This is a genomic window from Mucilaginibacter rubeus, assembly GCF_003286415.2.
Lineage (GTDB): Bacteria > Bacteroidota > Bacteroidia > Sphingobacteriales > Sphingobacteriaceae > Mucilaginibacter > Mucilaginibacter rubeus_A.
The window spans coordinates 6,860,430-7,321,802 of the sequence record NZ_CP043450.1 but is presented as its reverse complement, the minus strand read 5'-3'; the positions used below and the strand labels follow the sequence as shown (position 1 = coordinate 7,321,802).

Here is a 461,373-nt window from a genome sequence, read left to right as displayed (position 1 = left end):
AGGCAGGTAAGCTTCAAGAGTCAAGACTGTTAGAATAAAGAATCAAGAAAAATAGAAAAGCCGGAAGCGTACATGCTTCCGGTTTTTTTTCTGAATGGGAGCTTTGTCTGAACTCGAATTTGTTGAATTCAATGAATTGACAGAATTTTAAAATTCGATAAATTCCTAAAATTCGTTTGATTCGAGTTCAGACAAAATTCCGCTTCTGACTACTCCGCATCCACCTCAATCCCTATTTGTTTAAGCAATAACGAGGCATTGAAAGTTTTGCATTCGCCGTGTTTGATCTTGTAATCAAACAGCATTTCGCCGTTCACTACCTGGATATCGAAATAAAAGTTACGAACATAGTCAGGGTATTTAGTTTCCAGCTGGGCTATCTGCAAATCATGGGTGGCAACCATACCTACCGCGTTTTTACGGATCAGCTGTTCTATAACCGCTTTCGAGCCAAGGTATTTATCAACCGAGTTAGTACCACGTAGCATTTCGTCAATCAGGAAAAACACTTTAGGCTCACTTTCAACAGCACCTAACAGCATCTGCAGGCGGTCGAGTTCTGCCTTAAAGGTTGAAGTACTTTCATTGAGCGAATCTTTGATCCGCATGTAACTGATCATGGTGATCACCGAAACCTGCATACTTTTGGCGCATACCGGCGCACCGCTTAAGGCCAGCACGGTATTAATGCCTACTGTACGCAAAAAAGTGCTCTTACCGGCCATGTTTGATCCGGTGATGATATCCACCTTAAAAGTGTTATCCAACTCGTAGTCGTTCTCGATACGCTTAGCAACGTCAATAAGCGGATGGGCTATGGCCTGGGCAGTGAGGGTATAACCGGCCCTGTCATCAATTACAGGAAAACTCCACTCCGGGTAGTTAACAGCCAAGCCGGCAAGGCTCAGGAGCGATTCAAATTCGGCAATTACATCAAAAGCGGCTTCGAGGCTGTCCTGATTTTGGCGTTTCCAGTTTTCAATAGCAATGATCTGGCGGATATCCCACAGAAAAAACAGGTTGAGTACAAAGCCAACTATAAGGTTAAGGTGATAATTAAGCTTATTGATCAGTTGGCCCAGTTCTTTTATCCGGGCCGATGTTTTATCATTTTTTAATTGTTTGGCCAAAGAGTCGTTATAACCTGCCTGCCATTGCTGATCTTCAATACATTTAAACACATCGGCATAATTAGATAAAGTATCCCCTATTTTACCCGCAATCAAATCGGCCTTACGAATATAGGCTGCTTTTGAAAATACCACGCCCATATTAAACAGACCGATTGCCGTTGCCACAAGCTTTGCCGGTGAATAGAAATAAGCAGCTATCAACAACGCTGTAAAAAGATAAGGCGCTATTTTGGTATAAGCGGCAAGCCACTTTTCGCCAGGCATGTCCAGGGGAATATGTAAATATTTAAACAGGTTTTTAAGTTGATTAATATCCTGCTTTATGGCGAAAACAAGACGTGTTTGCAGGTCGAGTTTCCAACTGTTTTTAGCTGCTATTTCCTTAACAGCTTCCTGCCGTTGTAATACAATTTGCTTGCTTGCCGGGGCATTAAGCCAGCCCGCCAGTTTATTGTTACCCGGCGTAGTAGCTGTACGATTAATAAGCTGGTATAACGATGCGTTACCGTAGATATCCAGATCGGACGTATAAAAATGTTTGTCGTTGGCATAACGGGCACCATCGTTGTAAATATTGCTGTATGACTGGATACTGCCAATCTCATTTTCATTTACCTGCTGCAGGTCATCATAATACTGTTTCTGTTTTTCAAAAGCGCTCTGGCGCGATACCAGCCAGGCAAAAGCAAAAACCAGTAACACAAAGGCTACAGCTATGATGCTGAAATTGTCGTAGTGGATAGCGACGGCAATTGTTAAAGCCACCATAGCGAATATACCCAACCGCATCAGTGAGTAGCTATTGGCAAGACTTTTATAGTTAGCGGCTTCGGCCGCGGCGAGGTTTGCCCTTTGGGTATAATCTGTGATAATTGTTTGTTCCATTTGCAGATAAATTCAACCAAAATAAACACATATATTTTAAATAAACGTTTATTTGTTGCAGATATGAAGATCACGTTCCTTACCGTTGGCAAAACTGAGGATGCCTACCTTAAAGAAGGCATAGATAAATATGTAAAACGGCTAAAACATTATACCAAACTGGAACTTGCCGAAATTCCCGAATTAAAGAATACCAAAGCCCTCAGTCCCGAACAGCAAAAAGCTAAAGAAGCTGAGCTGATCCTCAAAAAAATCACTCCGCTTGATTTCGTGATCCTGATGGATGAAAAAGGCGCAGAGTTTACCTCAACCCAGTTTGCAGCTTATATCAACAAAAAGGAAGTTACCACATCGGCCAATCTGATATTCATCATCGGCGGCCCTTACGGCTTCGATAATTCCGTTTACCAACGGGCTAACGACAAGATCTCCCTTTCGCGCATGACATTTTCGCACCAGATGGTACGCCTGTTTTTTGTGGAGCAGCTGTATAGGGCATATACCATTATGAAGGGGGAGCCCTATCATCATGAGTGACCCGAACCATGATTTTTAGGATTTTAGGATTGCCTTGATGATTTATACGTAAAATCGCTTCATGCAATCCTAAAATCAAGTTAATCAAGGTTCAAAACATGAACAACAAATGAATCTGCACATCTAAAATCTGCACATCTGCACATTTTATCTACCTTTGCTAAATGTCAGCAGGTCACGATCATTCACACTCACATTCGCACGGGCATGGGCACCATCACCATGATCACGCCCCTAAACTCGATCATTTAAACTCGGCTTTTATTTGGGGTATTGTGCTCAACTCGGTGTTTGTGGTGGTTGAGGCTATTACAGGCTTTATTACACATTCGCTATCCCTGTTAACCGATGCCGGCCATAACCTGAGCGATGTAGCTTCGCTTGCGCTGGCCCTGCTTGCTTTTAAACTTACCAAAGTAAGCGCTAACAGTAAATACACGTACGGTTATAAACGGTCAACCATCATTGTATCCTTTTTCAATGCTGTGATATTGTTTGTTGCCGTTGGTTTTATTATTTATGAAGCTGTTATCCGTTTCATGAACCCCGAAGTGGTATCAGGCGGAACAATGGCCTGGGTTGCCTTTATTGGTATTGCCATTAATGCCTTTACAGCATGGTTGTTTGTAAAAGATAAAGATACCGATCTCAACATTAAAGGTGCTTATTTGCACATGGCTGTTGATGCCATTGTGTCCTTAGGTGTGGTGATATCAGGTCTTATCATATACTTTACCAAACTCTACTGGATTGATAGCGTGGTGAGCCTTATAATAGGTATTGTGATATTGCGCGGCACCTGGAGCCTGCTTATTGCCAGTCTGCGTTTGGAAATGGACGGTGTACCTGCCGAAATGGACTTGGATAAGATCAAAACTGAGCTTAAAAAAGCTAAAGGCGTAGTTGATGTACACCACATGCATGTTTGGGCACTCAGCACTACCGAAAACGCGCTTACAGCCCACTTGGTGATCAAACCCGAGTCCATGGCCGATTTTGATAATATCAAACACGATTTGCGTCACCGGCTGGAGCATCTGGATATCAGCCATAGCACCTTTGAACCCGAATTTTCAGAAGAGGAGTGCAAACAGCCGGAGTGTTTGTAACGCTTTTCGTTTCGAGTTAAAAGTAATGTCATTTCGATAGAGCACAGCCGCGGATTGTGCGATGTAGCGAAGGAGAAATCTTATACGCTTTGCAAGCGTTATCAAGCCGCATAAGATTTCTCCTCACTCCTACCGTTTTGCCCGACGGTTCGAAATGACATGGAAAATTTTTCTTAAAATCCCTGATTTTCTTATTTTTATGGTAAAACTATTACCTGGAAATGAGCAAAGCCAAAACTTTAAAAGTACTTTCTTTTATCACCATTCTTGAAATAGCGGGAATGGTAGCATGGCCGGTTATATTAGGATGGGGCCAGCTTATAGGCCCGGCCGGGAAACTGCTCTTTACAATTTTTCTTCTTCCATTTTTTTACTACATCGCTTTCCTCATATTTCTTCCACGCTACGCAAAAAGAGAAAAGGAGGATCAAAATATCGGTCTTATGATATTTTTAAATGTAATACCCATTATTGGGCTGCTTTATGTTTTGGATGTATTCTGATTGAGAGGAGTAATACCCTGGTTTAAAATAAAAACGATGAACTAAAGGAAATTTAGCATGAACGTTCAAGAACAAATCAAAGCGTATATCGCCGGTCAGCCCGAACCAAAACATACTGACATGCAAACTTTACACATGCGCATATTGGAGCTACTGCCAGGCTGCAAATTATGGTTTTTAGACGGCAGGGACAGCGAAAATAAAGTTGTTAGTAACCCCAATATCGGGTACGGATCATACACCATAAAATATGCCGACGGTACAACTAAAGAGTTTTATCAAATTGGCATCAGCGCAAACACAACCGGGATATCTGTTTATGTTTTGGGGATTAAGGACAAGACCCATTTATCCCAAACCTACGGAAAAGAAATAGGTAAGGCCAGCGTAACCGGATATTGTATTAAGTTTAAAGCGCTGAAAGATATTAACCTGAACGTACTTGAAGCCGCGATACTTTACGGTGTCGGGGTAACGAGCGAAAGCTAAATTTCAAAAACTAAGGTACTGTCCAAAACAACTTACAAATGTTTATTTAATAATTCTTGCTACCTTAAAGGCGATTATTTAACCTCTTATGAAATCAACCAGAAGAAAATTCATAACCACAACAGCGGCACTCGCAGCCGGAACAGTTACCGCATCGGCAATATCCCTGAAAGAGCAAAAAGAAGAGTGGCCAATAGTTCACCACGTATTTTTCTGGCTTAAAAACCCAGGGTCGGTTGAAGACCGTGATAAACTGGTGGCAGGTGTAAAAACCCTTGCTAAAATTGAAACCGTACGCAAGCTACGTGTTGGCATTGTGGCCAGTACCGAAAAACGCGATGTGGTTGATAATTCATGGGCGGTATCCGAACTGATGTTTTTCAGCGACCTGGCCGGGCAGGCAACTTATCAAACGCACCCCATCCACCTGGAGTTTATCAAAAACTGCAGTCACCTTTGGGAAAAGGTAATTGTCTATGATGCCCAGGATGCGTAGTTTTTAACAAAAGCTTAATCAAGTTACTGCAAACCAATCATTAATGTTGGAGTTAACTAATACAGTTAACCAAAACATTAAATGACATGAAAGTTAAACACCTGGCAATTTGCCTCGCTATTTCAAGCTTCACATTACATTTAAGCGCCGCCGTTAATCCAAAAAACGGAGGCGCCAATCACAAATCAACAACCGTTGCTCCTGCTGTTGAAGGATGGTATTTCAGGGCGGTAAGCGGTTATCCTGCCGCCATAGCCTTTGAACCTGTTGTATTATTTAAAAACGGCGAATATTTTGATATAGGCGATGAACCTCTTGAAACGCTGGATGTAGCAGCATCCAAAAGCAGTCGCCCGAAAGCCTGGGGAACCTGGAAAAAAAACGGTGCAACATTTCTCCTTACCAACAATGAGGGTAAAAGCCACGATTATAAATTAGGTGCAGGCAACTGGTTCCCGGCATATGCGTACACGGGCTCCGTTAAACTAAAAAAAGGCTATGAAAAAGTAAGTGGCGGCGATTATGGCAATGGTACCAATGCACTCGTGATAAAAAAGATAAGCTTTATTGACGATACCCATTTTGCCGAAGGATCAAATGGCGGCGTTATGACGCCGGGTGCTACTGCCTGGAAAAAAACAGGATTTAAAGGCGGTACCTATAAAGTTTACGGTAATACGATCGAACTCAATTACGGTAGCAAGGTGATCAAAAAATCATTCGCCTTTGGGGCTACAGGTTCACCCGCGCACCCAACCAATACCATGATATTTATTGGCGGTGATGCTTATACCGATACAGAGTAAAAGAAGGGATTTACTATAAAATAAAAAAAGCCGATTATTCGGCTTTTTTTGTGGCTTTTTTAGCTTTTGCTTTTGGAGCAGCAGGCTCGGCTTCCGGTTCAGCAGCTACTGTTTCGGTAACCGGCTCTTCTGCAACGGGAGCAGGCGCTTGGGTTGGATCGGCCTCTTCAAAAATTGGAAGCGGTTTTAATATCTGGAACCAGGCTATTACCTTTTTAATATCAGATGAGTAAACTTTCTCTTCATCATGATCTGGTGCTACTTCGTAAAAGAAGGTACGCAATGCTTTACCATCGGCTTTAACATCAGGTACGTTTGATGCTGATTTCATGCGCTCAAGTACATCAGTTAACCTGATATCATCTTCAACGCCAAAAATAGTGATCTCGCTTAAGGCAGCTAATTTAGCTGTAGAAAGGTTGGCTATCAGCTTTGTTTTTTGCGCGTCTAAACTTTCCAGCACATAACCGGTTTTGTTTTGCGCCAAAGCTTTCCATAAACCTGGTTTTCCTGATACTGATACAATTCCCTGTAAATTCATATATTTCTTATTAGTCGGATTGACGAAGCGGATGATTTACCTTAATAACAGCTAAATCATCCGCCCTGTCAACTATTCACTTAGTCCTCTATAACTTCGATGGTTAAAATCTTATCTCCCTGGCGAATAGCGTCAACTACCTCAACGTTTTCAATTACTTTACCAAAAACGGTGTGGTTACGGTCAAGGTGAGCAGTGTTATCGCGGCTGTGGCAAATGAAAAACTGCGAACCACCTGTGTTGCGGCCAGCATGAGCCATTGAAAGCACGCCACGGTCATGGTATTGGTTGTTGCCGGTAAGCTCGCAATCAATTTTGTAGCCAGGGCCACCCGCACCGGTACCGGTTGGGTCGCCACCCTGAATCACAAAATTAGGGATAACACGGTGAAAGATCACGTTATCATAAAAGTTTGATTTTGCTAATTTTTTGAAGTTAGCAACGGTATTAGGGGCATCCTGATCGTAAAATTCTACGGTCATGTCGCCTTTTTCGGTTTTGATTATTGCTTTGCTCATTTTTTTGTTTTTTTAGAAAACAGTTGGCAAAGGTAATAAAATTGAGGATTAAAGAAAAAGGTTAAAACTGAAAGGTTAAAGGCGAAAGGTTAATGAAAGTAAGGCTATTGCATGTACCTGTGGCCAGTAGCTAATTCCCCGTAGGGGATACCTGTTTGTAGCAAATAAATTATTAGTAGTTTGTGCACCGTTAGGTGCTACCCCCCTTTATAACGCGCATATTGGGTAGCACCTAACGGCGCAAATGATTCTTAAATATAATGTCCTACAAACAGGTAGCGCCTACGGCGCATTACAGGTGATACTCCATAACTTATCAAGGCGTAAACATCATGCAAAAGGTTTTCTCTTTGGGCGAATAGATAGCACCTACGGCGCATGCATGGGTGATGCCTCGTAACTTACCAGGGCGTAAACGTCATGGAAAAGATCTTTTCTTTGGGCGAATACGTGATCTCTCCCTTCCGTTTTGAATCAAACATCCTGATCTCTGAAATTGGCTTTTTGTAATCCTTTCCCAATTCGGCCAGCTGGGCAAAAAACCAGTCGAGCCCTTCCTGTTCGCCCAGCGTATTGGCAAACCAGGCCAGTTTCTGCAGCTCGACGAGGTTTACTTTTTCATCAGCAGTAAAAACGTAAGTCCACTTAGCTATCATCAGTTCATCGGGCTTGCCAATTAATTGCGCCTGGCTCCCGTTGGCATCAATAGCAACATAATTAGGTAGCAAACTAATATCCGTATCGCGTTTAAAAACAAGACTGCTATCAGCCTGCATAAGCTTTTTAATTAAGACATCGCGATTAAGGCGCATTCCCGGATTACCGCTTTGGGCCTTTGCAGATAAGCAGGAGATCGACACGACAACTGCAAGGAAAACATTTCTGATAATAACAGATAAACTCATTTAAGGCCAGGGTTAATGCCGCTATAAAACTAAAACAACATAGCCGATGCCCGAAGCCTTGATGTGTTAAAAATGGTTAAAATACATTAGCCGTTTATTCGTTACATTTGATAACCCGGCAATAATAAATCAACAAGGATTGTGAATAAATCATCAGGCAATAACTTTTCAGCTCTTACATTGCGTCTTTTACTTGTAAAGCTGAAATTCCTTTTACCTTTCGCCTTTTACCTTTTACCTTTAACAGCAAAGGCCGCATCTATATTGATCCCGATGGATGATGAGCAAAAAGACCATCTCAAATCATACGGAATCGCTTTCTGGGTGCTCAAAAACGGCGAGGAGGTCGACTGGCTGCTCAACTATCGCGGCGGGAGTTTTATGATGAAATACGGGCCCAAAGTTGAAGAGGAATGCAAAATCCGCGGGGTAAGCTATGAAGTTATTGCCGATGCCAAAGCCAATGAAATCATAACCGAAGTAAGCGACCCTTCAGTAAATATGGATTTGGTTAAACTGGAGAAAGCACCGCGAATGGCGGTTTATTCGCCTAAAAACAAACTACCCTGGGATGATGCCGTTACCCTGGTTTTGAAATACGCCGAAATTCCGTACGACCTGGTTTACGACGAAGAAGTGATCCACGGCGAACTGCCCAAGTATGATTGGCTGCACCTGCACCATGAAGATTTTACCGGCCAGTACAGCAAGTTTTACGGTGCTTTCCGTTACGCGCAATGGTATACCGACGATATCAAGATCCAGGAGGCCATGGCCCATAAACTGGGCTTCAGCAAAGTATCAAAAATGAAACTGGCTGTAGCTCAAAACATCCGCGACTTTTGCGCAGGCGGCGGCTTCCTGTTTGCCATGTGTTCGGGTACCGATACTTTTGATATCGCACTATCAGCCGCAAATACCGATATCTGCGAACGTATGTTTGACGGTGATGCCGCCGACCAGGACGCACAATCTAAACTCGACTTCAGTCAGACTTTCGCTTTTCAGAATTTCACGCTGGATATGAACCCCATTTCGCATTCATTCAGCAATATTGATGTTACCACCACCCGTCAGGTCGACCGTACACGTGATTTCTTTACGTTGTTTGATTTTTCGGCCAAATGGGATGTGGTGCCCAGCATGCTTACTCAAGATCATGACAAAGTGATTAAAGGCTTTATGGGCTTAACCACAGCCTACAATAAAAGTATGCTTAAGCCCGGCGTTACCATCATGGGCGAAATGAAAACCGCCAACGAAGCCCGCTACATCCACGGCGAATACGGCAAAGGCCAATGGACATTTTACGGCGGCCATGACCCTGAAGATTACCAGCACGCCGTAAACGACCCACCGACAGATCTTAAACTGCACCCCAATTCTCCCGGTTATAGGTTGATCTTAAATAATGTACTTTTCCCGGCCGCGAAGAAGAAAAAACAGAAAACGTGATTTTTGAAGCTCATTCCTAAAAATATGTCATTGCGAGCGAAAGCGTGGCAATCGCACGGAGACAGAGTCGCTCTGTATAGCATGCGATTGCTTCGTCGCTCCTCCTCGCAATGACATAGTTTTTACACTCGTACCCGTTGGTATACTATAACGGCCTCAAACAAAAAATCCCGGCCAAACTATGACCGGGATTTCTCAATATTAAAAAGCTTTCGGCTTTCCGCCTTAAGCTTTAAGCTAACTTAGCCAATTCTTCTGCCATGGCAGCGCCAATTTCAGCTGGCGACTCAACCACGCGGATACCGCACTCGGCCATGATCTTCATTTTAGCAGCAGCGGTATCATCTGCACCACCTACGATAGCACCTGCGTGGCCCATACGGCGGCCCGGAGGCGCTGTTTGGCCTGCGATGAAACCTACAACCGGTTTAGTACTGTTTGCTTTGATCCAGCGGGCAGCATCAGCTTCCATGTTACCGCCAATTTCGCCAATCATGATGATACCATGAGTATCCGGATCGTTCATTAATAATTCAACAGCTTCTTTGGTTGGTGTACCAATGATAGGGTCGCCACCGATACCGATAGCTGTAGTGATACCCAAACCGGCTTTAACCACCTGGTCAACCGCTTCGTAAGTTAAAGTACCTGATTTTGAAACCACACCAACGTTACCTTTTTTGAAGATAAAGCCTGGCATGATACCAATTTTGCTTTCATCAGCAGTGATGATACCCGGGCAGTTAGGGCCAATCAGGCGAGCATCCTTATCTGATAAATATTCTTTAACCGCAATCATATCCTTTGTAGGGATACCTTCGGTAATACAAACAATAACCTTAATGCCGGCTTCGGCGGCTTCCATAATGGCATCAGCGCCAAAAGCAGGAGGTACAAAAATGATGGATACATCAGCACCGGTTGCAACTACAGCATCTTTAACTGTGTTAAATACCGGCCTGTCTAAATGGCTTTGGCCACCTTTACCTGGTGTAACACCACCAACTAACTGAGTTCCGTAAGCAATCATTTGCTCGGCATGGTATGAACCCTCTTTACCGGTGAAACCTTGTACAATAACTTTTGAATCTTTATTTACGAGTACACTCATTGGTTTTTTCGTTTTAGTACGGCAAAGCTAAAGTTTTTGCCCGAATGTCAAACCTTATTGTAATCTAAATTTATATGTTAACACAAAAGTGACTTTGGTGGATACCTGGTTATTATATCGTTAGGCGGGTCTACAGGAAAATGTATATTTAGGAGGTTGCATTTTCTTGTGATAAAGCGTGTTTATTCTGTAACCTAAAGAAGAAACTGCCTGCTGAAAACTACCTACTGCAAACCGATAACAAGGGCGTTACCTCCGGCCGGGCTATACGCTCATACTACACAGGCTTTAATCACAGGCCGGTATCCGCTACTATCCCTAACGCAGTTGTCAGAATCAGAATTTTCAAAATTTAAGAATTAACAGAATATTTGTCTGAACCGGAATTTATGATTTGCCGGAATGCTCAGCAAATTCAATAAATTCCAATAATTCGTTTAATTCGAGTTCAGACAAAAATCCAGGCCCTCCAAAAAAATCCGTCAAATTCCGGTTCGGACAAAAATCCGAAATCGAAAATCTCAAATCCGAAATTACTCCCTGAACTCCCCCTCACTCTTCGCAATCACAATAGTAGCCACGCCATTACCTATCACGTTGGTAATAGCCCGCGCTTCTGACATAAACCTGTCAACGCCGATCAATATCGCCAAACCCTCAACCGGGATTATTTTGATGGCGGTAAGCGTACTGGTGAGTACAATAAAGCCACTGCCGGTAACACCTGCTGCTCCTTTTGAGGTGATCATCAGTATCCCGATTATGGTTAGCTCCTGACCCAAAGAAAGTGGAATATTAAACACCTGCGCCAAAAATATCACGCACATGGACAGGTAAATAGTAGTACCATCCAAATTAAAAGAATAACCTGTAGGGATCACCAGGCCCACCACCGATTTGGAGCACCCAAACTTTTCCATCTTCTCCATCATGGCCGGTAATGCCGACTCGGACGAGGATGTGCCCAGCACAATCAATATCTCCTGCCTGATGTACTTGAGATACTCCCAAAGACTGAATTTGAACAGCCTGCAAATGATATTCAATATCACAAAAATAAACAGGAACATTGTCAGGTAAACCGAGCCCATCAGCAGGGCCAACGGCTTAAGTGTTTGTATGCCGTATTTACTCACCGTAAAAGCCATTCCTGCGAAAGCACCAATCGGGGCTACCTTCATCACTATTTTCATGATGTTGAAAAATACTTTGGAGAGCTTGTCAAACAGTTGGATTACGGTTTGCCCGGTTTCACCCATCTTACTCAGGCCAAAACCAAATAATATGGCAAAAAACAGAATCTGCAAAATATCACCTTTGGCAAAAGCGTCAAACATATTTGAAGGGACTATATGCGCTATAAAATCGCCCCAATGCATTTCGGCGGCAGCTTTTTCGTATACCGCTAATTTGGTGGTGTCCATTTTGGCGGCATGGTTTTCAAACCCGGCACCTGGCTTGATGATATTGGCCACCGTTACGCCTATGATAAGCGCGAAGGTGGTCACAATCTCAAAATAAAGCAATGCCTTACCGCCTACCCTGCCAACCTTTTTCATATCGCTCATACCGGCAATACCCAGTACAATAGTTAAAAATATGATAGGCGCAATCAGCATGGTAATAAGACTGATAAATGTCTTGCTGATCAGATCGGCAGTGGGTGCAAAACCTTTGACATAAAGACCGGCAACAACCCCAAGGGCGATAGCTATAAGTACCTGGAAAGTTAAGTTTGATAAGAGGCGTTTCATGGTTTATCTCCCGACAACCTAAAGGGGTAGCTACGGGTTAGTGCAGCAATATAGCAAGTTAATTTTCGCCCACAAAAAAGCCCCGTACCGAAAAACCGGCACAGGGCATGAACTTATTTGGCTGAAAGGTTTTTTTTATTAAGCCGGTGTTGATGTACCGGTTAACAAATCAACTAAGAATGTTTTGTTAAGGAAGGTGAGTTTAGCTTTGTGGTTACCCAGAAATGTAATGGTACCGCTGTAATCCCAGCCTCCACCATTTGTTTTACCTTCCGAATGGAAGGTTGCAGTACCGCTGGTGATATCAAAGTTATCATCACCGTGTATATAAAGTTTGCTGAACACATAAGTGTTGTGAACCCTGCTGAAAGTTTTGTACCTCGGGTATTCATTATCGGCATAGGCTTTCATAGGGCCTTCCATCGAGAAATTGGAATTATTGGTGTTAACGCCCCTTACCTTGTATTTTTGAACGATGTTATACACGTAAGAGAAACCAGGCCCACTGCCTACGGTATTTAACGAATCAATTGAATCATAACCAACAGTTTTGTCATTCTCGCATACAAAGTAGTATTGAACGCCGCCGGTTTTAGTTGCCTTTAAGGTATCACCCTGGTTAAATACATAGTTCAGGGCGGTATCTACATAAAAACCGCAACTATAGGTACTTTGTACTTTAACTTTAGATGATGAATTAATTGAAGGGGCAACGCCATCTTTAACGCTGGAACCACCAAATGAACCTGCTAATGATTTGGCAAGGTTATCTGCAATTGCCGAGCTGGCTACGTTATCGCTTGCTTTTACATTTGAAGTATCGGGTTTTACAGCTCCTGATTTAGTACAGGCAGAATAAAGGACAGCCACACCTGCCAGGAAAGGGAGTAAGCCGCGTAGATTTAATTTCATAAATGTGATATAAGATTTAAGTTTAGAGCCTTTTCGCTCTATTTTGGCAACAAGCATACCATTGCCAAAATAACTTTTGCAAAACCTTATATTTTATGCTTTCACATTGATTATCTGACAGAAGCGAAAATAAACTTAACCTGTAAGCCATTACATTGCCACAAGATAAAATCTCCAACACTCCAAATTCCCCGCTTTGAGGAACAGAAACGGGCAATAAATTCCCCAGTTGAAATGAAAAATAAAAACTATGCCACTTTATTTATAAAAACGTTTTTTAATAACTATTGAAAACCGCAGCACATAAAAAAGCCCTGCGTTCTGTTAAAGAAGCAGGGCTTTTTCTATTTTTTCCAGGATTAATTTACTTCACCGGTCATCAGGTCGGCGGTATAAACTGTACCCTCGATAGTGATCTTGGCTTTATGGCCGCCTAAAAAGGTTATAGTTCCTTTATAGTTCCAGGTATTTTTGCCGATATTTCCTTTACTTGCGAAAGTGGCGCTACCGCTTAAAATAAAATCAGGGTCTTTAGTAGGGTCAACAACAATTGATTTAAAGTTGTAATTAAATGTACCCTCAACATTTGGATTATCGGTTGTTGGCTTGGTATAATCAACCTTAGCGTAATAATTCACCGGACCATCAAACGAATATTGCGCATGTGCAACACCTGGGTTAAGGCTTCTCAGCGTCAGGTTTTCGCCCATTTTTAAAAGCAATTTATATTCGCCGCTTACCATAGTCATGTTTAAGCTGTCGTTAGCCGTAACACCTGATGGAATGCCGTTGGTACAGGTAAGCTCATACTTAACCTTGGCCCAGATATCAAGTTTAGAGGTATCACTTTCATCTAAATTAAGCGAAATGGTAGTATCTTTTTTAGCGCCACACTCCGGTTTTGGATCAACCGATTGTACTTTGATCTTCCCTTTTTTGTTCAGGGATAGGTTGGTTGGCATACTTAAACCGTTCTTAAAATCAAAGCCGCCATTTTCGGGATTAAAAATACCAACAAGGCTTTGTGCAATTTGCACACTGGCCTCTTTTTTACTTACGGTACTTTGATTAGCAGGCACCATATTAAGCTTATGGCACGAGGTGTAAATAGCAATAATGCCGGCAAGCAGCAATACTATAATTTTGTAGTTGTGTTTCATGTTTAGGATTTTACGGGTGCAAATTTAACTTATTATCAATTAATTAAAGAAATTTTGAAAATATTTAAGGGTAGAAGGGTTATAATCTCGTTTACATCCGCTTGTACGAAATGGCAGTGCAAAAGGTTAGCCAATGTTACGGGCTTCACAATCGCGGGGAAATTCTTTAAAAAACGTAGTTGACTGCAACTAATCCATTAATAACTACTAAACTAATAGGGAAATGCTTAATTTCGCAACCTCATACGCGTAAAAAATCAAATGGACTACCAATTTAAAGAGATAGAGCAAAAATGGCAGCAGTTTTGGGCACAAAACCAAACCTTCAAAGCCGAAGACAAAAGCAGCAAACCCAAGTATTATGTGCTGGATATGTTCCCTTACCCATCAGGGGCTGGTCTACACGTTGGGCACCCGCTGGGCTATATCGCTTCAGATATTTTTGCACGCTACAAACGTTTAAAAGGCTTTAACGTGTTGCACCCTATGGGTTATGATAGCTTTGGCTTACCTGCCGAGCAATACGCTATTCAAACCGGTCAGCACCCTGCCATAACTACCGAAGATAATATTGCTACCTACCGTCGCCAGCTTGACCAGATCGGCTTTTCGTTCGATTGGAGCCGCGAGGTACGTACCAGCTCGCCCGACTATTATAAATGGACCCAGTGGATCTTTATGCAGTTGTTTAACAGCTGGTATAATAAAGATGCAGACAAAGCCCAGTCAATTGATAAACTGGTTGCGCATTTTGAAACTAAAGGCTCTGCAGGCATCAATGCCGTTTGTGATGATGAAATTTTAAGTTTTACTGCCGGTGAATGGAAAGCGTTCAGCAACCAGCAACAGCAGGACGAACTGTTAAAATATCGCCTTACCTACCTGCGCGAAAGCACCGTAAACTGGTGCCCGGCCCTTGGTACCGTATTGGCAAACGACGAGGTAAAAGACGGCTTTAGCGAGCGCGGCGGCTACCCTGTTGAGCAAAAGAAAATGACCCAATGGAGCATGCGCATTACCGCCTATGCCGAAAGGTTATTGCAAGGCCTGGACACTATTGACTGGCCGGAACCTTTGAAAGAAATGCAAAGGAACTGGATTGGTAAAAGTACCGGAGCAAGTGTTAAATTCCCGATAGACAAATCTGGTCATAACGCCGCTTTGGATACCGATTTCATCGAAGTATTTACAACAAGGGTTGATACTATTTTCGGTGTTACTTTCCTGGTAATTGCCCCTGAGCATGAACTGGTAGCTTCATTGACAACTCCTGAGCAAAAGGCAGATATTGAAGCTTACATCGCGCAAACCAAAAAGAAATCGGAACTGGACAGGATGGCTGATGCCAAGACTGTATCTGGCGCGTTTACCGGCAGCTATGTGCTTAATCCACTGAACGGTCAGCAAATTCCTATCTGGATTGCTGATTACGTATTGGCTGGTTACGGAACCGGAGCAGTTATGGCAGTACCATCGGGCGATCAGCGTGATTTCCTGTTTGCAAAGCATTTTAATTTGCCGGTAGTACAAATCCTCGATATTCAAAACATCGAAACTGAGGCAGATCCAACCAAAGAAGGAGCCTACGTCAATTCTGATTTTATCAACGGCCTGGCCTACAAAGAAGCGACTACTGCCGTAGTTGCCAAACTGGAAGGGATCAACGCAGGTAAAGCCAAAGTGAACTTCAGGATGCGCGATGCCATTTTCGGTCGTCAACGTTATTGGGGCGAGCCGGTGCCGGTTTACTTTAAAGATGGCTTGCCATATTTAATTGACGAAAGTCACTTGCCATTGTTGCTACCTGAAATTGATAAATACCTCCCAACCGAAACCGGCGAACCACCACTGGGCCGCGCCGAAGATTGGAAATATGAGGGCGGTTTGGCTTACGAGCTAAGCACCATGCCGGGCTGGGCCGGTTCAAGCTGGTACTGGTACCGTTATATGGACGCCCAAAACGATAAAGAGTTTGCATCGCGCGAGGCTATTGAATACTGGAAAGACGTTGACCTTTACATCGGTGGCAGCGAACATGCTACAGGTCACCTGTTGTACAGCCGTTTCTGGAATAAATTTTTGAAAGATCTTGACCTTGTTGTTGAAGAAGAGCCTTTCAAAAAATTGATTAACCAGGGCATGATCCAGGGCCGCAGTAACTTTGTTTACAGGCTGATTGATGAGGAAGGCAAAGGTACCAACACCTATGTATCGCACGGATTGATCAAAGAACATAAAACTACGCCAATACACGTTGACGTTAACATCGTTGAAAACGAAGTACTAAACATTGCTAAGTTTAAACAATGGCGACCTGAGTTTGCCGATGCGGAATTCATCCTGGAAAATGGCAAATATATCTGTGGTGTTGAGGTCGAAAAAATGTCGAAGAGGTATTACAACGTTGTAAACCCTGATGATATAGCAACCCGTTTTGGTGCCGATACTTTGCGTATGTATGAGATGTTCTTAGGTCCGCTGGAGCAGAGCAAACCTTGGAATACCAATGGCATCGAGGGCGTGTTCAAATTCTTGCGCAAATTCTGGAGGTTATTTCATAATGATGCCTGGGAATTTGGCGTAAGCGATGCAGCCCCGTCAAAAGCCGAGTTCAAATCATTACATAAGATCATTAAAAAGGTTGAGGAAGATATTGAGCGCTTCTCGTTCAACACTTCAGTTTCAAGCTTTATGATCGCTGTTAATGAATTAACCGATCTGAAATGCAACAACCGCGCTATTTTGCAGGATATGGTGATCATTCTTTCATCGTACGCCCCACACATTTGCGAGGAACTATGGTCGTTGTTAGGTAATGCCGATGGTACTTTATCATACGCGCCGTTCCCTAAATTCAATGCAGAGTATTTGGTTGAAGACGAGTTTGCTTACCCGATCTCTATCAATGGCAAAATGAAAATGAACCTGAGCATCTCGTTAAGCCTTGATGCTAAAGAAATAGAAGCAACCGTTTTAGCTAACGCCGATGTACAAAAATACCTGGATGGCAAAACCCCTAAAAAACTGATTGTGGTTAAAGGCCGCATTGTTAATATGGTGGTTTAGCATCCGCCGACTGGCGGAGGCACTTTAAAATTTAAGCCTCGGTATTGTACAGCAATACCGGGGCTTTTTATTTCCTATCTCGTCGTCCCGAACTTGTTTCGGGATCTCATAGGACAGGTCACCGGCATGCACGCGCAGACTTAGCCTGTGGGGTGCTGAAACAAGTTCAGCATGACAAGAGGAGATGCTTTCATCACTTCTTATACAACTCCACCCTTCTGCCATCCGGGTCAACAACAACTGCCATGAAACCAAAATCGGTTTCTGACGGCGCGGATGCAAACGGCACTCCGGACTTTTCTAATAATTCAATCGCCCCATCAAAATCATCCAGCTCAAAACCTAAGCGAAGGTTTTTATCTGCCTCTGTTTGACTTTTAGTAAGCAGATATATCTCAATCACCGTTCCATCGATGGTAGTCGAATAATGATACGGGGAATTACCATGCTGGTGGTAATCAAAACTAAAGCCCAGCAACTTATAAAAATCAACCAACTTCTGCATATCGGCAGTTCTTATAACCAGTAATTTCAGTTTCATCGTTTTAATTCTTCTTTCTCTTCGGCAATTTAACCAACCCTGTTCTGTACAGATCAATTGCCTCATTCAAAATTAACCGGATGGTATCAACAGGCAAATCCTCCTCCGGATTAAAAATCATGATCTTGATCCGGGCGCGATCTTCAAATGTCAAATCGGGATGGTGCAGGTGCTTACCCTCAACCATACCTAAAAACGGCCACTGCTTTTTGGTATGGACCCACAGGTAGCAAAACATTTTGCCTTTATAATAAAAGAAAGGCATATTGTATTTCCACTCGGCGGTAATATCCGCATCAAACGACAGAATGATATCACGTAAGGCCAACAGGCAGCTCCGGTTGGGTTCTTCTTTGGTGAGGTAGAAGTGATCGATTGGGGTGAGCGTGGTCATATGGTTTAAAGGTAACTGTTGATACTTACAACATAATAAACTTTCGAAAATCAATTTTATTTAACCATGTCATTGCGAGGAACGAAGCAATCGCATACCATACATGGCGGAAATGCTTCCGTGCGATTGCTTCGTGCCTCGCAATGACATATATATTCCCTACTATTAATTTGACATTCCCCTATCCCACCTTCAATTGCAAAATCCCTATCTTTGCGGCAACATAAATTACCCATCTATGCTTAAAGGATTTTTTAATGTTCCGGCACCGGTGAATGAGCCCGTCTTAAATTACGGTCCGCGGAGTTTGGAGCGTGTGGCGCTTAAAGCAGCTCTTGAAGCTGGTCGTGCCCAACAAATCGATATACCTATGTACATTGGCGGCAAAGAAGTACGTACCAACACCAAGTTGGAGATCCGTCCGCCGCATGATCATAAACATTTATTGGCTACCTTCAGCGAAGGTGACGCGAGCCATGTTACTGCTGCTATTGACGCTGCCCTTACAGCCAAAGCCGACTGGGAAAACCTGGCCTGGGAACACCGCGCCGCCATATTCCTGAAAGCTGCGGAGCTCATCGCCGGACCATACCGCGCCGAGATCAATGCTTCTACCATGCTTGGTCAGTCAAAAAACGCGTACCAGGCCGAAATTGATTCGGCTTGTGAGTTGATCGACTTTCTGCGTTTCAACGTAGAATACATGACCGAGATCTACAAACAACAACCGCCTGTATCAGGCAAAGGTGTTTGGAACCGTGTGGAGCAACGCCCGCTGGAAGGTTTCGTGTTCGCGCTTACGCCTTTTAACTTTACCGCTATTGCAGGCAACCTGCCTGCATCAGCTGCCATGATGGGCAACGTAGTAGTTTGGAAACCTGCTTACCCGCAGATCTACGCCGCTAACGTGATCATGAAGATCTTTAAAGAAGCCGGCGTACCTGATGGTGTTATCAACCTGATTTATGTTGATGGCCCTGTTGCAGGCGAGGTGATCTTTAACCACCCTGATTTTGCAGGTATCCACTTCACAGGTTCAACCAAAGTATTCCAGAACATCTGGCAAACTATCGGTACCAATATCCACAAATACAAAACCTACCCACGCATTGTAGGCGAAACCGGCGGTAAGGACTTTGTACTTGCCCACCCAAGCGCCAATGCCGAAGTGGTAAGCACTGCACTTGTTCGTGGCGCGTTTGAATACCAGGGACAAAAATGTTCTGCTGCTTCAAGGGCGTATATCCCGGCTTCATTATGGCCTGCGGTAAAAGAAAACATGCAGCGCGATATTACATCGTTTAAAATAGGTCCGGTAGAGGATTTTGAAAACTTTGTAAATGCCGTTATCACCGAAGTATCGTTTGATAAACTGGCTAAATACATTGATGCTGCCAAAACCGACGAGGGCGTTGAAATTGTTGCCGGCGGTAACTATGATAAAACCCAAGGCTGGTTTATTGAGCCAACTGTATTGAAAGTTGAAGACCCGTATTACGTAACCATGTGCGAGGAGCTTTTTGGCCCGGTACTAACTATTTACGTTTACGAAGACGATAAATTTGATGAGATCCTTGACGTTGTAGATAAAACATCGATCTACGCGCTTACAGGCTCAATTATCTCCCAAGACAGGTATGCTATCGAGAAAGCTACTACCCGTTTACGTAACGCGGCTGGTAACTTTTATATTAATGATAAACCTACAGGAGCAGTAGTTGGTCAGCAGCCATTTGGCGGCGCAAGGGGATCAGGCACTAATGATAAAGCCGGATCAATGATCAACCTGTTACGTTGGGTGTCACCTCGTACCATCAAAGAAACCTTTGATCCGCCAAAAGATTACAGGTATCCGTTTTTGGCTAAGGAAGTGTAGTTGATAATAGAATCAGGAAGTCAAGATTCAGGAAGCAAGAATGAGCTTCCTTGAATCGATGACCTCAAATAAAAACGTCATTGCGAGGCACGAAGCAATCCCCGATCTACAGAGCTGGTCTGTATAGTTTGGGATTGCTTCGTACCTCGCAATGACGTTTTATGTATATTAGTCCTTCTGTCTTGTTTCTTGACTCTTGACTTCTTGAATCTAACGACTATTTAAATTTAAACACGGCATCCATTTTCTCGTTGCTGGATGTACTTACCTTCATATCGTTGATAACACCGGTGCTGAGGCTATAAACCCAACCGTGTACAGAAAGGTCCTGGCCGTTTTTCCAGGCGTTTTGTACTATGGATGTTTTGCAAAGGTTGTTTACGTTTTCTATTACGTTCAGCTCAACCAGGCGGTTACTGCGCTCTGTTTCATCAGTAATGGCGTCAAGCTCATCGGCATGTAAACGGTAAACGTCTTTAATGTGGCGCAGCCAGTTATCAATCAGGCCAAACTGGTTGTTACCCATAGCAGCATTAACGCCACCACAACCGTAATGACCGGTAACAATCACGTGTTTTACTTTCAATACATTCACGGCATAGTCAAGCACGCTCAACATGTTCATATCCGAGTGGATAACCATGTTGGCAATGTTACGGTGCACAAAAATCTCGCCCGGAGCGGTATTGGTGATCTGGTTGGCAGGTACACGACTATCGGCGCAGCCAATCCATAATACCGGCGGTTTTTGACCGTTAGCAAGCTTGTCAAAATATTCAGGATCTTCGGCTAAAGCGCCTTCAATAAACTTTTTGTTTCCTTCCAGTAAACCTTCGTAGGTGATGTGACTGGTGTCATGAATTTGAGAACTCATAATTTTTTAAGATTGATGTTTTAAGATGCGGTTTGGCGTTTGCCCGATGCAAACATACGGCTTAGTTTATGCAATGCAAGCGGCGAAACGTCATAATACATGATGGTGAGCAAAATAACCGGGATAAAATAAAAAATGGCAAACTCGTAAAGGTTAAATAAATAACCGCCCGCCAGTCCGCCAAACAGGTAAAAGCCAAGTACAGTAAACCTGACCAATATTTTATTACCTGCTGTTTCGGTGTTCTTTGTACGGGGATGAAACCACTCGGCAACCTCACTGCCCAGGTCGGTAAACAAACCGGTTAAATGACTGGATTTGATCAACCCGCCCGAAATGTTAGAAACCAGACTATTCTGTAATCCCATCGAAAACAACGTGGCGCTAATCACAATCTCGCGTTCCAGTTGCGTTTCCTGGTAAAAGTTATGACCATATATAGCTACCGCCAGCAAAATAATGGCCTCAACTATCATTGGCGTAGAATTGGCCTTCCAGCGGCTTTTATCTTCAAACGAACGGATAATAAAACTGGATACAAAAGCACCGGCGAAGAACATCATGAGCCAAACCACAAAAATGATCATCTGGTGGTAGTTTTGCTCAACAATGTGCTTGGCCAGGTTGGCTACGTGCCCCGTAATGTTTGAGGTGAAGGCCAGAAAAGCCAGCATTCCCGCCACATTAGTAACCCCGGCCACAAACGCGGTTGACGAAGCCAGCATCAGGTTTTCTTTCAGCGTACGTTGTTCTTTTACAGCTTTAAGCATAAATGTTTCGCGGCAGAGGTTTCGTTTAAAATTACAAAAAACTTAACCACGTTTATACTTGCTTGTTTGATGTTGCGGATAATACTTTAAACAGATTGGGAATACTTTTTTTTCAACTCCCCTCTTGAGAGGGGGAGCTATAGGAAAGAGCGGTGGCAGGGGTGTGTTTCGTCGGCAAGTCATTAACCTCATTACGAAACACACCCCTCCCCCCTCTCAAGAGGGGAATCGCGCGATCCCAACCTTTTTTACGCTGCCATCCATTAATTTAAAGAATATCTTAGCCGAAGACACAAAAAAATCCCGGCCACTTCCTAAGTACCGGGATCAACTTAACAATCAAACCTCCCTTCGCCCCTTACAGCGTCGGAAGCCCTAATCAAATTATATTTTAGTGTGCAGCCACCTCATCCGTAGCAAACTCGTACACATAGCCTAAATTATGCGGGCTGCTACTGGTAACCTGCTGGTCTTTAACCAGGCCGCTGGCCAGGTCAATTACCCAACCGTGTACTTCAAGGTCATGACGTTCTTTCCACGCGTTTTGAATAATAGTGGTTTTGCACAGGTTATAAACCTGCTCGCTCACATTCAGTTCAACCAGGCGTTTAACGCGGTCGGCTTCGTCAGCAATAGCGTCAAGCTCTTTGGCGTGTAAACGGTAAACATCTTTAATGTGGCGCAGCCAGTTATCAATCAAACCAAACTGTTTGTTGCTCATAGCGGCAGCAACACCACCACATCCGTAGTGGCCGGCTACAATAACGTGTTTTACCTTAAGCACATTCACGGCATAGTCAAGCACGCTCAGCATGTTCATGTCCGAGTGTACACATACGTTGGCAATGTTGCGGTGTACAAACACCTCGCCCGGTTTGGTACCGGTTACCTCGTTTGCAGGCACACGGCTGTCAGAGCAGCCTATCCACAGCACTTCGGGGCTTTGACCTTTGGCCAGAGTGGTGAAAAACTCGCTGTCTTCGGCCAGTTTGCGCTCAACCCAGGCAGCGTTATTTTTAATTAAAGTGTTATAGCTGTTTGCCTGGGCCAGTTTAATATTGTTGATATCTATTACGGCTTTGCCGTTTGTATTTTCTTGTGTTGACATTGTCTTTTAAATTTAGTTGGGGTTATAAACCATTTCTTTCAAAGGAGGTACATCGTACTTCTCTTTTACTTCGTTCAATTGCACTATGATGCCCTTTGTATAGGCATTGTGCTTATAATTGTGGATGATCTCCAGCACATCAGGATCAATATACCTTGAGCTTGATCCGTCAATCACCACTTCGGCGCCTTGCGGTAAGCTGGTAAGCGTTACCTGTATGGCAGCCTTATTCAGGAAGGATACTTCCTCGGCAAGCTTAATCCTGATAACTTTTTTGCTGCCGTTTTTCTCCAGGTGATAGAAATAAGGGTTACGCAGGTTAGTACGAAGAATATAAAAGATCCCTACCAGCATACCTATGCCCACACCAATAAGCAAATCGGTCATAACAACGGCTACAATGGTAACTACGAAAGGGATAAACTGGCTCAAGCCTTGATGCCACATGTGCTTGAAAAGGCTTATACGAGCCAGTTTATACCCAGTCATCAGCAGGATCGCTGCCAGACACGACAGCGGGATATGGTTAATTAAAGACGGTATTGCCAATAATGCAACCAATAAGAATATACCATGTATGATAGCGCTCATTTTAGTACGCGCACCGGCATTTACGTTTGCCGATGAACGAACGATAACCGCGGTCATGGGTAAGCCGCCAAGCATACCGCTCACTATATTGCCCGCACCTTGAGCAAGTAGTTCGCGGTTGGTTGGCGATATGCGTTTAATAGGATCTATTTTATCTACAGCTTCAAGGCTTAACAAGGTTTCCAGGCTGGCCACAATGGCAATAGTGACAGCTGTTATCCAAACCTGTTTGTTGCCTATCTGGCTAAAATCCGGCGATTTAAACAGCCCGAAAAACTCGGCGCTGCTGTTTACCAGCGGAATACGTACAAACTGCTTATCAAGCAAGGCAAGGCCTGTTCCCGAAAAGGCAAGACTTAAGCCTATGCCGGCCAGTACTACCAATAAAGGAGCAGGAACTACGGCCAACTTTTTAAACTTCGGCCAGTAGATCATAAATGCCAAAGAAACCAGTGCTATGATCACCGCGCCGTAATTGATGCGGGCAAAGGCCCGCGTTATACCCGAAAAAGTATTATGGTCGTCAACCTGGCTAAAGCCTTCATCACCTTCAAAATCGGCATCATAGCCAACCGCGTGCGGAAACTGCTTCATGATTAAAATGATCCCGATGGCCGCAAGCATTCCCTCAATAACTGATGACGGGAAGTAATTGGCGATAGTGCCGGCTTTGATTATACCCAGTATAATCTGGAAAGCACCGGCAATCACCAGGGCCAGCAAAAAGGTTTCGTAAGCACCTAATGATGTAATTCCGTTAAGTACAATTACTGTTAAACCAGCCGCCGGACCGGCAACGCTCAATTGCGAGCCGCTAAGCGTACCCACCACTATCCCGCCAATAATACCTGTTAACAGGCCGGCAAAAAGTGGCGCGCCCGATGCCAGCGCTATACCTAAACACAGCGGCAATGCCACCAGGAATACTACAAGACTTGACGGAATGTCCCTTTTTAAGTTTTTGGACAAAAAATATTTTTTCAGGTTGAGATTGCCCATAGCAGACTCACCTTGCTTGATTTGCATAAGAATGAAAGATTGAGTAAAATTTTAAAATGAATTATAAAGCATTGCTATCCGGATAGGGAAGTATCCGGTTAAATTCATCTTATGCGTTTGGCGGGGGCGTAGGGACTACAGGGTGATATACCTGTTTATATAATGCGTTTTCCTGGTTATGGAGAACCTTGGATTCGGTAATGAAAGTAATGAAGTTGATGGCGTGGAAATCATACGCATCGAAGGTCTTTTTCTCCTTCATCAAGTCTTTTTCCGGGCTGTCCTTTTCAGTTTTGCTTTCCTGCTCTAACTGAAGGATCACCGCGCTTACAGTTTTGTTATCAAGACATGAAAACAAGGGAGCAAGCGAAATGCCCATCTTTATTACAAAGACGGTCATGAACAGCGCCACTACCCATATTTTATTATTCCTGATCTTCATCAACACAAATATATAAAAATCCGTTGTTAAACCATCGGCTTAAACAAGCAAAAGCTATTCTTACAATACAATTACCGTTTTTTAACAATTATTAACACATGCAAAAAACTAACGCTTTATGACATAGACGCTAAAAACGAAGCCCTGTTACAAATTAAGAATCTTTTTTCCGGCATAGGTGTTGAGCTACCGCCAATGTCATTAGGTTAAGAGATTGACAGGGAGCACCAGAGGTGCAAAACGTTTGTAGCAGTAAGATATACCAGATTTTTAGTGTGCATAGATACACAACTCCGGTGTTCCGTACCTATGGCACGGTTCTTTTTGGGTATATTATTGCTACAAACCTTTACCCCCTCTGGGGGATTTCCCTTAACTTAATGACATTGAGCTATCGCCAGAGCAGAGGTTGCTGTTCACACAGTAAAATATCTTATTTGTTTACTTTTGGGCTTTCATTTACCAAATTCGAAATCGAACATCCGAAATTAAAAATGTCAGAAATATCTATAGAGCAAATTCGCCCGGAACTTACCTGGCGATTAAGACAGCGTGTATTATATCCCGAAAGCAAACTTTACGAAATGGAAATGGAGGAGGATAACCATGGCTACCACTTTGCCGCGTTTAAGGATAACAATATTATAGCAGTAATATCTCTTTTTGATAAAGGTACAGATTGGCAGTTCCGGAAATTTGCTGTTGACGAAACCATGCAGAATATGGGGATAGGCCGCCTGGTATTACAACATATAACCGACTTTGCCACAACCAACGGCGGCACCCGCTTGTGGTGCAATGCAAGGCTGTCTGCCATTAACTTTTATCTTAAAGCAGGCTTTAGCCATACCGGCAATCTCTTTTCAAAAAACGGTTTTGATTACGAGATCCTCGAAAAAACGCTTACTCCTGCTCAAGAGACGGAATAATGGCGTTTGCCCGAAAATTTTGTTGCTTTTCGTTTGATAATTTCGCCGCTTTAAGGGCTTCTTCGATATCGCCCTGCGCCTCATACAATACGGCAAGGTCATAGGCCGCATGGCTGGCCAGTTTGGGGTCGGGCCCCTCAATAATGGGGTTCAATATTTTAAAAGCTTCATGATACCGCTTCGCGACCATGTGGTTAATAGCTGCTTTCAGGCTGTCGTTATCGGCATAAAGCGGCCGCTGGTTAGTTAAGGTAGATGGCAGATAATCCTTAATAGCGTCGATAGCCGCGTTCCCTGCCGATTGGCTTATGGCCTGCCCATTTCCCTTTACCGTAGGATGCACTATCAAAGCTGCCAATATACCGTAATAACGGCTCTCCGAATGATAATCTTTTGCTTTACCTCTCAATATCTTAAAGTAATTGCCATTGCTTTCATACAGCGTAAATTTCACGTTAACCACCGTAGTATATACTTCCGTGGAATCAACAAGCTCCATGGGTATATCAGCACTTAGCGAATCAAGGGTTAAAACGTAATTGGCACCGTACTTTTCGGCAAGCTTTTTTACCGGTGTAGTATCTGCAGATAAATTGGCAGAATCGGCAAGTACGGTTGTTTGGATATGCGGCAGCATATCAAGTTGTTTGGCGGCCATTGCAATAGCGCTGTAAGAGCCGCCCTTTAACACATTGCGTTTACGCTTATTTTTATTCGCTACCGAATCAACCGTAAACCGGTTTACTACTACAACTTTGATTTCGTCATGTCCCAGTTCCAGTTTAGGGGCATAATTAACCGGCACGGTAAGTTGATAATCGACACTGCAGGATGCCAAACCCAGGGCGGCAAGCGCACAAATGATTAATAAAGTTTTCAAGGTATTTGTAATAAGGTTGGTTTAGGTTTGGGCGCTTTATTCTTTCATCAAATCAACAATAATGGCTTTAGCATAATCATTAGGTTGTTTTTGATTGGATACTTTGGCCACATCAAGCGCGGCTTCAATATCACCCTGGGCTTCATACACTACCGCGAGGTTGTAAGCAGCCCTGCTGGCAAGTTTCAGGTCGGGCCCATCAATAAGGGGGTTCAGGATCTGGAACGCCTTATCAAACTTTCCGGCTTTGATCAGCTCGACCGAACTGCTTAACTGATCGCCGTTGGCATAAAGCGGCCTGTCGTGATAATCTGTATATGGTAAATAATCCTTAAGTGCATCTAAAGCCGAAGTTCTGATGGCATCAAACAAAGGCCCACCATGGGCAAGCAGGCTTGAGGCGCTTCCATAAGCATTATTATCATAGATCTCGCCTTCGCCATTTAGCTTTTTAGAGTAAAGGCCGTTTGCTTCGTAAAGGGTGAAGCTGGTAGTGATAACCGTTGCACGGTAAACAGATGGCACACCGTTATAATTGTCTTGTTTCCATTTTGTTTCACCTTTAAAATCCTCAAAAGCCAGCACATAAGCAGCTTTGTATTTTTTAGCCAAAAACTTAACAGAATCGGTATTGGCGGTAAAATTAACCGAATCTACCAGTCTAACTACTTTTACACCCGGCAGAGCGTGCAATTGAATGGCAGCATTATTAATAGCGGTATAAGCAGCGGCTTTAAACGTAGCCAATACACGCTTGCCCCGGTTACGGGTCGAATCGGGCATATAATGATTAACAACCACTATAGTTGTCCTTCCCCTGCTAAAATTCAGTTTCGGAGCATAATCAACCGGAACATTTACATATTGAGGAACACTGCACGCGGCTAAAAAGCAAGCAGCAAATAAGATACAAGTAAGCCTGAATAGTTTCACTTTATTAAAAATTAAATATCGCGGAAAGGTATAACATAAGCATGAAAGCATTATGAAATAACCGGTCATTTTTGTATCAAAACAAACCAGCGTCTTTATTGTGACTAAATATTTTCAAAAACGTTTAATGTCAATCGTACATATTTAATACTCAGTTTATATCCGTCTTAATTTTAGCGCAATGTCACGAGCTTTATTATATTTGCTGTATTACACTTAGTTTGACATCAATCCGACATGGCTAAAAAGAAATCTGACGCCCCACAGCATACTTCTGTTGTAAATGAAACTTCACTCGCGTTTTTCGAAAAATATATTAACAACCCCTCGCCTACCGGCTTTGAATGGAAAGGCCAGGAGCTTTGGCTCGAATACCTGAAACCTTATATCGATACACATTATGTTGATAACTACGGCACAGCGGTTGGTATCATTAACCCTAAGGCCGATTATAAAGTAGTTATTGAAGCCCATGCCGATGAAATTTCATGGTTTGTAAACTACATTACCAACGATGGTTTAATATATGTTATCCGTAACGGTGGTTCAGATCATCAGATAGCTCCTTCAAAGCGTGTAAACATCCATACTGATAATGGCGTAGTTAAAGCCGTTTTCGGCTGGCCGGCTATCCATACCCGCCTGGGTGGCGATAAAGAAGAGGCCCCAACACTAAAAAACATCTTTTTAGATTGCGGGTGTACTTCAAAAGAAGAGGTTGAAAAACTGGGCATCCACGTAGGTTGTGTGATTACCTATGAGGATGAGTTTATGGTGCTTAACGACCGCTATTATGTCGGCCGCGGGCTTGATAACCGTGCAGGCGGCTTCATGATTGCCGAAGTAGCCCGTTTGCTAAAAGAAAACAATGTAAAACTACCTTTTGGTTTATATATAGTTAATGCAGTACAGGAAGAGATTGGTTTACGTGGCGCCGAAATGATTGCCCATAAAATTAAACCTAATGTGGCTATCGTTACCGATGTTACGCATGATACGCAAACGCCAATGATCAATAAAATTACCCAGGGCGATTTGGCCTGTGGTAAAGGCCCGGTAGTATCATACGCCCCTGCTGTACAAAACAACCTGAATAAATTATTGATTGAAAGCGCCCAAAAAGCAGGCATCCCATTCCAGCGCCAGGCTTCATCACGTTCAACAGGTACCGATACCGATGCTTTTGCGTATTCAAATGACGGCGTACCATCGGCATTGATCTCATTGCCTTTACGTTATATGCATACCACTGTAGAGATGATCCACAAAGAAGATGTTGACAATGTGATCCGTTTAATATACGAATCGCTGTTAAACATACAGGCAGGCCAGGATTTCAGGTATATCAAATAACAAAAACTTAATATAACCCGTAAAACAATTCGGGCTAATATTTATTTCTCTCATAAAAAATTAAAACGCAACCCAAATATTAAAAATCCCCAAGAATCTACTATGAAGCCAACTTTATTGATACTCGCGGCAGGTATGGCAAGCCGTTACGGAAGCATGAAGCAAGTTGACGGTTTTGGCCCTAATGGCGAAACCATTATTGATTATTCAATATACGACGCCATTAAAGCCGGCTTTGGTAAAGTAACCTTTATCATCCGCGAAGAGTTTGCCGATAGCTTTAAAGCTATTTTTGAGCCTAAACTGGCTGGCCGTGTTGAAACAGATTATGTATTTCAAAGTTTTGACCTTAAACCATTTGGTATTGATAAACAAATAGAACGCGCTAAACCATGGGGAACTGCCCATGCGGTACTTGCAGCGCGTAACCAGGTTAACGAGCCTTTTTGTGTAATTAATGCTGATGATTATTATGGTTACGATGCATTTGAAAAAATGGCCAAATTCTTAACCACCGAAGTTAAAGACGATCTGTATTCGCTGGTAGGATACCAGATTGACCGTACCCTTTCTGATTACGGTTCGGTATCACGCGGTGTATGTAAAGTTGATGATGCCGGTAACATGGTTGAAATTAACGAGCGTACCGAAGTTTATTTTAAAGAAGATGGCAGCGTAGCTTATAAAGACGCAACCGGCGAGCACCCGCTTCCTAACGATACCCGCGTATCAATGAACTTCTGGGGCTTTACTCCAGCTATCTTTAAACAAAGCGAGCAAATGTTTGTAGACTTTGTTGCCGCTAACGAAAACAACCCTAAATCAGAGTTCTTTATCCCGTTGGCTGCCGATAAATTGATTAAAGATGGTACAGCTGCATTTAAAGTGATCCCTACAGGTTCAAAATGGTTCGGTGTTACTTACAAAGAAGATAAGCCTATTGTTCAAAAAAGCATTTCTGATCTTGTAGCTAACGGTGTTTATCCTCAAAAACTTTGGGACTAAATATTTTTGATTCTTAAAACAAAAGCTCCCGTCGGATAACCGAACGGGAGCTTTTTTATTGATATGCTTAATTAAAAATTAGTCCTGGTAAATAAAGAATGTTTTTTGATCGTTTTCTTCGTATACGTGCAGGTTTTTCTTAACTACCTGGTTGCCTGTTTTAACTTCCATAGTATAATCGCCATCTTCAAGTTCGGTTAAAACATAACCTCTTTCAACATCAGTTTTGGTTGATACTACATCTTTCAGCAACAACTCGTTATGTTTACCATAAACACGTACAAATGAACGGCCGGCATCTGATTTCGCGATAGTTAATTTAACACCGCGATCGTGGTCAAGTGCGCGGAAAGATACTACCTCTTTAGCTTTTGGGGTTACATCGGCTGCTTTAGCGGCTGTAGTTGCAAAAACACCTGTAGTTAATAAGAAGAATAATGCTGATAATTTTATTGAAGTTTTCATGATTTTGAGCTTTTAAGTATGTTAAATATTTTGTGTTTGTTATTTTCAATGATCAAATGAACAACATTAATTTTAACTGCTAAAAAGTGTTATACCAGCGCTTTATAAATATAGACCAATCACAAAAAGCAATCGGCAAACGCTTAAAACGCATTAATTATCAATATTTTACGAGTTGGTCGAAAATTACGGGGAGTTGATCGGTCGAAAACGCTTCTTTGTCGTTTAGAGGCATGAAATAAAAATTTCTGTGCAACGTTTTCAAAAATCAGATTTTACAAAACCAACCCAACCAAACAACGTTGCCTTTAAGTACCCTATCTATCCGGGTATATCACAGGTATGAATTTTCAAATAGCAGGTAACATACAGGGCTTTAAACAACATGATGGTGTTTTAATCATTAAAACCGCAGAAGCTGAGGCGAGGGTTTACATTTACAGCCCGACTATTATCCGGGTAAACATCAGCAAAAATTTTAATCCGGATGATACTTCCTTCGCGGTAATCAGGGAACCACTGGCCGATTTTGATTTTGATGAATCATCTGCCAATATTGATATTACCACATCAGCGCTAAAGCTCAGTATTCAGAAATCACCGTTGAGATTTAATTTTTTTACTGTCGATGGCATTTCACTTAGTGAAGATGATGCCCGCTTCGGCACCAACTGGCAGGGCGAACGGGTAACCTGTTACCGCCGTTTGTTCGAAGGCGAAAGATTTATCGGTCTTGGCGAAAAAACCGGCAACCTTGACAGGCGCGGGTCTGCTTATGTAAACTGGAATACCGATGCGCCCAACCATACCCCCGAATCTGATCCGCTTTATAAAACCTTCCCGTTTTTTATCGGATTGCATAGCGAACTCACCTATGGCCTCTTCCTTGATAATACCCATAAAAGTTATTTCGATTTCGGTGCATCTACAGATGAGGAAACAAGCTGGTTTGGTGCCGACGGTGGTGATTTGAATTATTATTTCTTCGGAGCGCAGGGGGTTGCCAAAATTATTGAAGATTATACCTGGCTTACCGGCCGGATGGAAATGCCGCCGCTCTGGAGCCTAGGTTATCAGCAATGCCGATGGAGCTATATGAGCGCCGATGAGGTGTTGAACATAGCCCAAACCTTCCGCAAAAAACAAATTCCTGCCGATGTCATGTATTGCGATATCGATTATATGGACGATTTCAAGATCTTCACCTGGAATAAAAAAACTTTTCCTAAACCCAAGCAGATGCTGGATAAACTAAAAGCCATGAACTTCAGGCTGGTTACCATTGTTGATCCGGGTATTAAGGTAGAAGAGGGCTACAAAGAATATGATGAAGGTATTGAGCGGGACTATTTTGCCAAATACCCCGATGGCGAAAACTATACCGGCTATGTATGGCCTGGTCGCTGCCATTTTCCAGATTTTTTCAGGGAAGATGTCCGTGAGTGGTGGGGCGCAGCCTTTACCGCGCTTACCGATCCCGGCGTTGAAGGTTTTTGGAACGATATGAACGAACCTGCCGCATGGGGGCAAAACATTCCGTGGATAGTTAAATTTGGCGATAAGTTTATGCCGGAGGTGCGCAACGCCTACGGCATGCAAATGGCCCGTGCAACTTATGATGGCACCAGGAAGATCCTGGGCAACAAACGACCATTTGTACTAACCCGTGCAGCTTATTCCGGCACACAGCGTTATTCGGCCGTGTGGACGGGTGATAACACCGCCACCGATGCCCATATGCTATTAGGCTCCCGGCTGGTGAACAGTTTAGGCATTACAGGTATGGCTTTCGTTGGCGTGGATATTGGCGGCTTCAGTGGCAATCCTACGCCCGAGCTAATGGTACGCTGGAACTCACTGGGTACATATACACCTATGTTCCGCAATCATGCCATACAGGGCAGCAAAATGCGTGAGCCATGGGAATGGGGCTCAGACAATGAGCAGATCATCAAAAAAGATATTGAGCAGCGATATAAGCTCCTTCCCTATTTATATAGCAGCTTTTACCAATCAACCCAAACCGGCCTGCCGGTAAACCGAACATTGGCTATTGAGCATACAACCGATGAAAACATTTTTGACGAACGCTTTCAAAATGAATTTATGTTTGGCGATGCCATGGTGATTGTCCCGGTAGAGAGTACTAAACTTAATGAAGATGTTTACCTGCCTAAAGGTTCATGGTACCGGTTAAGCAACGATAAATTTTATGATGGCGGACAGATAGTACATGTACCTGCTCCCCTGACAGATTTACCCGTGTTTGTAAAAGCCGGGAGCATTATTCCAATGCAAAGTGTTGTGCAAAGCACCAATGAACCCGGAGATGGCTTATTGCAGATCCATATCTGGAATGGAAGCGAGCCCAATAGTTTTGTTTATTATGAGGATGATGGTGTATCGTATGATTACGAGCAGGGCGTTTATTATAAACGCCATATCCGTTTTGATCCGGTGAATAAAAGCATCAGTTTATCGGCGGTTGAAGGGGCATTTAAATCGCGGTTTATGCAGTTGAAATTTATTTTGCATGGGTTTGGAGCAGTTAAGTTGAAAGATGGGGTAATGAAGAATGAAAGCGGAGATATTGAGGTAAGGTTATAATTGTCATTCGTTATTTTGAAATTCTTGTGATACTAGTTACATTCGGTTAAGCATCATCAAATAATGGCCAATACCTTCTCGCAAATTTATCTTCAATTCGTTTTCGCGGTTAAAGACAGGCAGAGCCTCGTATCAAAAAATAACAAAGAAGAATTGCATAAATATATCACGGCGTTAATTCAGAACCGAGGTGCAAAATTGCTTGCTATAAATTGCATGCCCGATCATATACACATTTTCGTGGGCTTTAAACCCATCATATTAATTTCCGATTTTGTAAAGGAAATCAAGGTGCAAAGCAATGAATTTGTCAATAGCAAAGATTGGGTAAGAGGTAAGTTTAGATGGCAGGAAGGATATGGGGTTTTCTCCTATTCAAAATCACATATTGATTCGGTAATAAAATATATTCAGAATCAGGAAATCCACCATCACAAAAAGACATTCAAGCAGGAATATATGTCATTGTTGGAAAAATTTGAAATTCCGTTTGAAGAAAAGTATCTATTTGAGTTTTCTGAATAGTTTGCACAATAGTACAGCAGGAGGCTCCTATGGAGCCAGGTTCACTTTGCTATTTTTCTATAAACATGATACTCCTCCGGAGTTTTGCCTTCGAGTTACTTATTACTTTGGCATAACTCCATAGGAGTACCCTGTTTATAGCCCATTGTAAAGACGATTTGGCTCCGTAGGTGCCTCCTACGCACACAACCAGGCAAATATTGCTCACAAAAAAAGCCCAGTCTGGAATTAACCAAACCGGGCTTTATATTATAGAAATAAAACTTATTATTTCACTTCTTCAAAATCAACGTCTGTAACGGTGTCAGAGTTATCCTGCGCACCGGCACCTGGGTTGCCATCACCTGGCTGACCTTGAGCACCTTCGGCAGAAGCTTTGTACATATCTTCAGATGCGGCAGTCCAGGCAGTGTTAAGCTCGGTTTGTGCAGCTTCGATAGCGTCAAAGTTTTTAGCTGAATAAGCTTCTTTCAATTTAGCTAAACCAGCTTCGATTGGAGCTTTTTTATCAGCAGGGATCTTATCGCCGTACTCTTTCAATTGTTTTTCTGTCGAGAAGATCAAGGCATCGGCAGCGTTCAGTTTTTCAACTTCTTCTTTTGCCTTTTTGTCAGCATCAGCGTTTGCTTCAGCTTCGTCTTTCATCTTTTTGATCTCAGCATCAGTTAAACCTGAAGAAGCTTCGATACGGATTTTTTGCTCTTTACCTGTAGCTTTATCTTTTGCAGATACGTGCAGGATACCGTTAGCATCAATATCGAAAGTAACTTCAATTTGTGGTACGCCACGAGGTGCTGGTGGAATACCATCCAGGTGGAAACGACCTATAGTACGGTTACCCGCAGCCATTGGACGCTCACCTTGTAATATGTGGATCTCAACTGATGGCTGGCTGTCGCTGGCGGTTGAGAAAGTTTCAGATTTTTTAGTAGGGATAGTAGTGTTTGACTCGATCAATTTGGTCATTACACCACCCATAGTTTCGATACCTAATGAAAGTGGGGTAACGTCAAGTAACAATACGTCTTTAACCTCACCGGTTAATACACCACCTTGAATAGCAGCACCGATAGCCACAACTTCATCTGGGTTAACACCTTTTGAAGGAGCTTTACCAAAGAATTTTTGTACAGCTTCCTGGATAGCAGGGATACGGGTTGAACCACCTACCAGGATCACTTCGTCGATATCAGAAGTGCTTAAACCAGCATTTTTCAAAGCTGATTTACAAGGCTCGATAGTACGTTTAATCAAAGTATCAGCCAATTGCTCAAATTTAGCACGGGTTAAAGTTTTAACTAAGTGCTTAGGCATGCCATCAACAGCAGTGATGTATGGCAGGTTGATTTCTGTTTGTGCTGAACTTGATAACTCAATTTTAGCTTTCTCGGCCGATTCTTTTAAACGTTGTAAAGCCATTGGATCTTTACGCAGATCAATACCTTCGTCGCTTTTAAATTCTTCTGCCAACCAGTCAATAATTACCTGGTCAAAGTCGTCACCACCTAAGTGAGTATCACCGTCAGTTGATTTTACTTCGAAAACGCCATCACCCAACTCCAGGATAGATACGTCATGCGTACCACCACCGCAGTCAAACACAGCAATTTTCATATCCTTGTGTGCTTTATCAAAACCGTAAGCCAAAGCAGCAGCTGTAGGCTCGTTAATGATACGGCGTACTTTTAAGCCTGCAATTTCACCGGCTTCTTTAGTAGCCTGACGCTGAGCATCGTTAAAGTAAGCAGGAACGGTAATAACCGCTTCAGTTACTTCGGTACCTAAGAAATCTTCAGCAGTTTTCTTCATTTTTTGAAGAATCATTGCAGAAATTTCTTGCGGGGTATATTTACGGTCGCCAATTTCAACACGTGGAGTGTTGTTGTCGCCTTTAACTACTTTATAAGGTACACGTGCCGCTTCACTTGTAACTTCACTAAACTGGTTACCCATAAAGCGTTTGATTGACGAAATGGTTTTTGTAGGGTTAGTGATAGCCTGACGTTTTGCAGGATCACCAACTTTACGTTCGCCATTATCAATAAAAGCTACTACAGACGGCGTAGTACGTTTACCCTCGCTGTTAGCTATAACTACAGGCTCGTTACCTTCCATTACAGCAACGCAGGAGTTAGTTGTTCCTAAGTCGATTCCAATTATTTTAGACATATATGATTGTTTTTCTTTTTTGATTTATTGTTTACTTACCACCGCTATTTATCAATGCGTGTGCCAATATGCCAATGGCAGTAAAAATTGCCTTTAATTGTCAGTTTGTGAACAAGGCGGCAGGATAGCTTACTTTGCGATGACAGGTTGGCAGAAATTGCGAGGCGAAAGGTAAAAGGCGAAAGGTAAAAGGTTGTTGCCAGGCTTGTAACTTGTCAGTTTATCTCTTAATTTGAAACACGCAATTATAAGACCGCTATGAAATATATCTGTGAAGGCAATAACAAATTTGGAACCGTGCTTTACACCATCGATGGTAACTACGTGCGGAAAGGACAAGGCCGTTTCGGTGACATCTTATATACCATAGACGGCAAAATAGTAAAAAAGGGACAAGGGATGTTTGGCGACGTGGTTTGCAATATCGACGATAACCTGATCAGGAAAGGCCGCTCCCTTTTTGGCGATGTGCTCTATAATATCGATGGCAATTTTGTACGCGAAGGGCGCAGTCGGTTTAATGATATCAAGTTTTATATTGACGAGTGATCTGAACCGGAATTAAACGAATTAAAGAATTGATCGAATGCTACGCAAATTCTAAAAATTCTTTAATCCGTTTAAGTTCAGACAATCGCAAAAAACCTTACTTTTATATCTATAAAATAACCGCCTCTGTTACTTAACAAACCCAACAGGCTCATCATATTGCCTGGAATTGCATAACAAACAGCCATATTTCTATCGGCTGTACATTCACTTTTAAAAAGCGAACTGGTTTTTTTATTGTTATTTAATTCCAAACATTCCATGTTTTTTATTCAATCGCAAAGGTTGCAAATGATACCGTTAACACACGCGCAATTATTATTACTTAAACAAGATCGTAAGTTGCTGGAACTTTCATTAGGCTTAAGACCCTCTGCTATGAAGATCGATCCATTATATATCAAAGAAATCGACGACGCCTTCGATAATTTCTGGCTACCTAATACCCTTGCATTTCCCGACAAACACCTCTGGTATACGGCATGGGAGATAGTCCTAAAAAGCGCAAACACGGTCGTCGGGGGAATGGGCTTCGCCGGATACCCTAATGAAGCAGGAGAAGCAGAAATAGGCTATATGATCGATGCTAATCAGCATAACAAAGGATTTGCTACCGAAGCGCTGAAACTGCTATCGCAATGGGCGTTTACACATGAATTTGTACAGGCGATCATCGTGCACACTTATGCCGATAACCTGCCATCGCGAAGGATCCTGGATAAATGCGGGTTCACGTTGATAAACGACGATGCAGGATTGCTAACCTATAATTTAAAAAAATAGCGACAAATAAAAAGGCTTACGATTACCATGCAAAGGGTGCCGTAAGCCTTTAAGAAAGCCTTTTTATGATGCCTAACTATTTCGAAGCATTTATAAGTGGTGTTTGATCGTAATAAGCTATCTCCACGGCAATTTTCCCCGCCTTATTAAACTCATCAAACTGTACTAAATGAAACTTCGCGGTTTTCTTTGTTTTCTTATTTACTGTGGTTATCGTCCACCATGATTGTACAGTAAAAGGATCTTTATCGTAGGCCAACCCGTCTGGATACCCAACTTTAACTATTTTTATCTGACCCCAGTCTTTCGCTATAGCAGCCCAGCCCTTTTTCTGATCGGCAAGAGAAATCTTCTTCGGACTCGTCGGGTCGTAAAATATCGCCGTGTCAGCGTATAACTTCGCCAGGCCGGCCCAATCCTGCTTAATAAACAGATCGTTTGATTTGTTAACGATAGTGATATATGGATGTTCCTTGTAAATGATGCCGTTTTTCTTAGGGGCTTGTGCCCATGTACTACCGGCTAAAAGTACCAAAAGCACGATCAAAAGATTTTTCATTGTTTTAGGATTTAAGGGTTAAACTTGATTACAATACCTCTTAAATTTAACTACAATAAATCAAAAAACACTCACTAATCAACTGACTATTAGAAATTTATACAAAAAAATGCAAAATTTCAAACAATGAAACTTTTGTAAGCCTGAGAAGATTAAAACAATACCAGGAGTTAAAAATTTAGTAAAAAGCATTCCGGAGTGGCAAAACACGCATTTACATTCCCTGTTCAAAACAGATCGCTTACAGATAAAAGAGCCTGATTAAAACAAAAGCGGCCCGCTCAATGAGCAGGCCGCTTTTAGTATCTGTTAAGATGAATAATTAATTATTCGCCTTTTTCAGCATTTTCTTCGTTTTCAGAAGGTGCAGGTGCTTCAGCAGCTGGTTCTTCTTTAACGTCTTCAATTACTACAGCTTCTTCTGCAGCTACAGGAGCAGCAGTTTTAGCTTTCGCGCCAGAACCACCACGACGACGGGTTGATTTCTTAGCAGGAGCAGCAGCGTCAGCACCGTAAACAGTGTTGTAATCAACAAGCTCGATGATTGCCATTTCAGCGTTATCGCCTAAACGGTTTTCTAACTTGATGATACGGGTGTAACCACCTGGGCGGTTAGCGATTTTCTCAGCAACTTCGCGGAAAAGGATTGAAGTAGCATCTTTATCCTGAAGGTAGCTAAATACTGTACGACGAGAATGCGTAGTATCGTTTTTTGATTTTGTTAAAAGTGGCTCAACATAACCGCGTAAAACTTTTGCTTTTGCTAATGTTGTAGTGATACGCTTGTGTAAAATAAGCGAAGTTGCCATGTTAGCCAGCATCGCTTTGCGGTGGCTGGTAGTACGGCCTAAGTGATTGTTTTTGTTTCCGTGTCTCATTGTTTTATATATTTCACGTGCATACCGTTGGGCGATAGGCTCAAGCCCTCGGAATTATGCTTTCGCTTAATTAATATTCATTTAAAAAAGAAAGGTTTGAAATAAGACTAATCTCTTATCTCAAACCTCTAATCTCTTATTATTCTTCGTCTAACTTAAATTTAGACAGGTTCATACCAAAAGATAAACCTTTTGATTTAACCAGGTCCTGGATTTCAGTTAACGATTTTTTACCAAAGTTCCTGAATTTTAACATGTCAGCAACATCATACGATACCAGGTCAGCCAGGCTGCGGATATCAGCAGCTTTAAGGCAGTTAAGGGCACGTACAGAAAGGTCAAGATCAACCAATTCAGTTTTAAGGATCTTGCGCATGTGCAGGATCTCTTCGTCAACCTCTTTAGTTTCTTCTTTAGCCTGTGCTTCAAGCATCATGTTTTCATCGCTGAACAGCATAAAGTGCTGGATCAGGATTTTAGCCGCTTCTTTCAAAGCATCTTCAGGATGGATAGAACCATCGGTAGCAATATCCAATACTAATTTTTCATAGTCGGTTTTTTGCTCAACACGATAGTTTTCGATGGTATATTTTACGTTTTTGATCGGGGTATAGATCGAATCGATAGCTATAACACCAACGTTAGCGTCAGGATTTTTATTTTCCTCGCTTGGCACGTAACCACGGCCTTTACCTACAGTAAGCTCAACTTCAAGCGTTACTGATGGGTCCATGTTGCAAAGTACCAAATCAGGATTTAATACAGTAAAATTGTTAGAGAATTTGGTGATATCTCCAGCTTTAAATGCATCCTGGCCATTTACAATAACAAATATTTTCTCGCTGTCGCCAGATTCTCCTGTTTTCTTAAAACGAACTTGTTTCAGGTTCAGGATGATCTCGGTTACGTCTTCCACAACACCTTTGATGGTTGAAAATTCATGCGTTACTCCCGAAAAACGAACAGAAGTGATTGCAAAACCCTCAAGTGATGAAAGCAAGATACGACGCAGAGCATTACCAATGGTTACACCAAAACCTGGTTCTAACGGACGAAATTCAAACGTACCATCAAAATCATTTGCTTTTTGCATGATAACCTTGTCTGGTTTTTGAAATGCTAAAATTGCCATTTATATCCTTTATTTATTGTTTACTAATTAATAGATCTGAGATTTGAGATATTAGGTTCAGGACATTTTTACATGCCCGTATTCAACTATCTGGTACCTAAGAACATTCTTATAATTGATTTGTTTACGTATGTAACCAGAAATGAGATTTGAGAAAAAATCCCAAATCTCACATCTAATATCCAATATCTTATTATTTTGAGTACAACTCGACGATCAGGTTTTCCTTGATGTTTTCAGGAATCTCATCGCGGTTAGGATAGTTAAGGAATTTACCTGTAAGGTTATTCGCATCCCACTCTAACCAGCTGTATTTGTTGATTCTTCTTCCGGCAACTGAAGTAGTGATAGCTTCTAATGATTTAGATTTTTCACGTACTGCAACCACGTCACCAGCTTTTAATGCATAAGAAGCGATGTTTACAACAGCACCGTTAACAGTGATGTGTTTGTGGTTAACCAATTGGCGTGCTGCTGAACGTGTAGGAGCAATACCTAAACGGAAAACAGCGTTATCTAAACGTGCTTCCAAGAATTTCAACAGGTTTTCGCCTGTGATGCCTTCTTTAGCAGATGCACGGTGAAATAAGTTTTCGAACTGACGCTCTAATACACCGTAAGTGTATTTTACTTTTTGTTTCTCTTGCAACTGAGTTGAATACTCTGATTGCTTTCCACGGCGTTTTGATGCGCCATGTTGACCCGGTGGGTAGTTTTTACGTTCTAACGCTTTGTCCGGACCGAAGATCGGCTCACGGAAACGACGGGCAATTTTGGATTTTGGTCCTGTATATCTGGCCATTTTTGTGTGTTCTTAAAGTATCAAACAACCTGTAGTTGCTGAATCTTAGCTTTAAAAAATATGTTAATTAAACTCTTCTTCTTTTTGAAGGACGGCAACCGTTGTGCGGAAGCGGTGTAATATCTTTAATCGTAGTTACTTCGATACCTGCAGTTTGCAAAGTACGGATAGCTGACTCACGACCAGCACCAGGGCCTTTTACAAATACTTCAACTTTACGTAAACCTAAGTCATAAGCAACTTTACCGCAATCAGCAGCAGCCTGACCGGCAGCGTAAGGAGTATTTTTCTTTGAACCTTTAAAACCCATTTTACCAGCAGATGACCATGAAATTGCCTGGCCGGTTTTGTTGGTAAGGGTAATGATGATGTTGTTAAAAGTAGCATTGATGTGTGCTTCGCCAACTGGCTCAACAATTACAATGCGTTTTTTGGTAACTTTTTTAGCTTTAGCCATTTTTTTAATTTTTGAATTAATGAATTACTGAATTAGCGAATAATTCGGACTCATTAATTATAATTTTCAAATGAGGTATTCCTGGCGATCTAAAAGCGACAACTACTCACCGCTCTCTGCTCACCAATCACTTACTACTTAGTAGCTTTTTTCTTGTTAGCAACTGTTTTACGTTTACCTTTACGGGTACGTGAGTTGTTTTTAGTACGCTGACCACGTAATGGTAAACCTTTACGGTGACGTGTACCACGGTAGCAACCAATATCCATCAAACGTTTAATGTTAAGCTGTACTTCTGAACGTAATGCACCTTCAACTTTAATTTGCTCGTTGATGATACCACGTATAGCAGCTAATTGCTCATCGGTCCAGTCTTGTACTTTAATATTTACGTCGATGCCAGCTTCAGCTAAAATCCTTTGAGCTGTTGAACGGCCGATACCGTAAATGTAAGTAAGTCCGATTTCTCCTCTTTTATTCTTTGGTAAATCAATACCTGAAATCCTTGCCATATTTCTTGTGTTTATTGAGTTATCGAATCATTGAATTATCGAATCGCTATCATCAGTAATTCAACATTCTCCAATTCAGTAATTGTTATTAGCCCTGGCGTTGTTTAAACTTCGGGTTCTTTTTGTTAATAACGTAAAGTTTCCCGTTACGGCGGATGATCTTGCAATCAGCGCTGCGCTTTTTGATGGATGCTCTAACTTTCATCTTTTTATTTATATCTATAGGTTATTCTACCCTTTGTTAAATCGTATGGGCTCATTTCCAATTTCACCCTGTCGCCAGGAAGAATTTTAATGTAGTGCATACGCATTTTGCCCGATATGTGCGCTATAATCTCATGACCATTTTCAAGTTCAACCCTGAACATTGCATTCGACAATGCCTCTCTAATTGTACCGTCTTGCTCAATCGAAGATTGTTTAGCCATATTTTGTTGATTATTACTTAATTATCCGCCCTAAAACCGGGATGCAAAATTAATAAAAAATTATTTAATTATTATTTTTTTCTTTTAAAACATTTTCTACGTAATCAAACGTCGATAAAATGTCTGGAGTACCTTTGCGTACCGCTACGGTATGCTCATAATGTGCAGAAGGTTTCTTGTCTGAAGTTGAAACTGTCCAGCCGTCATCCCAGAATTTAACACCGGCACGGCCGGCATTGATCATTGGCTCGATAGCTATCACCATCCCTTCTTCCAGTTTGATACCAGCACCACGTTTGCCATAGTTAGGCACTTCCGGCTTCTCATGCAGCTTTAAGCCTACACCATGGCCTACAAGTTCCTTTACCACACCAAATCCGTTCTTTTCGGCATGCTCCTGTACAGCGTAACCTATATCACCAATACGCATACCCACAACCGCTTTCTCAACGCCCAGCTTTAAGCACTCCTGCGTAACACGCATGAGTTTCTTAACTTGATCGCTCACTTCACCAATAGCGAAGGTATAAGCCGAGTCACCGTAGTATTTATTTAAAATAACACCACAGTCAACTGATACCAGGTCGCCCTCGGTTAAAACGTGCGAGCCGGGAAAGCCATGTACAACCTGATCATTCAGGGAGATACACAGTGAATAAGGAAATCCGTGATAGTTTAAAAAGGCAGGAACACCGCCGTTATCCCGTATAAAGGTTTCGGCAAGCTTATCCAGTTCAATTGTTTTAACACCCGGAGCGATAACCTTAGCTATCTCTCCGAGTGTTTTAGAAACAAGTAAAGAACTTTCTCTTATGAGTTCTATCTCTTCGACAGACTTATAATGGATTTTTGACATTACTAATTAAATCGCTGTCGGACTGGTACCGGCAGCGGCAGGCATAGCTGTACGTCCCTTAATACGTCCGGTTTTCATTAAACCATCATAATGGCGCATCAACAAATGACTTTCTATTTGCTGTAATGTATCCAGCACAACACCTACCAGGATGATCAGCGATGTACCGCCGAAGAACCTTGCAAATATTGGAGATACACCAACCAAACTGGCCAAAGCCGGGATGATTGCTATAATAGCCAGGAATACAGATCCTGGTAAAGTTATCCTTGAAATTACGCCATCAATAAACTCGGCAGTAGTACGGCCTGGTTTGATGCCCGGAATAAAGCCACCGTTTTTCTTCATATCATCGGCCATTTGGTTAGGGTTAACCGTAATAGCAGTGTAGAAGTAAGTGAACAGGATAATCAGGATACCAAACAACAGGTTATGCTCCCATGAGTTATAGTTAGCCAAAGCTATCAGTATACCATTTGATGATACGTTAGGGAAAAACTGCGATACAGTTTGCGGGATAAACATTAATGCCTGAGCAAATATGATTGGCATTACACCGGCAGCATTTACCTTTAATGGTATATACTGGCGCACGCCGCCATATTGTTTGTTACCCACAATACGTTTAGCGTATTGTACCGAAATTTTACGGGTTCCCTGTACTATCAGTATAGTAAACATTACTACGCCAATAAGCGCTACAATCTCAACAATGAACGCGATCAAACCACCGGCACCGCCATTACGCGAAATGAACTCGGTAGCAAAAGCGCCCGGTAACTGAGCAATGATACCAACCATGATGATTAGTGATATACCATTACCGATACCTTTATCAGTGATTTTTTCACCTAACCACATTACGAATAATGTGCCCGCAGTTAACACGAAAGTGTTAAGGAAGATAAAGGTGAACGGATCAGCAATAGTCCTTGCATCAGCAGCAACCTGCGATTTAAGGTAACCTATAGCCTGTAAAAAGGTAATACCTATTGTTAGGTAGCGTGTCCATTGGTTTAGCTTGTTGCGTCCGCTTTCACCCTCTTTTTGCAATTTGGTAAAATACGGAACGGCAATACCCAGCAGTTGCACCACAATTGAAGCCGAAATGTAAGGCATAACACCTAACGCGAAAATAGAGGAACGTGAAAACGAACCTCCCGCAAACATATTCAGCAATCCTACTAATCCTTCTGCCTTTTGGGTTGATGCTATCGCAGCGTTAACGCCGGGTAAAACAACGAATGAGCCTACACGATATATTAAAAGAAATAAGAGTGTGTTAGTAATACGCACTCTCAGATCTTCGATTTTCCAGATATTGGATAATGTGGTGAAAAATTTCTTCATCGAAATTATAACTTAACTATGGTACCACCTGCAGCTTCAATAGCTTTTTGAGCTGTAGCAGTAAATGCATGTGCTTTAACTTCTAATTTGGCAGTAAGCTCACCACGGCCCAGGATCTTAACCAGGTCGTTACGTGATGCTAAACCGTGCTCTTTCAAAGTATCAAAATCAACACTTGTAAGCGAGAATTTTGTTACTAATTCCTGAAGTACGTCAAGGTTTACACCTGTGTACTCAACACGGTTAGGGTTTTTAAAGCCTACCTTAGGCACACGGCGCTGTAAAGGCATCTGACCGCCTTCAAAGCCTACCTTGGTGCTGGTGCCTGAACGTGAACCGGCGCCTTTGTGGCCACGGGTTGACGTACCGCCACGGCCAGAACCTGTACCACGGCCAATTCTTTTTCTATTTTTGGTTGAACCTTCTGCAGGTTTTAAATTACTTAAATTCATGATATTAAATATTTTCAACCGCTACCAGGTGGTTCACTTTCCTAACCATCCCAACTATAGCAGGTGTAGCCTCAACTTCCACACTGTGGTTAATTTTACGCAAGCCTAAAGCCTCGATTGTTTTTTTCTGGCGTTCCGTTCTGTCGATCACGCTCTTAATCTGTGTTATTTTGATCTTAGCCATGACTGATTATCCGTTAAATACTTTACCTAAACTAATACCGCGCTGTTGTGCTACTGTATTTGCATCGCGTAACTGGGCTAATGCCGATACGGTTGCTTTTACCACGTTGTGCGGGTTTGATGAACCTTTTGATTTTGCCAATACGTTGTGTACACCTGCCGACTCTAATACGGCACGCATAGCACCACCTGCAATTACACCGGTACCGTTAGCTGCTGGTTTAATGAAAACAAAACCACCGCTAAATTTACCAATTTGCTCATGAGGTACAGTTCCGTTAATGATTGGAACTTTTACCAGGTTCTTTTTAGCATCATCAATGCCTTTAGCAATAGCTTCAGTTACCTCTTTAGCTTTACCTAAACCGTAACCTACAACACCGTTTTCATCACCTACTACTACGATAGCAGAGAAGCTGAAAGTACGGCCACCTTTGGTTACTTTGGCAACACGCTGTATGCTTACCAAGCGGTCTTTTAATTCGATCTCGCTTGTTTTTACTCTTTTTATGTTGATTGTTGACATTTCTCTTTTCGATTAAAAGTTTAAACCACCTTCACGTGCACCTTCAGCCAATGACTTAACACGGCCATGGTACAGGTAACCGTTCCTGTCGAAAACCACATCTTTAATACCTGCGGCAATAGCTTTTGAAGCTACTAATTTACCTACAGCTGTTGACTGATCTGATTTTGTACCTTCAGCGGCAAAATCTTTTGATAAAGATGATGCTGAAACTAAAGTTTTACCGGTTACATCGTCAATGATCTGCGCATAAATACCTTTATTACTTCTAAATACTGACAGGCGAGGACGCTCTGACGATCCTGAAAGGCGTTTTCTGATGCCTTTTTTAATCCTGTCTCTTCTTGATAGTTTAGCTCCCATGACGATTATTTTTTAGATGCTGATTTACCTGCTTTTCTTCTCAAAATCTCGCCCTGGAACTTGATACCTTTACCTTTGTAAGGCTCTGGAGCACGTAATGAACGGATTTTAGCTGCTACCTGACCTATTAACTGTTTGTCAATTGACTCAAGGATGATGGTTGGGTTTTTACCCTTATCAGCAGTGGTTGTAACTTTAATTTCTTGTGGCAATTCAAATACGTAGTGGTGAGAGAAACCCAACACTAAATCTAATGTATTGCCTGTATTGGTAGCACGGTAACCTACACCCACTAATTCCTGGGTTACTTTGTAACCTTCGGTTACACCAATTACCATGTTATTTAAAAGCGCGCGGTATAAACCATGTAACGCTTTGTGACGTTTTTGATCAGACGGGCGTTGAACCAGTAACTGACCGTCTTCCTGTGCAATAGTGATATCGCTATCAATTGCCTGTTGCAACTGACCTTTAGGACCTTTTACAGTAACAACATTATCTGCTGCAACTGTAACGGTTACTCCTTGTGGCAGTGCTATCGGTGCTTTTCCTACTCTTGACATTGCTTAAATTTCTTCGATTAATAAACGTAGCATAAAACCTCACCACCAACATTTTGCTGACGAGCTTCTTTATCAGACATAACGCCTTTAGAAGTTGACAGGATGGCGATACCTAAACCATTTAGTACACGTGGCATGTTTTCCATACCTGCGTATTTCCTCAAACCTGGTTTGCTGATGCGCGAAATGCTGCGGATAGCAGAAATTTTAGTTATCGGGTGGTATTTCAAAGCAACTTTGATAGTGCCCTGAGGACCGTTTTCCTCAAACTTGTAATTTGCAATGTAACCTTTGTCGAAAAGCACCTTAGTGATTTCCTTCTTCAGATTTGATGCAGGAATTTCAACAACCCGGTGGTTGGCTTTAATAGCATTCCTTACTCTTGTAAGATAATCTGCGATTGGATCTGTATTCATTTTATTGTGTTATGATGGTGGTTTCCTTTAGGTAACATCCCTAACGACCTTCCATCGGTTAATTCATGAGATTAGAGATTAGAGATAAGAGGTTAGCGAACCTAATCACTAACCTCAAATCTCTAATCTCTAAATATTTAGCTGCTTACCAGCTTGCTTTTTTCACTCCCGGGATCTTGCCTTCAAGAGCCATTTCACGGAATGTAACACGTGAAATGCCAAACTGACGCATATAACCACGAGGGCGGCCGGTTAATTTGCAACGGTTGTGCAATTTTACCGGTGATGATGCTTTTGGTAATTTATCTAAAGCAGCGTAATCGCCAGCTTCTTTTAAAGCAGCTCTTTTTTCAGCGTATTTAGCTACTAATTTTGCGCGCTTTACTTCACGTGCTTTTACACCTTCTTTAGCCATTGCTATTTTGATTTTTAAATGGTAAACCAAATTGTTTCAACAACTCCAATGCTTCAACATCGTTTGTTGCGGAGGTTACAAAGGTAATATCCATACCTTGGATTTTATTGATTTTATCAATATTTATCTCAGGGAAGATAATTTGCTCAGTAATACCTAATGTATAGTTGCCTCTTCCGTCAAAACCTTTATCGTTGATGCCTTTGAAGTCACGGATACGTGGCAGGGCAACAGCGATTAAACGATCCAAAAACTCATACATTGTGTTGTCACGCAGGGTAACACGTACGCCAACCGGCATATTTTTACGCAATTTAAAGTTTGAGATATCTTTTTTAGATTTTGAAGATACTGCCTGCTGACCAGTAATGGTAGTTAACTCAGTGATGGTGTTTTCGATCAATTTCTTGTCGGTAGTAGCACCACCTACACCCTGGTTAATGGCAATTTTCTGCAATTTAGGAACCTGCATTACGCTTTTGTACTGAAATTTATCTTTCAGTGCGGTGCGGATTTCTTCCTTGTATTTTGATTTTAATCTTGGTACGTAAGTCATTACTTAATTTCCTCCCCTGATTTTTTTGCTACCCTTACTAATTTGCCGGCTTCGTTCTTTTTACGGCCAACACGGGTTGTATTACCTGTTTTAGGATCAACCAGCATTAGGTTTGAAATATGTATAGCAGCTTCTTGTTTAACAATTCCGCCGTTAGGGTTAGCAGCATTAGGTTTAGTATGTTTAGATACCATATTGGCACCTTCAACAATAGCCCTGTTTTTATCTACCAAAACCTCAACGATTTTGCCTTGTGATCCTTTTGAATCGCCGGCGATAACTTTAACCAGGTCGCCTTTACGGATCTTTAATTTTACTTTCTTTTCCATGTTACAATACCTCCGGTGCTAATGATACAATTTTCATAAATTGTTTCTCGCGCAGTTCCCTTGCAACAGGGCCAAAGATACGTGTACCTCTTGGCTCGTCCTGGTTGTTTAACAACACAGCTGCGTTATCGTCGAAACGGATATATGAACCGTCTTTTCTGCGGATCTCTTTTTTAGTGCGCACAACTACGGCTTTTGATACGGTACCTTTTTTCACGTTACCTGATGGTAAAGCGCTTTTTACGGTAACCACAATTTTATCGCCGATTGATGCATACCTTTTACCGGTACCACCCAATACACGGATCACTAAAACTTCTTTAGCGCCGCTATTGTCGGCTACTGTTAATCTTGATTCCTGTTGTACCATCTTATTTAGCCCTTTCTAAAATTTCAACTAATCGCCAGTTTTTGGTTTTGCTCAGCGGGCGGGTTTCCATGATCAATACTGTATCGCCTACGCCACAAGTATTGTTTTCATCATGAGCCTTGAATTTGGTAGTTTTCTTTACGAATTTACCATAGATAGGGTGTTTCACCTTACGCTCAACGGCCACAACAATAGATTTTTCCATCTTATTGCTAACTACAAGGCCGGTACGTGTTTTTCTTAAATTTCTTTCCATTTTTACTAATGTTTAAAAAATTAATTCTTTTCAGAAGCGGCCGCCGCTTTACGTTTTGTTAATTCAGTATTTAACTGAGCAATTCCTTTGCGTACTTTGGTTATACGGGACGGGTTCTCAATAGCTGAAACTGCGTGAGCAAATTTCAATTTGGTAAGGGTAGCCCTTTCCTCGCTGATTTTAGCAACAATCTCTTCAGTTGATAGGCCCAAAATTTCTGAGTTCTTCATTTTTCTTTGTTATTTGTTGTCTGTTGGCAAGTTTAAACGTTGTATCGTTTTATTAATGATGGGTGAAATTCGGCATCAACTTCACAACATTAAAACTTTACAACTTTTCAACTAACTCCTCAATTTATGCTTCTACGTAATCCCTACGTACAATAAATTTAGTTTGCACTGGTAATTTCTGTGCTGCAAGGCGTAAAGCCTCTTTAGCAACTTCCAAAGGCACACCTTCGGCTTCAAAAATGATCCTTCCGGGGCGTACTACCGCAACCCAGTATTCAGGAGCACCTTTACCTTTACCCATACGTACCTCTGCAGGTTTCTTGGTTACAGGTTTGTCAGGAAATATCCTGATCCAAACCTGTCCTTCACGTTTCATAAAACGTGTTACAGCGATACGTGCAGCCTCGATCTGACGGCTGGTGATCCATGCCGCTTCGAGTGATTTAACACCAAAAGATCCGAATGAAAGTTCAGCACCACGGGTGGCTAAACCTTTCATCCTGCCTTTTTGCATCTTTCTGAACTTCGTTCTTTTTGGCTGTAGCATTTTCTTAAGCTTTTATATCGTTATTCGATATTTGTCTTGTACTTTAATTATTATCTCTTACCTGGGCCACCTGGGCGGTTTCCACCTTGTCCACCCGGACGGTTTCCACCTGGCCTGTTGTTACCACCACCACGGCGGTCGCCACCTGGTTTCCTGTCGCCACGACGCTCACCGCCGCGCTCGCCGCCTCTTTCGTTACCACGGCCACCAAAGCCTGGCGCACCGCCTTCTGGCCTGCCACCTTTGCCGCTTGCGCTGCTGGTACCGCCAATGTTTGGAGAAAGATCGCGTTTGCCATAAACCTCGCCTTTGCAGATCCAAACTTTAACACCTATTTTACCATAGGTAGTTAATGCTTCTGCTAATGCGTAGTCAATGTCAGCACGGAAAGTGTGCAAAGGAATCCTGCCTTCTTTATATTGCTCGCTACGTGCCATCTCAGCGCCACCTAAACGGCCTGAAGTCATTACCTTGATACCTTCTGCACCCATACGCATGGTTGCAGCAATTGTGGTTTTCATGGCACGACGGAAAGAGATACGTGCTTCTAATTGTTTTGCAATGCCTTCTGCTACTAATTGTGCATCAAGCTCAGGACGTTTAATCTCGAAAATGTTGATCTGAACTTCTTTTTTAGTAAGTTTTTTCAACTCTTCTTTGATCTTGTCAACTTCCTGACCGCCTTTACCGATCACAATACCCGGACGGGCAGTGTGGATAGTTACGGTAATGCGTTTTAAAGTACGCTCAATAACTACTTTAGATACACCACCTTTAGCAATACGAGCTGAAAGGTATTTGCGGATTTTTTCGTCTTCAACTAATTTGTCGGAGTAGTTGTTACCACCGAACCAGTTAGAATCCCAACCTCTGATGATTCCTAACCTGTTACCTATTGGATGTGCTTTCTGTCCCATTTCAAATTAATTGTTTTCGTTTTTACTATCCACAACAAGTGTTACGTGGTTTGAGCGTTTGCGGATACGGTATCCCCTTCCTTGCGGAGCAGGGCGTAACCTTTTTAACTGACGGCCACCGCCTACAGATACTTCCTTAACAAAAAGGTTGCTGTCTTCAACACGTTTGCCTTCGTTTTTTGCTTCCCAGTTTTTGATGGCTGATAACAAAAGTTTCTCTACACGAATAGCAGCTTCTTTGTTAGTAAATTTTAATATGTATAACGCTTTCTCAACGTTTTCACCGCGGATCAAGTCAACCACCAAACGCATTTTACGTGGTGAAGTTGGGCAGTCCTGTAACTTAGCAACAGAAGCGCCACCTATCACAGCTTTAGCAGCTTCTTTTTGTTGCCTGATTAGTACAGACTTTTTAATTTTTGTTGTTGCTTCCATTGCCTGTTATTTTTTCTTTTCTGCGTGTCCGCGGAATGTACGGGTTGGTGCAAACTCTCCCAGCTTGTGACCAACCATGTTTTCTGTTACGTACACAGGGATAAACTTGTTACCGTTGTGTACAGCGAATGTATGACCAACGAAATCAGGAGAGATCATGGAACGACGTGACCATGTTTTTACAACTGATTTTTTATTTGCATCATTCAGCACCATAACTTTCTTATCTAAGTTATGATCGATGTAAGGTCCTTTTTTTATTGAACGAGCCATTATTTCTTCCTTCTTTCAATGATGTAACGATCCGATGTTTTCTTCTTGTCACGAGTTTTATAGCCTTTAGCCAATAAACCTTTACGTGAACGTGGGTGACCACCTGAGGCACGGCCTTCACCACCACCCATAGGGTGATCTACCGGGTTCATAGCTACACCACGTACCCTTGGCCTGCGGCCTAACCAACGGTTACGGCCTGCTTTACCTAACACCGCGTTTGCTCTTTCGCCATTTGAAACGGTACCGATAGTTGCCAAGCAAGTTGACAAGATCATACGGGTTTCGCCTGAAGGCAATTTGATGATAGCATATTTACCATCGCGTGCTGAAAGTTGAGCGTAAGTACCAGCGCTGCGGGCAATAACACCGCCCTGACCTGGGTTTAACTCAATATTGTGGATGATAGAACCTAACGGGATGCTTTTCAAAGGAAGGGTATTACCAACCTCAGGAGCAACGCTCTCGCCAGATAAAACTACCGTACCAACTGTTAAGCCTTCCGGTGCTATCATATAACGTTTTTCGCCATCAGCAAAATGCAATAATGCTATACGTGATGAACGGTTAGGATCATACTCGATAGTTGCAACTTTTGCGGGGATGTCAAATTTATTACGTTTGAAATCAATGATCCTGTATGCTTGTTTATGACCACCACCTAAATAGCGCATAGTCATTTTACCGCTGTTGTTACGACCGCCCGATTTTTTGTTAGATGCTACAACCAACGATTTTTCAGGAACGTTTGTTGTGATATCTGAATTAGATACATCAACTCTGAAGCGGGTGCCCGGGGTAACCGGTTTAAATCTCTTTACTGCCATGTCTTAATTATATATTGCTGTAAAAATCAATTACTTCTCCGTCCTTCAACGTAATGATCGCCTTCTTGTAAGTAGCTGAACGGCCTTGAACGGCGCCTGCTTTAGTATTGCGAGTTTTTAGTTTGCCGACGTATTTCATGGTGTTTACCGCTGTAACGTTAACACCGTACATTGCCTCAATGGCACTTTTAATCTGAATTTTGTTAGCCCTGTGATCAACTTTGAAAGCATAACGGTTAAGCTTGTCAGTTAACTGAGTAACTTTTTCAGTAAGTAGGGGTTGTTTTAAAATTTCCATAATTACTTAACTAATGCTTCCTCCAAAGTTTTAACAGCACCTGTAGTAAGCAACAGTTTACCAGCGTTTAACACATCATAAGTGTTAAGCTGCTCAACTGAAATTACTTTGCTTTTTTTCAGGTTTCTGCTTGATAAATACACATTGTTATTTTCAGCGCCTGCTACTACTAATAATGTTTTATCATTAGTAACATTCAAATCGGCCTCCAACTTAATGTAGTTTTTAGTTTTGATGCTATCAAAATTAAAATCCTCTAACACTAAAATGTTGTTATCTTTTGCTTTGTATGATAAAGCAGAGTTACGGGCCAGTGATTTAAGCTTTTTATTTAATTTGAAGCTGTAATCGCGTGGTTGCGGACCGAATACACGGCCACCACCGTTAAATAATGGTGATTTAATACCACCGGCACGGGCACCGCCTGTACCTTTTTGCTTATATAGCTTGCGGGTTGAACCTGCAATCTCATTACGCTGTTTTGATTTGTGTGTACCCTGACGTTGGTTAGCAAGATATTGCTTAACATCAAGATAGATAGCGTGATCATTTGGCTCAATACCGAAAATCGACTCAGGAAGCTGCACCTTGGCACCTGTTTGTTTACCTGATACGTTTAATACGTTAACTTCCATCTTATTTATCCACTATTACGAATGAACCCTTAGCTCCGGGGATGGAACCTTTAACTACTAACAGATTCTGCTCAGCGAAAACCTTAACTACTTCAAGGTTTTGTACTTTAACGCGAGCGTTTCCGGTTTGACCTGCCATGCGCATACCTTTAAATACACGTGATGGCCATGATGACGCACCCAAAGAACCTGGCGCACGTAAACGGTTGTGCTGACCGTGAGTTTGCATACCCACACCGCCAAAACCGTGACGTTTTACCACACCCTGAAAACCTTTACCTTTTGAGGTACCTACCACATCAACAAAATCTCCCGCAGCAAAAATCTCGACAGTAACGGTGTCGCCTAATGATTTTTGATCTTCGAAAGTTTTGAATTCAACCAATTTACGCTTTGGAGCGGTGTTGGCTTTCTGGAAGTGTCCTTTTAAAGGGGCAGAAGTGTTTTTTTCCTTTTTGTCGCCATACGCTAACTGAACAGCAGCGTACCCGTCTGCATCCACAGACTTAACTTGTGTTACCACGCAAGGGCCAGCTTCGATTACTGTACAAGGAATGTTCTTCCCTGTCTCGTCGAAAATGCTGGTCATTCCTACTTTTTTACCAATAATTCCTGACATTTTTTTAATTGTTTTTGTGCCCATCGAAGCAGTAGGGCTTCGTTCAAGGCATATTTCTCCCCCGAAAGGGACGGCAAAGATAGAAACTTTGTATTAATTATCAAATAGTTAGTAAGTTATTTTTTTATAATTTTTGCATCCACGTTTTAACATATGTTTGAAAGGTATGTCGCTAAGCATTAGCCGCTTTAATTTTTTGACTTTTTAGGTCGGTTTTGAAGCGGTTGCATCAGCACTGCCGGGTTCGCGGCGTAAAACTGACGAGGGGCTGGGGAAATTTTTTAAGATCTGGTGGAATTTGCGGGCAATTATCATGGGCTATCACCGGCATTATCTAATTTAGAAAACACTGTTTATCTTTACAGCATGAAACCTTATTACTTAGTAGTGATCATCATGTTTATGTGCCATTTTGCATTTGCCGGTACAAGCATGAATACCGATACCGTAAAAAAAACCCGAAGCACAGGTGTTTTTACCAGTGTTGAGCAAGTCCCTGAATTTCCAGGCGGCTTGCCGGCCTTTGCCAATTACATCAGCAGAAATCTAAAATATCCTGATATCGCACGCCTGATAGGCATTAATGGTAGCGTAGTGGTAACATTTGTAGTTGATAGTATAGGGCGCGTAACCAATGTTACTCCAATAAATTGTATAGGTGCAGGCTGTGAAGCCGAGGCAGCTACTGTTTTAGAGAGAAGTCCCCGATGGAAACCGGGTATCCAAGACGGCCGATTTGTTCGTGTGCAGTATTCGGTACCTATACACTTTAGTATACCAGCCGGCAAGGTTACTTTTAAAGATCTGCAAAAGTCTGCCTATGGTTTTATATTTGAGATAAACCATCAGCTTTATACCCTGGAAGAAGCACAAACGGTACTTGGCAAAAGCTTTCAAAGTACCGACGTAGAGATTGCCGAACCTTTTTATAATTACGATAATAACGAGAAGTTTAAGATCGCGGGCAAAAATGAAATCTACCTCTTAAAAATGAAGCTTTAAACTGCCTATCTGCATCTGCCAATGCTTAAACAAAAAGTGATCTATATATCCCCAGGGCTCTGGTCTGCAAAAGTACTTCGGCCAGAGGCCGTTAAAATAGGGGCCACTTGGCTGGAGCCGAGCGGCAGCGGAAGGCTATTTAACAGGATAAACTCACAGATCTTTTATCCGGCTTGTTAGATCGTTGTCACTAATATTATCTAATTCAGATTTGTCGTATATCGATAACAAATACACGGTTTCATTAACAACACGAACGTATGTAATTATTCTTGCACCACCAGATTTTCCTTTATTCTTAGAACTGATAGCGAGACGAATTTTATAACAATTATTTCCTAAAGGAGTTCCATAATTAGGGTTTGCAGCCAACTCAGCTACCAAAAGCCTAAGATCATCCTTTAAAGAAAGATGCTTTTTTGCAAGCTTTTTTAATTCACGAACAAATGGCGGGGTTGGCAGGATCTTAAAGTTCATCAAGTAATTCCTGTATCGTTTTTGCATCAACCTTACCCTGCTGATGCAACTTCACAAAGTTCACCGACTCTTCCAGATCATCCAACAACTGCTTTTTTTTCGCTTCTTTATTGGATTTTTTGCTTTCTTTTACAGAAATAACCTTCCCTCCCAACTGCTCAACCAGTTCGGCCAGCGTTTTCCCTGCCTTTTCAGATATTTCGATTGTAAGCGTTGTCATAATTCAAATTTAAACATTTATAATAACAATTGCTTTATTTGTGCAACCACACCAACTCCAACGAATCCTGAAGCCGTTTCAACTGCATGTTGCGTAATAACTGCTCCTTGTGCACAAGAGCATACTGCAGCCTGGCGTCCATATTTGCCAGACTGATCTCTCCTGCCCAGATCCGGTCATGAAACTCCCTGAAACCGGTTTTGGGCATGTTAAAATCAATTATCCGGCCCTGCGTTTTACCCAACAGCATAAACACAATGAAGTAAAACAGATGCAGTAACTGCCTCATCAAAAAAAAGCGGGCCTGCTGATACTCATTAGCCTCTTCACCAAAATACGCTTTTAAAAAATCGGCCTCATCTTCATCACTCCTGACTACGAAGTTGGCGGCAATGGCCAGGTCAACATAACGGTCGTTCAAAAAGGCGGCTTCCCAATCAACCAGCCATGCCCTTTCGCCATCAAACAATGTATTTTCGGGTTTGAGATCGTTGTGGCAGGCTACCAGGTCTTCAGCGTTTCGAGGGTATATGTCTTTGATTTTTTTATAAAGATCAAAAATGCCTGTGGTCATATCCGCAGGCATTATTTCGGCCGCCTGAAATTTCTCCATAAACTCCCCTATTTTATCAATATAATCCATCCGGAACGGGAAGGGCGGTAACGCGTGCAGTTTCCTGAGCAAAGCGGGGATTTTCACCTTGGCTTCGTCAAGCTCAAAAGGTTTGACTTCGATAAAATCCGTAATTGCAATCCTGTCATTCACATCGGTATGCCAAACATGAGGCGCAATCCCGACATCGGCCGCCGCTTTCATACAGGCATACTCATTTGCCGGATCGGCCATGGCATCGGTGCGGGTAATGATACGAAGCAAATATGGCTTTCCGAGCACCGTCATTTTAAACACCAGCGCCGAGGAGAGCCCCGCGGTAAGCTCATGAAGATCATCAAATTCGGGCACGCCAAAAGTTACTTGCAAGGCGTTAGTAACGGCTGCTTTTTTGCTTTCCGGAATCATAAAATGTAGGGATAAATGAGGTTTATCTACCAAATGTAAATGCCCGTTTTTACTTAAAACAGCTTTTTGAAGTATATTTTTTTTAGCGAAATTTATTGATAGATTTTGCGTTAACCCTGTATAAAGTAAGGAACGGTGATACGCAAACCCGCTTTTAAATAAGTTTTATTTACCTGGTGAAACTTAACCCTATCTATTTTTTAGGTGTTATAATGAGCGCTATCAAAAATACTAAGCTGCCCAACCCAAATGCCAAAAACACTGAAAACAGTTTGTCCTTTCTGACATCGTCAAGCGAAATATCGGTTGGTAAAAAGATCACAGGTTGTACGTCATTTAAACTATCCTTTGAACGCACCGCCGCGATGTAGTTTTCGCTCTCAGCCGGCTCAAGCCTGACAAGGTATTTAAAATCATAAAGATTTTTATTTTGTAAACTCTGCTTGCCCCCCTCAATTGCTGCCCTATATTGTTCATCTTTTTCAGGCTGCGGCAACTTGTTGTCTATAACCGCAGGGTATTCGGCCCCCAGCCAGGCTATTCCTGACTTTTCGGTATGCGCAATCCCTGCTGCCCCGCTATTGTCAAAAAGCGGAGTCACCGCGAAAATATTAATAGCGAGATAATCATGACGCTTACCGCTAACCTTAACCGTTGTTTTAAAACGGGTAAACTGCTTATCGATATAAAAATTCTTTAGCTGATAATAATAATCAGGTGGATAGTCATTAAACTGGCTTACATGGTCAAGTACTATGAGCTTTGCAGTTACAGCCTTAATATAACTTTGAATGGGGATACACGGCGCAACCATAGCTCCCCAGGCCATAAACAAGCTTGACATTAAAGCTGGTCTTGTATTACTAAAGCGCTTAAAACGAGGCAGGAGCAATGCTAAAACAAACACGAGCATAAGCACCATCGGACTGCCAATATCATCCCTGAGGTTGAGGATTTTGAGCCTGACACATATTAACCAGAATAAAAATGAGTAAGTACTTATAGCCAGTACTGCTATAGGTAAAAAAGGAATAAATAAAAATTTAATCCGGCTAACAATTTGGTTCATGACAAGGCGTGCTGTTAATTCACAAAGCTAATATATCATATTAAGCACTTTTAACAACCGCCTTTCAGCAGCCTCATTTTATCAGTTGGTAACCACCGAACTTGTAGGTGCCTCATCGGCATGCGAAAACGAGCGGGTAAAGCCGGCCTTGTAGTAGGATAACTTATCTGTGCGGTTTTGCGCTTTTAAACTTTGGTACATCCCCAGCATCGACCAGCCGTTGCCCGGGTTACGTTCCAGGTCTTCGCGGTAAACCTGTTCGGCCTGTGGGTTGTAATCTGTTTTGAGGAGATAAGCTCCCATAAACTGCCGTGCCGGAAGTGGCCATTCGGCAGGTTCAGAGTAGATCATGTTATCCTCAACCGCGATTGCTTTTTTAAACGCGGCCATACCGTCATCAAACTTATTACGGCCAAGCAAAATGGCACCATCCAGTATATTTTCGGCAACGGTTGCGCCATCTAAAGCAGTATTAAAAGGGATGTGCCGCTGTTTCAAAGATGGTTCATCCAACCGGCTGCGCAATAATGCCAACTGTGCAACTGCCGAATCCTGCTTGCCGGTATAAAGAAAAGCCAATCCACGCGAAAAATGGTACAGCACACGGGCATAGGCCCATTGGGTGTTGGGGCCGATGCTATCGTTCAGCAACTCGTGCCATTTGCCAAGGCGCACCATGGTAATCACGGGCATCATATAAAGATATTGCGCGTAAGTATCCCCTGCCGAAGGTTTTACCGCATTACGGCAGCGTTGTGCAGCTTCCATCCCACGCCCGTACATGGCGCCGTTAAAGGCGCAAAGCGTTTCAACCGCGTAAAAGTGCGAGTTGATTTTTGTAAGCCTTAAGTTTTTCTCCATGTCCGAATACACAACAATGCATTTGGCAGCTTTTTCATTGGCATCTACCCCCTGAAAATACAAGCCATTACGCTGGTATACATGGCTGGACATATGTACCATGTGCCCTATGCCGGGGAACAGCTTTTTTAAAGCGCCCGCATTGGCCAGCGCGACACCGGGGTTACGGGAAGCCTCGGTCAGGTGGATATAATAATGCAGCGCCGCGGGGTGATCCGGATTGGTAGTCAAAACGCCTCTGCACAGCGTAACCAATTCAGACGTCCACGGTTTGTCGGTACCATCGGGTGCCCAAAAATCCCAGGGATGAATAAGCATTACAGCATCAATGTATAGCATTTTAATATCAGCATCGGCTTGGTAAGTCTGCATCAGTTTTTTCATGCCCTGGGCATAGGCTTCGTTATCGCTGGCTTTGGTACCAGCCTCCGGGTAGCGCTGGTTCATCACCGCAATTAGCGCCTTTTCCTTTTCAGGAGCATTCCCGGCGGTGGCATTCATTTGTTTTAAAACTGCAGGTAAGCCCGAAGGTGCAACATAAGGACCACCGGCATTATAATAAGGTCCCAGGCTTAAAGCCTGCCCCAATAGGTCATAGCAGCCGAAGGGTCAAAGCGCGATGCCTCTTTGAATGAAGCAAAGGCCTCTTTCATGTGGTAACTATAATACATGGTTAAACCCTGATTAAAGTAAAACCGGGCACTATCGTTACCGGTAGTTATAGCGTAGCTGTGATGCCCCCATCCGGGCAGGCGTTGGATAAATTTGCCATTCCTGGTTGTATCCACCTCTCCCACTATACCCGATCCGCACATTACCGGCGTTGAGGATTTTATGGCACGCGGCACCGCCGTTCTTTTACCCTGAAACGCGAATAAATACGTAGCAAATAACACTACAGGAAACACGAATAACAACGATACCTTTTTCATCTTCGGCTATTTTAAATGATAAATGAGGAACCGGGAGGTTATAATTGATTGGTTAAAAAACTTACTCTAATATAAGGTATTATGGGGAGATTTGGAGGAGGAAATATTGGATTGATTTGAGCAGAGAATCTTTGCGCGATGTTCTTAAATTAACAAACAGATATTATTATTCTCTTAAAGCAGTTTTCTGTTCATCGGGTCTGTGTTCCTTTTTTAAAAACCTCATCTCAAAATTTTTAAAATTTTTGATCCTAAATAACTCCAAAAAAACCCAATATAACATTAAGCCAATGATGGATGACGCAAAGATCCACAATAGCCTATTTCCATTCCGGCTCTCAAACGGTTCGTAAACTGGCGAAAGCATGGTTTGCTCACCTTCTGCAACATCATTGCGTGAATTTATAGCTGCCTGGTAATTGGCAACATCGCTATCATCGGGTAAACGGGCAAGGTATGTAAATTTGGTTAAAGGTTCATCCTTAAAAGTAGCGTCGCATTTCCTGGCAAAAAAGGCAAATTCTTCCTTCTTTTCGGCCACTGTTAAATTGTTACTAACAGTTTTATGGTACTTGAGCACAAACCAGGCCGCGGGTGCTATTTTAATAACGGCAGGCTGCCTTTTAAACTTATATCTCCAGGTTACCACAGCTAACGCACCGTACTTACCAGAATCTCCGTATCTGGGCATTACCATGGAAGGATTAACATAACGCATCATCCGTACCGAATCGGCAGGTAATTTTTTTAGCGCTTGCATGTTACGCAGTGTATCATTAATGATCACCAGCGCTTTCGGGTTTCTGTTGCGCATGGCGGCTATGCGATTGGTATCGGGATAAATACGGTCAAAAACAGGCACCGCTGTATAGGCATCCATATTAAAGTCCACATTGTTTTTACCGCCAACTGAAAATATCACTTTAATGTGCGCCATATTTTTGTTAGGATACATCTGCCTGACAGTATAATACTTAGTAGGCGGCAAATAGTGCACTTCGCTCATGCTGTCCAGTCGGGTAAGCTTACCGGTAGCCGATCCAAGATAATTTTGAGCAATACAAATAGGGACAGCAAATGTAAAACCACCTACCATTAATAAAAGCATCATGGGATTGCGGCTTGTTGCTTTATAGGCCTTTAATTGTCTCAACTTAGGAAAAAGCAAAAGCTGAGGCAACACCAGACCTGCAATACCTGGAATAAGAAAATCAGCATCCTTATCTTTCAGTGCAACAACACCATACTTGATAACCAACAGCCAGTGCAAAAAAGTGTAAATTAATATAGTGCTAAAGCCAATAACAATAAAAGGTAAAAAGATATGCTTAAACTTGGCCTCAGACTGACGCATATAAAGTTCAGGTGCTAATAAATAAGTCTTAAATATATCGAACAAAGAAGTTCAAACAAAAAATTTATATCCTACGCCGCACCACCACCTCCACCGGTCGAAGTTTAGCGATAGCATAACTTCGTCCTAAAATAAGTTAAGCTTTCAGCTTAACCAGTCTTGCGTCATTGGCTATTTACTGACACCGTCCTGTCAGTGTTCAATTTTCAAAAAACAGGGTGTTCAACTTTTGAGTAAGTAATTTCATAACAAACTGGCTATCAGAACCCACGCGTTCACAACAGCGAATAAAAGCTTTTTCAAATTTTATAAATCACTGATTATCAACAATAATAAAAATCAAAAAAACAACAAGCGTTCACACTTTAAAAAATTGAACACTTAATAATCAATCCGAAATCCAACATCCGAACTCCCAAATCCAAACTACTCCATCATCAACCTGCGGATCAATTCCGCGCTTTGGGCTTTTCCCTCTTCAAGGCGGTGGCTAAAAAATGCCTGCGTATCGTTAAAGTGTTTTTTGTAGCCCTCCATATCGCCATACCCAATAATGGCCGACCATTCCCTTACCGCCGAGTGGAACTCCAAATCATCGCCACGGATAGTTTTATCATACAGGGCTGTCTCCAGCGATTCTTCCAGCAGTTCTTCGTTCTTAAAAAGGTATTCGGCAATACCTAAACGCAGGCGGAAAGGCGGGGTTTGGCAAATGAGGTTATCATATGGGTTAACACCAAGGTGATACCAGGCGTCAACCATGCTTAGTATACTCAGGTGCGAGTTGGGTTTTTGATGATCGGCATGCTGCGAGAGCGAAAACTCTTTCATCACGGTATCATTAAGCATAATAGGTTTGCGGCTTTCGTGGAACACAAAGTCGCGCGCACGGTAAAGGCGTTGCTTAAACGCGTCGGCTTCCTCTTTGATCATCAGCTTAAACAATTCCGATTCCGATTCAGCATAGCGTTTCACCTGCTGGCGGGCGTAGGGGTTAAGAATAGCCAACCCGGCGTAAACGTGGGCCTTGTAGCTGAATATGCGAAGAGTCGTCAGGATCTTGACATTATCAATACCACCTATATATGAGGCATTTTCCCAGGGGAAAAAACCGGCAGATTTCCAGGCCGTGCCCATACTTTCAAAACCAACATGGGTTACCGCCTGGGTATCGGCAACGATACGGTCGTGCTCGTGGTAATCAGCAATTTCAACTATGTTGCTGCCAATAGCCGTAAACAAATCATACATCCGTTGGTAAGCATCAGGTGTTGAGCGGTGCGGGATCAGGATCAGCGTTTGCCCCGCGGGTTCAAAACCGGGGCCGTGCATACCATGAAAAGTAACTATCTGGGCGTCGGCAGGCAGGTGTTTTTCAAAGGTGGCAATCTCAGGGTGTTTAACCGAAGTTTGCCCGGCAACAATGGCGCCGTACTTGGTTGAAGGGCCAAATTCGGCCACTACACGCTCCATACTTTCGGCCTCAACCGAATAGATGATCAGGTCGTTGATCCGCGCCACATCGCTGCCATGATCCATAACAGTAATGCCAAAAGGCGCCAGTTCTGCTTCCAGTTTTTCGCGGTTGGCGGGGAGGTCGCAGCCCGAAACGGTGTAACCCGCTTTGGCAAAAGCCTTCGCATACAGGCGGCCCATATCGCCCAAACCAATAATACCTATATTCATGCCGCTAATATAACTATGAGTAGGTTAATTACGTACGAAAGCTTATTTTAGCCTCAAAATAGCAGTATGTATATAATAAAAACCGTATATATCCTGTTTTGTTAATAGCATATACCTAATTTTACACTTGATGAACAAGCATTTACTACTTACGATAACGGTTTTAATAGCGATGATAACGGGCAGTGTTACAGCAACCTTTGCTCAGGACACTACTGCCAAAAGGAAACCCGCTACTTTAAAACCTAATGCTATTCCGCCCATTGTAAAATCGAGCCCGGCAGCGCTTAAAAATCCGGCAGTAACGCCCCCGGCACCTGCAAGGCCTACTTATTACGCACAGCCAAGGGCAACAGCTGCCGACTCGGCCCTGCAAAAAGATAAAAGCCTTAATGGCCAGTATCAATATCTGCTCAGCAAATTATACCACTATCAGCAACCATTGGTTGCCGCCCTGTGGAAAAACATGAAAGATACCCTTAATACCGAGCGACGTCAGCTTAAAGAAGCGAAAGCCAGTCTTGCCGAACAGGGTAAAAATGTTGAAAGCCTTAAATCTGATGCCAACAACAAAGAGCAGGCCCTGAACGAATCAAATGCAAAGCGCGATGAGATCAGCTTGCTGGGTATTCCGTTTACCAAGGCAACCTATAACCTGGTCATGTGGGGTTTGGTAATTGTTTTTGGTGTGGTTGCCGTTATAGTAATAGCCCGCTCCGGCGCGCATAGCCGTGAAGCCAAATACCGCATCAAACTTTACGAGGAGCTTGACGAAGAATACAAAGCTTTCAAGGCCAAAGCCAACGAAAAAGAAAAGAAACTTGCCCGCGAACTCCAAACCGAACGCAACAAACTTGACGAACTTTTAGGCAGAGGATAGTTTGATTTCGGAATTATACACCCATGTCATTGCGTAGCGTGGCAATCGCGAACTGCACAGAGTTGCTCTGCATCCGTGCGATTGCTTCGTCGTTCCTCCTCACAATCACATAATTTGATCATACTTTATGCCCAACACCAATCTACTTTCCCTCATAACCCAACTACGTTCTGTTGCTGATACCGGCCTGTTGTACGCCAAAAACGAATATGATATTGAACGCTACCAGGAGCTGCAACACCTGAGTACTAAAATGTTTGATGAAGTAAGCGGCTACGGCGGCGAAACCATTAACCTATTGTTTCCACAAGCTGCAGATTACCCTACCGCCAAGGTTGATTTAAGGGGTATCCTGCTTTCGCCGGATAATAAGATTCTGCTGGCCCGTGAAAGTGGCGATGGCAAATGGTCGTTGCCAGGTGGCTGGGGCGATATTGGCTATACGCCCAAAGAAACCATTATTAAAGAGTTTTGGGAAGAAACCGGTCTGCAGGTAACTGCCGACAGGTTACTGGCTGTATTTGATAAAAAAATGCACCCGCACCCGCCACAGCCTTTTTATGTATATAAAATGGTGTTTTACTGCAAAGCTGTTACTACCGAGATCAATAAAGGTTTTGACGTACTGGATGTGCAGTATTTTGATATCGATAACCTGCCCCCACTATCAGAAGACCGTATCCTGAAAAGCCAGATCGAACTGCTTTATCAAAAGATCATCAATAATGATATCAGCGTTTGGGCTGATTAATCAGCCATTAACAAAAAACGTCATTGCGAGGAACGAAGCAATCGCGAACCATACAGAGCGGATCTGCTGATCGGGGATTGCTTCGTTCCTCGCAATGACGCTAATTTATTAAGTTCCTTGAGCCGAACGGCTCTTTATAAAACTATTCTTTCAAATCCGGCAAAGTACGTTTATCTGCTGGCAGAGCCTGGTATTTCTTGTACGAATCATTGATGTAAACTGCCAGCGAAGGTCCGTTGTTGTTTTTGATGAACGCGTATGATGGCCTGTAAAGGGTCATGAAATTCTCCAGTTCCTGGCCGCGCAATGGGATAATGCTTTGCACATAGTTCATGGTGAATACTTCGTCAACATGGCGTTCTTCTTCTTCGTGCTTAAAGTATTTCTTTAAACGGCGGGCGTCTTTTGCTTCCTTGCTGAACCATGAGGTAGGTGAAAGCGGATAAACTTTGGCGCGGGTGTATACTTCAGGATATTCTTTATGGGCATCAAATGCTTCACGTTTGGCGCTGATGTTAACCTGCCTCAATGCGATGGTCTGGGCAACCAGTTCTATTTTCTTGTTGGTAAAATCGGTAACGTATAAGGTATCTGATACATACCCGGGAGAGCTGAAAACAAGCGTATGGCCGGTTTCGGTACGGATGCTGAAATTACCTTTACTATCGGTAAGCGTCATTTGCCTGTTCTGGTTATCGCGCACAAAAACATCGCCCAGTTTGTTGTTCTTGCCCGATTCAACAACGGTGCCCTTTACAGTGGTCTGGGCGTTTACAGTACAGGCTAAAAATAGTAATGCAGATAATACAAGGTATTGGTATTTCATAGTAGATTATTTGTGCTGTAAATTAAACTTATTTTTTGTTCCAAAGGTTTTCAATTTAACACTTTTTCACCCCTGCCTTATCTTAAATGACAAAAACCTGAATCGCCGCTACAATATGGTACAAAAAAAACGCTCCATCAAATTGATGGAGCGGATGGCAATTCATTATTGTTGTATTATGTCCCGGTATCTTTTTACTCAGGATTTAGGTTAATATCGGTTTACTTTAAAATCAGAGATGCCGCCACTCATGTGTATCAGGATCCTGTTTTTAGCGGCATCAAAGCCATCAGTTTCGTAGTCGTTATCACTCTTTTTACTAAAGCCTGCAAACTCGTTTGATGAGAGGCCGGTATTGGATGTGATACGGCAGGCAGCGTCTTTCGGAACGCTTATAATAACCTCAGATGCACCGGTTGAAACCTCTACATTTGTGCTTCCAACAGGGGCTCCGAGCTTCACATCAAATGATGCTGCTCCGCCCTTTAAAGATAGGGTTTTTATTTTGAATTTTGAAAGATCAAAATTTAAATCTGTCGCGCCCGTAGTTACATCAATATCCCACACCGGATTTGTGTTTAATTTGATGTCGGCTTTGTTGTTTTTACGGTCGTTTGAGTCAAAATGAAAGCCTTTATTATTCTTCAAATTAAGGTTAAGCACATACACCGAATCATCTTTACTGTGGTTAAAAGTATATTTACCGTAAAGCTCCTGCGTTTGAGCGCTGAATAAATCGGCAGTACTGTCGGCTAAATTGTATATTGTTCCACCACCGCTGATATTAAGGCGGGCGTGTTTAATATCGGCCGAATACGATTCCCTAAAAGTTTTATCGCCGCCAATTTTTACTACACCCTGGTCGGTATTTGTGGTATCGCTGTCGTCATTGTCGCTGTCATCATTATAATCGTCGCTGTGAAAGGTCCAGGCATTTGGCCAAAAGTGGTAGCGCTTGCCAAAGTTACCAAACACCAGTAAGGCAAAGCAACCAATTACTACAGCAAGCTTCAGGATGGTAGCCAGCGGCGACCGGTTGCCCGCAAACACCAGGCTGATACCGCCCATAATTAAAAATATAGGCCACAGGTACAGGATGTTCATCCAGTCGAAATTTATTACGTGGAAGTTATCCAGCAGGAATACTACTCCCAACAACACCAGGATAGCACCTGGCACAAGTTTATCGCTTTTCATAATTATTCTATAGTTGGAGGTGTATCTTTAGTTTCTGTCTCGTCTTTAGTAGGTTCTGCCTCTGGAGCATCAGTTACCTCATTAGCATGCCAGTTTTGTTTTTCCCAGGGCTGTTTCTTTGCTCCGGAAACAATGAGTGCTATACCGGCACCCACCAGCATTACAGGCCAAAGGTTTTCAAAATCCCAATCGGGCATCAGGTCAAGCTCGTTAAGCAGGAACACCGAACCCAAAAGGATCATGGCCACGCCAAATATCAACCCCACTGTTGAAGCCTGTTTTTTAGGCGGATTTACAAATGGCGGAGGATTAAAAGGCTGGCCGCCAAATTTAGGATCATTCATAAAAGGATTATCCTGTGGTGGCACCCTATAGTCAACACCTGGCGTAAAATTGTAGCCTTTTTTTGGCAGCACTATCCACAATACTATATATATAGGTAAGCTAAAGCCTTTTAAAATAAGCGTTACTAAAAATATCGCCCTGATAACTGCTACGTCCGTGCCGAAATGCTCGGCAAGGCCCGCGCAAACACCGCCTATTACCTTTCGGTGTTCATCGCGATGAAGTTTCTTTTCCATAATTTATGTTCGTTTATGTTTAAAGTTGATTTATCATAACTGGCCCGGCGCAGGTTTGATGATGATTTCGTCAACATTGGCTCCGGTGCTCATCCTGTAAATATTGATGATTGCCGATGCTATGTCTTCGGGCAGCACCATAGTATCTTTATCCACCACCGCGTCTTTCCATGAATCCGTTAACGTTGATCCGGGTATTACGGCGGTAACTTTTACACCATGCTCCTGCATCTCGAGCCTCATTACTCTTGTTAGACCTAACAGCGCATATTTTGTTACAGTATAACTGCCCGCTTGTGGAACAGGATTTATAGCTGCTACCGAACATATATTAAAGAAGTGTCCTTTACCTGCATTTGCCATGGTTCTGCCAAAATAGCGGTATAGCTCATAGGCCGGCATCAGGTTGGTATTCATTTGGATCTGGAGGGTATCTTCTTTATCATCCAATATACTTGAATGGATATACGTTCCCAGGTTATTAACTACAACGTCAATAAAACCGAACTCAGCCTCGGCCGCGGCGGCAAATCTGAACAATTCAGCCTTTTTGCTGCCATCGGCTTTCATAGCAAAAACCTTCACTCCCGGATCAATTTGTTCCAACTCATCTTTAAAAGTTAATAATTCTTGCTCATTCCGCGAACAAATTGCCACGTTTAATCCTTCATTAGCAAAAGCAATTGCGATTGAGCGGCCCATGCCTTTAGTTGAACCGGTGATGAGTACGTTTTTCATATTGTTTAATTAATTTTTATAGTTACTGAAGCTTTATGCCCGCAATTTACGTAAGCAGAATAATTGAAGCGCTTATAAAATTGAATTTAAATGACTTGTTTTAACACCTGACCATTTAGGCTTAAAGGTAAAAAGCGTATTTTTAACCGATTTTTTATACATCTGCATGTTTCATAGCTTAGGAAAATATATACTCTTACTGCGTTTAAGTTTCAGGAAACCCGAAAAATTCAGTGTATACTGGGCCGAGATCATGCGTGAGATGGTTTCGGTGGGTATTGGCTCATTGGGCATTGTTGCTATCATTTCGCTTTTTATTGGCGCGGTAGCTACCATCCAGACCGCCTTCCAGCTTATCAGCGATTTCATCCCGAAAACAGTAGTAGGCGGCATTACCCGCGATTCAACCATACTGGAATTTAGTCCAACCATATCGGCACTGGTACTGGCCGGTCGTGTAGGTTCGGCCATGGCATCGCAAATTGGTACCATGCGCGTTACCGAACAGATAGACGCGCTGGAGATCATGGGCGTAAATGCGCCGGGATATTTGATATCACCAAAAATTATTGCAGGAGTTACCATGATCCCTTTGCTGGTTATCGTATCTGTAGGATTAGGGTTAACCGGTGGCTATATTGCCTGCTGGGCTTCAAATGATGTATCAACCAATGATTACCTCAGAGGGCTTACTGATGGATTTAACCCTGTAATCGCGACGGTTTGCGCCGTTAAAGCCATATCTTTTGGCTTTGTGATTACATCAATATGCTCGTACCAGGGTTTTTATGTTAACGGCGGATCACTTGAGGTTGGCCAATCAGCAACACGCGGGGTTGTGTGGAGCTGTATCATGATCCTATTCTGTGACCTTATCATTTCACGCCTGTTACTATGATCGAAATACAAGACGTATATAAAACCTTTGGTGAAAACGAAGTACTGAAGGGTATCACCGCAACTTTCCAGCCCGGAAAAAACAATCTGATCATCGGCGGTTCCGGTTCCGGTAAAACCACTTTACTTAAGTGTATAGTAGGCCTGCATGAACCAACTAAGGGAGAGGTGATTTTTGACGGTGAGAATTTCACCAACATGAACTTTGAGCAACGTGTACCTATCCGTACTCAAATAGGTATGCTGTTCCAAAACTCGGCACTTTTTGATTCCATGACAGTTGAGCAAAACATCATGTTTCCGCTTAACTTGTTTACAAACCAATCAAAATCCGAAAAGCAAGACCGTGCCAACTTTTGCCTGGAACGGGTTAACCTTGCAGGTAAAAATAAATTATACCCTTCCGAATTATCGGGCGGTATGAAAAAGCGTGTTGGCATTGCCCGCGCCATTTCCATGCAGCCTAAATATTTATTTGTTGATGAACCTAACTCAGGCCTCGACCCGGTAACGTCTATCCTGATAGATGAACTGATCTCCGAACTTACACAGGAATACAGCATTACAACCGTAGTAGTAACTCACGATATGAACTCGGTAATGGGTATTGGTGATCATATTATTTTCCTGCACCAGGGCAAAAAGTGGTGGGAAGGCTCAAATAAAGAAATAGCTAAAACCGATAACAAAGAGCTTAACAACTTTGTATTTGCCAGTCCGTTTATGCGGGCAGCGAAGGCCTCTTTGTAGTTGGCAGTTTTCAGTGGCAGTAAGCAGTATGTGCAGAGTTATCTGCATGTATTTATAATAACTATATTTGCAACCAATTTATTGACTGGGGCGTGCAAACTGCCAACAGCATACTGCAAACTGAATAAGAATGATCCAACTACTTACCCCAACGCACTGGAAAGATTACGAACTGATTGATTGCGGCGATTTTGAAAAGCTGGAACGCTTTGGGAACACCATATTGATCCGCCCGGAACCACAGGCGGTTTGGAACAAAACCCTGCCCGCTTCTGAATGGCAGCGCTTACACCATATTAAATTTAAAGGCCGTTCGGCAACTACCGGCGAATGGTTGAAAAAGGATCAAAAAACTCCTGACCGCTGGCATATCGAATACAAAAATAAAGAAGCTGCCATTAAATTCAGGCTGGGCCTTACCTCGTTTAAGCATGTGGGGATCTTCCCCGAACAGGCTGTAAACTGGGATTATATCAGCCAAAATGTAAAACGCTTTAAAACACCCGAGCCCAAAGTACTTAACCTGTTTGCCTATACTGGCGGTGCTTCCTTAATTGCAAGGGCGGCGGGTGCCGATACCACCCACGTTGATTCGATAAAACAAGTGGTAACCTGGGCCAATGAAAACCAGGAAATCTCAGGACTTAAAGATATACGCTGGGTAGTTGAAGATGCTTTGAAGTTTGTTAAACGCGAATTAAAACGCGGTAAAAAATATAACGGCATCATCCTTGATCCACCGGCTTATGGTAATGGGCCTAACGGCGAAAAATGGAAACTGGAAGATAACATCACGGAAATGATGCGTGATGTAACCCAACTGCTCGACCCTGAAGAGCACTTCCTGATCCTGAATACTTACTCCCTTGGCTTCTCATCTGTAATTGTTGAAAACCTCATTAAAAGTTCGTTTCCGCAGGTGCAAAACCTCGAAATTGGTGAACTTTACCTGCAGGCCACAGCCGGACCAAAGCTACCTTTAGGGGTTTTTGGAAAGTTTCATAAAATTAAAAGTAATTAATTTCCAATATCTATCTTTGGCCGCAACCGAACCAACACAATTGCTGCTATATAAGTGGCTGGGAATTAAATTAATTAAACACGCCTTACATACACCTGCATTATATTGAACGTTAAAAAAATGAAATTAAAAACGCTTGTACTATCCGCTACATTTATGGCGTCGGCAGCTTTGCTTTTAAACAGCTGCTCACAAAATGGCAACAGTGCCAAAACCGACGGTAAAAAAACCGCCGCTGCAGTTAAAGGTGATTCGGCCCAGGCTGAAGCAGCAGATACCTTGAGCGTTAAAAAGTCTACCTACCCTCCTATCGATAAAAAACTGTACGATTCGTTGATGAAATTCAACGCGCACGGTGATACTACCGGCAGGTGGCCTGTTAAAAATACGCCTTATCCAATTGGCGGCGCTATTTTGCCGTTTAAACGTGTGGTTGCTTATTACGGTAACTTATACTCAAAAAGAATGGGCATTTTGGGCGAATTGCCTCCAAACGAAATGCTTGCCAAATTAAAAGGCGAAGTAAAACACTGGGAGAAAGCCGATCCTAAAACTCCTGTTCAGCCTGCATTGCATTACATTGCGGTAGTTGCACAAGGCGATGGTGGTAAAGACGGCAAGTTCCGCTACCGTATGCCATTTAAGCAAATTGACAGTGTATTGGTGTTGGCTAAAAAAGCACATGCTATCGTTTTCTTAGATGTGCAGGTTGCTTTAAGCAACATCCGTGCTGAGTTGCCATTACTTGAAAAATACCTTGAATTGCCACAGGTACATTTTGGTATGGACCCAGAGTTTTCGATGAAAGACGGAACCCATCCGGGCAAAAAGATAGGTACTTATGATGCTGATGATATTAACTATGTATCAGATTACCTTGCCAAAATCGTTAAGAAAAACGGCTTACCGCCAAAAATCCTGATAGTGCACCGTTTTACTAAAAAAATGGTGACCAACTACAAGAACATCAAATTACACCCGGAAATTCAGTTGGTAATGAACATGGACGGCTGGGGCGAACCAGACCTGAAAACCGGTACTTACCGCTACTTCATTAACCAGGAGCCGGTGCAGTTTACAGGCTTTAAATTGTTCTACAAAAATGATATCAAAAAACCACCTCACCACATGTTAACCCCTGAGGAGGTTTTATCAAGGTACAAACCATACCCGATTTATATCCAGTATCAATAGTCGGAGGTCTTAAGTTCGAAGTCTTAAGTCAGAAGTGAAAAGTCCTGAGTAAGTAATAAAATTATTTACCCGGGACTTTTGCATTTAAAGCTATATTTTCGATAATTAACTAAAAAGACTTCATTATAAGGCACGAAGCAATCGCGAACTGTACAAGGCGGCTCTGCTAATCGGGGATTGCTTCGTACCTCGCAATGACGATCATAAATAGACTTCAGACTTAGAACTATGATAAAATGGGGCATTATTGGCTGCGGGCGTATAGCGCACAGGTTTATGCAGGGTTTTGTTGCTGTTGATGGTGTGGAACTTGTAGCATCATACTCTCGCAGGCCCGAAACCGTTGATGCCTTTGTTGCGCAATATGGTGGCATTGCTTGCCGAAGTGTTGAAGAATTACTTGCAAGCGATATCGATACTGTTTATATAGCTACCTTACCTGATAGTCATGCCGCTTACAGCATTGCAGCCCTTAAAGCAGGCAAGCACGTGCTTTGCGAAAAACCGGTTACCGTAAACCTTACCGAACTGGATGAGGTACTTGCCGTTGCCCAGCAAACAGGCCTGCTTTTTATGGAAGGTATGAAACCTCCATTTTACCCATTATATAGCAAACTGAAGGAATACCTGGTTAATGATCCCATCGGGCCAGTGGGATATGTTCGCGCAGGATCTGCCGTGGCCGATTGCCCGCCCGATCATCCAAATTATAACCTCGAACTTGTTGGCGGCAGCCTGATGGGAATTGCCATTTATGAAGCTTTTTTAGCGCTCGACTGGCTTGGCCCTATGCAGGATATTCAAACTATGGGCAGGTTTGGCGAAACAGGAATTGATATGTTTGCCATTTTCCAAACACTGCACCAAAATGGTTACGCGCAATTATATTGTGGCTTTGATATGCACGGCAAAGGCGATGCGCTTATAGTAGGTACATTAGGACATATTACCATTCATAAAAACTGGTGGAACCCGGCAAAGGCAACTATCAGCTACCTCGACGGCCGCACGGTACAGCTTGATGAACCATTCACAGCCGGAGGATTAAACTATGAGATCATCCATTTTTGCGAACTCATAAAACAAGGCCAAACCGAAAGCCTAATACTCCCGCATGAACTATCCCGGCAAATGATAGCGATGATAGATCAGGCCCGGGAACAAATAGGATTGAAATATCCGGTTGAGAAATAGAACTTGTAGTTAACAAAAATGTCATTGCGAGCGTAGCGCGGCAATCGCACGGAAGTATTACCGCTTTGTATAGCTACGAGATTGCCACGTCGCCCACATGCACCTACCCATGCCGCTCCTCGCAATGACATAGTTTTTAATTCTCTCACTGGCGCAAGTTTCGTGCGATGGCCCCGGACAGGGCTAACTTGTGCCTTCTTCACCATACAAATTAGTAGAGGAATAAAGCACAAGTCAATCACACACAGACCCTGGCTCAGGACTTGCGCTAAAAATACCCGGGGTAAATCCGAAATTGAAATTCCGAAATCCGAAATACTACTACAGTTTAGCCGAGTTAAGCACCGGATTTTGGCTGGCGTTTACCTGATATGTGTAGATGGCATTTTGCTCATCCACTTCAACAATGCGATAACCTTTATAATCAGTACCCCAATCGCCGCCAATGTGCGAGTCGAAAAAGTGAGGCAATTTATCAGTGTATCGCACACCATCCAACAGATGATCATGGCCGTGAAATACCGCTTTTACGTTAGGATAAGCGTGTAACAACTGGATAGTTTCGGGGCAGTCAACAAATACATCATTCTTAACCCATTGGGTAGGCGGAATGTGCAGCACAACAAAAACGATCTTCTTATCAGTAAATTTATCTAACGATGCTTTAAGGAAGGCATTATTGGGGCAGGTATATATACCCTTAGTATCAGCTGTGTGGGCCAATACAAAAGCGATATCACCAAATTCTACCGTGTATTTATCCTCGTAGCCGAAAGCGTTTTTCCAAACTGAGGCATCGGCAAAGTCATGATTACCGGGGATAGTATGGTAAGGAACGTTCAGTTTATCAAGGTATTTGGCTTTGATCTCCGGGAGCAGATCCGGACGGTTGTGCACCAGGTCGCCGTTTACAATCACAAAATCCAGGTGGTTTTTGCTATGGTCCTCGTTAAGCCATTTAATCATGTTGCCGGTATGCAAGGCGAAATCAGTTTCCGGCTGACCGTAATGGATATCAGATGCCAAAGCAAATCTTAATTTTAGTTTGGCTTTGGTAGCGCGGCTGTACCGGTTATTTTCGGCAGCAAAACTGTTAACGGCAGGTAAAAGACTTAAGGCGGCAACACCCGTTAAGGCAGTACCAAAAAATTCGCGGCGCGAGGTCATAGGCTATTATTTTATTGCAAAGGTAGCCCCTCCGTGTTAAATGAAGGTTAAGAAATAAGCATAAATGTCATTGCGAGGAACGAAGCAATCGCATGCTATACAGGGCGACTTTGCTTCCGTGCGATTGCCACGCTTCGCTCGCAATGACATGATTTATACTTACACTTATTTTACCTCAACCCCTTTTCCTTCAAAAATTTCACTAACGCTGCCGGATGATCTGTTTGTAAACCTTTCAAACCTGCGGCAAGGGCTTTGTTCCAATCCGCCGTACCTTCGCCCGCACTTTGGATATCGGGCCAAACAGAGATGTGGTATTCCCCAGCCAAGGCTACCATATCAGTGGTATATTGGTTATAAGACCCGTCAAGAATATCAGGATGATATTGATCAATAAAGTTTTTCATACTTGCGGTGTTTTTAACACTATCCGGCAGGCTTAACATCAGCGGCATTTTAGGAGCAACTTTACGCCAGCCTGTAAATTGGGAAGCGCTGTTGATATAAACCAGGATCTGCTTTTCCATGCCGTATTCTTTGATCATCTGATAGGCCTGTCCAGGATCGGCAGCTTTGAAATCAAGATAGATACCTATCCGTTTTTTGCACACCTGCAGGATCTGCTTAAAGGTTGGAATCCGGTATACTTCTTTACTCGTTGTATCCTTACTCTTTACTTTCAACTGCAATAGCTCGGCAAGTGTAAAATCCTTCAGCTGACCTTTACCATCTGTCATGCGGTTAATGCTGCCGTCGTGCATGCTAACCAGCTCGCCATCTTTTGTGGTACGCAGGTCTATCTCCACATAATCGGCTTCATTTTTTATCGCCTCTTTGTATGCCTCTATAGTATTTTCAGGATAAATGACATGATCGCCGCGATGGGCGGCAACAATAAATTTATGCTTCGAAACAGGAGCAGGGTTGGGCTGCCATCCATCGCCGGGAAGCAGCCATAGTAAACCTAAAATTGTTAATAGTTGAAAACGCATCGTATTTTATTTTTTTTCGGTAACACTGCCAATAGCATCACCCACTTCATGACCGGCAGCAGCCTTAAAGTCAAAGCCTAATAAATTGGCTATAGTTTGGGCCAATTGTTTATGATAAGTTGTTTCACCTTGTTTCATTTCGCCAGAGGCCGGGGTATCCGGACCAATAACGGCAAACCAGGTTTGTTCTGAATGTACCACGTCCGATCCGTGATCGTGCCATTTTTTCATCGGCTCGTCGCCCCTGCCGTGGTCGCAGGTGATGATCAATGTAGTTTTATTTTTATAAGCAGGCTCCGATTGGATGTAATCCCAAAGTTGCTTTATAAAACCATCTTCCTGTTTAATACGGTCAAGGTAAAATCCGTAATTGCCTGCGTGCGCCAAATCATCCGGTTCATCAAATGAAAGGTACAGGGCACGTGGCTTGTACTGCATCATATAGTTTTTGGCAAACTCAAACGTCAGGAAATCGATACGGGTTGAATCGCTGATGTAACGCGGTGCCTCCAACTGTAACTCATTCAGGTGTTTCAGGCGATCGTTCATACCAGCAACTTCCAGCGGCATAAAACCAGCGTTAACCAAAATATTTGCGCGCTTAGGGCTCAGGATCTGTGAAAAACGCTCCCATGATGCAAAAGCGGCTACCTTATTTTCAAAGCCTTTTTGCTTGTTCAAAAACTCAAGTACGTTCATGTTAGGGTTATAGATCCCATCGTTGGTATTCATCCTTTTATCAGGAAAACCGGTAAATATTTCATTGTAGCCCGGGTATGAAAAATGATATGGATTGGCCACTTCATCCTTACTACCTAAATCGCGGTTGCCATAAAGCTGACCTTTTTCAACTAAAGTGCTCCAAAAGAAAGGCATCAGCAGTTTACGACGATCTGCAGATGCATCCACCCAGAAATTTTTACGGGCAGCGTTTTTATCTTGAGTATCTTTTGAATTGATAATAACCGAATCGGCACCACGGAAAACTTCCTGCCAACGTAGCCCGTCGATAGTAACGATAACTACATTTTGTGTTTTGTGCTGTGCATATAATGCCGAAAAACACAAAGCGAATAACGTAAATAAGATAGCTTTTTTCATAGTTGTTGTATTTAACGATAAAGGCCCCTGATTAGCGGGGCCTTTATGTAGATTAATTAAAACGTATAAGCTGAGGTTATTTAAGCAACCACATAACACCATTAATGTCATCGCTGCCACCAAATTGAGCGGTTAACGCAGCGTTATAATTTGTAGCATTAACAGTACGCTCTGATTGAGGATACTCAAAACGTTTAGGGATACGGCTACTATTACCTGTACCCGGACCAGTAGTAAAGGTTGGCACACCGGTACGACGGTAGTTGAAGTAAGCCTCTAAACCAGAGTGACGGAACATAGCAAGATATTTTTGTTGCAGGATCTGGGTTAAACCAGTAGCACCGGTAGCATATTTCACACCAGCCTGAGCGTAGTAAGCATCCCAGTCAACATTAATAGTGTAAGTTTCGTAGTTGGTTGGTTTTGAAGGGCTGGCATCAGAACCGGTTGGTTTGTAGAAATAAGCAGTAAATGCCGCTTTACCAACTGGGATAGAATATGCCTGGAATGAAGCCTGGATACCTTTAGTATAATAGGTTTCGGCATTACCGCTTGCCCAACCGAGGTTTAAGCCTTCGGCAATGTTAAACATTAACTCAGGATAACCAATCTGGATGCTTGGCTCACCGGTATAGGTTGAGTAGTAACGTTTCCTGTTCAGGAATGAGTATTTCTGCAGGGTAGCGTTATTGTACATCACACCAAGGTCTAAGCCCGGATCGGCACCAATGAACGAAGAAAATGCTGTTGGGCTTTGTTTAAGGTCATCAACATTATAACGTGCAGGCTCAGCAGTTACAAATACACGTGGATCTTGCAATTGAGTAAGTAAACCAATATATGTTGCTGAAGTATTTTGCCTTGAACCGTTCTGACCAAAGTTATCAGGGTTTTGAGGATAATAGTTACTTGGGGCAACAAAAGTATATTGCAGGTTATCATCATTGCTACCCATCAAAGGATATTTGGTTGGGTTACCGATGATGTTGGCAAACTGAGCTTTAACATCAATATCAGCTGTTTTTTTGCTTAGCTCAATAAGCAACCTTACCCTAAAGGTATTTACCACTTTTTGCCATCTTGCAAGGTCATTACCTAAATAAATATCATTTGATAACGCTGCACCAACACCGGTACCACCAGATGATGGGTTAGCGATCAAAGCGCTCATATCGGCGTTGGCTGACTCAAGCCATGCTAAACACTGTACCATAACATCTTTTTGCGCATCATATTTTGGAGTAAGGTTATCCAAACCTTTCAATGCATCGGTCATTGGGATATCACCTTCTTCCAGGCTCATTTTACTGAAGAAGTAAGCCCTGAAAAATTTGCCTACAGCTTCGTAAGGGTTTACAGCTGCACCGCCGGTTGCCGAGGCACGTTGCTCCATTACCAACACGTTTTTTAACGCGTTGTAATAATTGTCGCCACCATTGGCAAAACCATCATAACGGTTATTGCCATAATAGTCATAGTTATAAAGGTAATACTGACCGTAGATCTCATTGCTTGACTGCGGCAGGTCGGCCATCTTGTTTAATATACCATTGAATAACAGCGAAGCCGGTACTGTACTTGGTACGTTTGTGTTTTTTGTAAGATCCTCGAAACTTTTCTTACAGCCGGTAGTGGTTGCAAGTACAAGTGCGGGTAATACAAGAGCTTTTAATATCTTTTTCATGATCGTCTTTCGGTTTGGTTAGAATGATACATTTAAGTTGAAACCATAGCTACGTACTGTAGGCGACTGCAATACAGTTGAAGAAGTAGCATAGTTATACTGATCTAAATCCACATCCTTGAAGCGTTTGTCTCCGTAGAAGTATAAAAGGTTACGGCCATAAACTGATACCGAAGCCTTTTTGATGAATGATTTATCAAGCCATGCTTTAGGGAAATCATAGCCAACTGTTACTTCACGAAGTTTTGAGAAGGTTTTGCTCATGAGGTTTGATTCATCAACATTGTAGTACTTACTTACATAATCCTGTACCAATACAGTTTGCTTGTTTGGAGCATATTGCAAAGCACCGTAGTTGGTGATTTTACCAGTAGCAGGATCGTAGTTTACAGCCGCACCGTTTGATACGGTTACACCTTCACCTACGTAACTGCCATTATAGCCTGCTTTACCAAAGTTTTGCCAGTCTTTATAACGGGCATCACCCAAAGCACCTGTAGCAGTTTCGATGTTTGAACCACCACGCATGGTTTTGTTGTGCATATAGTCTATGATCACACCACCAACCGAGCCATCAAACTGGAAACCGAAATTGATGTTTTTGTAATGCAGTTTGTTGGCAAAACTCCACTGGTATTTTGCATTTTCATTACCCAAATACTGAGGAACCGGTAATGCTAATGGTTTACCCGCAGCATCATTGATGATTTGGCCTTGAGGAGTCCTTGCAAAAGCAGTACCGTATAATTTATCTACGCGGTCGCCTTTTTTGAAGAAAGTTTGGTAAGTCTGCTGGTTTGGAGGTAACTCTTCGTAAATATCTTTAAATGTAGATACGTTAAGCAAAACATTCCAGCCAAAACCACCAAGGTTTTTGATAGGAGTACCTTCTAATGAAAACTCGTAACCGGTTTTCTTGGTTTTTAAAGCATTAAGGTATAAAGTTGTGTAACCGGTAGCAGTTGAGATTGAGTTAGCCAAAATCTGTGGACCGTCAATGTATTGGAACGTTGTGGCCGATAAACCTAAACGGTTTTGCAGGAATTTGATATCGAAACCTTCTTCGTAGTTAACACGGGTTGAAGTTTTGATGTTTGGCTGATATAAAAAGTCAGAAGCAGAAGCTGCAGGCTGGCTGTTATATGGTTTGCTGGTTAAGTAGAACGGATTAAGCTGATAGCTTGGGCCGTTGTAAGGTGAGTTATAAGTACTACCGTAACCAAGCGGGTTTAAGAATAACGGGTTTGAATTAGGATTGCTGGTAGTTGTTGAACCGCCGTAAACCGAAATAGCGTTAAACGGAGCAGGGCCAATTGTTGCACTTGAAGCGTCGGCTTTTACGGTTGAGTAAGATGCCCTTGCTTTTAAGAATGAAATAACTTCAGGCAGTTTAACGTAATCAGAGATCACGGTTGCTGCTGATAAACTTGGATAGTAATAAGTTGTTACGTTTTGGAAAGCCGATGATTTATCAATACGGCCGGTGCTTGATAAGGTAGCATATTTACCAAATGTAGCGTCAATTGAGTAGTAACCGCTTAATACGCGTTCTTGTGATGAGAAGTTGGTTGACTGTACAGCATTTTTTGAGTTACTGAAAGCATAAACTTCAGGCACGTTCAAATAATCTGTTGATGTCCAGCTTGAGTTATAGTTAAAGCTACGCAGGTTTGAACCAACTAAACCTGATAAGTTCACAAAGTTTTTGATAGTATAGTTATAGTTAACAAATAACTCGGTGTTGTTATCAAACAGGTTACGACGGTCTTCGCGGTAATCGCCCTGGTTACCTTCACGACCATAAGGGTGGGCCGAGAATGGCAGATCTTCGGTACGCAGGATGTTATAAGTATCAATTTGCGAACGTAAAGTAACGTTTAAGTTATCGTTGATCTTGAAGTTACCTGACAAATAACCGTAAATGTCATTTTTGTAATGACCACGGGTCCATTTTTCAGTTAACAGGTACGGGTTGTGGTAACGGGTATATTCAGCAAATACCGATTGTACACCTTCTTTACCTGGCTGCCAGATGGCTTTGATATCAGGTGCGTTGATGTTCCAATCGGCACCAGTCCATACAGCAATGTTATAAATGATACTGTTCGGACCGTACTGTACGTCTGGGAAGTTATCAGTTGATTGCCTGTTGAAATCAACGTTTGCTTCAAATTTCCAACGTTTTGATGGAGTGAACTGACCGTAGAAGTTAGCGTTGGCTATATCAAGGTATTGAGAAGGGATATAGCTTGTTTGGTGTTGTTGTGAAACCGAAAAACGGGTTACATAAGTTTCACCAACCGAACCTAATGAAATGTTATTGTTGGTTTGGTAACCTGTTTTCAAAAAGTTTTTCAGGTTGTCTTTACCACGGGCAACCCATGGAGTACCCTGGCGTACGCCATTAACAATAGGGCTGTCATACTGAGGGATTAGCTGGCCTGCAAAGTAAGGGCCCCAAACGTCGTAATCGCTATCCACACCACCTGGCGCACCACCTTTACCGTCAACGAAGGTATAAAAGGTGTTTTCGCCCGGACCAAATGAGTTTTGAGTACGAGGGAAAGCAAGGAAACCGGTGTTCATAACGGTACTGCTGTTTATATCAACAGTTAAACCTCTTTTGTTTTTCTCGCCTTTTTTGGTAGTGATCAAAATCGCACCGTTTTGTGCACGGCTACCATAAAGTGCCGCAGCTGATGGGCCTTTCAACACGGTGTAAGTTTCAATGTCATCAGGGCTGATGTTATAAGTATCAGTATTAATAGGGAAACCATCTACTACGTATAAAGTAACTGAGTTACCCCTGATCAATACAGAAGGATTACCCAGTAACTCGGCAGATGGGCCTACTGATAAACCGGCTACTTTACCCGTTAAACCTGTAATAGGGTTAGGGTCACGGGCAGTAGTAACATCGGCGCCGCTTACCGATTGCGTTGAGTAACCAATGCGGCGGGTTTCTTTCTTAACACCTAACGCGGTTACAACAACCTCGTTCAGTGCTTTGCTGTCGCCAATCATGCTTACATTTACAGTTGTTTTGTTATCAACCACTACATAAACAGGGGCATAACCAACAAACGAGTAAATAAGTGTTTGACCGGCAGTTGCAGTAATGCTGTAACGGCCTTCAATATCAGTAACAGTGCCTTTGTTTTGTTCTTTGATCTTTACACTTACGCCCGGCAGTGGCAGGTGTTTGTCATCGGTAACAGTACCGCTTATTTTGGTTTGTCCGAATAAGATAGATGGAGCTACGCAAAATAATAAAACCGTTATTACGGCTCTTAATCTCTGGTAAATCTTGTTCATCTGCTAAAGTTTAAGGGTGAAATATTTGAGTTTTTCATACAGCAATACTAAACTTTGTTTATTATTAGTAAACCAATTTAATATTAAGCTATACTTAACTTGATGTTCACCCTGTGTTAAGCAGGCGATTTTTGTAACAAACAGGTTATATATTAATCACAAAAACTTAATATGTTATTTATTCATTTACCACTTGCAGATGTGCGAGGGCCATTGCTTTTAAGTGATCTATATTATTTACAGGCACGTGCATCTCTTTTGCCATGTCATCCCAGTAGCGTAACCTGATGATAAGTTCTGCATCCTGGTTCAGTTCAAACTCGGCAGCTTCCTCAGCGGTCATCACACCGCCCTGAAATTCGAGGGTTGCTTTACTGGCATCAGATAAACGGTTATAATATTCGGGGTATTTGTAGGTGAGGTATCTTTTGGCAATTACATGGCCTTGTACCAGGTTAGCAACCCTTTCAGAAAAACCACGCTCAAGCAGGTAGTCGGCACCAAGGCGTTCGTGGTCAACATTGCCCATGCCATCCATGCTGCCTGCTTCTTCAGCATCGGCACAAAGATGACCTATGTCATGGAAAAATGCGGCAAGCACCACTTCGTCGTCATAGCCTTCAGCTTCGGCCAGGGCAGCAGCCTGCGACATATGTTCCAGTTGAGAAACAGGCTCCCCTATATAATCGGCATCGCCAAATTTTTCGTATAACGAAAATACTTCATCAACCACAGCTTTCGGATTATATTGGGATGGTGCCATATCTTAAAATTTTTCAGGTGCAAATAAACAGGATAAAGGTTATTAAAATATTAAATGTTTGTGAATTATAGTCACAGGCACTTACATTTAAGAATTTGTTAACATAGGTAATAATCAGCGAATAACTTAAACCCGGGCGGTTTTTGTTCGTAAAAAGAAAGTAGTAATGTTAGTGGTAACAAAAAAATCATTTTGGATAACTACACCTATTAATTACTTTGCGCAGCGAATAACCTGCTATAACAATACAGATAATGGAAGAAGACATACTGATACAGATCAGTAACCGGATAAAAGAACGTCGCCGCGACAAAAATATAACCGTGCAGGAACTTGCTGTAAGGGCCAACGTAAGTAAAGGCCTCATTTCACAAATTGAAAATAGCCGTACCATCCCCTCGCTCATCGTACTGATAGATATTATAAAAGCCCTGGAGATAGATCTGAACGAGTTTTTTAAAGATATGCGCTCAAAAAGCGATCACATGCCTGTTTTGGTAAAACGGAAACACGAATATGATCACTTTGAAAAAGAACATGCCGACGGTTTTCACTACCAGCGCATTTTTACACAATCAATAAGTCAAAGTACTGTTGATATAGTAATACTTGAACTTGAGCCAGACGCCACACGTCCGCTTGTTGAAACCGAAGCATTTGAATACAAATATATATTATCGGGTACGATAGCCTACCAGTTTAATGACGATGTAATAACCCTTAACCAGGGCGACAGCATGCTCTTTGACGGTCGGATTCCTCATACCCCAAAAAACACAGGCAACACCACAGCCAGCATGCTGGTTGTCTATTTTTTTGAGGAGAAGAAGTAGGGTGGTGAATAGTTAATTAGGTTGATTAAGTGAATGGTTTTCAAGCATAGAACTTGTAAGTATAACTATCTAAAATTTCTTATTTACATGCAAAACCAACTACTCACCTAATCAACCCAATAAACCAATACACCCTCCCCTTAACCAAACCTTAACACTAATTTAGTTTAATCTTAATAAAAAAAGTTTAGTATTGCTAAACAATTATATTTATTTTTATGAGCATAAAATTAGTGTTAGCTGTATGAAACTGATTGAAAATTTACGTGCAAAAGTAGCCCAATGGCCCTATGCATTAATTTCAGTTCTGGCAGCGGTTTCGGCTTTCGGAACGTATACTTCCATGTATGCATTTCGTAAAGCGTTTGCAGCGGCTACTTTTACAGGTCATGAGTATTTCCATGTAGATTATAAGGTTTGGTTAGTTATAGCCCAGGTTATAGGCTATATGAGCAGTAAGTTTTACGGCATAAAATTTATAGCCGAAGTAAACAGCAAAACCCGTGCACGCTACATTTTAACGCTGATAGGCATTGCCTGGGCAGCCCTCCTTGCGTTTGCCTTTGTGCCAGCCCCCTGGAATATCGCCTTTCTTTTTATTAACGGCTTCCCCTTGGGACTAATCTGGGGCCTGGTGTTCGGTTACCTTGAAGGCCGCCGCTCAACCGAATTTATGGCATCGGTATTATCCATTAGCCTCATCTTTGCATCGGGCTTTGTAAAAACAACCGGCCGTACTTTAATAAGCAGCTTTCACGTAAATGAATATTACATGCCTTTTTTAACGGGGGCTGTATTCGCACTACCATTATTGTTTTTCGTGGGCTGCATGGAGCTCATCCCCCAGCCTACCGCCGAGGATAAACGTTTACGCGCCGAACGTACACCAATGAATGCCACCGAACGTAAACAATTTATCATCCGCTTTTTACCTGGCATTATACTTACCCTCATTGTTTATGTACTGCTTACCATTATGCGCGATGTGCGCGATAATTTTGAGGTAGAGATCTGGGCCAGTCTGGGTATTAAGGATAACAGCATTTTCACTACTACCGATATTAAAATTTCATTGGTGGTGCTTGTAGCTATGAGCTTGCTTATCCTGGTACGTAAAAACTTACGCGCCTTTAGTATTATCCACTTAATGATTATTGCCGGTTGTGTGCTGGTAGGTATATCAACCATCATGTTTACGTTTAAATGGATAAGTCCAACATTATGGATGACCTGCGTTGGCCTCGGCCTTTACCTGGGCTACGTACCTTATAACGCTATATTTTTTGAAAGGATGATAGCGTCGTTCCACTATAAAAGTAATGTGGGCTTTATCATGTACGTTGCCGATTCGATGGGTTACCTGGGCAGCGTAAGCATTTTATTGGTAAAAGAACTTGGCCGCCCAACCATAAGCTGGGGTACCTTTTTTCAGGAAGGGGTAATGATAGTGGCCCTGGTTGGCGGTATTTGCGGTATTTTATCGCTCGTGTACTTTTTGCAAAGTGCCGCACGTGATAAAAAAAAGTTAAATGAAGACAACGAAGAACAGATAAATTTTCAGGCGATAAGTCCATAGTCATGAGTTCAAAGTCAAAAAAATGACCAACGACACAATGACCTGATGACCTAATGAAATAATATAATGAACAATAACAAGAGTGCAATCATCATTGGCGCAGGCATAGTAGGCTTAGCTACTGCCCGCGCACTGGCCGTTCGTGGCTATAAAGTAACCGTATTTGAGCGTAATGAACGTGCGGTAGGTGCTTCCATCCGTAACTTTGGGATGGTATGGCCCATTGGCCAGGCTACCGGACCGATGTATGAACGTGCCATGCTATCAAAGAGCATCTGGAAAACAGTTTGTGCCGAAGCCGGGATCTGGCATGATGAAGTTGGCTCATTACACCTTGCTTATCATGATGATGAATTGCAGGCAATTGAGGAATATGTTGAGGTAAACCACAAATATCGCGATTGCGCGGTGCTTGATCCGGGGGCTACCGTACACAAATCAGCAGCAGTAAATACCGACGGCTTAAAAGGCGCGTTGTGGAGCAGCGATGAAATGATCATTGAATCGCGCGTGGCTGTTGGACAGGTGGCCCAATACCTTGCCGAAAAATTTGGTGTTGAATTTCACTGGAACACCGCCATCAGCCGTATCGAACATTCCAAAGTAAGCTCGGGCACCCAAAGCTGGGAGGCCGACGAGATCTACGTTTGCAGCGGCGCCGATTTTGAAACCTTATACCCGGAGCTTTTTGCACAAACCCAGATCACCAAATGCAAGCTACAAATGATGCGTTTAGTTACCCAGCCCGACGAATGGCGCATTGGCCCTTCATTATGCGGTGGCTTGTCCATGATCCACTATCCTGGCTTTCAGGCAGCAGCGTCATTACCTGCTTTACGCAAACGCTATGAAGAGCAATACGCTACTCATCTGAAATGGGGAATCCACGTAATGGTATCACAAAATGGCAGCGGCGAACTTACCATCGGCGATTCGCACGAATATGGCCTGGTTCATGACCCTTTCGACAAAGAATTTATTAATAATTTAATAATCGAATACTTACATACGTTCGCCAATTTTAAAGACTGGAAAATGCTGCAATCATGGCACGGTATCTACCCTAAAATGACCAACGGCGCATCCGAGTTAATTGTAGATATTGAGCCCGGAGTTACCGTGATCAATGGCCTTGGCGGCAACGGCATGACATTATCATTTGGCCTTTGCGAAGAGGTGATTGCGCAGCGGAAGGATAATTAGATCATAGTTGATAGTTCGTGGATCATAGATTTTAAAAACTTTGCTATATTTTGAGGGCCTAAAAACAGCTGGGATTTGCTGATCATCACCCAGTGACCAAAAACTAAAAACACCATGATCTATCATCCATAGGCCATGAACTAAATAAAAAATACACATGTCTGATTCAAGGAGAGATTTTCTTAAAAAAGCGGCATTATTAACCGGTGCAGCCGGTTTGGCCAGCGTTTTACCCGAATCCATTCAAAAGGCAATGGCCATAAACCCGGCTCCGGGCAGTACTTATATGGATGCCGAGCACTTCGTAATCCTGATGCAGGAAAACCGCTCGTTTGACCATACGTACGGGATGCTTAAAGGAGTACGCGGCTATAATGACCCTCGCGCTATTGATCTGCCTAACAAAAACAAAGTTTGGCTGCAATCAAACAAAAAAGGCGAAACATACGCTCCTTTCCATCTTGATATCAAAAATACCAAAGCAACCTGGATGAGCTCATTGCCTCATTCATGGGGCAACCAGGTTAATGCCCGCAACGACGGTAAGTTTGACCAATGGCTTAATGTTAAACGCAACAGTATTAAGGAATACTCCAACATGCCTTTAACCATGGGTTTCCACAATCGTGAGGACATCCCATTTTACTATGCCCTGGCCGATGCCTTTACTGTTTGTGATCAAAATTTTTGTTCGTCGTTAACAGGTACCAACCCTAACAGGTTATATTTCTGGAGTGGTACCATCCGTGCCGAGCAGCATGAAAATTCGCTCGCCCACGTTTGGAATGATGATATGGATTATGGCACCCTGAATTGGGCTACCTTCCCCGAACGTTTGGAAGATCATAACATATCATGGAAACACTACCAGAACGAAATTGCCATTGATACCGGTTTAGAGGGCGAAGAAGATCCGTGGTTATCTAACTTCCAGGATAACCCGCTGGAGTTTTTTGGTCAGTACAACATTAAACTGTACGATAAACACATAGCCCATCTACAAAAAAAATCAACTGTTTTGCCTGATGAGATAGCTGTAGTAGAAAAGCAAATTGCTGCTTTGCCTGCCGGCGATGCCCATATAGACCATTTGCAAAAACAACTTAAACAAAAACAGCGCGATCTCGAAAACATCAAAAAGGATATGGCGAGCCTTGATCCTAACAAGTTTGCCAGCCTGTCGCAGCGCGAAAAAAACCTCCACCAAAAAGGTTTTGTAACTAATACTAATGATCCGCATTACCGTACGCTGAGTCCGTTAAAATATAATGATGATGGCACCGAGCGTGAAGTGTTAGTACCTAAAGGCGATGTGCTTCACCAGTTCCGTGCGGATGTAAAAGGAGGTCAGTTACCTACAGTAAGCTGGTTATCGGCACCGGAACATTTTTCTGACCATCCAAGCTCGGCCTGGTATGGCGCATGGTATGTATCCGAAGTTTTAGACATCCTTACGCAAAACCCTGATGTTTGGAAAAAAACGGTTTTCATTTTAGCTTATGATGAAAATGATGGCTATTTCGATCACGTTCCGCCATTTACCGCTCCAAATCCCCATAAACCGGGTACGGGTAAAGTATCGGCCGGAATTGACCCAAGCGTTGAGTTTGTTACGTTAGAGCAGGAAAAAGCCCGCAATAACTTCCCCGAAGTGTTTGACCGCGAAAGCCCAATAGGTTTAGGTTTCCGTGTTCCGCTGGTAATTGCTTCACCTTGGAGCCGCGGTGGCTGGGTTAACTCTGAAGTGTTTGACCATACCTCGACACTGCAATTTTTAGAGAGCTTTTTAAGTCACAAAACAGGCAAAAAAGTAACTGAGCCTAACATCAGCGAATGGCGTCGTACGGTTTGCGGCGACCTTTCAAGCGTTTTCCGTCCGTATAACGGTGAGAAGATCGAAAACCCAGAGTTTGTTGCAAGGGAAGCATTCTTAGAAAGCATCCACAAAGCGCAATTCAAAAAACTTCCGTCAGATTATAAATTGCTTACTGCCGATGAGATTGCGCAGATCAATAAAGATCCGCATTCGTCGCCATATATGCCTCAACAGGAAAAAGGAATTAAGCCATCGTCTGCCTTACCTTATCAACTTTATGCCGACGGTAAACTGAGCGCTGATAAAAAATCGTTCGAGATCAAATTTAATGCAAGTAACAAGGCATTCGGTGCAAAAGCGTTAGGCTCGCCATTCAACGTTTATGCCCCAGGCAAATACGCGACTATGAATGATCCTCAAAAAATGGAAGACCTGCGCACCTGGGCTTACACTGTTAAGGCCGGTGATGCGCTATCAGATGTTTGGCCTTTACATGAATTTGAGAATGGTGAATATCATTTGCGTACCTATGGACCTAACGGTTTCTTCCGCGAATACCAGGGTAATGCTGCTGATCCGCTGGTGGATGTTGTTTGTGAATATGAACACGTTGCCGGTAAGCTAACAGGTAACGTTAGTTTGAAGCTTACCAACCATACCAGCAAAGCACAAAATATAGCCATAACAGATCATGGTTACAAAACCGGCGATCATAAAGTTGCTGTAAAAGCAGGAGCAAGCACAACCCTTGCCCTGAACTTAAGCAAAACCCATGGCTGGTATGATTTCAGCGCCAGGGTTGAGGGCTTTGAAAAATTTGCCAAACGTTTTGCCGGTCGCGTAGAAACAGGTAAATCAAGTTTCAGCGATCCGTTAATGGGTAAAGCATTAGCATAATAGCTAAAACAATATAGAAGCAAAAAAGCCGGGCTCATGAGCCCGGCTTTTTTGCATTATGCGCTGTTCGAAATCAGAGACCGCTGTCCGAAGTCTCCTGACTTCGGACGACTATGCCTGTAGTTTGCAACTACAGAATTAAAAAATGAAACCTGCCTACTCCTGTAGTTACAAACTACAGGCATATAAATTCGAGGTCAGAGACCTCGAATAGCGATAATAGCAATAGATCTCCAATTGCAATTAGCCCAACTATCCGCTTTAACGGCATTTATGAAATGCCGATGACATTGATTTATAGTTAACTATTGCATTTTTTAAATCAACATCATACATTTGCGTAATCAGTTACATAATTAGTTACTTATTGTTATGGAATTTTTTAATAAAGTAGGAAAGATGGCTATAGGTAGCCGGCTTAGGATGCTTACCGAAACCGTTGGTGAAGATGCTGCAAGAATCTACAATTTATATGATATCGATTTTCAGCCGAAATGGTTCCCGGTTTTTTATGTGTTGCAGGATGGCGAAGAATTTACCATCACATCAATTGCCAAAGAGATTGGCCACTCCCACCCTTCTGTAAGTAAAATCATTGCCGAAATGGTGAAGAACGGTTTTGTAGTGGAGAAAAAAGATAAAACCGATGGCCGCCGGAATATGGTAAGCCTTTCGGCCAAAGGGCTTGATGCCGCTGTAAAAATCAAAGATCAGTACGCTGATGTTACCGGTGCTGTAGAAGAAATTCTTTCGCAGGCCAACCATGATTTGTGGAAAGCCATTGAAGAATGGGAATATCTGCTTGAACAAAAATCATTGCTACGCAGGGTACAGGAACATCAAAAGATCAGGGAAAGCAACAAAGTGCATATAGTACCTTATGAACCACGCTACGCCGAAGCTTTTAAAGCATTGAATGAAGAATGGATCTCCAAATACTTCAAAATGGAAGAAGCCGATTATAAAGCCCTCGACAATGCCGACAGCTATATTATCAATAATGGAGGCCTTATACTGGTTGCCCTTTACAATGATGAGCCTGTTGGTGTATGTGCATTGTTAAAGATGGACGATCCGGATTACGATTTTGAGCTCGCTAAAATGGCCGTATCGCCAAAAGCCCAGGGAAAAAACATAGGCTTTTTATTAGGGCAGGCTATTATTGAAAAAGCAAAAGCTCTTGGTGGCCACAAGCTTTACCTGGAAAGTAATACTATTTTAAAACCGGCTATCAGCCTTTATCATAAACTGGGCTTTGTTAAAGTAGCGGGTAGGCCATCACCTTACGAACGTGCCAATATTCAAATGGAACTTAAGCTAAAATAATTGCCGTTTAAACAATATGAACCAGGTAAAAATAGCTATTGTAATTAAAGACCAGCTGGCAACGTGGCAAAAGCTTAACGTTACTGCATTTTTAGCCAGCTCAGTTGCAATTGCCCATCCCGACACACATGGTGCCGAACTCATCACAGCTTCGGGGAATAATTATATGCCCTTTATGAAATACCCGGTGCTTGTTTATAAGGCAGACACCGGCGCTCAGCTACAGCGGGCCTTTAACCGGGCTAAAGAAAGAGGGCTTCACATCGGCATTTATACCCAGGGATTGTTCGCAACAAAAACCGAAACGGACAATCTCTCGGAAATAGCCAGCCACACCGATGCAGATCTTGATCTGGTTGGAATTGTTGTATATGGCGAAAGCAAGAAAGTTGATAAAGCACTGGATGGGCTCCGGCTTCATGACTAAGATTGAGCCCCTCTTAAATTACGCATTGCGCTCAACAATAGATATATTAACTATTGTATAACAATTATGAATAAAATTAACAAACAGTTTACTTTATTCTTTGTTTATTGCAATTGAAACTTAAACACTATATCTATATGAAACACAAACAACTCCTGCTCAGCTTATTAACCATAGCTGGTTTAGTCACGGGCTTTAATGCCAATGCACAATTTGGAAGCTTACTGCAAAAAGCAAAAGACAAAGCCGCCCAAAAAGCCAGCGATGCTTTTGATAAAAAAACCTCATCACCATCATCTTCTTCCTCCTCATCATCATCAACTTCCGGCGCACCTAAAAGCAATAAGGTAATCATTAATTCGGGATTTGATTTTGTTTCGGGTGATACCGTATTATTTTCCGAAGATTTTTCAAACATCCCGGTAGGCTCGTCGGCCAAAACGTTTAAAACCAATGGATCTGCCACCATAGTTTCTGTTGGCGGGGAAAGCGGCAAATGGCTGGCCCTTGCAGATAACGCTACCTACAAATTCACCAAACAGCTTTTTTATCCAAAACACTTCACTGTTGAATTTGATATCCTTGCGGCTGCAGATAAAATAAGCGATATCTACCCGGTAAATTTTGGTTTTGTAACCGATAACAGCGTTCGAGATTATATCAGCAGTGGCGGCGCTTACGTTGCCCTTAAATATTATAACAATGATGATGTATCTATAAACAGCGAGTTCCTGAGTAAATACCTCAACAGCACCTTTGATTTAACCACGTTTACCAACCGCAAAATGCACGTTTCATTAGTGGTTGATGGCGACAGGATGGTGGTTTATCTTGATCAAACCAAACTGGCAGATACCATGGCCTTTATGCCCACAACAGCAAAAAACCTATATATAAGTGCTCCAATGCAATACAAAAACGGATCAAAAGTATTGGTGAGCAACTTCAGGATCATGGGTTTTAAAAAGGTTTAAGACTAAATTATCGTCGAAGCATATTATAGAGCCGAGACTTACGAAGTTTCAAAAACTTCGTAAATAAAAAACGTCATTGCGAGGAACGAAGCAATCCTAAACTTTACAGGGTGGACCTGCTAATCGGGGATTGCTTCGTTCCTCGCAATGACGCTTCTTATTATGCTGCTTATTATACTATTTAGCCGTCAACACCAACGTTTTACTTTGTAAACCATCAGCCGATGCAGTTAAAGTTATCGTACCGGCTTTTTCTTTAGCCTGAACAATAGCAAGTGCAAGACCATGGAACGCCTTGCGATAATCTGCCTTGAACGGATCATGGCTAACAGGATCGCCGTTATCAACGCTTGCTATAAAGCCTTCGCCATTGATTTTAAAGTTTACTTTATTATTGGCATCGGGCACAACATTACCGTCTTTATCTAATATTTTCACGGTAACAAATGACAGGTCCTTACCATCGGCTTTAATTTGTGAACGATCTGCAATCAGTTCAATTTTAGCAGGAGCGCCGGCGGTATGAATTTCGCGCATTAAAACTGTTTTGCCGTTTTTACGTGATACAGCCTTAAGCGTTCCCGGTTCAAATTTCACACGCCACATTACGTGCAGGTCGTCGCCGGTTTTCTTTTGGATTCCTACTGATTTACCGTTCAGGTAAAGCTCAACTTCATCGGCATTGTTGTAATATGCCCAGATATCGATCATTTTACCCGGCTCCCAGTTCCAGTGCGGGAAAATATGCAGTACAGGTTTCTTTGTCCACTCGCTTTGATACATGTAGTAAACATCCTTAGGGAAACCTGCCAGATCAATAATACCAAAGTATGAACTGCGCGACGGCCATGAATACGGAGTTGGTTCGCCAAGGTAATCAAAGCCTGTCCAGATGTACATTCCCGAAAGGAAATCATACTTTTTCATGACCTTCCAGGTCATTTCATGCGTTGAGCCCCAAGGTGGCCGGGTGTTGTCATATGCCGAAACATTGTTACCCTCTCTTACAAAAGGCTTATCCCAGCTGGTAGGCCAAACACGGATACTGTCTGATGGCATTTCATAATATCCCCTTGTTTCTAAGCCTGAGGTAGTTTCGGTGGCTATAAACTTTTTACCTGGGTAACGGTCGTGAAATTTGGCATAATCAAATTCGTGATAATTATAGCCAACCAGGTCGATAGCACCGGACTTAACTATCTTGTTGGTAGTATCCGGACGGTCATTTGCCGTAGTAAGCGGACGGGTTTTATCCAAACTGTGAACAATGGCCGCCAGCTCCGGAGCGATACGTAACGCGCTGCTATCTGCTTGCTGAGGGATCTCGTTTCCGATACTCCAGATCATAACGCTGGGGTGATTACGGTCGCGTTTGATCTGATCTTCCAAATCACGTTTATGCCATTCTTTAAAAAACAGGTGATAATCGTAAGTAGCTTTTTTCCACTCCCAGCAATCAAATGCTTCATCCATGACAATAAAGCCCATTTTATCACAAAGGTCAAGCAGTTCGGGTGCCGGAGGATTGTGCGATGTACGGATGCCGTTGCAACCCATAGCTTTCAGCATTTGTAACTGACGCTCAAGTGCACGGTTGTTCAAAGCAGCACCAAGACTGCCCAGATCGTGGTGATCACATACACCCAGGATCTTCATCGGTTTGCCATTCAGGCTGAAACCTTTATCCGCGTCGAAGTTAAAATAGCGGATACCTACAGTAGTGGTGTATTCATCCAATACCGCTTTGCCTTCAATCAACTGGGTAACGGCTTTGTACAGATAAGGACGTTCTACCGACCAAAGCACCGGATTTTTAACAGTAAGTGTATTAGTTATTGTTAATGATGTGTCTTTACTTTGTGCGGAAGATAAAGCATCGCCACCTAATGATACCGGCTTACCGGCAGCATCATAAAGTTTGGTACTTATCTGTAGTCCGGGTTTCGTTTGGTAATTATGTAATTGCACCTGCACATTTACTTTGGCAGAAGCACTGCTAACATCAGTTGTGGTTACATAAGTGCCCCAATGATCAATAGCGGTTTTATTAGTGGTAACCAGCCACACATTACGATAAATCCCCGATCCCGAATACCATCGTGAGTTTGGCTGTACCGAGTTATCAACCTTAACAGCAATAACATTGTTACCCCCGAAATTTAAGTAAGGCGTAAGTTCATACCTGAACGAAATATACCCGTTTGGCCTAAAACCTAAGTGATGGCCATTGATCCAAACATCACTTTTTTGATATACGCCATCAAAATCAATATAAACCAGTTTACCTTTTGATGAAGCCGGCACGGTAAATGTTTTACGGTACCAGCCTATACCACCGGGCAAAGCACCACCTTCGGGCGTGGCGGGGTTATCCTTTGAAAACGTACCTTCAATGCTCCAGTCATGCGGGAGGTTTAACGTGCGCCATTTACTATCGTCAAGCGTTGTTTTTTCGCCGTTTTCAACAGCGCCGAGATTAAAGCGCCAGCTTTTATCAAAATCGAGTTTCTGCCGGGTTTGGGCAAAAGGCTTCAGGGCGGCCAGCATCAGCATAGCAAGCAGGCACGCGCGCAGGTAAACCTTAGCACCATGGGATTTTATTGATGACATAATATCAGTTTGGATTAATTGTATTTTCGACACTAAATTATAAATAATAGCCAAAAACCAAAGGAATATAACACAATCGTCTTGAATTTTCATTTCTTGCGGTTGGTGGTAGTGCCTACAGCGCCTTCAATCCATATCTAAATAACAAAACGGCCCCGATTTTCATCGAGGCCGTTTTTGTTAATAAGTGTCTTTAATGAACCCTATTGGTTTTATATACCGCCAGCGGGCCATCTATAACATCAGTTATTTGTTGGCTGAATAACTGAAAATGTTCGCGTTTAACATGCTCATCAAGCCCTTCCTGACTGGCCCAGGTTTCGTGAAAAATAAACTGGGTTTCATCTGTTGTTGATTGATACAGCTCGTATTGCAAACAAGCTTCTTCCTGGCGGGATGCTGCTACCAGCTTATCCAAAAACTCTTTCATTTGGGCGGTAGTGCCGGCCTTACACTTCACTAAGGCTGTTAAGTAAATTTTCATGGTTTGGGTTGTTTTGAGTAAATAGATTATTTAAATGCTCCTGGTAGCGTTGCAGGTTCTCCTCAATATTAGCGTTTTTCATTACATCATAAAAGTGGATACTGTCTAATTGCTGCATGCCGGTAAAGGCGTTCATACGGTGAAAACCAAACATTGGGCCTTCATCAACGCTGTGCTCATTAAAAAATTCACCAGGCAGCGTGAAAGCTGTAACCGGAGCATTCCACGAGGTGGTAAGCATATACTTTTTGCCGTGCATCAACCCTCCCGTACCGTAGTTAATACCTGGGTTTTCGGCTGTGCGGCCATCGCTGCGGTAAATACCGTTTTGGTAACCGGCAGTGAAAACCTCGTCTATATATTTTTTTAAAGCATGCGGTACCTGGAACCACCAAACTGGGGTATGGTAAATAATAATATCGGCCCATTTATAGTTTTCGGCTTCCTGCATAGCATCGTACGCATGATTAACATCGGTTGAGCGTACTTCAAAATCAGGATGTTCAGTAAAATATTGTACTGTGGTATCTAATAATGTTTTGTTAAACTTTCCGCCGGAGTGCCCGAAGATCTGTCCGCCGTTTATTACAAATATGTTCTTCATTTATTTTCGTGTTTTAATTTTTGTCAAAATTACGGCCCGATCATCTACTATTAAAATAGTATAATTTATACTTTTGTATTATAATTATAATAGATTGACTATGGTTAATTTTGAATGGTTCCGCACGTTTAAGGCGATATATGAAACCGGTTCGCTAACCGGGGCGGCCGAAGCCTTGTTTATCTCCCAGCCGGGGGTGAGCCTGCATCTAAGCTCATTGGAGAGCTATGTAGGCTATAAACTGTTTGATCGCACTTCGCGCAAAATGGTATCTACCGAGCGGGGCAAGATCCTGTATAATTACATCCAGGAGTCTATCAGCAAACTGGAAGAAGCCGAGCGGCATTTCCATAAAAGCACCGAAAAGGATGTGCCCACCATAAGTATAGGAATGTGCTTTGAAACTTTTCAGTTTACGCTCGAATCATATCTGCCTACGCTGCCTTTTAATGTGATCATCAAATTTGGCGAATACCCCGAAATGCTGGCCGATCTGGACGGCGGTATCCTCGACATGATTGTAACGCCTCATAAAGGCGACTATAAAGGCCTGGAGTATAAACCGTTTTTTAAAGAGCGGATAGTAGTGCTGGCCGGGGCACAAACCCCAACCGAAGAGTTTAACGAACTGCTGAAGACTAAAAACCTTAACCAGATCCAAACCTGGCTCAAGGCTCAAACCTGGTACGGTTCATCGGGCGATATGGAGCACCTGCGGCGCTTTTGGCATATTAACTTTGGTAAACGCCCCGATTTTAAGCCCAATTTTATTGTACCTAATATGGGCTCCATTATCCGCTGCCTGAGCGATGGTAAAGGGATAGCGGTAATCCCGGACTTTCTCTCCAAAAAGGAACGCGACAGCGGCAACATCAAATTGCTTTGGGAAGGATATAATAAGATAGAAAACACATTGTATTTCGGCACACGCAAAAAGTCTATCTACGCAGAGCAGGTGGGCATGATCCAGGAAATTTTTGAGCGGGAGATGGTGTGAGGAGTTAAAAACTTAAATCATGTCATTGCGAGGAGGAACGACGAAGCAATCGCATGCTATACAGAGCGGCCCTGCTCCCGTGCGGTTGCCACGCTTCGCTCGCAATGACATGATTTTGCTTAACAGCAAACCTCAGTTAATCTGATAGTTGGTTATACCACTGGCGTTGCGGTAAAAATGCTGGTATAATATTTACGATAGGCAAACAACAGAAATACCTGTAAAATTATAACGGCAGATCCAACGGGAACACCCGCCGGTGCCAAAATGGCATGAAACAGGAAAATATTAAGCGAAATAGGCAGTAGCACCAATACAAATAACGCGGTAAAGCGATTAATGAGCAGGAAAAAACCGCTTGTTATTTCTATTACCTTCATGTACTGAAAAAAATAGCCCGAACCAAACAATCCGCCGCTAAAAGCCTGTGCTTTATCTGTCATAGGCGGCTGGGCCATATGCAGGAACTGGAAAAAGAAGTTTAAACCAAACACCACGAAGATGAGGCCCAACAAAAGACGGGCAATTAACACTGCAATTTTCATAATTAATAGGTTTAATATAAGGTTAAACACTAAGTTTAGTAATTTAATTGACATATTCAAATCCCCTCATACCTAACCGTTTAAACAGGCATTACTTTTGACTAAACGGGATATATGAACATTCAAAAAATAACTTTCGGCAACGGTTGCTTTTGGTGCACCGAAGCCGTTTTCCAATCGCTTAAAGGTGTAACATCAGTAACTTCAGGCTATATGGGTGGTAAGGTTATAAACCCAACTTATGAGCAGGTTTGCACAGGCGCTACCGGCCACGCCGAAGTGATCCACCTGGAATATGATGCCGATGTGATTTCATTTGATGAACTGTTGCTGGTTTTCTTTAAAACCCATAACCCAACAACGCTAAACCGTCAGGGTAATGATGTGGGCACACAATATCGTTCGGCTATTTTCTATTACAATGATGAGCAAAAACAGGCTTCAGAGGCAATGATCAAAACGCTTACCAACGAGCACGTTTTTGACGATCCTATTGTTACCGAAATAACCCCGGCAAGTGAGTTTTACAGCGCCGAAGATTATCATCAGAACTATTTTAACGATAATCCTAACAAGTCGTACTGCGCGTTTGTTATCCAGCCAAAACTCAATAAATTTGCCAAAGAGTTTAAGGATAAAATAAAACCGGAGTTGTTATAAAGAGGCATGTTATGCTGAGCTTGTCGAAGCATGGTGGATAAGCCCCTTCGCACCGGTCTTCGACAGGCTCAGACTGACATCCCCCTTTAATCAACCATCATGAAAAAAAGCTATAGCTATCTACTTTCAGGCCTGTTATTATTCAGCGCCTGCTCATCAGTTAAAAAAACTGCCAGTTCAAATACCGGTATCACTAATGACGGTAAAATCTGGGCTTCATTATGGCAGCAACGAGCGGCAGAGTATAAGGCATTGTGCTTCCAGGCCTATAATATAGCTAAGTTTAGGGTTGACGAGGGCATTAAAAATCCCGGCGATAAACCGCTGGCCATTGTTACCGACATTGACGAAACCTTACTGGATAACAGTCCTTACGACGCACACCGCGCCCTGCAAAATTTAGATTACAGCGACGCCACCTGGAAACAGTGGACAGATAAAGCCATAGCCGATACCGTACCTGGTGCACCCGCCTTTTTCAAATACGCGGCATCAAAAGGTATCACTATATTTTACATCACCAACCGTAACGAAAACGAGCGGGCGAGTACTTTAAAAAATTTACAACTGTACAGCTTGCCTTTTGCCGACGATGAGCATTTGCTTCTCAAAACCTCGTCTTCAAGCAAGGAGGCACGAAGGCTTAATGTTTTAAAAACACATCAAATCCTGCTGCTCTGCGGCGACAACCTGCCCGATTTCGATATGCTGTATGATAATCATCCGGCGGAGGATAACAGGATAACAACTACACAAAGATTGCAAAACGAGTTTGGCAGCAGGTATATTGTTATTCCCAACCCTTCGTACGGCGATTTTGAAGGTGCGCTGTTTCAATTCAATTACAAGCTTACCCCTGCCCAAAAAGATTCTGTTATCCGGGCTAAGATCAAATCCGATCAATAAGACAGGGCTCATTTAACGGTTGATGGGTGGCGGCCATCGGGTTACGTGATATAACTTAGTTGCATGCAATTACGTATATTTACACAATTATACACCCCGGGTTGTAATTATTTTAGTTGGCTAAAAGCTTTTTACTTAGTTTAATAAAATAATTAAATGTTTGGATGGTGTCATAATGTTGTGGCAAAATGTGCATAAAACGCAAATAAATTGCAAATTTGCATACTGCATTATTCAGTTAACCCCCTGTTTAACTATGAGTGATAGAACTATTCTGGTTTGGTTTAGAAATGACTTGCGTATTCACGATAACGAAATTTTGTTAGAAGCTGTTCGCAAGGCTGATAAAGTACTGCCGGTTTATTGTTTCGATCCTTATTATTTTCAGCCAACATCAAGTGGCGCTCCAAAAACAGGGAGTTTCCGGGCAAGGTTTTTATTGGAAGCCGTTGCCGATCTCCGGAAAAACTTACAGGGCTTTGGTGCCGAACTTATGATCCGCATTGGTAACCCTTCAGATGTGATCCCGCAGCTTGCCGAAGAATATCACGTAAATGAGGTTTACCATCACCGTGAAGTGGCTTATGAAGAAACCAACATTTCTGAAGAGGTTGAAGCAGCCCTGTGGAAAATGAGGCTTAACCTCAAACATTTTATCGGCCATACCATGTACCATAAGGAAGATCTTCCTTTCCCGATAAAAGATATCCCCGATAGCTTCGCGGTTTTTAAAAAGAAAGTGGAACGCGATAGCAATGTTCGTTCATGTGTATCAACTCCTGATCATATCAGCGTTCCTGAAATTACAGATGCGGGTGAATTGCCGACCTTACAGCAGTTAGGCTTAACCGAACCCGTTGATGATCCCCGTGCTGCCGAATATTTCCAGGGTGGTGAAACTGCAGCGCTGGTACAAATGCATAAGTACTTTTCGCAACTTGATATTGCTATAAAGCAAAAAAATGGCCGTAATGGCACCGAGTTTTCTTCAAAACTTTCTCCTTGGCTTTCTATAGGTTGTATATCACCGCGCCAGGTTTACTGGGAAATTCAGAAGTATGGCAGCAATGGTAACTTGTTAAAGCTTGAATTGCTTTGGCGCGATTATTTCAGGTTCATGTTTAAAAAGCATGGACAAAAATTCATCAAAGCCAAAGATGAAGTGCAGGACCTTGCACCCGATGCTGAACTACTGCTCCAGAAATGGAAAAATGGAGAAACAGGCGTGCCGCTGATAGATGCCGCCATGCACGAGCTTAACGCTACAGGCTTCATCAGCAATCAAAACCGGCAGGTGGTAGCCGGTTACCTCGTAAATACCCTCAAGGCCGACTGGACCCAGGGCGCCGCTTATTTTGAAGAAAAACTGATTGATTACTCGCCGGCTAGCAACTGGGGAAACTGGGCCTTTATTGCCGGTGTTAATGATGCCAAGGAGAGCAAATATGCCATAGCTACCAAGCTTCCTAAAGAGCTTGAAGCCAAAACCGATTTTGTTAATACCTGGCAACCTTCATCTATAGATGAGGCAGGAGACCTGGTTGGTGTTTGAATAATATCTTTTTTATTTTTCTAAACCCTCACCTTACGGGTTTGAGCAAGAGGTTGAATTAACTATTTCCGTTATTAAGTACCCTGATTGTGACTGGTCGTAATAGGACAGTATTCCCAGTGAAAGCTTTTTTGTTAAATTTTAACACAAATTCCACATCATCGTAACCAACAGTTGGCTTTAATTCATACTTCGTCTCATAATAAACAGGAATCAAAAGAGAAATACCTTTGTATGATTTTGATTTCACCCATTGATCTGCAATTGATCTGAATTTTTTAATATTTTGTTCAAATTCAGCTTTAAACAAACTATCGGCACTATCAGAAAAACGTATATCTGTGATACTCCCTTTTTTACTGACATCTATTTTTAGTGTCGTAAAAGTTGGCTTGAGGCTTTTCTTCCAATAATAAGGATTATTGTAAGTGTTATAAATTGCGCGGTATATCCTCCCTGTTGTAACATCGCTATCTGATTGCAGATTAGATTGGGAGCCGTTTTTAATATAGCCAATGCACCAACCCGGCACATTATTGAGCGCCAAAAATGATATCATCATTATCAGCTTTATGCAATAATTGTTTTTTTTCATTGTGTTGATATTAATTGATTTTAATGGCATCTGGTACCAAGAGAGCCTACTGAATAAGCAGAATTAATAGCAGCGAAATCTCCTGATAACTTCATATCATTTTGAATTTGAGTCCGAAACGAATCTGTTAACTGTAGCCCCCCTAAAGAAAGGTTTTTTGCATCAACTTCGGTTAAATTGGGGAACATCACTCTTAATGAGGATGCCATTTTTGATACATAATTTATAATCATACTTTCATGCTGTTCATCTGCAACAATTCCTTGTGAATCCATATAAGCATGTAGCGCTTCGTGCATAATCACCCGAGCTATATATTCTTGAGAATAATTAGGCAGCAAATTTACGTTAAGCTGTATACTCGCATCAAGAGCTCCATTAACAATCCCATCATTAGGTAAAGTTGCGCCATCAGCATAACTCGGTAAAGTATTGACATCTTCAAAAGCAAGATTTATGGTTGTGGACTCTCCAAATACACCTTTAATTAAACTATTAATCTGAGTGCTTACGCCAGAAACTATTGTTTGATCGACCATGCTGCGTAAACAAGGATTTTTTACATTGTTCGTTATTGTTTGACTTGTTGTTTGTCCACCATGTGGGCATGGCTCCCCGCCTGGTGGAGGAAAACCACCACCGCCATCAATTGGCTGAACTTTTTGCACCTGTACACCATCTGCTTGTAGCGTTCCTGTGTTATTAACACTTTCAGCAGCAGCAGGGTTACATGGCGTTGGGGGAGGTGTAGTACTTCCTCCTCCGCCACCACCGCCACCCGTGTTAGGATCGCCTTCATCACATGTAGTACCAATATAATCAGAACTTACCAATACATCATCAACATAAGTATCAATATACCAATCGGTGCAGTTAGTGGGAGCCTGTGTAAGATCAGGAGTTAATTTGTTCACGCTGGTACTTTGTACTTTTTGTCTCCCACCTGATTGATCTGAGGTTTTGGTAACAAGCTTGCCGTTCTTATAACAATATCCATTCAAATAGTTACCCTGGGGCGTAAAATAAAGCACAAGGCCACCAAAGTTATCATCATGTTTATGGTAGGTGTTATTGCCAAGTTTCGACAGATTACTCCCGACATAAGCCGAATCGGCAATAACCATCATTACATACGCCTCATACTTATTGCCGTCATTCAGCAACAAAAAATAACTCCGGCTATATTTTTTATTCAGACTATATTTTCCAACTTTTAACCCAGAGCTAAATTTACTTCCGGGATCAACCGGCATTTCAATCACATTCTTATTAAGCTTTGTATAACTATCCGGATGCTGCCAATCTGGCTTAATACGCTGGTTCCAATCGGTATTTGTATTAGTGGCTTGTACAGCTAAATTACCCTGGTTTGCTAAATATGTACCTTCATACCAGGTTTTGGCTTTATTTATTGCAGGATCAGTAATTACCTGCGGTGATGACGAAAAATCCTTTTTACAACTGCCAACAATCACAGCAAGTATTAAAACAAACGATAAGGCTAAGGTTAATTTTCCATAAATTGGAAATATTTTAAATTTCAACATATCATATAAGGTTTAGTTGCATTAAAGATAGCAATATTTCAATGATATATACTTATCATATAAATATATATCATTAATTAACACCGTAGACTTAATAATGCAATGGCTAAAAATAAAACCAACAATATTGCTGTTTATATGTATGTAACATAATTTAACTACCATCATGTAAAATCAACACAAACAATTAGAAATTAATTATAAAGTATATAGTCCCTTATGCTTACTTTTGTACCGTTTTAAAGACAATTTCACATGGATCGTCTCAATTATATAAATAGCGGAAACGCTGCCTACATATCTTCCCTATACGAACAGTACAAACAGGAACCGGAATCAGTCGATTACGGATGGCAAAAATTCTTTGAAGGATTTGATTTTGGTAAAGACACTGATGCCTCTGCCGCAATTGCACCATCTGCTGTTGGTGAAGCTACTCCTGAACATTTCTTAAAGGAGATCAACGTATTAAACATGATAGATGGTTACCGCTCGCGCGGGCATTTGTTTGCAAAAACAAACCCGGTTCGCGAACGCCGCCATTATTTCCCGGGCAAAGAGCTTGAAACTTTTGGTTTAAGCGACGCCGACCTTGACACTGTTTTTAACGCCGGTGTTGAAGTTGGTTTAGGCGCGGCCAAATTGCGTGACATTCGTCAGCTGCTTGAGGATACTTATTGCCGTTCAATAGGTACAGAGTATAAATACATCCGCAACCCTATTAAAATAAAATGGTTTGAAGAGCGGATGGAAAGCCGTCGCAATACCCCTTCTTTCACCCTTGATGAAAAGAAGGAAATGTTGAGCAAACTAAACGAAGCTGTAACTTTCGAAAACTTTTTAGGTACCAAATTCCTTGGTCAAAAACGTTTCTCGTTAGAAGGCGCAGAAGCACTGATCCCTTCAATGGACTCGGTAATTAAAAAAGGTGCCGATCTGGGTATCGAAGAGTTCATCATCGGTATGGCGCACCGCGGTCGTTTGAATGTGTTGACCAATATCATGGAGAAAACCTATAAAGAGGTATTCTCTGAGTTTGAAGGTAAAAACTACGATTCAGAATCACCATTTGGTGGTGACGTGAAATACCATTTAGGTTTTTCAACCGACGTGCATACCAAAAGCGGCAAAAAAGTTCACCTGAGCCTTTGCCCTAACCCATCGCACCTGGAGGCTGTTGATCCGGTTGTTGAGGGTATTACCCGTTCAAAAATCGACTTTAAATATGGCGGCGACCATTCAAAGATCGCTCCGATCCTGATTCATGGCGATGCTTCAATTGCCGGTCAGGGTATCGTATATGAAGTTTTACAAATGGAAAAACTGGATGGCTACCGCACTGGTGGTACCATTCACCTTGTTATTAACAACCAGATAGGTTTTACCACTAACTATAAAGACGCGCGCTCAAGTACTTACTGTACCGATGTTGCCAAAACTGTGCTTTCGCCGGTTTTCCACGTAAATGGTGACGATGTTGAAGCTTTGGCTTATGTTGTAAACCTGGCTATGGAATACAGGCAGGTATTTAATGAGGATGTTTTTATCGATATCCTTTGCTATCGCCGCTATGGCCACAATGAAGCTGATGAGCCTAAATTCACCCAGCCATTGTTATACAAAGCTATCGATGCCCATCCAAACCCGCTTAAAATCTACAATCAAAAACTGATTGACGAAGGCAGCATTAATGCTGAATATCTTAAAGGCATCGAAAAAGCCTTTAAAGATGAGTTACAGCAAAAACTTGACGAAGTAAAATCAGAAGAAAGGTTTACCGATACCATCGCCATGTTTGAAGGTGCCTGGAGCGGCCTGCACTTGGCAAGTCACAAAGAGTTAGTAAGAGCTGTTGATACGTCTGTAGCCGAAGAGGAGTTATTGGAAATAGGTAATAAACTAACTGTATTACCTCCTAATAAAGAGTTTTTCAAAAAGATTGAAAAGCTTTTTGAAGACCGCAGCGCAATGGTAAACAAAACCAAAGTATTTGACTGGGCTATGGGCGAGTTACTTGCCTATGGTACCTTGTTGAAAGAAGGTTATCCTATCAGGCTGAGTGGTGAGGACGTAAAACGCGGCACCTTCTCGCATCGCCATGCGGTGTTAACGCTGGTTGATTCGGAAGATGAATTTACCCCGCTTGCTTCCATTAACCCCGAAGCTAAACTAAGCATCTACAACTCTTTATTATCTGAGTATGGTGTTTTAGGCTTCGAATATGGTTACGCGTTGGCAAACCCAACCGCTTTAACCATTTGGGAAGCCCAGTTCGGCGACTTTTTTAACGGTGCACAGATCATTGTTGACCAATACATTGCCAGTGCCGAAACTAAATGGCAGCGTGGTAATGGTTTGGTAATGTTATTGCCTCACGGTTACGAAGGCCAGGGCCCTGAGCACTCATCTGCACGGGTTGAGCGTTTTATGGAGCTTTGTGCCGATGATAATATCCAGGTAGCTAACTGTACTACTCCTGCCAACTTCTTCCATATTTTGCGCAGGCAAATGCACCGCGATTTCCGCAAACCGCTGATCATCTTTACACCAAAAAGCCTGCTGCGCAGCCCTAAATGTGTATCGCCAATTGAAGACTTTACTAATGGTAAATTCCACGAGCTGATTGATGATACTTATGTTGATCCTAAAAAGGTAAAACGCGTATTGCTATGTACCGGTAAAGTATATTATGATCTGTTAGATAAACAGCAGGCCGATAACCGCAAGGATGTAGCTATAGTACGTGTTGAACAACTTTATCCAACCCCGGTTACCCAAATCCTGAAAGTTAAAGCCAAATACGAAAAGGCCGAATTTATCTGGGTACAGGAAGAGCCTGAAAACATGGGTGCATGGCCTTACATTTGCCGCAAATTCCACAATGATAAATTGATTAACCTGAGCGTGATTTCAAGAATCGAGGGTAGCAGTACCGCGACCGGTTTTGCTAAACAGCACGCCGCTCAGCAGTTGTACATCGTGTCAAAAGCTTTTGAAGCACCTGCCGGTAAAACAGTTAAAGAATCAGTAAAAAAAACAACAAAGAAAATGGCTGATGCCGGTGCTGATTGATCAGTCAATAAGCATCCCGACATAATCCATTAAAAAATATAAAATCTACAAACTACAATATGAGCTTAGCGATTAAGGTGCCTACCGTAGGCGAATCAATTACTGAAGTAACCCTTGCAAGCTGGAAAAAGAAAGACGGAGACCATGTGGAAATGGACGAAGTTATTGCCGAGCTGGAATCAGACAAGGCTACTTTTGAGCTTACTGCCGAAAAAGCCGGTACTTTAAAAATCGTTGCCAATGAAGGCGATGTATTAGCCATTGGCGCTGTTGTTGCCAATATTGAAGATGGTGGCGCGCAAGCTGCTGCTCCGGCCGCACAACCACAGGCAGAAGTTGTAGCCAATGCACCTGCTCCGGCACCAGTTGCCGCCGAGCCTGTTGCTGCCGCCCCTGCTTCGTCAGGTGCATCAGTTGAAATTAAGGTACCTCCGGTTGGTGAATCTATCACCGAAGTTACTTTATCACGCTGGATCAAAAAAGATGGTGAAGCAGTTGCTATGGATGAAGCTATTGCCGAACTGGAATCAGATAAAGCTACATTTGAACTTACTGCAGAAAAAGCAGGTACATTAAAAACTATTGCTAAAGAAGGTGATGTATTGCCTATTGGTGCCGTAGTTTGTACTATTGAAGGCGCAGGCGCTTCTGCTCCTGCAGCTACCCCGGTTACTCCTGCAGTAGTTAGCGCTGCTGATGAATCACCTCGTGGTGGTGCAGCTGCCGAAAGTGCTAAAACTTATGCTTCAGGTACACCATCACCTGCTGCCGCTAAAATATTAGCCGAAAAAGGTGTTGATCCAAAATCAGTATCAGGTTCAGGTGTTGACGGCCGTATTACCAAAGGCGATGCCCTTGGTGCGCAGGCCCCTGCAGCCAAAACAGCTGCTCCGGCTGCTCAACCTGCTGCCGCTCCGGTTGCAACCTCTACTGGTGGTGCCAGGGACGAAAAACGTGAGAAAATGACCTCGCTGCGCAAAACCGTTGCTAAACGTTTGGTATCGGTTAAAAATGAAACGGCTATGCTTACTACCTTCAACGAGGTTGATATGCAGCCCATCATGGAATTGCGCGCTAAGTACAAAGATAAATTCAAAGAGAAACACAATGTGGGCTTAGGCTTCATGTCGTTCTTTACCAAAGCAGTTACAGAAGCTTTGAAAGACTGGCCTGCTGTTGGTGCCCGTATTGAAGGTGAAGAGATTGTTTACAGCAATTTTGCTGATATCTCTATCGCTGTTTCTGCCCCTAAAGGTCTGGTTGTGCCGGTTATCCGCAATGCTGATAGCATGAGCCTTGCCGAAATTGAAAAGGCTATTGTGGTACTTGCCGGTAAAGCCCGCGAAAACAAACTGACCATCCCAGAAATGACAGGCGGTACCTTCACCATTACTAACGGTGGTGTATTTGGTTCAATGTTATCAACGCCTATCATTAACGCCCCGCAATCGGCTATTTTAGGTATGCACAACATTATCGAGCGCCCGGTAGCTGTAAACGGACAGGTAGTTATCCGCCCAATGATGTATCTTGCCTTATCATATGATCACCGTATCATTGACGGCCGCGAATCAGTAAGCTTCCTGGTAAGGGTTAAACAATTATTGGAAGATCCTGCAAGGTTGTTGTTAGGCGTTTAATATAAGCTTCAACATATATAAACAACAAAGCCCGACGTTTTCGTCGGGCTTTGTTGTTTATATATACTCTCTTGTTATTGGAAACAAAAAAAGCTCCCGATGGTTAACCGGGAGCCCTTCATTTATTTACTTAGTGATCAGGTTGTATAACTCATCGAGCTTAGGGGTAAGCACGATCTCTATTCGCCTGTTTTTCGCACGGGCTTCGTCAGTAGCAGTAGCATCTATCGGCTGAAACTCGCTCTTACCTGTCGCGGTAAGCCTGTGCGGATCAACACCTTCTGTTTCGGTCAGGTAGCGGGTTACCGAAGTAGCACGTAAAACACTCAGGTCCCAGTTATCTTTGATCTGGCCAAGGTTTTTCACCTTCTTATCATCGGTATGGCCTTCAACTGCCATATTGATATCAGCTTCCTTATTAACTACCGCGGCAAGCTGTTTCAACGCTGCCTTTCCTTTATCGTCAATAATAATACTTCCCGAAGGGAACAATAACTTATCAGCTAATGACACATAAACCTTGCCATTTCTGATATCTACGGTTAATCCACTTTGCTGAAAGCCGTAAAGAGCTTTCTGTAATTTGTCTCGCAGGGCGTTGGTAGCCTCGTCACGTTTCTTTAAAATGTCTTCCACTTCCTTTAAACGTGCTTCGCGTTTTTTCAAATCGGCGGCCAATCTTGTGGTCTGAGCGGCCAATTCGTTAGCTTTTGACGATGTTGCATCAAGGTTACTGTTTAACACACTGTTGTTTTTACGCAGATCGTTAAGCTGCCTGTGCAGGCGCGCCGTATCTGATTGCAGTTGTGCAACCTGTCCTTCTAAATTTGATGTACGTGTGGCTAATGAATCGCGTTCGGCAACAAGGGTTTTGTATGCTTTTGGCGACATGACCTTACATGAGTACATTGTTACACACACAGCAGCGGCTAAAATGCTATATCTAATTTTCATAGTACGTTGGGGTTTTAATATATTATTACGCAAGCGCGTTCTTCAAAAACACATTAAGCGGATGGATCCTGCTGCACATATCAATGATAATTTTCTCCGATCCGGCCTGAGTCAGGTCCTTATCCGTAAGCTTATGCCAACCTACAAAGCTTTTAAGCTTTATCAGGTCGAGATTTTCATTATCGGCGTCGTAACCCTTCGGCAGGGATTTTAGTTGCTCCTGTGCCCTAAAATCGCCAAAGAGCTTAACAAACTCCTTGTCATCTATAATCTTTTTCAGATCGGCCGCATTATAATCAATTTCCTGGCGAATAGCTTTCAAATGCGGGGCTTCTGGCATCCAGTATCCGCCGCCGATAAATGAATTACCGGGCTGGATATGCAGGTAGTACTCAACGCCGCCGCCCTTTAAGCCGGAGGTTGGTAAACTTACCCCGAAATTATTTTTATAAGGCGCCTTATTTTTACTAAAGCGGATATCGCGGTAAATGCGCATCACGCACTTTTTGGCATCAAGGTTTTCATCCATGCCTGCTTCAATTTTACGAACGCCCTCAAGTACCTTGGTGGTAAAATCAATTACATTTTCGCGGGCTTTTTCATAACGCTCTTTATTGGCCGCAAACCATTCGCGACTGTTATGCTCTGCGAGATCTTTTAAAAAATCAAGACTTTCCTGGTATATCATCAGTATCTAAATAGCTTTGGTAATGTATTTTGGGTGATAACCAATACAACAAAAACACACGCGAATATCTGAAATTTACCGGAGCAAGCGCGAAACAGCCTAAAATTATAGCGCCAAGGTATAACCAGGGCGAATCCTGGTTATGGGTTAAAAGATAGGTAAGCCATGCTATGCCTAACGCTTCGCCAACATTTAACGCGTAACTCACATACATGGCGGCGTAAAAGTAGCCCGGCTCTATCTCAAAGAAAAGGTTACAATGCGGGCAGTTAAGATTTATTTTATTGGAGAAACTGTAAGGGCTACCCTTAAACATATCGCCCCGCCTGCAGCGGGGGCATTTACATTTAAGCATAGCCCATGACTTTGGTGTTTGAGACACGTGGAAGTATCTTATAAGATTATGACAACGCCCGTTAACGGGTCGCGATCTTTGTATTAATTCAGATTGAGTTTTTCGGGACGCATTTCAAGCTTAACATCTTTACGACGGTATTTCTTATACCAGATGTAGCCACCTAATGCAACCGCAAAATAAGGCGCGCCCAATAAAAACAGGATGCCGTTATTTAATCCCCTTGTTTTTGAACTACCGCTTTGCGCATTTGTTTCAACTGTTGCAGCACATTGCGCACACTGGGCCTTTACCGGCTCGCGGGCAATCAGCATAAGGCCAAGGGCCATTACAAAAAGGATAACTTTAAAACCTTGTTTCATAGATACAAATTTAACTAATTATAAATTAAAAATGATAAAACGGACGGATCATTAAGTAAACCACAACGCCGCTTGCAGTAACGTATAACCATATCGGGAATGCCCAGCGTACCAGCTTGCGGTGTTTTTCAACCTGCATTTGCAAGCCGCGGTGAAAACTCAATAAGATTAACGGTAAAACGGCCGCGGCAAGTATAATATGGGGCCATAAAATGACTAAGTAAATTGTCCGTAAAGAACCAGCTGAAGCTCTTTCCACATCTGATAATTTTCCATCGCCATTGAGATCACCATAAACAATCTCGTTACGCATCAGGTAATGAAACAGGATATACGATACCAGGAAAAGCGACGACAGGCAGAACGTAACAATGTTAAGACGCTTATGTAAGGTTATATTACCCTGTTTAATTTGATACAGCGACAAAAGCAGCAACACTGTACAGGTACCGTTAAGCACCGCGTTAAGCATGGGCAAATAAGGAGTAAATGCGGGGGCAACTGCCGGACCGGGGATGAGATGCCGGTTCAATAAAACAACAACAGCAATTACAAATATGGTAACACCCGCAACAAAGCGGATTATAAATTTATCGCTCATAATTAATTAATATAGGGCCTTATCAACTTTACGAAGCTCTTCAGCAATAAGCACTTTAATCTCGTCGTTAAGGCGGTTAACCTCGGGGGTTACAGCAGCTTTATAATATCCGCGGATACGATGCTCCTGATCAATCAGCACAAAGTCATCGCTATAAACAAAGTCGTTACCGGCTCTTGCAGCGTTAACAAAAAGACCATTGCGCGCAAAACTGTAAACAGATGAGGTATCACCGCTGCACATCAGCCAGCGGTTTGATTCGGGCTTAAATGTCTGCAGATATTTATCGAGTACTTCCCGGGTGTCACGTTCCGGATCAACGGTAATGGTCAGAAAATAAACCATCTTGTTTTTATAGTACGTTCCTACCAGCCAACTCATGTTTTTATTGATAGTTTGACAAACAGTTGGGCAGTTGGCGTAGAAGAAGTTTACTACAAAGATCTTCCCTTTCAGGGTAGATAAGGTAACCGGTTTACCTTCCTGGTCGGTAAGTTTAAAATCAGGAATGGTGTGGTAAATGGTATCCGGGATATACTTACCGTGAAACTTATGGCCTGTTTTAGCAACCTCCTTGGGGCCGAAAACAGCGAGAGGTTTATACCTGTTTTTACCCTTTGCGTTAAGTAAATAATATAAAAATCCTGGTACTGCTAAGATGAGTACCAGGATCATAATCTTTTTTAAGATGGAAGCCTTGTTCATTAGAACCTTAGGTCAACCCAGTGGTGGCTTTCGTTTGTAAGTACCAGGATTAAACCGATTATAAATATAATTGGGATTACTAAAGAAAGGATCAACCCCATTTTTTCAAACTTCAAGTGCATAAAGTATGCAACTATATAAAATGCTTTAAACAAAGTTAAAACAATGTATACAGGGTTAGCATATTTCAAAAGCTCTGGGTGACTTGGAACTATAGCAAGCGCGATGATAAACTCAATACAAGTAATAAAGGTTAGTATACCGGCTACTTGCCATATACGCTTTTTGCTCATTGATTCGTGCTCACCATCGTGGTGAACTTCGTGCGATTCTGCTGACATATGTAAATGTTTTAAACTAAGTAAAAGAATGTAAATACGAATACCCAAACAAGGTCTACAAAGTGCCAGTATAAACCAACTTTTTCAACCATTAAATAACTGCCGCGTTTTTCGTATGTGCCCATCAACACGTTAACCGTGATGATAATGTTAATAATAACACCCGTAAATACGTGGAAACCGTGGAATCCTGTGATGGTAAAAAACAGGTTAGCAAACTCCTGAGAAGTCATATGCTGCACAGCCTCGGTACCACCCGTGAATAACTTTTTAAGCTCTTCTGCAGGAGGAACACTTCCCCACCAGAAACCTTCATGATGTAAATGGCCCCACTCCAACGCCTGACAGCCAAGGAACATGAAACCACCAATAACTGTAGCTATCATCCAACCTACAACCTCGCTTTTTGCGTTACGGTGACCAGCCTCAACAGCTAATACCATGGTAACAGAACTTGCAATGAGGATGAAGGTCATTAAACCCACAAACACCAGTGGTGCACCGTGATCAACTAATCCCGGTACTGATTGAAAAACCTTATCAGCACCTGGCCATACGCTTGCACTGAAACGTAATGAACCATAAGCTATCAATAATGATGAAAAGGTGAACGCATCCGAAAGGAGGAAAAACCACATCATTATTTTTCCGTACTCCACGTTGAACGGGGATCTTCCTCCCGACCAGGGCGAAGTTTTTACTTCGTCAATTTGTGAAACTGTTGTACTCATCTGTACTAATCTATGGGTGTATTAATTATGATTCAAAAGTAAAAAAACATACAGATAAATCCATATAATATCGAGAAAATGCCAGAAAATGGAGGTTAATTCCATCTTAAACATGTTCCGTACCTGAGGGATATTACGGTATGTACCTATAAGTGTATTTATTAGCAATAACAGCGCCGCAAAAATGTGAACCAAATGCGCGCCTACAAAAACGTAAACAAACGAACGTGAAGCATTAGGATCAACAAAATAGATCTGCATTTTGTATGTTAACACATAGCAGGCGTAGATCTGTAAGGCAAAAAATGCCAAACCTAAGCCCAATGTGATCCATAAATACAGTTTCTGTTTATCAAACTGCAATGCTTTTGCAGCCCTTGAGGCCAAAAACAACGTACCGCTGCTTAATACAATAACAATAGTGCTATACAAAAACGACTGAGGCATGATCACGTTTAAACCGTGGCCGCTGCCACCGGCATAAACAATAAAACCACTGGTAAATGCAGCAAAAAGCATAAAGGACGTGAATATGAAAATCCACATGTTAAACTTTTTGGCACCCAGGTTAAGCCTGTCGTTATCTTGTTCCATCCTTGCCATCATCTCACTTAACTATAAAATCTACTAAAAACATTATCTGAACTACCGGCAGGTAAAAAAACGAGCCGAACATTAATTTGCGGGCCTCAGGTATTTGCCTGGTACGCAACAGCATGAATGACTGGTATAAAAATATCAGGCTGCATATAAGTGACACGCCTCCTACCCAGTAACCACCGTAACCATAAATGGTTGGCAACAAACTCACTGGTACTAATACGATGGCAAATATAAACGTAATTACCGCACTTGTTAAATCTCTTTTGCCCGATGGCAGCAACCTAAAACCAGCCAGCTTATAATCATCATCCAAAACCCAGGCAATAGCCCAGAAATGAACAAACTGCCAGATAAACTGGATCGAAAATAAAATTATCGCGATCTCATCTATCCTTCCGTGTACCTGCGCGGCCACATAACCTGTAAGTGGTGGCAAAGCACCGGGAATAGCGCCAACAAATACCGCTATCGGCGATTTGCGTTTTAACGGCGTATAGGCAAAGGCGTACAATAATATCGAGAATACTGATAATAAACCTGTTAACAGGTTTAAACTACCCAGCAGGTAAGTACCAGCCATACCCATACCTAAACCTAATACCAATGCCTGGCCTGTAGTCATTTTACCGGAAGGGATCGGACGGTCCATGGTGCGCTTCATCAGCTTATCCAGATCTTTTTCGATGATCTCGTTAAAAGCATTTGCTGCTGATGTAACCAAAAAACCACCAATGATTAGTTTTATCCAATCAATCCAAACGATATGACCGTTTGCACGGCTTCCGATTAAAAATGATATTGATGCCGAAAACACCACCAACGAGGTGAGCCTCGTTTTAATTAGTTTCGAAAAATCAGCCCATTTCATCTGCTTACCTCCCTACCCTTAACACCTTGAAATAAATTCAAAAGCAAATAAAATTGTGCCCCAAATATTAAACTCGCCAATACGATATGCGCGGCCTGGGCAACCGGCGGCAAAGCGAGGTATGATAACAAAATCCCGGTTACTATCTGTAGCGTGATCATTAAAAATGTAAAACTCATCAACTGCTGTTGAATAGAATGCCTATTAAAGCCTTTGCGGATCAAAACAAATAAAGCTACGTTAAGCACCAATACCAGGATAGCTATATCCCTGTGATGCTGAAATATCTCGCCGGCGTTAGTGATCCAATCTTTGCGGTAACCGCCCTGAAAATGGTTAGCAACCGCATCTATCTTCTCCCTAACTTCAGTACCGAATGCGATCTGCAGGATACTTACAAAAACTGCTGTAAGTGTTATGATGTAAATCAAAGGCGTTGAACCCGCAGTTTTCTTTCCGGAGATCTTAGCAACATGATAAGTATAAATACAAATCGCTAAAATGGCCAGGGCTAAAAGCATATGTACAGTAACTATCCAGGCTACTAAATTGGTCGATACCACAATTGAACCTAACCAAGCCTGAAATCCAACCAAAACAAGATTGAATATGCTCAGAATTGCTATCCTTTTATCTGTTTTCCAATAGCTAAAAGAAAATACAACCGAAAGCAACAGAAAAAAACCGGATAACGCACCAACTAAACGGTTGATATATTCCGTCCAGGTTTTACCTGCGTTAAAATCTTCAGGGACAAGGATAGAACGGTCTTCGCGGATACGTTTAGCCAAGTCGCTATAGCCAAACACATCAAGTGTTTTGGCAAAACGCTGGTTTTTCTCCAGGCGTTTGGCAACGTATTTTTGCTTGTAATCTTTTGGGAGATCGCTTATATCGGTTGGTGGGATATACCTTCCGAAACATTTTGGCCAGTCGGGGCATCCCATACCTGAACCTGAGCTACGTACAACACCACCGGCAAGAATCAAAACAAACAGCAGAACAATGGTTGTAATATTGATCTTTTGAAACCTATTTTTTGCGGCTGTGCTCATCTAAAATATTTCTAAAAATTTAGGGTACCTGCCAAGCCGGAAGTTCCAAGTAGTAAGTTCTCAGTTGTTAAACTTCGTACTTAAAACTTCCGACTTAAGACTTAACTGGTACCCTAAAAGATCAGATAAGTATTAAAATTATTTTACTTGTTCGTTTGCTTTCAGCGTACTTGTAAACTTGTTCAGTTCTTCTAAACCTACAGGATTATCTTCAAAATCGTGAGGTACGTTTGAGCTCATTGTTTGCGAGTAAGGAACAGTTTGAGGGATGTAATCCTCTTCTGCACCCGGTTTGCTGTAATCATATGGCCAACGGTAAACAGTTGGAATTTCGCCTGGCCAGTTGCCATGCAGGTGCTCAACAGGAGTAGTCCACTCTAAAGTATTTGACTCCCATGGATTTTGAGTTGCTTTCCGTCCTTTGAAGATTGATACAAAGAAGTTATAAAGGAAACCAAACTGTGTAAGTGCGGCGATAATAGCAGCCCAGGTAACAAAGGTGTTAATGGTTAACCATTTTTGCATTGAAGCAAACTCGGTGAAAGCATAGTACCTACGTGGCACACCGTCAAGACCCATAAAGTGCATTGGGAAAAATACCAGGTAAGCACAGATAAATGTTAACCAGAAGTGCAGGTAACCTAATTTCTCGTCCATCATACGGCCGAACATTTTAGGGAACCAGTGGTAAACACCGGCAAGCATACCAAATATAGCTGCAGAACCCATTACTAAGTGGAAGTGAGCCACCACGAAATAAGTATCATGTAAGTTGATATCTAATGCAGCGTTACCCAGGAAGATACCTGTTAAACCACCAGAGATGAAGAACGACACCATACCGATAGCGAACAACATAGCAGGTGTAAACCTGATGTTACCGCGCCAAAGTGTAGCTAACCAGTTGAACGTTTTTACCGCCGATGGTACTGCGATGATCAATGTAGTAATCATGAACACACCACCCAGGAACGGGTTCATACCGGTAACAAACATGTGGTGGCCCCATACGATGAACGACAATACTGTAATACCGATCAAAGAGTAAACCATCGCATGGTAACCGAAAATAGGTTTACGTGAATTTACCGACATGATCTCAGACGAGATACCCATCGCAGGCATAATTACGATATATACTTCCGGGTGACCTAAGAACCAGAATAAGTGCTGGAACAGGATAGGGCTACCACCTTCAAATGGTTGCTGTACGCCGTTTAATACGATATCAGATAAATAGAAGCTTGTACCAACGCTACGGTCAAATATCAACAATACTACACCGGCAACTAAAACCGGGAATGCAAGGATACCTAAGATAGCTGTAAGGAATAATGCCCAGATAGTTAAAGGCATTTTCCAAAGGTCCATACCTTTTGTACGCATGTTTAATACGGTACTTACGTAGTTGATACCACCCATTAATGATGATGCTACGAACAATACCATACTGATTAACCATAAGGTCATACCTTCGCCAGAGCCCGGCATTGCTTTGGGCAATGCAGATAATGGCGGGTAAATTGTCCAACCACCACTGGCAGGGCCTTTTTGTACAAAGAATGATGACAACATGATAACGCTGGCTAAAAAGAAGAACCAGTATGAAAGCATGTTCATGAAAGGCGAAGCCATATCACGCGCACCTACCTGCAATGGAATTAATAAGTTGGCAAAAGTACCGCTCAAGCCGGCAGTTAATACGAAGAATACCATAATGGTACCGTGAATGGTAACCAATGCCAGGTAAAAATCGGGGCTGATACGACCGTTAGGAGCAAAACGACCTAACAAAGTAGTTAACAGCGGGAATGTTTTATCAGGGTAAGCAAGTTGGATCCTAAACAGGATTGACAAAATCATTGCGATAACCGCCATAGTAATACCTGTGATCAGGAATTGCTTGGCAATCATCTTGTGGTCCATGCTAAATACATATTTAGACAGGAATGATTGGTCATGGTGATGTTCGTGACCGTGTTCGTCGTGGTGTGTTCCTGCGTGGTCGTGAACTGCTAATGTTGACATATCTATCTTTCTTATCTTTATTAATTATTTAACGCTATCCTATTTGTTGAAGCACCGCTCTGCTCGCTGTTTGCTGCTGCAAAATGAAGCTCTTTTCTTAAAGCGTCATTCAGGTAAGGCTTTTGCCTTGACAGCCATGACTGATATTCGGCTTCGGTAACAACACGTACAACTTTTTGCATGTTGTAGTGGCTTCCACCGCATATTTTGTTGCAGTAAAGGGTATATTCAAATTTAGGATCGTCCAATTTAGTCCGCATTTGAGCGGTAGTAATAGTTGGGGTAAATTTAAAGAAGGTTGGCAAGCCAGGTACAGCGTTCAATTGAACCCTGAAGTGAGGCATGTAAACACTATGGATCACGTCCTGAGCAAGGATATTCAACCTGATTGATTTATTAACCGGCAAATACATAGTATCAACCTTTAAGTCATCAAAGCTGCTTTTCTTTTTGAAGTTAACACCCAGGTTATTTGCACCTGTAACCAAACGGAAATCTTTAGGGCCCAACACACCATCTTTACCAGGGTAACGTAGTTCCCAGGCAAACTGGTGACCGGTTACGTCGATGTTGATATCGTCCTTAAGGTTTTCGCTGTTCATGATCTTCTGCCAGGTAAAGAAACCAAATACTACCAGGATAGTAAGTACGATAGCCGGAGCAATTGTCCAAACTTTCTCGATGGTGTTATTGTGAGGCAGGAAGTGCGCACGACGTTTATCAGAATGACGGTACCGGAACAGGAATGTAAACAGCAGGATCTGGGTAACGAAAAACACTATCATTGTTAAAACAGTAGTGACGGTAAACATCTCATCTATTTTAACACCGTGAGCTGAAGCAGCTTCTGGTAAAGTCATGCTGCCTTGTTCGGTAAATGACCAGTAAGAACCATAAAGACCAGCAAGAAGGAAGATGATACAGATCACCGCCATGATGTTGTTCCATTTGATACCTTTTTTACCCTGCATTTTCAGGGTAAGATCATATATCTTAAGGATTTTGCCAACAATAGCAATACCTAAACAGATCAGGAAAAATATAGCTACATAATATGCTACCCCGGTCCAGTCAACCTTAGGGGCTTCCTCCTGTGCCGCACCTGCGGCCGCAGTTTGCGCCATCAGCAGGTTTGTGCCCAGGAGCATAAACGCAGCGAAGAACGATAGTAATTTTTTAGAATTTATTAGTTTTCTGAATCCCATTTTAGTAAGCTGTTTGGTATTCTGTATTTTGGTGCAAATGTAATAATTATTATATGTGATGATGAAGGCTTTCCTGCAAGAACGGGTGTTTTTTAGGAACAAGCGACTTGAACTTGGTTAAAGCAGTCATCGCTGTGAAAGTAAATAAACCACCGAAACCTACGAATACGCCTATCTCAATCGGGCCAATTTCAGTTAACCATGATGAAGTTGGGCCAACTGTACCAGGCATGATCATCATAAAGTAATCTAACCAGTGACCAACAATCAGGATGATACACATAATCTCAACTGTACGATAGATACGTTTAGAGTCACGTGACATCAACACCAATAACGGAGTAAGGAAGTTAACAACAATGTTAATCCAGAACCATGGCTTAAACTCTGGCTCCCAACGTTTAAAGAAGTAAACAGTTTCTTCAGGCATGTTAGCGTAGTAGATCAACAAGAACTGAGCAAACCATACATAAGTCCAGAAGATAGAAAAACCGAAGATAAATTTGGTTAAGCTATGCATATGGTCTTCACTAACCCATTCAAAATAACCGATACGTTTCAACCTGATCAATGTAAGCGTGATAACCGATAAACCGCTTACCCACATGGCAGCAAAGTTATACCAGCCAAACATTGTTGAAAACCACTCAGCTTCTAATGACATGATAGTATCAAAAGCGTAGATAGGAGTAGTAAAACCAAAGATCACCAGGAACAAGCATGACATGTTAAAGCTCCTTTTGTAGTAGAACATACCGCCCAGATCATCTTCAGCTTCTGAATATTTAGCTAATAAACGACCGAATATGCAATATGAACCAAGGAAACAGATCAAACGGATCACAAATCCTACTTTGTTCATGTAACCTGCTTTACCAGCGATGATAGCATTATAGTTTTCGCTGTGAGGATCAGTAACGCCAACAGCAGCCCAAATTTTATATAAGTAAGGGGCAACAACCTGCTTACCTTCTTCGTTGGTTACTGTATGTGTTAATGAAAACCCTGCAATTACTACCAAAATGAGGGTAACTGCTGCAATCGGCAAAACTTTACCGAAAGCCTGTGGGATCCTGATCATTGATGCAGACCAACCTGCCTGAGCTGCATATTGTACGGCGCAAAAGAAAATACCGCACATACAAACCGCTGCAAAGTAGTAGGTCATCAGCAATAGGTTGGCAAAAGTACGCTCGGTGTAGCCAAGCGCGAAGCCACCAAGTATGGCAACCAAACCAATCACGATGCATATCAAGCTCCATGTTTTGGCTTTGCCGACAAATTCGTATTGCCCGTCAAAATTATTATGAGTCTTCATTAATATCTTTTTCTTATAAGGTTTGTAAATGGTGAACATACATGATCACTTTCCAGCGTTCTTCGGGAGCAAGCTGAGAAGCGTATGAACCCATAGCATTTACACCGTAAGTAATGGTATGATAAATTTTACCGTCTGTAAGGTCTTTCATGTTACCACCGCGTGATGACTGGCCTTTTGAATATGATGGAGGAGCCGGATAACCGTGCTGAACCACCAATCCGTCACCCTGTCCGTTAACACCATGGCAAGGAGAGCAGAAATGCTCAAACAAAATCTTACCATCAGCATAGTTAGCCTGGGTTTGCGCCAATACTGATTTAACCTCTACGCTGGCTAATTCATAACCTTCTTTGGTATTTGGATAATCAAATTTGGTAAAGCCAACCGGGATTGTTCCGGCAGGTGGCAACTGAGCCGTTTTACCATCTTTGAAATTGTTATTTTTTTGATCCGGATCGTATGCTAAATGCTCGTACATATTAGGTGCATACTCCCAACCGGTACTCCTTTTATCTTTGCACGATGTAAAAATTATCGAAGCAGCGATAACGGTAACTATTGTTCCTAATATTTTAATTTTATTCATAGCTAACATATTTTCTGTCGTTATGCTTCACTTCTGTAGCACCCGCTTCTTTTAGTAAATTAGTTATATCCTCGTGTGGAATGTTTCCTTTAGCGTTAATGGCAATTACAAACTTGTCATCTGTCGCTCTTAAGTCCATTACTCTTGGCGTACGGCCCGGGAACAGGTGTGACGCGAAGAAGAACGTAAATGTCATACCAAAAGAAGTCCATAATACCGTCCACTCAAATGTAACCGGGATAAAATCGGGGATAGCGAAAAAGTTTTTACCACCGATGTTAATAGGCCAGTCATGAACAAGCATATAATACACCATTGAGAACATGATCGTGCCACCTAAACAGCCGAACATAAATGCTGCATAACCAAGACGCGAATCCTTAATGTTCAGTTTAGCCTCAATACCGTGGATAGGCATAGGGGTGTAAACATCATAAATTGGTACGCTGTTCTTTTGCAGCTTATCAATCCCGTGCATCATTTCATCGGGATCATCAAAAACGCCTAATATATATTTAGTGCTACTCATTATAGTATTATGCTTTTAAGTATTCAGACTGGTTAACACTATCAAATTTCTCGAGTGAAGCGATGTAGAACTCAGCCTCAGCCGGCTCAACATGACCTTCGTCCATAAGTTTCTTCTTAGCTTGCTCGCTTGAGCTTTTCAGCAACAGTTTCACCTCGGCCATAGCCACTGAAGGTAATACCCTGATGAACAACAGGAACATGGTAAAGAATACACCAATTGAACCGATGAACACGCTCACATCAACCCAGGTTGGATAAAACATAGCCCAGCTTGATGGTATAAAGTCACGGTGCAATGAGGTAACGATAATTACGAAACGTTCGAACCACATACCGATGTTAACCACGATTGACAATACCCATGACAACGGAATGTTGGTACGGATCTTTTTGAACCAGAACAACTGTGGCGTAATTACGTTACAGGTCATCATGCTCCAGTATGCCCACCAGTACGGACCGGCGATACGGTTTGCGAAAGCATATTGCTCATACTCATTTTGTGAGTAGAACGCGATGAACAACTCCGTTAAGTAAGCCACACCTACTATCGAACCGGTTAACATGATGATCTTGTTCATCGATTCGATGTGGAACATGGTGATGTAGTTTTCAAGTCCTAATACTTTACGTGCGATAAGCAACAGGGTTTGCACCATGGCAAAACCAGAGAAGATCGCACCGGCAACGAAGTATGGAGGGAAGATGGTGGTGTGCCATCCTGGTTCCAACGAAGTTGCAAAGTCCATGGATACAATGGTGTGTACCGAAAGTACCAGTGGGGTTGAAACACCGGCCAGGATCAATGATACTGTTTCAAAACGCTGCCAGGTTTTAACTGAACCTGTCCAGCCGAATGACAATACCGAATAGATACGGCGGCGAAGACCTTGTGCACGGTCACGGATAGTAGCGATATCAGGCAATAAACCAGTATACCAGAATACTAATGAAACCGAGAAGTATGTTGAAATCGCGAATACGTCCCAGATAAGTGGTGAGTTCCAGTTTACCCATAATGAACCGTACTGGTTTGGTAACGGTAATGAATAAACAGCCATCCATGGACGACCCATGTGAGCGGCGATATAAGTAGCCGCACAAATTACCGCGAAGATTGTCATCGCCTCGGCCGAGCGGTTAATGGAATTACGCCAGTTTTGACGGAACAGTAACAATACCGCAGAGATAAGCGTACCGGCGTGACCGATACCTACCCACCATACGAAACCGGTAATGTCCCAAGCCCATCCTACTGTTTTGTTCAGGCCCCACTCACCAAGACCGAACCAGAAAGTCCAGCTGATCGCGAAAACCCAAAGTGAGGCGCCAAGCGAAGCCACACTAAAACCGATCCACCAGGCTTTACCCGGCATATTTTCTACAGGGCGTAATACATCATTCGTAATTTGTCCATACGTGATGTCTTTACCCGTAATTAACGGTTCCCTTATTATTGATTCACTATGAGATGCCATATATCTTAATCTCTGTATATAAAAATTTATGCCTGAGCTTCAGTTTCTATTATATTTCTAACTTTTGTCTGGTAACCGATACCTGGTTGTACGTTAAGTTCTTCAAGCACGTAGTAAGTTCTTTCACTTGCAAGTGCTTTTGAAACTTCAGAGTTAGGATCATTCCTGTTACCGAACACGATAGCGTTGGCAGAACATGTTTGCTGACAAGCCATTTTGATTTCGCCGTCTTTAAGCGGGCGTTTTTCAATTTTAGCTTTCAGTTTACCAGCCTGGATACGTTGGATACACATTGAACATTTTTCCATAACACCACGGAAACGTGTAACCACGTCTGGGTTAAGTACTAATTGTGTATGCTCACCTTGCAGGTAGTTATCAAAACGTGCATCGTTCCAGTAGTTGAACCAGTTAAAGCGACGTACTTTGAACGGACAGTTGTTAGCGCAATAACGTGTACCTACGCAACGGTTGTAAGCCATGTGGTTTAAACCTTCTGATGAGTGAACGGTAGCTAATACCGGGCACACAGTTTCACAAGGCGCGTGATCACAGTGCTGGCAAAGCATTGGCTGGTGAACAACCGATACATTGTCAAAGTTATCAAGCTTATCAATTTCCTTTTCTTTAGTAACCGCTTCTTCGCTGTTACCATGGTCATTGTAGCTATAGTAGCGGTCGATACGGATCCAGTGCATTTCACGACGACGTGAAACCTCATCTTTACCTACAACCGGGATGTTATTTTCTGCAGAACATGCAACCACACAGGCACCGCAACCGGTACAAGCGTTAAGGTCGATAGCCATTACCCAGTCATAAACAGGGCGATCATGGTTATCCCAAAGTGATTCGGCATTGTAATCTTTACGGCCATGTTCGTTACCGCTACCTGCTGCAGGGTTCTTTTTGTATTCAACAAAAGTAGCCTCGCGGATCACGCTCCTGCCCTCGTATGAGTGGTGGGTTTGTGTTTGAGCAAGCGGCGATTTGTAACCAGCCGATTTGAAAGTAGCTACCGCAGCAGTTTGGAAAGTACCATTGCTTAAGCTAAAGAATGGGAAAGCGTTTTTACCAACGTTGTTACCAACCGGACCAGCATTTGTACGGCCGTAACCTACAGCTACTGATAAAGTACCCTGAGTTTGACCTGGTTGAGCCAATACCGGTAACTCAACTGAATAACCGTTAGCATCAATTTTGATCACATCACCTTCCTCCAGTTTCAATTTCTTCATATCAGAAATTGACATGGCAGCGAAGTTATCCCAGGTAACTTTTGAAACCGGGTCAGGAAGCTCCTGTAACCAAGGGTTGTTACCGCGTTTACCGTCGCCGATAGCCTGGCTTACATAAAGCTGTAACTCAAATTTGTCGCCGTCAGCAGCAACTGCTTTGCTTTGAGTTAATATTTTTTGAGTTACACCGGCAAGATCAAGGCTAAAGTTGTAAGCACCTGCTGCTGCAGGAGTAGCTACAACCATACCTGCTTGTAATAAAGCTTCCCAGCCTTTTTGACCAGACAGGCCGCCTTTTGCTAACAAGCCTGAATCCCAGGTTTTGCGAACGTAGGTGTAGTAATCTTTTATAGGATTTTCCATCCAGGCCAGTAAGCTATGCTCTGCCTGACGGGTGTTGTAAACCGGGTTAATAGCCGGCTGAATTACAGTATAGTAACCTTCAACAGCGTTAGCATCACCCCATGACTCAAGGTAATGGTGGTTTGGCGCGTTAACAGTAGCCAATAAAGCTGTTTCGTCGGCATGATCGGCAAATGATACCGATAAACGAACGTTTTTAAGAGCAGCTTTGAATTCGTCGGCTTTGTAGTAATCGTAAGCAGGGTTAGCATTCAGGAATAATACCGCGCCAACATCACCACGTTTTACTTCGTTTACAAACTCAACAAATGCAGCATCGTTACCAGCGTATTGTTTTGATGGGTTATCAAGATCAATAGTAGTACCGTAGCTACCTAATAAAGAGTTGATGGCATTTACCAATACTTGTGTAGCAACATCATTTGAACCGGAAACTACTAAGGCTTTACCTTTTGCAGCAACTAATTCTTTAGCAGCTAACATAATAGCGGTATCAACTTTTTTGCTGCCGGTTGCTTTTGAACCTGGCAAAGTAGTACCCGCAATAGCATTGTATAAGTTGATCAATGCAACACCAATTTCAGATGGTTTGGTAGTGATACGGGCATCGGCGTTAGTACCGGTCATGCTCATACCAGTTTCAAACTGAATGTGGCGGGACATTTTTTTGTTAGCAAGTGATTTGCTGTTACGGTTAGATACGTACTGACGTGTAAATTCTTCGCCAGAGATCCAGGTACCTAAGAAATCAGCACCAAAGCTTACAATTACATCGGCCTTATCAAAGTTGTAGTGCGGCAATACTGCTTTACCAAAACTGTTTTGATTGGCCTGGATGATACCTGTATATGATACCGTATCGTAATTGATATGTTTAGTAGTAGGGTATTTAGCTACAAACTCAGCAATAACCGCTAAAGTTGAAGGGCTGTACACAGTTGAAGTAACCAAACGGATACCTTTACCTGAAGCGGCAACCGCGGCAAGCTCTTTCTTAATGTAAGCGTCTGTTTCTTCCCAGCCGGCCTCAACGCCTTTAATACGAGGGCCTTGCAAACGGTTTACATCATAAAGGTCAAGTACAGAAGCCTGGGCCTGTGCACTTAAACCACCTTTTGAAAATAAATCGTTAGGGTTACCTTCAACTTTGATAGGACGACCTTCGCGGGTTTTAACCAGGATAGCCTGACCTTCGTAGCTTGAAGTATAATAGTTAGCCACACCCGGGGTAACCTCTTCAGGCTTAATCAGGTATGGAATTGATTTATGCACAGGTACTTTTTGACAAGCCGCCAATGTAACTGCACCAACACCAAAGCCAAGCGCCTTTAAAAAGTCGCGACGTGGAGTTTTAGATGACAAACCAGATCCGCTAAGCACTTCCTCGATAGGAATTGGCTCTGCAAATTCGTTCTTATTTTTCTCAACAAATTCTGGTGTTCTGTTTAGTTCTTCTAAACCTTTCCAGTATTTTTTATTGCTGTCCATTTAAGCTGTATAAACTGTAATGCTAAAATTCTTTTTATTAATAGTGACACTTACCGCACTCGATACCACCCAATACGGCGGCTGTAACTTTCTCACCTTTCTTGATCTTATCGTGTGCAGCCAGGATGCTGTCATAGTAAGCATTGCCTTTACCGTTAACTTCGGTACGTTTGTGGCACTGGATACACCATTTCATGGTAAGCGGAGAGTATTGGTAAACCTCTTTCATTTCCTGTACCGGACCGTGGCACTGCTGACATTTAATACCGCCAACTTTTACGTGTTGAGAGTGGTTAAAGTAAGCTAAGTCAGGCAGGTTGTGGATACGTACCCACTGGATTGGTTTAGCCTGGGTGCTGTCATACTTCTGTGTTTTTGGATCGTAACCCAAAGCGTCATAGATCTTGTGTATCTCTTCCGACTCAGTTTTAACAACTTTGTGGCAGTTCATACATACGTTCAATGATGGGATAGAAGCATTTTTTGACTTGTATGCACCTGAGTGACAGTACTGGCAATCAATTTTCATGATACCGGCGTGTAACTCGTGTGAGTATTTAATTGGTTGTACCGGCTGGTAGCCCTGATGTACGTTGGTGTTCCATAAAGAAACCCAACCCCAGCTGCACATAGCAACAGTACCTGCAACCAATATAAAGAATACCAGTTTTTTGTTTTTAAGGATCTTGGCGATGAACTCTTTTTTAGCATCAACCGCAACAGCGCCATCTGCAGTAACTTCGTCCTCGATAACAAGGTCTTTGTTTTTAAGCAGGATACGCTCCAATGAACCAACTACCCTGTTTAATACCAGGATAACGATGAACGCGATAACGATGATACCGATCAAACCGAAAACAACCATATCACTTGGTCCGCTTTCAACTTTGGCGCCAGGAGCAGCAGCACCGGCAGCTGGCTTAGCCTGATCTTCTTTCCATGTGTTACGAACGTAGGTAATGATGTTACCAACATCGGCATCGCTAAGGTCAGCGAATACGGTCATGCCCGACTGGTTGTACTCATTGTAAATTTTGAGTGCCTTAGGGTTTTTAGCAGCAATTAATGCCTGGTTGTTCTGGATCCACTGGATAAGATATTTATCATCAGTTTCTTCAGTAAGTTGCGGGCCTAATGCCGGACCAATTAAGCGGCTTTCGATTTTGTGACAGGTAGTACATTTTGACTTGAAAATGGCCTCGCCTTTAGCAGCGTCAGTCTGCGCGTACGCATTAGATAAACTCCAAAAAGCAAACCCGGCAATCAGTAAAACCGACCTTGAGAATTGTTTAAGAATCAATGAGAAACTTCTCATACAGTGTATTTATGCTAAATAATTTTTATATTAATGATGGAAACTGTTGTAAGATGTATGTTTCATCGGATAATTACAGGCACAAAAGTATAATTTTATACACTATCGGTGACACATAAATGACACCAACCTATAATTTATAATCGTTCTAAATAGACAAAAAACCGCGTTTAAACGCTGCTAAATGCATATTAATGTCATTTGACATTTTTTTGGACTAATTACAATCCAACTTTAATTATAAAATTTTATCTATTGTTTTAGTAACCAGGCAAAAATAAGTGGTGCAACAATGGTTGCGTCGCTCTCTACTATAAACTTAGGGGTATGGATGTCAAGCTTGCCCCAGGTTATTTTTTCGTTAGGTACAGCGCCTGAATACGAACCATATGATGTGGTTGAATCAGAGATTTGGCAGAAGTAGCTCCAGAAAGGAACATCATGCATCTCCATATCCTGGTAAAGCATAGGTACAACACAAATCGGGAAGTCGCCCGCTATACCACCACCTATCTGGAAAAAGCCAATGCCTTTGCCTGATGAATTTTTAGTATACCAATCGGCCAGCCATGCCATGTATTCAATACCGCTTTTCATGGTTGATGCTTTAAGCTCACCTTTAATTACGTATGAAGCAAAGATGTTGCCCATGGTTGAGTCTTCCCATCCCGGTACAACAATTGGCAGGTTCTTTTCGGCAGCAGCCAGCATCCATGAGTTTTTAGGATCTATCTCATAGTATTGCTCCAGCTCGCCGCTTAATAATATTTTGTACATGTACTCATGCGGAAAATAACGCTCGCCACTGTCATCAGCATCTTTCCAGATCTTGTGGATATGTTTTTGCAAACGACGGAAAGCTTCTTCTTCCGGGATACAGGTATCAGTAACACGGTTGTAATGATTTTCAAGCAGGTCCCACTCTTCCTGAGGGCTCAGGTCGCGGTAGTTAGGTACCCTTTTGTAATGTGAGTGCGCTACAAGGTTCATGATATCCTCTTCAAGGTTGGCACCTGTACATGATATGATAGCAATTTTATCCTGGCGAATCATCTCGGCCAGCGAAATACCCAGCTCGGCTGTACTCATGGCACCGGCTAAGGTTACCATCATTTTACCGCCTTCTTCAAGGTGTGTTTCATAGCCTTTAGCTGCATCCATTAATGCCGCGGCGTTAAAGTGCAGATAATTTCTTTCAATAAACTGCGAAATAGGTCCTCTTGTAGTGCTCATAATATTTCAATAAAATTTCTGCGCAAAAGTAGACATTTTAGTTAAATTGAATTTTAAATGAAACTTTATCTTTTTATAACTATTTCGTTCTGAAATTGTCATCCCTTCCCCCCTACCCTCATCCTTATATTGTCATCCTAATTTTAAAATATTGTTGGCAGAACCTTATACGCCAAAATGGGTTATATTAGCCACCGTAAACACCTATGAAGAAACTCGTTACCTTATTGCTTTTGTGCGCTATTTCAACCGGTGCCTTTTCGCAAATATCCCGCGTTGTAAAGCGGATGTATTTTGATAAAGATACCACACGCAAAAGCAGCTTTGTTATATTACCCGTTTTAAGCTCGGCCCCTGAAACCGGCCTTGAAGTTGGCGGCGCAGGATTGCTTTCTTTTTACACCGATACATCCAAACTCAATACCCGCGTATCTAATGTTTTTGCCTACGCTACTATAACCACCAAAGGTCAAAGCCGTTTAAGCCTTACCAGCAGCTACTGGACTCCGGGCAACACCTATCACCTTACGGCAGGTGTGAGTTACATCAACTTCCCCTTTGATTTTTATGGCATTGGCAATAATACCTTAAAGGCCAACTCCGACAGGATTGGTCAAAAACGTTTCAAGGTAAACTTTGCAGGCGAAAAAAAGATCACCGATAATTTATACGCAGGTATAAACGCCGGTGCATGGGACTACCATTTCAGTGATGATGATAAAACCGGTATATTTTATACCGATCCGCGAGTTGAAAATCGCGGAGGCGGGCCAAGCGTATATATAGGCCCTACCATTACATTTGATAACAGAAACAATAACACTTACACCACCAAAGGCCTTATTATAGGTGCTTATTTCCAGGCTATACATGGTATGTTTGGCAATAACGATTATAAAGGAGGTTTCTTTAATATCGAATATTCGCAGTTTTTTTTACTTGCGCCTAAATGGGTACTCGGCCTTGATGTGCAGGAGCAAAGCCTTACCGGTTCTGCTTCGCCATTTTATTTACTGCCCGATCTGGGTAGCGACGAACTGATGCGGGGTTATTATAACGGCCGTTTCCGCGACCGCAACATGATAGCCGGACAAGCCGAACTACGCTATCGCCTAAGCAACCGTATAGGCTTCGCAGGATTTGTTGGCACCGGCGAGGTTTTTAAAAACAGCTTCAGTTCTTCCGAACTAAAACCAAACTACGGCGGCGGCCTCCGTTACTTTTTTGATGTTCAAAAAGGCCTCGCTGTCCGTGTAGATTATGGCGTAGGTCAGAAAATCCCTAACGAAAAAAGATTAACCGGATTTTATATTGGATTGGGGCAGTCGTTCTGATGTTGTCTGTCAGAACTCGAATTAAACGAATTTTTAGAATTCATCGAATGCCGCTTTCTTCTGAATTCCATTTTTTTCAGAATTCTGCCCATTCAATTAATTCGTTTAATTCGAGTTCAGACATAAGCTATCAATACCTCACCCTAAAATCTTCCCTACTCATCCCCGGTTTAAAAAACACCATCCCGATAAAATACAGATCGATAGTAACCCTAACCTGTTGATTTAATTTAAGCTGCTCCCATGATTGTTTGGTTGCGGCGTTGCGATGGATGTTTGTAAATATTAAAACGGTATCGTCATGAACAGATGGCATAACCTTTTCAAGATAACTGGCAGGGTTTTGTTTCAATGCATCTGCCAGGATCATGTCAGCCTGACGAGTGCCAGATGTTGAAGATGAAATACCTTGCGCTTCGGGGTTAGCTTGTTTGATAACAAACGCTGTGATGTAATCCTCTGTATCAGCTAATAATATCGTTTGGGGCTTAAAGTAAACAGCAAACCGATAAAGCAAACGGTAAAATTTTAACGGTAGTGTATTTATCACACTCTTGTCAGAATGTTGCTTCCGGCAGGTTTCTTTGATATCACGGTACACTTTTTGGGCAGTATAATCGTAAATAACCGTATCAATCAGCTTGTAAACAAATGGAGAGTGTATACCATGCCTGTTATTGGCCAAAAAACGGTGCCGCAGGTAACTAAGCCCATACCTTATATTATACATCGCTGTAAAAATAGAAAAGGTTTAGTATTTTAGCATTACAGTGTATGATAAATCCAACTGAAGTTAACTCATTGATCCGTCTGCTGGATGATCCGGACAGCGGCATTTATGAACATGTGTATAACAAATTGTTTTCATATGGAGCCGAAGCTATCAGCTATCTTGAGTCGGCTTTTGAACAGGCTTTTGACCCTATTTTACAGGAGCGTATTGCCAATCTGGTACACGAGATCCAGTTCAGCAGCCTTAAAAACGACCTAAAGCTCTGGAACCAAAGCGGCGCGTTTGATCTGCTACAAGGCATCCTGATCATTAACCGTTACCAGTACCCCGATCTTGATGAGCAAAAGATCATCAACCAGATAGAGGCCATTAAGCGTGATATCTGGCTGCAGATGATGAACGAGGCCAGTCCGAAAGAGCAGATCAAGCTCATTAACCATGTATTTTACAACATCTACGGTTTCAGCGGCAACACCTCCAATCACCTCGACCCGCAAAACAGCTACCTGAGCCAGGTATTGGAAACCAAAAAGGGTAATCAGATTTCGTTAGCCATCATTTATTCTATCATAGCGCAAAAACTGGATATCCCCGTATATGGCGTAAACCTGCCGCAACATTTCATCCTGGCCTATCTGGATGAAAGTATGCAAAGCGAATTTGAAAGCGGCATCCTGTTTTACATCAACGCTTTTAACAAAGGTTTCCTGTTTGGCCGACGCGATGTGGATATGTTCCTGAAGCAGCTTAACCTCAAATTTGATAAGCAATTTTACGAGCCCTGCTCCAACACCGATATCATTAAACGTGTACTCCGCAACCTCATTAGCGCCTATGAAAATCTTGGCTCGGCAGATAAGGTAAGAGAGTTGAATGAGTTGCTGGAGATAATGGATGCCCCCTCCGGGGAGTAAGTTAGTAGCGGCAGTTTTTAGTGGCAGCAGCAGTGATTAGCAGCAGACTTTAGTAGCAGCAGCAGACTTTAGTAGCAGCAGCAGAGATTAGTAGCAGACTTTAGTAGCAGCAGCAGTAATGTCTATTAATACAATTATTGTATCATTAAAAATAACTGCTATTCAAGCCTGCTACTGCTACTAAAAAACAACTGCCACTCGCCGCAGCTACTGCTACTAAAAAATGACTGCTACTCGCTACTGCCACTGCAACTAAAAAAGCAAACCCATCACACCAGAAACCGGTTTCATCCCATTTATTTATTCAGTAGTATTGTGCATTATACCTTGCGGGCATAATTCAAAACACTATGAATGATCTGCTGAAAAAAAACCTGAATCTTGGCAAATTGAATTTTGGGCCGCAACCACCATTTATGCTTTTGCACTTATACTGCTGTTAACCAAAGTTGCCGATAGTAACTACAAAGAAATATGGACCCCATACAGGTACATGTTTAACAATTACCACTTACATTATTCGTACTCTAAATTTTATTTTTTCCCGGAAGTGTTTAGGTATACCGGATACTATGGTGCCTTTTTACTTTGGAACTTTGTTATCATTCCGGCCTTAGCCGAAAAACGGCGCATTGCGTGGCACATCATTTTAGGCTTGGCTCTCCTTACTGCGCTTTGGGGCCTGTTCGGTATAACCGATACATGGTTAAAGGGCTACTTGTTTTATCACAAATCTGCCGATTATGTATATAACCTTGTTTTCAAAACAAACGTGTTATATGCTTTATGGGTGATGATGATGCTTACTTTTTACAGCATGATCAAGTATTCGGCGAATTTCCTGTTAAGTAACGTAGATAAAATACAAGCCAAATACAGGGTGCTTACCCACGATTGTATTATAGCGATTGTGATTTGCATGATCGTTGCCTTTATGATGGCGCTTGCCGATTTCCCGGTTGAGTTGATCACTACTTTCGTAATTATAGCACCGGTAGCTATAGGCATTTACGCCTTGTCTTTTTACAGTTTAATACCGCAAACGTTGGCCAAAAATCGCGGCATCTTTAACTACCTGCTTAAAACCGCAGGTGTCATGTTGCTGATCAGCATCCCAATAGGCATTTTAACAAGCCTGATATTTGAATCATCGGAGCCAACATTTATTGTTGGTGGATTTAATTGCGGTATACAACTGCTTATTACAGGCCCCTTTGCCTGGATAGTTTACAAACGCAAAATGGCCGGCAACCAGGAAATCACTTATTTAAAAACCGCACTCGGCCGCTCAACAGCAGATCTGGACTTCCTTCGCTCACAAATTAATCCTCATTTCCTGTTTAACGCGTTGAATACTTTGTATGGTACCGCCTTGCAGGAAAATGCCGAACGCACCGCTGAAGGTGTGCAGCGCCTTGGCGATATGATGCGCTTTATGCTACAGGAGAACATGCAGGAAAAGATACTGCTGGTACGCGAAATCGATTACCTGAATAACTACATCGCCCTGCAAACGTTACGCACCCAAACATCACCAGATATCAGCATTGTTCTGCAGATTGAAGAACACATAAACGCCTTGCAGATTGCCCCTATGTTGCTGATCCCTTTTATCGAAAACGCCTTTAAACACGGCATCAGTCTGCGCCAACCATCGCATATCAACATCAGCCTGCAAACCAAAGAAAACACGCTTTACTTTGATGTGCATAATAGCATCCACCCAAAAGTGTTTAACGATACCGAAAAATACAACAACGGCATTGGCCTGGAAAATGTGAAACAACGGCTGATACTCCTGTACCCTAACAAACATGAATTGGTGATCCGCGAAAGCGCCAAAGATTTTTTCATACATTTAACCATACAACTACAATAAGCTTTGATTACCGCCATAGCCATTGATGATGAACCGATAGCGCTTGATGTGATCCGTTCGCATGCCGCCAAGGTGCCATTTCTTGACCTGAAAGCCGAGTTTACTGATGCCTTTAAAGCCATGGATTACCTACAGCGCGAACAGGTAGACCTGCTGTTCCTCGATATTAAGATGCCCGATATATCGGGCATCGACCTGTTAACGTGCCTCAACAAAAAGCCGCTGGTTATATTCACCACTGCTTACACTGAACATGCTGTAACCAGTTTCGAGCTCGACGCGGTTGACTACTTATTAAAACCCTTCGCGCTTACCCGGTTTATAAAAGCCTGTAATAAAGCCTACGAGCTTTACAATTTCAGGAACACTGCCGATGTTAAGGATTACATTTTCCTGAAAACCGGTTACGACCAGGTACGTGTTAATTTTGATGAGATCTATCACCTGGAAGCAACAGGTAACTATGTCAATTTTATGCTGAAGGATAGCAAAGTGATTACCCGAATGACCATTACCGAAGTTGAAAGCCTACTCCCTGCCGAAAAATTTATCAGGATCCATCGGTCGTTTATTGCCGCTGTAAGTAAAATTGATAAGATAGAACGTCACCAGGTAACGATTAATGGCTTTATGCTGCCCGTGGGCGGAGCTTATGTACAGAATCTGGGGATGATTAAATAATATATTCGCTTACACTTGCATCAGATTTACGAAGTTTTAAAAACTTCATAAATCTTAAATATACCCGGCAATCATTACCTTTAGTTCATGCAACAACGTGAACTTATCATCAGCAATTATGTAAAGGCCTATAACAATTTTGATGTTGAAGGCATGCTTAAAGATCTTGCCCCAACTGTAAAGTTTGAAAACGTATCAAACGGCGATGTAAACATGGAGCTTAATGGTATTGAAGCGTTCAGGAACCAGGCTGAACAGGCTGCAAGACTTTTTGAGCGCCGCGAGCAAATTATCCGGTCATTTAAGCATACCGGCAACAAAACCGAAATAGAAATTGATTACAACGCCATTATAGCCATCGACCTGCCGAACGGCTTAAAGAAAGGTGATGAGATGAACCTGAAAGGGCATTCAATTTTTACTTTTAACGAGGATAAGATTATCGGGATAATGGATATTAGTTAATTCGCAATTGGAGTTAAAGGACCAATACTTTTCACCACGTCATCGCGAGGAACGAAGCAATCCCCAATGAGCAGAGCAGCTAAGCATATTCGCCCTGTAAAGTCGGGGATTGCTTCGTACCTCGCAATGACGCCTTTTTTGTTTATTCCACCACCAGCTTCTTCAGCGTTATTCCAATAGTCGCTGTCTTTCTTTTCACTGCTGCTCCATAGCTAAAAGCAATCTTGTACATCTTTTTTGATTTGATCCAGTTGACGAACTTGGGATCGCACACCGCGTTCAGTTTATAAACATATTGCTCGGGCTGGGGCTTAACCTCAGACACCGCTATGTAGATAGAACCGGGCGTTTTGCAATCTGCCGGAGCATCAACATCACCCTGCTGATCGGCTACGAGATATACCGCAATGCTCAGCGTTTTATGATCGGTATATACATAACGCTTTTGCAGGTTATTTAAAACGTAGGTAAGATCCTGGTTAGATACGTTTTTGAACTTGATGGACTGGGCAATAACATTAAAGCAGGCACCAGCAATGAGTAACACTGCTAACAGTATTCTTTTCAACATAAAATGATCATTAAGGTCGAACTTCGTACTTTTTAAAAAAAGACTGTTTACCTCAACAATAAAATCAGCCTACTGTTTTCACAGCAGAAGAAAATTACTTACCCTCAATTATTTTCCGCCTAAAAAGCCATTCTCTTCCAGCCATGAGGCAGCCCATTCAAACCACTTGCCTTTGTTTTTAGAATTGTTCATTCCAAAACCGTGGCCACCTTCCTGAAAAAGGTGCATTTCGGCTTTCACTTTGTTTTTTAACAGGGCGTCATAAAATAACAGGCTGTTTTGTACCGGCACTACGGTATCATCTTCTGCGTGCACCAAAAATGTAGGTGGGGTATTAGCCGTTACCTGTTTCTCGTTCGAGTACAGCTCAAGCTGCGCTGCCGATGGGCTTTTACCTATCAGGTTTTCCCTTGAGCCAACGTGGGCATATTCGCCAAAAGAAATTACAGGATAGATCAGCATCATAAAATCAGGACGTACGCTGATGTTCTCTTTATCTTCAATAACCGGTTTATCAAAATGGGTTCCTTCAGTCGACGCCAGGTGTCCGCCTGCTGAGAAACCGATGATACCTATTTTTGATGGGTTGATATTCCACTCTGTCGCGTTTTTGCGCACAGTATAAATAGCCATTTGCGCGTCCTGCAGCGGACCGATAGATTTATCAGCCATGATATCATCGCTTGGTAAACGGTATTTTAACACAAAAGCCGTTACGCCAATTTCCGCAAATGCCCGTGCTATCGCCTTGCCTTCGTGATCAGAAGCCAGTCCGGAATAACCACCACCCGGGCAAACAACAATAGCAGCGCCGTTTGCCTTACCTTTTTCTGGCAGGTAGGGCGTAAGTGTTGGTTCCGTCACCATCGAGATCCAGCTTCTGTCGTCAGTTTTTTCGACATAAGTTGCCGGAGCTTTTTTTGAATTGGGAACGCCCTTTGGATAAAGCGGCATCGGTTTTTCCTGCGCGAAGGAAGCAAAAGTTATGGCTGTCAATGCAAAGGCTGATAAAATGGTTTTCATATTTATTAAAGGCAAATTGGATCTGTCCAAAATACAATTAATCTGCCTAAAACAAAAAACGGAGTATCATTTCTGATAACTCCGTTTTATAATGTCTAAACTAACAACGTCATTGCGAGGAACGAAGCAATTCCATACTTTACAGGGCAGACCTGCTTATCGGGGATTGCTTCGCTCCTCGCAATGACGCTTTATAATATTAACCTTTTCCTTTTAACTCTTCGGTCCGCCAAATTCCATGAGGTAGGCTTTCAGGAAGTCATCAAGATCGCCGTCAAGTACTGCAGCGGCATTTGAGGTTTCGTGATCGGTACGCAGGTCTTTAACCAGTTTGTACGGATGTAAAACATAGTTGCGGATCTGTGAGCCCCATTCAATTTTCTTTTTATTACCTTCAATGGCGTTGGTCAGCTCCATACGTTTGCGCATCTCAATTTCATATAACTGAGACTTCAGCAAGCGGATAGCATTATCCTTATTCTGTAATTGCGAGCGCGACTCCTGGTTCTTAATAATAATACCCGATGGCTTGTGATACAAACGAACGGCGGTTTCTACCTTGTTTACGTTCTGGCCACCCGCACCGCCCGAGCGGAAAGTTTCAAACTCGATATCGGCAGGGTTTATTTCAATTTCGATGGTATCATCAACCAAAGGATAAACGTATACCGAAGCAAATGAAGTGTGGCGTTTAGCGTTAGCATCAAACGGAGATACACGCACTAAACGGTGTACACCGTTTTCACCTTTCAGATAACCGTAGGCAAACTCGCCTTCCAGCTGCAGGGTAACGGTTTTTACGCCGGCTACGTCACCTTCCTGGTAATCCTGTTCGGTTACTTTATAGCCGTTCTTCTCGCCCCACATAATGTACATACGCATGAGCATACCGGCCCAGTCGCAGCTTTCGGTACCGCCGGCACCGGCCGTGATCTGTAACACCGCGTTAAGCTGATCCTCTTCGGCCGAGAGCATGTTTTTAAATTCAAGCTCCTCAACCGCTTTTATAGCTGCATTATATTGCTCCTGCATTTCGGCTTCGGTAGCATCGCCTCCCTGATAAAATTCAAAAAGTACGCCGGCGTCATCAACAACAGCTACTACTTTCTGAAAAGCATCTGTCCATACTTTTTTTACCTTGATGGATGCGAGTACCTTTTCGGCTTCTTTAGGATGGTCCCAGAAATGCGGACCGATGGTTATTTCCTGTTCTTCTTGTAATAGTTCCAGCTTCTTATCAATGTCAAAGATGCCTCCTCAGGGAAGTTACTCTATCCCTTAAATCCTGAACTTGTTCTTTAGTCATACGGCAAATATATGTAATTTGAAAAATTGCTATAAATAAAAAGGCCTGCAAATTGTTAAGCAATCAGCAGGCCCATTCATTAGGCAGATGTAATAGTATATTAAGCAACCATCAGGTCTTTCACAAGTGGGTTCAGATCGGTACGGTTACCGTTCAGCTTAGTAAGCATAGTGCCCAATGCAAATTCTTTGGCTTCGCCGCTTTTGGTTTCTTTAACCAACTCGTTCATCACAGTTGGGATTAAAGCCTTTGCAGCAGCTAAAGCATGTGCAGGATCAATGCCATAAAAATTGTTAAGCTTGTTAGCAAAACTATTGGTAATGCTCGATACTAATGAATTGTTGTAACTACCCGAAAACTGAAAGTACTTTATAAGTTCCTTAGCCTTGCCGCTTTCAAGCTGGCCTTTTAATACTTCAATGATAGAACTTGAAGCTTCATTAATCACTGCATCGTGATGTTTAGCAGGGATCACCGGGTTGTTGATAACGGCCGTCCCGGCGTTATCTTTTACAAGCAAAAACAGTTTCTCAAACATAGTAATACGTGCTTTTAAAGTAAATTTACAAAATGATGATAAATACCTCATTTGATTACCATCGACACAAATATATTAAATAAAAATTTTAAACTTCAAAATATATTTGTAATTCCTTTGTAATTCTCATAATTTTTCGGTGTAAACTAAACACTATCCCAGCCGTGTTTAAACAACACTAAGACAGACAATTATTTTATTTAATAACCACCTTACAATTAACTTTTTACTTTTGTCAAAAAACAAAACAATTATGCTGCCAACTACCGATTTTACAACAACCCAGGCCTACAAATATTTAACAGATCATTACATTGATATTGTAGCTAAAAGCCTGAAGGAAATGTTTGACGCTGATGACCAGCGCTTTAATAAATTCTCGATTCAGTTTGAGGATATATTACTGGATTACTCAAAGAACCGTATCGACGATGAAACCATCGCCTTATTGATACAGTTGGCCAAAGAGTGTTCATTAAAAGAGGCGATAGATGCCATGTATTCGGGCGAAAAAATCAACGTTACTGAAGGCCGACCGGTACTGCACATCGCATTACGTAACCGCAGCAACACGCCAATTTATGTTGATGGCAAAGATGTTATGCCTGATGTAAATAAAGTGCTTGACCAAATGAAATCTTTCAGCGAAGCCATCATTTCAGGCGAGTGGAAAGGCTACACCGGCAAAGCCATTACCGACGTTGTTAACATTGGTATCGGTGGTTCTGACCTGGGTCCGGTAATGGTTACCGAGGCATTAAAAGCATACAAAAATCATTTGAACCTTCACTTTGTAAGCAACGTGGATGGTACTCATATAGTTGAAACCCTGAAAGCGGTTGATCCTGAAACCACTTTATTCCTGGTGGCTTCAAAAACTTTTACTACCCAGGAAACTATGGGCAACGCCCATAGCGCACGCGACTGGTTCCTGGCCAGTGGCGCTACCGAGGCTGATGTGGCTAAACACTTCGCGGCACTTTCAACCAACGCGGCAGCGGTTGAAAAATTTGGTATCGACACCAAAAACATGTTTGAGTTTTGGGATTGGGTAGGCGGTCGTTACTCTTTATGGAGTGCCATCGGTTTGTCAATTGCCCTGAGCATTGGTTTCGAAAACTTTGCCGACCTACTTGCAGGTGCACACGCTACAGATAATCACTTCAAATCTGCCGAATTTGATCAGAACATACCGGTTATTATGGGTTTGATAGGCATCTGGTATAACAATTTCTTTGAGGCAGAAACCAATGTAATTTTGCCTTATGATCAATATCTGCACCGTTTCTCTGCGTATTTCCAACAGGGTGATATGGAAAGCAACGGTAAACATGTTGATCGCAACGGTAAAGATGTTGATTACTCAACCGGCCCGATCATTTGGGGTGAGCCCGGTACAAACGGTCAGCACGCGTTTTATCAGTTAATTCACCAGGGTACTAAACTGATCCCTGCCGACTTTATTGCTCCGGCACAATCACACAACCCGCTTGGCGAGCACCACAACATGCTGCTTTCAAACTTCTTCGCTCAAACCGAAGCTTTAATGAACGGTAAAACCGAAGAAGTAGTTATTGAAGAGCTTAAAGCAGCCGGAAAATCTGAAGAGGAAATTGCTAAAATTGCTCCGTTCAAAGTATTTGAAGGCAATCGTCCAACAAACTCATTCCTGATTAAAAAGATCACTCCATATACTTTAGGTGCGCTGATAGCTGCATATGAGCACAAAATCTTCACCCAGGGTATTATCTGGAACATTTACAGCTTTGACCAATGGGGTGTTGAGCTTGGTAAACAACTTGCCGGCAAGATCCTTCCTGAGTTGAAAGATGATGCCCAGATTAGCAGCCATGATTCATCAACCAATGGTTTGATTAATCAATATAAAGCCTGGAGGTAGCCCCTCCTCTAAGGATAAGTTTAAAAACAAGCAACGCCCGGATCTTTCGGGCGTTGCTTGTTTTTAAAAGAGTCTTAATTTATAGCAGAAACTTTTCCGGCGGTTTCGGCTAAAGCCGACTCTAATTTCACTCTTTGTTCCGTTGGTTAAAACCAACGGCAATGAATTGCTCACCTATGGAAAAAACGCCAAAACAAAGCATGTTCTGTTCACCCATTTAAAAACAAATCTCAAATTCTTTTCGTCACCATTGGTTCAGTTGAACAGAATCATAATTGACAAACTAACTCTAACCAAAATAACTGTTCCGTTAGGGTAAGAAAATCTAAACTCTTTCCTTTCATTGCCGTTGGTTTTAACCAACGGATTCGTTAGCCGTGATAGCCTGGCTTTAGCCAAAATAAGCCATACCTTTAGGACAAGAAAACCTAACTTTCCTTTCATTGCCGTTGGTTTTAACCAACGGACAAAATCAACTAAAACAGGTGGCTTTAGCCCAAATAAGCTATACCTTTAGAACAAAACCACAAACCATGTCATTTGTAAAAATCTGGATTCATTTAGTTTTCGCTACAAAAGACAGGCAGCCACTGCTTGTGCAAAATGTAAGATATCAGATACACAAACACATCATGGAAAACTGCAAAGCGAAAGGAATATTCTTACAGGCTATCAATGGCCACACGGATCATATTCACTGCCTGATTTCTTTAGGGAAAGATCAAAATATTGCCAAAGTAAGTCAGCTAATTAAAGGCGAATCCTCTCTTTGGATCAACAAGACGAAGTTAATTGGTAAGCAATTCAGTTGGCAGGACGACTACTTTACGGTATCGGTAAGTGAATCACAAGTATCAACTGTCATTAGCTATATTAACAACCAGGAAAATCACCATCAAAAGAAATCATTTAATGAAGAGGTTGAAGAGTTTATGACCAGGTATGGCTGGCAATATGTCAATAATTAACCATAAAACGCCCGGAAAATCCAGGCGTTTTGTATTATTAAAATTCTTTCAACCTGTAATTCCCCTTTAGGGGTTAGGGGCTTACGGAACCGGTACAAATTTAACCTGGTACAGGTGCGGCCATCTTTTTCCGGTTACAAACAGGCGCTGACCTTTTGCATCCCAGGCTATGCCATTTAATACATTGTTGTTCCAATCCCTGTCCTGCGGACGGCTGGCTACCGGATAGATCTCTTTCATATCCACAATTTGCTCCACAGCGCCGGTTTTAGGATTGATCACCAGTATACTGTCGGTTTGATAAACGTTAGCGTATATCTTTCCATTGATGTATTCCAACTCGTTGATAGAATCTATCTGTTGCTTATCATCGCATACGTCGACGTGGCCAATTGGGCGATAGCTGTTTTTATCCAGGAACCAAAGGCGATTGGTGCTATCGTCCATATACAGTTTATTACCGTCAAAGCACATTCCCCAACCTTCAGGGCCAACATTGTTGGTAAAGTTATTGAGTAGTTTCAGCGTGTTTTTATCATAAACAAAACCCACTTTTTCTTTGTAAGTAAGCTGCACTACTTTATCACCAACAACCGCGATACCTTCGCCAAAGTATTTTTTATCAAGTTTGGTTTCCTGTAAAACTTTACCCGTGTTTAAATCTACTTTACGAATTGCCGAATGTTCGTAATCCCCAATGCTTTCATATAGAATGCCATCTACATATTGCAGGCCTTCGGTGTAAGCAGCTGTATCATGCGGGAAAACCTTCTCTACTTTGTAAGTATACCTGGCGGGTGCTTTAGCCGCAAGCAACAGGATATTGGTTGTTACCTCGTTACTTTTACCGGCTTCATAAACTTTGGCCGTGATCATCCTGATGCCTAAGCCAATGGTATCGGTCTTGAGACTGATACCTGAAGTATCTTTACTGGAAGCAATCTTTGCCGAATCGAGCAGGTAAACTACCGAATCAACTTTGCTGCCTTCAGGAGCATGGACCTTAATATCAATCTTATCTCCTGCTTTGTAGTTTGCGCCCGCATCGGGACTTATGGTGTAGTCTGTAGCCGCGCTATCAGATTTGTGTTTACAGCTGTAAGCCAAAGCCGTTAAGGCAAGGGCGGCAAAAAATAGCTTTAATTTATTGTTATTCATAAGTGTTATGTGGCCGAAGGCCAAAACGCATCTTCTATATGGTTTAGTATATAATTTCCGCTACGGTCAAACAAAATGGCAATGATATCAAACCGCACTTCACCCTGGTGGTTCATGAGGTAGATATATTCATCGGCAGCTTCGGCCAGGAGCTTTTGTTTACGGTTATCAACAAAATCTTCAGGTTCGCCAAAACCATTGCCCGTGCGGGTTTTTACTTCGGTAAATATAATAACCTTGTCTTTATAAGCAATAATATCTATTTCGGCTTTTCCGTAAGTCCAGTTTTCGTCCAGGATTTCGTAGCCTGCTTTTTCGAGGTGGGTTTTGGCTAATGCTTCGCCGGTGCGGCCAAGTTCAAGGTGTTGAGCCATTATTTGATGATTACGGAGCCCAAAAAGTCGGATATGGATTTTTCCACTTTTTTCATGCGCATATACTGGTTAAGCAGTATTTCCTGGTCGGCCTCATTGTCGGCTTTTTGAAGCTGCGAGCGTAGGTCTTCCAGCATCTTGCCCACCTTATGCTTTTTGAGGTGAAAAATAGCACCGAGGATAGTGGCTTTCATATTCACCTGCTCATCATTCACGGTAATCCTATGCATTTCGTACCAATTTTCGCTGAGCGAATATTTGCTGGCCAGCATATTGATGGTTAAATCAACAATGCCTTTATCTTTATGATGAATAAAATAGTTATCATCAGGCAACACGCCGTTTTCAACTTCGCGGCGATAAATTTCTGTAATTTGCTTACAAACCTGATGCTCAAAAGCAACATCGCTTAACTCGGCTATAATGAAAGGGCCGATGTAGGTGTTTGCAATGCCGTCCCAGTCAATCATGCGGCCGCCATAATGTAGCAACAAACGCACAATTTCCTTTTCCTGAAAAGCATCATCCTTAGCAACAGCCGGAGCTTCCAGTTCAACAGGTTCGTCAAAAAAATGAGGCTCGTCGGGCATTTCCGCAAACCTGTTATTTTGCTGCTGCCTTTGCTGCTCCTCCTTTTTGGCTTTAGCCGCGCGCATTTTATTAAGCTCGGATAAAAGGGCACGCTCATCTATCTGTAATAAACCACTACACTCTTTTATAAATACCGATGCCTTGATGCTATCCGGGATCTTAGCGATACTTTCAACCACCTCGCGAATTACGTCGGCTTTCTTTATAGGATCATTTGCAACCTCTTTAAGCAGGATCTGGGTTTTGTACAGGATGAAATCCTTTTTATTTTCCTCGATGTGTTTTTTGAAAGCACTTGACCCTTTAGACTGCACAAACGAGTCGGGGTCGTGCCCATCAGGGAACAATACAACCTTTACATTAAGGCCTTCTTCCAGGATCATATCCAAACCACGTAACGAGGCTTTGATCCCGGCAGCATCACCGTCATATAATATGGTGATGTTTTTGGTAAAACGGGCAATAAGCTTAATCTGTTCGGTTGTAAGTGATGTACCTGAGGAGGCCACCACGTTTTCAACCCCCGCCTGGTGTACCGAAAGTACGTCGGCATAACCTTCTACCAGGTAGCAGTTATCCTGCTCGCGGATGGCTTTTTTAGCAAAGTAAAGCCCGTAAAGTACGTTTGATTTATGGTAGATCTCGGATTCGGGCGAGTTAACGTATTTGGCTACGTTTTTATCTTTTTTGAGCGTACGACCGCCAAAACCAATTACCCGGCCCGTAAAACTGTGAATCGGGAACATTACCCGACCACGATACCTGTCATACAAAGCACCGTTATCCCGCTTTACAGAGAGGCCGCTTTCAACCAGAAACGGTTCTTTATAACCCTCGCGTAAAGCTTTGCCGGTAAAGGCTTCCCATTGATCGGGCGAGTAGCCCAACTCAAATTTCTTTATGGTTTCGGCAGTAAAGCCGCGTTCTTTAAAATAACTCAAACCAATGCTTTGCCCCTCTTCGGTTTCCAGCATGGTTTCATGGAAAAACTTAGCGGCAAAAGCCGATACGATCATCAAACTTTCCCGGCGAAGTTCTTCCTCACGGTTTTCGGGCGCTTCAACAGTTTCTTCTACCTCGATGCCATATTTTTTGGCCAGCCACTTCAGGGCTTCGGGATAGCTAAACTTTTCCAGCTCCATCAAAAATGTAACTGCCGAGCCACCTTTACCTGTCGAGAAATCTTTGAAAATGCCCTTTGCTGGTGACACCGTGAACGATGGGGTACGTTCATTGGCAAAAGGCGAAAGACCTACATAGTTGGCGCCACGTTTTTTTAACTGCACAAATTCCCCTATCACCTCCACAATGTCGGTGGCTTCCATAATACGGTCGATAGTGGATTTTTGAATCATGCGTTAAAAATGCAAATGTAGGGCAAATCGTAATTGGATAATTAACAATCGTCAAGATACTATTTTATTTGCCTGATTACGTGGCTTTAAAAAAGTTACGGCTATGCCACCTAAAACAATGGCGCTACCAATGATCTCGTTAAAACCTAAACGCTCCTTCAATAAAAATGCGGCCAGCAAGCCCGCAAAAACCGTTTGACTTAACAACGCGATAGATACCTTGGTTGATTCGAGGTAGCGTAATGAATAATTAATAGTGAGCCAGCCCGCTAACTGGCAAATCAGCCCCATGCCAACAAAACACAGCCATACTTTTAATGAAAGATGAATAATGTCATTATGCATATATCCATTTATCACCAGTAAAAAAATACTGGCGCTAAGCATGCTGTAAAACATAAAGCTAAACACATCAATACCCGCCATTATGTTTTTGGTGATCATGATATAAGTAGCATAAAAAAAGCTGGCCAGTATAGCTAATAATATACCCGCGTTTAGTTCCATGTGCAATATATGTTCATAACCTACCAATATCACCATACCGGTAATTGCAATGAGTGTGCCTATCCAGAATAACAGGCCCGAACGTTTTCTTAAAAACAGGAAACTCATCAATCCAACCCAAACCGGGGCAAGATTGGCAAGCAATGTAGATACTGTGGCACTGATTTTTAACAAGGAGATATTCCAAACAGCCACGTCCATGGCAAAAACCATTCCCGCGGCTATCGATATAAGCACCTGCTTTTTATCTACTTTAAGTTTCTTTTTAATTACACAAAAAGGCGCAAGGCATATCCAGGCTACAAACACCCTGTAAAACGCCGAACCGATAGGTGATACCCCGGCAAGCTTTACAAATATCGGCGAGAAAGAGATACATAAAATGCCAATAACGAGACTTAACCTGGGGTTCATAGGCAGTAAATTTAAATGAGGGGCAAACTTACTGATTGCCTGTATAATATGCCCCTATTTTTAAATATCTTTATATCTCCCGTACAATTAGTTAACCTATCATCAGCAAAGCAATGAAAAATCACTGGTTTATGTTAGCCATGGCCGTGGCCCTGCTTGTTTCGGCATGTAAAAAGAAAGATTGCTGCGTCATTCCCGTTACACCTGATTTTATGCTTGCACAAAAAAACAATATGGCATGGGAGGCTGTCCCGGCAGGTTCAAATACATTGGGAGATACCATTACCGTATCGGCCAAAAGCAACACTTCAGGCGAGGAAGAAGAGGTTGGTTTTAAGTTTGTATTTGATGGTGTTGGCTATTACACGCTCAAGGCAAACGAAAATTATTACCAAATTAAAAAATCAGGTACGTTAACCGCTAAATACGTTGCCGATCCAACTCACCTTAGTTCAATAACTATAATTTCATATAATCAAACCAATAAAATACTACAGGGATTTTTTGAGCTAAGGTTCCTGAAAGTGAGTGATATCACACCTGAAAGCCATCAGGATAAGGTATCCTTTAGCGAAGGTAAGTTTAAAGTCACATTCAAATATTAACTTTTGTATTACTGTAACTTAGCTTACTTATCATTCGTATTAGTTGTAAATTTGTTTTATGAAAAAAGCTCTATTATTAATCGCCTCAGTATCATTCATGTTACTGGCTGGCTGTCAGAAAAATGGCGTAGCGCCTGCACAAGACAGTGCTACTGCTAAAAAAAGCATCCTTAATCAGTCATTGAATAAAGGCAAAGACACAATTATGGTTGGCAGCAAGGCGACTCCAAGCTTACGTCGTGACACCATTATGGTATCAAGCAACTAAGCTTCAGAAAAAGAAATAGCCGGGAACGTGCTGTGTTCCCGGCTGTGTTTCCCCCGCACATCTTTTTCTTTCTTCTCCCCTTCCTTTAGTCATTTGCCTTTTTTTACCACTGCCCGGCACTGTGTTTTTTAGCTGATGTTTCAAAGTAAGCTTTGATAATTAATTGCATTTTGCACCTCTAAAAATTATACAGTTTTATACAGAATTACAATCGGCACATTTTCACCACCGCCCGGCACCGTGTTTTTTAGCTGATGTTTCAAAGTAAGCTTTAATAATTAATTGTATTTTTGCGACTCTAAAAATTATACAGTTTTATACAGAATTACAATTTATGAGTCAGCGAACTAAGATCAAAGCATTGCTGCAAAGCCAGCAAACCGAAATTGATGTAACAGTTAAAGGATGGGTGCGTGCATTCCGTTCAAATCGTTTTATTGCTTTGAATGATGGCTCAACTAATAATAATATCCAGATAGTTGTCGATTTTGAAAACACCGACCCGGCTTTGCTTAAACGCATTACCGTTGGTGCCGCGTTAAGCGTTCAGGGTAAACTGATTGCCTCTTTAGGTAAAGGCCAAACTGTTGAGGTTGTAGCAAGCGACATTGAAATTTTAGGCGATAGCGATCCTGAAAAATATCCTATCCAACCCAAAAAACATAGCCTGGAGTTTTTGCGCGAACATGCTCACCTGCGTTTCCGCACCAGCACTTTTGGCGCCATTTTCAGGGTGCGTAACAGTCTGGCATTCGCGGTGCACCAGTTTTTCCAGGAGCGCGGGTTTGTTTACCTGCATACACCTGTAATAACCGCTTCAGACGCGGAAGGTGCCGGTGAAACATTCCACGTTACCAACTTTGACCTGGATAACATCCCGAAAACCGAAACCGGGGAGATCGATTTCAAACAGGATTTTTTTGGTCGCGCCACTAACTTAACCGTGTCCGGTCAGCTGGAAGGTGAGCTTGGCGCTATGGCCCTGAGCGATATTTATACCTTCGGCCCAACTTTCCGTGCCGAAAATTCAAACACAACCCGTCACCTTGCCGAGTTTTGGATGATTGAGCCAGAAGTTGCGTTTAACGATCTGGTTGACAACATGGACCTTGCTGAGGACATGCTGAAATACGTGATCAAATACGCGTTGGATAAAAATGCCGATGATATTGAGTTTTTAACCCAGCGTTTAACCGAGGAAGAAAAAACCAAACCGCAAAACGAGCGCTCAGAAATGACACTGCTTGAAAAACTGCAGTTTTGCTTAAATCACAATTTCGAGCGCCTTACTTATACCGAGGCTATCGACATCCTGAAGGAATCAACCCCAAACAAAAAGAAAAAGTTTGTTTACCCTATTGAAGGCTGGGGTACCGATTTGCAGAGCGAGCATGAGCGTTACCTGGTTGAGAAACACTTCAAAAAACCGGTGATCCTGACAGATTACCCGAAGGAGATCAAAGCGTTTTATATGCGCCAGAACGATGACGGTAAAACCGTACGCGCCATGGACATCCTGTTCCCGGGTATCGGCGAAATTGTTGGTGGTTCTCAGCGTGAAGAGCGTTTAGACAAACTGGAGCAACGCATGAACGAAATGGGCATCCCTACCGAAGAACTTTGGTGGTACCTGGACACCCGCCGCTTCGGTTCTTGTCCGCATGCAGGCTTCGGTTTAGGATTTGAGCGGTTGGTGCTGTTTGTTACCGGCATGGGCAACATCCGTGATGTGATCCCATTCCCAAGGTTCCCTAAAAACGCGGAATTTTAACCGTTGATTATTTTTTGATTTTGATGATTACGCTGATTATTACACGAGCGTAACACTATATTTAGGCTGTCGTTAAACGACAGCCTTTTTTGTTATAGCTTATGCCTTCACAAATCTTACTTGCTACCCATATTAATGCCCCCATTGAAAAAGTATTTGACATTGCCCGTAATATCGATGTACATATAGAATCAACCAAACACACCGGCGAGCAAGCTATCGCCGGGCGTACAAGCGGCCTCATTGAACTTGGCGAAAGCGTTACCTGGCGGGCAAAACATTTCGGTGTATGGCAAACGCTTACCTCAAAAATTATCGAAATGGAATATCCCAATCATTTTACGGATATCATGGTTGAGGGTGTATTCAAAAGTTTTACGCATGAGCATTATTTTTACCCCATCCTTAACCAAACCATGATGCGGGATATTTTTACGTTTGAATCGCCGGGCGGGATAGTTGGAGATATAGCTAACTGGCTGTTTTTATCCAATTACATGACCAGGTTGTTGCTAAAAAGAAATGAAGTGATCAAACAAGTTGCTGAAGCCTCTCAGCCCCCTAAAGGGTAATAGCCCACGAGTTGACAATTCCCTCCCCTGGGAGGGGTGCGTTAGGATCGCGAGTAGGTAGGGAGGGGTTTATACGTCATTTAGTGAATAAGCCTGTCGATGAAACCCCTCCCTACACCCTCCCAGGGGAGGGAATCGCACAGCCCGCACTCTTAAAAACTTCTGACTGTCTTTTGATGGGCTATTATCCTCTAAAGGGAGAGCTTAACTCCTTTAGCCTACTACGGGCAACTGTTTAAAAATCCATATATTGAGCATTCAATTATTAGGCTATTTAACATCTCACCGAAACTATGACTTTCAACGCTGATATTCTTATACATCCGGGATTGGGCAATTCTGGCCCTCAACATTGGCAAAGCATTTGGGAAAAGCAGTTCAATTTCACCCGTGTTGAACAACAGGATTGGGAAACCCCGGTTTGCAGCGATTGGGTAAAAACTTTGAACGACTATGTAAAACGCTATGATCCGGCAAACGTAATTTTAGTTGGTCACAGCCTGGCTTGTGCCGCCATAGCTTATTGGGCCAGGCAATACAATATCGGGATAAAGGGCGCATTCCTGGTTGCACCGAGTGATACCGAAGCAGATAGCTATCCAACCGGTACAAGTGGCTTTACGCCGATGCCTTTAGGCAAACTGCCATTCAAATCTATAACAGTGATTAGTAACAACGATTTCTACGTAACCCCGGAACGGGCCCACCTATTTGCAGACAGTTGGGGAAGCGAAGTTGTGAATATTGGTGACGCCGGCCATATCAATGTATCAGCAAATTATGGCGACTGGAATGAAGGGCTGGATTTATTGAAAAAACTGGATACAGGATACTAAACCATAACGTCGGCTGAAACCATGATTAACCATGATCTTAAAGCCAGCGGCAGCGATAATTACCTTCCCTCATCCGCACATCTGAAATTTGCACATCTGCACATTTAAATCCCCGTCAAACCAGTGTAAACATCAACTCGTAAAACATTATATCGCTCCAAATTGTCGTATCTTTATATAGATAAAAACATCGGGTTGAGCTCATCAACCGGTGAAATTAAAACCAATCGGAGTAATCAAAATATATGGAGTACAATCAATTAACGCCCGACGAAGAAAGGGTAATATTATACAAAGGTACCGAACGTCCGTTTACAGGTTCGTTGCTTAACAACAAGGCACAGGGCTTATACGTTTGCAAACGCTGCGACGCGCCCCTTTACCGTTCGGAGGATAAATTTGAATCGTTTTGCGGCTGGCCAAGCTTTGATGATGAAATTCCCGGAGCTGTTCGCCGTGAGGTAGATGCGGATGGCCGGAGGGTTGAAATCTTATGCGCGAACTGTGGAGCCCACCTGGGCCACGTGTTTGAAGGCGAGTACATGACCCCGAAAAACACACGCCACTGCGTGAACTCGGTATCGATGAAATTTGTTCCGCTTGAGGACGTAAAATAAATCGTAAAACTTTGAGGAATACGCCCGTAAGTTGATGACTTACGGGCGTATTTGTTTTCCACATTTTCACAGGATGTGCAATTTATTTTACAATTTTAATTTTGATACTTTCACACAGCAAAAGCATTTCACAATTGGCAATAATTGTCGGTAAAACGTCAAGTAATTTACAATGTTAAATTATCGTAATCTGCAAGTTTCGAAGGCATTAATTTATAGCTGTGATTTTAACCCCCTCTTTTCAAGTTCATTAATTTTTAGTGTTAATAACTCCCATACACATAAGTGTTGATAACTCGGCTATTTGTGAAAAACTATCATTCACAAGTACACAACTCAAACATTAACTTTGCTCAACAAGTAATAAAAAAGGCATTCAGCCGGCAGCCAGACGCACTCGTCAATCCCTAATTAAACAATTGGCTGTCAGAAAGTTACACAACATAATTGCTAAGGAGCAATCCGATGGCATCAACAATGTAAGGCTTTATCAAAAAGTAAGGCCCGCTTTCGTGTCTGAATACCTCAACTGAAGGAAAATATAAAAAAGGTAAACGTTTATGAGTTTGGAAAACGAATTATTACTACGGGAAAACAAGGACCGGTTTGTTATCCTTCCCATCAAGTATCCCAAAATCTGGGAGATGTACAAAAAAGCGGAAGCCAGCTTCTGGACAGCCGAAGAGATCGATCTTTCGGACGACCTTAAACACTGGGAAAATCTTAATTCGGGCGAAAAACATTTCATTTCACACATCCTTGCATTTTTTGCAGCAAGTGACGGTATCGTGAACGAAAACCTGGCGGTAAACTTCATGAGTGAAGTGCAATTGCCTGAGGCCCGTTGCTTTTACGGTTTCCAGATCATGATGGAGAACATTCACTCTGAAACTTACGCCCTGCTGATAGACACCTACGTTAAAGATCCGGCCGAAAAAGACCGCCTTTTCCACGCCATAGAAACGGTACCATGCGTAGGCAAAAAAGCCGAGTGGGCATTAAAATGGATCAACAATGGCAACTTTGCCGAGCGTTTAGTTGCATTTGCAGCTGTAGAAGGGATTTTCTTTTCAGGTAGTTTCTGCTCTATATTCTGGCTTAAAAAACGTGGCTTAATGCCAGGCCTCACTTTCAGCAATGAGCTGATCTCGCGCGATGAGGGCTCACACTGCGAATTTGCCTGTTTATTATACAGCATGCTTGAAAACAAACTTCCGCAAGAGCAGGTTACCAAGATCATTACCGATGCGGTTGAGATAGAAAAAGAATTTGTAACCGACGCGTTGCCGGTTAACCTGATAGGCATGAACGCCAAACTAATGAGCCAATACATAGAATTTGTGGCCGACAGATGGCTGAGCGAACTGGGTTACGATAAATATTATAACGCGACCAACCCGTTCGATTTCATGGAAATGATCTCGTTGCAGGGCAAAACCAACTTCTTTGAAAAACGCGTAGGCGACTATCAAAAAAGTGGTGTACTGAACGCATCGGCCGAAAGCAAGAGCTTTTCGCTCGATGATGATTTTTAGGTTTGGAGATCAGAGGTTGGAGATTAGAGGTTAGGCTTTACTCCAATATCAGGCAATCCTCAAATCAGGAAAATCAAGGTTCAGGTTCAAGAAAATAATCAAATCACAATAATATTAACTAAAAAAGCTTCGCTTTTAACGGGGCAAAAGGAGGGGGAAAATGTTCGTAATAAAAAGAGACGGTAGAAGAGAGTCCGTAAAATTTGACAAGATCACAGCACGTATTGAAAAACTGTGCTACGGGTTTCAGTTAGTTGACCCTATTGATGTAGCTAAAAAGGTAATTGAAGGTTTATTTGATGGCGTAACCACCTCCGAGCTGGATAACCTGGCTGCCGAAACCGCCGCTTCATTAACCACCAAGCACCCTGATTATGCTTTGCTGGCGTCGCGTATAGCGGTATCAAACCTGCATAAAAACACCATCAAATCGTTTTCTGAAACCATGCGCCTCCTGCATGAATATGTTGACAAGAAAACCGGTAAAGATGCCTCACTTATTGCTGATGATGTTTGGGAAGTGATCCAGGAAAATGCTGAGTTACTTGACAGCACCATCATTTATGACCGCGACTTTGGTTTTGATTACTTCGGCTTTAAAACCCTTGAAAAATCATACCTGTTAAAAATAGACGGTAAAATTGCCGAGCGTCCTCAACATTTGTTTATGCGTGTATCGGTAGGTATCCACAAACACGATATTGAAAGCGCCATTAAAACATACCATTTAATGAGCGAGCGTTGGTTTACGCATGCTACACCAACCCTGTTTAATGCAGGTACACCAAAACCACAAATGTCGTCATGCTTCCTGTTAACCATGAAAGATGACAGCATTGAAGGTATTTATGATACTTTGAAACAAACCGCTAAAATTTCGCAAAGCGCGGGTGGCATCGGTTTAAGCATCCATAATGTAAGGGCTACGGGTTCATACATCAGCGGCACTAACGGTACCAGCAATGGTATTATCCCAATGCTGCGTGTATTTAATGATACTGCACGTTATGTAGATCAGGGTGGTGGTAAACGTAAAGGCGCTTTCGCTGTTTACTTAGAGCCATGGCATGCCGATATCTTCGAATTCCTTGACCTGCGTAAAAACCACGGTAAAGAAGAAATGCGTGCCCGCGACTTGTTCTATGCCCTTTGGGTATCTGACCTGTTCATGCAACGCGTTGAAGCCAATGAAGATTGGAGCTTATTTTGCCCGCACGAAGCACCAGGCTTAGCCGATTGCTGGGGTAAAGAATTTGAAGAGCTTTACACCAAATACGAAAAAGAAGGCCGTCAGCGCCGCACTGTAAAAGCACAGGAGCTATGGTTTGCAGTACTTGACGCTCAGGTTGAAACCGGTACTCCTTATTTATTATATAAAGATGCTGCCAACGGTAAATCAAACCAGCAAAACCTGGGTACCATTAAAAGCTCAAATCTTTGTACCGAGATTATTGAGTATACCGATGCAAACGAGGTAGCTGTTTGTAACCTTGCTTCATTAGCGTTGCCACGTTACATCAACAACGGTGCTTTTGACCATGATAAACTATACGAAGTAACTTACCAGGCTACCGTAAACCTTAACAGGATCATTGATGGTAACTACTACCCTGTTAAAGAAGCCGAGTATTCAAACTTACGTCACCGTCCTATCGGCTTAGGTGTACAAGGTTTGGCCGATACTTTCATCCAGCTACGTATGCCGTTTGAAAGCGACGAAGCTAAAAAACTGAACATTGAGATTTTTGAAACCATCTACTTTGCAGCAATGACAGCTTCAAAAGATATGGCTATAAAAGATGGCGCTTACGAAACATTCAAAGGCTCACCACTGTCACAAGGTAAATTCCAGTTTGACCTTTGGGGTGTAAAACCGGAAAGCGGTCGTTGGGATTGGGAAAACCTGCGTTTAGATGTAATGAACCATGGCGTACGTAACTCATTGTTAGTTGCACCTATGCCAACTGCATCTACATCACAGATATTAGGCAACAACGAATGTTTTGAACCATATACCTCAAACATCTACACCCGTCGTGTATTAAGCGGTGAGTTCATTGTAGTAAACAAATACTTATTACGTGACCTGGTTAACCTTGGCTTGTGGAGCACCAGCATGAAAGATAAGATCATCAGTGCAAATGGTTCAATCCAGGAGATTCCTGAGATCCCTGCTGATATCAAAGCATTATACAAAACTGTTTGGGAAATCAAAATGCGCAGCATTATTGATATGGCTGCCGACAGGGGCGCATACATTTGCCAGTCGCAATCATTGAACCTGTTCATCAACTCGCCAAACGCTTCTAAGCTAACTTCAATGCACTTCTATGCTTGGAAAAAAGGCTTGAAAACAGGTATGTACTACCTGCGTACACAAGCAGCTTCGCAAGCGGTTAAATTTACAGTTGAAAACCAGGGTGGTAAAAACATGGATCCGGTTATTCCAGCCGTTGTTGACGCCGTTGCTGACGAAATTCCTGCAGGCCCAACCTGCTCAATGGAAGAAGGTTGCGTGACTTGCTCTGCGTAAGTTTTTAGTCGGAAGTCCGAGGTCGGAAAGTCCGTAAGATAATTTTGAAGCCCATAGACTACGGTTTATGGGTTTTTTTCGTTTAGTTCATGGATCATAGTTATAGGTGCACTTTATTTATGACACTTACATTTTATAATTGCCGGTACCATTATCTATTTTTGTCCTACTCATGATCTATGAACCATAGGCCATGAACTCAAACAAAGAAATGCCCAAACACGAAATCATCCGTTGCGAACGTTGTGAAACACCTTTTGAATGTAAAGCCAATTCATTCACCAAGTGCCAGTGCAGTACGGTTCAACTTACATTAAATGAGGTTCAGTATGTAAGTGAATTATATGATGGATGCTTGTGCGCCAACTGTTTGCTCATTATTCAGCAGGAGTATAGGGAAAGCATAGGTCTCATTTAGTTTTAACCACTACATTAATTAAATGTAATAGCTTTTAAATCCGAGTTATACAGATTGAATTACAGCTATTTTAGTTAGATTAGTGTTGCAATTTCCGTAAGAGAAATGAACAAACTGAAAAGAGCCCCGGCATTGTTATTTTTTGCTTTATGCGTAGTAGCGGCCTGCCAAAAAAATGGCCTGCCAAATGCTCCAACTGGGCAAATTTCAATTAGTAAGTTAAAGTTAAAAATCAACGAGCCCGACTCCATGTTTCTGGTTGGTGCCGACACTACCAAAGCAGTAACCTGGACCATAACCCCCACCGGTTATGACGAATTACAAACCCATACCATTGGCGCTGTTGTTAAATTTAGCAAAGCAGGGCAGTATACCCTTAAAGCAGCCAATAGCGATATCACGTCCGGCCCGCTTACCGTAACCGTAATAGATTCGGTTTATGCACCGGTTTACAACACAAATTTCACTGCAGGCGAGCAGATAAACATGACACCACGGATTGTTAAAAGCGCTAAATCCGATTCAAGTTATGTAGGCTTTACGGCCACCACTAAAAATAGTTACTGCACCAATGCAAACCTGGATTTCGGCATCTATTTTAACACTAATCCACAAGCTTATTTTATACAGTTTAATGGTATATTTTTTTTCATTCCCGAGTGCGGCGTAGGCAGTCATACCGTTGCAACTACTACCGATTTCAGTTCTTATTTAACACCACTAACACCGGGCATTTATCCGCTTCACATTTTCTTTGCCGGCATAAACTACAATGGGACAATAGAAGTAACCTCAACCCAACTCATTTTCCATTGGGATAATTCATCTGGTATCATTATTTCTCCAACTACCTTAACAAGGTAAACTTGTCATTTCTACAAACCGATAACTACCATTATCCGGCAATAAACAATTGCCGATTAATCCTTTTCCATTTCCGATAGTCATATATGTATACATCTTCAATAAAGATGATGGATTAAAGAATTTACGCCATGAAAAGGAAATTTGTCGCTTTGGCACTATTAATATCAGCAGTAGTATCTGTAACCTCAGGTTGTGTAGTACGTGAAGATTATGGTCACCACCATAGGTACCGTAATGGATATAACAACGGTTATAATAATGGCTACCAGAATGGTAGCGATCATGGCCATTATCACGATCGCGGTTATTAAGATTTTTAATTTAAGTTTTCTATAAGTAGTTTAGTGAGTGATGAAAGAGGGCGTCGGGTTTTACCGGCGCTCTTTTTATGCGCACCGGCTTTAATCAATACCGAATTTTATTGCGGCTTTTATCAAAATATTGCCAACCATCAAAATAAAAACCGACAAAAATAAAATTTAACAAAATTTAATTCTGAATATTTTGGATTTTCAAAATCATTTTTTGTAAGTTTGAATCATACATCATAAACCTATTAAAAATGACCAGCATTAAAACTACCGTGAACCGTGTGTGCAGGTTTACATTTACTTTACTACTTGCAGCAAGCGCCATCACCACTATCGCCAAAACTCAAAAGCATCCAATAGCAATTATTGCGGATACCCAGCTCAAAGCCTTTGAGGGAATTTACCAGCAAACGGATAATGAGTACAGGGTATATAAATTAGTAGCTGATGGCGATAAATTGATTGCCCAACAGCTTGGCGGAGATCAAAAAATAACGCTGACCCGCAAATCCGACCTTGAGTTTGAATTTTTAGACGATGATGGGGACGAAAAAATCCCGGTTGCATTTAAAAAGAGTGAAACCGGCGAGATAAACCAGGTTATTCTGGCGGGCAAGCAAACATGGACAAAATTAAAAAGCTATACCCCACCTAAGGAGGCACAACTAAAACCTGAACAAATAAAAGTTTTGGCAGGCAAATACCAATCAGATGTAAGGACTGACCTTTCTATTCAAATCAGCGCGACAGCAGATGGCTTGATACTTAAGCAATCGTGGGATGACAAAGAGATCAATTTTAAACCACTATCGGATGTGTTGTTCTTAAATCAACCTCTTTGCTTTTCATTAAAATTCACCAAAGATGCCGTTGGCGCTCCCATCAAGGTACTGGCTTTTAACCGCGATACCTGGAATAAGGTAAAAGAATAAGCTTCCTGATTAAATCAATATATAAAGTATTATGGGCCGGCCCGCTGTTACCTAAACCTGGTTACATCGGTAACCGGCCCTTTTTTGGTCGTACCATTGATTAAAGATGATTACTTTGATTCCGTTGACTACTTTTCTGAACCATGATTTTTAGGATTATTATATTCTCAGGATTTTCTCTCGCCTAAATCAAAATTTACCCGTTGACCTTTTTAACTTTCATTCTGTTTATTCTCAAATTCTGTAAATTCTGATTCAGACATCCCCTCAAAAAAACTTTCACACAACTACTTGAAAATCAAAAATAATGTTCGTACTTTTGCAGTCCCGAAATGCGGGATAAAATAATTAGACAAAAAAGCAAGAAATGCCTACTATTCAGCAATTAGTTAGAAAAGGTAGAGTAGCTCTGGTTGACAAGAGTAAGTCACCAGCGTTGGACAGCTGTCCACAGCGAAGAGGCGTATGCACCCGTGTGTATACCACTACCCCTAAAAAACCAAACTCAGCAATGCGTAAAGTTGCCCGTGTGCGCTTAACCAACGGTAAAGAAGTAAACGCTTACATCCCAGGTGAAGGTCACAACTTACAGGAGCACTCTATCGTTTTGATCCGCGGTGGTCGTGTTAAAGACTTACCAGGTGTACGTTACCACATCATCCGTGGTGCACTGGACACATCAGGTGTAGCTGGCCGTAACCAACGTCGTTCAAAATATGGTACCAAACGTCCTAAACCAGGTCAGGTAGCAGCAGCGCCAACAAAAGGTAAAAAGAAATAATTAAGGAGGATAGAAAGCAATGAGAAAGTCAAAACCAAAAAAGAGAATTATCCTTCCTGATCCAAAGTTCAATGATACTTTGGTAACAAGGTTTGTAAACAATATGATGTATGATGGTAAAAAATCTACCGCATACGCTATATTCTACAACGCCGTTGAAATTGTTGAGAAAAAAACAAGCGAAAACGGTTTAGAAACCTGGAAAAAAGCTTTGAACAACGTAATGCCTGCTGTTGAAGTAAAAAGCCGCCGTGTAGGTGGTGCTAACTTCCAGGTACCTACAGAGGTTCGTCCTGAGCGTAAAGTAGCTTTGGGTATGAAATGGCTGATCAGCTATGCTCGTCGTCGTGGTGAAAAAACCATGATGGAGAAATTAGCCGGCGAAATCATCTCAGCAGCTAAAGGCGAAGGCGCCGCTGTTAAGAAGAAAGAAGATACGCACAAAATGGCTGAGGCTAACAAAGCGTTCTCACACTTCAGGTTCTAAAAGATTTAGATTACACCGATTTAATAATAAGATTACACCGATTATTTACGTTTACACTTTTTAATCGGTGTAATCATTAAAGGGTCAAGTGAAATCACAAAACAAATAAAATGTCAAGAGATCTAAAATATACAAGAAACATTGGTATTGCCGCTCACATTGATGCTGGTAAAACTACCACTACCGAGCGTATCCTTTACTATGCTGGTGTAAGCCACAAAATTGGTGAGGTACACGAAGGTGCCGCTACTATGGACTGGATGGCCCAGGAGCAGGAGCGTGGTATCACCATCACTTCGGCTGCAACAACCGTAAACTGGAAATACCGTAACCATAACTATCACATGAACATCATTGATACCCCGGGTCACGTGGACTTTACCGTAGAGGTAAACCGTTCATTACGTGTACTTGATGGTTTGGTGTTCTTATTCAGCGCGGTTGACGGCGTTGAGCCTCAGTCAGAAACTAACTGGCGTTTGGCTAACAACTACAACGTACCGCGTATTGGTTTCGTTAACAAAATGGACCGCTCTGGTGCCGATTTCTTAAACGTGGTAAAACAAGTTAAAGAAATGTTAGGCAGCGTTGCTATCCCATTGCAGTTACCTATCGGTGCTGAAGACCAGTTTAAAGGTGTGGTTGATTTGATCAACTTCCGTGGTATTGTTTGGAATGAGCATGATAAAGGTATGACCTTTACCGAAGTGCCAATTCCTGCCGATATGCTTGACGAAGCTACTGAGTGGAGAGAGAAATTATTGGAAGCAGTTGCTGAGTTTGATGACTCTTTAATGGAGAAATTCTTTGAAGATCCTACAACCATCACTGAGCGCGAAGTATTAGACGCTTTACGTCAGGCTACTTTGGCCGGCAAAATCGTTCCGATGACTTGCGGTTCATCTTTCAAAAACAAAGGTGTACAAACCATGCTTGACTATGTGATGGAGTTAATGCCTTCACCTCTTGATTCAAAAGGTGTTGTTGGTACTAACCCTGACACCGGTGCCGAAATTTTGGTTAAACCAGACGTTAAAGAACCATTTGCAGCATTAGCATTTAAAATTGCTACCGACCCGTTTGTAGGCCGTTTATGCTTCATCCGTGTTTACTCTGGTAACCTTGATGCTGGTTCATACGTGTACAACATGCGTTCAGAAAGCAAAGAGCGTATCAGTCGTATCTTCCAGATGCATGCTAACAAGCAAAACCCTATCCCTAACGTGGGTGCAGGTGATATTGCTGCGGTAGTAGGCTTTAAAGATATCAAAACAGGTGATACCCTTTGCGACGAGAAACATCAGTTGGTTCTTGAGTCGATGGTATTCCCTGAGCCGGTTATCGGTTTGGCAATTGAGCCTAAAACTCAGGCCGACGTTGATAAATTAGGTATCGCTTTAGGTAAACTGGCCGAAGAGGATCCAACTTTCCGCGTACAAACAGATCAAGATACTGGTCAAACAGTTATCTCTGGTATGGGTGAGTTACACCTTGATATTTTGATGGACCGTTTAAAACGCGAGTTTAAAGTGGAAGTTAACCAGGGTGCTCCTCAGGTAGCTTACAAAGAGGCTATCACAGGTACTATTCAACACCGTGAAACTTACAAGAAACAAACTGGTGGTCGTGGTAAATTCGCGGATATCCAGGTTGTTATCTCTCCAGCCGACGACAACAAAGAAGGCTTGCAGTTTGTTAACGAAATTGTTGGTGGTTCAATCCCACGTGAGTTTATCCCATCTGTTGAGAAAGGCTTCAAAGCCGCTATGGACAATGGTGTACTTGCAGGTTACCCACTTACAAGCTTAAAAGTTCGTTTGATTGATGGTTCATTCCACGCTGTCGATTCGGACGCGTTATCATTCGAGATCGCCGGTCGTTCTGCTTACCGTGAAGCATTGCCAAAATGTAAACCGGTATTGCTTGAGCCAATCATGAAAATCGAGATCTTAACCCCTGAAGAAAACATGGGTGATGTTATCGGTGACATGAACCGTCGTCGTGGCCAACTGCAAGGTATGGACACCCGTAACGGTGCACAGGTAATCAAAGCAATGGTACCACTTTCTGAAATGTTTGGTTACGTAACTCAATTACGTACTATCACTTCAGGCCGTGCAACTTCAACTATGGAGTTTGACCATTACGCTGAAGCACCTCGTAACGTACAGGACGAAGTTGTTGCCAAATCAAAAGGCCGCAAACAAGTTGCTATCGACTAACAATCAATTTTGAATTACTGGATTAGCTACAATAGCTGATTCAGTAATTCAATAAATAATAAAAATCAACTATCCCTAATAAATAGCTCTTAGGGTAGTTAAAATTCAAATTAACAATGAGCCAAAGAATCAGGATCAAATTGAAATCTTACGATTACAACCTGGTAGACAAATCTGCCGAGAAAATCGTAAAAACAGTAAAGCCAACTGGCGCTGTAGTTAGCGGACCACTTCCGTTACCAACCGAAAAGAAAATCTTCACCGTATTACGTTCACCACACGTAAACAAAAAAGCACGTGAGCAATTCCAACTTTGCTCATACAAGCGCTTATTAGACATTTACAGCTCTAACTCAAAAACTGTAGATGCCCTGATGAAGCTTGAATTGCCAAGCGGTGTTGAGGTTGAGATCAAAGTTTGATAGACGACCGGCCCACTGAAAGGTGTGGGACAAAAAATAAAAAAGACCATTTGCATAAGCGGATGGTCTTTTTTGGTTGGGTATATAAATTGGATTAGCTGTAAGGAAATGAAGCACTCATCACCCGCCGTCATTGCGAGGCACGAAGCAATCCCCAACTTTACCGGGCAACCATGCAAATCTCCCCTGTATAGTTCGCTATTGCTTCGTGCCTCGCAATGACGTATGTTTTAACAATTTATTAAACACGCTGCTATGGGCGTTGCCTCCGGCCCGGGCTGTATGCTCATACTACACAGGCCTTAACCACAGGCCGGTATCCGCTCCCATCCCTAACGCGGAATTTGTCTGAACCATGATTTATAGGATTTACAGGATTATAGGATTTTCCTGTATAGAGGTAGACTAAACTCAAGAAATCCTAAAATCAAGTGCATCAAGGTTCATAATCAACGGTTATCTTTGCCTCTATGCTGATATCACCATCTACCCTACGCTCATTCACCGAAGATATATTTAAAGCCATAGGCTGCAGTCATGAACACGCTGTATTAGCTGCCGATGTACTGCTCAAATCTGATCTGCGGGGTATCGACTCGCATGGCGTGGCCCGTTTAAGCGGCTATGTACGCCTGTGGGAGAAGAAACGCATTAATCCTACTCCCAACATCCAGATAGTTCACGAAACGCCTACAACAGCTACCATTGATGGCGATGCAGGCCTCGGGTTAGTGGTTGCACCTTACGCGATGGAAGTAGCCATTAAAAAGGCCGAATTATATGGTTCGGGCTGGGTATCGGTACGCAATTCCAACCATTTTGGCATTGCCGGTTATCATGGACTCATGGCCGTGGAGAAAGCTATGATAGGCTTTGCCATGACTAATGCAAGTCCGTTGGTGGCGCCTACTTTTTCAAGCGAACGACTTCTGGGTACCAATCCCATGTGTTATGCCTTTCCGGCAGGTAAATACCCACCGGTGATAGTTGATTTGGCAACCTCGGCTGCGGCTAACGGTAAGCTGGAAATAGCCCAACGCTTGGGAAAACAAGTCCCTGAAGGGTGGATACAGGATAAAGAAGGCAATTACACTACTGATCCTCACGCGTTGAAAACCGGCGGCTCGCTCCTTCCCCTGGGTAGCGACCGTGATCATGGCAGCCATAAAGGATTTGGACTAAGCGCTACTGTTGATATTTTATCGGCAGTGCTGTCGGGAGCAAATTATGGGCCATGGGTGCCGCCGTTTGTGGCATTTCTTGATCCGCCTAATGATCCGGTTGGCGCAGGTATAGGACACTTTTTAGGCGCTATGCGTGTGGATGGCTTCCGGCCGATAGATGAGTTTAAAAATCATTTAGATAACTGGATAGAACGCTTTAAATCATCAGCGACAGTCGACGCCGATCAAAAAGTAATCATCCCCGGCGAACCCGAGCTGGAAGCCGAAGCAGACAGAATGGCTAATGGCATACCATTAGTTGATTCGGTTGTTGAAGATCTAAATCAACTGGCGGAAAGGTTTGGAATAAACAAACTACCGCGGGTTTAGCGCAGTGTAACCCGTGGGAACTATAATGTAAGCTTCCAGCTTACGCAATAGTTCAGCTGAAAGCTGAAACCATGCTAAACCACGGGCTGAAAGCCCGCGGCAGTTTCTTATAAATAAAGAAGCCGGCTTGTAAAACAAACCGGCTTCTTTATTTTAGTTCCCCCTTTAGGGGGTTAGGGGGCTAATGGATCAGATTAAACAACCTGCTCCAGCGGATCTTGTGGATAAACGAAGCATTATCGTCAACACTCATCCAGATAAACAATGCCTTGCCTACAATATGATCTTCAGGAACAAAACCCCAGAAACGTGAATCTTCGGAGTTATGACGGTTATCACCCATCATAAAATAGTAGTTCATTTTAAAAGTATAGCTATCTGCTTTTTTACCATTGATCAATACATCATTACCGTTTACCTCAACTTTGTTGCCTTCATAAACAGCTATAGCGCGACCGTAGATTGGGAATGTTAAGCTATCCAGTTTTACTGTCCAGCCTGCTTTAGGTACAATGATAGGTCCGTAATTATCTACGTTCCATTTATAATCAGGGGTATTTGCCCCTAATTTGTAATTAGAAAATATGGTTGGATAAACCGGGTTCATTGGATCAGACGCGCCCCTTGGTGTTAACCTTGGCGTAACCGATTTTATGTTAGAATATCCTCTTAATGCTTTTGCCGACTCCTCAGTGGTATTGGTTATAAACTCGTTGTTATTGATAGATGAGATATCAGACAAATGCAGATCTGTTGCAATCTGCGGGTTAAGCTCATTTCCATCTGTTTTAACGTCATAAGTAATCTCACCTTTAGGAGGCGTAATAGCGGCCTTGCTATTGATGAATACTTGGGCATTAACAACACTCAATGTATCACCTGGTGTACCCTGACAGCGCTTGATATAGTTCTCGCGCTTATCAACCGGTCTGAAATAAGGCGAATCAGCATCCATAGGATAGTTAAATACCACCACATCACCTTTCTTGATATCGGCTAAACCCGGCAAACGGTAGTATGGCAACTCGATGCCATCCCAATAAGCTTTAGTATTAATCAGCGGCATGGTATGGTGTGCAAAAGGGAACGCGACAGGCGTCATGGGTAAACGTGCGCCGTAATTCACTTTGCTTACAAACAGATAATCGCCAATAAGCAATGAGCTTTCCATCGAGGCGCTGGGAATCACATAAGCCTCAATAAATAAGGTACGGATCAAGGTAGCGGCAATTACAGCAAAAATGATAGCATCAGCCCACTCACGTGCCTGGGTTTTCTTTAAGGCAATCTTGTATTTTGTCCTAAACTCCGGACTGGCCGATTGACCTAAATATTTAGTGTCTTTATCGTTACCCCATTTAGGAAAATAAATAAAAGGTAAAACAACGCCCTGAGCATGTTCGGCAAAGGTGAACTTACCGTACGATTTCAAAAAATCAACAATCAGGCCTAAAGCTATTAAAAAGTTTAAACCAGGTATCAGCAGCATGATAAACCACCATGCAGGCCTTCCGGTGAGCTTAATGATGATAAAAAAGTTATAGAGTGGTACAATGCCCTCCCAACCTGGTCTTCCTGCCTTTTCAAACAGTTTCCACAAACCTGCAAATGGCAATACTATAAAAAGAACAAATGCAATTACTAATCCAATTCCGTTCACTTCAGTGTTTTTATATTTTCAATTAATGTATTCCCCTGAACAGCCTGTTCCACCTTATTTTATCAAAGAAAGTGGCTGTACTATCTATACTCATCCAGGTAAATAATGCCTTACCTACCACGTGATCTTCAGGAACAAAGCCCCAAAAGCGCGAATCTTCCGAATTATGACGGTTATCACCCATCATAAAATAGTAGTTAAGCTTAAAGGTATAAGTATCGGCTTTTTTTCCGTTAATCATGATATCCTTGCCAACAACATTTACTTTATTGTTTTCATAGATTTCTATCGCGCGGCCATAAACCGGGAAAGTTAGGCTATCCAGTTTAACAGTCCACCCTTTCTTCGGGATAATAATTGGCCCGTAGTTGTCCACATTCCATTTAAAATCCGGGAAGTTAGGTGTGATCTTATATCGCGGATACTTGACCGGATAAACCGGGTTCAGCGGATCGCTGGTACCTTTAAGCGTAACAGCCGGTACAATTGATTTTACGTTTGAATACGTTTTCAAGGTAGCCGCCGACTCTTTCCCCATCATCATTTCGTAACGGTTACCGGTATTCCCCCTGATCTCAATCTTAAGCTCATTTAAAATAGCCGGGTTAAATTCCTGGCCATTGGTTTCAACAAAATAACCTTCTTTGCCTCGTTCAGGACTTGGAGCAGCTTTGCCATTGATATAAACCTGCGCGTCAACTACACTTAACGTATCGCCCGGTGTTCCCTGGCAACGTTTGATAATGTTCTCGCGTTTATCAACCGGTCTGAAATATGGCGAATCAGCCTCTATTGGCGCGTTAAATACAACGATATCTCCTTTTTTAATATCGCTTAAACCCGGCAGACGATAATAAGGCAATTTTACCCCCCCCCAATAGGCCTGAGTGCCCCATGGCGTTGTATGGTGCATAAACGGAAATGAAACAGGGGTTATCGGCATCCTTGCACCATAGTTAACCTTGCTTACAAACAGGTAGTCGCCAATTAAAAGCGAGTTCTCCATCGAACCGCTGGGGATCACGTAGGCTTCGATAAATAGCGTACGGATAAGGGTAGCGGCTATTACTGCAAATATGATGGCATCGCCCCATTCACGGAGCGCGCTTTTTTTCTTCTTTACTTTACTTGAATCTTTCTTTTTCCAGAATTTCCAGTTCATATCCGTATTGATGTGCAAATTTCAGATGTGCAAATGTGCAGATTTTTTAATGTTTATATTTTATATATAAGATATATGTTACACGTTATATGTTACGTTCTTCAATATTAATTATTGGTTCCGAAAAATTCCTCATCTGCACATCTGTAATTTGCATATCTGCACATCCTCTCCATCTGCACATCTGAAATTTACACATCCGCACATCTCCCTCTCATTTGCACATCTATAATTTGCATATCAGCACATCTTCTCCATCTGCACATCAATTAATTCGCCTAAACACCCTATCCCATCTGATCTTACACCAAGCCGGCGAATTGGTATCCCAGCTCATCCACACAAATACGGCTTTACCTACAATATGATCTTCCGGAACAAAGCCCCAAAAGCGCGAATCTTCCGAATTATGGCGGTTATCGCCCATCATCCAGTAATAGTTCATTTTAAAAGTATAGCTATCCGCCTTCAAACCATTAATCAGGATTTCATTCCCTTTAACCTGTACCTTGTTGTTTTCATACACTTCAATAGCCCGACGATAGAAAGGCATGGTCGTGCTGTCCAGCTTAACCGCCCAACCCGCTCGCGGTATAATAAAGGGGCCAAGGTTATCCTCGTTCCACCGGAAATGGGGATCATGCGGAAAAACCTCCGGGTCGTATACACCTCTTAATTTAATATCCGGCCTTACCATTTTAATGTGGGGATAGGTTTTCAGCTTTTCGGCCGATTGCGCAGTGGTGTTAACGGTAAAATCCACCTTAGTAAACTGCTGGATATCCTCCAGGTGCAGATCATATTGCGTATCTCGGTCAAACACATTTTCCGAACCATCCGTACGCACCCGGTATTCCATTTCCCCATTTGGCGGATTGGCTATTAAGCGGTTGTTTACATACACCTGTCCGTATTCCATTTTTATGGTGTCACCGGGAGCCGCCTCACATCGTTTGATATAATTTTCCTGCTTATCTACCGGACGGTAAAACGGCGAATCGGCATCCATAGGATAATTGAATACAACCGCGTCGCCTCTTTTAACCTCACTAAAGCCCGGTAGCCGATAATACGGTAGCTTTACACCATCCCAATAAGCCCTGGTACCCATAAGCGGCATAGTATGATGTGCAAAAGGGAATGCAATCGGGGTCATGGGCAGACGTGCTCCATAATTGATCTTACTCACAAATAAAAAATCACCCACCATTAGTGAGCTTTCCATTGATGAGGTGGGAATGGTGAAGGCCTCCAGGAAAAGTCCGCGAATTACCGTTGCCGCTATTACAGCAAACAAGATAGCCTCTGTCCACTCCCGTGCGCGTGATTTATCCAGGTCGCGATATTGCTCCCTGAAATCACTGCTTCCCGAGGGCCCAACATAGCGGGTATTTTTATCAAAGCCCCATTTAGGGATAAAAATAAAAGGCAACAGTACCGACATGGTAATTTGCCCGATTCCTACCTTTCCAAACGATTTAATGAAATCAACAAGGATGCCTATGCTGATAATGAAATTTATGCCCGGTATTAAAAGCAGCAAAAGCAACCATAAAGGCCTTTGGCTTAATTTAAGCATAATATAAAGGTGATAGACCGGAATAAGAGCCTCCCAGCCACGGCGACCGGCCTTTTCGAAAAGCTTCCAATACCCGGCCAGTATTAAAATCAATAGCGGGCTTATCAAGATATAAAACCCAATATAGCCCGCTATTGTCATTTATGTTTTAAGCTTATTAGCTATTAAAATCAAACATGGCCTCCACCGAGTAAAAGCCTTTTTTGTCATGCAGCCATTCGGCAGCTAAAACAGCGCCTAAAGCAAAACCGTTGCGGTTGTGCGCGGTATGCTTAAATTCGATACTATCAACTTCCGAATCATAAATAACAGTGTGCGTACCAGGTACGCTATCAATCCTTAACGATTCAATAAGCAATTGGTTAGCTGATACGTTAGCGTTAGCATCACTATCATCGGTGGTTAAAACATTAATCCACTCGTTTTTGGTATCGGTGTTATTGATAATGCCTTCGGCAATAGTTATGGCCGTACCACTGGGCGAATCCATTTTTTGGGTATGGTGAATCTCCTCAACTTGTACTTCATAGTAGGGATACCTGTTCATTACTTTAGCCAGCAACTTATTAACATGAAAAAACACGTTAACGCCAACGCTAAAGTTTGATGCCCATAACAGCGACTTATTTCCGTCAATACATTGTTGCTTTACCTCCGGCAGTTTTTCATACCAGCCGGTTGTACCTATAACAACAGGAACATCGGCATTAAAACAATGCTCAATATTTGATAATACGGATGCCGGGGTGGTAAACTCAATTACTACATCTGCTTTCTGCAGGTTTTCGGGAGTAAGGTCATGAAGGGTTTCATGATCAATGGTAAGTACAATTTCATGCTTGCGGCTAATGGCAATCTTTTCAATGATCTTGCCCATTTTTCCGTAGCCAAGTAGTGCTATCTTCATTTCAGGTATTGTGGTTTTCCTTATTAAAACGTAAAGGTAACTTTTAAACCCGGAATATAAGCATTATTAGCACCTTGCGCGAACACCGGCTGATTAATTAAACCCGGGGTTACTTTAAACGACAGGTTATTATCAACTGTGTAGGAATGGATAAACTTGGCATCGATATAAGCATCAACAGCCTGGATACCCCATACGGCCAAAAATCCAAAGATACTCAGGTCGCGGTTACGTCTTGAGTTTTCACGGGCATCATTCAGGTTAGCATCAGGTACCTGCGCGTACTGAATTGATTCGGCGTAATAAGGATCGCCCGGCTTGGCCGGAGTACCCTGACGATACCTTGATAATATCAGGTATTCGTTATAATAATGCTGGTTGTATATAATGGCCGAAGTTAACAGTCCCAAACCGCCATAAATCAAAGGCACTTTCCACCACCTGTGGTTATATACCTGCCCCCAGCCCGGTACCATTAATGAATGCATTACCGCTTTATGGGGGATATGGTTACTATCCGGGTGATAGATCTTTTCTTTAGCTGGGTCGATCTTTGGAGCAAATGAACCTGATGGGGTTTTAACAGGATGCTTTACTTTTAGCGTATCACTTTTTTTAGTCCCCGTACTGTCAGCTATCTGAGCCTGTGCGGCAAAAATAAAAAAAGTGAATACACCTAAAAAAAACAGGAATTTATACATTTTTTAAATTAACAATTACCAATCAAGCATTTCAAGGATGCGGCCAAGATCATCTTCCGAAAGGAAAGGGATCTCGATAACACCGCTTCCGCGGCTGCCTACTTTTAGTTTTACCCTTGTACTAAATTTTGAAGCAAGATCATCCTGGATCTTTTGCAATTGGTACGATACCGGCTCGGGTTGTTTGCCCTCTTTTTTTACCGGTGCTTTTTGCATATCCCTTACCAATTCTTCAACCTTACGAACGGATAAACCTTCCTTTATAATATGCTGATGTATAAATAATTGTTTAGCAGGATCGGTTAGTGTTAAAATAGCTTTGGCATGGCCCATAGTAAGCTCGCCATCACGAATAGAGGCCTGGATAACCGGTGGCAACCTTAAAAGCCTCAGGTAATTAGTAACTGTCGAGCGGTTTTTGCTTACCCTGTCGCCCAATTCTTCCTGTTTCAGGTTACACTCCTCAATCATGCGCTGAAAGCTCAGGGCTACCTCAATGGCATTCAGGTTTTCACGCTGAATGTTTTCAATAAGCGCCATTTCCAGCATTTGCTGATCATTGGCCGTACGTACGTAAGCCGGGATCTGGGTTAAGCCAGCCAGCTTCGACGCGCGAAAACGACGTTCGCCTGAGATGAGCTGGTATCTATGCGCGCCTAATTTCCTAAGCGTAATTGGCTGAATTAAACCCTGAAGCTTGATCGACTCTGAAAGCTCGGCAAGTGCCTGCTCATCAAAATCGGTACGGGGCTGAAAGGGGTTAACCTCAATTTCGGTCAGTTTTATTTCATTAACCGAGCCAAGGTCATTGACCTCGGCAGGGCTTGCTGTTTCTTTATTTCTGTTTTGGTATGGTTGTACGTTAGGCGTGTCATTCAATAGCGCACTCAGTCCCTTGCCCAGGGCATTTCTCTTTTCACCACTCATTTACTATACTGTTGCTGTAGCTGTTGCCGATTCACCCTTAACCAATCCGTTTTTTTCCAAAATTTCGCGGGCAAGGTTTAAATAATTTATTGCTCCCTTGCACGTTGCATCATGCATAATTACCGAAACACCAAAGCTGGGCGCCTCGCTTAAACGGGTATTACGTTGTATGATGGTATCAAAAACCATATCCTCAAAATGGGTTTTAACCTCATCCACCACCTGGTTGCTCAGACGCAAACGCACATCGTACATGGTTAGCAGGATACCCTCTATCTCTAATTGCGGGTTAAGGCGCGACTGAACAATTTTGATGGTATTTAACAATTTGCCCAAACCCTCTAACGCGAAATACTCGCACTGTACCGGTACAATTACCGAATCGGCAGCGGTTAAGGCGTTAATAGTGATCAAACCTAATGAAGGCGAACAATCAATGATGATAAAATCATACTCATCGCGCACCTTGTCAAATACCTGTTTCATTTTGTACTCGCGGCCGCTTAAATTGATCATCTCAATTTCGGCACCTACAAGGTCAATGTGCGCAGGTAATAAATCAAGGTTTGGGGTATCTGTTTTCTGAATGGCCTCATGAGGATCAACCTCATTGATGATACATTCATAAATACTATTTTTAATATTACGGGGATCGAAACCAATACCCGAAGTTGAGTTAGCCTGAGGATCGGCATCAACCAGCAAAGTTTTATAATCTAATACAGCTAAACTTGCAGCCAGATTTATAGATGATGTAGTTTTCCCTACGCCGCCTTTCTGGTTGGCTAAAGCAATTATTTTACTCATTCTATAGTTTAAAAAAATTTATAGTTCTGTGATTTATAACAACGTTAAATAGAAACAGAAATTTCTACTTTCGTAAAGTTTTTATCCGGTGATAAAGATACGGAATTAAATAATGTAGAATTCCACAGCTTTTGTCTATTTACAAACAATATTGATCAATTAGTAAAATATCGGCAGGGTAAGTTTTCAATATTATTACTTAAATCATATTTAAAAACAACCAACTCATTAACAAAAAGTTAACAGTTAAAAACCAACGATATCACTGACCAGATCATGCAGCAATTTACCAATAATAAATGATAACCATTATAGCGTCAACAAACAGGCCCGGAAGTTCAACACTTAAACTGGCGCATGTTTATCAACAAAAACTACGCGAAAAAGGTGTGGAAGCAGGCATTTTATCACTTGCCCAACTGCCTCCAAACATTATTGAAACCGACCTTTACAATAAACGCAGCGCGGAGTTTGAGCCTATCCAGCAAATAGTTACCGATACCGATAAGTTTATATTTCTTATCCCCGAATATAATGGCAGCTTTCCGGGTGTGCTCAAAGTTTTTATTGATGCCTGCAGTTTTCCGCAAAGTTTTTATGATAAAAAAGCTGCTTTAGTTGGCCTATCATCAGGCAAATATGGCAACATCAGGGGTGTTGATCATTTTACGGGCGTTTGTCATTACCTGCACCTTAACATTATGGCGCTTAAACTACATATAGCCGCCATTCACAAAGAATTTGACGAAGAAGGCAACCTGTTTAAACCGGATACCATCAAGTTTGTAGACGAGCAGATTGACAAGATCATTAAATTTTGATTGGATTGATTTCAGTGACATAACAAATAAATATGTCATTGCGAGCGAAGCGTGGCAACCGCATGCTATACAGGGCGGATTTGCTTCCGTGCGATTGCTTCGTTCCTCGCAATGACATGGTTTTTAACTCGTTTTTTGCCTATAGATTGCATTGTTAAATCATTTCCCTCCCAAACCTATCTCATTAAAAACACCCATCCTGATATCCTTCGGGCTCCGGTTTTAAGATCAATCATATAGTAATACGTCCCCATATCAAGGAGTACCCCGTTTCTTGTGCCATTCCATGGCGTGCTGTAACCAACACTTTTAAAAACAATACTTCCTCCACGGTCATAAACTGTTAAAACACAATCCGTATAGGCATCCAGGTTAACAATATCCCAAACGTCGTTAACGCCATCGCCATTGGGCGAAAACATGGTGGGAATAGTTAATTTGGGCGCACTTGTTATAAACTCTATATCATCCAGCATCAGATCATTACCCGGGCCTCCGGGAGCACTGTTGCTAATTTTCAATACCAGGCTGATTACGTCATCAGGCGTTTTAAAAACCAGGTTATATTTTTTCCAAACCGGGCCCGATGTAGCAGGAATTGGCCCGGTACGCAACGTTTCAAGTACTTCGCCGGTTGTGGTTTCAATAGAAAAAAGGATATCGGGCTGCTGAACTGTTGGCCCAATCACTGTATTTTTTAACAGGTTAAGGATATAGGCAGAAAACTCATAAGTAGTAGCCGGGCAAAGCGAGGGCACCATACGGGTAAAAAAAGTGCTCGGCTCATTTGACGCGTTGATCATCATCATATAACCGTTGCTGTTCCCGGTATGGTCATGCGTTACTTTATGCCATGACTCTTCCGAACAACCTTCAGAAGCGTTAACCAATGTATAAAATCCATCGGCAGGGCAATATGGCGTATATGCCATGTTAGTAACACCCGCCGGTAAGGCGGGGCCGTGACCTGTACCGGAGCCAAAATCTTCTTTAAAGAGCCAATGCCCCAACTTGCCGGTACAATCCATACTTTGGGCACAGGCATTCGCACAGAATAACATCAACAGTAAAAAAACCGGGGAAAAACGCGGCTGCATGACCAGATCAACACTTAAAACCTTAAAGGTAAGTTCAAGCGCCCGCTAAAAGGCAGAGCTCAACGGTCAGTTTTTATTTCGATATACTATACTAATATCGGGTCATCAAAATCAATGCACAATAAACACCCAGCCCGATAATAATGGCGCACCATTTTTAAGGTCGATGACGTAGTAGTAAGTCCCCGAAGGCAAAACATATCCTTTGTAGGCGCCATTCCAGGGTTTATCATAACCTGTAGAGGTGTATACTTTTTGCCCGCTGCGGCTAAACACATTCATTGTACTTTCCGGATACGTTGATAAAGCCTCAATATCCCAGTAGTCGTTTAAACCATCGCCATTGGGCGAAAACGTAGTTGGAATAACTATTTTTTTATAAACCCTTACAAAAACACTGACACTGACAGACCCGCATCCAATGCCCGACGAGGCTTTCAGGGTATAGGTAATATCATCAGTCGGACTGGCAATGGGATTCTTTTTGGTCGGATCGTCAAGACCCTCGGCAGGGCTCCACAGGTAAGTATCGGCATACTGTGTTTGGGCATCCAGCACTACCGATTGGCCTTCAAAAATCTTTTTCTGCGGGCTTATACTTGCTTCAGGAACAGGCATAACCGTTACCGTTACCTGTTTAGTTGCTGTACAACCTTCATTAGTGGTTACTGTTACCGTATAGGTAGTGGTTTCCGCAGGTTTCGCAGCCGGACTTTTTGCCGCAGGATCTGACAACCCGGTAACCGGTAACCAACTATAGCTTTTAGCGTCGGCAGCATCCGCGCTAATGATAGTCGCGCTACCCTTGCAAATTGGCGGGGGCGCATTAACCGTTATTACAGGTTTTAAATTCACAACCGCATGCAGTTTATCCGATGTTCTTGAACAGTCGCCTACCGAAAAAACGGTAACCTGGTAGTCCCCTATATCCACCGCAGATGCATTATCAATTACCAGCGGGTTCTGAGCTTTATTAGCTTCGGTAACACCCGGTCCAGTCCATTCATATCTTATTGCACCCGGCGTAGCGGTGAGTGTAAGCGCATCGCCTTCGCACACTGGGGGAGCGATGATTGATGGTTTATCTGGGTAAGCATTAACCCTTATAGTAAGCGACTGTGAATAAGTACGGCAGGTTGGTGAGTTAATGTTATTTCCGTCGGCAGCCGCAAGCCGATACTCATAAGCCCCTATAGGTGTGCTGTTTGTAACAGAAACAGGAAGTTGCGCGCCGGTTGCTCCGGGCAGATCATCCCAGTTACCGTTAGGATTTAGTTTTTGCCATTGTAGCCTTGTATCTGTATAATCGTTCCCTACACTTGATACCAGGGTAAAATTCTTTGTTTCCCCCACACATACATCCTGTGGCATATTGGTAGCAATGTCTGAAAAGCCGACCGGCATAGTTGGGCCACAGGGCCTAAATTGGATATCATCAAGCATCAAATCGTTCCCATTTAGGCCGGGTTCGTTATTGATCATTTCAATTGTAATTTCATTATTACCAGAACCGGTAGAAAACAACATGCTGTACCGGCGCCAATCTTCCGGATCGCTGCTTGCCGGAATTTCGCCGGTATCATACGTGGTTTTTTCGCCGTTGGCATTAGTTATTACAAAAGTAATATCAGGCTCATGAACGCCAGGGCCTGCATGCGCCTGGAATATAAGGTTAAAAACCCACGCCGAAAATTCATACTTGGTATTCTGACAAAGCGTTCCGGCACTAATTTTATAAGTAAAGAATTTTTTGGGGTCTTGCGAAGCATTAACAAGCATCATGTACCCATTAGTATTGCCTGTATGATCATGAGTTACAACCTGCCACCCTTCCGGATGGCAATTACCATAGCCATTATTCACATTTATGTTAGTTGTATTTACAATAGTATATTGACCATCTTCGGGGCAACCCTGTATATAGGTAAAATCAGTTACATCATTTCCCAGGGGGGCGCCATATCCTTGTCCTGATCCAAAATCAAGTTTAAATACCGGATCGCCAAGACTTCCATTACAAACAACTGCTTGTGCGTTTACCTGCGCATGAGTAAATGCAAAGGCAAGCAATATTAACAGAAATAATTTAACGGGGGTAAAACGCATTAATGGTTTGGAAAATAAAAAAACATCGAGCCACCAAAAATATATTTTTTTGCTTACGCCGATGCATAAAAAGCTATTAAAGCGTGAATATATTACGCCCTGCAAAACAATCATTTAGCCCAAACAATCTCCGCTACTAAAAAGTTAATTATTAGTATACAAAACTCCACTGAAATGAAAAACAGCCTCATCATATTTCCTTTTATTATCGGTGCCTTGCTTGTGGCCTGCAAGCATAAAAAACCTGCCAATTATAACAATGCCGATACGGTTATTAACAAAAGCGACCAGGAGGTTAAACTGGCTGCGCCATATGAGACCAAAGCCGTAAAAAACTTTTGTGAGGTTATTGGCTGGCCCAAAGGCCTAACACCTGTCGCGCCTGCAGGCTTTTCGGTAAGCCTTTATGCCGATGGATTGGATAATCCGCGTAATATTTACGCAGCCTCAAACGGAGACGTGTTTGTATCCGAAGCAAATACCGAGCTCAGTGGGCTAAAAAAGATTGGCGCGGATATTATTGGCGTAAGTAAATCACAAAACTACGGCAAAAGCGCCAACAAGATCCTGCTGTTTAAGGATACTAACGGTGATGGCATGCCAGATTCAAAAACGGTTTTTCTGAGTGGGTTGAACCAACCCTATGGTATGCTCATCGCCGGCGAATGGTTTTACGTTGCCAATACCGATGGTTTGTGGCGTTACCCCTATAAAATGGGCGAGATGAAAGTAACCGGCAAAGGCATTAAAATATTAGATCTGCCGGCCGGCGGCTATAACAATCACTGGACCCGCAATATTCACCTGAGTGCCGATGGCAGTAAAATATATGTTTCGGTAGGATCAGGTAGTAATGTTGCCGAGCACGGGATTGCTAACGAGAAGCGCAGGGCCGATATCCTGGAAATTAACCTTGATGGCACTGGCGAACGGGTTTATGCTTCGGGCTTGCGTAACCCGGCAGGCATCGATATACAGCCGGGAACAGGTGTGGTGTATACCGCGGTAAACGAGCGCGACGATCTCGGCGATCAGCTTGTGCCCGATTACCTGACCAGCGTAAAAGACGGTGGATTTTACGGCTGGCCCTGGGCATACTTCGGGCAACATGAAGACCCAGTATTGAAACAGAAAGATCCCAACCCGGAAATGGTTAAAAAGACGCTTGTACCGGATGTAGCCCTTGGCTCGCATACCGCGTCGCTTGGTTTAACTTTCTACAATGGTACAAGCTTTCCGCAAGAGTATCAAAATGGGGCTTTTATTGGCCAGCATGGCTCGTGGAACAGTTCAAAATTGGTAGGTTATAAAGTGGTTTTTGTCCCTTTCAGCAATAATAAGCCCACTGGCCAAACAACAAATTTTTTAACCGGCTTCATTGCCGATACTGCAAAGCGCAAAGTATATGGCCGCCCGGTTGGCGTGGCTGTAGCAAAAGATGGATCATTACTGGTAGCTGATGATGCCGGGAATAAGATTTGGCGGGTTACGCATTAATATTTTAGCCGAACAAAAAACTTACAAAGTTTCAGAAACTTTGTAAGTTTAAGGATGTTTGAATCGTTCAATCATCAAGATATTTACAAACCGGCGATACAGGTTTATGGGTATAAACACCTATTTTTGGTGATGTCCCTGATCATCAACCTATGTTAAAACCGTTTACTATTATAACTTTCGCGCTGGCTGCTGCTATTTCGGCCAATGCACAAAATAAAAAGCCTGCTAAAAAAGATACCACCGAACTCAAGACGGTAATTGTAAAAGGCTATCTGAGCGATCAGCCTGTAATTAGCGTACCCGCCTCGGTAAGTGTACTTGGCGCCGCCCAGCTCCGCATCCAGCCCGATAACTCGTTTGTAAGTGCCTTGAATACTGTTCCGGGTATCCGTACCGAGGAGCGCTCGCCGGGAAGTTACCGTTTATCAATCAGGGGCAGTTTACTTCGCTCGCCTTTTGGGGTGAGGGATGTGAAGATCTATTTTGATGATATCCCGCTTACAGATGCCGGGGGCAACAGTTACCTGAATGCCATCGATATCGCGTCGATACAAAAAGTGGAGATATTGAAAGGGCCCGATGGAAGTTTATTTGGTGCCAATTCCGGCGGTGTGGTGATCCTTAGTCCGCTTAACCGGTATAATGACAGCACTTATATTTCGGCAGGAGTAAACGGCGGCTCATACGGGCTGTTTCACGAAAAAGCGGCAGTGCAGTTAAAAACTACCAATTACCTGCTCAACATTAACCAGAGTTTTCAAACCTATCACGGCTACAGGCAAAACAGCGATACCCATCGCAACTACCTGCAACTGGCCGATAGCTGGAACTACAGCGGCAAAAACACTTTAAAGGCATTAGGTATTTACTCCGATCTGGCTTATGAAACACCCGGAGGTTTAACACTTGCCCAATACAATACCGATCCTACGCTGGCCCGGCAGCCTACACCAACTTTGCCTGGTGCAATTCAGCAGCGCATCGGCATTACTACCAAAATGTACCTGGGCGGTTTAACCAACGAGTATCATTTTAATGACCATATCCGCAACGTCCTTGCAGTATTTGGCAATCATGTTGATTTTGCCAACCCGTTTATTACCAACTATGAACAGCGCAAGGAAAACACCTACGGTTTTCGCACATATTTCGAGTTAACCGGCGATAAAAAACCAAGTTTAGACTGGAAAGTTGATCTGGGTTTTGAATGGCAGCAAACCAACTCGAATATTGCCAACTATGGCAATAAAAAAGGGGTAAAAGATACCACCCAAACTATTGATGATATCCACACCAATCAGCATTTTGTATTTGTACGCTATGCTGCTGATGTATATAAACGCCTGCACATTGAAGCCGCTGTAAGTTTAAATGATTATGGGTACGATTTCAAAAACCTGTATCCGCTTAATCAAAACAACTTTACTAATTGCAACTTCAGCGCACAGTTGATGCCGAGGTTGGCCTTGTCATACCAGATTATCAACGCGCTGGCCTGGCGTGCAAGTGTAAGCCGTGGTTACTCCAGCCCAACCACTGCCGAAGTGCGACCAACTGATAATATTGTAAATACAAGCCTGCAAGCCCAATACGGCTGGAACTACGAAACCGGCTTCCGCCTGCGCAACAGCGATGAAACTTTTATGCTTGATGCATCTGTTTATTATTATCGATTAAACAATGCTATAGTACGCCGACTTAATGCCGATGAAACCGAGCATTATATCAATGCAGGCGGCACCAACCAGTTAGGTACCGAAGCTTCGTTGTACTACTGGATCATTCGCCCTAACAGCTATTCATTTATTCGTGGTTTGCAGTTCAATGAATCATTCACTTACAGCCATTTCAGGTTCAGGGATTACATTGTTACCAATGCCAACTATTCGGGCAACAGGCTAACCGGTGTACCTGAAAACGTATTTGTAAGCAGCGTACAGATCAGGTTTCCCGAAAACCTGGCATTGTTTGTTCAGCATACCTACACTTCAAAAATTCCGCTTAATGATGCCAGTACGGTTTACGCGCAAAACTATAACTTGCTTCAGGCAAGGGTAAGCTATCAGCCAAGCATAGGCCGCAAAACACGCTTTGAAATATTTGCTGCCGCGGATAACCTGCTTAACCAGAAATATAGCCTGGGTAATGATTTGAATGCTGTAGGGAACAGGTATTATAACGCAGCTCCGTTGAGGAATTACTCGGTTGGGATGAATTTTATGTATTAGATAGTGGGTAGTTCATGGTTCATAGATCATGGTGAGAGAAATAAAAAAACATGTCATTGCGAGGAACGAAGCAATCGCATGCTATACAGAGCGGCTATGCTTCCGTGCGGTTGCCACGCTTCGCTCGCAATGACATAGTTTCACAACCTATAGCCCGCTAATGAACAGCGGCAATTGTTAATTAAAAAAGCCCGGTATTTTGTTTCACAAAACACCGGGCTTTTTACAATCTGCAAACTGAAATTAAGGGTTCAGGTTATTACTTCCTCCCTCAGCAATATTACTTCCCCTGCCTTTAGGATCAAAAGCACGGAATTTGATAACACCGCCGTTATAATTCACCTGGCCAGTGTATATTTTGCTTGTAGCATCAGGATCTTTACCATTGGTTGTATACCTGATGGTTAAGCCCGGGAACTCTACATTGCTCAGATATTTACCATCCTGCAGACTGATGCCCGGTTTAGGTACACGGTAATCATAACCGCCATTGTAATACGTAAGGCGCGGCAATTCGCGTTTGCCTAACACATTCAAAAAGTTTGACCAGGCTGCCTGGTATTCTTCTTTACTTTTTGCAGGATCTTTTTCGGTAGCCCAGGCCGGGTCTTGTGCCCAGGCGCGTTCTGCCAAGCCAAGCAGGCGCGGGAAAATCATGTAGTCCATCCTTTCAGGACCTTTAACTGTTTCGGCCCAAAGCGCGCCTTGCAGACCTACTATATTACTTTTGCCAAAGTCGGTAAGGCGTTGTTTGCCGATAAAGATATTCCTGTTTATTGGGTTGCCTTGCTTATCAACGTCGGCGTTTTTAAAGTAATCATAAGGGATAAACGAGAAGAATTTATCGATACCCAAAAACGCGCCCCAATAATAACCCGGCTCATCAAAAGATTTGTAATTGGCCATATCAAAATAAAGGTTGGTAACACAGGTTAGTACAACCTTGTAACCTCCGTTAGCCAGGCGATAGGCTAAATCTTCCTGCCCGGCACCTAAAACATTGTTCCAAACATCAACCTGTAAATGCTCTTTTGTAAAATCAGGGTTAGGCACATAAGCCGGCTGGCCATCAAGCGTGGTTTTACGAAGCGCCATCTCTTCCCAGCCCGAAAGGCGGATGCCTTTTGCTTTCAGGATGTCGTTAACACGACCATAGAAGTAATACCAAAGATCATTGGTACTTTGTATTTCGGGATGAGTAGCCTTAAGCGCGGCATATGCAGGTGATTTTTCCCATACATTGGCAGGAACTTCATCGCCGCCAAAATGAATTGTTGGCAGTGGCGCACCAGCTTCTTTATAGGTGCTGATGAGGTCATTAACTACAGTCTCCACAAAGTTATAAGTTGAGGGCAGCGATACGTCGATCACGTTATCGTTCCAATATTGTACCGAACGGTAATCAGATTTATCATTCTGATCATACAGCAGATATTTTTCGGCTTCAGCTTTTTTGCCTTCGGCCATTAACCTGTCATAACGTGCATTCATAGCCTTAATAGCTCCGCGGGCATGACCGGGCGTTTCAATTTCAGGTACTACGGTGATATGACGGTCATTGGCATATTTCAGGATCTCTATATATTCCGCCTTAGTGAAATAACCTGTACCAAAAGGATTATTAACCTCCGGACCTGAGCCATGTGACGGAGGCAAATGATGTTTGCTATCCAGCGTATGCCCACGTTTTGATGCAACCGAAGTTAGTTCAGGCAATGAAGGGATCTCAATTCTCCATCCCTCATCATCAGTCAGGTGCAGGTGCAGCGTATTCAGTTTATACAAACTCATTGCTTCCAGCAGCTTCAATACCTGTTGCTTTGACTGAAAGTTACGGGCTACATCAAGCATCACCGCACGATAGGCAAAGCGCGGCGCATCGGCAACTTCAACACAAGGAATTTGTATCGAAGTCGGCGCTTTGGCCAAAGCACTTGCTGGAATCAGGCTTTTAAATGATTGGATACCATAATATAATCCGGTGCTTGCAGATGCCCGGATAGTCACTACAGTTGGTTTTATGCTTAACTCATAAGCTTCATCGCCCAAACCGGCTTTATATTCAAATGAAATTACATTGCCCGAGGATTTACTCATTTCCTTTTTTCCAAAGATTGAGGTGATATAATTACGCAAGACTGCTGCTTCCCTACTAAACCGCGCATCGGCAGAAGAAACATTAACACCCGGAGAAAAAGAAAAACTGCCACTACCCGGTACATAGCTTATAGGTGTAGGGAAAACTTTTACTAACTGATCGGCAGGGATATCGGTAACTGTTTTATTTCTGTCGTAAACAATCTCGGGGGTTATCAGGCCCTGGTAAGTAGGTTTATATGGCGTGATATCATATGAGCCGAAAGAATAGCCTTTTTCGGGGGCATTATCCCAAACCAGGTAAGGGCCTTCAGGTGCATCGGTAATATTCACTACAGGATCGTCACACACAAACTCAATACGGGCGGTTTCACCTGGTTTCAGGTCTTTAAATCCCGAAGTTGGGGTGATGCTGTACATATCCCCGTTTACTTGTTCAATTAAAGCGTTATTGCTTACCGCTGCCTTGGTAAAACCACGACCGGAGTTAAAATAGATCTTCCATCCCGCGGCTGGCAATGTTTCATGGCTTTTATTGGTAATTACCAAGGCGGTGAGGGCTTCGTTTTTATTCTGATAGTTATTGTCCATCACCTGCCAGTTGAGGTGCAGTTCGGCAATGTTTGGCTTCTTATCGTCATTAATTTTAAAACCGCTGCATACAAAAACCGCTGCGATAACCATCATCGTAAAAATTTTGTTCATAATTGATCCTGTGCCTGAGAGATAGCAGACAAGTAAATATATAGCTTTTTAAATTATTTTAATAAGTATTTTGAAGAAGTCTTTAGCCTAAAGTATTAAGCCTTAAGTAAAAACTGGGATAGCCTTTATCTGTCGCGGGGTTAGCGATAGCGTCCCCCCTGACTGGCATTATTGAAACTTCCAGCTTCACCTATTACTTAAGCTGAAAGCTTACGTAATACTAAACCACAGGTTACGCTATCGCTAAACCTGCGGCAGATTTATTATTACAACGAAAACTTAATCCAACCCTCACCCTCATGCCCAAAAATAAATTGCTTAGGTCGGATGATCTCGGCCAAAATCTCTATGGAGTCGACGATACGGGGGCCGGGACGATTGAAATATTGATTACCGTCGGCTATATAAAACCTGTCGTTCTTTACCGCTTTGAGCGATGCAAAGCCCGGGCGATCCAATAATAGGTTGATCTCGCGCATGGTACGTTCAATGCTGAAACCGCAAGGCATTACTACAATAACTTCCGGATCCTGTTGCAGAATATCATCCCATGTTACATAAGGAGAATGCTTGCCGTCCTGCGCCAATACAGGTGTTCCGCCCGCAATGTTTATCAAACCGGGCACCCAATTGCCGGATATCATTAAAGGCTCGAGCCATTCAATACAGGCCACCGTAGGCTTACTGTCACTGAATTTCAGCTTATGTTTAATAATATCAACACGTTCCTGCAGGCTTTCAAGCAGTTCAGTGCCGGCACCCGCTACTCCGAGCGCATTGGCAACGTTGGTAATGTCGTTAAAAATATCTTCAAGGCTATTTGGTTGCAGCGATATAATTTGAGCTTGTTTATCAAGATAATTCTCCAATGCTTCCTCTACATCTTTTAGCGATACGGCGCAAACCTCGCATTGTGCCTGTGTTATTACTGCATCGGGAGCGAGGGCTTTAATCTGTTCGCGTTTTACGGTATAAACCGAAAGCGCGTCGGCCAGGATCTCTTTTACTTTTACATCAATATCCGCACTGCTCAGGCCATCGGGAAAATTAGCTTCGGTACATACCGGCAATTGCTTTACCGCCTCCGGAAAATCACACTCATGCGAGCGCCCCACCAGGTTTTTCCCTAATCCTAAAGCACAAATTATTTCGGTAGCGGCCGGCAGTAATGAAACTATTTTTTCAGTTGGCATGTTAACAAGTTAAAGTTTGCAAATGTAAGAATTATAGATGTGCAAATTTCAGATGTGCAGATATGCAAACTATGATAAGATGTGCAAATTTTAAATGTGCAGATTCCAGACGTGCAGATGTCCAAATCAATAAATTAAATTGGGGGCATTATTGTGGTTGCGCCAATCTTTACATTTGAAATTTGCACATCTGCATATTTGCACATCTGCCTATCTACACATTTAAAATTTGCACATCTGCCCATTTGCCAACTCCAATTAACACCCTATCTTTGCTGCGATGATATTTTTGACTTTTTTCATCGGGCTTATAGCCAATTTTATAGGCTATATACCACCCGGCAACATAAACCTAACTTTAGTACAGATCACTATAAACCGTGGCATTAAAGAAGCCGTACGCTTTATAACCGCGTTCTCGGCCGTTGAATTTTTCTTTACTTACTTTATTATGCATGCTGCCCGCTGGCTTTCCGGACAGTTGAAATTGGGTACCATTATCGACTGGATCATGGTAGTGCTGTTTGGTGTAATGGGATACATTACCTGGATCCATCGTAACGCGCCACCTAAGGCTAATTACTCTGAGCATGCCAGTATTAAATATGGTATTTTATTAGGCTTCTTAAACCCCATGCAGGTACCTTTCTGGATGGTGACCGGTACTTATCTCATTACGCACGAATGGATCCTTGACGGACGCGTAGCCCTGGTTATTTTCAGTTTGGGTTCGGCAGCAGGTGCCTTTTTGTGTCTGTTTATTTACGCCAAATTTGCCAAATACATACAAGATAAATTTGCGTTAAGCAATAAACTTATTAATACAAGCATAGCGGTATTATTTTTCGCCTTTGCAGCGTATCATGTTGTGAAGCAAATCTATCTGTCGTTTTTTAAGCATTAAAAACAGAACCGTGATTTGCCTGATTTAAGGATTACCTGATACTAAGCTCAAGGTAATCCTTAAATCCTAAAAATCAAGGTTTAATACATCCACCTTATCCTGCGCCAACTGTACTTTCAGCCCGTCAAGTGATGAAAACTTTACATCGCCGCGGATATAATGGTGAAACTCCATGCGGATAGTTTGGTTATAGATGTCCTGGTTAAAATCAAAAATGTTTACTTCGATATTACGGGTAAGACCATTAACCGTTGGGCGACTGCCGATATAGGCCATTCCCTTATATTTCTGATCTGCAATGATGACCGTTACGGCAAAAATGCCATCACATGGAACAAGCTTGTATTTTTCTTCAATAACGATATTGGCCGTCGGATAACCAAGCTGACGACCAATCTGGTCGCCCCGGACAACATTTCCGGTAATGAAGAATGGATAACCTAAAAAGGCATTTGCCAGATCAATATCACCGCTTAATAAAGCGTTGCGAATGCGGGTTGAACTAATAGCCACCTCATTGATATCCTGCTCGGGGATTTCTACCACGTCAAACCCATAAACCGGGCCAAGGCGTTGCAGGTCTTCAAAACCTCCCTGCCTGTCTTTCCCAAAACGGTGGTCGTAACCTATCACTATTTTTTTTGTACCGATCTTGTTTACCAGCACATCACGGATATAGCTTTCGGCCGATTGATTGGAGAAATCCCTGGAAAAAGGAGTAATGATCAAATGATCAACCCCAAGCTTTTCCATAAGTCCGGCCTTTTCGGCAATAGTAGTTATCAGTTTAAGGCTTTCATCTTCCGGGTGCAATATCATGCGCGGGTGCGGGAAAAAAGTAAGGATCACGGTTTCGCCGCCGGTGCTTGCAGCCAGCTCCTTAATGCCTGATATAATTTTACGGTGCCCGATGTGTACCCCATCAAATGTGCCGATGGTGACTACCGCATTGTTTACCGCTGTAAATTCGTCAATGTTATGATAAACCCTCATTAATTATATGAGTAAAACACAAAGTTAATTTTTAGTTGATGGGATTAACAACAGGAGTGTTTGCGCTTTGTAAATTTCTGTTACCGTGCCGCGTGCGTATCTGATGTCTTCAATTCCCTAACGGTATTTACCAGCTCCATCACTTCCCAGGCATCCTCAATCCTGAAGTTGCCGCTTCGTGTACGTCTTAATTTTGACAGGTAAGCCCCATTATTCAAGGCAGCTCCAAAATCATTCACCAGCGACCGGATATAAGTACCCTTGCTGCACACCACCCTGAAATCAATCTCGGGCAACTCAACTCGGGTTAATTCAAATTCGGTTATAGTTACGTTGCGCAACTTCAACTCCACTTCCTCGCCCCGGCGCGCTTTTTCATATAAACGCTCGCCATCAACTTTTATGGCTGAATGTGCCGGAGGATATTGCTGTATATCGCCTATGAACTGTCCGCAGTTATTACGGAGCATTTCTTCGGTGAGTTGGCTAATGTCAAAACTTTTGTCAGACTCGGTTTCCATATCATACGAGGGCGTTGTAGCGCCTAATACCATTGTACCGGTATATTCCTTTTCTTCGGCCTGAAAGGTATCTATCTGCTTGGTCATTTTACCTGTGCAGATGATCAGCAGACCGGTAGCCAGCGGATCAAGCGTACCCGCGTGACCAACCTTTAATTTTAGCGGTTTAAATGAATTGCGGAGTTTGCCAACCACATCAAAGCTTGTCCATTGATAAGGTTTGTTAACCAGTAAAAGCTGACCTTCAGCAAATTCCTCTATTTTAGTGTACGTATTCTTCAAATCTTTGATTTAGCCGGACCAATTTATCCGATTTTTCGCAAAGGTACGATTTTCGACTTGATTGATAGAAGGAAGGGAAACTGCAGTAAAAAACAAATCGGATATCCGCAAAATTTAAAACATTCGCAGATATCCGATCCTAAAGAAATATCCTGTTAAATATTTTGTAACTGATGGCCGCTCAGCATCAAGCCAATAATTATGGCGCCAACAATAATGCGGTACCAGCCGAATATTTTAAAGCCTTTACGTTCTAAAAAGGTTATAAATGTTTTTATGGCAAGCATGGCAACAATAAATGCTATAACGTTGCCTATTGCCAGTAATTTGATTTCTTCACCGGTAAATATGTGGCCTTCTTTATGGAAGTCATACAATTTTTTAGCAGTTGCGGCAAACATAGTAGGAACAGCTAAAAAGAATGAAAACTCGGCAGCAGCTGTACGGTTTAGCTTTTGGGTCATGCCACCAACAATTGTAGCAGCCGAACGAGATGTACCAGGAATCATAGCCAAACATTGAAAAAAACCAATTTTAAATGCTGTTAAATTGCTGATATCTTTTTCTTGCTTAACGGTTGGTTTATTAAACCACTTATCAACAAACAATAAAATGATACCACCTACAAAAAGGGTAATACCAACTACATAAACACTTTCAAGCAATGCATCAATCTTTTTGCTGAATAATACTCCAAATACTGCTGCGGGTATAAAAGCGATAAACAGCTTTAAATAAAAATTAACCGACTGCAGAAACCTTTTCCAATACAGGATCACTACCGATAAAATAGCGCCCAGCTGTATGGCAATAGTAAACAGTTTAACAAACGGATCTGCGGCTATGCCCATTACCGATGAGGCGATGATCATGTGCCCTGTCGATGAAACGGGCAAAAATTCAGTTATCCCTTCAATTATTGCAAGGATAATAACATGGATGAGATTCATTGGGGATTTAAGGGGTTGAGGTAGAAGTATACGTTATTTACAGCAGGAATGTTCGTTAGATTTGAACATACCTGCTGTAAAAACCAGCATGATTACTGTTTAATTAGCCGAAGGCTTTTTAAGAATAGCGAAGAAACCTAAAGCAAAGCCGCCCAAAACTACGATGGGAGCAATAACTATTTTGGTTGTACTGTAAATATCAGTTGTACCCGACATTAGCACAAAACCCAAAGCTACAACCGCAACGCTGATGATCAGCATACGGTAATTGCTTTTATCGAATATAAATTGCACTGGTTGCGTTGGCGCGGTAGCTTTTGCAGCACCTGTAGTTGTTGCCGAAGCTGTTGCTGCTGCTGGTTTTACAGGAGCCGCTGGTTTAAATTTTTGTGCCATATATCTTTTTTAATGACTGAATTATTGATTTAGTGAATTAGTGATTTAAAGCAGAAGAAAAACCTTTCGGCTTTATCCTTTCGCCTTTAACCTACCTATCTGTACAGATCGTATATTTTTAAACGTAAAAACTTGTTAACAGCTAAAAAGGTACTAAAGCCCGATATAAAAATACCCAGACCAACAACACCTAAAAACACAATACCAAACTCGGTATAGTTTTGTAAAAACACCAGGTCGGGCACATTATCATAAGCAACATATAGGGTACCTATCAGCAGGATAATAGCAATTAACCCGCCAAGTAAACCATGCCAGATACCATATAGTAAAAAAGGCTTACGGATAAACCCTTTTGTTGCCCCAACCAACTGCATTGATTTGATAAGGAAACGCTGCGAATAAATAGCCAGTCTGATAGTATTGTTGATCAACGCTACCGAAAGCACCACAAAAATACCTGCGAAGGTAAGGATGATCAAGCTGATGGTAGTCACATTCTGGTTCATCTGATCTACCAATGATTGCTGGTATTTAACCTCTTTTATCAGCGGATTTTTCAGCAGTTCGGCTTTAAATTTCTCTATATCCTTATTGTTGGCATAGTCAGCTTTCAGATAAACATCAACAGATTGTGATAATGGATTATAACCTAAAAACTTTACAAAGTCTTCGCCAAGGTCTTTTTGCAGGTTACGGGCGGCAAGTTCTTTACTCACGTATTGGGTTTGTTTTACCATTACGTTGCCATCCAGTTGTTTTTGAAGCTGTAATACATCGCTTTCGTGGGCGGCATCATCAACAAAAATATTAAGTACGATGTTTTCCTTAACATAGCTCGAAATATTTTTAGCGTATACCAGTATTAACCCCAGCAATCCTACCATTAACAGCACCATGGCAATACCAAATACAGTTGAAATGTAGATGGTTTTTGTTTTTTTAGAGGATGCGCTTGCTTCAAATTCTTCCATTTACGTTTGTTAGATGTTAGATATCCGATTTGAGATTTGAGGCCACTGCCCCTTCAAATTAATATCATATTTCTGCGAAAATAAGAAACCCACCCTAAAGGTAAAAGTTTATTGCTTATAAATATGTTTAATAGCGCCTTAGCTAACATATTTAACATTTATTAACAGCTAACCGGATCAGAATTTACAGGATTTAAGAATTAACAGAATTTATCGCTTTTGACGACTTGGCTACCCTGACAGGTAATTCTGAAAATTTAAAAATTCTGTAAATTCTGATTCAGACAATCCCGATACAGACAAATTAAAAACCAAATTCTGATATAAATCTGGAGTTAAACAAAGCATCATTGCCTTTGTTATTAAATTATGACAAAGCCAGCAAACGAAAAAGATAAACCTTCACCATCAGATACCCCGACCCGCAGGCCGGCCGATAATGGGCATAAAAGCAAGGTGCGGAAAGAAGATAAACAATATCATGCAGATAACCCGCATGGCGGCGATATCGCCAAAAAACATGAAAAAGAAGAGCAACCGGTGCATTCGGTTAAGAGTGTACCGAAGAAGTGAGTCATCTCAAAGCGTCATTGCGAGGAGGAACGACGAAGCAATCGCTTGCTATACAGGGCGGCCATGCTTCCGTGCGGTTGCCACGCTTCGCTCGCAATGACATAATTTTTTGTTTACCTATCTCGCAATCCCCGCCGAATTAAACTGCAAGTCGTACAACTTCCGGTAATGGCCGTTCTCAATTTTAAGCAGCTCCTGGTGAGTGCCCATTTCCATTATCTCGCCATGGTCAAGCACGATGATCCTGTCGGCGTTTTGAATGGTTGAAAGTCTGTGGGCTATCACGATAGCCGTACGGCCTTCCATTAATTTATTGATGGCATTCTGGATCAGGATCTCCGTTTCGGTATCAACAGATGAGGTAGCTTCGTCAAGCACCAAAATTGCCGGGTTATAAACCAGCGCACGGATAAACGAGATCAGCTGCGATTGCCCTGCCGAAAGCGTAGAGCCGCGTTCCATCACATTATAATCATACCCTCCGGGCAGGCGCTCAATAAAATCATGTGCGCCAACATCTTTGGCGGCGGCGATGATCTGTTCACGCGTAATGGCCTGATTATTCAGGCTGATGTTATTGGCAATGGTATCGCTAAATAAAAACACATCCTGTATTACGGTAGCAATCTGCGAGCGCAGATAATTTATATCAAAGTCATGAATGTCATGCCCGTCAACTTTAACACAACCCTGCCCTATCTCGTAAAAACGGTTCAGGATATTAATGGTTGATGATTTACCTGCACCGGTTGCACCAACCAGGGCTAATGTTTCGCCTGGCTTAATGTGGAAGCTGATGTTTTTGAGCACCCAGTTTTCATCGTTATAGGCAAACCATACTTTATCAAAGCTGATATCGCCCTGCAGCCTGCCTGTGGTAAGCGTACCTTTATTTTCAACAACCTCATCGGTATCCAATACTTTAAAGATCCTGTCGGCACCTACCATACCCATTTGCAGGGTATTAAATTTATCGGCCAACTGGCGGATAGGCCTGAACAACATATTAAGCAGCACAATAAAACTGGTGATCAGGCCTGGAGTAATACCTTTACCCGATGCGGTGATAGTTGCCATCTGGCTATCAGACAGCATCCGTTTACAACCATACCAAACCAGCAGGCCCATACATATGGCAAACAGAATTTCCACTACCGGAAAAAATATCGAATAGTACCAGTTCGAGCGGATATTGGCGTCGCGGTATTTTTCGTTCACCGCTTTAAACTTGCGCATTTCCTGGTCTTCACGGGCGAAGATCTGGATCACGCTGATACCCGAAATATGCTCGGCCAAAAAGGTATTGAGCCTCGCTACCTGTGTACGCACCTCCTGGAACGATGATTTGATGGCCTCCTTAAATACATAAGTTGAAGCAAACAGGAACGGCATCGGGATGAGGGTGATCAGCGCCAGTTTCCAGTCCTGCCAAAGCATGTAGCCAATTACGGCAACCACCAGCAGCATATCGCCCATGATAGAGATTAACCCTTCCGAAAAAATATCGGCAATGGTTTCCAGATCGGATACCGTACGGGTAATCAGCATCCCGATAGGTGTCCGGTCGAAGTATTTTAATCTTAAACTGGTAATATGATTAAAGATATCAATCCTCAAATCGCGGATAACGTACTGCCCCAGCGCGTTGGTGGAATAGGTTTGATAATACTGGGCAATGGTTTGAATAATAAGCTGGCCTATCATGAGCTCAACCATAAAAACCAGGCCGTTATAGTCATCATTCAGGATGTTAACATCCAGTGTACGCTGAATCAGAATTGGTTGTATCAAAGCGTTGACCGCTATGAAAATAGTAAGGAAGGTGGCTATAACAAATGTTTTGTTGTAAGGCTTAACATAATGCATTACCCTGCCAAGCAGTTTCCAGTCTAAAGCCTTTCCGGTTACGCCTCCCCCGCCTCCGCCAGCTGGCGGAGGTGCTGCTTGTTTGGTCGCTTCCCCATTCGTTGATGCTGAAGCTTCTTCCTTAGTATCTTTTTTTTCTTTAGCCACTATTTCAAAGTTAAAGTATAATTATATATCATCCAATCTCGCCTGCCCTCCGCCATAGCTCCCCCTTCAGGGGGTTAGGGGGCTTAAGGAGTACGGATATTTAACCTCCGTCAAATACAGCCCGCAGGCGGGTACGCTTGTACCGGCGTTTGAACGGTTTTTACTTTCAATAATCTCGCGGATAGCTTCCGGTTTCAATTCTTCGCGGCCAATCATCATTAAGGTACCTACAATAGCACGAACCATGTTGCGCAAAAACCTGTCGGCAGTGATATGGAAAACTATGCCGTTATCCGTTTTCACCCATTCGGCCCGGGTTATTTTACAGTTATTGGTTTTAACCTGGGTGTTTGATTTACTGAAACAGCTAAAATCAATATACTCCATCATGATAGCCGCCGCCTGGTTCATCAAATCAAGATTTGGTACATCGCGCAATTGCCATGAATATCCGTGTAAAAATGGATCTTTATTGAAATGGATATGATACTGATACGACCGTGCCGTAGCATCAAACCGGGCATGCGCATCGGCATGAACAGGGATCACATTTTTTATGGCGATATCGTAAGGAAGCAAGGCGTTTAGGCCCCTCACCACCTGTTCATGGTTAATAGTTGATGGTTCATAGCCATCGGCCTTACCATGATCTATGAACGATGAACCATTACCCCCAACATCAAAATGCGCAAAAAACTCTTTGGCATGTACCCCGGTATCTGTACGGCCGCAGCCCGTTGCTTCTATTGGTTGGCGAAGTATGGTACTTAAGGCTTTATTTAACAGTTCCTGCACGCTTACGGCATTTTGCTGTACCTGCCAGCCGTGATAGGCAGTACCATTATAAGCCAGTTCAATAAAATAACGCTGATTGATGTTCACAAAGGCAAAGTTAACAATCTGCGAATGATGCCGGGTTCATAATTTGGTCATAGTATTTCGGGGCCGCAACAAATCGGCTACATTCTATAAGCAAAACAATTATATTTGCCCATATAATTTTAATACTATGCTTCAACGCATCCAAAGCATTTACCTTTTGTTCGCCAGCCTTGTGCTGTTTGGCCTTTTCTTTTTCCCGCTTGCCCACAACGTTTATATTAATGATAAGCCGTCAAGCATTATGGTTACCGGTATTTACCAGGATGTTAATGGCGCGCAGCAACATACCCAAACTTTTGTGGCCCTTACTGCCATAACCGCTATTGTGGCCCTCGTTCCGTTAGTTATTATCTTTTTATATAAAAACCGCAAGCAGCAAATAGCATTTTGCTACAGTGCTATACTTGTGCTTATTGGTTATAGCTTTTGGATGGCGCAAACTGTTAAAGGTGTGGCCGGCAGCATTACACTCGACACCCACACCATGGGTATTGGCCTGTTCCTTACCTCGTTAAGTATCATACTCATCATTTTTGCGCAAAAAAGCATTCAAAAAGATGAGAAACTGGTAAAATCGGCCGACAGGTTGAGGTAAGACTATATTAACATTAAGTCAATAGCACTAAGCCGGAAGTCATAAGTCTGGCTTTTTTCTTTTCTATGCTTTTAGTTTGGGGTAAATAACAAGCTGATCCTTGTGATCCGGATGTAAAAAAAGACTGAAAAACCTGTAGTTTTCGCCGTTACAAATAAGCTCTTTATCAAAAAAGCAAGTTCAAAAATCCTCAAAAAATAAAATCCATGTTATGAGATCATTAATTAACTGGTTTTTTTTCAGCTATTTAGTAGCTTATTCGCAATAATACCATCAAACGCAATTTTATCCTAACCAAGCTATTGGAATTGTAAAACATTAACACTATCTTTGCGCCCGATTTGACGATGTTGTCAAATTCGTTATTTAAATTCATGAACAACCCATTTATTGAACTGGGAATCCGTCATGATATTGTTAATGCCATCTCTGAATTAGGATTTGAGAATCCTACACCAATCCAGGAGCAGTCAATCCCGGTATTGTTAACAGGCAGCAACGATTTTGTCGGATTAGCCCAAACCGGGACCGGAAAAACTGCTGCCTTTGGCCTACCATTGTTGGAACTGCTTGATTTCGAAGAAAATCATCCACAGGCACTTGTTTTATGCCCAACACGCGAACTTTGTTTACAGATCGCGAACGACATTAAGAATTACGCCAAAAAAATGAACAACGTACATGTTGTTGCAGTTTATGGTGGTGCAAGCATTATGGATCAGTTACGCCAGATCAAACGCGGCGTACAGATCGTAGTTGCTACACCAGGTCGTATGCTTGATATCATAAACCGTAAGGCTATAGACTTTTCGGCTGTGAAGTATGTAGTATTGGATGAGGCTGATGAAATGCTCAACATGGGCTTTCAGGAAGACATTGATAGTATCTTATCTACCACACCCGAAGAGAAAAAAACCTGGCTATTCTCGGCCACCATGCCTGCAGAAGTTAGGCGGATCGCCAAAAAGTACATGGACAATCCGTTTGAGCTTACTATGGGCGCAAAAAACACTGGTAATGCCAATATCGAGCATGAGTACTATATAGTACGTGCCCGTGACAAGTATGCCGCGTTTAAACGTATTGTTGACTTTAACCCTGATATTTTTGGTATCGTATTTTGCCGTACTAAAATTGAAACCCAGGAAATTGCTGAGTCACTGATTAAAGATGGCTATAATGCCGATTCATTACACGGTGACCTGTCACAGCAACAACGCGATAAAGTGATGAAACGCTACCGTGAGCGCAGCCTGCAGTTGTTAATTGCTACTGACGTTGCAGCACGTGGTATCGACGTTAATGACGTAACACACGTTATTAACTATTCACTACCTGATGAAATTGAAAACTACACCCACCGTAGCGGCCGTACAGCCCGTGCAGGTAAAACAGGTGTATCAATCTCTATCGTTAACGCTAAAGAATTAGGCAAAATCCGTCAGATTGAGCGTGTTATTGGTAAAAAGTTTGTAAAAGCCGAAATCCCAACAGGTTTTGATGTTTGCGAAAAACAATTGTTCTCTATCGTTCACAAAGTACATAATGTAACTGTTAACGAAGAGCAGATTGAGCAATACCTGCCACGTATTTATGACGAATTTAAAGACTTCACTAAGGAAGATTTCATTAAACGTTTTGCTTCAATTGAGTTTAACCGTTTCCTTGATTATTACAAAAACGCTCCTGACCTGAATGCCAGCATCGAAGAAGGCCGTAACAGGTTTGAAGATCGTGGCGAACGCGGTAACGGCGTACGTGGCAACTTTACCCGTTTATTTATAAACTTAGGTTCGGTTGACGAGTTTAACCGTGGCGATTTGTTAGGTTACATCTGCAACACTACCAAAATCAGCGGCCGTACCGTAGGCAAAATCGACGTTAAGGGTGTGTACTCCTTCTTTGAAGTTCAGAACGAAGATGTTGATAAAGTGATGAGCAGCTTCAAAGAAGCAGAATACAAAGGTCGCCCGGTAAGGATCGAGATTTCAGGCGAAGGCACAAGCGAGCGCCGTGAAGGCGGATATCGTGGTGGCGAACGCCGCGAAGGTGGTGGTTACCGTGGTGGCGAGCGTCGTGAAGGCGGATACCGTGGTGGCGAACGTCGTGAAGGCGGTGGTTACCGTGGCAACGAGCGTCGCGAACACAATGGTGGCGGTTTCCGTGATTTTTCAGGCAAGCCCCGCGAAGATCGTCCGGAACGCAGAAGGAGATTTTAATCATCCATCATAAAAAAACCACCATGTGCAAAGCATGTGGTGGTTTTCATGAGCTTCCTTTAGTAAGAAGCATTAGTTTTAGTTTAGTTTTGTTAACAAAGCCTTTTAACCGCTGCATACGGGAATAAAGGCTTTTGTTGTTTAACGGCTAAATTCAACAATATCCGAGTCGGGATAGCAAAGCGTTAGCTTACTATCAGTAAGTTCCTTAATGCAAAACTTGGTATAAGGCCTGCTCCCCTGGTATGAGGTGTAAATAGTATCACTTTTTACAAAATAATCCTCTTTACTGGCCTGCCCATCATCCATAATAAAATCTTTATCGGTTATGGAAAGCTTGGTTGAACCATCTTTTGATTTCCAGTTACCTTCCAGCTTTTTGTTAGGTGCCGGCGCGGTTGAACAAGAATAAACCAGTAACATACCTGCAACTGCAGCAAATATCGGAGCAAACTTTTTCATGACGGATCAGGATTTTTAGAACGGCTTACGCCTTTTGTCGAATTTAATTATTGGGCCGGTTTATCAACCAACTGCGATTTTTTTAAGTATACACGATGCCCTTTCTTATCTACATAAAAATAGTGTGAGTTTTTATCTATGTAGATGGTTTCGCCGTTAGGGCCAACTTTGCCGGCATATTTTTTATCGGCTACTGCAGCTGCGCCTTTAACGGCGATCTCTGATGTTTTGTGCCCTATCTTTTTAGTGGTCTTGCTGATTTTACCGCCAAGGGTCGAATCTTTATGCGTTTGGGCAAAGCCGGGGCTAACCATAAATGTGCCAGCGGCAAACAAGGCTATTTTAAACAGATTTTTCATAAGTGACAGTAATTAAGTTTCTTTTAGTAAGAATCAACTCAATTTTTCGGCCAAATTTCTCATTTCTATCACAGGTGAGCGTTTTTGATACAAAATAGCATAAACGGCCTCGCAAATAGGGATGCTTACACCATATTGCTTGTTAACCTCGTGTAGGCAATTTACTGCATAGTATCCTTCGGCAACCATATTCATTTCCAGTTGTGCCGATGTTGCGGTATATCCTTTGCCTATCATATTACCAAATGTACGGTTGCGGCTAAACTGCGAATAAGCGGTAACCAGCAAATCGCCAAGGTAGGCTGACTCTTTGATATCCCTGTCAATAGGATGAACAGCGGCCACAAAACGTTCCAGTTCACGAATAGCGTTTGATATCAGCACTGCCTGGAAATTATCGCCGTAGCCAACGCCATGGCAAATACCGCTGGCAATGGCATAAACATTCTTTAATACCGCGCCATATTCGGTGCCGTAGATATCATCAGAAATATTGGTTTTGATATACCGGGTATTGATCATACCGGCAAATTCCGAAGCCAGCTCGGTATCGCCGGAAGCAATGGTGAGGTACGATAATTTTTCAAGCGCAACCTCTTCGGCATGGCACGGACCACTGATCACCATAAAGTCATCAAACGATATATCGTATTTTTGATGAAGAAATTCGGCAATTATCAGGTTTTCGTCGGGCACTATACCTTTTATGGCCGATACTATCTTTTTCCCCTTCAGATCGGCAGCGGTAATATCTTTTAGCGCTTCTTTCAAAAAAGCGGCAGGTACATTGAGCAGTACAATATCCGCAGCCGCTATAAGCGGCTTCAGATTGGTAGATATATTTTGTTCAGGAAGTTTGATCTCCACCGAGCTTAAGTAGTGAGGGTTGTGCGCAAACTTTTGCAGATGTTCCACAGCTTCGGCATTTCGCATCCACCAAAAAATTTCTTTTTCGGTAGTGTTGTCGATAAGCATTTTAATATTGGCCGTAGCCCAGCTTCCCCCTCCAACAACTGTGATCTTGTTTAATTTTTTGCCCATTAATAAATAATAGAAATATTGCTGCCTGGTTTTAATCGGCACAGCAAATTAATGAAATATTATGCAGATTGGCCTAATGACTTTTAGATGCGGCAATTTAAGGCAAGAATTGATTAAATTTGTATAACAGCGATTAAAAAATGACAACAGTAACAGTAGACATTATAAATGAAAAGGCAATGAAGCTTCTGGAAGATATGGAGCTGCTTCAGTTGATTCGCGTACACACAGAGGTTAAGGAAAATTCCAATAAAAGTTGGATTGCCAAATATAAAGGAGCAATGACTAAACAGCCTATTCCCGACGTTGATGCCCAATTAAAAGAATTAAGAGACGGATGGGAGTAAAATATCTTTGGGATAGTAATATTGCTATCTATTTTCTTCAAAAACAATTTCCACCCGAAACAGAAAAATTCATTGAAGATTTATTAGCAGTCAGTCTCCCGGCAATATCAGCAATTACCGAGATTGAGTTATTATGTTGGAAAACGGCTTCTGATTCCGATCACCAATTGCTGACCGATTTTATTGGCGATGTAACTATTTTTGAGCTCGAAAATGCTATAAAGCTTAAAACTGCTGAAATCCGCAAAACAAATCGCATAAAACTTCCCGACGCTATTATTGCTGCTACCGCATTAGTTCATGATCTGACTCTTGTTACAAGGAACATTAAAGATTTTGATAAAATCAGCGGGTTAAAAATTGTTAATCCATGGATTTGATTACTCCTTTACACTACCGCAGGTTTAGCGATAGCGTAACCTGTGGTTAGCATTGGGGAAGCTTCCAGCTTCCGGAGAATATAATTTAAGCTGAAAGCTGAAACCATTAACTGCCACGGGTTACGCTATCGCTAAACCCGCGGCAGTTAATTTCTATGCATAATAAAAACGCCCGGCTTTGCCGGGCGCTACAAAAACTAACTCTTCATTTGCACATTTGAAATCTGCACATCTAAAAATTACTTAGTATTATCAGCGTTAAATAGCTTTGATTTATCTACTTTCTGAACCATTTGACCGTCGCTAAGCGTTTTTGAAATGGCCGAATATGGCGCTGATACAATTTCTTCTCCTCCTTTTAAACCGGATAAGATCTGGATATAACTATCATTCTGGATACCGGTGGTTACCTGTACCTGTTTCAACTTACCAGCATTCAACACAAACACATACTCCTTAGCTATCGGGCTGATCTGTGGCTTGCTCTTATCGTCATCTGCTTTAGGTGGACCATTTTCTTCTTTCTTTTCCTCACGGGTGGTTACCGATTGAATTGGTACCGACAATGCTTTAGCAGAGTTAGTGCTGATATCAACAGTAGCCGTTAATCCCGGACGGAAAGGCGATGGGTTATCAGCAGTTTTCTTTAACAAAGCAACATACGATTCAGCATTGATCCTCACTTTTACGGTAAAGTTGGTTACCTGGTCGGCAGATGTACCTACTACGTTTGCCGAGCTTCCTATTTCAGTTACCACACCGGTAAATTTCTTGCCTAAAAACGCGTCGACCTCAATTTTTGACGAATCGCCAAGCGAAATACGGTTAATGTCGTTCTCATTCACATCAACGTTAACATCCATTTTGCTTAAATCGGAAATTGTCATGATTTCGGTACCGGCAAATTGTTGCGTACCTAAAACGCGCTCACCTTTTTCAACGGATAGTTTTGAAACCACACCATCAACCGGCGAATAAATAGTAGTTTTTGCCAGGTTATCCTGCGCTTCCTTAACCGATGCCTGCGACTGGGCCAAACCATATTGCGAACCTACCACGTTTTGTTTAGCAGCCTCAAGGGATGCTTTAGCACCTTCGTACGCGGCTTTGGCATTTTCAAATTCCGAAATGGTTAATACCTTTTTATCAAAAAGCTCTTTACTGCGTTTGTAGATACCTGCCTGGTTATTATAGGTGGCTTCGGCTTGCTTAAGCATCTGGTTTGAATTACCTACGCTTGCTTTTTGCGTATTGTATGACGCGATAGCACGGTCATAACCTGATTTTAAAATATCTGGCCTGATCTTACAAAGCAGCTGGCCTTTTTTTACCACATCACCCTCTTTAATTGGCAGTTCAACCACCTCACCAGATACTTCCGGGCTTATCTTAACCTCAACATGCGGTTTAATTTTTCCGCTGGCCGATACAGTTTCATTTATTTCACGTGTTTCGGCCTTTTCGGTAGCTACCTGGGTTAGCGCAGGCTTACCTATCAGGCCCGTTGCCTTAGCAACAATCAGCAGGACAATCAGGGCGCCAAGACCTATCAGAATATATTTAGTAGTTTTTCCCATGACGGTGAATTTGGATATTTTACGGTTAAGATTTTATTATAGTGTTATAGGGTTACCTAAATAATAGTCAATGACCTTGCTTCTGAAAACCACCTGATATTGTGCCTCAATCATATCAAACTGCGATTTATTGAGATTGGTTAATGATGTATTGTAGTCAAGTGAGTTAACCAAACCTACAGTATATCGTTGCTGTATAATGTTAAACGCGTCTTTATTTGCATTATAGGTTTGCGTAGCAGATACATAACGCTTGTCGGCAGCCTGCAAATCCCATACCGCCTGGTAAATGATCTTACTCAGGTTATTACGGGCCAACTGCGCGGTAACTTCCGCATTTTGGTTTTGCAGTTTGGCTTTGCGTACCGCCGTACGTGTTGCAAATCTGTTAAATATCGGGATCTGTAAGCTTACACCTAAGCTTTGATTAAAATTATCTTTTAGCTGCCTGAAAAAAGGGTTGCTTTTGTATGCATATTGATAAACGGGTGTAATTACACGTTGCCCGTTATTAAAAACCGTTCCGATAGTATCAAAAGCTCCTGTAAAGGTTCTGCTAAAAGGAACATTTTTTGCATCCGAAAAATATGATCCGGCGGCACCAAACAACACTATTGATGGATAATAGGCACCTTTGGCTACTTTAACACCCTGCGCTGCAGCTTTTTGGCGTTGCTCGGCCAATAACACATCGGGATTTACGGCAAGTGCCGTTTTTACAACTTCCTGAGCATTATAAACGGTTTGTACATTATTGAGCTTGCTGATATCCGGCCTTTCAACTTTAATATCCGTTCCCGGATCCATTTCCATGTATTGCTTTAAAGTCAGCAGTGATTGCTCCAACTGATTTTCGGCATTGGTATAGTTAAGCTCGTTGGTTGATAGCTGTGCTTTGGCCTGTGACAGATCGGCAAGGGTTTGGTTACCTACGTCGAAATTTTTCTGGGCACGGTCTAAGGCTATTTTGGATACATCAATTTGTTGCTGAGCTGCTGTTACCAGGTCCTGGTTAGTTAATACCAGCAGATAGGTGGTAACTACGTTCAGGATCAGATCGTTTTTTACTTTGGCCACATTGGTTTTATCGGCATCAAGTAAGATCTTGTTCTGGATCACTGTATTGCGCAACTGGCCACCCTGGAACAAGGTTACCTGCGAGTTAAAGTTACCGTTAACTGCCAAAATACGCTGGTTGCTGAACTGGTTGGTTGAAGGGTCGATATTACGTCCAAAATTAAACGCACCCTGCGGACTTACACCTAAATTGGGCAGCTGGTTATATTTCGACTGTTTAAGGTCTTCGTTGGTAACGGCTGCTGTAAACTCGGCTTGTTTAATGGTAAGGTTGCGATCAAGGGCAAGATCTACTGCTTTTTGCAGGCCTATTACTTCCTGCGCGCGGGCATTAAAGCCGCATACCGAAAATATAATTGTGCAAATGAGCGTTGCTTTAACTGATAGTAGTAATTTTAGTTTCATAAGGTTTTTCTATACAATGGTAAGCAACTGTTCATTACATTGCAGTGTTTATTTTTGTTAAATGTTGTTAATAGGGATAAAACACAAACTACCTCATCTGTATGTACCTGGTTAAAACTCCCTGGCTGCTGAAAAAGCTCTATCCCGAACTAACATGGGATATAAGATCAACTGACCGTTGCATTTATCTCACTTTTGACGACGGCCCTATACCAATTGTTACACCGGCTGTATTAAATATTTTAAAACAATATAATGCTAAAGCCACCTTTTTTTGCATTGGCGACAATGTACGCAAACACCCCGATATTTTTGAACAGGTAAAAGCCGATGGTCACGCTATTGGCAATCACACATTCAACCACCTTAAAGGCTGGAAAACCGACACGCAAACCTATCTCGATAATTTTTTGCAGGCCGATAAATTGCTGGATACACCCTTGTTCCGGCCCCCTTATGGCAGGATAAAAAGGGAGCAGGTCCGTGCGTTGAAAGCGGCCAAACCAGATCTGAATATTTTTATGTGGGATGTGCTCAGCGGCGATTTTGATATCGCCCTGAAACCCGAAGACTGCTTAAAAGGCGTGCTTAAACATACCGAAGCCAGATCAATGGTGGTATTTCATGACAGCATCAAAGCCTTTAAGCGCTTGGAGTATGTATTGCCAAGGGCTTTAGAAGTTTGGAGTAAGGAAGGATATAGTTTTAAGAGTTTACAGTAGGCAGTGGCAGTTTGCAGCAATAAATGGCCTATTGCTATCACAAGGCACAGCCTGGCGGTAGCGGAGGAATTTCAAAGGGTAAGCCATAAATCCTACGTAAAACGTCATTGCGAGTAACCATCAGGCGAGCCTGAAAAAAAACGAGATGACGTATAGCATATATTTTAGCGATGGTGTGCGGGGTAGCGTTAGTGATAGGAGCGGATACCGGCCTTGTGGCTAATGCCTGTGTAGTATGAGCGTATAGCACGGGCCGCAGGCAACGCCCATATTTACAAAATTGAATTAAAAAATATCATTAATAATCAACAACTTACAATGACGTCATTATAAGGCACGAAGACAACCGGCAGGATGGAGCTCATTAATAGCTATAAAAGAAATTATAATTATTAATAATCCCCGATTAGCAGGCTCGCCCTGTGTAGTTCGGGATTGCTTCGTGCCTCGCAATGACGTGGAGGGCTACTCCGCTACCACCAGGCTGTACCTTGCGGTAGCAGAGGGTATGGTTTTCTATTAATGCTATGAGTTATTGTTTGTAAGCAGTCTTATTACTTTCAAGTTCCCCGGAGGGGATACCCATTTGTAGAAAAATAACGCTAATAATTTTTTGCCTCGTAGAGGCTACCCTCTCGACATTAATTATAAACATCGATGATAGGGGAGCACCGACGGTGCAAAATAAATGTTTTGAAATTCTATTCTACAAACAGGTAGCACCTAACGGCGCAAGAAACTGGAGATGTGTGCCTACAGCTTCCCCAAAAGGAAGTTTCGTATAAATCAAAAAAGCCGCATGTTCATAAAACATACAGCTTCTTGCTATTTGAAAAATGTTGTTAATTTATTTTTTAGCAGCAGCATTTTCTGCTGCTTTGATAATTACTGCGGCAACTGCTTTTGGTTGAGACATAAATACCACGTGGCTGCCTTTTATTTCGGTTATTATGGTATTTGAGCGTTTGTACATTGCACGTTCGATATCTGGGTTGATACTTTTATCCTCGGTAGCAACTATGCCGTAAGCTGGCTTATTTCTCCAGGCTGGATTAGTGATAGGGGTAACAAATCCTTTAGCATAAAAGGCGCCCTGTGAAGCATACATAAAATCGGCTTCTTCTTTGCTGATATCGGCACAAAAACCTGCATGAAATTTAGCTTTGTCATAATAAACTATGCCTTTGTCATCTGGTGCTAATACGCCATTTTCAGGAGCTGGAGGAGCAGTCTGCAACCATTGCAGGGCTGATTCGCCTTTATCTGGCTGGAAGGCCGCAATATAAACAAGGGCTGCTACTTTTGGATGGTTACCGGCTTCGGTAATTACCGCGCCACCCCATGAATGTCCTACCAGTATAGCAGGGCCATCCTGTTTGTCAAGCGCAACTGTTACAGCTTTAACATCGTCTTCTAAAGAAGATAGTGGGTTTTGTACCACAGTAACATTGTATCCTTTTTTGGTAAGTTCGTTAAATAACGCTTTATAGCCAGATCCATCGGCAAATGCGCCGTGAACCAATACCACATTTTTAACGGCCTGTGCCTGTACTGATGATTTAAAACCTAAAACTGTTGCAAGGGCTAATACAAGACTAAGCAAACCTGCTTTGATACTGTTTTTAAATGATGGAGTTTTCATATTGTTTTGTTTTTAAATGTTGTGTTTGATTTAACAATACAAAAGTGCCCCAAATGTGGCAGGTGCGAAATGTCGCCAGTTCCCGAAAGATTGTAATTTCTTCCCGGGGGATTAAACAACCCTTGTAAAAATGAAAAAGCCGGCAAATAATTTACCGGCTTAAACTAAAAAAAGCTTTAATTATGCCAATACAGGCTGTGTTTTTCCACTTCTGAATTCGGCAGGCGACTGTTTGGTATGCCGTTTGAAAAAATTGCAGAAATAGGCCGGATCTTCAAAACCCAGTTCATACGTAATTTGCTTAACCGATTTGGTAGTATAGCTAAGTAACCGCCGGGCTTCAACAATAATACGCGACTGGATCACTTGCTGAGGGGTCTTATCGTTATAAAGCGAGAAAATATTCGATAGTGTTTTGGGCGATTTATTCATCAGCCCCGCATAAAAATTAACCGAATGCTCGTTTTTGAAATTCATTTCGACCAGCAGGTTAAATTTCCGGAAGATATCCAGTTTTTGATCCTGGTTATTCTCTGTGGGGATATATTCTGTGCGGGCCATCTGCGTCACCATAATGATCAACCGCTTTAACAGCATAATCAGCATGTCGTTCTGGATCCTATCTTTAATATGCAGTTCCTGGGTAAAAATATCAAGTAATACTTTAAGTTTTAAAGCATTAGGATCATCCAGGGGAATGAATAACAAATCGCCTAAACCAAAAAGGAAGCCCACACAGCTTACTTCGGTATCATGATCAACTATACAGTAAAATTCACGGTTAAACTGCCAGGCAACAATATCTGCAGGTTTCTCGAAAGTAAACGACTGATTGAACATCAGCGGCAGCAATGTATTTGTGTTGAATACGTGATTGGTGCCGTCTATATTGATAATTTGCTGCCCGCCCCTGTTCCAGGCTATGGTAAAATATTTCTTTGCCTTATCCCGGGTGTAAAAAAAGCGATCAAAACTTTCCTCCCCGCTGAGCAATAATAGATCTCCCCCGGTTTTATGATCTGATACGGTTAACTTCATTGAACGTTTTTGCTGATAAATATAGGGCAGATTGATGAGGTTTTAAATAAAACATCCGCATACGTTTTAATGCATGCGGATGTTTATATAGTACTAACTGTTTTTTACGCTTCAGAAGCTTTTTGTGCTGCTTCAATGATCACTCCGGCAACTATTTCCGGCTGCGACATGAAAATCACATGACTGCCTTTTACCTCGGTAACTTTGGTGTTTGACCGTTTGTACATCGTATGCTGAATATCCGGGTTGATGCTTTTATCCTCTGTGGCTATCAAACCATAGGTTGGTTTATGCCGCCAGGCCGCGTCTGTTATTGGTGTAACAAAACCTTTTGCATAAAACGCTCCTTGCGAGGCATACATAAAAGCAGCTTCGTCGGCATCGATATCGGCGCAAAACCCTGCGTGAAATTTGTCTTTATCATAATATACAATACCTTTTTCATCAGGAGGCAGCACACCGTTTTCAGGTGCCGGAGGCGCAGTTTGCAGCCACTGTAATGCCGACTCGCCGTTATCCGGCTGAAATGCCGCAATATATACCAGTGCGGCCACATTTGGATGGTTACCTGCTTCGGTGATAACAGCGCCACCCCATGAGTGTCCGGCAAGAATGGCCGGTCCGCCAATTTTGTCTAATACAACGTGTGTTGCTTTTACATCATCTTCCAATGAGCTTAGCGGGTTTTGTACAACCAATACATTATATCCTTTTTGGGTAAGGATTTGATAAAGGGCTTTAAAGCCCGAACCGTCGGCAAACGCGCCATGCACGAGAACGACATTTTTTAAGTTTCCCATAGTTAATCTGTTGTTTTATAATGGTTTGATTTATCACAAAGCAACAAACTGTTTAAGTTTAAAACAATGTACGAATAGCGGAAACACATGTACAATTAGCGGTATTTTTTCAGGAAAGCCATAGGCGACATTTTTACCATGTTAATAAACATTCTTGAAAAATAGGTATAGTCGGCATAGCCCAGCTCGTAAGCAATGGCCTTAATGGTTTTATCGGTGTAGATCAGCAGGCGTTTTGCCTCTATCATGATCATGTATTGGATCCAATAACTAACTGTGTTACCTGAAATCTCTTTAACTGCCTCGTTCAAATAGGGAGTAGATATATGCAATGCCGAGGCGTATGATGAGGGCTTCTTTAATGTTTTATATTCCGCAAAAATCAACCTTTTAAATGCCGTAGTGATCCTGACAGCGCTCGAATCCTTTCTTCCATGCGCTATTGTGCTATCAGCATATTCCCCGGTAAACATACCTGCTACCGCATCTATTAAACCGCGTTTAACGTGCTCTTTAAAACTATTAAAGCTTTTATCTGTGACCTCGGCAAGCAATAACGAAATAGCAGTTTGCAATCTTCCGGCCTTTAACGGATTTATTGCAACCGGCGTTTGAGCAAAACAACCTTCATCAAGGATAAACTTATAAGTTTGATGAAGCAAAAAGGCATCAATAGCAATAACGTAGGCATCGGCTTCGGTATCAAAATGCTGCATTACCTGGCCCGGCAAAATATAATAAACAGATTGAGCGGGTATCAACACCTCATGTGAATCAACGATGAGTTTCAGGTTACCTTCCTTTACCAACACAAAAAGATAATGTTCGTTGCGGTGAGGGCTTTTAAGAAAATGAAGATCGCCTGCTTTTCTATAGTCAACCACTTGCAAACCAAGCTCAATTACTTCATCAAGTTTGATTGTAGGAATAAGTTCATTGCTCATCTTGTTAAATTCAATACAGCTATTACACTGTTGTTTAATTAATTACACAAAGTTGCTTATTCATTGGCTTAGCATATCTATGTTTAATTCCCGGATGATTGTAATTTATTCCCGGATAAACTAAGTGAACTATGGCTGTAAGAATGGAAAACAGACGGCACTATGCAAAAGGAATATATTAGCGCCACAGATCAACAAATTGCCGCAATAAAGGTCAGTCTATTCACGGGATAACAGGATAATCGATATCTAACCGATCAGCTATCTGCATGATTTTAAGGGGGGGTATTGAGCCCTTTCTTCAGATCATCAAGTTTTAAATTATTTGCTTTGCTCTTAAAAACGAATGTCTTGAAATCAAGCTTGCTTGCCTCTATACTAAATTGCTCCTGGTGGGTGTTCAATAATTCTAACGTGAATAAATCTATCCGGGCCTTTAATCCCGGGATTAAATTCTCCAGCGCAGTTATCCATTTTTCCACGTTATTTAAAAACACCAGAGCTTCTGCTTCATCAACAAACGATAGCTTTTCCAATTGTTTTCTGATGGTGATAAACTCCATGTTAGGCCAGTCTTTAGATTTCAGAACGGTTGTTTGCCATATCTTCTGCTCACTTTTCCAATAATCTTGTTTTGCTTTTACCCGGTGAACAATAAAGCCCGGCAGCTCGATGGCTGTCAAAAAACCGCCATGACATGCGTCGGTGTCGATGCCGTAAGTATTGTTTTTTATCAGGGGCACATCACCGACCACATGATGGCCATAAATAACAGGCTTCTCCCCTTTGTAATATTCACTCCAGTAAGTTTCAGGCAGATATTTTTTTTCTAAATAGCGATCGCCTGCTGTCGCCCCGCTCAATACCTCTTCTTTTTGCTGATCCAAAGCCTTGTCATGTTCAAAAGCTGCGTGAACAATAATAGCTTCCTCTGTTTCATAATAATAACCAAGTGCACTTAACCAATCTAAAAACGATTGATAGTCCTCCGCGAATTGCACTTTGACAATTTCCTGCGCGTAGCTCAGCACACTGTTTAGGTGTTTTCTTTCATGATTGCCAATCAGCACTTTGGTATTCGGGCGATACTTAAGATACTCATAAACCGCTTTCGATTTATTGCCCCTGTCAACTATATCGCCTACCGAAATGAGGGTATCTTCATCGGTTAAGCCTATCTTTTTAACAAGCGCTATAAGCTCATCATGGCACCCGTGAATGTCTCCTACAACAAATGTTTTTGGCATATAATCTTATACAAACCGATTAATTTAAAGATATCCCTAATATTTCTAAAACATACTTTGCTTTAACTCGATGACTACTAAATGAACTTTCAACTGCAAACTGAATACTGCCTACTTTTTATACATTTGCACCCATGAGCAACGAACTCACCGACAAGGCATTTTGGGCCGGTTACTGGGAATCAAAAAAAGACCTGGCATTTAATGTGCCGGCTAATTATACTTTTCATAAGCTGCTAAAAAACATTACGGATGCCAACAAACCAGCGTCGGCCATTGAGCTTGGTGGTTTTCCGGGTTATTTCGCTATTTTTTTGAAGAAGTATTTCGGGTTAAAAACCACCCTGTTTGATTTTTATGTTCACCCTAAAGTTTTGAAGGATGTGCTGGACGCCAATCAGCTTGACGATAAAGATGTCGCGGTTATTGAAGGCGACCTGTTCAAATATCAACCCGAAACCGAATATGACCTGGTGCTTTCATGCGGGTTGATTGAGCATTTTAACGATACCAAAGGCATCATCGAAAAACACCTGTCTTTCCTGAAACCGGGTGGCACGCTGTTCATTACCCTGCCTAACTTCACCGGTGTTAACGGATGGATACAACGCAATTACGACCTTAACAACTACGAAAAGCACAACATCAGCAGCATGAACCCTGCCTTACTGGCCGGCTACTGTAAAGAGCTTGGGCTGAAAAATGTTGAAGCATATTACTACGGCAAATTTTCTGTCTGGCTGGAAGATAAGGCTAACAAACCTGCCATTGCTAAGGCAATTACCAAACTGGTTTGGGTAGCAGGCAAGGTTTTCACCAAAATTATCCCGGTTGAATCAAAACTGTTATCACCTTATATCGTAGTGACAGCTACCAGGTAAATCTTAATCGTTTCCTTTTAATGGACTGTATTTTGCCAGTTTCTGGTATAAATAACTGCGCTTTTTCATCGCGTCGGAAAGTGTTTTGTCATCAGCCGGATCATCACTGAGTTTGGTTACACCAATTCTTTGCGAACCGTAGATACCTGTGTGCCCGCTGAAAAGGTAAGCTGTAAAGCATGCAACGGCAAATAACAGGGCATGCTCGCCCCCAAAAAGTTCTATCCCCATAAACGTACAAGCCAGCGGCGTGTTGGTTGCTCCCGCAAAAACAGCGATAAAGCCTAAAGCGGCAAACAAACTTACCGGCGCACCCAACAAGCCGGATAGCGTATTTCCCAAAGTAGCGCCAATATAAAACAGCGGTGTTACTTCGCCGCCTTTAAAACCGGTGCCAAGCGTTATGGTAGTATAAATTGTTTTCCAGAGCCAGCTCCAGGTATCAGCGCCTCCGGCATGAAAAGCCGAGGGAATAGTAATAGCACCCAAATGTTCGGCATCCACACCTAAGCTTAAATAATCGGGTTTTCCGTTAATGTAAGTAAGCGCGATGATGATCAAGCCGCCGATAAAAGGAATAAGCCAGGGCGTTTTTACGTATTTGGTAAAAAAGCTTTTAATACCATGCACCATTTTTGCAAACAGGTAACTGGCCAGGCCGAAAGCGATTGACGCTACTATCGTTTTCATGATCATCAACAGATCGGTTGAGATATAACCCGAAAACCAGTGCGGGATAAGAGGGATAATATCGATATGATAGGGCGTATGATGAACGCCCCAGGCAGCCACAGTTACATCGCCAACTATACCGGCTATGAGGCAGGGCAGCAGTGCGTTATACTGTACCCGGCCAATGGTTAATACTTCCATAGCAAAAACAGCGCCGGTTAATGGCGTACCAAACACCGCCCCGAAGCCTGCTGCTATTCCTGCGGTAAGCACCGTTTGCGTATCGGCATCATTCAGCTTAAGCCACTTACCTATCATTTGGGCTAAACTGCCACCCATTTGCACGGCCGTGCCCTCGCGCCCGGCCGAGCCGCCGAACAGGTGTGTAATAATGGTGGTAATTAATACCAGCGGCGCCATCCGTTTAGGCACCCCTCCGCCTGGATTATGGATCTCGTCGATAATTAAATTATTCCCCTTTTCGGCAGAGCCGCCCAAAAGCTTGTATAAAAAAAATATAGCTATACCCGCCAGCGGCAACAGGTACAAGAGCCAGCTATGTGCAAACCTGAAATGAATAGCCCAACTCAACAGCCACAGGAACAAAGCCACAGCACTGCCAATAACTACAGCTATAGGAATGATAATGACCGTCCACCGGAGGGCATTTTTTAGGATTGCGAAATGTTGCGAAGAAAAAAGTTGGTTTTGCATATTGCTGATATTTATTTACCCACAAAAAATTAGCACAGGACAAAAGCCTGTGAGTTAATTATCTGTAGGCGCCATCAGCTTTTTAGGGCGGTTAAGTAGGAAGACACCATTTCCTTTTGTGATGCTAATATAGGTTTCTTTTTTTCTAAAACAAAAGTTTTAAAAGTACAAGATGTGTGATTCCCCATTGAGACAGTAATAGCCCGTGAATTGACAACTCCCTCCCTTGGGAGGGGCGCGTTAGGATTGTGTGCTGGCAGGGAGGGGTTTACGCGTCTTGTCAACAGACCGGGCCTGTCGTTGAAACCCCTCCCTACACCCTCCCAGGGGAGGGAATCGCACAATCCATACATTTAAAATGTTCTAACTATCTTTTATGGATTATTACTCTGAATAGGGGATTCTAAAATCTACAAAACAAAATAGCCTTACTTAGCACGTGTGCATGAGTAAGGCTATTTTTCCAGGCCGGTTTGAGCCAGCCGGCTCAAGTTATTCTACTTAAGCAATGCTTAGTGTTTCCACATCCTTCAGAGCCAGAAGCATTAATTTACCCTGGTATTCCACCCAGATGTCGGCGAAACTATTCTCATCGTACCCCATAAATTTTAATGGATGACCTATATGCAGGTTTTTCCATTTCTTTCCGATGTACTTAAGGAGTTGTCCGCTTTTTAGTGTGTGCTTTGCCATAAGTTTTAACTTTTAGGAGTGAAAAACTAAATTAATTAACGAAACCGATAAAATTTAACTTTTTAAGAATATTTTTAGAATTGTATCAGGTTTATTACAACTGTTGGTTAAACAGCCTTTGTTTTATTTTGCTCAATTACTTCTAAATAAAAGTTCTCGTACTTGGGCAAAATGGTAGACAATTCGAACTCTTTGGCGTGCGCCAGCGCATTTTCTTTAAATTTAGCTAAACGTTCCTCATCTTCCAAAATAAATATTGCTTTTTCGGCCATACCGTCAATATCGCCTGGTTCTTTTAAAAATCCTGTTACACCGTCAACATTTAATTCGGGCAAACCGCCCGCGTTACTGCTGATTACCGGCACCTTACAAGCCATCGCTTCCAGCGCTGCCAAACCAAAACTTTCTGATTGTGATGGCATCAGGAACAGATCCGATACAGAAAGGATTTCTTCAACAGCATCCTGTTTACCCAAAAAGCGTACGTTATCGGTAACCCCCAAATCGCGGCAAAGCTGTTCGCACATAGAGCGTTCGGGACCATCGCCCACCATCAACAACTTAGATGGGATCTTTTTAATCACTTTGGCAAAGATCTTCACTACATCCTCGGTACGTTTTACTTTACGGAAGTTGGAGGTATGTACCAGGATTTTTTCGCCCGACGGAGCAATAGCCTTCTTAAAATGATCTTTGGGTTTAAGGCTGAACCTGGTAAGATCAATAAAGTTAGGAATCACGAGGATATCCTTCTTAATATCAAAAAACTTATAGGTATCGTCCTTAAGATTTTGCGATACCGCGGTTACCCCATCGCTTTGGTTGATAGAAAAAGTAACAACCGGCTTAAAGGTACGGTCCTTACCAACCAGGGTAATATCGGTACCGTGCAACGTAGTTACTACCGGGATATAAATGCCATAGGTCATCAGGATCTGCTTAGCCATAAAAGCGGCCGAAGCATGGGGGATAGCATAATGCACATGTAGTACATCCAACTGCTCATGACGCACCACATCAACCAGCCTGCTTGCCAGGGCCAGCTCATAGGGCGGAAAATCAAACAGCGGATAGTTAGAAACCGAAACTTCGTGATAGAACAGGTTTTCGGAAAAGAGATCCAACCGGGCCGGCTGGTTATAGGTCACAAAATGTACCTGGTGACCACGGTCTGCAAGGGCTTTACCAAGTTCAGTGGCAACAACCCCGCTTCCGCCAAAGGTTGGGTAACAAACAATTCCGATTTTCATTAATATGAATATGTTTTAATTGGTGCAAGTTTAACAGCAATTTACATCAAATGTGTTAAGGCTGTGTAAAATGATGGCCGGATGATAATATCAACCAACAGCTTCTTAATTTAAGTTTATTACCTGTGTTTAACTGTATATTAGAAGCTCAAACAAATAGCTGATTATCAACATGGCAAACGTTATAAATTTAGCAATTAACGGCATACAACATATAGGTATACCGGTAACCAACATTGAAGTATCACAGCAATTTTACAGCAGACTCGGCTTCAACAACGTAATGCAGGCCCCGTTTACGGATAATGGCGGCAGTGGCACCTGCATCATGATGCAGCGCGGCAACATGATCATGGAATTGTATCAGCTTCCCGAAGTTTCATTAGCTGAGATTCGCGCGCGATCAAACGGCCATGTAGACCATGTAGCCTTTGATGTAGATGATATCGACCTTACCTATAAAACCGTTAAAGAAGCAGGCCTAAATATCCTTGAACCCGAACCCGTATTTCTACAATTCTGGAAAAACGGCTGTAAATATTTTAACATCACCGGGCCGGATGGTGAAAGGTTGGAGTTTAACCAGATTTTGTGAATTCGGATGTTCGATTTCGGATTTTGAGCCTTGTCATGCTGAGTGGTATAAAATAGAGATCGGTAAAAGTCAAATGACATATCCGCGGCGTCATTGCGAGGCACGAAGCAATCCCCGATAGGCAGGTAACGACTTATTGTTGTAGTGAACTTACATCGTCGCGCTCTTGGCCGCGCGAGGCCAGGCACTTTTGTAGCCTCAAAAGTACCCAAAAAGGCTTGCAGCAGAAAGGCTTCTTTGCGCGCACCCTACGCTCCAACCCACCTCACGGCCTTTGCCCTGCAAAACGAACAGAACCACGGGCTGCAATTATTTTGCCCCGATTCGCCCTATCCCCAGCTTCTGCAAAAACTTGCTATGCCCCCTGCAGCCGCACATTCCCCGCATTGTTCTGCCCGTTTTCACCCGAAGCTGATCTGCTGCGAAAAACATCCGGTTTTAATTATGCCATGGGTAGGCATGAAGGATCTTCTTCGCCAGGCAGAGCCGCTATATAAAATGAGGAAGATGCTTCGTTTGTCAGCAACACAAAAGTTTAAAACGGCCTGAACAATGGGCGGCTGATCAGTGGCGAAAACGACCATGGGATTGAACTCAGTATCACCAACAAGGCAATGGTTAACCAGATAGCCAGGGTTTTAAATTTCTCCTGATCGGTTGTTTTTCTTTTTGCTTTGGCTGATGCAATGGTGATCAGCGTAATACCTATAAGCATCATGGTGATGTGCTCCATGCCGAAAAATCTTATCTGACGATTTTGCACTCCTTCTTTAAAATGGCTCAAAAAATAACTTACTACCGGGCTTATAAAATATAGCCAAAGTCCCACAACCAGTTGGATGTGTGCAACTGTTGCCGCGATGATTCGGGCACGATTATCTAATTTGGAATACGTTTTATTACCCAGCCATCCGGTATAAGCGCGATACAGGGCAAAAAGCAGGCTGACCAAAACAAACCAGCGAATAAGGGAGTGCAGTGCTAAAATAAAGGCGTACATATACTATAGTATGACGACCGGCAAAGAAAAAGATTTTAAATGAAATAAAATTATTTTGACACCTAATAGTTCCTATCAATAGCCCAGCTATACCAATTCGCTATATCCTCCCGGATATGGTCAATATCATCACAAATTTGCTCAGCAAGGTAATTTTTGCTGCGTTGCTGATTATTTTTATTTACAGTCAAATATCCACAGAACCTTTTATGATTGTCTAAAATAATGGGAGGATACTTGGCATCGTTGTTAAAAGGGGAATATTGACTATTAGCACTCCCATATTTTCCAAGTTCATTCCAAATAGCATTCGGCATATGCCTGGAGCCGTAATCTCCAAAGGGGCTCCAAATGGATTTTGACTCATCCTTACTGCAATTTAAGCACCCCAAATATTTGTCATGCTTTTTACCTACATAAATATGGAGCTGTTCCTCGTGATATTGTTTTATCGATCCGGAGAAAATCAATATCAATGAAAATATAATTAATTTCATATCGGATCTATCTTATATAAATAACACCCGGTTTATCAGTAGGCCGCTTTACTTGTAAAAGCCCTTTACGATTTGCAGGGCTTAATGTCCATACGTTTATAGTTGCACCTGCTTCCGCTTTATTAAATTTATTTGAGATCACATCTATACCCAAAATAGAATCTGTGGCTATTAATATATTTTCATCATCAATAAAAAAACCGTCAACGGCATATTTAACCGGCCCTTTCATATTGAGCCATTGTCCAATTGCTTTAAATGATTTGGTTTCTATTTTGATGTCTGCTTTTAGATTGACCTTTACCAGTCCATACTTATTGAGGTTTTTGAAATTATCAGGGATCCGTGCATTATCTTTTAATACTTCTATTCCCGTTATGGTATTTGGATCAATTGAATTTAAATTAGAAATAATGTTGTTATTGACAATATATGTAGGTGTGTTTTCCTTTGCATCAGGTAAATGATGATAAATAGAATCCGGCGCATTATCTGCATAAAAGCTTTTTACGGCATGAACACTATCAGATTGCGCCATCGCAATTGATATACTGAAAACAGCAATTAATACCGTAATAAGTTTTTTCATAGTTGATAATTTATGGATAAGATGCAGGCGCGATGTTAATTTCCATAAATTATTTTATAAAAAGCAATTTGATATTTTAGTGCCCTAAACCCGGCCTTAAACATGAATAAAATCCAAGTCCTTTTACTTTGCTTTGTCTTATTTTTTGTTGCATTATTTAGCTATATATATTACGAAGCTTCGAGATTCGACGACAACCAGATCAGCGCTTATACCCACGCTAATCACTATAAAATAAAATCGGTCAGGAACGATCATTTTCAATGGTACGCCCATATTATGGTTGATAAAAGCGAGGGAGAGCAGATCTTCAAATTATATCCGTTCGAGCATAAATACTACTCGCAATTCACGACTTTTATCCAAAACAGGGCAGGCTCCTGGTACTACCGGATCCCTAAAAAAGGAGATTTATACGCTGTCATCGCGTTAAGTACCGATAAACAATCTGTCGAGATCTATGAGTTAATGGGCGACTAAATGTTTCTTACAACGGATTAGTAATCCACCAGGTATTCCCAAACGAATCTTTTACACCAGCGCTTCTACCGTATGACTGATCGGCCGGGGGTATAATACTTTCCGCACCATTGTCGAGTGCTTTCTGGTAGGTTTCGTCGCAGCTTTCAACGTATACAAACATACCGGCGTTTTGCTGATGATAGGTTTCGGTAGCATCGGCAAACATAATGGTGCTGCCATTAATGTTCACCTCGGCGTGCATAATGGTATGCTCATCGCGCATGGTTTTAAACTGCTCCGTCGCGCCGAAAACTTTTTGGGTAAAGGCTATAAATTGGGCGGCGTTTTTAACGATGAGGTAAGGCATTACTGCCTGGTAATTTTCGGGAATGTTTATTGTTGCCATAGCTTGTTGATATTTTACTCAAAATTAGGCCTCTCCCAATTCTTAAAATTGTAAAAACCGGACATTATATATTCCGGTATTCTGTTCCCTCGGCTTTCCCCGAAAAGTAAAAGCCCGGATGGTAGCCCGTAAACTCTTTTACATCATGAATAAAGTGCGACTGATCATAATATCCACATTCCATAGCTATCTGTGTTAGTGATTTATCGGTATTGTATTGTCGCAACGCGTCCTGCAGCCGAACCAGCCGCATATAAGTTTTTGGGTTAAAACCCGCGTATTCCTTAAACTTACGATCAAATTGCCTTGCAGATAAATTATAAGCATCGGCCAATTGGGTAACCGTTCTATACTGTTTATTATGGATCACATCCCTGATCGCAGTAGCCATTCGATTATCTTTTAATACATTTCGACGTAATCGGGCTATTAAAAATTCGGATAGAATTTCCGCGCGCTTATAGTTATCGGCCGCCAGCATAATTCGTTCTTCCAATTCCCGGCCGGGCTTGTTTAAAAAAGTATCAAAATCAAAAGCAAGGTTACTGGTTTGGCTGCTTGGAATATTAAAGAAACAAGGCACAGCGAAAGGATAAATATATGCGCCGAAAATGCCAAAGCTTTCCGTTGTAATAAAACGCCGGTATTGTGTGGTTTGAAACTGAATACCCGACGGACCTGCATTTTCGCCGTTTTTATTCCCCAACTCATCAAACATCGAGCGATAATGAAACACCATTTCGGTGCAGCCATCAGCTACGGAGCGGTAAATATATGACGGCTCATCAGCCCCAAGCTCATGTTCAAGCACCCAGTAAAACCTTACATAAAGTTCAAGCTCGGCCGGAGGCTGAATGGTGAAATAGCGCATCGTTTGATTTGGGATTACGGATGTTCGATTTCGGAATTAAATAAAGTTAAGACTTTATTTTTAGACGTCGTTATAAAAGCTTAAAAGACAAACGCGTCATTGCGAGGCACGAAGCAATCTCAAACTATACAGGGCGGACCTGCTAATAGGGGATTGCTTCGTGCCTCGCAATGACGCTTATTAATATTATTGCCTGTTCTTACAAGCCTTTACCTATCGCTTCATACACCACATCCTGAATCCTCGGCCTTATGTTAAGGCTCAGCAATTTGCTGGCTACCGACGGGTTTACACGGTTTGACAGGAATACATAAACCAGGTTATATTTCGGATCTACCCAGATGCATGTACCTGTAAAACCAGTATGACCATAAGCCTGGTCTGATGCCAGTTTTGATGGGTAATGCCTATCGGCTATCGGATCCCAGCGATCAAAGCCCAAACCACGGCGGCTCACCGGCGATTGTTTGGAGGTAAACAAATCAACCACCTCTGGCTTAAAATATTGTGTACCGCCATAGCTACCCCGGTTTAAAACCATTTGATACAGTATGGCAACATCATTGGCGCTGCCAAATAAACCGGCATGCCCGGCAACTCCACCTAAAAGTGCGGCCGTTGGGTCATGCACATAACCATCAAGCAATGACATGCGGTATTCCTTGTCATTTTCGGTAGGCACTATCCTATCCGGCGAAAAACGGTACAGTGGCAAAAAACCTGCAGTTTGCATGCCCAGCGGGTTATAAAAATGCTGCTGCACATACACGTTGATTGGCACCGCGGTAATATTTTCTACTACCTCCTGCATAAACAGCATGCTCACATCGCTGTACACGTATTGTCCGCGCGTTTTTAGCGGCGAGCTCAACATCTCGGGAAACATTATGTCTTTGTAATAATCTTTTCGCAAATAATAATGATCCGATACTTTGGTAGGATAAGCGGCTGATGAATCGGTGCTATGATCCGTAGGTTTTACCTTTTCAAACGATTTGATATCCGGGATCAAACCGGCCTGGTGCATAAGCACTTCGCGGATCTGAATATCGTTCTTATTGCTTTTACGCGCCAGCGGAATATAATCGCCAAGGGTTTTCTCCAGGCTTAACTTACCCTGATCGGTAAGCTGCATAACTTCCATAGTAGTGGCTGACACCTTGGTCATGGAGGCCAGATCAAAAATATCGGTAAGTTTATCGGGGATTACATTATCATAGGTATGATACCCGTAGGCTTTGTTAAATATCACCTTGCCATCTTTGGCTACCAGTACAACGCAACCCGGGGTAGCATGTTCACGGATAGCTTCCTGCGCGATATTGTCAATGCCCTGCAGGTTGGCGGCATTAATACCAGCTTCTTCAGGTACAGTATATTGCAGCCTGGTTTTATCGGTAATAAAACCCATGCCCGTTTTATAAACAGAGCTGTAATTTTTGGTTAGCTTTTGCGAGATGCCTATCCCACCAAAGATGGCTTCTGCGCTATACATGGCCGATACCTGCGATACCCGCTCCGTCCAAATTACCGGGGCGGTAACAGCATCAAGCTTGCCCAAAACAGCACCATTGCCAAAAGCGGCTACAATTACATTTTTATTTTTTTGATTAGAACTGATAAAATCTATCAGATCCGGGTTGCTCAGATCGGCATCATTTACTTGCACTATAATGGTATTATAAAACTTCAGGTCGGACGTGAGGTTGGCCAGTGTTTTATTGCCTGAATAAGCGTTGCCGTCAAACAGATCAACCTTGTTATATTTATTCAACAGGCTATCAAAAACAGCAGTATACTGATTACTGAAATGTACGCTGGCTATTTTTAAATCCTCCAGTTTTTGAAGGGGAATTAAATAAGAGGCATTATTAAGCAGTACGGTTGAGTTACCAACCAGTCTTTCTTCGGCAATGAAGGCCTGCCCTGTTAATGGCGGATTTTGCGCGCAAGCGTTATTAAATAATGCAAAGCCCAGTAGTACTAAAGGAACACGCCCCCATTTATTTTTTATCATATACTTTAACTCCGTTTATATAGGTTTTTGTCACTTTGGTTGTCGGGATCTCGCTGCCTTTTACTTTCATGATGTCTTTATTCAAAATCACAAAGTCGGCATACTTGCCGGGCTCAATGCTGCCTTTCTCCTTTTCTTCAAAATTGGCTTTGGCAGCCCAGATGGTCATACCTTTTAGGGCTTCAATCCGGCTCAATGCATTTTCGGACTGGAAACCACCTTCAGGAAAGCCTTTCAAATCTTTACGTTCAACCGCTGCATAAAACGTATAAAGCGGGTTAATATTCTCAACCGGGAAATCGGTACCCAACGGAATCCAGCCGTTTTGCTTCAGCAATTGTTTATAAGCATAAGCGGTTTTAAGCCTTTCATTTCCTAATCTTTTTCCGGCCCAATACATATCAGATGTAGCGTGCGTAGGCTGTACCGATGGTATTACGCTGTATTCACCAAACTTATCAATATCCTGCGGGGATACAATTTGCGAGTGTTCAATCCTCCACCTCAAATCATTTTTACCTTTTAGGTTAGCAGCATAAATTTTAAGCATCACACGCACGGCCGAGTCGCCGATGGCATGTGTACACATCTGGAAACCATGGGCTGCTATTTTGGGCGCTATTTCTTCAAAATGTTTAGGATTGCTCAGCAAAAAGCCGTTCCATTTGGCCGAGTCGGCATAGGGTTTCAGCAGGCAAGCCCCTCTTGAACCCAGGGCGCCATCAGCATAAACTTTAAAAGCCCTTACATTTAAATGAGGGGTTTTGATAATACCATGCTTAAAAAGATAATCGTAATTTTCCTGCCTGTCGGCCAGCATCACATACATGCGCATTTTCAAATCGCCTTTATGCTGTAGTTCGTTAATGGTATTTACCATGGTATAGGGTAACCCGCAATCATCAACCGTAGTTAAGCCAACAGCAAAACAATTGCTTTGTGCCGAAAGCAGGGCGGTATCAACCATAGCAGATGTAGGTTCCGGAATTTTGCGGGTAACAATGCCTACCGCGTTATCAACCAGTATGCCGGTAAGCTTCCCGTTATTGGTTTCTATCTCTCCACCGTTAATGGTTTGTCCGGGTTTAACACCGGCAATATTCAGCGCCGCCTGGTTAGCTATAGCAGCATGACCGTCAACACGACTAAGTATCACGGGGCGCACCGGGAACAATGAGTCCAGCTTGGCTTTATCAGGAAAATGCTTGTTTGTCCAATCGTTTTGATCCCAGCCATTACCAATGATCCAGCCATCGGTATTGCGCTCGGAATATGTTTTTACCGAGTCGATAATTTCCGGCCAGCTATGTGTACCCACCAGGTTTACCTCCTGCAGGCCCATCCCATATTCATAAAAATGCGCATGTGCGTCAATGAAGCCGGGGTAAACCGCGGCGCCTTGCACGTCAAGCACTTCGCGGGCATTGTATTGTTGTTCAAGAGAATCGGCATTGCCTACTGCAAGTATTTTTCCTCCACTTACTACAAATGCGCTTGCTGTTGTAAAATTACTGTCAACGGTATAAACAACCGCGTTTTTCACCAGCATATCGGCATTGTATTCCTTCTGTTTGCAGGCTGCTGCCAGTAATAGCAGCGCGGGCAATAGTCTCTTCATAAAGTAATTGTATGTTTATTGTAATTGTAACAAACCGCAAAAGTATATACAACTATCCAATGATAAAGTTATGCCATCAAATATTTAATTTAGCATCGAAATAGAAATTGAAGGGAATTTTTTTTAGATGTCAGATATTATACAGCTTTTACCGGATGCCGTTGCCAACCAGATTGCCGCGGGCGAAGTAGTTCAGCGACCGGCCTCTGCAGTAAAAGAATTGGTTGAAAACGCTATTGATGCAGGTGCAGACAAGATCCAGCTTATTATTAAGGATGCCGGTAAATCGCTGATACAGGTTATTGATAATGGCTGCGGCATGAGCCTTACTGATGCCCGCATGTGCTTTGAGCGCCATGCAACCTCAAAAATACGCAAGGCCGATGACCTGTTTGCCATCCGTACCATGGGTTTCAGGGGCGAGGCTATGGCATCAATCGCGGCTATTGCCCAGGTTGAGCTTAAAACCCGCCGCCATGAAGACGAACTGGGCAGTTGTATAACTATCGAAGGTTCGGAGGTAATCAGTCAGGAGCCTTGTGCAGCTAACACCGGCACATCAATCTCCGTCAAAAACCTGTTTTATAATACGCCTGCACGCCGTAACTTTTTAAAAAGCAACCCGGTGGAGATGCGCCATATTATAGACGAGTTTCAGCGTGTAGCCCTGGCGCATCCGCAAATCTTTTTCACCTTGCACCATGATAGCCAGGAGGTTTATCACCTGCCCGGCAGTACCCTCAAACAGCGCATTGTACACCTGTTTGGTAATAACTATAACCAGCGCCTTGTACCGGTTGAAGAGGATACAACCATCATCAAACTTCGCGGCTTTGTAGGCAAACCCGAATTTGCCCGTAAAACCCGGGGCGAACAATTCTTTTTTGTAAATAACCGCTTCATTCGCGACTCCTATCTTAATCACGCCGTAACAACGGCCTTTGAGGAATTACTACCGGATGATTGCTTCCCCTTTTATGTGCTGTTCATCGATATTGATCCGTCCAAGATCGACATCAACGTGCACCCCACTAAAACTGAAATCAAATACCAGGACGAGAAAGCTATTTACGCCATTATCCGTTCGGCAGTAAAACGGTCGTTAGGAAGATATAACATTACCCCGAGTTTAGATTTTGACCAGGAAAACAGCATCGAGCACCTGATCACTCCAAAACCATTGGAGGAGATCATCGCGCCTACTATTTCCTTCAACCCAAACTTTAACCCTTTTGCCAATAAAGAGGAGAAACCCAAACAGGAACATCCTTTTTTAAGGGACAGCGGCGGTTATAAAAAAGATCCTATTCCGCAAAATTGGGATACGCTTTATGAAATCAGTAAAAAGGAAACACTTTTTCAGCATGAGATACACGAGGAAAAAACCATAGCGGTTGATGAGCAGGATGTAAGCAAGCCCAGTGAGCGGCAGCTGTTCCAGATCCATAACCGGTTTATCCTATCGCAAATTAAATCGGGCTTTATGCTCATTAACCAGCAGGCCGCGCATGAGCGTATTTTGTACGAGCGTTTCTTGTTGCAATTACAAAACCATTCGGGTGTAAGCCAGCAAAGTTTATTTCCGCAGTCGGTAACACTAAACGGTGCCGATTTTGAGTTATTGAAAGAACTTTTGCCTGATATCAGGGCTTTGGGCTTTGACATCCGCGAGTTTGGAAAAAATACAGTAGTTGTTGAAGGAATCCCAGCAGAGCTAAATAACGTAGGTGAACTTGAACTTTTAGAACATTTGCTGGAAGGTTTTAAAAACAATTTGGCTATCCTTAAATTAGATAAACGTGATAACCTTGCCCGTTCACTGGCCCGTAATGGCGCTATTAAAACAGGCACCAGGCTATCACTGGAGGAAATGAACCAACTTATCGACCAGCTTTTTGCTTGTGAATCGCCCAACCAGGCGTTGAATGGTAAGCCCGTAATCAGTACCTTTACTATGAACGAATTAATTGAACGATTTGAAAAATAGCCCCGGGCTAAACATATATGAACGGATACAATAGATCTCCTTTTGCTAACCTGACACCTGTTGTTAAAAACCTGCTGATAATAAATGTAATATGCTTTTTGCCATTTATACTGTTCGGGCAACTTTATGACAGTAAAATAGTGCCACTGTTAGGCGGCTTTTATTTTAACTCGCCTTACTTTAAACTATGGCAACTTATTACATATATGTTTCTGCATGGCGGTTGGGGCCACATTTTCTTTAACATGTTTGCCTTGTTTTCTTTTGGCCCTATTGTAGAATATTCCATCGGTAATAAAAGATTCCTTAACCTGTATTTTCTGTGTGGTGTAGGTGCCATTTTGTTTCAAATATTGGTACAGGCGATAGAAGTACACAGTTTGATAGGCCGTTTTACGATTGATCATCCCGGGCTACAGTCATCTTATTTAGAATATGGTGCAAATGCGCAAAAACTTTTTGATATTTATAACACACCTATAGTTGGTGCGTCAGGAGCCATATTTGGTTTACTTATTGCATTTGGCATGTTGTTCCCAAATCTTGAGCTAATGATATTGTTTATACCGGTACCTATCAAGGCTAAATACATCATACCGGTATACGTAGTGGTAGAGCTATTTTTAGGTGTGAAACAGTTTTCGGGCGATTCGGTGGCGCATTTTGCCCATCTCGGGGGAGCATTGATTGGATTTTTATTAGTTAAGATCTGGCGACTACAACGACCAAACAATTTTTATTAATAACAGTAGTTATCTTTGTAATACGGCTTTATTATGAGCACTCTTTGGCAAAATATCCAGTATAAAATGCTTCGCTCCGGCAATAGGCTTAACCTGCTTATTGGCATTAATGTTATAGTTTACCTGGCTATCAATATTCCCGCGGTATTAGAGCAGTTATTCAGAGGTTTTGGCAATAGCTCCATATATTTATTCGCTGATAAATACCTAAAGCTTTCGGCATATTTGCCCAATATACTTATCCATTTCTGGACGCCCGTTACCTACATGTTTATGCATGCAAGCATTTTCCACATCCTGTTTAATATGCTATGGCTGTACTGGATGGGGCAAATTTTTGAAGAGTATCTGGGCAACAAACGCACCATAGGTTTATATTTAATGGGCGGCCTGGCCGGCGCGCTGTTCTATGTAGCGGCTTTAAACCTGCTTCCTGCTTTTACAAGTTTAAATGCGGCGCAGGTTAGTTCAATTGTCGGTGCATCGGCAGGTGTTATGGCGATAGTGGTGGCTACGGCAACCTTACTGCCCAATTACACCATTTCCCTGATGTTTATTGGGCCTGTAAAGCTAAAATGGCTGGTGGTGTTTTATCTTGTATTTGATTTCCTGAGCATTATAGGGCCAAACGCAGGCGGCGAAATCGCGCACCTTGGCGGTGCTTTAATTGGATTTGTGTATATTAAACAACTGCAAAAAGGGCATGATTGGATAGGCGGAATAACTAAATTATTTAAGTCTAAACCCAAGCTAAAGGTAGTTTCCAATAATATGGGTAAAAACGCGTCTGATTATCCCCGTCAGGAAGAGATCGACCGTATTTTAGATAAAATATCGCAATCGGGTTACAATAGCTTAAGTAAACAGGAACGGGAAATTTTATCGCGTGCAAGCAAACAGGACTAAATGATTAAAAAAAAGCAAAGTATTTTTAGCAGGGTTTTATTATGGATAAACCTGTTTTTTTGTTTTGCACTGCTATTAAGTTATTTTGCCCCCTCTGTTGATCCCCGGAAATACTGGTTATTTGCGTTTTTTGGCCTCGCCTATCCCCCGCTGCTTTTAGTCAACATAATTATGATGCTTTACTGGCTGCTACGTAAACGCTGGCAGTTCCTGTTTTCGCTGATTAGTATTTTACTTGGCTGGGGAGTACTCAACAACAATATTGGCTTAAGATTTAAATCGAGCTTTTCATTACCTCCAGGGCTTAATGCGGTGCACGTGATGACCTATAATGTGCATAATTTTAAGCATTTTGGTTTCAGCAACGATATATCAACCAAACAGGAGATCCTGAGCATCATTAATACCGAGCAGCCGGACGTGATAGGTTTCCAGGAGTTTTATACCCGCAATAAAGGCCAGTATGAAACGCGCGACTCTATTTGCAAGATTCTGGGCAGCAATAATTTTTATTTTGAGCCTTTTAACTTCAACAGTCTCGAGGCAATTGGCATGGCCATCTTTTCCAAATACCCTATTGTTTCAAAAGGAATGATCCGCCTTGTGGCCGATAAAACATCGGGCAACCAATGTTTATATGCCGATATTAAAAAGGGGGGTAAAATTTTCAGGTATTACAATATCCACCTGCAATCCATCAACTTTGATCCGGTAGATTATAAATATCTCGACAGCTTATCCAAAAAAGGTAAAACCGATATCAAATCAACCCGGCGGCTGGGCAGTAAACTTAAAATAGCCTTTATGCATCGTGCCGAACAGGTGATCAAAGTAAAAGAACATGCAGCCCAATGTCCGTACCCTTATATTATAGCCGGCGATTTCAATGATACCCCCTCATCCTTCGCGGTTAATCAAATGGCTAAAGGCCTAAATAACTCGTTTCGCGAAAAAGGCTCGGGTTTAGGCCGTACCTATAATGGCGACTTTCCCAATTACCAGATAGACTATATTATGAGCAGCCCTCAATTCTCGGTTTTTAATTATAAGGTTATCGAAAAAAAGCTTTCGGATCATTACCCTGTACGCAGCGACCTGATATTAAACTGACCATGTCTTTGCCCTTCATTTGTAAAAATAAAGCCTAAAGCCAGCGGGCAGTGGCTTAAAATTTAAAAAATCGTAAGTTTGCGCTCATGCAACAAAATTTGTTTGTTTACAACACTTTAACACGTAAAAAAGAATTATTTAAGCCCATTAACGCGCCGCATGTTGGCATGTATGTTTGCGGGCCTACTGTTTATAGCGATGTTCACTTAGGCAACTGCCGTACTTATATATCTTTCGACCTCATGTTCAGGTACCTTACTGCCATTGGCTACAAGGTACGCTATGTACGTAACGTTACCGATGCCGGTCACCTTGAAGGTGATGCAGGCGACGAAGGCGAGGACAAAATTGCAAAAAAGGCCAAGCTGGCGCAGCTTGAACCAATGGAGATAGTGCAAAAATATACCGTAGGTTTCAGGGATGTGATGAAGGTACTAAACAACTTGCCACCAAGCATTGAGCCAACTGCAACAGGGCACATCATTGAGCAGATTGAAATGGTAAAAGTTATCCTTGAAAAAGGATATGCTTACGAGGTAGATGGCACTGTTTATTTTGATGTTGAAAAATACAATAAAACTAAAGATTACGGGATCCTGAGCGGCCGTAACCTTGACGATTTACTTAACAATACCCGCACACTTGGCGGGCAAGAGGAGAAACATGGTAAACTCGATTTTGCCCTGTGGATAAAAGCTAAACCAGAGCACCTGATGAAATGGCCTTCGCCATGGGGTGTTGGTTTTCCGGGCTGGCACCTGGAATGCTCGGCCATGAGCCAGAAATATCTTGGCAGCCACTTTGATATCCACGGCGGCGGGCTTGACCTGGTACCTACGCACCATACTAATGAAATTGCTCAAAACGTAGCATGCTGCGGTACTAACCCGGCTAATTACTGGGTGCATACCAATATGCTTACGGTTAACGGGCAAAAAATGTCAAAATCATTAGGTAACAGCTTTTTGCCACATGAACTGTTCAGCGGGGAAAACTCGATACTGAACAAGGGCTACACCCCCATGACTGTGCGGTTTTTCATGCTACAGGCGCATTACCGCAGTACGCTTGATTTTGGCAACGAAGCTATGGAAGCATCCGAAAAAGGCTTTAAACGTCTTATGAATGCCTTTGCCCTACTTACCGATGGACTAAAAGCATCTGCCACTACTGAGGTTGAAATTGCACCGTTAATGGAGCGTTGCTATGCAGCCATGAATGATGATTTTAACAGCCCGGTGTTAATTGCCGAATTGTTTGAAGCATCGCGCATTATCAACTCGGTATATGATGGTAAACTGAAAATTGATGCGGCTAACCTTGAGCAGTTAACAGTATTGATGAATACGTTTGTGGTTGATGTGCTTGGCTTACAAAACGAGCAGGCCGCGAATGACGATTTGCCAAAAGTGTTAAACTTTATTGTTGACCTGCGCAGCGGCGCTAAGGCCAATAAAGATTATGCTACATCCGATAAAATCCGCGATGGCCTGTCCCAGATAGGTTTCCAGCTAAAAGATAGCAAAGAAGGCACTACCTGGAGCAAGGCCTGATAACAACAAAATATAATTTTAAAGCGAGCTGTAGTAGCTGAATAATTTGGCTAAAGCAGCATCGCTTTTAAAATCAACTTTGTTGGCTTTAACATATTCCTGAATTTTGTCTGCCTTATCGCTTAATGCCGCAAGGATAGTTTTTTGCGATGGCTTAATTTTGGTCATCTTATTATCGGCAAACAGGTAATAGCTGGTAGCAGTTATGAAAGTTTTGGTGGTTACTTGCGAAGCAAAGCCTGTTGATTCCTGCACCTTCTTTTTATAATAGTGAAGTAGTTTCACTTTTCCATCTCCAACTACCTGGTAAAAAGTCTTTGCCGTTTGATCGTCAACTGCAGGAAAACCGTTGCTGAAGTTCATATCCGTTTGGTCACTTCCTTCCAGGGTGATACCCTTTATAGAAAAACTCTTTACCGGATCAACAAAAGCCTGCACAGATGAATCCTGCGGACTTTTAAACAGCAACTCGTCGCCATAAACATTGTAGTTTAATATCGCATTAGCTGTTTTACCATTAGCAAAGTCAACGGTACCTTTCAACCAGTTATCTGTAAGCAACTCGCTGCCTTGTATTCCATCATTGGTTTTAAGATAATATGGGCGACCGGTGTAATCGGATAAATATTGCGCCCTGGCCTGTACACATAACAGCAGGAGTGCGGCTATGCAAAAGAATTTATACCTTTTCATGAAAGCAATTTATATTGGTTTAAACAAAAGCGGATATGGTTGGTTATGAAGATAACTGTTTTTTATACAATTTCATAACTAAGTAAATTTAATCATTTACGCATATTTTACATGATCAAAACCGCTCTCCGCAATTATTTGCGCATATCTTCGTTTCAGCATAAAATAAAAATAATTGAAGTGTTAAATTATGTTATGCTATCCGACGCATTTTGACTATTGCGTTCCTCACTAAAAATTTATTACTAAATTGCTCCCTAAAACCCGAATATAAATATGAAGAAAATAATATTAGCTGCTACATTTATTGGTTATAGTGCTTTTGCTTTCGCGCAGGACGCTGTTAATGTAAACAAGGTAGTTAGTGTTGAACAAGCTTTTAATAAGTTAGTTGAACGTAAAGGAATAAAAGATGGTTTCCTGGCGGTTGCCGACCCTGAAGGCATCATATTTAAGCCCGATGTAGTTAAAATTGTTGATTTTTATAGCAAAATAGATAAACAGGCCGGCAAACTGAGCTGGGAGCCTAAATTTGCCCGCATCTCAGCCAATGGTGACCTTGCCTTCACCGCTGGCCCTTACGTTTATCAGAACGGCAAAACCGAAGATGATAAAGTATTTGGCGATTATGTATCTATCTGGCGCACCAATACCGATGGTAAGCTGAAACTACTTATCGATTTAGGCATTCAGCATCCTGAAGCCGAGGAAGAAGCTGTTACCGATTTCAAAGAACCGGATCCGGCACAACGTTCAGGCCCAAGCAAAGACCCATTTGGCGCCAAAAACGTTATTATTGGTACCGATAAAACTTTCAACCATGGCTTAACACTATCGGCCATGGCCAGCTACAAAGAGTTTTTAAGCCCTGAAGGCCGTTATTACTTTCCCGGCTTCCCGCCAATGACCGGAACCGACGTGGTAATGAAGTTTATCAACAATGAAGCTATAAGCATCACCGCCGAAACTACCGATGGCGGTCGCGCGTCAAGTAATGACCTTGCCTATACTTATGGTCATGCCCGCATTACTAAAGGCAATGTTGTAGGCAATTACAATTACGTAAGGGTATGGGAAATTGACAAATCAAAAAGATGGAACATCCTGCTTGAGATTTTCTCGCCAATTGAGAATGAATAATAGAGGTTGGAGGTCAGAGATTAGTCTTTCAACACGATTTATAAAAAGAAGAAGGCCTCACGATAAAGTCGCGAGGCCTTCTTCTTTTACACTCTACTACCGAGGCCAGTGTCCTCAGGGGCCATTGCATGCCGGGAGGATTCATCCGAAAAGGACGATGGGTTGTCCGTGGTGACACGGACAAGTGGTAAATAAATAAGGCCTTGAAAATTTAATTTTCAAGGCCTTATTCCATATAAGTTTTTACTAAAACGAATCTCTAATCTCCACCTTAAAACAACTGCTCAATAATATCAGCAGCCGATAAGCCTTCAGCTTCGGCGTGATAGCTGCGTACTATACGGTGGCTTAAAATAGGTTTGGCTACAGCCTGAACATCTTCAATATCGGGTGAGTATTTGCCGTTGAGTACAGCATGGCATTTAGCGCCCAATACTAAAAACTGCGATGCCCTTGGGCCTGCGCCCCAGCTGAGCAGGCGGTTGATCTGCGGCGTAGCAAACTCGCTGTTAGGGCGGGTTTTTGATACCAGTTTCACCGCATATTCCATCACATTATCAGTAACCGGGATGTTGCGCACGAGTTGTTGAAAGTAGATGATCTGCTCAGCGTTCAATATTTTGTTAACCTCTACTTTGTTAGTGCTTGTAGTATTTTTAACAACTTGCAGTTCCTCTTTAAACGAAGGATAGCTTAGGGCTACGTTAAACATAAACCTATCCAGTTGGGCTTCGGGCAGGGGGTATGTACCTTCCTGCTCAATCGGGTTTTGGGTGGCCAGCACAAAAAATGGCTGTGCAAGCTTATGGGTTACACCGGCCGCTGTAACCGCTTTTTCCTGCATGGCTTCAAGCAATGCAGCCTGCGTTTTTGGAGGCGTACGGTTTATCTCATCGGCCAGGATAATGTTTGAAAAAACCGGGCCGTGAATGAACTTAAAGTTACGGTCTTCACCCAATATTTCAGAACCGATGATATCCGATGGCATTAGGTCGGGCGTAAACTGGATCCTTTTAAAATCAAGGTCAAGCACCTGCGATACCGTTTGCACCAACAGGGTTTTTGCAAGCCCGGGTACACCAACCAATAAACAATGCCCGTTACTGAAAATAGATATCAGCACAAATTTGATCACTTCATCCTGGCCTACGATTACCTTGCCTATTTCGGCGCGAATTTGCTGGTAAGCCTGCTTTAAAGCGTCTGCAGCTTCTACATCAGAACGGTGTTGCATAAAATTATTTAGACGATGATTTGATTTTGGTTTCAGGGATCACCAGTGTGGGGTTGGTGTTTACCCATTTCTTCAACACATCATATTGCTGGTACTCTTTATCAATTTTGATAAAGGTTTCTTTGCGGCGTTTTTCAAACCACTGCGATACAGTTCTGTTAACCTTATCATTATAGGCGTATTCCTTAAGTTTAGGAAAATCCTGCTCTAAGTTAGCTTTATGGGCATTAGTGGCCGATTTCAGCAATAAGATTTTGTAGCTTTTTTTACCATCGGCACCGGTGAACAGATCAGGTTTTGAAATACTGCCTACTTTCATGGTATCGGTAATCAAGGCTACTTTCGGATCAAGCTTATCTGTCGGGATGAAGGTTGACCGGCTTTGTACGTCTTCTGCGTTCAGCATCATACCGCCGTTATATTTGGTATCCTTATCATCTGAGTAGTATGCCGCCGCGCTTGAAAAATCGATAGCCATGTTTTTATCTTTTACAAGCAAATTGTAAATACTATCGGCCTTGGCCTTGGCCCTGTCTAAACTGGCCTGCGTAACAATCGGCGTAACCAGGATATGTCTTACGTGTACTTGCTCACCACGGCGTTCGATAACCTGTAAAAAGTGGAAACCGAAATCCGTTTCAAACACCTGCGAGATCTCGCCAGCCTTTAATTTAAACGCGTTAGCGGTAAACTCCTTCACAAACGTTGTACGGTCGGCAAAGCCAAGGTCACCACCTTCAGGCGCCGAACCCGGATCCTGCGAGTAAAGCCTCGCCAGTGTACCAAAGTCTTCACCTTTCTTAACGCGCTGCCTTAATTCTTCGGCTTTAGCTTTATAAAGGTCTTTTTCTTCCTTAGTTAATTTAGGCTGAAATACAATCTCTCCAACTTCAACTTCTTTGTTAAATGAAGGGAGGCTATCTTTTGCGATACCGTCATAATATTTTTTAACATCCTGTGGAGTAACGTTCAGTTTTTCGGTGATGTGCTGCTGCATTTTCTGGGCAACCATCTGCTCTTTCAAATCGGGCCTGATCTCGTCTTTATACTGGATAACCGAACGGCCTAAAAAGGCTTCAAGTTTTTCCTGTCCACCGGCACGTTGCGTCATCTCGCGCATACGGCGGTCAACGTTAGCGTCAACATCTTCTTCTTTTACCTCGATACTATCTATAGCAGCTTGTTGTGCAAGCAGTTTTTGAGTTAGCAAAGTTTGTAAAATACGGGCTTTAACCGATGGATCGGGTTGATTTCCCTGTACCAGGAAATTGGCGTATGACAATTCGATATCTGATAGCAATATCGGGCTGTTACCCACTACCGCTGCAATTTTATCAAGGGTTTTGCCGGGTGTTGGTGCAGCAACCGAATCGGCCTTAACCAGTTTTTTTGCTGCCGTATCCGATGCTACCTGTGCCTTTGCAAATGTTATTGTTAAAATAAAACTAAGTACTAATACTCCTAACTTTCTCATGTAACGCTGTTATGCTAATAAAACGGGATACGCTAACCCGTTAAAAACTACGAATTTCGGTAAAATTTATTAATTATAGCTGAACAAATATTTTCTATAAAATCAACCGCCTATAATTGTGCTAATATGCCTATAAAGCTTGAGATCGTTTAACTACTTTTGGTTAAAATTTGTTAAAGTGAAAGTTGAGAACCCGGCCGCGTTTCGTTTTTTGTTAGAGGATGAACTTTACCTGCTTAATGCAGATAAAATGTTGTATGATAAAATTCCTGAACCTGAACCTATCCCGGCAGTCCCATCATCTCCTGTTATTGAAAATACAAAAACCGAACCGGTAATAACCAGTCCTTCTTTAGCTCCTGAACCTCAGCCTGTAATACAAACGCCTGCTGCTGAGTTTAAGTATATGGGCCAAAACTTAAAGAACTTCCTGGTACTTACACATTATACAACTACCGAATTTATAAAGACCGAACATTTAGCCGCGCTTGAAAGTATCCTGAAACGCAAGGAACTTGCCCCAGATGATATCGCGATATTTAACCTGGCCAACTACAGCGACACAAAATTCAGCCAACTGAAACCGTTTTTTAAACCAACAAGGGTACTTGTTTTGGGCGGAGACGCGCTGCCGCAGGATATCAAAGTGCTTAAACCCAATAAACCGGTAACCTCAAACGGAATTACCGTGCTTTACACCTATTCGTTTGATGAAATGATGGATAATGTGGATAATAAAAAGGCTTTCTGGGAACTGGTAAAAACATTATAAATCAAACTCATCATTAAATACCATGCAGCAATTAGTTTTCGCTACCAATAACCGTCATAAACTGGATGAGGTTTCGGCCAAACTCAACGGGGCTATTCAATTATTAACCCTGCATGATATAGGCTGCTATGATGATATAGAGGAAACCGGTACTACTTTTAAAGCCAACGCTTCTATCAAAAGTCACCATGTTTATGCCGAATACAAACTTAACTGCTTTGGAGACGACAGCGGCCTGGAAATAGATGCCCTGAACGGCGAACCCGGCGTTTACTCGGCAAGGTATGCAGGTACGCACGGCAACCATGCGGCCAACATCAGCAAAGTGCTTGATAATTTAAAAGGCGAAACAAATCGTAAAGCCCGTTTCCGAACGGTGATCTCTTTGATGTGGAACGGCGAAGAACATTTTTTTGAAGGAACGGTTGAAGGTACCATCCGCCAGGAACTAAGCGGTAGCGGTGGTTTTGGCTATGATCCCATTTTTGAACCCGAAGGTTATGATATAACTTTTGCCGAAATGAGCATGGCAGAAAAAAACGCCATCAGCCACCGGGCAAAAGCAATGGAGCAACTGATTGCTTTTTTAAACAAGGCAGATAAATAGTAATAATTCCTAAACGGCCAACGCCACTTAACTAATACTTAAACACACATCTACACAGGATTTTTTCTTATAAACTCCTTTGCACGAACATTAGATAAAACGTTTAACTAAATTTTATTTAATATTTTAAAATTTCCGCAACCTTACCTGTATTTACCTCGTAAAATAGAGCTATAAGGAATAACCTATGAACTTTATAAAACGAATCGGTAAAATTTTATCGGACAGAGACACCAATCCTAAGTTTGTTAACAGCCTTAAAAAGGTTCGCGAGGCCGATCAGCTTGCTGAAGCTATAAACAAAAGGTTAAATGAATTAGAAAAGCGCACACGTCAGCAAGCAGTGAATTTATAATTGTGCACTTTGGCAGGATTTATGCTATTTATGCATAAAATATACTGTCATGAAAAAGCTAATTCAAACCTCAATCGCAATCCTATCGCTTGTTCTGGTCATTTCGGCCTGTTCTTCAACCAAAAACACTACTACGTCTAACGTATCGCGCGGCAAATTTGTTGGTACCTGGACCTGTAATAATGTAAGCTATGACGGCCTTGTACAAAATGCAGTACAAAGCGTATTTGATCAGGCCCCTCCCGAAGCCTTTGTAGGCAGCACCTGGAAACTTACTAACAGCGGTAACGGTATTTATACCTTAACTAACGGAACGTCTCAAACTATATTCTGGTCGGTTTATAATGGCGGTACAACCGGCACCCAATTCCAGTTCAAAAAACTTTACGAAGGCGATAAAGCTAAAAACGTAGCCGAAGGTTACCGTTTGGATATTGCCAATAACGATGGCTCGGCCATGACCCTGAAATCGCCTGTTACTGTAGGTAACAGCACCGGGTATATTGTATATTCATTTACTAAAAACCCGTAATTTAGGTTAAAGGTCAAAGGCGAAAGGTTAAAGGTTTTGCCTGATTTAAGGAATAGAAAAGGCGAAGTTGTACAACTTCGCCTTTTGTCTTTTTATCCAATAGAAAGGAAGCCTTTTACCTTTATCCTTTCACCTTACTACTATCCTTTCAGCTTATTCCGCTGGTGCAAATTTTAAGCAAACCGGGTTACCGATATCAACTCTTATACCTGTTTGGTTAAGTTTACCGGTATTCTGATCTATCCTGAACACCCACATGTTATCGCTGTTCTGGTTTGCTACAATCAGGAAGTTACCTGTTGGATCGATAGCAAAATCGCGCGGGTTTTTACCGAAAGTTCCCTGGCGGGCTACAAAAGTAAGCATACCCGTTTCCTGGTTTACCGAGTAGATATTGATCTCGTTAGTTTCTAAACGGTTTGAAGCATAAAGAAAACGGCCATCTGGCGAAAGGTGGATAGCCGCGCCTGCGGTTTGACCTTTAAAGCCATCAGGCAGCATGGTGATAGATTGTTTTTGTTTCAGCTTTCCATTATTATAATCAAACACAATAACGTTCGATCCCATTTCGGTTACCAGGTACACAGTTTTTTTATCGGCAGAAAACTCCAGGTGCCTTGGGCCTTCGCCTGGCGCAACACTCACAAAGGCAGGTGTTGCCGGTTCAATACGAGGCTCTTTTGATGGGCGGTAACGGAATATGTTTACTTTATCGGTACCGAGGTCATTATACAATACATATTTTTCGTCGGGAGTAAGTACAGCCATGTGCGCGTGTGCCGACTCTTGTCTTTCCTTATTTATACTATGGCCATCGTCATGAACGGTTTGGATGCCATTAGCAATCGAACCATCTTTATTTAAAGGCATCACAGCAACATTACCACTTGAGTAGTTAGCAATGAGCAGGTTTTTCTGGGCTTTATCAACCGAGATATAGCACGGATCGGCACCTAAAGTTGATTGTTTGTTGATAAAAATCATTTTACCGGTTTTAGGCTCAAATGAAAAGGCGCTTACCTCACCCTTAGGCAACTCGTTAACGGCATAAATAAATTTATTGTTGGCGCTTAATGTCAGATAAGATGGATTATCAACACCATCAATTTCACGCAGATAAGCCAACTTACCGGTTTCGGCGTAAAAGCGATATACAACAATACCTTTGCTTTTGCCGGTAGTATATGTGCCCACCACAAGGTCGAAAGTTTTAGGTCCCGTTTTTTTATTTTGTGCAAATGTGAACGCCGGAGAAAGCATAGCTATGATCAAAAGAAATTTCTTCATGGTTGATTGTTTGATGGTTATTGCTGTGCAAGATAGTAAAATAGACAAAAAAAATGCCCCGCTGTTTAGCGGGGCATTTTTTTTATTTCATCAGGTGTTTTAACTGGATAATCTCTTTTTCGTCGAGGTAACGCCAGCGGCCACGCGGAAGGTCTTTTTTGGTAAGGTTGGCATAAACCACCCTGTCCAGCTTTACAACTTCGTAACCAAGGTGCTCAAACATACGGCGAACGATACGGTTTTTGCCGCTGTGGATCTGGATCCCGATCTCGCGTTTTGAACCACCGGTAACGTATGATACTGAGTCTGGCTTAATTAAACCATCTTCCAGTTCAAGACCAAAAGTTAATTTATTTAAATCGCCCTGGCTTAAACTTTTGCTTAGTTCAACCTGGTATAGTTTGGTGATGCTGTTACGCGGATGCGAAAGCTTATCGGCCAAATCACCATCGTTTGTCATTAATAACAAACCGGTAGTGTTACGGTCAAGACGGCCAACCGGGTAAATACGCTCGCGTGTGGCTTTTTCAACCAGGTGCATTACTGTACGGCGCTCTTGCGGATCATCAGTTGTAGTGATGTAATCCTTTGGTTTATTTAATAATACATAAACCATTTTTTCGCGTTTCAGCGTTTCGCCGTTATATTTAATAGTGTCTTTAAGCGGGTTCACTTTGGTGCCCAGCTCAGTTACCACTTCACCGTTTACAGATACAACACCGGCAGTGATCAGCTCATCGGCCTTACGGCGAGAGCAAATACCTGCATTTGATATGTAACGGTTTAAACGGATCAGCCCGTCGTCTTCTGTTTTTTTAGCAGGAGCGTTTTTACGGCCACGCATGGTTTTAGGGGCATCCTGTTGGTTTTCCCTGTCATGCGGCCTGTGCGCAGGCCTTTCGCCAAATGGTGATTTCTCTTTAAAACCACCTTCGCGTTTTCTGAAACCGCCCTCGGTTCCCCGTGGCGCAAACTTACGCTCGCCGGCTGCATCACCACCAAAGCTTCTTTTAGGTTTACCTTCAAAGCTTGCTGATGAGCGGGTGCGCGGAGATGAGTAAGGTTTTTTTTCGCCTTGCGCATCGCCACCGAAACTTCTTTTCGGCCTTTCGCTATCACCGGTTGTCGGTCTGCCGCTATAAGGTTTACGTGGGCCACCGCTAAATGACTTTCTTTCGCCGGTACTATCACCGCCGAAATTTCTTTTTGGCCTGTCTTCACCATCACCGGCAGGCCTGCCTGAGTATGGCCTTGACTTACCGCCTGATCTTTTATCGCCAGATGATGAACCGTCCCTAAAATTGCTTTTGGGCCTATCGTCACTGAACCTGTTGCTTTGGAATGTTTTTTCCGGTCTGGAAAATATTTTTTTCTCTCCGTTTGGAGTAGCTTTACCTTTTGGGGTTGATGCTGATTTTTTTGGTCGGTCGTCGGATTTTGAACTCCTTGATGACGACTTTCTGGGTTTGTCGTCGCGACTACCTGCTGGTCTCTTAAATACCATAATTTTTTGTTTAGCGCTTTCGCAGCGTGAGGGTCAAAGTTACGCTTTTTTGCCAATTTCCATCTAAAAAAATCAAAAAAATATCACTAAACAAAATCGCCGTTTAAACGGTTTTAAAGGCGGTTTTTGAACCGAAAACCACGTCTAAAAAAATTAGCAAAATGCTAAGTATTTGATTATGTGATTCGTATGACATACCTTTGCAGCGCATTCTACCCAATGTATAGTTAAATGATAGGACAAGAAATGATTAAAAAACACTTACTTACGTGCTCCGTAACGCTGGTGCTGGTTCTCATTTCCGGGCTTAATATTTTCGGTAAAATTGTTACCCAAAAAGGCACAAAAAAAGCCTCTTTGAGCCCCCGAACCTCAGATTTTATTTTTATTAAAAGCACATCGGCTGTTACTTACAATTTTGCCGATGAAGCTTTACCAGTTAATGACGCAAGAGTTACCTTTAAACTCAATAAATCGCTCAGGCAACATGACTTTAAAAGTGTGCAAAGCAATATTTTGCATCGCAAGGCCGAGTTATGGTTTCCGATTATTGAACCGATTTTGAAGTTTTATGGTATCCCTGAAGATTTTAAGTATGTACCCCTGGTCGAGTCGGGCCTTAAATCGGGTACATCATCTAAAGGCGCGTCGGGCTTTTGGCAATTTATGCCGGGTACAGCACGTACCTACGGACTTAGAGTAGGCCATGGTGTTGATGAGCGGAAAAACCTTCGCAAATCAACCATTGCAGCCTGCAAGTATATCAAAGAACTATACGATCAATTTAACAGCTGGACACTGGCGGCTGCAGCTTACAACAATGGCTCAATCAAATTAGCACGAGCCATTAATAAGCAAAATGAAGATAACTACTTTCGTATGAAGCTGAACCGCGAAACCGGTTCATATGTTTACAAGCTGATTGCCATGAAAGCTATTATCGAGCAGCCGAAAGAGCACGGATATGATAATTATTTTTATATCCCGCCTGCATCTCAGTTGCTGGCAATTAATTAATGACAGGTAATCATACTGTAAATTAATTAAAAGATTACATTACGGAGCACTTTGAGGCCGGTTATCCACAGTGGATAACCGGCCTTTTTTGCTTATATTTGTAGCAAACTATTGATGGTTTAAGCCAAAAATTTTAGGAAAGCAGCGTTTTGTAAAAATCTGGCAACTATAATAATTAGCTTCAAACAATGTCAATAAATCCATATTAATAAAGTATGAGTACAAAACCTCTTGTTGACCTGGGCGAGCAAAGTGAAGTTGAAGTTTATGGGGCCCGGGTGCATAACCTGAAAAATATAGATGTTTCGTTTCCGCGCAACCAGCTGGTAGTAATTACCGGGCTTAGCGGCAGCGGTAAATCATCACTGGCATTTGATACTATTTACGCCGAAGGCCAGCGCCGTTATATGGAAACATTCTCGGCCTATTCGCGCCAGTTTATGGGTGGTATGGAACGGCCCGATGTGGATAAAGTATCGGGCCTGAGCCCGGTTATTGCCATTGAACAAAAAACCACCAGCAAAAACCCGCGTTCAACTGTAGGTACCATTACCGAGATCTACGATTTTATGCGTTTGCTTTTCGCCCGTGCTGGTGATGCTTACTCTTACACCACCGGTGAAAAGATGGAGCGTATGAGCGAAGACCAAATCCTGAAAACCATTGCCGAAAAATTTGACGGGCAACCGGTTAATATCCTGGCCCCGGTGGTAAAGGCACGTAAAGGCCACTACCGTGAGTTGTTCGAGTCTATCCGCAAGCAAGGTTTTTTAAAAGTTTGGGTTGATGGCGCCATTGCCGATGTTGAACCCAAAATGCAGGTTGACCGTTACAAGATCCACGATATTGATATTGTGGTTGACCGCCTGGTGGTTAGCGAAAAAGACAGCAAACGTTTATACACCTCCGTTCAGCAGGCTTTAAAAATTGCCAAGGGCATTATCCGTATTGCCGATAAAGACAATAATGTATCCTATTATAGTAAATACCTGATGGACCCGGTTTCGGGTATCTCGTATGATGAACCACAGCCAAATACATTCTCGTTCAACTCCCCTTATGGCGCCTGCGAAAAATGTAACGGCTTGGGTTATATTTTTGAGGTTGATGAAGCTTCGGTAATTCCGAACCCGAAACTGAGCATCATGAATGGCGGTTTAGCCCCTATTGGCGAATATCGTGAAACATGGATTTTCCAGGTGCTCAAATCGCTGGCAAAAAAATATGAGTTTTCGTTATCAACCCCTATCGAAAAACTTAACCGCGATCAGCTGGATATGATCCTGAACGGTGCGCCTGAAACATTGAGTGTTGCCGTTGAATATAACAAGTGGAACGTTCAAAGCTACCAGATTACATTTGAAGGGATCATCCGCATGCTGGAAGAACAGCAGGAGCGTCGCAACGATGAAGGTATGGATGATATGGAGAACTACCGTGTGCTCCGCACCTGCCCGGTTTGCGAAGGCGCAAGGCTTAAAAAGGAGTCACTACATTTTAAGGTAGATGGCAAAAATATATTTGAACTGGCCTGTATGGATATCAATCACCTGCAGGAATGGTTTGATGGCCTGGAAGACCGCCTTAACGAACGCCAGAATGTTATAGCTAAAGAGATCCTGAAAGAGATCCGCGCACGTATTGTGTTTTTACTGGATGTTGGTTTAAGCTATTTAACGCTCGACCGTACAGCAAAAACCCTTTCAGGTGGTGAAGCGCAACGTATCAGGCTTGCTACACAAATTGGTTCGCAGCTGATGAATGTCATGTACATTCTGGATGAGCCAAGTATAGGCCTGCACCAGCGCGACAATGAGCGATTAATTAACGCCCTTAAAAACCTGCGCGATTTGGGTAACACGGTACTGGTTGTTGAACACGATAAAGACATGATATTGGAAGCCGACCATGTAATTGACATGGGCCCGGCAGCAGGCGTGCACGGCGGCCAGGTGGTTGCCGAAGGTACTCCCGCCCAGTTAATGGAAAAACACACGCTTACCACATCATATATTAATGGCGAGCGTGAAATTGCTATACCTAAAAAACGCCGCGAAGGCAATGGTAAAACCCTGAGCTTGAAAAAAGCTACCGGCCATAATTTGAAAAAAGTATCTGTTGATTTCCCTCTGGGTAAACTCATAGGTATAACCGGCGTATCCGGCAGTGGTAAATCAAGCTTGATTACCGAAACACTATACCCTATCTTGAACCATCATTTTTTCAGGGCAAAAAAACAACCGCTGCCTTATGAAAAAATTGAGGGACTGGAGCATATCGATAAAGTAATTGAGATAGATCAAACGCCTATCGGTCGTACGCCGCGTTCAAACCCGGCTACTTATACCGGGGTGTTTTCGGATATCCGTAATTTGTTTGTGGCATTGCCCGAGTCAAGGATCAGGGGGTACAAACCGGGCCGTTTCTCGTTCAACGTAAAAGGCGGCCGCTGTGAAACCTGCCAGGGTGCCGGTATGAAGGTAATTGAAATGAACTTTTTACCCGATGTGCAGGTACCATGCGAAGAATGCGGCGGCAGACGCTACAACCGTGAAACACTTGAGGTACGCTACCGGGGTAAATCCATTAGCGATGTATTGGACATGAGCATTGAAGATGCTACGCCATTTTTTGAGCATATCCCATCTATCTATCGTAAAGTAAAAACGCTAAACGACGTAGGCTTAGGTTATATTACTTTGGGCCAGGCTTCAACTACGTTATCCGGCGGTGAAGCACAACGCGTTAAACTGGCTACCGAGCTATCTAAAAAAGACACGGGCAACACCTTTTATATATTGGATGAGCCAACTACAGGTTTACACTTTGAAGATATCAACGTGTTGTTAGGCGTACTTAATCAATTGGTTGATAAAGGCAATACCGTTTTGGTGATTGAACACAACCTTGATGTTATTAAAGTAGTTGACCACGTAATTGACCTTGGCCCTGAAGGTGGCTCTGGCGGCGGTAATATCCTGTTCTCGGGCACGCCTGAAGGTTTGTGCAAGGTTAAGAACAGCTTTACCGGCAAGTTTTTGAAAAAGGAAATGGGATTGTAATAGTTATCCAAACTTACGAAGTTTTAAAAACTTCGTAAGTTTGATTCGATCCAGGACAATCAACAAATAATTTAACAGCGTATACCTGATCGGATATGCTGTTTTTGTTTTATATCTTTAATAGATGGAAGCAATAACGATTAAACATTTTAAGAAAAATATAAAATCGTGTTTTGATAAGGTCTGTGCTGATCGTAAGCCACTTGTGGTTACGGATATCTCGCACGGTGATATTGTAATCTTGTCGAAGGCCGAATACAACAGCATGGAAGAAACTTTCTATCTTCTTAAAAATCCGAGAAATGCTGCCAGGCTACTACAAGGCACTGAGGAATATAAACAAAACAAGTAAGTTCTAAATCTCCATTCCTTTCCTTAGCTTTATCTTTTTAACAACACCTTGATGAAAAAAATATTACTCGCGCTATTTATAGCAGGTTCGTTTACGGCCTGTAACCAGCCTAAATCAAACGATACAGGTAGTGCCATCCCAGCCAATAAAGACCTGGCAAAAGTTTTTGAAGATTACTTTCAGGATGGATTAAAGCTTTACCCGTTTAACGCCACCTACATTGGCGACAGGCGCTATAATGATCTGTTACCTAACGATGGCTCTGCCGAGTTTTTGAAAAAGGCTTATGATTATAACTCGGTTTACCTGTCGAAAGTAAAAAACTTTGAAAGAGCCGAGTTGAATACCGACGATCAGCTATCTTATGATATTTTCACTTACGAGGTACAGCTATCGCTTGATAACTTTAAGCACCATTTTGAGTACATGCCCTTTAACCAGTTTTATGCCTTGCCAATTACCATGGGGCAATTGGGATCTGGCTCAGGTGCGCAGCCTTTTAAAACCGTTGTTGATTATAACGACTGGCTTAAACGCTTATCGGCTTTCCAGACCTGGGCGGATACTGCCATCTCTAATTTTAACAAAGGCATCAAAGCAGGTGTAGTATTACCAAAATCGCTGGTTGTTAAAATGATTCCCGAAATGCAAGACCTGGTATCAAAAGACGTGGAAAAAAGCCTGTTCTATGGGCCGGTTACCAACATGCCAAAAGATTTTTCGGATGCCGACAAAAAACAACTGACCGAAGCCTATAAAAAAGCTATCACTACCATAGTTAACCCTACATACCAAAAACTGGCCGATTACCTGAAAAACCAGTACCTGCCGCACGCGCGTACTACCTCAGGCTTTTCATCGTTACCGGATGGTACCGCCAAATACACTTACTTAGTTAAACAGCAAACCACTACCGATAAAACTCCTGAAGAAATTTACCAACTGGGATTAAAAGAAGTTGCCCGCATCCGCGGATTGATGGACAGTATCAAAACCAGCGTTGGCTTTAAAGGCGATCTGAAAGCGTTTTTCGAATACATGAAAACCGACCCTAAGTTTACACCTTACAAAACACCCAAGGACGTGCTTGATGCTTTTGAAAACATTCACAAACGCATGGAGCCCAACCTGAAAAAAATGTTTAACCATGTGCCTAAAACGCCATTCGAGATCAGGCAAACCGAGGCCTTCCGTGCGGCGTCGGCCAGTGCGGAGTACAACCAGGGCTCGGCAGATGGCACCCGTCCGGGAATTTTTTACGTGCCGATTTTGGACGCCACCAAGTTCAACACTACATCGGGTATGGAGTCGTTGTTTTTACATGAGGCTATCCCTGGTCACCATTACCAAATCTCTTTAACACAGGAAAATACATCATTGCCGAAATTCCGCCGGTTTGATCCCGGAGAAACGGCATACGTAGAAGGCTGGGCGCTATATTGCGAATCGTTGGGTAAAGAATTGGGGCTATACACCGACCCATACCAGCATATGGGTGCCTTAGGCGATGAAATTCACCGCGCAATCCGTTTGGTAGTTGATGTCGCCATCCACACCAAAGGCATGACGCGTGAACAAGCTATTAAATACATGATGGATAATGAAGCCATCAGCGAGCAAGGAGCAACCGCCGAAATTGAACGCTACATGGCTATCCCCGGTCAGGCGCTGAGCTATAAAATAGGCGCGCTCAAAATCCGTGAGCTACGTAACAAATATGAAAAACAATTAGGCAGCAAGTTCAATATCGCCGAATTCCATAACCAGGTACTAAAAGATGGCGCTATGCCGATGGCTGTTTTTGAAGCTAAAATGGACGCCTGGGCTGCAAAGCAGTAGTAAAAGAAAATCACTACAGTAAAAAAAGCGTCATTGCGAGGCACGAAGCAATCCCCGATTAGCAGGCCCGCCCTGTATAGTTTGGGATTGCTTCGTGCCTCGCAATGACGCTTTTCGACTAAAAGGGGCAAATCTCAACTAAAAACCGCCAGCACCCCAAAATAAATCAGCATACAACCCGAGCTGATAAAATTCATAAGCATGGCATTTTTAAAGCTGGCATTAACGGTCGACTTGCCTACCTTATAAAACCAGTAGTTGAAGAAAATAAATATCGGAGCGGCGCATACCAGAAAAAAGTAAAAGTTAAGCATCATTCCGGCCAGGTGCCAATAATAATAAGACAAACCTATCCCCATCGCGAATAATACCCCCGAAAAAATAAAAGAGCCTTTATAGCCCAAAACTATGCTAAGTGTTTTATCGCCACGCCTGCTGTCTTCTTCATGCTGATAAACCTGTGTTAAAGGATAGGACGCACCGATGAGGCAGGAACTGATAGCCCCCGGAATAATCAACCCTAAATCCCAATGACTAAACAGGCTTGTGCCGGTGAGGGCAGTATATGTGGTATAATAAATAAAACATCCCTGGAAAATAAACACCGTTAAAAAGCTAATGATGGGATACTTTTTTAAACGGGTAGCCGGATGGCTGTACAGTTTTGACATAATACCATAAATAAGTACCGCGAAGGCAAATTCCCAGCTAATGATAAAACCCGATAAAAATGCAACAGCCTCCAGCAAAATAGAGAAATAATAAAGGCTGATGTCTACTTCAGGCGGTTTGGCTAACAGGGCAATGCTATCTTCATCCTTATCAAAATAACTGTTATAACCATTGCTGGCCGGGAAAGCTAAAAAATGCCAGATAAAAAATACAAGCACCGCTGTTGATGTTTTCACTGTATCGGCCTGGCTAAAGGCAAACAGGTACACCGGCAGCAAAAAAACAGAAAATACAAACCTCAAATGCGCCCATGCCGACCGTGTAGGAATAAATTGCTTAAATTTCATTGTTGCTGTTTGCTGATAAATACTTTCAAAAGCAACTTTAAGTTGCCCCGGTACCGTTATAAACTTACAACCTTTTAAATAAAAAATTGTCCCGCATAAATTATTATGTTTGGGAATAGCGTTAATGTAACATCATGAAGAAAATTTATATAGCAGTTCTTTTAATATTCGCGGCATCTGCAAGCTTTGCGCAAACGGTTACTAAATCAGATATCAGCTTTAAGATCAAAAATCTGGGCTTTAATGTAGGAGGCACCTTTAGTGGCTTGCAGGCCGATATCAAGTTTAAACCCAATGACCTGGCGGGTAGTTCTATCGAGGCATCCGTTGCTTCCAATACCGTTAATAGCGATAATGAAAGCCGCGATAACCATCTTAAAAGCGAAGATTATTTTGACGTGGCCAAATATCCTAAGATCACGATGAAGTCGGTTTCATTTAAACGTAAAAGCGGGAGCAACTATACCGGCAATTTTAACGTAACTATTAGAGATAAAACAAAGTTGATAGAAATACCTTTTACTTACGTAGAAACGGGTAATACTGCTCAGCTGAAAGGAAGCTTCATGATATTGCGGACAGATTTTGGCATAGGCGGCAAAAACCTGATCCTTTCAAATGAGGCCAATGTTTCGGTTGAGGCGGAGATCAGCAAATAAAATGCTTAATTATTTTTAATGGAGAGTTGCATCAGTGCTATCGGGATAGCAAATCCCGCCAATCGTATTGCCCAGCAGGATATTTACCATTTTATGGCTAATGCCTTTGGTTTGGATGCAACTAACGCGGCAAGGCTAAAAGGCATTTATGATCATTCGGGAATTGATTACCGTTATTCGGTGATCCCTGATTTCGGCTATCGCGATGCGGCGGATTTTACTTTTTTTGAGCAGTCGCCGGGGCTTGAGCCATTTCCTGACACCCAAAAGCGCTTAAAACTTTATGAGAAGGAGGCCATTGCCATAGCAGTAAACGCTGCAAAAAACTGCATCCAAAATTTCGATGACGATATTACCGGCAGCATTACACACCTGGTAACCATTAGCTGTACTGGGATGCATGCGCCGGGCATTGATATTGAACTGGTTGACAGGCTTCAATTGAACCGTGATACCGAGCGTACCTGCATCAATTTCATGGGTTGCTACGGCGCCATAAACGGGCTCAAAGCTGCCGATTATATTTGCCGTGCCGATGCCAATGCCAAGGTACTTGTGGTAAGTGTAGAACTTTGCACCCTGCATTTTCAGAAAGTAAATACGCTGGATAACTGGGTTGCCAACTCGCTATTTTCGGATGGTGCGGCGGCAGTACTTGTCGAAAATACGGCCAACCGCTTAGGTAATGGTAATTACTTTTCGCTCAAAAATTTTTATTCTGAATTTGTGATTGAGGCCAGGAATGAGATGGGATGGTATGTGGGCAATACAGGTTTCGAAATGAAGCTTACCTCCAAAGTATCCAAACAAATCAAAAAACATATCAAGGCCCTTACCGACCGTTTTCTGCAAAAAGCGAAAACCCACAAAGATGACATTACTGCCTACGCTGTTCACCCCGGCGGGCGCACCATTTTAGAAGCGGTGGAAGATGCCCTGGAATTACCTGAAGAGAGCAACGCCTTTGCCTACCAGGTTTTGCAGGAGTATGGCAACATGTCGTCGGCCACTATTTTATTTGTGTTGGATAAAATGCTGAAAGCAGGTAACCTGGTCGATCAAAAGATCCTGAGTTTTGCCTTTGGGCCGGGTTTAACGGTTGAGGGGATGATACTTGAAATGCACTAAGCCGTTATGAGCGATGTAATTGTAATTGGCGGAGGCCTGGCCGGATTATTCAACGCCATATTGCTTAACCGTGCGGGGCTTCAGGTTACAGTCATCGAAAAAAAGACTTATCCCATGCACCGCGTTTGTGGCGAGTACATCTCCAATGAGGTGATCCCTTTTTTATCTTCCTTAGATATCGATCTCAATCAACTCAACGTTGCCCGCATTAACCGGCTTGAAGTAACAGCGGCTTCCGGCACCAAACTTTCGCAAAAACTTGATTTGGGTGGCTTTGGTTTAAGCAGGTTTACTTTTGACAATTACCTTTATCAGAAAGCCATTAACGAAGGGGTTAAGGTTTTAGTGGGAACCCGTGTGGAAGACATCCGTTTTATTGACGAACAATTTGAAGTGGTAACTCCCGGCGAAACTTTGACTGCACCATTGGCTATCGGCTCGTTCGGCAAACGTTCCAATCTTGATCAAAAACTTAAGCGGCCATTTTTTTATAAACGCAGTCCTTATCTGGCCGTGAAATTTCATTTGCAGATGGATTTTCCGCAAGATCTGATCCAACTTAATAACTATAAAGATGGCTATTGCGGCGTAAGCAAAACCGATGGCGACAGGTACTGTATGTGCTACATGGCCCATCGCGATGATCTTCGTAAATATGGATCGCTGCAAGCGTTAGAAGAAAACGTGATCCGCAAAAACCCTTACCTGGATGAAATTTTTTGCAACGCTAAGTTTTTGCTGGATAAGCCGGAAGTGATCAACGAGATCTCTTTCGAGAAAAAAGCTCCTGTTGATAACCATATTCTCATGAGTGGCGATACCGCAGGGATGATAGCCCCACTTTGCGGCAACGGCATGACTATGGCCATTCATTCGGCCAAAATTCTATCAGAAAAAATCATTACGCATTATACGCCGGGTAATTTCAACTCCGATAAGCGCGCTAACCTTGAACAGGACTATACCCAAAGCTGGAACAAACAGTTTGCCCAAAGGCTTTGGCTGGGCCGGCAATTACAACGTTTGTTCGGCAATGATAACATGACCGCCATTACTTTAAATATGCTCAGCCGCCTGCCTTCAGTGGCGCAATACCTGATAAGTAAAACCCACGGCCAACCATTTGCATAGTTCAGCCGTATTATAATATATGCCCGATTTAAGTTACCGTACGGATACCCTGGAGATCATGGATGATTTTGATCTGCCATCAGCCGAAATAAACCCCGTGCTTGAAGGCTTGGGGAAAATGAATGCCCTGTTTGGCGGGCACAAAAGCATTATCGCCTCGTTAAAGAAATTCCCTATAGAAAATCGCGCTTCTGTAAGCGACTGGGGCTGTGGTGGTGCCGATACATTGATTGCTATTGCAAAATGGGCAGAAAACGAGCAGATACACCTCAAATTAAATGGTGTTGACGCGGCACCGGCTGCTGTAAATTACGCTCAGAAACAATGCGCCGCATATAAAAACATAAGCATTACCCGGGCCGATGTTATTGGTGAAGCTTACCTGATAAAGCCGGCCGATATTATTATCTGCAGCCTGTTCACCCATCATTTTGATGATGAACGTTGGGTGAGGCTTATTCAGAACATGGATGCATCGGCACATAAAGGAATTATCATTACCGACCTGCACCGGCACTGGCTTTTATATCATGCCATAGTGTTTATAACCCATGTTTTTACCAGGAATGCAATGGCGCAAAACGATGGCCCTCTTTCGGTTAAACGAGGCTTCAAAAAGCACGAATTGTTAGATTTATTAAAAAAAGCACAAATTGATAACTTTAAATTAACATGGCGTTGGCCATTCAGATGGGAGTTAATCATCTATAAATCGTAGCTTTACGCTATGAATTTGCGTGTACTGGTTTTAACAACCTCGCTTGGCGTGGCAATTACGCTATCTGCCGTTAACTTTTATTTTCAGCATAAGTGGTACGATGTAATGGTTACTTTTTCGGTAGCCCTTGGTGTAAGTTACTTCGTTTTCTACTACCTCATCGAAAAATACATTTACTCACGTATCAAGCTAATTTATAAACTGATCCACAACCTAAAATTAGGTCGCGACCTCAGGGATGCACTTGGCGAACATGTAAGTGCTAACCCCATTGCCGATGTGGAACAGGAAGTAAAAGAATGGGCCAAACAAAAAAAGACTGAAATTGACGAGCTGCGTAAGCAAGAAAAATTCCGCCGCGATTTTCTATCCAATATCTCGCACGAGTTTAAAACACCACTTTTCGCTATACAGGGCTATATAGAAGCCCTTCAAGACGATGATTTTGACGACAAGGAAATGGCGCGCCAATTTCTGGAAAAAGCTTCGAAAAACGTTGACCGCCTGAGTTATCTGATCAAAGACCTTGACGAAATTTCAAAACTTGAATCGGGTGAGATGCCAATCAATTACACCAAATTCAAGATCAACGACCTGATTAAAGAAGTTTTTGAATCACTGGAGATCAAAGGCAAGCAGTATCACATCAAACTTATATTTAAACAAAAGTATGATGAGCCTATCGTAGTAAATGCCGACAGGGAAAAAATCAGGCAGGTGCTGGTAAACCTAATAGATAACTCATTTAAGTACGGAAAAGAAGAAGGCAACACTTCGGTAAGCCTGTTTGTACTGCATGACCAGGTTTTGGTTGAAGTTACAGATGATGGTATCGGCATTGAAGAAAAGTTTCTTCCAAGGTTATTTGAACGCTTTTTCCGTACAGATAGCAGCCGTTCAAGGCAAATTGGAGGCTCGGGCCTGGGGCTTGCTATAGTGAAGCATATTATTGAAGCACACCAGCAAACCATCAATGTGCGCAGCACCGAAGGATTGGGTTCAACTTTTGGTTTTACTTTGGCGAGGGCAAAGCAAACTATCCCATTCCCGAATTTACCCGTGCTAAAAAGTTAACAATAATTTAACATAGTAACCGTACCTTTACAGCAATTTTAATCATTATGTCGCTTAACAGTATATTCCAGTATTTTGTACCAAAGGATAAAAAAATATTCTTCCCGCTGTTTGAACAAGCCGCAGCCAACGTTGTAGCCATGGCAACAATACTGGTTGAGGCAGTTAACTCCAATAACGCTCAAACCCGCGAGGACCTATATAAACAAATTGATAAGCTGGAAAACAAAGGCGACGAATATACCCACCAGATTTACCTGGAACTCGGCAAAAACTTCATCACCCCATTTGATCGTGAAGATATTCACGCCCTGGCTACAGCGATTGACGACGTTGCCGACTATATACAAGGTGCTGCCAACCGCATGAGCCTTTACAGGATAGATGATTTAAATGAGCATATCCGCAAACTGTCTGACCTTATCCTGCAGGCCAGTATCGATTTGGAAAAAGCAGTGAAAGAACTGAAAGACCTTAGGAATGTGCGTAACATAGCCGATTCATGCATCAGGATAAACAGTGTTGAAAACCAGGCCGATTATGTTTTTGACCGCGCCGTAGCCGACCTGTTCCTGTATGAAAAAGATGCCATCCGCCTTATCAAATACAAAGAAATATTGGCTGCATTGGAAACCGCTACAGATATGTGCGAAGATGCAGCTAACGTTATGGAGTCAATCTTAGTTAAAAACGCTTAAGTAAATCTTATCCCCAGCTAAATGGTTACTTCCCTACTTGTAGTTATTGTTGTACTCGCCCTGTTGTTTGATTACACCAATGGCTTTCATGATGCCGCAAACTCTATAGCTACCATCGTATCAACCAAAGTATTAACACCGTTTCAGGCAGTGTTAATGGCCGCGGTATTTAACTTTGCAGCTTACTTTTTTATCAAAGACCATAAAGTAGCCAATACCGTATCTAAAATTGTATTGGAGCACTACGTTACCCTTCACGTTATCCTGGCTGGCCTTGTAGCCGCCATCACCTGGAACCTGTTTACCTGGTGGTTCGGGATCCCGTCAAGCTCGTCACACACGCTTATAGGCGGTTTTGCCGGCGCCGGTATGACCAACGCGCTTTACATGGGTGCCAATGCCCTTCAGGCCGTTGAAATGCAATACGTTCTTAAGATCATTGCTTACATTGTACTTGCCCCGTTTATAGGTTTAATTATAGCTTATATCGTAACCATACTAATCTTGCACCTGTGCAAAGCTGCAAGACCAGCCACAGCCGAGCGTTGGTTTAAACGTATGCAGTTGGTATCATCAGCTGCATTGAGCTTTGCTCACGGTGGTAACGATGCCCAAAAAGTAATGGGTATTTTATATGTGAGCTTAATTGCTTCAAAAGTTATAAAACCAGGTACCGCAATGCCTGAGTGGATCCCATTGGCTTGTTACTCTGCTATTGCCGCAGGTACCATGTCGGGCGGTTGGAAAATTGTTAAAACCATGGGCTCAAAAATAACCAAGGTTACTCCGCTTGAAGGTGTAAGTGCCGAAACTGCGGGTGCAATTACCTTGTTTATTACCGAGCGCTTTGGTATCCCGGTTTCAACAACGCATACTATCACAGGTTCAATTATCGGTGTAGGCTTAACCAAACGTGTATCTGCCGTACGTTGGGGCGTTACTATTAACCTGGTTTGGGCCTGGATCATTACGATACCTATTTCGGCATTGATAGCAGCCGGTGTATTCGCATTGTTACATTTCTTTGCATAAGCAAACCGGCGGCAATTTTATTAGCTTTACTCTTACTATGAAAACAAGACTGATCATCATTCCCGCTTTAATAGCTTTTATTACATTAACAAGCTGCGATACTTTGAATCAGGTTGCCAATGCTACTGTTCAAAATCAAGGTACTCCTTCTTCGCTGGAGATAGGCAACGGCCTAAAACAGGCACTTGAAATAGGCACCGGCAAAAGCTCCGACCAACTATCGGCAGTTAATGGTTTCTTTGGCAACGCGGCCATCAAGATCCTTTTCCCACCCGAAGCTCAAAAAGCAGAAAAAACCTTACGCAGCCTTGGCTTAAACAGCCTTTGCGATAATGTGATCCTTTCACTTAACCGTGCCGCCGAAGATGCTGCAAAGCAGGCAAAACCTATTTTCGTTGATGCCATTAAGCAAATGACCTTGCAGGATGTTACCAACATTTTATTAGGCAACCAGGATGCGGCAACACAGTATTTTAAACGTACCACCACCGAAAAGCTAAGCCTACAGTTTAAACCGGTTATTCAGGGCAGTTTAAACAAAGTAAACGCCACCAAATATTATTCAGACGCGGCTCAGGCCTACAATAAAGTTCCATTTGTTAAAAAAATGAACCCGGATATTACCGACTATGTTACCCAAAAAGCTATTGACGGCTTATTTGTAGAGATAGCCAAAGAAGAGCTTAACATCCGCCAAAATCTTGGAGCGCGCACAACGCCGTTATTGCAAAAAGTATTCGCTTTTGCCGATAAGAAAAAAACTACCGGACAATAATATCAAACAAGAATTATAAAAAAGGGCTGTGTCGATTTACTCAACACAGCCCTTTTTTTATTGGTACTTTAATTTCTTATTTCTGCTTTTGGAACTTTACTTTCACCGTAACAACTTCCGGTTTATTATTGGTGCTTCCAACCCATGATGGGCCATTTTTAATGAGCTCAATGGCTTTCTGGTCTGCCGTTTCATTCAGACCTTTTTTTACACTAAACTCATCAGTTATACCACTTGGGAATACCGTAAATGTTACCGTCACAGTTCCCGTAGTTCCGTCTGGTAATACCGCATTTGTTTGTAGATATTTTTTCAGACTGCCCCAACCCATTTGCGGATGTGCTGCCGTGACGCTTACCTCGCTATTGTCATCCGGTTTAGGATTAGTTACAACAACCTCGGATAAAGCCCTTGAATCTGGCTTAAGCGCTACTTTAACGCTGTCGCCGCGGGTGGCACTAACCTGCCTTGGTTCGTAACCAATATAAACAACATCAAGCGTGGCTTTGTTATCCGGCGAGCTGAGTGCAAATTTTCCGTTTACATCAGTTACAGTACTCCGGTTGGTACCTTTTATCCTGATGGCAGCGCCAATTAAAGGCGAGCCGTCATCTCTTGAAATAATGGTGCCGGCAATGTACAAAGACTCGGCCGCGGCTTTATTATTATAACCGGGGGCTGGTGATGATGTAACACCGTCAACTTTTCCGGGAAGTTTAAATTGCAGTGGGCCTTTTGATTTAGCAACAGTTGTATTAGCCCTTAACGATATAGCATCAGATTTTGACGAGTCTTTTTGACTAAGCGGGGCAGTATATCCAAATACAATCCTTTCACTTAAACCAGCTGCTGGTGCCTCTTTTAATACATCTTTGTCTTTAGCAGGTGCAACCGGTTCTGCCGGAGCCACCAGCGCATTGCTGCCTGCCGGCGGAACAACATTATTTGAAGCAGTTTTATTATCGGCAGCCGAAATGTCTTGCTGATAAAGCGCATTAGCTGAAAGTTTTCCTTTTCTCGGCTTTTTACTCACTGCAATTAAAGGCGCCTGCACCGTTCCAACCGGATTTGTATTAGTCTTTTTAACCGTATCAGCTGTCTTTATCGTATCGGTGGCAGCTACCAAAGGTGGGGTCGAGTTTTTATTTTCTGAAATACTATTGCTTTGAAGTTCCGGTTTAGGGGATCTGTTAAGATAAAGGCCGCCCAAACTTAAAGCAATTAAAACCGAAGCCGCTATGGGCCAAACAGTCCATGGTATTACACGGCCTTTTCTTTCTTCTGTACGCTGCTGCAACCTCGTTGTAAGATCAGCAAGATTTAACTGTTGACTTGTCCCCATGTTTTCATATCCTTCCAGTGCATCCATCAAAAAAGGGTCGTTTAGTGCCTCCATTTCAAGCTTATGCATAGCACGGGCATCAAGCTCTCCGTTGAGATACTTCTGTATTTGCAATATGTTTGCCTTTGTACTATGCACTGTTCCGCTCGAGGCAAATTTTCAAATTCCTTTTACCGTTCTGGATATAGCTCTTCACCTCATTTAAAGTATATCCCGTTATTTCGGCAATTTCTTTATAACACTTCTCTTTTAAATAAAACAGGTCGATACTTTGTTTTTGCCCGCCGGCTAAGCCTGCAATACAATTTTCCAAAGCTTTCAAAGCCTCTTCCCTGTTATTATCTTCAGGATGCAGCAAAGGGGTAAATTCCATAACCTCTTCTAAATTAACCAGCTCCATCTTTTTACCGCTCCGCAATTGCATCAAACAATAATTGCGCCCAAGTACATAAACCCAATTTCTGAACTGGTTAATTTCATGCTTTTTAACCTTATCAACCAGTTCCTCAAAAATGCCCATTACAGCATCCTTAGCCAATTCCTCATCTTTCAGATATTTAAGGCAAACGCCATAAATAAGGGACATATATCTTTCATATAAGTTGCCCAAAACAGTTAGGTTACCGCTTGCGCGATAATCACTAAGTAGTTCCTCGTCTGTTGATTGCCCTGGTTTTTTGGGTTTTATAAATAGGTTCATTAAACATACAAAATTAATTGTTTAAAATGGTTTATGGAAATTAACGCCCTGTATAACACTCTATTTAAGGAAAATAAACAAGTAACAAGTTGTTTTTCACACAATTTTCTTCAAAACAGGACAAAACAAAGGCACAACAATAAGGAATAAAAGACAATAATAAAGTCACCTAAAATAAAAAAGCGACACTGTTGAGGTGTCGCTTTTTAGACGTATGATCAGTAATTATTACCTTGCCGGTTGTGGTTTTGGTAACGCCTTACGCGGAATCATTTCGGCACGTTGTGATGTATGGTAAACAAACGATGCTACAATTGTGGCGGCCTGCTTCAGGTCATCTTCAACAAGGCGGTCGTAAGTATCCTGATTGCTGTGGTGGGTACGTGTACCATAATCAATAGCATCCTGGATAAACTGGAAGCCTGGAATGCCTACAGCGTCAAATGAAAGGTGGTCGGTACCGCCGGTATTGCTGATGGTAAGCGTGGTGGCGCCAAGATCTTTAAATGGCTCAAGCCATGCTTTAAAGATAGGTGCGGCAGCAGAATCGCCCTGCAAATACACGCCGCGGATTTTACCTGTACCATTATCCAGGTTATAATAAGCCGAAAGTTTAGCTTGCTCAGGTTTTAGCTCCATAGTCTTCGGATCGCCGAAGTGGTTGGCCACGTAACCACGCGAACCAAATAAGCCCTGCTCTTCTGAGCTCCATAACGCAATACGGATTGTACGTTTTGGTTTAAAGTTGATAGCTTTTAAAATACGCATGGCCTCCAGCATTACCGCGCTGCCTGCAGCGTTATCTGTAGCGCCGGTAGCAGCATGCCATGAATCAAGGTGACCACCAATCATTACTACCTGATCTTTCAGTTTTTTATCTGTACCAGGAATTTCAGCTACAACGTCATAACCCTGCAGATCGTCGGTAATAAATTGTGTTTTGATATCAGCTTCCAGTTGTACCGGCTGACCGCCTTTTAGCAGGCGTAAAATGCGCTGGTAATCTTCGCTACTGGTTTCAAGTTCGGGAGCTACCGCTTTGGCCGTATCGGCATATGAAGCGCCGTTGGTAGTAAATACTGTACCATCGGTACCGCGGGCCTGACTTAATACCAGCCCGGCTTTTTCATCAACCAAAAACTGGCTTAATGTTGCCCTGAAAGCACGGAGCTTACGGAAAGTCGCCATTTGAGCCGCGTTAGGATCAGCAGCATTTCTGCGCGGAGCGGCAGGGGCTGCTTTAGCCATTTCGGCAAGCTCCTCATCGGTATAGCGGGCTGCGTCAGCTTTCCAGGTACGCTCTGTAGGGGCTTTGGTATCAAATATTACGATTTTGCCGGCAAGCTTACCTTTGTATTGTTCAAGCTCGGCTGCCGAATCTGCTTTGAGCAGCATTACTTCGCCTTTAATTACACCGTTGGTGCCAGGTGTCCACGCTTTAGGTATGGCGATGATGGCGTGATAATAAGGAACGGTAATAGCCGCATAGTTTTTTTGAACTTCCCAGCCTTTGCCAAATTTACCCCAGGCTTCTAATTTAGCATTAGCCATGCCCCAGGTTTTAAGCTGATTAACCGCCCAGTTTTGAGCACGTTTTAAGCCGGGCGAGTTAGCAAGCCTCGGGCCCGAAACATCGGTAAGGTAAAAAGCCGTTTCCATTACTTTGGAATGGCTAAGGCCTTCTTCCCTGATTTTTTGAACCATTGCCGCGTCAACAGGTTCCTGTGCCAATGCGGGTACTGCAATACCCGCCGTAATTAAACACGAAAAGAGTAGTTTTAATTTCATATAATAAATAATAAGATCAGTTAGTAACAAACCTATTTATTATAAATTAAAATCGGGAATATATTGCGTTAACAAATTTGTTACATGGGATTAATTACTAAGGTCTTTGGCCAGAGTTACATGACATATGATAATGCCGGATATTGTCTTTGCAATTGTGCACCCAGGCCAATGCATATTCCCTTGTTGATGTTCAACTTTGAAAGTGTGAACAAGCGAGTTTTTTTCTAAAAAAACAAACTACTGATAATCAGTCGTTTATAGTTCATTGAAAATCCAAAACCAATCACGATGAACAATTAAGCGTTGATAACCAATGACTTACAAAATTTCAGCTTAAAAAATTGAACACCCTGTTTTCGAAAATTGAACACTGACAAAATATTGTCATCTCAGGGCAAAGTTACGTTGTTGCTAAACTTCGCCCTGCTCTTACTGGTGTTGGGAAGATGAGGAATTGCTGAGCATGTTGGTTTAAAAGTTATGTCATTGCGAGGAGGAACGACGAAGCAATCTCGTAGCTATGCAGCTTCGGATATGCATTGGCTACGAGATTGCCACGCTGCGCTCGCAATGACATAGTTTTAGTTGTTTTCCGGGTAACTTTCATTTTCCCGACAATCGCTCTGGTCGAAGTTTAGCGATCCCCCCCAACAAAAAAGGGCTCATCTTTTTCAGATAAGCCCTTTCATATTTTAAAGCTGCTATTGTTATGACAGCTTACGTTTAACTTCTACGTTTTCGTATGCTTCAACGATATCGCCTACTTCAATGTTGTTAAAGTTGTTGATGTTCAAACCGCACTCGTAACCTGCACTTACTTCTTTCACGTCGTCTTTAAAGCGTTTCAGTGAAGCCAGCTCGCCGGTGTAGATCACCACACCATCACGGATGATACGAATCTTGCTGTTACGGTTAATTTTACCATCAAGCACCATACAACCTGCAATAGTACCCACCTTGCTGATCTTGAAGGTTTCGCGGATCTCAACGTTAGCCACAATCTTCTCTTCAAAGGTTGGAGCAAGCATACCTTCCATCGCCGCTTTGATCTCGTTGATCGCGTCGTAGATGATTGAGTATAGCCTGATATCAATCTGCTCTGCTTCGGCCAATTTACGGGCACCACCTGATGGGCGTACCTGGAAACCGATGATGATCGCATCAGATGCCGATGCCAGCAATACGTCTGATTCGGAGATCTGACCTACCGCTTTCGAGATGATATTCACCTGGATCTGCTCGGTTGACAGTTTCAGTAATGAATCTGACAAGGCCTCGATAGAACCATCCACGTCACCTTTAACAATGATGTTAAGCTCCTTGAAGTTACCTACTGCCAAACGACGGCCGATTTCATCAAGCGTGATGTGTTTCTGCGTACGTAAGCCCTGCTCACGTTGTAACTGTAAACGTTTGTTGGCAATTTCACGTGCTTCAACTTCGCTTTCAAGCGCATTGAACTTATCGCCTGCTGTTGGTGCGCCCTGCATACCCAATACCTGTACCGGTGTTGAAGGTCCTGCGGAGTCAACACGCTGACCACGTTCGTTGGTTAACGCTTTTACACGACCGCTATAGCAACCTGCCAATATCGGATCGCCCACTTTTAAGCGACCTGCCTGTACCAGGATTGTAGTAACAATACCACGGCCTTTATCTAAAGCAGCCTCAATAACAGTACCTACGGCACGTTTGTTAGGGTTAGCTTTCAGTTCAAGCAATTCGGCTTCAAGCAATACTTTTTCCAATAACAGGTCAACATTTAAGCCGGTTTTGGCCGAAATTTCCTGCGACTGGTATTTACCGCCCCACTCTTCAACCAAAATATTCATGGCCGATAATTGTTCCCTTACCTTATCGGCATTGGCACCTGGCTTATCAATTTTGTTGAAAGCGAAGATGATTGGCGCACCTGCAGCCTGCGCGTGGTTTATCGCCTCGCGGGTTTGCGGCATCACGCTGTCATCGGCAGCTATCACTATAATTACAATATCTGTAACCTGTGCACCCCTTGCACGCATCGCGGTAAACGCTTCGTGACCCGGTGTATCCAGGAAGGTGATCTTACCTTTATTATCAGGCAATGTTACCTCGTAAGCACCAATGTGCTGGGTTATACCACCCGCTTCGCCGCCTATTACGTTGGTTTTGCGGATAAAATCCAGTAATGAGGTTTTACCATGGTCAACGTGGCCCATGATGGTTACGATTGGCGCACGTGTCACTAAATCGGCCGGATCATCTGGCTGGTCAAGGTTGGCTTCCTCATCCTGAGGCTTCACAAATTCAACCTGGTAGCCAAACTCGTCGGCCACAATTGAAAGTGTTTCGGCATCAAGCCTTTGGTTGATCGAAACGAACATACCCAGGCTCATACAGGTAGATATAATCTGGGTTACAGATACATCCATCATGCTTGCCAGCTCGTTTGCTGTTACGAACTCGGTAACCTTCAATACTTTTGATTGAAGTTCCTGTTCCATTGCCAGTTCTTCGGCACTTGCAGCAACGTCATCACGTTTTTGACGACGGAATTTAGCACGCTGTGCAAATTTACCCGACTTACCCGCACCGCTTAAGCGTGCAAGTGTAGCCTTAATCTGGTCTTGTATATCCTTTTCTGAAGGTTCTTCCTTCGGAGTAGAATGTTGAGGAGGGTTATTCCTGTTGTTCCTGAAATCCGGACGGTTACCGCCGCCACCGTGATGACCACCGCCACCCTGATTTGGCCCGCTATTGCCAGGAGCACCGTGTGTACGGTTCCTGAAATCCGGACGATTAGGGTTAATGGTACCACCACCACTTGGCTGCTGGCCCTGGCCTTGAGGGTGATTTCCCCCGCCGCCTTGCTGCTGGCCATGTTGATGGTTGCCACCGCCTTGCTGCGGATTGCCCTGGTTATCTTTACGCTTACGTTTGCGTTTATGATCGGCCGAATTATTATTATTTGCATTTGACGAAGCTACCGGATTGCGTTTTGGCGCGTTAACCGGCAACTGGATCTTACCAATAATGTTTGGACCTGTTAAACGCTCGGCCTTGGCACGAATTACATCCGGCTCCTGGCTTTCGTCATGTGCCGGTGCGGCCGGTGTTTCAGCAGCAGCCGGAGGTGTTACAACCGGTGCTTTTTCAACAACAGGTGCAGCAGGCGCTTTAGGCTCTTCCGCTTTAGGTATTTCAACAACTGGCGGTGCAACAGGAGCTACCGGTGGTTTTGGAGCCTCAACCTTTGGAGGTTCGGGCGCAACCGGTGCAACTGGCTTTGGCGCTTCAACTTTGGGCTCGGCTGGTGCCGGAGCCGGAGTTGGCGCAGGTGCCTGAGCAACAGGCTCTGGTTGTTTAACAACTTCCACTGGCTTTTCAACAGGCTTCTCTGCCTGTGGCTGTGGTTTAGCATTCAGGCTGCTAAGGTCAATTTTTCCAACTACCTTAACACCAGGTAATACGTCATTGCGCTCATCAGAACGTGCAGAAGCTTGCGCTGCCGGAGCAGGCTCGGCCGGTTTTGGTTTCTCAACCTGCGGCTGTGCAAAGTGCCCTGTATTCTTGATCAGTATCTCTTCGTTCTCAAAATCGCGCGAACGGCGGTTCTCAACCGGCTTTTCAGGAAACTGTGCAGCAGGCTCTTCTTTCCTTATCTTTCCGATACTGATCTGCTTAGCTTCCTCCTTAATACTTTTGTCAACAGCAAATTCCTTCAACAGGGCATTGTACATGTCGTTATCCAGCTTAGCCATAGGATGCTTGTCAACCTTGTATCCTTTGGTAGCTAAAAAATCGACAAGGGTACCCATGCCAATGTTCAGTTCTTTTACTGCTTTAATTAATTTTATGGATTTGTCTTCTGACATTTAATATTACTTACTTTCTCTGCTTATTTGGGTGCAAAAATACGATTTTAATTTTGCTTATTACGCTTATTCAAACTCCGCATTCAAAATTGATAGCACTTCTTTTACAGTTTCTTCCTCTAAATCGGTGCGTTTTACCAATTCACCAACGGTTAAGGCCAGTACTGATTTTGCTGTATCCAAACCAATGCGTTTAAATTCATCAAGGATCCAGCTATCAATTTCGTCTGAAAATTCTTCAATGTCCACATCTTCGTCATGCTCATCGGCTTCACGGTAAACATCAATTTCGTAGCCAGTCAATTTTCCTGCCAACTTAATGTTGTGTCCGCCCCTGCCAATAGCTAATGATACCTGGTCGGGCTTTAAGTACACAGCAGCTGTCTTTTTCTCATCATCTAATTTAATAGAGGTGATTTTGGCAGGTGATAATGCACGCTGGATATATAACTGAACGTTATTGGTAAAGTTGATAACGTCGATATTTTCATTCTTCAACTCACGTACAATGCCGTGAATACGTGAACCTTTCATACCTACGCAGGCACCAACCGGATCAATACGGTCATCATATGATTCTACCGCTACTTTAGCACGTTCGCCCGGCTCGCGTACAATTTTTTTGATGGTAATTAAACCATCAAAAATCTCAGGAACCTCAAGCTCAAACAAACGTTGTAAAAACTCCGGCGCTGTACGTGAAATGATGATTTTAGGGTTGCTGTTCAGCATATCTACCTTAGATACAACAGCTTTAACACTGTCACCTTTCTTAAAGTAGTCGGCCGGGATCTGCTCTGTTTTAGGCAGCAACAGTTCATTACCTTCGTCATCAAGTACCAAAGTTTCTTTTTTCCAAACCTGGTAAACCTCGCCGGTAACAATTTCACCTACGCGGTCTTTATATTTTTTGAAGATCTCGTCTTTCTCTAATTCCAGAATCTTTGATACCAGCGTTTGACGTGCAGCTAAAATAGCGCGGCGGCCAAAGCTTTCTAAAGTGATCTGTTCAATATAATCATCACCAACTTCAAGGTCGGCGTCATAAAGGTGTGCTTCGGCAAGTTCAATCTCCAGGTCATCGTCTTCGCTAAAGCCATCTTCCATAACTTTACGTGTACGCCAGATTTCCAAGTCACCATTATCGGTGTTAACAATTACGTCGCAATTTTCGTCCGTACCGTACTTTTTCCTGATCATGCTTCTGAAAACGTCTTCCAGTACGCTCATCATGGTAGGGCGGTCAATGTTCTTGAAATCTTTAAATTCCTGAAAAGAATCAATTAAATTAATATTGCTCATTTTTACTTAAATGATATTAAAACCTTTGTTTCTGTTATTTGCTCCATTGGGATAACGCTTTCAATAACCTGCGCTTTTTTCCCTTTTTCTTTTACTTTTTCTTCAATGGTGATAGCATCCTCGGTAAGGCCGGTTAATATGCCTTCACGTTTTGCCCCATCTTTCATTTTAATGCCCAGGTTACGGCCAACATTTTTGGCGTATTGCCTTGGCGATGACAGCGGAAAATCAATACCCGGCGACGATACTTCCAGGTTATAAGCCGTTTCAATCACGTTTTCCTCTTCCAGATGGAAACCAACGTGCCTGCTTACCTGTACACATTCATCAATGCCGATACCGTTATCGCCATCAAGCAGAATAATCAGCTTACCATTCGAGTGCATTTTAATATCCACTATAAACAGGTTTGGCTTATCTGCTATTTTCTCTTCTACCAGTTCTTTTACCCTTTTTTCAATATTCATTACCCACCGGTGTTTTTGACTGAATAATTTTGATTGATAAAATAAAAGAGGGGACTAATTGCCCCCTCTTTTATTAACGGTTGCAAATATAATCAAAAATATTAAATTTTCAAGCATCAGGATGGTTTATTGCTTAAAAATCAAATCTGTATAGTGCAAAGTTCCGGGTTTGCTGCGGCTTTTTATCAAATCGGTCAGCGTACCGCCGGCCCCAAAATCATAGTAACGGAAAAAATAGGTTTGTTGTGTGCTGAAAGCGGTATCCGGTGTAAAAATAACTACATTATCTTTAATTACATAGCGTCCCGGCTGTATGGGCTGCAGGTTGCGCAAGGTGGTATCTGCAGGCATGCGATAAACCGCCATTAAGGTTTGCCAGGCCGTTGCCGATGAATCACGACTGATATCGTTAATAATAGCCGGATCAAAACCTGTTATCTGCAATGATTTCCCGTTATTAACAGGACTAATGGTTACTACTGTTTTGGTTGATGTTGCTGTACAACCCAACAAGACTAATAGCAGGGACAAAAAAGAAACACGGTTTTTCATCACGCAAGATAGGTTTATTGTAATAAAAAGCCGATATTTCTGTTTACAATACAAAACCTAAGGCAATTGAAACCTAAGCTATTACTCCCTTTTTTCCTGCTGCTTTTCTGCTGCATAAAGGTCAAAGCAGATATTCCCCGTATTAATACCGATCAGCTTAAAGCAAAAGCCAAACAAAGCCTTACATTTTGCCGGCAGCGGGGGTACAATACACGCTATTGCATTTTAATTGATATGTCCGCACCATCAGGTGTTAAGCGTTTTGTGGTATGGGATTTTAAGAAAAACGACTCGTTAATCAGTGGCTTGGTAAGCCATGGCTGCGGCCGAAACCCTTGGAGCGGCGTATGGTCAAAAGATAAACCGGCATTTAGCAACCTTGATGGAAGCCATTGTACAGCGCTGGGCAAATACACAATTGATAGCCGCGCCTGGAGCGCCTGGGGTATCCATGTAAAGTATTACCTAACCGGTTTGGAAAGCACCAACAATAATGCGTTAGCAAGGCAAATCGTTTTTCATTCCTGGGAACAGGTTGCCGAAACTGAAGTTTACCCCAACGGCACACCTGAAGGCTGGGGTTGTCCTGCTATTTCCAACAATACTATGAAAATTGTGGATGCATTACTGAAAAAACAAAAGAAGCATGTGTTACTGTGGATATATCAATAGGGATAATCTGCGGCTTTAGCAAGGCGGCCGTGGGGTAGGTATATTATAGCTATAATAAGGCGACCGTGAGGACACGGTCGCGGGGAGTAAGAGATCATTAAAACCTCAACCCCAATCCCGCATCATGATTCAGGATATACTTCCCATCCTCAAAATCGGGCATTATGTATGGGTTATTGCTTACCAGGAACGGGCCGTCAAGGTCAACCCAATCTGCCTGTGGCGCAATGGCTAATCCGGCGAGGGCGGCGCAGCTGGTTTCGGTCATGCAGCCTATCATTATTTTCAGATCAAGCTCGCGGGCTTTATCAATCATTCGTTTAGCCTCGTACAAGCCTGCCGATTTCATGAGTTTAATATTGATCCCGGTATAAACACCTTGAGCCTTTTCCACATCTTCAAAACGTTGAACGGCCTCATCACCAATAATAGGAATAGGGCTTCGCTCGGTAAGCCAGGCATTGCTGTCGGGATCGGTTTTGAGCATGGGCTGCTCTATTAATTGTACACCTTGCTCATGCAGCCAGTAGGTCATATCCAGGCTTTGCTGCAAGTCTGTCCAGCCCTGGTTGGCATCTACATAAAGCGGCACATCAGTTACCGAACGGATAGTAGTAATCAATTCCTTATCAGTATCGCGCCCTAATTTTACCTTGATCACTTTAAAACCTTCAGCCTCTTTTACTTTTTTTATGATCATTTCGGGCGTATCAATACCAATAGTAAAACTGGTAACAGGCATAAGCGCCGGATTGCTACCAAGCAATTGCCAGCAGGATTGTTGTTTCAGTTTACCATCCAGGTCATGCAGGGCAATATCAATAGCCGCTTTAACAGCCGGGTTGCTGGGAGCGATGCTATCGAGGTAATTAATAATCGCGCTAAAATTAAAAGGGTAACTAAACCGGCTCACATCAACCTTGCTTAAAAACTCAGTAGCGCTTTGATGGCTCTCGCCCATATAGGGCACCATCGAAGCTTCGCCGTAGCCGGTTTTGCCCTCGTAACTGATCTGCACCAGCATAACCGGGGTAGAAGTGCGCGAAAATTTGGCTATCGTAAAAGCATGCTTCAGCTGAAGCTCGTAGGGTTGATATGTCAGTTCCATGTTAAAAACCAAAGCTAAAATTTTAGTACGAAAATCGTGCTTATCTTTGCGGCCATGCCGGCACAAATTTATTCACCGTTCACCAATTTCAATTTCAGCAATAATAAATGTTTCCTTACGGGGCAAAACCTTAATTCGCCAGAGGAGCAGATCCAGGTATTTCCGCAATGGCTCATGAGCCGTTATGAACTGGAAGACAAGCCTTTTAAACTGCTTGACGAAAGCATGGCAACCTATAAAGACCTGAAGCTGCCTTGCACCGCCGAAATAAATGAGCTTTATCTTGAACCGCTCGAAAATGAAATTGCTGCCGCTTTTGAAACCGGTTATGAAGCGCTAAAAACGCTTGATGAGGATAAACTGTTTTTATGGGCAGGCAAATTACTATACGGAATTATCTTTAACGAGATCCAGGCGGGCATCAAATTACAGCATTCACAAGGCGAGGAGTTTAACATATCGCAATCCATCATCCATAAATTCAATAACCTGCATATGATGCTACAAAGCCTCAACCTCCCTATCGAGTTTGATGGCTTTAAGCCTTACAGCCTTGTTTTATTTAAGGTAGATAATGCTGAAAACGTTTTTGGCTACCGCGATGAGATCAACACGCTTACATTTTCGCTACGGATAAAAGATTTTGGCTTTATTCTGTGCCTGCAGGATAACGGCGCCAACGCCCGTTATCATAAAGAGGCCTTGGATAAAATTGCAGATAACATACTGCACCCTATTCAGTTTGAAGAGTTAAATGCCCGGTTCTTCTATTCGGCTTATTTATTTAACCGTTTGCCTGAATACGATATTTTCAACATTGGCGACACCATTTCATTAGAAGCCCTGCCACTGCGCGGTACCAGCAGCAAGCCCCTGTTTGACGACTGGATGAATAAAACCTACGGACAGGTACTGGAAAACTTTTGGAAAAACTGGGGGTTCCTGCTGTTAGAGATCATCAAGAACCCCGAGAAGCCTATGAGCTTTTTATTTAATGCCGATGGGGAGTTTAAAGACGGAAATGAGCTGGGGCTTCAGAAATAATTTGCTGAATAAAATCGCCTAAAACATGGTGGTTAAAAACGATGGTGATTATCAAACCGCTTATTGCTCCAAAAAAGTGCGCGTCGTGATTGATTTGGTCGCGTGAATATTTTGAAGCATAATGGCAATATACCAGGTACAGGATACCGAAAAGCCAAAACCAGATGCCAATCGGAATGGGCATTATGTAAATGGTTTGCCATGGCATAAATAAAACTATACTAAAAATCACAGCGCTAACAGCACCAGAGGCACCAAGACTATAATAATTATAGTCGTTTTTATGCTTAATTACGGTTGGCATATCGCTCAGTATCAAGCTTAACACATATAGTATTCCAAACTGCAGGTGCCCTATTATCGGTTCGAGCGTGAACGCAAAAAAGTAAAACGACAGCATATTGAAAAACAAATGCATCCAATCGCGGTGAATGAGTCCACTGGTGATGATGGTATGGATATCCTTGCCGCGCGAAACGGTGTAAGGATGCAGCATCATGCGACCATAAAGATTATCGTTTGAGAAAGCTAAAAGCGAAGTAATAATAGTTATTGCAAAAATAGCGCAGGCCACCGGGGCCGTGTGAATAATTTCCATTTATTTAAGGTCGAGTTTGGTATTAGTTAAAAGCCTGCCTACAGGATAGCGCATAAAAGTTTTTTCAAAATAAGGCGAATTGCGGTAAACAAAGAACAATTGCGCACCGGCGTTATTGGCCAGTTGCGGATCCTTCGCTTTGGCATCGTCCAGTTTTTGTTTAATCGACGGATCTTTTTTTAGCAGATCGGCAGCGATATCCTCAAAAACATAATCCGAAAAATATTCCTTTTCGCCCAGCACCGAATCAAAAAAGTTCCATGCAAAAAACGAATCGACACCCTGCGGCTCCAGCGTTTCCACGATATAACGGTTTATTGGCTGATTAGTATACACCACGTAATCGCCCGTGTAAAATTTAATTGGCATATCTACCGGGTTCAGCTTTACGCCGGTATGCAGATAATGCCCTTCAAAAGGTCGGGCCGGAGTTTTCAGATCGGCTATATAATACATTTGCAGGTTAAGCGTGGTATCATGGGCCAGTTGTTTCATCTGTACCCCGTTCAGCTTAAACAAATCAATTACCTTGCCCCAGGCCTGCGGAATTACATAAGCCACCGGTTTATCGGCAGTAGCAGTAACTTTATAAGTGTTATAATATTTTATGGTTTTGGTGTATGGCTTATCACGGTCATAATATAACCTGGGCAAGCCGCTAACGCCGCTGGCTTTGTGACCTGCTTCATACCCCTTAAAGGTGATGGTATCAACCTTATCCATATCAACAGCCCAGCTTAATGCAAAAGTTTTTTGATTGATTACTTGTTCATCAGCCTTGCGTTTCAGTTCACCTATCAGTTTAGCATCGCGCTGGTTAATTTCAATCAGGTGCTGCATAAAATCATAGGTAGCATACACACGCTTATCAAAAGGCTTAAGCATATGCGTTTCGGTAATGTAGCTGATGATATTATGCTGGGCAGTAAAGCCAGTGGCAAAGCGTGGTGTTTCCAAAAAGCTTACAATGCCAGAATCAGGCAAACCTTCCTCGCCTGCACCGTAAGGGATCATCTCATACCCGCTCTTTTTCATTTTGCTGTACAGGTATGGGGTGAGGGTTTTGGTGGTATAATCGGCCAGGATAGGGTTTTGCTTTTCTTTTTGGGTTTCGATAAGCGTCATCACATATTGATAATCGGCGCCATCGCTGGTGTGGTTATCTAAAAACACTTCGGGTTTCCAGGTAGTGAGGATCTGGGTAAAAGCTAAAGCGTTACGGCTATCGGCCTTAATGAAATCGCGGTTAAGATCCAGATTGCGGTAATTGCCCCTGAAGCCATAGGCAGATGGGCCATTCTGACTTACACGGCTTAACCCGCGGTTAAGGTTGCCGTCGATGTTATATAAGGCAATAAGACAGATCACCACATCTTTGGGCAGCGTATTATTCTTAAGCATGTCGCGTACCAGCATCATACTGGCATCAATGCCTTCCGGTTCGCCGGGGTGAATGCCGTTATTGATCAGCAGTACGCGTTTATTCTGCTTTTTGATAACTGCCGGATCAAATACCTTATCTTTTGAAAGTACTACAAGCGTCAACGGTTTACCTACATCTGTAGTGCCATAATTGATAAGCTTCATTTGCTGCGGGTACAACTTATTAAGCTTTTGATAGTAATCAATCACCTGGGCGTAGGTGGCCGTATAATTCTTGTCCTTGCTTAACTCAAACGGGGTGAGCTGGGCTTTGGCAGATAAGGTAATAAAACAGGCAACGAGGGCAGCGAAAACTATCTTCATGAGTAAATGCGTTGCTCAAATATAGTTTAACTGCGGCAAAGCCGGGAGGTGTAAGGTTATTTTTACCGGCTTAGCTACCAATAAGCCCGCCGAATCATTATAATACTTCGGCAGGCTTATTGTTACCGGTCATCTTTTAACGCAATACTGGGATATTGATATAACTATCATTAAACCATTTTATTTGCAACGGCATTTTAGCATCAAGGATGGTTTCATCGCTTACATTTTTGCCCGTTCCGTAATTGATCTGTTCAAAAGGACTTTTGTTAATATTGAGCATGATCACTATCCGGCTGCCCTTACTAAACTGCCTGCTGGTGATATAGGTATTAGTAAAAGGAATGCTTTCCATTTGCCCCGGTTTTAATAAATGTCGTTTCTCAGGATTTGTAGCATAGCTTGCCCGGCCCATAAAGTAGGTGAGGTAAAAATATTTACCATCGGGCATTTCCTCAAACATTACCACATGATAGTCCATATCTTTTTTATTAATGATAGTTTTTAACATGCCCGAAAACGCTCCGCTAACGGTAAGCGCCCCCGTAAGCGGTTCGCTTTTAAAAACAAGACTACTGCCGGTGTTCAGCGTATCATAAATAAGCTGGTTTAAAAAGTAATAACTACTGATGCTGTCCCGGTTAGCGAAATTAATGCTTTGCGCTGCGAAGGCTTTTTTCAGCGGTTTAGCGGGATTTAACCGCGATTTATCCAGGTAAAACTTCAACGTATCATTGCTCATTTGCTTTAATGAGGGCACATGCTTCCACTGGTTTGTACCCATAACTTCAAAATTGAATTTATCCTTCAAAAAAGCTGGTTTGGGTTTGTTTTTGAAGATATAATCAAACCACTGATAAATAATCTCATGGATGTTGATCCGCGCGGCATCATCAACGCGATAGCCATTTAAAACCGAATCGGGGTGCCCTTGTGAACCAAAATGGCCGTAAGGGCCAATGATCACATAGTGATTGGCTTTGGAGTTGTATTTCAGGTGCTCACGGTAATAATACATGCCGCCAATTTGCCCGCCATCGTAATAACCTGTAGTTGTTAACACCGGGATGTTGATATCCGCAAATTCCTTTTGATAAGGGATCATATTTTGCCAATACCGATCATAGGTAGGGTGCGCTACCCAATGCCCGAACATATTATTAATCCCCCTGCCGGTGAGGCTGTCGAGCGTGCGATAAGCTAAACCTGCGTTATACCACTTCCAGTACAACTGGTTCCATTGTGGACCATTGTAATCTTTTTCGTCCAGGAACTTGTTATTGCTGGTGTAGTAAGTCCACGAAAAAACAAAGCTCATTTGCACATTATTCGTCATGGGCACATCAAGCCCCGGTGCTACGGCAGCCGATGGCACAATAGTCTTAAGCGCCGGATGAAGCTTTTTAGTAGCAGCCCATTGGGTGAAACCGTTATAGCTTCCCCCGTACATGCCTACCCGGCCATCGCTCCAGGGTTGCTTGCTGATCCAGTCAATCACATCATAAGCATCCCGACCATCGGCTTCATAAGCCAGGGGGGCATCCGGACTGTTCCATTTACCCCGGGTGTATGCCATTACACCAACATAGCCTCTATCAGCTGCCTCCTGAATTTTTGACGTATCGCTGCGGCGGGCGTAAATGGTAAACTGGAAAATAGTCGGCAGCTTTTCGGTTATGCCTTTTTTGCGGGCTATCATTACGGTAACAAACGCGCCATTATGTGTTTTTAACAGCACGCTATCCTGCAGGTAAACACCTGTAGTTTTTTTGCTTTGTGCCGATGCTATATCGCCCAAAACAAGGCATAGCAATAGCAGGGAGAATAATTTCCTCATAATTTTTATTTGTTTAATATGGATTTGCTTGTTTACCTAAAGTCGGGGATTGTGCGGTTCCCCTCTTGAGAGGGGTGGAGGGGTGTGTTTCTGCTTTGATAGGTAAATCGACAACACACCCCTGCCATTACACTTTCCTCCGCGCCCCCTCTCAAGAGGGGAATTGTATTTTTCCCATGCTCTGTCAATCTTATTTTCACTTACTTACCACCCACTGCCTGAATTTTGCCGATTGCCGCTCGGAAACTTCAAGTTGAGTACCGGTATTAAGGGTTATTTTTAAACGACTATCGGTAGTTGTCATAGCCTGAATAAATTGCCGGTTGATGATCTGTGCGCGGTTGATCCTGAAAAATAAAGCATCACTTAACTTAGCCTCCAGCTGATTAAGCGAACTTTTCAGGAATACATTTTTATCGCCAAAAAAGATCCGGGCATAGTTATCCATCGACTCAATGAGGTGTACCGAGCTCCATTGAATAAAATGATACTGCTGCCGGTCTTTCACAAAGATTTGCCCGGCGCTATCTGCCTTGCCCAATCGCTGCCTTGCCTGTGTTATCGCTTTTTCAAATCTTTCCTCACGGATAGGTTTTACAAGGTAATCAAGCGCGCTTACCTCAAAGGCCTTAACAGCGTATTGGTCGTAGGCAGTGGTAAATATTACCGATGGCACCTGCTCTAATGATTCCAATAAATCAAAACCTGATTTTTCGGGCATCTGGATATCTAAAAAAAGCAGATCAGGATTTTGCTGAGCTATTATCGTCAGGGCATCATCAGCATTGGCGGCTTCTCCCATAATTTCAAAATCAGGATAACCGGCAAGTAAGCGCCTTACTTCATTACGGGCAGCACGTTCATCGTCAATGATCAAAACCCTTATCTTTTTCATACCCGCGAAATTTTAATAGTTGCCGTAACCATGTCATTAGCTTCGCCGATGACAAAATAAGCCGAACCTTTGTATCGCAGTTCCAAACGTTCGTTCAGGTTTTTGATACCTAAGCCACTATTCTCTTTCACAGGGTTTAACCTGCCCGGATTACTTACAGATATAACCAAACCGTTGGGTTCGTGATTTAAATTTATGCTGATAAACCCTCCTTGTTTTTGCTGGCTGATACCATGTTTAATAGCATTTTCAACCAGGGTTTGGATACACAAGCGGGGAAGCGTCATGTTTTGCGGCAGATTATTGCTTTCAATATGATATTGCAACCGCTCTTCAAGTCTCAGTTTTTCCAGTTCAAGGTAATCTTTAACTAACTCGAGCTCTTCTTCTACGGTGATCATCTGGTTATCGCCACTGTAAAGGGAATTTCTTAACAGATCGGCCAGCAGGTCAATTGCCCGCCGTGCCGATTTAGGATCGTCAATAATTAGCGCCTTAATATTGTTTAAAGAGTTGAACAGGAAATGCGGATTAAGCTGTGCCGATAGATTACTCAGTTGCGCATCCCGGGTAATAACCGAAAGCCTGGCATTTTCCCTGGCAATATTGATCTCGCGCCTTGAATAATGATACATATGACAGGCCAGCAGCCAGATAGACATCAAGCGCACACCGGCCACGAAAATACTATCACGATAGCGGTCAAAAAAATCGCCGAAAGTACCGGAGAAGCCCAGTTGAAACCATACCCTGAAAAAGTAAACTTTTAAAACCGTTACAAACAGGTAAACCAAACCTAATACCACAACCGTGGGGATGAGCCTTGGTAATAGTTTATGAAGTCCGAGGTTTTGCCAGCCTTGTTTTAAGGCAAAGCAACGGTAAAGGTGCGTAATGAGGATATAAACGGCAACATCCGTAGTAAACTGAAGAACGCCCAGCAACCAGTTAAAGCCAGCTTTGCTATAGCCGGTATAGCCCCAGTAAAGCGCCGCTACCGACCAGCCAATAAGCTGACATTTCCAATAAAGCGATATGGTTACGTGTTGTTTCAATTTGCTTGCCGCCTAATTTTGATCAAAGCAACAAAAACTATTATACAGTTAAAAGATAAAGTACATGAGTGCAGATATTTAGGGGATGAACGAGGAAAGAGGTAAGACTTTTAGACATAAGAGCCAGGAGCTTTATAACTTAATAAAAGCAGAAGACTTACGAAGTTTTGAAAACTTCGTAAGTCTGGATTCGAAAAACGGGTGTCATGCTGAGCTCGTCGAAGCATGGTGCGATGGCCTCTGCGCGCGAGTCTTCGACAAGCTCAGACTGACAGGCCATCTACACCTAATGTCCTCTTAAAGCCCGCAAATTAACAGGTTCTATCTCCCCTGCGTCAACCTACCCCACCGGCAAGGTAATCGTAAACACAGTGTACTCGCCTTCCTTACTTTCAATATCAATTTTACCGCCATGGCCTTTCACCACAATATCATAGCTGAGCGATAAGCCCAAACCAGTTCCCTGGCCGGTTGGTTTGGTGGTAAAAAACGGCTGCATGATCTTTTCCTTAATATTATCAGGGATACCCATACCGTTGTCCCGGACCGTAATCACAACCGATTTTGCCCCTTCTTTAGCTGGCTGAACGGCAGTGGTAACTACAACTTCAGGCTTATAGGTTTCCCCTGCTGTTTTTTGCTTTTGATGTACCGCGTAAAAGGCATTATTATACAGGTTCAGCAACACGCGGCCAATATCCTGCTGAACGATATTAACCAAAGGCAAACTATCATCAAAGTTGGTGACCAATGCCGAATTAAAAGTTTTGTCTTTAGCGCGAAGGCCATTGTAGGCCAGCTTGAAATATTCGCCGGTAAGGTTGTTGATGTTTACCTGCTCCTTACTGCCGCTGCCTGCCCTTGAGTGCTGAAGCATATTTTTCACAATGGCATCGGCACGCTTACCGTGATGGTGGATCTTTTCGAGATTCAGCTTCACATCCGCGGCTATTGCTTTGGCTTCCTCCGCGTCCCCGTTGGTTAGCTCAGTCTCCATTTCATCTATCAGCTCCATGCTCACCTCCGAAAAGTTGTTTACAAAATTCAGCGGGTTTTGAATTTCATGGGCTATCCCGGCAGTAAGTTCGCCCAGAGAAGCCAGTTTTTCGGCCTGGATCAATTGCTGCTGGGTAGTTTTAAGATTATCGACGGCATCGGCCAGTTGATCACGCTGGGTAATAATTTCTTCCTGTTGCTCGCTTAATTCTTTATTGGCCCTGCTTAAATCATCGGTACGTTGCTTTACTTTTTCTTCAAGCAATTGGTTTTCATATTTAAGCTGGCGCGAACGATAAGCAATAAACGCGTATATAGCCGACGCAAATAACACAATATAAATGAGCCATGCCCACCAGCGCAAATACCAGGCTGTGGCAATGACAATGGCGATGCTATCGCCGGCTTTATTCCACACGCCCGAACTGTTGGCCGCCCTTACATGAAATACATAAGTGCCCGCCGAAAGGTTATTATAAGTCACCGAGCGGTTGGTGCCTGCCTGTACCCAGTTCTTGTCGTAGCCATCCAGCTTGTAGGCATAAATATTTTGCGCAGGGTTATCATATTGTAAACCCACATAGTTTAACTGCACCCGATTTTGGTCATAAGGCAGTTCGAGCGTTTTACGGCCGTAGGTTAACACATTATTTATAGCATTGCCGCTTGATTTTGGATTGCTGTAAGCAACAGATTCGATGTGTACAACGGGGGCATACGGGTTGTCATTTAAATCTTCGGGATTAAAAACGGCGATACCATTACTTAAGGGGAAAAGCATCCTTCCATCTGCAAGCCTGTTCACGTTATCAATTCCCCTGAAAATATCCCTGCCGGGTAAAATGTCATCCATGAAAAAGCTTTTCAGCCTCATGGTGCGGGGATCTATCCGGGTAAAGCCCCGCTCGGTTATTACCCACAGCCGGCCGTCATTATCTTCATTAATGCCCATTACCGAGTTAAATATCAAGCCGGAATCTTCGTTAAAATGCTTTACGTAAGCTTCCTTTTTCCGGTCGAATAGAAACAGGCCGTCGAGGTAGGTACCAACCCAAAGCCTGCCGGCTTTATCCTCAAAAATATTATCTACACAGGCGGCCTTTCGCATGTCGTTATTAAAATAGGATATGAAACGGCCTGCTTTCCTGTCAAAACGGTTAAGCCCCCCGAAATTGGTACCTATCCAAAGTGTATTTTCATGATCTTCATAAAAGGTAATAGCACGACTATCATCAAGCGCGTATTTATTTTTTGAAGTTATTTTTTCATAAGAGCCCCGGTACGGATAGCGGGTGAACTTTTTGGTTACCGGGTTAAAAGAGCATATACCGGCATCAATATCGACGGCTATCCATAGTATCCCGGTATGGTCCTGGAACAGCGAGTGTACATAATTGCTGATAATGGAAGTACTGTCGCCGGGGATGTTGCTGTATTTTTCTTTTTTCCCGGTGATGGTATTGTACACCAATAATCCGCTTTCAGTTGCCACATACAGTGTGTTGTTTTGTCCGTAGCAAAAACCCGGAAAAAAGCCCTCGTTAGAGGCCACATTGTATATCTTTTTGTATTGGTTGGTTATGATATTGCCTTTATATATGCCCTGCCGGGTGGTTAACCAGGCGTCGCCATTGGGCCATGCTTTGAGCGTTACCAATTTGCCGGGATAAGTGCCGGCTTTTGCCGGGTTATTTTTAAATACAGTAAAGGCGCTTTTTAACTTGTTGATACGTGCTACACCCGCGTTTCCAAAACCAAGCCAAAGGGTATTGGTATGATCAATTGTTTTACCGCCTATACCCAGGCTTGGCAGGGCACCCGGGTCGTCAGGGTCTGTTACATAGCGTTTAAAAACGGATGTTATGGGATCAAAATAAACCAAACCGGCCGACGATGAGATCCAGAGTTTGCCATCCCGCGTTTCCTTGAAACCGATAAACTGATTTTTGGTAGCCGAGTTTATGGTATCAACAGGCGTACAGTTGCTGAAAGCATGGGTTTGCCTGTTAAATTTTGACAAGCCTTTATTGGTGCCTATCCAAAGGCGTTTGCTTTTATCTTCATAAAAGCTATAAATGCCGGCACTCAACAGGCTGTCTTTTGCATTGGCCTGGCCATATTCTTTAAGTTTACCGGTACCGATGTCATAACGGGCAAACCTCAGCGCTTTATCATGACCATGAAAAGTATTCATATAAAGTACCCCCGGCTCAGAGGGAGCTTCATAAATTGGATTAGCGGCGCGCATTTTTGCGGTATCATTTGAAGCAAGGTATTCACTAAAGCCCTTCCCGGCGCCGTTATATCGGTATATGCCGTTGTTTGAGCCAAACCAGATACTGCCATCTGCAGTTTTAACGGGGTTATAGTAAACAGTTGCCCTGATATGATAAATGCCCTTTTGCCTGTTGCTAAAAAGAAGGTACTGCCCTGTACCCGGCTCAAACTTCATCATATTTTGACCGCTGGTTGCCGAATCAAATCGTCCCCATAAATTACCATCATTATCTATGGCGCCCACAATCAGTTGTCCGTAAGTCAGGTTTGCCGGGTAGGGGTATTGAGTAAAAGAATCAGTTGCCCGGTTGTATCTGAAAATCCCGTTGGCAAGGGTGGTTATCCACAGGGTTTTGTTTTTGTCTTCAATTACATTAAATACCAGCGTTGATACCTGCTTATTCAGTTTAGGAGAGCCGAGTTTGTATATTTTGTAGCGGTAGCCGTCATAACGTACCAGTCCGTTTTGTGTAGAGAACCACATATATCCCTGACTGTCTTCAAGAAGGGAACCCACATTTGACTCGGGCAGGCCTTTCTTGATATCAAGGCGATCGAAATATAAATGAGCTGATTGTGCACCGGCATACATGCTTATGCAACAGCATAAAATCAGCATTGTGATTTTTTTCATTAAGGTATAAGTTAACAGGCTTAAAGTAAATATTTTATCCTGTAAAATAAAATGGAGGCTTTAACGGGGTTACTTCTTAGGCGCTTTGAGCTTTTTCTCGCGCTTATTATCAGATATCATTTTAACAATGGTTTTGCCATGGGTTAGTTGTTTAGGATCTTTAACCTTGGCCAGCGAGTTTTGCCAGGCCTCCTCTACCAGCTTTTTTATTTCCTGCTCAGGGAAAGCAGCAAGGTCATTTATTAGCAGGTAGCGGTACTGTTTACCATCGCCAATTAATAGTTTCTGCGGATCGGCAAGTTCAGAGCCCCAGTAAAAACCGAAATGTGTATTGTAATTAACGCCACGGTATATGGCAAAGGAGCAAAATATATGGCTCATTTTTTCGGTAGGCGACCAGCCAACAGCCAGGGCATTATAATTATCATAGATAAGCTCATTGGCCTGCGGGTACAAATCCCATACAAAATCGCGCAGCCATAAGGCCCGTTCCCGCACTTCGGCAGGGAACATTCTTAAAAAGAAAAGCAGGTCGGCAACTTCTTCCTTGGGCATAATATAAATATACAACCTTTTATTTATCAGCAATAATAATTAGCTTTATATCACCCAATTATAAACCTAAATAATATCCAAATTGAAACGCATCCAACCTACCCGGCCGGTATTTGTTTGCATGATGAAGCGGAGCGCTTTCGCGTTTTGCCGCCTTATCATTATAACAGCCGTTTTATTTTTCAGTAGTCAAAGCTACGCGCAGGAAAAAGCCCCTGCTTTACGCTTAATTGAAATGAAATCGATGTTGGATAGTGTCACGCGTCAAAACCCGGCCGAGAAGATCTACCTTCAACTGGATAAAAACACTTACACGCCCGGCGATACCTTATGGTTCAAGGCTTATCTTTTTAATGCCCCTACACTTAACCTATCGGCTAAAAGCGCGGTAATGTATGTGAGCATTGTTACCGATAGCAATACTGTAGAAAAGCGCTTACGCCTGCCTGTCGAAAACGGACTTAGTTGGGGAAACATCAGCCTTAAGGATTTACCTGCAGGCACTTACACCCTTGTTGCCTATACCCAATGGCTGCAGAATTTTAACCAGGATTGTTTTTTTCGTAAAAAATTTACCATTGCCGATGATGCCGGCAGCAACTGGCTGGCTAACTACACCTGTTCAAGCGTAATAACCAACGGTAAGGAACAGGCCCACGTTAAACTAATGCTCAGCGATGCTTATAAAACAGTTATAGCAGGCAAGCTGGTACAATTGTCAGTAATGAAAGGAAAGAGGCGTTTATACCGGCAAAGCCTGCAAACCGACGAAAAGGGAATGATAGATATCACCTTTAACCTGCCGGGCAAGCCGGGCGATATCCGCATTATTGCCGCAGATGGTGCAGGTAACCGTGTAAATATCCCGCTAAACTTTAACCGCCCCCAGGATGCCGATGTTCAGTTTATGCCCGAGGGAGGTGAACTCGTAGCCGGATTACCTGCACATGTTGGGTTTAAAGCTATAGGACTGGATGGTAAAGGCATCAATGTTTCGGGCCAGGTACTTGATCACGAAAAACAGGTGGTAGCTAATTTTACAACGCAGCACTTGGGCATGGGGAGTTTTAACCTGCCGGTTGTTAATGCCGGCGAAAATTACACAGCTAAAGTAACCTTGCCCGGTGGCGCGATCCGTGAATTTCCATTGCCTGATGTTAAAAACGATGGGATTGTATTGAACGTAATCAATCCTGCTAATGAAGATTCGGTAAAAGTACTGCTGTCGGCAACCGATAAAATTGCCCGTTCGGGTGAAAGTTATTTCCTGGTAGGTAAAGCCCGCGAAATTATCTGTTATGGTGCAATGGTCGATTTTAAAAACGGCACGTCCATCAGTCAAAAAATTAACAAAAAGCTTTTCCCCTCTGGCATCACTCATTTTTTGCTACTTGATAAAAACAGTAAGCCACTAAACGAGCGGCTGATTTTCATTAACCGGCATGACAACCTGCATTTAAATATTAATGCAGATAAAATGGCTTATAACCTGCGCGATAGCATATCATTACACATTAACGCGAAAGATGCCCTCGGCAATCCGCTCGCAGGCAATTTTTCGATGGCGGTTACCGACGACGCGCAAGTGCATCAGGATAGCCTGAACAATGAGAATATTATTACCCGCATATTGCTTACATCCGAATTGAAAGGCTTTGTGGAGCAACCCTACTATTACCTCGCCGCTAATAATTCACAAGCTAAAGAGGCACTTGATAACCTCTTGCTTACACAAGGCTGGGTAAGCTATAACTGGCCCGAAGGCAAGGATAACCCTGGTTACGCTGCCGAAACCGAAATGGCGGTTAAAGGCCGGGTAATTAATGTTTTTAACAAGCCCGTTAAACAAACTAAAGTACAGCTGTTTTCGAAATCGCCAATAGTTGTAACTGATACGCTTACCGATAAAAATGGCAGGTTTGCGTTCCGTAATCTCCCGCTTGCAGATACCCCGGCTTATTTTATTAAAACCGCTAAAAATTTTAATGTTGGTATTGTCATGGACGATGCTCCACCCCCCATCGTACTTGCATCCGCCGGCCCCGCACCAATGCCCTGGTATGTAAGCAATGATACTACCTTGTTCAATAGTTTAAAAAATAACAGGGTACGGCAAAACCTGGCCGACAACCTGCCTGCTAACACTAAGGCTTTGAAAGAGGTAAAAATTACAGCCAAGAAAATAGTTAAGGGCTCACAAAACTTAAATGGGGCAGGTAATGCTGATTTGGCTTTTGACGAAGCCGACATGGTGAAAGCGGGAAAAAAGAGCCTGCTGGATTTTTTAAAAGAACATGTTCCAAACCTGAGATGGGGGACTTTAACCAACCAGTACAATTTGAGGTTTGCTTTGCAGGATAAATCAGGTGATGAAGTTAACGCGATATTACAATTTGTTCCTATACCTCCAGTGCCTACCATTCCTTGGTATTTGATAGATAACAAACCCATGATGTTAATCGTCGACGGGATCTCTTTTGGTAGTGTTATTAAGATAATGTCACTTAATGAGCCAAATGGAAATGATATTAAAAACTATCTTGAATCAAATAGCGCTGAAGATGTTAAGGGGATTGAGGTTAACAGTTCGAGCAAATATGGTTGGGAGTATTTCTGGAGATATATTCTTGAGGACTGGAAGCATTCTTTAAATCCATCTCAAATAGCTTTTGTTGAGATCACCACACGTAGCGCTAAAGGGCCGGCTATAGCGCGCACACCCGGGGCTTATTTATATAAACCTTTGGCATTAAGTGTACCCTCCCGGTTTTATCGCCCACGCTACTTACCAAATGGCACCAATAAGCAAACTCCTGATTTGCGCTCAACCATACACTGGGAGCCCAATATAACAACCGGTGCCGATGGTAAAGCAACCGTATCATTTTATGCGGCAGATAAGCCATCAACCTATACCTATATTTTAGAAGGCACCAATATGGATGGCAGCATTGGCTACACTTATGGTAAAATAAAAGTAACAGGCAATACCAATCCATGAAAAACATGATAGGCCTTAAGCAACCGTTCCATCGCAAGTTGTTATCCTTGTTTTTAACAGCATGGCTTATCTGCATATTATCAGTTCAGCATGGGTATGCACAACAAATAGCTACAGCTGCCCGATTGCTTCGGGCCAAAAATGTTACCGACAGTCTTGTTCGGCATAACCCTGCCGAAAAGATCTATCTACAGTTTGATAAAAGCTCCTACACTCCTGGGGATACTTTGTGGTTTAAAGCTTATCTGGTTAACGCGCACCTGTTAACGCCATCTGCCAAGAGTGGTATTATGTACATCACTATCCTTACCGATAGTAATGTGGTGGTGAAACAGCAACGCTTGCCTGTAGAAAATGGCCTTACCTGGGGAAATATCAGCCTGAGCGAATTGCCGGCAGGCACGTATACGCTCACAGCCTATACGCAATGGATGCAAAACTTTAACAAGGACTGCTTTTTTTACAAACAGTTCACCATAGCCGACGATGCTACGAATAACTGGATGGCTAATTATTCCAGTTCAAGCGCCATGGTCAACGATAAAGAACAGGCGCACGTTAAGTTGTTGCTAAGCGATACCTACAAGAAAGCGATAATCAACAAGCAGGTGCAGCTTGCCGTAATGAAAGGCAAAAGGCAGCTATACAAAGCATCACTACAAACAGACGAAAAAGGCCTGATTGATATCACATTTAATTTACCCGGCAAGCCCGGCGATATCAGGATCATAGCCAATGATGCCGCTGGCAACCGGGTAAATATCCCTCTCAACTTTAACCGCCCGCAGGATGCCGATGTACAATTTATGCCCGAAAGCGGCGAGCTGGTGGCAGGCTTGCCTGCCCATGTGGGCTTTAAGGCTATTGGCCTCGATGGACGGAGCATTAACATATCAGGTGTTGTGCTTGATGAAAACAAACAAACGGTAACGGACTTCACCTCGGCACATTTAGGCATGGGCAGCTTTGATATGATACCCAAGGCAGGCGAAAGTTATACCGCTAAAGTTACCCTACCCGGCGGACAGGTTAAAGAATGCGCTTTGCCGAAAGTGAAAAACTCGGGCATTGTTTTAAACATCCAGAATAAGGCTGATGCCGATTCGCTGATGGTTTCTTTATACGCTACCGAAAATATAAGCGGGTCGGGAGATAGTTATTTTTTGATTGGCAAGTTGCGCGAGGTGATCTGCTTTGGTGCCGTCGTGAACTTTAAAGGAACAACAGCTATCCGTAAAATGATCAGCAAAGCGCGGTTTCCATCTGGCATCGCTCATTTTGTATTGCTTGATATGAAGAATCGTCCGCTTAATGAGCGGCTTACTTTTATTGACAGGCATGATGATCTGCATATCAATATCAGCAGCAATAAAACTATTTACGCACTCCGCGATAGCGTTGCCGTAGCTATCAATGTCACCGATGCATTGGGCAAACCGGTTGAAGGCAATTTTTCATTTGCCGTTACCGATGATACACAAGTACATCCCGACAGCCTGAATAATGAAAGCATCGTGAGCAGGATGCTGCTCACCTCCGAGCTGAAGGGCTACGTGGAAGAGCCCGGATATTACCTAAACAGCAATGATCCAAAGCGGAGTATCGCGCTCGACAACCTGCTGTTAACGCAAGGATGGGTAAGCTACAACTGGCCCGAAGAAAAAAGACAACCGGTTTACGCCGCGGAAACAGAGGTAGCAATTAAAGGTAGGGTGCTTAACATTTTTAATAAGGGGGTTAAAAAAACAAAAGTGCAGCTATTCTCTAAATCGCCTTTACTGGCTACAGATACGTTGACCGATGCAAACGGAGGCTTTGTATTCCGTAATTTACCGCTTACAGATACGCCGGCTTACTTTATCAAAACGGCCAAAAACTTTAATGTAGGCATAGTAATCGATGACCCACCACAGCCGGTACTCGCAGCACCGCCGGCCGCCACCATTATACCCTGGTATGTAAGTAATGATACCACGTTATTCAATAGTGTTAAAATTAACCGGATGCGCCAAAACCTGGCAAATGACCTTCCGGCCAATATGCGTACTTTAAAAGAAGTAAAGATCAAGGCCAGGAAAATTGTAAAAGATTCAAAGAACCTAAACGGCGCGGGCAATGCCGACTTTGTTTTTGATGAAAATGACCTGCTAAAAGCCGGAAAGAAAAGCTGGATGGATTTCCTGCAAGAACATGTTAAAAGTTTCAGGTCCGGAACTATCATGAAACAAAAAGCGATAGTTTATAGTGTACAGGGTAAAACCAGGAGCGACGTTCAATTTGGCTCTTACAGATTACCCCCAAGCATCTTTTTCCAATGGTATTTTGTTGACAATAAACCCATTTGCTTTGTTATCGATGGCATCCCGTTCGGTACCATATTTAAAAGCAATTATATAGAAGATCCTGACTTTTTAGCAATCAAACAGTATCTCGAATCAAACAGTGCCGAGGATATTAAAGGTATCGAGATCAACACAACTTCTAAATACGGCAATGAATATTATAGCCGTTACATCTCAACAGATTGGTTAGGAACCAATGTAGGAGATTTTACTTTTATGGAGATAACCACCCGTGGCGGGCATGGCCCCAACATCAGTAAAACACCCGGCGGCTATCTGTATAAACCTTTGGCATTGAGCTTTCCATCGCAATTTTACAGTCCTAAGTATGCGGTTAATGCTACAAGCAAAACCCAAACAGACCTGCGCTCTACCGTATACTGGCAACCAAACGTAAACACCGGTACCGATGGCAAAGCATCCATCAGTTTTTATACTGCCGATACACCAACAACGTATTCCATAATAATGAACGGTACAGATATGAATGGCAATTTTGGTTATAAACCGGGAACGTTGAAAGTTAGCCCACGCCCCCTGGCCCCCTAAAGGGGGAGTTAGCACGATGCTTCTTGCTCAAAAAGCTTTCAGCCTTTAGCTTTCGGCTTTAATCTCCTCTATCAGGCTTCATCAATATCTGGGCCTTTGATCTTGTCCCGGTCAACTCCGCCTTCAAGCGAAAGTAAAAACGCAGGTAGCAAAGTCAGGTTGCTGATCATGGCTACCAGCAGGGTAATGGAAAGTAATACGCCTAATGCAACTGTACCGCCAAATTTTGATATCGCGAAGATGCCGAAACCGAAAAACAGTACCGTAGCAATAAAGATCATGCTCACCCCGGTTTCACGGATGGTGTCCGAAACTATTTTCGAGATACCTTTTTTGCTGTAGCGCAGCTCGTGCCTGTAACGGGTAATGAAATAAATGGTTTGGTCGGATGAGATCCCCATCGCTATACTGAAAATCAATATGGTTGACGGTTTAAGCGGGATACCAAAAAAGCCCATAATACCAGCAGTTATCACCAGCGGAATGATGTTGGGTACCAATGATATGGCAATCATTTTTATGCCGCGGAAAAGGATCCACATAACGCCAGCGATAAGTACAATAGCCCAGGCCAGGCTTTCGTAAAGGTTTTTCAACAAATAGTTGGTACCCTTTATAAATATGATGCTCGAGCCGGTAAGCTCAACATGGTATTTCTTTGGATTAAAAATAGAATCGATACGTGGCTGTAATTCGGCCAGTACGGTATTCATTTTTTTTGAACCGGCGTCAACCATTTCAAAAGTAACGCGGGTTACACGGTGCGTGCTGTCAAGATAGGTTTTCAGCAGGCCGCTTGTTCCTTTGCCCGAGTTTCCGGCATAGTTAAGGATAAAATTTTGCTCCAACCCATCGGGCAAACGGTAATACTCAGGGTTACCGCCATAAAATGCCTGGGTACTGAATTTCAACACCTGGATCAGTGATACTGAACGACTGAATTCGGGATAAGAAGAGATTAGTTTTTCCAGCTTTTCTACCTTGCGGATAGTCGCCAGGTTCATAACCCCGTTTTTGCGCTTGGTATCGATACTAACCTCCAGCGGCAAAACTCCGTTAAAATTAGATTCAAAAAATTTAAGATCATGCAGGGTATTATTGCTTTGGGGCAGGTCATCCACTACATAACCGTTGATATTGATCCTGACCATCCCAACAATGGCAATAACGACTAATATAGCGGTAGTTAAATAAATGGTTTTACGTCTGGTATGCACCAGTTTATCTAAAGTGGCCAGCAGGCCGTCCATCAATTTGCTGTCTTTTATACCTGTTTGGCTTGCCTTTGGCGCAGGCAGAAAGCTGAAGATAATAGGCACTAAAATAAGGCTCAATGCAAAAGTGCCCATGATGCCTATTGAGGCTATAAGGCCAAACTGGGTAAGCAGTTCGCTGTTGGTGAAGCATAACACACCAAAACCTATGGCTGTAGTAACGTTGGCTATAAAGGTAGTAATACCCGCACGCTCAACAGCTACTTCTAAAGCTGCCATTTTATTATGGCTGATGCCATACTCATGAAAATATTTATTGAGGATAAATACACAATTCGGGATCCCGATTACCACAATAAGCGGCGGGATAATACCGGTTAACAGCGTCATTTCATAGTGCATCATCTGTAACACGCCCAGACTGAATATCACACCCAATATCACAATCAGTACCGGGAAAATAACCGGGAATACCGAACGGAAAAACAGCAGCAGAATGAGCGCTGTGATGATTACAGAAAGACTCAGGAACAATAAAAATTCGTGTGCTACCAGGTCGCCAACCACGGTACGGATAAGCGGCAGGCCCGAGTAATGTACCGTGATATTATGCTTCTTTTCAAACGCCTGCCCAAGCTGATTAATCTTTTTAATAATAGGTACGCGGAATGGCGTATTGATAATTTTATCATCAAAAGTAATTGCCATCAGGGTGCTTTGCCCATCGTTACTAACAATCAGTCCCTTGTAAAAAGGCATGGATGTAAGCTGTTCCTTTACGCTATCAACAGCCGCGGTGGTTTGCAGCGGACCGGTAACCAATGGCTTTAATACAAATTTATGCTGAAGGGTATCCTTTTGCAGGTTATAGATGTTTGCAGCTGAGATCACTGCTTTAATCCCTTTTACTTTCTTCAGTTGTTCGCCAATCTGGTACCAGTCGTTAAAAACATCCTTATCAAAAATATTAGGCGACTTAATACCGATAACCATCGATGAGGCGTCCTGCCCGAAAGTTTTCTTAAACTCGGCATAACGGATAAAAGCCGAATCGGTAACCGGAAGTACCTTACCACCGTTAAAAGTGATCTTTACTTTTGAAGCTTCGTAGCCCATAAAGGCGCTTAGCGCCAAAACGCAAATAAAAATTATGAGCCTGTTTTTAAGAAGTGCAGAAGCTATATGTTTCCAGAACATTATTAACGTGATATGTAAGAGAGAGGCGCAAAACTACAAAAAATGCGTTATCTCCCTATTAGTGATAGTGATAATGTGACAAAGAGTTAACGGGCAGTTTACAGGGCCCATCATACACCTGGCTGCATTTATAGCTAAACTTTGTATTTTTGGGCATGAAAAGGTTGATACGCAGTTTTGGATTCGCGTTTAAGGGTTTAGGATACGCGGCTCATACTCAACCTAATTTCAGGTTTCATTTGGTCGCCGGTACTATAGCCATAATCCTGGGTTTCCTGTTCCGGATCTCAACTGCCGAATGGCTTTGGCTCATGATCAGCATAGCCATTGTGCTTATTGCCGAATTACTTAACACCTCGCTCGAAACGTTGACCGATCTTGTTTCGCCGACATACAATGAGAAAGCCGGTCGCGTAAAAGATGTAGCTGCCGGTGCCGTTGTTATAGCAGCTTTATTCGCGCTGATAACAGGGGCCATCATTTTTTTACCGAAGATCATTTTAGCCTTAGGAAGCCATGCTGCATAAAACCCGTGGCATTATATTCAGGGCTACCGATTACGGCGAAAGCAGCGTGATTGTCCAGATCTTTACCGAAAAATTTGGCTTACAATCATACATCATCAACGGCGCTAAAAAGCCAAAAGCTAAGATCGGCCGGAATATGCTGCAGCCCCTGCACCTGCTGGATCTGGTAGTTTACCACAAAAATACCGGCAGTGTGCAGCGCATCTCCGAGCTTAAAAACGCGCCAGTGCTGCTTACTATTCCTTACGATGTAATTAAAAGCTGCATTGCCATATTTTTGAACGAGGTGCTGTATAAAGCCATCAAGCAGCAATCGCCGGATGAAAACCTGTTCGATTTTATTTTCAGCGCCATTGAATGGCTCGATCATCAAACCGAAAGCGTGGCCAACTTTCACTTGGTATTTTTAACCCGCCTAAGCCGTTATCTCGGCTTTTACCCCGACCGTTACATGGCCGACGAGGCCGATTATTTCGACATCAAAAACGGACAATTCACCCGTTACAAGCCCGAAAGTATCTCCTACCTCTCGCCCCCGCACACCCGGAATTTTGCATTAGTGCTGCAAACGGGCTTTGAAGACATGAACCAGCTTAAGCTAAGTAATGATGAACGCCGCTACCTGGTTCAAAAGCTGCTTGAATATTATGCCATGCACATTGAGGGCTTTGGTAATATCAAATCGGCCGATGTGCTGGAAGAAGTGTTAGCGTAGGACGTTGATGCGCTTAGCATTAAATTCGCTTACCATTAAACAAGCGTCATTGCGAGGCACGAAGACAACCGACCGAAGGGAGCTCATTAATACCTATAAAAAACAAATTATAATTATTAATAATCCCCAATAGACAGAGGGGCTATGCAAGTCCGCCCTATATAGTTCGCGATTGCTTCGTGCCTCGCAATGACGATTAAAAGATTCTCCATCATCCCATTTCCCTTTCCCATCCACATTCTTCACTCATTCATCGATAAAACTTGCTATTGTAAAACTTAATTTTTACTATTGTGTAATAATGACACAAAGAACATAACCAAATTGTCGTTATTACCAATTAGCCCCTTTAACCTATTTAATTTTTAAACATGAGAATGAGCTACAAATTACACGTTGCTTGGGCAGGTGTTTTGCTTGCCGGTGGCATCCATCAGGCAGTACAGGCCCAAAGTAAAGCCCCGGCACCGCAACTAAGCGCGACTAACATCAAACAGATTGTCGCGGCCATGACACTCGAAGAAAAATCGAAACTGGTTGTGGGGATGGGTTTTAAAATGCCCGGAGTGCCCCCACCATCTAAAGATAAAAAGAACGAGCCGATAGATATTGGCGGCTTTAAATTACCTCCGTCTGACCCCGACGCTTATAATATTCCCGAAAAAGTTCCTGGAGCCGCCGGTCGTACCCATGCCATTGCCCGTTTAGGGATTCCGTCTATCACGGTATCCGATGGGCCTGCCGGTTTAAGGATCGAGCCTATCCGCAATGGCGATAAATCAAAAACTTATTATGCTACGGCCTTCCCTGTAGCTACATTGCTGGCCTCAACCTGGGATACGCAGCTTGTTAACAAAATAGGCGTTGCTTTTGGTAACGAGGTGCGCGAATACGGTGTGGATATTTTACTTGCACCGGGCATGAACATTCATCGTAACCCGCTTGGCGGTCGTAATTTTGAATATTATTCTGAAGATCCCCTGGTGGCCGGCAGCATGACCGCGGCCATTGTAAATGGTATCGAATCAAACGGAGTAGGAACTTCCATTAAGCATTATGCCGCGAATAACCAGGAAACCAACCGTAACTCTATCAATACCATAGTAAGCGAGCGAGCCATGCGCGAACTGTATTTACGTGGTTTCGAGATAGCGGTTAAAAAAGCACAGCCTTGGACGGTGATGTCATCATACAACAAACTGAATGGCACTTTTACCTCCGAAAGGCGCGACCTGCTTACCACCATCCTTAAAAAAGAATGGGGTTTTAAAGGTTTCGTTATGACCGATTGGTTTGGCGGAAAGGATGCCGTTGCCCAAATGAAAGCCGGTAACGACTTGTTGATGCCGGGAAACCCAACCCAATCTGAAGCTATAGTTGCCGCAGTTAAAGATGGTACACTAAGCGCCCAGCAGCTTGATGCCAATGTGGAGCGTATCCTGAATGTGATAGTTCAATCGCCTACCTTCAAAAAATATAAATACTCTGATGCCCCTGACTTGACCGCGCATGCTGCTGTAGCACGTGAGGCAGCCGCGCAGGGTATGGTGCTTTTAAAAAATGAAGATCATGCATTACCATTTGGCGCAGGCAAAAGGATAGCTGTATTCGGCAATACTTCTTATGATATTATTGCCGGCGGTACCGGCAGTGGCGACGTGAACAAGGCTTACACCATTTCGTTAATGCAGGGTTTGGCCAATGCTAATTTTAAACTGCAGGAAACGCTTTCCAATAATTATAAAGCGTATCTTACTGATATGAAGGCCAAACAGCCAAAACCTAAAAACTTTTTCGATCATCCGGCCCCTATTCCCGAAATGGATGTGAACACCATTGTTGCCGAAGAAGCCAATGGAGCAGATGAAGCACTGATCACCATTGGCCGTAACGCGGGCGAAGGTGCCGACCGCAAACTGGAAAGTGACTATTATTTAAATGATGCCGAAAAAGGGTTGATCAACAGTGTTGCCAATGCTTTCCATGCCAAAGGCAAAAAGGTAATTGTTGTGCTTAACATAGGTGGTGTGGTTGATGTTACTGCCTGGCGCGATAAGGTTGATGGTGTTTTGCTGGCCTGGCAGCCTGGTTTGGAAGCCGGTAATGCTATTGCCGATGTATTGAGCGGCAAAGTAAACCCATCTGGTAAACTGGCAACCACTTTCCCTGCCGATTATAAAGACGTGCCATCTGCAAATAACTTTCCCGGCACTCCCGAAGGTAAGCCTACCCAGGTTATTTATGAGGAAGGGATTTATGTAGGATATCGTTATTACGATGCCGCTAAAGTTACCCCGGCTTATGAGTTTGGTTATGGCTTGTCATACACCAACTTTAAATTCAGCGATCTGAAGCTAAGCTCAAAGGTTTTCAAAAACTTGATTACCGCAACCATAACTGTTAAAAATACCGGCGATGTAGCAGGTAAAGAGGTTGTGCAGTTATATCTTGCAGCGCCTAAAAAAGACCTGGATAAACCTGAGGATGAGTTGAAAGCATTTGGCAAAACAAAGCTGCTGGCTCCTGGTCAATCGCAAACATTAACATTTACCATCAAGGCATCAGATCTGGCATCGTTTTATACCGATAGGGAAGCCTGGATAGCCGACGAAGGAAGCTACAAAGTGAAAATAGGTTCATCATCACGCAAAATAGAAGAAACCGCGTCTTTTAGCCTGGCTAAAGATATCACTGTTGAAAAAGTAAACAAGGCACTGGTGCCTCAACAAACCATAAACGAACTAAAACTAAAGTAAAACCAACCCGGCCTCTGCAATATTTTTTGCAGGGGCTTTTTTCTTTAACCTGAATCATGAATGATCATGGCCAAACCAATTAAACTGATAACCCTGCTGGCCTTGTTGCCCGCAACTGCAGCTATCGCACAAAACAAATGGACAGAAAGAAAAGCAGGTGATATTGCTTTTGTTACCAATACCGGAGGTCAAAACCTGGGCTATTCCAGCACATCCGGCGTAAAAATATTAACTGTTGATGGCTTCGCTTTTAAAGACCTGAACAAGAACGGAAAGCTGGATAAATATGAAGACTGGCGCCTGCCGGTTGATGAACGGGCCAAAGACCTTGCCTCAAAAATGAGCGTGGAACAAATAGCCGGGCTGATGTTGTACAGCCGTCACCAGCCTATCCCGGCGGCGGCAGGCGGACCATTCGCAGGTACTTACAATAATAAAGTTTTTGCCGAGAGCGGCGCTAAAGCATCTGACCTATCCGATCAGCAGAAACAGTTTTTAGCAAAGGATAATGTGAGGCATGTACTGGTAACATCGGTACAAAGCCCGGAAATAGCAGCACAATGGAACAACAATGCGCAGGCATTTGTGGAAGGCCTGGGCCTGGGTATTCCTAACAATAACAGTTCCGATCCTCGTCATGGCACCGTAGCCACCGCCGAATATAATGCAGGCGCGGGGGGCGCTATTTCCATGTGGCCGGGCTCGCTTGGGTTGGCGGCAACCTTTGACCCTGAAGTGGTTAAAAACTTCGGTCATATCGCAGCTCAGGAATACAGGGCCTTGGGTATTTCAACAGCGCTTTCACCGCAGGTTGATATCGCGACTGATCCGCGCTGGGCACGTGTTAGCGGTACTTTTGGCGAAGATCCGCAATTGGCGGCCGATATGGCCCGTGCCTATATCGACGGCTTCCAGACTTCGGCTGCAGAAAAAGAAATTAAAAATGGCTGGGGTTATAACAGCGTAAACGCCATGGTGAAACATTGGCCGGGCGGTGGCGCGGGTGAAGGCGGTCGCGATGCGCATTATGCTTATGGTAAATACGCGGTTTATCCGGGTAGTAATTTTAAACAACATCTGATCCCTTTTACCGAAGGTGCTTTTAAACTGAACGGTAAAACCGGTATGGCTGCCGCTGTTATGCCTTACTATACCATCTCCTATAACCAGGACGTTAAAAATCACGAAAACGTAGCCAACAACTATAACGCCTATATCATTAATGACCTGCTCCGTAAAAAATACAAATACGATGGTGTGGTTTGTACCGACTGGCTGGTAACCGGTGATGAAACCACGGTTGATTCATTCCTTTCGGGCAAATCATGGGGCGTTGAGGGACTTTCCATAGCGCAGCGCCATTATAAAGTGCTGATGGCCGGTGTTGATCAGTTTGGTGGCAATAACGAGGTAGCTCCGGTTACCGAAGCTTACCAGATTGGTGTAAAAGAGCATGGCGAAGCATTTATGCGGACCAGGTTTGAGCAGTCGGCAGTGAGGTTGTTGCGTAATATTTTCAGGACAGGACTATTTGAAAACCCTTACCTGGAACCTGAAGTTTCTAAACAAACTGTTGGTAAACCCGAGTTTATGGATGCCGGTTACCAGGCGCAGCTTAAATCGATAGTAATGCTGAAAAACAAGGCTAACATTTTGCCTTTGCAAAGCGGTAAAACAGTGTATGTGCCTAAAAAATTCACTCCGGCGGGCAGGAATTTCTTAGGGATGGAAACTCCTGAAAAATTGGAGTACCCGGTAAACATGGAGACTGTTAAAAAGTATTTCAAAGTAACAGACAATCCGGATGAAGCCGATTATGCCCTGGTATTTATAGCCAGCCCCAACAGCGGCGGAGGTTATAATAGTGTAGATGCTAAAAACGGCGGAACAGGTTATGTACCCGTTAACCTGCAATATGGTTCATACACCGCTACCGATGCCCGCGCAACCAGTATAGCAGGTGGCGATCCGTTGGAGAAATTTACCAACCGTACCTACAAAGGCAAATCAAGCACAGCGATCAACATTACCGATCTGGCTATGGTTACCGATACTTATGCTAAAATGAAGGGCAAACCGGTTATTGTATCTGTTAATATGAGCAACCCGATGGTATTTTCGGAATTTGAGAAAGATGCCAACGCCATTATTGTTGATTTTGGCGTTCAAGGCCAGGCATCGCTTGATATCATGACCGGCAAGGCTGAACCATCGGCATTGTTACCGCTGCAAATGCCAATAGATATGAAAACCGTTGAAGCCCAGTTTGAAGATGTACCACATGATATGAAATGCTATGTTGATGAACAAGGCAATAAGTATGATTTCGGTTTCGGCTTAAGCTGGAAAGGCGTAATTAAAGACGCCCGTGTGGATAAGTATGTGAAGAGTGTGGTGAAGCCGTAAGGCTCACATCCACAGTGTCATGCTCAACTTGTTTCAGCACCCCACAGATAAGAAGGCGACTTGATTAGCAAGCGGCTTAGCAAACGGGGTGTTGAAACAAGTTCAACATGACTTTAATTGTTATAAAACAATTAGATAACCTCATTTCACAACCCGCTTGGCATTATCCTTCACAAAAGTATCCCAGCCCGAATATGACTTTTTAGTACCAGCCTTCCCCGAACCCGACCCGGTAGGGATTCGCTGAAACGAATGACAAACCGCAACGGCCAAACCATCGGTAGCATCCAGAAAATCAGGGGTTTCTTTGAACTTTAACAGGCTTTGCAGCATGGCTGCTACCTGTTCTTTGGTAGCACTACCGTTACCGGTTATGGATTGTTTTATTTTACGGGGAGCATATTCCGTGATCTCGATATTGCGAGATAAGGCAGCTGCTATCGCCATGCCCTGAGCGCGACCAAGCTTCAGCATTACCTGAATGTTTTTGCCATAAAAGGGGGCTTCGATAGCCAGGCAATCCGGGTGGTAATTATCAATAAGTGCAACAGTTTTTTCAAAGATGCGCTGCAACTTCAGCATGTGATCATCGGTAGTGGGCATTTTAACTACCCCCATGGCCAGCAATTCAATTTTAGGGCCGGTTTCCTTAAGGATTCCGTAACCCATAACAGCTGTACCCGGGTCAATCCCCAAAATGATCCTTTCCTTTAAACTTATCGCCTGCTGCATAGGTTCAAAGGTAACTAATCAAACTAAATTATTTAGCAATACATCCATGTATTGTTCACGGGATATCATACGTGCACCCATTGATTCAAGATGTCCGGTGTGCACCTGGCAATCTACAAGCTTATAAAGACCCGTGTGGCATAGATGGATAAGTGCGGTTTTTGAAGCGTTGCTAACACGGCTAAACATACTTTCGCCGCAAAAAACATCACCAACATGTACCCCGTAAAGACCGCCAACAAGCTCATCGTTCTGCCATACTTCAACAGAATGGGCATATCCTTCCAAATGCAAACGGTTATAGGCGGCTATCATATCGGGAACTATCCAGGTGCCGTCTTGTCCCTCACGTGGAGCGGTTGAGCAGGCGGTTATCACATCGTTAAAACAAGTATCAACCGTAACCCGCAATTTGCCCGACCGTAATACCTGCCGCATGGATTTGGATACTTTTAACTCATGAGGATATAACACAAAACGCTCATGGGGCGAGTACCACAGAATAGGTGTATCATCACTATACCACGGAAAAATGCCGTTTTGATAGGCCAGCAGCAAACGTTCGGTACTCAGGTCGCCGCCAACAGCCAAAAGCCCGTCTGGTTCGGCCAGATCGGGCTTCGGAAATATTAAACGTTCGTCGAGCCTGAATATCATCAGGCGCAAATTTATGCTTTACGGCGTATCACCAGCTTTTTATTTTGGGCTTTGGCAATAGCATCCATATAAACCTGCATTTCGGTGTATTTGGCAGCAGGGATCACGTGATTTTTTAAATTGAATTTGGTTGTGCTTACCACCTGGTTTTTAGCAGCATCATAAACATACTTAACATCATACGTACCGTATGTAAACTTCAAACTTTGGTCGGCAGGCAGGGCGTCAATTTCGAAGCCGGCAGGCAAATCAATAGTGGTAACACATGTTTTTAACATGGGCACCTCAAAATAATAATCGCTTTTACGTTTTTCTTCTACCGGGAATGTCGACTGCCATAAATCAAATACCCGCGGTCTGTAAAATTGCTTACCACCGGCAGATATGTCACAAAACTTATCATACTCCAAATCAATATCAACTTCTTTTACCCCATCCTTATCCGTTGATGGTTTAAAGTCGAAAACCGACGGCTGTTTCATATTCAGCATCGTTATCACCTTCGACTTTTGTTCATCGGTTTTTAAATACATCAAACCAAGATAATCGTCCCTGTAGTCGCCGGTACTGAGTATTTTCACTTTTGCCTTAGCGCCGCCATCGGCATCAAGTGTTATATGTACCTCGCTGTTAAACTGGTTGTCGGCATCTATACTCCTGGGCGTTTTTACAAGTTTGCCACCATCTTCGGTAACCAATAACGCATACCTGTTTTCGGTAAATGAGCCTAATTTCCCAAATGCCTGGGTTTGGCTGGTACACTCCAGCCAGGTTGTATCGCTTTTAAGCGGCACACATAATATAATGTGGTTAAAAGGGTCATAAGGAAATGAAGGATCTGCCGGCTGCATATTTGCCCCTGCGTTTATAATGGCATAACATGAGGGTATATTTACAGCTTTTAACAACGCCGACATGTAATTGGACAACGCCTTGCAGTCGCCATATTTTTTCTGATCAACAAATGTTGCGGGAAAGGGTTTCCAACCACCAATGCCTAATTGTATGCTCACGTAACGCACGTTGTGTTGCATGTATTCATATAAAAACTTTACTTTTTCCTTATCAGTTTTTATATCGGCAGTCATTTTCTTTATTTCCTCAGCACGTTCGGGGCTAAGTGTACATACATCTTCATTTAGCTTTTGCTGCCATTTACCATAATTTTGCCATGAACTTATATTGCCCGGCACACCATAAAACTCAAAATCACTGGCTGCAAAATATATAGCCGGCAATACACGCCATCCTTTTGAACCTGGTTCATGTTTAAAAGCTTTCAGGTTAGCCACCTTCCATGAATAGCTATCAATTTTATCAGCAGTGGTTTTTTGGGGCTTGATATTGGTATTCTTATTCAGATATCTAAACCCGGCATCACTGCTTATTGAAATATGATAATAGGCATTCTGGACAGATTGTTCATAACCCTGATAAGCCCAGCCACCTAAATCCATCAGGCTCCTAACGTCTAAATCATAAATAAACTCAACAGTTGTTGGATAAGTAGCTATAGTATGGCTTATAGATAATAACCTGTCGTCGGTTGCCATAGTTTCATTGCTAACTGCCAGCTGATCATACATATCGCTTTTATGGTATTTTTTGATCAATGTACCATCGGCGCCATAAACCCGCATTTCAAATGAATTTACAAGATTGTACTTTCTGTTATACTTTAAAACCATTTCCGCTTCATCATTCCCTTTTTCATTTAAAATGGTAATAATGGTATGAAAATGCTCTTCCGCTTTGCCGGGCCCTATAAAATTATCATCCTCCATGCTATACCGAACTACCGAGTTCGCATCTTCCTTTAGCGAATCCGGAATTGTTGAGGCTATATAGAGGTCTTTGGGGATGGTTTTATCCTGGCTATAGCCTTTAGCTGCTAAAACAAACAGGGCTGCCGCAGTCAGCAGCAGCCTGTTAAAATATTTACTGATCATATTACTCACTATGACTTTTTAAGCACGATCTGCTCGTTAAGCATTTCGTACATTTTTTTACAGAACTCATGAAAATCTGAGTACTCTTCTTTAAAATATATTGATTTTTTATGGTCGATATTAAGACGCACCATGATCTGCCCATCCTGTTCGGCTATCATACGTTTAAAAACTATTGAATTATCAGGGGTAGCCATACTTACGCTTTTAGGCAATGCATCAACCTTATAACCTGCAGGCAGTTTAAAAATACCGGTAATGGCATAGTTGTCACGGTAACCAAAATTGATATCGGTAGTACGGTTCTCGCTTAAAAACGGGTTTTTATTCAGATCGGTAAACAGGTTTGAATTAAAATAGATATAGTTATCATCCGAACCTGTAAGATCGAGGTTGAAGTTAATATTTTGACGCACCGGCAGCGTATCAATATCTATATCTTCAATTTTTAGCGATGATATTTTAAGGTTGTTGTTATTATCGCGCAGGTTTTCGATGTATTTTTTCTCCCCATCGGTTTTATAGTTTCTTACTACATTGATCCTGTTGTAGGCAAAGCTGCTGATATCGGCACTACCGGCCATTTTACCGTCGGGCTTAATTTCGGCATTAATCAAAACCACCTGCCTCACCGGGTTGGTGTTTTGTAGAAACGTCATCTCATAAGCATTATCTGCTTTATTGATTAAAAACCCGAACGAGTTAAGGAAATTATATGGCACCTGGTTGTAGAGGTTGTATTTGTTTGTAGCGTCAAGCACATAATATTTTGCACTATCAACAGGGATATATGCCACCGTGCTGTTAAACTGGTATGAGTTTGGATAGGCTGGGTTGATACGGCCATGCTTGCGGGTACTAACCATCATTGGATAAACCTTTAAACCCGATTTTTGAAGCAAATGATAAAGGATCAGGTTTACTTCTGTTGAGTTGCCGGTTTTCTTTTCCCAAGCCTTAACTGTGCCATCGTTGGTTGTCTTGTCATAGTCCTCGTCCCACTTCATGGTATTTTTAACCTCATTGAAAATGTAGGCGATTTTCTCGTCGTCGGTTTTGAAAGTTTTTGCTTTAGCTACGATAGTTTCCTCGCCGATGAGTTTACGGTTAAGCTGCTCGCCAAAATCCTCCCATTTAACAACGTTTTCGCCAACCTTTGTCCAGGTATCGGAAAAGCTGTGCATAAAGGTTCCGCGGATGCTTAATAACTGGAAAAGAATACGCTCTGAATTATCGGTTACGGCATCCATATAAGGCTCTTCCTTTACCGATGGGATATTGGCCATCGCTTGTGTGTGCGTATTGCTTCCCGACATTTTATCAACCACCAGCGGGTAATGAAGGTTCACCAGGTTTTTATAAGTGAGAATATCCGGAATATTGGTATTAAGCTCGCTATACCGCGTTGGCAGATCACCCTGGAAATACCAATCCGGAAAATCAACCAGGCTGGCAATGGTATGCCTGTATTTGAATTCGATGATACTACCCGGTTTTACGTTAGGAAATGAAAAAACTATTGCCGAACGGTTTTTATCAACGACTTGTGTAAAAATCTGTTTTTTATCAACCTTAATAGGTGTAGCCACGCCGTTTTCGAGGTTAATGGTTTCTGCCTGTAGCCCGGTTATAAATTCGGCATGGTTAACACTGTAAAAGGTTAAGCGGATATTGGCTTCATCTTTACCGTTATCGTTAAATATTTTGATACGCTTGTGCCTTTCAAATATGATCTGATATTGTGTATCAAAGTACACCTCGCCTTTATCAAAAAGAACTTCGGCGTTGGCATCTTTTTCAAAATCGCAGGCCTTCATTTCAAGATCGGCTTTGTCAACCTTGCCAAAGGCCTGGGCGGTTGGAATAGCAGGAGCTTGTGCTTTTACAGCAGTTGCAAAGGCTCCCATTGCAATAAGGGTTAATAACTTATTCATTTAAATTAGTTGTAAGGGTTTAACTATAATGTAATTGGCTTGAGTTTGCTAATAGGGTATTAAGAATTATACTTGCCGGACATGCAAGGGCGCTAACTGACTTATGCCCGTTTCATGATTGGTAATTCGACTTATAAAATAGAAAAATTGAAAATGCGCTTCGCGCGTTCGATACGTTATCGGGTAACGTAAATAGGACTGTTCCAAACAGCAGCATTAAAAGCCTGTTCATCGTGATGAGGTTTAATCAAATCAAAAATAATAATTAACCCGATATTTAAAAGCGAAATTTTTTAGTCATTTTGTTTATTTGCTAAAAATGTAATCTATGTCACGAATTAGCCGGCGCCATGTTATTTTGACATTAAAATTTCATATCGCGCAGCGGTTTACGTACATTTATTCAATTGGCACTTTGATTGATAGATAGTAATTAATGAAGCAAAAATTTTATGATACTGCTGTGAAGCAGGAAAAAGCTGTACTTGTTGGGGTGATAACACCAAATGAAACCGACGAAATAGAGAAGGAACACCTTGAAGAACTGGAGTTTTTAGCCAGCACCGCGGGGGCGTTAACCGTTAATCATTTCACCCAAAAATTGCAGCGCCCGGATAGAGCTACTTTTGTTGGCTCGGGCAAGTTGGAAGAGATAAAAGCCTACGTTAAGGAAGAGGAAATAGATATAGTTATTTTTGACGATGGCCTATCGCCTTCGCAACTGCGTAATATTGAAAACGAACTACAGGTTAAAATCCTTGACAGGAATAACCTGATCCTGGATATTTTCGCCAGTCGCGCCCAAACGGCCCAGGCCAAGACCCAGGTTGAGCTTGCTCAATTACAATACCTGCTACCCCGCCTTACCCGCCTCTGGACTCACTTAGAGCGTCAGAAGGGTGGTATTGGTATGCGCGGTCCGGGTGAGTCGCAAATTGAAACCGACCGTCGTTTGATCCTGAATAAGATATCGTTGTTAAAAGATAAGCTGAAACAGATTGATAAGCAAAACGAAACCCAGCGTAAAAACCGCCATCAGTTAGTGCGTACGGCGCTGGTGGGCTACACCAACGTAGGTAAATCAACTATCATGAATATGATAGCCAAATCGGAAGTGTTTGCCGAAAATAAATTGTTTGCTACACTGGATACTACGGTAAGAAAAGTAGTGATCGAAAACCTGCCTTTCCTGATGTCGGATACGGTAGGGTTTATCCGTAAGCTCCCTCACCATTTGGTGGAGTGTTTTAAATCTACGCTTGATGAAACCCGCGAGGCGGATATCCTGATCCATGTTGTTGATATTTCACATCCAAATTTTGAAGACCAGATCTATACCGTTAACGAAACCCTGAAGGATATCGGCGCCATTGATAAACGCATTATCACCGTGTTTAACAAAATAGATGCCTTTAAACCCGAAGATCACCAGGTAGCCCAGCAGGAAGAACCGTTAACACTGGAGGATTTTAAACAAAGCTGGATGGCCAAAAACAACGCACCGGCCATATTTATTTCGGCAACTAAAAAGGAAAACGTTGAGGAATTCAGGGCTTTACTGTATAAAGAAGTGAAAGCGATACATACGGAGAGATATCCGTATGATGCTTTATTGTATTGATAGCTGATTATTTAAAAGGAGCTATAATATAAAAATCGTCATTGCGAGGAACGAAGCAATCCCAAACCATACAGAGCGGATCCGCTAATCGGGGATTGCTTCGTTCCTCGCAATGACGTTATTTTTTGACAGGAATAATTTCAGATTTTTTAAGCCGTCAAAAATATCCCCTGCTTTATCTCCGGTATAATACCTTTCTCCAGCGCGGTATCAAACATCAGGTTAATAGCTTTACGGCCTTCCTCGCCCAGATCAACCGAGTATTGGTTTACATAAAGCTCGATGTGCTTGTACATCACTTCCTCGCTCATTTCCTGGGCATGTTGTTTAATAAACTCCAGACCTGATTTTGGATTGGCAAAAGCAAACTCAACCGATTTGCGTAGCACCCGGTTTATTTTATGCTGAACATCCAGCGGTAAATTGCGGTTAGTTACAATACCTCCTAATGGGATGGCACAGCCGGTACGTTTTTCCCAGTAATCGCCAAGATCGATAATCTTTTTGAGGCCTTTGTTTTGGTAAGTGAAGCGGTTTTCGTGAATAATCAAGCCAACATCTATACGACTGTCAAGCAAGGCATCTTCTATTTCTGAAAATACCAGCTCCTGTTTGTTGGTAGCTTCAGGGAAAGCAAGGCCTAACAAAAAGTTAGCGGTAGTATATTTACCGGGAATACCGATCAACGGGTTTCTAATCCCCGATTTTGGATCATCAATCTGATTTTTCTCCAGGTCCGAAACCGAAATTTCGACATCCGAGATCAAAAGCGGCCCTACACCAAACCCCAGCGCGCTGCCCGAATCAAGCAGTACATATTTATCAGTCACGTAAGCAAAGGCGTGGTAGCTGAGCTTGGTAATATCCAACTCGCCACGAAAAGCCTTTTGATTAAGGGTTTCCACATCATCATAAAATACCTCAAACTCCAGTCCTTCAGTATCAATTTTATGGTGAATAAGGGCGTCAAAAATAAAAGTATCGTTAGGACAGGGCGAAAATCCGAGCGTAAGTTTCATACGGGTGGTAGATTAATTGTTAATGATCTGGCTAACCAGGTCGATGGCAAATGTATTCAGATTTTTAATGGCCAGCCCAATGTTCCAGGCGTCGCGGTTACGCTTTTCAACATAATTTGACACTGCCCTGATCTGCATGCCCTGTACATTCATCTGCCGGCAGGCATAAAAAAAAGCAGCCCCTTCCATGCTTTCCAACTGCGGATTTAGCCGTTGCTGCACCTTTTGAATAGAAGGTTCGTGCCCGTGAACCGTATTAACCGTAATGGCCTTTGCTTTTTTCAGATAAAAGTTCGGGTAAACTTCATTAAGCGAGGTACCCGGTGTAAAAACGCTTTCGCCAAAGCCAAGGGTATCTATGGAGATAAAAGCCTCATCATCCTGCGCGCCAAGCTCTGCAAAGGTATCCTCGATAACTTCCAGCACGTCGCCTAAATGAAAATTACGGTCGAAACTGCCTGCGATACCAAGATTTAGTACTAAATCATAAGTATGGTTGCTGAGTTGGCGGGCCATGCCAAAGGCTGTTGGCACCATGCCCGCGCCTGTTATAAGTACATCAACCTTATTGCCCAGGGCCTGGACAAGCGGTTCAACCTCAAATTTGGTGGCTGCAACAATGAGTATAAGCATATTGCATTATTTTGACGGCTAATATAAAACAACTCACCTGTTTTTGTTTTGTATATTTGCACCCACTTTTGTTATGATGATACATATAACGCGCAAGGAACATTTTAATGCCGCTCACCGGATGTACCGTGAGGAATGGAGCGCTGAAAAAAACTTTGAGGTGTTTGGCAAATGCGCAAACCCCAACTGGCATGGTCACAATTACAACTTGTTTGTAACTGTAAAAGGTGAAGTTACGCACGCCACAGGCTACCTGATAGATTTGAAAGAGCTGAAGACGATCATCAATGAGTATGTTATTGAAAAGCTCGACCATAAAAACATCAACAAGGATGTTGACTTTATGGCCGGCAAAATGGCATCGACAGAGTTACTCTGCATTGAGATTTTTAACCAGTTGAAAGCACCTATCGAAGCTTACGAAGGCGTGTTTTTACATTCAGTAAAACTGTACGAAACCGAAAATAATTCTGCCGAGTATTTTGGCGGTTAATTTTATAAAATGAGCGATTCACAATTTAGCCAGGATACCGACGACGACGATTTCGGCGGTTACATCAAAATAGATCGTTATAACCAGGAACGCATTGATAGTTTAAAAGATAACTATCACAACGTTTTAAAGCAGATAGGCGAGGAGCCAGAACGTGAAGGTTTACTAAAAACCCCCGAGCGTGTAGCCAAAGCCATGCTTTATTTAACCCATGGCTATGAACTTAATGCCGAAGAAATTTTGAACTCGGCCAAGTTTAAGGAAGAGTACAGCCAGATGGTGGTGGTGAAAGACATTGAAGTTTATTCGATGTGCGAGCACCATATGCTGCCTTTCTTTGGCAAGGCGCACGTGGCATACATTCCTAACGGGCATGTAGTGGGTTTAAGCAAAATTCCCCGCGTGGTTGATGTATTTGCCCGCCGCCTGCAGGTACAGGAACGTTTAACCAACGAAATCCGTGATTGCATTCAGCAAACCCTGAACCCTATTGGTGTTGGTGTGGTAATTGAGTGCCGTCACCTGTGCATGAGCATGCGCGGTGTGCAAAAACAAAACTCGGTAACCACGACATCTGCCTTTACCGGCGAGTTCCTGAAAGAAAAAACCAGGACTGAGTTTTTAAATTTGATAAGCTCTAAGTTGAGTTAAACCTTTAGGGAGAGATTAGAGGTTGGAGATCAGAGATTAGGCTAAAAGGCACAATCGGATTTGAACCTTTAATCGTGTAACAACTAATCTCTAATTAACTAACCTCTAATCTCTAAAACAATGAAAGCATATATTTTCCCGGGCCAGGGTGCCCAGTTTCCGGGTATGGGCAAGGACCTGTACGACCAGTCAGAAAAAGCACGTGAGCTGTTTGAAAAAGCCAACGAAATCTTGGGGTTCCGCATTACGGATGTAATGTTTGAGGGCACTGCCGAAGATTTGGTACAAACCAATGTTACCCAGCCTGCTATTTACCTGCACTCAACAATATTAGCTACAGTTTTGGGCGATGATTTTCAGCCGGAAATGGTTGCAGGCCATTCATTAGGCGAGTTTTCGGCATTAGTTTCTGCCGGGGCTTTATCATTTGAAGATGGCTTACGTTTAGTTGCCGCGCGTGCTAACGCCATGCAAAAAGCCTGCGAAATTCAACCATCAACCATGGCCGCTATTTTAGGTCTGGATGATTTTACGGTAGAAGACATTTGCGAGCGCATAAGCGAAGTGGTTGTGCCTGCAAACTACAACTGCCCGGGTCAGCTGGTAATATCCGGTTCAATTGCCGGTATTGACGAAGCCTGTATTAAAATGACCGAAGCAGGTGCTAAACGCGCTTTAAAACTTAAAGTAGGCGGCGCGTTCCACTCGCCATTAATGGAAGCTGCAAGGGTTGAATTGGAAGCAGCTATTGTTGCTACCGAAATTAAAGCCCCGGTATGCCCTATCTACCAAAACATAGATGCCAAGCCATACACCGATCCTGAATTGATCAAGAAAAACCTGATAGCCCAGCTAACAGGCGCCGTTAGGTGGACCCAAACCGTTATGCATATGATTGAAGATGGCGCTACATCATTCACCGAAGTAGGGCCGGGTAACGTACTGCAGGGCCTTGTAAAAAAGGTTGACAAAACCGTCGCGACAGCGAGCGCTGTATTACCGCAATAAATTTTAAAAGCCACATACAACATGTGGCTTTTATTTTTGTTATAGGCTTGTATTAATCAAAAAATCCATAGTATAGCAACATCTTGACTACATCGGGGAAAATACGCCTATTGCTTGCTCTTTTGGGGCTTAGTTTGCTGTTTACGGCCATTATTGTTCAAAAAACATATACGCCGGTAAACAGTCTTGTGCAATCTGCCCGGGTACTGGAAGATAATCTTCACAACAAGGAGATCTTTATAAACAAACAGCTGGAGGAAAAATGGAGCCTTAAAAAGCTGATGAACCTGCGCAATAACGAGCAGGATGCCATTAACGCCATTGAAAACTTCACTACCAAAAACGGCATCTGGTTTATTACCTTAACCAACAACAAACTCAGTTTTTGGAGCGGCATCAAAGTGCTGCCCGATAGTACAAATACCATTAAGGAGGGTTATTCATTTATCCAGCAGCCCAACGGATATTATGAAACATTCCGGAAAACGGAAGGCAACTCTTCGGTTATCTTTTTTATCCCGGTAAAAATCAATTACGCTTTTCAGAATAAATATCTCCAAAACAAATTCGCCAAAGACCTGCTTGACGATGATAACATTGATATAGCCGATTTTACGGATATCAATGTTTACGAAGTACACAGCAGCGATAATGAATACCTGTTTTCGGTAAAGCTCAAAAACAATGACACCAATAATGACTTTGTTTACTATGAGCTTTCCTTCTGGATCCTGACAGCTATTACGCTCTGTATCCTGATGCATAATATCTGCAATTATGTGGCTTCTAAAGGCTACGTGTTGCTATCCATCATTTTCCTGGCTTTATATATAGTGCTATTCAGGTTTGTTAACCTGCATTATAACCTGCCCGATTTTACCTATAAGCTCAGTATCTTCAATCCCATATTTTATGGTTCGAGCCTGGTTTATCCTTCGCTTGGCGATTTTTGCATCAATATCTTGGTGATTTTTTGGTTTGTGGCTTATGTGTACAAGCAGCGCCGCAGTTTCTTTAATAACATACAAACTAAAACAAGTGGCTATGTAATAGTTGTCGTTGGTATTTTAATCCTTATAGCAGTATCAACATCTCTACTACGTTTATTTTACGGTTTAGTCATCAACTCAAAAATCAATTTTGATGTAAATAACGTGCTTAGTTTAACTGGCTTTAGCTTGCTGGGGGTATTGATGCTATGCTTTAGCTTTTTGATATTTTACCTGCTGAACGAGGTTGTCCTGACCATATGTTTTAAAACCAATGTACCTAAAACACACCAGCTTTTCCTATTTTTATCCGGCATTGCCCTAACTACCCTGGCATTTGCTTATTACAAGGAATTTACGCTGTTTTATATTTTATGGGCCATATTGGTATTGATAAGGGCCTACAGCTTTCTTTATCAAAAAGAGGAACTTTTTGCTACTTCGTTTTTAGGTATAGTGTTTGTTTGCGCCCTGATAGCAGCCATTAAGCTTAACCATTTTGAAGACCTTAAAGAACACGAAACCCGGAAAGCCCTCATACAAAAGCTGGAGATCCCGGATGATGCCACGGCCGACTATATTTTCAAAAAGGTAGAAAACCAGATTATCACCGATACGGCCATAATGCGTTATTTTACAAATGGCCTGCATAATGGCGATTATCTTAAAACCCGTTTTCAGAAGCTTTATTTTGATGGCTATCTTTCAAAATATGAGTTTAAGGTTCATGAGTATGATGCCAATGAAGAACCAACATCGGCGGATAAAAACTACTCGCTAAGCGTATTTAAAGACCTGGTGCTGTACAGTTCATTTAAAGTGTCCGATTATTTTTATCGTGAAAACGAATCATTCGGATATCAGAACTACTTTGCCATACTACCTGTAAATACCAGTAATAAGCAATTGGGCACCATTGTAATCGAGCTTAAATCAAAGCCCTTGCAATCTTCAGGTGCATTCCCCGAATTGCTGATTGACGGTAATATCAACCCTGAAAATGATTTTAAAGATTATTCATATGCCTTTTACAGCGATAATAAACTGCTAAGCCAACGTGGTACTTATGTTTATTCGCTTGATAACACCGAGTTTAAAAGTGATCTGAAAAAGTACACTGAGAAAACCACGCAAAATCACAGCACGGTTTGGTATGAAAGTTTCACCACGTACAATCACCTGATATACAAACCCAGCGAAAGGAACCTGATTGTGGTTAGCCGCGAGGAAAATTCGCTTTATTACGCGGTTACTTCGCTTACCTTCTTTTTGGTGGTGATACTGATCTTCAGTGCCATCCTGATCACGATCAGGTGGTTATGGGCGCGCATTAAAATCTTCAACATTGCCGAAGATGGCCTGAAGATAAACCTCAGGATTAATTTTGATAAGGTATTGTACAAAACCCGCATCCAGATCTCGATGATACTGGCCGTTGTTGTTACATTAGTGCTGGTTGGTTTTATCACTTTCCTGTCCATCAGCAATCAGTACCACACTCAGCAGGAAAAAATGATCAGGGATAAAATAACCCGGATAGCATCGGCATTTGAAAACGGTCTTTTTACCCAATACGTTGAACACATAAACGAGGAGAGCCAGGTACATTTTAATGATTTGGCGAATACCTATGCAACCGATCTTACGGTATTTGATACTAACGGTATTCCGTTGCTAACTACGCAGCCCAAAGTTTACGAGAACGGGCTGGTTGCCAAGCGGATGAACGCCCGGGCATTCATATTTTTGAGCAAGCTGCAAAAAACCGAATTTGTAAACGATGAAAAAATAGGTGAGCTGAGCTACAAGGCCGCTTATGCTCCGATAACGCTTACCGCCTCAAATAAAACAGTGGCTTATATCCAGGTGCCATATTTTAGTAATGAAGCCGACTACAAAGAAAGAATAAGTTCATTGCTCAACGTGATGATAAACGTTTATGCCATAGTTTTCATAGCTATAGGTTTGTTTGCCATCATCATTGCCCGGCAAATAACAGCACCGCTAAACTTCATCCAGCAAAACTTAAGTAAAACCATCTACGGTAAAAAGAACGAGCAGATCAAGTGGTCGCGCGATGACGAGATCGGGGCGTTGGTTAAAGAGTATAACAAAATGATCTCGGCACTTGAAAACAGCGCCCAGCGTTTGGCGCAATCTGAACGTGAAAGCGCCTGGCGCGAAATGGCCAAACAGGTTGCCCATGAAATCAAGAACCCGCTAACGCCGTTAAAGCTTGGTTTGCAGTTACTTGATAAGTCATGGAAGGATAAAGACCCTAAGTTTGACCAAAAATTTGAGCGTTTCAGCAAGTCGTTTGTTGAGCAGATAGAGAGCCTGTCGTCAATAGCATCAGAGTTTTCGGCTTTTGCCAAGATGCCGGATACCCGTATTGAACAGATCAATATTTTTGATATGCTCAACCAGGCCGTTATCATTTTTAAGCAAATGGATAACGTACTGATCAGCTATCAGCAACCCGAAAGCGTGTTTACCATCAATGCCGACCGCGACCAGTTATTGCGCTGCTTTAATAACCTGCTAAAAAATGCTATTGAGGCTACGCCGCATGACAGGAAATGCATCATCGATATCAATTACCTGGTAACCAGTAAAAATATCCTGCTTACCATTAAAGATAACGGTAACGGGATCCCTGAAGAAATGCGCGAAAAGATCTTTGAACCTAACTTCACCACCAAAAGTTCCGGAACTGGTTTAGGTCTCGCATTCATCAAAAACTCCATCGAAAACGCTAACGGCAAAATTTGGTTTGAAACAACCATGGGCGTTGGTACCACATTTTATTTGAGTTTACCGGCGGCTTAATCCGGCTGCAGGTAGGTTAATAATTCTCATAAAACTACTTTGATAATTCAAAAAAGGCCGAAAACTGTCAGAAGTTTTCGGCCTTTTTTGTTGCTATAACTTTCCCAGATGGCTTCTAAAGCCCCAACACAGCGCTATTCAAATTTTACCAAAAGTTAAATACTCTAATTAAGAGTGTAATAAGTGCTAACTAATTGCAATCCGTCATGTTGTTACAGGCGTATATCCATCTACAGAACAACTAATTATAACATTAAAAAAATCGAACTCTATGAAAACATCTGAACAAGAAAACATAGGCGGAGCAAATATGGCCAGGAGGTCATTTTTACGCTATGCGGGGTTAGGCGTGGCATCAGCCGGCCTGTTAGCTACTGCGGCTTGCCACAAAGATCATAAGGTAGTTGTTGGCGGCGGCATTGATATCGGCGCCAAAGGTGATCTTGCCATCCTCAATTATGCTTACGCGCTTGAGCAACTGGAAGCCGCGTTTTATATCCAGGTAATTACCACACCTTATTCTGGTATGACATCTGATGAAAAAGCGCTTTTTACAAGCATCCGCGACCATGAGGTACTTCACCGTGAATTTTTCAAAGCTGCCTTAGGTGGTAACGCTATCCCTGCACTTACTGTAGATTTCAGCACTATTGATTTTACTAAAAAATCTGCGGTGCTTGGTGCCGCCAAAGCATTTGAAGATACAGGCGTTAAAGCTTATGATGGGGCAGGTTATTTGATACAGGATGCAGGCTATCTGACCATTGCAGGTAAAATTGTATCGGTTGAGGCCAGGCATGCGGCGCTTATCAGCAATATGCTTGTTGCGGGCTCATTTGCTGCCGATGACCAGGTAGATAGCAATGGCCTGAATAAATCAGCAACCATTGCCGAGGTATTGCCTATAGCCAATACCTATCTGAAAACCAAAGTGAGTGCAACTAATTACAGTTACGTAGCTTAATCCCCACATCGCCATGAATTTATTTAACATAATAGACGAAATAGAAAAATTTGATCCGGAATTGAACGACAGGCTTAACCCGCGTCGTGCAGCCATCAAAAATATAACCAGCTTTGGTTCAAAAGTGGCTATGGCCGCCGTGCCGTTTGCTATGGGCACCATGCTAAAAAGAGCCTACGGTGCTACCGCGGCCCCAACTGTAGTTGAGGTTTTAAACTATGCCTTAACGCTTGAATACCTCGAATCATCATTTTACAACCAGGGAGCGGCTTCGGCAGGTTTAATCCCCGCCGCGGGAGCATCTTACATCAATACCGTAAAAGATGATGAGAACCAGCACGTAGCTTTCCTTAAAACAGCTATCACTGCTTCGGGCGGCACACCTGTTACTTCGCCTAAGTTTGATTTTACCGCAGGCGGCGGTACCGGCAATGGTCCGTTCAAAGGCTTGTTCAGTAATTATACGCTGTTTTTAAAAGTGGCATTAGCTTTTGAGGATACCGGTGTACGTGCCTATAAAGGCCAGGCCCCCAACTTGCTTGGAAACAAAGATATTTTGACTGCTGCTCTATCCATCCACGCGGTTGAAGCCCGCCACGCGTCGGCTATCCGCCAGTTACTGGGTGTATCTCCGTGGATCACCAGTACAGCAACATTAGGCAACGATACCGGTGTATCGCAGGTAAACGGTAATTATGATGGAGAACAAAATGTTACCCAGGGACCTGTGAATGTTACTACGTTGCCAAGTATATCGGGTTCAACAACATCAGTTGCTATTGCTACTGCAGCTTTTGATGAACCATTATCTATGGACCAGGTATTGGCTTTATTGGTAGGTACTTTTATTTATACCTAAATAACATATCCTCCATAAATGAAAAGACCGGTAGCAATAGCTCCGGTCTTTTTTTTATGCCCGAATTTTAATTACTTATTTAATGCCTGCTGTCCAAATTTGATGAGATCATTAGCCCTGATATAGCCTACCGTTCCTGAAACGGGTTTGCCTTTGCTGGTAAATATGATCATGGTAGGATAAGCCTGCAGGCCCCATTCGGCGGCAAGCGCCGGGCCTTGTCCTTTTTCCATATCAATGGCTACGTTTACAAAATTGTCGTTGTAGAAATCGGCTACTTTATTGTTTTTAAATGTAGTGGCCTTGAGCATTTTGCAGGGGCCGCACCAACTGGCATAAGCATCAACAAAAATATATTTGTTTTGGCGGGCTGCCTGTTTTAAGGCTTCGGTCCACGAGTTTTCAATAAAATTGATTTGGGTCGATGACTTGCTTAGGGCTGCCTGGGCTTTGGCGTTAAAACCGAAAGTAATATTAAGCAGGATAACAAAGCAGATTGTAAGCAGGAGTTTTTTCATTCTTATTATAAGGTATTCACAATACTAAAACAGCACGTATATAATGCTTTATACGTGCTGTTTATTGTAGCGGTTATAAATTTATTTTATCGGTTTGCAGGTCGCCTTTCCTGTTGCTGGCGCTGCTGTTCCTGACGTTGCTGCTCTTGCTGTTGCCTTTGGGCTTGCTGTTGTTGCTGACGTTGTTGCTGCTGTTGCTGACGTTGAGCCTGCTGCGCCTGTTGTTGCTGCTGACGTTGTTGTTCCTGCTGCTGACGCTGCGCCTGTTGTTGCTGCTGACGTTGTTGTTCCTGCTGCTGACGCTGCGCCTGCTGTTGTTGCTGACGTTGTTGTTCCTGCTGCTGACGCTGAGCCTGTTGTTGCTGCTGACGTTGCTGTTCCTGCTGCTGACGCTGAGCCTGTTGTTGCTGCTGACGTTGCTGTTCCTGCTGCTGACGCTGAGCCTGTTGTTGCTGCTGGCGTTGCTGTTCCTGCTGTTGCCTTTGGGCCTGTTGCTGCTGCTGTTGTTGTTGACGCTGCTGCAACTGCTGCTCTCGTTGGGCTTGCTGCTGTTGCTGGCGCTGCCGCGTCTGTTGCTGCCTTTGGGCCTGTTGGTCAACTTGACTTTGCGGACGCTGTTGTTGCTCACCTCTGGCCTTTTGCTCCTGCTGGCGTTGTTGCAATTGCTGCTGGCGTTGTGCCTGCTGCTGTTGCTGACGCTGGGTTTGATCGTTCTGTTTTTGATCTAACTGTTGCTGCCTTTGGGATTGTTGCTGCTGTAAACGTTGCTGTGCCTGCTGCTGACGCTGAGCCTGGTTATCGCCGGGCCTTGCATTTGGCTGGTTTGGTCGTGATCCGTTTGCAGGGTTAGGGCGGGCTGCCGGGCCTGGACGATTAACCTGTACCACTTTATTATCAGGTTTTTCATTACGGGCCACTTCACGCAAACGTGCTGCATTGTTACGGTTTATGTTTGCGTTACCTGCCTGCCTGCTGGCTATACCGTTATTAGGATTTTGCTGACGATAAGCTGCAGCGTTTACTACCCTTGCCGGTCTTGCATCAGGCGCTTTCCTTATTTCCGGACGGTAAATGTTTACGGTGTTATTCACCACCCTGCCTCCGCCGTTCGGGCGGTTAACATTGGTGATATTATAAACCCTTACATTACGGTTATTGGTAACCTGCCTGATCTCATTAATCCTTGGCCCGGTTACATAGGTGCGGTTATTATTAACATAGGTATTGTTAATAATGGTTGTGTTATGAATAATGTTTACAACACGGGTGCGCGGTGCATAGTAGTTATAAATGTTTGGCCTGTTAATATACGCCTGCGGTGCGCAAACCCAATAATTATCTGGCACATTATAGCTGTTACCAAAAGATATGCTGATGCTGATACCAGGTTGCAAAGGAGCCCAGCCGTAATAACCGCCACCATGCCTCCAGCTTACCCATGCCGGAGCCCATTCGTGGCCCGGGATCCATTCCCATCCATAATAGTCATCATAACGCCAGCGTCCATAGTGAAATGGTGCCCAGCCCCATTCATAATCAGATACCCAGGTATTACCATAATCAGTAACTACCCAGTGACCGCGGGTAGCGTATGGCCTGAAATCGTCGCCCGCATCGGGTACCCAAACGTTACCATATTGCGGGTCGTTTACCCAGGTGCCATAAGGATCAAGTTCGTCGTAAAATTCCTGGTCGGATACATAGCCTCCTTCCTGGGCTTTACTCATGTTTGGTGCGGCAAGCATTATTAAAAATGCTATTAAGCTGATACCGCATATTTTATTGATGAATTTCATAGTATTTTAAGTTAAAATAGCGCTGTTAGGTTTATGTCTATAAACATATGACAGGCAGAAGTATAAAACGTTTAAAGCAAAAATTGTTTTAAAGGGTTAACATAAACCAAGCCAGTGTAATTATGGGGATAAAATTTTATTGTTATCTTGTGTACCACGCTTAAAAATTAAATAATTTTGCTACCTGTTTTTTTATAAACTAAAATTATGAGTACAGTTAATATTCCACGTCTGGATCTGAATACCTATATAAACGGCTCAGCCGAAGAACGCAAACAATTTTCGAACGATATTGGTAAAGCTTTTAATGAAACCGGGTTTGTTACCATCACCAACCATGGTTTGAGCAAAGAACTGATAGACAAACTTTACGAACAGGTAAAAGCTTTATTTGCCCTGCCCGATGCCGTAAAACAACAATATGAAATTCCTGGTTTGGCAGGTCAGCGCGGCTATACCGGCAAAGGCAAAGAAACCGCCAAAGGTTTTAAAACGCCGGATTTGAAAGAGTTTTGGCAAATCGGTCAGACAGTGACCGATGACGACGCGCTTAAAGCTCAATACCCGGAAAATGTACAGGTGAACGAACTCTCTGAGTTTAACCCAACCACTATCGAAGTATACAAGAAACTGGAGGCAGCAGGCAAACATTTACTGCGTGCCATAGCCGTTTATCTGGAATTACCTGAGAATTATTTCGACGATAAGGTGCACAATGGTAATTCGATCCTGCGTAACCTGCATTACTTCCCAATATTGGATCCGGATTCGGTACCTGATGATGCCGTACGTGCAGGTGCTCACGAAGATATTAACCTTATTACGCTGTTAATAGGCGCCAGCGCCGACGGACTCGAACTGCTAACCCGCGATAATACCTGGTTCCCGGTTAAAGCCTATGGTGAGGACCTGGTGGTTAACGTTGGCGATATGCTGCAGCGTTTAACCAACAATAAACTGAAATCAACCACCCACCGTGTAGTGAACCCGCCGCGTGAGCTGATGAAGTTTTCCCGCTTTTCGGTGCCGTTTTTCCTGCACCCAAAATCAGGTATGGACTTAACCAGCCTTGATTCATGTATTGATGAACAGCATCCTAAACTATATACTGATATTACCGCAGGTGAATACCTGGATGAACGTTTGAGAGAGATTGGATTGAAAATGTAGCAAACAAAATTATGTCATTGCGAGAAACGAAGCAATCGCACGGCAGCATGTCCGCCTTGTAAAGCATGCGATTGCCGCGTCGCGCCCAAGCTCATTCCCGTTTTGCTCCTTGCAATGACATGTTTGTACAACAAAGCCCTTCCAAAACTGAAAGGGCTTTTACATTTAAACAGGTAGATGAAATAAATTTACTTAGCCAGTGCAGCTTTGCCGTCAACCTCTTCCAAAGTGGCTTGCCTTCTTTTATATAATACAAATAATGCCGTAGCTAACACACCAATAATACCCTCGATACAAACTGCCCGGCGTGGACCAACTTCATTGGCTAACCAGCCGGCCATCAAACTGCCCACCGGGATCATGCCCTGGTAAGCCATTACGTAGTAGCTGATTGCCCTTGCCCTCATGCTTGGGATTGCGTGGGTTTGGATATAAGTGTTAATAGCAGATGTTTGCGCCATCATACCTACGCCGGTAAATACCATAAATGTTAAAGCGAAGGGCAGTTTGCCTGCATAAGCCACCATCAGCACGCTGATACCAAAAATAAGGCTCGCCGCGCTCATGATCTTCACTAAGTTTTTGCTGCTTTTTAAGTTAGCCAGGTAAACCGCGCTGATCACTGAACCTAAACCTGCTGCGCTCTCAAACCAACTGAAGGTTTTGGCATCGCCATTAAAAATATCTTTGGCAAAAATGGGCATCAGCGTGTTAAAAGGGATAACAAACAAACTGCTTGCAGTAAGCATCAGGATCATACTGCTCAGGTCGCTATCGCCTGATACATACCTGAAACCTTCCTGCAATTCTGTCCAGATGCTTTTTTCTGAACGGATAGGAACAATAGTGTTCAGCTTCATCATAAATAAACAGGCAAGTACAGGAACATAGCTCAGGAAGTTACCAAAGAAACAAACATCCTCGCCAAAGGCACTTAATACTATACCTGCAATAGCCGGACCAGCAATACGGGCCAGATTGGTCATGGTAGAGTTTAGGGCGATGGCATTAGGCAAATCGGCTTTATCATCAACCATATCTACCATTAATGATTGGCGGCAGGTTACGTCAAAGGCGTTTACGATGCCCTGCAACAGGCTTAAACCAATAATAGCGGGGATATTATAGATCTTGAAAAAGATCATGAAAGCAAAGGCCCCCGCTTGCAGCATAGATACCACCTGGGTGATAACCAAAATACGGTAACGGTTATGCCTGTCAACAATACTGCCTGCATAAGGGGCTAATATTAAAGATGGGATCAGGCTCACAAAACCTACTATACCCAGTAAAAGGGCCGAACCTGTGAGGCGGTAAACCAGCCAGCTCACTGCTGTTTTTTGCATCCATGTGCCAATGAGGGATATTGACTGACCGTAAAAAAACAGCTTAAAATTACGGTACTTTAAAGAGCGAAACACATTCATTTGTTCAATTCATAACAAAAGCAAATTCAGGGGAGTACTTAATGCAAGACTATTGAATTGTTTTATGATGCAAATATCGCCCATATTGATACATTTGTAAAATAGATTGTTTTAATAGAATTGATAGGTAAAAACGATTGATTATGGAATTGCGTCAGTTACAATACTTTGTTAAAGCAGCCGAAACAATGAACTTTACTGAGGCTGCGGCAGCGGTTTTCATTACGCAAAGCACGCTTTCCCAGCAAATTAAACAGTTGGAAGAGGAACTGGGCATGCTCCTGTTCGACAGGATTGGGAAACATGTACGCATTACCGAGGCTGGGCATATATTTTTAACCCATGCCCGCAAAATCCTGAATGATGTACAGCGAAGCAAGCAGGCCATCAGCGAGTTACAAAACGCCACCACCGGCGAGCTAAATCTCGGCGTTTCCTACGCGTTCACTTCATTGTTATTGCCAGCATTGGCTCCGTTCAGCACCAAATATCCGGGTATTAAGATTTTTATTACTTACGGCAGCCCGGAAGAATTGGAAAAGAAACTGCGACTGGCCGAACTGGATATGATCCTTGCTTTTCATAACGAAAGCGACGACGAAGACCTGGAGATGCAAGAGTTATTTAGCTCGAGCGTGGTAATGGTGGTATCCAAGAATAATCCGCTGGCGCAGCTCAAAAAAATAAGCCTGGAAGAGTTAGCCAGGCTTGATTTAATCCTGCCCGGAAAAGGCTTCAGTTCACGCGACTTTATTAATGATCTTTTCAATCGCAAAAAAATAGTACCTAATATTAAGATAGAGCTTAATGACGTACATTCATTACTGGCCCTGGTTGAGAATGGGCAATGGGCTACCATTCTGAACGAAAAAGCCATCATAGGCTGGAATAAAGTAACCGCCATTCCCATCGAATCAAAAGAGATCAAACGGCAATCATACATCCTGTGGCAAAAAGGTGTTTACCGTAAACGGGCCGCCATTTTGTTTATCGAGGAATTGATGCGGGTAATGGAGAGTGAGTAGAAACTTTTTGTCATTTCGATAGAGCCTGTAGGGGTTAGTACATTGGGGCGAAAGAGAAATCTTGTACGCCATATAAGTGCGTTACTAAGTTTACAAGCAGGGTGTATAAGATTTCTCCTCACACTGTCGCTCATACCCGCACTTGTTCGTTCGAAATGACAGGATTATATATTTCTTTCCCTTCGGTCGTGTCCCCACGGCTGCCCATAGGCAAAATTACTTCTTCATCTCTTCCCTTATCGCCCTTAAAAACTCGTTAGGGTGTTTGGAGCCGATGATATAAAGCAGACCGTCACGGTCTGTAAGATGGATAGCTTCGTTACCTGAAGTAAAAAAGCGGATGGTGCCTTTGGTATGCAGGTTATAAACCGGGTTATTGAAAAGATAACGGCTATAAGTACCCTTTTCAACCTTAACAATACTGTTCAGATCTATTTTTACCAGTTTGGTTGTCCAAAGGCCATCAAGCATAACGCTTTTATTTTCCACACGGGTGCGGAAATGCAGCAGGAAGCCCAGGATAATGGAGATAATAATGATGGCAAAGCCTACAACAACCAATAAATCGCCGTTACGTTCACGTTCGTCGGTAAAAAAGTAGGCTGCAAAACAGAACATGGCTAAAACCAGGCGTATGGTTAGCGGTATAAATTCCCGGCCAAGGTATTGCTTTTCGGTAAAAACGGATTTATCGCTCATGTTAGTTTAAACAGTTCGAAGATAGTAACTTTTTTAGTGTTATCACTCACTTTATACCTTTCGTCGGGGCGGTAGCCGCCAATCCACATAATTTCGCCGTTGCCGTTTACAAGGATTGGGATTTCTTCCTTTTGATGCAGCGGCACTTTCTGATTGATAAAAAAATCGCTCAGCTTTTTCTTCCCCTTCATCCCCAAAGGAAAAAAATAATCCCCCTCATTCCAGGTACGCACCCTGAGCGGATATATCAGTTTATCCGCATCAATAGATACCGCCATCGGATTATCCTTTACAATCAGCGGGCTATTATCATGCAATAAATTCACCCTGTAAACGCCAAAATGGGCTTCATGGTCTTTATCGTTAATAATAATCTCAACAGGCAAAACGGTGGATCTTGGTTTAAGGATGATGTTGTCCCTATCGAGCAACAAGGTATGCGTTCCGGATTCAAATACCCGGCCGGAGTGTTTATCAAGCGAATCGATCAGGTCGTCAATTGTAGCTTCATTAAAGCCGTACTCGTTAAGTAACTTAAAAAGTAATAACCTTTTGGGATTAAGCTGCTTTACTTCTGCAATAGATAAATAAATACCATCATCATGTATTTGCAGTAGCGTCTGCCTTAATTCCTCAAGCTTAAGCTCAAGCAACAGCTCCAGATCGCGGAAATGCAGCAGGCTGTTTTCAAAAGTTTTTTCGAGCGAAGGGTTCAGTTCTTTCAGCTTAGGCACAACCTCCAGCCTGATCTTGTTGCGGGCATACTTTGCCGAGGCATTGGAGCTGTCCTCAACAAAAGTTAAACCTTCGGCAGTAACAATGGTCTGTATTTCTGCACGGGTTAAGAACAGCAGCGGGCGCACCAGCTTACCGTTTTTAGGTAAAATACCATGCAAGCCGGCAATTCCTGTACCTCGTGTAAGGTTTAACAATATTGTTTCAATAGTATCGTTTTGGTGGTGAGCAAGCGCAATGGCCTCATAACCTGACTGCTGACTGATAGTATCAAACCATTGATAGCGCATATCACGCGCGGCCATTTGTATCGATATCTTGTTATCGGCAGCGTATTGCTCAGTATCAAAATTTACGGTATGGAAAGGAATGTCAAGCGTTGCGGCAAGGCTGCGGGAAAAGGCCTGATCGCGCAGGGCTTCATCGCCACGCAGCTGAAAGTTACAATGGGCAATGCCAAAATCATAACCCGCGGCTTTAAGCAAATGCACCATTAAAACCGAGTCGATGCCGCCGCTTACAGCTGCCAATATTTTGGTAGCGGGTGTAAATAAGCTGTTTTGCTCAATAAAATTAACAAACTGATTAACTGGCAGCATTCATCAAAATTATTAATTTAATAACCCCAACAAAAAACTAATTTTGCCATTGTGAGGAAATACGTTTTATGCTTTTTGTTTTTGGCGATAGCGACTGCAGCTATCGCTCAAAAAAAATCAATTGTAAACCTGATACAATCTGACAAAAGCACCGCCGGAAAAATTAATGGCAAGCAGATGTTCAAGGTGTATAAAGGCGTTTTTAAGCAGGATTATTCTATCCTACGGTCAGACAGTGCCTACTTTTATCCTAATGAGAATGCCTTTGACGCCTTTGGTAACGTAAACATAAACCAGGGCGATACGCTGAATATATTTTCGGACAAACTGAATTATAACGGCAATACCAAAACAGCCATCCTTACCAATAATGTTAAAATGGTTGACCGCGATGCTACCTTAACCACCAATTACCTTACTTATAATACGGCCAGCCGCATAGGTACTTACACGGGCGGCGGTAAACTGGTAAATAAGGATAATGTGCTTACCAGCAAAAACGGCTATTACTTTGCCTTCAGCCGCGACTCGTATTTCCGGTACGATGTAGTGCTTACCACACCTGACGCATTGATAAAAACAGATACACTGAAGTATAACACAGGTACGCGTATAGCCTATTTCTTCGGGCCGACAAATATTTACGGCACTAAGGATAAGGACACCCTGTATACCGAAAATGGCTTATACAATACCGTTACCGAGCAGGCCTATTTCGGAAAGAAAAACTCGTACAGGCAAGGCACCAAATCATTAAAAGGTGATAGTCTTTTTTATGATAAGCTGAAAGGGTATGGTCGCGCGGTAAAAAACATCACGTTTGAAGACCGCGAGCAAAAGGTAACCATCAAAGGTGATCTGGGAACTTACTACAGGGCCGAGGAAAAAACCGTTGTTACCGAAAACGCTTATGTAGTATTGATTTCCGAACAAAAGGATACCAGTAAAACCGATACAACAGTTAAACAATTACCGGTTAATAATAAGAACGCGAAGGCAACGGCTAAAAAAGTCACCGATCTTACCAAAATTGCCAACGCTATAAAACCGGATAGCAGCCGTAAAGCACCGCCCAATACCATGCCGGTTAAACAGCCTTTTGCAATAGGTAAAAAGGACAGCGCCAATGTTGAAATGGCGGCTGCACTGGCGCAGGACGCGTTGAAAAACAACAAAAACGCCAATGCCGACGCGTTGATCAAAGCAGCAACCCAGGCAAAGAAGGGTAACGAAAAGGTGATCGATTCGGCACTGAAGGCGGCAGCCCCGGCCTTAAAAAACAATAAGGATAAGGTCAATATTAAAAACATAGGCAGTTTGGCCGGTGTGGCCGATGCCATAAAACCCGGTGTTGCAAAAGTAACTGGCAAGCTGCTGCCTGTAAAAACACCTTTGGCCACCAAAGATACCAGCCATATCAAACGCGATTCGATATACATGACTGCCGATACCATCGAAACGCAGATCATGACCTATAAAGACCAGAAAATTTACCAGGAACGCCAGCGTACTTTACGCGATACCACTTTAAAACAACGCAAAGTGGCGGCTGATAAAAAATCATCGAAGTTTTTGACAGCTTATTATATAAAGGTGCCTAAAGATACCAGCTACTTCCACCGCGATTTTTTTGGTAAGCCAAAGCCTGTAAACGATTCATTGCAGCGAAAAAAAGACGCCCTTGCCGCTATTAAAAAAGCAAAACAGGATAGCATATACCGTGTGCAAATGCAGCGCGACCCGGTTTTCAAGCAATATCCTGTTGATGTGAAAGATACGGCGCGTGTAAGGATGCTCATCGGGCATCACCATGTTAAGATCTTTAAATCAGACTTGCAGGCAAAATCTGATTCGGTATTTTACAGTAACAGCGATTCAACCATGCGCATGTACGTAAACCCTATTATCTGGACACAGGGATCGCAGTTAAGCGGCGATACCGTATACCTGCAAATGCGCAAGAAAAAGCTGGATAATATTGAGTTGTTCCCGTCGGCATTCATTGTAAATATTGAAAAGGATGATTCAACGCATTTTAACCAGGTAGCAGGCAAAAAAATGCGGGGATACTTTAAAGATGACAAGCTGGACCAGATGTATACCTATGGCAATGCCGAAACCATCTATTTTCAGCGCGACAGCGGTAAGGTATCGGGTATGCAGCGTTCATTGAGCAGCCGGATCCGCACCTCGTTCAAAAACAATCAGGCCAACCGGATTTTCTTCATAACCAAACCCGAAAACCGGTACATCCCTATAGAAAAAGTTAAGGAGGATGATAAGATCCTAAAAGGCTTTTTATGGAAGCCTAAAGAGCGACCGGCTTCTAAAGAGGATATCATAAAAAAACGATCTAAAAAGGCAGCATCATCAAAATCCCCGGCAAAAACCCCACCGGGTAAGCCTGGTGCCATAAAGCCAGGGACAAACCTGAAGGTAGACAGCCTAAAAGGGGGCGGACAAAAAATGATGCCTGATAGCACCCTAAAAGTTGATACCGGGAAGAATAATCCCCTAAAAATTAAAAAGGATACGATAATCAAGAATTTTCCGCCAAAACTACCCGGAAATGGGCAGAAAAAGGACAGTATTGTTAATAAAACGCCATCTGTTAAGAAAAACTGACCCAAAATGAAAAAAAAGTAACATTTTTTATCAAAAAAATTAGTCTACTAATTCTATAGTGCTTATATTTGACTAATTGTTATTATCGATCTAACCAATTAGTTCTTTATGATAAATAATGAGGTCAGTCAACTTAAATTTAAAAAAGAGACAGCCGGCGGGCTATCTCTTTTTTTTCTGCCACATTTTAAAGCATGTTTAAACAGCTGTTTTATTTATCAATAAAGTAAACATCATGTATCCCGGCGTGTTATCCCAATAAACAAACCGCCATGATTGATCAAAAAGACACCAAACCGGCTGCTAAAGATGGGAAGTACGAATTCCTGATCAACTACTCCGAACGTGAGCTTACCTGCCGTGTTGAAAAAGAACAAAACAAGCTGCATGTTTTTATCGACAATAATATCAATGCCGAACTTGAGCTACAGGCCAACGGCAACCTTACCCAGGTAAGCGGCAACGCCCTGCCCGACTCAACCATTGAGTTTATTAAAAAGCACATCATGGAGCAATAATTGTTTGAGCCACGCTTTGTAGGTAAATTATAAGCATTATCATCCTTGATATCGCTCAATATTTTCTGCTACATAATACCCGTGGTTATACAAGTAGAAAGTGATGCTTCATTCTTACCCTTCACATCAATAAAAAAGTTTCTGTCGGCAGGTAAGCTTCGGGGGAAAGCGGGCAGAACATGGCGGGAAGTGCGGCTGCAGGGGCATAGCAAATATTTGCAGAAGGGTTGGACTATGAGCGAACGGAGTGGGGCAAGTTTTTGCAGCCCGTGGTTCTGCCCGATTTGCAGGGCAAGGGCCTGTGCGGAAAAGAAGCCTATCTGCTGACTTGATTTTTGGTTCTTTTTATCAAGAAAAAGAACAAAGCCTACCCGCGGCGATTGAGCGGACCGATGTGAGTCAGGATACCACAAACGCTGTTATGTGTATTCAGTACATCTTCCAAAAGTTTTCAATTTTTAAATATTATTCGCTAATCTTGGGTAGTATTCTGAACCGGTTAAATCCTGCACGCTGTTCCAATTATCAGCGCTTAATTATATATACATTTTATGAACAAAACTAAAGTAGCCATACTGGGTGCCGGTTTTATTACCGATATCCATATGGAATCGTACCATCGCTTTATCCCCGAAGCCGAGGTTGTAGCCTGCTATGCCCGTAACCCCGAAAAAGCCAAAGCCTTTGCCGAAAAATATCATATAGCCCAATGGTTTGATGACATCGATAAACTGATAGCCGAATCAGGCTGTGAGGTGGTGGATATTTGCCTGCCTAATTACCTGCACGCCGAAGCCACGATTAAAGCCGCCAAAGCGGGCAAGCATGTCATCATTGAAAAGCCGCTTGCCGTTACGCTTGAAGAGGCCGATGAAATGATTGCCGTATGCAAGGCCAACAATGTAAAACTGATGTATGCAGAAGAGCTCTGCTTTGCGCCAAAATACGAACGGGCAAGGCATCTGGTTAAAGAGGGCGCTATTGGCAATATCTATATGCTTAAGCAGGGCGAAAAGCATTCCGGCCCGCATTCGGATTGGTTTTATGATATCAACTATGCCGGCGGCGGAGTGATCATGGATATGGGATGCCATGCCTTGGGTTGGTTCAGGTGGATGCTTAACAATGCCAAACCCAAAAGCGTTTATGCCAGCATGAGTACCGTGCTGCATAAAGGCCGCACTAAAGGCGAAGATAATTCGGTAATTATTGTTGAGTTTGAAAACGGCGTAACTGCCGTAGCCGAAAATAGCTGGGCCAAGCACGGCGGCATGGACGACCGTTGCGAAATTCACGGACTTGGCGGCGTTATTTATGCTGATTTATTCATGGGCAATGCCGCGGTAACCTACAGCAAGGATGGATATGGCTACGCGATGGAGAAATCAGATACCACACAGGGCTGGAGCTTCACCATTTTTGAAGAAGCCTTTAACCAGGGGTATCCGCATGAACTGAAACATTTTATTGACTGTGTACAAAATGACAAGACACCGTTGGTAACGGGAGAGGATGGCAGGGCAGTGCTTGAGCTCATCTATGCCGCTTATGCATCGGCCGGGGCGGGAAAAAAGATTGAGCTGCCATTTTCGGCAAAGATTGATAAACCTGTAAATCTTTGGCTCAATAATAAATAGAAAATGAAACTACATATATATCCTGATTATAATACCATGTCGAAAGCGGCGGCCGATTTAGTGGTTACCCTGGTTAGCCAAAAGCCCGACGCGCTGATCTGCTTCCCATCTGGCGATTCGCCAACCGGCATGTTTAGCTACCTTGTTCAATATGCAAACCTGGGCAGGGTTAATTTTAGCCAAACCAACTTTGTTGGGCTTGATGAATGGGTTGGGCTTGACCGTACTAACGATGGCAGCTGTACCTATTTTCTCGAAAAGCATTTTTTTACGCCGCTTAATATTTCGCCCGGCAAGGTGAAGTTTTTTAATGCTGTTGCCGATGATCTTGATGCCGAATGCCAGGCGATGAATAAACATATTGAGAGCCTGGGTGGCCTGGATATGATGGTGGTTGGCATAGGGCTTAATGGCCATATCGGCCTTAACGAACCCGGAGCCAATTTTCATTCTTACGCGCACCACTCACCATTGGCTCCCATTACGGTTGAAGTAGCTCAAAAATATTTTACTACGGATACGATTTTAACCGAAGGCATCACCCTTGGCTTACGCCACCTGGCCGAAGCTGCCGTGCCGGTACTTATAGCGAATGGAAGCAAAAAAGCACCCATTATAGCAGAGGCCCTGCAGGGGTGTGTTACCAATGATATACCTGCATCTATATTTAAAACATTGCAAAACGCGCAGGTATTTTTGGATGACGCCGCAGCAGCGCAGCTCAACTAAAACCTATTGACAATTAAATAGTTTATTAACCATAACCAATTGTACCCATGCCTGATGAACCTAAAAACACTGCCGATCAGTTTACTTATGATGCCATAGTAATAGGCTCAGGCATCAGCGGTGGATGGGCTGCTAAAGAGCTTTGTGAGCAGGGTTTAAAAACCCTGGTACTTGAACGCGGCCGTGATGTGCAGCACATTAAAGATTACCCCACGGCAACCATGGATCCATGGGAGTTTAAGCATCGCGGCGAAATGACAAAATCTTTTTTGAAGGAAAACCCACTCATTAGCCGGGCGGCAGGGTATGGGGAAGATGACGCACATTTTTTTGTGAAGGATAAGGATCACCCGTATATACAGGAAAAACCTTTCGACTGGATCCGCGGATACCAGGTTGGGGGCAAATCGCTTACCTGGGGACGGGCTTGCCAGCGCTGGAGCAAGTATGAATTTGAAAATCCGGCACGTTTTGGTTATGGCATTGAGTGGCCCATTGGTTATGATGATGTAGCGCCGTGGTACTCACATGTAGAGAAATTTATAGGCGTTTGTGGCAATAAGGATGGCATTGAAGCTATGCCCGATGGCGAGTTCCTGCAGCCTTTTGATATGAACGCGGTACAGGAACATATCAGCAAAAAGATAAAAGAAAATTATCCCGACAGGCACCTCGTACATGCCCGCTGGGCGCATATTACCAAGCCGGAGCAGATTCATATAGATCAGGGCCGGGTTAAATGTATGGCGCGCAACCTTTGCATGCGTGGCTGCCCTTTCGGCGGCTATTTCAGTTCGGTAAGTTCAACGCTACCCTGGGCCAAAAAAACAGGAAATCTTACTATAAGGCCATTTTCGGTGGTGCATTCTGTTATTTATGATGAAAAGCTGGGTAAAGCTACTGGTGTAAAAGTTATTGATACCAACACCAAGCAAGAGTTTACATACAAGGCGCGCGTTATTTTCATGAACGCTTCGGCGTTGAATACTAACCTTATCCTGCTAAACTCAAAATCAACTCGCTTCCCCAACGGGCTTGGAAATGATAATGGCTTGCTGGGTAAATACATCGCCTTTCAAAATTACCGGGCATCGGTTACTGCCGATATGGATGGCTTTTTAGACCGCTACTACTTTGGCCGAAACCCAACAGAACTGATCCTGGCCAATTACCGGAACCTGCACAAACAGGAAACAGATTATAAGGGAGGCTTTACCACTTTCATGGGAGCTTATCGCAACCGCGGACCAAAAGAAACCGTCGATGGCGAGATTGGCGGTACTTATAAAGATTCGCTTACTGAACCGGGTGGATGGAGCGCTTACATGTACCTGCAAGGCGAAACCATTCCGAAAGCCAGCAATCATGTGCGGTTGAGTCCGGATAAAAAAGACCAATGGGGGATTCCGTTGTTGATAACCTCTGTTGAGTATGACGATAACGATGAGCGCATGATCCAGGACTTTTTAACTCAAACTGCCGATATGTTTGAAAAAGCCGGGTGCACCAACATTCAGAAGCATGAAAACAAACAGGCACCGGGCCTGGATATTCACGAAATGGGTGGGGTACGGATGGGTAAAGATCCTAAAACATCGATGCTTAACCAATGGAACCAACTGCACTTGTGTAAAAATGTATTTGTTACAGATGGCGCCTGTATGGCTACCACTGGAAACCAAAGTCCGTCTATTTTGTATATGGCTTTAACAGCCCGTGCTGCCACCTATGCCGTGGGCGAATTTAAAAAAGGAAATCTTTAAAACTTACTAATTAAACATAGCACCAATGAACAAGTTATTTTTAATAGCACTAACAGCCATAGCCATAAGCGGCTGCCATTCATCTACCCCCAAAAACTATAATAAGGACAGCACCGTTGTTGCTGATACCAATCAAAAAAAGGATAGTACAAATAATACTGCATCGGGATTTGAATCATTGTTTGATGGGAAAACCACTGATGGCTGGCATGCTTATGGCAAACCGGCACCGGGCTTGGCCTGGAAAGCGGAGGATGGCGTGCTGCACCTTGATGCCTCAGAAAAAGGCGACTGGCAAACCAAAAACGGTGGTGATATGGTAAGCAACGGTGAATATGAAAACTTTGATCTGAAGCTGGAATGGAAGATCTCCAAAGGTGGCAACAGCGGTATCCTGTTTCACGTAAAAGAAGATACTACCAAATACAAGTACAGCTATTTTACCGGCCCCGAATGCCAGGTTGTTGATAATAAGGAAAACGAAGACGGCAAACTTATCAAACACCGCGCGGGTGATCTGTATGACCTCATCTCGATATCAAAAGAAGTAGTAAAACCTGCCGGCGAATGGAACCAGGTAGAGATTGTTTGCAACAACAGTAAGCTTGATTTTACCATAAACGGCGAACATGTGTTATCAACCACCCTTTGGGATGATCATTGGAAAAAACTGGTAGCAGGAAGCAAATTTAAGCAATGGCCCGATTTCGGCACGTTTAAAACCGGCCATATCATATTACAGGACCATGGCGCCGACGTTTGGTATAGGAATATCCAGATTAAAAAATTATAGCGCGGCTCGAAATATAGAAGACTTACGAAGTCTTTAAAACTTCGTAAGTCTGGATTACTAAATATCTTTTACAAGGCTACTATCTCTGCCTGTACCTTTTTGGGCAAGCTTTTAACCACTTCATTGTAGGAGTGGTCAATCATTTCGCAGAGTTGTTTTCGGGTAAGGGAGCCGTTCATTTGTACAGTATTCCACATTTTTTTGTTCATGTGGTAGCCTGGCTGCACTTCGGGATGGCGTTCGCGGAGTTCAACGGCCCATTCGGGATCGCATTTAACGTTAAATCTGTCGCCGGTTTGCAAACCGGTTAACAAAAAGATCTTATCGGCAATTTTAAAAACAAGGGTATCCTCGCCAAACGGAAAACCTTCGGTAGCCCCTGGTTTTTGCAAACAATAATCGCGCAGTTCTTCGATGTTCATTACCTGAAGTTTCTGACCAGTTTGGTATAAGATACCGTATTGCCAAAATTATACTTGAAACCTATGCTGTATTGAACAAACTGGTCGGGCGCGTTGTTTTTATATTTTTGAGGGTTGTCATTGTACCCATCAAGTCCTTCTCCAAAAGTATAACTGTGCTGAACGCCGAGGGTTATGGTATAGCCTACCTGGTCGTAATCATCATAAATTTTAAATTCGTAGCCAAGGCGCAGCGGAATCATGAGGTTAATGCTCTTGTCTTTACCCTGAAACCCTTCGGGATCGCCAACCGGCCCGTGGTTTTCATATCCCGGCGGATTTGAACGTTGCACAAACGCCATCTTGTTTTTTATAGCGCCTATGCCCGCGCCTACATAAAAGTTTTTAACTACGTTTAAAAATCCGCTGTTTTCGTAATCAATGATCTCTCCCATCTGCATATCGGCACGTAGGGCAAGCGCCAGGAAATTATTTTTTGATTTACGGCCAAATTCATCCTGTGCCGGGGTGAGGCCACCGCCCTCAAGGGTACCAAAATGAAAATCGAGTGCTATAGGCACATAGGGACTATAGTTATAGGTTAGGTTTAGTGTACCACCGGGGTGCCAAACCTGCTTTTTAAGGTCGTCAAACCCGCGCGCGTAATTGACGCCGCCGCCAAAACCCCATTCATAATAATTGTAACCACTTTGGGCTTTTGCCATAACAGTGGCACAAACCAAAACAAAAAGCAGAAAATATTTTTTCAATGTATAATTTTAATCAATATTTACAATTGGAGATGGTGTTTGCCGCCGCCTAAATTTGCACTAATATAAAAGCTTTATATGAATTTTAGCTCATTCATTAAGTTCACTGTTACCGAACGCTTCCTGCGTTACGTTACCATTGATACGCAATCCGACCCCTCTTCGGTTACATTTCCGTCAACAGAAAAGCAAAAAGATCTTGGTCGTTTGTTGGTTGAGGAACTTTTGGCTATTGGCGTAACCGACGCGCATTTGGATGAATACGGTTATGTTTACGCAACCATCCCCTCCAACACAGATAAGCAGGTGCCGGTGATCTGCTTCTGTTCGCACATGGATACCGCTCCCGATTGTAGCGGGAAGGGCGTAAAACCAATAGTACATAAAAACTACCAGGGGCAGGATTTAATATTGCCCGATGATACTACCCAGGTGATCCGCATGGCCGAATATGCCGACCTTAAAAACCAGATAGGGAACGACGTAATAACCGCCAGTGGCACCACGTTGCTTGGCGCGGATAATAAAGCGGGCGTGGCCGAAATTATGGACGCCTGCTACCAGCTCATGAACCATCCCGAAATTAAACACGGCGATATCCGGATCCTGTTTACGCCGGATGAGGAAGTTGGCCATGGTGTCGACCATGTGGATATTGCCAAGCTTGGCGCTTTTGCCGGCTATACTATGGATGGCGAAAGCGCGGGCAATATGGAAAACGAAACTTTTTCGGCAGATGGCGCGCGGCTTACTATTAACGGTGTAAGCTCACACCCCGGATTTGCTAAAGGAAAAATGGAAAGCGCCATTAAAATTGCAGGGCAAATTATAGCTGCGCTGCCCGATGATCTTTCACCGGAGCACACTGAAGGGATGCAGGGCTTTGTACATCCCGTAGGTATAGAAGGTCATGTAGAAACCGCCTCTGTTGATTTTATCATCCGTGATTTTGACGAAGCTAAACTTGCAGATCATGTAGAGGTTATTCGACAAACAGCAACTGAAGTATTGAAGAAATTCCCGGGTTCTACGTTCGATATAGCTGTTAGTCAGCAATACCGCAATATGAAGGGCGTACTTGATCAGCACCCGCAAATTGTGGATTATGCGATGGAGGCCATCAAGCGTACAGGTTTAACTGCTAAGTTGTGCAGCATCCGTGGCGGTACCGATGGCTCAAGGTTATCATTTATGGGATTACCCTGCCCTAATATTTTTGCCGGAGAACATGCTTTCCACAGCAGGCACGAATGGGTATCCGTTCAGGATATGCAAAAAGCGGTTGAAACCATTTTGCATCTGTGCATGATCTGGGAGGAAAAAAGTTAGTATTAACAACACACAACTAAATTTGAAGATGTATACGATACGTACGGCCACAGTTAACGATGTAGAAACTATCCGCGATATTGCCGATAAAACATGGTGGGTAACCTATAGCCCTATTCTTGAGCGCGAACAGATCGCCTTTATGTTAGGTGAGATCTATTCGGCAGAAAAAATAACCAAGCAGATTAAGGAAAATCAGCAAACTTTTTTGCTATTGGAAGAAGAAAACAAACCGGTGGCGTTCGCATCTTACTCACCCCGTGAAGAAGATCCTGAGATCTACAAACTGCACAAGCTATACTGCCTGCCCGAAACCCAGGGCAAAGGTTACGGAAAAGTACTGATTAACGAGGTGGCCCAAAAAACCAAAGACGCAGGCAAGCAAACACTGGAACTTAACGTGAACAGGTATAATAACGCCAAGTCGTTTTATGAAAAGATGGGATTTACTATAGCCTATGAAGAAGATATCGCTATCGGGGATTACTGGATGAACGATTATGTAATGCGGAAGGAACTGTAGGCGGCTATTATTTGGCGGGAAGGGTTTTCAAAAGTTCTTTAGCAGGTACGGCTTTGAAACTGCCATCAATTTCACCAATAATAAGGCTTTCGTTGTTTGCAGCAGCGGCCTCAACCAATTTACGATTTGCCCGTTTCATGCCTTCAAGCACTTTTGCCTCAAAGTCATCCATATCCCCCTTTTTTACTTTAGTTGTCATTTGCCTGATCTAAAATTACCTTCCAAACATCGGATTTTATTATTGTTTTTTCCGACGAATTAAAACCTCTTACCACTACTTGAGGGCCGGTATTCATGTTATTTATCACGAACCACCTGTCACAAAGTGGTATATACAAATATACCAAATTTCTTATACCCCGGTAATATCTCCGCTCTATGACATCAGCAGGAATATTATGACCGCCTTTACTCACTCGCTTAGCTACTCGTTCCATTGCCATCTGCGGAGAACTTAACCAAAAAAACAATAAAGTAACCTCGTATCCTTTTTGTTGAGCTTTCTTAACCAAAGAAACATAACTCCGCGTTGAAAGTGTAGTTTCAAAAGCGAAATCAACGTCTCTATCCAGTAACTCGTCAATTCGCTGCAACATGATCCGTCCGGCTTCAAATGCAACGCTTTCCGGATTGAAGGGGGATAGTCCTGCCGCAATGTTATCTGCGTTTACAAACTCGTTGCAGTTAAGCAACTCAGGCAAAACGGTGTAGCTTGCCGTGGTTTTGCCTGCGCCATTGCAGCCTGCTATGATGTACAAATTAGGCATCCTGAGAGTTTAATTATTAATCCCTAAAAATAGCATACATATGCTTATCCATAACTTCGCCGTTTTTAATGATCGATTTTCGTAGCACAGCCTCTTTTACATAACCTGCTTTTTCAAGCACTTTCATTGATGCCCCGTTTTTATCATATACCCCGGCCTCAATACGTTCCAGCGGGAAATATTCAAATGCATAAGCAGTTATCAGTTTTAATGCCGCGGTGGTAACGCCTTTGCCCCAGTGCTCCTCACCGAGCCAGTAACCTATCTCAGCTGCTATGCGGCTTACATCGGTCATTAGTTCAATGCCTATACCTCCACAGGCTTCGCCGTTAATCACTATGGCAAAGCTCGTTAACGGCTGTTGATCTTTTACCAAGTTCACCCAAAACGAGGCATCATCCAGGGTATAGGGGTATGGGAACCTATCACGCAAAAAAGCCGATACTTTCACGTTGTCTGCATGCCTTTGCAGCGATGTTTCATCGCCCCGTTGCCAGGCCCTCAATAAAAATCCGTTACCCTGTAGTTCCATTTTGTAACAATAAAATGCTTAAAAATAGCAATCATTGGCTAAACTGCTAAATTGCATGTTTTATTGAGATATGAAAAAACTGCTAAGCTTATTGTTCCTGATCCCGGCAACGGGTGCTTTTGCCCAAAAACTGGATACCCTTACCATCGAAAAAATTATGCGCGACCCAAAATGGATCGGCGTATCGCCCTCCAATATCCGTTGGAGCAACGATAGTAAAAAGATCTATTTTAAATGGGATGATGATGCTTCCGGCGACACAAGGCTATATTCTGTTATTCCGGGTGATAACCGTGTGCAGAAGGTTAGCATCGCGGAGCAGCGGGAACTGGCATCTGGCAACGGCGAGTGGAACAAAAAACACAACCAAAAAGTATTCAGTAAAAACGGCGATTTGTTTTTGTACGATGTAAGAAGCAATAAAACCGTCCGTTTAACCAATACCGTAGGCCAGGAAGACAGCCCGGTTTTTAGTGGTGATGAAACAAAGATCATTTATAAAGAAGACAATAACCTTTTCTCCCTGAACCTGAACGGAGGCGGCCTTGTGCAACTTACCAATTTTGTTCGCGCCGCAAGCGATAAAAAAAGTAAAGATAAGCCCAACGAACAAGAACAATGGCTCAAAAAGCAACAATTGGAGTTGTTTGATATCATTAAAAAAGAAGCGAAGGACGACAAAAAAGATTCCACCGAAACTGCGCTACTTAAACCTGACAAGTTAAAAGAAATAGCTTTTGGCGATAAAAGATTAGGTGCTGTACAGATTAGTCCGGATAGCAGGTTTATCACCTATCGACTTACCAAACGGGCCGATGGCGTTCAAAATGCAATCGTACCTAACTATGTTACTGCTTCAGGCTTTACTGAGGATATTCCGAACCGGTCAAAGGTTGGTCGCCCGTCATCAACTTCCGAAACTTTTATTTACGATAAGCGCCGTGAGGCGGTGTACCCGGTGATTACATCAGACATCCCCGGTATTAAAGACCTCCCGGACTATCTAAAAGATTATCCCGAAGAGTTAAAAGCCCGCCAAAAGGAAGATGCCGACAGGCGGGTGAACATTGATGGTGTTTTGTGGAACCAAAGCGGTAGCAACGCGGTTGTAATTATATCAGCACAGGATAATAAAGATTGCTGGATCATGCGCCTTGACCCGGTAAGCGGCAGGCTAAGCCTACTTGATCGCCAGCGTGACGAGGCCTGGATTGGAGGCCCCGGTATTGATGATCCGGGGAATGCCGGCTTTATTGATGATAACCACTTTTATTACCAGAGCGAAGCCAGCGGCTACTCACATATTTATGTGGTTGACGTAACCAATGGTGCTAAAAAACAGCTTACCAGCGGCAAATGGGAAGTGCAAACCTTGCAATTAAGTCAGGATAAAAAAACATTTTACTTTACGGCCAATATTGACCATCCGGGGATAACGCATTTCTACAGCATTCCGGTTAGTGGCGGTACTCCGGTTAAAATTACCGGCATAAAAGGCGGCAACGAGGTTACCCTTTCGCCTGATGAAAAATGGCTGGCTATCCGGTATTCTTACTCAAACCGCCCCTGGGAGTTATATATCCAGGCTAACAAACCCGGAGCTAAGGCTGTGAAAATAACTAACTCGGTTTCGGCCGAATACCTGTCGTACCCGTGGCGTGATCCTGAGATCATCAGCTTTAAAAACCGTTACGGTACCGATGTTTATGCCCGTTTATATCAGCCTAAAAAAGCCAACCCGGCAAAACCGGCCGTTGTTTTTGTACATGGCGCGGGATACCTGCAAAATGTTACCTACTCATGGAGTTACTATTTCCGTGAGTATATGTTCAACAACATGCTGGCCGATAATGGCTATACTGTACTGGATATCGATTATACCGCCAGCTCTGGTTATGGTCGCGACTTCCGTACCGGTATTTATCGCCACATGGGTGGTAAAGATCTTACAGACCAGGTGGATGGCGTAAAACTACTGGTTGAAAAGTATGGCGTTAATCCCAAGCATGTTGGCTTGTACGGTGGTTCGTATGGTGGTTTCATTACGCTGATGGGCATGTTTACCGAGCCGGATATTTTTGCGGCAGGCGGCGCTATCCGTTCCGTTACCGACTGGGCTCACTATAATCATGAATACACTTCAAATATCCTTAATGAACCTTTTACAGATGAGCAAGCTTACCGAAAAAGCTCGCCCATTTACTTTGCCAACGGATTAAAAGGTAACCTGCTGGTGTTACATGGCATGATAGACCAAAACGTAAACTATCAGGATATTATCCGTCTAATTCAAAAACTGATAGAACTGCATAAAGAAAACTGGGAGTTGGCTTCATACCCCGTAGAAGATCACGGTTTTGAACAACCAAGCAGCTGGGCCGATGAGTATAAACGGATCTATAAATTATTTGAAGGGACATTGAAGAAATAGGTATAAATATGTCATTGCGAGGAACGAAGCAATCGCATGATTTACAGGGCGGATTTGCGCACGTGCGGTTGCCACGCTATCGCTCGCAATGACATTTTTTTTCATTTTTTTGCTCTTGGCAAAGATCCAGACTTACGAAGTTTTGAAAACTTCGTAAGTCTTTCCGGCCTCAGGTCATTAATACAACAAGCGGGGCGGCCAGTATAATCAATGCTATAACATGCACTACCACTGGCCATACGTAAGCTTTATCGCGTTTTATTAACCTGTAAAGATCACGGCAAAGAAAAAACAGACAGCCAATAACCACCGCTAAATGCAAGTAGAAACCCGGAGGTATCTTTTCTGAGGAAGCAGGCATAAATACACTTGAAATAAAGATTGCCGCTATGGCCAATACATAAATGACGATGAGAACACCGGTACGCGGTTTCTTTTTCTGATTATTCATTACTTATCGCTTAACATAATAGGATTTCCTTTCCCTCCGCCAATAATGATCACTTTGGCGTTTGGCGACAGGGCTATTTCTTTTTGAGCCTTTATAGCTTCGTATTGTAATTGTTTATCTGACAGGCCGGTCGAAAGTATGCGCTGGTAATCAGCGATACCCTGTGCTTCTACGCGTTTACGCTCCGCTTCCTGACGTTCTTTTTGCAGTACAAATTCCATTTTCTGCGCATCCTGTTCGGCATTGATCTTTGATTCGATACTGGCCCGAACCGAAGCCGGCAGGGTAATGTTACGCACCAGGATCTGCTGCAGTTCCAGTCCTCGTTTTTCAAAGCTGGCAGTAATGTAACGGTTAATTTTATCCTGGAATTCCTGTCTTTTGGTCGAATAGAGGTCGACAGCCGCATAGGCAACAGCATTATCACGAATAGCGGTACGGGCAACCGGGCGGACTATCTTATCTACATAATTTACGCCGATGTTTTGCATAATGTAAGGCGCTTTCTCGGGTTTTACTTTATAAAGCACCGACAAATCGATGGTAACCTCCAACCCATCTGAAGAAAGTACACGAATGGCATCGTCCCCTTCCTTCTGGCCCTCGTTGTTTACTGCGCTCATGGTATAGGTTTGGGTCTGGATATCAAAGGTTGTGATCTCGACAACCGGGTTTACAATATGCAAGCCGCTTTCAAGTACATGATCCTGCACTTTGCCAAACAGCGCCTGCACGCCCACCTTGCCCGGCTCAATAACCTTGAAAACATTAAGTAATAAGCCAAGCACCACCATGGCTATACCCACCGCGGTTACTACGCCATTAAAGCGACCAGCCGGCTCAGGCGAACGTTTGAGCACTATACCCACAATGAGTACAATAACTCCTAATACTGCTATAAACATGCAATGAAGTTAAGCTTTTTTTACATGCTGCAAGCTTATTGTAAAAGAATGATTTTTAGGGGGATTAAGTACCGGAAAGGCACAAGTTAGCGTATGCTCAAGGCCGCCATAGAAAACTTGAGCCAGGGGGAGATTATTAAAGAAGACTTACGAAGTTTTGAAAACTTCGTAAGTCTGGTTATTTCGCGCCTTTACCTTTTTTATTTTGCGGGGCTTCCTGTGTTTCTTTAACTTCTTTCAAAAGCCTTAGCTTCATGAAAATCACAATTACGCCAACAATCATGGCTCCTGCCATTACCGGGTAATTATGAGTTGTAAACATTTTATAAGCTACAATAAAGCACAATGCCACCCCCATGGTGTAAAGTACATTGAGCACTAATTTAAAGCCCATTTTAGTATACGTTTAATTCGGGGTCAATTTCGGCTTGCCATGCAAGGATGCCGCCTCTTAAGTTTGACAGGTTGGTAAAACCAAGCTGCTCCAGCTGCATAATAGCGGCCGCGCTGCGTTTGCCACTACGGCACATTACCACTACCGGTTTATCTTTGCTAATCTTTTCAGATTCAATCACTACGCCGCCAAGCGGTATAAGTTGTCCGCCAAGGTTTGAAGTTTCGTATTCAAAATCTTCCCTAACATCAATCAGTTGAAAATCTTCGCCTTTATCAATTTTCTCTTTTAGTTCCTGTACGGTTATCTCGTTCATGTTAAATGTAATTATAATTCAAAGGTAGTTTTTTTCTTAATCAAATATTTAGGCTTGTTATTTGTAACAATCAAAGTGTATGAGCGTTTCATATATGTTTACACAATAATTACTTAATGAAAAAAGTTACACGCTTTTTCTGGTTCTGTTCAGGAGCACATATCGATACCCTAAAAAAGTACCCCATTGAGCATAATAAGTATGTTGGTATTGGGGCCACTATATTTTTTACCGCTTTGTTCGCGGCTTTATCGGGCGGCTATGCCATGTACTTTGTTTTTAATGGCGATGCCTTTGCTGTAGGCTTTGCTATACTATTTGGCTTGCTGTGGGGAACGGCCATTTTTAACATGGACCGCTACATTGTATCCAGCATCAATAAAGAAGGTACAACCAATCAGCAGATCTTGCAGGCTTCGCCGCGTATTCTATTGGCTATCATGATTGGGGTTGTAATATCTCGTCCGCTTGAACTTAAGATCTTTGACAAGGAGATTCGCCAGAAGCTTAAAACCGCCTATTTAAAAGGCCAGCGCAGCAAAATCGACACCCTCGAGAAAACATACATGCAGAAGTATGCTATGGAGCTGGGCAAAAACACCGATCTGAAAAAGGAAAAGGACTCGTTAGAAAGGGATATCAACCGCTCACGTTACGAGCTTAACCAGGAAGTTTTTGGCGATAAAACTAACCAAACATCAGGCATAACCGGTTATGGCACTTATGCCAAACAAAAGCAAGGTGTACTGGAGGAAAAGGAAGCCCGCCTTAAAACTGTTACAGATAATCTGGGGCAAATGGATCAGTATCTGAGTGCCCGCAAGGATTATGAAGGGCTAAACAGCACGCGCTTATTTACCGAACACCAATTGGATAGCCTGGCCAGCATTGCGGGCTTCTCCGACCGTAACTGGGCATTAGGTCAGCTAACCTATACGGAAAACGGCAAGCGCGACCTGGATACCTATCTGGCTATCTCGTTTATCGGCTACCTGTTTATTTTGTTTGAATGTTTGCCGGTATTTGTAAAGCTAATGTCGCCCAAAGGGCCTTATGATACGGCCATTGCCAAAACGGCCGAGGCCAATATTCATTACGCCGAACGCGACAAGGAACGGGACATGGCCGTTACCGATAATATTTATGATCATAACCTGGATACGGATATCCAGCGGCGAAAAAAGATCATCAGCTCACAATCTGATTATGATTTTGAGCGGCATAGCTATGAGTAATTTCTCAGCGTAGAGACGCTTAATTAGTTTTTTAAAAAAGCGTAGGAATTGCGCGATTCCCCTCTTGAGAGCAGGGCTGTTGCATTCTATAATATACAACGCAAGTTCAAGCGTCTTTCGCTTGAATTATAACCAACGTAAGCGTCCACGCTTACGTTTATAACGTATTACGGGAGCGTGGACGCTCAATTAAGACTAACGATCAAGCGTAGACGCTTAATCGTGCGAGTTTTTAAGAACTCAATATCAGAATGCAACAGCCCTGCTCTTGAGAGGGGTGGAGGGGTGTGTTTCTACGCTCGGTTTATGAATGATGCAGAAACACACCCCTGCTCTCGCACAAAACCGTCGCGCCCCCTCTCAAGAGGGGATTTTAAAAAACCTTTCCATTAATTGTCTGGGGATAATGCGTCTCTACATCCATAATTTGCAATTCCCAACCCAATCCCTCATCTTGCACAACATATCATCAACCTATGTTTGAGCAATTTTCCCATTCAAACTTTCATACAATTTGCGATAAACTGGCAGCTAATGATCCGGATTTAGCGCAAATCATTCAAAACCATGGCTATCCACCACTATGGTCTCGGCCCAACAGTTTTGAAACCCTGGTACATATTATATTAGAGCAGCAAGTATCATTAGCTTCAGCATTATCTGCCTTAAATAAACTCAGGGAGCGGGTACAGCAAATTACCCCAACCCGGGTATTGCTCCTGACAGATGAGGAATTCCGGGCCTGCTATGTAAGCCGTCAAAAAACTGTTTATATAAAATATCTTGCCGAAGCCATTGTAAACGGGCAGATCAACCTTGCCGAAATGGAAAAAATGCCCGACGACATTATCCGCGCCAAACTAACAGCGCTCAAAGGCATAGGCAACTGGACTACCGACGTATACCTCATGTTTGTACTGCAGCATACCGATGTTTTCCCCATTGGTGACCTTGCAGCCGTAAACGCCCTAAAGCGGGTAAAAAATCTGCCAAAAGAAACCGCCAAAGAAGAATTGCTATCGCTAACCGAACAATGGAAACCATATCGCACGGTTGCGGCGATGATTTTGTGGCATTATTATCTATCAGCGCCGCGCAAGTCCCTAAAAGAGTAAAAAAAATTGTCATTTCGAACGAGGAACGAGGAGAAATCTTATACGTCCTGGTGAGCCGCATGCAAAGCTGCGTTAACAGTGCATAAGATTTCTCTTTCGCCCCGGCGCCTATTCCCTCCCTGCTCTATCGAAATGACAATTTTTTATATTAATATCAATCATTACACATTAAACAACCCATTCCGTTCCTGCTCCTGGTAATCCTGAACAGTTTCGATGGCATTATCTACCACATCGCTCAATGCGGTAATGAATGATCCCGGGCGGGCAAGGCTCATGGCATGTTTAATGGCGTCAACTTCTTTAGGCACAACTTCTACTCCTTTTTCCGGATCTATAGAATAGATACCCTCTTTGAGCAGACCGATAATGTTTTCGGCAGTACGGCCGCGCAGGTGTTTTTCCTGGCGAAGGATAATGTAATCAAACATACCTGCCGAAATTTTACCCAATTCGCGGATGTCTTCATCGCGCCTGTCGCCGGTACCGGCTATGATACCTATCTTAAGCGGCGAATCGATATGTTTCAAAAACTCGCTTACGCCATTGTAGCCATCCGGGTTATGCGCAAAATCAATCATGAAACGGAAATCTTTAAACTCAAAAATATTCATACGACCAGGCGTTTGTGAGGCCGATGGAATAAAGGTTTCAAGCGAGATCTTGATATCCTCTGTTTTAAATCCCCATAAAAATGTAGCCAGTGTTGCGGCAAGCACATTCTCAATCATAAACGGCACGGTACCACCAAAGGTTAACGGAATCAGGATGGTACGTTGTACGCGGATCTTCCAGTCGCCTTTTAAAATGGTGATGAATCCATTTTCGCAGATGGCGGCAATCCCTCCTTTTTTGCAATGCGATTTAATGATCGGGTTGTTTTCGTTCCGGCTGAAATAGGCGATGTTACATTCGGCTTTTTTGCCAATGCGTACGCAGTATTCGTTGTCGGCATTCAAAACACCCCATCCATCTTTTTTTACCGAATTGATCACAACGCTTTTTACCCGCATCAAATCTTCAAGACTATGAATATCTTGTAAACCAAGGTGATCTTCCTGGATATTGGTGATCACACCGATATCACACTGGTTAAAGCCTAAACCCGAGCGCAGGATACCGCCGCGGGCAGTTTCCAGTACGGCAAAATCAACCGTCGGGTCTTTCAAAATAAACTCGGCACTCACTGGGCCAGTTGTATCCCCCTTCAGCATCATGTTATTTTGTACATAAATACCGTCGGACGTGGTAAAGCCAACCCTATGGCCGTTATTTTTTACGATATGTGCTATCAAACGTGTGGTAGTGGTTTTCCCGTTTGTACCGGTAATAGATATGATAGGCACCCTGGCCGATTTACCTGCCGGATATAGCATGTCAATCACATGACCAGCCACGTTACGCGGCAAACCCTCGCTTGGCGCAATGTGCATCCTGAAGCCCGGCGCAGCATTAACTTCCAGTATCACACCGCCGGTATCGGTAAGTGGCTCGGTAAGGTTTTTAGCCATGATATCAATACCGCAAATATCCAGACCGATGATCTTGGAGATCCGCTCGCAGATAAAAATGTTTTGCGGGTGCACATGGTCGGTAACATCAACAGAAGTACCGCCCGTGCTCAGGTTAGCGGTTGATTTCACATAAACCACCTCATCTTTTTCAGGAATGGTTTCCAATGTATAACCTTTCTTTTCCAACAGGTCGAGCGTATCGCGGTCAACAGAGATTTCTGTAAGCACATTTTCATGCCCGTAACCACGACGCGGGTCGGTGTTTTCCAGATCTATCAGTTGCTGGATATTCAGCTTGCCGTCGCCAGTAACATTGGCCGGTTTACGTAGCGCGGCAGCAACCATTTTGTTATCTATCACCAATACCCTGAAATCAAACCCGGTAACGTAGCGCTCAACAATTACGCGGCGCGATATTTTGGCGGCATGTTCATAAGCCTCGATAGCTTCCTCTTCAGTCTTTATATTGATAGAAATGCCCCGGCCATGATTGCCGTCAAGCGGCTTAAACACCAGCGGAAAGCCAACCTTGCGGATGGCATCAGGTACAGCGGATGCCGATGAGATAGTTACACCTTTAGCAACCGGGATGGCTTGCTCCTGTAACAGGCGTTTGGTTTCTTCCTTGTTGCTGGCAATATCAACGGCAATGCTGCTGGTTTTTTCGGTCATGGTAGCGCGGAAACGTACCTGGTTTTTACCATAGCCCAACTGCACTAATGATTGGTTGTTAAGCCTGATCCAGGGGATATCCCTTGCAATAGCCTCTTCAACAATTGAACCGGTGCTTGGGCCCAAACGCGTGTTCTCCCTGATTTCGCGCATTTGCTGAATATCGGCCTCCAGGTTATAATCTTCGCCTTTTATCAGCGCCTCGGCAATGCGCACGGCCGATTCAGCGGCAAAAACACCTACTTTTTCTTCCAGGTAGGCAAATACTACATTGTATACGCCTTTAGTTTTGGTTTCGCGGGTACGGCCAAAGCCGGTATCCATGCCGGCAAGGGTTTGTATTTCAAGGGCGATGTGTTCAATAACATGGCCCATCCAGGTGCCGGCCATAACACGCTGAAAAAAGCCTCCGGGTACGCCGGGCGAACAGCGATGGCTGTAGAGCGATGGCAGTAATTTTTCGAGTCGCTCATAAAACCCGTCAATTTCATTAGTGGGGCGGTGTTCCATCTCCTGCAAATCAAGCCGCATTTGTATTAATTTCTTGCGCCTGATGCTCCAAATATTTGGTCCGCGTAAAACCTGGATGTTTTCAATGTTCATAAAGTAGTGGCCGTTTTTTTCTTATAAAATTTCCCTTAAAGCTATAGAAACATAACAGATCAATAAAGTTTTTGATGACGAAATCCATTATTTATTATTAGTTCCTGTGTTTCTGCTGCTTTTTGTCGTAATTTGTATATAGTTATATTAAGATAGTGTGAAATAATCATGATTGTCCCGAAAGGTAAGCTAATAATTATAGGTGGAGCGGTTGATATGGGGAGTAATGTTACCCTACAAGAGCACATTTTGCAGCCGGATTATATCAAGTTCTTTGAACAAGGCATATTAAGGCGCATTATTAACGAGTCGGCTAAGCACGAGGGCTCAAAAATTGAGGTAATTACTACCGCATCGCAGATCCCCGAGCTTGTTGGCCAGGAATATATCAAGGCGTTTGGCCAGCTTAATGTTACTAATGTTGATGTATTGCACATTAAAACCCGTGAGGATGCCGCGAAGAAGGAATACTTAGACAGGATCCGCAAAGCCGATGTGGTTATGTTTAGCGGAGGCGATCAGCTAAGGCTCACAGCCATTTTTGGTGGCACAGAGTTTTTGCAGATCCTGAAACAACGTTATCAAAAAGAAAACTTTGTAATAGCCGGGACTTCGGCAGGCGCGGCGGCAGCATCAACACACATGATCTACCGCGGGCAAAGCAACGAAGCCCTTGTTAAAGGCGAGGTACAAATAACCGCCGGGCTTGGCTTTATCGACTCGGTAATTGTTGATACACACTTTGTACAACGCGGTCGTATCGGCCGGTTAATGTACGCCGTAGCAACCAATCCCGGTATTTTAGGGATAGGTTTGGGCGAGGACACCGGTTTGCTCATAACCGAGGGGTATATGATGGAAGCCATTGGTTCGGGCCTGATTATTTTGGTTGATGGACGCAACATTGTGTCGACCAATATATACGATGTGGAACTTGGTTCGCCAATCTCCATCGAGAACCTGAGGGTGCACGTGATGTCGATATTTGATAAATACGACCTGGTACAGCACCGTTTAATCATAAAAAAGAACATGAAAGTTGAAGAAGGTGTTTTTATCCAGGCACCGGGAAGCAAACTTTTACAATAATTTACGCTGCATAAAGTTTTTATAGATACCCTGGCCTTATTTATGCAGGTACATCTACTTAATTTATAATTATGAAAATAATTATTCATGGCGGTTTTTTTAGCGAATCGCTTACCAACCAGGAAGTAAAGCTGGCCAAGCAGGAGGCCCTGAACGGCATTGTGCAATTAGGATATAACTACCTGCAACACCATACAGCTGCAGAAACTGTAGTATATACCGTACGTTTGCTTGAAGACTGCGAGCTTTTTAATGCAGGCACCGGTTCACAAATACAGAGCGATGGCAAAATACGTCTGAGCGCTTCTCTTATGGATGGCAAAACCCAGCGCTTTTCGGGCGTTATCAACATTGAGGATGTTAAAAACCCTATCTGTGTAGCTGAAAAACTTCAAGCCTATGATGACCGTGTATTGAGCGGTAAGGGAGCATGTGATTTTGCTATTGAAAACGGACATAAATACTATAATCCCGAAATTCCACAGCGCCGTCGTGAGTATGAACAAAAGCTCAGCGACTCTATAAGGCTTGGCACCGTGGGCTGCGTAGCGCTGGATGTGCATGGTAACCTGGCTGCCGCCACCAGCACCGGGGGTAAAGGCTTTGAAATACCTGGCCGTGTAAGTGATTCGGCAACTACAGCGGGCAACTACGCCAATGAGTTTGCCGGCGTTTCATGTACCGGCGTAGGCGAGGATATTGTGAGCGGATCGGTAGCTGTTAAAATTGTTACACGCGTAACCGATGGCATGGCCCTCATGGCCGCCACCGAAAAAACCCTTGATGAAATGAAGCCTTATGACGGCTTTGCCGGTGTAATAGGCATTACTACAGACGGGCAGATATATCACTCAGATACACACCCTTACATGGTTTGGGCCCTGCATGACGGCGACGTAGAAGTATTTAACTAAAACCTAAATTTATTTTTTCCGTAGAAAGGTACAAATTCAACATTTGTAAAATAACAGTGATAATTAAGCGTTTATGTAGCTGTTACTTTTTACAGGTATTGTTTTGCCGTTAACAAATAATTACATTTGTTAAGCTGATTAATTTAAAATTATACAGTTTAAACCCAGGAAAAAAGATTAGATGAGATATTTCCTACTTATTATTTTATGCGCTATCGGGTTCAATGCGTCTGCGCAATGGTATTATAAACCGTTCAATAAGCGCGCCCGGTATCCGCAAATGGCCTATGCGCAAAGTCATTCTATTAAAAGGCTGCCCCCCCCAACTGTTGCTAAAGTAAAAATTCCGCCAACTACTATTGAGCATACGCCATATGTAATGGCTATGATCGAGGAATCGGTGATGAGAACCGCTCAACACAATATGCGTTTCCATGTATACAACGCCGCCAGCTACAACTTTAGTGATTTGGCGCAAATGTATATGAAACAAAACCGACTGGCCGAAGCCAAATGGTTCCTGTTACAAAGCATTACCATATCGCGCCAGCAAAACGACGACAGGCATACCATAGCTAACCTACTTGATCTTGCCGCGGTAAAAGCCGACTATGGCGATTATGCACAGGCCAAACAGGATCTGGCCGAAGCGCGCCAGTTGGCTGTATCTCGCGGTTTAACTTATGATCTGGCCCTGGTTGAGAAAAAAACGCGCTATTTACAGGACAATAAATTTAAAACACCACACTCTGAAACCCGCTTTGCCGAAACCGCAGATGCCGGTACGATTACCAAACCTGTTAACAAATAGTAATTTTTTGTAACAAAATGGTAAAATGGTGTTGCCCACATACTTTTAGTAAAACATAATCGTATTATTGTTATTAGTAATTAAGAGACAGCATTTTGACTGTCTCTTTTTTATTTTACATTAGCAAACTAATAATAGGCACAAGTATTGATGTTTTACACCAACCCCGATTTAACTACAGTAAAAGATATGTTTAAGAAAGTATATTTGTTATTGGTGCTGGGCGCTGCCCTCGCCTGTAAAGCATCCCCATCCAAACCGGTTAAAGTAGCAGGTTCAAATGATTTACAGCCCGATGAACAGCAAAGTGTTGTTTGTAAGCAGGTAGCAGCATTGATATCCAACTATAACTATAAAAAAGTACCGCTTAATGATTCGGTTTCTGCCGTAATCTACGATCGTTATATCAAATCGCTTGATGAAAACCACAGCTACTTTTTAGCATCAGATATTAAGGATTTTGAAAAATATAAAACCGTACTTGATGATGATATTAAAGCCGGTAACCTTGCCGATGCTTTTTATATCTTCAACGTTTTTCAGAAAAGATATATCGAGCACGTAAAATTTTCACTGGCGCAGATCAACAAAAACTTCGATTTCAACAAAACCGAAACCTTTGTTTACGATCGTGATAAATTGCCATGGATAGCTACGCAAGCCGATATGGATGCCATGTGGACCCAGCGTGTTAAATACGACTTGCTGAACCTGAAACTGGCCAGCGCAGATATGGCTAAAAATAAAGAAACGCTAAAAAAACGTTACGAAAACCTGTTGACTCAAACCAACAAGCTATCTAACCAGGATGTTTTCCAGTATTTCATGGATGCTTTTACTGAGGCTATCGATCCGCACACCAATTACTTTAACCCATCAAACGCGGCTAATTTCAATATTGAAATGTCACGTCAGGTTGAGGGTATCGGTGCTTCATTACAGGTGGAAAACGAATACGTAACCATTAAAACCATTGTAGCAGGCGGCCCTGCCGATAAAAGTCACCAGATAAGTGTTGATGACCGTATAGTTGCCGTAGCACAAGGCAAAACCGGTGAATTTCAGAACGTAGTAGGCTGGCGTGTTGACAACGCCATAGCTATTATCCGCGGTACTAAAGGTACTACGGTAAGGCTTGAGATCTTACCTGCCGGTGTAAACGCTTCTGCTAAACCAAAAGTTGTTGAAATGGTACGCGAAAAAATCATCCTGAAAGACCAATCGGCCAAAAAGGAGATCCGTACTTACAACAGCAATGGTAAAACAGTTAAAATAGGTGTAATATCTATCCCTGCATTCTATATCGATTTTAACGATTACAAAGCAGGTAACCCTAACTACAAAAGTACCACCCACGATGTTAAGGCCATACTCGATTCTTTGAAGAAAGAAAACGTTGATGGCCTCGTGATTGACCTACGTGAAAACGGTGGTGGCTCATTAATGGAAGCTATTGAGCTTACAGGCCTTTTCATTAAAACCGGCCCGGTAGTACAGGTACGCGATACTAAAGACCAGGTTGAAATTGATAAAGACGAAGATCCGGATATTACTTACAGCGGCCCGATGGCTGTACTGGTCGACCGTTTCAGCGCTTCGGCCTCTGAAATTTTCTCCGGTGCTATACAGGATTACGGTCGCGGTTTGATACTGGGTACCCAAACCTATGGTAAAGGCTCGGTACAAAGCGCCATTGATCTTGACAGGGTGATAGGATCTTCATTGCGTGATAAAATTGCGGGTGTAGTTGGCGGTGGTAAAAAGACTACTTCAACCGGTAGCCAAAGCACTTACGGTCAGCTTAACCTTACTATAGCCAAGTTCTATCGTATCAGCGGTAACTCAACCCAGCATAAAGGTGTAACGCCTGATATTTCATTCCCGTCGGTTATTCCGTTGGATAAATACGGTGAAGATACAGAGCCGTCAGCCATGCCTTTTGATGTGATTGCTAAAACAGACTACACCAAAACCGGCGATTTCACCGGCGTGCTGCCACAGCTTAAAAAGCTGCATGATCAGCGTATGAGCAGCAGCGACAGCTACAAATATTTGCTTGAAGATATCGCCGATTTCAAAAAGCATGATGCGGATGACAGTATCTCGTTAAAAGAATCTGATCTGAAAAAACAACGCGACGATGATGAGCAAAAATCATTTGATCGTAACAACCTGCGCCGTGTGGCTTTAGGTTTACCAGCCCTTAAAAAAGGACAAACCAAACCTAAAAACGAAGATCTTGACTTTGTAAAACGCGAAGCCGGCCAAATCATGACCGACTATATCAGCCTTGACAATAAATTTACCAGCGTAGGTTCACAACCGGCTAACTAAATAAATTGCAAATAGTATTGTACGCCCGGTATCTAAAGATGCCGGGCGTTTTTTTGTTTAGGCATATAACCACACGTCATTGCGAGGCACGAAGCAATCCCCAATTTACAGAGCGGATTTGCATAGTCTCTCTGCTTCTTGGTGATTGCTTCATGCCTCGCGATGACGCTTGTTTAATTTGATCACTTAATTTCGTCCGAATCAACTGTCAAATATATCCCCAACGTAAAAATCACTTATCATTATAAAACCCTGTCGGCTAATACCCTTGCATTTTGTAAATTTGGCCTCTTACAAAAAAATAGATACTACGTTGAAAAATAATATCCTTATTGTTGATGATGTGCATACCATATTTATGGAGATGGCCGAAGCTAAAGGTTACACCTGCGATTACCGTCCGCTGATTAAGGTTGACGAAGCCATGCAAATCATAGGCGACTATGCCGGTTTGGTGATCCGCTCAAAATTTAGGGTGGATAAAGCCGTACTGGACGCTGCCACCAACCTGCAGTTTATAGCCCGTGCCGGCGCAGGTATGGATAATATTGATGAAGATTATGCCATTCAAAAAGGAATAACACTCATTAATGCCCCTGAAGGTAATTCAGATGCGGTGGGTGAACATGCTATAGGTTTATTACTGTCATTAATGAATAACCTGAACCGAGGCGATGCCGAAATCCGTGACGGCAAATGGCTGCGTGAAGCTAACCGCGGCTATGAGCTTAAAGGCAAAACAGTGGGTATTATAGGCTATGGCCATATGGGCAGTAGCTTTGCCCGCAAGCTTTCTGGCTTCCAGGCAAATGTTATCGCTTATGATAAATATAAAACCGGCTTCAGCGATAAATATGCCCGCGAGGTGAGTATGGAAGAAATTGTTAAGCACAGCGATGTACTAAGTCTTCATATTCCACTGACCACCGAAACTAATGGCCTGGTTGATGATGAGTACCTGTTCCACTTTAAAAAACCGATATTTTTCCTGAACACGTCGCGCGGAAAAACCGCTAAAGTAAGCGCTGTGTTAAATGCGATACGCGAAGGCAAAATATTAGGCGCCGGTTTAGATGTGCTTGAGGTTGAAAAATTCCCCGCCCTTGCCGAGCAACCATGGTTTGAAGAATTAAGACAAAGCGGTAAGGTATTGTTAAGCCCACACGTTGCCGGCTGGACATTTGATTCGTATCGAAAAATCAGCGAAGTAATGGCTGAGAAATTGGTTGATTTGAGAGCGTAACTTCAGGATTAACAAAAAAACGTCATTGCGAGGAACGAAGCAATCGCGAACTATACAGGACGAACCTGCTAATAGGGGATTGCTTCGTTCCTCGCAATGACGCCCTTATATGGGATATAATAAAATCTTTCAACCCATTGTTAACAATCTTTTTTTGAATTGTAAGCCTATTCCCCCAACTTCGCAGTCCGAATTTTGATTATGAGTATTCATTATAAAATAATAGCTGCAGAGCTTTCTGTAGCCGAAAAGCAGGTTACCGCTACGGTAGGCCTGCTTGATGAAGGAGCCACTGTTCCGTTCATTTCCCGTTACCGTAAAGAGCTTACCGGCAGTTTGGATGAGGTGCAGGTAGCCACCATCCGCGATCGTGTACAGCAACTGCGCGAACTGGATAAACGCCGCGAGGCCATCCTGAAGTCGCTTACAGACCTGGGCAAATTAACGCCCGAGTTGGAAAAGCAGATCAACGAAGCCGAAACCATGGTTACGTTGGAAGATATCTATCTTCCTTATCGCCCTAAACGCAAAACCCGCGCTACAGCAGCCCGCGAAAAAGGTCTGCAACCACTGGCCGACGTGTTGTTAGAACAAAACAATATCGATCCTGAACTGATTGCCGCCGAGTACATCAGCGATGAAAAAGGCGTTGCCAGCGTTGAAGAAGCTTTGGCCGGTGCAAGGGATATCATTGCCGAAACCGTTGCAGAAAATGCCGAGGTACGTACTAAAATCCGTGAGCTTTTTGTAGAGAAAGGCACTTTTGCATCACGCGTAGTTGAAGGTAAAGAAGAAGCAGGCATTAAATACAAAGACTACTTTGAATGGACAGAGCCCGTTAAATCAGCCCCATCGCACCGTATATTGGCTATGCGCCGCGGCGAAAAAGAAGAGATCCTGTGGCTTGATCTGAAACCAGAGGAAGATGACGCGCTGGAGATCTTAGAAAATTCGGTTATCAAAGCCAACAACCAGGCTTCAGGGCAGGTTCGTTTAGCTGTAACCGATGGCTACAAACGCCTGCTGAAACCATCGATGGAAACAGAGGTACGCCTGCTTACCAAAAAGAAAGCCGACGAAGAAGCTATCCGTGTATTCGCTGAAAACGCCCGTCAATTGTTACTTGCTGCTCCGCTTGGTCAGAAAAGAACAATGGCTCTTGATCCTGGCTTCCGTACAGGCTGTAAATTGGTTTGTTTGGACGAGCAGGGCAAGTTACTTGAAAATACTACCATTTATCCGCATACAGGTGCTGGACAGGCGCGCGAGGCCGAAAAAACAGTACAGCACCTGTTCCAAAAATATAATATCGAAGCCATTGCTATCGGTAATGGTACAGCCGGCCGCGAAACCGAAGTTTTTGTGCGCAACCTGAATTTAGCAGGCGCAACCATTGTAATGGTAAATGAAAGTGGCGCTTCCATCTACTCTGCATCGGAAGTAGCAAGGGAAGAGTTTCCTGACTATGACGTTACCGTTAGGGGAGCTGTATCAATTGGCCGCCGTTTGATGGACCCGTTGGCCGAGCTGGTAAAAATCGATCCAAAATCAATTGGTGTAGGCCAGTACCAGCATGATGTTGACCAGAACAAGCTGCAAACCTCATTAGATGACACCGTGATCAGCGCGGTGAACGCGGTAGGCGTTGAACTTAACACAGCCTCAAAACAGATCCTGGCGTATGTATCTGGTCTTGGACCGCAACTGGCACAAAACATTGTTGAGTACCGTAACCAAAACGGAGCCTTCAAACGCCGCGAGCAGTTGAAAAAAGTTCCGCGTTTGGGTGATAAGGCATTTGAGCAGGCAGCAGGTTTCCTTCGCATCCATAATGCCGAAAACCCGCTTGATACCAGTGCCGTTCACCCGGAGCGTTATGGCTTGCTGGAGCAGATGGCAACCGACATGAAATGTACGGTAAAAGACCTGATGGGCAATCCAACATTACGTAAAAGCATCCCACTGCAAAAATATGTTTCCGAAACTGTTGGTTTACCAACCCTGAACGATATCATGGCCGAACTTGCCAAACCGGGCCGTGATCCACGTGAGCAGTTTGAGGCTTTCAGCTTTACCGATGGCATCAACGCCATTGGCGATCTGAAAGTAGGTATGAAGCTGCCAGGCATTGTTACCAACATTACCGCTTTCGGTGCTTTTGTTGATATCGGTGTTCACCAGGATGGCCTTGTTCACCTGAGCCAGATCACCAACCGTTACATTAAAGACCCGAACGAAGTACTTAAAGTACACCAAAAGGTTGAGGTAACCGTTACCGAGGTTGATGTGAACCGCAAACGTATCGCTCTATCCATGAAAGAAAATGACAAGAGCGAGCCAAACAACCAGCGCCGTAACGACGACCGTCGCCCGCAAGGTAATAACAAACCAAACTTTAATAAAAGAGTGGAAAAAGAGCCAGAAACCGATATGGCTTTGAAACTGGCCGCTTTAAAGGGTAAGTTTAAATTATAATTTAAAGCAGCATAATCTAAAAGGCGTCATTGCGAGGAACGAAGACAACCGACCGAAGGGAGCTCATTAATACCTATAAAAACAAATTATAATTATTAATAATCCCCGATTTGCAGGTCCGCCCTGTATAGTTTGGAATTGCTTCGTTCCTCGCAATGACGCTTCTTTTTGCTCCAAACAAAAAAAAGGTCGCCAACCTCACCGGTTGGGGACCTTTTTCATATTATTTAAACGTCAATTACGCTACTGTTCCTTCTTTCAATTTCTCAGCATTTTCAGCAAACTGAAGCGATTCAAGAATCTCCTGCAAATCGCCGTTTAATACGCCCGGCAGGTTGTAAATGGTAAGACCAATACGGTGCTCGGTTAAACGACCCTGTGGATAGTTATAGGTACGTACCTTGGCCGACCTGTCGCCGGTTGATACCATGGTTTTACGTTTTTTAGATGTTTCTTCCAGGTGCTTTTGCAACTCCATTTCGTACACCCTCGAACGTAATACCTGTAAGGCCTTATCGTAGTTTTTTAATTGCGATTTCTGATCCTGGCACTGGGCAACAATACCGGTAGGTAAGTGGGTTAACCTTACGGCCGAATACGTAGTATTTACCGACTGTCCACCCGGCCCTGAAGCACAGAACAAATCTTTACGGATATCACTTACCTGCAGATCGATATCAAACTCATCAACTTCAGGCAATACTACTACAGATGCTGCTGAGGTATGAACACGGCCCTGTGTTTCGGTATCTGGTACACGTTGTACGCGGTGTACGCCTGACTCATATTTAAGGGTTCCGTAAGCGTCTTCGGCGTTTACGTTAAACACAATCTCTTTGTAACCACCACTGGTGCCTTCGGTGTAATCAACCAGCTCGGTACGCCAGCCGCGTTTTTCGCAGTAGCGCATGTACATGCGGTAAAGGTCGCCGGCAAAAAGGGCTGCCTCGTCACCACCGGTACCACCGCGGATCTCGACGATCGCGTTTTTAGAGTCCTCAGGATCTTTAGGGATTAGCATCAGACGAATCTCTTCTTCTTTTACTTCCTGTTGAGCAAGTAATTCATCAAGTTCCATCTTGGCCATCTCACGAAACTCCTCGTCTTTTTCAGTAGCCAGAATTTCCTTATTGGTATCGATATTGCTCATAATGTTGCGGTATATAAAATACTCGTCAACAATTTTAGCAAGGTCTTTATATTCTTTATTTAACTGGGCAAAACGCTTCATGTCCTGCATGGCGTCAGGACTGCTCAGCTCACCTTCAACGTTTTTCCAGCGCTCGTGTATCAGTTCTAATTTATCTAACATATGTTATAAATAAAGATGCAGCCAAACTGTTTGATATTGAACCGGCTTATGAAAGTTTTGATGTTTCGGGGCGGTTTACAGACTTACTGCAAAAAAGTGCACAAAAGTACGCATTTTTTCTGTAAGAAAATGCAATGTATCGCTCCATGACCGCACTGCAATCAGCTTATTACAATCAGTAAACACTGGTGACTATCGAAATGCTATTAGTTAATCACCGCACAGAATTCATTGCCGTTGACTTTAGTCAACGGAATAATGATGAAAAAGCAAACGGCTTTAGCCAAAATGCCACGCGCTGAGTTTGGCTAAAGTCCGATTATTTGTTCCCTCAACCGTTGACTAAAGTCAACGGCAATGAATAGAACCTTTCAACGCTCCTAAAACTATTCAGCAGCTTTCTCAAAATATTCCAGCTTCAGCTCACTACCGTCAAAAACAGCATAAGTAAACTGTGTAACCCATTCGCCAAGATTAATGTAACGGCTTTGTGGTGTTAACTGGATATCGAGCGGGATATGGCGATGACCGAAAACAAGGTAATCGTAAAAATTGGTTTTGAGTTCTTCGCGACAAAAAGTTACCAGCCATTCCTGTTCTCCGGGCTTGGGGTTATCTTTCTTTTCATTGGTATCGCGGCTGTGACGGCTCCATTTATTGGCTATGCCTACGCCAAGGTTTGGGTGGATACGGGCAAACAGCCATTGGCAAAATCCACTTCTGAAAAAGCCCTTCAAAAACTTATAAAAGCTATCACCCGGACCAAGCCCATCGCCATGATGTATATAGAACTTCTTGCCACCGCGCTCAATTTTCAATTCATTACTGATGATGGTAGCGCCGAGCTCATCTGTAAAATAATCAAACATCCACATATCGTGGTTGCCCTTAAAGAGGTAAAGTTTAACGCCGGCATCTGTAAGTTCGGCAAGTTTGCCCAGGAAACGGATATAGCCTTTAGGTACTACGGTTTTGTATTCAAACCAAAAGTCAAAAACATCGCCAACCAGGAATAGCTCGGCGGCATCGTGCTTAATACTATCGAGCCATCGCACTATCTTATCTTCGCGTTGGCGGCTTGAGGCGTATGTGCCTGTACCTAAATGAAAATCAGAAGCAAAATAGAGTTTGTCGCGAACCGGCATAGCGGCAAAAATACGTTTTAACCATCAAACAGAAAAGATAAAGATTGTTACACAATAAGCATCAAACAACACCGTATCTTAGTGGTTATTCACAATACATTAAACATTAAAATTATGGCAATCCCCGAAAATCCAAATCTTGATGATGCCCAGGAAAATAAAGACCCAGGCAATGAGTATGAGCAGAACGAAGGCCAGGATACCGGCAACGAAATAATTGACAACAGCGAACCGGATGTAGCCGGATTAAACGCGGCCAGTCGCGCGGCCGAATCGTCATTCACTTTAAATTTTGAAGACGGCTACGCACCTGCGCCAAATAAAAAAGACGAAGACCAGCAATCATTAAAACACTGATATATCCACCAATGAAAAAACTATTACTGCCGGCACTACTCCTGGTCGCTTTTGCCGGCAAAGCATCGGCCCAACAATCCAAAGGTTTTACCATGGCCGATTTCAAGAACAACGTAGGTAAAGTAGGTACGCTATGTGATACCGTTTACTCCTACAAAACGGTGAGCGATACACTTACCCTGCTAAATATGGGAGCAGCTTATCCAAGGCAAAAATATACCATAGCTGTAAAAGGCAGCCAGATCAAGCTTGATTTATCCAGCATAAAAGGAAAGCATGTATGCGCTACCGGCACATTCGAATTCTTTAAATGTCAGCCCGAAATCGTAGCCGACAAGCCAGAACAGGTTACGGTTAACTGATCAGTTCAAATGATTATAAAATAAAAAGAGCAGATCAATGATCTGCTCTTTTTATTTATCTGCGTTAAGCTTTATGCGTTCTGCTTTTAGCTTTTATAGCAATTAAAATGCTTTGTATAATCCGAATACAACCTGTCCTTCGGTGATTGGCTGTTTGGTTACCAACCGACCTACGTTAAGCGTACGACCGGTAGTAGTTACGTTGTAACCGGGTGAATTTACATAATTGCCTTTCAGCGATAAGCCCCAGCCTGCTCCCATATCAAACCTGATGGCCGCACTACCGCCGTATGCAAAAGCATAGCCTTTAGCACTTTCCTGGGTAATACTGCCGGTTTGCGCGTCCACACCGGTAACACTTATGGTCAACAAGGGTGAGGTCTGACTTTTAATGGCACCCGCAGAAGCCCTTACGTCAAATGACAAGCTACGCCATACAAAAGTATATTGCGGACCAACCAACAGGTTAAAGCTGCGGTAACGTTTATCGGCAGTTACAGTTCCCTGGTCGGCTTTAAAATCGGTAGTATAACCTTGTGATAAGATTAAATCATCATCGTACGAAAAATTACTCTGATCCTGGTATGAGAAGGTATAACCTATACCAAAATTGCGTTTCAGGTAAACCGCTCCGTCAAGCTGGAAGGTAACACCCCTGTTTGCAAAGCCCGATTTATTATTGCTGTAATCTGTTTTTTTGAAGTTGCTGAATGGATAAGAAATACCCATGCCTAAACCAACATAAGGTTTTTGCTTTACTTTGGTTTCGTCATCTTTATCGTTGGTATCCTGAGCTTTTGAAGTAAAGGCCAGCAGCATTAAAAGGCCTGCTGCAAAAAAAGTAAGGGTTTGTTTCATGTTTGTTATTATGTAACTGTATTACTGTAAGTTTTGCCATTGCAAACTTAGCTGCAAAGCAAACGTGCAAAAAAACGCATTATTATTGATACTTATGTGATAGCCGAATACGGTTTCGGGTTAAAAATCACTATAGTTATCACCAGCAAAAAACTAAGGCGTTAATATTTAATTAATTGCCCTGTTTTACGGCTATTTTTTCACGCCGCTAATATAGCCCGCCAAGGCCAATTAAACAGCAACCGGCCGCAAAATTAACAACTTTTAACCTTTGAAGCGTTATTACCTTATGGCGATGTGCCGTAAATAGCTATCTTTAGTAGCCTGTAATTTAAACTATCATGACAAAAACGTTCTGTTTATTAGCGTTAGCTGTTTTATTTTGCAGCTATACACATGCACAAATGACTATAAAAACCCTCCCATATCCTAAAGCAAAAAAAGTTGACGTTGTTGATACCTATTTCGGAACCCAAGTCCCCGACCCATACCGCTGGTTGGAGCATGACCATGCCGATGATACCAAAGCCTGGGTACAGGACGAAAATAAAGTAACCTTCAACTATCTTGACCAGATCCCTTACCGGGCCGAAATTCATAAACGCCTGGAGTTTTTATGGAACTACGAAAAGTATAGCGCCCCTTTTAAGGAGGGTAAATACATTTACTTTTATAAAAACGATGGCCTGCAAAGCCAGAACGTATTATACCGCCAGTTAGGCGATACCGGTGCACCCGAAGTTTTTCTTGATCCCAATAAATTCTCTGCTGATGGTACTACTTCACTACAAGGCATCGAGTTTAGCAAAAACGGTGAGCTGGCCGCATACCAGATCTCAGAAGGAGGGTCGGACTGGCGCAAAGTCATCATAATTAATACCGAAGATAAAAGCGTAGTTGGCGATACGCTTAAAGACGTAAAATTTAGCGGACTGGCATGGCATGGTACCGATGGATTTTACTACAGCAGCTATGACAAGCCAACCGAAGGCAGCCAGCTTTCGGGTATGACACAGTTTCATAAGCTTTACTACCATAAGCTGGGCACACCTCAAAGTACCGATAAATTGATATTTGGAGGCGATAAAACTCCCCGCCGTTACATAGGCGCGTACCTAACCGAAGATGAACGCTTTTTGGTAATCACGGCCGCCACATCAACAACAGGCAATGAGCTATATATCCAGGACTTAAGCAAACCCGGCAGCCAGATCGTAAACGTGGTAAACAATTTTGATAATCAGCATAGCGTGTTAGATAACATGGGCAGCAAGCTTTATATCCTCACCAATATCTACTCGCCCAATTTTAAAATTGTTACTGTCGATGCTGCCGAACCAGGTGTAACCCACTGGAAAAACCTGATCCCCGAATCAAAAAATGTACTCAGCGCCACTACCGGCGGCGGCAAAATTTTTGCCACATACCTGCAGGATGCCACCTCGCTTATACAGCAGTACAATATGGATGGTAAACTGGAGCGCACCATTCAGTTACCATCAATTGGTTCCGCCTCAGGTTTTGGAACTAAAAAAGAAGAAAATGTAACTTATTACACTTTTACCAACTACATCTATCCGCCAACCATTTTCAAGCTGGATATCGCAACCGGGACTTCGGTGATCTATAAAAAATCGGGCGCAAAGTTTGATCCGGAACAATATGAATCAAAGCAGGTGTTTTATACCTCAAAGGATAAAACCAAGATCCCGATGATCATTACCTACAAAAAAGGAACTGAACTTAACGGTCAAAACCCTACTTTACTGTATGCTTATGGCGGCTTTGGCGTTAGTTTAACCCCTGCATTCAGCACTTCAAACATTATATTGCTTGAGCATGGAGGTATTTATGCTGTTCCTAATTTGCGTGGTGGCGGCGAGTATGGCGAGCTTTGGCACCGCAAGGGCATCAAACAAAAAAAGCAGAATGTATTTGATGATTTTATAGCCGCGGCCGAATATCTCATCAAAAATAAATACACATCAAAAGACCATCTCGCCGTTTCTGGAGGCTCAAACGGCGGGTTACTCATCGGCGCTATGCTAACCCAACGCCCCGATCTGTTTAAAGTAGCATTCCCGGCAGTAGGCGTACTGGATATGCTCAGGTATAACAAATTTACCGCCGGCGCGGGCTGGAGCTATGATTATGGCACAGCCGAAGATTCGGAGCAGATGTTTAAATATCTATATAACTATTCGCCGTATCATGCCCTTAAACCGGGAGTTTACCCTGCAACTATGATTACTACCGCCGATCATGACGACCGTGTAGTACCGGCCCATTCCTTCAAATTTGCAGCCCGCCTGCAGGAATACCAGCAGGGCACGGCACCAACACTTATCCGCATTGAAACCAACGCAGGCCACGGTGCCGGGCAAAGTACAGCCCAGCTCATCAACGGGCAGGTTGATAAATGGGCATTTATGTTCTGGAACATGGGTGTTAATTGGCAGTAGTATTAAATTTTTGAATACGTAAAATGAAAAAGTATCTGTTAGCAGCCATGCTGTTATTCATGACCTCAACTATAACGTTGGCTCAGCATAAAAAGAATGCACTTAATATCGTATTTATCGGCAATAGCATAACCCAGGGCGTTCAACTCGCCGATGCGGCTACCGAAGCCCCGCCCGCAACCGCGGTAGCTTATCTGCAAAAGCAGAAAAACCTGGATGCGGTAAATTTCAGCAACCAGGGACATAGCGGCTATACCACACTTGATTTTTTGCCGGGCACGGATACTTTTACCAAAGTAGAGCAAGCGGCAAGCAACTTTACCGATAAAGATGCGCTATTGATATTTTCGATAAAACTGGGCACAAATGACAGTGCCATTCAAGGGCCGCATGGTGCTCCGGTATCACCCGATAACTATCAAAAAAATTTAAAGACCATAGTTGATAAGCTATTGGCCGATTTCCCCAAGGCGATAGTCATTTTTCAGCACCCGGTATGGTATAGTCCAAACACATATAACGGTGGAAAATATTTACAGGAAGGCTTAAGCAGGTTACAAAGTTATATACCAATGATAGACGGCCTTGTAAAAACATATGCAACAATAAATCCCCAACATGTTTTTGTGGGCGATACTAAGGCTTTCGCCTATTTTGAAAAAAATCACCTGACCGATCTGATTCCTGAAAACGGCAAACAAGGCACATTCTACCTGCATCCAAATAAAAAGGGTGCCGAGGCTTTAGGTAGGTTTTGGGGAATAGCTATTGATAACGTTGTGAGGCGATATTTTTAAATGATGCAGGATAACAAAAGCTAAGCAATAAAGAGGCTGGAAATCTATCAGTTATCAATCAGTAAACACGCTACAGGTACCTAACGATATTGTTTTGTTCATTCCGTTCAGTTTTTTTTAACCATTGGCTAAAAATGGGCGTTTGCTTAATTTTATGTTAATGAAATATTTACTGCTTTACATTCCTTTAATTCTGTTTATCATATCATACGGCTATAGCCGCAGATACTATCGCTTCATCGATAACGGCCGGGCATCCGAAATTGTCCAGGCAAACCTACGGTCAAAACAGTTCATGAACATGGCTGTATTCTCGTTCGTGGCGCTTTTAATAGTTCTAAAACTACTTTAAGTTTCCCTAACGTAAAATCACCACATAGCCCGAAATCACGATGTTGTTCATTTTGGTATTTACTATATAGTAGTAAGTACCGGATGGTAGCTGTTTACCCTGGTAAGTGCCATCCCAGGGTTTAGGATATCCTACTGAGTGAAATAAAGCTTGTCCGTAACGGTTATAAACATCAACGGTACTGCTTTCATACGCTACAAGGCCTTTAATTTCCCAATAGTCATTTATCCCATCACCATTAGGTGTAAAGGTATTGCTGACGTTTATCACCGGCGAAACCTTAACGGCAACCTGGCTTTGGTTTACACAGCCGTTTGATTTTTCGGTGATTTTAAGTTGATAAACAATATCCTGATCGCCGGTTACAACGGGATTTTTAACAGTAGTGCTGCTCAGGCCGGTGGCCGGGGTCCATTCATACGTTACGTTATCACTGCTTACAACAGGGTTTAAAGTAATAGTATGGTCTTTCAAAACATATCTCGTATCACCGGCGGCATCGGCTTGTACCGTTGGCGGCGGAACAAAGTTAATGGTAACATCAGTAGTAGGTGTGTGACAATCATCTGCCTGGGTTGCCCTAAGCGTTACCTTAACCGAGCCTTTGGCAATATCAATCGGATCTGGTTGAAAGGTTACATTTTCTGCTATATCCGAAGGAATAAATCTACCCAATCCCGACGCCGAGGTCCATTTTACAGTGGTACCTGAAAGCGGCCGGCCACTTAAAGCCACCATAGGATTCTGATTACAAACATTGTTAATACTTGGCGGTCCTGCATCTGCACCAGGGCTTGGCGCAAACGTAATGGTAACGTCACGGTGTACCGGTGCGCAATCAACGCCGGTTGATGTAAGTGTTAAAGTAATCGACCCGAAAGCCCTGTCTGCTGCTGATGGAAAATATTGAGTCTTAGGCTCACTTAAAAGGGCGAAGGTTCCTCCCCGGCCACCACTCCAGATCCCGGTTCTGCTAACAAAGCCATTAAGTTGTATAAATGGCACGCTAACACATTCGGTATGTGAAGGCCCCGCGTCAACCATTGGGATACTGTTTACCTGAACCCGCTTAGTGCTTGGCTCGCTTGGGCACCTATTCAGCACTACATATAAACTATAGTCCCCTGTGTTATCGGCCGTAGCATTAGGAATGGTTACAATCGGGCTTGCCCCTTCCGATCTGTAATTATTGGGCCCTGTCCACAAATATGTTGCTCCGGCAACAGGCACAGTTTGTAGTGTGATCTCGTTCCCTTCGCAAACGGGGGTGCTAACAAAAATTTCATGCATTGATGTTTCGGGCATTACGGTCACGTTATACTTAACCGGTGTGCTGCTACAACCAAATGCAATAGGTGTTACCATATAAGATACCTGAATAGGGTTAGTTGTGGTATTCACCAGGGTTTCGTTGATAGGGTTTGCCGTTGCATTAGTAACCGCTGCATTACTGATGCCGGGCACAGCTGGCCTGCTCCACAAAAACGTAGCCGACCCTACATTGGATGTTAAAGTGAGCCCAAGCGGAGTGTTGTTACATATAGGATCCGGTTGAGGGGTGGTAACCGACGCTCCCGGATTAACTGTTATGTTAAGCGGATATTGCACTCCCGGGCAGTCATTAGTTTTAAAATTAAACATGTAAGTAACCACAATAGGATCATTAGTGGTGTTGTAAAGCACCTCTTTGATGGTGGTGGAAGCCTGCCCCGTTATGGCGGCATTACTGATACCCTGAACCGCGTCCCGGCTCCAGGTAAAGCTTGTTACCTGCGGATTAAATTTAACCTCGTAATTAGGGCTTGCAGCATTACAAACCGGAAGGGGAGGATCGCTTACAACAACAGGCGTAGCGTTCACAGTAACTACATATTGAAACACCTTGCCCGGGCAACCGTTCAAATATGGCGTAATAGAATAAGTTACATCAACAGCTGCCCCTTTGGTGTTAATAAGTGTTTCGGTAATGGAGCTTGTTGTTTGGCCCGTTACAGCAGGGTTGCTGATGCCGGTAACAGCCTGGCGGTCCCACGAAAAAGTTGTACCAGGCTGATCGGCCGTAATGGTATAATTTAACGCGGTGCCGCTGCATACCGGGTCACTGGTAGGGCTGCTTGTTACCTGCGGGGCAGGCGTAACTACAACATCAACCTTTTTACGCTCGCTAATGCAGCCATTAACCGAGGTTTCTACATAATAAGTTCTGTTGATGGTTAACTGTGCTGTAGAAAAAGTACTACCATTGTGTATCGGGGTGCCTCCAAGAGGTAAATTATACCAGGTATAGGTACCAGTTGAACCACTTGCCGTAAGTATGGCAGAATGCCCTTCACAAACCGGCGCCCAGGCAACCTCTGGCGCTGCTGGTTGTGGTGTTGGATGGACTAATACAGGAGTCCTGTTGCTTGTAATGCCACCTATAGTTGTTGAAACGTAGTAAGTAATATCATTAATTATTGGCGGAGTAGTAAATATTGGCCCGGTTTTAAGGAGTGTACCACCGGTAGCATCGCTATACCAACGGTAGGTTCCGCCCGGTGCAGTGGCTATGAGGGTAGCTGTGCTACCCACGCAAACAGGCTTAGCAGATGCCGTAGGAGCGGCGGGCACGGAATTTATATATATGGTAACAGTACTCGACTTAGCACCGCAAGGGCCGGCAGGATCATCGGAGGTTAGTGTGAGTGTAGCTACAGTCTCTCCCGGAGCAGGAGTGTAAATAGCTCTCTTATCTGTAGGATCGGAGAATGAACCTGCCCCGCCGCTCCATTTTGTTGCCGTGTTTCCACTACCAGCCAGTTGTACCGGCACGCCCGGTGGTACAGGCTGATTTGGCCCGGCATTTACTAAAACTGCATCGTAAAGGGTTACAGATCCCGTGGCAACGCTTGCCGGGCATCCGCTGCTTGCCGCAATTGTATTGGTTACGGTATATGTTCCTGCCATGCTATTCGCAAGATCTATCTCACCTGTGCTGGGGTTTTTAAACTTAAGTCTGCCTGTGGGCTCACTAAAAACTCCGGCACTGGCGCCTGTTGCAAAAATTGGTAAGGGGTTCTTGGCATCCTTACAAAATGGGGTATTATAGGTAAAGCGGGCATCAGGCGTTGTAACTATTGATATACTTTGACTGGCCGCGCCCGCGCATGTACCACCATAAGTAAAAATAACGGTATATTTTCCCAATGCGCTTGCTGCTACATTGATCTCGCCGGTGGCATTACTTACAAAAACAAGTCCCGCCGGTGTTGAACTAAAAGTGCCGCCGGCCGGGTTATAAATTGTTGGTGAAACGTTACTTCCGGAAGTACAAACCGTACCGGAAGGATACCGGAACTGCGGATCAATAATAGGAATTGTAGATACGGTAAAAGCAGTTCGGGGACTTACACATGAACCGTTGTTTGCCTGCGCGTAAAACGTGGTTTGACTAAATACAGGATTTGTAGTATAGGTGTTACCCGTAAATAAAAGCGTTCCACCAATAGCATCTGTATACCACTCAATGGTGGTACCCGACGCGGGAACGCTCAGGGTAGCAGGCTGGCCAGGGCACACCGTTGCTGTACCGTTAACCGCCGGAGCCGCAGGAGGATTGTTAACATGCACTGTTATCGCAATACGTGCGCTATTGCAACCATTGGCTATACTTTGTACATAATAAGTTGCATTTGCGGTTAACCCTGGGGTAACATAAGTATTACCGGTTATCAGCAGATTACCGCCGGTTGGCTGATCATACCACTCATAATCATCGGGCGAACCTGTTACTGTAAGCGTGGCCGAAGAACCGGCACATATTGGCACATCGGCCGGAGGAACAGGAACCGGGATGGCATCAAGTACAGTCACCGTAATTGGCGATCTGTCACTCACACATCCACCAACAATAGTTTGAACATAATAGGTTGTAGTGGCTGTTAACGCCGGGGTGTTAAATGTAACGCCGGTAAAAAGAGCGGTACCGCCGGTAGCAGTAGTAAACCATTGGAAAGTTCCGCCCTGTGTAGAAGATGTCGCTGTTAAAGGTGCCGACGTTCCGTTACAAATCACCGGCCCGTCGGGCATAATCGGAGGTTCGGGCGCCGGGGTTACGGTAACAGTTACCTGGGTACGCGTGCTTGTACAACTACCTGTGGTATGCTCAACATAATATGTTGTAGTATTTACCAATATGGGAGTCTGAAAAGTATTACCTACGCCAACCGAACTACCACCCTTCGCCGATTTGTACCAGGTATAGGTACCCGTAGGCGATGGGTCGGCAGTTAACGCGGCGCTTGTGCCATAACAGGTGCTGGCTGTTTGAGATGGCGGCGCGGCAGGTATTGGTGTTACAGATACAGATATTGGGATACGGTTACTTGTACAATCGCCTACACGTGTTTGCGCGTAATAGGTGACAGGAGATGTAAGTACCGGGGTTGTAAAATCCGGGCTTGAAATTAACGGAGTTCCTCCTGATGGTACATCATACCATTCAACCACTCCTGAGGCGTCAGCATGTAAAGTTGTCAATGATCCCGAACAAACACTATATGTTGCGTTTACTACCGGAACAGCCGGCGGCGCGTTGATCCGGGCCACCACAGGTATCCCTGCGCCGGTACAACCCCTAATTACTGTAAAAAGATAATAAGTAGTGTTTGCAAATAAAGCAGGCGTTGAAAACGTCGCTTCATTACTTAACGGCGTACCCGTACCGGATGCATTATCATACCATGCGTAACTATCGGCACCTGATGCTTTTAACGTTGCCGAAGTGCCATAACACACCGGATCAGACTGAATACTCGGCCCCCCCGTTACATAAACATAGACCGAGCTTCTTGTACTGGTACAATTGTTTAATGTTGTTTCTATATAAAAAAGAGTCAACTTATTAATCGGAGGCGTTACATATGGATTACCGGTATACAAAAAATTGCCATCGGCATCATACCATTGGTAAGTGCCCCCTGGTGCTTTGGCGGTTAATGTTGCCGATGTATTTGGGCAAACAGCCTGGGCGTCAACTACGGGTGGGGTTGGCGATGCTACAGCAGTGACACCAAAGTTGGCAACCACCGGCTGGCAACCCGGGGTTTTATCGCTTACGGTAACGGTGTAATTACCGCCCTGGTTTACGTCAATAGACGGGGTGCTTTCTCCCGTATTCCAAACATAGGTAAACGGACCTGTACCTCCACTTATATTGGCAGTCAGGGTTACACTTTTTCCAGAACAAATGGTTGTAGCTGTTGAAGTTATTGAAACATTTAACGTGCAGTTTTGGCTGTACCCGGCAAATGAAGTAAGGATCAGCAAAAGTAGTATAAGTAACGGCTTATTAATATTCTTCATAAGTCTCTTCATACTCAATAAATGTGACCGCAAGCAAGTCTCCTTTTTAAAAGAAGCCTCTTATTGAGCACAGATTTTCAGGCTGGCAGATAACGACATTGTACGCCAGCCAGGTATTGATGTGTGCCCTTTTACGTAAAATACCGAAAATATGTTCGATAAAACATGAACAAAATGAACAATGAAACCCCTGTGAAATTATTTCTATTTCTGGTTAAAAAAAATGCCCGGCTATATTCTAACCGGGCATTAAAAACAATCCTGATGTATTTTATACAATTTGCGGAATAGGCTCGGCAACCAGTTTATGGCCAGCCAGATCATGGTAGATACATAGTATCTTTTATGTATCAATCACCCATTTTTCAAACGCCGCTTCATGGTATTACGAGCTTATAACAAGGCAACAAAATCGCGCATGGCTTGACCCGGATCGGGCTGCTTCATAAAGGTTTCGCCAATAAGGAAGCCGTTAAAACCTTCCAGTTTAAGATGACGGATAGTTTCCGGATCGCTAATGGCGCTTTCCGAAATTTTCATAAACTCAGCAGGGATGTGCTTGGCCAATTGATATGAAGTTTCTACCGATACTGTAAAGTCGGCCAGGTTCCGGTTGTTTACACCAATAGCATCCAGGTTAGGATTGATACTGCGCTCTAATTCCTCAAGATTGTGCACCTCAAGCAACACGTTTAAACCTAAACTTTTGGCCAGTTTGGCAAGGTTATCAATTTCGGCAGGGGTAAGTATGGCAGCTATCAGCAGGATGATATCGGTGCCTAATGACTTAGCCTCTATAACCTGGTACTCTTCAATCATAAAATCCTTGCGCAATACAGGGATATTATTCACCGAGCGGGCTTTCACCAGGTCGGCTTTACGGCCCATGAAAAAGTTACGGTCGGTTAAAACTGAAAGTGCGGAAGCTCCCGCAGCCGCGTAATCGGTGGTAACAGCACTAACCCTCACTTTGTCATTAATGATACCCTTCGACGGCGATTTACGCTTAAATTCGGCTATGATACCGGTACGTGACGGATCGAGCAAAAATTCTTTGAAAGAGTAAGTATCACGGTGAAAATATTCCGATTCTTCAAGTACAGTGTACGATGTACGTTTTTTAGCCGAAGCAACTTCCCTTTTTTTATTGGCAACTATTTTATCAAGTATGGTCATAAAGCCCCTAACCCCTAAAGGGGAATGTTATATAAGCCGTCATTGCGAGGTACGAAGCAATCCCCGATTAGCAGGGCTGCTCTGTATAGCATCGGATTACTTCGTACCTCGCAATGACGTTTTTAAATGTGATTTTTCAAAGTTATCATAATTCCTTAAAACTAAGCCTTTAGCCAGTTTTGCATCATTTCTTTCCCAAAATCGGTCAGGATTGATTCGGGGTGAAACTGTACGCCCCTTACGTCATATTGCTTATGCTTAAGCGCCATGATCGAATTATCGGCCTCATCAATAGCCGTAACCTGTAATGAATCGGGCAGATCATTACCACTTACCACCCACGAGTGGTAACGACCAACCTTAAAGCTCTCGGGCAGTCCGGCAAAAAGCTCTTCTCCACCATCGGTGACTTTTATGGGCGTTGCTATACCGTGCATTGGTTGGTTAAGATTATACAGACTGCCGCCAAACGCTTCGGCAATGGCCTGCTGCCCAAGGCATACGCCAAATATGCTCTTAGTAGGCGCATATTTTTCTATCACATCCAGCAATAAGCCTGCTTCAGAGGGAATACCAGGTCCCGGCGAAAGGATGATCTTATCAAAAGTATCCACATCTTCAATGGCAAACTGATCATTCCTCCAAACCTCGCACTCCAGGCCAAGCTCATTAACCAAATGCACCAGGTTATAGGTAAAGGAATCGTAATTGTCTATTATTAAAATATTTTTCATGTCCGTTTTCTTAAAATTCAACTAACCTCTTATCTCCAATCTCTAACCACTAATTACAACTCCTCTGCCAACTCAAAAGCTCTGCGTAAAGCCGAGATCTTGGTATCAACCTCCCTTAATTCGCTTTCAGGAATTGAACCGGCTACAATGCCCGCGCCCGCCTGATAATGTAAAGTGTTGTTCTTGCTTAGAAATGAGCGGATCATAATGGCATGGTTAAAGTCACCATTAAACCCAAGGAAACCTATCGCGCCGCTGTAGAAGCTGCGTTTTATATTTTCGTTTTCGTCGATGATCTCCATGGCGCGGTATTTGGGAGCGCCGCTCAGGGTACCTGCAGGATATGTATCAGCTACTACTTTAAATGCCGATGCGCCGGGTTTAAGCTTACCGCTTACGTGCGATACCAGGTGGATAAGATGTGAATAGTACTGTACCTCTTTAAAGGCTTTAACCGTTACATTTTCGCAATGGCGACTCAGGTCGTTACGGGCCAGGTCAACCAGCATTACGTGTTCTGCCGATTCTTTGGGATCATTCTCCAGGTTACGGGCCAGTTCGGCGTCTTTCTCGTCGTCGCCGCTGCGTTTAAAAGTTCCTGCTATCGGGAAAATATTGGCTACGTTATTCTTTATGGTAATTTGTGCCTCTGGCGATGAGCCGAAGATCCTGAAATCGCCAAAGTCAAAATAAAACAGGTATGGTGATGGATTGATAGAACGCAGAGCACGGTAAACATTAAATTCATCGCCCAGGAAAGTGCGTGAAAAGGCCCTTGAAGGCACTATCTGGAAAACATCACCCCTATAGATGTGCTGCTTCATTTTTTCAACTATAGCAATAAACTCATCGCCCGTGAGGTTTGATTTTTCATCGCCATTACTCTTGAAGCTGTATTCGGGAAAGTTTTTGTTTTTGATGAGGTATTCCAGTTTTTCGATACCGCCGTTGGTTGGAGCGCCTTCGGGCTGGTTATGGAAGATGTAGAGTTCGTTCTTAAAGTGGTCGATAGCGATGATGTACCTGTAAATATGGTACTGCATTACCGGTATTTTACGGTCGGTATTATCGCTTTGCTTTAGTGTGATGGTTTCATAATGTTCAACCGCCTCATGGGTAAAATAGCCGAACAAACCATTGGTGATCATTTTTAGCGGCAACGAGTCAGTTTCAAAGCTGCCGATGAAACTGTTGATCTGTTCTATCAGCTCAAACGTGCCGGGCTCATGGGTTTCATGACTGCCATCGGGGTATTGCTTTTTCAGCACGCCATTATTCAGCACTATGCCGCTTAATGGTTCGCAGCAAATGTAGCTGGTGCTGTTTTCGCGACTGTGATAGTCGGAGCTTTCCAGCAACAGCGAGTTGGGAAATACATCGCGCAGGCGAAGGTAAATGCTAACCGGCGTGGTGGTATCGGCCAGTAGCTTTTTATAAGTGGTAGTAATTTTAAATGTGCTCATGTTTATTTTTTAAATGTCTTAAAACAAAAAAAACCCGGCGAATTGGGGTCGCCGGGTTTCCTATTTAGGTTCACAATTGATTAGGTTGTCTCTGATCAAAACGCGCGAGCCGGCTGCCAATTTAATTGGTGCCACCAGCTGTTTTTATGTGTGTTTTTAATCATCGCGGTCACAAATTTATAAAGAAATTTGAATTGTCAAATTTTTTGTGAAATTATTTATTTGCTAAATCCTATTAGCTACGTAGAATTACTGTGGAATAAGCATTATACCTACCGAAATCAGTATAATTCCGATCAAATAAAAGATAGCGATAGCTTTATGCTTAGCTTCTGGCAATGCCGCTTTCTTTGATTTGCTATGACCGATAGTGATTAGTGCGATAGCGATAAGCATGATCACCCAGTGTTCAACCGTAAAGTAACGGGTGATAGGATTTTTCATGGTATCCTTACTAAACTGCACCATCGGGCTAATAAAAAACAGGATGATGCCCAGCAAAAATTGCGTATGCACCGAGATCATGGCAAACAGGTTAAGTTTGCGGTTGCCCTCGCCATATGGTCTTTTACCCAGCCAACCCATAAACGCGCGTACAAGGGCCAGCAATACCAATACAATAACAATGTACCTGAAACCGGAATGGAATTCCTTAAAAAAGCTATAAAGTGTCATACATCAAAATTTGCTGTGAATATACAATATAAAGGTCATTGAAGTCATTAGGTCATTGTGTCATTTTTTGCAGACATAATCTAATTCACAACTGCTAACCAACATTGCATAAAAATCATGTCATTGCGAGCGAAGCGTGGCAACCGCATGCTATACAGAGCCGCTCGGCTTTCGTGCGGTTGCTTCGTTCCTCGCAATGACATATTTTATAATTTATCCCATAAACAAAAAAGCGATGAGCCTAAACCCATCGCTTTTCCAAATCCGAAATCGAAAATCCGATATCCGAAATAATTATATCAGCAGCCTTACCGGCTCTTCTAATAATTGTTTTAATGTTTGCAGGAAGGCAGCAGCTGTAGCACCATCAACCACACGGTGGTCTGCGCTCAGGGTAACCTTCATGACGTTACCAGGTACTACCGCACCATTTTTAACAACCGGAACAGCCTGGATACCACTTACAGCAAGGATACAAGCGTTAGGTGTGTTAATGATGGCAGTAAACTCGTCAACACCAAACATACCAAGGTTTGAAATGGTGAAAGTTGAACCTTCCATTTCGTTTGGCTGCAGTTTTTTAGATTTTGCTTTGCCGGCAAAGTCTTTCACTTCAACCGAAATGTGGCTTAATGATTTACCATCGGCAAATTTGATAACCGGTACCAACAGGCCTTCGTCAACAGCAACAGCAACGCCGATGTGAACGTGTTCGTTAGTGCGGATCTTATCACCCAGGAATGATGAGTTGATAGCCGGGTGTTGCCTTAAGGCTACCGCACAAGCTTTAACAACAAAATCATTAAATGAAATTTTAACCGGGGCAATCTCATTCATACGAGTACGGGCAGCAATTGCCTGATCCATTTCAATGGTCATGGTTACATAGAAATGCGGTGCAGTAAACAAGCTTTCGCTTAAGCGGCGGCTGATAGCTTTACGCATTTGAGTAACCGGCCTTTCGCTAAATTTCTCTTCGCCTGTAAAGGTTGGCAATACGATAGGCGCTTTTGCAGCAGGTGCAGATGCAGCAGCCGGAGCAGCTTCAGCGGCAGGCGCAGATGCCGGTTTAGCAGATGGTGTATACTCCTCAACATCCTTTTTGATGATACGGCCGCCTTCAGCGCTACCTTTTACATCATTAAGGTTGATGCCTTTATCCTTAGCTATTTTACGTGCAAGCGGCGATGCTTTTACGCGGCTATCGTCATCAGTAGCAGAAGCTTCAGTGGCAGCAGCAGGTGCAGTTTCCTCGGCTTTAGCTTCGGCAGCAGGTGCAGCCTCAGCAGCAGGGGCCGAACCACCATCCTGTAATAACGGAGTAATGTCGGTACCTTCTTTACCTACTATAGCAATGATATCATTTACTTTAGCAGCTTCGCCTTCTTTAACACCTATATATAATAAGGTGCCGGCTTCGTAACCCACAACTTCCATGGTAGCCTTATCGGTAGCCACATCAGCCAGCGAATCATCAGCTTTTACTTTATCGCCAACTTTAAAGTTCCATTTCTCAATGGTACCCTCGGTCATGGTGTCACTCAATAACGGCATGCGGATAACCGTAGCCGGGATGCTTGACAAATCAACCTTTGGAGCGGCTGGTGCCGGAGTAGCGGCAGGTGCTTTATCAGCTACAGGAGCAGCTTCTTCGGCCGGTTTAGCAGCAGCGCCGCTGCCAGCCTGATCAAGTAAAGATTTGTAATCTTCGCCTTCTTTACCTAAAATGGCAATTACAGCATCAACCGGAGCAGCAGCACCTTCCTGTATACCTATATACAGCAATGTGCCATCCTGGTACGATTCAAAATCCATGGTAGCTTTATCGGTTTCAATCTCGGCCAATACATCGCCAGATTTAACCTTATCGCCAACTTTTTTATGCCATTTAGCCAATACCCCTTCGGTCATGGTATCGCTCATCTTAGGCATTTTTACTACTTCGGCCATATATTAATAGTATTATAAATTCAGTATAAATATAGTCTCTTCTTAGCGAGAAGTCTAAAGTCTGAAGTTTTTAGTCTGAAAGTCTTTATCCGACTACCAATACTATAGACCCTCGACTTAGCACTTTCGACTTAAAACTTAGTCCCTGATATAAGGGTAATCTTCCTGAACATATACATCGGTATATAATTCAGAAGCATCCGGCCATGGCGACTCTTCTGCAAATTTAACAGCCTCGTCAACTATAGCTTTGATCTTAGCGTCCATTTCGTCAAACCAAGCCTCATCAGCATATTTTTCGGTAAGGATAGTTTGTTTAACGCTTTCAATAGGGTCTTTTGCTTTATAGCTTTCCAACTCCTCTTTAGTACGATACTTTTGCGGATCGGACATAGAATGACCTTTGAAACGGTACGTACGCATTTCAAGGAAAGTTGGGCCTTCGCCTGCACGTGCACGCTGAACAGCTTCGTCCATTGCCACGTGTACAGCAGCCGGATCCATGCCATCAACAGCCGATGAAGGGATACCGTATGGCAAACCTAATTTATAAATATCAGTTTGAGCTGTAGTACGCTCAACAGAAGTACCCATAGCGTAACCGTTGTTTTCGCAAACAAAAATTACAGGTAGTTTCCAAAGCGCAGCCATGTTAAAAGTTTCGGTAAGTGCACCCTGGCGTACAGCACCATCACCCATGTAGGCAATGTTCACAAACTCGGTACCTTTATATTTTTCGGCAAAAGCGATACCGGCACCCAGTGGTACCTGACCGCCTACGATACCGTGACCACCGTAAAAATGTTTTTCTTTATCAAACATGTGCATAGAACCACCTTTGCCTTTTGAGCATCCGGTAGCTTTACCATACATCTCGGCCATAATGGCGTTTGGAGTTACACCTTTAGCAAGCGCGTGAGCGTGATCGCGATATGCGGTGATCAAACTGTCTTCAGGCTTAATTACAGACATAGCTCCGGCCAAAACAGCCTCCTGCCCAATATACAGGTGGCAAAAGCCCCTGATTTTTTGTTGTCCGTATAACTGTCCTGTTTTTTCTTCGAACCTACGCATTAACAGCATCTGTTCGTACCACATCAGGTAGGTGTCCTTGTTTATTTCGATTGAACTCATGTATTAAACAACCTTTTTGGAGTAAAGCGCAAATCTAATTATATCCTGCAAAATATCGAAACCTCAAGCAAATTGTTGCAAAATTTTATTTGGTGGGCCCGGGCGGTGTTTAAAACGTGTAAATCGCACAATTATAGGCCTTGCATAGCAACATTCGGTAAAATTAAACTTAAAAAAACGTACGCCCAAGGCAATAAATTATCGTTTTATGAAGTTTATAGAGGGTTGTTGTTATCTGAATGCTAAAAAATAATTACAACCAAATTACATTGTTAAACGTACAAGAGCCTGTTTATTAAATTGATGTGTAATAAAAAGCACTTTTTTATATTTTTCGAAAAATAAGGCACTTTTATTTGCAATTTTAAAAAATATAAATAGTTTTGTAGAGCACAATAGACATAGTGTCTGATTTAATAAACAAATTTGTTGCCCTAACTCAACAAACAAACTGATTAAATGAAGAAATTTGCCCTGGCTATTGCCTTACTTTTCAGCGTCATAGCTTCACAAGCTCAAACAAAAAGTGCCCCCAGCACCAGTGATGACAACAAAGACGACCAGGAAAGTTTAGGTAAAGCATACTTTTCCCAAATTATGGGAGTTGCTTTATCTGCTACCTCAAACATGAAACTCTTTCACTTTGTATATGATTGGATTGGTACCCCTTACCACTTTGGCGGAAGCTCAAGAAGAGGTATCGACTGTTCGGCATTTACAAAAGAACTATACAGCGAAGTTTTTAACCTTGACATCAAACGTAACTCACGCGATATTTTCAGCATGGTTAATCCTGTTGCTAAAGACGAGTTAAAAGAAGGCGATCTGGTTTTCTTTAAGATTCACAGCCGCAGCATTTCGCACGTTGGTATTTACCTGGGCAATAATAAATTTGCTCATGCCTCGTCAAGAGGTGTTGCAATCAGCAGCTTGGATGATGCTTATTACAGCCGTTTCTTTTATAAAGGCGGCAGGTTGTTAGCTTCGTTTAAGGATGAGTTTAAAGGTTCGGCATCCACGGGTAACAACGATATGGGCGACGACGTAGACGAAAGCAAGAACTAAACAATTTTTAAATAAATAAACTAATTTAGTCCCCTCATCCTCAATGAGGGGATTTTTTTTATAATGAAATTTCATTTATTGCTTACAGCAGCCTGCCTGGCGCTGTTTTTACAGGCGTGTAACCACCCGCCCAATAAAAAACAAATACTGGTGCCTGCTCCTAAACCTAAACCCGATACCACCGCGGCAATTGCAAAACCTGCAGTTGTTGTTAATCATGATGCTATATCTATAGCTGCCGTTGGCGATATGATGCTTGGAACATCATACCCTAATGATTATACCCTCCCGCCGGATAGCGCCAAAAACAGTTTTACAGTTATAGCCGACGAACTCAGAAATGCCGACGTAACATTTGGTAACCTTGAAGGAAGTTTGCTTGACGGGGGTAACCCTGCCCACTATAAATTGCATCAACGCAGTAAAGCTTATTTATTCAGGATGCCAACGGCTTACGCAGGCGTTTTTAAAGATGCAGGGTTTAACTTACTTAGCCTGGCCAATAACCACATCGGCGATTTTGGCGATACCGGCCGTATGAGTACTACCCGTGTACTCGATAGTATAGGCATTAATTATGGTGGCTTGCTTAGTCATCCCTCAACCGTATTTGAACGTAATGGTATTAAGTATGGCTTTTGCGCCTTTGCCCCCAATGCCAATACCCTGCCTATCCTCAATCTGCCGAACGCTACCCGTATCATCAGCGAACTGAAACAGCGATGTGACATCGTCATCGTATCTTTTCATGGCGGCGGCGAGGGTGTGGATTATGAGCACGTACCTTTTGCCATGGAATCCTTCATCAGCGAAAAACGTGGAGATGTGCATGCCTTTGCGCATAACGCCATTGACGCGGGCGCTGATATCATATTAGGTAATGGCCCGCACGTGAGCCGCGCAATGGAGGTTTATAAAAACCGACTCATCGCTTATAGTCTCGGTAATTTTTGTACTTATAAAAGTGTGGGCGTATCGGGTGTTTGCGGTTTGGCTCCTTTACTAAAGGTAAACCTGAATAAAAAAGGAGAGTTTTTGAATGGCCGCATTATATCATTGAGACAAGCACACGATAAAGGCCTGGGACTTGATTCGCTCAACCGGGCGGCTGTCCGGATTAAACAACTTACGGAAGCGGACTTCCCCGATGCAGGCTTGATAATATCCGATACCGGGGAGATTAGCCTGAACCCGGTTATTCAGAGCGAGAATTTATAAACAGGAAAGGGTCAAGAAGTGCTTCGAGATACATTCACCCTGACATCACCTTAGCCCTTACCTTAATGGAAAAAGCGTGGGCTTGTGCGATTCCCCTCTTGAGAGGGGCGGAGGGGTGTGTTTCTGCTTTGATCAGCTTGCAGCAGAAACACACCCCTACTGTCGCTCGTGCCTCCGCGCCCCCTCTCGAGAGGGGATTTCTTTTTCCCTCTTTGCGGCGAAGCCGGAGAGAGGGTGGTACAGCGAAGCGCAGACCGGGCGAGTCAATTGTACAGCCTGAATCCGGCTATTTAAGCCGCTTCATCTTTAGTGTTTTTTACCAGGCCAATACCTGTTGAGAAAAATATGAGCGAAATGATTCCTATTACCACCATAGTGGTTACCTGAGCGCTGTGGTTTATAATAGCTATGCCTGTGTATATCAGACCAATGATACCGAGCACGCTCAATATCGTTCCGAATGTTCGTTTTAAGTTCATGATAGGTGCGCTGTTTTTTATGAGCATTTTTTAAAAAACAAATAGCACACCAATAATTAATGCTACTTTTATTCTAAACATAATAAACCGAACCATGCCCGAATCAGTTGGATCATTGGTAACAATAATCATTTTTGTTGTTATCTTAATTACCATTTTCACTTCGTTTGTGTCTGTAAAACAGGGCACAATAGTAGTTATCACCGTATTTGGCAAGTACCGCCGCATCCTTACCCCGGGGTTAAATTTCAAGATCCCTTTTATCGAAAACATCTACTCCAAGATCTCTATCCAGAACCGGTCTGTTGAGCTGGAGTTCCAGGCTGTAACTTATGACCAGGCTAATGTTTACTTTAAGGCTATGCTCCTGTACTCTGTTCTGGACCAACAGGAAGAAACCATTAAAAACGTAGCTTTTAAGTTTGTTGACGAACGTAACCTGATGCAGGCCCTCATCCGCACCGTTGAAGGATCCATTCGCGCCTTTGTAGCTACCAAACGCCAAAGCGAAGTATTGATATTGCGCCGTGATATTGTTGAGCACGTAAAGGAACAACTGGACGTGATACTGGAAGGTTGGGGCTACCACCTGCAGGATCTTCAATTGAACGATATTACTTTTGATGATGTGATCATGAAATCGATGAGCCAGGTTGTGGCATCAAACAACCTGAAAGCCGCTGCCGAAAATGAAGGACAGGCCCTGCTCATCACTAAAACCAAAGCTGCCGAAGCGGAAGGTAACGCCATCAAAATATCGGCACAGGCCGAGCGCGAGGCAGCGCAATTACGTGGACAAGGTATAGCGCTGTTCCGTGAAGAGGTTGCCCGCGGTATGACCGTAGCTGCCAAAGAAATGGCCGAAGCTAATATGGATACCTCTGTAATTTTGTTCACCATGTGGACAGAATCCATCAAACACTTTTCTGAAAATTCAAAAGGGAATGTTATTTTCCTTGATGGCTCAACCGATCAGATGCAACATACGTTAAAAGAGATGATGGCCTTAAACCTTTTACATACCGACAACGTCAAAAAGTAAAAGTTTAAAACCGCCATTTTTTTAAATGAAAAGAAATATAGTGAAAGGGATAGGCCTAACGGCCATGTGTTTTTTTGCAATGATCACGTCGGCTTCGGCGCAGTCATTTCATCAGCTTACCGCCAATGATTTTTGGGGAACGCCGCGGGCTAATGCTGGCGGCGTTGTTGCTTATACAAACTGCACCATCGATTACCGTTACCAGGCCCGGCGCGAAGGCGGGGGCTACCGGCTTAATTTTAATATCAGACTGATCCTCAATAACAACAAATCGTGGTTGGACAAGAGCCGGGTTAGTACCCCGCAGCAAATGACCGAGATCTTAAAACACGAGCAAGGGCATTACACCATCGCCTTTTTAGAGCAGCAGGAGCTGTTACGCATAGTAAGCCGCACCCGCTTCAGCAATAACTACAACTACGAGGCCATGTCTATTTTTAACCGCATTGATGCCAAATACAAACAGCTCAATGCAGATTACGACGAAGATACCGTCCACATGACCGATCGTAAACAGCAGCATAGCTGGGATATGTATTTTCAGCAAAAGCTTAGGTTTTTGCCCGGGGATACGGAGAGTTGATTTTGAAATAGGCGCCGCATGTTCAAGCGTCCTTGCTTGAGTCGTTAACCTAATCAAATAATTTGACAAAAGATTCTAAAATCCCCTCTTGAGAGGGGGCGCGGAGGAATGAGCGATAGCAGGGGTGTGTTTCTGCTATAATAAGTCATTGCGGAAACACACCCCTCCCCCCTCTCAAGAGGGGAATCGCACAGTCCCGCGCTTTTTACTGTTGGGCTAAGACGTATAGCTTGGAGCATTGAACCTGCTTCCCTCTTCAAAACCTTACACTACGCCAACCAGCGGACTTTGCTATAAGCCTGCAACCCGCCTATATTTGCTTTCATCACCATGACGGAGCAACCATCCAATACACATCGTAAAATTATCCATATTGATATGGATGCATTTTACGCGTCGGTTGAGCAGCGGGATTTTCCGGAATACCGGGGCAAGCCTTTGGTGGTGGGAGGCTTACCCGAAGGGCGCGGCGGCGTGGTTGCAACAGCAAGTTATGAGGCCAGGAAGTTTGGTGTCCGGTCGGCCATGTCATCAAAAAAGGCTTTACAGCTTTGTCCGCATGCTTTGTTTGTACGTCCCCGGTTTAATGTTTACCGGGAAGTATCGCAACATATCCGTGAAATCTTCAGTCGTTATACAGATCTGATCGAGCCGCTTTCGTTGGATGAAGCTTATCTGGATGTAACTCATGATAAGCAGGATATTGGCTCGGCCATTGAGATAGCCAAACTCATTAAACAGGCTATTAAAGATGAGTTACAACTTACTGCCTCGGCGGGCGTATCTATCAATAAGTTTGTGGCTAAAATAGCATCAGATATCAATAAGCCCGATGGATTGAAGTTCATCGGCCCTTCAAGCATCGAAAACTTTATGGAGCAGCTACCCGTCGAAAAGTTTTTTGGCGTGGGAAAAGTAACTGCTCAAAAAATGAAACAAATGGGTCTGCATACCGGCGCCGATCTTAAACGACTGGAAGAAAGTGAGCTTACCCGTCACTTTGGGAAGGTAGGCAAATTTTACTATCAGATAGTGCGTGGTATTGATAACCGGGAAGTACAGCCACATCGTGAAACCAAATCACTCGGTGCCGAAGATACCTTTGCTTATGATTTAACTACCCTGGAGGAGATGGAGGCTGAACTTGATAAGATAGCAACAACGGTACACAATCGCCTGCTTAAATATGAGTTGAAGGGCCGTACCATCACCCTCAAAGTAAAATATCACGATTTTAAACAGATCACCAGAAACCAGTCATTCCAAACACCGGTAAACGATCTTGAAACCATCAGCAATACGGCCAAACAACTCATGGCTACTACCGGCGTTGACGATGTAAAAGTACGCCTGCTGGGTATTTCACTTTCAAACTTCGGCGAGCTGCAGGTTAAGCAGCGCGATGACCGCGAGCTTGGCCCCGGCGACCAGCTGGAACTGGAATTATAAAAAATGTTAGACTTCCGAACGGGATACCGCTTTATTATTAACCACCGTATACCACTTGGATAGCTTGTTCATCAACTCATCCAATTTTACGGGCTTGCTCAGGTAATCATTCATACCAGCCTGCAAACATTCCTGTTCGTCGCCGGTCATGGCATTAGCGGTGAGCGCTATAATAACCGGTTGTTTAACGCCATCCTTCCGGATAACCCGGGTAGCTTCCAGCCCATCCATAACCGGCATCTGCATATCCATTAATATCAATCCGTAATCGTCCTGGTACAGGGCTTCAATGGCGTCAATCCCATTTTTAGCAATACCCGGCTTATAGCCCATTTTGCTTAAAATATGCTTAATAACGTGCTGGTTAACCTCATTATCTTCGGCAATGAGAATCTTGAAGGGATACTTATCACTAAAATCTACCGAAAGTTTTGCTTTAGCTTGCTTGTCTTCTGTTTGAGTGGAGCTATTTCTAAGCGCCATGAAAACTTGCTTACCAAGCACCTGCTGCTTGATGGGCTTATTCATGATAGATGTAAAGAGCGAACGCTGATCTTTTATAAAGTCTTCACCTACCGAGCTTAATAATATGATTGGTAAATGGCTATATCCTTCCTTGATCACCTTGGCCAGCATAGCGCCGTCCATCACCGGCATGTGCATATCGGTAATTACCAGTTCAATATCTTTACTTTTTTGGAGAATTACCAATGCCTCAGCAGCCGATTCGGCGGTTATGGCTTTAAGGTTCCAGTTGTCAAACTGGCGTTCCAGGATAGAAAGGTTGGTTTGGTTATCATCAACCACCAAAATTTTCTTCCCTTCTAATTCGCTAAGGTCAAAGCCAGATGTAAGCTGTTGCGATGCCTCACCTGGGTAGGCATTGATGGTAAAGGAAAACTTAGCCCCTACGCCCGGTAGGCTTTTAACCCCGATGGCTCCGCCCATGAGGGTCACCAACTTCTGGCAAATTGCTAAACCCAGACCAGTGCCGCCGTATTTACGTGTGGTAGATGAATCAACCTGTGAGAACGCGCGGAACAAACGGTGCAGTTTATCTTTCGGAATACCGATGCCTGTATCCCAAACATCAAAGCCCAGTTTCAGCAAACCGTCAGGTTGCCTTTCAATACAGCTTACCCTGATACCAACCTCTCCTTTTTCAGTAAACTTAATGGCGTTATTTACAAGATTGATAAGTACCTGTTTAAGGCGCAGCGGATCGCCAATGATGTTTGGAGAAATATCTTCTTCAATTTCATAAACAAGATCAAGTCCCATTTGGCCGGCTTTAACGGCAAACATATCCATTACATCCTCAATGCTCTGCCTCAGGTTAAAATCGTCCTGTTCAAGATCAAGGCTGCCTGCTTCTATCTTCGAAAAATCAAGGATATTATTAATCACATGGATCAGCGTTTCACCACAATTGATGATGGTTTCGGTAAACATCCGCTGCTCATCATTAAGCTCGGTTTCATTCAGCAAGGCCGACATACCGATTACCCCATTCATAGGCGTACGGATCTCGTGGCTCATGGTAGCCAGGAAAATACTTTTCTCCTGGTTGGCCTGATCGGCCGCGAGGCGTGCTTTTTGAAGTTCGAGATTTGAATGGTTCAGTTCTTTGTTTGCCGCTGCCAAAACCTCCTCGTTATGCTTACGCTCCAATGATAACTGGGCTTCACGCTGCAGATCGGCCATTTGCAGGGTTTGCACAATTCTTAATTCGTTGTATTTGCGCAGTTGGTATGCCCACAGCCCGCATATAAACATGATTACCCCGGTAAGTAATACGTGGATAATGAATGTTTGAAGATCAAAATAATTGAGTTGGGTGAAAAATATATTACCAAACCCGATATCCTGCAAATAGCTAAAAGTAGCATGATGGATAATAACCACTATCAACAGAGGAATTTGTAGTTTCCAGTTTTGATAAGTAATGAGCAGCGCGCTTGAAATAAAGGCAAAAAAGTGCATTTCAAACATACCGTGCATTTGGTATATATACTGGGCCATAAAAATGCCGAGCACCGAGGCCAATACATATTGATATAGCGATGATTGAGGCAGGGCTATTTTAGCGGTATAATAAGCCAGCAGGCAAAGACCACCAACACCACCAGCAATAAGCCAGGTATCGTAAAAGGAGGCCAGCGCCAAACCAACCGCAAAATGCACCGGCAGGAAGTAATCCATCAACCGGTCTGAGCGATCCTTGATCTCGGTTTGGAAGTTAATGTTATGAGCTATAGCTGCAGTCACTATTATTTGAACTTAGGGGTATGTTAATTATGACAATCGGGCAATCGACAGCCATATGATGTTAGCGCCAATTTATTAAATGTGAGTCGGGTATTGTTACTAAGTAAACCGTTAATTGCTATTTTGGCAAAGCTCGTTTTCTCGTCGGTACAGTAACGGCTTATATTGTAGTTGCCACGATAGTATAATTTATTCTCAGTATCAATCAGCGCAACCTGTGGTGTAGAGTAAACCCCGCAGGCTTCGGCAACGGAAGGGTCAAATATTACAGGTAGTTTCATGCCAAACTTATCCTGGATCTCGCTTTCGGTAAAATGCTTGTTGCTCATGATCACGATAGCGAAGTTCACCTGCCCGCGATACTGCTCAACAATAGCTTTAAATTGTTTAACATTAAACCTTGAGCATGGGCAACCGGGGTTAAAAAAGTGCAGAAACAAAGGTTTGCTGTGGTCTTTAAAATGCCTTGGGTTGATGGAAACAACTGTACCTGATTTTACCGGTTTATAGTTTTCGGGTACCGGCGTAGGCAACTGATATTGCAACTCATTATACCAAAATAATGCGCCAACAATAGCAAGTAATAAAACAAGCCAACCAATAACTAACGTTTTCCTCATTGTGCCAAAGCCTTCTGCATATCACTCAAAATGAATGAAAAACTGCAAAAAACCACTTGTAAAAATAACGCTTTTTGGTGTATAAAAAACACTTCTTCAGCATTTTAAACATACAGGTTTTAAATCAACCTCCACTAAAGGGCGCGTTATTTAACCTTTAATTTAATGACCAAAAAACCTTGCTTTTTACTTAATAGCCTGTTTTCGTTTTTCAGTAAGATAGCGGCGCAAAGGGATGTCGTATACCTTCATAACAAGATAAGCAAATGTTACCAATACAATTAATCCGGGAATAATGATGTATGCCAGGTGAAGGGCATCGGGTTTGTGCGCCGCGAAATAATTACCAAACGCCCACATCACAGCATAGTGGGTCATGTATAAGGGATAGGAGATATTTCCCGAAAAAACACATATTTTACGTAAGCCGTTGTTAAGAACAGCACCTGCTCCCAGCGCAACCATTAACGGGAAGTAAATGATAACTATGAAAGGCTCGGAAAGCCAGTTCCATGATGAGAACGGCGACAGGAAAGCCAGCATCAATAAAATAGAAAGCCCGATAAAACCAAGCTTATTTTTAATGATGAGATTATAGCGGTAAACCAGCAAGCCCGCGGTAAAGGAATAGGCTATACGTACACCACCATCCCAAAACGTACCACCGCTCCAGCCGCCCATTAAATTACCTGAATGGGCAGCCACATAGCAAATACCCACCGCCGAAATTGCAGCAAGGATAATGAGATAACGCCTGTGAAGACGGCAAAGCACAAGCGCATAAACAATATTAGCTATATATTCCCAAAACAACGACCATGACGGCGCGTTAAAACCAAACAGGTTAAAATACCGCTCGTCCATTGTGGGGTTAGGAATCATTAATACCGAACTAAGAAATAACAGCAATATACTGCCCGCACTCCGGGTTATAGCCTGGGTACTGAATGGATCAAACAAAAAGCTTAACAAACCCAATACTGATCCTATAACAACAAGCGGATGCAGCCTGATAAGCCTCGACTTAAAAAACTCCATGACGCCCATCTTTCCAATCCTGTCGTCATAAGCGTAGCCAATTACAAATCCCGAAAGGCAAAAGAAAAAATCAACCGCCAGGAAACCATGACCTATAAAATCCTTGCTATAGTCGCTATAAGCAATCTCCATAAAATGGAATGTAACAACTGCTATTGCGGCTACACCACGCAGGCCGTCAAGAATTTCAAAATGTTGCTTGGTTTTAAGGATTCCGGGATTTAGTTTTTCCATATTGATATTATTCAGGTTAGATGCAGGAACCTGATTTGCTAAATAAACAAAAATCTGCCGGATAAAGGGCCCACATTTTATGTTGACGAAAAAAATAAAAATATTTCTTCCCTTTTTGTCCAATCTGCAAACCATGGTTGTCATTCGGTTTTAACAACATAAATTTTAAAACAAAATGGAAAAAAGACTTAGCATGTGGGAAAAAGGACAGAATGCCTTAAAACCGTTATTTGGCATGGGAGCTTATATCAAAAAAGCATCAATTGAAGCAGCCCTTCTTGAATTGGTAAATTTCAGGGTATCGCAAATTAATAAATGTGCTTTCTGCCTGGATATGCACTATAAAGACGCGCGTGCAAATGGCGAAACCGAACAACGCTTATATGGATTAAGCGCCTGGGAAGAATCGCCATACTATACAGACCGTGAAAGGGCGGCTTTTGCCTGGGCAGAAGCTGTTACCGCCTGCCATGTGATTGATGCCGTATACGCTACCGCAAAAGCACAGTTTAGCGATGAGGAACTGATTGACCTTACCATGGCCGTTACAACCATCAACACATGGAACCGCATCAACCTGTCGTTCCCCAATATTCCGGGGGCTTACCAGGTTGGTCAGTTTGCTTAAACAGCTTATATTAACACAATTAAAACATAGCCTTATGAATGAGTTTTTGTTAGTGATCCACAGGGATCTGAAAAGTAAGGATGCCAGCCCTTCTCCTGAGCAAATGCAGGCGGCAATCAAACCCTTCCAGGATTGGATAGGCGGCATCGCCGCCCAAAATAAATTGGTTGCTCCGCCTAAACGCTGGGATGGCGATGGCAGGGTGATCAAACAAAATACGGTTGTCAATGGCCCTTATGCCGAAATCAAGGAATCGATAGGCGGCCTGTTAATGATCAGGGCCGAAGATTATGACGATGCTGTTGAAATTGCCAAAGGCTGCCCGGTATTACAATGGGGAGCAACTGTTGAAGTACGAATGGCTGTGCCTACTGTATAAACCAAGAATGCCTTTGTACTTTTGCAAGGGCATTTTTATTTACCTATGCAACCTAAAGAGCTTTTACCTCACCTGTTCCGTACCGAGTATCGTAAAATAGTGGCAGTACTTTGCCGGCTTTTCGGTATTGAACACGTTGAAATTGCCGAAGATATTGTAAGTGATACTTTCCTGTCGGCCACTGAAAACTGGAGCCTGAAAGGTTTACCTGATAACCCTACGGCCTGGCTTTACACGGTTGCAAAAAATAAAACCAAAAACTATCTGAAACGGGACACCATTTTTAAGCAAAAGCTTTCGCCCGAAATAAAATATACTACCGATAGTACCGGCGAAATAGAGATAGACCTATCTACCAAAAACATTGCCGATAGCCAGCTGGCCATGATGTTTACGGTTTGTAACCCAGCAATCTCCGACGAATCGCAGGTGGCGCTTGCCCTTAATTTGCTTTGCGGTTTTGGCATCCAGGAAATTACCGATGCTTTTTTAGCAAACAAAGAGGTTATTTACAAACGGATAAACCGCGCTAAGGAAAAATTAAAAGAGGCTGGCATCCAGATCAAGCAGCCAACCCTGAACGAGATAGGCAACCGGCTGGAAACCGTTTTGACAACCATCTACCTGTTATTTTCGGAAGGATATTACTCTATTTCCCAAAACATCACGCTGCGCCATGATCTTTGCGCCGAAGCTATGCGGCTCAATTATCAGCTTATAGAAAACCCGGCCACCAACACCCCGGCGGCAAACGCCCTGTTTGCCTTAATGTGTTTCCACGCCTCACGCTTCGAGGCCCGCACTAATGATAACGGCGCCATGATCCTTTATGAGGATCAGGACGAATCGCTCTGGGACAGGGATTTGATTAATAAAGGTATTTACCATCTAAACCAGGCATCAACCGGAACCGTTATCACTAAATACCACCTTGAAGCAGGTATTGCCTACTGGCATACCATTAAGGAAGATACGCCCGAAAAATGGGAAAATATATTGCAGCTATACAATGACCTGCTTATTCTGGAATATTCGCCTATAGCCGCATTAAACCGCACCTTCGCCCTTGCCAAAACCAACGGCAAGCCCGCCGCGATAGCCGAGGCAGAAAAGCTGAATCTCAACAGTAACCATTTTTATTATTCACTCCTGGGTAATCTGTATATCGATGTGGATAATCAAAAAGCATTGCGGCATTACCAAACGGCTATGGAACTGGCTACGTCTGCAAATGATAAGGCTACAATGCAGAAAAACTTCGAACAGCTTAGAAAAACCCTGAACAATCCGGGATAAACAGGTGGCAATAAGAACTTTGAGTTACATCGTTATCAATCTTTAATGAAGAAAAACACGATAAGCACAATAAAATTCCCACCCAAAAAAATTTGGATAATAAAACTTAAATCACTTATCTTCGTTAAATACCAAAAAAGCAAGACTATGTAAGCTGCGGACTTATATAGTCTTGTTTGCTTTTATAAGCGTTGCGTCCTTTCTTAAAACAGGGAAGGGCGGTTTTTTTTGGTTGACCAACAGAATGAATATTAATTAATTTTTGCGTTATGGCAGAGGTATCATACTATACTAAAGACGGTATAGAGAAATTAAAAGAAGAACTACAAAGATTAAAAACAACCGGCCGTGCCGATATATCAAAAGCTATTGCTGAAGCGCGCGACAAAGGTGACCTTTCGGAAAATGCCGAGTACGACGCGGCAAAAGAAGCACAGGGCCTGCACGAGGCTAAAATAGCCCAATTACAGGAAACTTTGGCAAATGCCCGCCTGCTTGACGAATCAAAAATAGATACTTCAAAAGTGCTGGCTTTATCTGTTGTGAAGATTAAAAACCTGAAAAACGGTGCTACTATGAGCTACCAGCTGGTATCAGAGAGCGAAGCCGATCTGAAAACCGGTAAAATTTCAGTAGCATCGCCAATAGCTAAAGGCTTGCTTGGTAAAAAGGTTGGTGAAAAAACCGAGATCACCGTACCAGCAGGTAAAATTGAATTCGAAATCCTGGAGATAAGCAGGTAGTAATTTAGGTGAGTGGTTGATTAGGAGAATAGTTTTATTCCATTTTCATAATCAGCCACTTACTTTACAACATCCAACGAAACCACTCACCTAATCAACATAATCAACCACTCACCCAACAATGACCATCTTTTCAAGAATAGTTGCGGGCGAAATTCCTGCTTACAAAGTAGCCGAAAACGATGAGTTTCTGGCTTTCCTGGATATTTTTCCGCTTACGGAAGGTCACCTGCTGGTGATCCCTAAAAAAGAGGTTGATTACCTTTTTGACCTGGACGATGAAACCTATACCGGCTTACAGCTATTTGCAAAGAAGGTAGCTATCGGCTTAAAAGAGGCCGTTCCTTGTCCGCGGGTTGGTGTAGCGGTTATGGGTTTGGATGTACCACACGCACATATCCATCTTATCCCGATGAATGATATGAGCAGTATCAATTTTTCGCTCCCTAAGCAAAAATTCACACCGGAGCAATTTAATGCCACCGCCAACAGGATCAGGCAGGCCATTGGATAATAATTGAAAGAGTTTTAATAAAAAAAGCCGCGCCATAATATAAATGACGCGGCTTTTTCATTGATGGTTATAGTGAAAACCTCATCACCCGGTGAGTGGGTAGCTCCTATGGAGCAAAAAATGGGATATTATCTTTTTTCTACAAACAGGTAGCCTCTACGAGGCAATCTGCCGCTTTAATAAATCCCCCTCACTCTATGAGGCGGTTTGTTGCTTTAAACACGCCTCTCTTTCTATCACTTATTACTTGATTCCAATAAATTCTAATGGCTAAATGGGTTAGGCGAAGCAATCGGCATAGATTGTATCAAGTTAAAAATGCCCCATTAGGGGCTGCCTGTTTGTAGAAAAACACGTAAATAAAATCCTTTGCCTCGTAGAGGCTACCCAAAACCGGGGAAAAGCAAATTTAATTCTAACAGGTCTTTAAAAACATATCGCTCATCATAATCTACTGAATAATCTTTCAAAATATCCAAATACTCTTCCCTGAACGATCTTTTCAGATGATGCTGCTTCTGATTTAAAATATACTTTACCACAGCATCAATTTGCGAATTACTATTGCTGAAAGCTCCGTATCCTTCCTGCCATTGAAATTTGCGTGGTGTATATCTCTCTTTGTTTATAAATTCTGAACTATCTCCTTTTACAAGGCGTATCAATTCAGAAATGGATTGATTGGGGTTTAATCCTACAAAAAGATGAAGGTGATCTGATGCGGAATTTATAGCGATGAGCTTGTGGCCATTGTTTTGAACAATCCCTGTTATATAACGGTGAAGATTGGTTTCCCATTCTTGATTTATAACAGCCTGGCGGTATTTTACCGCAAAAACAAAGTGAATATATAGTTGAGTATAGGTATTAGGCATATCCAAATATAATGTTTGGATATGCCATCAACAACCTGCTATTAAAACTCTATGTGAGCCCTTAGCGAAAGCACGTTTACAGGCCCCCTGTCTTTATTATACGCCGGGTTCAGCAAAAACTGGTAACCTGGAGTAATCCAGAATTTCTTTTGATAGGCGTTTATCTTATAATCAAGCTCGGCAATAAACTCGGTGCCATAGTTTAGCTTACCATCACCAATGATAAATCCGTAACCGCCGGCAGCGAGATAATCTCTGTGGGCGTTTGAGATACCGTTAGCCACAAAAGCCAGGCCCAGCTCATCATCACCACGGCTCCATGAGGTACCTTTAAGTACGCCGCCAAGGCTTAGCGAGCGGTCAATTTCGGTAAAATACCAGGTTTCGGTTTTGCCATCGTTGTAACTTACTTTGGCAAATACACCAAAATCTTTAGTTAAATATTGGTCGGCGCTGATACCGAAGCCATATTTGTGCCTGCCCCAGGCTTGTGTGGTATCAACGTTTGGCGCTGTAGGGCTAAGCGCGATAGCCTGGCGATAATCGCCCATTTTACCGTTGTTTCGGAAACCGAGGATCCTGAAAGTGCCTTTTTGTCCGTTAAGCGTATATCGTCTTTCATATTCTAATGTCTGGGTATTGGCTTTGCCTATCTTCTGATCCCAAATAGCGCCGTTGGCCGTAGTGGTCGACATGGTGAAGGCGAAACGCAGGGTCCAGTTTGGCTGACCTAATTCGGTATGCACGCCTAAAACATACCCGCGGGTATTGGCCGGGTAATCCCAGGCCCCGTTATCCATCAAACTCCAGTTCATGAACTGCGTACGCGGATCATGGCTAAATTCATTGCCGTCATAAAAATCGGCCATGCCAAATTTACCTACAGTGACCGAAAAATAACGCTTGCTTTTTAAACCAGCCAACTGGTTGACATCATCGCTGATGGTATCTTTTTCCTTTCCCCACTCAAAATTCTGAGTAAAATATAACCGGGCAATATAGATCTTAGGCTCAGCACCGCCTACGCGAAACGTTTCACCGTTAGGAAAACCGGCAGCACCCAAAGTTTTGCTCAGGCCTGAACCACCGGAAAGCTCCGGGTTAAAATAAGCTTCAGCACCTTTCCAAAGCCTTGCACCACCAAAAAATGTAGTAGTAATAGAACTTTGCGTTTCTTCGCTGGTGAGCAAGCTGTTATTGCCGGTATAATCGGCATGGAATGATGGTTTATACTGGGTGATTGTAGTTTGCTGGAAGTGAAAATTAAAGCGCTGTCGTTTAACGGTGTCCTGGCCAAAAGCGAGGCCCGCAATTAAAACAGGTATTATAGTAAGTATAAGTTTCTTCATGGGGTATCAAAATTTGGCGCAAAAGTAAGCTTTCGCGTTAACTATGAACCACATTCTGCAAAAAACTGTTTCAAATAATCTTCCATAAACGCGTGCCTTTGCGCGGCAATCGCTTTCCCCGTGGGGGTATTCATCTTATCCTTAAGCAAAAGCAACTTCTCGTAAAAATGATTGATGGTAGGGGCTGTAGTATTTTTGTACTCCTCTTTGGTCATGTTTAGGTTTGGCTCAATTTCCGGGTTATACAGTTCCCGACCTTTGAAGCCACCATAGGTAAAGGCACGGGCAATACCAATAGCGCCAATGGCGTCAAGCCTGTCGGCATCTTGTACAACCTCCAGCTCGGGCGAATGGAAGGATTTTTCATCAAAGCTTGCTTTGAATGACATATGCCTGATGATCTGCTGTACATGTTCAATAATACCGGCATCAACATCCATGCTTTGCAGGTAATTACCGGCAGTACGCGGACCAATCTCTTCATCGCCGTTATGAAACTTGCTGTCTGCAATATCATGCAGCAAAGCAGCAAGTTCAACTACAAGCTGATCAGTTTTTTCTGTTTGGTTGATGAGTTTTGCGTTTGTCCAAACGCGATGAATGTGCCACCAGTCGTGGCCGCCTTCGGCATTCTTGAGGGTATCGCGTACAAAATCAACAGTTGCGGCAATCAGTTTATCGTGTTCCATCTTTTGCAAAGATACTAAGCAAAAGATGGAACAGCAGGATTGTTTATAAAACCTTAGGCCGCAGCTGTTTTTTCTGTATTTATAAGTCCGGCAACTTCAACTTCTAAAATTGAAGCTATCTGGAATAGCCTTTCAACGGTTATTTTTGTATAACCTAATTCTATTTTACTGTAGGCATTTTGCGATATACCTAACTTGGCCGCAAGGTATTCCTGGGTATAATTTAGTCCTTCCCTGGTATGCCTGATGTTAGCGGCTATGGCCTTGATCTTAAAATTTAGCATATCTTTCATCCAAATATTTTTTAGTTCAACTATAACTAACGAGAATAATTGAAGCCCGGATTTCAGATTTTGTAAAAAAATGTCAGTTCGCCCGCCGGGATGCAAGAGATTTTTTTAGGTTTTAATTAAAAGTAAATGCCAATTATGACATTCCAAGTATACTAACGAAAAAAACGGAGTCCTGGTTTTAATTAAAAGTATATTTTTTTTAAATGTTTTTTTTTACAAAAAAAGCGACGAGCCTATGGGCCCATCGCTTCAAAGTATTTGTTAGTTTCTATTTCTATACTACTCGCTTAAATCGTAGCTAACAGTTACTGTGGGTAATAGCGTAGCGGTTTCCAGCGGAACCTGATTGTAAGATATGATAGGCCTCCGTTTACTGTAATAATCAAAGGCGGCCTTCATGGTAGCATTACTGGTATTTGCAGGGGCATTAAAGTTAATGGCAAACGGCAAAATAAAATCATGCAGTTTTTCATGATCAGGAATGATCCACTTGTGATTTGATTTTTTTAACGCATCAATAATGGGCACTACCAGTATAGCGTCATCGGCATAGTAAACGATGATCTTTTTAATAGTGCCTTTATCATCAGCAGTAAATTTAAACACAGCCGTGCCGGTAGCTTTCTTTTTAATGATCTCGGGTGATACCACAAGACTATCTTTAAAAAAGCGCGACATGATAGGGCTGCCGCCCTGAAATGGGAATGCTAATTGTGTTTGTGCCTTAACTAATACCGATGATAAAACAAGTGTTATAAATAACAGGATCTTTTTCATTTAATTTTCTTCTTTTGGTTCGCGTTTGCTGCCCAGGTACAACTCGTACTCAAACAGGCGGCAATCAAGCTTACCATTATAAAATTCAATTTTGCGGGCAGCTTTCAGGCCTATCTTCTTGGCCAGGTCGGGATTGCCCGTAAAAACATAACCATCATACCCAAGGCATTTCTTTTTCATAAAATCGCCCATACGCTTATAGGTAATCTCCAGTTTTGTGTGCACACCCAAACGCTCGCCGTATTCAGGGTTAAACATCACTATGCCCGGTTGCTCAGGCACCTCGGTATCCTCAAAATCACAAACGGCAAAATCAATTAAATGTTCTACACCGGCTGTCCTGGCATTTTTTCGGGCAATATCAACCGCATCTTCCGAAATATCGGAGGCTATGATCTTAAAGCCGGTTTCCTTTTTTGCTTTATCTTTTAAAGTACGGCGTTCCGCAAAAAACACGGTTTCGTCATAACCTAAAATGTGCATAAAGGCATAGTTCATCCTGAACAAACCTGGTGATTTATCTGTAGCCAGCAATGCGGCTTCAATGGCCAGCGTACCCGAACCACACATGGGGTTAATGAAAGTGCTCTTCATATCCCATTTGGTAGCCATGATGGTTGATGCTGCCAGAGCCTCCAACATAGGTGCCTTACCCGGTATTTTACGGTAACTGTGCTTGGCCAGTGTTTCGCCGGATGTATCCAGGAAAATTTCGGCACGATCATCCTGCCAATACAGGTGTACCACAGCTTTATTAACCTCCGGGCCCGAATCCGGCCTGATACCTTTTACAGACTTAATCCTGTCAACAATGGCGTCCTTTACCTTAACATTGGCAAACAATGGCGTAAGGATATGCTCGTTATTTACGTTTGATGATACCGAAAAATAGCCGGTAAAATCAATGAGCTTTTCCCATTCAATGGATACCAGCTCATCGTAAAGCTCTTTTGGGTCGCGGGCGGTAAACGTTTTTAACGAATACAGGACCTGGCTTGCGCAGCGCAGGTTCAGGTTAAGCGGAATGGTATCTGTAACGGTTCCTTTTAGTTCGACCCCGGTAGGGAAAACGCGGACCGGCTCATAGCCTAAAGCTTCAACCTCCCTTTGCAGGTAGGGCGAAAGCCTTTTGTTACATGTAATTATGATTTTACTTTCGGTGTGGAAAACTTGCATATTAATTCGGCAAAATTAAGAATTAAAAAGCCCGTATTTTAATTTCTTACTATTAACTTTACATTTTTAAATTATTTGAAGACTAATTATGGAAGTTAAAGGTAAGGTACATGAAGTATCGGCTACCCAGCAAGTAACCGATTCACTTAAAAAACGCGAACTTATACTTGAATATATTGAGAACCCTCAATACCCGGAATATTTAAAGTTTGAAGCTATTCAGGATCGTTGCAATTTACTTGATAACGTTAAAATTGGGGATGATGTAGAGGTTTCTTTCAACCTTAAAGGCCGCCCGTGGACAGATAAAATGGGCAAGAAAAGCTATTTCAATTCATTGCAATTATGGAGGGTTACTCCGCTTGCTGCTGCCAATAACGCGTCTGCAGCTCCGCAATACGCTGCTCCTTCAGCAGATATCAGCTCATCAGCAGATGATGACGATCTGCCATTCTAATAAAAGCAATACAGATATTTCAAAAGGCCCTTATCAAGGGCCTTTTGTTGTTTATGAACATTTTGTTAATAAACCTCGTTTTAAAGCATACCTAAAGCTATTGAAATAATAAAATATTAAGCAACAGAGTTTTAAACTTAAATCGCATTTGTTAAATTTTGTTAAATGCAATTTTTGTGTACCTATTTCAGATAATTTTGCTTGTTAACAAATGAAAAAGAGGAGCATAGGATTAATTATTGGGTTGATGGGGTTCGCGCTTTTGGGCGTGATGGCTATGCAATTTTATTTTCTGAGGCAGGCGTATCAAATGCAATCCGACTCGTTTGACCGCCAGGTGCGCGAAGCCATGAATAACGTGGTTGATAAGGTGACCCGCCAGGATGCCAACAACTTCCTGAAAACTAAAACACAGCAAACCGCCATCAGTACCGAAAACGAGGAACCCGGTGTTAATACCATAAAAGTTATCGGTGATAAAGCAGCAAGAAAGCATTCATCTGCCCGCGAAAAGCGAATTGCTTTGCTGCGCGATAGTTTACAGCGTATGATCCAGCGTAAAAAAATGGATGATGAGCTTAACGGTCTACTGCAAACAGAAGGAACCGTTGATTTTAAAGTACATGTTGAAGAATATACCGACGAATTTGGTGTAGTACATGAGCAGCTAACCCCCGAAATTGTACATACCCGCATAACCCGCAGGATAACTCAGCCCAAAAAGCTTCATAAATACGATACGCTGAGGTACGTTTATGTCGACCCTCAGTTTGGCAAGCAGATGATTTCGGTGCCGCGTATAAACCCATTGTGGGTACAGGAGCAAACCCGTAAACAAAAGGAAAGACAATTTCAGCAGATCAAAAAACTGGTTGAGAGTGATTCGGTTGAAAAAGCCAACGACGCAGGGGCTAAACCCACTGTTATTGAAAACCTGGCCGAGGAATACCGCAAATCGGGCGAGCCGCTGAATAAACGGATCAATCCTTTCTGGATAGATTCATTGCTGCGCTTTGAACTGCACAACAAAGGCATTTATCTACCTTTTAGTTATGAGGTTACAACTGCCAACAGTGATTCATTGATATTCTCGAACGCCAGCGATAACCAGGGCGAAAAACTGCCGGTATTTGTTGCGGCCAATACCTATCAAACCCCTATTTTCACCAAAGAGGTGATCAATGATCCGGGAAAGATCAGGCTTTCGTTTCCGCAAAAAAACTCATTGATATTGCGCAACATGACCGCTACTATGGCCACAACAGGCGGCCTTACCATGGTGTTGATCCTTTGTTTCGGTTATACCATATTTTCGATACTAAGGCAGAAAAAGATCTCAGAAATGAAGATCGATTTTATCAACAACATGACCCACGAATTTAAAACTCCGGTATCAACCATCATGATAGCCAGTGAGGCTTTAAGGGACAATGAAATTGCCGAAGATAAAAACCGGGTAGCGCGCTTAGCCAATATCATTTTTGAAGAGAACGCCCGCTTAGGCAGCCATATTGAACGGGTATTAAATATAGCCCGTATTGAACGTAACGACTTCAAGCTGGAGAAAAAACCGGTTGATGTTAACGAAATGGTTAGCGTTGTACTTGACAGCATGGCACTTAAGCTACAAAAGTGTAATGCTAAAACCACCTTGCACCTCGATGCCGAAAATGCCTACATCATTGCCGATGAACTGCATTTTTCGAACGTACTGTATAACCTTGTTGATAACGCCATTAAGTACAGCAATGAGGAGCCAGATATAACCATAAGTACGTTTGTTAAAAGCGGACAGGTTGTTATCAGGGTAGCCGATAAAGGCATAGGCATGAGCCGTGATCAGCAATCAAAAATATTTGAACAGTTTTATCGTATCCCTACCGGTAACGTGCATAACGTTAAAGGCTTTGGCCTGGGTTTAAGCTATGTAAACACCATAGTTAAACGCCTGAACGGTACAATAAGCGTAAAATCAGAAAAAGAAAAAGGCTCGGAGTTTGAGCTGAAGTTTGCGGTAGCGTAAGCGCAGTCGGAAAATCGGTTTGCCCGAAAGTCCGTAAGATAAACTCAGACTCCTGCTTAACATAAATAAAGAACTTACGGACTTTCCGACCTCGGACTTCCGGACTAAAAAATCTTCCGGATTTAAAGATATATGAAGAAAATACTACTGGTTGAGGATGATGCCAATTTGGGCCTGTTACTACAGGATTACCTGCAATTAAAAGGTAAGTTTGACGTGGTTTTATGTAAAGACGGCGAAGAAGGTTTACGAGCCTTCACCAAACAAACATATGACCTGCTGATACTGGATGTAATGATGCCTAAAAAGGACGGCTTTACGCTCGGCAAGGATATCCGTAAAATCAATGCCCAGGTACCTATCATTTTTGCCACCGCCAAAGGGATGATAGAGGATAAAACCCAGGCCTTTAATTTGGGTGGCGATGATTATATCACCAAGCCATTCCGCATTGAAGAACTGCTGCTGCGTATAAATGCTCTTTTAAAACGTACCGACAATACCGGCAAAAAAGAAGAGGAAAAACAAACCTCATTCAAAATTGGGAAATATACATTTGATTATACCACCCAGATGATCACGATTGGCGATGCCCAGCAAAAGCTTTCAACCAAGGAAGCCGAGTTACTGCGCCTGCTATGTGTACATAAAAACGAAGTGCTAACCCGCGAAGAAGCCCTGCTGAACATCTGGCATGATGATAATTATTTTAACGGCCGTAGTATGGATGTGTTCCTGAGCAAGATCCGTAAATATTTAAAGGATGACTCCAACGTTGAGATCATTAACGTTCATGGCCGGGGATACAAGCTGCTGATCAATTAAAATTAGCAGCTACATTTCATCTGAAATATCCTCGCCAAAATGGATAATATTCCCATTATTATCTAAAATGCTGAACTCTTTTGTTTTCCAGGGGCGGATCTGCAAATCGGCATTGGGGTGCACTATACCAAGTGGTTTATATTCGGCATAAAGCTTATCCACCTCTGTTACAAAAATATAGCAGCCTGTGTTTTGTGCTATCTCCGGGTTGCTGCACGGCCATAAATGGATAAACAGGTTATCACGGTTCATGATGAGATAACCATCCCAGCTTGCATTAAAAGTAAAACCAAGCTTCTCGGTATAAAACGTAATTGTCTCTTCCTCATTGAGTGAAGCCAGAACAGGAATTGCGGTCTTAAGCATAACTGACAATTTATGTACATAAATGTATAAGATCGTTTACATTTTTCAATTCCCAAACCTTAATCTCCAATAATTAACGGCTGCAAAAAATCACTCCCGCTCTCCCAGGCGCAACTCCTCAAACACCTATTTAAGTTATTCATAAAGAATTATTTAAGGCCAAATGTCGCATCCGTTTTACGGCAACCGTAATAAATAATTATAAACCTCTTAGTGTAACACGATTAATACAGTTGCTTTAACGTATTAGCAAGCGGGTATTTGGTAATTAATTGAAAGTCATGTAAATTTCATTTTTATAAAAAGCCTAAATGATTAAAACTATACTCGCGGTCTTAATTATCACATCAAGCCTACTTGCAAATGGCGATGTTCGTGCGCAAACAACAATAGATAGCACCGGCTTAAGCCATGTAATTGCTAATTACAACACTGCCATCGATCAACAGTCACATCTGTATAACGGCCCGGAGTATGAGTTTTATGATCCGTTAATCAAAGGCAACGCATACGTTTTTGACGTTAAAACTTTTTCTTCGGGCAATGTAAATTATAACGGCGCATTGTACAATAACATCCCCATGATGTATGATATCAACAAGGACGTCGTTGTAACGCTGCTATATAATCATTTTACAAAAATCTCTTTATTAAGCACATGGGTTCCGGAATTTTGGCTGCTTAACCATCATTTTGTACGTATCAATTCCGACTCGACGGGGAAGGCCGCTCTCACTACCGGTTTTTATGATCAGCTGTACAAGGGGGCCAATACACAGATCCTTGCACGAAGAGAAAAAAGCATTCAAACCGCTGCCGGCAGTAACAACGTAGAGTCATTTTTTCGCGAATCAAAAAGCTATTACGTAAAAAAAGGAGCCAACTATTCAAGTTTTGGCAGTAAAGGTGCACTACTGGACATCTTCAAGGATAAAAAGAAGGAGTTGCGGCAATATATTAAAACAAACAATATTGACTTTAGCGAAAACTTCGAACAGGCCATAACCAGCGTAGCCTCCTATTACGATCATTTAACTAATTAGTGTATTGCCCCCCGCCCGTCAGCATAGGCGGTGGCAACATTACATTTAAAATATACGGCAGAAAAACAAAATAACCGGATGAAAAAAATTTACCTTCTAAGTTTCTGTTTTTTGATTTTAATTAAACTGAGCTACGCCCAGCAAGGCCAGGTAAAATCAATAAGTGTAAACTTTCAGCAAGCTACCATTGAGCAGTTTGTAACAGAACTGGAAGCAAAATCAGGCTATCATTTTTTTTACGATGCAACGCAGTTCGACAGCCTAAAAGTAACCTTGCAGGTAACCGACAAACCTATTGAAACCATATTAAACCAGGCTTTTAAAAACACTGGATTCAGCTTTGCCATTAAACAGCAACAGGTGTTTTTAACCAAGGGGCGCGAAATACAAACCGGCCTTGCCGTGGGCTATTTTGGCATTACAGCTGCCAATGCTACTGCAGCCAACATAAGCGTATCTCCCGCCAATGCCGATATAGATAAGGATAAAAAGATTCCCGAAGCCACCACCGAAAACAAGTTGTATGAAATAGGGATCAAAACCAATACCATTGAACCTGGCACGGCAACACTATCGGGATATATAAAGGAAGCAAAATCGGGCGAATCGGTAACCGGGGCCAGTATCTATGTTACCAATACAAAAACCGGCGTAGCTACCGATCAGTTTGGTTACTTCACCATCAAATTACCCAAAGGCCGGCAGGTGTTGAGTGTAAGAGGTATTGGCATGCGCGATACCCGCAGGCAAATCATCCTGTATTCGGACGGTAAAATTGTTATTGAAATGCAGGAGCAGGTTACCAGCCTGAAAGAGGTAAAAATATCTGCCGAAAAGGTAGCTAACGTGCGCAATGTACAATTGGGCGTAAACCGGCTCGACATTAAAAGCATTAAACAGGTGCCAACCGTATTTGGTGAGGCCGATATATTAAGAGTAGTACTTACCCTCCCCGGTGTTCAATCGGTAGGTGAAGCTACAACAGGCTTTAACGTACGTGGCGGCTCTGCCGATCAGAATCTGATCCTGATGAATGATGCCACCATCTATAACCCTTCGCACTTCTTCGGTTTCTTCTCGTCATTTAACCCGGATATCGTTAAAGACATCGAACTGTATAAAAGCAGTATCCCCGAAAGGTTTGGCGGCCGCCTATCTTCTGTGTTAGACGTAACTAACCGGGAGGGAAATAAAAAGAAATTTACCGGATCGGCAGGTATCGGTTTAATCACCAGCAGGCTTAATGTTGAAGGGCCTATTATTAAAGATAAAACCTCGTTCTCATTTGGTGGCCGTACCACTTATTCTGATTGGCTCCTTAAACTACTGCCCGATGCCTATAAACATAGCTCGGCCTCATTTTATGACCTCAACCTGGATATAAGCCATCAGATTGACGATAAAAACAACCTGTACTTAACCAGCTATCTGAGTAAAGATAAATTCAAGCTTAACAGCGATACCGCTTATAGCTATAGCAACAGGAACATCAACCTTAAATGGAAGCATAATTTTAACAATAAGCTGTTCAGTGTTATCATGGCCGGGCTTGACCGGTACCAATATGATATTTCAAGTGCCGATAACCCGGTGAATGCTTACAAGCTAAACTTTGATATTAACCAAACTAATTTTAAAACCGACTTTACTTATTACCTCAACCGTAAAAACACTGTCGACTTTGGTTTAAGTTCCATTTACTATAAACTCCACCCAGGCAACTTCCAGCCGCTTGGCGCGCAATCATTGGTGGCGCCCGATGTTGTTGCAGCGCAACAAGCACTGGAAAGCGCTTTATATCTTGGTGATAAGTTTGACGTAACCGAGGACCTGTCAATTAGCGGAGGTATCAGGTACTCCATTTATAATTACCTGGGGCCGCAAACGGTTTACAACTACGCGCCCAACCTGCCTAAAACAAGCACCAACCTTTTGGATAGCACCAATTACTCGAGCGGTAAGTTTATCAAAACCTATTCGGGCCCAGAGATCAGGCTTTCGGCCAGGTACCAGTTGGGCGATAATTTGTCCATAAAAGGTGGCTATAATACGCTCAGACAGTATATTCACCTGTTATCAAATACAACAGCTATATCTCCTACCGATGTTTGGCAATTAAGCGATCCTAACATTAAACCTCAATATGGCGACCAGGTATCTCTGGGGCTTTACCGTAACCTCAAATCAAACACCATCGAAACATCTGTTGAGGTGTATTACAAACGATTAAGGGATTATCTTGATTACAAGAGCGGGGCAAACCTGGTGTTAAACCATCACATCGAAACAGATGTAATAGGCACACAAGGCAAAGCGTACGGCATTGAGTTTTTAATAAAAAAGGCTACCGGTAAAGCCAACGGCTGGATCAGCTATACCTACTCGCGCACATTCCTGAGGCAAAATGATCCCAATGCAGGCGATCTGATCAATGGCGGGGCCTATTACCCGGCAAACTTTGATAAACCACACGATTTTAATTTTATTGGTAATTACAGGTTTTCACACAGGTTTAGCGTTTCGCTGAATGTTACCTATAGCACTGGGCGGCCTATAACCCTGCCTATTGCCAAGTACGAATATGGTGGCTCCGAGCGGGTATTCTATTCGGACAGGAACCAGTACCGCATCCCGGATTACTTCAGGTCGGATTTTTCAATGAATATTGAGGGCAATCACAAGGTACATCAGTTAACGCACAACTCATTTACCATAGGCGTGTACAACTTAACGGGCAGGCAAAACGCATATTCAACATTCTTTACCGAACAGGGCGGGGCTATTAACGGCTATAAGCTATCCATTTTTGCCAAGCCAATTCCGTTTATTAACTACAATATAAGGTTTTAACTATAGTGATGATTACAGGAAGAAGATATTTATTGTTGTTTTTGTTACCAGGCATCGTTTTTATTGCCTGCAAAAAGCCTTATAACCCTAAAGTTGTAGATGCCCCAAACAGTTATTTGGTTGTGGAGGGCGTGATCAATAACGGCAGCGACTCTACCATAGTACGATTAAGCAAAACAGTCAATATTTCGGGCAATGCCAAAACAAGCGGGGTTGATAATTGCACGGTATCGGTTGAAGGCGACGGCGGAGGTACATATGCACTTATCCCCCAGGGCAGCGGAATATATGCCATAACAGGACTTAGCCTTGATGTATCAAAAAAATATAGGTTACATATCCTTACCAACGACAGTAAAGAATATGCTTCAGACTATGTTGAAGTAAAAAAGACTCCGCCAATTGACAGCCTTGGGTTCAATATCAAAAACAATAACCTGCAGCTTTATGCCAACACGCATGATGCCACAAACAATACCAGGTATTACCGTTGGAGTTTTGAAGAAACCTGGCGTTTTCATTCCAAATACCAGTCTGCGTATATGGTTGACCCAACCAAGAAAGGGGTTGTTGTACGGCCTCCCAGCGAAAGTAGTTATTACTGCTTTGCCGGCGATAAATCCAGCTCAATAGTTATAGGCTCATCGGCAAAGTTATTGCAGGATGTGATATATCAGCAACCTCTTACAACCATAGCATCCACTTCCGAAAAAATTGAATTACGTTATACAATTTTGCTGAAGCAATATGCCTTAACAAAAGAGGCCTACCAGTTTTGGGAAAACTTAAAGAAAAACACAGAGCAATTAGGAAGCATTTTTGATGCCCAGCCTTCGCAATTAACCGGTAACATTCATAACCTGAAAGACCCGGCCGAACCCGTAATTGGCTACATCAGTGCTACCAATATCCAATCAAAACGGGTGTTTATTGATAACGCGGACATCCCGCATGATTGGGCACCGACATATCCGTATGATTGTGGGCCTCCCGATTCTGCTCTTTATGTTAACCCCAAAACAAAGCAAAATGACGTACTTAATATCATAGTTAACGGAAATGCAATACCGCTACTTGAGATAACCCAAAAGCTGGATATAATTGGTTTTACTTATTCAACAATTGAATGTTCCGATTGCAGGATCAGAGGACGGGTGCAAGCCCCTTCTTTTTGGATTGAGAGAAAATGAAGCGATTTAAAAGATACATTTTTTACGCGGCGCTGTTAATGCTGTTTGTATGGGGATGTAAAAAACCATATAATCCGGGCATTGTGGGTAGCCCTAACCATTACCTGGTGATTGAAGGTGTAATAAATACCGGCAATGATTCAACGATCATAAGGCTTAGCAAAACCGTAAATATATCCGGCAATGTGAATTCGATGATTATTGATAATGCCGTTGTTTCAGTTGAAGCCGAAGATGGCGCCAGTTATAATCTTCAGTCTGCGGGCAATGGCAATTATATTTCAACTGGGTTAAATCTCAATACATCAAAAAGATACCGACTGCATATTAATATTGATAACAGTACAGAATATGCATCTGATTATGTAGTGGCAAAAGTCAACCCTCCAATTGATAGTATAGGCTTTAATATAAAAAACAATCAGGTAAATATCTATGTAAACACACATGATGCTACTAATAACACCCGATACTATCGGTGGAGCTTTGACGAGACATGGCGGTTTCATTCCAAATACCTATCTACCTATATCGTTGATAACAGTATTCACAAGATCGTATTCAGGACACCGGCACAGCTTAACTATTATTGTTTTGCAGGTGATAGGTCGACTTCAATTGTTTTAAGCTCATCAATAAAACTTTCGCAGGATGTTATATTCCAGGCGCCAGTTACCACAATTGACGCCACATCGGAAAAAATTGAAAAACGGTATACCATTTTATTGAAGCAATATGCCTTAACCAAAGAAGCTTATCAGTTTTGGGAAAACCTAAAGAAAAACACCGAACAGTTAGGAAGCATATTTGACGCCCAGCCATCGCAGTTAACCGGCAATATCCATAACCTTAAAGATCCAAAAGAGCCTGTTATTGGCTATGTAAGCGTAACCAACATACAGGTTAAACGAGTATTTATTGACAATCTTGATTTGCCATGGGACTGGACAGCAAAATATCCTTACGATTGCGGACCTATTGATTCAAACTACTTTGTTGATCCGCACACGATGTCCAATACGGTTAACAGCAACATTATTTTTGGAGGCGCAATACCGGTAGACCCTATTTTGATAGGAGGCAATCTCGTTGGTTACACATCTTCAACAGTGCCTTGCGTGGATTGTACCATTAGGGGAGTTGTTAAGGCACCTTCGTTTTGGAAAGATAGATAAATAAGATTTTATAATAATGCCACTAAAATAGATCAACAAGATTTAGGCTATGAAAGAAACCAAAAAAGTTATTACTGCGCCCTTGCTTTTAGGCATGTTACTGTTATCATTAAACAGCCTTGCACAAACTGCAAATCAAATTACCGACAGCTTTAATAAGTACTGGCAAACTACCGTGCAGGAAAAAATATTTGTGCATACCGACAAGAGCGCATACATAACCGGCGAAATCTTATGGTTTAAGATCTACAATGTCGACGCCACTTACCATAAGCCATTGGGCTTAAGTAAAGTTGTGTATGTTGATGTATTGGATGAAAAGCAAAACGCCATCATACAAACCAAAATAGAAATGAAAAACGGTCTCGGAAGTGGCTCCTTTTATGTTCCTGTTTCGGCAAACAATGGCAATTATAAATTACGGGCATACACCAGCTGGATGAAAAACTTCAGTCCTGATTATTATTTTGAAAAGACAGTCACCATAGTTAACCCCTTAAAATCGCCGGAAGCCCAGGCTAAGGCACAATCCCCTGGTTATGACGTTCAATTTTTCCCGGAGGGAGGAAACCTTGTTGCCGGGCTTAACAGCAAAGTTGCTTTTAAGGTTACGGCTTCAGATGGTACCGGGCTAAGTGAATACCGGGGTTTTGTAGTCGATCAGAAAAACGACACGGTAGCGAGGTTTCAGCCATTAAAATTTGGTATCGGTAATTTTTCATTTACGCCGGCGGCGGGTAATGTTTATAAAGCCATTATCAAATCGGCTAATAGCGCCCCTGTTAGCAAAGAGTTACCTGCCGTTAATAACCAAGGCTATGTTATGTCGGTAAAAGATGCCGGCAGCTCGCAAATAGAAGTGACAGTAAACGGGGCAGGCGTTGAAGGCCGTGAACTATATCTGTTTGCTCACACAGGGAAACTGGTTAATGCAGGTGTTACAGCTGCATTTAATAACGGAACTGCCAGCTTCAGCCTTGATAAAGCTAAATTAGGCGACGGCGTATCACACCTAACCATCTTCAATAGCGCAAGGCAACCTATATGTGAGCGACTTTATTTTAAACGCCCTAAACAAAACCTCAGCATCGACGCCAGTGCCGATCAAGGCTTATATGGCCACCGTAAAAAAGTAAGTGTGGCTATTGCTGCCAAAGACTTATCTGGCCAAATAAAGCCGGCTAACCTGTCAATGTCGGTTTATAAGATCGATTCTTTGCAAAGTGCGGATGCAGCTGGCGAGATCTTTAGTTATCTGTGGTTAAAGTCGGATTTACGCGGATATATTGAATCGCCCGAATATTATTTAAAAAATACGGATGCGGACGCAGATGCCGCCCTGGATAACCTTATGCTTTCGCAGGGCTGGCGGAGGTTTCAATGGGACAATGTACTCGGCAATAAAACAGCAGCATTTAACTTTTTGCCTGAGTATGACGGACACCTAATTACCGGAAAAGTAACCCATACCCAAACCGGCGTTGCAGCCAACGATATAGTAGCCTATTTAAGTGTACCCGGAAAAAGGGTTCAGCTTTACGCGGCAAGAAGCGATTCGGCAGGACGGTTGATCTTTAACACCAGGCAACTTTATGGCCCCGGTGAGATAGTAGCCCAAACCAATTCAGAACGGGATACAAGCTATCACATAGACATTTTAAGCCCTTTTTCTGAACAATATTCAAAATATCCCATGCCCAAATTTAACCTGACCAGGGGGATGCAAAAAGCCATTGAAGAAAGTAGTCTTGCTACGCAGGTTCAGAACGTTTATTTGGCTAACAAACTTAAGCGCTTTTATGAGCCCGGCGTTGATAGCTCCGGCTTTTATGCAACACCTTATAAAACCTATCTTTTAGATAACTACACCCGCTTTACTACTATGGAAGAGGTACTGCGGGAGTATGTAAGAGAGGTGTGGGTTACCAGATCACAAAAACGTTACCATATTAAAGTACTTAATGGCAACGGATTTTTAGACGGTGACCCTTTAGTAATGCTTGACGATGTCCCTGTTTTTGATATTGATAAAGTAATGGCCATTGATCCGCTAAAAGTGCGCAAACTCGAGGACGTCCCTTTCCGGTATTATTGGGGACCATCAGTATATGAGGGGATCTTGAGCTTTACAACCTATAAAGGCGACCTTGGCGGCGTTGAAATAGACCCGCGGGCTGTAGTGCTGGATTATGAAGGTTTGCAGTTACAGCGTGAATTTTATTCGCCTGTATATGATACCGAGCAGGCAGCAAAAAATAGGATGCCCGATTTCAGAAATCAACTTTACTGGGCACCTGATATCAACACACCTGCCCAGGGGAAACAACAACTGTCTTTTTATACATCCGATCAAACCGGAAAATATATAGGCGTTGTGCAGGGAATTACAGCCCAAGGCGATGCCGCAAGCCAATATTTTAGCTTTGATGTTAAATAACTTTTTTTAAATTTTCATAAACCGCGCATTGCGATATATTTATTTAACGTTGAATATCAACAAATTAAGACACATAAAAAAAGACAAACAAATCAAAAAAGTGCCCAATTTTTCAAATAGCCCAGTTTTTTGAAAAAACAATTTGCGTAAAATAAAATGGTTTGTATATTTGCACACTCAAACGGAGGAGTGGTAGTTCAGCTGGTTAGAATACATGCCTGTCACGCATGGGGTCGCGGGTTCGAGTCCCGTCCATTCCGCTAAAAGCCTTACTGAAAAGTAAGGCTTTTTTGTTTCCAAAACTTTTTAGCTTTTAAATTTGCGTAAAATAAAAAGGTTTGTATATTTGCAACCCCAAACGGAGTGGTAGTTCAGCTGGTTAGAATACATGCCTGTCACGCATGGGGTCGCGGGTTCGAGTCCCGTCCATTCCGCTGATTATGTTATCAAAAACATCAAAAAGGCCTTTAATCGTAGATTAAGGGCCTTTTTTGTTTCAGCACTTTACCAAAACTCGCATTAAAACACATAATTCTATTGCGTCATTCATTGCGTCATTTCAAAACCGAAAAAAGACGCAATGAAAACAGCATAACGGATTGATATAGAGCATGTCCAGCGCGTGGACATCTTGTTTGGATGATGATCTAAACCGACATTTGTTTAACCTTTAAAATGTTAGTTTATGTTAGAAAAAAGCTTCGGACTTCTTTTTTATTTGAAACAGTCCAAAAATCAGAAAAAAGGCCCCCTTTACATTTACCTAAAGATTACGGTAGATGGTAAATCAGTTGAGCTGTCTTCCAAGCGAAAATGGGAAGCCTCCAAATGGAGCTCTTCCGCTGCAAGAGCCGTGGGCACAAGGGAAGATGCCAGGGAATTAAATTATTACCTGGATGCATTAGAACAGCAAATTTACCAGGCTAAAAGATCACTGATCGAAGCTGATCGAGAAGTTTCCGCACAGGCGATAAAAGATATACTTACCGGCAATGTCGAGAAGCGTAAAAAGATCCTGGAAGTATTCAGTGTGCATAACGCCCAGATGAAAGCATTACAAGGGGTTGACTTTGCCGCCAGCACCATGCAGCGCTACAACATTTCTTATAATCACACCAGGGATTTTATAAAGTGGAAGTATGGAGCTGATGACAGGGATATTAAGGACCTCGATCATGAATTTATTTCACAGTATGCTTTCTGGTTAAAGACTGTCAGGAATTGCGATCACAACACCACCATGAAATATTTAGTAAACTTTAAAAAGATCGTATTGATCTGTGTGAAGAGTAAATGGTTGCCGGGCGACCCATTCTCCAATTTCAAATTAACGAGAAAGCCCCTGGAGCGAACCGCATTAACAGACATCGAACTTCAACGGATAGCCGAAAAGGATTTTGAAAACGTAAGATTAAGTAATGTAAGGGATATCTTCCTTTTTAGCTGCTATACCGGACTTGCTTATATAGATGTAAAAAACTTAAGACGGAGTGATATACAAAAAGGGGTAGACGGGGAGAAGTGGATTTTTATTAACCGGCAAAAGACGAATGCTTTATCAAGAATACCTTTGTTAAAGGAAGCGATTAGCATTATAAAAAAATACGACAGTCACCCGAAATGTATCGTTAATGGAGTGGTTCTACCGGTACTGACTAATCAAAAAATGAATTCCTATCTTAAAGAGATAGCAGACTGCTGTGGCATTCAAACAGAGCTTACTTATCATATTGCTCGCCATACATTTGCAACGACGGTGACCTTAAATAACGGTGTACCGATAGAAACCGTATCTAAAATGCTGGGACACGCGACTATAAAGCAAACGCAGCATTATGCAAAAACACTTGACTTTAAGGTGAGTGAAGACATGAACATGCTGAAGAAGCGTTTAATTAAGAAAAGGCCCGCATTAGCATAGTTAAACAAGAGGAGTATAAGACTGTACAGTCTTATACTCCTCTTAAATAGTTTGTAAAGGGATTGGAAGTTCGCCGGAACGGCATTTTGAAGGGAAGGGTCAGGCGAAAGCTGCCTAATAAACTAAGTGATAACTTCAATAACGCTACCCGCATAACAATCATAAGTAGGCTGGTATAGAATGTAGCCAAAGTCACATAATTGATTTATACATTTATGGTAGGTTGTTATACTGCCAATGTGGGCCTTCGTCATTAGTTTTTTCCGCGAAATTTTCACTTGTTTTTTGAACCCGCTTTGTTGCCATAAAATAAGCATGGTGATATAAAGGCTGATATGCCATACGCTTACGCGGGAATCTTCAGACATCTTACCATAGAGTTCTGAAATAATGTAGGTGTCAGGCATCGTCAATTATTTTTACCGCTAAGCATATTTTGGATGTCGGTGAGTTTATAAAAATGCATTCCGCCGATTTTCTGGGATTTTAGTTTCCCGGTAATCCTTAGATTTTGAATGGTGCCAGTCGAAACTTTGAGCAATTTCCGGACATCTGCACACCTGAGCCATTCTTTGGCTTCGGGTTTATTGTTGGCTAACAATGAGCGGATATCATTCAACAGCGTCTGGCGAAACGCTTCGAGATCGTCTTTAGTGACTACTTCTATTGCCATGATGATAAATCAAGAGGTTGGATGCGTAACCGGCGACTGCGGAACGCTATTATGAGACAGGTATTAATACCTGATATAAGTAGATTGTATTTTATTAGGGTTATTGAGTATTGTTGATTGAACAATCAACAGCCTGGAATAATCCTGCGTTTGAGCAAGACCATGTATACAGAAAATAGTATCAGCCGGCAAACGGGTTTATAGGTGCGAAGAAGAGATTAACCGCACATTAATTTGTATCGTCGTCAGCGGGTGGCATGTCATCCCAGCGAACACCATAAGGAGCGCCGCCGTTCGTATAGCCAACGATAAACGCAAAATTATCATCGCTATCGCCCAACACGTTGGCACCTGATGATGCTTTTTGTTCTTCCCTCAGTTTCTTTTGGCTGGCATGAACTGCTAAAGCTTGCTGAACTGTTTCCTCATACTTTTCGGTTATGATTACACCGAGCAGCCTAAGTTCCTTGATTGCGCATAGCAAATCGACCCGAAAATGTTTGGCGTAACCCCGAACGATGTTCTTACCATTGTAATTCCCAATCCAGTTTTTGCCTTGGAGGAGGCGCTGGGAACGCGGCAACGTTCTTTTTACAGGGTTATTATTTTTAACTTTTCTTTTGGCAGCCATCGGTATGTACAAATATATCAGTTCATTCATAGGGTTTATTTCGAACCGTCAACAAATTTCTTTTTGGTTCTGGCACGCACCAGGTCATATTTAGGGGGGATAACTTCTGCATAAAATCCCCGATAATTGAACCGGTGTTCACCGCGCAAATAACGGTTTATAAAAACGGTATAGTCTTCCCCGGGTGCAGCAACCTTTCTCCGATAGTGCTCCTTAACAAAGTGCACCATCTGTTTTTTGCTTTCAAACTTGATGAGCGACGTCTTATATAGCTCAGACAGTATCTGCGGTTCTATTGGCACAATCAGCCCTATGTTGTCATATTCCTTGATATAGATGGACCACTCGTAATACATTGACATAGCTACCTGGTAGGACATGGCGATCAGCTTCATTACGTCAACAATTTGTTTTTTAGGCAATAAGGTGACCGCGTTGGCCGGCATGGTATAATTGGGATGCAGGGAAATAGAATTTGGTATTTCGCTGAAAGAAAGTTTGTCCGCGTTATCGACCTTAGTACGTAGAGAGAAAAAGCCCCTGTTAAATTCGTATCCATTTTTACAACCATAAAATGCCTCTGTCTTTTTGTTGTAGAATGCGGAAGAAATCTCATAGGCGTAATGAAGTTTAGATCTTAGCGCTTGTTTCGTGCGGATATCCAGTTGCTTGACCTTGTTAAGTTGTATGGTCTCCTCGAACGTCATTACTTTAATGTTCAGGTCAGGGAAGATATCAGGTGTTGCCTGCAAATCAGTGAATGGCCTGAAAAATTTTACATTATTGTTTAAACTATCTTCGCCCCCGGCCATTAGATACGCTTTATCGAAATGGTTGCGTGTTACGGCAGGCAGGTATTCCGCCAGACGCATCTGATTAAAATTCTGCTGTATCATGAGCATGGCCCATTCCAGGCGGTCAATAAAGTCCGTGCCTATAAAATCGTTGGTGATGGCATCGGAAAATTGCTCGTAGTTAAGTGCTAAATCTTTGTTTAATAAACTGTTGTTTTTCATGGTCTGATGTTGTGGAGCGGGCGGCCCTTGCCCTGGGTTTGCGGATCAACTATTACAAGATGTATTATCGGCCGCGTTTAGGGCCGCGGTCATCTTGTTGATCGTTTCTTCTCTTATTATTATCTTCAATGAACTTCGACAGCCCGGTTTCTGATAACGGTGTAACTTTGGCCACTAATATCATCTGAAAGGGGTGGTCGGTTAATAAATCCGTTTCCCCTATCCCATATTCCCTTGCAACTGCAACCGGGTCCAGTTTTATTTCATAAGGTATTTCCAGTACGACGACCTTATCCGGTAATTCAAACAGGTTTTCATCGGGTTCAAATAGTTCGTGAGTTTCGGTATTGAAAAAACAGAGATATTCTTCCCCGCTGTCCGACATTTCCATTTCCTTAAGACTAATATTTTTCCAAGGTTCCTCTGTCTCCCTTAATTGTTTCAACCGCCAATCGATAGTAAAATCGGTACCTGCCAAATCAATATGTGGCAACGTCCCTGAAAGGCGTAGCGCCGTAGCGTGGTCAGACAGGTAAAAACCCCATTCCTGATGATTGCTCGATGTATTTAGGTCATGCTTGAAATTATCAGTTAGTAATTCCGGGGAATCAATGATCGGCGCAGGGAGCAAAACATCCTTGATGTCTGTTTTGTCCGAATCAAAATTCATTCGGGCGATGGAGAGATAATTGGCATTGTTATCAAAACGTGCTGAGTAATAACCTTCCTCCTTTTTTAAATCCTCAAATTTGATGACGTTATCCGGCCTGTTAAATTGCCTGAATTCCTGTTTCTCCCGGTCAATAACAAAGGGGATCGCCCCAAAGGCAATGATCTCTAATTCTTGTTCCATGATTTTGTAGTTGGAAATGCTTTTACAGTTGAGCTGTCAGCTATTAAAAAAGTAATGAGTTGCTGATAAGAGGTCTAAAAAAGAAAAAAGTTCTAAGCGCTGCCGCCGGACTTTTTAACCTAAACCATATCAGAATGCGGACAAGACGTCCGCTTTAAGATGCTGCAAACTGATAATTTAATTCGAGTATCAATACTCCCTGTTAAATGCTGAATTACGCATATACTCATTGAACCTGCGCTGGTATTCCCGTTCTTCGTTGATCCTTTTATAAAGGATATTACAGCGCCAGGCGCAGGCACCACAAGCTAAAAATGCCACAGATAAACAGGTTAATGTTTCCTTCCTGGCTTCAGCTTTCTGGGCTTTGGTCATTTTATCCTTAGCGTGCTTTCTGGCTACTGCCCCGAAAAAGGCAAACATGGATATTAAACAGGCTAATAAAATGTTTCGGACGATGGCTTTCATAACTCAAATTTATTGATTAAAATTACTAATTAAATTAGCAATTTTCAAGTATATATCAGTTTAATTCGTAAATATTATTGTGATGACGAGACTGTTGCACCCTATCCCTGATGGTGTCGGTGATGGCAGATTCAGGGATTCCTATAAACTGGATTACTGGGTTTTCAGGGTCAGTACTTTTCAGTGTCAGGTACATGAGTTTAAATAGTTGGAGAATAAACGATTGGGTAATTATGTAATCTTTCACCCTGAACATTTCCAGTTGGTCAACACGCTTAAAGAATATACCACGCGTCATGCGGATATACTCCGTAGTGATCAAATATTGAAAACTGCGGATGTATAACAGCCGGTACCAGGCTACGCCGCAAACCGCAAGGCTGAAAAGGATAAAATAAGGCGACAGCCACCAGGCCAGTAAGAGAAAAGTGATGGCCAGCAACATCAGCGGCAAAGCCTTCAGGAATGCAAACAGCATTGCTGGCTTTAATAAAATATCATCGTTCTGCGTCATGTTTTAATTGATCTAAAAAAGTTAATGATTGTACCGGCTTACCGGTTCGGAAACGTGGCCGAATACTAAAGGCTTCCTGGAAAGCATGAAGGGAGATCCGCTCCTGATCAAAGGCCCGAAATAAATTACCCCGGTAAATCAAAATTTGATTTTCGGAATGAAATATCCTAATGTTCAAATTCTTTATTCCGGCTGTTAATTTGATATCGGTGAGATGACCAATAAGGTCTTTACCAAAAACAAGCACAAATTTTCTCCCGCGAAAGTTCTCCCTGATCCAATTGGCCTGTTCTTTATAAAATCTGTTTCCAATGGCCACGACTGCCAATTGCTCCAACCGTGGATACCGGTGACGGTGAAGCGTTAGAAACGCGATGGCCTCCATTACGGAATAGGTAATGATCACTGTTGAGGCGGTGTTATTTCCAGCCACCCAAAGATTTTGGGTTGTCGGAATCTTATGAAAGCCCTCGCCACAATGTTCATACGCATCACAATAATCAAAGTCCAAATCATCGTCAATATTAAAAAAGGCCTGGAGTTCCGGTGGTACTCCAAGCCTTGTTAACATGGTGTTCATTGGTATTATCTGCCGTTGCGATGTTGGGAGCGTTCAAACTGATGCGGTTTAAATCCGTGCTGATTCTCAATATCCTTGATCGCTTGGTAATAACCGGGGCTCAATTTCTCAGCAGCCTTTTGGTCACGTTTCTGGTTGAATAAGGCATTCAGCCCTTTAAAAACCATATAGGATAAACCGCCATCCATCAGGATGGATGCAACCAGTGCCAGTTTATTGGAGCGGATGCCATGCTTGTCTATTGCCGAATAGCTGAAGCGGGTGCCGTCCGGTACCTGCACTTCCTTGCCTTTCCGGTAGTTCTCTTTTTGAGCCTGGGTCAGGAATTCGTTATTGACCATATCAGGGGCCAGGATCTTCTCCGTATCCGAAACGATAAACTCTTTTGTTTCCGGATCAAATTCAACGAGCATTTCCTTTTTATTGCCATGGTTATCGAGGGTAATTCTTAGTACGCTGCCTACCTCACCCTTTTGCAGTTGCAGGGCTTCATTATTGGTCAACAGATCAGGGATCTCCGCATCCCGGTAAATCGGATGGATCAAAAGATCAAGCTGGCCCTTTTCATTAGGTTTCAATGATATCTTCGCATTGATAGATTTGATCTTGATATTTTCGGCTTCGAGGTCATGCAATTCCATTAAGCTTGTGCGGCGACCTGAAAGCAAGGCTTTCAGGTCATCGACGTTTAACAGGAGCTGACCTCCTGAGGCCAGTCCAATGGTCTCCAGATCCTTGACCGGGAGATCATCTTCGTGAAACTTTATCGGGTTCATGTTAACGCCCTATTTTTTGTTGTTGCCCCTGTTCCTCGGCTTGGCCCTGTTCTTCCTCTAAAACCATTTCCGGTTCACGAGGATTGGTTTTCGCCTCCAGTAAGGATTTATAAAGTCCGTAATCCGGCTTTAGTACTTTACGCGCGCCTTCGCCATCTTCCACTTTAATGCTCTTGGTTTTGTAGGTTTCCAGCACTTTATAGGTGGTATCCATATAAGCGATCTCGTCGCCTTTCTTAAAACCAGGCATCTCGGCTCCCTGCTTTTGTTCCCGCTTTTGGGAAACACCCAATAATAAGTTGGCTATTTTTTGCGCATCCCTGGAAGCTTTGGCAATTTCAAAAGGCTCATCCTTTAAGATTTTAGCAAAATTGCTCATATAAGCCTTTTGCTGCCCGAAGTTGTGGCCGATATTTAATTCACCACCGATCAGGATTCCTGCAATTGCCGCACGTAATTCTTCACGGGCGTAATCCAGGGAGGCAAACTTGCCCTCCATCGGACGGTTTAACCGGTCTTCATGGCCGCTCCAATGTGCCAGCTGGTGAATGGCAGCCTGGTAGTATTTGGTTTCATTCTCGAACTGTTCAACCTCCGGCAGGAAGATAGCGTCCCGCTGTTTGTCATAATACGCTTCCTGGCCGCCATGGATGATCACTGCCTTGCTGTCTTCAATCAGTTTGGCCGCACGCTCGATGGATGACAGGGTTTGACCCTCATTTTGCTTGGCCAAAAATTCTTCTAATGGCTGTAAGTCATTCAACTGGCTTCCATTGAACAAAAAAGCCTGACCACGCTGCGGCTTATCAAACTCGACAGTTTTGGTTTGTGTTACGCCCGCATCATCTTTGATAACCTTGCCCTCGGCAGTACGAATGGCCTGAATATCGCTTGTTTTCGGAAACTCGATCATCGTGCCTTTTTCATCCTTTTTGACCCAATTCCCGGCATAACGTGCAGCATCGGCTGACATCCAACGGGGGTCGTCATGGCGCTGCATACCAAGGATCAGCGCATTCATTGCGCTGTAGCCTTTGCCGGTAATGGGATTCACCGGTTTGACAAAGGCAGGCATGCCATTTTCTTTTACCGGTTTTTGAAACAGGGAATTACCCTCTTTAATTTCTGCAACCAGCTTATCTGAAAGCTGGATCGGCAGTGCTTTGAAATTTTTGCTCATTTTCTTGGTTTTTTAGCAGTTCATATAAAAAATTAATTGGATTGATGTATTTGTGTCTGTAGCAAATACTGAAGTGCAGGTGCTGACCCGTCACCCGGCCTGTAGCGCCGGTAATGCCGATGGCATCGCCAGCTTTCACGCTTTCCTGAACGGTTACCAAAATCTGGCTGAGGTGACCGTAAATTGATTCAACATCACCATGTTCCAGCCAAATGTTAATTCCAAGGCCATTGTTATATCCTATCGATCCGACATAGCCGTCAAGAATGGCATAAACCGTATCACTTCGGGCTTTGAAATCGACGCCTTGATGCAGGGCATATTTGCCCGTTAGCGGGTGAATACGGTATCCGAAATCGGAATTTATTTGCAGGTGTTTGAGTGGCAGGCAGATCAGGCAAAGACTGATCAGTAATTTCATCGGCTGTAGGTTTTGGACAGCTCCTGTTTTTGGGTTGGGATAATGGGTTCTAATACCCTCTCCTGAATGCCAGGATTATCGTTTGCAATGGCCAGCGCAGAATACAAGGCCTGGGAAGTACCCCTGTCCTGTAATAGCATAATTTTATACATGGCCTTGAAATCATCAAGCGGCATTGATGAGCCATTGTTCGTCAGGTCATTGAAGACAGCCTGCTTATCTTTAAGCATCATCACCTGTTCTGCTGGGAAATAGGACTCCCCGCCTTCGGGAAATTTTACATAGTTTTCCTTTTCCGAAAAGGTAAGTGTTAACACACCGATATGTCCCCGCTTTGCGTCAGGGTCGTTTTCCATATCCGGCTGCACCAAAACGAGTGTTCCGGCTAAAGTTTGATTTTCCATAATATTAAAATGTTTTAAGATGTTACCTGCCGATTTTTCGGGCTGGGGTGAGGTCAAGGGCCTCATTTAAGCGGATGATCGCCACCCGATGAAGCTCTGGGTCGTCCTGTAGGAGTATAAAGGCTTTTTTCAGTTGTTCGGCCGACCCGGATGCTTGAAGCAAGGCCAGGGTTTGTAAATTCTTAGCTACAGGCGGCCATTGAACAGATTTGTAAGTTTCTGCCAATTCATTCAGCTCCTCAGTAGCTCTCAGGATAAACAGTGTTTTCGGGCTGAAGGCATCTACTTCCTCGTCCTCAAATCCAACCCAAATTTTATCTTTTTCAAAATCGGCAAGTTCAATGATGCCGATCTGGCCAACGTGGTCGGAAGTCCAAAGGACCGGGCTGACCATGACTATTAAACCCGTAATTTCTTCCTGTTTCATGTTATTGTTTTAAATGTTTTGTTAGGTTTTGTAATGGCCGGAAGGCCTAAGGGGCTTATCTTTTCAGGCCCCTGGTTTGGTCTATCCCAAGAAACTGGTCTAACCCAATGGTTACCGCATCATGAATGCCACCGTTCTTTTTAACCAGCTCCATTGCAGTGCGGACATGTTTTTCCGTTCCATGATCCAATAAGAGGGCAATATTTTTAAGGTCTTTAAAATCGTCAACGGATAGTGTCAGCGCTTTTTGGTGTAATAAATCGTAGATTTCGCCGGGCTCTTTGAATGTAAGCAGCGCACTGGCACTGTAAAAACCAACCTCGTGGTCGTCAAAACCTACATAAAATTCGTCCGTGTCTAGGATCGCTGCCGTTATAAAGCCGATCTCACCCTGTTTATTTGCCGGGTCATCTTTAAGATCAGGGTGTACCAACAGGTAATCGGGTAGCTGTATCTCATTTGAATCTTTTTTCATTTCTTCATGGATGCTTTAACTGGTGAAGCAGATGGCGGCGGTTTGAACGCCAATACCATTTCCTGTATCTGCTGGGTGATATGGTTGAAATTCTGGCGCAGTTTTTCATCTGTTTTACCACCGAAGTCATAAAAAGTGGGCAGGGACTTATATCCCATTTCTTCCCGCCGGATCTCTTCCATATCGAGATTGATGCGGCAGTTGACCGCAGATGTTTCAAAAGCGCCCGTATATTTTTCCTGGGCATCGGCTGCAATGACGCCAACCAGCTCGCCGGAATTGAGAGAGGCTATCTTTCCCGCAGGAATAAGCACCTCCAGTTTTTCATTCAGCGAAGTAGATGTTTTGTTGCGGTCGATAGACAACCCTTCACCGATCTGTTTGGATTTACCAAAGAGGCGTTCCAGCCATTCCAGGGTTTCCTTATTCCTTACAGAGCCGGACAAGACGGTTCCGACCACGGCGGTAATGGTTGCGGCAGTATCTTTCCCGTATTGCTGATTGAACTGAGGAAGTTCTTGCAAGCCCATCAGCACAGCCACTTTATTGGATCTGGCAGTGGCAATTAAATTTTCGACCCGGTGAACGAATAAAGTAGGTACCTCATCCACGATCAGTGCGGAGGGCAGGTTGCCCTTGGTGTTGATCAGTTTGGTTATTCGGTTGATGATAATGGAATAGCAGGCCGAATTGATGTTTTGGGTGTTAGGGTCGTTGGCCAATACCAGCATTCCGGGATTTTCTTGGGCTGATATTTTAAGGTCAAAGTCATTGCCGGAGAAAACCCAATACGTTTCCTTGGTCGCCAGGCGGCTTATAAATATTTTAAGGGTACCGATCTGCCCTTCTAACTGGTCAGTTGCCTTGGCGTTATAAGCCGTCATGAAGGGCGACAATAGCGAACGCAGTTCCGGCTCGGAGGTCAGGGCATTAAAGATGTCTTCGTACGAATGGTTAAGCAGCGCCAGCACATGCGGGAAACTGGAATAGATGCCGCCTTTGTATTTGCTCATGAAGTACACACAGGAGGCCAAAAAATTAATCGCGGACTGCGTGAAGAACTGGTCGCTCCCGCCTGAGCGGTCACCCTTTTTTAAGGCTTCTACCAGCGCTTCGGCAGTTTCAGCGGCATCAGCCAGTGATTTTATATAATCTGCCCGCCAGGGATTGATACGCCTGCTTTTTTCGATGTCGTTCAAATTGATGACATGAAAGGCAAAGCCTTTCAGCTTGCCGTTCTGTTTGGCCAGCAGGTAATGATAGTAGGCAATATGTCCGAGGTCAGGGAACTTAAAATCATATAGGCATACGGCAAACTCTTTAGCAATCAGCTGACGAATAAAGGGATTAACGATGCTAAAAGATTTACCCGATCCTGGGGTACCGATGACCATCGTGCCACGAAAAACATTGCAGATGTTTATCCAGCCATGCCGAACCTTGCCTTTGTAATAAAAAAGCATGGGAATATTGACCGAGTACGGTGTGTCGATCCGCTTAACCTGTTGCATGAAGCTTTCCGCTTCCGTATTCCATTTATCCTTGCCTAATCCTGAGTGGATGAACTTGGAAATATTGTCCATCGAAAGGCTTACCAGGAGCGCTCCCGTGAATGAGCAGGCCATATACAGCAGGTCATACCAGCTGGTATAGGCGAATGCCAATGGGGACGCACGCCCCCTGCAAACAAGGCTGCCGAAGAACAAAAACAGACCGGCCGTAAGCGGGTAGATGATATGTTTTTTAGGGTCGAGGTCTGTTTTCTTTTTTGCCAGCGTACCAATGCTGACCAGGCAGATCAAGCCAAACGTTGACAGCTTGCTGTAGACCAGGTCAGCGTAAATAACAAGTCGGCTGATCTTGTCGAGCGGGGTATTAAAAATACCCCAGAAAGGAGCATCATGATAAATAAAAATGGCCGCTTCTAAAGCTATGGACAGGTAAATGGCGCACTGCAAAAAACCATGCAGTTTTTGCTGCTCCCTGGTTTCTTCCATGATAAAAAGGTATTAAATAAAAAAAGCCACCGGAACTTGCGGTGGCTTGTGATAATGGATGAACCTAACGCCCAATCTTTCGTTGTTCATTTTGTTCATTATTATCGCTAAGCAGTTTTTGCTTTTGATGTAAGTCCAGCAAAGTAGCCAGTTGATGGCCGTCAGGCACTTCGGCAAAAATGATATGTTCAGGAAAAACAGCCGGAGGGTTGAACGGATCAAACTCATGCGGGAACGGCACCTGGACGACAGTTGTATCAATGTAGATACCCGTTTTACCATCCCGCTTAAACACATCAGCGAAATAGATCATGTTCCAGCAGTTTTCGATATCGCGAAAAGCTTTACGCCTTTCGTCAACAAAGAAGTCCTTTCCGGCGATCTGTATCACCGGAAGATCTGTCGGAAAATCCTTGCGCCAGCCCGGCCGTGTTTCATCCAGCCTGGCATTTCTTCCCTGCGGGTCCATCGCGTCAAAGGGGTAAAACCAAAATAGTTTTACCTGTTCAGGTATCTCCCCGGTTAGCGGGCCGTCATATACCTGTTTGCTATCGGTATCGTACCATAACTCATAGTGATCCTCCAAACACATCATGTCGAAAAGATCGAGCTGATTTTCGGGTTTGTCTACCTGGACCAACGCCATTAAATAACCGTTTACAAAAAATGAAGTGCCCTCCAGCTCAATTACCGGGAAAGGGCCGCTATAGTTACCTGTTTCATTCATGATTTTTAATGATTATCAGCGTCTGACAGCAACCGTTACTGATTCAGTTTCCTCGGGTTCCTGTTCGATCTTTAACTGTTCGGCCTGTGCCTGCTTTTCCTTTTCGGCGATCTTTTGACTGATCTCCAACTCCAGTTTTTCCACTTCCCTTTTCAGTGAGGCCAGCTCATACTCCTTGTCAAATGGCCGTAGGGAAAGTTCTCTGACCTCGGGGATCTGTTTATCGATACCGTCCACTTCCTTTTCGTAGCGTTCGGCCATACCGATAACCCTATTGATGGCATCCAGGAAATAGCGCGCAGCCAGTTTGGGGTTGTCGATATTTGGTGCCCCGCCATTCTGCATGTACTTAATACCTGTGGCGCGGCTTTCCGCATAAAGTGAGGTAACATGTTCGATCCTGCTGGAAAAGCCGGTTTCAACGGTTTGCAGCTTTTTCCTGATATAGAGGTCAAAGCCATACAATTCGCCTAAATGAAGTTCAGGCTTGGTGAAGTCCGTTGGCTGCCAGTTTTTATACAGGTCGATCAGCTTATTGCCGATGGCAACCGGATCTGAATAAACACCATCATTCAGCTTTAAGGGGTTTAATTTTGTTCCGTCCTCGTCAAGCTTTAATACCTGCCTGTAGATAGCTTCATCTTTACGAACAAGTTCCAGTGTTTGCCCGGTTTCCCGGCTTTTCTTCTCCAGATCCTCTAACAGGTAGCGGCTTCGTGAAACCTCTTTGAAATGTGCGCCTTTATAACCTTCCAGTTCAGCAACCTTCTTTTCCAAACGGGTTTTTTCCAGTAAGGAAGTGTCGCCGGATAATATGGCGATGTATTCAGAAAAGCTCATGCCGCTTTGTTCATCCATCGCTCCTTCGTCGAGTGTACGTACAGACAACTGGTTATTTTTCATCTGACTGATGAAGATCTGCTTGTTTTTAAGCAGGTTGAATTTGTAATTGTCCAGTGATTGCTCCACCGCGTAAATGAAATTCCTGACCTTGTTGCCGTAAAATTTCTTGGCCAGCCAGTTACCTTGCCTTGCTCCGCGACCATCGCGTTGCTCCAGCTCTGAGGGTTTCCACGGTATGTCCAGATGATGCATGGCAACGATACGTTCCTGGACATTTAGGCCGGTACCGGCTTTCTCGGTACTGCCGATCAGTATCCGGATCTCCCCGGCGTTCATCTTTCTAAAGAGCTCTTTACGTTGCTTATCTGTAGCCCAGTTATGGATAAAGGTGATCTGGTTTGCCGGGATACCGAAGTCCGTTACCAGTTTATCAAGTAGCGCGTCATACACGTTAAACTCTTCGGGCTTTGGGGTGCCGATGTCGCTAAAAATGATCTGCGTGCCTTTGTGCGACGTGCTTTCATGATAGATCTCCGCAACATTACGGGCGCAGACATTCACCTTGTTGCCGGGATGGTCACCGTATTTATCAGGATTGACCAGGCGCATATCTACCGCCATTTTTTTGGCATAGTTGGTGGCGATGAGCATGCGGCCCTTGTCTTCATCCCTGGTCAGGGGACGTCTACCGATCACGGTGGCATCGCCAGTTTTGGCGAAGGCCATCAGCCGCTTTATAAAATCCTGTTGATCCGGCGTTGGCTTAATGTTCACCAGGGTCTCTTCTATATCCGGCTTATCGAGATTGATATGTTTGGCCGTTTTATAATCGGTGATCTGGTTATAAAACATGGCCAGCTCCGGGACTTTGATAAAGTGGCGGAAACGCTCTTTTGCCCTGATCTCGTTGGTTACCGTAAATTCAAAATCGACGGTTTTACGGGCATAAACTGCCGCCCAGGCATCAAAGTTTGAAATTCGCTGCCTTTCCAGCTCGCGCGGCCGGAGGTATTTGAAGATCAGATACATTTCGGTCAGGCTGTTGGAGATCGGCGTGCCGGAAAGGAAAGTAGCGCATAGATCGGTATCGAAGCGCTCCTGTAAAGTGCGAATGGCAAAAAGCATGTTGAGGGCTTTTTGGCTACCGGCGATATTGCCTAAACCGGCAACTTTGGTATGCCTGGTCGTGAACGTCAGATTCTTGAATTTATGAGACTCATCAATAAACAGGTGATCTACGTTCATTTCCCGGAAATTGATCCCGGTATCCTTGCGTTGCTCTATCGCCTCGATGACGGCTTTGAGTTTAGCTTCGAGATTTTCCTTGCGGATCTCCAATCCCTTAAGCATTTCCTTGCTTATTTCTTCACCGGCATCCTGAACGGCCAATAAATCAAGCTCGGTGTTATCCAGTTCAATTTCGAGGATCTGCCGTTGTATTTCCGGCGCTTGTGGTATTTTTCCGAACTGGTCATGCGTTAAGATAATGCAGTCCCAATTGTTATTTTTGATCTCGTGAAAGATCCTTTTGCGCTTTGCCGGTTCAAAATCGGTTTCACCCGGCGCCAACAATTTGGCTTTGGGATAAGCCAGGCGAAAGGTGTCCGTTATCTGCTGCACATTGGCCTTTAGGGCAATGATCATGGGCTTATGCACGATGCCGAGCCTTTTCATTTCCATGGCGGCAATGATCATTGTCAGCGTTTTACCTAAGCCTACCTCATGATCGATGAGGCCGCCATTATTTTGGATAACGCGCCAGGCGGCGTTTCGCTGGGAGGGATACAGGTCAGCGATCTTTAAGGCTTTAAAGTCAAGCCCCGGAAATGTTAAGTGGCTGCCGTCAAATTCCCGGAGTGCGTAACAGTTATAGGTATCGTTATAGAGCTTCTCTAAATACTGTTTGTCCTCGTTGGGAAGTTCGAGCAGCCATAGCAGGTAACGTGTCCTTATGGTATCGATTTTCCGGTGGGCATTTTGAATGGCCTCGGTGTCGGGCACCCTTACCGTTTTGCCGTATTGTTCTACCGGGTAAGTAAAATGCGGATTCGTGTTCAGCAGCGCATATTCCAGTAAGGTGCGGCCGGTAACCTTATTGCTTTCCTTGGGCGTTACGGAAAACTCTTCATTAGTGATCGTGTTGCCTTTTTTGCCGTAGCTTACCTTATAATCATCTAAGGAACCCAGGTACTTGATCGTTGTATCCAGTTTGAACAGGTCGGTTGCAAAACGCTGATAGTAATCGATAGGCACCCAACGCTCACCGAGGTTAAAATCCAACCTTTCAAAAGGTATTCGCTCCGGCTGCACCCGCCGGATAGCAGCAAGGCTTCTTGCGAACTGTAAGTTTTGCGGCTGCTCTTCGGCAAGGTTTTCGGCAGCCTTCATTTTTGCGACAACATCGCCCGACAAGTAGTTGTCCGTTGTTTCCCACGATCCTGTTTCGGGGTTTAACAGAATTTGTTTTTCGAGTTGAATGATGGCCTCATCGTCGGTTAACCCAGTGATCTGGCAGATCAGCGTAAGATCCACGCGACCGGTATCATTCAGGCAGCGGGCCAGGGCTTCGGCGGGGTCATCGGTTTTCAGCATTTCTTTTTGCTGAAAAAGCGGCCCGTAAAAGATATCCGACCGGATAAACCTTTCGCCCTCCTTTATTTCCAGCGAGGACAGCGTTTTAAAGCCTAAAGCCGCATCGTTAAGTATGCGGTTCCGGTTTGCATTTTTATTGAGCTCGCCATGTTTGGCTAAAAAAGCATCGTAATAAAAGTTAAGTGACTTTCGCAGCTCGGGGAACTGGATCGCGTGTTCATTTTCGTAGCCGGAAAGTTCCAGGTAAATATCCCGCAGCGTCAAATAATCCTCATAGAACGGTAGCTCTGGCTGCGGATCGAGCGGGTTAAATTTCGCCTCAAAATTGTGGGGTTCACCGATGAGACCAAGCTTGCCCTGAAATATGACCAGCGTATCCCTGGTATAAAAGGGCTTCAGGTCTGTAAAAGCCTTTGGCCTGTCCGGCAGTAATTTGAAAGCGGGCTCTAAAGTAGCATCACCTTCATACCGGTAATCATGACCGTAATGCTTTAGCTTTAGTGAAAGTGCGTCCAGTTCCTGACCAAGGCTTAACCCAGTCATCCATTTTGCGGGAAATGAAATTTCAGAGAGGTTGCTAAAAAGTTTATAGCTATACTTATTATTCGCTTTGGCGCGCGCGGTCACCAGGACAATGCTGTCATGCTGCGGCTTGCCGGTAGTCCTGATGGTGCTGATAATTCGTGCAGTTCCGGCATCTACGAATTGTTTATCCAGGTCGTCGAGGTATGCCACCGCTTTGTTATCCTCGGGTTTAGTTACCGGTGCATCAAACAAACCCAACTGTCCTAAGTTTAATGTGGGCTTTTCCGACTTTTTTTCCAAGACTGGTACCGGCAGAAAGGTAAACTGGCTAAGTTGTGCCTGTTTTTGGTCAAAAGAGATGGCCTCCCATTTGGCATAGTTGAGGTTTGTAAACCCTGCGATCAGTTGTTCCTTTAATAAAGGGACGATGTCCTGCATGTCACCGTTTTGCCAGGCGATCCTTGCGGCTTTTCCCCTGGCGTTGGTGCCCTCAATAACTTCGTCGGCATAGACCAATTCGTTTTTATCGGCTAGCCAGGCATTCAGAAAATATTTGCCAAAGGGGTTTGCTACTTCCACCGTTTCGATCAGCTGGCTTTCAGCCTCGGTAAGTATATCCTTAGCGTCATTTTTCTGTACAAGGATGAGGTGCATACCCACTTCGACATTGGCATGTTCCTTCATCAGGTTGGCAGGCAACACGGCGACGGTTAGCAGGTCTGCTGAAGTAAATAAATATTTGCGTGCGGTCTCGTTCGATGGGTTATTCAGGAACGCATCGGTTACGATATAAGCTAAAATGCCGCCATCTTTGATCTTATCCAATCCTTTTGCAAAGAAGTAGGTATGCACCTTGGCGGAGATACCGCTTTTGTTGTAAGCAGGGTCATGAACAGCGATCTTGCCAAAAGGGATATTGCTGATGACCAGGTCAGATTGCGCTTTTTCAGTAACGGAAGTTTCTTCCAGCTTTTTGATCTGCACCTCGACCGGGATATCATGCACCGAACTAATGGCGGTCAATATTCTGCCGGTCAGGATATCCTTCTCCACGGCATTTATTTTTTCAAGATCAGGAAAGGCCTGTACCGCCTCGTCAACAAAAACACCGGCACCTGCACTTGGTTCATATAGGCGCTTTGGAACGATACTGCTTTCCTGCATAGCGGCATAAATCGCCCGGGGGATGTAATCTGGTGTATAATAGGCCGTTTGAGAGCTGCTTTTTAAAGCATCTATTGCTTCCTTATACTCCTTAGCAGTCAGCTTTTCCTGTAACAAACTGTGCAGCTCCATGACCTGGGGGTATAGCTTTAGGTCTGCCTTTGAGGCCCCGAATTTCTCCCATCCCTTTATTTCGCCCGGAGGAAAAAGCACCGCTTTCAGACCGCCGAAACCGGCGTATTTTTTTAGTGTTTCTAAATCTGCCAGCGAGAGTTGCTGGCCGGAAAAGTCCAGCGCTATCCGGATGGCCGCAATATTGTCTGCCATCTTCCGAACCGGATTAAATGCCATATCACACCTCCTGTAAATAATCTGCTATGGTGCCGATCACTTCATATTTTAAGAAGCGGTCGTCCTCGTCCAGGCCTTTGATCAAAGGCGCGCATAATTCGAGGATATTAGTAAGCTCGTAGTGGAGAATCCCGTGGTTGGAAAAGCGCAGGTAGGCCCTGATAAACTCCTCTTCCAACACAAGCTTTACATAATCGTAGGCTATGGAATCATTCATAATAAATTATAAAGGAATTAATTAGGGAGCGTATCTGCATCCAGTATGTCCTGGTAAGATATACTCAGGGTCACGACGCGGCCTGAAAGCTGCTTTTCGCTCAGTTCGGCGTGGAGCACCTTATTCCCGGGGAATGACATCTTTTTAAATACAAAGATGTTCCGGTAATTTTTGGAGAAGGCGGGTGGACTAAACAGCACGAACTCCGGTTTAACTTCCACCGATTGGTTATTGGCTGCCTTGGTCACTTTTTTATCATCCACCTTGAACCGGAAATCAGCAATGTCGTATTTCAGGTTGGTTTTATTATGATAGCCGATATCCAGGAAAATATAATCGCCAACCGTATAAACATGGTTTAATTGACCTTTGATGCCAAAGGCTTTTACCTTTTCCATGCGCTTATCAGGGCTTTTGGCAATCAGGCTGAGTGCTAAACCTTTTAATTGGTTTTGAGATAGGCCGATTCCGGAAATATCCAGCGGCCTCATATCCTCGGGAACGATATTGATTTCTGTGGGAACACCCGGAAAACCCGGCAATAGCTTGTATTGCGCAATAAATTTTTCGCCCGCGACAGTAACCACGGAACCTAAAAAGCTTTTTAGAGAATCGCGCAATTTTAACCGCAGCACATTTTTCAGCGGTAAATCACCAACCAGGTCTTTGGTTGAAATATCTACATATTGTATAGGCTCGGGAGAAACGAAATGTATGGTCAGGTTTTCCGGGAGGTAAACTACGGGTAGTTTATTCTGGGCGTAAAGTGATGGGGCGCATAGCACCAATAGATATAATAAGATCGTTTTCATGTTTATTTATGTTTTTAATAATCGTATACAGTCAAAATGAGTACTGCTCAGTTAATAGGACTTTTGGGCGTTTTGCAACGCGTCGGTGTCGATCAGATAGAGGTAGGAATTGTATTTAAGCTTCGCCTTGTTTTTGCGGATGAGGTCGGCGATGGCTGATGAGGTGGATTGAAATACTTTATCCAGCGAGCTCATGATAAACTGGCTATTACCGGAACTGCCATCTATGGTTACGCCCTGCACGGAATTGCTACCCAAATCTTTCGTAAAGTCACGAAATGCAGATGATGGTACATACAGGCCGGGTAATCCATCCATATCATAGATATCCAATTTGACAGGAAGGATCTTCCCGTCATACAGGATGGATGTTACCGACAGCGTAACACGCTGCTCTGTAAAGCCGCTGACCAGGGCGAAAAGGTAAGTGCCTTTTTTAATCAGGCTATTACCTGCCTTAATATCTTCCAACAGTTTTAACCGTAAACGTGATCCTGCATACCCGGTCACATTTTCGTCGATCACTGCACTAATAAAAGCAGGCTCCTTATCCGGCAGAACGGTATTAAAGTCCGTGGAAATGGCATCAGCTTTTTCAACCGAAAGTTTGACCTGGCTTTGTTTTAGCTTGGCAACTTTATCAGCAGCTTGTTTTTTCTTTAACTCATCTTTATAGGCCGGGTCATTCCCTTTATTGATACTATCCATGATGGCCATTTGTGCTTTGAAAACTTCCATCGGATCTTTTTCCTTCGTTACAGCAACAACCGGATGCGAGGGATTAGCCTGCCTGTGTTGCATTGCTTCAATTGCTTTGGCAACCTGCTGGTCATGTGATAAGCCTGTTGGTTGTTCTTGCCTCACACCCGTAGAATTACCTGTACCGAACTTTAGCTTCATGGCTTGCTGAATAGAATCCAGCTTTTTCTTTTGCTGATCAGAATAGTCATTGTTAAAAGCGGGGTTACTTGAATTTTCACGAGGGATCACATTTACGGCTGTTAAGCCATCGGCCTCTTTGTAGGTGCTCCTGTAGGCGTCGAGCTTATCCGTCAATTGTTTCTTTCGGACATCCGCTGAAACGTTACCCACAGAACCATTCAAGCCGACTTTTTCGCTAACTGCCTGCTTTGGTTTGGAAAACCCGCTATGCCAGACATAAAAGAAAAGACATAAAAAGGGCAACAGGATGAGCGGCAGCATATATTTAGGCTGCTTAAAATTAATTTCCATCGTTTTCTATTTAAGTGTTTGGTGAATTTTGGATAGGCGATCAAGGGCACTATCCAGTAAAGTGCTGTCTACTGCTGAAAGCTGTTTTTTGGCGGTCAGGCTATCCACCAGCTTTTTAAGTTTCATGGTTTCCCGGATATTGCCGGTCGCCTGTAAGATCTGGCGAAAGCCATCCTCCACCGGGTTAACTTTTTTGACAACGGTTATATTGGCTTTTTCGGATTTGCGAAAAACAGTAAAAGACAACACGAATGATAGTGCCATCAGGAAGATCATGGCACCCATAATGAACCTGGGGTAGGCATTTGCCAGGCGCCTGGCTGCGTTCCCGGCAATAGCGAAATAGCTATCAAATTCTTTATGTATTTCGCTGTACAAAGTATCCCTGGGATCTCTGTTAGAATGTATTCTTTTCCACATCTTGCAGGTCTTTATTTTCAAGGGTTTTCCAATTGGTGATCAGGACTCCGTGCGGGTTATTATCACTTCGCGGGATATCCTTCAGGTACCCCTCCGTTATCAGGGAACGGACCACCGTAGAGCTGCGGCGGTCAATTTTAAGTTTGCCGTAATAGCGGAAATAATGTTTAGGAAAATCCACCCAAATGGAATCTGTTTGCAGGGTTAGTACTGAACTTGAAGAAAGGATAGAGTTAAAAAAACCATTTTCCTTCAAATTATTGTATTGCTCCATCCCGGATTGATCGACGAGATACATGGCCTTTTTCATTTGGTATTCCATGTAATTATCATCCGGGGTTAAGGAAAAGAAAAGGGAATGAAAAAGGTCAACATCCGCCCTGTATTCAGCGGGGCGGTTCATTTGCACATCGGTTTGGCGGGCAAGAATCGGGATATTATTATCCAGGATATAAATACTTTTCTGTGCATTGGAAACCATTTTGTAGGCATAAAGACAATTTATACCGACAATGATGAGCGAAGTCAGCAGGCTACCGGCTGCAATGAAAGTGGCTAACCTTATTTTGGCTTCTATATTTTTTATGATCATTATTAAAAGCGTTAAATAGAAAAGGCCGGCCCGCACCTGCGGATCAGCCTGACATCAAAGGAGAAAGAGAAATGAAGATTTTAAAAGAAGCTGCCGGTTGCTTTCCTGGCCATACTTACCACGGTACCTGCGCTGCGGCCAAAAGTGGAGGTAGCAGAACTGATACCGGAGGTCGAGATGATCCAGGTAGAGATACTGGGCACGGTGAACATGCAGATAGCGCCAATCAGAAATACAATAATTACCGTACCGAAGGATAAGATGCCATTACCGGCAAACCAGGCCATCTTTTCGAGATTGGCACTCAATCCATTTTCACCAACCAGCTCCTTGTACTTGCTGATTTCTGAAGTTAAGGCATATTCCTGCATTAGCCCGGTAAGATACATGATCAGGTAAGCTATCCCGCTATAAAGGTTAACCGAAATAAAACGGGCGATCCAGGTGCTGAAGCTATCGCGGAATGCCGGCAGGATGCTCACGGCTACAGCGAAAGGGCCAAGAATAATCAGAATAGAGGAGTAAATGATCTGTATCATAAAAATGATGTACACGGCCAAACGTAAGATCCATATGCCCAATAGTTCAAGCAGTTGTGTAAAGAGCAATTGCATACCCACGGTAAGCCGGTTCTTTAATTCAAGTAACGGAGAAACAACGCTGCTGATACCCTCCTTAACGGTACTGGTTACCGAATCCCAGGCTTGTCCATACCAGGTGTCGCTTTCTTTTTCAGCGACCTCGGTTTGAGCCTGATAAGTATATAGGGAATTGGCAACAGCAAGCATCAGGTTTGACCTGTTTAGCCGCAAATTATCAACAATGGTTTGCTCACTGTTAAACATCTGTTCCGTTTGATTAGTCACCAGGTCAGTAGGGAATGCGATCATCTTAGTGAACGCGCCCCACCATAATATAACCATTGCCAAACCGAACGGCCGTAACAACGGCATAATTTCCAATTGCTTGTCACCTACCATCATTTCGTATGATTTAATGGCAAAAAAGATGATCATAAATATGGCGGCAAGTGCTTTAGCATCTGTAATAAACAGGCCGAAATGCGTCCATACGGAATCTTTAAGCCCTTTTAAAAAAACCATTACACCGGCTTCATAAACCCCGTCGCCCTGTAGAAACTGCAAAGTTTTGGTATTGTCGGTATTGGTTGTTGTTTGGGCAAATACTGCGGATATACATAAACATAGCAGTACTGCTAAAATTATTTTCCTTTTCATTGCAGATGTTGTAAAACTTTATTTGCGATCTGGATGTCTGTTTGTGGCGTCCAGTTGGTGACGGTAACCTGTCCAGCTTGTAACTTCTGCTGTTGGGCGGTCATATTTAGCGTGGCTTGCGCCGATGAGGTTCGGATTGCCCAGACTCCGGCCAGCCTGCGGTATTCCATCAGGTAGCGGTGATAAGCCAGGATGCGCGCACCACGATCCATCGTAGTCGTATGAGCTGCATTGATACGTTCCTTTAACATGTCCAGCTCATTTTTGTACCAGCTATACAAGCCTTCGGAAACCAGTTTTGTGCTGACCTGGGGGGCGAGTCCGGCTAAGATGGACGCCATTGAATAATTAAGCACCGGTTTCAGCTCTTTGCTGTAATAGAGTTGCCATAAAGGGTCTGCATCGGAAATCAGTCCTGATTGATTGGCGATTTCGGATAATGCGGTATTCCTAACTGTATCTGATTGGAGTTTATACTTATTATCTGTTGTATTCATAGCTGCAACTAACGCAAGGCGTTGTGTTTGTGGTCCGGCTGCGCTAAGTGGTCGGAGGTCTGTTTTATGATAATTGGGATGAAACAGCCCCCAGGTGAGCCAGTAATACGGGTTAAGACTTAGAAATCCCGCTTTGGGTTCAAACTTATTCTGGTCCCATTGCAGGTAGACCATACGTTCCTCCTGGTATCGGACGGCTTTATCCTGCGCAACGGCCTGGCCGAAACAATGATGTATCAGCGCCAGCATTAAAAATGGCAGTGGAATTAAGAATTTTTTCATGATTCAATTGTTTTTGTAAGTGTATTCAAGCATCATCCAACTATTGGGACTGATGGTTATTGGTGTAAATATTTAGCGTTTTGAATGATCTGATCAACAATCCGGGTGTCCTGACTGATGAAATTGGCAAACGGGTTGAGCGAAGCGATAACGCCGCGTTCCTTTGCCCAGTACATGGCTTTCCAGGTACCATAGGCTAAGCCGTCCAATATTTGCAATTGAGTAATAACCTTGCTTAATAGCTGGTCGCGGGAGTTATAGTCTGCCAAAACGTTGTTGCCCTCTTTGAGTACATAGCCGGAAACATCGGTTACCAATGCCAGTGACCTCGTTCGCATTTCAGAAGCCATATTCCCGGCAAAGACGAGTAGGTATGGCTCACTTTTGGCCATCGCCAATGCCTGATTAATATACCCCGTCATGTCAGCAATGATCACCGCTATGTTTTTTACTGCAAGCCCGTCCTTTAAAGCTGAATTGACATTAGATAGCCCATTATAGATCATAGTTTGCGCGAGGACTACGGAACCTACATTGGTATTCAGGTCATTGATGTTATTATTAATCTTGCCGAGATACTGGTCATGGGTCACTTCTGCGCTGCTCCTTACGGCGGCATTCTGGGAAACAGCAATCAGGTGCTGGTAATCGATCACGTATTCCTGCGCCTTTACATATTGGAAACATATCAGTAGCACGCTGACAAACCATAAGTTTTTCATTTTAAGTATTTGGCATTTTGAATGATATCACTGCCGATAGACTTATCGGCATCTATAAAATTCTGAAATGGGTTTGCGGCCCGTAACAACGAGGCGAGGCTGGAATACTGCATCATATTGAGCATGTTTCCGGAAAGGTCCTGGATGTTGCTTAATTCAGAAATTACAAAATCAAAAAGCAGTTTTCTATCGGAGGCTTTCATCTGGTTCACATCACCCAGTGATAGGCTGAGCCCGGTCACATAAGCTACCAGGCTTTTTGCCTGACCGGCAAATTGCAAGGCAGATTGGTAACCGATGGCGATTAATGCAGGATTTTTCTGCACCAGTTGGACGATCTGCGACTGATTACTAACGATGCGTTCCACCATGGGTGTCGCATAAATCCCGATGTCGGCGATGTTGATGGCGGTACCAAGGGTATTGTATCGCTGTTGCAAAGTGCGGTACATTTTTTTCATCTTGTCCAGCAGGGTAAGGTTAGCTTGTTCGTTTGCTGTTGCCGCCGCCTGTTGATTCTTCGCCTTTACCTGAAGATTGTTTTCAGATTCCGACTCAGCAACAAGTTGGTGGAGTGCTGGGATGTCAAGTATCTTTTGCTGTGCTAAAGCGGGTAATCCCATACCTGTCCATAGGGTTAAAATGGCTAATATTTTTTTCATAAAAATCTGATTAAGTGTCGTTGCGCTGAAACACGTCCCAGCCAGGGCGCTGGCAGTTTCCAAAGATTTGTACCTTGGCCCGTGTGGGATATAAGGCTTCTATCAGGACGTAAGCGTCTTCGGGTTTTTGACCCTTGCATTTAACCATGCCTGTAAACGGTGATTCCAAAGGGTCTGGAAAATCAATTGCGGGTACTTTGTAACCGTCCTTTTGGAATACCATCAGGTACTCAAAAACTTCCGTTGTGCTGCCGCGTTTCCATTTTGGCCGTTTCCAGATAAGGTAAGTGTCATACTGATATCCGAGGCGGCCTATATATTCACGGCATTCTTCGGTGAATTTTTCGGTTACCCAAACCAGGACGACATGCTCCTGAAAAGCCAGTTCGGCCAGACAGGTTTCTATAAAGTTAAAGGCCCTGAGCGCCCGCCACGTACTGGGAGGGATACTGTCGGTCATGATCTTATTTGATCTTTTGTACGCCCTATATTGTTTCCAGGGCGGACAAATCAGGAATAATTCATATTTCATTGCTTCAGGTATTTAGCATTTGTTAAAACATCATTGGCTATCCTGACATCCTGATTTTGCCATTCTGCCCAGGGGTTTAGTGAGCGAAAAATACCGTTGATCTTCGCCCAGTACATCGCCCTGTCCATACCATAGGCTATACCGCGCAGGATGCGCATTTCATCTGCTATATGGTTCAGCATTTTACCGCGCTCACCGGAATCCATCAGGTTATTTCCGCCTTTAAGAACAAAGGCACTCACATCCGCAGCAAGGGTTGCCGCCCTTGTTTCAAAGTCGCGGGCACCCTGCTCTGCGAATAGCAATAATACGGGGTCGGATTTGGCAAGCTTTACAGATGCCTCCACATCGCTGATAATATCAGTGCCGCATTCGGCGATCTCTTTGATGGTTGTCAGGTTATTGATGACTGATGCTACCTGGCTCAGTCCCTGGTAGATCTTATTTTGAAGGTCATTTACGATAACAAGCTGACCGGTTACCGCCAACTGGCCTTTTTGGATGAGGTCAAGTTTATTATTGGTCGTATTCAACTGGCCGTTGATCACACCTGCGTTAACAGCTATCGCAGCCGATACGGCCGGGTCAACGGTCAGTGTCTGCGCATGCGCATTGCAAATGCAAACGCATAGTACAATGCCTAAAAATGAATTTTTAAATAGGTTGTTATTCATGGTTGCTGATTTTGATTAACCTGTGAAATAAAGGCAGGTAAAGATTTACCGCTGCCTTTAAAGTCCCGGATAAAGGCATCCAGGCCATCCGGGTAAGAACCGAAACGGCTGGTGTAACTTTCCACCGCCGATTTCTCCGGTTTTTCTGTAGTATAAGTAAGGTATTGCTGCAACGACACTTCTACGCCGTAAACTTCGCCAACAGCGCCGCGACGGATATATACCTCTTTAAACCGACCCCGATTTTCCGTGTTGTCCAGTTGGTTAATGGTAAATATCTTACGCCTTTCCGTTTCGTTGATGGATAGCAAGGCGGCAATATCATTATAATTGTCTTTAAATTTAGTTTGGTCCAGCAGGCAGATGGTATCTGAATTATTAATGATACTATCCTTAACCACAACGTTTCCGATGATGTCACCAAGTTCCTGGGTGACGACTATGGCTTCACCCCAAAATTTCCGTACAGTTTTGTAGAGGTACAAAAGATAGCCTGCCATAAGCGGGCTTGCGATGGCTTTCCATGCTTCTTCGACCACTAAAGCTTTCCGCCTGTTCGACCGGTAACGCATTTTTTGGATAAAGACGTCCATAATGGTGAGTGTGACGAGTGGAAAGAGCGTCTTATTTTCCTTAATGGAATCAATTTCATACACAATAAAGCGCTCGGTAAACAATGATTTATCGGTGTCCTCATTCAGTAACCGGGCAAACTCACCCCCCTTGTAAAACTTTTTAAGGACATATTTAAATTCGTCAAAATCAAACACGATCCTTTCCTCGGTCTTGATCTCCGGAATTTTTTCCAGTGCGAATTCATAAAAGGTATTGAAGCTTAAATCACCATTTTCAGCAAAGAATGTGCTGTAGTAGGCTGAGATCACATTTGCGATTACATCGCGTTCCACCGGGCTTAGCGTTCCTTCGGCACCCTTCCAGGTTACCCCGATCAGTGTACAGAGGAAATCCTTCTTTTCTATGTTATATTCCGCCTCGGTGATACGGAACGGGTTCATTGTGATGGGGTTTTTATCGGTGTAAGTGATATATTTCCCATTGTAGTAAGAACATAGGCCAGAATAAGAGTGGCCGGTATCCACGATCACCATATCCATGTTATAGAGCATGTACTGCTCTATAAGTGCATTCATAAAAAAGCTTTTACCTGAACCGCTGGGGCCGAGTACAAACTTGTTCCGGTTATTGATGCGGCCCGTCCGCATGGGCAGATCGGCCGGGTCCATGCCTACAGGGATACCCTGCCGGTCAGTAAACTTTATCAAAAAATCGGAAGGCTCATCCTTTGGCAGGGATTCTTTAAAGAAAAAGCAGATCGCTGCATCACAGGTAGTCAGGAACCAATCGTATTCCTTTAACTCTACGCCGTTCCCCGGCAGCGCGGTACGAAAAAGTTCCAGTTGGTTGTAGGCATTTTTACTGGGGATGATCCCTAACTGGAAGAGCGAGCTTTCCACAAAATTGACGGCCTTTTGAATGGCGGCAACTGGAGCAGCCACCAGGATATTAAAATGGCAATTAACGAGTAACTGGCTTTCGCGGGCTACATCATTCAGCAGTAGATCAATATCCTCCACGCATAATTGGTTGGCAGGGTCAGGTATCCCGGAATGTCTTTTCTTTTTTTGCTCCAGTTTTCTGAGCGTCACTATCTGGTTTGGTATTTCAATGACCTGGTTATAAACGATCACATCCACACCGGGCACCTTAAAGAGGAATGACATGAAATCTACGGGAAACCCACGCATGCTCTCCTTATCATTTAATTCAATGTGTGTAGAAACGTCGGGCGGAAGATCAATACTGTCAATATTGACCAGGCTGATACAGCGTAGCGACTTTTCGCCCATCCTGATCTCGGTTTCCGAGGGAGCAATGTTATCAAGAACAATATTGGACCTGCCAAAATCCATACTCAGCATTTGTAAGACCAATTGGTTCAATTGGCTTTCAATAAGTGCTTTTGCTGATGGCAGTACATCCAGGACTTTTCCGATAGCCTGCCTGAAATCACGAAGAACACGTCTGTCGTAAACATAAAACGCGCCTTTTTTTACCTGGCGCGTGATCGTTAAATAAGTGGCAACCTGCAGGCATTCCCGCCCCTCAAAATGGGCATTATATTTTTTTTGCAGGTATTCACTGGAAGGCGGGCCCTTATAGGGGGAGCGGCTGATGATGTCCTGCTTTTGCAGAAGATAGCCGTCGCCTAAGATTTTAACAACATTAATAAGCAGGTGGTGGAATTCCTCATAACCTGCCGGGTAAGCGGAATAACGGATGACAGGGTTTACCAATTGGATGACAACAGAACATTCGCCGTTGAGGCCGATGAGTAAATCGTATTCACCATCTTTATCCACTCCCGCATAGGGAATGTTAAACAAGGTTTTTACGGCCATAATGATTAAGGATGTAAATGTTTGAGGTACGGCTTTTGGAATGAAGGCCGCCTTTTTGTTTGCTGGCGGTAAAAAGCAGACCGCCGACAATAAAGCCGATCAAGACCATGGCACCAAGCCACATATTGACCAGTGACATGGTTAAAGCTCCAAATACAAGTCCGGTTAAAAGGGAAGCAAGACCCCAGTAAATGAACTTGCCTTTGAAGCCTTTGAATATAAGGGGCCGTTGCAGCCCCTTATAAACAGGATACTTCCTGGCCATGCTTACAAGCCGAAGAAAGCTTTGATCACCAATGCGGAAACAACGAGAAAGACACATGAACCTCCCCAGCCCATTAATTCCTTATTGATATCCTGGTCACCGCTGTTCCACTTGGAATAGACGCGGATGGCACCGACGATACCAACGATGCCGCCGATCACCAAAGTAATGTTGGTTACTGGGGCTACGTAGGTTTTTAAGGTAGAGGTTGCAGTGTTCAGACCGTTAACGCCGCTTTGGGCAAATACGGGAACCGAAAGGGCCAGCAATACGGCTGAAGCCCATAACTTTTTTGTTTTTGAAAACATTAATTTGGAGAAAAAAATAAAGGCGGAGATCTTTTAGAGCCTGCCGGGAGCAGGCCGGTTATGCTAAAAGAGCGTTCAGATCACGAACACGCCCCGATTATTTCACCCAGGATGGATAGCAGACTAATACTGCCGGTCAAATCCAAGAAGGATTTAAACTTTGAAGAAGGTACAGACAGGAATCTTTTACAGCTTCAAGGGAAAGAAGCATTAAAGAAAAACAGGCATTCAGATTCCGAACAATGCCCGTAAAAAAGGACCCGATAGGATCATAAAGAAAGATGCAAAAAACCAGGCTGCAACAGCCGAATCTATCCGATCCTTACCCATTTGCCAGTTATGGTAAACTCTAAGTCCACCGAATAGTCCAAATATGCAGGCGAGAACCATGCAGCAATCAAAGGCGGAAAAGAAGGTGGAAGACAGGTCTTGTTTAGCCTGCTGCATCTCGGTAATCCCGGGTTGGGCAAATGCTGCTGCGCTTATAAGGCAGCAACAAACAGACAGGAGATATTTCATTCATTAGAAGCTAACGGATTTGATGTATTCGACCGATTCCTCACGGGCGAGATTGAAAAGCTGTTTAAGGCTTACACCACCGGAAAAAGACACAGCCGATTCCTTACCGGAACCGGTTATTTCCTCCACCAATGATTTAATGGGATGGATGTCCTCAACAAAAGTGAGTTCATGTTTGTCACTTCCGGTTTCGCCGCGGTTTGTGCGCAGGTAATCCCAAAAAATCAGGACGGTGTAATAGCCGGCATAGACGCCGAGCAGCCATAATGCGAATTTAATCCAAGTCATAATTTTGTATTTTGTAAGTATAGTTTGATGATGTTTTTGAGTTCAGGATTGGACTCAAAAAGGTATTTTACCGCGAAAGCGACAAATTTGGTTATATCAGTACCGGTAGCCATTTTAAACTTGTTCAGCAGGTCAACCGTCTGCGCGTCAAAACGCACATGCACCATTTGCTTGTGGTCACTGTTGTCGTAGGCGTATAGTGACCTCACCACGGTATCATGAACGAGTAACTTATCCACCTTTCTCTCCGGTGGGATCAACGGTTGGATTTTCGGAACATCTACTTCAATAACCGTATCTTCAACTGCTGTTCCTGCCACTTGCTTTTGGCGTTTTTGGTCCTTAATAATAACTATAGTGTAATAGGCCGCGTAGGTACAGAACAAGCTGAGTAAAAATTTAAGCTGTGTCATAAGTAGGATTTTTGTATAAAATGTTTGATTATTGTTTTAAGCTCGGGATGTGCACTGATAAACTGCCGGACGGAATAGGCCACAAATTTGGTGGCGTCCACACCCGTCGCTATTTTAAATTGATTGAGAAAATCAACCGTCTGCTTGTCAAAACGGAAATGCACCATGGTCTTATGATCGCTGTTATCATAGTCGGTTAACAGTTTTAATATGGGTGCATCGGGTGGTTTGTCGGTTTTATATACAGCCGCCTTTTTTTTAACTGCTACAGTATCCGGCTGGTCATTGCCAGGGTTTTCGGCGGGCTTCACCATTTTTTCGCGTAGCTGGTCGGCTAATGATTTCATTTTTTCCATAAGCGGTCGGCAAATATTTCTTCAAAAACAGGGGTGATAATTCCGTAGAGGGATAAGGGCGTCTGGAAGGTGGTGATCCTTTGAAAGTCAATACGATCAGGGATCGCCATGGTGATCTTGCCGAACTTGGAAAGCTGCTCGTTTACCTCACTCATAATTTCAAACTTCACGTTGGCTTTGATTCTATTTGGAACAAAAACCACCTCCACATTCGGATTAACTTTTTTTAGAACGACCGTAAATAAAACAGTCGATTCGAAAGTGAATTCATCATAAGCAAACGGGCATACGACCAGGTCAGCTGATGTAAAAACCGGTATGAGCCCGTCATCGTCGAGCTTACCCGGCAGGTCGATTAAAATCGCATCCTTTTTATTTTTTGTCAGGACGGGTATTAAAGGAGGAAAGCTTTCGAGGTTCGCCGGCAGTACATCGTAAGGCTCTTCATTTTCCAGCACCTTTGCCTTTTCAAATTTTTGCGAAATGGATTGCTGGTAGTCCATATCGATGATAGTCACCGGCCAGTCCTTAGCCAGGCTCAGGTAGTTCGCGGATAGGACGGTGAGCGTACTTTTTCCCACGCCCCCTTTTTGGTTGCCAAATAAACAGATCATAATTTTTCATGGATTTATCCCTTACCGGGTATTTGTTCTTGCTTTCCTTTGCCTCCGGCGTTTCATGCCAAGCACCTGCTGGTCGTCTACATCATCGGCAATCATCACCGGCTGAATGTAGATTGGTTCCGTGGACTGTTCGGAATAATAGGTTATTGCGTTCTCACTTAGGTAGTCGTATAGGTCAATGATTGGCGGGTGTTGTAACAGACCAATATTGATGTCCGCATCCAAAAGCATTTTAAGGTTAAGGATTTCGCTTCCTTTGAAGACCTGCTTTGTGGAATGGTCGATGACCGAATAACCGTATGGCGCTTTACCTTCCGAAGAATGAAATATAAGGTCAAGTCCATATTGCGTTTTCATCTGCCGGACAAAATCAGTGTCTGCTCTGTGGATCATAAACAATCCTTTTAATTCTGCTATTCGTGCTTTGTCTGGTTTATAGGATTGTATTCGCTTTTGAATCTTTTCCTCATTGAGGTAATCCCGGCCAAGAAAGCGTAGGTTTTCCAGTATCAGATAGAACTGTGCTTTAGTACTAAACCGGTATTGCATAGCAAAGTCATAGCCTAACACTTTGTTCATATTTCGGACTGCCCGCACCTGTTCGTAATCGCGGTCAATCTGCTTTCCGTCCTTTCCTACACGGGAACTCACAATATGTACGTGGTTATTATCTGTGTCTTTATGAAAGACAATGAGATAAGGTTGCTCGCCGTACTTCATTTCTTTCATCCACATCACTGCGGCTTTTGTCAATTCCTGTTTGCTATAACTGCGGCCGGTAGCCGAAACGACGGCATGGAATTGTGTGTTTGTAATGCCTTTGTTCTGTGCTGAAATCATTAACAGATAGTTTACCAGATCCTGTGGCCGGGGATTGTTGAGTGCCTGGATAGCACCGAAGTTGGCAATCAGCATCAGTTCGCCTGTATTCCGGTCAACTTTGTTCGTATTGTACTTCACACCGGCAAATGTTCGGGAAGGCTTTTCAAGAATGTGAGCGATCATTGATTAATCAGCGTTAGGAAAACCTATCTATCGATCTGTTTATTTTTAAATGAACCGATCTCGATAGCTACCAATCAGGCAATCTTAGTAGCTGGCAATCAACTTAGCAACCGATCTCACGAGCTGGTAATCTTACGATCTCCTGATCTGCGAATCTTAAAATCAGCCAATCAGCTTATCTCAATAGCTAATAAGCTACCGATCAGGGAATCAGCATAACTTGCGATCTGCCGAACTAACAAGCAGGCTATCTTACGAGTTCCGAATCTTCTAATCTATCGATCTTGTGATCTGTCGACTTGCTTATCCGTATAGCTTGTTTTAATATACGATAACACATACCGGATTAATTTGCGATTACAAGGGTAGCACGAATTCAAATGCCCATTGCCCTGATGATTTTACGAAGGGACACCTCAAATTGCTGTTGAACATGGATGTATTCATCAAACAAAAAGTTGAATTGCGTAATAACCTCCGGGTTTAATGCACTTTTTAATCTTAGCGTATTGGCATGTTTGGCTAATTGATTGATATTATTTCCAATTCTTCCCATTTCAGCGCCGGCGCTGTCAATGTATCTAATTAACTCCCGGGAATTGATTACGACTTTTTTCGCATCGGATAGCATGCGCATTCTGATCAGATCTGTTTTAGAAATACCCAGCTCTTTTTCGAGGTCGGCAATTTCCCGATATTCCACTTCAGTAAACCTGACGTTGATAAACTTGGTTCGTTTGCCCTCCGCTAATTTTGGTCTCCCGATTAACTTCTTTAGGTCAGCCATAGAAAAAACGAGTTGCGAAGTTTTTTATCTCCCCCCTGGAAGGGCAAGAGACTTTTTGTGAAACAAAAAGACATCTTGCCGTTGCAAAAGCAACGGAAATCCTGATTATCAATTTGGAGTTTCACCCATTAAATAAGAAGTTGGGCGGCGGCTCTGCCGCTATCCGCTCCCTAGCTATTTTAACAAAATCTATGGGTTTAACCTTTTGATGATAGGCCCCGTTATTTTTCTCGATGCCGATAAAATTCCGGGCTTCCCGGATAGCGGCAATCAAAAAAGAATCGCAACCGCAGGCGTTATCCAGTACCACCGCTCCAGGTGTGGTGAACGTCCGAATAAGGTAGCGGCCAAGGTCAACCGGCTTTTGTGTCGGATGATAAGGCCTCGTTTCTTCATGCTCACAGGTTTTACAATAAAACCAATCGTCGGGTTCTTCCTCATCAAAAAACAAAATATCAAAAGGATATCTGTCCCCGCTGGTGCTTAAAATAGGCGAAGGTTTGTACTCCCCATAGCACCCTGTGGTTGTCTTTCTCCGCCACCCTCTATTATAAGGTTTGCCGGGTATCATTTGAGGTTGATAAAGTGGCTGCTTATTATAAAAAATGCAGATATCCTCATGCCGCCGGAGCGGTTGTTTTTTGGCGTTTAAAAAATTGGTGGACTTTGATTTGATCCAAACGATCTTATATTTAAACCAAGCTGGATTGCTTAGGATAACTGCGCCGGTAAAAATGCCAGCGGCAGTTAGTGCAATAACGCCGTTGGGTTTAATGATTCGCTTATATTGTAACCAAAGCAAGGTGAAATCAATCGGGATATCCCAAGGATTTAATGTGGTTCCGTAAGGTAGATCACACAAAACCAAATCAATAGAACGATCTGGAAACATATGCATTATTTCCAGGCAATCACCTTCGATTACTGTATTTAAATAATGCGATAGTGGAATATCCATGACGCCTACCTTGCAAAAGGTACCCGTACGTTGGAGAAGAAATTATTCTTTTTTCCATCCTCCGCAACTGGTAGTTTCAGTTGCGCTTTAATTTTGTCGTTATAATCGTTAAAACCGTCGTATGCGGATGAACGGTCCGTAGCATAGGGTAATGCTTTTATGAAATCTCTACTGGCCAATTTGCCCGCCTTATCACGGTCAAAGTAGATGTCAAGACAGGAAAAGGCCTTTGCTTTGGCAATGCCTTGTTGTAATAAGGTCAGCGTGTTTAAAACGATAATGCTATGGTCCGCCTCGGGATTGTCAAAACGCCAACTCAAAAAGTCAAGAAAGCCTTCAAATAAGGCCGCCTTTTTAGGGTGGCCGGGTATAAAGGTAATTCCTTTGTGTCCCATACAGCCTTTGAAATACCGGTTGCGGACCTCCCATGAATTATTTTCATTGAGCCAGCCTGCCGCGAAATAATGTTTACGAACATCATTCTCATCTTCTAAAAAATAATAGACCTCGCTGAGGTAAAATTTTGCAACTTCGAAAACGCCACGACTTTTTAGATAATCCGTGATAGCCGGGTGTGCACCCAAGGGCCTAACCTTTTCCACTACATGATTGACCTTGACAGGTTTTCGAGGTCGCAAAATCCTTGGTTCAGTTGGTTCAATAGAACATACGTCCTGTATCTTTTTAACGACTTCGTTAAATCCTAAATTTTTCCAATAGGCCAAACCAAAATCAATAATGTTTCCGCCTTTTCCGGCTCCATGGTCAAACCATACGCCAAGATCATCATTCACACTAAAGGACGGATTGCTATCATTGTCCCGCAGCATACTAATGTACATTTTTTCACGACCACGCTTAGGGACGGGCTGATACCCCAAACGACTTAACAGGTCTACCAGAGAGGCTTGTTCCTTCAGCTCCCTGGCGGTTAATAACTTTGACATAAATAATGGATTTGAGTTAAACGGAAAGCCGGTTACCGGCAAAAAATAAAAAGACACCTGTTCAAAGAAAATGAGGTGTCGTACTAACGATTAGCGTAGTGTACCGGCAGCGGGTATTGGTCCCGAGAAATTCGCTTCTGCCGGTATATATATTTCGGGACTACTCACGTCAGATCCTACGATCCGGGCTGCCAGCCTGCCTTCGCGTTTTCAGATTGTTGCGGCTTTACGCTCACCTTCGCGAAATTTCCGGCTCCCCGCCGGATAATGCTTTATCCCCTCATGTCAAATAACGCTCGCTTGATCACCAGTCGAAACCGGTTGATCGATTACCGTTGTGGTAATCATGTAGGCAAAGCAAGCGGATATGGATATGCGTAACCAGTGAAAGGGGGTGAAACAAAGCTTTCACCCCTGTGCAGAAAAGAGCTGTTTTTCGGAGAGTAGAATAATTAAAATATTAATAAAGAGCTAGTTGTTTAATTCTTAAGTACCCATAAATTCAGCTAAAGTAATTTCGAGGCTCTTGCAAAATGCTGAGTAAGTACTTATGGAGGGGGCGGTTTAGCCCAACGGAGCGTATGAAAGCTGCGGTAGTTGATATCAGACAATTCAGCCAGTGTTACCATGGCAACGCTTCTATTGGCGTTTAAAATGGTTCTTAAACAGTTTTATACTTGTAAAGTAAACTGAATATTGGTACGGAAGAACGGCTGTTTTATAAAAATCGGGATAACAATTCATTTAATAGTACCTGAACCAGCTATATCATTAAGACAGCTATTAGAAAAAAATCAGTTTTCTAATAGTCGTAACCTGAGAGCTAACCGGCTTGTAATTGTTAATTACCTGAATTTGAATTTACCGCTTCCTTGAGGTTTTAAGCAGCTTGCCGGACAAGTAGGATGTAAAATTTTCGCGATAACTTTCGCCAACGGTGAATGATAAATTATTGTTCATTTTGACAATGTTGCCTTCTATGTAATTTATGCAATCGGTCGAAATAACAAAGGCCCTGTGAAACTGCTTGAATTCATCACGTGATCCCAAGAGTTCCAAAATATCTTTAATCGTTAAATAAACGGTTAAGACCTTATTATTTGCCAAGTGTATCTTCAAATAATTTTGTGAACTTTCAAAAGCGATAACTTCTTTGTAGCCAACCTTTACGATCCGCAAGTCTTCCTCTTTATTTTTTACCATAAAATAATCATCGCCGTGGCTTATTTCTGGGATCTTGGCAACCGTTTCATTCGGAAACAACCGATTGATTGTCATTGAAAACTTCCCAAAACTAAAGGGTTTTAATAGATAGGCATCGCCTTCCACTTCATATGCATCAAATGCATATTTAGAGTGAGACGTTGTAAATATTAGTTTTTGTGTTTTAGGCCTTAAAGCTTTTGCTAATTCGATTCCGGACAAAAAAGGCATATCTATGTCCATAAAAATCAAATCGATATTATTCTCCAGGGTAACATTTTCTAAAGCTTTAAGTGGGTTATTGTAAATTGCCACAACATAAAGTTTTGGGAGAAGTTCGATGTATTTTAGAATTGCATCAACAGAAAATTGTTCGTCATCAATAATAATACAATTCAACATAGGTTCTTAATATTATGCCGATCAAAAATTTGTCCATAAGAGCAGTGTAAATAGAACTTACTTAATACAAAATAACTAATCTTTTGCAAAGTGTAATAATTTTATCGTCGAATATACAATTCAATCTTTTTTAACTCATTCATTATGAGCAATGTCGATAATTTCGGCCTGATCGACATGCCTCAAAACAACTATTTCACTAATTTAATCGTAAAAAGGAGAAAGCTCACTTTAATTACCCAAAAGGGGATGTTTTCTACATAGAAGGGTTCGTTTTCTTTACTGTAAGATTGACGCGATAAGCGGAGGTGCTAAAATAGATAGCTATCGTTGTAGAAGTGCCCGATATAAGATCCTAATTAATTAATGCCTTTTGCCATCGTTATCGTTTGGAAAACACATATTACAAGAATAACGTGTTAATGTGAACGAATAACGATTAAACGTAATTAGTTGCTATTATATGGACATAAACAAATGCATTATCATAGATGATGAGCCCTATGCAATTGAGGGACTGAGAACTTACATCAGTTCGATTCCAAATTTGAGTGTAGTCAAGTCTTATACTGATCCGGTTCAGGCCTTAATTGACCTGGTTACGGCCGATATGGTTGATCTGATACTTTTGGATATTGACATGCCTAAAATTACAGGGATAGAGTTATCCAAGGAGATCCGGCAGAAAACCCGTAAGCTGGTGTTTACAACCTCTTATACCCAATATGGTTATGAAGCATTTGAAGTGGAGGCTGATGCATACTTGTTGAAACCTTATACGCTATCCAAATTTGCCGCTACCATTACTAAACTCTTTCCAAAAGACGAGAAGTCCCAAACAGATATAAAGGCACCTGATGATTATTTTTTTGTAAAGAACAAGGACGACAATTTAAAGATTGTAAAAATCAGGTATGACGAGGTTGTTGCTGTGGAAAGCAAACAAAACTATGTGCTGATCCATACGCTAACCAAAAAAGTACTCACCTATATGTCGTTGACCGAAATTTCCAAAATATTCAGGCAATTCCCAAACTTTGAGCAATTCCAGCGAAGCTATATTATTGGAAAGGATCATATTGACTCTATTGATGGCAATACTATTAAAATGGTCAATGGCCTTAGCATTACTATTGGAGAATATTATAAAAAGGATTTTACAACATTTATGTCGGAAAAATTGATAAAGGCAAAGCGTAAGGATTAACGCCTTGCCTTTAAAGGATTAATTTGAATTGCCGGCACCGAAGATGCCAGTTTTTGTCATTGTGATCATGCTCGTTGTTGGATCAGTACCCTCTGTTTCTGTAATGTTTTTTAAAGATTTAGAGGATTTGTACACCAAAAGTGTGGTGTCGATAATTTTAAATTGTTTGCGTTTCATAAGCTTTTTTTATGAAACTTATCGTGAATTTAATCGGCATTGAAAATGGTTATCTGGAATAGGTAAAATTCTATTCAGAAAGGAGGTTTATCATGAAAGGAATCTTTACAAGTTGGCTTAAAAAATACAGGCTCCATATATTAATATGGATCGTATTTATTCTATATGAATCGCTTACAATCGGTTGGCTTCTGGGCGTATTTGGAAATCCAATAACATATGTTGCGCATTATGTTATTATAATTTTCCTTTTTTATTTACATGCCAACTGGTCTTTACCCTGGGCATTGAAAACCAGCAAAACTATAATGTGGAAACTACCACTTGTCCTATTGCTGGAAATACTGGTTTTTATTTTAATATCTTTTTTTGTGGATAAATTGCTAATCAATATCCACGTTCTTATTAATAAAGGCTCTCTAGTGTTAAACTTTCAGTATAGCTTAAAAACTTTTTTTAGAGATCTTTATTTTATTGGCTTTGCAACAGGCTACTTTTTTCTGATTACTTACAATAAAGAAAAAAGAAAGACAAATGAGCTTGAAAAACAGCGACTAAATGACATCATTTATCGGCAAAAATCCGAGCAGGAATTGACTAAAGCCCAAAATGCTTTCCTAAAAGCACAAATTAATCCCCATTTTTTATTTAACACGTTGGATTTTATTTATCACAATATTGTATCCCTTTCCCCAACTGCCGCTGATACGGTTATAACGCTGGCTGAAATGATGCGTTACGCAATAGATTCTGACAAAATGGGTGACTTTATTCCTTTAGGAGATGAGATAGACCAGGTAGAAAATCTTTTGTATTTGAATCAAATCAGAAAGAATCACGGGCTAGGTTTTCAATTACAGTATGAAGAAGATGTCCGGCAAATACATTTAATTCCTTTAGTACTGCTGACAATGGTAGAAAACATTTTTAAGCACGGTAACTTAACAGAGCACGGACACGATGCATTGGTCCGTATTTATTTGAAAGACGGGGCACTTTTTATCGAAACCGACAATTTAATAGACAACAAAAAAAAGGTTGCTGGAAACCATATGGGCTTAAGCAACATACAACATAGATTAAAATACGCCTATGGCGATGATGTAACATTTTACTATCATACGGATGATACCAATCATTTTAAAGTTCAGTTGGGTATCCCCTTTTCACAATTGAAAGGGCCTGGTGAGTCTTTAGGTTTTTCACCAGGTAATGATATAATATTGCCTCATGACTCCGCTGGTCAGACAAAAATAATCGGTTGACGTGCATATGTAATAAATCCCCTAGCATACTAGCTCGATCAATGTTGTTATCACAACGATTCATGATTTTAAGAAATTGCTTTTCGCAACAACGAACCAACCTACCACTAACTGGGGGCACTTGCCTGGCCTCTTTGTGCTTCTCGAATGACTGATTTATTTTTTTAAAAGTTTCCGGATTCATATTCAATTCTTCGCTAAAGCTATTTGCCATTTTAGTGGCAAAGGCTATTTGGGCAGCTAGATCTTGATAACAGAGTTCTAAAAATCGTTTCATTAACCTTAAAGTATCAGCATATAGATACGCGGTAGTGTATTTTTTTTTCAGCAAAGACAATATCAATTTGCTATTGGTGCAGAAAAAACTTTCAACAAAGTCAATTCTCGTAGCGCCATATCGATGCACCTCCCGGAAATAAGTCTTTATTTGAATTTCGGAAATTAATCCACTTAAACAATCTTCTTCCATTAATGAATTTAAGCGACTAATGGTAAGGTAACCTTGAGATATATCCTTTAATTGCAGGCGTAACCGAAGGTGTGGTTTAGGGTCTTCATACCGGATAAAAAACCATTTTTTTATGTTTTTTTCACCTTCTTTCAAAAAAGCAGCAATTTGGTTAGTCAGCACAGCGTTACTTTTGGAAGGAAGACAATATATTTCAAAATACAGCCAATCACCTCCTGGCAAAGAGATACTTTTTAAGGGCCGATTATGTTCCGTGAAATTTGTTAAATATTGACTTCCAGAATAGATATTACCTTCATGTCCATAATGTACAATATATTCGGCTACATATGGTTTACCCTTGTCATCTGTAATGTCTAATTCGTTTGTTATTAACGCTTCGGAAATGTATATAGCCTTTTGTTGGTTCTGGCGGCAAAAATGAAGGAAAGCAATTTTATCTGCTTCTATAGCAGGGTCAAAGCATAAAGTTTGATCTGCAAAGCCTGCCTTAAGACGAAAATTGATCTGGCTTACTTTAAGCCAGTAATTCAAAGCGGCCTGCGCTTTTAATTGGTGACCTGCTTCTAAATTTTGTAAGATGTCCTTTGGCAACAGCCACATGGCTGGTGAAATAATTATACTCTTATATACTACTCGCGGATAGCGTTGGAGGTTAGGGAAAAATTGCTGGATTTTAAAACTCAGGTCAGACTTTATGCCCTGATGTTGGAGATCACACAAAAATCGGTAAACAGCCAAATCTGAACGGGTATAGTTGTATGCTGATGGAATACGCGGGACCAGTCGTTTTCCAAGTTTCTTTGACCAAAGAATTACCTCGGAATTGCTAATCCCAACAAGAATATCGTCAAAACTTATCGGCGACGGATTACATGACCAGGTCAGTATGGGCAACTCGTTGTCATAAAGTTGTTTTCGCCGGTTTACATTGTCGACTTGCCTTTCAGCTTGGTAGGCAATGTCGAAAAAAATTATATCAGGGTTTGCCTTTTTTTCTATGGATGCGATTTGCTTGCCCAGTTTTTCAAGTTCCGGGCTTGCAATAGTAAAACGGCCAATTAATGCATTTGCTGTACAGCCGCCCATATTTTCTACAACAGGTTGATCGCCAAAAAAGCGATACATGACGCTAAAGGTATTTGGTAGAGGTTTCGAGACTTGAGTTGAGGGCCCGTCGAACTCCTCCAGCCGGATATCGCCGCCCTTTATTAACGAGTCCAATAGAAAATGATATAATTTGGAATTAGGAATTTGTAAAGACCGTTCGTTTTGTCGTGTAGTTTCTAAGATATCAATCAGCACCTGATCTTTCAACTGATCGCCCAGGTTGCCATAGCCAATCCCGATTTCGGGGTCCATTACAATATTGAGTGGAACAACAGTTTTTTCAAACTTTTTAAGAAATGCGTTACGAAAGGTAGTCAATGAGCTATTACCAGCATCGGATAAATTCAATTGTAAAAATCTTATCAAACCTGGAAATTCCTTGACCTTTCTTTCGCTGAAACCGCCTGTGATAAATCTGCGCTCTGAAATAGTGTACATACTGGTTAATGCAGACTTTTCAAAATTTAACCTTTCAAAATAATCTTCACCGGTTACATTTGGAAACAACTCAGTTAAAAGGAGCTGAAGGTTTAAAAGTTGTTCGAGCAGTCCGTCAATAGATTTTATATGCAGATCGAAATTAGACTGTACGTGATCGTAAATTTCCTGTTTAGTAGTTTTTTCTTTACACAGGGTTATAATAGCACTAAGTTCCGGAAACCCTATTACTGAAGCCATTTCAAAACATCCATGTTTGATACGAATAAAGCGAATTTCATCCCCAACCGTATAAACCGAAGAATTGGTGTGAAACCATACCGAGTCATGGACGACTTTGGTAACATCGTTTGTATATGAATCCTTTTGCTGCCAGTCTACAAAGTGTTTGCTTAACAAATCTCCATCCAAGACTAAGGGTGATGTGTCGGTTGAAAACGGAAGGATAGTAAACGCGGCTAAGCCCCCAAAAGGCGTTGCCCTATATTTAGCCCTGTTAAAATACTTCCATACGGAAAAGCTTATTTTTTTGTCGCCTGTTTCTAATTCGTGAAATTCTAAATTTTCAATGATCTTATAAAACGAAGGTGATGCCTGGCTAATAAGTATTTTCAAATTCTGCCATCTTTCCTTCAGGTCATCTGTTACACTGAACACAGGCGTTCGGCAAAGGGGCATATCTAATACTTTCAACTTCATGGTACATTCTTATCAAATAGTAGCGGTAGTTCGCTTTGAACCTGATGCGTTTTATTTCTTCAAAAGAATGATTGTTAGCTGCTCTTACTGACCATTTTCTATACAATAGGGCTTTTTCGGGACAGACAGCTAAATATTCGGGAGATACTGACCTTACCAATTGGTAAACGATAATTAAACAATAGTTAATTTTATCCGGTTTTATTCACCTCGACTTATCGCATTGTTGAAAAATATTCGTAGCAAGTTATTTTATACAGGTACAGATAAATTGAGATGTGAAGTAGAATGCTGCTATTTACTTTATTTATCTAACTATGATCAAGGCTGAAGTTGTTGACAAAACAACGGTGATAAAGGTGTTAATTAGTTCATTTGAAGATAACCAGAGTGTAAATTTCATCATCAGAAAGGATGAGAAAAGAGCGCGACGTATACAAGCATTAATGGATTACTCTTATGAGATATGTTCGTTATTTGGCGAAGTATGGTTATCTGATGATAAAAATGCCTGTGCATTAATATTGTATCCGCAACAAAAACGTACCACGCTAAAGTCAATATGGCTTGATATAAGGCTGATTGTTCAAGCCGTAGGCCTGAGCGGGATAAGCAAAGCATTAAAGCGTGAGGAAAAAATCAAAAAATTGCAACCCAGAGAAAATATAGCCTATCTATGGTTTATTGGTGTTGATCCGGAATTTCAGCACAAAGGCATCGGCAGCAAATTAATGAAAGAGATCATTGCTGAATCAAACCGAAAACATCTACCGGTATATCTGGAAACTTCCACTTTAAGGAACATACCCTGGTATGAAGTACTTGGTTTTCACACCTATAATCAATTGGAATTGGGGTATACCCTATTCTTTTTGAAACGGGAGCCAGATAAGTAATATTATGCTGGTATTCGGAACTCAAATTCATATCGTAACCGCTATATTCATTGGACTTGAAATCTTGATGTTCATTTTCCAGTTGGCAAGTTACTTTTATTGGCCGGGAGATAAAAATCGTGGCCGATATTTGTTATTGCTGTTTTTAATGCTGTTATACAATATCACCGGCGGCCTCTTTCCTGATCCAAAAATTAATATCCCCATTAACATCCAGGAAATGATTGCCTACGGCACTGGTTTTCTTATGGCTTCTTATTTCCCATATTATTTTTATAGAGGATTTGAACTGAAAGAATTGCGTTGGCACGCACTGTTCGGAGTACCATTGTTCCTGATGCTTCCCTATCTTATATTCTTTGTCATTGTCTATGCGATAAATGGCAAGTTAAATGTAGATATCCGTTTTGGGATGATTGTACCCTTTATTTATGCGATTGTTTTGCTTTGGGTTATGTTTACGGCGATTCGGCATAAGCATGAGGTAAATCGTAATAAGAACGAATACCTGGAGGAAGTATCGATGTACTGTGCGGTTACTCCCTGGTTAGCATTAGCACTCTTCGGCCTGGTAGAAGAAAGTCAGTTAATAGAAGTGCTTTGCACGAATACGGGAATCATCATAATCACAGTTCTTTATTTGGCTAAATCTGTCACCAATGCAAGACAGGAGTTTAATCGGAAACTTAATGAATCGGCCATTGATGGTATCAGCCCGGAAGAATTCCTGGCTAGTTGCTTGCATTACAGTTTAACAAGAACAGAGATCCTAATCGTTCAGAAATTGTATAAAGGAATGAAAAATAGCGAAATCGCCGATAGCATGTTTATTTCAAGTGAAACCGTTAAAAAGCACATTCAAAATATCTTCAGAAAAGCCTTAGTAAATAACAGGGCGGCGTTAATTCATAAACTGCAGAATCGTCGCGAACAATAACTTTGCGCTCGTTTGTCATTAAATATACCCCTATTTAGTAATACCATATCCCTGATTTGAGTATTTAGATCACCTCGCCGGCACGGTAAATTTGACCCAGATTATAGGAGTTAAGATCTCCTGCAAGTTCCACCTTCTAGAATATTCCTATGCAGACACATCGTTTATTTGACGTGCTTTTCAGCATGAATCCGCTTCCGAAAGAACTGACAAATGAGGCAAATCGCAAAGAGTTAATAAATTATATCAATTCAAAAATTGGTTTTAGCCATCATACCCATCGTCAGCTTTTGTTAAATCCAGGCCAGATAGCTGATCACCTCTATTTTGTCGAAAATGGGATGGCAAGGGGTTATTATGACGATGAACTAAAGGAGAAAGAGTACACTATCTGCTTATGGGATGAGCAAACCATTATTACAGAACCTCAAAGCTTTTTAAAACGCACTCCATCCCAATTATATATTGAGGTGATGCCTGGCAGCAGATTATTGTCTATATCGAGGCAACAACTGTCAGACCTTATTGATGCGTTTCCGTATGCCGAAATATTTATCAGATGTCTAATGCTGCAATATGTTTCGTATCACACAAAAAGAACTCATGATCTGATTAGTCTTTCAGCTTGGGAAAGATATTTGGACTTACTTCAAAAACACCCTAAAATCGAACAAAAAATTTCAAAGGAGATCATTGCGTCTTATCTCGGTATTACTCCACAATCGCTCAGTCGTCTCATCAAGGACAATGGCCACCCATAACTTGGAAGCAGCTTATCATTTAATAACCCATTTCTGAACAAAAGGTAATTGATTTCTGAACTGAGGTTTACTCCGTATAAGAATATTCAGTTGTAGCTTTATACTACTTATTTAACCTATGAGAAACTTAATATTTATAAAGGGCTGGGTCAATCGCGGATTGATAATACCTGTTGTTTTCGCAACTTATACAATCCGTTTTATCCTCTGTTGTATAAAGTCATATTTACGATACGATATTGTAAATATCCGATCAATATCTAACTACACATGCTCTTCTAATAGATTCCTTGACCGTCCGATTCATAACCGCAAGTTTGCATTGTTTCCGGGTAGCACCAGCAACGTGTAATACATGAAAAGACCCGCCACATCAGACGAGCCTTTTCGGGGCGGCTCACCTCACGAGCAACCGAATTAATCGAATTATAAATATAAAGTTTTTGGAGCCCTTTTTTGCTATTATAAAAAGTTCAATCATGATGAACACCAAACTGTTCAAAAACAAAGTTATGGCTATAGTGGCCATGTTTACAATTGTATTAGGTGTAGGCGCAGCAATTGCGATGAAAGCACCAGATCATAAGATCAAAGTTCTGCCACCGGTTCAATACCAATTCAATGGCACCACGCTGTCCCAGGATAAAACCGCATCAAATTATTCCGTTGTCAGCGGCTCAGGGCCATCTTGTGACGGAACAGCCTTGCCTTGTGTGGTAAGCGTAACAGGAGATCTGCAAACCTGGTTAAATGCCCGCACTGACACCCAGATCAGGGATCAGGCCATATCTACAAAGGATTAACCAAACAAAAAAAGGAACGGCAATGCAAATCAGCACTGCCTTCCTTTTACTTAGGATTCTGCTGCATTCCGGTTAACTGAATAATGTCATCAGGTATGGGTAATGCGTATCGCAAATCATTCGGGAATAAAGTATAAGTTTGTCCGTTTACCTTTCGCGTTAAAGTAATATTAGCCCCCTCCTTATTTAACCTTTTTAGGTCCATCCACCGCAACCCCCTCATTAATAGCTCCTTTCTCCGTTCGTTCAGTATGGCCGTCAGCAAAATAGTTTGATCTGAAGCACTAATCGGCACAAAGGTTCCCGTTTTAAACCTGTTTTTTAATAATATGTTCAGATCATCTGCGGCTTCGGTCAGTTTCCCCGCTCTTGCAAAACATTCTGCCCTGATCAAATAAACTTCATCGGTTGCTATCCCCCCGAATAAGTTACCTCCTCCTTCATAGCTACCTTTGAAAGCGTAAGTTCCGCCAGTACTTGCTTTAAAGAAGATCGTTTTACGCAGATCATTTGCCATATAAGAACGGTAAAGTGCAGAATCTATCTTTGCTCTTGAATTACTCAATGGTGCGGGAACAGGAATTTTATTTTCATGGATCACTTCCATATTAAATTGTGCTATCGGATAGTTTGCAGCAGTATTTAGGGTGTTATAGTCCAATAAAGCATGATTTAATTGCAGGCAGGAATCTGCATAAAGCCCCGCTTTGTCATATTGCCTCATATTAAGATAAGTCCTGGCTAATAGGCCATACGCGGCAGGTTTTGATGACCGCATCACCTGCAAAGGTGTTATGGGTAACAAGGCAGCTGCGGAAGAAAGATCGGTGATGATTTGGTTGTAGGTCTCTTGCAGGTTACTTCTGACCGAAGCCTCATTAAAATCAGACGTTAGTCTGATGGGAATACCCAGCTGAGTAGTCGCTGTGCTTGCATCATAGGCAGAAGTCCACAAGCCAGCGATCTGAAGAAATGCTTTCCCCCGCACGAAAAGGGCCTGTCCTTTTACATTATTGTAATCATTGTGATTTCCTGCAGTCAGGGTTATCTTGTGCAATCCTTCCAAAACCGTGTTTGACGTGAATACCGGCCTGTAGGAATAAAACCAATCATTACTTTGTGGTAAAAACAGATTGTCTTTTTGCCATGTGTACATTCTTCTGGAAGTTTCCTGTGGGAGGGCCAGGTAAACCGCGTCCGTGAGGTAATAATTGTCGGCTGATATTTCTCCAGATCCCGGATCGAAATTATTAATGGCCGGGTAACTATCCAGTAATGCCTGAAAATCAACAAGGCTTGTCGGCACCGCAAGTTTGGCATCCGGTTTTTCGTCAAGAAACTTCTTGCAGCCGGAAACTATAATACAAAGAAAGAGCAGTATAATGATGGGATTGAATTTTTTCATGATTTTTAATTGTCTTGGAATTAAGCATACGGTAAATTAAAATGAGGTTCTTAAACCAAACGCTATCGTAAGCGGAGGTTTTAACGTATTGCCGCTATAGTAGTAATCAGGATCAATATGGTCTTTATTCGCCCGCCAGATAATTCCCAGGTTATTGATATTGGTGTATAATTGCAGAGTCTTAACAGGTAGCCGGGGCATCGTTTTCCGGTTAAATTCATAACCGAGGGTGATATATTGCAACCTCACATGATCGCCCTTTTCTACCAAACTTTCGGAGCCGCCATAGAAAGCATCCCGTGCAGGAATATCAGGATAGACCATCGATGGCACATAGGTATGCAGTTCATCCCCTGGTTTCTGCCAGCGCAGGGCAAAATCAGCATTACCCTGACCATTATTGAAAAGAAGCCCATAGTCAACAGAGGTCTTTCTGAAATAATATCCCAGTTTATAAGTGGCTGCTACGGTCAGGGATAAATTTTTATAAGTAAATGTGTTGGCTACTGATCCGAATTTTGTGGGTAAAGCTGACCCGCTGTATTTCAGATCAGACAACTGGCTATTATAATAAATCGTGTTATAATCTTCACTGACCTGCCCGTTTACGTAGCCACGCGGATTTCCGTTCAATGGATCAAGCCCCGCAGATTTAAAAGACAGAACAGAGTAAACAGGTTTTCCTACAATTCCTGAAATGACCGGTGAACTGCCTACATAGGCATATCCTGTTTGATCTCCCAGATAATAGGCGGTGATCTGATCTTTATACAAACTGAAATTGACCGCTGTTGTCCACTTTAGTTTACCCATAGTATTGATGCTGTTTAGGGTAATATCAATACCATTACCTTTCATTGCCGCTACATTTTTAACAATATAGTAATCTATGCCACTTGTATAATCCAGTGGCGCGAGGCCGAAAAGGTCTTTAGCGTTCTTATGATAATATTCTATGCTTCCTGATAGTCTGTTATTCAATGCACTGAAATCAATGGCCAGGTTTAACATCCTTACCGTTTCCCATTTCAGGTCAGGATTGGCATAGGTATTATATACCGCATACGGCGTTTGTGTATAAGGTGAATTTCCCTGGTAGCTGATCGTAGTTACCGCTGTTCTGGATAAATCTACATTACCGCTAAGTCCATAAGTGGCCCGGAGTTTTAGGTATGGTAAAAACCCTACTTTATAAAAACCTTCCTTAGAAATATCCCAGGCAAGGCCGGCAGACGCCAACGGGTTCCATTTATTATTGGTATTTACCCCGAACAAGTTGGACGCGTCCCTCCGTGCGCTGGCAGAGAAAGTATATTTACGATCATAAGTATAGGCAGCGTTGGCAAATAAGGAAACAAAACGGTTCCTGGTATCGGTTAAACTTTTGTTGTCCGGTATAAACAGGGATGATCCGGTCACATAAGTTGGGTACGTATTGGTTAAATCAACATTGCCAAAGGTGAGGGTGCTCGGATCGTAACCATATAAACTGTTCGCGTTCCCGGTCGTGTTCACCTGTCTTATTTCCGATCCTGCTATCGCATTGACCTCGTTTTTGCCCCAGCCTTTATTCAGGTTGAACTGTCCGCGTAAATTTTGTGACTCTATCAACTGGTCTGAAAGGTTTAAAATACCGCCTACGGGCACAATGTTCGTAACATTGCCTGAAGCATCAATCTGTGTAAACTCATTGATCAGGTTTCTTGCTGCATAACTACCCGCGCCTTGTAAATTATTGGTATGTGAATCCTGTCTTTCGTACTGGTATTGCATATTAAAATTCAGGAAGCTAAACAACTGGTATTGTGCAGACAGATTAGCAGTTAAGTCCTGCAAATTGGTCTTATTGTTTATTTGCTGGTAGTCTGTAAGCGGGTAATATTTCCAATCCTCTAACTGCGCCGATGGAAGCGTAGCTAAATAGGATAAGCTATAATCTTTTGCCACCGGTAATGCATCGCCATTTACATCCGCAAATTTTGCATAGGGATACAAAGCGCCATTATAAGAAGTAATATCGCCGAAGCCAGGCTTACCGGCAGTCGATGTACTTTGGGTATAATATATGGCGGTATTGACCTGCAACTTATTAATTGGCTTAAAAGAGTCCAGGAAATGAAGATTCACCCGGTCGTAGCCAGCTGCGAGGTTACTAAGATCTTTATCATAGCCACTCGAAAACAGCCAGGACTGGGTTGCAGACCCTCCTTTTAAACTGATCGCATACTGCTGGTTCGTGCTTTGCTGATATAAATACTTATTAAAATCATTCCTTACATCGCTGTTTCTTAAAGCATTGATCTGTGCATTGGCCCTGGTGGCTGAAATAGTCCCGTTGCGTACTGCTGAAAGTAATTCTACTACAGGTGTTAAACTGGGATGTGATGGGTCAGTTATTCTGCTGTCATAAAAACCATTGTTAAAAAGCGCCTGTTCAACATTGATATAGTCACTGGATGCCATTTGCCGGATATAGGATAAATCAGGTTTTTTACCAAACGTCAGGTTCGCATTAAGATCAACGGAAAGTGGTTGGTTGAACCTGGCTTTTTTGGTGGTGATGACAATAACGCCGTTCCCGGCCCTCGTCCCCCAAATGGATGCGGCGGCGGCATCTTTTAATACGGTCACACTTTCTACATCATTAGGATTAATATTGGTTATATCTCCTTCATAGGGAAAGTTATCCACCACGATCAATGGTGCAGTTGGGCCATTGATCGTACTTAAACCACGTATCTGTATTTGAGGCGTAGCACTGGTCGTACGGTTAAAAACAAGCCCATTGGTAACAGACTCTAATCGTGACAGTAGATCGGTACTTACCTGTTCATTTAGCTTCTGATTATTTACTACAGTAAATGAACCTGTTGCTCTTTCTTTTGGCAAAGTCTGGTATCCTGTAGAAACAACGACTTCTTGTAATGCCGTTGTGCCGGGCACTATCCTGATTATTAAATGCTGCGCCTGTGTATAGCCAGCCAAAAATAAATGTGTTGTTTTGTATCCCACATGACTAACAACCAAAGTATCAGGATAACTTCCCGCAGTAAAATTAAACGAGCCATCCTCACTGCTGGACGTTACTATTTTGCTTTTTATTAATCTAATGGTTGCACCCCCAATGGCTTCTCCCGTCTGCAGATTTATTATTTTGCCGTTCGTGTTTTGCTGCCCGAACAGATTCAGGCTGAACATACCTAAGATGATTATGATGAGTAGTTTTAGTTTCATACGTTAATTTGTTAAAATTTGAGTTTTGATTTCCTCCTCTTTATTTATCCTTAATGCTCAGCATTTCAACTTTTCTATATGCTGCATAAAGTTTTAAACCGTATCGCCTGAGATTTTTTTTCATAGCAGCCATATCCACTACACTATCCTTAAATTGCAGATCGACGTTTCGGAGATATCCCGTATCGTCAAGGATTACGGCGTTATTACTAATCTTATTCAGATATATACATAAATTGAGCAGGGGGGCATTGTTAAGCCTGGGATTAACTTTGTCGGTTAGCGCATCAATATATTGGCCTCCCTTTGTATGCATTAGGTCGGTATGGCCCGATCTTTCCAGTATCCAGCAGTGTATTTTCCGTTTTTCAAATTGGGCTTTATAAGGGGTGTACCTGTTCATATCCTCCAGAATACGGTCATATAAATGAGCCATCTCATCTGGCGGAACTATAAGTTCATAGCTGTACAGGTTTGCACTTTCCCAGGTGGTTTTGTTTTCTTTAGATGCCCTAAAAGAAAGTTTGGAGGGATCTCTAACTTCAACCGACAGCCGGTTTTCGCTTAATCCTGGGAGTATACCAGCGACGACACTTTGATAAATGGATAATAGGCTACGGTTGTGCAGGATAATACCGCGAGCCGTATCATTTATAACCCGCATCCCGCCACCGCCGATCCCGTCAATCTTCCCCTTTAGCAGCATACTGAATTGCAATAGGTGTTCTGTAGGAAGCTCTTTTACTGTATAAAGAGGTCGTGTGGGATCAAAATCACTTTTATGATGGACAGGTGCCTGATTATTTTTAAAAAAGCGTATAATATTATCACGTGTCAATTCATCGGCGGAAGTAATAGACTTTACGATGCCATTTTGATCTATCCATACATAATGGGGAATAGAAAAATGCGGGAACATTTTTTCTAATAACGTGTCCCCGGTAGCAGAAGGTAAACTGAATTTTGAAATGCCCGATTTATCGAACTTTCGCAGAGTGGTGAGGATTTTTCCTTTGGTGTCTTTTGTGTTTAGGGCATTGACCAAAAGGATTTGCAGTTCATCTTTAAATTCATTTTGTAAGCTATCGGTTAAGGGGAAATGCGCTAAACAGGAACCACACCAGGTAGCCCAAAAGTCAAGGATCAATAACTTGCCTTTAAAGTTGAATAATTTCACGCTTGCAGCGGGTTGGCCGTCAGCTCCTGAATAATTAATGAGGTTGTTAATGGTAATATCGGGAATTTGGTCGCCGATTTTGAGAGCAGTGATATTTGGTTTGTCCTGCGCACGCGCTCCAAAATCTAGGCAAAGCACAGCCAGTACTATTATTAGTATAGTTTTTTTCATGTAATTCAGTTAATGAGTTAGTTGATAATAATTGCCGTAAATGAATACGAAAAGAAGAAACGGCAGCCTTATGCAGAGATTAACTATTAACTGATCGGCTGCCCTTTACCCGCTATTTATTCGGGACTACAAATTATGTTTTTGATCGGGTTCTGGAGTGAAAAGGAAGTGATTTTTCGAGTAATAAATAAAGAAAACAGATAGCGATTACTTGAATAGTAATCGAAGAATAACAATGAATTTATCTGTTTTTGAATGACCTTCATTTTCTTTTAATATCTTTTTATGACACCAAAAGAAATGAACATAAGGCAGGGCCGCCTTTAGTGCTTATTCTGCCGAGAAGGCGTAGGACGGCCACCGTCCGAAGACGGCCGAACACAGAATAAGCAGGCGACCCAAATCCTTATGCCATGCAAAGATAGCATAGGAAATGAGTTCATACCTACTCTTGTGTTCTGAATGTCCTACTTTTCCCCACAAGTTCTTTCGGTAGTATTTACTCAATCCTAAGATTGTTGTTATAAACTATTTGAATTTACATCTATAGGCAATCACATCATTTAATTTACATCAAATATAACAATTTAGATTAATATATACAAATCAACAGTTAATTAACTTAAAAAAAGTATATACTATATCTCTTCATTTGATTAATGATAGAAGATAGCCTCCGTTTAGAAAAAGGAAAGAAAAAATATAAGGTTCCTAACGCCACCGAAATATTAGGAGAAAAACTTAAGCAACGAAGAATAACATCTGAATATTCATTAAGTGACGCAGGAGATTTAACAGGTTTTTCTACTTCAACGATTGTTGATATTGAAAACGGGGTAACAGTCGATATAAATTATTATATTGCCTATGCTCAAACTTTGCTATATCCATTGTCAGAATTTTTTGATATAAACATCCCATATGGTCCAAGATACAAGCTTTCATCTAAGAAACAATCCAGAGTTTTTATAACCTATAATATTAAAAAATTATATACTGATTTCGATTTTTTTGCTCAGAAGCAATCAGTAGGGGATGTGGCACTCAAGTTACTGGAATTGGAGGTTATCACAGACATTAGCCCGTTTATAAGAACCAGGATTTCTGGGGTTCTCTTAAGTTTGGTGGATGAAAATATGCTATTTGTTTCGGAGAAAAAAGGCAGAAACAATCTGTACTTAAAAACTAGCAAAAAGCTGATCAGAAAAGGAAATACAAAGAAAAAATAAAATCCTTATATACTTTTATAATGGATACTTATTGGTCACCTTTAATTTCTGATAATCATAAGCATTTCCATTATCAAGAACGGCCAGTTCATCATAATATTTATTGGCCAGTTCTTTATACTGGTTAAACTGTTTTCTCCTGTCTGCAATTTGTTTACTGTTAAACTTCCACGACTCATCGCCACCTAATCTAAAACTAAGTTCTCTATAAATCTCGGCCCTCAGTACCTTTAAATAAAAGTTCTGCATTTTTAATGTAATCGCTTTTTCAGCCATGTTTTTAGCTATAATCAAATTATTGAATGCGATTTTATTTCCCAGGTCCGGATTTACCATCACCTTATTGAAACTCAAATAAAGAACTGCCCGGAAAAACAAACTGGAGGTATCATTTGGATGAGTTTTTAAGTTTTTGTCCAGGCTATCCGTCAATGCGGAATACTTATTGGCATTCGGCTTACCAATCGTACCATCATTTATATCAATCAACCCTGATCTGACCTGTACGGGTAACTGCGCAAAACTAAAAGTTGATTTTACGGATAGAATAATTAGAATTATGAAAACAAGATTACACTTACTCATGAGCAGAAGATTAGTATTTATTTTCTTAATGATCATAACAATCAAACAAATGATTAGGGGTTTATCTAACAAAGTTCATTACTATTACAGGTACTATCCAAATAGGCTTTATACCGTAGATAGTTAATTAACTCTTTTTTTTGATCATCGTTCATTTCTCTATATAACATCACTGCGCTATCTCTAAAATCCCTGAAATTAATATACCAGCCATTTCGCTCTTCAGCGTCCAGCAAGCCTTCATCTGTTAACAGTTGAATAAGTCCTACGATTACCTGATAACCCAAAACGCTATACACTGGATGGTTATCAAATAAATCGATTCTTTTCATTTCCTGATTGTATCCGCGTTAAATATGGTTTAAGCCAGGCAAACACTTCAGCAGGCATTTACAAAATTAATTTTATAAGCGACATAGCTACCACGGGGAAATGTACTTATCTCCCGAATTTATACCAGTCTATCCCGAAAATATAATTTATGGATTGCAAAAAAGAGTTGAAAACCGCTATTGACTAGCTTCCGGATTAAACTCTAACAATTCTTTGGGCTCAACTTCGAGGGCTTTCGCCAGCTCGGCGAGAGAAAGGAGGGTAATGTTTTGTTTTCCGCTTTCATACCGCTGAATATCTGCATATTCTACGTTACATAGCAGCGACATTTTGCGGAGGGTCAGGTTTTTAGCCTGCCTTAAAAACTTAAGACGCTTTCCAAATTGTATTAATATTCCCTTATCTAAATCGCTAACCATTATCCTTGTAAATGATTAGGGAAATTGGAATAATATAATGTTAATGCTGTTGTGGCATATCACAACAAAGTTTAACTTTGATAATAGTCATGTTGTCACCTATCGTGACTTTATCAAAAACACTGTTGACAATGAGCAATGAATTATCGCTTTTGGAAAGAAAAATAGAAGATCTGTTTGGAGAAGAGCCGTTCAACGAGGTTGACGAGGAACTTTTCAGATGGCTGATGTTCGCTTATTTTGACAAGGGAAGCAATATCAAAAATTTGGATAGCCCGAATTTTGAAATGTTCAGAGATAAGCTTGCCGTGCTGATCGATGCGGTTTACCTGTGGCACCAGGGCCGGATGAAACTCGAAAAACTCAATAACAATCCTCTATCCCAATAGTCTCAATTCGGAAGAGATGCCTTTGAACACAAATTATGTTGTTTTCGGATGTTTATGGTGGCCGGAATATGGTAGTTGTGGAATAACACAACAAAATTGTTACAATCCAAGATGCTTTCTCAAATGCAAAAACGGTCTTAAAAGAGAAAAGCCAGGCATCGCGCCAGGCTTTTCTTACCTAAACCTTATCACAATAGCACGGAATGTGCTAAGATTTTTAAATATACCTGTATTTTCCGGATTGTCAACACTTACTTTAAAGTCAGTGTAAAAAGGGATATTTTCAGCGTTTCTTTTGTTTTTTATAGAATGTTGTCATAAGGGCCAGGAACTTTTCAAAAGAGTAGGGTTTGTTGATCATTTCCGCAACATTCAATTGATAATCTTTTATGCGGCTCAGCCGTTCGGAAGTTGTAATCACAACTTTAACAGAAGACGGAACATGAGGGAGGAAAGCCGGCGCATTCATCGGGCTCATATAGAAATCAAGAAATATAAGATCCAGCTTGCCATCCTGAATTAAGGGCAATGCCAATAACGGATCGGTAAAAGTAGCCACAAGATCAACGAACGGTATCCGGCTGCAATACTCTGTCAATATTTCATTGCACGAAAACTCATCATCTATCCCGATACATCTTATCATATAGGTTACTTTGAAGTCCTTATAAGTAAAAATAGGATTTTTTAAAGAAATATTAAATGATAAACCATAATTGGAAGAATAATCGTTGCCGGTTGGGTGAATTTGTCCGTATGTCATCAAACCTACCCCTATTTAGTTACCGTAAACCCCTGATATAAGTATTTATACCACTTCGGTGGCCGCTTAGTTTTGGAAGTAAATTTTATTGTTTCAAAAACAAATTTTTAGCATCATTTATGAACTTTATATCTATCCAACTGCGGCTATTTGTACAAGAGTCAATAGACCCTAAAAATTTTACGGGCAAACATATCACTACTTTAGAATTCAATAAATGGAAAAATTTCCTGAAAAAAGAAGTTACCGCTATACTTCTTAAAGTTTCAGAATGGCCTTTGAATCTACAGGAGCATGATGCAAAGCACATTGAGCGTTTAATTACCGGCATTGTTATTTTAAGCAATACGCTGAATTCCTACATTTTAAAAAATTCCGTTTTTCTAAAAAACCATCCCCAGGCGAAGATTATCAGGGAACATTACTATTATTCCTTTAATCTATTGGAAGAGCTCCTGTTGTCGCTCGGTGAATCCTTTCCGGGAGCGGCAGCTGGCGTAAAAATATCACAGGCAAATTTGCGACATGTTATCCCCGGCTTGAAAAAAAAGTTTTATAAATTATGCGGTCATTTTAATGAGTTCGTTATTGATAAAGCACTATTGGATATTGTAATACCCGGCATCTCAGCGCTTATCAATAAAAAGGACATCACCTGGGATGACACGAGGTACATTTCCTCCCTGATGGATCTGCTGTTAAACGATTCTGAGTTAGACAACAAAAAACTGGCCGACCTGCTGATCATTCACGATTTTAACATACAAGCGTTTTACCTCTATTATCTACACCGGCTCAGGGAGCGCCTGGATGACATTCCCGGCCTGCATGAACAACGAGAAATGTTATTAGCAGAAAAGGACAGGCTTTATAACCTGACGACCGAAAAAGGATTGATCATGCCCTCTAAGAACAGGAGTCTATTTATGGAACTGGGTGAATTTGTAAACGGTAAATATACTTTCGCAAAAAAAAGGGTTAAGTTACAGCGGAGATTTATACGAGATACTAAGAATGCAAAAACAAATACGCGCTTCCTGATCAATTTACCGGTTCCGCAGTTTGGCCTGTTCATCAGGATGCAAATTGAAAAAGGGTTCCTGGCAAAGGAAAATCTTGGCGAGCTATTCAAATTTTTCGCCGGCCACTTTTATACACCCAACACGTTGTATATTTCTCCGGATAGCTTGCAAAAAAAATCCACCGACGTAGAATTCGCTACTGCACAAAAACTAAAAGGACACCTGATCGGCATGATCAACTGGCTCAATGCCAACTATAACCTGTCCAATTATAATTAGTTAAAGATGAGCATCTGGCCGGTAATATACTGGCCGGTAACTATACCAGGCCTGGCATCAGACGTATAATAATGATTTGAGTAATTAAATTAATTTGCCGATATTTGTTATTAATCATTACGATCATGAGCGACAAGGATTTAAAAAAATTGACCGACCTGGTTAAAGAAGAACTTAAAACCGTTCCTACAAAGGAACAGGCGCTTCAATCCTTTATTTCGGCAGGCATCAAGAACGACAAAGGAGAGTTCACCGCGCCGTATGCTATCTTAACTAAACTGGTTAAATCTGCCTGATGTATGAATCCCGGCCAAATCTGATCATTGGTTTTCACGGCTGCGAAGAAGAGATCAAGAACAAGCTCATCAATAGTTCCAGTACGATTCAGTTGAGTGAAAAGCCTTATGACTGGCTTGGTCATGGCATGTACTTTTGGGAAAACAACTACGACAGGGCCTTACAATGGGCCAAAGACAAAAAGAAGCGCGGAGAGATCAAAGTCCCTGCAGTTGTTGGCGCTGTTCTTCATTTAAATTATTGTTGTGATTTTTTAGATAGCCGCTATATTCAGCTGTTAAAATTCCATTACCGATTGATGGCCAGCCGATATCACGCGCTCGGAGAGGAACTTCCTGAAAATAAAGATCTCGCCCACGATATTCATAAAGATAAGATTTTAAGAGTGCTGGATTGTACAACTATAGAGTACATGCATGCCGGGATATATAAACAATACCAGGCAGAAATTGCGGCTAAGGGATTCAGCGAGATCAAGCTGTTTGATTCCACCAGGGGCGTATTTACTGAGGGCGGGCCAGCCTTTACCGGTGCAGGCATTTTTGAGAAAAGCCATATACAAATCTGTATCCGGAACCCGGATTGTATTCAAGGGTTTTTTAATCCCAGGAAGGGTTTTGATTTTATGAAGTGGCTCGACAAAAAATATGGCAGTGCCTAAATAGTAAACAACAGTGATAAAGAACTTTGTTGGCCAATTGTGCTTATGAATTTTAACCTTTCCATAAAAAAACCAAAAACCACAATATCAGAAGTAGAACCGCAAAGATTGTCTGGTCTGAAAATCTCTCTTTAATTCCCGCTGCAGTCAGGTATTTCTCGCGACCAATGCCCCATTTCTTCATCACTGTCTTTTTTTAAAACAACTCTGATTATCAACCGAATATATATCGAATAGAGATTAAACAATTATAACTATAATTACATGCAAAAGCAATGACACGCTAATATACAAACATACTTATCATGGTTATATAGTTTAAAGTTAACCGGCGATACGGGTTCTGATCATGGGCATATTCAATTATTTATTGCATCTTTAATATTACTTATATCATCTGCCACTCATGGAAAAAACGGTACCAGCAAAAGAACATCTTCTTATCGATAAGCCTGCCGAATTTTCCAACCAAATCATCAAGCAGGTACAGGAATTGATACAGGAAGGCGGACAGATTAAGCCCGAATTGATCAAAGTCGGCCTGCACCGGGCCGCACTTTTAGCGGTCATTCTTAAAGGAGACCTGGTCATAAGTGTATGTTGTCTCAAAACTCCGTTAAGTTCTTACCGGGATAGCGTGTTTAAAGATGCCGGTGTGCCTGAAATGAAAGATGATTACAATGCTGAATTAGGCTACGTGGTTACGCACTCTGACTACGAAGGCTTAAAGCTTTGCCAACAGTTGCTTACTGCCATGTTTCCGCACCTAAATGATAAGGCCATATTTGCCAGTACCCGAAAACCCGCAATGATACATATATTGGGTAAGTTTGGTTTTAAACCAGTGGGTAAAGTTTACAAGCAGGACTTAAGTTTACTGATACGCCAAGGTATTTAAGGGCTGTAATTCTCTGCTTACTTACTGATACTAACAATTATTCCCGGCAGCCTGGCTCAAATAGTTGTGATAGCTCGCGGCTGAAGCGTATAGATTCCTCAATTAAATCCATAATAATTTATCGGCAAGGTTTTTTTATCTAATTTAACCCGGATATAAAACCATATTATTCAATAACCTTGTCCTTATGCATTTAACTGTTCGAATGGCCTGGCATGACAACAAATGGAACGGTAAAGTTTGTTGCGACCCGGCATCCAATACCTATTGTACGGGCGTTCATTCCCTGTTATCCGGCAGGATCGAGAAGCGAAAAAACACAACCTACGAGCAAAGCGATGGTGTTCGCGGGGAATATGTCGCCAAAAACTTTACACCCGGAAACGTCCCACCCTGTTATTGGAGCATTAATGCATTCGGTGATCAGGATATCCCTGTGGAACATCAGCACGCCTTTGATTCGATAGAACAAAGGATACCTGAAACCCTGCGCAAATACTCGGTAATCACCTGGCCCTTTAAGCTATCATTCGTTCATGGCAAAGAAAGCAAGGCGCTTCATGGTAATTACTGGCCGGACCTCGACCAACGGATTGATAATTATATCCAAAAATTCATTCCTAAGCAATCCGTCCTGTTTTTTTACGCCAACTATGATAACCCGGTATCAGGTGATGATATGAAATACCTGATTTTGGGTTGTTCCCTGGTCAGCGAATTGCCCGTACCGCAACATTATGACCTAAGTGATGAAGAGGTTGCGGATTGGAGGGCACCCGGTAAGAAGTTTAAGGACGGAAATTGGCAGGATGATGAAACCATGAAAAACTTTCCTACGATGAACTGGATGCTGCAATTCAGCCATGATCCGGAGAGCGCCTTATTGTTACCTTACCATGAATATCTGGCCTATACTGACGCGCACCCCGATGCAGCAAGCTTACTGGAAGATATCAAGGTGGTCGCAGATGAAGAATCACTTATCAAAGGATTTAAGTATGTGAGCATGGACATTGATGATGATAAATGCCTCTACCTGCTCTACAAAATCCGCAAAGCGATTTTGAAGATCCAGGATCATAACCAGGTCGTTGTTAAAACCGACTATGAAGCGGAGCAGGAAAAAATTGAAAAGCTGATCAGGGGTGTTTGGGAGAAAAGGGGCATTTATCCCGCCTTGGCGCATGTGCTGAATTACCTCATTGAAGACAAAAAGAAAGCTGATGAGCTGGCGAAGATCATCCGGTTCAATGCTAACAATGACTATGACCTGCAAAAAATCTTCGATTCGATATTGGCAGAAGATTTCCCTGGCTACCTGATGCCTTTTGAAGATACTTTGCTTGACCTGGCCGAGAGCCAGCAATTTAAAAAGTATCATAAGTCGTTCAGTAAGCTATCGCTATTTATATTAACGGAGCACCAGGTCAATAAGATCATTAAGGATAAACCGTTGCTTAAAATCATTGAGGAAAACCCTTATATCCTTTATGAGGAATATGAGCCTGATGAGGATAACCTGGACATCCCGGATATGCAGGATGAACCCATAGATGTTTTTAAAGTGGATATGGGTATGATCCCTGACACCAACTTTATGACCCGGCACCGGAAGATGCAGCGTTTAAAGGAGGACAGCCCGCAGCGGTTACGTTCGGTAATCATTAATTACCTATGGCAGATCAGTAGCCAGGGCCATTGTTACAGTTCGGCCAAAGAAACGTTAGATAACCTTTACGAATATCCACTGATCTACAAATCAGGTATCAAACTTGACGATGAGGCCATCCTGTTGCTGGATGATTATTATAAAGCCCACTTTCTTGAAAAACTCTATATCGAGGAATCCAAAAAAGAAAAATACATCTACCTGAAGATCGTCAAACAGGCCGAGGCTTATGTGGAGGAAACCATCACCACCCTTATGAACCGAAAGACAGCCTACCGCGGCAATATTGATATTGCTAAACATATCAAAAGCAGTCTTGCCAAATTAGCCGAAATTGTCAAAACAACGGAACAGGTTGAGATCTTTACGAACGAAAGAAAACAGCTTTACCAAAACGTTTTTGAGAAGGCACTTTTTGTGCTTACCGGCAAGCCGGGAGCGGGAAAAACCTATGAAACCAGTAAGGTCATTGAGCACTTAAACTCTTTGGGGGAAGAAGTAGTCATCCTGGCACCGACCGGTAAGGCTGCATTAAGACTCACGGAAAACATAAAGGCACATACTACTTTGGAGGGTATTGAGGCCAAGACCATTGACAGTTATATTTATCATAAAGGATTCGGATATCTGAACGATAATTGGGATGCGGCCTTTGAACTGGATGATGAAGATAAGATCAGGATCGATAACCTCGTTATTGATGAATCTTCCATGCTCGATCTTAACAAACTGTCCATCCTGTTTTCCATCATCTGCATTAATGAACAATACCCTAAAAGAGTGATCCTGGTGGGTGATGAAAATCAGCTACCCCCAATTGGCATGGGCAAGCCATTTCACGATATGATCACTTACCTAAAATCTGATGACCGGCTCGCTGCACAATACTATATCCATTTAACCTCCAACTGCAGACAAGAGAATGATGAAAATATTTTAGAGCTGGCAGAAGCGTTCACCGAAAAAACAAGGTGTTATGAGCAGGCTTTTAACCTGATCGATAGCGGGGAGGGTAAAAAGAGCAAGGGTCTATATGTGTATAAATGGCCCAATGAAGAAGTCCTTCATCAAAAGGTACTCACCGCACTGGAGGAAGTGTTTACACTGGAAATACCTGCTCCTATCCCCGAAGATCATTTTCCCAAGCTCAACCTGCTTTTCAAATTGTATGACAGCGGCTATGTGAACAATCAGAACCTTAAATGGCGGGACGTATTGCAATTGGAATCTTTCCAGGTGCTGACCCCTTACCGTACCGACTATTTCGGGACAGTTGGCATTAACCGGCTTATTCAGGGACAATACCGTTATGTAGATACCAGGGGAAAAGAGGAAGATGTATTCAGGCAGTCTGAAAAGATCATCCGGCTTAATAACTGGTATTGGGGCTATGGGACAAACCGCAGGCTTGCCCTTTCCAATGGCTCCATGGGGGTAGTGAATTATAAATACAAAAAAACTAAAAACTGGTGGAAACAGGAAAAACAATACTTTTTCAGGGATGCCGACCGTATTTTGAACTCCATAGATGACCAGGAAAACTTTGACCTCGGTTACGCGATTACGGTTCATAAATCACAGGGCAGTGATTTCCGAAATGTGTTTATGATCATCCCCAAAAAGACAGCCTTGTTGAACAAGGAGCTTTTGTATACTGCGCTCACCCGCTCCAAATTCAGACTGTTCATTTTTATACAGGAAACCGGAGAAAACCTGCTGATGAAAGCCAAAAAAACCTCGGCGCTTTTGCCACGGCGAACCTCTATTTTCAGGAAACCGGAGATTAAGGTGGGTAAATTCTCACCGGAACCGGGAATAACCGTTTCCTCAAAAATCGAACTGATCATTTACCAGGCCTTGCAGAAAAGCGGGTTAAACTTCAAATATGAGTTCCCTTTAGAAATTCCCGGTCTGCTATACAAGATCCACCCTGATTTTACCATATACCTTCAAAATGGTAAAACAATTTACTGGGAGCATTTGGGAATGCTTGACCTGCGTAAATACTGGAATGACTGGCAGGAAAGAAAAGGGCAATTTATCGGTGATAACAAGTTTGATGATTTGGTAACAACCGATGACCTGGAAGGCGTGGACATGAAAAAACTTAATGAGGTGATTGATGATATCAAACACCTAAACCTAAAGAAGACATCGGGCAACAGGTTTTCAGATCATCATTATGAACTCAATTAATTTATAAAACAAAGCGCTGCCTGTTTACAGGGAACCTCACTTATACCTAAACAGGCGGCGTTGGGGCCCCGGCTCTGCCGGGGCCGTCCAAAAGATTTTCAAAAACTATAATTGGAACCGGTTATTTCCTGATACCGTTTACCCAATTGCTCGTGTGTCATGCCCTGTGTGTTCGCTAAATCCACAAAGGATTTTACCACGGTTTCCCTGGTTCGCCAGTTGAAAGAATAAACCAGCGTATCCTTATTCAGGGTTACGGTTAAAGGAATCGGCAGGCGGAGTGTATGGGCATTTTGCAAGAGGACTATCCGGCAACAGGTACTTTGATAGTCCTGTTCGCTTATATCTTCAAGACTAAGTTTTCGGGCCAGTTTCTCCAACTGGCAACGGCGCAGGTCAACGATGGGTTTAGTTTTCTTTCTTTTGCTTTTCGCTTTTTTCCTGTTCAGGTCATGGTAGAGCATCGTTTCGTTAAAGTCGGGGTAACGGGTTTGTATTTCTTCGATTGCAAACAGCGGGTTCTTTTGAAATACCCGCCTTACAAAATTTTTCCTGATACATTCCTGTGAAACAAAGACTTTACGCTCAATATCGCTGGCGGTTATAGTTAGTTTGATGGATTCGCCCGACGCATTTCTGTATAATTCCCGTAGCAGGATAAGGATAGCCAATCTTTTCTTCCCAATTTGTTCCGTTCTCAGTCTTTCCCCGATTTCGGTCACGCTGTAGTTTTGACCATGCTGTATCAGGTCACGGATCATTGTGCTTTCCTCCTTTTCAGGAATTTCTGTCCTTGTCACCCGTTTGCTATTTTCCTGCTTGCCAATGGTATATCTTTCCCTATAGCCCATAAGCTTTTCCAAAAAATCACTGCCAGTTCCGGCTGATTCCTTATTCAGTTCTTCCGCCTCCTGCTGCTCTGCATAAATGAGTTTATCCCAATCCTCGTATTGGTGGTAGCAAAGGCGGATGTCAAAATGATGGTATTCTATTTCCTCCCGGTTCATTGGCCGGGACAAAAACGGGTGCGCATAAAATAAGCCCATCGGCCTGCGGTTACGGTCGCACCAGGTTTCGGCGTGCATGTAAACATAAATACGCGGCGGGTATTTGGTCTGCGGTTTATAATAATAGTCCACTCGACCTGCTGTTTTACGGGGCAAGGCATTTACCCTGTCAAATTCAGCCTTTTCACGGGCTGTCATTATATAGCCTTCTTTAATCTTTACCATGATCTTAATTTGAAATAGGCCAGTGTTTCAGAAAAGCAAGGATAGCCGGAGGCAGGATTGATTTTATGAAAGTCTGGCGACCCAACACGCCATCCTGCCTGTTGCGGATGAAAGCAGCAAGTGGCAGGATGGCGCGATTTTTATTCGTTTCTTAGCCTGAGCAATTTTTGATAAACATCTTCCCAATAAGCCTGTAAGCCCTCATCCAAAGATTTGAATGAGGGATTGGCATGCCTGTAGTGGCGGTAATCGTCCGCTTGCAGGATAGCTAAATCCAAATTTTCTACGGTGATTATTTTCCCGTTAATATCTACTATCTTCATGACTGTTTAGGCTACTTTTAGTGGTTGTGTCCTGAAATCATGGAGGTTCATAAAGAAGCCCCTATTAAACAGCAAGCCCTCCTTAAACAGTTGCCATAGCAGGGATGAACCCATGTTCGCCAAAGTAGAATTGATAAATAAATCCTGTTTGGTCAGGGCTTCGGCTAAGGAACAGCTTGGCGTGTTGTCAGTAGCGTCTGCCGTTTCTAACAGTTCCTTAAAAGTTTCGGTAACAAACGGCAGGTTTCCCACGGGTGCATACTTCTTAGATTCTGGTTGTTTGTGGTTGCCTATTGTTGACAAAACTACCTGCCCGGTGTCTTTGCTGTTCCCTAAATCCATCCAGTATAAAGGGCGGTTTCGTTCATAGCTTTGGTAGCCTGTAAAGCCTTCCAATATTGTAGCGATTTCAAACCTCGAAACGGCATTGTCCACGCAGGTAACGAACAAATTGGCCTTGCCATCGTTGGATTGCGCTTCCACGTAGTCGGCATCATAGCGTTGCGTTACCGCTTTCCAGTTCGTACCAAAAAAACGGTTAATGCGGTTAATCAATACAACGCTCTTGTACAAGCCGATTTCTGCTTCCGCAAATAGCTGTCTGCCGAGGTTGGCCTCGCTAACCGTATCATCATCATAGGCAAAAACCATAAGACCGGGATGGTTAAGCGCAAGCATGGCCTGATTTATTCTTGCGAGGTTGGTCAGCATTTGGCTACCTGTACCACCGCAACCGATAAGGTTAACGGTAATAGGATTGGTAGGGTTTATCAGGTAGTTATCCGTAATATGTATGGGTGTTAATGTTTTCATTTGATGAGGTGTTTAATTTGAAATTTATTGGGTATCAATACATCTGTCGGGAACTGCTCCCCTGTTTTGGTCAGGTGTTGCCATAGCTGTACGATGTTTCCTTTTACAGGCTGATGCCCGCTAAACAGGTGACTGAAATAGCTATTGAAAAAATAGCTTTGCCATAGTTCCATAAACTGTTCTAACCCGCAATCTTTGGGGATGCTGATGCGCACATTACCCATGCAAACCCTGCCGTCAGGATAGACATTAAAAAACGGGGCATGATATAAAGGGGTATTTTCTGTAAATTCCGTATCGGTTATAACAAAAACCTGTAGGCTATTTTTCCCTGCTTTCCAAACCATTGCAGGGATATGCGCCATTTCTGATGGGATGCCGAGGTTTTCTATGAAAAGCAGTTTGATTTGTTGGGGTGGCGTGTGCCATACCGCAAAGCCGGATGAACTGCTATTGATGGTTAGCACGTTAACGGGCATCAAGCCTTTTGGGTTTAAAAAACCCTGCGCCTTTTTTTCATTTACCTGTAACGCTTTTGCTAATTTATGGCTTTCCTGAATAGATAGCGGATGGCCGTTGATGGGGCAACCCGAAACGTCCATATCATAACTTTCGATATAAAAATCGGATTGATGCCCATTGCCTGTTTTTTGCAGGATAAGCAAGGCTTTTACAGGCTGGTATAAATTTCCAAAAGTATTCGTTAAGTCTTTCATGGCTTGTGGTATAAAAGGGTACATAAATCATCGATAAGCAGGTATAGCTTATCTTCATAGGCCAGTTCATCTGTATAGCGGGGTTGTGCCTGATTAAAAAAAGTAACGACTTCAGGCTCCTGATAACGGGCACGCTCATTAAAATCGTTGTTCACCATATCCCGCAAAGTATCGCTTACGCTATCGTTCACGCTCCCGACAAAAGAGAAATACTCGTGCATGGCTACATAATTATCCTCGTAATCCTCCACCTCATAATCCTGTAAACTGGCATGTTTAAAAAGGTTCATTTTGGGAAAGGTCTGCCATAAGTCCCAACATTTTTGGGCAACGGTAAGGCATTCCTTCTCAAAATCGCTTAGGGCATTAAAGTTGGCTATAAGGCTGTCCAGACTATGGCGGAAACCTGTTGCCATCATTTTTTCCTGTATAAAATCCCCTTGTTTCAGGGCGTTGTCATAAGCGGTTTTTTGCCTGTTATAATCGTCTTCTTCCATGTCGTCCTTACCCTCGGTTATCCATTCTTCCAGTATTTCATAATTGTAAAACATATAGGTGTCTTCGTCCCGGTAATAAGTTACATCCGCTTCGATATACAGGTAGGCGCAAACGGCGGTAATCAATTCGGCACAATGGGTATGTTCAGGGTTTTGCCACAGGTCATAAATGGGCATCACCGGGATATAAAACAAGCCAAAATCCTGATTAAACGTTTCCTTAACGGTCAGGCAGGTATGATTGTCTTCCTGTTCCACGATCAGCAGTTCCCGACACCTGCCCTTTTTTTTCAGTTGGCGGTTGACCTCCTTTTGCGCCATCAGGATATTATAGGGATAGGGTAACTGGCGGTATTTGGTCAGGTTTAGCCCATAATGTTTAGTGAGGTAGGAGAGGGATTTAAAAAAATCCCCCTCTACTGCTGATTGTTTTGGCAAGTCTGTTGCGGTCTGGTACATGGGCATAAAGCTGTGCCTTAAAAAACCATTGGTAACAGGTTCTGCGGTGCGGATTTCGGGCGGTTGAGCCTTGCTTCCTGCGCATCGGGTAGCCTGTCGAGGTCTTTTACGAAGTGTGCGAGTTGCTGATGTAGTTTCCATTGTTGCTGATTGCGTTCTTTGATTAATCCTTTGTTCTCTTTGGTGTTTTCATTCATATTATTTGTTCTTTAATGGCAATGAAGCTACCATGAGCCGATGTGTTTTTTTGGGAGGCTCATGGTGGTCATCGCCTATCCTTTCACCCCTATGGTGGACACAAATTCATATTCCCGGCAGTCGTCCACAAACTCAGGCCCTGAAATTTTGGCGGTAGTCAGAATGGCGTACAGGTTCGCATAATAGTTGCATACTGCTTCGGGGCTAAAATCCTCGTTAGGGTCGGTCAGGTGTATTTTTTGCCCGTTTTCGGTATGGACAAAAACTCTTGGTAGTAATTTCGTTTCTAACATGGCTGTGTTTTTTTAGGAGTTGTAATTCAATAATGCTTTCTCGTACAGGTTGGCTTGTTGCTCCAAATACTGGCGTTTCTTTTTTAGTTCGTTTTCTTTGTTGGGGTGTTCTTCCACGCTCGGCAGGATGGTCAGGGCTTCGGAAAACTTGAATTTTTTAATGAGTTCTGTTACGTTGCTCATCGCTTCATCGTAAGCTTTTTTCTTGTCCTCCTTGCTGATTTTTGGTTCGGGAATTTCGGCATCCCCTGTGTTTTTAGTCGCTGTGTTTGTTTTGGCTTCTCTTGCATCTTTTGCTTCTTTAGCTTTTGCATCCTGTACCAATTTAGAAGCTGCTTTTGCCTGTTCTACGCTTTTTAAATGCGCTTCTAAATTGGTTTGCAGTTCGGCGGTTTTTACTACAGGCTCGGTAATCTTGGTAAAAAATGCCTCGTCTAAATCCTGCGCTGTGCCTGTGAGTGTATAAGGGATAATCAGCTTTACCGCTTTATCCCCGCAGGTAGCGTTAAATAATTCAGATACGGTCATGTTGCCGTCTGCATCGGTTTGAATGACTAACTTCCATGTGCCGGGAAGATTAAGGCTTGCTATATTTTGAAAAAAGTTCGTTGTCATGATTTTAATTTTTAGGTGTCCGTTTATTGAGTTCAATTAAGTGGTTTGCCGACCTGCCGTCTGCGGTAAACAGGTATTCATTCGTTAAAATGCTTTCTTTGATGGCGGTATCACTGGTTAGAAAATCGTATTGATTTTCGAGAGATTTGTACAGGTGACGGTTCAGGATTTCAGCGACCGAACGTAGCCATTCTTCGAGTTTATCCAGTTCCTCAAAGATGTTGTCGTGCGTTTTACCGTCCTTGATAACTTCCGAAATGCCTAAATCCGTTACTACGCCAAACTGCCTTGACCTGCAAATGATTTGTGGTTCGCTTGGCAACAGGCCATTAGCGACCAATGCAATCACCCTGCGGTTAATCTCTGGAATACCAAATACAAACTCCTGCATCGGGGCAAAATCTTTCCACGATTGGTTAGCCACTGCGATAAGCAGTTTGGGTATGTCCACTATTGCGGAGAAACCGCTACCATCGCCTTGGGAATAGAAACCCCTGAATTTGATACTATCCTTATTGACCGCTATGCCTAAGTAGGAACACAGTTCTATAAAGTCCTCCAGTTCATCATCCCACCAATCAAAATCGATATTCAAATCCCTGTAAGTTGTCAATGCCTTTTCTTTGGCTTCCTTATCCAGTTCGTTAAAACTGTATAGTTTTAAGGTTATCGTTTTCATGCTTTACAAGGTTTTGTTTTCGATGGATGACAGGTAAGCGGTGTACCTGCGGGTCAGGTTCTCGCCCTTTCGGAAGATGTCCGTTTTAAAGAAATATATCTCGTCAAAAAACGCTACGTTTTTAGTTTGCAGATTGATTTCATAACGGTAGGTCGCATTGGTACGTAGTTCGTTTAGTGCGCAATGCTCGGTTAGTAAAGCCAGTTCCGCATCTGCATCGTTGAGTGATAATAGCGGGAGCAAAAGTTTTTCAACGATGTACCCTTGTTCGGGTGCGCTACTACTGTCCGCAACACAAATTATCGCTTCGCCATTGGTCAGGATGATATATAAATTTGAACGTGTCATGTTATGCTTTTTAAATGAGGGGGATTGCTCCCCCTGATGGTTAATTAAGGATTAAGGCATTTGCGCCATTTTTGGAAAAATCACGGCAAAGGTTAAAGGCGGTTTGCGCCCTTTGTTTGGCTGTTCCCTCTATAATGGATTTAAATTTGGCTTCTTCGTCCTTGTAGTTGCGGACATTTTGAAAGTAACCTGTCACGGCATTATAAGCACCAAACACCGTTCCTGCGGTCGTTTCCATTTGCTGTGTCGGACTGCTTAAAGCATACTCATATACTTTGTCAACCATATTGGTGTAGGTGGTTGAAAGTTCATCGTCCTTGCCTAATTCGAGATTTTTAAGGACTTCCTTATTAGGAGCCATAGCAACCTGTATTAGTTTTTTCACTTCCTTATCGGTGATACGTACCTTTGACCAATTGTTAAACACGTCCTGTAAATCTGCGCCTAAATTGGAACTGATGCCCATTAAGGTATTCGCCTGTTTTAAGCGGTCGTTAGCCGATGCGGTATGACGGATTTTGATTGCGCCCGAATGGTTGGCTAAAGCAGCATTAAGGGTGTTGTTACAAACTATTCTAATCGGTGTAAAAGCTGCGGTGATACTACCGAAACCATCATGTGAAGTGGTCAGGAAAAGGTATTGCTCGATAAAATCGTCCTTTCCTACACGGATATAGCCGGGCAGTTTGGCGGTGATAAATATGCGCTCGCCCCTGCCCAATGCCCCTGCGGTTTCGTATAAAATCCCGTCCCCGCCACCTACGATGGCATCAAAAAACTCAAAGGCATTTACATTTTGTATGACTTCGTAATCTTTGCCGACTACACCTAATACCTGCTCATTATCGGTGCGGATGGTAGCGAAGTAATTAGGCACTTCGATTTCAGGGATTAGTATATCGTTGTCGGGGTCGCCTGTATGATTTTCGGTGTCATAGGTAAACAAAGGGCGTTTTTCTACGAAATAGTCAAGCCCTGCATATTTGATGGCTTCGGCGCTGGTCGGGTATTGCTCTACGATTTTACCCAATCCGTGCCATGCCCTTTCCTTTACGCTGAAAAAGCTGTATTCCTGATTTGCTTCGTTATAATTTAAGTTGTGTCCCATGATTTTTATTTTTTAGCTGTTTTGAAAATTGAAATGAATGTTAATAGCGGTTAGAATGGCAAATCATCGTCGTCAGCCCCTGCGCCTGTGGTATAGGGTGCGGTTTCCTTTTGTTCTGCTTTAGCTTCGGTTTTTGCGACTAATGAAAACAGTTTGATGGTGTCACAGGTACAAATTAGTCTTGCCTTGATACCATCCTTTTTGCTTTGGTAGCCTTGTGCTTCCATCCATCCCGAAATTTCTACTACTGCCCCTTTGGTGAGGTATTCGGCAATACCGGAGTTGCGCCAGTAAGCGCAGTCAACGAATGCGGTTTTTTCCTTTTTTTCGCCCGCTTTGTTTTTCCATTTTTGGTTAATGGCTACGGTAAAATTGATTACCTGTTTGTCCCCTTTGACCGCATTTACTTCTGCGTTTGCGGTTAATCTTCCTGTGAATAGCATAATTTTTAATGTTTAATAATGAATAATTTGTTGTTTGCTTTTCCTTTCGCCGCCTTGCCCTGATTGATTATTTTTAAAAGAAAAAGGGAAAAAAGAAAGCAAATCTTAAAGCCCGGCAACGGGCAAAAGGAAACGGAATAATTGGAGGGGACCCGCCCAGAGGCGGGGAGGAAACCGTTTATGCCGTAGTCTTTTGCAAACCCAACGACAGATCCGGGCTTGATTTTAGCTGCGCTTTTTACCCGTTTCGTTTAAAATATTCATTGATTAAATAAAAAAATGCCATTGGAGCCGCAGGCGATAAAGATCTCCGGCAGCAGGAATGATGGAAAAACAATAACTAAAAATGATCTCAGACAATAGCAAAAAGATCACCATTCACTTTTCCGCATCATGGGATTAGAGCGGCATCCTTCGATAGAAGATATAGCGGAAAGCCCGGCCCGGAAGGGGATGCCATAATTGGGGTTAGAAAGGTGCAAGGGCCAGGACGAGCGCTTCCGCCTTAAGGGAAAATACGACGCAAATCCATAATCATTACTGATCGCGGTAAGCGCAGAAGTATTCTTTTACATAGCGGCCGGTAAATTTAGCGGCAATGTCCCGGCATCGCTCGAGCTGCCTCCGTTACCGAAAAAGCAATAGCTTTTTACCGTTATTGATCGTATCAGTGGCCAAAAGAGCTGCCTGTTCTATTTTAAGTAAAAACTCAGGCCCCATAAGTCCTTGCGCGGCACACAGATGCTCTTCCATCTCGGCTATCATTTGTTCGTTCGTATTCATTTCGGGCGTTTTTTAGACAAGTTTATTTTTGAACCAGCCCTGCGATCACATTGATGCTCAAGGCTACGATAATGGTGTTAAAAGAAAATGCAAGCAGCCCGTGAAGCAAAGCCAGCCTTCGGATTCTCCGGGATGTGATCTGTACATCTGAAACCTGAAAGGTCATCCCGATAACAAATGAGAAATAGGCAAAATCCAGGTAGTCAGGTTTGGGTTCGTTCGGAAAGGCTAAGCCGCCAGGTTTATAGGTTTTAGAATCCTGGCCATCCTCTATATCACAGTAATAATAATGGGCATAGCGGAAAGTAAAAATAGTATGAACCAATACCCAGGAGGCGACCACACAAGCCAGGGACAACAACACATGAAGTGTTAACTGCCGTGCATCGCTACCCGAGCCGCTACGAAGCAAAAGAACGATGGCGAATAAGCTGGCTACTGAAGCGAATATGGCGAACAGGAAAACCAGCGTCTTGCTCGAATCCTGGGCGTGGGCATCCTGATGTATGACAGCGGGGTGTACGTTGAAGATCGTTAGCGCTGAAAGTGTTAATGAAATTAGCGCATAGGTTAGCCAGACCACCATAAACTGGGTAGATGCAGCTAATTCGCCTCTTGTCACGATCCAGCAAATGGCCGCCAGCGTTAGTGCAACGTATAATTTATGGTGGGCGTCAAGCCGGTTGATATTTAGTTTTTTTGATCTTGTCATTTAGAATTTTGATGTGGTAACAGCTTAACCATGAATCCAAGAGAAACGGAAATATTGGTCGGATATAACAATGGGTCACCGCTAAGTTTGAGATCGCTCAGACCAGTCGAAGCATAGACGGACAATCGTTGGTTGATTTCCAGGCTGTAACCCAACCCGCCGATCAGATAGTTGGCATGCCCTTTAAGACCACGTTCTTTTTGACGAAAGTTGAAAAAATTATAGCCCAGAAATGGGGTCATGATGAAAGCATTCGTTTCGCGGGTAACATAATAATCATAACCCAGATGCAAACCATACTGCGAATAATAGGTGCGATCGGTGCCGAAATTTTTTGCGCCCTCCAGTTGTAAAAACAAGTTTCGGTGTAAACGATAATTAACCCCAAGTTGCAACCCATAATTCATCCAGGAGAGACGACCGTCAGCGCTCGGAGTGGTTCGTACAGGAAATGCGGCCATGGCATAGGTTATCCGGAATTTTTCCGACCGTAATGAATCTGCTGGCCGATATTTTTGGGAATATTGCCCGCTACCAGCGGACTGTCCCTTGGCCTGAAAGAACAGGCAAAGAAGGGATAATAATATAACATGGCAAACCCCTCCCCATAGCCAGGCTATGGGGTTTCGGGGATATGCTTCGGGGATAATCATGCGTTTTGTCATGTCAAGCATTTTTTATGGTTCATACTTTGATCTTAACTGGGAGGCGATCTGCTGCTGCACTTGCAGGCGTTGCCAAACGTGTTTTTTTTCTTCCGGTGTCAGGCCGGCCTGCAGGTAACCGATGTTGATCTGGTTCAGGTTCTCAAACACCTGGTTCATTACCCATAGGTATTGCCTTTCACGATCCAGTCCAACGGGTTGCTGATACCTTCGGAAATTTCCCAGCGCTGCATCCGTATTTCGCTGGATGAACGTTGATACCGGCAGTGTTGGTT

At 42.8% G+C, this 461,373-nt stretch carries 438 protein-coding genes, 2 tRNA genes, 1 pseudogene and 1 riboswitch (2 of these 442 running past the window's edge); of the genes and pseudogenes, 171 read left to right on the top strand and 270 right to left on the bottom strand.

The features are described 5' to 3' along the window. Positions 1-10: the 3' portion of an outer membrane beta-barrel family protein gene (locus DEO27_RS30155; RefSeq protein ID WP_112575806.1), read on the top strand. 2,537 nt of this gene lie to the left of the window's left edge; the window shows 10 of its 2,547 coding nt (coding positions 2,538-2,547); its start codon lies off the left edge, out of view; it ends in the stop codon at positions 8-10. 199 nt (positions 11-209) lie between these two features. On the opposite strand, the gene DEO27_RS30150 is transcribed toward DEO27_RS30155, so the two are convergent. Further along, a complete protein-coding gene (locus DEO27_RS30150) occupies positions 210-2,018 on the bottom strand; it encodes a MutS-related protein (RefSeq protein ID WP_112575805.1) in 1,809 nt (602 codons plus the stop codon). A gap of 63 nt (positions 2,019-2,081) precedes the next feature. Between DEO27_RS30150 and rlmH the strand changes: the two genes are divergently transcribed. From rlmH to DEO27_RS30120, 6 genes are all read left to right on the top strand, one after another. Then, on the top strand, positions 2,082-2,555 hold the full coding sequence (rlmH, locus tag DEO27_RS30145; protein ID WP_091218820.1) for a 23S rRNA (pseudouridine(1915)-N(3))-methyltransferase RlmH: 474 nt from the start codon (positions 2,082-2,084) through the stop codon (positions 2,553-2,555). Between the two features lie 164 nt (positions 2,556-2,719). Beyond that, entirely contained in the window at positions 2,720-3,664 is a 945-nt protein-coding gene (locus tag DEO27_RS30140) for a cation diffusion facilitator family transporter (protein WP_112575804.1), read from the top strand. 221 nt (positions 3,665-3,885) lie between these two features. After that, positions 3,886-4,167: a hypothetical protein gene (locus DEO27_RS30135; RefSeq protein ID WP_112575803.1), complete on the top strand. Its 282-nt coding sequence runs from the start codon at positions 3,886-3,888 to the stop codon at positions 4,165-4,167. A 57-nt stretch (positions 4,168-4,224) separates the two neighbouring features. Beyond that, positions 4,225-4,656 (top strand): DUF1801 domain-containing protein, encoded by a 432-nt coding sequence (locus DEO27_RS30130; protein ID WP_112575802.1) that lies wholly within the window; start codon positions 4,225-4,227, stop codon positions 4,654-4,656. An 88-nt stretch (positions 4,657-4,744) separates the two neighbouring features. Beyond that, a complete protein-coding gene (locus DEO27_RS30125; protein ID WP_112575801.1) occupies positions 4,745-5,152 on the top strand; it encodes a Dabb family protein in 408 nt (135 codons plus the stop codon). Between the two features lie 86 nt (positions 5,153-5,238). Next, a complete protein-coding gene (locus DEO27_RS30120; protein ID WP_112575800.1) occupies positions 5,239-5,958 on the top strand; it encodes a hypothetical protein in 720 nt (239 codons plus the stop codon). 34 nt (positions 5,959-5,992) lie between these two features. Here DEO27_RS30120 and DEO27_RS30115 read toward each other — a convergent pair whose 3' ends face one another. The 3 genes from DEO27_RS30115 to DEO27_RS30105 all read right to left on the bottom strand — a co-directional run bounded on the left by DEO27_RS30115 (position 5,993) and on the right by DEO27_RS30105 (position 7,922). Next, positions 5,993-6,499: a DUF5606 domain-containing protein gene (locus DEO27_RS30115; RefSeq protein ID WP_112575799.1), complete on the bottom strand. Its 507-nt coding sequence runs from the start codon at positions 6,497-6,499 to the stop codon at positions 5,993-5,995. Between the two features lie 80 nt (positions 6,500-6,579). Then, positions 6,580-7,017, bottom strand: coding sequence for a peptidylprolyl isomerase (locus tag DEO27_RS30110; protein ID WP_112575798.1), 438 nt, complete (start codon positions 7,015-7,017; stop codon positions 6,580-6,582). 401 nt (positions 7,018-7,418) lie between these two features. Continuing rightward, positions 7,419-7,922, bottom strand: coding sequence for a hypothetical protein (locus DEO27_RS30105; RefSeq protein WP_112575797.1), 504 nt, complete (start codon positions 7,920-7,922; stop codon positions 7,419-7,421). A 273-nt stretch (positions 7,923-8,195) separates the two neighbouring features. Between DEO27_RS30105 and DEO27_RS30100 the strand changes: the two genes are divergently transcribed. After that, on the top strand, positions 8,196-9,377 hold the full coding sequence (locus DEO27_RS30100; protein ID WP_121809047.1) for an asparagine synthetase B: 1,182 nt from the start codon (positions 8,196-8,198) through the stop codon (positions 9,375-9,377). A gap of 232 nt (positions 9,378-9,609) precedes the next feature. On the opposite strand, the gene sucD is transcribed toward DEO27_RS30100, so the two are convergent. The 4 genes from sucD to DEO27_RS30080 form a co-directional block, all read right to left on the bottom strand. Then, the gene (gene sucD, locus DEO27_RS30095; protein ID WP_112574480.1) at positions 9,610-10,488 is read right to left on the bottom strand and encodes a succinate--CoA ligase subunit alpha; all 879 of its coding nucleotides are present in this window, start codon (positions 10,486-10,488) and stop codon (positions 9,610-9,612) included. Positions 10,489-11,021: 533 nt separating this feature from the next. Then, on the bottom strand, positions 11,022-12,242 hold the full coding sequence (gene dctA, locus DEO27_RS30090) for a C4-dicarboxylate transporter DctA (RefSeq protein WP_112574481.1): 1,221 nt from the start codon (positions 12,240-12,242) through the stop codon (positions 11,022-11,024). A gap of 138 nt (positions 12,243-12,380) precedes the next feature. Further along, positions 12,381-13,154, bottom strand: coding sequence for a hypothetical protein (locus DEO27_RS30085; protein ID WP_146750098.1), 774 nt, complete (start codon positions 13,152-13,154; stop codon positions 12,381-12,383). 359 nt (positions 13,155-13,513) lie between these two features. Further along, positions 13,514-14,314 (bottom strand): hypothetical protein, encoded by an 801-nt coding sequence (locus DEO27_RS30080; protein ID WP_112574483.1) that lies wholly within the window; start codon positions 14,312-14,314, stop codon positions 13,514-13,516. 261 nt (positions 14,315-14,575) lie between these two features. On the opposite strand from DEO27_RS30080, the gene leuS reads away from it, so the two are divergent. Further along, entirely contained in the window at positions 14,576-17,380 is a 2,805-nt protein-coding gene (gene leuS, locus DEO27_RS30075; RefSeq protein WP_112574484.1) for a leucine--tRNA ligase, read from the top strand. 193 nt (positions 17,381-17,573) lie between these two features. On the opposite strand, the gene DEO27_RS30070 is transcribed toward leuS, so the two are convergent. Together DEO27_RS30070 and DEO27_RS30065 are read right to left on the bottom strand one after the other, a co-directional pair. Beyond that, complete coding sequence (locus DEO27_RS30070; RefSeq protein WP_112574485.1) at positions 17,574-17,921, bottom strand: VOC family protein; 348 nt, start codon at positions 17,919-17,921, stop codon at positions 17,574-17,576. A 4-nt stretch (positions 17,922-17,925) separates the two neighbouring features. Continuing rightward, a complete protein-coding gene (locus DEO27_RS30065) occupies positions 17,926-18,315 on the bottom strand; it encodes a DUF1801 domain-containing protein (RefSeq protein WP_112574486.1) in 390 nt (129 codons plus the stop codon). Between the two features lie 238 nt (positions 18,316-18,553). Between DEO27_RS30065 and pruA the strand changes: the two genes are divergently transcribed. Continuing rightward, positions 18,554-20,191, top strand: a complete 1,638-nt coding sequence (gene pruA / locus DEO27_RS30060) for an L-glutamate gamma-semialdehyde dehydrogenase (RefSeq protein WP_112574487.1) — start codon at positions 18,554-18,556, stop codon at positions 20,189-20,191. Positions 20,192-20,408: 217 nt separating this feature from the next. On the opposite strand, the gene can (DEO27_RS30055) is transcribed toward pruA, so the two are convergent. From can (DEO27_RS30055) to DEO27_RS30035, 5 genes are all read right to left on the bottom strand, one after another. Next, positions 20,409-21,065, bottom strand: a complete 657-nt coding sequence (gene can / locus DEO27_RS30055) for a carbonate dehydratase (protein ID WP_091216057.1) — start codon at positions 21,063-21,065, stop codon at positions 20,409-20,411. A 20-nt stretch (positions 21,066-21,085) separates the two neighbouring features. Next, complete coding sequence (locus DEO27_RS30050; RefSeq protein ID WP_112574488.1) at positions 21,086-21,835, bottom strand: YoaK family protein; 750 nt, start codon at positions 21,833-21,835, stop codon at positions 21,086-21,088. 391 nt (positions 21,836-22,226) lie between these two features. Further along, positions 22,227-22,943, bottom strand: coding sequence for a carbonate dehydratase (gene can, locus DEO27_RS30045; protein WP_112574489.1), 717 nt, complete (start codon positions 22,941-22,943; stop codon positions 22,227-22,229). Between the two features lie 12 nt (positions 22,944-22,955). Then, entirely contained in the window at positions 22,956-24,560 is a 1,605-nt protein-coding gene (locus DEO27_RS30040; RefSeq protein ID WP_410505359.1) for a SulP family inorganic anion transporter, read from the bottom strand. A gap of 82 nt (positions 24,561-24,642) precedes the next feature. Continuing rightward, complete coding sequence (locus tag DEO27_RS30035; protein ID WP_112574490.1) at positions 24,643-24,975, bottom strand: hypothetical protein; 333 nt, start codon at positions 24,973-24,975, stop codon at positions 24,643-24,645. 494 nt (positions 24,976-25,469) lie between these two features. Between DEO27_RS30035 and DEO27_RS30030 the strand changes: the two genes are divergently transcribed. After that, positions 25,470-25,904 carry a GNAT family N-acetyltransferase gene (locus tag DEO27_RS30030; protein ID WP_112574560.1) on the top strand — a complete coding sequence of 145 codons (435 nt, stop codon included), beginning with the start codon at positions 25,470-25,472 and terminating at the stop codon, positions 25,902-25,904. Here DEO27_RS30030 and DEO27_RS30025 read toward each other — a convergent pair. Together DEO27_RS30025 and DEO27_RS30020 are read right to left on the bottom strand one after the other, a co-directional pair. Then, positions 25,879-26,784 (bottom strand): DUF6340 family protein, encoded by a 906-nt coding sequence (locus DEO27_RS30025; RefSeq protein ID WP_112574491.1) that lies wholly within the window; start codon positions 26,782-26,784, stop codon positions 25,879-25,881. The genes DEO27_RS30030 and DEO27_RS30025 overlap by 26 nt on opposite strands. Positions 26,785-26,820: 36 nt before the next feature. Continuing rightward, positions 26,821-27,717 carry a DUF6340 family protein gene (locus DEO27_RS30020; RefSeq protein ID WP_146750099.1) on the bottom strand — a complete coding sequence of 299 codons (897 nt, stop codon included), beginning with the start codon at positions 27,715-27,717 and terminating at the stop codon, positions 26,821-26,823. Positions 27,718-27,954: 237 nt separating this feature from the next. Between DEO27_RS30020 and DEO27_RS30015 the strand changes: the two genes are divergently transcribed. Next, entirely contained in the window at positions 27,955-29,070 is a 1,116-nt protein-coding gene (locus DEO27_RS30015) for a M42 family metallopeptidase (protein WP_112574493.1), read from the top strand. A gap of 102 nt (positions 29,071-29,172) precedes the next feature. Next, entirely contained in the window at positions 29,173-30,075 is a 903-nt protein-coding gene (locus DEO27_RS30010; RefSeq protein WP_112574494.1) for an NDP-sugar synthase, read from the top strand. Positions 30,076-30,153: 78 nt separating this feature from the next. On the opposite strand, the gene DEO27_RS30005 is transcribed toward DEO27_RS30010, so the two are convergent. Continuing rightward, a complete protein-coding gene (locus tag DEO27_RS30005; protein ID WP_112574495.1) occupies positions 30,154-30,540 on the bottom strand; it encodes a hypothetical protein in 387 nt (128 codons plus the stop codon). A gap of 342 nt (positions 30,541-30,882) precedes the next feature. On the opposite strand from DEO27_RS30005, the gene DEO27_RS30000 reads away from it, so the two are divergent. Further along, positions 30,883-33,147 (top strand): glycoside hydrolase family 31 protein, encoded by a 2,265-nt coding sequence (locus DEO27_RS30000; protein WP_112574496.1) that lies wholly within the window; start codon positions 30,883-30,885, stop codon positions 33,145-33,147. A gap of 63 nt (positions 33,148-33,210) precedes the next feature. Then, entirely contained in the window at positions 33,211-33,672 is a 462-nt protein-coding gene (gene tnpA / locus DEO27_RS29995; protein WP_112574497.1) for an IS200/IS605 family transposase, read from the top strand. Between the two features lie 267 nt (positions 33,673-33,939). Here the strand turns inward: tnpA (DEO27_RS29995) and dnaK are convergent, their stop codons facing one another. Continuing rightward, positions 33,940-35,841, bottom strand: coding sequence for a molecular chaperone DnaK (gene dnaK / locus DEO27_RS29990; RefSeq protein ID WP_112574498.1), 1,902 nt, complete (start codon positions 35,839-35,841; stop codon positions 33,940-33,942). A 258-nt stretch (positions 35,842-36,099) separates the two neighbouring features. On the opposite strand from dnaK, the gene DEO27_RS29985 reads away from it, so the two are divergent. Both DEO27_RS29985 and DEO27_RS29980 read left to right on the top strand, forming a co-directional pair. Then, positions 36,100-36,390: a hypothetical protein gene (locus DEO27_RS29985; RefSeq protein ID WP_112574499.1), complete on the top strand. Its 291-nt coding sequence runs from the start codon at positions 36,100-36,102 to the stop codon at positions 36,388-36,390. 291 nt (positions 36,391-36,681) lie between these two features. Next, complete coding sequence (locus tag DEO27_RS29980; protein WP_190295277.1) at positions 36,682-37,173, top strand: GNAT family N-acetyltransferase; 492 nt, start codon at positions 36,682-36,684, stop codon at positions 37,171-37,173. A gap of 76 nt (positions 37,174-37,249) precedes the next feature. Here the strand turns inward: DEO27_RS29980 and DEO27_RS29975 are convergent, their stop codons facing one another. The 30 genes from DEO27_RS29975 to rplC form a co-directional block, all read right to left on the bottom strand. Beyond that, positions 37,250-37,732: a nuclear transport factor 2 family protein gene (locus DEO27_RS29975; protein ID WP_112574502.1), complete on the bottom strand. Its 483-nt coding sequence runs from the start codon at positions 37,730-37,732 to the stop codon at positions 37,250-37,252. A gap of 326 nt (positions 37,733-38,058) precedes the next feature. Further along, entirely contained in the window at positions 38,059-38,610 is a 552-nt protein-coding gene (gene rplQ / locus DEO27_RS29970) for a 50S ribosomal protein L17 (RefSeq protein WP_112574503.1), read from the bottom strand. 139 nt (positions 38,611-38,749) lie between these two features. Further along, on the bottom strand, positions 38,750-39,742 hold the full coding sequence (locus DEO27_RS29965; RefSeq protein ID WP_022833265.1) for a DNA-directed RNA polymerase subunit alpha: 993 nt from the start codon (positions 39,740-39,742) through the stop codon (positions 38,750-38,752). A 193-nt stretch (positions 39,743-39,935) separates the two neighbouring features. After that, entirely contained in the window at positions 39,936-40,544 is a 609-nt protein-coding gene (gene rpsD, locus DEO27_RS29960) for a 30S ribosomal protein S4 (protein ID WP_112574504.1), read from the bottom strand. 67 nt (positions 40,545-40,611) lie between these two features. Continuing rightward, positions 40,612-41,001 carry a 30S ribosomal protein S11 gene (gene rpsK, locus DEO27_RS29955; RefSeq protein WP_112574505.1) on the bottom strand — a complete coding sequence of 130 codons (390 nt, stop codon included), beginning with the start codon at positions 40,999-41,001 and terminating at the stop codon, positions 40,612-40,614. Between the two features lie 134 nt (positions 41,002-41,135). Further along, positions 41,136-41,513 (bottom strand): 30S ribosomal protein S13, encoded by a 378-nt coding sequence (gene rpsM / locus DEO27_RS29950; RefSeq protein ID WP_091215993.1) that lies wholly within the window; start codon positions 41,511-41,513, stop codon positions 41,136-41,138. Between the two features lie 88 nt (positions 41,514-41,601). Then, positions 41,602-41,718, bottom strand: a complete 117-nt coding sequence (ykgO, locus tag DEO27_RS29945) for a type B 50S ribosomal protein L36 (protein WP_022833269.1) — start codon at positions 41,716-41,718, stop codon at positions 41,602-41,604. Between the two features lie 4 nt (positions 41,719-41,722). Next, a complete protein-coding gene (gene infA, locus DEO27_RS29940) occupies positions 41,723-41,941 on the bottom strand; it encodes a translation initiation factor IF-1 (RefSeq protein WP_022833270.1) in 219 nt (72 codons plus the stop codon). Positions 41,942-42,005: 64 nt separating this feature from the next. Next, complete coding sequence (gene map / locus DEO27_RS29935) at positions 42,006-42,797, bottom strand: type I methionyl aminopeptidase (RefSeq protein ID WP_112574506.1); 792 nt, start codon at positions 42,795-42,797, stop codon at positions 42,006-42,008. 6 nt (positions 42,798-42,803) lie between these two features. Further along, a complete protein-coding gene (secY, locus tag DEO27_RS29930; protein ID WP_112574507.1) occupies positions 42,804-44,147 on the bottom strand; it encodes a preprotein translocase subunit SecY in 1,344 nt (447 codons plus the stop codon). A gap of 5 nt (positions 44,148-44,152) precedes the next feature. Further along, positions 44,153-44,599 (bottom strand): 50S ribosomal protein L15, encoded by a 447-nt coding sequence (gene rplO / locus DEO27_RS29925; RefSeq protein WP_112574508.1) that lies wholly within the window; start codon positions 44,597-44,599, stop codon positions 44,153-44,155. 4 nt (positions 44,600-44,603) lie between these two features. Further along, on the bottom strand, positions 44,604-44,783 hold the full coding sequence (gene rpmD, locus DEO27_RS29920; protein WP_022833274.1) for a 50S ribosomal protein L30: 180 nt from the start codon (positions 44,781-44,783) through the stop codon (positions 44,604-44,606). A 6-nt stretch (positions 44,784-44,789) separates the two neighbouring features. Next, positions 44,790-45,308, bottom strand: a complete 519-nt coding sequence (rpsE, locus tag DEO27_RS29915) for a 30S ribosomal protein S5 (RefSeq protein ID WP_090529238.1) — start codon at positions 45,306-45,308, stop codon at positions 44,790-44,792. A 12-nt stretch (positions 45,309-45,320) separates the two neighbouring features. Beyond that, positions 45,321-45,671, bottom strand: a complete 351-nt coding sequence (gene rplR / locus DEO27_RS29910; RefSeq protein WP_112574509.1) for a 50S ribosomal protein L18 — start codon at positions 45,669-45,671, stop codon at positions 45,321-45,323. 5 nt (positions 45,672-45,676) lie between these two features. After that, on the bottom strand, positions 45,677-46,234 hold the full coding sequence (gene rplF / locus DEO27_RS29905) for a 50S ribosomal protein L6 (RefSeq protein WP_091215980.1): 558 nt from the start codon (positions 46,232-46,234) through the stop codon (positions 45,677-45,679). 17 nt (positions 46,235-46,251) lie between these two features. Continuing rightward, on the bottom strand, positions 46,252-46,650 hold the full coding sequence (rpsH, locus tag DEO27_RS29900; RefSeq protein WP_091215977.1) for a 30S ribosomal protein S8: 399 nt from the start codon (positions 46,648-46,650) through the stop codon (positions 46,252-46,254). Between the two features lie 145 nt (positions 46,651-46,795). Continuing rightward, entirely contained in the window at positions 46,796-47,065 is a 270-nt protein-coding gene (gene rpsN / locus DEO27_RS29895) for a 30S ribosomal protein S14 (protein ID WP_090529250.1), read from the bottom strand. Continuing rightward, the gene (gene rplE, locus DEO27_RS29890) at positions 47,058-47,621 is read right to left on the bottom strand and encodes a 50S ribosomal protein L5 (protein WP_112574510.1); all 564 of its coding nucleotides are present in this window, start codon (positions 47,619-47,621) and stop codon (positions 47,058-47,060) included. The genes rpsN and rplE overlap by 8 nt, the downstream gene beginning before the upstream one ends. Continuing rightward, positions 47,621-47,950, bottom strand: coding sequence for a 50S ribosomal protein L24 (gene rplX / locus DEO27_RS29885; RefSeq protein WP_112574511.1), 330 nt, complete (start codon positions 47,948-47,950; stop codon positions 47,621-47,623). Before rplX ends, rplE begins: the two co-directional genes overlap by 1 nt. Before the next feature lies 1 nt (position 47,951). Beyond that, complete coding sequence (gene rplN, locus DEO27_RS29880) at positions 47,952-48,320, bottom strand: 50S ribosomal protein L14 (protein ID WP_090529260.1); 369 nt, start codon at positions 48,318-48,320, stop codon at positions 47,952-47,954. Position 48,321: 1 nt separating this feature from the next. Then, positions 48,322-48,576 carry a 30S ribosomal protein S17 gene (gene rpsQ / locus DEO27_RS29875; RefSeq protein ID WP_090529263.1) on the bottom strand — a complete coding sequence of 85 codons (255 nt, stop codon included), beginning with the start codon at positions 48,574-48,576 and terminating at the stop codon, positions 48,322-48,324. 20 nt (positions 48,577-48,596) lie between these two features. Next, on the bottom strand, positions 48,597-48,806 hold the full coding sequence (gene rpmC, locus DEO27_RS29870; protein WP_090529266.1) for a 50S ribosomal protein L29: 210 nt from the start codon (positions 48,804-48,806) through the stop codon (positions 48,597-48,599). Positions 48,807-48,930: 124 nt separating this feature from the next. Then, positions 48,931-49,353 (bottom strand): 50S ribosomal protein L16, encoded by a 423-nt coding sequence (rplP, locus tag DEO27_RS29865; protein ID WP_090529269.1) that lies wholly within the window; start codon positions 49,351-49,353, stop codon positions 48,931-48,933. Between the two features lie 50 nt (positions 49,354-49,403). Then, positions 49,404-50,270, bottom strand: coding sequence for a 30S ribosomal protein S3 (gene rpsC / locus DEO27_RS29860; protein WP_112574512.1), 867 nt, complete (start codon positions 50,268-50,270; stop codon positions 49,404-49,406). Between the two features lie 6 nt (positions 50,271-50,276). Next, positions 50,277-50,705 carry a 50S ribosomal protein L22 gene (gene rplV / locus DEO27_RS29855; protein ID WP_112574513.1) on the bottom strand — a complete coding sequence of 143 codons (429 nt, stop codon included), beginning with the start codon at positions 50,703-50,705 and terminating at the stop codon, positions 50,277-50,279. A gap of 6 nt (positions 50,706-50,711) precedes the next feature. Beyond that, the gene (rpsS, locus tag DEO27_RS29850) at positions 50,712-50,978 is read right to left on the bottom strand and encodes a 30S ribosomal protein S19 (protein ID WP_022832979.1); all 267 of its coding nucleotides are present in this window, start codon (positions 50,976-50,978) and stop codon (positions 50,712-50,714) included. Next, positions 50,978-51,805: a 50S ribosomal protein L2 gene (rplB, locus tag DEO27_RS29845; protein WP_112574514.1), complete on the bottom strand. Its 828-nt coding sequence runs from the start codon at positions 51,803-51,805 to the stop codon at positions 50,978-50,980. Before rplB ends, rpsS begins: the two co-directional genes overlap by 1 nt. A 7-nt stretch (positions 51,806-51,812) precedes the next feature. Next, positions 51,813-52,103, bottom strand: coding sequence for a 50S ribosomal protein L23 (gene rplW, locus DEO27_RS29840; protein WP_090529282.1), 291 nt, complete (start codon positions 52,101-52,103; stop codon positions 51,813-51,815). 2 nt (positions 52,104-52,105) lie between these two features. Then, the gene (gene rplD / locus DEO27_RS29835; RefSeq protein WP_112574515.1) at positions 52,106-52,738 is read right to left on the bottom strand and encodes a 50S ribosomal protein L4; all 633 of its coding nucleotides are present in this window, start codon (positions 52,736-52,738) and stop codon (positions 52,106-52,108) included. Position 52,739: 1 nt separating this feature from the next. Continuing rightward, positions 52,740-53,357 carry a 50S ribosomal protein L3 gene (rplC, locus tag DEO27_RS29830; RefSeq protein ID WP_112574561.1) on the bottom strand — a complete coding sequence of 206 codons (618 nt, stop codon included), beginning with the start codon at positions 53,355-53,357 and terminating at the stop codon, positions 52,740-52,742. Positions 53,358-53,723: 366 nt separating this feature from the next. On the opposite strand from rplC, the gene DEO27_RS29825 reads away from it, so the two are divergent. Beyond that, a complete protein-coding gene (locus DEO27_RS29825) occupies positions 53,724-54,359 on the top strand; it encodes an energy transducer TonB (RefSeq protein WP_112574516.1) in 636 nt (211 codons plus the stop codon). A 153-nt stretch (positions 54,360-54,512) separates the two neighbouring features. Here the strand turns inward: DEO27_RS29825 and DEO27_RS29820 are convergent, their stop codons facing one another. From DEO27_RS29820 to DEO27_RS29785, 8 genes are all read right to left on the bottom strand, one after another. Continuing rightward, positions 54,513-54,836, bottom strand: coding sequence for a type II toxin-antitoxin system RelE/ParE family toxin (locus DEO27_RS29820; protein ID WP_112574517.1), 324 nt, complete (start codon positions 54,834-54,836; stop codon positions 54,513-54,515). Next, a complete protein-coding gene (locus DEO27_RS29815; protein ID WP_112574518.1) occupies positions 54,826-55,056 on the bottom strand; it encodes a hypothetical protein in 231 nt (76 codons plus the stop codon). Before DEO27_RS29815 ends, DEO27_RS29820 begins: the two co-directional genes overlap by 11 nt. Positions 55,057-55,090: 34 nt before the next feature. Further along, on the bottom strand, positions 55,091-56,077 hold the full coding sequence (locus DEO27_RS29810; protein ID WP_112574519.1) for a phosphotransferase: 987 nt from the start codon (positions 56,075-56,077) through the stop codon (positions 55,091-55,093). 193 nt (positions 56,078-56,270) lie between these two features. Then, entirely contained in the window at positions 56,271-57,146 is an 876-nt protein-coding gene (locus DEO27_RS29805) for a hypothetical protein (RefSeq protein WP_112574520.1), read from the bottom strand. A gap of 81 nt (positions 57,147-57,227) precedes the next feature. Continuing rightward, positions 57,228-58,508, bottom strand: coding sequence for a hypothetical protein (locus DEO27_RS29800; RefSeq protein WP_149301890.1), 1,281 nt, complete (start codon positions 58,506-58,508; stop codon positions 57,228-57,230). Between the two features lie 71 nt (positions 58,509-58,579). Continuing rightward, on the bottom strand, positions 58,580-58,939 hold the full coding sequence (locus DEO27_RS29795; RefSeq protein WP_149301889.1) for a hypothetical protein: 360 nt from the start codon (positions 58,937-58,939) through the stop codon (positions 58,580-58,582). A 166-nt stretch (positions 58,940-59,105) separates the two neighbouring features. Further along, positions 59,106-60,293 carry a hypothetical protein gene (locus DEO27_RS29790; RefSeq protein WP_112574522.1) on the bottom strand — a complete coding sequence of 396 codons (1,188 nt, stop codon included), beginning with the start codon at positions 60,291-60,293 and terminating at the stop codon, positions 59,106-59,108. Positions 60,294-60,719: 426 nt separating this feature from the next. Next, positions 60,720-61,979 (bottom strand): prephenate dehydrogenase, encoded by a 1,260-nt coding sequence (locus DEO27_RS29785; RefSeq protein ID WP_112574523.1) that lies wholly within the window; start codon positions 61,977-61,979, stop codon positions 60,720-60,722. 130 nt (positions 61,980-62,109) lie between these two features. Here DEO27_RS29785 and DEO27_RS29780 point away from each other — a divergent pair, with 130 nt between their 5' ends. Together DEO27_RS29780 and DEO27_RS29775 are read left to right on the top strand one after the other, a co-directional pair. Next, complete coding sequence (locus DEO27_RS29780; RefSeq protein WP_146750100.1) at positions 62,110-62,859, top strand: hypothetical protein; 750 nt, start codon at positions 62,110-62,112, stop codon at positions 62,857-62,859. Positions 62,860-62,986: 127 nt separating this feature from the next. Then, the gene (locus DEO27_RS29775; protein WP_112574525.1) at positions 62,987-63,610 is read left to right on the top strand and encodes an NUDIX hydrolase; all 624 of its coding nucleotides are present in this window, start codon (positions 62,987-62,989) and stop codon (positions 63,608-63,610) included. 142 nt (positions 63,611-63,752) lie between these two features. On the opposite strand, the gene DEO27_RS29770 is transcribed toward DEO27_RS29775, so the two are convergent. The 4 genes from DEO27_RS29770 to DEO27_RS29755 form a co-directional block, all read right to left on the bottom strand. After that, positions 63,753-64,436, bottom strand: coding sequence for a carboxypeptidase-like regulatory domain-containing protein (locus DEO27_RS29770; RefSeq protein ID WP_112574526.1), 684 nt, complete (start codon positions 64,434-64,436; stop codon positions 63,753-63,755). A gap of 210 nt (positions 64,437-64,646) precedes the next feature. Further along, a complete protein-coding gene (locus DEO27_RS29765) occupies positions 64,647-65,633 on the bottom strand; it encodes a LiaI-LiaF-like domain-containing protein (protein ID WP_112574527.1) in 987 nt (328 codons plus the stop codon). 2 nt (positions 65,634-65,635) lie between these two features. Continuing rightward, on the bottom strand, positions 65,636-66,214 hold the full coding sequence (locus DEO27_RS29760; protein ID WP_112574528.1) for a PspC domain-containing protein: 579 nt from the start codon (positions 66,212-66,214) through the stop codon (positions 65,636-65,638). Positions 66,215-66,247: 33 nt separating this feature from the next. Then, complete coding sequence (locus DEO27_RS29755; RefSeq protein WP_112574529.1) at positions 66,248-66,952, bottom strand: SDR family oxidoreductase; 705 nt, start codon at positions 66,950-66,952, stop codon at positions 66,248-66,250. 166 nt (positions 66,953-67,118) lie between these two features. On the opposite strand from DEO27_RS29755, the gene DEO27_RS29750 reads away from it, so the two are divergent. The 5 genes from DEO27_RS29750 (at position 67,119) to DEO27_RS29730 (ending at position 72,008) form a co-directional block, all read left to right on the top strand. Beyond that, positions 67,119-67,850 (top strand): MlaE family ABC transporter permease, encoded by a 732-nt coding sequence (locus tag DEO27_RS29750; protein ID WP_112574530.1) that lies wholly within the window; start codon positions 67,119-67,121, stop codon positions 67,848-67,850. Next, positions 67,847-68,599: an ABC transporter ATP-binding protein gene (locus DEO27_RS29745; protein ID WP_112574531.1), complete on the top strand. Its 753-nt coding sequence runs from the start codon at positions 67,847-67,849 to the stop codon at positions 68,597-68,599. The genes DEO27_RS29750 and DEO27_RS29745 overlap by 4 nt, the downstream gene beginning before the upstream one ends. Before the next feature lie 130 nt (positions 68,600-68,729). After that, the gene (locus DEO27_RS29740) at positions 68,730-69,620 is read left to right on the top strand and encodes a class I SAM-dependent methyltransferase (RefSeq protein ID WP_112574532.1); all 891 of its coding nucleotides are present in this window, start codon (positions 68,730-68,732) and stop codon (positions 69,618-69,620) included. A 120-nt stretch (positions 69,621-69,740) separates the two neighbouring features. Continuing rightward, positions 69,741-70,814 carry a DUF4148 domain-containing protein gene (locus tag DEO27_RS29735; RefSeq protein WP_112574533.1) on the top strand — a complete coding sequence of 358 codons (1,074 nt, stop codon included), beginning with the start codon at positions 69,741-69,743 and terminating at the stop codon, positions 70,812-70,814. Positions 70,815-71,042: 228 nt separating this feature from the next. Next, positions 71,043-72,008, top strand: coding sequence for a Gfo/Idh/MocA family protein (locus tag DEO27_RS29730; protein ID WP_112574534.1), 966 nt, complete (start codon positions 71,043-71,045; stop codon positions 72,006-72,008). 321 nt (positions 72,009-72,329) lie between these two features. On the opposite strand, the gene DEO27_RS29725 is transcribed toward DEO27_RS29730, so the two are convergent. From DEO27_RS29725 to DEO27_RS29700, 6 genes are all read right to left on the bottom strand, one after another. Beyond that, complete coding sequence (locus DEO27_RS29725) at positions 72,330-73,175, bottom strand: metallophosphoesterase family protein (RefSeq protein WP_112574535.1); 846 nt, start codon at positions 73,173-73,175, stop codon at positions 72,330-72,332. A gap of 170 nt (positions 73,176-73,345) precedes the next feature. Further along, on the bottom strand, positions 73,346-74,167 hold the full coding sequence (locus DEO27_RS29720) for a glycerophosphodiester phosphodiesterase family protein (protein ID WP_112574536.1): 822 nt from the start codon (positions 74,165-74,167) through the stop codon (positions 73,346-73,348). 6 nt (positions 74,168-74,173) lie between these two features. After that, on the bottom strand, positions 74,174-75,268 hold the full coding sequence (locus tag DEO27_RS29715; RefSeq protein WP_190295276.1) for an alkaline phosphatase family protein: 1,095 nt from the start codon (positions 75,266-75,268) through the stop codon (positions 74,174-74,176). A 76-nt stretch (positions 75,269-75,344) separates the two neighbouring features. Further along, on the bottom strand, positions 75,345-76,952 hold the full coding sequence (locus DEO27_RS29710) for a SusD/RagB family nutrient-binding outer membrane lipoprotein (RefSeq protein ID WP_112574538.1): 1,608 nt from the start codon (positions 76,950-76,952) through the stop codon (positions 75,345-75,347). 18 nt (positions 76,953-76,970) lie between these two features. Then, positions 76,971-80,267, bottom strand: a complete 3,297-nt coding sequence (locus DEO27_RS29705) for a SusC/RagA family TonB-linked outer membrane protein (RefSeq protein ID WP_112574539.1) — start codon at positions 80,265-80,267, stop codon at positions 76,971-76,973. Between the two features lie 178 nt (positions 80,268-80,445). Then, entirely contained in the window at positions 80,446-81,030 is a 585-nt protein-coding gene (locus DEO27_RS29700; RefSeq protein WP_112574540.1) for a phosphonate degradation HD-domain oxygenase, read from the bottom strand. A gap of 254 nt (positions 81,031-81,284) precedes the next feature. Between DEO27_RS29700 and DEO27_RS29695 the strand changes: the two genes are divergently transcribed. The 7 genes from DEO27_RS29695 (at position 81,285) to DEO27_RS29665 (ending at position 90,082) form a co-directional block, all read left to right on the top strand. After that, positions 81,285-81,863 carry a helix-turn-helix domain-containing protein gene (locus DEO27_RS29695; RefSeq protein ID WP_112574541.1) on the top strand — a complete coding sequence of 193 codons (579 nt, stop codon included), beginning with the start codon at positions 81,285-81,287 and terminating at the stop codon, positions 81,861-81,863. A gap of 244 nt (positions 81,864-82,107) precedes the next feature. Next, positions 82,108-83,439: a DUF5690 family protein gene (locus DEO27_RS29690; protein ID WP_112574542.1), complete on the top strand. Its 1,332-nt coding sequence runs from the start codon at positions 82,108-82,110 to the stop codon at positions 83,437-83,439. Between the two features lie 66 nt (positions 83,440-83,505). Beyond that, complete coding sequence (locus DEO27_RS29685) at positions 83,506-84,642, top strand: TIGR03364 family FAD-dependent oxidoreductase (protein WP_112574543.1); 1,137 nt, start codon at positions 83,506-83,508, stop codon at positions 84,640-84,642. Positions 84,643-84,799: 157 nt separating this feature from the next. Further along, entirely contained in the window at positions 84,800-87,355 is a 2,556-nt protein-coding gene (locus DEO27_RS29680) for a phosphocholine-specific phospholipase C (protein WP_112574544.1), read from the top strand. A gap of 372 nt (positions 87,356-87,727) precedes the next feature. Further along, positions 87,728-88,681, top strand: a complete 954-nt coding sequence (locus DEO27_RS29675; RefSeq protein ID WP_112574545.1) for a bifunctional helix-turn-helix transcriptional regulator/GNAT family N-acetyltransferase — start codon at positions 87,728-87,730, stop codon at positions 88,679-88,681. A gap of 16 nt (positions 88,682-88,697) precedes the next feature. Then, positions 88,698-89,108, top strand: a complete 411-nt coding sequence (locus DEO27_RS29670) for a DUF2000 domain-containing protein (RefSeq protein ID WP_112574546.1) — start codon at positions 88,698-88,700, stop codon at positions 89,106-89,108. Positions 89,109-89,245: 137 nt separating this feature from the next. Further along, on the top strand, positions 89,246-90,082 hold the full coding sequence (locus DEO27_RS29665) for a hypothetical protein (protein WP_112574547.1): 837 nt from the start codon (positions 89,246-89,248) through the stop codon (positions 90,080-90,082). A 177-nt stretch (positions 90,083-90,259) separates the two neighbouring features. On the opposite strand, the gene galB is transcribed toward DEO27_RS29665, so the two are convergent. From galB to DEO27_RS29650, 3 genes are all read right to left on the bottom strand, one after another. Next, positions 90,260-92,692, bottom strand: a complete 2,433-nt coding sequence (gene galB / locus DEO27_RS29660; protein WP_190295275.1) for a beta-galactosidase GalB — start codon at positions 92,690-92,692, stop codon at positions 90,260-90,262. A 193-nt stretch (positions 92,693-92,885) separates the two neighbouring features. After that, the gene (locus DEO27_RS29655; protein ID WP_112574548.1) at positions 92,886-93,176 is read right to left on the bottom strand and encodes a putative quinol monooxygenase; all 291 of its coding nucleotides are present in this window, start codon (positions 93,174-93,176) and stop codon (positions 92,886-92,888) included. Continuing rightward, the gene (locus DEO27_RS29650) at positions 93,142-93,780 is read right to left on the bottom strand and encodes an NAD(P)H-dependent oxidoreductase (protein WP_112574549.1); all 639 of its coding nucleotides are present in this window, start codon (positions 93,778-93,780) and stop codon (positions 93,142-93,144) included. The genes DEO27_RS29655 and DEO27_RS29650 overlap by 35 nt, the downstream gene beginning before the upstream one ends. 100 nt (positions 93,781-93,880) lie before the next feature. Between DEO27_RS29650 and DEO27_RS29645 the strand changes: the two genes are divergently transcribed. Next, complete coding sequence (locus DEO27_RS29645) at positions 93,881-94,777, top strand: LysR family transcriptional regulator (RefSeq protein WP_112574550.1); 897 nt, start codon at positions 93,881-93,883, stop codon at positions 94,775-94,777. A 152-nt stretch (positions 94,778-94,929) separates the two neighbouring features. Here DEO27_RS29645 and DEO27_RS29640 read toward each other — a convergent pair whose 3' ends face one another. Beyond that, a complete protein-coding gene (locus tag DEO27_RS29640; RefSeq protein WP_190295274.1) occupies positions 94,930-95,322 on the bottom strand; it encodes a DoxX family membrane protein in 393 nt (130 codons plus the stop codon). 114 nt (positions 95,323-95,436) lie between these two features. On the opposite strand from DEO27_RS29640, the gene msrA reads away from it, so the two are divergent. From msrA to DEO27_RS29625, 3 genes are all read left to right on the top strand, one after another. Next, on the top strand, positions 95,437-95,982 hold the full coding sequence (gene msrA, locus DEO27_RS29635; protein WP_112574552.1) for a peptide-methionine (S)-S-oxide reductase MsrA: 546 nt from the start codon (positions 95,437-95,439) through the stop codon (positions 95,980-95,982). Positions 95,983-96,081: 99 nt separating this feature from the next. After that, positions 96,082-96,888: a 5'-nucleotidase, lipoprotein e(P4) family gene (locus DEO27_RS29630; protein ID WP_112574553.1), complete on the top strand. Its 807-nt coding sequence runs from the start codon at positions 96,082-96,084 to the stop codon at positions 96,886-96,888. Positions 96,889-97,144: 256 nt separating this feature from the next. Beyond that, positions 97,145-98,440 carry a DASH family cryptochrome gene (locus DEO27_RS29625; RefSeq protein WP_112574554.1) on the top strand — a complete coding sequence of 432 codons (1,296 nt, stop codon included), beginning with the start codon at positions 97,145-97,147 and terminating at the stop codon, positions 98,438-98,440. A 58-nt stretch (positions 98,441-98,498) separates the two neighbouring features. On the opposite strand, the gene DEO27_RS29620 is transcribed toward DEO27_RS29625, so the two are convergent. Next, positions 98,499-99,035, bottom strand: a complete 537-nt coding sequence (locus DEO27_RS29620; RefSeq protein WP_146750102.1) for a hypothetical protein — start codon at positions 99,033-99,035, stop codon at positions 98,499-98,501. A 20-nt stretch (positions 99,036-99,055) separates the two neighbouring features. Then, positions 99,056-100,582, bottom strand: coding sequence for a hypothetical protein (locus tag DEO27_RS29615; RefSeq protein WP_112574556.1), 1,527 nt, complete (start codon positions 100,580-100,582; stop codon positions 99,056-99,058). Positions 100,583-100,837: 255 nt separating this feature from the next. Between DEO27_RS29615 and DEO27_RS29610 the strand changes: the two genes are divergently transcribed. Together DEO27_RS29610 and odhB are read left to right on the top strand one after the other, a co-directional pair. Continuing rightward, positions 100,838-103,654, top strand: coding sequence for a 2-oxoglutarate dehydrogenase E1 component (locus DEO27_RS29610; protein WP_112574557.1), 2,817 nt, complete (start codon positions 100,838-100,840; stop codon positions 103,652-103,654). Positions 103,655-103,713: 59 nt separating this feature from the next. Continuing rightward, a complete protein-coding gene (gene odhB, locus DEO27_RS29605; RefSeq protein WP_112574558.1) occupies positions 103,714-105,294 on the top strand; it encodes a 2-oxoglutarate dehydrogenase complex dihydrolipoyllysine-residue succinyltransferase in 1,581 nt (526 codons plus the stop codon). Between the two features lie 126 nt (positions 105,295-105,420). Here the strand turns inward: odhB and DEO27_RS29600 are convergent, their stop codons facing one another. The 20 genes from DEO27_RS29600 to DEO27_RS29505 form a co-directional block, all read right to left on the bottom strand. Further along, positions 105,421-106,248 carry an OmpA family protein gene (locus DEO27_RS29600; RefSeq protein WP_223818084.1) on the bottom strand — a complete coding sequence of 276 codons (828 nt, stop codon included), beginning with the start codon at positions 106,246-106,248 and terminating at the stop codon, positions 105,421-105,423. Between the two features lie 25 nt (positions 106,249-106,273). Then, positions 106,274-106,936: a DUF2461 domain-containing protein gene (locus DEO27_RS29595; RefSeq protein WP_112574703.1), complete on the bottom strand. Its 663-nt coding sequence runs from the start codon at positions 106,934-106,936 to the stop codon at positions 106,274-106,276. Beyond that, positions 106,914-107,318 carry a DUF983 domain-containing protein gene (locus DEO27_RS29590; RefSeq protein WP_190295273.1) on the bottom strand — a complete coding sequence of 135 codons (405 nt, stop codon included), beginning with the start codon at positions 107,316-107,318 and terminating at the stop codon, positions 106,914-106,916. Before DEO27_RS29590 ends, DEO27_RS29595 begins: the two co-directional genes overlap by 23 nt. A 56-nt stretch (positions 107,319-107,374) precedes the next feature. Beyond that, positions 107,375-107,653 (bottom strand): hypothetical protein, encoded by a 279-nt coding sequence (locus DEO27_RS29585; RefSeq protein WP_112574705.1) that lies wholly within the window; start codon positions 107,651-107,653, stop codon positions 107,375-107,377. Positions 107,654-107,678: 25 nt separating this feature from the next. Next, on the bottom strand, positions 107,679-108,254 hold the full coding sequence (locus DEO27_RS29580; RefSeq protein ID WP_112574706.1) for a DUF420 domain-containing protein: 576 nt from the start codon (positions 108,252-108,254) through the stop codon (positions 107,679-107,681). Positions 108,255-108,260: 6 nt separating this feature from the next. Next, a complete protein-coding gene (locus DEO27_RS29575; RefSeq protein WP_223818083.1) occupies positions 108,261-108,929 on the bottom strand; it encodes an SCO family protein in 669 nt (222 codons plus the stop codon). Positions 108,930-108,958: 29 nt separating this feature from the next. Next, entirely contained in the window at positions 108,959-109,300 is a 342-nt protein-coding gene (locus tag DEO27_RS29570; protein WP_112574708.1) for a cytochrome C oxidase subunit IV family protein, read from the bottom strand. A gap of 11 nt (positions 109,301-109,311) precedes the next feature. Further along, complete coding sequence (locus DEO27_RS29565) at positions 109,312-110,031, bottom strand: cytochrome c oxidase subunit 3 (protein WP_112574709.1); 720 nt, start codon at positions 110,029-110,031, stop codon at positions 109,312-109,314. A gap of 21 nt (positions 110,032-110,052) precedes the next feature. After that, entirely contained in the window at positions 110,053-110,637 is a 585-nt protein-coding gene (locus tag DEO27_RS29560; RefSeq protein WP_317132975.1) for a heme-copper oxidase subunit III, read from the bottom strand. Between the two features lies 1 nt (position 110,638). Continuing rightward, positions 110,639-111,502: a heme o synthase gene (gene cyoE, locus DEO27_RS29555; RefSeq protein WP_112574710.1), complete on the bottom strand. Its 864-nt coding sequence runs from the start codon at positions 111,500-111,502 to the stop codon at positions 110,639-110,641. After that, positions 111,499-112,557, bottom strand: a complete 1,059-nt coding sequence (locus DEO27_RS29550; protein ID WP_112574711.1) for a COX15/CtaA family protein — start codon at positions 112,555-112,557, stop codon at positions 111,499-111,501. The genes cyoE and DEO27_RS29550 overlap by 4 nt, the downstream gene beginning before the upstream one ends. Positions 112,558-112,695: 138 nt before the next feature. Continuing rightward, positions 112,696-114,585 carry a cbb3-type cytochrome c oxidase subunit I gene (locus DEO27_RS29545; RefSeq protein ID WP_190295272.1) on the bottom strand — a complete coding sequence of 630 codons (1,890 nt, stop codon included), beginning with the start codon at positions 114,583-114,585 and terminating at the stop codon, positions 112,696-112,698. Positions 114,586-114,605: 20 nt separating this feature from the next. Further along, positions 114,606-115,790 carry a cytochrome c oxidase subunit II gene (locus tag DEO27_RS29540; protein ID WP_223818082.1) on the bottom strand — a complete coding sequence of 395 codons (1,185 nt, stop codon included), beginning with the start codon at positions 115,788-115,790 and terminating at the stop codon, positions 114,606-114,608. 49 nt (positions 115,791-115,839) lie between these two features. Then, positions 115,840-117,108, bottom strand: a complete 1,269-nt coding sequence (locus DEO27_RS29535; RefSeq protein ID WP_112574713.1) for a quinol:cytochrome C oxidoreductase — start codon at positions 117,106-117,108, stop codon at positions 115,840-115,842. 13 nt (positions 117,109-117,121) lie between these two features. Continuing rightward, the gene (locus DEO27_RS29530; protein WP_112574714.1) at positions 117,122-117,706 is read right to left on the bottom strand and encodes a c-type cytochrome; all 585 of its coding nucleotides are present in this window, start codon (positions 117,704-117,706) and stop codon (positions 117,122-117,124) included. Further along, entirely contained in the window at positions 117,690-118,226 is a 537-nt protein-coding gene (locus DEO27_RS29525) for a DUF3341 domain-containing protein (RefSeq protein ID WP_112574715.1), read from the bottom strand. Before DEO27_RS29525 ends, DEO27_RS29530 begins: the two co-directional genes overlap by 17 nt. Positions 118,227-118,233: 7 nt before the next feature. After that, complete coding sequence (gene nrfD, locus DEO27_RS29520; RefSeq protein ID WP_112574716.1) at positions 118,234-119,706, bottom strand: NrfD/PsrC family molybdoenzyme membrane anchor subunit; 1,473 nt, start codon at positions 119,704-119,706, stop codon at positions 118,234-118,236. A 26-nt stretch (positions 119,707-119,732) separates the two neighbouring features. Then, positions 119,733-122,795 carry a TAT-variant-translocated molybdopterin oxidoreductase gene (locus DEO27_RS29515; RefSeq protein WP_112574717.1) on the bottom strand — a complete coding sequence of 1,021 codons (3,063 nt, stop codon included), beginning with the start codon at positions 122,793-122,795 and terminating at the stop codon, positions 119,733-119,735. A gap of 37 nt (positions 122,796-122,832) precedes the next feature. Further along, complete coding sequence (locus tag DEO27_RS29510) at positions 122,833-124,110, bottom strand: cytochrome c3 family protein (protein WP_112574718.1); 1,278 nt, start codon at positions 124,108-124,110, stop codon at positions 122,833-122,835. Positions 124,111-124,362: 252 nt separating this feature from the next. Next, positions 124,363-125,343 carry a deoxyhypusine synthase family protein gene (locus DEO27_RS29505; protein WP_090530168.1) on the bottom strand — a complete coding sequence of 327 codons (981 nt, stop codon included), beginning with the start codon at positions 125,341-125,343 and terminating at the stop codon, positions 124,363-124,365. 206 nt (positions 125,344-125,549) lie between these two features. On the opposite strand from DEO27_RS29505, the gene DEO27_RS29500 reads away from it, so the two are divergent. Further along, positions 125,550-126,677 carry a polymerase gene (locus tag DEO27_RS29500; RefSeq protein WP_112574719.1) on the top strand — a complete coding sequence of 376 codons (1,128 nt, stop codon included), beginning with the start codon at positions 125,550-125,552 and terminating at the stop codon, positions 126,675-126,677. 130 nt (positions 126,678-126,807) lie between these two features. On the opposite strand, the gene DEO27_RS29495 is transcribed toward DEO27_RS29500, so the two are convergent. Further along, the gene (locus tag DEO27_RS29495) at positions 126,808-127,407 is read right to left on the bottom strand and encodes a hypothetical protein (protein ID WP_112574720.1); all 600 of its coding nucleotides are present in this window, start codon (positions 127,405-127,407) and stop codon (positions 126,808-126,810) included. 44 nt (positions 127,408-127,451) lie between these two features. Between DEO27_RS29495 and DEO27_RS29490 the strand changes: the two genes are divergently transcribed. From DEO27_RS29490 to DEO27_RS29475, 4 genes are all read left to right on the top strand, one after another. Beyond that, complete coding sequence (locus DEO27_RS29490) at positions 127,452-128,324, top strand: transglutaminase-like domain-containing protein (protein WP_112574721.1); 873 nt, start codon at positions 127,452-127,454, stop codon at positions 128,322-128,324. A gap of 550 nt (positions 128,325-128,874) precedes the next feature. After that, positions 128,875-130,203 (top strand): sensor histidine kinase, encoded by a 1,329-nt coding sequence (locus DEO27_RS29485; protein WP_223818081.1) that lies wholly within the window; start codon positions 128,875-128,877, stop codon positions 130,201-130,203. A gap of 3 nt (positions 130,204-130,206) precedes the next feature. Continuing rightward, positions 130,207-130,884, top strand: coding sequence for a LytR/AlgR family response regulator transcription factor (locus tag DEO27_RS29480; protein ID WP_223818080.1), 678 nt, complete (start codon positions 130,207-130,209; stop codon positions 130,882-130,884). Between the two features lie 87 nt (positions 130,885-130,971). Beyond that, positions 130,972-131,349: a nuclear transport factor 2 family protein gene (locus tag DEO27_RS29475; RefSeq protein ID WP_112574723.1), complete on the top strand. Its 378-nt coding sequence runs from the start codon at positions 130,972-130,974 to the stop codon at positions 131,347-131,349. 142 nt (positions 131,350-131,491) lie between these two features. On the opposite strand, the gene DEO27_RS29470 is transcribed toward DEO27_RS29475, so the two are convergent. From DEO27_RS29470 to DEO27_RS29455, 4 genes are all read right to left on the bottom strand, one after another. After that, positions 131,492-131,920, bottom strand: coding sequence for a hypothetical protein (locus tag DEO27_RS29470; protein ID WP_112574724.1), 429 nt, complete (start codon positions 131,918-131,920; stop codon positions 131,492-131,494). Positions 131,921-132,028: 108 nt separating this feature from the next. After that, entirely contained in the window at positions 132,029-132,943 is a 915-nt protein-coding gene (locus tag DEO27_RS29465) for an alpha/beta hydrolase (RefSeq protein ID WP_112574725.1), read from the bottom strand. A 213-nt stretch (positions 132,944-133,156) separates the two neighbouring features. Further along, a protein-coding gene (gene prfB, locus DEO27_RS29460; protein ID WP_112574726.1) for a peptide chain release factor 2 occupies positions 133,157-134,249 on the bottom strand; the annotation gives its coding sequence in 2 pieces (ribosomal slippage) (positions 133,157-134,188 and positions 134,190-134,249; 1,092 coding nt in all). 100 nt (positions 134,250-134,349) lie between these two features. Further along, positions 134,350-134,787, bottom strand: coding sequence for a hypothetical protein (locus tag DEO27_RS29455; RefSeq protein ID WP_146750105.1), 438 nt, complete (start codon positions 134,785-134,787; stop codon positions 134,350-134,352). 253 nt (positions 134,788-135,040) lie between these two features. On the opposite strand from DEO27_RS29455, the gene pgi reads away from it, so the two are divergent. After that, complete coding sequence (gene pgi / locus DEO27_RS29450; RefSeq protein ID WP_112574728.1) at positions 135,041-136,687, top strand: glucose-6-phosphate isomerase; 1,647 nt, start codon at positions 135,041-135,043, stop codon at positions 136,685-136,687. 533 nt (positions 136,688-137,220) lie between these two features. Beyond that, positions 137,221-137,655, top strand: a complete 435-nt coding sequence (tnpA, locus tag DEO27_RS29445; protein ID WP_112574787.1) for an IS200/IS605 family transposase — start codon at positions 137,221-137,223, stop codon at positions 137,653-137,655. Between the two features lie 81 nt (positions 137,656-137,736). Here the strand turns inward: tnpA (DEO27_RS29445) and DEO27_RS29440 are convergent, their stop codons facing one another. From DEO27_RS29440 to DEO27_RS29425, 4 genes are read right to left on the bottom strand one after another with little or no spacing between them, the layout of a single operon-like run. Next, positions 137,737-138,813: a glutaminyl-peptide cyclotransferase gene (locus DEO27_RS29440; protein ID WP_112574730.1), complete on the bottom strand. Its 1,077-nt coding sequence runs from the start codon at positions 138,811-138,813 to the stop codon at positions 137,737-137,739. A gap of 5 nt (positions 138,814-138,818) precedes the next feature. Next, complete coding sequence (locus DEO27_RS29435) at positions 138,819-139,187, bottom strand: YraN family protein (protein WP_091171976.1); 369 nt, start codon at positions 139,185-139,187, stop codon at positions 138,819-138,821. After that, positions 139,187-141,133 carry a DNA primase gene (dnaG, locus tag DEO27_RS29430; RefSeq protein ID WP_112574731.1) on the bottom strand — a complete coding sequence of 649 codons (1,947 nt, stop codon included), beginning with the start codon at positions 141,131-141,133 and terminating at the stop codon, positions 139,187-139,189. Before dnaG ends, DEO27_RS29435 begins: the two co-directional genes overlap by 1 nt. A gap of 51 nt (positions 141,134-141,184) precedes the next feature. Further along, the gene (locus DEO27_RS29425) at positions 141,185-142,054 is read right to left on the bottom strand and encodes a DMT family transporter (protein WP_112574732.1); all 870 of its coding nucleotides are present in this window, start codon (positions 142,052-142,054) and stop codon (positions 141,185-141,187) included. A 113-nt stretch (positions 142,055-142,167) separates the two neighbouring features. On the opposite strand from DEO27_RS29425, the gene DEO27_RS29420 reads away from it, so the two are divergent. From DEO27_RS29420 to DEO27_RS29340, 17 genes are all read left to right on the top strand, one after another. Then, positions 142,168-142,659, top strand: a complete 492-nt coding sequence (locus DEO27_RS29420; protein ID WP_112574733.1) for a DUF6252 family protein — start codon at positions 142,168-142,170, stop codon at positions 142,657-142,659. A gap of 58 nt (positions 142,660-142,717) precedes the next feature. Next, positions 142,718-142,927 carry a hypothetical protein gene (locus DEO27_RS29415; RefSeq protein ID WP_112574734.1) on the top strand — a complete coding sequence of 70 codons (210 nt, stop codon included), beginning with the start codon at positions 142,718-142,720 and terminating at the stop codon, positions 142,925-142,927. Between the two features lie 334 nt (positions 142,928-143,261). After that, positions 143,262-144,698 carry an asparagine--tRNA ligase gene (gene asnS, locus DEO27_RS29410; RefSeq protein ID WP_112574735.1) on the top strand — a complete coding sequence of 479 codons (1,437 nt, stop codon included), beginning with the start codon at positions 143,262-143,264 and terminating at the stop codon, positions 144,696-144,698. A gap of 101 nt (positions 144,699-144,799) precedes the next feature. Then, positions 144,800-145,270 carry an SRPBCC family protein gene (locus tag DEO27_RS29405; RefSeq protein ID WP_112574736.1) on the top strand — a complete coding sequence of 157 codons (471 nt, stop codon included), beginning with the start codon at positions 144,800-144,802 and terminating at the stop codon, positions 145,268-145,270. A 293-nt stretch (positions 145,271-145,563) separates the two neighbouring features. Continuing rightward, positions 145,564-146,106: an RBBP9/YdeN family alpha/beta hydrolase gene (locus tag DEO27_RS29400; RefSeq protein ID WP_112574737.1), complete on the top strand. Its 543-nt coding sequence runs from the start codon at positions 145,564-145,566 to the stop codon at positions 146,104-146,106. 245 nt (positions 146,107-146,351) lie between these two features. Beyond that, positions 146,352-146,723, top strand: coding sequence for a methionine-R-sulfoxide reductase (locus tag DEO27_RS29395; protein WP_112574738.1), 372 nt, complete (start codon positions 146,352-146,354; stop codon positions 146,721-146,723). Between the two features lie 560 nt (positions 146,724-147,283). Further along, complete coding sequence (locus DEO27_RS29390) at positions 147,284-148,258, top strand: ribonucleoside-diphosphate reductase small subunit (RefSeq protein WP_091212919.1); 975 nt, start codon at positions 147,284-147,286, stop codon at positions 148,256-148,258. Between the two features lie 160 nt (positions 148,259-148,418). Next, positions 148,419-150,791 (top strand): ribonucleoside-diphosphate reductase subunit alpha, encoded by a 2,373-nt coding sequence (locus DEO27_RS29385; RefSeq protein WP_112574739.1) that lies wholly within the window; start codon positions 148,419-148,421, stop codon positions 150,789-150,791. Positions 150,792-150,984: 193 nt separating this feature from the next. After that, positions 150,985-151,209 carry a cysteine-rich CWC family protein gene (locus DEO27_RS29380; RefSeq protein ID WP_223818079.1) on the top strand — a complete coding sequence of 75 codons (225 nt, stop codon included), beginning with the start codon at positions 150,985-150,987 and terminating at the stop codon, positions 151,207-151,209. 105 nt (positions 151,210-151,314) lie between these two features. Further along, positions 151,315-152,073, top strand: coding sequence for a hypothetical protein (locus DEO27_RS29375; protein WP_112574740.1), 759 nt, complete (start codon positions 151,315-151,317; stop codon positions 152,071-152,073). A gap of 131 nt (positions 152,074-152,204) precedes the next feature. Next, complete coding sequence (locus tag DEO27_RS29370) at positions 152,205-152,387, top strand: hypothetical protein (RefSeq protein ID WP_112574741.1); 183 nt, start codon at positions 152,205-152,207, stop codon at positions 152,385-152,387. A 251-nt stretch (positions 152,388-152,638) separates the two neighbouring features. After that, complete coding sequence (locus DEO27_RS29365) at positions 152,639-153,319, top strand: hypothetical protein (protein WP_112574742.1); 681 nt, start codon at positions 152,639-152,641, stop codon at positions 153,317-153,319. Positions 153,320-153,686: 367 nt separating this feature from the next. After that, a complete protein-coding gene (gene rpsL / locus DEO27_RS29360) occupies positions 153,687-154,100 on the top strand; it encodes a 30S ribosomal protein S12 (protein WP_073405808.1) in 414 nt (137 codons plus the stop codon). Positions 154,101-154,119: 19 nt separating this feature from the next. Further along, entirely contained in the window at positions 154,120-154,587 is a 468-nt protein-coding gene (gene rpsG, locus DEO27_RS29355; protein WP_110585619.1) for a 30S ribosomal protein S7, read from the top strand. Positions 154,588-154,697: 110 nt separating this feature from the next. Further along, on the top strand, positions 154,698-156,809 hold the full coding sequence (fusA, locus tag DEO27_RS29350) for an elongation factor G (RefSeq protein WP_091212900.1): 2,112 nt from the start codon (positions 154,698-154,700) through the stop codon (positions 156,807-156,809). 116 nt (positions 156,810-156,925) lie between these two features. Next, positions 156,926-157,231 (top strand): 30S ribosomal protein S10, encoded by a 306-nt coding sequence (gene rpsJ / locus DEO27_RS29345; RefSeq protein WP_022830652.1) that lies wholly within the window; start codon positions 156,926-156,928, stop codon positions 157,229-157,231. Between the two features lie 470 nt (positions 157,232-157,701). Then, entirely contained in the window at positions 157,702-158,784 is a 1,083-nt protein-coding gene (locus tag DEO27_RS29340) for an Ldh family oxidoreductase (RefSeq protein WP_112574743.1), read from the top strand. Between the two features lie 181 nt (positions 158,785-158,965). Here DEO27_RS29340 and lepB (DEO27_RS29335) read toward each other — a convergent pair whose 3' ends face one another. From lepB (DEO27_RS29335) to DEO27_RS29305, 7 genes are all read right to left on the bottom strand, one after another. Next, positions 158,966-160,444 (bottom strand): signal peptidase I, encoded by a 1,479-nt coding sequence (gene lepB, locus DEO27_RS29335; RefSeq protein WP_112574744.1) that lies wholly within the window; start codon positions 160,442-160,444, stop codon positions 158,966-158,968. A gap of 22 nt (positions 160,445-160,466) precedes the next feature. Continuing rightward, positions 160,467-161,606, bottom strand: a complete 1,140-nt coding sequence (lepB, locus tag DEO27_RS29330) for a signal peptidase I (RefSeq protein WP_112574745.1) — start codon at positions 161,604-161,606, stop codon at positions 160,467-160,469. Positions 161,607-161,871: 265 nt separating this feature from the next. Then, the gene (lepB, locus tag DEO27_RS29325) at positions 161,872-163,326 is read right to left on the bottom strand and encodes a signal peptidase I (protein WP_112574746.1); all 1,455 of its coding nucleotides are present in this window, start codon (positions 163,324-163,326) and stop codon (positions 161,872-161,874) included. 16 nt (positions 163,327-163,342) lie between these two features. Next, positions 163,343-164,092, bottom strand: coding sequence for a 4-hydroxy-tetrahydrodipicolinate reductase (gene dapB, locus DEO27_RS29320; RefSeq protein WP_112574747.1), 750 nt, complete (start codon positions 164,090-164,092; stop codon positions 163,343-163,345). 23 nt (positions 164,093-164,115) lie between these two features. Further along, positions 164,116-164,793, bottom strand: a complete 678-nt coding sequence (locus tag DEO27_RS29315) for a DUF5683 domain-containing protein (protein ID WP_112574748.1) — start codon at positions 164,791-164,793, stop codon at positions 164,116-164,118. 15 nt (positions 164,794-164,808) lie between these two features. Then, positions 164,809-165,720: a ParB/RepB/Spo0J family partition protein gene (locus DEO27_RS29310; RefSeq protein WP_112574749.1), complete on the bottom strand. Its 912-nt coding sequence runs from the start codon at positions 165,718-165,720 to the stop codon at positions 164,809-164,811. A gap of 3 nt (positions 165,721-165,723) precedes the next feature. After that, positions 165,724-166,527, bottom strand: coding sequence for a ParA family protein (locus DEO27_RS29305; RefSeq protein WP_112574750.1), 804 nt, complete (start codon positions 166,525-166,527; stop codon positions 165,724-165,726). A gap of 299 nt (positions 166,528-166,826) precedes the next feature. Between DEO27_RS29305 and DEO27_RS29300 the strand changes: the two genes are divergently transcribed. Next, positions 166,827-167,348, top strand: a complete 522-nt coding sequence (locus tag DEO27_RS29300; RefSeq protein ID WP_112574751.1) for an NADPH-dependent FMN reductase — start codon at positions 166,827-166,829, stop codon at positions 167,346-167,348. 176 nt (positions 167,349-167,524) lie between these two features. Here the strand turns inward: DEO27_RS29300 and DEO27_RS29295 are convergent, their stop codons facing one another. Together DEO27_RS29295 and DEO27_RS29290 are read right to left on the bottom strand one after the other, a co-directional pair. After that, a complete protein-coding gene (locus DEO27_RS29295) occupies positions 167,525-168,409 on the bottom strand; it encodes a gliding motility-associated C-terminal domain-containing protein (RefSeq protein WP_190295271.1) in 885 nt (294 codons plus the stop codon). A gap of 147 nt (positions 168,410-168,556) precedes the next feature. Then, positions 168,557-170,551: a gliding motility-associated C-terminal domain-containing protein gene (locus DEO27_RS29290; protein WP_190295270.1), complete on the bottom strand. Its 1,995-nt coding sequence runs from the start codon at positions 170,549-170,551 to the stop codon at positions 168,557-168,559. A 174-nt stretch (positions 170,552-170,725) separates the two neighbouring features. Here DEO27_RS29290 and DEO27_RS29285 point away from each other — a divergent pair, with 174 nt between their 5' ends. Then, positions 170,726-172,048: a PQQ-dependent sugar dehydrogenase gene (locus tag DEO27_RS29285; protein ID WP_112574754.1), complete on the top strand. Its 1,323-nt coding sequence runs from the start codon at positions 170,726-170,728 to the stop codon at positions 172,046-172,048. Positions 172,049-172,200: 152 nt separating this feature from the next. Then, positions 172,201-174,279, top strand: coding sequence for a TonB-dependent receptor (locus tag DEO27_RS29280; RefSeq protein ID WP_112574755.1), 2,079 nt, complete (start codon positions 172,201-172,203; stop codon positions 174,277-174,279). Between the two features lie 243 nt (positions 174,280-174,522). Here the strand turns inward: DEO27_RS29280 and DEO27_RS29275 are convergent, their stop codons facing one another. Together DEO27_RS29275 and DEO27_RS29270 are read right to left on the bottom strand one after the other, a co-directional pair. Continuing rightward, on the bottom strand, positions 174,523-177,081 hold the full coding sequence (locus DEO27_RS29275) for a family 20 glycosylhydrolase (protein WP_112574756.1): 2,559 nt from the start codon (positions 177,079-177,081) through the stop codon (positions 174,523-174,525). 266 nt (positions 177,082-177,347) lie between these two features. Next, positions 177,348-178,274 (bottom strand): cobalamin-binding protein, encoded by a 927-nt coding sequence (locus tag DEO27_RS29270; RefSeq protein WP_112574757.1) that lies wholly within the window; start codon positions 178,272-178,274, stop codon positions 177,348-177,350. 280 nt (positions 178,275-178,554) lie between these two features. On the opposite strand from DEO27_RS29270, the gene DEO27_RS29265 reads away from it, so the two are divergent. Further along, entirely contained in the window at positions 178,555-179,178 is a 624-nt protein-coding gene (locus DEO27_RS29265; protein ID WP_112574758.1) for a LysE family transporter, read from the top strand. 66 nt (positions 179,179-179,244) lie between these two features. On the opposite strand, the gene DEO27_RS29260 is transcribed toward DEO27_RS29265, so the two are convergent. From DEO27_RS29260 to DEO27_RS29240, 5 genes are all read right to left on the bottom strand, one after another. Continuing rightward, the gene (locus DEO27_RS29260) at positions 179,245-180,171 is read right to left on the bottom strand and encodes a bifunctional riboflavin kinase/FAD synthetase (protein WP_112574759.1); all 927 of its coding nucleotides are present in this window, start codon (positions 180,169-180,171) and stop codon (positions 179,245-179,247) included. An 80-nt stretch (positions 180,172-180,251) separates the two neighbouring features. Next, positions 180,252-180,974, bottom strand: coding sequence for a tRNA pseudouridine(55) synthase TruB (gene truB, locus DEO27_RS29255; RefSeq protein ID WP_112574760.1), 723 nt, complete (start codon positions 180,972-180,974; stop codon positions 180,252-180,254). A 155-nt stretch (positions 180,975-181,129) separates the two neighbouring features. Further along, the gene (locus tag DEO27_RS29250; protein WP_112574761.1) at positions 181,130-181,924 is read right to left on the bottom strand and encodes an undecaprenyl-diphosphate phosphatase; all 795 of its coding nucleotides are present in this window, start codon (positions 181,922-181,924) and stop codon (positions 181,130-181,132) included. Between the two features lie 99 nt (positions 181,925-182,023). After that, complete coding sequence (locus DEO27_RS29245) at positions 182,024-182,320, bottom strand: DUF3098 domain-containing protein (protein WP_112574762.1); 297 nt, start codon at positions 182,318-182,320, stop codon at positions 182,024-182,026. Positions 182,321-182,415: 95 nt separating this feature from the next. Then, entirely contained in the window at positions 182,416-183,294 is an 879-nt protein-coding gene (locus DEO27_RS29240) for a cell division protein FtsX (protein WP_112574763.1), read from the bottom strand. A 369-nt stretch (positions 183,295-183,663) separates the two neighbouring features. Here DEO27_RS29240 and DEO27_RS29235 point away from each other — a divergent pair, with 369 nt between their 5' ends. Further along, a complete protein-coding gene (locus DEO27_RS29235) occupies positions 183,664-183,867 on the top strand; it encodes a hypothetical protein (RefSeq protein ID WP_112574764.1) in 204 nt (67 codons plus the stop codon). Positions 183,868-183,984: 117 nt separating this feature from the next. On the opposite strand, the gene DEO27_RS29230 is transcribed toward DEO27_RS29235, so the two are convergent. Beyond that, the gene (locus DEO27_RS29230; RefSeq protein ID WP_112574789.1) at positions 183,985-185,733 is read right to left on the bottom strand and encodes an ABC transporter ATP-binding protein; all 1,749 of its coding nucleotides are present in this window, start codon (positions 185,731-185,733) and stop codon (positions 183,985-183,987) included. A 213-nt stretch (positions 185,734-185,946) separates the two neighbouring features. Next, positions 185,947-186,762 carry a tRNA pseudouridine(38-40) synthase TruA gene (gene truA / locus DEO27_RS29225; RefSeq protein ID WP_112574765.1) on the bottom strand — a complete coding sequence of 272 codons (816 nt, stop codon included), beginning with the start codon at positions 186,760-186,762 and terminating at the stop codon, positions 185,947-185,949. 127 nt (positions 186,763-186,889) lie between these two features. Between truA and DEO27_RS29220 the strand changes: the two genes are divergently transcribed. Both DEO27_RS29220 and DEO27_RS29215 read left to right on the top strand, forming a co-directional pair. Continuing rightward, positions 186,890-187,357: a DUF4293 domain-containing protein gene (locus DEO27_RS29220; RefSeq protein WP_112574766.1), complete on the top strand. Its 468-nt coding sequence runs from the start codon at positions 186,890-186,892 to the stop codon at positions 187,355-187,357. 374 nt (positions 187,358-187,731) lie between these two features. Next, positions 187,732-189,576, top strand: coding sequence for a DEAD/DEAH box helicase (locus tag DEO27_RS29215; RefSeq protein WP_112574790.1), 1,845 nt, complete (start codon positions 187,732-187,734; stop codon positions 189,574-189,576). A gap of 141 nt (positions 189,577-189,717) precedes the next feature. Here the strand turns inward: DEO27_RS29215 and DEO27_RS29210 are convergent, their stop codons facing one another. The 3 genes from DEO27_RS29210 to DEO27_RS29200 are packed head-to-tail and all read right to left on the bottom strand — an operon-like array spanning position 189,718 to position 191,438. Further along, positions 189,718-190,038, bottom strand: coding sequence for a hypothetical protein (locus DEO27_RS29210; RefSeq protein WP_112574767.1), 321 nt, complete (start codon positions 190,036-190,038; stop codon positions 189,718-189,720). Between the two features lie 47 nt (positions 190,039-190,085). Continuing rightward, the gene (locus DEO27_RS29205; RefSeq protein ID WP_112574768.1) at positions 190,086-190,397 is read right to left on the bottom strand and encodes a hypothetical protein; all 312 of its coding nucleotides are present in this window, start codon (positions 190,395-190,397) and stop codon (positions 190,086-190,088) included. A gap of 33 nt (positions 190,398-190,430) precedes the next feature. Further along, the gene (locus DEO27_RS29200) at positions 190,431-191,438 is read right to left on the bottom strand and encodes an NAD(P)H-dependent glycerol-3-phosphate dehydrogenase (RefSeq protein ID WP_112574769.1); all 1,008 of its coding nucleotides are present in this window, start codon (positions 191,436-191,438) and stop codon (positions 190,431-190,433) included. Between the two features lie 140 nt (positions 191,439-191,578). Here DEO27_RS29200 and DEO27_RS29195 point away from each other — a divergent pair, with 140 nt between their 5' ends. Both DEO27_RS29195 and DEO27_RS29190 read left to right on the top strand, forming a co-directional pair. Further along, complete coding sequence (locus DEO27_RS29195) at positions 191,579-191,785, top strand: hypothetical protein (protein ID WP_112574770.1); 207 nt, start codon at positions 191,579-191,581, stop codon at positions 191,783-191,785. Beyond that, entirely contained in the window at positions 191,776-192,165 is a 390-nt protein-coding gene (locus DEO27_RS29190; RefSeq protein WP_112574771.1) for a type II toxin-antitoxin system VapC family toxin, read from the top strand. Before DEO27_RS29195 ends, DEO27_RS29190 begins: the two co-directional genes overlap by 10 nt. Positions 192,166-192,404: 239 nt before the next feature. Here the strand turns inward: DEO27_RS29190 and DEO27_RS29185 are convergent, their stop codons facing one another. Together DEO27_RS29185 and DEO27_RS29180 are read right to left on the bottom strand one after the other, a co-directional pair. Then, entirely contained in the window at positions 192,405-193,742 is a 1,338-nt protein-coding gene (locus tag DEO27_RS29185; RefSeq protein ID WP_112574772.1) for an efflux RND transporter periplasmic adaptor subunit, read from the bottom strand. Between the two features lie 36 nt (positions 193,743-193,778). Then, complete coding sequence (locus tag DEO27_RS29180; RefSeq protein ID WP_112574773.1) at positions 193,779-195,224, bottom strand: TolC family protein; 1,446 nt, start codon at positions 195,222-195,224, stop codon at positions 193,779-193,781. Positions 195,225-195,325: 101 nt separating this feature from the next. On the opposite strand from DEO27_RS29180, the gene DEO27_RS29175 reads away from it, so the two are divergent. Further along, complete coding sequence (locus tag DEO27_RS29175) at positions 195,326-195,946, top strand: polysaccharide deacetylase family protein (RefSeq protein WP_112574774.1); 621 nt, start codon at positions 195,326-195,328, stop codon at positions 195,944-195,946. 847 nt (positions 195,947-196,793) lie between these two features. Here the strand turns inward: DEO27_RS29175 and DEO27_RS29170 are convergent. From DEO27_RS29170 to DEO27_RS29150, 5 genes are all read right to left on the bottom strand, one after another. After that, positions 196,794-197,588 carry an alpha/beta hydrolase gene (locus DEO27_RS29170; RefSeq protein WP_112574775.1) on the bottom strand — a complete coding sequence of 265 codons (795 nt, stop codon included), beginning with the start codon at positions 197,586-197,588 and terminating at the stop codon, positions 196,794-196,796. A 180-nt stretch (positions 197,589-197,768) separates the two neighbouring features. After that, positions 197,769-198,626 carry a helix-turn-helix domain-containing protein gene (locus DEO27_RS29165; protein ID WP_112574776.1) on the bottom strand — a complete coding sequence of 286 codons (858 nt, stop codon included), beginning with the start codon at positions 198,624-198,626 and terminating at the stop codon, positions 197,769-197,771. A 104-nt stretch (positions 198,627-198,730) separates the two neighbouring features. Beyond that, complete coding sequence (locus DEO27_RS29160; protein ID WP_112574777.1) at positions 198,731-199,426, bottom strand: alpha/beta hydrolase; 696 nt, start codon at positions 199,424-199,426, stop codon at positions 198,731-198,733. Positions 199,427-199,521: 95 nt separating this feature from the next. Further along, the gene (locus tag DEO27_RS29155) at positions 199,522-200,370 is read right to left on the bottom strand and encodes a helix-turn-helix domain-containing protein (RefSeq protein ID WP_112574778.1); all 849 of its coding nucleotides are present in this window, start codon (positions 200,368-200,370) and stop codon (positions 199,522-199,524) included. 275 nt (positions 200,371-200,645) lie between these two features. Continuing rightward, on the bottom strand, positions 200,646-201,617 hold the full coding sequence (locus DEO27_RS29150; RefSeq protein ID WP_112574779.1) for a metallophosphoesterase: 972 nt from the start codon (positions 201,615-201,617) through the stop codon (positions 200,646-200,648). A 134-nt stretch (positions 201,618-201,751) separates the two neighbouring features. Here DEO27_RS29150 and DEO27_RS29145 point away from each other — a divergent pair, with 134 nt between their 5' ends. Beyond that, a complete protein-coding gene (locus DEO27_RS29145; RefSeq protein ID WP_112574780.1) occupies positions 201,752-202,498 on the top strand; it encodes a class I SAM-dependent methyltransferase in 747 nt (248 codons plus the stop codon). A gap of 3 nt (positions 202,499-202,501) precedes the next feature. On the opposite strand, the gene DEO27_RS29140 is transcribed toward DEO27_RS29145, so the two are convergent. The 3 genes from DEO27_RS29140 to bshA all read right to left on the bottom strand — a co-directional run bounded on the left by DEO27_RS29140 (position 202,502) and on the right by bshA (position 205,827). Further along, complete coding sequence (locus tag DEO27_RS29140) at positions 202,502-203,884, bottom strand: voltage-gated chloride channel family protein (protein ID WP_112574781.1); 1,383 nt, start codon at positions 203,882-203,884, stop codon at positions 202,502-202,504. A gap of 58 nt (positions 203,885-203,942) precedes the next feature. Further along, positions 203,943-204,007: riboswitch (Fluoride riboswitch) on the bottom strand. Between the two features lie 378 nt (positions 204,008-204,385). Next, the gene (locus DEO27_RS29135) at positions 204,386-204,577 is read right to left on the bottom strand and encodes a hypothetical protein (RefSeq protein ID WP_091215242.1); all 192 of its coding nucleotides are present in this window, start codon (positions 204,575-204,577) and stop codon (positions 204,386-204,388) included. Positions 204,578-204,684: 107 nt separating this feature from the next. Then, positions 204,685-205,827 carry an N-acetyl-alpha-D-glucosaminyl L-malate synthase BshA gene (gene bshA, locus DEO27_RS29130; protein WP_112574782.1) on the bottom strand — a complete coding sequence of 381 codons (1,143 nt, stop codon included), beginning with the start codon at positions 205,825-205,827 and terminating at the stop codon, positions 204,685-204,687. A gap of 172 nt (positions 205,828-205,999) precedes the next feature. Between bshA and DEO27_RS29125 the strand changes: the two genes are divergently transcribed. Next, positions 206,000-206,422 (top strand): VOC family protein, encoded by a 423-nt coding sequence (locus DEO27_RS29125; protein WP_112574783.1) that lies wholly within the window; start codon positions 206,000-206,002, stop codon positions 206,420-206,422. Between the two features lie 144 nt (positions 206,423-206,566). After that, positions 206,567-206,971 (top strand): hypothetical protein, encoded by a 405-nt coding sequence (locus DEO27_RS29120; protein WP_149301888.1) that lies wholly within the window; start codon positions 206,567-206,569, stop codon positions 206,969-206,971. Here the strand turns inward: DEO27_RS29120 and DEO27_RS29115 are convergent. From DEO27_RS29115 to DEO27_RS29105, 3 genes are all read right to left on the bottom strand, one after another. Beyond that, positions 206,958-207,422 carry a hypothetical protein gene (locus DEO27_RS29115; protein ID WP_112570684.1) on the bottom strand — a complete coding sequence of 155 codons (465 nt, stop codon included), beginning with the start codon at positions 207,420-207,422 and terminating at the stop codon, positions 206,958-206,960. The two genes, DEO27_RS29120 and DEO27_RS29115, sit on opposite strands and share 14 nt — an antisense overlap. 62 nt (positions 207,423-207,484) lie before the next feature. After that, positions 207,485-207,919, bottom strand: a complete 435-nt coding sequence (locus DEO27_RS29110) for a hypothetical protein (protein ID WP_112570686.1) — start codon at positions 207,917-207,919, stop codon at positions 207,485-207,487. A gap of 7 nt (positions 207,920-207,926) precedes the next feature. Then, positions 207,927-208,508: a hypothetical protein gene (locus tag DEO27_RS29105; protein WP_112570688.1), complete on the bottom strand. Its 582-nt coding sequence runs from the start codon at positions 208,506-208,508 to the stop codon at positions 207,927-207,929. A gap of 102 nt (positions 208,509-208,610) precedes the next feature. On the opposite strand from DEO27_RS29105, the gene DEO27_RS29100 reads away from it, so the two are divergent. Further along, positions 208,611-208,988, top strand: coding sequence for a hypothetical protein (locus tag DEO27_RS29100; protein ID WP_112570690.1), 378 nt, complete (start codon positions 208,611-208,613; stop codon positions 208,986-208,988). Positions 208,989-208,995: 7 nt separating this feature from the next. Here the strand turns inward: DEO27_RS29100 and DEO27_RS29095 are convergent, their stop codons facing one another. From DEO27_RS29095 to DEO27_RS29080, 4 genes are all read right to left on the bottom strand, one after another. Next, entirely contained in the window at positions 208,996-209,376 is a 381-nt protein-coding gene (locus DEO27_RS29095; protein ID WP_223818078.1) for a VOC family protein, read from the bottom strand. A gap of 64 nt (positions 209,377-209,440) precedes the next feature. Further along, positions 209,441-210,247: a helix-turn-helix domain-containing protein gene (locus DEO27_RS29090; RefSeq protein WP_112570692.1), complete on the bottom strand. Its 807-nt coding sequence runs from the start codon at positions 210,245-210,247 to the stop codon at positions 209,441-209,443. A 199-nt stretch (positions 210,248-210,446) separates the two neighbouring features. After that, the gene (locus DEO27_RS29085) at positions 210,447-212,264 is read right to left on the bottom strand and encodes a serine hydrolase domain-containing protein (RefSeq protein ID WP_112570694.1); all 1,818 of its coding nucleotides are present in this window, start codon (positions 212,262-212,264) and stop codon (positions 210,447-210,449) included. Beyond that, positions 212,251-213,882 (bottom strand): amidohydrolase, encoded by a 1,632-nt coding sequence (locus DEO27_RS29080; RefSeq protein ID WP_112570696.1) that lies wholly within the window; start codon positions 213,880-213,882, stop codon positions 212,251-212,253. The genes DEO27_RS29085 and DEO27_RS29080 overlap by 14 nt, the downstream gene beginning before the upstream one ends. Positions 213,883-214,009: 127 nt before the next feature. On the opposite strand from DEO27_RS29080, the gene mutL reads away from it, so the two are divergent. The 5 genes from mutL (at position 214,010) to cysS (ending at position 220,181) form a co-directional block, all read left to right on the top strand. After that, entirely contained in the window at positions 214,010-215,869 is a 1,860-nt protein-coding gene (mutL, locus tag DEO27_RS29075; RefSeq protein ID WP_112570698.1) for a DNA mismatch repair endonuclease MutL, read from the top strand. A 17-nt stretch (positions 215,870-215,886) separates the two neighbouring features. Then, entirely contained in the window at positions 215,887-216,612 is a 726-nt protein-coding gene (locus DEO27_RS29070; RefSeq protein WP_112570700.1) for a rhomboid family intramembrane serine protease, read from the top strand. 33 nt (positions 216,613-216,645) lie between these two features. Further along, complete coding sequence (locus tag DEO27_RS29065) at positions 216,646-217,518, top strand: rhomboid family protein (protein WP_112570702.1); 873 nt, start codon at positions 216,646-216,648, stop codon at positions 217,516-217,518. 171 nt (positions 217,519-217,689) lie between these two features. Next, on the top strand, positions 217,690-218,628 hold the full coding sequence (locus DEO27_RS29060; RefSeq protein ID WP_190295269.1) for an endonuclease/exonuclease/phosphatase family protein: 939 nt from the start codon (positions 217,690-217,692) through the stop codon (positions 218,626-218,628). An 86-nt stretch (positions 218,629-218,714) separates the two neighbouring features. Beyond that, on the top strand, positions 218,715-220,181 hold the full coding sequence (cysS, locus tag DEO27_RS29055) for a cysteine--tRNA ligase (RefSeq protein WP_112570706.1): 1,467 nt from the start codon (positions 218,715-218,717) through the stop codon (positions 220,179-220,181). A gap of 18 nt (positions 220,182-220,199) precedes the next feature. On the opposite strand, the gene DEO27_RS29050 is transcribed toward cysS, so the two are convergent. Then, positions 220,200-220,874: a hypothetical protein gene (locus DEO27_RS29050; RefSeq protein ID WP_112570708.1), complete on the bottom strand. Its 675-nt coding sequence runs from the start codon at positions 220,872-220,874 to the stop codon at positions 220,200-220,202. A 276-nt stretch (positions 220,875-221,150) separates the two neighbouring features. Between DEO27_RS29050 and DEO27_RS29045 the strand changes: the two genes are divergently transcribed. Next, positions 221,151-222,014 (top strand): hypothetical protein, encoded by an 864-nt coding sequence (locus DEO27_RS29045; protein ID WP_112570710.1) that lies wholly within the window; start codon positions 221,151-221,153, stop codon positions 222,012-222,014. Positions 222,015-222,285: 271 nt separating this feature from the next. Here the strand turns inward: DEO27_RS29045 and DEO27_RS29040 are convergent, their stop codons facing one another. Beyond that, positions 222,286-223,248: an AAA family ATPase gene (locus DEO27_RS29040; RefSeq protein WP_112570712.1), complete on the bottom strand. Its 963-nt coding sequence runs from the start codon at positions 223,246-223,248 to the stop codon at positions 222,286-222,288. Between the two features lie 4 nt (positions 223,249-223,252). Continuing rightward, the gene (locus tag DEO27_RS29035; protein WP_112570714.1) at positions 223,253-224,722 is read right to left on the bottom strand and encodes a peptidylprolyl isomerase; all 1,470 of its coding nucleotides are present in this window, start codon (positions 224,720-224,722) and stop codon (positions 223,253-223,255) included. 178 nt (positions 224,723-224,900) lie between these two features. Here DEO27_RS29035 and DEO27_RS29030 point away from each other — a divergent pair, with 178 nt between their 5' ends. The 4 genes from DEO27_RS29030 to DEO27_RS29020 all read left to right on the top strand — a co-directional run bounded on the left by DEO27_RS29030 (position 224,901) and on the right by DEO27_RS29020 (position 226,988). Further along, positions 224,901-225,494 (top strand): hypothetical protein, encoded by a 594-nt coding sequence (locus DEO27_RS29030; RefSeq protein WP_112570716.1) that lies wholly within the window; start codon positions 224,901-224,903, stop codon positions 225,492-225,494. 22 nt (positions 225,495-225,516) lie between these two features. Further along, the gene (locus DEO27_RS29025; RefSeq protein ID WP_112570718.1) at positions 225,517-226,101 is read left to right on the top strand and encodes a non-canonical purine NTP diphosphatase; all 585 of its coding nucleotides are present in this window, start codon (positions 225,517-225,519) and stop codon (positions 226,099-226,101) included. Between the two features lie 187 nt (positions 226,102-226,288). After that, positions 226,289-226,456, top strand: coding sequence for a hypothetical protein (locus tag DEO27_RS31665; protein ID WP_154402448.1), 168 nt, complete (start codon positions 226,289-226,291; stop codon positions 226,454-226,456). A gap of 49 nt (positions 226,457-226,505) precedes the next feature. Further along, complete coding sequence (locus DEO27_RS29020) at positions 226,506-226,988, top strand: hypothetical protein (RefSeq protein ID WP_112570720.1); 483 nt, start codon at positions 226,506-226,508, stop codon at positions 226,986-226,988. A 153-nt stretch (positions 226,989-227,141) separates the two neighbouring features. Here the strand turns inward: DEO27_RS29020 and DEO27_RS29015 are convergent, their stop codons facing one another. Both DEO27_RS29015 and DEO27_RS29010 read right to left on the bottom strand, forming a co-directional pair. Continuing rightward, positions 227,142-228,275: a lactonase family protein gene (locus DEO27_RS29015; protein ID WP_112570722.1), complete on the bottom strand. Its 1,134-nt coding sequence runs from the start codon at positions 228,273-228,275 to the stop codon at positions 227,142-227,144. A gap of 82 nt (positions 228,276-228,357) precedes the next feature. Beyond that, complete coding sequence (locus DEO27_RS29010; protein WP_112570724.1) at positions 228,358-229,779, bottom strand: pseudouridine synthase; 1,422 nt, start codon at positions 229,777-229,779, stop codon at positions 228,358-228,360. A gap of 246 nt (positions 229,780-230,025) precedes the next feature. Here DEO27_RS29010 and DEO27_RS29005 point away from each other — a divergent pair, with 246 nt between their 5' ends. From DEO27_RS29005 to DEO27_RS28990, 4 genes are all read left to right on the top strand, one after another. Next, complete coding sequence (locus DEO27_RS29005; protein ID WP_112571526.1) at positions 230,026-230,796, top strand: lytic transglycosylase domain-containing protein; 771 nt, start codon at positions 230,026-230,028, stop codon at positions 230,794-230,796. A 215-nt stretch (positions 230,797-231,011) separates the two neighbouring features. After that, positions 231,012-233,858, top strand: a complete 2,847-nt coding sequence (gene uvrA / locus DEO27_RS29000) for an excinuclease ABC subunit UvrA (protein WP_112570726.1) — start codon at positions 231,012-231,014, stop codon at positions 233,856-233,858. A gap of 124 nt (positions 233,859-233,982) precedes the next feature. Next, the gene (locus tag DEO27_RS28995; RefSeq protein ID WP_112570728.1) at positions 233,983-234,210 is read left to right on the top strand and encodes a type II toxin-antitoxin system Phd/YefM family antitoxin; all 228 of its coding nucleotides are present in this window, start codon (positions 233,983-233,985) and stop codon (positions 234,208-234,210) included. A gap of 51 nt (positions 234,211-234,261) precedes the next feature. Continuing rightward, positions 234,262-236,049, top strand: coding sequence for a DUF885 domain-containing protein (locus DEO27_RS28990; RefSeq protein WP_112570730.1), 1,788 nt, complete (start codon positions 234,262-234,264; stop codon positions 236,047-236,049). 134 nt (positions 236,050-236,183) lie between these two features. Here the strand turns inward: DEO27_RS28990 and DEO27_RS28985 are convergent, their stop codons facing one another. Continuing rightward, positions 236,184-237,068, bottom strand: coding sequence for a UbiA family prenyltransferase (locus DEO27_RS28985; RefSeq protein ID WP_112570732.1), 885 nt, complete (start codon positions 237,066-237,068; stop codon positions 236,184-236,186). A gap of 134 nt (positions 237,069-237,202) precedes the next feature. Between DEO27_RS28985 and DEO27_RS28980 the strand changes: the two genes are divergently transcribed. Genes DEO27_RS28980 through DEO27_RS28945 form a run of 8 tightly spaced genes read left to right on the top strand, consistent with a single transcriptional unit; the run spans position 237,203 to position 244,283 of the window. Next, entirely contained in the window at positions 237,203-237,727 is a 525-nt protein-coding gene (locus tag DEO27_RS28980; RefSeq protein WP_112570734.1) for a YceI family protein, read from the top strand. Positions 237,728-237,745: 18 nt separating this feature from the next. Beyond that, a complete protein-coding gene (locus tag DEO27_RS28975) occupies positions 237,746-238,855 on the top strand; it encodes a type III polyketide synthase (protein WP_112570736.1) in 1,110 nt (369 codons plus the stop codon). A gap of 6 nt (positions 238,856-238,861) precedes the next feature. Continuing rightward, on the top strand, positions 238,862-239,986 hold the full coding sequence (locus DEO27_RS28970; RefSeq protein WP_112570738.1) for an NAD(P)/FAD-dependent oxidoreductase: 1,125 nt from the start codon (positions 238,862-238,864) through the stop codon (positions 239,984-239,986). A gap of 19 nt (positions 239,987-240,005) precedes the next feature. Then, positions 240,006-240,704, top strand: coding sequence for a methyltransferase domain-containing protein (locus tag DEO27_RS28965; RefSeq protein ID WP_112570740.1), 699 nt, complete (start codon positions 240,006-240,008; stop codon positions 240,702-240,704). A 9-nt stretch (positions 240,705-240,713) separates the two neighbouring features. After that, positions 240,714-241,778 carry a sensor histidine kinase gene (locus DEO27_RS28960; RefSeq protein WP_112570742.1) on the top strand — a complete coding sequence of 355 codons (1,065 nt, stop codon included), beginning with the start codon at positions 240,714-240,716 and terminating at the stop codon, positions 241,776-241,778. Between the two features lie 47 nt (positions 241,779-241,825). Continuing rightward, complete coding sequence (locus DEO27_RS28955; protein ID WP_091209670.1) at positions 241,826-242,476, top strand: DUF47 domain-containing protein; 651 nt, start codon at positions 241,826-241,828, stop codon at positions 242,474-242,476. 21 nt (positions 242,477-242,497) lie between these two features. Then, the gene (locus DEO27_RS28950) at positions 242,498-243,508 is read left to right on the top strand and encodes an inorganic phosphate transporter (RefSeq protein WP_112570744.1); all 1,011 of its coding nucleotides are present in this window, start codon (positions 242,498-242,500) and stop codon (positions 243,506-243,508) included. A 37-nt stretch (positions 243,509-243,545) separates the two neighbouring features. Further along, a complete protein-coding gene (locus tag DEO27_RS28945) occupies positions 243,546-244,283 on the top strand; it encodes a DUF4197 domain-containing protein (protein ID WP_112570746.1) in 738 nt (245 codons plus the stop codon). Positions 244,284-244,359: 76 nt separating this feature from the next. On the opposite strand, the gene DEO27_RS28940 is transcribed toward DEO27_RS28945, so the two are convergent. From DEO27_RS28940 to DEO27_RS28910, 7 genes are all read right to left on the bottom strand, one after another. Next, positions 244,360-245,739 (bottom strand): carboxypeptidase-like regulatory domain-containing protein, encoded by a 1,380-nt coding sequence (locus tag DEO27_RS28940; protein ID WP_146750029.1) that lies wholly within the window; start codon positions 245,737-245,739, stop codon positions 244,360-244,362. A gap of 16 nt (positions 245,740-245,755) precedes the next feature. Further along, positions 245,756-246,325 carry an RNA polymerase sigma factor gene (locus DEO27_RS28935; protein ID WP_112570750.1) on the bottom strand — a complete coding sequence of 190 codons (570 nt, stop codon included), beginning with the start codon at positions 246,323-246,325 and terminating at the stop codon, positions 245,756-245,758. 228 nt (positions 246,326-246,553) lie between these two features. After that, complete coding sequence (locus tag DEO27_RS28930) at positions 246,554-248,113, bottom strand: M28 family metallopeptidase (protein ID WP_112570752.1); 1,560 nt, start codon at positions 248,111-248,113, stop codon at positions 246,554-246,556. Between the two features lie 710 nt (positions 248,114-248,823). Next, positions 248,824-251,970, bottom strand: coding sequence for a translation initiation factor IF-2 (infB, locus tag DEO27_RS28925; protein WP_112570754.1), 3,147 nt, complete (start codon positions 251,968-251,970; stop codon positions 248,824-248,826). 66 nt (positions 251,971-252,036) lie between these two features. Next, positions 252,037-253,272, bottom strand: a complete 1,236-nt coding sequence (gene nusA / locus DEO27_RS28920) for a transcription termination factor NusA (protein ID WP_091209687.1) — start codon at positions 253,270-253,272, stop codon at positions 252,037-252,039. Positions 253,273-253,274: 2 nt separating this feature from the next. Beyond that, positions 253,275-253,739, bottom strand: a complete 465-nt coding sequence (gene rimP, locus DEO27_RS28915) for a ribosome assembly cofactor RimP (protein WP_112570756.1) — start codon at positions 253,737-253,739, stop codon at positions 253,275-253,277. Between the two features lie 126 nt (positions 253,740-253,865). Beyond that, positions 253,866-254,291, bottom strand: a complete 426-nt coding sequence (locus DEO27_RS28910) for a hypothetical protein (protein WP_112570758.1) — start codon at positions 254,289-254,291, stop codon at positions 253,866-253,868. Between the two features lie 66 nt (positions 254,292-254,357). On the opposite strand from DEO27_RS28910, the gene DEO27_RS28905 reads away from it, so the two are divergent. After that, on the top strand, positions 254,358-254,963 hold the full coding sequence (locus DEO27_RS28905) for a murein L,D-transpeptidase catalytic domain-containing protein (RefSeq protein WP_223818077.1): 606 nt from the start codon (positions 254,358-254,360) through the stop codon (positions 254,961-254,963). A 97-nt stretch (positions 254,964-255,060) separates the two neighbouring features. On the opposite strand, the gene DEO27_RS28900 is transcribed toward DEO27_RS28905, so the two are convergent. After that, positions 255,061-256,071 carry a dipeptide epimerase gene (locus DEO27_RS28900; protein ID WP_112570760.1) on the bottom strand — a complete coding sequence of 337 codons (1,011 nt, stop codon included), beginning with the start codon at positions 256,069-256,071 and terminating at the stop codon, positions 255,061-255,063. A gap of 54 nt (positions 256,072-256,125) precedes the next feature. Between DEO27_RS28900 and DEO27_RS28895 the strand changes: the two genes are divergently transcribed. Then, positions 256,126-257,115, top strand: a complete 990-nt coding sequence (locus DEO27_RS28895) for a hypothetical protein (RefSeq protein ID WP_112570762.1) — start codon at positions 256,126-256,128, stop codon at positions 257,113-257,115. On the opposite strand, the gene DEO27_RS28890 is transcribed toward DEO27_RS28895, so the two are convergent. The 7 genes from DEO27_RS28890 to DEO27_RS28860 form a co-directional block, all read right to left on the bottom strand. Beyond that, entirely contained in the window at positions 257,081-257,713 is a 633-nt protein-coding gene (locus tag DEO27_RS28890) for a rhomboid family intramembrane serine protease (RefSeq protein ID WP_112570764.1), read from the bottom strand. The two genes, DEO27_RS28895 and DEO27_RS28890, sit on opposite strands and share 35 nt — an antisense overlap. After that, positions 257,714-259,459, bottom strand: a complete 1,746-nt coding sequence (locus DEO27_RS28885) for a M14 family zinc carboxypeptidase (RefSeq protein ID WP_112570766.1) — start codon at positions 259,457-259,459, stop codon at positions 257,714-257,716. Between the two features lie 136 nt (positions 259,460-259,595). Beyond that, complete coding sequence (locus DEO27_RS28880; protein WP_112570768.1) at positions 259,596-261,296, bottom strand: CocE/NonD family hydrolase; 1,701 nt, start codon at positions 261,294-261,296, stop codon at positions 259,596-259,598. Positions 261,297-261,492: 196 nt separating this feature from the next. After that, complete coding sequence (locus DEO27_RS28875) at positions 261,493-262,191, bottom strand: LytR/AlgR family response regulator transcription factor (RefSeq protein WP_190295268.1); 699 nt, start codon at positions 262,189-262,191, stop codon at positions 261,493-261,495. Continuing rightward, on the bottom strand, positions 262,188-263,246 hold the full coding sequence (locus DEO27_RS28870; RefSeq protein ID WP_112570770.1) for a sensor histidine kinase: 1,059 nt from the start codon (positions 263,244-263,246) through the stop codon (positions 262,188-262,190). The genes DEO27_RS28875 and DEO27_RS28870 overlap by 4 nt, the downstream gene beginning before the upstream one ends. 340 nt (positions 263,247-263,586) lie before the next feature. Next, the gene (locus DEO27_RS28865) at positions 263,587-267,153 is read right to left on the bottom strand and encodes a two-component regulator propeller domain-containing protein (RefSeq protein ID WP_112570774.1); all 3,567 of its coding nucleotides are present in this window, start codon (positions 267,151-267,153) and stop codon (positions 263,587-263,589) included. A 69-nt stretch (positions 267,154-267,222) separates the two neighbouring features. Continuing rightward, entirely contained in the window at positions 267,223-267,708 is a 486-nt protein-coding gene (locus tag DEO27_RS28860; protein WP_112570776.1) for a DUF1801 domain-containing protein, read from the bottom strand. A gap of 82 nt (positions 267,709-267,790) precedes the next feature. Between DEO27_RS28860 and DEO27_RS28855 the strand changes: the two genes are divergently transcribed. Together DEO27_RS28855 and DEO27_RS28850 are read left to right on the top strand one after the other, a co-directional pair. Beyond that, positions 267,791-270,709: a hypothetical protein gene (locus DEO27_RS28855; protein WP_146750030.1), complete on the top strand. Its 2,919-nt coding sequence runs from the start codon at positions 267,791-267,793 to the stop codon at positions 270,707-270,709. Then, complete coding sequence (locus DEO27_RS28850; protein WP_112570780.1) at positions 270,706-273,600, top strand: hypothetical protein; 2,895 nt, start codon at positions 270,706-270,708, stop codon at positions 273,598-273,600. The genes DEO27_RS28855 and DEO27_RS28850 overlap by 4 nt, the downstream gene beginning before the upstream one ends. A 71-nt stretch (positions 273,601-273,671) precedes the next feature. On the opposite strand, the gene DEO27_RS28845 is transcribed toward DEO27_RS28850, so the two are convergent. Further along, positions 273,672-276,011, bottom strand: coding sequence for an efflux RND transporter permease subunit (locus tag DEO27_RS28845; RefSeq protein WP_112570781.1), 2,340 nt, complete (start codon positions 276,009-276,011; stop codon positions 273,672-273,674). Between the two features lie 155 nt (positions 276,012-276,166). Between DEO27_RS28845 and DEO27_RS28840 the strand changes: the two genes are divergently transcribed. The 4 genes from DEO27_RS28840 to DEO27_RS28825 all read left to right on the top strand — a co-directional run bounded on the left by DEO27_RS28840 (position 276,167) and on the right by DEO27_RS28825 (position 282,415). Continuing rightward, positions 276,167-276,538 (top strand): diacylglycerol kinase family protein, encoded by a 372-nt coding sequence (locus DEO27_RS28840; protein ID WP_112570783.1) that lies wholly within the window; start codon positions 276,167-276,169, stop codon positions 276,536-276,538. Next, positions 276,528-277,253, top strand: a complete 726-nt coding sequence (gene recO, locus DEO27_RS28835; RefSeq protein WP_112570785.1) for a DNA repair protein RecO — start codon at positions 276,528-276,530, stop codon at positions 277,251-277,253. Before DEO27_RS28840 ends, recO begins: the two co-directional genes overlap by 11 nt. 377 nt (positions 277,254-277,630) lie before the next feature. Continuing rightward, positions 277,631-280,009 carry a glycoside hydrolase family 3 C-terminal domain-containing protein gene (locus DEO27_RS28830; protein ID WP_223818076.1) on the top strand — a complete coding sequence of 793 codons (2,379 nt, stop codon included), beginning with the start codon at positions 277,631-277,633 and terminating at the stop codon, positions 280,007-280,009. Positions 280,010-280,075: 66 nt separating this feature from the next. Next, positions 280,076-282,415 carry a glycoside hydrolase family 3 protein gene (locus DEO27_RS28825; RefSeq protein ID WP_112571532.1) on the top strand — a complete coding sequence of 780 codons (2,340 nt, stop codon included), beginning with the start codon at positions 280,076-280,078 and terminating at the stop codon, positions 282,413-282,415. Positions 282,416-282,556: 141 nt separating this feature from the next. Here the strand turns inward: DEO27_RS28825 and ruvC are convergent, their stop codons facing one another. The 4 genes from ruvC to DEO27_RS28805 are packed head-to-tail and all read right to left on the bottom strand — an operon-like array spanning position 282,557 to position 287,687. After that, a complete protein-coding gene (ruvC, locus tag DEO27_RS28820) occupies positions 282,557-283,147 on the bottom strand; it encodes a crossover junction endodeoxyribonuclease RuvC (RefSeq protein ID WP_112570789.1) in 591 nt (196 codons plus the stop codon). Positions 283,148-283,165: 18 nt separating this feature from the next. Continuing rightward, the gene (aat, locus tag DEO27_RS28815; protein WP_112570791.1) at positions 283,166-283,804 is read right to left on the bottom strand and encodes a leucyl/phenylalanyl-tRNA--protein transferase; all 639 of its coding nucleotides are present in this window, start codon (positions 283,802-283,804) and stop codon (positions 283,166-283,168) included. An 11-nt stretch (positions 283,805-283,815) separates the two neighbouring features. Beyond that, positions 283,816-285,753 (bottom strand): DUF3857 domain-containing protein, encoded by a 1,938-nt coding sequence (locus DEO27_RS28810; protein ID WP_112570793.1) that lies wholly within the window; start codon positions 285,751-285,753, stop codon positions 283,816-283,818. An 8-nt stretch (positions 285,754-285,761) separates the two neighbouring features. Next, on the bottom strand, positions 285,762-287,687 hold the full coding sequence (locus tag DEO27_RS28805) for a DUF3857 domain-containing protein (protein WP_112570795.1): 1,926 nt from the start codon (positions 287,685-287,687) through the stop codon (positions 285,762-285,764). 436 nt (positions 287,688-288,123) lie between these two features. On the opposite strand from DEO27_RS28805, the gene hflX reads away from it, so the two are divergent. Beyond that, complete coding sequence (gene hflX, locus DEO27_RS28800; RefSeq protein WP_112570797.1) at positions 288,124-289,308, top strand: GTPase HflX; 1,185 nt, start codon at positions 288,124-288,126, stop codon at positions 289,306-289,308. Between the two features lie 149 nt (positions 289,309-289,457). On the opposite strand, the gene DEO27_RS28795 is transcribed toward hflX, so the two are convergent. Together DEO27_RS28795 and mqnB are read right to left on the bottom strand one after the other, a co-directional pair. Next, positions 289,458-290,327, bottom strand: coding sequence for a menaquinone biosynthesis family protein (locus DEO27_RS28795; RefSeq protein WP_112570799.1), 870 nt, complete (start codon positions 290,325-290,327; stop codon positions 289,458-289,460). A gap of 12 nt (positions 290,328-290,339) precedes the next feature. Next, positions 290,340-290,960, bottom strand: a complete 621-nt coding sequence (mqnB, locus tag DEO27_RS28790; protein ID WP_112570801.1) for a futalosine hydrolase — start codon at positions 290,958-290,960, stop codon at positions 290,340-290,342. A 76-nt stretch (positions 290,961-291,036) separates the two neighbouring features. On the opposite strand from mqnB, the gene DEO27_RS28785 reads away from it, so the two are divergent. The 6 genes from DEO27_RS28785 (at position 291,037) to DEO27_RS28760 (ending at position 298,753) form a co-directional block, all read left to right on the top strand. Beyond that, a complete protein-coding gene (locus DEO27_RS28785) occupies positions 291,037-291,453 on the top strand; it encodes a 6-pyruvoyl trahydropterin synthase family protein (RefSeq protein ID WP_112570803.1) in 417 nt (138 codons plus the stop codon). A gap of 9 nt (positions 291,454-291,462) precedes the next feature. Then, on the top strand, positions 291,463-292,104 hold the full coding sequence (gene folE, locus DEO27_RS28780; RefSeq protein WP_112570805.1) for a GTP cyclohydrolase I FolE: 642 nt from the start codon (positions 291,463-291,465) through the stop codon (positions 292,102-292,104). A gap of 120 nt (positions 292,105-292,224) precedes the next feature. Beyond that, a complete protein-coding gene (fabD, locus tag DEO27_RS28775) occupies positions 292,225-293,112 on the top strand; it encodes an ACP S-malonyltransferase (RefSeq protein ID WP_112570807.1) in 888 nt (295 codons plus the stop codon). Between the two features lie 83 nt (positions 293,113-293,195). Continuing rightward, positions 293,196-296,930 carry an ATP-binding protein gene (locus tag DEO27_RS28770; RefSeq protein ID WP_146750031.1) on the top strand — a complete coding sequence of 1,245 codons (3,735 nt, stop codon included), beginning with the start codon at positions 293,196-293,198 and terminating at the stop codon, positions 296,928-296,930. A 271-nt stretch (positions 296,931-297,201) separates the two neighbouring features. After that, positions 297,202-297,894 (top strand): ferritin-like domain-containing protein, encoded by a 693-nt coding sequence (locus DEO27_RS28765; RefSeq protein ID WP_112570811.1) that lies wholly within the window; start codon positions 297,202-297,204, stop codon positions 297,892-297,894. A gap of 13 nt (positions 297,895-297,907) precedes the next feature. Further along, positions 297,908-298,753, top strand: coding sequence for a ferritin-like domain-containing protein (locus DEO27_RS28760; protein WP_112570813.1), 846 nt, complete (start codon positions 297,908-297,910; stop codon positions 298,751-298,753). A gap of 71 nt (positions 298,754-298,824) precedes the next feature. On the opposite strand, the gene DEO27_RS28755 is transcribed toward DEO27_RS28760, so the two are convergent. Together DEO27_RS28755 and DEO27_RS31660 are read right to left on the bottom strand one after the other, a co-directional pair. After that, complete coding sequence (locus DEO27_RS28755; protein WP_112570814.1) at positions 298,825-299,271, bottom strand: thioredoxin family protein; 447 nt, start codon at positions 299,269-299,271, stop codon at positions 298,825-298,827. A gap of 86 nt (positions 299,272-299,357) precedes the next feature. Then, the gene (locus DEO27_RS31660; protein ID WP_190295267.1) at positions 299,358-301,067 is read right to left on the bottom strand and encodes a DUF6600 domain-containing protein; all 1,710 of its coding nucleotides are present in this window, start codon (positions 301,065-301,067) and stop codon (positions 299,358-299,360) included. Between the two features lie 207 nt (positions 301,068-301,274). On the opposite strand from DEO27_RS31660, the gene DEO27_RS28740 reads away from it, so the two are divergent. After that, on the top strand, positions 301,275-302,237 hold the full coding sequence (locus DEO27_RS28740; RefSeq protein WP_112570818.1) for an isopenicillin N synthase family dioxygenase: 963 nt from the start codon (positions 301,275-301,277) through the stop codon (positions 302,235-302,237). A gap of 188 nt (positions 302,238-302,425) precedes the next feature. Here the strand turns inward: DEO27_RS28740 and DEO27_RS28735 are convergent, their stop codons facing one another. Further along, on the bottom strand, positions 302,426-303,664 hold the full coding sequence (locus DEO27_RS28735) for an MFS transporter (protein ID WP_190295265.1): 1,239 nt from the start codon (positions 303,662-303,664) through the stop codon (positions 302,426-302,428). Positions 303,665-303,807: 143 nt separating this feature from the next. Here DEO27_RS28735 and DEO27_RS28730 point away from each other — a divergent pair, with 143 nt between their 5' ends. Then, on the top strand, positions 303,808-304,689 hold the full coding sequence (locus DEO27_RS28730; RefSeq protein ID WP_112570820.1) for a LysR substrate-binding domain-containing protein: 882 nt from the start codon (positions 303,808-303,810) through the stop codon (positions 304,687-304,689). Between the two features lie 216 nt (positions 304,690-304,905). Here the strand turns inward: DEO27_RS28730 and DEO27_RS28725 are convergent, their stop codons facing one another. Both DEO27_RS28725 and tilS read right to left on the bottom strand, forming a co-directional pair. Further along, a complete protein-coding gene (locus DEO27_RS28725; protein ID WP_112570822.1) occupies positions 304,906-305,388 on the bottom strand; it encodes a hypothetical protein in 483 nt (160 codons plus the stop codon). After that, a complete protein-coding gene (gene tilS / locus DEO27_RS28720) occupies positions 305,385-306,722 on the bottom strand; it encodes a tRNA lysidine(34) synthetase TilS (RefSeq protein WP_112570824.1) in 1,338 nt (445 codons plus the stop codon). Before tilS ends, DEO27_RS28725 begins: the two co-directional genes overlap by 4 nt. A 51-nt stretch (positions 306,723-306,773) precedes the next feature. Between tilS and DEO27_RS28715 the strand changes: the two genes are divergently transcribed. From DEO27_RS28715 to DEO27_RS28690, 6 genes are all read left to right on the top strand, one after another. Then, entirely contained in the window at positions 306,774-309,347 is a 2,574-nt protein-coding gene (locus DEO27_RS28715; protein ID WP_112570826.1) for an OstA-like protein, read from the top strand. Between the two features lie 272 nt (positions 309,348-309,619). Beyond that, entirely contained in the window at positions 309,620-309,865 is a 246-nt protein-coding gene (locus DEO27_RS28710) for a hypothetical protein (protein ID WP_112570828.1), read from the top strand. A 551-nt stretch (positions 309,866-310,416) separates the two neighbouring features. Then, positions 310,417-311,502 carry a Gfo/Idh/MocA family protein gene (locus tag DEO27_RS28705; RefSeq protein ID WP_112570832.1) on the top strand — a complete coding sequence of 362 codons (1,086 nt, stop codon included), beginning with the start codon at positions 310,417-310,419 and terminating at the stop codon, positions 311,500-311,502. A 3-nt stretch (positions 311,503-311,505) separates the two neighbouring features. Continuing rightward, on the top strand, positions 311,506-312,231 hold the full coding sequence (locus DEO27_RS28700) for a glucosamine-6-phosphate deaminase (RefSeq protein ID WP_112570834.1): 726 nt from the start codon (positions 311,506-311,508) through the stop codon (positions 312,229-312,231). Between the two features lie 47 nt (positions 312,232-312,278). Then, complete coding sequence (locus tag DEO27_RS28695; RefSeq protein WP_112570836.1) at positions 312,279-313,994, top strand: GMC oxidoreductase; 1,716 nt, start codon at positions 312,279-312,281, stop codon at positions 313,992-313,994. Positions 313,995-314,019: 25 nt separating this feature from the next. Then, positions 314,020-314,787 (top strand): DUF1080 domain-containing protein, encoded by a 768-nt coding sequence (locus DEO27_RS28690; protein ID WP_112570838.1) that lies wholly within the window; start codon positions 314,020-314,022, stop codon positions 314,785-314,787. 68 nt (positions 314,788-314,855) lie between these two features. Here the strand turns inward: DEO27_RS28690 and DEO27_RS28685 are convergent, their stop codons facing one another. Next, positions 314,856-315,209, bottom strand: a complete 354-nt coding sequence (locus DEO27_RS28685; protein WP_112570840.1) for an MmcQ/YjbR family DNA-binding protein — start codon at positions 315,207-315,209, stop codon at positions 314,856-314,858. Then, positions 315,209-315,958, bottom strand: coding sequence for a hypothetical protein (locus DEO27_RS28680; protein ID WP_146750032.1), 750 nt, complete (start codon positions 315,956-315,958; stop codon positions 315,209-315,211). Before DEO27_RS28680 ends, DEO27_RS28685 begins: the two co-directional genes overlap by 1 nt. Before the next feature lie 78 nt (positions 315,959-316,036). Between DEO27_RS28680 and pepT the strand changes: the two genes are divergently transcribed. Next, positions 316,037-317,287, top strand: coding sequence for a peptidase T (gene pepT, locus DEO27_RS28675; RefSeq protein ID WP_112570844.1), 1,251 nt, complete (start codon positions 316,037-316,039; stop codon positions 317,285-317,287). 28 nt (positions 317,288-317,315) lie between these two features. Then, positions 317,316-317,810 carry a GNAT family N-acetyltransferase gene (locus DEO27_RS28670; protein ID WP_112570846.1) on the top strand — a complete coding sequence of 165 codons (495 nt, stop codon included), beginning with the start codon at positions 317,316-317,318 and terminating at the stop codon, positions 317,808-317,810. A 7-nt stretch (positions 317,811-317,817) separates the two neighbouring features. On the opposite strand, the gene DEO27_RS28665 is transcribed toward DEO27_RS28670, so the two are convergent. Genes DEO27_RS28665 through DEO27_RS28655 form a run of 3 tightly spaced genes read right to left on the bottom strand, consistent with a single transcriptional unit; the run spans position 317,818 to position 319,109 of the window. Then, positions 317,818-318,009, bottom strand: coding sequence for a hypothetical protein (locus DEO27_RS28665; protein WP_112570848.1), 192 nt, complete (start codon positions 318,007-318,009; stop codon positions 317,818-317,820). Then, positions 317,999-318,577, bottom strand: a complete 579-nt coding sequence (locus tag DEO27_RS28660; protein ID WP_112570850.1) for a zeta toxin family protein — start codon at positions 318,575-318,577, stop codon at positions 317,999-318,001. The genes DEO27_RS28665 and DEO27_RS28660 overlap by 11 nt, the downstream gene beginning before the upstream one ends. A 16-nt stretch (positions 318,578-318,593) precedes the next feature. Next, complete coding sequence (locus tag DEO27_RS28655; protein ID WP_112570852.1) at positions 318,594-319,109, bottom strand: GNAT family N-acetyltransferase; 516 nt, start codon at positions 319,107-319,109, stop codon at positions 318,594-318,596. Between the two features lie 70 nt (positions 319,110-319,179). On the opposite strand from DEO27_RS28655, the gene DEO27_RS28650 reads away from it, so the two are divergent. Further along, positions 319,180-321,540, top strand: coding sequence for a prolyl oligopeptidase family serine peptidase (locus DEO27_RS28650; protein WP_112570854.1), 2,361 nt, complete (start codon positions 319,180-319,182; stop codon positions 321,538-321,540). Between the two features lie 169 nt (positions 321,541-321,709). Here the strand turns inward: DEO27_RS28650 and DEO27_RS28645 are convergent, their stop codons facing one another. From DEO27_RS28645 to DEO27_RS28630, 4 genes are all read right to left on the bottom strand, one after another. Further along, entirely contained in the window at positions 321,710-321,991 is a 282-nt protein-coding gene (locus DEO27_RS28645) for a hypothetical protein (protein WP_112570856.1), read from the bottom strand. Beyond that, the gene (locus DEO27_RS28640; RefSeq protein WP_112570858.1) at positions 321,991-322,896 is read right to left on the bottom strand and encodes a prohibitin family protein; all 906 of its coding nucleotides are present in this window, start codon (positions 322,894-322,896) and stop codon (positions 321,991-321,993) included. The genes DEO27_RS28645 and DEO27_RS28640 overlap by 1 nt, the downstream gene beginning before the upstream one ends. A gap of 178 nt (positions 322,897-323,074) precedes the next feature. Then, positions 323,075-323,290: a DUF6358 family protein gene (locus DEO27_RS28635; protein ID WP_112570860.1), complete on the bottom strand. Its 216-nt coding sequence runs from the start codon at positions 323,288-323,290 to the stop codon at positions 323,075-323,077. A gap of 1 nt (position 323,291) precedes the next feature. Continuing rightward, positions 323,292-323,606: a rhodanese-like domain-containing protein gene (locus tag DEO27_RS28630; protein WP_091208895.1), complete on the bottom strand. Its 315-nt coding sequence runs from the start codon at positions 323,604-323,606 to the stop codon at positions 323,292-323,294. A gap of 116 nt (positions 323,607-323,722) precedes the next feature. On the opposite strand from DEO27_RS28630, the gene DEO27_RS28625 reads away from it, so the two are divergent. Beyond that, entirely contained in the window at positions 323,723-324,841 is a 1,119-nt protein-coding gene (locus DEO27_RS28625) for a DUF4407 domain-containing protein (RefSeq protein WP_112570862.1), read from the top strand. A gap of 476 nt (positions 324,842-325,317) precedes the next feature. After that, complete coding sequence (locus DEO27_RS28620) at positions 325,318-325,956, top strand: DNA-3-methyladenine glycosylase family protein (RefSeq protein WP_112570864.1); 639 nt, start codon at positions 325,318-325,320, stop codon at positions 325,954-325,956. Positions 325,957-326,117: 161 nt separating this feature from the next. Here DEO27_RS28620 and cphA read toward each other — a convergent pair whose 3' ends face one another. Continuing rightward, positions 326,118-328,745 carry a cyanophycin synthetase gene (gene cphA / locus DEO27_RS28615; protein ID WP_112570866.1) on the bottom strand — a complete coding sequence of 876 codons (2,628 nt, stop codon included), beginning with the start codon at positions 328,743-328,745 and terminating at the stop codon, positions 326,118-326,120. 168 nt (positions 328,746-328,913) lie between these two features. Between cphA and DEO27_RS28610 the strand changes: the two genes are divergently transcribed. The 6 genes from DEO27_RS28610 (at position 328,914) to DEO27_RS28585 (ending at position 337,611) form a co-directional block, all read left to right on the top strand. Further along, a complete protein-coding gene (locus DEO27_RS28610) occupies positions 328,914-329,834 on the top strand; it encodes a cyanophycinase (protein WP_112570868.1) in 921 nt (306 codons plus the stop codon). Positions 329,835-329,905: 71 nt separating this feature from the next. After that, complete coding sequence (locus DEO27_RS28605; protein WP_112570870.1) at positions 329,906-330,748, top strand: isoaspartyl peptidase/L-asparaginase; 843 nt, start codon at positions 329,906-329,908, stop codon at positions 330,746-330,748. A gap of 181 nt (positions 330,749-330,929) precedes the next feature. After that, positions 330,930-331,559, top strand: coding sequence for a tetratricopeptide repeat protein (locus DEO27_RS28600; RefSeq protein ID WP_112570872.1), 630 nt, complete (start codon positions 330,930-330,932; stop codon positions 331,557-331,559). Between the two features lie 189 nt (positions 331,560-331,748). Continuing rightward, positions 331,749-333,893 carry a carboxy terminal-processing peptidase gene (locus tag DEO27_RS28595; RefSeq protein ID WP_112571536.1) on the top strand — a complete coding sequence of 715 codons (2,145 nt, stop codon included), beginning with the start codon at positions 331,749-331,751 and terminating at the stop codon, positions 333,891-333,893. 313 nt (positions 333,894-334,206) lie between these two features. Further along, a complete protein-coding gene (locus tag DEO27_RS28590) occupies positions 334,207-335,136 on the top strand; it encodes an NAD(P)-dependent oxidoreductase (protein WP_112571538.1) in 930 nt (309 codons plus the stop codon). A 201-nt stretch (positions 335,137-335,337) separates the two neighbouring features. Continuing rightward, entirely contained in the window at positions 335,338-337,611 is a 2,274-nt protein-coding gene (locus DEO27_RS28585) for a Tex family protein (RefSeq protein WP_112570875.1), read from the top strand. A 238-nt stretch (positions 337,612-337,849) separates the two neighbouring features. On the opposite strand, the gene prfA is transcribed toward DEO27_RS28585, so the two are convergent. Both prfA and DEO27_RS28575 read right to left on the bottom strand, forming a co-directional pair. Continuing rightward, on the bottom strand, positions 337,850-338,923 hold the full coding sequence (prfA, locus tag DEO27_RS28580; protein WP_112570877.1) for a peptide chain release factor 1: 1,074 nt from the start codon (positions 338,921-338,923) through the stop codon (positions 337,850-337,852). Positions 338,924-339,309: 386 nt separating this feature from the next. Continuing rightward, positions 339,310-340,068, bottom strand: a complete 759-nt coding sequence (locus tag DEO27_RS28575; protein WP_112570879.1) for a UDP-2,3-diacylglucosamine diphosphatase — start codon at positions 340,066-340,068, stop codon at positions 339,310-339,312. Between the two features lie 114 nt (positions 340,069-340,182). Here DEO27_RS28575 and DEO27_RS28570 point away from each other — a divergent pair, with 114 nt between their 5' ends. After that, entirely contained in the window at positions 340,183-340,425 is a 243-nt protein-coding gene (locus DEO27_RS28570; RefSeq protein ID WP_112570881.1) for a hypothetical protein, read from the top strand. 11 nt (positions 340,426-340,436) lie between these two features. Further along, entirely contained in the window at positions 340,437-340,787 is a 351-nt protein-coding gene (locus DEO27_RS28565; protein WP_112570883.1) for a hypothetical protein, read from the top strand. Positions 340,788-340,889: 102 nt separating this feature from the next. On the opposite strand, the gene DEO27_RS28560 is transcribed toward DEO27_RS28565, so the two are convergent. Beyond that, on the bottom strand, positions 340,890-341,645 hold the full coding sequence (locus DEO27_RS28560) for a hypothetical protein (RefSeq protein ID WP_112570885.1): 756 nt from the start codon (positions 341,643-341,645) through the stop codon (positions 340,890-340,892). 404 nt (positions 341,646-342,049) lie between these two features. Between DEO27_RS28560 and DEO27_RS28555 the strand changes: the two genes are divergently transcribed. From DEO27_RS28555 to DEO27_RS28545, 3 genes are all read left to right on the top strand, one after another. Then, positions 342,050-344,107 carry a prolyl oligopeptidase family serine peptidase gene (locus DEO27_RS28555; protein WP_223818075.1) on the top strand — a complete coding sequence of 686 codons (2,058 nt, stop codon included), beginning with the start codon at positions 342,050-342,052 and terminating at the stop codon, positions 344,105-344,107. A 23-nt stretch (positions 344,108-344,130) separates the two neighbouring features. Continuing rightward, a complete protein-coding gene (locus DEO27_RS28550) occupies positions 344,131-344,904 on the top strand; it encodes a GDSL-type esterase/lipase family protein (RefSeq protein ID WP_223818074.1) in 774 nt (257 codons plus the stop codon). Positions 344,905-345,064: 160 nt separating this feature from the next. After that, positions 345,065-345,256, top strand: coding sequence for a hypothetical protein (locus DEO27_RS28545; RefSeq protein ID WP_146750033.1), 192 nt, complete (start codon positions 345,065-345,067; stop codon positions 345,254-345,256). Between the two features lie 6 nt (positions 345,257-345,262). Here the strand turns inward: DEO27_RS28545 and DEO27_RS28540 are convergent, their stop codons facing one another. From DEO27_RS28540 to pdhA, 7 genes are all read right to left on the bottom strand, one after another. Then, positions 345,263-350,599, bottom strand: coding sequence for a PKD-like domain-containing protein (locus tag DEO27_RS28540; RefSeq protein ID WP_190295264.1), 5,337 nt, complete (start codon positions 350,597-350,599; stop codon positions 345,263-345,265). 393 nt (positions 350,600-350,992) lie between these two features. Then, the gene (trpC, locus tag DEO27_RS28535; protein WP_112570891.1) at positions 350,993-351,775 is read right to left on the bottom strand and encodes an indole-3-glycerol phosphate synthase TrpC; all 783 of its coding nucleotides are present in this window, start codon (positions 351,773-351,775) and stop codon (positions 350,993-350,995) included. Between the two features lie 161 nt (positions 351,776-351,936). After that, positions 351,937-352,509, bottom strand: coding sequence for an anthranilate synthase component II (locus tag DEO27_RS28530; RefSeq protein WP_112570893.1), 573 nt, complete (start codon positions 352,507-352,509; stop codon positions 351,937-351,939). Between the two features lie 53 nt (positions 352,510-352,562). Continuing rightward, entirely contained in the window at positions 352,563-353,972 is a 1,410-nt protein-coding gene (locus DEO27_RS28525) for an anthranilate synthase component I family protein (RefSeq protein WP_112570895.1), read from the bottom strand. A 249-nt stretch (positions 353,973-354,221) separates the two neighbouring features. Further along, positions 354,222-354,647, bottom strand: coding sequence for a cytochrome B (locus DEO27_RS28520; protein ID WP_112570897.1), 426 nt, complete (start codon positions 354,645-354,647; stop codon positions 354,222-354,224). A gap of 294 nt (positions 354,648-354,941) precedes the next feature. Next, positions 354,942-356,597, bottom strand: a complete 1,656-nt coding sequence (locus tag DEO27_RS28515) for a dihydrolipoamide acetyltransferase family protein (protein ID WP_112570899.1) — start codon at positions 356,595-356,597, stop codon at positions 354,942-354,944. Between the two features lie 138 nt (positions 356,598-356,735). Next, the gene (pdhA, locus tag DEO27_RS28510; protein ID WP_112570901.1) at positions 356,736-357,731 is read right to left on the bottom strand and encodes a pyruvate dehydrogenase (acetyl-transferring) E1 component subunit alpha; all 996 of its coding nucleotides are present in this window, start codon (positions 357,729-357,731) and stop codon (positions 356,736-356,738) included. Positions 357,732-358,190: 459 nt separating this feature from the next. Here pdhA and DEO27_RS28505 point away from each other — a divergent pair, with 459 nt between their 5' ends. Both DEO27_RS28505 and DEO27_RS28500 read left to right on the top strand, forming a co-directional pair. Further along, the gene (locus DEO27_RS28505) at positions 358,191-358,796 is read left to right on the top strand and encodes a C40 family peptidase (protein ID WP_112570903.1); all 606 of its coding nucleotides are present in this window, start codon (positions 358,191-358,193) and stop codon (positions 358,794-358,796) included. 63 nt (positions 358,797-358,859) lie between these two features. Next, complete coding sequence (locus tag DEO27_RS28500) at positions 358,860-360,014, top strand: CapA family protein (protein WP_112570905.1); 1,155 nt, start codon at positions 358,860-358,862, stop codon at positions 360,012-360,014. 290 nt (positions 360,015-360,304) lie between these two features. On the opposite strand, the gene DEO27_RS28495 is transcribed toward DEO27_RS28500, so the two are convergent. After that, complete coding sequence (locus DEO27_RS28495) at positions 360,305-360,493, bottom strand: hypothetical protein (RefSeq protein WP_112571542.1); 189 nt, start codon at positions 360,491-360,493, stop codon at positions 360,305-360,307. A gap of 94 nt (positions 360,494-360,587) precedes the next feature. Between DEO27_RS28495 and DEO27_RS28490 the strand changes: the two genes are divergently transcribed. From DEO27_RS28490 to dinB, 3 genes are all read left to right on the top strand, one after another. After that, positions 360,588-361,535: an SPFH domain-containing protein gene (locus DEO27_RS28490; RefSeq protein ID WP_112570907.1), complete on the top strand. Its 948-nt coding sequence runs from the start codon at positions 360,588-360,590 to the stop codon at positions 361,533-361,535. Positions 361,536-361,560: 25 nt separating this feature from the next. Continuing rightward, positions 361,561-362,118: a DUF922 domain-containing protein gene (locus DEO27_RS28485; RefSeq protein WP_112570909.1), complete on the top strand. Its 558-nt coding sequence runs from the start codon at positions 361,561-361,563 to the stop codon at positions 362,116-362,118. 330 nt (positions 362,119-362,448) lie between these two features. Next, positions 362,449-363,567 carry a DNA polymerase IV gene (gene dinB / locus DEO27_RS28480; RefSeq protein WP_112570911.1) on the top strand — a complete coding sequence of 373 codons (1,119 nt, stop codon included), beginning with the start codon at positions 362,449-362,451 and terminating at the stop codon, positions 363,565-363,567. 6 nt (positions 363,568-363,573) lie between these two features. Here dinB and DEO27_RS28475 read toward each other — a convergent pair whose 3' ends face one another. From DEO27_RS28475 to DEO27_RS28465, 3 genes are all read right to left on the bottom strand, one after another. Next, entirely contained in the window at positions 363,574-365,835 is a 2,262-nt protein-coding gene (locus DEO27_RS28475) for a response regulator (protein WP_112570913.1), read from the bottom strand. A 23-nt stretch (positions 365,836-365,858) separates the two neighbouring features. After that, a complete protein-coding gene (locus tag DEO27_RS28470; RefSeq protein ID WP_112570915.1) occupies positions 365,859-366,455 on the bottom strand; it encodes an AhpC/TSA family protein in 597 nt (198 codons plus the stop codon). A 186-nt stretch (positions 366,456-366,641) separates the two neighbouring features. Next, positions 366,642-367,727, bottom strand: a complete 1,086-nt coding sequence (locus DEO27_RS28465) for an acyltransferase family protein (protein ID WP_112571544.1) — start codon at positions 367,725-367,727, stop codon at positions 366,642-366,644. 175 nt (positions 367,728-367,902) lie between these two features. Between DEO27_RS28465 and DEO27_RS28460 the strand changes: the two genes are divergently transcribed. From DEO27_RS28460 to DEO27_RS28440, 5 genes are all read left to right on the top strand, one after another. Further along, positions 367,903-368,355: a carboxymuconolactone decarboxylase family protein gene (locus DEO27_RS28460; RefSeq protein WP_112570917.1), complete on the top strand. Its 453-nt coding sequence runs from the start codon at positions 367,903-367,905 to the stop codon at positions 368,353-368,355. 34 nt (positions 368,356-368,389) lie between these two features. After that, on the top strand, positions 368,390-368,734 hold the full coding sequence (locus tag DEO27_RS28455; RefSeq protein WP_112570919.1) for a YciI family protein: 345 nt from the start codon (positions 368,390-368,392) through the stop codon (positions 368,732-368,734). Between the two features lie 45 nt (positions 368,735-368,779). Next, positions 368,780-370,030 carry an RNA polymerase sigma factor gene (locus DEO27_RS28450; protein ID WP_112570921.1) on the top strand — a complete coding sequence of 417 codons (1,251 nt, stop codon included), beginning with the start codon at positions 368,780-368,782 and terminating at the stop codon, positions 370,028-370,030. Between the two features lie 269 nt (positions 370,031-370,299). Then, complete coding sequence (greA, locus tag DEO27_RS28445) at positions 370,300-370,773, top strand: transcription elongation factor GreA (RefSeq protein ID WP_112570923.1); 474 nt, start codon at positions 370,300-370,302, stop codon at positions 370,771-370,773. A 121-nt stretch (positions 370,774-370,894) separates the two neighbouring features. Further along, positions 370,895-371,287: an HIT family protein gene (locus DEO27_RS28440; protein WP_112570925.1), complete on the top strand. Its 393-nt coding sequence runs from the start codon at positions 370,895-370,897 to the stop codon at positions 371,285-371,287. A 383-nt stretch (positions 371,288-371,670) separates the two neighbouring features. Here the strand turns inward: DEO27_RS28440 and tnpA (DEO27_RS28435) are convergent, their stop codons facing one another. The 6 genes from tnpA (DEO27_RS28435) to DEO27_RS28410 all read right to left on the bottom strand — a co-directional run bounded on the left by tnpA (DEO27_RS28435) (position 371,671) and on the right by DEO27_RS28410 (position 376,446). Then, positions 371,671-372,162 carry an IS200/IS605 family transposase gene (gene tnpA / locus DEO27_RS28435; protein ID WP_112570927.1) on the bottom strand — a complete coding sequence of 164 codons (492 nt, stop codon included), beginning with the start codon at positions 372,160-372,162 and terminating at the stop codon, positions 371,671-371,673. Between the two features lie 41 nt (positions 372,163-372,203). Then, on the bottom strand, positions 372,204-373,511 hold the full coding sequence (locus DEO27_RS28430) for a carbohydrate porin (RefSeq protein ID WP_112570929.1): 1,308 nt from the start codon (positions 373,509-373,511) through the stop codon (positions 372,204-372,206). 41 nt (positions 373,512-373,552) lie between these two features. After that, positions 373,553-374,200, bottom strand: coding sequence for an HD domain-containing protein (locus DEO27_RS28425; RefSeq protein WP_112570931.1), 648 nt, complete (start codon positions 374,198-374,200; stop codon positions 373,553-373,555). A 53-nt stretch (positions 374,201-374,253) separates the two neighbouring features. Then, entirely contained in the window at positions 374,254-374,493 is a 240-nt protein-coding gene (locus DEO27_RS28420; protein ID WP_112571546.1) for a helix-turn-helix domain-containing protein, read from the bottom strand. Between the two features lie 279 nt (positions 374,494-374,772). After that, entirely contained in the window at positions 374,773-375,270 is a 498-nt protein-coding gene (locus DEO27_RS28415; protein ID WP_112570933.1) for a hypothetical protein, read from the bottom strand. Further along, positions 375,271-376,446 carry a class I SAM-dependent RNA methyltransferase gene (locus DEO27_RS28410; protein ID WP_112570935.1) on the bottom strand — a complete coding sequence of 392 codons (1,176 nt, stop codon included), beginning with the start codon at positions 376,444-376,446 and terminating at the stop codon, positions 375,271-375,273. It abuts the gene before it with no gap. 88 nt (positions 376,447-376,534) lie between these two features. On the opposite strand from DEO27_RS28410, the gene DEO27_RS28405 reads away from it, so the two are divergent. The 3 genes from DEO27_RS28405 (at position 376,535) to DEO27_RS28395 (ending at position 379,751) form a co-directional block, all read left to right on the top strand. Further along, positions 376,535-376,903: a DUF3127 domain-containing protein gene (locus DEO27_RS28405; RefSeq protein WP_112570937.1), complete on the top strand. Its 369-nt coding sequence runs from the start codon at positions 376,535-376,537 to the stop codon at positions 376,901-376,903. A 211-nt stretch (positions 376,904-377,114) separates the two neighbouring features. After that, complete coding sequence (locus tag DEO27_RS28400; RefSeq protein WP_112570939.1) at positions 377,115-378,926, top strand: sensor histidine kinase; 1,812 nt, start codon at positions 377,115-377,117, stop codon at positions 378,924-378,926. Positions 378,927-379,058: 132 nt separating this feature from the next. Continuing rightward, positions 379,059-379,751 carry a response regulator transcription factor gene (locus tag DEO27_RS28395; RefSeq protein WP_112570941.1) on the top strand — a complete coding sequence of 231 codons (693 nt, stop codon included), beginning with the start codon at positions 379,059-379,061 and terminating at the stop codon, positions 379,749-379,751. A 9-nt stretch (positions 379,752-379,760) separates the two neighbouring features. Here the strand turns inward: DEO27_RS28395 and DEO27_RS28390 are convergent, their stop codons facing one another. Further along, entirely contained in the window at positions 379,761-380,117 is a 357-nt protein-coding gene (locus DEO27_RS28390) for a bleomycin resistance protein (RefSeq protein ID WP_112570943.1), read from the bottom strand. 311 nt (positions 380,118-380,428) lie between these two features. Here DEO27_RS28390 and DEO27_RS28385 point away from each other — a divergent pair, with 311 nt between their 5' ends. From DEO27_RS28385 to DEO27_RS28350, 8 genes are all read left to right on the top strand, one after another. After that, the gene (locus DEO27_RS28385) at positions 380,429-381,160 is read left to right on the top strand and encodes a hypothetical protein (protein WP_112570945.1); all 732 of its coding nucleotides are present in this window, start codon (positions 380,429-380,431) and stop codon (positions 381,158-381,160) included. A 78-nt stretch (positions 381,161-381,238) separates the two neighbouring features. Then, the gene (locus DEO27_RS28380) at positions 381,239-384,010 is read left to right on the top strand and encodes a TonB-dependent receptor (RefSeq protein WP_112571548.1); all 2,772 of its coding nucleotides are present in this window, start codon (positions 381,239-381,241) and stop codon (positions 384,008-384,010) included. An 8-nt stretch (positions 384,011-384,018) separates the two neighbouring features. Next, positions 384,019-385,200 (top strand): DUF4249 domain-containing protein, encoded by a 1,182-nt coding sequence (locus tag DEO27_RS28375; RefSeq protein ID WP_112570947.1) that lies wholly within the window; start codon positions 384,019-384,021, stop codon positions 385,198-385,200. Beyond that, positions 385,197-386,375, top strand: a complete 1,179-nt coding sequence (locus tag DEO27_RS28370) for a DUF4249 domain-containing protein (protein ID WP_112570949.1) — start codon at positions 385,197-385,199, stop codon at positions 386,373-386,375. The genes DEO27_RS28375 and DEO27_RS28370 overlap by 4 nt, the downstream gene beginning before the upstream one ends. Before the next feature lie 49 nt (positions 386,376-386,424). Then, complete coding sequence (locus DEO27_RS28365) at positions 386,425-388,812, top strand: hypothetical protein (protein WP_112570951.1); 2,388 nt, start codon at positions 386,425-386,427, stop codon at positions 388,810-388,812. A 186-nt stretch (positions 388,813-388,998) separates the two neighbouring features. Next, a tRNA-Asp gene (locus DEO27_RS28360) sits at positions 388,999-389,072 on the top strand. Positions 389,073-389,172: 100 nt separating this feature from the next. Further along, a tRNA-Asp gene (locus tag DEO27_RS28355) sits at positions 389,173-389,246 on the top strand. A 251-nt stretch (positions 389,247-389,497) separates the two neighbouring features. Further along, positions 389,498-390,733 (top strand): site-specific integrase, encoded by a 1,236-nt coding sequence (locus DEO27_RS28350; RefSeq protein WP_112570958.1) that lies wholly within the window; start codon positions 389,498-389,500, stop codon positions 390,731-390,733. Between the two features lie 122 nt (positions 390,734-390,855). Here the strand turns inward: DEO27_RS28350 and DEO27_RS28345 are convergent, their stop codons facing one another. The 41 genes from DEO27_RS28345 to DEO27_RS28145 all read right to left on the bottom strand — a co-directional run bounded on the left by DEO27_RS28345 (position 390,856) and on the right by DEO27_RS28145 (position 425,725). After that, on the bottom strand, positions 390,856-391,140 hold the full coding sequence (locus DEO27_RS28345; RefSeq protein ID WP_112570960.1) for a hypothetical protein: 285 nt from the start codon (positions 391,138-391,140) through the stop codon (positions 390,856-390,858). A 2-nt stretch (positions 391,141-391,142) separates the two neighbouring features. Continuing rightward, entirely contained in the window at positions 391,143-391,406 is a 264-nt protein-coding gene (locus tag DEO27_RS28340; protein ID WP_112570962.1) for a helix-turn-helix domain-containing protein, read from the bottom strand. Positions 391,407-391,635: 229 nt separating this feature from the next. Further along, entirely contained in the window at positions 391,636-392,067 is a 432-nt protein-coding gene (locus DEO27_RS28335) for a hypothetical protein (protein WP_112570964.1), read from the bottom strand. Positions 392,068-392,072: 5 nt separating this feature from the next. Continuing rightward, positions 392,073-393,053 (bottom strand): hypothetical protein, encoded by a 981-nt coding sequence (locus tag DEO27_RS28330; protein ID WP_112570966.1) that lies wholly within the window; start codon positions 393,051-393,053, stop codon positions 392,073-392,075. Positions 393,054-393,117: 64 nt separating this feature from the next. Further along, complete coding sequence (locus DEO27_RS28325; RefSeq protein WP_112570968.1) at positions 393,118-393,906, bottom strand: hypothetical protein; 789 nt, start codon at positions 393,904-393,906, stop codon at positions 393,118-393,120. A 189-nt stretch (positions 393,907-394,095) separates the two neighbouring features. Next, positions 394,096-394,374, bottom strand: a complete 279-nt coding sequence (locus DEO27_RS28320; protein ID WP_129567798.1) for a hypothetical protein — start codon at positions 394,372-394,374, stop codon at positions 394,096-394,098. A 55-nt stretch (positions 394,375-394,429) separates the two neighbouring features. After that, positions 394,430-394,888 carry a PH domain-containing protein gene (locus DEO27_RS28315; protein ID WP_112570972.1) on the bottom strand — a complete coding sequence of 153 codons (459 nt, stop codon included), beginning with the start codon at positions 394,886-394,888 and terminating at the stop codon, positions 394,430-394,432. Then, entirely contained in the window at positions 394,872-395,459 is a 588-nt protein-coding gene (locus DEO27_RS28310) for a hypothetical protein (protein WP_129567797.1), read from the bottom strand. Before DEO27_RS28310 ends, DEO27_RS28315 begins: the two co-directional genes overlap by 17 nt. Before the next feature lie 14 nt (positions 395,460-395,473). After that, complete coding sequence (locus DEO27_RS28305) at positions 395,474-396,244, bottom strand: DUF4099 domain-containing protein (protein WP_112570976.1); 771 nt, start codon at positions 396,242-396,244, stop codon at positions 395,474-395,476. Between the two features lies 1 nt (position 396,245). Further along, positions 396,246-397,424 (bottom strand): zincin-like metallopeptidase domain-containing protein, encoded by a 1,179-nt coding sequence (locus DEO27_RS28300; RefSeq protein WP_112570978.1) that lies wholly within the window; start codon positions 397,422-397,424, stop codon positions 396,246-396,248. Next, on the bottom strand, positions 397,381-397,845 hold the full coding sequence (locus DEO27_RS28295) for a M23 family metallopeptidase (protein WP_112570981.1): 465 nt from the start codon (positions 397,843-397,845) through the stop codon (positions 397,381-397,383). Before DEO27_RS28295 ends, DEO27_RS28300 begins: the two co-directional genes overlap by 44 nt. Continuing rightward, positions 397,842-398,249, bottom strand: a complete 408-nt coding sequence (locus DEO27_RS28290) for a hypothetical protein (RefSeq protein ID WP_112570983.1) — start codon at positions 398,247-398,249, stop codon at positions 397,842-397,844. Before DEO27_RS28290 ends, DEO27_RS28295 begins: the two co-directional genes overlap by 4 nt. A gap of 22 nt (positions 398,250-398,271) precedes the next feature. Beyond that, a complete protein-coding gene (locus tag DEO27_RS28285) occupies positions 398,272-398,676 on the bottom strand; it encodes a hypothetical protein (protein WP_112570985.1) in 405 nt (134 codons plus the stop codon). Positions 398,677-398,731: 55 nt separating this feature from the next. Continuing rightward, positions 398,732-399,151: a hypothetical protein gene (locus DEO27_RS28280; protein ID WP_112570987.1), complete on the bottom strand. Its 420-nt coding sequence runs from the start codon at positions 399,149-399,151 to the stop codon at positions 398,732-398,734. Next, entirely contained in the window at positions 399,148-401,148 is a 2,001-nt protein-coding gene (locus tag DEO27_RS28275; protein WP_112570989.1) for a type IV secretion system DNA-binding domain-containing protein, read from the bottom strand. Before DEO27_RS28275 ends, DEO27_RS28280 begins: the two co-directional genes overlap by 4 nt. A gap of 64 nt (positions 401,149-401,212) precedes the next feature. Next, positions 401,213-401,875 carry a hypothetical protein gene (locus tag DEO27_RS28270; protein WP_112570991.1) on the bottom strand — a complete coding sequence of 221 codons (663 nt, stop codon included), beginning with the start codon at positions 401,873-401,875 and terminating at the stop codon, positions 401,213-401,215. 15 nt (positions 401,876-401,890) lie between these two features. After that, entirely contained in the window at positions 401,891-407,326 is a 5,436-nt protein-coding gene (locus DEO27_RS28265) for a helicase-related protein (RefSeq protein ID WP_223266072.1), read from the bottom strand. A 25-nt stretch (positions 407,327-407,351) separates the two neighbouring features. After that, on the bottom strand, positions 407,352-407,567 hold the full coding sequence (locus tag DEO27_RS28260; RefSeq protein ID WP_112570995.1) for a hypothetical protein: 216 nt from the start codon (positions 407,565-407,567) through the stop codon (positions 407,352-407,354). A gap of 17 nt (positions 407,568-407,584) precedes the next feature. After that, positions 407,585-408,379: a DUF4138 domain-containing protein gene (locus tag DEO27_RS28255; RefSeq protein WP_112570997.1), complete on the bottom strand. Its 795-nt coding sequence runs from the start codon at positions 408,377-408,379 to the stop codon at positions 407,585-407,587. A gap of 51 nt (positions 408,380-408,430) precedes the next feature. Then, a complete protein-coding gene (gene traM, locus DEO27_RS28250; RefSeq protein WP_112570999.1) occupies positions 408,431-409,612 on the bottom strand; it encodes a conjugative transposon protein TraM in 1,182 nt (393 codons plus the stop codon). Between the two features lie 6 nt (positions 409,613-409,618). Then, on the bottom strand, positions 409,619-410,032 hold the full coding sequence (locus DEO27_RS28245; RefSeq protein ID WP_112571001.1) for a hypothetical protein: 414 nt from the start codon (positions 410,030-410,032) through the stop codon (positions 409,619-409,621). After that, positions 410,010-410,624, bottom strand: coding sequence for a conjugative transposon protein TraK (gene traK / locus DEO27_RS28240; protein ID WP_112571004.1), 615 nt, complete (start codon positions 410,622-410,624; stop codon positions 410,010-410,012). The genes DEO27_RS28245 and traK overlap by 23 nt, the downstream gene beginning before the upstream one ends. An 80-nt stretch (positions 410,625-410,704) precedes the next feature. After that, complete coding sequence (locus tag DEO27_RS28235; protein ID WP_112571006.1) at positions 410,705-411,862, bottom strand: plasmid transfer protein; 1,158 nt, start codon at positions 411,860-411,862, stop codon at positions 410,705-410,707. Further along, on the bottom strand, positions 411,859-412,641 hold the full coding sequence (locus DEO27_RS28230; protein WP_112571008.1) for a hypothetical protein: 783 nt from the start codon (positions 412,639-412,641) through the stop codon (positions 411,859-411,861). The genes DEO27_RS28235 and DEO27_RS28230 overlap by 4 nt, the downstream gene beginning before the upstream one ends. A 56-nt stretch (positions 412,642-412,697) precedes the next feature. Then, positions 412,698-413,363 carry a hypothetical protein gene (locus tag DEO27_RS28225; protein WP_112571010.1) on the bottom strand — a complete coding sequence of 222 codons (666 nt, stop codon included), beginning with the start codon at positions 413,361-413,363 and terminating at the stop codon, positions 412,698-412,700. After that, positions 413,360-414,025, bottom strand: coding sequence for a hypothetical protein (locus DEO27_RS28220; protein WP_112571012.1), 666 nt, complete (start codon positions 414,023-414,025; stop codon positions 413,360-413,362). Before DEO27_RS28220 ends, DEO27_RS28225 begins: the two co-directional genes overlap by 4 nt. A 10-nt stretch (positions 414,026-414,035) precedes the next feature. Then, the gene (locus DEO27_RS28215) at positions 414,036-414,557 is read right to left on the bottom strand and encodes an MT-A70 family methyltransferase (RefSeq protein WP_112571014.1); all 522 of its coding nucleotides are present in this window, start codon (positions 414,555-414,557) and stop codon (positions 414,036-414,038) included. Continuing rightward, the gene (locus DEO27_RS28210) at positions 414,554-415,231 is read right to left on the bottom strand and encodes a hypothetical protein (protein WP_223266071.1); all 678 of its coding nucleotides are present in this window, start codon (positions 415,229-415,231) and stop codon (positions 414,554-414,556) included. The genes DEO27_RS28215 and DEO27_RS28210 overlap by 4 nt, the downstream gene beginning before the upstream one ends. Then, positions 415,228-417,651, bottom strand: coding sequence for a TraG family conjugative transposon ATPase (locus DEO27_RS28205; protein WP_112571016.1), 2,424 nt, complete (start codon positions 417,649-417,651; stop codon positions 415,228-415,230). Before DEO27_RS28205 ends, DEO27_RS28210 begins: the two co-directional genes overlap by 4 nt. Next, positions 417,629-417,916 carry a plasmid transfer protein gene (locus DEO27_RS28200; protein ID WP_112571018.1) on the bottom strand — a complete coding sequence of 96 codons (288 nt, stop codon included), beginning with the start codon at positions 417,914-417,916 and terminating at the stop codon, positions 417,629-417,631. Before DEO27_RS28200 ends, DEO27_RS28205 begins: the two co-directional genes overlap by 23 nt. Positions 417,917-417,918: 2 nt before the next feature. After that, positions 417,919-418,224, bottom strand: coding sequence for a DUF4134 domain-containing protein (locus DEO27_RS28195; RefSeq protein WP_112571020.1), 306 nt, complete (start codon positions 418,222-418,224; stop codon positions 417,919-417,921). 228 nt (positions 418,225-418,452) lie between these two features. Beyond that, complete coding sequence (locus DEO27_RS28190; RefSeq protein ID WP_262714188.1) at positions 418,453-418,671, bottom strand: DUF4134 domain-containing protein; 219 nt, start codon at positions 418,669-418,671, stop codon at positions 418,453-418,455. Positions 418,672-418,746: 75 nt separating this feature from the next. Further along, on the bottom strand, positions 418,747-419,031 hold the full coding sequence (locus tag DEO27_RS28185) for a hypothetical protein (protein ID WP_112571024.1): 285 nt from the start codon (positions 419,029-419,031) through the stop codon (positions 418,747-418,749). Beyond that, positions 419,028-419,444, bottom strand: a complete 417-nt coding sequence (locus tag DEO27_RS28180) for a hypothetical protein (protein ID WP_112571026.1) — start codon at positions 419,442-419,444, stop codon at positions 419,028-419,030. The genes DEO27_RS28185 and DEO27_RS28180 overlap by 4 nt, the downstream gene beginning before the upstream one ends. After that, positions 419,441-419,800 (bottom strand): hypothetical protein, encoded by a 360-nt coding sequence (locus DEO27_RS28175; RefSeq protein WP_112571028.1) that lies wholly within the window; start codon positions 419,798-419,800, stop codon positions 419,441-419,443. The genes DEO27_RS28180 and DEO27_RS28175 overlap by 4 nt, the downstream gene beginning before the upstream one ends. After that, positions 419,788-420,414, bottom strand: coding sequence for a ParA family protein (locus tag DEO27_RS28170; RefSeq protein WP_112571030.1), 627 nt, complete (start codon positions 420,412-420,414; stop codon positions 419,788-419,790). The genes DEO27_RS28175 and DEO27_RS28170 overlap by 13 nt, the downstream gene beginning before the upstream one ends. Before the next feature lie 21 nt (positions 420,415-420,435). Further along, complete coding sequence (locus DEO27_RS28165) at positions 420,436-421,383, bottom strand: relaxase/mobilization nuclease domain-containing protein (protein ID WP_190295262.1); 948 nt, start codon at positions 421,381-421,383, stop codon at positions 420,436-420,438. Positions 421,384-421,804: 421 nt separating this feature from the next. Continuing rightward, entirely contained in the window at positions 421,805-422,215 is a 411-nt protein-coding gene (locus tag DEO27_RS28160) for a plasmid mobilization protein (RefSeq protein ID WP_112571034.1), read from the bottom strand. A 121-nt stretch (positions 422,216-422,336) separates the two neighbouring features. Beyond that, positions 422,337-423,173 (bottom strand): DNA-methyltransferase, encoded by an 837-nt coding sequence (locus DEO27_RS28155; RefSeq protein ID WP_112571036.1) that lies wholly within the window; start codon positions 423,171-423,173, stop codon positions 422,337-422,339. Positions 423,174-423,178: 5 nt separating this feature from the next. Next, the gene (locus DEO27_RS28150; protein ID WP_112571038.1) at positions 423,179-424,120 is read right to left on the bottom strand and encodes a CHC2 zinc finger domain-containing protein; all 942 of its coding nucleotides are present in this window, start codon (positions 424,118-424,120) and stop codon (positions 423,179-423,181) included. 861 nt (positions 424,121-424,981) lie between these two features. Continuing rightward, positions 424,982-425,725 (bottom strand): LytR/AlgR family response regulator transcription factor, encoded by a 744-nt coding sequence (locus DEO27_RS28145; RefSeq protein WP_112571040.1) that lies wholly within the window; start codon positions 425,723-425,725, stop codon positions 424,982-424,984. A 463-nt stretch (positions 425,726-426,188) separates the two neighbouring features. On the opposite strand from DEO27_RS28145, the gene DEO27_RS28140 reads away from it, so the two are divergent. Next, positions 426,189-426,932 carry a LytR/AlgR family response regulator transcription factor gene (locus DEO27_RS28140; protein ID WP_112571042.1) on the top strand — a complete coding sequence of 248 codons (744 nt, stop codon included), beginning with the start codon at positions 426,189-426,191 and terminating at the stop codon, positions 426,930-426,932. Positions 426,933-426,950: 18 nt separating this feature from the next. Here the strand turns inward: DEO27_RS28140 and DEO27_RS31655 are convergent, their stop codons facing one another. Then, on the bottom strand, positions 426,951-427,109 hold the full coding sequence (locus DEO27_RS31655; RefSeq protein ID WP_167516256.1) for a hypothetical protein: 159 nt from the start codon (positions 427,107-427,109) through the stop codon (positions 426,951-426,953). 92 nt (positions 427,110-427,201) lie between these two features. Here DEO27_RS31655 and DEO27_RS31815 point away from each other — a divergent pair. Further along, positions 427,202-427,885, top strand: a pseudogene (locus DEO27_RS31815) (histidine kinase); the annotation flags it as partial. Positions 427,886-428,249: 364 nt separating this feature from the next. Here DEO27_RS31815 and DEO27_RS28130 read toward each other — a convergent pair. Then, positions 428,250-431,090, bottom strand: a complete 2,841-nt coding sequence (locus tag DEO27_RS28130) for a lantibiotic dehydratase (RefSeq protein ID WP_112571046.1) — start codon at positions 431,088-431,090, stop codon at positions 428,250-428,252. Between the two features lie 317 nt (positions 431,091-431,407). Between DEO27_RS28130 and DEO27_RS28125 the strand changes: the two genes are divergently transcribed. The 4 genes from DEO27_RS28125 to DEO27_RS28110 all read left to right on the top strand — a co-directional run bounded on the left by DEO27_RS28125 (position 431,408) and on the right by DEO27_RS28110 (position 434,487). Then, a complete protein-coding gene (locus tag DEO27_RS28125; protein ID WP_112571048.1) occupies positions 431,408-431,986 on the top strand; it encodes a GNAT family N-acetyltransferase in 579 nt (192 codons plus the stop codon). A 4-nt stretch (positions 431,987-431,990) separates the two neighbouring features. After that, positions 431,991-432,923 (top strand): helix-turn-helix domain-containing protein, encoded by a 933-nt coding sequence (locus DEO27_RS28120; protein ID WP_112571050.1) that lies wholly within the window; start codon positions 431,991-431,993, stop codon positions 432,921-432,923. A gap of 149 nt (positions 432,924-433,072) precedes the next feature. Further along, positions 433,073-433,684, top strand: coding sequence for a Crp/Fnr family transcriptional regulator (locus DEO27_RS28115; protein WP_112571052.1), 612 nt, complete (start codon positions 433,073-433,075; stop codon positions 433,682-433,684). Positions 433,685-434,163: 479 nt separating this feature from the next. Next, entirely contained in the window at positions 434,164-434,487 is a 324-nt protein-coding gene (locus DEO27_RS28110; protein ID WP_129567796.1) for a hypothetical protein, read from the top strand. A gap of 46 nt (positions 434,488-434,533) precedes the next feature. Here the strand turns inward: DEO27_RS28110 and DEO27_RS28105 are convergent, their stop codons facing one another. The 3 genes from DEO27_RS28105 to DEO27_RS28095 are packed head-to-tail and all read right to left on the bottom strand — an operon-like array spanning position 434,534 to position 440,474. Further along, positions 434,534-435,892: a RagB/SusD family nutrient uptake outer membrane protein gene (locus DEO27_RS28105; RefSeq protein ID WP_112571056.1), complete on the bottom strand. Its 1,359-nt coding sequence runs from the start codon at positions 435,890-435,892 to the stop codon at positions 434,534-434,536. 36 nt (positions 435,893-435,928) lie between these two features. After that, positions 435,929-439,126 carry a SusC/RagA family TonB-linked outer membrane protein gene (locus DEO27_RS28100; RefSeq protein WP_112571058.1) on the bottom strand — a complete coding sequence of 1,066 codons (3,198 nt, stop codon included), beginning with the start codon at positions 439,124-439,126 and terminating at the stop codon, positions 435,929-435,931. A gap of 40 nt (positions 439,127-439,166) precedes the next feature. Beyond that, positions 439,167-440,474: a TlpA family protein disulfide reductase gene (locus tag DEO27_RS28095; protein WP_112571060.1), complete on the bottom strand. Its 1,308-nt coding sequence runs from the start codon at positions 440,472-440,474 to the stop codon at positions 439,167-439,169. A 659-nt stretch (positions 440,475-441,133) separates the two neighbouring features. Here DEO27_RS28095 and DEO27_RS28090 point away from each other — a divergent pair. After that, a complete protein-coding gene (locus DEO27_RS28090) occupies positions 441,134-441,703 on the top strand; it encodes a helix-turn-helix domain-containing protein (RefSeq protein WP_112571062.1) in 570 nt (189 codons plus the stop codon). Positions 441,704-441,718: 15 nt separating this feature from the next. Here the strand turns inward: DEO27_RS28090 and DEO27_RS28085 are convergent, their stop codons facing one another. From DEO27_RS28085 to DEO27_RS28075, 3 genes are all read right to left on the bottom strand, one after another. Continuing rightward, positions 441,719-442,324, bottom strand: coding sequence for a hypothetical protein (locus DEO27_RS28085; protein ID WP_112571064.1), 606 nt, complete (start codon positions 442,322-442,324; stop codon positions 441,719-441,721). A gap of 29 nt (positions 442,325-442,353) precedes the next feature. Continuing rightward, entirely contained in the window at positions 442,354-442,620 is a 267-nt protein-coding gene (locus DEO27_RS28080) for a hypothetical protein (RefSeq protein WP_112571066.1), read from the bottom strand. Positions 442,621-442,797: 177 nt separating this feature from the next. Next, positions 442,798-443,040 (bottom strand): helix-turn-helix domain-containing protein, encoded by a 243-nt coding sequence (locus DEO27_RS28075; protein ID WP_112571068.1) that lies wholly within the window; start codon positions 443,038-443,040, stop codon positions 442,798-442,800. Between the two features lie 131 nt (positions 443,041-443,171). Here DEO27_RS28075 and DEO27_RS28070 point away from each other — a divergent pair, with 131 nt between their 5' ends. Continuing rightward, the gene (locus DEO27_RS28070; RefSeq protein WP_112571070.1) at positions 443,172-443,429 is read left to right on the top strand and encodes a hypothetical protein; all 258 of its coding nucleotides are present in this window, start codon (positions 443,172-443,174) and stop codon (positions 443,427-443,429) included. 283 nt (positions 443,430-443,712) lie between these two features. Here the strand turns inward: DEO27_RS28070 and DEO27_RS28065 are convergent, their stop codons facing one another. Continuing rightward, positions 443,713-444,192, bottom strand: a complete 480-nt coding sequence (locus DEO27_RS28065; RefSeq protein WP_112571072.1) for a response regulator — start codon at positions 444,190-444,192, stop codon at positions 443,713-443,715. A gap of 119 nt (positions 444,193-444,311) precedes the next feature. Here DEO27_RS28065 and DEO27_RS28060 point away from each other — a divergent pair, with 119 nt between their 5' ends. The 5 genes from DEO27_RS28060 to DEO27_RS28045 all read left to right on the top strand — a co-directional run bounded on the left by DEO27_RS28060 (position 444,312) and on the right by DEO27_RS28045 (position 451,214). Next, positions 444,312-445,493 (top strand): hypothetical protein, encoded by a 1,182-nt coding sequence (locus DEO27_RS28060; protein ID WP_112571074.1) that lies wholly within the window; start codon positions 444,312-444,314, stop codon positions 445,491-445,493. 125 nt (positions 445,494-445,618) lie between these two features. After that, a complete protein-coding gene (locus tag DEO27_RS31650) occupies positions 445,619-445,789 on the top strand; it encodes a hypothetical protein (RefSeq protein ID WP_167516255.1) in 171 nt (56 codons plus the stop codon). Further along, complete coding sequence (locus tag DEO27_RS28055) at positions 445,789-446,451, top strand: hypothetical protein (RefSeq protein WP_112571076.1); 663 nt, start codon at positions 445,789-445,791, stop codon at positions 446,449-446,451. Before DEO27_RS31650 ends, DEO27_RS28055 begins: the two co-directional genes overlap by 1 nt. Positions 446,452-446,857: 406 nt before the next feature. After that, positions 446,858-447,349, top strand: coding sequence for a hypothetical protein (locus tag DEO27_RS28050; RefSeq protein WP_112571078.1), 492 nt, complete (start codon positions 446,858-446,860; stop codon positions 447,347-447,349). 187 nt (positions 447,350-447,536) lie between these two features. Next, positions 447,537-451,214, top strand: coding sequence for an AAA family ATPase (locus tag DEO27_RS28045; protein ID WP_112571080.1), 3,678 nt, complete (start codon positions 447,537-447,539; stop codon positions 451,212-451,214). 98 nt (positions 451,215-451,312) lie between these two features. Here the strand turns inward: DEO27_RS28045 and DEO27_RS28040 are convergent, their stop codons facing one another. From DEO27_RS28040 to DEO27_RS27970, 16 genes are all read right to left on the bottom strand, one after another. After that, on the bottom strand, positions 451,313-452,446 hold the full coding sequence (locus DEO27_RS28040) for a hypothetical protein (RefSeq protein WP_112571082.1): 1,134 nt from the start codon (positions 452,444-452,446) through the stop codon (positions 451,313-451,315). Positions 452,447-452,586: 140 nt separating this feature from the next. Further along, positions 452,587-452,769 (bottom strand): hypothetical protein, encoded by a 183-nt coding sequence (locus DEO27_RS28035; RefSeq protein ID WP_112571084.1) that lies wholly within the window; start codon positions 452,767-452,769, stop codon positions 452,587-452,589. A gap of 6 nt (positions 452,770-452,775) precedes the next feature. Further along, entirely contained in the window at positions 452,776-453,582 is an 807-nt protein-coding gene (locus DEO27_RS28030) for a PRTRC system ThiF family protein (RefSeq protein WP_112571086.1), read from the bottom strand. Then, a complete protein-coding gene (locus DEO27_RS28025; RefSeq protein WP_112571088.1) occupies positions 453,579-454,298 on the bottom strand; it encodes a PRTRC system protein B in 720 nt (239 codons plus the stop codon). Before DEO27_RS28025 ends, DEO27_RS28030 begins: the two co-directional genes overlap by 4 nt. Then, complete coding sequence (locus DEO27_RS28020; protein ID WP_112571090.1) at positions 454,295-455,254, bottom strand: hypothetical protein; 960 nt, start codon at positions 455,252-455,254, stop codon at positions 454,295-454,297. Before DEO27_RS28020 ends, DEO27_RS28025 begins: the two co-directional genes overlap by 4 nt. A gap of 17 nt (positions 455,255-455,271) precedes the next feature. Next, complete coding sequence (locus tag DEO27_RS28015) at positions 455,272-455,451, bottom strand: hypothetical protein (RefSeq protein ID WP_112571092.1); 180 nt, start codon at positions 455,449-455,451, stop codon at positions 455,272-455,274. Positions 455,452-455,526: 75 nt separating this feature from the next. Next, positions 455,527-455,745: a PRTRC system protein C gene (locus DEO27_RS28010; RefSeq protein ID WP_112571094.1), complete on the bottom strand. Its 219-nt coding sequence runs from the start codon at positions 455,743-455,745 to the stop codon at positions 455,527-455,529. Between the two features lie 12 nt (positions 455,746-455,757). Beyond that, on the bottom strand, positions 455,758-456,360 hold the full coding sequence (locus tag DEO27_RS28005) for a PRTRC system protein E (protein ID WP_112571096.1): 603 nt from the start codon (positions 456,358-456,360) through the stop codon (positions 455,758-455,760). 4 nt (positions 456,361-456,364) lie between these two features. Next, positions 456,365-457,039: a hypothetical protein gene (locus DEO27_RS28000; RefSeq protein ID WP_112571098.1), complete on the bottom strand. Its 675-nt coding sequence runs from the start codon at positions 457,037-457,039 to the stop codon at positions 456,365-456,367. 3 nt (positions 457,040-457,042) lie between these two features. After that, positions 457,043-457,387: a penicillin-binding protein gene (locus DEO27_RS27995; protein ID WP_112571099.1), complete on the bottom strand. Its 345-nt coding sequence runs from the start codon at positions 457,385-457,387 to the stop codon at positions 457,043-457,045. Positions 457,388-457,427: 40 nt separating this feature from the next. After that, entirely contained in the window at positions 457,428-458,495 is a 1,068-nt protein-coding gene (locus tag DEO27_RS27990) for a DUF932 domain-containing protein (protein ID WP_112571101.1), read from the bottom strand. Positions 458,496-458,545: 50 nt separating this feature from the next. After that, complete coding sequence (locus DEO27_RS27985) at positions 458,546-458,938, bottom strand: single-stranded DNA-binding protein (protein WP_112571103.1); 393 nt, start codon at positions 458,936-458,938, stop codon at positions 458,546-458,548. A 627-nt stretch (positions 458,939-459,565) separates the two neighbouring features. Then, the gene (locus DEO27_RS31645; protein ID WP_167516253.1) at positions 459,566-459,721 is read right to left on the bottom strand and encodes a hypothetical protein; all 156 of its coding nucleotides are present in this window, start codon (positions 459,719-459,721) and stop codon (positions 459,566-459,568) included. Between the two features lie 22 nt (positions 459,722-459,743). Then, positions 459,744-460,433 carry a DUF1345 domain-containing protein gene (locus DEO27_RS27980; RefSeq protein ID WP_112571105.1) on the bottom strand — a complete coding sequence of 230 codons (690 nt, stop codon included), beginning with the start codon at positions 460,431-460,433 and terminating at the stop codon, positions 459,744-459,746. After that, on the bottom strand, positions 460,430-461,098 hold the full coding sequence (locus DEO27_RS27975; protein WP_129567794.1) for a hypothetical protein: 669 nt from the start codon (positions 461,096-461,098) through the stop codon (positions 460,430-460,432). Before DEO27_RS27975 ends, DEO27_RS27980 begins: the two co-directional genes overlap by 4 nt. Positions 461,099-461,110: 12 nt before the next feature. Next, on the bottom strand, positions 461,111-461,373 hold the end of the coding sequence (locus DEO27_RS27970) for a hypothetical protein (protein WP_112571109.1). It continues 355 nt past the right edge of the window; only the last 263 of its 618 coding nucleotides appear in the window; its start codon lies beyond the right edge, outside the window; its stop codon occupies positions 461,111-461,113.

Excerpts from the sequence above, each read along its gene's own strand:
- DEO27_RS30150 (WP_112575805.1), bottom strand. The coding sequence starts at position 2,018 with ATGGAACAAACAATTATCACAGATTATACCCAAAGGGCAAACCTCGCC.
- rlmH (WP_091218820.1), top strand. The coding sequence starts at position 2,082 with ATGAAGATCACGTTCCTTACCGTTGGCAAAACTGAGGATGCCTACCTT.
- DEO27_RS30140 (WP_112575804.1), top strand. The coding sequence starts at position 2,720 with ATGTCAGCAGGTCACGATCATTCACACTCACATTCGCACGGGCATGGG.
- DEO27_RS30135 (WP_112575803.1), top strand. The coding sequence starts at position 3,886 with ATGAGCAAAGCCAAAACTTTAAAAGTACTTTCTTTTATCACCATTCTT.
- DEO27_RS30130 (WP_112575802.1), top strand. The coding sequence starts at position 4,225 with ATGAACGTTCAAGAACAAATCAAAGCGTATATCGCCGGTCAGCCCGAA.
- DEO27_RS30125 (WP_112575801.1), top strand. The coding sequence starts at position 4,745 with ATGAAATCAACCAGAAGAAAATTCATAACCACAACAGCGGCACTCGCA.
- DEO27_RS30120 (WP_112575800.1), top strand. The coding sequence starts at position 5,239 with ATGAAAGTTAAACACCTGGCAATTTGCCTCGCTATTTCAAGCTTCACA.
- DEO27_RS30115 (WP_112575799.1), bottom strand. The coding sequence starts at position 6,499 with ATGAATTTACAGGGAATTGTATCAGTATCAGGAAAACCAGGTTTATGG.
- DEO27_RS30110 (WP_112575798.1), bottom strand. The coding sequence starts at position 7,017 with ATGAGCAAAGCAATAATCAAAACCGAAAAAGGCGACATGACCGTAGAA.
- DEO27_RS30105 (WP_112575797.1), bottom strand. The coding sequence starts at position 7,922 with ATGAGTTTATCTGTTATTATCAGAAATGTTTTCCTTGCAGTTGTCGTG.
- DEO27_RS30100 (WP_121809047.1), top strand. The coding sequence starts at position 8,196 with ATGGATGATGAGCAAAAAGACCATCTCAAATCATACGGAATCGCTTTC.
- sucD (WP_112574480.1), bottom strand. The coding sequence starts at position 10,488 with ATGAGTGTACTCGTAAATAAAGATTCAAAAGTTATTGTACAAGGTTTC.
- dctA (WP_112574481.1), bottom strand. The coding sequence starts at position 12,242 with ATGAAACGCCTCTTATCAAACTTAACTTTCCAGGTACTTATAGCTATC.
- DEO27_RS30085 (WP_146750098.1), bottom strand. The coding sequence starts at position 13,154 with ATGAAATTAAATCTACGCGGCTTACTCCCTTTCCTGGCAGGTGTGGCT.
- DEO27_RS30080 (WP_112574483.1), bottom strand. The coding sequence starts at position 14,314 with ATGAAACACAACTACAAAATTATAGTATTGCTGCTTGCCGGCATTATT.
- leuS (WP_112574484.1), top strand. The coding sequence starts at position 14,576 with ATGGACTACCAATTTAAAGAGATAGAGCAAAAATGGCAGCAGTTTTGG.
- DEO27_RS30070 (WP_112574485.1), bottom strand. The coding sequence starts at position 17,921 with ATGAAACTGAAATTACTGGTTATAAGAACTGCCGATATGCAGAAGTTG.
- DEO27_RS30065 (WP_112574486.1), bottom strand. The coding sequence starts at position 18,315 with ATGACCACGCTCACCCCAATCGATCACTTCTACCTCACCAAAGAAGAA.
- pruA (WP_112574487.1), top strand. The coding sequence starts at position 18,554 with ATGCTTAAAGGATTTTTTAATGTTCCGGCACCGGTGAATGAGCCCGTC.
- can (WP_091216057.1), bottom strand. The coding sequence starts at position 21,065 with ATGAGTTCTCAAATTCATGACACCAGTCACATCACCTACGAAGGTTTA.
- DEO27_RS30050 (WP_112574488.1), bottom strand. The coding sequence starts at position 21,835 with ATGCTTAAAGCTGTAAAAGAACAACGTACGCTGAAAGAAAACCTGATG.
- can (WP_112574489.1), bottom strand. The coding sequence starts at position 22,943 with ATGTCAACACAAGAAAATACAAACGGCAAAGCCGTAATAGATATCAAC.
- DEO27_RS30040 (WP_410505359.1), bottom strand. The coding sequence starts at position 24,560 with ATGCAAATCAAGCAAGGTGAGTCTGCTATGGGCAATCTCAACCTGAAA.
- DEO27_RS30035 (WP_112574490.1), bottom strand. The coding sequence starts at position 24,975 with ATGAAGATCAGGAATAATAAAATATGGGTAGTGGCGCTGTTCATGACC.
- DEO27_RS30030 (WP_112574560.1), top strand. The coding sequence starts at position 25,470 with ATGTCAGAAATATCTATAGAGCAAATTCGCCCGGAACTTACCTGGCGA.
- DEO27_RS30015 (WP_112574493.1), top strand. The coding sequence starts at position 27,955 with ATGGCTAAAAAGAAATCTGACGCCCCACAGCATACTTCTGTTGTAAAT.
- DEO27_RS30010 (WP_112574494.1), top strand. The coding sequence starts at position 29,173 with ATGAAGCCAACTTTATTGATACTCGCGGCAGGTATGGCAAGCCGTTAC.
- DEO27_RS30005 (WP_112574495.1), bottom strand. The coding sequence starts at position 30,540 with ATGAAAACTTCAATAAAATTATCAGCATTATTCTTCTTATTAACTACA.
- DEO27_RS30000 (WP_112574496.1), top strand. The coding sequence starts at position 30,883 with ATGAATTTTCAAATAGCAGGTAACATACAGGGCTTTAAACAACATGAT.
- tnpA (WP_112574497.1), top strand. The coding sequence starts at position 33,211 with ATGGCCAATACCTTCTCGCAAATTTATCTTCAATTCGTTTTCGCGGTT.
- dnaK (WP_112574498.1), bottom strand. The coding sequence starts at position 35,841 with ATGTCTAAAATAATTGGAATCGACTTAGGAACAACTAACTCCTGCGTT.
- DEO27_RS29985 (WP_112574499.1), top strand. The coding sequence starts at position 36,100 with ATGAAATATATCTGTGAAGGCAATAACAAATTTGGAACCGTGCTTTAC.
- DEO27_RS29980 (WP_190295277.1), top strand. The coding sequence starts at position 36,682 with ATGATACCGTTAACACACGCGCAATTATTATTACTTAAACAAGATCGT.
- DEO27_RS29975 (WP_112574502.1), bottom strand. The coding sequence starts at position 37,732 with ATGAAAAATCTTTTGATCGTGCTTTTGGTACTTTTAGCCGGTAGTACA.
- rplQ (WP_112574503.1), bottom strand. The coding sequence starts at position 38,610 with ATGAGACACGGAAACAAAAACAATCACTTAGGCCGTACTACCAGCCAC.
- DEO27_RS29965 (WP_022833265.1), bottom strand. The coding sequence starts at position 39,742 with ATGGCAATTTTAGCATTTCAAAAACCAGACAAGGTTATCATGCAAAAA.
- rpsD (WP_112574504.1), bottom strand. The coding sequence starts at position 40,544 with ATGGCCAGATATACAGGACCAAAATCCAAAATTGCCCGTCGTTTCCGT.
- rpsK (WP_112574505.1), bottom strand. The coding sequence starts at position 41,001 with ATGGCTAAAGCTAAAAAAGTTACCAAAAAACGCATTGTAATTGTTGAG.
- rpsM (WP_091215993.1), bottom strand. The coding sequence starts at position 41,513 with ATGGCAAGGATTTCAGGTATTGATTTACCAAAGAATAAAAGAGGAGAA.
- ykgO (WP_022833269.1), bottom strand. The coding sequence starts at position 41,718 with ATGAAAGTTAGAGCATCCATCAAAAAGCGCAGCGCTGATTGCAAGATC.
- infA (WP_022833270.1), bottom strand. The coding sequence starts at position 41,941 with ATGGCTAAACAATCTTCGATTGAGCAAGACGGTACAATTAGAGAGGCA.
- map (WP_112574506.1), bottom strand. The coding sequence starts at position 42,797 with ATGTCAAAAATCCATTATAAGTCTGTCGAAGAGATAGAACTCATAAGA.
- secY (WP_112574507.1), bottom strand. The coding sequence starts at position 44,147 with ATGAAGAAATTTTTCACCACATTATCCAATATCTGGAAAATCGAAGAT.
- rplO (WP_112574508.1), bottom strand. The coding sequence starts at position 44,599 with ATGAATTTAAGTAATTTAAAACCTGCAGAAGGTTCAACCAAAAATAGA.
- rpmD (WP_022833274.1), bottom strand. The coding sequence starts at position 44,783 with ATGGCTAAGATCAAAATAACACAGATTAAGAGCGTGATCGACAGAACG.
- rpsE (WP_090529238.1), bottom strand. The coding sequence starts at position 45,308 with ATGTCAACAATCAACATAAAAAGAGTAAAAACAAGCGAGATCGAATTA.
- rplR (WP_112574509.1), bottom strand. The coding sequence starts at position 45,671 with ATGGGAGCTAAACTATCAAGAAGAGACAGGATTAAAAAAGGCATCAGA.
- rplF (WP_091215980.1), bottom strand. The coding sequence starts at position 46,234 with ATGTCAAGAGTAGGAAAAGCACCGATAGCACTGCCACAAGGAGTAACC.
- rpsH (WP_091215977.1), bottom strand. The coding sequence starts at position 46,650 with ATGAATACAGATCCAATCGCAGATTATCTTACAAGAGTAAGGAATGCT.
- rpsN (WP_090529250.1), bottom strand. The coding sequence starts at position 47,065 with ATGGCTAAAGAAGGTGTAAAAGCACGTGAAGTAAAGCGCGCAAAATTA.
- rplE (WP_112574510.1), bottom strand. The coding sequence starts at position 47,621 with ATGACTTACGTACCAAGATTAAAATCAAAATACAAGGAAGAAATCCGC.
- rplX (WP_112574511.1), bottom strand. The coding sequence starts at position 47,950 with ATGGAAAAGAAAGTAAAATTAAAGATCCGTAAAGGCGACCTGGTTAAA.
- rplN (WP_090529260.1), bottom strand. The coding sequence starts at position 48,320 with ATGGTACAACAGGAATCAAGATTAACAGTAGCCGACAATAGCGGCGCT.
- rpsQ (WP_090529263.1), bottom strand. The coding sequence starts at position 48,576 with ATGGAAAGAAATTTAAGAAAAACACGTACCGGCCTTGTAGTTAGCAAT.
- rpmC (WP_090529266.1), bottom strand. The coding sequence starts at position 48,806 with ATGAAGAACTCAGAAATTTTGGGCCTATCAACTGAAGAGATTGTTGCT.
- rplP (WP_090529269.1), bottom strand. The coding sequence starts at position 49,353 with ATGCTACAGCCAAAAAGAACGAAGTTCAGAAAGATGCAAAAAGGCAGG.
- rpsC (WP_112574512.1), bottom strand. The coding sequence starts at position 50,270 with ATGGGACAGAAAGCACATCCAATAGGTAACAGGTTAGGAATCATCAGA.
- rplV (WP_112574513.1), bottom strand. The coding sequence starts at position 50,705 with ATGGAAGCAACAACAAAAATTAAAAAGTCTGTACTAATCAGGCAACAA.
- rpsS (WP_022832979.1), bottom strand. The coding sequence starts at position 50,978 with ATGGCTCGTTCAATAAAAAAAGGACCTTACATCGATCATAACTTAGAT.
- rplB (WP_112574514.1), bottom strand. The coding sequence starts at position 51,805 with ATGGCAGTAAAGAGATTTAAACCGGTTACCCCGGGCACCCGCTTCAGA.
- rplW (WP_090529282.1), bottom strand. The coding sequence starts at position 52,103 with ATGGAAATTTTAAAACAACCCCTACTTACTGAAAAAGTTACTCAGTTA.
- rplD (WP_112574515.1), bottom strand. The coding sequence starts at position 52,738 with ATGGAAGTTAACGTATTAAACGTATCAGGTAAACAAACAGGTGCCAAG.
- rplC (WP_112574561.1), bottom strand. The coding sequence starts at position 53,357 with ATGTCAGGAATTATTGGTAAAAAAGTAGGAATGACCAGCATTTTCGAC.
- DEO27_RS29825 (WP_112574516.1), top strand. The coding sequence starts at position 53,724 with ATGAAACCTTATTACTTAGTAGTGATCATCATGTTTATGTGCCATTTT.
- DEO27_RS29820 (WP_112574517.1), bottom strand. The coding sequence starts at position 54,836 with ATGAACTTTAAGATCCTGCCAACCCCGCCATTTGTTCGTGAATTAAAA.
- DEO27_RS29815 (WP_112574518.1), bottom strand. The coding sequence starts at position 55,056 with ATGACAACGCTTACAATCGAAATATCTGAAAAGGCAGGGAAAACGCTG.
- DEO27_RS29810 (WP_112574519.1), bottom strand. The coding sequence starts at position 56,077 with ATGATTCCGGAAAGCAAAAAAGCAGCCGTTACTAACGCCTTGCAAGTA.
- DEO27_RS29805 (WP_112574520.1), bottom strand. The coding sequence starts at position 57,146 with ATGAACCAAATTGTTAGCCGGATTAAATTTTTATTTATTCCTTTTTTA.
- DEO27_RS29800 (WP_149301890.1), bottom strand. The coding sequence starts at position 58,508 with ATGAATGCCACCGCCGGGAATGCTCCTGAAAAGGAAAAGGCGCTAATT.
- DEO27_RS29795 (WP_149301889.1), bottom strand. The coding sequence starts at position 58,939 with ATGAAAAAGGTATCGTTGTTATTCGTGTTTCCTGTAGTGTTATTTGCT.
- DEO27_RS29790 (WP_112574522.1), bottom strand. The coding sequence starts at position 60,293 with ATGCGTCAGTCTGAGGCCAAGTTTAAGCATATCTTTTTACCTTTTATT.
- DEO27_RS29785 (WP_112574523.1), bottom strand. The coding sequence starts at position 61,979 with ATGAATATAGGTATTATTGGTTTGGGCGATATGGGCCGCCTGTATGCG.
- DEO27_RS29780 (WP_146750100.1), top strand. The coding sequence starts at position 62,110 with ATGAACAAGCATTTACTACTTACGATAACGGTTTTAATAGCGATGATA.
- DEO27_RS29775 (WP_112574525.1), top strand. The coding sequence starts at position 62,987 with ATGCCCAACACCAATCTACTTTCCCTCATAACCCAACTACGTTCTGTT.
- DEO27_RS29770 (WP_112574526.1), bottom strand. The coding sequence starts at position 64,436 with ATGAAATACCAATACCTTGTATTATCTGCATTACTATTTTTAGCCTGT.
- DEO27_RS29765 (WP_112574527.1), bottom strand. The coding sequence starts at position 65,633 with ATGAAAAGCGATAAACTTGTGCCAGGTGCTATCCTGGTGTTGTTGGGA.
- DEO27_RS29760 (WP_112574528.1), bottom strand. The coding sequence starts at position 66,214 with ATGGAAAAGAAACTTCATCGCGATGAACACCGAAAGGTAATAGGCGGT.
- DEO27_RS29755 (WP_112574529.1), bottom strand. The coding sequence starts at position 66,952 with ATGAAAAACGTACTCATCACCGGTTCAACTAAAGGCATGGGCCGCTCA.
- DEO27_RS29750 (WP_112574530.1), top strand. The coding sequence starts at position 67,119 with ATGTTTCATAGCTTAGGAAAATATATACTCTTACTGCGTTTAAGTTTC.
- DEO27_RS29745 (WP_112574531.1), top strand. The coding sequence starts at position 67,847 with ATGATCGAAATACAAGACGTATATAAAACCTTTGGTGAAAACGAAGTA.
- DEO27_RS29740 (WP_112574532.1), top strand. The coding sequence starts at position 68,730 with ATGATCCAACTACTTACCCCAACGCACTGGAAAGATTACGAACTGATT.
- DEO27_RS29735 (WP_112574533.1), top strand. The coding sequence starts at position 69,741 with ATGAAATTAAAAACGCTTGTACTATCCGCTACATTTATGGCGTCGGCA.
- DEO27_RS29730 (WP_112574534.1), top strand. The coding sequence starts at position 71,043 with ATGATAAAATGGGGCATTATTGGCTGCGGGCGTATAGCGCACAGGTTT.
- DEO27_RS29725 (WP_112574535.1), bottom strand. The coding sequence starts at position 73,175 with ATGACCTCGCGCCGCGAATTTTTTGGTACTGCCTTAACGGGTGTTGCC.
- DEO27_RS29720 (WP_112574536.1), bottom strand. The coding sequence starts at position 74,167 with ATGCGTTTTCAACTATTAACAATTTTAGGTTTACTATGGCTGCTTCCC.
- DEO27_RS29715 (WP_190295276.1), bottom strand. The coding sequence starts at position 75,268 with ATGAAAAAAGCTATCTTATTTACGTTATTCGCTTTGTGTTTTTCGGCA.
- DEO27_RS29710 (WP_112574538.1), bottom strand. The coding sequence starts at position 76,952 with ATGAAAAAGATATTAAAAGCTCTTGTATTACCCGCACTTGTACTTGCA.
- DEO27_RS29705 (WP_112574539.1), bottom strand. The coding sequence starts at position 80,267 with ATGAACAAGATTTACCAGAGATTAAGAGCCGTAATAACGGTTTTATTA.
- DEO27_RS29700 (WP_112574540.1), bottom strand. The coding sequence starts at position 81,030 with ATGGCACCATCCCAATATAATCCGAAAGCTGTGGTTGATGAAGTATTT.
- DEO27_RS29695 (WP_112574541.1), top strand. The coding sequence starts at position 81,285 with ATGGAAGAAGACATACTGATACAGATCAGTAACCGGATAAAAGAACGT.
- DEO27_RS29690 (WP_112574542.1), top strand. The coding sequence starts at position 82,108 with ATGAAACTGATTGAAAATTTACGTGCAAAAGTAGCCCAATGGCCCTAT.
- DEO27_RS29685 (WP_112574543.1), top strand. The coding sequence starts at position 83,506 with ATGAACAATAACAAGAGTGCAATCATCATTGGCGCAGGCATAGTAGGC.
- DEO27_RS29680 (WP_112574544.1), top strand. The coding sequence starts at position 84,800 with ATGTCTGATTCAAGGAGAGATTTTCTTAAAAAAGCGGCATTATTAACC.
- DEO27_RS29675 (WP_112574545.1), top strand. The coding sequence starts at position 87,728 with ATGGAATTTTTTAATAAAGTAGGAAAGATGGCTATAGGTAGCCGGCTT.
- DEO27_RS29670 (WP_112574546.1), top strand. The coding sequence starts at position 88,698 with ATGAACCAGGTAAAAATAGCTATTGTAATTAAAGACCAGCTGGCAACG.
- DEO27_RS29665 (WP_112574547.1), top strand. The coding sequence starts at position 89,246 with ATGAAACACAAACAACTCCTGCTCAGCTTATTAACCATAGCTGGTTTA.
- galB (WP_190295275.1), bottom strand. The coding sequence starts at position 92,692 with ATGTCATCAATAAAATCCCATGGTGCTAAGGTTTACCTGCGCGCGTGC.
- DEO27_RS29655 (WP_112574548.1), bottom strand. The coding sequence starts at position 93,176 with ATGAAAATTTACTTAACAGCCTTAGTGAAGTGTAAGGCCGGCACTACC.
- DEO27_RS29650 (WP_112574549.1), bottom strand. The coding sequence starts at position 93,780 with ATGAAGAACATATTTGTAATAAACGGCGGACAGATCTTCGGGCACTCC.
- DEO27_RS29645 (WP_112574550.1), top strand. The coding sequence starts at position 93,881 with ATGGTTAATTTTGAATGGTTCCGCACGTTTAAGGCGATATATGAAACC.
- DEO27_RS29640 (WP_190295274.1), bottom strand. The coding sequence starts at position 95,322 with ATGAAAATTGCAGTGTTAATTGCCCGTCTTTTGTTGGGCCTCATCTTC.
- msrA (WP_112574552.1), top strand. The coding sequence starts at position 95,437 with ATGAACATTCAAAAAATAACTTTCGGCAACGGTTGCTTTTGGTGCACC.
- DEO27_RS29630 (WP_112574553.1), top strand. The coding sequence starts at position 96,082 with ATGAAAAAAAGCTATAGCTATCTACTTTCAGGCCTGTTATTATTCAGC.
- DEO27_RS29625 (WP_112574554.1), top strand. The coding sequence starts at position 97,145 with ATGAGTGATAGAACTATTCTGGTTTGGTTTAGAAATGACTTGCGTATT.
- DEO27_RS29620 (WP_146750102.1), bottom strand. The coding sequence starts at position 99,035 with ATGAAAAAAAACAATTATTGCATAAAGCTGATAATGATGATATCATTT.
- DEO27_RS29615 (WP_112574556.1), bottom strand. The coding sequence starts at position 100,582 with ATGTTGAAATTTAAAATATTTCCAATTTATGGAAAATTAACCTTAGCC.
- DEO27_RS29610 (WP_112574557.1), top strand. The coding sequence starts at position 100,838 with ATGGATCGTCTCAATTATATAAATAGCGGAAACGCTGCCTACATATCT.
- odhB (WP_112574558.1), top strand. The coding sequence starts at position 103,714 with ATGAGCTTAGCGATTAAGGTGCCTACCGTAGGCGAATCAATTACTGAA.
- DEO27_RS29600 (WP_223818084.1), bottom strand. The coding sequence starts at position 106,248 with ATGAAAATTAGATATAGCATTTTAGCCGCTGCTGTGTGTGTAACAATG.
- DEO27_RS29595 (WP_112574703.1), bottom strand. The coding sequence starts at position 106,936 with ATGATATACCAGGAAAGTCTTGATTTTTTAAAAGATCTCGCAGAGCAT.
- DEO27_RS29585 (WP_112574705.1), bottom strand. The coding sequence starts at position 107,653 with ATGAAACAAGGTTTTAAAGTTATCCTTTTTGTAATGGCCCTTGGCCTT.
- DEO27_RS29580 (WP_112574706.1), bottom strand. The coding sequence starts at position 108,254 with ATGAGCGATAAATTTATAATCCGCTTTGTTGCGGGTGTTACCATATTT.
- DEO27_RS29575 (WP_223818083.1), bottom strand. The coding sequence starts at position 108,929 with ATGATCCTGGTACTCATCTTAGCAGTACCAGGATTTTTATATTATTTA.
- DEO27_RS29570 (WP_112574708.1), bottom strand. The coding sequence starts at position 109,300 with ATGTCAGCAGAATCGCACGAAGTTCACCACGATGGTGAGCACGAATCA.
- DEO27_RS29565 (WP_112574709.1), bottom strand. The coding sequence starts at position 110,031 with ATGAGTACAACAGTTTCACAAATTGACGAAGTAAAAACTTCGCCCTGG.
- DEO27_RS29560 (WP_317132975.1), bottom strand. The coding sequence starts at position 110,637 with ATGATGGCAAGGATGGAACAAGATAACGACAGGCTTAACCTGGGTGCC.
- cyoE (WP_112574710.1), bottom strand. The coding sequence starts at position 111,502 with ATGAAATGGGCTGATTTTTCGAAACTAATTAAAACGAGGCTCACCTCG.
- DEO27_RS29550 (WP_112574711.1), bottom strand. The coding sequence starts at position 112,557 with ATGAGCACAGCCGCAAAAAATAGGTTTCAAAAGATCAATATTACAACC.
- DEO27_RS29545 (WP_190295272.1), bottom strand. The coding sequence starts at position 114,585 with ATGTCAACATTAGCAGTTCACGACCACGCAGGAACACACCACGACGAA.
- DEO27_RS29540 (WP_223818082.1), bottom strand. The coding sequence starts at position 115,790 with ATGGGATTCAGAAAACTAATAAATTCTAAAAAATTACTATCGTTCTTC.
- DEO27_RS29535 (WP_112574713.1), bottom strand. The coding sequence starts at position 117,108 with ATGAAGACTCATAATAATTTTGACGGGCAATACGAATTTGTCGGCAAA.
- DEO27_RS29530 (WP_112574714.1), bottom strand. The coding sequence starts at position 117,706 with ATGTTAGCTATGAATAAAATTAAAATATTAGGAACAATAGTTACCGTT.
- DEO27_RS29525 (WP_112574715.1), bottom strand. The coding sequence starts at position 118,226 with ATGAGTAGCACTAAATATATATTAGGCGTTTTTGATGATCCCGATGAA.
- nrfD (WP_112574716.1), bottom strand. The coding sequence starts at position 119,706 with ATGGCATCTCATAGTGAATCAATAATAAGGGAACCGTTAATTACGGGT.
- DEO27_RS29515 (WP_112574717.1), bottom strand. The coding sequence starts at position 122,795 with ATGGACAGCAATAAAAAATACTGGAAAGGTTTAGAAGAACTAAACAGA.
- DEO27_RS29510 (WP_112574718.1), bottom strand. The coding sequence starts at position 124,110 with ATGAGAAGTTTCTCATTGATTCTTAAACAATTCTCAAGGTCGGTTTTA.
- DEO27_RS29505 (WP_090530168.1), bottom strand. The coding sequence starts at position 125,343 with ATGAGCACTACAAGAGGACCTATTTCGCAGTTTATTGAAAGAAATTAT.
- DEO27_RS29500 (WP_112574719.1), top strand. The coding sequence starts at position 125,550 with ATGAAGAAACTCGTTACCTTATTGCTTTTGTGCGCTATTTCAACCGGT.
- DEO27_RS29495 (WP_112574720.1), bottom strand. The coding sequence starts at position 127,407 with ATGTATAATATAAGGTATGGGCTTAGTTACCTGCGGCACCGTTTTTTG.
- DEO27_RS29490 (WP_112574721.1), top strand. The coding sequence starts at position 127,452 with ATGATAAATCCAACTGAAGTTAACTCATTGATCCGTCTGCTGGATGAT.
- DEO27_RS29475 (WP_112574723.1), top strand. The coding sequence starts at position 130,972 with ATGCAACAACGTGAACTTATCATCAGCAATTATGTAAAGGCCTATAAC.
- DEO27_RS29470 (WP_112574724.1), bottom strand. The coding sequence starts at position 131,920 with ATGTTGAAAAGAATACTGTTAGCAGTGTTACTCATTGCTGGTGCCTGC.
- DEO27_RS29465 (WP_112574725.1), bottom strand. The coding sequence starts at position 132,943 with ATGAAAACCATTTTATCAGCCTTTGCATTGACAGCCATAACTTTTGCT.
- DEO27_RS29455 (WP_146750105.1), bottom strand. The coding sequence starts at position 134,787 with ATGTTTGAGAAACTGTTTTTGCTTGTAAAAGATAACGCCGGGACGGCC.
- pgi (WP_112574728.1), top strand. The coding sequence starts at position 135,041 with ATGCTGCCAACTACCGATTTTACAACAACCCAGGCCTACAAATATTTA.
- tnpA (WP_112574787.1), top strand. The coding sequence starts at position 137,221 with ATGTCATTTGTAAAAATCTGGATTCATTTAGTTTTCGCTACAAAAGAC.
- DEO27_RS29440 (WP_112574730.1), bottom strand. The coding sequence starts at position 138,813 with ATGAATAACAATAAATTAAAGCTATTTTTTGCCGCCCTTGCCTTAACG.
- DEO27_RS29435 (WP_091171976.1), bottom strand. The coding sequence starts at position 139,187 with ATGGCTCAACACCTTGAACTTGGCCGCACCGGCGAAGCATTAGCCAAA.
- dnaG (WP_112574731.1), bottom strand. The coding sequence starts at position 141,133 with ATGATTCAAAAATCCACTATCGACCGTATTATGGAAGCCACCGACATT.
- DEO27_RS29425 (WP_112574732.1), bottom strand. The coding sequence starts at position 142,054 with ATGAACCCCAGGTTAAGTCTCGTTATTGGCATTTTATGTATCTCTTTC.
- DEO27_RS29420 (WP_112574733.1), top strand. The coding sequence starts at position 142,168 with ATGAAAAATCACTGGTTTATGTTAGCCATGGCCGTGGCCCTGCTTGTT.
- DEO27_RS29415 (WP_112574734.1), top strand. The coding sequence starts at position 142,718 with ATGAAAAAAGCTCTATTATTAATCGCCTCAGTATCATTCATGTTACTG.
- asnS (WP_112574735.1), top strand. The coding sequence starts at position 143,262 with ATGAGTCAGCGAACTAAGATCAAAGCATTGCTGCAAAGCCAGCAAACC.
- DEO27_RS29405 (WP_112574736.1), top strand. The coding sequence starts at position 144,800 with ATGCCTTCACAAATCTTACTTGCTACCCATATTAATGCCCCCATTGAA.
- DEO27_RS29400 (WP_112574737.1), top strand. The coding sequence starts at position 145,564 with ATGACTTTCAACGCTGATATTCTTATACATCCGGGATTGGGCAATTCT.
- DEO27_RS29395 (WP_112574738.1), top strand. The coding sequence starts at position 146,352 with ATGGAGTACAATCAATTAACGCCCGACGAAGAAAGGGTAATATTATAC.
- DEO27_RS29390 (WP_091212919.1), top strand. The coding sequence starts at position 147,284 with ATGAGTTTGGAAAACGAATTATTACTACGGGAAAACAAGGACCGGTTT.
- DEO27_RS29385 (WP_112574739.1), top strand. The coding sequence starts at position 148,419 with ATGTTCGTAATAAAAAGAGACGGTAGAAGAGAGTCCGTAAAATTTGAC.
- DEO27_RS29380 (WP_223818079.1), top strand. The coding sequence starts at position 150,985 with ATGAACTCAAACAAAGAAATGCCCAAACACGAAATCATCCGTTGCGAA.
- DEO27_RS29375 (WP_112574740.1), top strand. The coding sequence starts at position 151,315 with ATGAACAAACTGAAAAGAGCCCCGGCATTGTTATTTTTTGCTTTATGC.
- DEO27_RS29370 (WP_112574741.1), top strand. The coding sequence starts at position 152,205 with ATGAAAAGGAAATTTGTCGCTTTGGCACTATTAATATCAGCAGTAGTA.
- DEO27_RS29365 (WP_112574742.1), top strand. The coding sequence starts at position 152,639 with ATGACCAGCATTAAAACTACCGTGAACCGTGTGTGCAGGTTTACATTT.
- rpsL (WP_073405808.1), top strand. The coding sequence starts at position 153,687 with ATGCCTACTATTCAGCAATTAGTTAGAAAAGGTAGAGTAGCTCTGGTT.
- rpsG (WP_110585619.1), top strand. The coding sequence starts at position 154,120 with ATGAGAAAGTCAAAACCAAAAAAGAGAATTATCCTTCCTGATCCAAAG.
- fusA (WP_091212900.1), top strand. The coding sequence starts at position 154,698 with ATGTCAAGAGATCTAAAATATACAAGAAACATTGGTATTGCCGCTCAC.
- rpsJ (WP_022830652.1), top strand. The coding sequence starts at position 156,926 with ATGAGCCAAAGAATCAGGATCAAATTGAAATCTTACGATTACAACCTG.
- DEO27_RS29340 (WP_112574743.1), top strand. The coding sequence starts at position 157,702 with ATGCTGATATCACCATCTACCCTACGCTCATTCACCGAAGATATATTT.
- lepB (WP_112574745.1), bottom strand. The coding sequence starts at position 161,606 with ATGAACTGGAAATTCTGGAAAAAGAAAGATTCAAGTAAAGTAAAGAAG.
- lepB (WP_112574746.1), bottom strand. The coding sequence starts at position 163,326 with ATGACAATAGCGGGCTATATTGGGTTTTATATCTTGATAAGCCCGCTA.
- dapB (WP_112574747.1), bottom strand. The coding sequence starts at position 164,092 with ATGAAGATAGCACTACTTGGCTACGGAAAAATGGGCAAGATCATTGAA.
- DEO27_RS29315 (WP_112574748.1), bottom strand. The coding sequence starts at position 164,793 with ATGTATAAATTCCTGTTTTTTTTAGGTGTATTCACTTTTTTTATTTTT.
- DEO27_RS29310 (WP_112574749.1), bottom strand. The coding sequence starts at position 165,720 with ATGAGTGGTGAAAAGAGAAATGCCCTGGGCAAGGGACTGAGTGCGCTA.
- DEO27_RS29305 (WP_112574750.1), bottom strand. The coding sequence starts at position 166,527 with ATGAGTAAAATAATTGCTTTAGCCAACCAGAAAGGCGGCGTAGGGAAA.
- DEO27_RS29300 (WP_112574751.1), top strand. The coding sequence starts at position 166,827 with ATGATAACCATTATAGCGTCAACAAACAGGCCCGGAAGTTCAACACTT.
- DEO27_RS29295 (WP_190295271.1), bottom strand. The coding sequence starts at position 168,409 with ATGTTATTCTGTGCGAATGCCTGTGCCCAAAGTATGGATTGTACCGGC.
- DEO27_RS29290 (WP_190295270.1), bottom strand. The coding sequence starts at position 170,551 with ATGCGTTTTACCCCCGTTAAATTATTTCTGTTAATATTGCTTGCCTTT.
- DEO27_RS29285 (WP_112574754.1), top strand. The coding sequence starts at position 170,726 with ATGAAAAACAGCCTCATCATATTTCCTTTTATTATCGGTGCCTTGCTT.
- DEO27_RS29280 (WP_112574755.1), top strand. The coding sequence starts at position 172,201 with ATGTTAAAACCGTTTACTATTATAACTTTCGCGCTGGCTGCTGCTATT.
- DEO27_RS29275 (WP_112574756.1), bottom strand. The coding sequence starts at position 177,081 with ATGAACAAAATTTTTACGATGATGGTTATCGCAGCGGTTTTTGTATGC.
- DEO27_RS29270 (WP_112574757.1), bottom strand. The coding sequence starts at position 178,274 with ATGCCAACTGAAAAAATAGTTTCATTACTGCCGGCCGCTACCGAAATA.
- DEO27_RS29265 (WP_112574758.1), top strand. The coding sequence starts at position 178,555 with ATGATATTTTTGACTTTTTTCATCGGGCTTATAGCCAATTTTATAGGC.
- DEO27_RS29260 (WP_112574759.1), bottom strand. The coding sequence starts at position 180,171 with ATGAGGGTTTATCATAACATTGACGAATTTACAGCGGTAAACAATGCG.
- DEO27_RS29250 (WP_112574761.1), bottom strand. The coding sequence starts at position 181,924 with ATGAATCTCATCCATGTTATTATCCTTGCAATAATTGAAGGGATAACT.
- DEO27_RS29245 (WP_112574762.1), bottom strand. The coding sequence starts at position 182,320 with ATGGCACAAAAATTTAAACCAGCGGCTCCTGTAAAACCAGCAGCAGCA.
- DEO27_RS29240 (WP_112574763.1), bottom strand. The coding sequence starts at position 183,294 with ATGGAAGAATTTGAAGCAAGCGCATCCTCTAAAAAAACAAAAACCATC.
- DEO27_RS29235 (WP_112574764.1), top strand. The coding sequence starts at position 183,664 with ATGACAAAGCCAGCAAACGAAAAAGATAAACCTTCACCATCAGATACC.
- DEO27_RS29230 (WP_112574789.1), bottom strand. The coding sequence starts at position 185,733 with ATGCATTATGTTAAGCCTTACAACAAAACATTTGTTATAGCCACCTTC.
- DEO27_RS29220 (WP_112574766.1), top strand. The coding sequence starts at position 186,890 with ATGCTTCAACGCATCCAAAGCATTTACCTTTTGTTCGCCAGCCTTGTG.
- DEO27_RS29215 (WP_112574790.1), top strand. The coding sequence starts at position 187,732 with ATGAACAACCCATTTATTGAACTGGGAATCCGTCATGATATTGTTAAT.
- DEO27_RS29210 (WP_112574767.1), bottom strand. The coding sequence starts at position 190,038 with ATGAAAAAGTTTGCTCCGATATTTGCTGCAGTTGCAGGTATGTTACTG.
- DEO27_RS29205 (WP_112574768.1), bottom strand. The coding sequence starts at position 190,397 with ATGAAAAATCTGTTTAAAATAGCCTTGTTTGCCGCTGGCACATTTATG.
- DEO27_RS29200 (WP_112574769.1), bottom strand. The coding sequence starts at position 191,438 with ATGGGCAAAAAATTAAACAAGATCACAGTTGTTGGAGGGGGAAGCTGG.
- DEO27_RS29195 (WP_112574770.1), top strand. The coding sequence starts at position 191,579 with ATGACAACAGTAACAGTAGACATTATAAATGAAAAGGCAATGAAGCTT.
- DEO27_RS29190 (WP_112574771.1), top strand. The coding sequence starts at position 191,776 with ATGGGAGTAAAATATCTTTGGGATAGTAATATTGCTATCTATTTTCTT.
- DEO27_RS29185 (WP_112574772.1), bottom strand. The coding sequence starts at position 193,742 with ATGGGAAAAACTACTAAATATATTCTGATAGGTCTTGGCGCCCTGATT.
- DEO27_RS29180 (WP_112574773.1), bottom strand. The coding sequence starts at position 195,224 with ATGAAACTAAAATTACTACTATCAGTTAAAGCAACGCTCATTTGCACA.
- DEO27_RS29175 (WP_112574774.1), top strand. The coding sequence starts at position 195,326 with ATGTACCTGGTTAAAACTCCCTGGCTGCTGAAAAAGCTCTATCCCGAA.
- DEO27_RS29170 (WP_112574775.1), bottom strand. The coding sequence starts at position 197,588 with ATGAAAACTCCATCATTTAAAAACAGTATCAAAGCAGGTTTGCTTAGT.
- DEO27_RS29165 (WP_112574776.1), bottom strand. The coding sequence starts at position 198,626 with ATGAAGTTAACCGTATCAGATCATAAAACCGGGGGAGATCTATTATTG.
- DEO27_RS29160 (WP_112574777.1), bottom strand. The coding sequence starts at position 199,426 with ATGGGAAACTTAAAAAATGTCGTTCTCGTGCATGGCGCGTTTGCCGAC.
- DEO27_RS29155 (WP_112574778.1), bottom strand. The coding sequence starts at position 200,370 with ATGAGCAATGAACTTATTCCTACAATCAAACTTGATGAAGTAATTGAG.
- DEO27_RS29150 (WP_112574779.1), bottom strand. The coding sequence starts at position 201,617 with ATGCCAAAAACATTTGTTGTAGGAGACATTCACGGGTGCCATGATGAG.
- DEO27_RS29145 (WP_112574780.1), top strand. The coding sequence starts at position 201,752 with ATGAGCAACGAACTCACCGACAAGGCATTTTGGGCCGGTTACTGGGAA.
- DEO27_RS29140 (WP_112574781.1), bottom strand. The coding sequence starts at position 203,884 with ATGCAAAACCAACTTTTTTCTTCGCAACATTTCGCAATCCTAAAAAAT.
- DEO27_RS29135 (WP_091215242.1), bottom strand. The coding sequence starts at position 204,577 with ATGGCAAAGCACACACTAAAAAGCGGACAACTCCTTAAGTACATCGGA.
- bshA (WP_112574782.1), bottom strand. The coding sequence starts at position 205,827 with ATGAAAATCGGAATTGTTTGTTACCCAACCTTTGGCGGAAGCGGGGTT.
- DEO27_RS29125 (WP_112574783.1), top strand. The coding sequence starts at position 206,000 with ATGGCAAACGTTATAAATTTAGCAATTAACGGCATACAACATATAGGT.
- DEO27_RS29115 (WP_112570684.1), bottom strand. The coding sequence starts at position 207,422 with ATGTACGCCTTTATTTTAGCACTGCACTCCCTTATTCGCTGGTTTGTT.
- DEO27_RS29110 (WP_112570686.1), bottom strand. The coding sequence starts at position 207,919 with ATGAAATTAATTATATTTTCATTGATATTGATTTTCTCCGGATCGATA.
- DEO27_RS29105 (WP_112570688.1), bottom strand. The coding sequence starts at position 208,508 with ATGAAAAAACTTATTACGGTATTAATTGCTGTTTTCAGTATATCAATT.
- DEO27_RS29100 (WP_112570690.1), top strand. The coding sequence starts at position 208,611 with ATGAATAAAATCCAAGTCCTTTTACTTTGCTTTGTCTTATTTTTTGTT.
- DEO27_RS29095 (WP_223818078.1), bottom strand. The coding sequence starts at position 209,376 with ATGGCAACAATAAACATTCCCGAAAATTACCAGGCAGTAATGCCTTAC.
- DEO27_RS29090 (WP_112570692.1), bottom strand. The coding sequence starts at position 210,247 with ATGCGCTATTTCACCATTCAGCCTCCGGCCGAGCTTGAACTTTATGTA.
- DEO27_RS29085 (WP_112570694.1), bottom strand. The coding sequence starts at position 212,264 with ATGATAAAAAATAAATGGGGGCGTGTTCCTTTAGTACTACTGGGCTTT.
- DEO27_RS29080 (WP_112570696.1), bottom strand. The coding sequence starts at position 213,882 with ATGAAGAGACTATTGCCCGCGCTGCTATTACTGGCAGCAGCCTGCAAA.
- mutL (WP_112570698.1), top strand. The coding sequence starts at position 214,010 with ATGTCAGATATTATACAGCTTTTACCGGATGCCGTTGCCAACCAGATT.
- DEO27_RS29070 (WP_112570700.1), top strand. The coding sequence starts at position 215,887 with ATGAACGGATACAATAGATCTCCTTTTGCTAACCTGACACCTGTTGTT.
- DEO27_RS29065 (WP_112570702.1), top strand. The coding sequence starts at position 216,646 with ATGAGCACTCTTTGGCAAAATATCCAGTATAAAATGCTTCGCTCCGGC.
- DEO27_RS29060 (WP_190295269.1), top strand. The coding sequence starts at position 217,690 with ATGATGCTTTACTGGCTGCTACGTAAACGCTGGCAGTTCCTGTTTTCG.
- cysS (WP_112570706.1), top strand. The coding sequence starts at position 218,715 with ATGCAACAAAATTTGTTTGTTTACAACACTTTAACACGTAAAAAAGAA.
- DEO27_RS29050 (WP_112570708.1), bottom strand. The coding sequence starts at position 220,874 with ATGAAAAGGTATAAATTCTTTTGCATAGCCGCACTCCTGCTGTTATGT.
- DEO27_RS29045 (WP_112570710.1), top strand. The coding sequence starts at position 221,151 with ATGAAGAAAATAATATTAGCTGCTACATTTATTGGTTATAGTGCTTTT.
- DEO27_RS29040 (WP_112570712.1), bottom strand. The coding sequence starts at position 223,248 with ATGCAACACCGTTCTGATGTAGAAGCTGCAGACGCTTTAAAGCAGGCT.
- DEO27_RS29035 (WP_112570714.1), bottom strand. The coding sequence starts at position 224,722 with ATGAGAAAGTTAGGAGTATTAGTACTTAGTTTTATTTTAACAATAACA.
- DEO27_RS29025 (WP_112570718.1), top strand. The coding sequence starts at position 225,517 with ATGCAGCAATTAGTTTTCGCTACCAATAACCGTCATAAACTGGATGAG.
- DEO27_RS31665 (WP_154402448.1), top strand. The coding sequence starts at position 226,289 with ATGAACTTTATAAAACGAATCGGTAAAATTTTATCGGACAGAGACACC.
- DEO27_RS29020 (WP_112570720.1), top strand. The coding sequence starts at position 226,506 with ATGAAAAAGCTAATTCAAACCTCAATCGCAATCCTATCGCTTGTTCTG.
- DEO27_RS29015 (WP_112570722.1), bottom strand. The coding sequence starts at position 228,275 with ATGAAGAAATTTCTTTTGATCATAGCTATGCTTTCTCCGGCGTTCACA.
- DEO27_RS29010 (WP_112570724.1), bottom strand. The coding sequence starts at position 229,779 with ATGGTATTTAAGAGACCAGCAGGTAGTCGCGACGACAAACCCAGAAAG.
- DEO27_RS29005 (WP_112571526.1), top strand. The coding sequence starts at position 230,026 with ATGATTAAAAAACACTTACTTACGTGCTCCGTAACGCTGGTGCTGGTT.
- uvrA (WP_112570726.1), top strand. The coding sequence starts at position 231,012 with ATGAGTACAAAACCTCTTGTTGACCTGGGCGAGCAAAGTGAAGTTGAA.
- DEO27_RS28995 (WP_112570728.1), top strand. The coding sequence starts at position 233,983 with ATGGAAGCAATAACGATTAAACATTTTAAGAAAAATATAAAATCGTGT.
- DEO27_RS28990 (WP_112570730.1), top strand. The coding sequence starts at position 234,262 with ATGAAAAAAATATTACTCGCGCTATTTATAGCAGGTTCGTTTACGGCC.
- DEO27_RS28985 (WP_112570732.1), bottom strand. The coding sequence starts at position 237,068 with ATGAAATTTAAGCAATTTATTCCTACACGGTCGGCATGGGCGCATTTG.
- DEO27_RS28980 (WP_112570734.1), top strand. The coding sequence starts at position 237,203 with ATGAAGAAAATTTATATAGCAGTTCTTTTAATATTCGCGGCATCTGCA.
- DEO27_RS28975 (WP_112570736.1), top strand. The coding sequence starts at position 237,746 with ATGGAGAGTTGCATCAGTGCTATCGGGATAGCAAATCCCGCCAATCGT.
- DEO27_RS28970 (WP_112570738.1), top strand. The coding sequence starts at position 238,862 with ATGAGCGATGTAATTGTAATTGGCGGAGGCCTGGCCGGATTATTCAAC.
- DEO27_RS28965 (WP_112570740.1), top strand. The coding sequence starts at position 240,006 with ATGCCCGATTTAAGTTACCGTACGGATACCCTGGAGATCATGGATGAT.
- DEO27_RS28960 (WP_112570742.1), top strand. The coding sequence starts at position 240,714 with ATGAATTTGCGTGTACTGGTTTTAACAACCTCGCTTGGCGTGGCAATT.
- DEO27_RS28955 (WP_091209670.1), top strand. The coding sequence starts at position 241,826 with ATGTCGCTTAACAGTATATTCCAGTATTTTGTACCAAAGGATAAAAAA.
- DEO27_RS28950 (WP_112570744.1), top strand. The coding sequence starts at position 242,498 with ATGGTTACTTCCCTACTTGTAGTTATTGTTGTACTCGCCCTGTTGTTT.
- DEO27_RS28945 (WP_112570746.1), top strand. The coding sequence starts at position 243,546 with ATGAAAACAAGACTGATCATCATTCCCGCTTTAATAGCTTTTATTACA.
- DEO27_RS28935 (WP_112570750.1), bottom strand. The coding sequence starts at position 246,325 with ATGAACCTATTTATAAAACCCAAAAAACCAGGGCAATCAACAGACGAG.
- DEO27_RS28930 (WP_112570752.1), bottom strand. The coding sequence starts at position 248,113 with ATGAAATTAAAACTACTCTTTTCGTGTTTAATTACGGCGGGTATTGCA.
- infB (WP_112570754.1), bottom strand. The coding sequence starts at position 251,970 with ATGTCAGAAGACAAATCCATAAAATTAATTAAAGCAGTAAAAGAACTG.
- nusA (WP_091209687.1), bottom strand. The coding sequence starts at position 253,272 with ATGAGCAATATTAATTTAATTGATTCTTTTCAGGAATTTAAAGATTTC.
- rimP (WP_112570756.1), bottom strand. The coding sequence starts at position 253,739 with ATGAATATTGAAAAAAGGGTAAAAGAACTGGTAGAAGAGAAAATAGCA.
- DEO27_RS28910 (WP_112570758.1), bottom strand. The coding sequence starts at position 254,291 with ATGAAAAACCGTGTTTCTTTTTTGTCCCTGCTATTAGTCTTGTTGGGT.
- DEO27_RS28900 (WP_112570760.1), bottom strand. The coding sequence starts at position 256,071 with ATGGAACTGACATATCAACCCTACGAGCTTCAGCTGAAGCATGCTTTT.
- DEO27_RS28895 (WP_112570762.1), top strand. The coding sequence starts at position 256,126 with ATGCCGGCACAAATTTATTCACCGTTCACCAATTTCAATTTCAGCAAT.
- DEO27_RS28890 (WP_112570764.1), bottom strand. The coding sequence starts at position 257,713 with ATGGAAATTATTCACACGGCCCCGGTGGCCTGCGCTATTTTTGCAATA.
- DEO27_RS28885 (WP_112570766.1), bottom strand. The coding sequence starts at position 259,459 with ATGAAGATAGTTTTCGCTGCCCTCGTTGCCTGTTTTATTACCTTATCT.
- DEO27_RS28880 (WP_112570768.1), bottom strand. The coding sequence starts at position 261,296 with ATGAGGAAATTATTCTCCCTGCTATTGCTATGCCTTGTTTTGGGCGAT.
- DEO27_RS28875 (WP_190295268.1), bottom strand. The coding sequence starts at position 262,191 with ATGAAAAAGATAAGGGTTTTGATCATTGACGATGAACGTGCTGCCCGT.
- DEO27_RS28865 (WP_112570774.1), bottom strand. The coding sequence starts at position 267,153 with ATGAAAAAAATCACAATGCTGATTTTATGCTGTTGCATAAGCATGTAT.
- DEO27_RS28860 (WP_112570776.1), bottom strand. The coding sequence starts at position 267,708 with ATGCCCAAGGAAGAAGTTGCCGACCTGCTTTTCTTTTTAAGAATGTTC.
- DEO27_RS28850 (WP_112570780.1), top strand. The coding sequence starts at position 270,706 with ATGAAAAACATGATAGGCCTTAAGCAACCGTTCCATCGCAAGTTGTTA.
- DEO27_RS28845 (WP_112570781.1), bottom strand. The coding sequence starts at position 276,011 with ATGTTCTGGAAACATATAGCTTCTGCACTTCTTAAAAACAGGCTCATA.
- DEO27_RS28840 (WP_112570783.1), top strand. The coding sequence starts at position 276,167 with ATGAAAAGGTTGATACGCAGTTTTGGATTCGCGTTTAAGGGTTTAGGA.
- recO (WP_112570785.1), top strand. The coding sequence starts at position 276,528 with ATGCTGCATAAAACCCGTGGCATTATATTCAGGGCTACCGATTACGGC.
- DEO27_RS28830 (WP_223818076.1), top strand. The coding sequence starts at position 277,631 with ATGAGCTACAAATTACACGTTGCTTGGGCAGGTGTTTTGCTTGCCGGT.
- DEO27_RS28825 (WP_112571532.1), top strand. The coding sequence starts at position 280,076 with ATGGCCAAACCAATTAAACTGATAACCCTGCTGGCCTTGTTGCCCGCA.
- ruvC (WP_112570789.1), bottom strand. The coding sequence starts at position 283,147 with ATGCAGCAGGCGATAAGTTTAAAGGAAAGGATCATTTTGGGGATTGAC.
- aat (WP_112570791.1), bottom strand. The coding sequence starts at position 283,804 with ATGATATTCAGGCTCGACGAACGTTTAATATTTCCGAAGCCCGATCTG.
- DEO27_RS28810 (WP_112570793.1), bottom strand. The coding sequence starts at position 285,753 with ATGATCAGTAAATATTTTAACAGGCTGCTGCTGACTGCGGCAGCCCTG.
- DEO27_RS28805 (WP_112570795.1), bottom strand. The coding sequence starts at position 287,687 with ATGAATAAGTTATTAACCCTTATTGCAATGGGAGCCTTTGCAACTGCT.
- hflX (WP_112570797.1), top strand. The coding sequence starts at position 288,124 with ATGAAGCAAAAATTTTATGATACTGCTGTGAAGCAGGAAAAAGCTGTA.
- DEO27_RS28795 (WP_112570799.1), bottom strand. The coding sequence starts at position 290,327 with ATGAAACTTACGCTCGGATTTTCGCCCTGTCCTAACGATACTTTTATT.
- mqnB (WP_112570801.1), bottom strand. The coding sequence starts at position 290,960 with ATGCTTATACTCATTGTTGCAGCCACCAAATTTGAGGTTGAACCGCTT.
- DEO27_RS28785 (WP_112570803.1), top strand. The coding sequence starts at position 291,037 with ATGATACATATAACGCGCAAGGAACATTTTAATGCCGCTCACCGGATG.
- folE (WP_112570805.1), top strand. The coding sequence starts at position 291,463 with ATGAGCGATTCACAATTTAGCCAGGATACCGACGACGACGATTTCGGC.
- fabD (WP_112570807.1), top strand. The coding sequence starts at position 292,225 with ATGAAAGCATATATTTTCCCGGGCCAGGGTGCCCAGTTTCCGGGTATG.
- DEO27_RS28765 (WP_112570811.1), top strand. The coding sequence starts at position 297,202 with ATGAAAACATCTGAACAAGAAAACATAGGCGGAGCAAATATGGCCAGG.
- DEO27_RS28760 (WP_112570813.1), top strand. The coding sequence starts at position 297,908 with ATGAATTTATTTAACATAATAGACGAAATAGAAAAATTTGATCCGGAA.
- DEO27_RS28755 (WP_112570814.1), bottom strand. The coding sequence starts at position 299,271 with ATGAAAAAACTCCTGCTTACAATCTGCTTTGTTATCCTGCTTAATATT.
- DEO27_RS31660 (WP_190295267.1), bottom strand. The coding sequence starts at position 301,067 with ATGAAATTCATCAATAAAATATGCGGTATCAGCTTAATAGCATTTTTA.
- DEO27_RS28740 (WP_112570818.1), top strand. The coding sequence starts at position 301,275 with ATGAGTACAGTTAATATTCCACGTCTGGATCTGAATACCTATATAAAC.
- DEO27_RS28735 (WP_190295265.1), bottom strand. The coding sequence starts at position 303,664 with ATGAATGTGTTTCGCTCTTTAAAGTACCGTAATTTTAAGCTGTTTTTT.
- DEO27_RS28730 (WP_112570820.1), top strand. The coding sequence starts at position 303,808 with ATGGAATTGCGTCAGTTACAATACTTTGTTAAAGCAGCCGAAACAATG.
- DEO27_RS28725 (WP_112570822.1), bottom strand. The coding sequence starts at position 305,388 with ATGAGCGATAAATCCGTTTTTACCGAAAAGCAATACCTTGGCCGGGAA.
- tilS (WP_112570824.1), bottom strand. The coding sequence starts at position 306,722 with ATGCTGCCAGTTAATCAGTTTGTTAATTTTATTGAGCAAAACAGCTTA.
- DEO27_RS28710 (WP_112570828.1), top strand. The coding sequence starts at position 309,620 with ATGATTGATCAAAAAGACACCAAACCGGCTGCTAAAGATGGGAAGTAC.
- DEO27_RS28705 (WP_112570832.1), top strand. The coding sequence starts at position 310,417 with ATGAACAAAACTAAAGTAGCCATACTGGGTGCCGGTTTTATTACCGAT.
- DEO27_RS28700 (WP_112570834.1), top strand. The coding sequence starts at position 311,506 with ATGAAACTACATATATATCCTGATTATAATACCATGTCGAAAGCGGCG.
- DEO27_RS28695 (WP_112570836.1), top strand. The coding sequence starts at position 312,279 with ATGCCTGATGAACCTAAAAACACTGCCGATCAGTTTACTTATGATGCC.
- DEO27_RS28690 (WP_112570838.1), top strand. The coding sequence starts at position 314,020 with ATGAACAAGTTATTTTTAATAGCACTAACAGCCATAGCCATAAGCGGC.
- DEO27_RS28685 (WP_112570840.1), bottom strand. The coding sequence starts at position 315,209 with ATGAACATCGAAGAACTGCGCGATTATTGTTTGCAAAAACCAGGGGCT.
- pepT (WP_112570844.1), top strand. The coding sequence starts at position 316,037 with ATGAATTTTAGCTCATTCATTAAGTTCACTGTTACCGAACGCTTCCTG.
- DEO27_RS28670 (WP_112570846.1), top strand. The coding sequence starts at position 317,316 with ATGTATACGATACGTACGGCCACAGTTAACGATGTAGAAACTATCCGC.
- DEO27_RS28665 (WP_112570848.1), bottom strand. The coding sequence starts at position 318,009 with ATGACAACTAAAGTAAAAAAGGGGGATATGGATGACTTTGAGGCAAAA.
- DEO27_RS28660 (WP_112570850.1), bottom strand. The coding sequence starts at position 318,577 with ATGCCTAATTTGTACATCATAGCAGGCTGCAATGGCGCAGGCAAAACC.
- DEO27_RS28655 (WP_112570852.1), bottom strand. The coding sequence starts at position 319,109 with ATGGAACTACAGGGTAACGGATTTTTATTGAGGGCCTGGCAACGGGGC.
- DEO27_RS28650 (WP_112570854.1), top strand. The coding sequence starts at position 319,180 with ATGAAAAAACTGCTAAGCTTATTGTTCCTGATCCCGGCAACGGGTGCT.
- DEO27_RS28645 (WP_112570856.1), bottom strand. The coding sequence starts at position 321,991 with ATGAATAATCAGAAAAAGAAACCGCGTACCGGTGTTCTCATCGTCATT.
- DEO27_RS28640 (WP_112570858.1), bottom strand. The coding sequence starts at position 322,896 with ATGTTTATAGCAGTATTAGGAGTTATTGTACTCATTGTGGGTATAGTG.
- DEO27_RS28635 (WP_112570860.1), bottom strand. The coding sequence starts at position 323,290 with ATGGGCTTTAAATTAGTGCTCAATGTACTTTACACCATGGGGGTGGCA.
- DEO27_RS28630 (WP_091208895.1), bottom strand. The coding sequence starts at position 323,606 with ATGAACGAGATAACCGTACAGGAACTAAAAGAGAAAATTGATAAAGGC.
- DEO27_RS28625 (WP_112570862.1), top strand. The coding sequence starts at position 323,723 with ATGAAAAAAGTTACACGCTTTTTCTGGTTCTGTTCAGGAGCACATATC.
- DEO27_RS28620 (WP_112570864.1), top strand. The coding sequence starts at position 325,318 with ATGTTTGAGCAATTTTCCCATTCAAACTTTCATACAATTTGCGATAAA.
- cphA (WP_112570866.1), bottom strand. The coding sequence starts at position 328,745 with ATGAACATTGAAAACATCCAGGTTTTACGCGGACCAAATATTTGGAGC.
- DEO27_RS28610 (WP_112570868.1), top strand. The coding sequence starts at position 328,914 with ATGATTGTCCCGAAAGGTAAGCTAATAATTATAGGTGGAGCGGTTGAT.
- DEO27_RS28605 (WP_112570870.1), top strand. The coding sequence starts at position 329,906 with ATGAAAATAATTATTCATGGCGGTTTTTTTAGCGAATCGCTTACCAAC.
- DEO27_RS28600 (WP_112570872.1), top strand. The coding sequence starts at position 330,930 with ATGAGATATTTCCTACTTATTATTTTATGCGCTATCGGGTTCAATGCG.
- DEO27_RS28595 (WP_112571536.1), top strand. The coding sequence starts at position 331,749 with ATGTTTAAGAAAGTATATTTGTTATTGGTGCTGGGCGCTGCCCTCGCC.
- DEO27_RS28585 (WP_112570875.1), top strand. The coding sequence starts at position 335,338 with ATGAGTATTCATTATAAAATAATAGCTGCAGAGCTTTCTGTAGCCGAA.
- prfA (WP_112570877.1), bottom strand. The coding sequence starts at position 338,923 with ATGTTAGATAAATTAGAACTGATACACGAGCGCTGGAAAAACGTTGAA.
- DEO27_RS28575 (WP_112570879.1), bottom strand. The coding sequence starts at position 340,068 with ATGCCGGTTCGCGACAAACTCTATTTTGCTTCTGATTTTCATTTAGGT.
- DEO27_RS28570 (WP_112570881.1), top strand. The coding sequence starts at position 340,183 with ATGGCAATCCCCGAAAATCCAAATCTTGATGATGCCCAGGAAAATAAA.
- DEO27_RS28565 (WP_112570883.1), top strand. The coding sequence starts at position 340,437 with ATGAAAAAACTATTACTGCCGGCACTACTCCTGGTCGCTTTTGCCGGC.
- DEO27_RS28560 (WP_112570885.1), bottom strand. The coding sequence starts at position 341,645 with ATGAAACAAACCCTTACTTTTTTTGCAGCAGGCCTTTTAATGCTGCTG.
- DEO27_RS28555 (WP_223818075.1), top strand. The coding sequence starts at position 342,050 with ATGACTATAAAAACCCTCCCATATCCTAAAGCAAAAAAAGTTGACGTT.
- DEO27_RS28550 (WP_223818074.1), top strand. The coding sequence starts at position 344,131 with ATGAAAAAGTATCTGTTAGCAGCCATGCTGTTATTCATGACCTCAACT.
- DEO27_RS28545 (WP_146750033.1), top strand. The coding sequence starts at position 345,065 with ATGAAATATTTACTGCTTTACATTCCTTTAATTCTGTTTATCATATCA.
- DEO27_RS28540 (WP_190295264.1), bottom strand. The coding sequence starts at position 350,599 with ATGAAGAATATTAATAAGCCGTTACTTATACTACTTTTGCTGATCCTT.
- trpC (WP_112570891.1), bottom strand. The coding sequence starts at position 351,775 with ATGACCATACTTGATAAAATAGTTGCCAATAAAAAAAGGGAAGTTGCT.
- DEO27_RS28530 (WP_112570893.1), bottom strand. The coding sequence starts at position 352,509 with ATGAAAAATATTTTAATAATAGACAATTACGATTCCTTTACCTATAAC.
- DEO27_RS28525 (WP_112570895.1), bottom strand. The coding sequence starts at position 353,972 with ATGAGCACATTTAAAATTACTACCACTTATAAAAAGCTACTGGCCGAT.
- DEO27_RS28520 (WP_112570897.1), bottom strand. The coding sequence starts at position 354,647 with ATGACACTTTATAGCTTTTTTAAGGAATTCCATTCCGGTTTCAGGTAC.
- DEO27_RS28515 (WP_112570899.1), bottom strand. The coding sequence starts at position 356,597 with ATGGCCGAAGTAGTAAAAATGCCTAAGATGAGCGATACCATGACCGAA.
- pdhA (WP_112570901.1), bottom strand. The coding sequence starts at position 357,731 with ATGAGTTCAATCGAAATAAACAAGGACACCTACCTGATGTGGTACGAA.
- DEO27_RS28505 (WP_112570903.1), top strand. The coding sequence starts at position 358,191 with ATGAAGAAATTTGCCCTGGCTATTGCCTTACTTTTCAGCGTCATAGCT.
- DEO27_RS28500 (WP_112570905.1), top strand. The coding sequence starts at position 358,860 with ATGAAATTTCATTTATTGCTTACAGCAGCCTGCCTGGCGCTGTTTTTA.
- DEO27_RS28495 (WP_112571542.1), bottom strand. The coding sequence starts at position 360,493 with ATGAACTTAAAACGAACATTCGGAACGATATTGAGCGTGCTCGGTATC.
- DEO27_RS28490 (WP_112570907.1), top strand. The coding sequence starts at position 360,588 with ATGCCCGAATCAGTTGGATCATTGGTAACAATAATCATTTTTGTTGTT.
- DEO27_RS28485 (WP_112570909.1), top strand. The coding sequence starts at position 361,561 with ATGAAAAGAAATATAGTGAAAGGGATAGGCCTAACGGCCATGTGTTTT.
- dinB (WP_112570911.1), top strand. The coding sequence starts at position 362,449 with ATGACGGAGCAACCATCCAATACACATCGTAAAATTATCCATATTGAT.
- DEO27_RS28470 (WP_112570915.1), bottom strand. The coding sequence starts at position 366,455 with ATGAGGAAAACGTTAGTTATTGGTTGGCTTGTTTTATTACTTGCTATT.
- DEO27_RS28465 (WP_112571544.1), bottom strand. The coding sequence starts at position 367,727 with ATGGAAAAACTAAATCCCGGAATCCTTAAAACCAAGCAACATTTTGAA.
- DEO27_RS28460 (WP_112570917.1), top strand. The coding sequence starts at position 367,903 with ATGGAAAAAAGACTTAGCATGTGGGAAAAAGGACAGAATGCCTTAAAA.
- DEO27_RS28455 (WP_112570919.1), top strand. The coding sequence starts at position 368,390 with ATGAATGAGTTTTTGTTAGTGATCCACAGGGATCTGAAAAGTAAGGAT.
- DEO27_RS28450 (WP_112570921.1), top strand. The coding sequence starts at position 368,780 with ATGCAACCTAAAGAGCTTTTACCTCACCTGTTCCGTACCGAGTATCGT.
- greA (WP_112570923.1), top strand. The coding sequence starts at position 370,300 with ATGGCAGAGGTATCATACTATACTAAAGACGGTATAGAGAAATTAAAA.
- DEO27_RS28440 (WP_112570925.1), top strand. The coding sequence starts at position 370,895 with ATGACCATCTTTTCAAGAATAGTTGCGGGCGAAATTCCTGCTTACAAA.
- tnpA (WP_112570927.1), bottom strand. The coding sequence starts at position 372,162 with ATGCCTAATACCTATACTCAACTATATATTCACTTTGTTTTTGCGGTA.
- DEO27_RS28430 (WP_112570929.1), bottom strand. The coding sequence starts at position 373,511 with ATGAAGAAACTTATACTTACTATAATACCTGTTTTAATTGCGGGCCTC.
- DEO27_RS28425 (WP_112570931.1), bottom strand. The coding sequence starts at position 374,200 with ATGGAACACGATAAACTGATTGCCGCAACTGTTGATTTTGTACGCGAT.
- DEO27_RS28420 (WP_112571546.1), bottom strand. The coding sequence starts at position 374,493 with ATGAAAGATATGCTAAATTTTAAGATCAAGGCCATAGCCGCTAACATC.
- DEO27_RS28415 (WP_112570933.1), bottom strand. The coding sequence starts at position 375,270 with ATGAAAAAGATCCTGTTATTTATAACACTTGTTTTATCATCGGTATTA.
- DEO27_RS28410 (WP_112570935.1), bottom strand. The coding sequence starts at position 376,446 with ATGCAAGTTTTCCACACCGAAAGTAAAATCATAATTACATGTAACAAA.
- DEO27_RS28405 (WP_112570937.1), top strand. The coding sequence starts at position 376,535 with ATGGAAGTTAAAGGTAAGGTACATGAAGTATCGGCTACCCAGCAAGTA.
- DEO27_RS28400 (WP_112570939.1), top strand. The coding sequence starts at position 377,115 with ATGAAAAAGAGGAGCATAGGATTAATTATTGGGTTGATGGGGTTCGCG.
- DEO27_RS28395 (WP_112570941.1), top strand. The coding sequence starts at position 379,059 with ATGAAGAAAATACTACTGGTTGAGGATGATGCCAATTTGGGCCTGTTA.
- DEO27_RS28390 (WP_112570943.1), bottom strand. The coding sequence starts at position 380,117 with ATGCTTAAGACCGCAATTCCTGTTCTGGCTTCACTCAATGAGGAAGAG.
- DEO27_RS28385 (WP_112570945.1), top strand. The coding sequence starts at position 380,429 with ATGATTAAAACTATACTCGCGGTCTTAATTATCACATCAAGCCTACTT.
- DEO27_RS28380 (WP_112571548.1), top strand. The coding sequence starts at position 381,239 with ATGAAAAAAATTTACCTTCTAAGTTTCTGTTTTTTGATTTTAATTAAA.
- DEO27_RS28375 (WP_112570947.1), top strand. The coding sequence starts at position 384,019 with ATGATTACAGGAAGAAGATATTTATTGTTGTTTTTGTTACCAGGCATC.
- DEO27_RS28370 (WP_112570949.1), top strand. The coding sequence starts at position 385,197 with ATGAAGCGATTTAAAAGATACATTTTTTACGCGGCGCTGTTAATGCTG.
- DEO27_RS28365 (WP_112570951.1), top strand. The coding sequence starts at position 386,425 with ATGAAAGAAACCAAAAAAGTTATTACTGCGCCCTTGCTTTTAGGCATG.
- DEO27_RS28350 (WP_112570958.1), top strand. The coding sequence starts at position 389,498 with ATGTTAGAAAAAAGCTTCGGACTTCTTTTTTATTTGAAACAGTCCAAA.
- DEO27_RS28345 (WP_112570960.1), bottom strand. The coding sequence starts at position 391,140 with ATGCCTGACACCTACATTATTTCAGAACTCTATGGTAAGATGTCTGAA.
- DEO27_RS28340 (WP_112570962.1), bottom strand. The coding sequence starts at position 391,406 with ATGGCAATAGAAGTAGTCACTAAAGACGATCTCGAAGCGTTTCGCCAG.
- DEO27_RS28335 (WP_112570964.1), bottom strand. The coding sequence starts at position 392,067 with ATGAATGAACTGATATATTTGTACATACCGATGGCTGCCAAAAGAAAA.
- DEO27_RS28330 (WP_112570966.1), bottom strand. The coding sequence starts at position 393,053 with ATGAAAAACAACAGTTTATTAAACAAAGATTTAGCACTTAACTACGAG.
- DEO27_RS28325 (WP_112570968.1), bottom strand. The coding sequence starts at position 393,906 with ATGGAACAAGAATTAGAGATCATTGCCTTTGGGGCGATCCCCTTTGTT.
- DEO27_RS28320 (WP_129567798.1), bottom strand. The coding sequence starts at position 394,374 with ATGAAAGCCATCGTCCGAAACATTTTATTAGCCTGTTTAATATCCATG.
- DEO27_RS28315 (WP_112570972.1), bottom strand. The coding sequence starts at position 394,888 with ATGACGCAGAACGATGATATTTTATTAAAGCCAGCAATGCTGTTTGCA.
- DEO27_RS28310 (WP_129567797.1), bottom strand. The coding sequence starts at position 395,459 with ATGTTAACAAGGCTTGGAGTACCACCGGAACTCCAGGCCTTTTTTAAT.
- DEO27_RS28305 (WP_112570976.1), bottom strand. The coding sequence starts at position 396,244 with ATGAACCCGATAAAGTTTCACGAAGATGATCTCCCGGTCAAGGATCTG.
- DEO27_RS28300 (WP_112570978.1), bottom strand. The coding sequence starts at position 397,424 with ATGAGCAAAAATTTCAAAGCACTGCCGATCCAGCTTTCAGATAAGCTG.
- DEO27_RS28295 (WP_112570981.1), bottom strand. The coding sequence starts at position 397,845 with ATGAAATTACTGATCAGTCTTTGCCTGATCTGCCTGCCACTCAAACAC.
- DEO27_RS28290 (WP_112570983.1), bottom strand. The coding sequence starts at position 398,249 with ATGGAAAATCAAACTTTAGCCGGAACACTCGTTTTGGTGCAGCCGGAT.
- DEO27_RS28285 (WP_112570985.1), bottom strand. The coding sequence starts at position 398,676 with ATGAAACAGGAAGAAATTACGGGTTTAATAGTCATGGTCAGCCCGGTC.
- DEO27_RS28280 (WP_112570987.1), bottom strand. The coding sequence starts at position 399,151 with ATGAAAAAAGATTCAAATGAGATACAGCTACCCGATTACCTGTTGGTA.
- DEO27_RS28275 (WP_112570989.1), bottom strand. The coding sequence starts at position 401,148 with ATGGAAGAAACCAGGGAGCAGCAAAAACTGCATGGTTTTTTGCAGTGC.
- DEO27_RS28270 (WP_112570991.1), bottom strand. The coding sequence starts at position 401,875 with ATGAATGAAACAGGTAACTATAGCGGCCCTTTCCCGGTAATTGAGCTG.
- DEO27_RS28265 (WP_223266072.1), bottom strand. The coding sequence starts at position 407,326 with ATGGCAGACAATATTGCGGCCATCCGGATAGCGCTGGACTTTTCCGGC.
- DEO27_RS28260 (WP_112570995.1), bottom strand. The coding sequence starts at position 407,567 with ATGAATGATTCCATAGCCTACGATTATGTAAAGCTTGTGTTGGAAGAG.
- DEO27_RS28255 (WP_112570997.1), bottom strand. The coding sequence starts at position 408,379 with ATGAAAACGATCTTATTATATCTATTGGTGCTATGCGCCCCATCACTT.
- traM (WP_112570999.1), bottom strand. The coding sequence starts at position 409,612 with ATGGAAATTAATTTTAAGCAGCCTAAATATATGCTGCCGCTCATCCTG.
- DEO27_RS28245 (WP_112571001.1), bottom strand. The coding sequence starts at position 410,032 with ATGTGGAAAAGAATACATTCTAACAGAGATCCCAGGGATACTTTGTAC.
- traK (WP_112571004.1), bottom strand. The coding sequence starts at position 410,624 with ATGATCATAAAAAATATAGAAGCCAAAATAAGGTTAGCCACTTTCATT.
- DEO27_RS28235 (WP_112571006.1), bottom strand. The coding sequence starts at position 411,862 with ATGAAAAGGAAAATAATTTTAGCAGTACTGCTATGTTTATGTATATCC.
- DEO27_RS28230 (WP_112571008.1), bottom strand. The coding sequence starts at position 412,641 with ATGAAAAAATTCTTAATTCCACTGCCATTTTTAATGCTGGCGCTGATA.
- DEO27_RS28225 (WP_112571010.1), bottom strand. The coding sequence starts at position 413,363 with ATGAAAAACTTATGGTTTGTCAGCGTGCTACTGATATGTTTCCAATAT.
- DEO27_RS28220 (WP_112571012.1), bottom strand. The coding sequence starts at position 414,025 with ATGAAAAAAATATTAGCCATTTTAACCCTATGGACAGGTATGGGATTA.
- DEO27_RS28215 (WP_112571014.1), bottom strand. The coding sequence starts at position 414,557 with ATGAAATATGAATTATTCCTGATTTGTCCGCCCTGGAAACAATATAGG.
- DEO27_RS28210 (WP_223266071.1), bottom strand. The coding sequence starts at position 415,231 with ATGAATAACAACCTATTTAAAAATTCATTTTTAGGCATTGTACTATGC.
- DEO27_RS28205 (WP_112571016.1), bottom strand. The coding sequence starts at position 417,651 with ATGGCCGTAAAAACCTTGTTTAACATTCCCTATGCGGGAGTGGATAAA.
- DEO27_RS28200 (WP_112571018.1), bottom strand. The coding sequence starts at position 417,916 with ATGGCCAGGAAGTATCCTGTTTATAAGGGGCTGCAACGGCCCCTTATA.
- DEO27_RS28195 (WP_112571020.1), bottom strand. The coding sequence starts at position 418,224 with ATGTTTTCAAAAACAAAAAAGTTATGGGCTTCAGCCGTATTGCTGGCC.
- DEO27_RS28190 (WP_262714188.1), bottom strand. The coding sequence starts at position 418,671 with ATGCAGCAGGCTAAACAAGACCTGTCTTCCACCTTCTTTTCCGCCTTT.
- DEO27_RS28185 (WP_112571024.1), bottom strand. The coding sequence starts at position 419,031 with ATGACTTGGATTAAATTCGCATTATGGCTGCTCGGCGTCTATGCCGGC.
- DEO27_RS28180 (WP_112571026.1), bottom strand. The coding sequence starts at position 419,444 with ATGACACAGCTTAAATTTTTACTCAGCTTGTTCTGTACCTACGCGGCC.
- DEO27_RS28175 (WP_112571028.1), bottom strand. The coding sequence starts at position 419,800 with ATGGAAAAAATGAAATCATTAGCCGACCAGCTACGCGAAAAAATGGTG.
- DEO27_RS28170 (WP_112571030.1), bottom strand. The coding sequence starts at position 420,414 with ATGATCTGTTTATTTGGCAACCAAAAAGGGGGCGTGGGAAAAAGTACG.
- DEO27_RS28160 (WP_112571034.1), bottom strand. The coding sequence starts at position 422,215 with ATGGCTGACCTAAAGAAGTTAATCGGGAGACCAAAATTAGCGGAGGGC.
- DEO27_RS28155 (WP_112571036.1), bottom strand. The coding sequence starts at position 423,173 with ATGGATATTCCACTATCGCATTATTTAAATACAGTAATCGAAGGTGAT.
- DEO27_RS28150 (WP_112571038.1), bottom strand. The coding sequence starts at position 424,120 with ATGTCAAAGTTATTAACCGCCAGGGAGCTGAAGGAACAAGCCTCTCTG.
- DEO27_RS28145 (WP_112571040.1), bottom strand. The coding sequence starts at position 425,725 with ATGTTGAATTGTATTATTATTGATGACGAACAATTTTCTGTTGATGCA.
- DEO27_RS28140 (WP_112571042.1), top strand. The coding sequence starts at position 426,189 with ATGGACATAAACAAATGCATTATCATAGATGATGAGCCCTATGCAATT.
- DEO27_RS31655 (WP_167516256.1), bottom strand. The coding sequence starts at position 427,109 with ATGAAACGCAAACAATTTAAAATTATCGACACCACACTTTTGGTGTAC.
- DEO27_RS28130 (WP_112571046.1), bottom strand. The coding sequence starts at position 431,090 with ATGAAGTTGAAAGTATTAGATATGCCCCTTTGCCGAACGCCTGTGTTC.
- DEO27_RS28125 (WP_112571048.1), top strand. The coding sequence starts at position 431,408 with ATGATCAAGGCTGAAGTTGTTGACAAAACAACGGTGATAAAGGTGTTA.
- DEO27_RS28120 (WP_112571050.1), top strand. The coding sequence starts at position 431,991 with ATGCTGGTATTCGGAACTCAAATTCATATCGTAACCGCTATATTCATT.
- DEO27_RS28115 (WP_112571052.1), top strand. The coding sequence starts at position 433,073 with ATGCAGACACATCGTTTATTTGACGTGCTTTTCAGCATGAATCCGCTT.
- DEO27_RS28110 (WP_129567796.1), top strand. The coding sequence starts at position 434,164 with ATGATGAACACCAAACTGTTCAAAAACAAAGTTATGGCTATAGTGGCC.
- DEO27_RS28105 (WP_112571056.1), bottom strand. The coding sequence starts at position 435,892 with ATGAAAAAATTCAATCCCATCATTATACTGCTCTTTCTTTGTATTATA.
- DEO27_RS28100 (WP_112571058.1), bottom strand. The coding sequence starts at position 439,126 with ATGAAACTAAAACTACTCATCATAATCATCTTAGGTATGTTCAGCCTG.
- DEO27_RS28095 (WP_112571060.1), bottom strand. The coding sequence starts at position 440,474 with ATGAAAAAAACTATACTAATAATAGTACTGGCTGTGCTTTGCCTAGAT.
- DEO27_RS28090 (WP_112571062.1), top strand. The coding sequence starts at position 441,134 with ATGATAGAAGATAGCCTCCGTTTAGAAAAAGGAAAGAAAAAATATAAG.
- DEO27_RS28085 (WP_112571064.1), bottom strand. The coding sequence starts at position 442,324 with ATGATCATTAAGAAAATAAATACTAATCTTCTGCTCATGAGTAAGTGT.
- DEO27_RS28080 (WP_112571066.1), bottom strand. The coding sequence starts at position 442,620 with ATGAAAAGAATCGATTTATTTGATAACCATCCAGTGTATAGCGTTTTG.
- DEO27_RS28075 (WP_112571068.1), bottom strand. The coding sequence starts at position 443,040 with ATGGTTAGCGATTTAGATAAGGGAATATTAATACAATTTGGAAAGCGT.
- DEO27_RS28070 (WP_112571070.1), top strand. The coding sequence starts at position 443,172 with ATGAGCAATGAATTATCGCTTTTGGAAAGAAAAATAGAAGATCTGTTT.
- DEO27_RS28065 (WP_112571072.1), bottom strand. The coding sequence starts at position 444,192 with ATGACATACGGACAAATTCACCCAACCGGCAACGATTATTCTTCCAAT.
- DEO27_RS28060 (WP_112571074.1), top strand. The coding sequence starts at position 444,312 with ATGAACTTTATATCTATCCAACTGCGGCTATTTGTACAAGAGTCAATA.
- DEO27_RS31650 (WP_167516255.1), top strand. The coding sequence starts at position 445,619 with ATGAGCGACAAGGATTTAAAAAAATTGACCGACCTGGTTAAAGAAGAA.
- DEO27_RS28055 (WP_112571076.1), top strand. The coding sequence starts at position 445,789 with ATGTATGAATCCCGGCCAAATCTGATCATTGGTTTTCACGGCTGCGAA.
- DEO27_RS28050 (WP_112571078.1), top strand. The coding sequence starts at position 446,858 with ATGGAAAAAACGGTACCAGCAAAAGAACATCTTCTTATCGATAAGCCT.
- DEO27_RS28045 (WP_112571080.1), top strand. The coding sequence starts at position 447,537 with ATGCATTTAACTGTTCGAATGGCCTGGCATGACAACAAATGGAACGGT.
- DEO27_RS28040 (WP_112571082.1), bottom strand. The coding sequence starts at position 452,446 with ATGGTAAAGATTAAAGAAGGCTATATAATGACAGCCCGTGAAAAGGCT.
- DEO27_RS28035 (WP_112571084.1), bottom strand. The coding sequence starts at position 452,769 with ATGAAGATAGTAGATATTAACGGGAAAATAATCACCGTAGAAAATTTG.
- DEO27_RS28030 (WP_112571086.1), bottom strand. The coding sequence starts at position 453,582 with ATGAAAACATTAACACCCATACATATTACGGATAACTACCTGATAAAC.
- DEO27_RS28025 (WP_112571088.1), bottom strand. The coding sequence starts at position 454,298 with ATGAAAGACTTAACGAATACTTTTGGAAATTTATACCAGCCTGTAAAA.
- DEO27_RS28020 (WP_112571090.1), bottom strand. The coding sequence starts at position 455,254 with ATGTACCAGACCGCAACAGACTTGCCAAAACAATCAGCAGTAGAGGGG.
- DEO27_RS28015 (WP_112571092.1), bottom strand. The coding sequence starts at position 455,451 with ATGAATGAAAACACCAAAGAGAACAAAGGATTAATCAAAGAACGCAAT.
- DEO27_RS28010 (WP_112571094.1), bottom strand. The coding sequence starts at position 455,745 with ATGTTAGAAACGAAATTACTACCAAGAGTTTTTGTCCATACCGAAAAC.
- DEO27_RS28005 (WP_112571096.1), bottom strand. The coding sequence starts at position 456,360 with ATGACAACGAACTTTTTTCAAAATATAGCAAGCCTTAATCTTCCCGGC.
- DEO27_RS28000 (WP_112571098.1), bottom strand. The coding sequence starts at position 457,039 with ATGAAAACGATAACCTTAAAACTATACAGTTTTAACGAACTGGATAAG.
- DEO27_RS27995 (WP_112571099.1), bottom strand. The coding sequence starts at position 457,387 with ATGACACGTTCAAATTTATATATCATCCTGACCAATGGCGAAGCGATA.
- DEO27_RS27990 (WP_112571101.1), bottom strand. The coding sequence starts at position 458,495 with ATGGGACACAACTTAAATTATAACGAAGCAAATCAGGAATACAGCTTT.
- DEO27_RS27985 (WP_112571103.1), bottom strand. The coding sequence starts at position 458,938 with ATGCTATTCACAGGAAGATTAACCGCAAACGCAGAAGTAAATGCGGTC.
- DEO27_RS31645 (WP_167516253.1), bottom strand. The coding sequence starts at position 459,721 with ATGAATACGAACGAACAAATGATAGCCGAGATGGAAGAGCATCTGTGT.
- DEO27_RS27980 (WP_112571105.1), bottom strand. The coding sequence starts at position 460,433 with ATGACAAGATCAAAAAAACTAAATATCAACCGGCTTGACGCCCACCAT.
- DEO27_RS27975 (WP_129567794.1), bottom strand. The coding sequence starts at position 461,098 with ATGACAAAACGCATGATTATCCCCGAAGCATATCCCCGAAACCCCATA.